Annotated in this window: 405 protein-coding genes and 12 pseudogenes (2 of these 417 only partly in view); 207 read left to right on the forward strand and 210 right to left on the reverse strand. The window is 72.2% G+C overall.

Going from position 1 to position 459,183, the window contains the following annotated elements; genetic code table 11:
* From OG509_RS35550 to OG509_RS35565, 4 genes are all read right to left on the reverse strand, one after another.
* Positions 1-797 carry the 5' portion of a LacI family DNA-binding transcriptional regulator gene (locus OG509_RS35550; RefSeq protein WP_406186684.1) on the reverse strand. The gene continues 247 nt to the left of window position 1, outside the view, so only the first 797 of its 1,044 coding nucleotides appear in the window; the start codon lies at positions 795-797; the stop codon falls past the left edge of the window.
* A gap of 101 nt (positions 798-898) precedes the next feature.
* Entirely contained in the window at positions 899-2,125 is a 1,227-nt protein-coding gene (locus OG509_RS35555) for a glycoside hydrolase family 64 protein (protein ID WP_406186685.1), read from the reverse strand.
* 23 nt (positions 2,126-2,148) lie between these two features.
* Complete coding sequence (locus OG509_RS35560) at positions 2,149-3,582, reverse strand: glycoside hydrolase family 16 protein (RefSeq protein WP_406186686.1); 1,434 nt, start codon at positions 3,580-3,582, stop codon at positions 2,149-2,151.
* Between the two features lie 270 nt (positions 3,583-3,852).
* Entirely contained in the window at positions 3,853-5,379 is a 1,527-nt protein-coding gene (locus OG509_RS35565; protein WP_406187777.1) for an NPCBM/NEW2 domain-containing protein, read from the reverse strand.
* 497 nt (positions 5,380-5,876) lie between these two features.
* Here OG509_RS35565 and OG509_RS35570 point away from each other — a divergent pair, with 497 nt between their 5' ends.
* Complete coding sequence (locus tag OG509_RS35570; protein ID WP_406186687.1) at positions 5,877-6,719, forward strand: DeoR/GlpR family DNA-binding transcription regulator; 843 nt, start codon at positions 5,877-5,879, stop codon at positions 6,717-6,719.
* A 73-nt stretch (positions 6,720-6,792) separates the two neighbouring features.
* Here the strand turns inward: OG509_RS35570 and OG509_RS35575 are convergent, their stop codons facing one another.
* Positions 6,793-7,233, reverse strand: coding sequence for a MarR family winged helix-turn-helix transcriptional regulator (locus OG509_RS35575; RefSeq protein ID WP_406186688.1), 441 nt, complete (start codon positions 7,231-7,233; stop codon positions 6,793-6,795).
* A gap of 137 nt (positions 7,234-7,370) precedes the next feature.
* On the opposite strand from OG509_RS35575, the gene OG509_RS35580 reads away from it, so the two are divergent.
* The 3 genes from OG509_RS35580 to OG509_RS35590 all read left to right on the forward strand — a co-directional run bounded on the left by OG509_RS35580 (position 7,371) and on the right by OG509_RS35590 (position 10,283).
* A complete protein-coding gene (locus OG509_RS35580) occupies positions 7,371-8,879 on the forward strand; it encodes an MFS transporter (protein ID WP_385591696.1) in 1,509 nt (502 codons plus the stop codon).
* A 135-nt stretch (positions 8,880-9,014) separates the two neighbouring features.
* On the forward strand, positions 9,015-9,305 hold the full coding sequence (locus tag OG509_RS35585; RefSeq protein ID WP_406186689.1) for a hypothetical protein: 291 nt from the start codon (positions 9,015-9,017) through the stop codon (positions 9,303-9,305).
* A gap of 156 nt (positions 9,306-9,461) precedes the next feature.
* Positions 9,462-10,283, forward strand: a complete 822-nt coding sequence (locus tag OG509_RS35590; RefSeq protein WP_406186690.1) for a lipase family protein — start codon at positions 9,462-9,464, stop codon at positions 10,281-10,283.
* 4 nt (positions 10,284-10,287) lie between these two features.
* On the opposite strand, the gene OG509_RS35595 is transcribed toward OG509_RS35590, so the two are convergent.
* Positions 10,288-10,647, reverse strand: a complete 360-nt coding sequence (locus tag OG509_RS35595) for a DUF6204 family protein (RefSeq protein ID WP_406186691.1) — start codon at positions 10,645-10,647, stop codon at positions 10,288-10,290.
* Between the two features lie 453 nt (positions 10,648-11,100).
* On the opposite strand from OG509_RS35595, the gene OG509_RS35600 reads away from it, so the two are divergent.
* Together OG509_RS35600 and OG509_RS35605 are read left to right on the forward strand one after the other, a co-directional pair.
* The gene (locus OG509_RS35600; RefSeq protein ID WP_406186692.1) at positions 11,101-12,180 is read left to right on the forward strand and encodes a hypothetical protein; all 1,080 of its coding nucleotides are present in this window, start codon (positions 11,101-11,103) and stop codon (positions 12,178-12,180) included.
* Positions 12,181-12,345: 165 nt separating this feature from the next.
* Positions 12,346-14,109, forward strand: coding sequence for an Ig-like domain-containing protein (locus OG509_RS35605; RefSeq protein ID WP_406186693.1), 1,764 nt, complete (start codon positions 12,346-12,348; stop codon positions 14,107-14,109).
* 26 nt (positions 14,110-14,135) lie between these two features.
* Here OG509_RS35605 and OG509_RS35610 read toward each other — a convergent pair whose 3' ends face one another.
* From OG509_RS35610 to OG509_RS35625, 4 genes are all read right to left on the reverse strand, one after another.
* Positions 14,136-15,017 carry a pirin family protein gene (locus OG509_RS35610; protein WP_406186694.1) on the reverse strand — a complete coding sequence of 294 codons (882 nt, stop codon included), beginning with the start codon at positions 15,015-15,017 and terminating at the stop codon, positions 14,136-14,138.
* 107 nt (positions 15,018-15,124) lie between these two features.
* Positions 15,125-15,790 (reverse strand): hypothetical protein, encoded by a 666-nt coding sequence (locus OG509_RS35615; RefSeq protein WP_406186695.1) that lies wholly within the window; start codon positions 15,788-15,790, stop codon positions 15,125-15,127.
* Positions 15,791-15,927: 137 nt separating this feature from the next.
* Positions 15,928-17,997 carry an RICIN domain-containing protein gene (locus OG509_RS35620; protein WP_406186696.1) on the reverse strand — a complete coding sequence of 690 codons (2,070 nt, stop codon included), beginning with the start codon at positions 17,995-17,997 and terminating at the stop codon, positions 15,928-15,930.
* A gap of 590 nt (positions 17,998-18,587) precedes the next feature.
* Positions 18,588-20,492: a galactose oxidase-like domain-containing protein gene (locus OG509_RS35625; RefSeq protein ID WP_406186697.1), complete on the reverse strand. Its 1,905-nt coding sequence runs from the start codon at positions 20,490-20,492 to the stop codon at positions 18,588-18,590.
* 217 nt (positions 20,493-20,709) lie between these two features.
* Between OG509_RS35625 and OG509_RS35630 the strand changes: the two genes are divergently transcribed.
* Positions 20,710-21,390 (forward strand): DUF4360 domain-containing protein, encoded by a 681-nt coding sequence (locus OG509_RS35630; RefSeq protein WP_406186698.1) that lies wholly within the window; start codon positions 20,710-20,712, stop codon positions 21,388-21,390.
* Positions 21,391-21,422: 32 nt separating this feature from the next.
* Here the strand turns inward: OG509_RS35630 and OG509_RS35635 are convergent, their stop codons facing one another.
* Positions 21,423-22,334 carry an AraC family transcriptional regulator gene (locus OG509_RS35635; RefSeq protein WP_406186699.1) on the reverse strand — a complete coding sequence of 304 codons (912 nt, stop codon included), beginning with the start codon at positions 22,332-22,334 and terminating at the stop codon, positions 21,423-21,425.
* Positions 22,335-22,468: 134 nt separating this feature from the next.
* On the opposite strand from OG509_RS35635, the gene OG509_RS35640 reads away from it, so the two are divergent.
* Positions 22,469-23,401: an MBL fold metallo-hydrolase gene (locus OG509_RS35640; RefSeq protein ID WP_406187779.1), complete on the forward strand. Its 933-nt coding sequence runs from the start codon at positions 22,469-22,471 to the stop codon at positions 23,399-23,401.
* On the opposite strand, the gene OG509_RS35645 is transcribed toward OG509_RS35640, so the two are convergent.
* The 5 genes and pseudogenes from OG509_RS35645 to OG509_RS35665 all read right to left on the reverse strand — a co-directional run bounded on the left by OG509_RS35645 (position 23,383) and on the right by OG509_RS35665 (position 29,623).
* Entirely contained in the window at positions 23,383-25,362 is a 1,980-nt protein-coding gene (locus OG509_RS35645; protein ID WP_406186700.1) for a helix-turn-helix domain-containing protein, read from the reverse strand. The genes OG509_RS35640 and OG509_RS35645 overlap by 19 nt on opposite strands.
* Before the next feature lie 32 nt (positions 25,363-25,394).
* A complete protein-coding gene (locus OG509_RS35650) occupies positions 25,395-26,768 on the reverse strand; it encodes an MFS transporter (protein ID WP_406187780.1) in 1,374 nt (457 codons plus the stop codon).
* A 308-nt stretch (positions 26,769-27,076) separates the two neighbouring features.
* Complete coding sequence (locus OG509_RS35655) at positions 27,077-27,649, reverse strand: hypothetical protein (RefSeq protein WP_406187858.1); 573 nt, start codon at positions 27,647-27,649, stop codon at positions 27,077-27,079.
* Positions 27,650-27,657: 8 nt separating this feature from the next.
* Positions 27,658-27,768 (reverse strand): annotated as a pseudogene (locus OG509_RS35660) (IS5/IS1182 family transposase); the annotation flags it as partial.
* An 835-nt stretch (positions 27,769-28,603) separates the two neighbouring features.
* Positions 28,604-29,623, reverse strand: a complete 1,020-nt coding sequence (locus OG509_RS35665; RefSeq protein WP_406186701.1) for a LacI family DNA-binding transcriptional regulator — start codon at positions 29,621-29,623, stop codon at positions 28,604-28,606.
* Positions 29,624-29,775: 152 nt separating this feature from the next.
* Here OG509_RS35665 and rhaI point away from each other — a divergent pair, with 152 nt between their 5' ends.
* The 5 genes from rhaI to OG509_RS35690 all read left to right on the forward strand — a co-directional run bounded on the left by rhaI (position 29,776) and on the right by OG509_RS35690 (position 38,513).
* A complete protein-coding gene (gene rhaI / locus OG509_RS35670) occupies positions 29,776-30,942 on the forward strand; it encodes an L-rhamnose isomerase (RefSeq protein WP_406186702.1) in 1,167 nt (388 codons plus the stop codon).
* Between the two features lie 115 nt (positions 30,943-31,057).
* On the forward strand, positions 31,058-33,097 hold the full coding sequence (locus tag OG509_RS35675; protein WP_406186703.1) for a bifunctional aldolase/short-chain dehydrogenase: 2,040 nt from the start codon (positions 31,058-31,060) through the stop codon (positions 33,095-33,097).
* A 7-nt stretch (positions 33,098-33,104) separates the two neighbouring features.
* Positions 33,105-34,577, forward strand: a complete 1,473-nt coding sequence (locus OG509_RS35680) for a rhamnulokinase family protein (protein ID WP_406186704.1) — start codon at positions 33,105-33,107, stop codon at positions 34,575-34,577.
* Between the two features lie 385 nt (positions 34,578-34,962).
* On the forward strand, positions 34,963-38,190 hold the full coding sequence (locus OG509_RS35685; protein WP_406186705.1) for a discoidin domain-containing protein: 3,228 nt from the start codon (positions 34,963-34,965) through the stop codon (positions 38,188-38,190).
* The gene (locus OG509_RS35690; RefSeq protein ID WP_406186706.1) at positions 38,187-38,513 is read left to right on the forward strand and encodes an L-rhamnose mutarotase; all 327 of its coding nucleotides are present in this window, start codon (positions 38,187-38,189) and stop codon (positions 38,511-38,513) included. The genes OG509_RS35685 and OG509_RS35690 overlap by 4 nt, the downstream gene beginning before the upstream one ends.
* Before the next feature lie 128 nt (positions 38,514-38,641).
* Here OG509_RS35690 and OG509_RS35695 read toward each other — a convergent pair.
* Both OG509_RS35695 and OG509_RS35700 read right to left on the reverse strand, forming a co-directional pair.
* Positions 38,642-39,118, reverse strand: a pseudogene (locus tag OG509_RS35695) (transposase); the annotation flags it as partial.
* A gap of 132 nt (positions 39,119-39,250) precedes the next feature.
* Positions 39,251-40,390 carry a PucR family transcriptional regulator gene (locus OG509_RS35700; protein ID WP_406186707.1) on the reverse strand — a complete coding sequence of 380 codons (1,140 nt, stop codon included), beginning with the start codon at positions 40,388-40,390 and terminating at the stop codon, positions 39,251-39,253.
* Between the two features lie 131 nt (positions 40,391-40,521).
* Here OG509_RS35700 and OG509_RS35705 point away from each other — a divergent pair, with 131 nt between their 5' ends.
* Both OG509_RS35705 and OG509_RS35710 read left to right on the forward strand, forming a co-directional pair.
* Entirely contained in the window at positions 40,522-41,532 is a 1,011-nt protein-coding gene (locus OG509_RS35705) for a ferredoxin reductase (RefSeq protein WP_406187781.1), read from the forward strand.
* A 7-nt stretch (positions 41,533-41,539) separates the two neighbouring features.
* Positions 41,540-42,658 carry a fatty acid desaturase family protein gene (locus OG509_RS35710; protein ID WP_406186708.1) on the forward strand — a complete coding sequence of 373 codons (1,119 nt, stop codon included), beginning with the start codon at positions 41,540-41,542 and terminating at the stop codon, positions 42,656-42,658.
* A 556-nt stretch (positions 42,659-43,214) separates the two neighbouring features.
* Here OG509_RS35710 and OG509_RS35715 read toward each other — a convergent pair.
* Positions 43,215-43,373, reverse strand: a complete 159-nt coding sequence (locus tag OG509_RS35715) for a hypothetical protein (protein WP_406187859.1) — start codon at positions 43,371-43,373, stop codon at positions 43,215-43,217.
* Positions 43,374-45,158: 1,785 nt separating this feature from the next.
* Here OG509_RS35715 and OG509_RS35720 point away from each other — a divergent pair.
* Complete coding sequence (locus OG509_RS35720) at positions 45,159-46,655, forward strand: FAD-binding oxidoreductase (RefSeq protein ID WP_406186709.1); 1,497 nt, start codon at positions 45,159-45,161, stop codon at positions 46,653-46,655.
* A 218-nt stretch (positions 46,656-46,873) separates the two neighbouring features.
* Entirely contained in the window at positions 46,874-47,773 is a 900-nt protein-coding gene (locus OG509_RS35725) for a CoA transferase (RefSeq protein ID WP_406186710.1), read from the forward strand.
* Between the two features lie 155 nt (positions 47,774-47,928).
* Here OG509_RS35725 and OG509_RS35730 read toward each other — a convergent pair whose 3' ends face one another.
* From OG509_RS35730 to OG509_RS35750, 5 genes and pseudogenes are all read right to left on the reverse strand, one after another.
* Complete coding sequence (locus OG509_RS35730) at positions 47,929-48,405, reverse strand: cupin domain-containing protein (RefSeq protein ID WP_406186711.1); 477 nt, start codon at positions 48,403-48,405, stop codon at positions 47,929-47,931.
* A 482-nt stretch (positions 48,406-48,887) separates the two neighbouring features.
* Positions 48,888-49,244, reverse strand: coding sequence for a universal stress protein (locus tag OG509_RS35735; RefSeq protein ID WP_406186712.1), 357 nt, complete (start codon positions 49,242-49,244; stop codon positions 48,888-48,890).
* Positions 49,245-49,366: 122 nt separating this feature from the next.
* Positions 49,367-49,660, reverse strand: a pseudogene (locus OG509_RS35740) (universal stress protein); the annotation flags it as partial.
* 238 nt (positions 49,661-49,898) lie between these two features.
* Positions 49,899-50,504, reverse strand: a complete 606-nt coding sequence (locus OG509_RS35745) for a CBS domain-containing protein (RefSeq protein ID WP_406186713.1) — start codon at positions 50,502-50,504, stop codon at positions 49,899-49,901.
* Positions 50,505-50,773: 269 nt separating this feature from the next.
* The gene (locus OG509_RS35750) at positions 50,774-51,049 is read right to left on the reverse strand and encodes a BON domain-containing protein (RefSeq protein ID WP_406186714.1); all 276 of its coding nucleotides are present in this window, start codon (positions 51,047-51,049) and stop codon (positions 50,774-50,776) included.
* A 115-nt stretch (positions 51,050-51,164) separates the two neighbouring features.
* Here OG509_RS35750 and OG509_RS35755 point away from each other — a divergent pair, with 115 nt between their 5' ends.
* From OG509_RS35755 to OG509_RS35785, 7 genes and pseudogenes are all read left to right on the forward strand, one after another.
* A complete protein-coding gene (locus OG509_RS35755; RefSeq protein ID WP_406186715.1) occupies positions 51,165-52,241 on the forward strand; it encodes a zinc-dependent alcohol dehydrogenase family protein in 1,077 nt (358 codons plus the stop codon).
* A 5-nt stretch (positions 52,242-52,246) separates the two neighbouring features.
* Entirely contained in the window at positions 52,247-52,930 is a 684-nt protein-coding gene (locus tag OG509_RS35760) for a helix-turn-helix domain-containing protein (protein ID WP_406186716.1), read from the forward strand.
* Positions 52,931-53,236: 306 nt separating this feature from the next.
* Positions 53,237-53,689: a universal stress protein gene (locus OG509_RS35765; protein WP_406186717.1), complete on the forward strand. Its 453-nt coding sequence runs from the start codon at positions 53,237-53,239 to the stop codon at positions 53,687-53,689.
* 265 nt (positions 53,690-53,954) lie between these two features.
* Positions 53,955-54,131, forward strand: coding sequence for a PEP/pyruvate-binding domain-containing protein (locus OG509_RS35770; protein WP_406186718.1), 177 nt, complete (start codon positions 53,955-53,957; stop codon positions 54,129-54,131).
* Between the two features lie 236 nt (positions 54,132-54,367).
* Positions 54,368-54,571: pseudogene (locus OG509_RS35775) on the forward strand (flavodoxin domain-containing protein); the annotation flags it as partial.
* A gap of 115 nt (positions 54,572-54,686) precedes the next feature.
* Positions 54,687-54,860: a hypothetical protein gene (locus tag OG509_RS35780; RefSeq protein WP_406187861.1), complete on the forward strand. Its 174-nt coding sequence runs from the start codon at positions 54,687-54,689 to the stop codon at positions 54,858-54,860.
* A gap of 41 nt (positions 54,861-54,901) precedes the next feature.
* Positions 54,902-55,498 (forward strand): hypothetical protein, encoded by a 597-nt coding sequence (locus OG509_RS35785; protein ID WP_406187862.1) that lies wholly within the window; start codon positions 54,902-54,904, stop codon positions 55,496-55,498.
* Between the two features lie 183 nt (positions 55,499-55,681).
* Here OG509_RS35785 and OG509_RS35790 read toward each other — a convergent pair whose 3' ends face one another.
* Positions 55,682-58,042 carry a phosphoketolase gene (locus OG509_RS35790; RefSeq protein WP_406186720.1) on the reverse strand — a complete coding sequence of 787 codons (2,361 nt, stop codon included), beginning with the start codon at positions 58,040-58,042 and terminating at the stop codon, positions 55,682-55,684.
* A 235-nt stretch (positions 58,043-58,277) separates the two neighbouring features.
* Here OG509_RS35790 and OG509_RS35795 point away from each other — a divergent pair, with 235 nt between their 5' ends.
* Positions 58,278-59,153: a universal stress protein gene (locus OG509_RS35795; protein WP_406186721.1), complete on the forward strand. Its 876-nt coding sequence runs from the start codon at positions 58,278-58,280 to the stop codon at positions 59,151-59,153.
* Between the two features lie 60 nt (positions 59,154-59,213).
* Here OG509_RS35795 and OG509_RS35800 read toward each other — a convergent pair whose 3' ends face one another.
* Entirely contained in the window at positions 59,214-59,921 is a 708-nt protein-coding gene (locus OG509_RS35800; RefSeq protein ID WP_266998878.1) for a response regulator transcription factor, read from the reverse strand.
* Positions 59,922-60,179: 258 nt separating this feature from the next.
* Between OG509_RS35800 and OG509_RS35805 the strand changes: the two genes are divergently transcribed.
* Positions 60,180-60,506, forward strand: coding sequence for an STAS domain-containing protein (locus OG509_RS35805; RefSeq protein ID WP_406186722.1), 327 nt, complete (start codon positions 60,180-60,182; stop codon positions 60,504-60,506).
* Between the two features lie 175 nt (positions 60,507-60,681).
* Positions 60,682-61,131, forward strand: coding sequence for a pyridoxamine 5'-phosphate oxidase family protein (locus tag OG509_RS35810; RefSeq protein ID WP_406187782.1), 450 nt, complete (start codon positions 60,682-60,684; stop codon positions 61,129-61,131).
* A 14-nt stretch (positions 61,132-61,145) separates the two neighbouring features.
* Here OG509_RS35810 and OG509_RS35815 read toward each other — a convergent pair whose 3' ends face one another.
* Positions 61,146-62,828, reverse strand: coding sequence for a GAF domain-containing protein (locus OG509_RS35815; protein ID WP_406186723.1), 1,683 nt, complete (start codon positions 62,826-62,828; stop codon positions 61,146-61,148).
* A gap of 269 nt (positions 62,829-63,097) precedes the next feature.
* Here OG509_RS35815 and ppk2 point away from each other — a divergent pair, with 269 nt between their 5' ends.
* Positions 63,098-63,892, forward strand: coding sequence for a polyphosphate kinase 2 (gene ppk2, locus OG509_RS35820; RefSeq protein ID WP_052873565.1), 795 nt, complete (start codon positions 63,098-63,100; stop codon positions 63,890-63,892).
* Positions 63,893-63,915: 23 nt separating this feature from the next.
* Here ppk2 and OG509_RS35825 read toward each other — a convergent pair whose 3' ends face one another.
* From OG509_RS35825 to OG509_RS35845, 5 genes are all read right to left on the reverse strand, one after another.
* The gene (locus tag OG509_RS35825) at positions 63,916-64,908 is read right to left on the reverse strand and encodes an Acg family FMN-binding oxidoreductase (protein WP_406186724.1); all 993 of its coding nucleotides are present in this window, start codon (positions 64,906-64,908) and stop codon (positions 63,916-63,918) included.
* On the reverse strand, positions 64,905-65,300 hold the full coding sequence (locus OG509_RS35830) for a universal stress protein (protein ID WP_406186726.1): 396 nt from the start codon (positions 65,298-65,300) through the stop codon (positions 64,905-64,907). Before OG509_RS35830 ends, OG509_RS35825 begins: the two co-directional genes overlap by 4 nt.
* Positions 65,301-65,415: 115 nt before the next feature.
* Positions 65,416-66,018 carry a CBS domain-containing protein gene (locus OG509_RS35835; protein WP_406186727.1) on the reverse strand — a complete coding sequence of 201 codons (603 nt, stop codon included), beginning with the start codon at positions 66,016-66,018 and terminating at the stop codon, positions 65,416-65,418.
* Complete coding sequence (locus OG509_RS35840) at positions 66,015-66,308, reverse strand: CBS domain-containing protein (RefSeq protein ID WP_406186728.1); 294 nt, start codon at positions 66,306-66,308, stop codon at positions 66,015-66,017. The genes OG509_RS35835 and OG509_RS35840 overlap by 4 nt, the downstream gene beginning before the upstream one ends.
* Positions 66,292-66,942: a CBS domain-containing protein gene (locus OG509_RS35845; RefSeq protein ID WP_406186730.1), complete on the reverse strand. Its 651-nt coding sequence runs from the start codon at positions 66,940-66,942 to the stop codon at positions 66,292-66,294. The genes OG509_RS35840 and OG509_RS35845 overlap by 17 nt, the downstream gene beginning before the upstream one ends.
* 246 nt (positions 66,943-67,188) lie before the next feature.
* On the opposite strand from OG509_RS35845, the gene OG509_RS35850 reads away from it, so the two are divergent.
* The 4 genes from OG509_RS35850 (at position 67,189) to OG509_RS35865 (ending at position 73,461) form a co-directional block, all read left to right on the forward strand.
* Complete coding sequence (locus tag OG509_RS35850; RefSeq protein WP_406186732.1) at positions 67,189-68,097, forward strand: universal stress protein; 909 nt, start codon at positions 67,189-67,191, stop codon at positions 68,095-68,097.
* Positions 68,094-68,963: a universal stress protein gene (locus OG509_RS35855; RefSeq protein WP_406186734.1), complete on the forward strand. Its 870-nt coding sequence runs from the start codon at positions 68,094-68,096 to the stop codon at positions 68,961-68,963. Before OG509_RS35850 ends, OG509_RS35855 begins: the two co-directional genes overlap by 4 nt.
* A gap of 7 nt (positions 68,964-68,970) precedes the next feature.
* The gene (locus OG509_RS35860; protein WP_406186735.1) at positions 68,971-71,544 is read left to right on the forward strand and encodes a cation-translocating P-type ATPase; all 2,574 of its coding nucleotides are present in this window, start codon (positions 68,971-68,973) and stop codon (positions 71,542-71,544) included.
* Positions 71,545-71,727: 183 nt separating this feature from the next.
* On the forward strand, positions 71,728-73,461 hold the full coding sequence (locus tag OG509_RS35865; protein ID WP_406186737.1) for a GAF domain-containing protein: 1,734 nt from the start codon (positions 71,728-71,730) through the stop codon (positions 73,459-73,461).
* A 19-nt stretch (positions 73,462-73,480) separates the two neighbouring features.
* Here the strand turns inward: OG509_RS35865 and OG509_RS35870 are convergent.
* A pseudogene (locus tag OG509_RS35870) lies at positions 73,481-73,837 on the reverse strand (helix-turn-helix transcriptional regulator); the annotation flags it as partial.
* A 208-nt stretch (positions 73,838-74,045) separates the two neighbouring features.
* Between OG509_RS35870 and OG509_RS35875 the strand changes: the two are divergent.
* On the forward strand, positions 74,046-74,516 hold the full coding sequence (locus tag OG509_RS35875; protein WP_406186739.1) for a pyridoxamine 5'-phosphate oxidase family protein: 471 nt from the start codon (positions 74,046-74,048) through the stop codon (positions 74,514-74,516).
* Positions 74,517-74,650: 134 nt separating this feature from the next.
* Here OG509_RS35875 and OG509_RS35880 read toward each other — a convergent pair whose 3' ends face one another.
* On the reverse strand, positions 74,651-75,751 hold the full coding sequence (locus OG509_RS35880) for an amidase domain-containing protein (RefSeq protein ID WP_406186741.1): 1,101 nt from the start codon (positions 75,749-75,751) through the stop codon (positions 74,651-74,653).
* Between the two features lie 270 nt (positions 75,752-76,021).
* On the opposite strand from OG509_RS35880, the gene OG509_RS35885 reads away from it, so the two are divergent.
* Positions 76,022-78,184, forward strand: coding sequence for a transglycosylase domain-containing protein (locus OG509_RS35885; RefSeq protein ID WP_406186742.1), 2,163 nt, complete (start codon positions 76,022-76,024; stop codon positions 78,182-78,184).
* A 46-nt stretch (positions 78,185-78,230) separates the two neighbouring features.
* Here the strand turns inward: OG509_RS35885 and OG509_RS35890 are convergent, their stop codons facing one another.
* Positions 78,231-79,553: a hypothetical protein gene (locus tag OG509_RS35890; RefSeq protein WP_406186743.1), complete on the reverse strand. Its 1,323-nt coding sequence runs from the start codon at positions 79,551-79,553 to the stop codon at positions 78,231-78,233.
* A gap of 857 nt (positions 79,554-80,410) precedes the next feature.
* On the opposite strand from OG509_RS35890, the gene OG509_RS35895 reads away from it, so the two are divergent.
* From OG509_RS35895 to OG509_RS35910, 4 genes are all read left to right on the forward strand, one after another.
* Complete coding sequence (locus tag OG509_RS35895; RefSeq protein ID WP_406186744.1) at positions 80,411-80,728, forward strand: three-helix bundle dimerization domain-containing protein; 318 nt, start codon at positions 80,411-80,413, stop codon at positions 80,726-80,728.
* Between the two features lie 31 nt (positions 80,729-80,759).
* Positions 80,760-81,731 (forward strand): polyphosphate kinase 2 family protein, encoded by a 972-nt coding sequence (locus OG509_RS35900; RefSeq protein WP_406186745.1) that lies wholly within the window; start codon positions 80,760-80,762, stop codon positions 81,729-81,731.
* Positions 81,732-81,794: 63 nt separating this feature from the next.
* Positions 81,795-84,515 (forward strand): cation-translocating P-type ATPase, encoded by a 2,721-nt coding sequence (locus OG509_RS35905; RefSeq protein WP_406186747.1) that lies wholly within the window; start codon positions 81,795-81,797, stop codon positions 84,513-84,515.
* Positions 84,516-84,528: 13 nt separating this feature from the next.
* The gene (locus OG509_RS35910; RefSeq protein WP_406186748.1) at positions 84,529-86,328 is read left to right on the forward strand and encodes a SulP family inorganic anion transporter; all 1,800 of its coding nucleotides are present in this window, start codon (positions 84,529-84,531) and stop codon (positions 86,326-86,328) included.
* A gap of 45 nt (positions 86,329-86,373) precedes the next feature.
* On the opposite strand, the gene OG509_RS35915 is transcribed toward OG509_RS35910, so the two are convergent.
* Positions 86,374-87,714, reverse strand: a complete 1,341-nt coding sequence (locus OG509_RS35915; RefSeq protein WP_406186750.1) for a diacylglycerol/lipid kinase family protein — start codon at positions 87,712-87,714, stop codon at positions 86,374-86,376.
* A gap of 793 nt (positions 87,715-88,507) precedes the next feature.
* Between OG509_RS35915 and OG509_RS35920 the strand changes: the two genes are divergently transcribed.
* Entirely contained in the window at positions 88,508-88,984 is a 477-nt protein-coding gene (locus OG509_RS35920; RefSeq protein ID WP_406186751.1) for a hypothetical protein, read from the forward strand.
* A gap of 115 nt (positions 88,985-89,099) precedes the next feature.
* On the opposite strand, the gene OG509_RS35925 is transcribed toward OG509_RS35920, so the two are convergent.
* From OG509_RS35925 to OG509_RS35935, 3 genes are all read right to left on the reverse strand, one after another.
* Complete coding sequence (locus OG509_RS35925; protein WP_406186753.1) at positions 89,100-89,327, reverse strand: hypothetical protein; 228 nt, start codon at positions 89,325-89,327, stop codon at positions 89,100-89,102.
* A gap of 146 nt (positions 89,328-89,473) precedes the next feature.
* A complete protein-coding gene (locus OG509_RS35930; protein WP_406186754.1) occupies positions 89,474-89,692 on the reverse strand; it encodes a hypothetical protein in 219 nt (72 codons plus the stop codon).
* A 66-nt stretch (positions 89,693-89,758) separates the two neighbouring features.
* The gene (locus tag OG509_RS35935) at positions 89,759-90,751 is read right to left on the reverse strand and encodes a hypothetical protein (RefSeq protein ID WP_406186755.1); all 993 of its coding nucleotides are present in this window, start codon (positions 90,749-90,751) and stop codon (positions 89,759-89,761) included.
* On the opposite strand from OG509_RS35935, the gene OG509_RS35940 reads away from it, so the two are divergent.
* Positions 90,732-91,016: a helix-turn-helix transcriptional regulator gene (locus OG509_RS35940; protein ID WP_406187783.1), complete on the forward strand. Its 285-nt coding sequence runs from the start codon at positions 90,732-90,734 to the stop codon at positions 91,014-91,016. The genes OG509_RS35935 and OG509_RS35940 overlap by 20 nt on opposite strands.
* Here the strand turns inward: OG509_RS35940 and OG509_RS35945 are convergent.
* Entirely contained in the window at positions 91,006-92,046 is a 1,041-nt protein-coding gene (locus tag OG509_RS35945; RefSeq protein WP_406186756.1) for a vWA domain-containing protein, read from the reverse strand. The two genes, OG509_RS35940 and OG509_RS35945, sit on opposite strands and share 11 nt — an antisense overlap.
* A 263-nt stretch (positions 92,047-92,309) precedes the next feature.
* On the opposite strand from OG509_RS35945, the gene OG509_RS35950 reads away from it, so the two are divergent.
* Together OG509_RS35950 and OG509_RS35955 are read left to right on the forward strand one after the other, a co-directional pair.
* The gene (locus tag OG509_RS35950) at positions 92,310-92,954 is read left to right on the forward strand and encodes a GAP family protein (protein ID WP_406187784.1); all 645 of its coding nucleotides are present in this window, start codon (positions 92,310-92,312) and stop codon (positions 92,952-92,954) included.
* Between the two features lie 56 nt (positions 92,955-93,010).
* Entirely contained in the window at positions 93,011-93,853 is an 843-nt protein-coding gene (locus tag OG509_RS35955) for a hypothetical protein (protein ID WP_406186757.1), read from the forward strand.
* A gap of 24 nt (positions 93,854-93,877) precedes the next feature.
* Here OG509_RS35955 and galE read toward each other — a convergent pair whose 3' ends face one another.
* From galE to OG509_RS35985, 6 genes are all read right to left on the reverse strand, one after another.
* Positions 93,878-94,873, reverse strand: coding sequence for a UDP-glucose 4-epimerase GalE (galE, locus tag OG509_RS35960; RefSeq protein ID WP_406186758.1), 996 nt, complete (start codon positions 94,871-94,873; stop codon positions 93,878-93,880).
* Positions 94,874-94,994: 121 nt separating this feature from the next.
* On the reverse strand, positions 94,995-95,759 hold the full coding sequence (locus OG509_RS35965) for a PIG-L deacetylase family protein (RefSeq protein ID WP_406186759.1): 765 nt from the start codon (positions 95,757-95,759) through the stop codon (positions 94,995-94,997).
* 79 nt (positions 95,760-95,838) lie between these two features.
* A complete protein-coding gene (gene hemC / locus OG509_RS35970) occupies positions 95,839-96,798 on the reverse strand; it encodes a hydroxymethylbilane synthase (protein WP_406186760.1) in 960 nt (319 codons plus the stop codon).
* 281 nt (positions 96,799-97,079) lie between these two features.
* Entirely contained in the window at positions 97,080-98,870 is a 1,791-nt protein-coding gene (locus tag OG509_RS35975) for an NUDIX domain-containing protein (RefSeq protein WP_406186761.1), read from the reverse strand.
* A 20-nt stretch (positions 98,871-98,890) separates the two neighbouring features.
* A complete protein-coding gene (locus OG509_RS35980) occupies positions 98,891-100,300 on the reverse strand; it encodes an NUDIX domain-containing protein (protein WP_406186762.1) in 1,410 nt (469 codons plus the stop codon).
* Positions 100,297-102,315 carry an ATP-binding cassette domain-containing protein gene (locus OG509_RS35985; RefSeq protein WP_406186763.1) on the reverse strand — a complete coding sequence of 673 codons (2,019 nt, stop codon included), beginning with the start codon at positions 102,313-102,315 and terminating at the stop codon, positions 100,297-100,299. Before OG509_RS35985 ends, OG509_RS35980 begins: the two co-directional genes overlap by 4 nt.
* A 388-nt stretch (positions 102,316-102,703) precedes the next feature.
* Here OG509_RS35985 and OG509_RS35990 point away from each other — a divergent pair, with 388 nt between their 5' ends.
* The 5 genes from OG509_RS35990 (at position 102,704) to OG509_RS36010 (ending at position 110,909) form a co-directional block, all read left to right on the forward strand.
* Entirely contained in the window at positions 102,704-103,966 is a 1,263-nt protein-coding gene (locus tag OG509_RS35990; protein WP_406186764.1) for a cytochrome P450, cyclodipeptide synthase-associated, read from the forward strand.
* A 64-nt stretch (positions 103,967-104,030) separates the two neighbouring features.
* Positions 104,031-106,025: an ATP-binding protein gene (locus OG509_RS35995; RefSeq protein WP_406186765.1), complete on the forward strand. Its 1,995-nt coding sequence runs from the start codon at positions 104,031-104,033 to the stop codon at positions 106,023-106,025.
* A 134-nt stretch (positions 106,026-106,159) separates the two neighbouring features.
* Complete coding sequence (locus tag OG509_RS36000; protein ID WP_406186766.1) at positions 106,160-107,656, forward strand: MFS transporter; 1,497 nt, start codon at positions 106,160-106,162, stop codon at positions 107,654-107,656.
* Between the two features lie 34 nt (positions 107,657-107,690).
* Positions 107,691-109,040 (forward strand): carotenoid oxygenase family protein, encoded by a 1,350-nt coding sequence (locus tag OG509_RS36005; protein WP_406186767.1) that lies wholly within the window; start codon positions 107,691-107,693, stop codon positions 109,038-109,040.
* Positions 109,041-109,337: 297 nt separating this feature from the next.
* On the forward strand, positions 109,338-110,909 hold the full coding sequence (locus tag OG509_RS36010; protein ID WP_406186768.1) for an alpha/beta hydrolase: 1,572 nt from the start codon (positions 109,338-109,340) through the stop codon (positions 110,907-110,909).
* On the opposite strand, the gene OG509_RS36015 is transcribed toward OG509_RS36010, so the two are convergent.
* The 12 genes and pseudogenes from OG509_RS36015 to OG509_RS36070 all read right to left on the reverse strand — a co-directional run bounded on the left by OG509_RS36015 (position 110,836) and on the right by OG509_RS36070 (position 124,150).
* Positions 110,836-112,254: a (2,3-dihydroxybenzoyl)adenylate synthase gene (locus tag OG509_RS36015; protein WP_406186769.1), complete on the reverse strand. Its 1,419-nt coding sequence runs from the start codon at positions 112,252-112,254 to the stop codon at positions 110,836-110,838. The two genes, OG509_RS36010 and OG509_RS36015, sit on opposite strands and share 74 nt — an antisense overlap.
* Positions 112,255-112,397: 143 nt before the next feature.
* On the reverse strand, positions 112,398-112,871 hold the full coding sequence (locus tag OG509_RS36020; RefSeq protein WP_406186770.1) for a pyridoxine 5'-phosphate oxidase C-terminal domain-containing protein: 474 nt from the start codon (positions 112,869-112,871) through the stop codon (positions 112,398-112,400).
* Between the two features lie 393 nt (positions 112,872-113,264).
* Positions 113,265-113,621, reverse strand: a complete 357-nt coding sequence (locus tag OG509_RS36025) for a UBP-type zinc finger domain-containing protein (RefSeq protein ID WP_406186771.1) — start codon at positions 113,619-113,621, stop codon at positions 113,265-113,267.
* Positions 113,618-115,078, reverse strand: a complete 1,461-nt coding sequence (locus tag OG509_RS36030) for an ATP-binding protein (protein WP_406186772.1) — start codon at positions 115,076-115,078, stop codon at positions 113,618-113,620. The genes OG509_RS36025 and OG509_RS36030 overlap by 4 nt, the downstream gene beginning before the upstream one ends.
* Entirely contained in the window at positions 115,075-116,751 is a 1,677-nt protein-coding gene (locus OG509_RS36035) for an FAD-dependent oxidoreductase (RefSeq protein ID WP_385576314.1), read from the reverse strand. Before OG509_RS36035 ends, OG509_RS36030 begins: the two co-directional genes overlap by 4 nt.
* A gap of 164 nt (positions 116,752-116,915) precedes the next feature.
* A pseudogene (locus OG509_RS36040) lies at positions 116,916-117,209 on the reverse strand (VOC family protein); the annotation flags it as partial.
* A 66-nt stretch (positions 117,210-117,275) separates the two neighbouring features.
* Entirely contained in the window at positions 117,276-118,043 is a 768-nt protein-coding gene (locus OG509_RS36045) for a class I SAM-dependent methyltransferase (RefSeq protein ID WP_406186773.1), read from the reverse strand.
* Positions 118,044-118,098: 55 nt separating this feature from the next.
* The gene (locus OG509_RS36050) at positions 118,099-119,289 is read right to left on the reverse strand and encodes an aminotransferase class V-fold PLP-dependent enzyme (RefSeq protein WP_406186774.1); all 1,191 of its coding nucleotides are present in this window, start codon (positions 119,287-119,289) and stop codon (positions 118,099-118,101) included.
* Position 119,290: 1 nt separating this feature from the next.
* Positions 119,291-120,619: a pyridoxal-phosphate dependent enzyme gene (locus OG509_RS36055; RefSeq protein WP_406186775.1), complete on the reverse strand. Its 1,329-nt coding sequence runs from the start codon at positions 120,617-120,619 to the stop codon at positions 119,291-119,293.
* The gene (locus OG509_RS36060) at positions 120,616-122,103 is read right to left on the reverse strand and encodes a Y4yA family PLP-dependent enzyme (RefSeq protein WP_406186776.1); all 1,488 of its coding nucleotides are present in this window, start codon (positions 122,101-122,103) and stop codon (positions 120,616-120,618) included. The genes OG509_RS36055 and OG509_RS36060 overlap by 4 nt, the downstream gene beginning before the upstream one ends.
* A 118-nt stretch (positions 122,104-122,221) precedes the next feature.
* A complete protein-coding gene (locus tag OG509_RS36065; protein ID WP_406186777.1) occupies positions 122,222-122,773 on the reverse strand; it encodes a GNAT family N-acetyltransferase in 552 nt (183 codons plus the stop codon).
* A gap of 81 nt (positions 122,774-122,854) precedes the next feature.
* Positions 122,855-124,150: an MFS transporter gene (locus OG509_RS36070; protein ID WP_406186778.1), complete on the reverse strand. Its 1,296-nt coding sequence runs from the start codon at positions 124,148-124,150 to the stop codon at positions 122,855-122,857.
* Between the two features lie 151 nt (positions 124,151-124,301).
* On the opposite strand from OG509_RS36070, the gene OG509_RS36075 reads away from it, so the two are divergent.
* The 9 genes from OG509_RS36075 (at position 124,302) to OG509_RS36115 (ending at position 132,324) form a co-directional block, all read left to right on the forward strand.
* Positions 124,302-125,324, forward strand: a complete 1,023-nt coding sequence (locus tag OG509_RS36075) for an ABC transporter substrate-binding protein (RefSeq protein ID WP_406186779.1) — start codon at positions 124,302-124,304, stop codon at positions 125,322-125,324.
* Positions 125,314-126,357 (forward strand): FecCD family ABC transporter permease, encoded by a 1,044-nt coding sequence (locus OG509_RS36080; protein ID WP_406186780.1) that lies wholly within the window; start codon positions 125,314-125,316, stop codon positions 126,355-126,357. Before OG509_RS36075 ends, OG509_RS36080 begins: the two co-directional genes overlap by 11 nt.
* Positions 126,354-127,151 carry an ABC transporter ATP-binding protein gene (locus tag OG509_RS36085; RefSeq protein ID WP_406186782.1) on the forward strand — a complete coding sequence of 266 codons (798 nt, stop codon included), beginning with the start codon at positions 126,354-126,356 and terminating at the stop codon, positions 127,149-127,151. Before OG509_RS36080 ends, OG509_RS36085 begins: the two co-directional genes overlap by 4 nt.
* Positions 127,152-127,228: 77 nt before the next feature.
* Positions 127,229-128,038 (forward strand): Rossmann-like domain-containing protein, encoded by an 810-nt coding sequence (locus OG509_RS36090; RefSeq protein ID WP_406187785.1) that lies wholly within the window; start codon positions 127,229-127,231, stop codon positions 128,036-128,038.
* Positions 128,035-129,045 (forward strand): GHMP kinase, encoded by a 1,011-nt coding sequence (locus tag OG509_RS36095; RefSeq protein ID WP_406186783.1) that lies wholly within the window; start codon positions 128,035-128,037, stop codon positions 129,043-129,045. The genes OG509_RS36090 and OG509_RS36095 overlap by 4 nt, the downstream gene beginning before the upstream one ends.
* On the forward strand, positions 128,966-130,018 hold the full coding sequence (locus OG509_RS36100) for a pyridoxal-phosphate dependent enzyme (protein ID WP_406186784.1): 1,053 nt from the start codon (positions 128,966-128,968) through the stop codon (positions 130,016-130,018). Before OG509_RS36095 ends, OG509_RS36100 begins: the two co-directional genes overlap by 80 nt.
* Before the next feature lie 136 nt (positions 130,019-130,154).
* A complete protein-coding gene (locus OG509_RS36105) occupies positions 130,155-130,748 on the forward strand; it encodes a hypothetical protein (protein WP_406186785.1) in 594 nt (197 codons plus the stop codon).
* A 90-nt stretch (positions 130,749-130,838) separates the two neighbouring features.
* Positions 130,839-132,104, forward strand: coding sequence for a carotenoid oxygenase family protein (locus OG509_RS36110; RefSeq protein WP_406187787.1), 1,266 nt, complete (start codon positions 130,839-130,841; stop codon positions 132,102-132,104).
* Between the two features lie 25 nt (positions 132,105-132,129).
* A complete protein-coding gene (locus tag OG509_RS36115; RefSeq protein WP_406186787.1) occupies positions 132,130-132,324 on the forward strand; it encodes a hypothetical protein in 195 nt (64 codons plus the stop codon).
* A gap of 46 nt (positions 132,325-132,370) precedes the next feature.
* Here the strand turns inward: OG509_RS36115 and katG (OG509_RS36120) are convergent, their stop codons facing one another.
* Positions 132,371-134,560: a catalase/peroxidase HPI gene (gene katG / locus OG509_RS36120; protein WP_406186788.1), complete on the reverse strand. Its 2,190-nt coding sequence runs from the start codon at positions 134,558-134,560 to the stop codon at positions 132,371-132,373.
* Between the two features lie 263 nt (positions 134,561-134,823).
* Here katG (OG509_RS36120) and OG509_RS36125 point away from each other — a divergent pair, with 263 nt between their 5' ends.
* Entirely contained in the window at positions 134,824-135,099 is a 276-nt protein-coding gene (locus OG509_RS36125) for an isoamylase early set domain-containing protein (protein WP_030153846.1), read from the forward strand.
* A 90-nt stretch (positions 135,100-135,189) separates the two neighbouring features.
* Here OG509_RS36125 and OG509_RS36130 read toward each other — a convergent pair whose 3' ends face one another.
* The gene (locus OG509_RS36130) at positions 135,190-136,191 is read right to left on the reverse strand and encodes a cation diffusion facilitator family transporter (protein ID WP_406186789.1); all 1,002 of its coding nucleotides are present in this window, start codon (positions 136,189-136,191) and stop codon (positions 135,190-135,192) included.
* Positions 136,192-136,522: 331 nt separating this feature from the next.
* Here OG509_RS36130 and OG509_RS36135 point away from each other — a divergent pair, with 331 nt between their 5' ends.
* From OG509_RS36135 to OG509_RS36150, 4 genes are all read left to right on the forward strand, one after another.
* Positions 136,523-136,999: a DUF6328 family protein gene (locus tag OG509_RS36135; protein ID WP_406186790.1), complete on the forward strand. Its 477-nt coding sequence runs from the start codon at positions 136,523-136,525 to the stop codon at positions 136,997-136,999.
* 86 nt (positions 137,000-137,085) lie between these two features.
* Entirely contained in the window at positions 137,086-137,313 is a 228-nt protein-coding gene (locus tag OG509_RS36140) for a hypothetical protein (protein ID WP_406186792.1), read from the forward strand.
* A gap of 219 nt (positions 137,314-137,532) precedes the next feature.
* Complete coding sequence (locus tag OG509_RS36145) at positions 137,533-138,249, forward strand: tRNA-dependent cyclodipeptide synthase (protein ID WP_385576271.1); 717 nt, start codon at positions 137,533-137,535, stop codon at positions 138,247-138,249.
* Positions 138,246-139,463, forward strand: a complete 1,218-nt coding sequence (locus tag OG509_RS36150; protein ID WP_406186793.1) for a cytochrome P450 — start codon at positions 138,246-138,248, stop codon at positions 139,461-139,463. The genes OG509_RS36145 and OG509_RS36150 overlap by 4 nt, the downstream gene beginning before the upstream one ends.
* 101 nt (positions 139,464-139,564) lie before the next feature.
* On the opposite strand, the gene OG509_RS36155 is transcribed toward OG509_RS36150, so the two are convergent.
* The 4 genes from OG509_RS36155 to OG509_RS36170 form a co-directional block, all read right to left on the reverse strand.
* Positions 139,565-142,126, reverse strand: coding sequence for an ABC transporter permease (locus OG509_RS36155; protein ID WP_406186794.1), 2,562 nt, complete (start codon positions 142,124-142,126; stop codon positions 139,565-139,567).
* A 53-nt stretch (positions 142,127-142,179) separates the two neighbouring features.
* Positions 142,180-142,962 (reverse strand): ABC transporter ATP-binding protein, encoded by a 783-nt coding sequence (locus OG509_RS36160; protein ID WP_406186795.1) that lies wholly within the window; start codon positions 142,960-142,962, stop codon positions 142,180-142,182.
* A gap of 129 nt (positions 142,963-143,091) precedes the next feature.
* Positions 143,092-144,378, reverse strand: a complete 1,287-nt coding sequence (locus OG509_RS36165; protein WP_406186796.1) for a sensor histidine kinase — start codon at positions 144,376-144,378, stop codon at positions 143,092-143,094.
* 4 nt (positions 144,379-144,382) lie between these two features.
* The gene (locus OG509_RS36170) at positions 144,383-145,186 is read right to left on the reverse strand and encodes a response regulator transcription factor (protein ID WP_406186797.1); all 804 of its coding nucleotides are present in this window, start codon (positions 145,184-145,186) and stop codon (positions 144,383-144,385) included.
* Between the two features lie 371 nt (positions 145,187-145,557).
* Here OG509_RS36170 and OG509_RS36175 point away from each other — a divergent pair, with 371 nt between their 5' ends.
* The 4 genes from OG509_RS36175 to OG509_RS36190 are packed head-to-tail and all read left to right on the forward strand — an operon-like array spanning position 145,558 to position 147,649.
* Complete coding sequence (locus tag OG509_RS36175) at positions 145,558-145,968, forward strand: VOC family protein (RefSeq protein WP_406186798.1); 411 nt, start codon at positions 145,558-145,560, stop codon at positions 145,966-145,968.
* 34 nt (positions 145,969-146,002) lie between these two features.
* Positions 146,003-146,407, forward strand: a complete 405-nt coding sequence (locus tag OG509_RS36180) for a helix-turn-helix transcriptional regulator (protein ID WP_406186799.1) — start codon at positions 146,003-146,005, stop codon at positions 146,405-146,407.
* A gap of 5 nt (positions 146,408-146,412) precedes the next feature.
* Complete coding sequence (locus OG509_RS36185; protein ID WP_406186800.1) at positions 146,413-147,036, forward strand: glyoxalase; 624 nt, start codon at positions 146,413-146,415, stop codon at positions 147,034-147,036.
* Positions 147,037-147,082: 46 nt separating this feature from the next.
* Positions 147,083-147,649: a DinB family protein gene (locus tag OG509_RS36190; protein ID WP_406186801.1), complete on the forward strand. Its 567-nt coding sequence runs from the start codon at positions 147,083-147,085 to the stop codon at positions 147,647-147,649.
* Positions 147,650-147,712: 63 nt separating this feature from the next.
* Here the strand turns inward: OG509_RS36190 and OG509_RS36195 are convergent, their stop codons facing one another.
* From OG509_RS36195 to OG509_RS36235, 9 genes are all read right to left on the reverse strand, one after another.
* A complete protein-coding gene (locus OG509_RS36195; protein ID WP_406186802.1) occupies positions 147,713-148,486 on the reverse strand; it encodes a CAP domain-containing protein in 774 nt (257 codons plus the stop codon).
* 440 nt (positions 148,487-148,926) lie between these two features.
* On the reverse strand, positions 148,927-150,183 hold the full coding sequence (locus OG509_RS36200; RefSeq protein ID WP_406186803.1) for an alkaline phosphatase family protein: 1,257 nt from the start codon (positions 150,181-150,183) through the stop codon (positions 148,927-148,929).
* A 44-nt stretch (positions 150,184-150,227) separates the two neighbouring features.
* Positions 150,228-151,217, reverse strand: a complete 990-nt coding sequence (locus tag OG509_RS36205; RefSeq protein ID WP_406186804.1) for a galactokinase — start codon at positions 151,215-151,217, stop codon at positions 150,228-150,230.
* Complete coding sequence (locus OG509_RS36210; RefSeq protein ID WP_406186805.1) at positions 151,214-153,274, reverse strand: methyltransferase domain-containing protein; 2,061 nt, start codon at positions 153,272-153,274, stop codon at positions 151,214-151,216. Before OG509_RS36210 ends, OG509_RS36205 begins: the two co-directional genes overlap by 4 nt.
* The gene (locus OG509_RS36215; protein ID WP_406186806.1) at positions 153,271-154,434 is read right to left on the reverse strand and encodes a glycosyltransferase; all 1,164 of its coding nucleotides are present in this window, start codon (positions 154,432-154,434) and stop codon (positions 153,271-153,273) included. The genes OG509_RS36210 and OG509_RS36215 overlap by 4 nt, the downstream gene beginning before the upstream one ends.
* Positions 154,431-155,273 carry an alpha/beta fold hydrolase gene (locus tag OG509_RS36220; RefSeq protein ID WP_406186807.1) on the reverse strand — a complete coding sequence of 281 codons (843 nt, stop codon included), beginning with the start codon at positions 155,271-155,273 and terminating at the stop codon, positions 154,431-154,433. The genes OG509_RS36215 and OG509_RS36220 overlap by 4 nt, the downstream gene beginning before the upstream one ends.
* A gap of 7 nt (positions 155,274-155,280) precedes the next feature.
* Positions 155,281-155,643 carry an acyl carrier protein gene (locus OG509_RS36225; protein ID WP_406186808.1) on the reverse strand — a complete coding sequence of 121 codons (363 nt, stop codon included), beginning with the start codon at positions 155,641-155,643 and terminating at the stop codon, positions 155,281-155,283.
* Positions 155,627-160,129 carry a beta-ketoacyl synthase N-terminal-like domain-containing protein gene (locus OG509_RS36230; RefSeq protein WP_406186809.1) on the reverse strand — a complete coding sequence of 1,501 codons (4,503 nt, stop codon included), beginning with the start codon at positions 160,127-160,129 and terminating at the stop codon, positions 155,627-155,629. The genes OG509_RS36225 and OG509_RS36230 overlap by 17 nt, the downstream gene beginning before the upstream one ends.
* Positions 160,122-167,333 carry an SDR family NAD(P)-dependent oxidoreductase gene (locus OG509_RS36235; protein ID WP_406186811.1) on the reverse strand — a complete coding sequence of 2,404 codons (7,212 nt, stop codon included), beginning with the start codon at positions 167,331-167,333 and terminating at the stop codon, positions 160,122-160,124. The genes OG509_RS36230 and OG509_RS36235 overlap by 8 nt, the downstream gene beginning before the upstream one ends.
* Before the next feature lie 583 nt (positions 167,334-167,916).
* On the opposite strand from OG509_RS36235, the gene OG509_RS36240 reads away from it, so the two are divergent.
* Together OG509_RS36240 and OG509_RS36245 are read left to right on the forward strand one after the other, a co-directional pair.
* On the forward strand, positions 167,917-168,810 hold the full coding sequence (locus OG509_RS36240; RefSeq protein ID WP_406186812.1) for a LysR family transcriptional regulator: 894 nt from the start codon (positions 167,917-167,919) through the stop codon (positions 168,808-168,810).
* Between the two features lie 131 nt (positions 168,811-168,941).
* Positions 168,942-170,171: a putative Ig domain-containing protein gene (locus tag OG509_RS36245; protein WP_406186813.1), complete on the forward strand. Its 1,230-nt coding sequence runs from the start codon at positions 168,942-168,944 to the stop codon at positions 170,169-170,171.
* A gap of 24 nt (positions 170,172-170,195) precedes the next feature.
* Here the strand turns inward: OG509_RS36245 and OG509_RS36250 are convergent, their stop codons facing one another.
* From OG509_RS36250 to OG509_RS36275, 6 genes are all read right to left on the reverse strand, one after another.
* The gene (locus OG509_RS36250) at positions 170,196-174,482 is read right to left on the reverse strand and encodes a molybdopterin-dependent oxidoreductase (RefSeq protein ID WP_406186814.1); all 4,287 of its coding nucleotides are present in this window, start codon (positions 174,480-174,482) and stop codon (positions 170,196-170,198) included.
* Positions 174,483-174,679: 197 nt separating this feature from the next.
* Complete coding sequence (locus OG509_RS36255) at positions 174,680-175,756, reverse strand: substrate-binding domain-containing protein (RefSeq protein ID WP_406187789.1); 1,077 nt, start codon at positions 175,754-175,756, stop codon at positions 174,680-174,682.
* Positions 175,757-175,851: 95 nt separating this feature from the next.
* Positions 175,852-176,925, reverse strand: a complete 1,074-nt coding sequence (locus OG509_RS36260) for an ABC transporter permease (protein WP_406186815.1) — start codon at positions 176,923-176,925, stop codon at positions 175,852-175,854.
* Positions 176,922-178,421, reverse strand: coding sequence for a sugar ABC transporter ATP-binding protein (locus OG509_RS36265; RefSeq protein WP_406187791.1), 1,500 nt, complete (start codon positions 178,419-178,421; stop codon positions 176,922-176,924). The genes OG509_RS36260 and OG509_RS36265 overlap by 4 nt, the downstream gene beginning before the upstream one ends.
* A gap of 188 nt (positions 178,422-178,609) precedes the next feature.
* Complete coding sequence (locus tag OG509_RS36270; protein ID WP_406186816.1) at positions 178,610-181,372, reverse strand: SpoIIE family protein phosphatase; 2,763 nt, start codon at positions 181,370-181,372, stop codon at positions 178,610-178,612.
* Between the two features lie 106 nt (positions 181,373-181,478).
* The gene (locus tag OG509_RS36275; protein WP_406186817.1) at positions 181,479-182,408 is read right to left on the reverse strand and encodes a cyclase family protein; all 930 of its coding nucleotides are present in this window, start codon (positions 182,406-182,408) and stop codon (positions 181,479-181,481) included.
* Between the two features lie 281 nt (positions 182,409-182,689).
* On the opposite strand from OG509_RS36275, the gene OG509_RS36280 reads away from it, so the two are divergent.
* The 4 genes from OG509_RS36280 to OG509_RS36295 all read left to right on the forward strand — a co-directional run bounded on the left by OG509_RS36280 (position 182,690) and on the right by OG509_RS36295 (position 187,616).
* The gene (locus OG509_RS36280) at positions 182,690-183,709 is read left to right on the forward strand and encodes a PP2C family protein-serine/threonine phosphatase (protein ID WP_406186818.1); all 1,020 of its coding nucleotides are present in this window, start codon (positions 182,690-182,692) and stop codon (positions 183,707-183,709) included.
* Positions 183,710-183,967: 258 nt separating this feature from the next.
* Positions 183,968-185,380 (forward strand): family 2B encapsulin nanocompartment shell protein, encoded by a 1,413-nt coding sequence (locus tag OG509_RS36285; RefSeq protein ID WP_406186819.1) that lies wholly within the window; start codon positions 183,968-183,970, stop codon positions 185,378-185,380.
* A 68-nt stretch (positions 185,381-185,448) separates the two neighbouring features.
* Positions 185,449-186,708 carry a family 2 encapsulin nanocompartment cargo protein terpene cyclase gene (locus OG509_RS36290; RefSeq protein ID WP_406186820.1) on the forward strand — a complete coding sequence of 420 codons (1,260 nt, stop codon included), beginning with the start codon at positions 185,449-185,451 and terminating at the stop codon, positions 186,706-186,708.
* A gap of 14 nt (positions 186,709-186,722) precedes the next feature.
* Positions 186,723-187,616, forward strand: coding sequence for a geranyl diphosphate 2-C-methyltransferase (locus OG509_RS36295; protein WP_406186821.1), 894 nt, complete (start codon positions 186,723-186,725; stop codon positions 187,614-187,616).
* Positions 187,617-187,649: 33 nt separating this feature from the next.
* On the opposite strand, the gene OG509_RS36300 is transcribed toward OG509_RS36295, so the two are convergent.
* Positions 187,650-187,865 carry a hypothetical protein gene (locus OG509_RS36300; RefSeq protein ID WP_385588577.1) on the reverse strand — a complete coding sequence of 72 codons (216 nt, stop codon included), beginning with the start codon at positions 187,863-187,865 and terminating at the stop codon, positions 187,650-187,652.
* A gap of 239 nt (positions 187,866-188,104) precedes the next feature.
* On the opposite strand from OG509_RS36300, the gene OG509_RS36305 reads away from it, so the two are divergent.
* From OG509_RS36305 to OG509_RS36315, 3 genes and pseudogenes are all read left to right on the forward strand, one after another.
* Entirely contained in the window at positions 188,105-188,908 is an 804-nt protein-coding gene (locus OG509_RS36305) for a peptidoglycan recognition family protein (RefSeq protein WP_406186822.1), read from the forward strand.
* A 730-nt stretch (positions 188,909-189,638) separates the two neighbouring features.
* Positions 189,639-189,813: pseudogene (locus tag OG509_RS36310) on the forward strand (cytochrome P450); the annotation flags it as partial.
* Between the two features lie 120 nt (positions 189,814-189,933).
* Complete coding sequence (locus OG509_RS36315) at positions 189,934-190,098, forward strand: hypothetical protein (protein WP_406187792.1); 165 nt, start codon at positions 189,934-189,936, stop codon at positions 190,096-190,098.
* 301 nt (positions 190,099-190,399) lie between these two features.
* Here OG509_RS36315 and OG509_RS36320 read toward each other — a convergent pair whose 3' ends face one another.
* From OG509_RS36320 to OG509_RS36350, 7 genes are all read right to left on the reverse strand, one after another.
* Positions 190,400-191,218 (reverse strand): class I SAM-dependent methyltransferase, encoded by an 819-nt coding sequence (locus tag OG509_RS36320; RefSeq protein ID WP_406186823.1) that lies wholly within the window; start codon positions 191,216-191,218, stop codon positions 190,400-190,402.
* A 77-nt stretch (positions 191,219-191,295) separates the two neighbouring features.
* Positions 191,296-192,342: a carbohydrate kinase gene (locus tag OG509_RS36325; RefSeq protein WP_406186824.1), complete on the reverse strand. Its 1,047-nt coding sequence runs from the start codon at positions 192,340-192,342 to the stop codon at positions 191,296-191,298.
* Entirely contained in the window at positions 192,339-193,328 is a 990-nt protein-coding gene (locus OG509_RS36330; protein ID WP_406186825.1) for a zinc-dependent alcohol dehydrogenase family protein, read from the reverse strand. The genes OG509_RS36325 and OG509_RS36330 overlap by 4 nt, the downstream gene beginning before the upstream one ends.
* The gene (locus OG509_RS36335; RefSeq protein WP_406187794.1) at positions 193,325-194,149 is read right to left on the reverse strand and encodes a carbohydrate ABC transporter permease; all 825 of its coding nucleotides are present in this window, start codon (positions 194,147-194,149) and stop codon (positions 193,325-193,327) included. Before OG509_RS36335 ends, OG509_RS36330 begins: the two co-directional genes overlap by 4 nt.
* Complete coding sequence (locus tag OG509_RS36340; RefSeq protein WP_406186826.1) at positions 194,149-195,120, reverse strand: carbohydrate ABC transporter permease; 972 nt, start codon at positions 195,118-195,120, stop codon at positions 194,149-194,151. The genes OG509_RS36335 and OG509_RS36340 overlap by 1 nt, the downstream gene beginning before the upstream one ends.
* Positions 195,121-195,141: 21 nt before the next feature.
* Positions 195,142-196,527: an ABC transporter substrate-binding protein gene (locus OG509_RS36345; RefSeq protein WP_406186827.1), complete on the reverse strand. Its 1,386-nt coding sequence runs from the start codon at positions 196,525-196,527 to the stop codon at positions 195,142-195,144.
* A gap of 97 nt (positions 196,528-196,624) precedes the next feature.
* Complete coding sequence (locus OG509_RS36350; RefSeq protein ID WP_387289696.1) at positions 196,625-197,383, reverse strand: DeoR/GlpR family DNA-binding transcription regulator; 759 nt, start codon at positions 197,381-197,383, stop codon at positions 196,625-196,627.
* Positions 197,384-197,946: 563 nt separating this feature from the next.
* Between OG509_RS36350 and OG509_RS36355 the strand changes: the two genes are divergently transcribed.
* The 5 genes and pseudogenes from OG509_RS36355 to OG509_RS36375 all read left to right on the forward strand — a co-directional run bounded on the left by OG509_RS36355 (position 197,947) and on the right by OG509_RS36375 (position 202,387).
* Complete coding sequence (locus OG509_RS36355; protein ID WP_406186828.1) at positions 197,947-198,510, forward strand: sigma-70 family RNA polymerase sigma factor; 564 nt, start codon at positions 197,947-197,949, stop codon at positions 198,508-198,510.
* An 83-nt stretch (positions 198,511-198,593) separates the two neighbouring features.
* Positions 198,594-201,140 (forward strand): MDR family MFS transporter, encoded by a 2,547-nt coding sequence (locus OG509_RS36360; protein WP_406186829.1) that lies wholly within the window; start codon positions 198,594-198,596, stop codon positions 201,138-201,140.
* Positions 201,141-201,181: 41 nt separating this feature from the next.
* Positions 201,182-201,423, forward strand: a pseudogene (locus OG509_RS36365) (enoyl-CoA hydratase-related protein); the annotation flags it as partial.
* 120 nt (positions 201,424-201,543) lie between these two features.
* The gene (locus OG509_RS36370) at positions 201,544-202,224 is read left to right on the forward strand and encodes a DUF6338 family protein (protein WP_406186830.1); all 681 of its coding nucleotides are present in this window, start codon (positions 201,544-201,546) and stop codon (positions 202,222-202,224) included.
* Positions 202,208-202,387, forward strand: coding sequence for a hypothetical protein (locus OG509_RS36375; RefSeq protein WP_406186831.1), 180 nt, complete (start codon positions 202,208-202,210; stop codon positions 202,385-202,387). Before OG509_RS36370 ends, OG509_RS36375 begins: the two co-directional genes overlap by 17 nt.
* Positions 202,388-202,399: 12 nt before the next feature.
* Here OG509_RS36375 and OG509_RS36380 read toward each other — a convergent pair whose 3' ends face one another.
* From OG509_RS36380 to OG509_RS36400, 5 genes are all read right to left on the reverse strand, one after another.
* Positions 202,400-207,301, reverse strand: coding sequence for a CHAT domain-containing protein (locus OG509_RS36380; RefSeq protein WP_406186832.1), 4,902 nt, complete (start codon positions 207,299-207,301; stop codon positions 202,400-202,402).
* 45 nt (positions 207,302-207,346) lie between these two features.
* Positions 207,347-210,958, reverse strand: coding sequence for a right-handed parallel beta-helix repeat-containing protein (locus OG509_RS36385; RefSeq protein ID WP_406186833.1), 3,612 nt, complete (start codon positions 210,956-210,958; stop codon positions 207,347-207,349).
* 103 nt (positions 210,959-211,061) lie between these two features.
* Positions 211,062-213,962 (reverse strand): ATP-binding protein, encoded by a 2,901-nt coding sequence (locus OG509_RS36390; RefSeq protein ID WP_406186834.1) that lies wholly within the window; start codon positions 213,960-213,962, stop codon positions 211,062-211,064.
* Between the two features lie 190 nt (positions 213,963-214,152).
* Positions 214,153-215,514 (reverse strand): cytochrome P450, encoded by a 1,362-nt coding sequence (locus OG509_RS36395; RefSeq protein WP_406186835.1) that lies wholly within the window; start codon positions 215,512-215,514, stop codon positions 214,153-214,155.
* Between the two features lie 22 nt (positions 215,515-215,536).
* Positions 215,537-216,574 (reverse strand): terpene synthase family protein, encoded by a 1,038-nt coding sequence (locus tag OG509_RS36400; RefSeq protein WP_406186836.1) that lies wholly within the window; start codon positions 216,572-216,574, stop codon positions 215,537-215,539.
* 523 nt (positions 216,575-217,097) lie between these two features.
* On the opposite strand from OG509_RS36400, the gene OG509_RS36405 reads away from it, so the two are divergent.
* Positions 217,098-217,550, forward strand: a complete 453-nt coding sequence (locus OG509_RS36405) for a hypothetical protein (protein ID WP_406186837.1) — start codon at positions 217,098-217,100, stop codon at positions 217,548-217,550.
* 38 nt (positions 217,551-217,588) lie between these two features.
* Here OG509_RS36405 and OG509_RS36410 read toward each other — a convergent pair whose 3' ends face one another.
* Together OG509_RS36410 and OG509_RS36415 are read right to left on the reverse strand one after the other, a co-directional pair.
* On the reverse strand, positions 217,589-219,316 hold the full coding sequence (locus tag OG509_RS36410) for a PQQ-binding-like beta-propeller repeat protein (protein WP_406186838.1): 1,728 nt from the start codon (positions 219,314-219,316) through the stop codon (positions 217,589-217,591).
* A 103-nt stretch (positions 219,317-219,419) separates the two neighbouring features.
* The gene (locus OG509_RS36415; RefSeq protein WP_406186839.1) at positions 219,420-220,229 is read right to left on the reverse strand and encodes a dienelactone hydrolase family protein; all 810 of its coding nucleotides are present in this window, start codon (positions 220,227-220,229) and stop codon (positions 219,420-219,422) included.
* Positions 220,230-220,665: 436 nt separating this feature from the next.
* Here OG509_RS36415 and OG509_RS36420 point away from each other — a divergent pair, with 436 nt between their 5' ends.
* The 10 genes from OG509_RS36420 (at position 220,666) to OG509_RS36465 (ending at position 232,760) form a co-directional block, all read left to right on the forward strand.
* Positions 220,666-222,051 carry a lipase family protein gene (locus tag OG509_RS36420; RefSeq protein ID WP_406186840.1) on the forward strand — a complete coding sequence of 462 codons (1,386 nt, stop codon included), beginning with the start codon at positions 220,666-220,668 and terminating at the stop codon, positions 222,049-222,051.
* 19 nt (positions 222,052-222,070) lie between these two features.
* Positions 222,071-223,543, forward strand: a complete 1,473-nt coding sequence (locus tag OG509_RS36425; protein WP_406186841.1) for a hypothetical protein — start codon at positions 222,071-222,073, stop codon at positions 223,541-223,543.
* A gap of 95 nt (positions 223,544-223,638) precedes the next feature.
* On the forward strand, positions 223,639-225,729 hold the full coding sequence (locus tag OG509_RS36430) for a SpoIIE family protein phosphatase (protein WP_406186842.1): 2,091 nt from the start codon (positions 223,639-223,641) through the stop codon (positions 225,727-225,729).
* A gap of 16 nt (positions 225,730-225,745) precedes the next feature.
* Complete coding sequence (locus OG509_RS36435; RefSeq protein WP_406186844.1) at positions 225,746-226,357, forward strand: nucleoside/nucleotide kinase family protein; 612 nt, start codon at positions 225,746-225,748, stop codon at positions 226,355-226,357.
* A 345-nt stretch (positions 226,358-226,702) separates the two neighbouring features.
* Positions 226,703-227,281: an RNA polymerase sigma factor gene (locus tag OG509_RS36440; RefSeq protein ID WP_406186845.1), complete on the forward strand. Its 579-nt coding sequence runs from the start codon at positions 226,703-226,705 to the stop codon at positions 227,279-227,281.
* Positions 227,282-228,231: 950 nt separating this feature from the next.
* The gene (locus OG509_RS36445) at positions 228,232-229,038 is read left to right on the forward strand and encodes an IclR family transcriptional regulator (protein ID WP_406187796.1); all 807 of its coding nucleotides are present in this window, start codon (positions 228,232-228,234) and stop codon (positions 229,036-229,038) included.
* Between the two features lie 106 nt (positions 229,039-229,144).
* The gene (locus tag OG509_RS36450) at positions 229,145-229,771 is read left to right on the forward strand and encodes a hypothetical protein (RefSeq protein ID WP_406186847.1); all 627 of its coding nucleotides are present in this window, start codon (positions 229,145-229,147) and stop codon (positions 229,769-229,771) included.
* 115 nt (positions 229,772-229,886) lie between these two features.
* Positions 229,887-230,108 (forward strand): ferredoxin, encoded by a 222-nt coding sequence (locus OG509_RS36455; RefSeq protein WP_406187797.1) that lies wholly within the window; start codon positions 229,887-229,889, stop codon positions 230,106-230,108.
* Positions 230,101-231,492, forward strand: coding sequence for an NAD(P)/FAD-dependent oxidoreductase (locus OG509_RS36460; RefSeq protein ID WP_406186848.1), 1,392 nt, complete (start codon positions 230,101-230,103; stop codon positions 231,490-231,492). The genes OG509_RS36455 and OG509_RS36460 overlap by 8 nt, the downstream gene beginning before the upstream one ends.
* A 26-nt stretch (positions 231,493-231,518) precedes the next feature.
* The gene (locus OG509_RS36465) at positions 231,519-232,760 is read left to right on the forward strand and encodes a cytochrome P450 (protein WP_406186849.1); all 1,242 of its coding nucleotides are present in this window, start codon (positions 231,519-231,521) and stop codon (positions 232,758-232,760) included.
* Between the two features lie 125 nt (positions 232,761-232,885).
* On the opposite strand, the gene OG509_RS36470 is transcribed toward OG509_RS36465, so the two are convergent.
* The 3 genes from OG509_RS36470 to OG509_RS36480 form a co-directional block, all read right to left on the reverse strand.
* On the reverse strand, positions 232,886-233,569 hold the full coding sequence (locus OG509_RS36470; protein WP_406186850.1) for an HAD family acid phosphatase: 684 nt from the start codon (positions 233,567-233,569) through the stop codon (positions 232,886-232,888).
* 86 nt (positions 233,570-233,655) lie between these two features.
* Positions 233,656-234,414: a 3-hydroxybutyrate dehydrogenase gene (locus OG509_RS36475; RefSeq protein WP_406186851.1), complete on the reverse strand. Its 759-nt coding sequence runs from the start codon at positions 234,412-234,414 to the stop codon at positions 233,656-233,658.
* Between the two features lie 115 nt (positions 234,415-234,529).
* Entirely contained in the window at positions 234,530-235,528 is a 999-nt protein-coding gene (locus OG509_RS36480) for an alpha/beta hydrolase family esterase (protein ID WP_406186852.1), read from the reverse strand.
* Positions 235,529-235,643: 115 nt separating this feature from the next.
* On the opposite strand from OG509_RS36480, the gene OG509_RS36485 reads away from it, so the two are divergent.
* The 7 genes from OG509_RS36485 to OG509_RS36515 all read left to right on the forward strand — a co-directional run bounded on the left by OG509_RS36485 (position 235,644) and on the right by OG509_RS36515 (position 241,482).
* Positions 235,644-236,582 (forward strand): LysR family transcriptional regulator, encoded by a 939-nt coding sequence (locus OG509_RS36485; protein WP_406186854.1) that lies wholly within the window; start codon positions 235,644-235,646, stop codon positions 236,580-236,582.
* Positions 236,579-237,472: a serine hydrolase gene (locus OG509_RS36490; protein ID WP_406186855.1), complete on the forward strand. Its 894-nt coding sequence runs from the start codon at positions 236,579-236,581 to the stop codon at positions 237,470-237,472. The genes OG509_RS36485 and OG509_RS36490 overlap by 4 nt, the downstream gene beginning before the upstream one ends.
* 83 nt (positions 237,473-237,555) lie before the next feature.
* Entirely contained in the window at positions 237,556-238,767 is a 1,212-nt protein-coding gene (locus OG509_RS36495; protein ID WP_406186856.1) for a sensor histidine kinase, read from the forward strand.
* The gene (locus OG509_RS36500; protein WP_406186858.1) at positions 238,764-239,429 is read left to right on the forward strand and encodes a response regulator; all 666 of its coding nucleotides are present in this window, start codon (positions 238,764-238,766) and stop codon (positions 239,427-239,429) included. The genes OG509_RS36495 and OG509_RS36500 overlap by 4 nt, the downstream gene beginning before the upstream one ends.
* A 134-nt stretch (positions 239,430-239,563) precedes the next feature.
* Positions 239,564-239,860: an SHOCT domain-containing protein gene (locus tag OG509_RS36505; RefSeq protein WP_403727237.1), complete on the forward strand. Its 297-nt coding sequence runs from the start codon at positions 239,564-239,566 to the stop codon at positions 239,858-239,860.
* A 70-nt stretch (positions 239,861-239,930) separates the two neighbouring features.
* Entirely contained in the window at positions 239,931-240,692 is a 762-nt protein-coding gene (locus OG509_RS36510; protein WP_406186859.1) for a carbonic anhydrase, read from the forward strand.
* A 109-nt stretch (positions 240,693-240,801) separates the two neighbouring features.
* Positions 240,802-241,482, forward strand: coding sequence for a hemerythrin domain-containing protein (locus tag OG509_RS36515; protein ID WP_406186860.1), 681 nt, complete (start codon positions 240,802-240,804; stop codon positions 241,480-241,482).
* Between the two features lie 9 nt (positions 241,483-241,491).
* Here OG509_RS36515 and OG509_RS36520 read toward each other — a convergent pair whose 3' ends face one another.
* A complete protein-coding gene (locus tag OG509_RS36520) occupies positions 241,492-244,452 on the reverse strand; it encodes an AfsR/SARP family transcriptional regulator (protein ID WP_406186861.1) in 2,961 nt (986 codons plus the stop codon).
* Positions 244,453-244,629: 177 nt separating this feature from the next.
* Between OG509_RS36520 and OG509_RS36525 the strand changes: the two genes are divergently transcribed.
* Genes OG509_RS36525 through OG509_RS36535 form a run of 3 tightly spaced genes read left to right on the forward strand, consistent with a single transcriptional unit; the run spans position 244,630 to position 247,048 of the window.
* A complete protein-coding gene (locus tag OG509_RS36525) occupies positions 244,630-246,006 on the forward strand; it encodes a zinc ribbon domain-containing protein (RefSeq protein WP_406186862.1) in 1,377 nt (458 codons plus the stop codon).
* 24 nt (positions 246,007-246,030) lie between these two features.
* The gene (locus OG509_RS36530) at positions 246,031-246,402 is read left to right on the forward strand and encodes a hypothetical protein (RefSeq protein WP_406186863.1); all 372 of its coding nucleotides are present in this window, start codon (positions 246,031-246,033) and stop codon (positions 246,400-246,402) included.
* Positions 246,403-246,427: 25 nt separating this feature from the next.
* Positions 246,428-247,048, forward strand: a complete 621-nt coding sequence (locus OG509_RS36535; RefSeq protein WP_406186864.1) for a hypothetical protein — start codon at positions 246,428-246,430, stop codon at positions 247,046-247,048.
* A 31-nt stretch (positions 247,049-247,079) separates the two neighbouring features.
* On the opposite strand, the gene OG509_RS36540 is transcribed toward OG509_RS36535, so the two are convergent.
* Both OG509_RS36540 and OG509_RS36545 read right to left on the reverse strand, forming a co-directional pair.
* Positions 247,080-247,766 carry a beta-glucanase gene (locus OG509_RS36540; protein WP_406186865.1) on the reverse strand — a complete coding sequence of 229 codons (687 nt, stop codon included), beginning with the start codon at positions 247,764-247,766 and terminating at the stop codon, positions 247,080-247,082.
* 127 nt (positions 247,767-247,893) lie between these two features.
* Positions 247,894-248,298: a DUF5997 family protein gene (locus OG509_RS36545; protein WP_406186866.1), complete on the reverse strand. Its 405-nt coding sequence runs from the start codon at positions 248,296-248,298 to the stop codon at positions 247,894-247,896.
* Positions 248,299-248,356: 58 nt separating this feature from the next.
* Here OG509_RS36545 and OG509_RS36550 point away from each other — a divergent pair, with 58 nt between their 5' ends.
* Positions 248,357-249,175, forward strand: coding sequence for a LysR family transcriptional regulator substrate-binding protein (locus OG509_RS36550; protein WP_406186868.1), 819 nt, complete (start codon positions 248,357-248,359; stop codon positions 249,173-249,175).
* A 41-nt stretch (positions 249,176-249,216) separates the two neighbouring features.
* Here OG509_RS36550 and OG509_RS36555 read toward each other — a convergent pair whose 3' ends face one another.
* The 4 genes from OG509_RS36555 to OG509_RS36570 all read right to left on the reverse strand — a co-directional run bounded on the left by OG509_RS36555 (position 249,217) and on the right by OG509_RS36570 (position 252,697).
* Positions 249,217-249,957 carry a PP2C family protein-serine/threonine phosphatase gene (locus OG509_RS36555; RefSeq protein ID WP_406186869.1) on the reverse strand — a complete coding sequence of 247 codons (741 nt, stop codon included), beginning with the start codon at positions 249,955-249,957 and terminating at the stop codon, positions 249,217-249,219.
* 37 nt (positions 249,958-249,994) lie between these two features.
* Positions 249,995-251,140 (reverse strand): site-2 protease family protein, encoded by a 1,146-nt coding sequence (locus OG509_RS36560; protein ID WP_406186870.1) that lies wholly within the window; start codon positions 251,138-251,140, stop codon positions 249,995-249,997.
* Between the two features lie 90 nt (positions 251,141-251,230).
* A complete protein-coding gene (locus OG509_RS36565; protein WP_385575073.1) occupies positions 251,231-251,587 on the reverse strand; it encodes a hypothetical protein in 357 nt (118 codons plus the stop codon).
* Positions 251,588-251,686: 99 nt separating this feature from the next.
* Positions 251,687-252,697: a methyltransferase gene (locus OG509_RS36570; protein WP_406186871.1), complete on the reverse strand. Its 1,011-nt coding sequence runs from the start codon at positions 252,695-252,697 to the stop codon at positions 251,687-251,689.
* A gap of 316 nt (positions 252,698-253,013) precedes the next feature.
* Between OG509_RS36570 and OG509_RS36575 the strand changes: the two genes are divergently transcribed.
* From OG509_RS36575 to hypE, 15 genes are all read left to right on the forward strand, one after another.
* Entirely contained in the window at positions 253,014-254,804 is a 1,791-nt protein-coding gene (locus OG509_RS36575) for a hydrogenase maturation protein (protein ID WP_406186872.1), read from the forward strand.
* A 116-nt stretch (positions 254,805-254,920) separates the two neighbouring features.
* Positions 254,921-255,979, forward strand: a complete 1,059-nt coding sequence (locus tag OG509_RS36580; protein ID WP_030856634.1) for a hydrogenase expression protein HypE — start codon at positions 254,921-254,923, stop codon at positions 255,977-255,979.
* Between the two features lie 100 nt (positions 255,980-256,079).
* A complete protein-coding gene (locus OG509_RS36585) occupies positions 256,080-257,864 on the forward strand; it encodes a nickel-dependent hydrogenase large subunit (protein WP_406186873.1) in 1,785 nt (594 codons plus the stop codon).
* Entirely contained in the window at positions 257,861-258,382 is a 522-nt protein-coding gene (locus OG509_RS36590) for a hypothetical protein (RefSeq protein WP_385575062.1), read from the forward strand. Before OG509_RS36585 ends, OG509_RS36590 begins: the two co-directional genes overlap by 4 nt.
* Before the next feature lie 86 nt (positions 258,383-258,468).
* On the forward strand, positions 258,469-259,086 hold the full coding sequence (locus tag OG509_RS36595; protein ID WP_406187799.1) for a DUF5947 family protein: 618 nt from the start codon (positions 258,469-258,471) through the stop codon (positions 259,084-259,086).
* Complete coding sequence (locus OG509_RS36600) at positions 259,083-259,784, forward strand: DUF6084 family protein (protein ID WP_406186874.1); 702 nt, start codon at positions 259,083-259,085, stop codon at positions 259,782-259,784. Before OG509_RS36595 ends, OG509_RS36600 begins: the two co-directional genes overlap by 4 nt.
* The gene (locus OG509_RS36605) at positions 259,781-261,211 is read left to right on the forward strand and encodes a hypothetical protein (protein WP_406186875.1); all 1,431 of its coding nucleotides are present in this window, start codon (positions 259,781-259,783) and stop codon (positions 261,209-261,211) included. The genes OG509_RS36600 and OG509_RS36605 overlap by 4 nt, the downstream gene beginning before the upstream one ends.
* On the forward strand, positions 261,208-261,738 hold the full coding sequence (locus OG509_RS36610) for a hydrogenase maturation protease (RefSeq protein WP_406186876.1): 531 nt from the start codon (positions 261,208-261,210) through the stop codon (positions 261,736-261,738). Before OG509_RS36605 ends, OG509_RS36610 begins: the two co-directional genes overlap by 4 nt.
* Positions 261,739-261,747: 9 nt before the next feature.
* On the forward strand, positions 261,748-261,852 hold the full coding sequence (locus tag OG509_RS36615) for a DUF6893 family small protein (RefSeq protein ID WP_406186877.1): 105 nt from the start codon (positions 261,748-261,750) through the stop codon (positions 261,850-261,852).
* A 162-nt stretch (positions 261,853-262,014) separates the two neighbouring features.
* Complete coding sequence (gene hypA / locus OG509_RS36620; RefSeq protein ID WP_406186878.1) at positions 262,015-262,434, forward strand: hydrogenase maturation nickel metallochaperone HypA; 420 nt, start codon at positions 262,015-262,017, stop codon at positions 262,432-262,434.
* A 3-nt stretch (positions 262,435-262,437) separates the two neighbouring features.
* The gene (gene hypB / locus OG509_RS36625; protein WP_406186879.1) at positions 262,438-263,274 is read left to right on the forward strand and encodes a hydrogenase nickel incorporation protein HypB; all 837 of its coding nucleotides are present in this window, start codon (positions 262,438-262,440) and stop codon (positions 263,272-263,274) included.
* Positions 263,274-265,661 carry a carbamoyltransferase HypF gene (gene hypF, locus OG509_RS36630; RefSeq protein ID WP_406186880.1) on the forward strand — a complete coding sequence of 796 codons (2,388 nt, stop codon included), beginning with the start codon at positions 263,274-263,276 and terminating at the stop codon, positions 265,659-265,661. The genes hypB and hypF overlap by 1 nt, the downstream gene beginning before the upstream one ends.
* The gene (locus OG509_RS36635) at positions 265,630-265,956 is read left to right on the forward strand and encodes a HypC/HybG/HupF family hydrogenase formation chaperone (RefSeq protein WP_406186882.1); all 327 of its coding nucleotides are present in this window, start codon (positions 265,630-265,632) and stop codon (positions 265,954-265,956) included. Before hypF ends, OG509_RS36635 begins: the two co-directional genes overlap by 32 nt.
* Positions 265,953-267,089 carry a hydrogenase formation protein HypD gene (hypD, locus tag OG509_RS36640; RefSeq protein ID WP_385575040.1) on the forward strand — a complete coding sequence of 379 codons (1,137 nt, stop codon included), beginning with the start codon at positions 265,953-265,955 and terminating at the stop codon, positions 267,087-267,089. The genes OG509_RS36635 and hypD overlap by 4 nt, the downstream gene beginning before the upstream one ends.
* Before the next feature lie 76 nt (positions 267,090-267,165).
* The gene (hypE, locus tag OG509_RS36645; RefSeq protein WP_406187801.1) at positions 267,166-268,155 is read left to right on the forward strand and encodes a hydrogenase expression/formation protein HypE; all 990 of its coding nucleotides are present in this window, start codon (positions 267,166-267,168) and stop codon (positions 268,153-268,155) included.
* A 32-nt stretch (positions 268,156-268,187) separates the two neighbouring features.
* Here the strand turns inward: hypE and OG509_RS36650 are convergent, their stop codons facing one another.
* The gene (locus OG509_RS36650; RefSeq protein WP_406187803.1) at positions 268,188-269,027 is read right to left on the reverse strand and encodes a class II glutamine amidotransferase; all 840 of its coding nucleotides are present in this window, start codon (positions 269,025-269,027) and stop codon (positions 268,188-268,190) included.
* Between the two features lie 233 nt (positions 269,028-269,260).
* Here OG509_RS36650 and OG509_RS36655 point away from each other — a divergent pair, with 233 nt between their 5' ends.
* Entirely contained in the window at positions 269,261-269,908 is a 648-nt protein-coding gene (locus OG509_RS36655) for a DUF4360 domain-containing protein (RefSeq protein WP_406186883.1), read from the forward strand.
* Positions 269,909-269,968: 60 nt separating this feature from the next.
* Positions 269,969-270,631, forward strand: a complete 663-nt coding sequence (locus OG509_RS36660) for a DUF4360 domain-containing protein (protein ID WP_406187805.1) — start codon at positions 269,969-269,971, stop codon at positions 270,629-270,631.
* Between the two features lie 105 nt (positions 270,632-270,736).
* On the opposite strand, the gene OG509_RS36665 is transcribed toward OG509_RS36660, so the two are convergent.
* The 3 genes from OG509_RS36665 to OG509_RS36675 all read right to left on the reverse strand — a co-directional run bounded on the left by OG509_RS36665 (position 270,737) and on the right by OG509_RS36675 (position 273,420).
* On the reverse strand, positions 270,737-272,158 hold the full coding sequence (locus OG509_RS36665; protein ID WP_406186884.1) for an Ig-like domain-containing protein: 1,422 nt from the start codon (positions 272,156-272,158) through the stop codon (positions 270,737-270,739).
* 246 nt (positions 272,159-272,404) lie between these two features.
* On the reverse strand, positions 272,405-272,632 hold the full coding sequence (locus tag OG509_RS36670) for a DUF6296 family protein (protein ID WP_385575028.1): 228 nt from the start codon (positions 272,630-272,632) through the stop codon (positions 272,405-272,407).
* A gap of 119 nt (positions 272,633-272,751) precedes the next feature.
* Entirely contained in the window at positions 272,752-273,420 is a 669-nt protein-coding gene (locus tag OG509_RS36675) for a maltokinase N-terminal cap-like domain-containing protein (protein WP_406186885.1), read from the reverse strand.
* Positions 273,421-273,606: 186 nt separating this feature from the next.
* Between OG509_RS36675 and OG509_RS36680 the strand changes: the two genes are divergently transcribed.
* Together OG509_RS36680 and OG509_RS36685 are read left to right on the forward strand one after the other, a co-directional pair.
* Positions 273,607-274,029, forward strand: coding sequence for a ribonuclease domain-containing protein (locus OG509_RS36680; RefSeq protein WP_406186886.1), 423 nt, complete (start codon positions 273,607-273,609; stop codon positions 274,027-274,029).
* Between the two features lie 138 nt (positions 274,030-274,167).
* A complete protein-coding gene (locus OG509_RS36685) occupies positions 274,168-275,127 on the forward strand; it encodes a hypothetical protein (RefSeq protein ID WP_406186888.1) in 960 nt (319 codons plus the stop codon).
* A gap of 38 nt (positions 275,128-275,165) precedes the next feature.
* Here the strand turns inward: OG509_RS36685 and OG509_RS36690 are convergent, their stop codons facing one another.
* Both OG509_RS36690 and OG509_RS36695 read right to left on the reverse strand, forming a co-directional pair.
* Complete coding sequence (locus OG509_RS36690) at positions 275,166-275,786, reverse strand: L-threonylcarbamoyladenylate synthase (protein WP_030155597.1); 621 nt, start codon at positions 275,784-275,786, stop codon at positions 275,166-275,168.
* A gap of 9 nt (positions 275,787-275,795) precedes the next feature.
* On the reverse strand, positions 275,796-276,512 hold the full coding sequence (locus OG509_RS36695) for a TetR/AcrR family transcriptional regulator C-terminal domain-containing protein (protein WP_406186889.1): 717 nt from the start codon (positions 276,510-276,512) through the stop codon (positions 275,796-275,798).
* A 108-nt stretch (positions 276,513-276,620) separates the two neighbouring features.
* On the opposite strand from OG509_RS36695, the gene OG509_RS36700 reads away from it, so the two are divergent.
* Positions 276,621-277,373 (forward strand): DUF4386 domain-containing protein, encoded by a 753-nt coding sequence (locus OG509_RS36700; RefSeq protein WP_406186890.1) that lies wholly within the window; start codon positions 276,621-276,623, stop codon positions 277,371-277,373.
* Here OG509_RS36700 and OG509_RS36705 read toward each other — a convergent pair.
* From OG509_RS36705 to OG509_RS36755, 11 genes are all read right to left on the reverse strand, one after another.
* Positions 277,292-278,941, reverse strand: a complete 1,650-nt coding sequence (locus OG509_RS36705; protein WP_406186891.1) for an FAD-dependent monooxygenase — start codon at positions 278,939-278,941, stop codon at positions 277,292-277,294. The genes OG509_RS36700 and OG509_RS36705 overlap by 82 nt on opposite strands.
* 145 nt (positions 278,942-279,086) lie before the next feature.
* Positions 279,087-280,424, reverse strand: a complete 1,338-nt coding sequence (gene lysA / locus OG509_RS36710) for a diaminopimelate decarboxylase (protein ID WP_406186892.1) — start codon at positions 280,422-280,424, stop codon at positions 279,087-279,089.
* 13 nt (positions 280,425-280,437) lie between these two features.
* Positions 280,438-280,797 carry an SAV_915 family protein gene (locus OG509_RS36715; RefSeq protein WP_406186893.1) on the reverse strand — a complete coding sequence of 120 codons (360 nt, stop codon included), beginning with the start codon at positions 280,795-280,797 and terminating at the stop codon, positions 280,438-280,440.
* A 252-nt stretch (positions 280,798-281,049) separates the two neighbouring features.
* Positions 281,050-281,307, reverse strand: coding sequence for a hypothetical protein (locus OG509_RS36720; RefSeq protein ID WP_406186894.1), 258 nt, complete (start codon positions 281,305-281,307; stop codon positions 281,050-281,052).
* Entirely contained in the window at positions 281,304-283,214 is a 1,911-nt protein-coding gene (locus tag OG509_RS36725; protein WP_406186895.1) for a peroxidase family protein, read from the reverse strand. Before OG509_RS36725 ends, OG509_RS36720 begins: the two co-directional genes overlap by 4 nt.
* A gap of 8 nt (positions 283,215-283,222) precedes the next feature.
* On the reverse strand, positions 283,223-284,578 hold the full coding sequence (locus OG509_RS36730; protein ID WP_406186896.1) for a hypothetical protein: 1,356 nt from the start codon (positions 284,576-284,578) through the stop codon (positions 283,223-283,225).
* A 96-nt stretch (positions 284,579-284,674) separates the two neighbouring features.
* A complete protein-coding gene (locus OG509_RS36735; RefSeq protein ID WP_406186897.1) occupies positions 284,675-286,102 on the reverse strand; it encodes a cytochrome P450 in 1,428 nt (475 codons plus the stop codon).
* Entirely contained in the window at positions 286,099-287,505 is a 1,407-nt protein-coding gene (locus tag OG509_RS36740) for an FAD-binding oxidoreductase (protein WP_030155615.1), read from the reverse strand. Before OG509_RS36740 ends, OG509_RS36735 begins: the two co-directional genes overlap by 4 nt.
* 59 nt (positions 287,506-287,564) lie before the next feature.
* Positions 287,565-289,172 (reverse strand): benzoylformate decarboxylase, encoded by a 1,608-nt coding sequence (mdlC, locus tag OG509_RS36745; protein ID WP_406186898.1) that lies wholly within the window; start codon positions 289,170-289,172, stop codon positions 287,565-287,567.
* 218 nt (positions 289,173-289,390) lie between these two features.
* Entirely contained in the window at positions 289,391-289,777 is a 387-nt protein-coding gene (locus tag OG509_RS36750) for a VOC family protein (RefSeq protein WP_406186899.1), read from the reverse strand.
* A gap of 158 nt (positions 289,778-289,935) precedes the next feature.
* Positions 289,936-290,409, reverse strand: coding sequence for a MarR family winged helix-turn-helix transcriptional regulator (locus tag OG509_RS36755; protein ID WP_406186901.1), 474 nt, complete (start codon positions 290,407-290,409; stop codon positions 289,936-289,938).
* Between the two features lie 124 nt (positions 290,410-290,533).
* Between OG509_RS36755 and OG509_RS36760 the strand changes: the two genes are divergently transcribed.
* Both OG509_RS36760 and OG509_RS36765 read left to right on the forward strand, forming a co-directional pair.
* Positions 290,534-290,944, forward strand: a complete 411-nt coding sequence (locus OG509_RS36760) for an organic hydroperoxide resistance protein (protein WP_406186902.1) — start codon at positions 290,534-290,536, stop codon at positions 290,942-290,944.
* Positions 290,945-291,046: 102 nt separating this feature from the next.
* The gene (locus OG509_RS36765; RefSeq protein ID WP_406186903.1) at positions 291,047-291,667 is read left to right on the forward strand and encodes a hypothetical protein; all 621 of its coding nucleotides are present in this window, start codon (positions 291,047-291,049) and stop codon (positions 291,665-291,667) included.
* Here OG509_RS36765 and OG509_RS36770 read toward each other — a convergent pair.
* From OG509_RS36770 to OG509_RS36790, 5 genes are all read right to left on the reverse strand, one after another.
* The gene (locus OG509_RS36770; protein WP_406186904.1) at positions 291,653-292,345 is read right to left on the reverse strand and encodes an alpha/beta fold hydrolase; all 693 of its coding nucleotides are present in this window, start codon (positions 292,343-292,345) and stop codon (positions 291,653-291,655) included. The genes OG509_RS36765 and OG509_RS36770 overlap by 15 nt on opposite strands.
* Positions 292,342-293,151 carry a DUF1295 domain-containing protein gene (locus OG509_RS36775; RefSeq protein WP_406186905.1) on the reverse strand — a complete coding sequence of 270 codons (810 nt, stop codon included), beginning with the start codon at positions 293,149-293,151 and terminating at the stop codon, positions 292,342-292,344. Before OG509_RS36775 ends, OG509_RS36770 begins: the two co-directional genes overlap by 4 nt.
* Positions 293,148-294,449: a class I SAM-dependent methyltransferase gene (locus OG509_RS36780; protein ID WP_406186906.1), complete on the reverse strand. Its 1,302-nt coding sequence runs from the start codon at positions 294,447-294,449 to the stop codon at positions 293,148-293,150. The genes OG509_RS36775 and OG509_RS36780 overlap by 4 nt, the downstream gene beginning before the upstream one ends.
* Positions 294,446-295,183, reverse strand: a complete 738-nt coding sequence (locus OG509_RS36785) for a DUF1365 domain-containing protein (protein ID WP_406187807.1) — start codon at positions 295,181-295,183, stop codon at positions 294,446-294,448. Before OG509_RS36785 ends, OG509_RS36780 begins: the two co-directional genes overlap by 4 nt.
* A 116-nt stretch (positions 295,184-295,299) precedes the next feature.
* Entirely contained in the window at positions 295,300-296,562 is a 1,263-nt protein-coding gene (locus tag OG509_RS36790) for an NAD(P)/FAD-dependent oxidoreductase (protein WP_406186907.1), read from the reverse strand.
* A 273-nt stretch (positions 296,563-296,835) separates the two neighbouring features.
* On the opposite strand from OG509_RS36790, the gene sigK reads away from it, so the two are divergent.
* Both sigK and OG509_RS36800 read left to right on the forward strand, forming a co-directional pair.
* Positions 296,836-297,456 (forward strand): ECF RNA polymerase sigma factor SigK, encoded by a 621-nt coding sequence (gene sigK / locus OG509_RS36795; RefSeq protein WP_406186908.1) that lies wholly within the window; start codon positions 296,836-296,838, stop codon positions 297,454-297,456.
* The gene (locus OG509_RS36800; protein WP_406186909.1) at positions 297,453-298,202 is read left to right on the forward strand and encodes an anti-sigma factor domain-containing protein; all 750 of its coding nucleotides are present in this window, start codon (positions 297,453-297,455) and stop codon (positions 298,200-298,202) included. The genes sigK and OG509_RS36800 overlap by 4 nt, the downstream gene beginning before the upstream one ends.
* Positions 298,203-298,213: 11 nt before the next feature.
* On the opposite strand, the gene OG509_RS36805 is transcribed toward OG509_RS36800, so the two are convergent.
* Positions 298,214-298,906, reverse strand: coding sequence for a helix-turn-helix domain-containing protein (locus tag OG509_RS36805; protein WP_406186910.1), 693 nt, complete (start codon positions 298,904-298,906; stop codon positions 298,214-298,216).
* 78 nt (positions 298,907-298,984) lie between these two features.
* Between OG509_RS36805 and OG509_RS36810 the strand changes: the two genes are divergently transcribed.
* The 3 genes from OG509_RS36810 to OG509_RS36820 all read left to right on the forward strand — a co-directional run bounded on the left by OG509_RS36810 (position 298,985) and on the right by OG509_RS36820 (position 303,024).
* Positions 298,985-299,956: a class I SAM-dependent methyltransferase gene (locus tag OG509_RS36810; protein WP_406186911.1), complete on the forward strand. Its 972-nt coding sequence runs from the start codon at positions 298,985-298,987 to the stop codon at positions 299,954-299,956.
* A gap of 109 nt (positions 299,957-300,065) precedes the next feature.
* Entirely contained in the window at positions 300,066-301,706 is a 1,641-nt protein-coding gene (pgm, locus tag OG509_RS36815; protein WP_406186912.1) for a phosphoglucomutase (alpha-D-glucose-1,6-bisphosphate-dependent), read from the forward strand.
* A 100-nt stretch (positions 301,707-301,806) separates the two neighbouring features.
* Positions 301,807-303,024: an FAD-dependent monooxygenase gene (locus OG509_RS36820; RefSeq protein WP_406186913.1), complete on the forward strand. Its 1,218-nt coding sequence runs from the start codon at positions 301,807-301,809 to the stop codon at positions 303,022-303,024.
* A 164-nt stretch (positions 303,025-303,188) separates the two neighbouring features.
* Here OG509_RS36820 and OG509_RS36825 read toward each other — a convergent pair whose 3' ends face one another.
* Positions 303,189-303,713 (reverse strand): hypothetical protein, encoded by a 525-nt coding sequence (locus OG509_RS36825; protein WP_406186914.1) that lies wholly within the window; start codon positions 303,711-303,713, stop codon positions 303,189-303,191.
* A 330-nt stretch (positions 303,714-304,043) separates the two neighbouring features.
* Between OG509_RS36825 and OG509_RS36830 the strand changes: the two genes are divergently transcribed.
* Positions 304,044-304,778 carry an SOS response-associated peptidase gene (locus tag OG509_RS36830; RefSeq protein ID WP_406186915.1) on the forward strand — a complete coding sequence of 245 codons (735 nt, stop codon included), beginning with the start codon at positions 304,044-304,046 and terminating at the stop codon, positions 304,776-304,778.
* Positions 304,779-304,790: 12 nt separating this feature from the next.
* Here OG509_RS36830 and OG509_RS36835 read toward each other — a convergent pair whose 3' ends face one another.
* From OG509_RS36835 to OG509_RS36865, 7 genes are read right to left on the reverse strand one after another with little or no spacing between them, the layout of a single operon-like run.
* Positions 304,791-305,849: an alpha/beta hydrolase gene (locus OG509_RS36835; protein ID WP_406186916.1), complete on the reverse strand. Its 1,059-nt coding sequence runs from the start codon at positions 305,847-305,849 to the stop codon at positions 304,791-304,793.
* 56 nt (positions 305,850-305,905) lie between these two features.
* Positions 305,906-307,138, reverse strand: a complete 1,233-nt coding sequence (locus OG509_RS36840; RefSeq protein WP_406186918.1) for an anhydro-N-acetylmuramic acid kinase — start codon at positions 307,136-307,138, stop codon at positions 305,906-305,908.
* Complete coding sequence (locus OG509_RS36845; RefSeq protein ID WP_406187809.1) at positions 307,135-308,415, reverse strand: MFS transporter; 1,281 nt, start codon at positions 308,413-308,415, stop codon at positions 307,135-307,137. The genes OG509_RS36840 and OG509_RS36845 overlap by 4 nt, the downstream gene beginning before the upstream one ends.
* Before the next feature lie 18 nt (positions 308,416-308,433).
* Complete coding sequence (locus OG509_RS36850; protein WP_406186919.1) at positions 308,434-308,766, reverse strand: DUF4288 domain-containing protein; 333 nt, start codon at positions 308,764-308,766, stop codon at positions 308,434-308,436.
* A complete protein-coding gene (locus tag OG509_RS36855; protein WP_385574948.1) occupies positions 308,763-309,062 on the reverse strand; it encodes a hypothetical protein in 300 nt (99 codons plus the stop codon). The genes OG509_RS36850 and OG509_RS36855 overlap by 4 nt, the downstream gene beginning before the upstream one ends.
* A 2-nt stretch (positions 309,063-309,064) precedes the next feature.
* Positions 309,065-309,514, reverse strand: coding sequence for a hypothetical protein (locus OG509_RS36860; RefSeq protein WP_406186920.1), 450 nt, complete (start codon positions 309,512-309,514; stop codon positions 309,065-309,067).
* A gap of 22 nt (positions 309,515-309,536) precedes the next feature.
* Positions 309,537-310,157: a DUF5133 domain-containing protein gene (locus OG509_RS36865; protein WP_406186921.1), complete on the reverse strand. Its 621-nt coding sequence runs from the start codon at positions 310,155-310,157 to the stop codon at positions 309,537-309,539.
* Between the two features lie 128 nt (positions 310,158-310,285).
* Here OG509_RS36865 and OG509_RS36870 point away from each other — a divergent pair, with 128 nt between their 5' ends.
* Entirely contained in the window at positions 310,286-310,537 is a 252-nt protein-coding gene (locus OG509_RS36870) for an EF-hand domain-containing protein (RefSeq protein WP_030155659.1), read from the forward strand.
* Between the two features lie 28 nt (positions 310,538-310,565).
* On the opposite strand, the gene OG509_RS36875 is transcribed toward OG509_RS36870, so the two are convergent.
* Complete coding sequence (locus tag OG509_RS36875; RefSeq protein ID WP_406186923.1) at positions 310,566-311,120, reverse strand: DoxX family membrane protein; 555 nt, start codon at positions 311,118-311,120, stop codon at positions 310,566-310,568.
* 245 nt (positions 311,121-311,365) lie between these two features.
* Here OG509_RS36875 and OG509_RS36880 point away from each other — a divergent pair, with 245 nt between their 5' ends.
* The gene (locus tag OG509_RS36880; protein WP_406186924.1) at positions 311,366-312,265 is read left to right on the forward strand and encodes a calcium-binding protein; all 900 of its coding nucleotides are present in this window, start codon (positions 311,366-311,368) and stop codon (positions 312,263-312,265) included.
* Between the two features lie 31 nt (positions 312,266-312,296).
* Here the strand turns inward: OG509_RS36880 and OG509_RS36885 are convergent, their stop codons facing one another.
* On the reverse strand, positions 312,297-312,977 hold the full coding sequence (locus OG509_RS36885) for a TetR/AcrR family transcriptional regulator (RefSeq protein ID WP_406186925.1): 681 nt from the start codon (positions 312,975-312,977) through the stop codon (positions 312,297-312,299).
* Between the two features lie 134 nt (positions 312,978-313,111).
* Between OG509_RS36885 and OG509_RS36890 the strand changes: the two genes are divergently transcribed.
* Positions 313,112-314,584: an FAD-dependent monooxygenase gene (locus OG509_RS36890; protein WP_406186926.1), complete on the forward strand. Its 1,473-nt coding sequence runs from the start codon at positions 313,112-313,114 to the stop codon at positions 314,582-314,584.
* A gap of 14 nt (positions 314,585-314,598) precedes the next feature.
* Here OG509_RS36890 and OG509_RS36895 read toward each other — a convergent pair whose 3' ends face one another.
* From OG509_RS36895 to OG509_RS36910, 4 genes are all read right to left on the reverse strand, one after another.
* On the reverse strand, positions 314,599-315,006 hold the full coding sequence (locus tag OG509_RS36895) for a VOC family protein (RefSeq protein WP_406186927.1): 408 nt from the start codon (positions 315,004-315,006) through the stop codon (positions 314,599-314,601).
* Positions 315,007-315,220: 214 nt separating this feature from the next.
* On the reverse strand, positions 315,221-316,714 hold the full coding sequence (gene mptB / locus OG509_RS36900; RefSeq protein ID WP_406186928.1) for a polyprenol phosphomannose-dependent alpha 1,6 mannosyltransferase MptB: 1,494 nt from the start codon (positions 316,712-316,714) through the stop codon (positions 315,221-315,223).
* Positions 316,715-316,801: 87 nt separating this feature from the next.
* On the reverse strand, positions 316,802-318,037 hold the full coding sequence (locus OG509_RS36905) for a cytochrome P450 (RefSeq protein WP_406186929.1): 1,236 nt from the start codon (positions 318,035-318,037) through the stop codon (positions 316,802-316,804).
* A gap of 208 nt (positions 318,038-318,245) precedes the next feature.
* Positions 318,246-320,555, reverse strand: coding sequence for a family 20 glycosylhydrolase (locus OG509_RS36910; protein WP_406186930.1), 2,310 nt, complete (start codon positions 320,553-320,555; stop codon positions 318,246-318,248).
* A 167-nt stretch (positions 320,556-320,722) separates the two neighbouring features.
* Between OG509_RS36910 and OG509_RS36915 the strand changes: the two genes are divergently transcribed.
* A complete protein-coding gene (locus tag OG509_RS36915) occupies positions 320,723-321,121 on the forward strand; it encodes a DUF4440 domain-containing protein (protein ID WP_406186931.1) in 399 nt (132 codons plus the stop codon).
* A 32-nt stretch (positions 321,122-321,153) separates the two neighbouring features.
* Here the strand turns inward: OG509_RS36915 and OG509_RS36920 are convergent, their stop codons facing one another.
* Positions 321,154-322,596 carry a glycosyltransferase 87 family protein gene (locus OG509_RS36920; RefSeq protein WP_406186932.1) on the reverse strand — a complete coding sequence of 481 codons (1,443 nt, stop codon included), beginning with the start codon at positions 322,594-322,596 and terminating at the stop codon, positions 321,154-321,156.
* A 112-nt stretch (positions 322,597-322,708) separates the two neighbouring features.
* Between OG509_RS36920 and OG509_RS36925 the strand changes: the two genes are divergently transcribed.
* Complete coding sequence (locus OG509_RS36925) at positions 322,709-323,857, forward strand: molybdopterin-dependent oxidoreductase (protein WP_406186933.1); 1,149 nt, start codon at positions 322,709-322,711, stop codon at positions 323,855-323,857.
* A complete protein-coding gene (locus tag OG509_RS36930; protein WP_387286866.1) occupies positions 323,857-324,261 on the forward strand; it encodes a hypothetical protein in 405 nt (134 codons plus the stop codon). The genes OG509_RS36925 and OG509_RS36930 overlap by 1 nt, the downstream gene beginning before the upstream one ends.
* 84 nt (positions 324,262-324,345) lie before the next feature.
* Here OG509_RS36930 and OG509_RS36935 read toward each other — a convergent pair whose 3' ends face one another.
* The 3 genes from OG509_RS36935 to OG509_RS36945 are packed head-to-tail and all read right to left on the reverse strand — an operon-like array spanning position 324,346 to position 326,413.
* Positions 324,346-325,029: a methyltransferase domain-containing protein gene (locus tag OG509_RS36935; RefSeq protein ID WP_406186934.1), complete on the reverse strand. Its 684-nt coding sequence runs from the start codon at positions 325,027-325,029 to the stop codon at positions 324,346-324,348.
* A gap of 8 nt (positions 325,030-325,037) precedes the next feature.
* Positions 325,038-325,700, reverse strand: a complete 663-nt coding sequence (locus tag OG509_RS36940; RefSeq protein WP_406186935.1) for a DUF2064 domain-containing protein — start codon at positions 325,698-325,700, stop codon at positions 325,038-325,040.
* Positions 325,697-326,413: a glycosyltransferase family 2 protein gene (locus OG509_RS36945; protein ID WP_406186936.1), complete on the reverse strand. Its 717-nt coding sequence runs from the start codon at positions 326,411-326,413 to the stop codon at positions 325,697-325,699. The genes OG509_RS36940 and OG509_RS36945 overlap by 4 nt, the downstream gene beginning before the upstream one ends.
* 213 nt (positions 326,414-326,626) lie before the next feature.
* Here OG509_RS36945 and OG509_RS36950 point away from each other — a divergent pair, with 213 nt between their 5' ends.
* Together OG509_RS36950 and OG509_RS36955 are read left to right on the forward strand one after the other, a co-directional pair.
* Entirely contained in the window at positions 326,627-327,394 is a 768-nt protein-coding gene (locus OG509_RS36950; protein ID WP_385575154.1) for a response regulator transcription factor, read from the forward strand.
* Positions 327,387-328,502 carry a sensor histidine kinase gene (locus OG509_RS36955; RefSeq protein WP_406187810.1) on the forward strand — a complete coding sequence of 372 codons (1,116 nt, stop codon included), beginning with the start codon at positions 327,387-327,389 and terminating at the stop codon, positions 328,500-328,502. Before OG509_RS36950 ends, OG509_RS36955 begins: the two co-directional genes overlap by 8 nt.
* Positions 328,503-328,511: 9 nt before the next feature.
* Here OG509_RS36955 and OG509_RS36960 read toward each other — a convergent pair whose 3' ends face one another.
* On the reverse strand, positions 328,512-329,222 hold the full coding sequence (locus tag OG509_RS36960) for a hypothetical protein (RefSeq protein WP_406186938.1): 711 nt from the start codon (positions 329,220-329,222) through the stop codon (positions 328,512-328,514).
* 128 nt (positions 329,223-329,350) lie between these two features.
* Positions 329,351-330,349, reverse strand: a complete 999-nt coding sequence (locus OG509_RS36965; protein ID WP_406186939.1) for an NAD-dependent epimerase/dehydratase family protein — start codon at positions 330,347-330,349, stop codon at positions 329,351-329,353.
* 98 nt (positions 330,350-330,447) lie between these two features.
* On the opposite strand from OG509_RS36965, the gene OG509_RS36970 reads away from it, so the two are divergent.
* Positions 330,448-331,023, forward strand: coding sequence for a MepB family protein (locus OG509_RS36970; protein ID WP_406186940.1), 576 nt, complete (start codon positions 330,448-330,450; stop codon positions 331,021-331,023).
* Positions 331,024-331,033: 10 nt separating this feature from the next.
* Here OG509_RS36970 and OG509_RS36975 read toward each other — a convergent pair whose 3' ends face one another.
* The 3 genes from OG509_RS36975 to OG509_RS36985 form a co-directional block, all read right to left on the reverse strand.
* Positions 331,034-332,137, reverse strand: a complete 1,104-nt coding sequence (locus OG509_RS36975; RefSeq protein ID WP_406186941.1) for a mechanosensitive ion channel family protein — start codon at positions 332,135-332,137, stop codon at positions 331,034-331,036.
* Between the two features lie 191 nt (positions 332,138-332,328).
* Positions 332,329-335,043, reverse strand: a complete 2,715-nt coding sequence (locus tag OG509_RS36980; protein ID WP_406186943.1) for a glycosyl hydrolase 2 galactose-binding domain-containing protein — start codon at positions 335,041-335,043, stop codon at positions 332,329-332,331.
* Positions 335,044-335,129: 86 nt separating this feature from the next.
* On the reverse strand, positions 335,130-335,924 hold the full coding sequence (locus tag OG509_RS36985) for a class I SAM-dependent methyltransferase (RefSeq protein WP_406186944.1): 795 nt from the start codon (positions 335,922-335,924) through the stop codon (positions 335,130-335,132).
* A 182-nt stretch (positions 335,925-336,106) separates the two neighbouring features.
* Between OG509_RS36985 and OG509_RS36990 the strand changes: the two genes are divergently transcribed.
* The 3 genes from OG509_RS36990 to OG509_RS37000 all read left to right on the forward strand — a co-directional run bounded on the left by OG509_RS36990 (position 336,107) and on the right by OG509_RS37000 (position 338,520).
* A complete protein-coding gene (locus OG509_RS36990) occupies positions 336,107-337,267 on the forward strand; it encodes an aminotransferase class V-fold PLP-dependent enzyme (protein ID WP_406186945.1) in 1,161 nt (386 codons plus the stop codon).
* 175 nt (positions 337,268-337,442) lie between these two features.
* On the forward strand, positions 337,443-337,811 hold the full coding sequence (locus OG509_RS36995; RefSeq protein ID WP_406186946.1) for an Ig domain-containing protein: 369 nt from the start codon (positions 337,443-337,445) through the stop codon (positions 337,809-337,811).
* A 127-nt stretch (positions 337,812-337,938) separates the two neighbouring features.
* A complete protein-coding gene (locus OG509_RS37000; protein ID WP_406186947.1) occupies positions 337,939-338,520 on the forward strand; it encodes a hypothetical protein in 582 nt (193 codons plus the stop codon).
* A gap of 16 nt (positions 338,521-338,536) precedes the next feature.
* On the opposite strand, the gene OG509_RS37005 is transcribed toward OG509_RS37000, so the two are convergent.
* Positions 338,537-339,178, reverse strand: a complete 642-nt coding sequence (locus OG509_RS37005) for an SRPBCC family protein (protein WP_406186948.1) — start codon at positions 339,176-339,178, stop codon at positions 338,537-338,539.
* Positions 339,175-339,534 carry an ArsR/SmtB family transcription factor gene (locus OG509_RS37010; protein ID WP_406186949.1) on the reverse strand — a complete coding sequence of 120 codons (360 nt, stop codon included), beginning with the start codon at positions 339,532-339,534 and terminating at the stop codon, positions 339,175-339,177. Before OG509_RS37010 ends, OG509_RS37005 begins: the two co-directional genes overlap by 4 nt.
* A 184-nt stretch (positions 339,535-339,718) precedes the next feature.
* Here OG509_RS37010 and OG509_RS37015 point away from each other — a divergent pair, with 184 nt between their 5' ends.
* Positions 339,719-341,140 (forward strand): NADP-dependent succinic semialdehyde dehydrogenase, encoded by a 1,422-nt coding sequence (locus OG509_RS37015; RefSeq protein WP_406186950.1) that lies wholly within the window; start codon positions 339,719-339,721, stop codon positions 341,138-341,140.
* 43 nt (positions 341,141-341,183) lie between these two features.
* Here the strand turns inward: OG509_RS37015 and OG509_RS37020 are convergent, their stop codons facing one another.
* Together OG509_RS37020 and OG509_RS37025 are read right to left on the reverse strand one after the other, a co-directional pair.
* Positions 341,184-341,537, reverse strand: a complete 354-nt coding sequence (locus OG509_RS37020) for a PRC-barrel domain-containing protein (RefSeq protein ID WP_406186951.1) — start codon at positions 341,535-341,537, stop codon at positions 341,184-341,186.
* 80 nt (positions 341,538-341,617) lie between these two features.
* On the reverse strand, positions 341,618-342,199 hold the full coding sequence (locus OG509_RS37025) for a TetR/AcrR family transcriptional regulator (protein WP_406186952.1): 582 nt from the start codon (positions 342,197-342,199) through the stop codon (positions 341,618-341,620).
* Between the two features lie 103 nt (positions 342,200-342,302).
* On the opposite strand from OG509_RS37025, the gene OG509_RS37030 reads away from it, so the two are divergent.
* Positions 342,303-342,830, forward strand: coding sequence for an ATP-binding protein (locus OG509_RS37030; protein WP_406186953.1), 528 nt, complete (start codon positions 342,303-342,305; stop codon positions 342,828-342,830).
* A gap of 2 nt (positions 342,831-342,832) precedes the next feature.
* Here OG509_RS37030 and OG509_RS37035 read toward each other — a convergent pair whose 3' ends face one another.
* Positions 342,833-343,213, reverse strand: a complete 381-nt coding sequence (locus tag OG509_RS37035; protein WP_406186954.1) for an STAS domain-containing protein — start codon at positions 343,211-343,213, stop codon at positions 342,833-342,835.
* A 173-nt stretch (positions 343,214-343,386) separates the two neighbouring features.
* Here OG509_RS37035 and OG509_RS37040 point away from each other — a divergent pair, with 173 nt between their 5' ends.
* From OG509_RS37040 to OG509_RS37060, 5 genes are all read left to right on the forward strand, one after another.
* Positions 343,387-343,701 carry a helix-turn-helix transcriptional regulator gene (locus OG509_RS37040; protein ID WP_406186955.1) on the forward strand — a complete coding sequence of 105 codons (315 nt, stop codon included), beginning with the start codon at positions 343,387-343,389 and terminating at the stop codon, positions 343,699-343,701.
* A gap of 130 nt (positions 343,702-343,831) precedes the next feature.
* Positions 343,832-344,899 carry a hypothetical protein gene (locus OG509_RS37045; RefSeq protein WP_406186956.1) on the forward strand — a complete coding sequence of 356 codons (1,068 nt, stop codon included), beginning with the start codon at positions 343,832-343,834 and terminating at the stop codon, positions 344,897-344,899.
* A gap of 70 nt (positions 344,900-344,969) precedes the next feature.
* Positions 344,970-345,350, forward strand: coding sequence for a hypothetical protein (locus OG509_RS37050; protein WP_406186957.1), 381 nt, complete (start codon positions 344,970-344,972; stop codon positions 345,348-345,350).
* 92 nt (positions 345,351-345,442) lie between these two features.
* Positions 345,443-345,598, forward strand: coding sequence for a DUF6131 family protein (locus tag OG509_RS37055; protein WP_220461305.1), 156 nt, complete (start codon positions 345,443-345,445; stop codon positions 345,596-345,598).
* A gap of 165 nt (positions 345,599-345,763) precedes the next feature.
* Complete coding sequence (locus OG509_RS37060; protein ID WP_406186958.1) at positions 345,764-346,138, forward strand: SH3 domain-containing protein; 375 nt, start codon at positions 345,764-345,766, stop codon at positions 346,136-346,138.
* A 36-nt stretch (positions 346,139-346,174) separates the two neighbouring features.
* On the opposite strand, the gene OG509_RS37065 is transcribed toward OG509_RS37060, so the two are convergent.
* On the reverse strand, positions 346,175-347,380 hold the full coding sequence (locus OG509_RS37065; RefSeq protein ID WP_406186959.1) for an FUSC family protein: 1,206 nt from the start codon (positions 347,378-347,380) through the stop codon (positions 346,175-346,177).
* 276 nt (positions 347,381-347,656) lie between these two features.
* Here OG509_RS37065 and OG509_RS37070 point away from each other — a divergent pair, with 276 nt between their 5' ends.
* The gene (locus OG509_RS37070; RefSeq protein ID WP_387282770.1) at positions 347,657-348,421 is read left to right on the forward strand and encodes a VOC family protein; all 765 of its coding nucleotides are present in this window, start codon (positions 347,657-347,659) and stop codon (positions 348,419-348,421) included.
* 11 nt (positions 348,422-348,432) lie between these two features.
* Here the strand turns inward: OG509_RS37070 and OG509_RS37075 are convergent, their stop codons facing one another.
* Positions 348,433-349,920: a cellulose binding domain-containing protein gene (locus OG509_RS37075; RefSeq protein WP_406186960.1), complete on the reverse strand. Its 1,488-nt coding sequence runs from the start codon at positions 349,918-349,920 to the stop codon at positions 348,433-348,435.
* Positions 349,921-350,182: 262 nt separating this feature from the next.
* On the opposite strand from OG509_RS37075, the gene OG509_RS37080 reads away from it, so the two are divergent.
* Complete coding sequence (locus tag OG509_RS37080; protein WP_406186962.1) at positions 350,183-350,767, forward strand: DM13 domain-containing protein; 585 nt, start codon at positions 350,183-350,185, stop codon at positions 350,765-350,767.
* Positions 350,768-350,905: 138 nt separating this feature from the next.
* Here the strand turns inward: OG509_RS37080 and OG509_RS37085 are convergent, their stop codons facing one another.
* Positions 350,906-351,721 (reverse strand): alpha/beta fold hydrolase, encoded by an 816-nt coding sequence (locus OG509_RS37085; protein WP_406186963.1) that lies wholly within the window; start codon positions 351,719-351,721, stop codon positions 350,906-350,908.
* A gap of 222 nt (positions 351,722-351,943) precedes the next feature.
* Here OG509_RS37085 and OG509_RS37090 point away from each other — a divergent pair, with 222 nt between their 5' ends.
* The gene (locus tag OG509_RS37090) at positions 351,944-352,210 is read left to right on the forward strand and encodes a hypothetical protein (RefSeq protein ID WP_406186964.1); all 267 of its coding nucleotides are present in this window, start codon (positions 351,944-351,946) and stop codon (positions 352,208-352,210) included.
* 114 nt (positions 352,211-352,324) lie between these two features.
* Entirely contained in the window at positions 352,325-352,894 is a 570-nt protein-coding gene (locus OG509_RS37095) for a hypothetical protein (protein WP_406186965.1), read from the forward strand.
* A 7-nt stretch (positions 352,895-352,901) separates the two neighbouring features.
* On the opposite strand, the gene OG509_RS37100 is transcribed toward OG509_RS37095, so the two are convergent.
* The gene (locus OG509_RS37100) at positions 352,902-353,441 is read right to left on the reverse strand and encodes a DoxX family protein (RefSeq protein WP_406186966.1); all 540 of its coding nucleotides are present in this window, start codon (positions 353,439-353,441) and stop codon (positions 352,902-352,904) included.
* A gap of 150 nt (positions 353,442-353,591) precedes the next feature.
* Here OG509_RS37100 and OG509_RS37105 point away from each other — a divergent pair, with 150 nt between their 5' ends.
* The 3 genes from OG509_RS37105 (at position 353,592) to OG509_RS37115 (ending at position 355,003) form a co-directional block, all read left to right on the forward strand.
* Positions 353,592-354,071 (forward strand): Rieske (2Fe-2S) protein, encoded by a 480-nt coding sequence (locus OG509_RS37105; protein WP_406186968.1) that lies wholly within the window; start codon positions 353,592-353,594, stop codon positions 354,069-354,071.
* Positions 354,072-354,201: 130 nt separating this feature from the next.
* Complete coding sequence (locus OG509_RS37110) at positions 354,202-354,582, forward strand: VOC family protein (protein WP_406186969.1); 381 nt, start codon at positions 354,202-354,204, stop codon at positions 354,580-354,582.
* Between the two features lie 154 nt (positions 354,583-354,736).
* Positions 354,737-355,003 carry a PqqD family protein gene (locus OG509_RS37115; RefSeq protein ID WP_406186970.1) on the forward strand — a complete coding sequence of 89 codons (267 nt, stop codon included), beginning with the start codon at positions 354,737-354,739 and terminating at the stop codon, positions 355,001-355,003.
* 6 nt (positions 355,004-355,009) lie between these two features.
* Here the strand turns inward: OG509_RS37115 and OG509_RS37120 are convergent, their stop codons facing one another.
* Positions 355,010-355,735 (reverse strand): SDR family oxidoreductase, encoded by a 726-nt coding sequence (locus tag OG509_RS37120; RefSeq protein WP_406186971.1) that lies wholly within the window; start codon positions 355,733-355,735, stop codon positions 355,010-355,012.
* A 207-nt stretch (positions 355,736-355,942) separates the two neighbouring features.
* On the opposite strand from OG509_RS37120, the pseudogene OG509_RS37125 reads away from it, so the two are divergent.
* Positions 355,943-356,772 (forward strand): annotated as a pseudogene (locus OG509_RS37125) (LysR family transcriptional regulator).
* 43 nt (positions 356,773-356,815) lie between these two features.
* Positions 356,816-357,109 (forward strand): YciI family protein, encoded by a 294-nt coding sequence (locus OG509_RS37130; protein WP_406186973.1) that lies wholly within the window; start codon positions 356,816-356,818, stop codon positions 357,107-357,109.
* 46 nt (positions 357,110-357,155) lie between these two features.
* Here OG509_RS37130 and OG509_RS37135 read toward each other — a convergent pair whose 3' ends face one another.
* On the reverse strand, positions 357,156-357,584 hold the full coding sequence (locus tag OG509_RS37135; protein ID WP_406186974.1) for a universal stress protein: 429 nt from the start codon (positions 357,582-357,584) through the stop codon (positions 357,156-357,158).
* On the reverse strand, positions 357,584-359,095 hold the full coding sequence (locus OG509_RS37140) for an APC family permease (protein ID WP_406186975.1): 1,512 nt from the start codon (positions 359,093-359,095) through the stop codon (positions 357,584-357,586). The genes OG509_RS37135 and OG509_RS37140 overlap by 1 nt, the downstream gene beginning before the upstream one ends.
* A gap of 166 nt (positions 359,096-359,261) precedes the next feature.
* Between OG509_RS37140 and OG509_RS37145 the strand changes: the two genes are divergently transcribed.
* Complete coding sequence (locus OG509_RS37145; RefSeq protein ID WP_406186976.1) at positions 359,262-360,539, forward strand: Nramp family divalent metal transporter; 1,278 nt, start codon at positions 359,262-359,264, stop codon at positions 360,537-360,539.
* Positions 360,540-360,556: 17 nt separating this feature from the next.
* On the opposite strand, the gene OG509_RS37150 is transcribed toward OG509_RS37145, so the two are convergent.
* A complete protein-coding gene (locus OG509_RS37150; RefSeq protein ID WP_406186977.1) occupies positions 360,557-361,552 on the reverse strand; it encodes an ArsR/SmtB family transcription factor in 996 nt (331 codons plus the stop codon).
* A 103-nt stretch (positions 361,553-361,655) separates the two neighbouring features.
* Here OG509_RS37150 and OG509_RS37155 point away from each other — a divergent pair, with 103 nt between their 5' ends.
* On the forward strand, positions 361,656-362,864 hold the full coding sequence (locus OG509_RS37155; protein WP_406186978.1) for an MFS transporter: 1,209 nt from the start codon (positions 361,656-361,658) through the stop codon (positions 362,862-362,864).
* Positions 362,865-362,892: 28 nt separating this feature from the next.
* On the opposite strand, the gene OG509_RS37160 is transcribed toward OG509_RS37155, so the two are convergent.
* The 3 genes from OG509_RS37160 to OG509_RS37170 all read right to left on the reverse strand — a co-directional run bounded on the left by OG509_RS37160 (position 362,893) and on the right by OG509_RS37170 (position 366,518).
* Positions 362,893-364,527, reverse strand: a complete 1,635-nt coding sequence (locus OG509_RS37160; protein WP_406186979.1) for a hypothetical protein — start codon at positions 364,525-364,527, stop codon at positions 362,893-362,895.
* 208 nt (positions 364,528-364,735) lie between these two features.
* A complete protein-coding gene (locus OG509_RS37165; RefSeq protein WP_406186980.1) occupies positions 364,736-365,692 on the reverse strand; it encodes a DUF5996 family protein in 957 nt (318 codons plus the stop codon).
* Between the two features lie 118 nt (positions 365,693-365,810).
* The gene (locus tag OG509_RS37170; protein WP_406187811.1) at positions 365,811-366,518 is read right to left on the reverse strand and encodes a MerR family transcriptional regulator; all 708 of its coding nucleotides are present in this window, start codon (positions 366,516-366,518) and stop codon (positions 365,811-365,813) included.
* A gap of 98 nt (positions 366,519-366,616) precedes the next feature.
* Between OG509_RS37170 and OG509_RS37175 the strand changes: the two genes are divergently transcribed.
* Positions 366,617-367,081 carry a DUF6194 family protein gene (locus OG509_RS37175; RefSeq protein ID WP_406186981.1) on the forward strand — a complete coding sequence of 155 codons (465 nt, stop codon included), beginning with the start codon at positions 366,617-366,619 and terminating at the stop codon, positions 367,079-367,081.
* A gap of 91 nt (positions 367,082-367,172) precedes the next feature.
* Here the strand turns inward: OG509_RS37175 and katG (OG509_RS37180) are convergent, their stop codons facing one another.
* On the reverse strand, positions 367,173-369,404 hold the full coding sequence (gene katG, locus OG509_RS37180) for a catalase/peroxidase HPI (RefSeq protein ID WP_406186982.1): 2,232 nt from the start codon (positions 369,402-369,404) through the stop codon (positions 367,173-367,175).
* A gap of 216 nt (positions 369,405-369,620) precedes the next feature.
* On the opposite strand from katG (OG509_RS37180), the gene OG509_RS37185 reads away from it, so the two are divergent.
* Together OG509_RS37185 and OG509_RS37190 are read left to right on the forward strand one after the other, a co-directional pair.
* Positions 369,621-370,043 (forward strand): Fur family transcriptional regulator, encoded by a 423-nt coding sequence (locus OG509_RS37185; RefSeq protein WP_403727463.1) that lies wholly within the window; start codon positions 369,621-369,623, stop codon positions 370,041-370,043.
* A gap of 190 nt (positions 370,044-370,233) precedes the next feature.
* On the forward strand, positions 370,234-371,382 hold the full coding sequence (locus OG509_RS37190) for a winged helix DNA-binding domain-containing protein (protein WP_406186983.1): 1,149 nt from the start codon (positions 370,234-370,236) through the stop codon (positions 371,380-371,382).
* An 18-nt stretch (positions 371,383-371,400) separates the two neighbouring features.
* Here OG509_RS37190 and OG509_RS37195 read toward each other — a convergent pair whose 3' ends face one another.
* The gene (locus OG509_RS37195; RefSeq protein WP_406186984.1) at positions 371,401-372,582 is read right to left on the reverse strand and encodes an MAB_1171c family putative transporter; all 1,182 of its coding nucleotides are present in this window, start codon (positions 372,580-372,582) and stop codon (positions 371,401-371,403) included.
* Between the two features lie 46 nt (positions 372,583-372,628).
* The gene (locus OG509_RS37200; protein WP_406186985.1) at positions 372,629-373,585 is read right to left on the reverse strand and encodes a GDSL-type esterase/lipase family protein; all 957 of its coding nucleotides are present in this window, start codon (positions 373,583-373,585) and stop codon (positions 372,629-372,631) included.
* Positions 373,586-373,698: 113 nt separating this feature from the next.
* Here OG509_RS37200 and OG509_RS37205 point away from each other — a divergent pair, with 113 nt between their 5' ends.
* From OG509_RS37205 to OG509_RS37225, 5 genes are all read left to right on the forward strand, one after another.
* The gene (locus OG509_RS37205) at positions 373,699-374,517 is read left to right on the forward strand and encodes a helix-turn-helix transcriptional regulator (protein ID WP_406186986.1); all 819 of its coding nucleotides are present in this window, start codon (positions 373,699-373,701) and stop codon (positions 374,515-374,517) included.
* Between the two features lie 146 nt (positions 374,518-374,663).
* Positions 374,664-376,067: an amidohydrolase family protein gene (locus tag OG509_RS37210; protein ID WP_406186987.1), complete on the forward strand. Its 1,404-nt coding sequence runs from the start codon at positions 374,664-374,666 to the stop codon at positions 376,065-376,067.
* Between the two features lie 64 nt (positions 376,068-376,131).
* A complete protein-coding gene (locus tag OG509_RS37215) occupies positions 376,132-376,476 on the forward strand; it encodes a hypothetical protein (RefSeq protein ID WP_406186988.1) in 345 nt (114 codons plus the stop codon).
* Positions 376,477-376,479: 3 nt separating this feature from the next.
* Complete coding sequence (locus OG509_RS37220; RefSeq protein WP_406186989.1) at positions 376,480-379,113, forward strand: caspase family protein; 2,634 nt, start codon at positions 376,480-376,482, stop codon at positions 379,111-379,113.
* A gap of 38 nt (positions 379,114-379,151) precedes the next feature.
* Complete coding sequence (locus tag OG509_RS37225) at positions 379,152-380,534, forward strand: extracellular solute-binding protein (protein WP_406187813.1); 1,383 nt, start codon at positions 379,152-379,154, stop codon at positions 380,532-380,534.
* A 60-nt stretch (positions 380,535-380,594) separates the two neighbouring features.
* On the opposite strand, the gene OG509_RS37230 is transcribed toward OG509_RS37225, so the two are convergent.
* The 8 genes from OG509_RS37230 to OG509_RS37265 all read right to left on the reverse strand — a co-directional run bounded on the left by OG509_RS37230 (position 380,595) and on the right by OG509_RS37265 (position 389,852).
* Positions 380,595-381,041 carry a hypothetical protein gene (locus OG509_RS37230; RefSeq protein WP_406186990.1) on the reverse strand — a complete coding sequence of 149 codons (447 nt, stop codon included), beginning with the start codon at positions 381,039-381,041 and terminating at the stop codon, positions 380,595-380,597.
* 216 nt (positions 381,042-381,257) lie between these two features.
* Entirely contained in the window at positions 381,258-382,049 is a 792-nt protein-coding gene (locus OG509_RS37235; RefSeq protein ID WP_406186991.1) for a crotonase/enoyl-CoA hydratase family protein, read from the reverse strand.
* Positions 382,050-382,058: 9 nt separating this feature from the next.
* Positions 382,059-382,415: a hypothetical protein gene (locus OG509_RS37240; RefSeq protein WP_406186992.1), complete on the reverse strand. Its 357-nt coding sequence runs from the start codon at positions 382,413-382,415 to the stop codon at positions 382,059-382,061.
* Positions 382,416-382,557: 142 nt separating this feature from the next.
* Complete coding sequence (locus tag OG509_RS37245) at positions 382,558-383,163, reverse strand: GPP34 family phosphoprotein (protein WP_406186993.1); 606 nt, start codon at positions 383,161-383,163, stop codon at positions 382,558-382,560.
* 86 nt (positions 383,164-383,249) lie between these two features.
* Positions 383,250-383,492, reverse strand: a complete 243-nt coding sequence (locus tag OG509_RS37250) for a type B 50S ribosomal protein L31 (RefSeq protein ID WP_406186994.1) — start codon at positions 383,490-383,492, stop codon at positions 383,250-383,252.
* A gap of 70 nt (positions 383,493-383,562) precedes the next feature.
* Entirely contained in the window at positions 383,563-383,727 is a 165-nt protein-coding gene (gene rpmG / locus OG509_RS37255) for a 50S ribosomal protein L33 (protein WP_385574764.1), read from the reverse strand.
* A 133-nt stretch (positions 383,728-383,860) separates the two neighbouring features.
* On the reverse strand, positions 383,861-388,639 hold the full coding sequence (locus tag OG509_RS37260) for a hypothetical protein (protein WP_406186995.1): 4,779 nt from the start codon (positions 388,637-388,639) through the stop codon (positions 383,861-383,863).
* A 73-nt stretch (positions 388,640-388,712) separates the two neighbouring features.
* Complete coding sequence (locus OG509_RS37265; RefSeq protein ID WP_406186996.1) at positions 388,713-389,852, reverse strand: FAD-dependent oxidoreductase; 1,140 nt, start codon at positions 389,850-389,852, stop codon at positions 388,713-388,715.
* A 111-nt stretch (positions 389,853-389,963) separates the two neighbouring features.
* Here OG509_RS37265 and OG509_RS37270 point away from each other — a divergent pair, with 111 nt between their 5' ends.
* Positions 389,964-390,641, forward strand: a complete 678-nt coding sequence (locus OG509_RS37270; protein ID WP_406186997.1) for a TetR/AcrR family transcriptional regulator — start codon at positions 389,964-389,966, stop codon at positions 390,639-390,641.
* A gap of 37 nt (positions 390,642-390,678) precedes the next feature.
* On the opposite strand, the gene OG509_RS37275 is transcribed toward OG509_RS37270, so the two are convergent.
* A complete protein-coding gene (locus OG509_RS37275) occupies positions 390,679-391,224 on the reverse strand; it encodes a CAP domain-containing protein (protein WP_406186998.1) in 546 nt (181 codons plus the stop codon).
* A gap of 307 nt (positions 391,225-391,531) precedes the next feature.
* Between OG509_RS37275 and OG509_RS37280 the strand changes: the two genes are divergently transcribed.
* From OG509_RS37280 to OG509_RS37295, 4 genes are read left to right on the forward strand one after another with little or no spacing between them, the layout of a single operon-like run.
* A complete protein-coding gene (locus OG509_RS37280) occupies positions 391,532-393,832 on the forward strand; it encodes a nitrate- and nitrite sensing domain-containing protein (protein WP_406186999.1) in 2,301 nt (766 codons plus the stop codon).
* Positions 393,829-394,263, forward strand: a complete 435-nt coding sequence (locus OG509_RS37285) for a roadblock/LC7 domain-containing protein (protein WP_385574748.1) — start codon at positions 393,829-393,831, stop codon at positions 394,261-394,263. Before OG509_RS37280 ends, OG509_RS37285 begins: the two co-directional genes overlap by 4 nt.
* The gene (locus OG509_RS37290; RefSeq protein WP_406187000.1) at positions 394,263-394,730 is read left to right on the forward strand and encodes a DUF742 domain-containing protein; all 468 of its coding nucleotides are present in this window, start codon (positions 394,263-394,265) and stop codon (positions 394,728-394,730) included. The genes OG509_RS37285 and OG509_RS37290 overlap by 1 nt, the downstream gene beginning before the upstream one ends.
* Positions 394,731-394,764: 34 nt before the next feature.
* Positions 394,765-395,316 (forward strand): ATP/GTP-binding protein, encoded by a 552-nt coding sequence (locus tag OG509_RS37295; protein ID WP_385574742.1) that lies wholly within the window; start codon positions 394,765-394,767, stop codon positions 395,314-395,316.
* A 20-nt stretch (positions 395,317-395,336) separates the two neighbouring features.
* On the opposite strand, the gene OG509_RS37300 is transcribed toward OG509_RS37295, so the two are convergent.
* The 4 genes from OG509_RS37300 to OG509_RS37315 all read right to left on the reverse strand — a co-directional run bounded on the left by OG509_RS37300 (position 395,337) and on the right by OG509_RS37315 (position 399,004).
* The gene (locus OG509_RS37300) at positions 395,337-396,452 is read right to left on the reverse strand and encodes a hypothetical protein (RefSeq protein WP_406187001.1); all 1,116 of its coding nucleotides are present in this window, start codon (positions 396,450-396,452) and stop codon (positions 395,337-395,339) included.
* A gap of 100 nt (positions 396,453-396,552) precedes the next feature.
* Positions 396,553-397,104, reverse strand: coding sequence for a superoxide dismutase family protein (locus tag OG509_RS37305; protein ID WP_406187002.1), 552 nt, complete (start codon positions 397,102-397,104; stop codon positions 396,553-396,555).
* A gap of 138 nt (positions 397,105-397,242) precedes the next feature.
* Positions 397,243-398,037 carry an alpha/beta fold hydrolase gene (locus tag OG509_RS37310; protein WP_406187004.1) on the reverse strand — a complete coding sequence of 265 codons (795 nt, stop codon included), beginning with the start codon at positions 398,035-398,037 and terminating at the stop codon, positions 397,243-397,245.
* A 76-nt stretch (positions 398,038-398,113) separates the two neighbouring features.
* Entirely contained in the window at positions 398,114-399,004 is an 891-nt protein-coding gene (locus tag OG509_RS37315) for an SDR family NAD(P)-dependent oxidoreductase (protein ID WP_406187005.1), read from the reverse strand.
* Positions 399,005-399,158: 154 nt separating this feature from the next.
* Here OG509_RS37315 and OG509_RS37320 point away from each other — a divergent pair, with 154 nt between their 5' ends.
* Positions 399,159-399,971: a class I SAM-dependent methyltransferase gene (locus OG509_RS37320; RefSeq protein WP_406187007.1), complete on the forward strand. Its 813-nt coding sequence runs from the start codon at positions 399,159-399,161 to the stop codon at positions 399,969-399,971.
* Positions 399,972-400,028: 57 nt separating this feature from the next.
* On the opposite strand, the gene OG509_RS37325 is transcribed toward OG509_RS37320, so the two are convergent.
* Positions 400,029-401,651 carry an alpha/beta hydrolase gene (locus tag OG509_RS37325; protein ID WP_406187008.1) on the reverse strand — a complete coding sequence of 541 codons (1,623 nt, stop codon included), beginning with the start codon at positions 401,649-401,651 and terminating at the stop codon, positions 400,029-400,031.
* 131 nt (positions 401,652-401,782) lie between these two features.
* Between OG509_RS37325 and OG509_RS37330 the strand changes: the two genes are divergently transcribed.
* Both OG509_RS37330 and OG509_RS37335 read left to right on the forward strand, forming a co-directional pair.
* Positions 401,783-402,547, forward strand: a complete 765-nt coding sequence (locus OG509_RS37330) for a methyltransferase domain-containing protein (protein ID WP_406187009.1) — start codon at positions 401,783-401,785, stop codon at positions 402,545-402,547.
* A gap of 137 nt (positions 402,548-402,684) precedes the next feature.
* Positions 402,685-403,041 carry a hypothetical protein gene (locus tag OG509_RS37335; RefSeq protein WP_406187010.1) on the forward strand — a complete coding sequence of 119 codons (357 nt, stop codon included), beginning with the start codon at positions 402,685-402,687 and terminating at the stop codon, positions 403,039-403,041.
* A gap of 48 nt (positions 403,042-403,089) precedes the next feature.
* Here OG509_RS37335 and OG509_RS37340 read toward each other — a convergent pair whose 3' ends face one another.
* Positions 403,090-404,733, reverse strand: a complete 1,644-nt coding sequence (locus OG509_RS37340) for a carboxylesterase/lipase family protein (RefSeq protein WP_406187011.1) — start codon at positions 404,731-404,733, stop codon at positions 403,090-403,092.
* Positions 404,734-405,024: 291 nt separating this feature from the next.
* Here OG509_RS37340 and OG509_RS37345 point away from each other — a divergent pair, with 291 nt between their 5' ends.
* The 5 genes and pseudogenes from OG509_RS37345 (at position 405,025) to OG509_RS37365 (ending at position 409,482) form a co-directional block, all read left to right on the forward strand.
* Positions 405,025-406,161, forward strand: a complete 1,137-nt coding sequence (locus OG509_RS37345) for an ABC transporter substrate-binding protein (RefSeq protein WP_406187012.1) — start codon at positions 405,025-405,027, stop codon at positions 406,159-406,161.
* Position 406,162: 1 nt separating this feature from the next.
* Complete coding sequence (locus tag OG509_RS37350) at positions 406,163-407,041, forward strand: branched-chain amino acid ABC transporter permease (protein WP_406187013.1); 879 nt, start codon at positions 406,163-406,165, stop codon at positions 407,039-407,041.
* Entirely contained in the window at positions 407,038-408,006 is a 969-nt protein-coding gene (locus OG509_RS37355; protein WP_406187014.1) for a branched-chain amino acid ABC transporter permease, read from the forward strand. The genes OG509_RS37350 and OG509_RS37355 overlap by 4 nt, the downstream gene beginning before the upstream one ends.
* Complete coding sequence (locus OG509_RS37360; protein WP_406187015.1) at positions 408,003-408,779, forward strand: ABC transporter ATP-binding protein; 777 nt, start codon at positions 408,003-408,005, stop codon at positions 408,777-408,779. Before OG509_RS37355 ends, OG509_RS37360 begins: the two co-directional genes overlap by 4 nt.
* Before the next feature lie 14 nt (positions 408,780-408,793).
* Positions 408,794-409,482, forward strand: a pseudogene (locus OG509_RS37365) (ABC transporter ATP-binding protein).
* Between the two features lie 74 nt (positions 409,483-409,556).
* Here OG509_RS37365 and OG509_RS37370 read toward each other — a convergent pair.
* Positions 409,557-409,991 (reverse strand): VOC family protein, encoded by a 435-nt coding sequence (locus OG509_RS37370; RefSeq protein ID WP_406187016.1) that lies wholly within the window; start codon positions 409,989-409,991, stop codon positions 409,557-409,559.
* A gap of 207 nt (positions 409,992-410,198) precedes the next feature.
* Between OG509_RS37370 and OG509_RS37375 the strand changes: the two genes are divergently transcribed.
* Together OG509_RS37375 and OG509_RS37380 are read left to right on the forward strand one after the other, a co-directional pair.
* Positions 410,199-411,902 carry an MFS transporter gene (locus OG509_RS37375; protein ID WP_406187017.1) on the forward strand — a complete coding sequence of 568 codons (1,704 nt, stop codon included), beginning with the start codon at positions 410,199-410,201 and terminating at the stop codon, positions 411,900-411,902.
* 145 nt (positions 411,903-412,047) lie between these two features.
* Positions 412,048-413,085, forward strand: coding sequence for a BTAD domain-containing putative transcriptional regulator (locus OG509_RS37380; RefSeq protein WP_406187018.1), 1,038 nt, complete (start codon positions 412,048-412,050; stop codon positions 413,083-413,085).
* Positions 413,086-413,101: 16 nt separating this feature from the next.
* On the opposite strand, the gene OG509_RS37385 is transcribed toward OG509_RS37380, so the two are convergent.
* The gene (locus tag OG509_RS37385; protein WP_406187020.1) at positions 413,102-413,770 is read right to left on the reverse strand and encodes a cutinase family protein; all 669 of its coding nucleotides are present in this window, start codon (positions 413,768-413,770) and stop codon (positions 413,102-413,104) included.
* Between the two features lie 213 nt (positions 413,771-413,983).
* Between OG509_RS37385 and OG509_RS37390 the strand changes: the two genes are divergently transcribed.
* Both OG509_RS37390 and OG509_RS37395 read left to right on the forward strand, forming a co-directional pair.
* Positions 413,984-416,458: a penicillin acylase family protein gene (locus OG509_RS37390; protein WP_406187021.1), complete on the forward strand. Its 2,475-nt coding sequence runs from the start codon at positions 413,984-413,986 to the stop codon at positions 416,456-416,458.
* Between the two features lie 55 nt (positions 416,459-416,513).
* Positions 416,514-417,530, forward strand: coding sequence for an alpha/beta hydrolase (locus tag OG509_RS37395; RefSeq protein ID WP_406187022.1), 1,017 nt, complete (start codon positions 416,514-416,516; stop codon positions 417,528-417,530).
* Positions 417,531-417,543: 13 nt separating this feature from the next.
* Here OG509_RS37395 and OG509_RS37400 read toward each other — a convergent pair whose 3' ends face one another.
* Complete coding sequence (locus OG509_RS37400; RefSeq protein WP_406187024.1) at positions 417,544-419,028, reverse strand: protein kinase domain-containing protein; 1,485 nt, start codon at positions 419,026-419,028, stop codon at positions 417,544-417,546.
* Between the two features lie 171 nt (positions 419,029-419,199).
* Between OG509_RS37400 and OG509_RS37405 the strand changes: the two genes are divergently transcribed.
* From OG509_RS37405 to OG509_RS37415, 3 genes are read left to right on the forward strand one after another with little or no spacing between them, the layout of a single operon-like run.
* Positions 419,200-421,137, forward strand: a complete 1,938-nt coding sequence (locus OG509_RS37405; RefSeq protein ID WP_406187025.1) for an FHA domain-containing protein — start codon at positions 419,200-419,202, stop codon at positions 421,135-421,137.
* A gap of 26 nt (positions 421,138-421,163) precedes the next feature.
* Complete coding sequence (locus tag OG509_RS37410; protein ID WP_406187026.1) at positions 421,164-421,403, forward strand: hypothetical protein; 240 nt, start codon at positions 421,164-421,166, stop codon at positions 421,401-421,403.
* Entirely contained in the window at positions 421,403-421,780 is a 378-nt protein-coding gene (locus tag OG509_RS37415; protein ID WP_406187027.1) for a fic family toxin-antitoxin system, toxin component, read from the forward strand. Before OG509_RS37410 ends, OG509_RS37415 begins: the two co-directional genes overlap by 1 nt.
* Positions 421,781-421,799: 19 nt before the next feature.
* On the opposite strand, the gene OG509_RS37420 is transcribed toward OG509_RS37415, so the two are convergent.
* On the reverse strand, positions 421,800-422,885 hold the full coding sequence (locus OG509_RS37420; protein WP_406187028.1) for a DUF5937 family protein: 1,086 nt from the start codon (positions 422,883-422,885) through the stop codon (positions 421,800-421,802).
* A 99-nt stretch (positions 422,886-422,984) separates the two neighbouring features.
* Between OG509_RS37420 and OG509_RS37425 the strand changes: the two genes are divergently transcribed.
* Both OG509_RS37425 and OG509_RS37430 read left to right on the forward strand, forming a co-directional pair.
* Positions 422,985-424,235, forward strand: coding sequence for an MFS transporter (locus OG509_RS37425; RefSeq protein WP_406187029.1), 1,251 nt, complete (start codon positions 422,985-422,987; stop codon positions 424,233-424,235).
* A gap of 157 nt (positions 424,236-424,392) precedes the next feature.
* Entirely contained in the window at positions 424,393-424,674 is a 282-nt protein-coding gene (locus tag OG509_RS37430; protein ID WP_406187030.1) for a hypothetical protein, read from the forward strand.
* Positions 424,675-424,750: 76 nt separating this feature from the next.
* Here OG509_RS37430 and OG509_RS37435 read toward each other — a convergent pair whose 3' ends face one another.
* A complete protein-coding gene (locus OG509_RS37435; RefSeq protein ID WP_406187031.1) occupies positions 424,751-425,368 on the reverse strand; it encodes a TOPRIM nucleotidyl transferase/hydrolase domain-containing protein in 618 nt (205 codons plus the stop codon).
* 136 nt (positions 425,369-425,504) lie between these two features.
* Between OG509_RS37435 and OG509_RS37440 the strand changes: the two are divergent.
* Positions 425,505-427,117: pseudogene (locus OG509_RS37440) on the forward strand (MFS transporter).
* Positions 427,118-427,130: 13 nt separating this feature from the next.
* Here OG509_RS37440 and OG509_RS37445 read toward each other — a convergent pair.
* From OG509_RS37445 to OG509_RS37460, 4 genes and pseudogenes are all read right to left on the reverse strand, one after another.
* Positions 427,131-427,793 (reverse strand): DUF998 domain-containing protein, encoded by a 663-nt coding sequence (locus OG509_RS37445; protein WP_406187032.1) that lies wholly within the window; start codon positions 427,791-427,793, stop codon positions 427,131-427,133.
* 215 nt (positions 427,794-428,008) lie between these two features.
* Positions 428,009-428,269, reverse strand: a pseudogene (locus tag OG509_RS37450) (LD-carboxypeptidase); the annotation flags it as partial.
* A gap of 31 nt (positions 428,270-428,300) precedes the next feature.
* Entirely contained in the window at positions 428,301-428,984 is a 684-nt protein-coding gene (locus tag OG509_RS37455) for a response regulator (protein WP_406187033.1), read from the reverse strand.
* Complete coding sequence (locus OG509_RS37460; protein ID WP_406187034.1) at positions 428,981-430,261, reverse strand: sensor histidine kinase; 1,281 nt, start codon at positions 430,259-430,261, stop codon at positions 428,981-428,983. The genes OG509_RS37455 and OG509_RS37460 overlap by 4 nt, the downstream gene beginning before the upstream one ends.
* Before the next feature lie 269 nt (positions 430,262-430,530).
* Between OG509_RS37460 and OG509_RS37465 the strand changes: the two genes are divergently transcribed.
* On the forward strand, positions 430,531-432,759 hold the full coding sequence (locus OG509_RS37465) for an MMPL family transporter (protein WP_406187035.1): 2,229 nt from the start codon (positions 430,531-430,533) through the stop codon (positions 432,757-432,759).
* A 64-nt stretch (positions 432,760-432,823) separates the two neighbouring features.
* Here OG509_RS37465 and OG509_RS37470 read toward each other — a convergent pair whose 3' ends face one another.
* The gene (locus OG509_RS37470) at positions 432,824-434,104 is read right to left on the reverse strand and encodes an MFS transporter (RefSeq protein ID WP_406187036.1); all 1,281 of its coding nucleotides are present in this window, start codon (positions 434,102-434,104) and stop codon (positions 432,824-432,826) included.
* Positions 434,105-434,222: 118 nt separating this feature from the next.
* Here OG509_RS37470 and OG509_RS37475 point away from each other — a divergent pair, with 118 nt between their 5' ends.
* Positions 434,223-435,161 (forward strand): LysR family transcriptional regulator, encoded by a 939-nt coding sequence (locus tag OG509_RS37475; RefSeq protein WP_406187037.1) that lies wholly within the window; start codon positions 434,223-434,225, stop codon positions 435,159-435,161.
* On the opposite strand, the gene OG509_RS37480 is transcribed toward OG509_RS37475, so the two are convergent.
* Complete coding sequence (locus tag OG509_RS37480; protein WP_406187038.1) at positions 435,135-436,379, reverse strand: erythromycin esterase family protein; 1,245 nt, start codon at positions 436,377-436,379, stop codon at positions 435,135-435,137. The two genes, OG509_RS37475 and OG509_RS37480, sit on opposite strands and share 27 nt — an antisense overlap.
* Positions 436,380-436,437: 58 nt before the next feature.
* Between OG509_RS37480 and OG509_RS37485 the strand changes: the two genes are divergently transcribed.
* The 4 genes from OG509_RS37485 (at position 436,438) to OG509_RS37500 (ending at position 439,201) form a co-directional block, all read left to right on the forward strand.
* Entirely contained in the window at positions 436,438-437,175 is a 738-nt protein-coding gene (locus OG509_RS37485; protein WP_406187039.1) for a TioE family transcriptional regulator, read from the forward strand.
* A 31-nt stretch (positions 437,176-437,206) separates the two neighbouring features.
* Positions 437,207-437,833, forward strand: a complete 627-nt coding sequence (locus tag OG509_RS37490; protein WP_406187040.1) for an ArsR/SmtB family transcription factor — start codon at positions 437,207-437,209, stop codon at positions 437,831-437,833.
* Positions 437,830-438,567: an SRPBCC domain-containing protein gene (locus OG509_RS37495; protein ID WP_406187041.1), complete on the forward strand. Its 738-nt coding sequence runs from the start codon at positions 437,830-437,832 to the stop codon at positions 438,565-438,567. The genes OG509_RS37490 and OG509_RS37495 overlap by 4 nt, the downstream gene beginning before the upstream one ends.
* Before the next feature lie 61 nt (positions 438,568-438,628).
* On the forward strand, positions 438,629-439,201 hold the full coding sequence (locus OG509_RS37500) for a dihydrofolate reductase family protein (protein ID WP_406187042.1): 573 nt from the start codon (positions 438,629-438,631) through the stop codon (positions 439,199-439,201).
* A 55-nt stretch (positions 439,202-439,256) separates the two neighbouring features.
* Here OG509_RS37500 and OG509_RS37505 read toward each other — a convergent pair whose 3' ends face one another.
* From OG509_RS37505 to OG509_RS37520, 4 genes are all read right to left on the reverse strand, one after another.
* Positions 439,257-440,432 carry a hypothetical protein gene (locus OG509_RS37505; protein ID WP_406187043.1) on the reverse strand — a complete coding sequence of 392 codons (1,176 nt, stop codon included), beginning with the start codon at positions 440,430-440,432 and terminating at the stop codon, positions 439,257-439,259.
* On the reverse strand, positions 440,429-441,016 hold the full coding sequence (locus OG509_RS37510; protein WP_406187044.1) for an ankyrin repeat domain-containing protein: 588 nt from the start codon (positions 441,014-441,016) through the stop codon (positions 440,429-440,431). Before OG509_RS37510 ends, OG509_RS37505 begins: the two co-directional genes overlap by 4 nt.
* 197 nt (positions 441,017-441,213) lie before the next feature.
* On the reverse strand, positions 441,214-442,005 hold the full coding sequence (locus OG509_RS37515) for a M15 family metallopeptidase (RefSeq protein ID WP_406187045.1): 792 nt from the start codon (positions 442,003-442,005) through the stop codon (positions 441,214-441,216).
* Positions 442,006-442,040: 35 nt separating this feature from the next.
* On the reverse strand, positions 442,041-442,652 hold the full coding sequence (locus tag OG509_RS37520; protein WP_406187046.1) for a TetR/AcrR family transcriptional regulator: 612 nt from the start codon (positions 442,650-442,652) through the stop codon (positions 442,041-442,043).
* Between the two features lie 564 nt (positions 442,653-443,216).
* Between OG509_RS37520 and OG509_RS37525 the strand changes: the two genes are divergently transcribed.
* Both OG509_RS37525 and OG509_RS37530 read left to right on the forward strand, forming a co-directional pair.
* Entirely contained in the window at positions 443,217-443,624 is a 408-nt protein-coding gene (locus OG509_RS37525) for a YciI family protein (RefSeq protein WP_387282688.1), read from the forward strand.
* Positions 443,621-444,772 (forward strand): RNA polymerase sigma factor, encoded by a 1,152-nt coding sequence (locus tag OG509_RS37530; RefSeq protein WP_406187047.1) that lies wholly within the window; start codon positions 443,621-443,623, stop codon positions 444,770-444,772. Before OG509_RS37525 ends, OG509_RS37530 begins: the two co-directional genes overlap by 4 nt.
* Positions 444,773-444,788: 16 nt before the next feature.
* Here the strand turns inward: OG509_RS37530 and OG509_RS37535 are convergent, their stop codons facing one another.
* Together OG509_RS37535 and OG509_RS37540 are read right to left on the reverse strand one after the other, a co-directional pair.
* A complete protein-coding gene (locus tag OG509_RS37535) occupies positions 444,789-445,289 on the reverse strand; it encodes a VOC family protein (RefSeq protein ID WP_385574625.1) in 501 nt (166 codons plus the stop codon).
* Positions 445,290-445,460: 171 nt separating this feature from the next.
* Positions 445,461-445,889 (reverse strand): subtilase-type protease inhibitor, encoded by a 429-nt coding sequence (locus tag OG509_RS37540; RefSeq protein ID WP_406187048.1) that lies wholly within the window; start codon positions 445,887-445,889, stop codon positions 445,461-445,463.
* Positions 445,890-446,313: 424 nt separating this feature from the next.
* On the opposite strand from OG509_RS37540, the gene OG509_RS37545 reads away from it, so the two are divergent.
* Positions 446,314-447,114: a polysaccharide deacetylase family protein gene (locus tag OG509_RS37545; RefSeq protein ID WP_406187049.1), complete on the forward strand. Its 801-nt coding sequence runs from the start codon at positions 446,314-446,316 to the stop codon at positions 447,112-447,114.
* A gap of 27 nt (positions 447,115-447,141) precedes the next feature.
* On the opposite strand, the gene OG509_RS37550 is transcribed toward OG509_RS37545, so the two are convergent.
* A complete protein-coding gene (locus tag OG509_RS37550; RefSeq protein ID WP_406187050.1) occupies positions 447,142-447,771 on the reverse strand; it encodes a TetR/AcrR family transcriptional regulator in 630 nt (209 codons plus the stop codon).
* Between the two features lie 137 nt (positions 447,772-447,908).
* Between OG509_RS37550 and OG509_RS37555 the strand changes: the two genes are divergently transcribed.
* From OG509_RS37555 to OG509_RS37585, 7 genes are all read left to right on the forward strand, one after another.
* Entirely contained in the window at positions 447,909-448,943 is a 1,035-nt protein-coding gene (locus OG509_RS37555) for an aldo/keto reductase (RefSeq protein WP_406187815.1), read from the forward strand.
* Between the two features lie 418 nt (positions 448,944-449,361).
* Positions 449,362-449,766 (forward strand): protein kinase domain-containing protein, encoded by a 405-nt coding sequence (locus OG509_RS37560; protein WP_406187051.1) that lies wholly within the window; start codon positions 449,362-449,364, stop codon positions 449,764-449,766.
* Positions 449,767-450,117: 351 nt separating this feature from the next.
* Positions 450,118-450,765, forward strand: coding sequence for a hypothetical protein (locus OG509_RS37565; RefSeq protein WP_406187052.1), 648 nt, complete (start codon positions 450,118-450,120; stop codon positions 450,763-450,765).
* A gap of 231 nt (positions 450,766-450,996) precedes the next feature.
* Positions 450,997-451,980 (forward strand): helix-turn-helix transcriptional regulator, encoded by a 984-nt coding sequence (locus tag OG509_RS37570; RefSeq protein ID WP_406187053.1) that lies wholly within the window; start codon positions 450,997-450,999, stop codon positions 451,978-451,980.
* 58 nt (positions 451,981-452,038) lie between these two features.
* Positions 452,039-452,956 carry an aminoglycoside phosphotransferase family protein gene (locus tag OG509_RS37575; RefSeq protein WP_406187054.1) on the forward strand — a complete coding sequence of 306 codons (918 nt, stop codon included), beginning with the start codon at positions 452,039-452,041 and terminating at the stop codon, positions 452,954-452,956.
* A gap of 160 nt (positions 452,957-453,116) precedes the next feature.
* A complete protein-coding gene (locus OG509_RS37580) occupies positions 453,117-453,857 on the forward strand; it encodes a class I SAM-dependent methyltransferase (protein WP_406187055.1) in 741 nt (246 codons plus the stop codon).
* Positions 453,858-453,977: 120 nt separating this feature from the next.
* On the forward strand, positions 453,978-454,424 hold the full coding sequence (locus OG509_RS37585; protein WP_406187056.1) for a hypothetical protein: 447 nt from the start codon (positions 453,978-453,980) through the stop codon (positions 454,422-454,424).
* A 99-nt stretch (positions 454,425-454,523) separates the two neighbouring features.
* On the opposite strand, the gene OG509_RS37590 is transcribed toward OG509_RS37585, so the two are convergent.
* Genes OG509_RS37590 through OG509_RS37600 form a run of 3 tightly spaced genes read right to left on the reverse strand, consistent with a single transcriptional unit; the run spans position 454,524 to position 456,096 of the window.
* Entirely contained in the window at positions 454,524-454,943 is a 420-nt protein-coding gene (locus tag OG509_RS37590; RefSeq protein WP_406187057.1) for an arsenate reductase ArsC, read from the reverse strand.
* Positions 454,940-455,719: an aquaporin gene (locus OG509_RS37595; protein ID WP_406187058.1), complete on the reverse strand. Its 780-nt coding sequence runs from the start codon at positions 455,717-455,719 to the stop codon at positions 454,940-454,942. The genes OG509_RS37590 and OG509_RS37595 overlap by 4 nt, the downstream gene beginning before the upstream one ends.
* Positions 455,716-456,096 (reverse strand): ArsR/SmtB family transcription factor, encoded by a 381-nt coding sequence (locus OG509_RS37600; RefSeq protein WP_406187059.1) that lies wholly within the window; start codon positions 456,094-456,096, stop codon positions 455,716-455,718. Before OG509_RS37600 ends, OG509_RS37595 begins: the two co-directional genes overlap by 4 nt.
* A gap of 89 nt (positions 456,097-456,185) precedes the next feature.
* Here OG509_RS37600 and OG509_RS37605 point away from each other — a divergent pair, with 89 nt between their 5' ends.
* Positions 456,186-456,629, forward strand: a complete 444-nt coding sequence (locus tag OG509_RS37605; RefSeq protein WP_406187060.1) for an ArsI/CadI family heavy metal resistance metalloenzyme — start codon at positions 456,186-456,188, stop codon at positions 456,627-456,629.
* A gap of 22 nt (positions 456,630-456,651) precedes the next feature.
* Here OG509_RS37605 and OG509_RS37610 read toward each other — a convergent pair whose 3' ends face one another.
* The 5 genes from OG509_RS37610 to OG509_RS37630 form a co-directional block, all read right to left on the reverse strand.
* On the reverse strand, positions 456,652-457,641 hold the full coding sequence (locus OG509_RS37610; protein ID WP_406187061.1) for a hypothetical protein: 990 nt from the start codon (positions 457,639-457,641) through the stop codon (positions 456,652-456,654).
* A 64-nt stretch (positions 457,642-457,705) separates the two neighbouring features.
* A complete protein-coding gene (locus OG509_RS37615) occupies positions 457,706-457,963 on the reverse strand; it encodes a hypothetical protein (protein WP_406187062.1) in 258 nt (85 codons plus the stop codon).
* A gap of 195 nt (positions 457,964-458,158) precedes the next feature.
* Positions 458,159-458,491 (reverse strand): hypothetical protein, encoded by a 333-nt coding sequence (locus OG509_RS37620; protein WP_406187063.1) that lies wholly within the window; start codon positions 458,489-458,491, stop codon positions 458,159-458,161.
* Between the two features lie 174 nt (positions 458,492-458,665).
* Positions 458,666-458,902 carry a hypothetical protein gene (locus OG509_RS37625; RefSeq protein ID WP_406187064.1) on the reverse strand — a complete coding sequence of 79 codons (237 nt, stop codon included), beginning with the start codon at positions 458,900-458,902 and terminating at the stop codon, positions 458,666-458,668.
* A 16-nt stretch (positions 458,903-458,918) separates the two neighbouring features.
* Positions 458,919-459,183, reverse strand: the 3' end of a protein-coding gene (locus OG509_RS37630) for a ferric reductase-like transmembrane domain-containing protein (RefSeq protein WP_406187065.1). It continues 1,040 nt past the right edge of the window; only the last 265 of its 1,305 coding nucleotides appear in the window; the start codon falls outside the window, past its right edge — the gene reads right to left on this strand; it ends in the stop codon at positions 458,919-458,921.

The following is a 459,183-nucleotide window of genomic DNA, read 5'->3' on the forward strand; positions in this document are numbered from 1 at the left end:
GCGCCCGTCGCCATCAGGTCGTTCGCCGCGAACACGGCGTCGAGGTCCGGGCACCGCTCCAGCAGCCCGGCCATCGCCTCGGCCCCGCCCGCCGCGGTGAAGTCCCCCTCCGCGATCAGCGCGGGATCGGAGTCGAGCAGTACGTCCCGATAGCCGTCGAGCCGGTCCACCGCCGAAGTCTGGTCCAGCGGACCGGCGATGTGCGCGATCCGCCGCCGGCCCCGGTCCAGCAGGTGCCGTACGGCCTCGCGGGCGCCCCCGCGGTTGTCCGCGTCCACGTACGCGACACCGCCGTGCCCCCCGGACCCGGCGGTCCAGCCCGGCCGGCCGCCGTACACCGTGGGCATGCCGACGCGGCGCGTGATCGCGGGCAGCGGGTCGTCGGTGTGCAGCGAGAAGGCGAGCGCCCCGTCGACGTGGCCGCCGGCCAGATAGCGTTCGATGCGGTCGTAATCCCCCCGGTCCTCCACCAGCAGCAGGACCAACTGCGTATCTTGCGCAGTCAGTTCCTTGCTGATGCCGCGTAGCTGCCGGGAGAAGAACGGGTCGGAGAAGATCCGGATCTCCGGCTCGGCGATGATCACCGCGACGGCCCCGGTGCGTCGCGTGACCAGCGCGCGGGCCGCCGGATTCGGCACGTACCCGAGCTCCCGTACGGCCTCGCGGACCTTCTCCACCAGATGCGCGCGGACGCCGTCCCCGCCGTTGACGACGCGGGACGCGGTCGCCCGGGACACCCCGGCGCGCTCCGCCACGGCCTCCAGCGTGGGGCGTTGACCGGGAAGCTGTTCGGGCACGGGCGCTCCTCCTGCGGGTCCGGGGGCCGTTGGCGCGACGGACAGCAGGGTAACCCGTACCGCCGGGAGGCTGAGAGCGCTCCCGGCAGTACGGGCGGCGGTTACCAGCCGATCCCGAGGGTCAGCCCGGTCGGCGGCTCCGCGTTGCCGAGGATCTGGACGGAGGACTGGTCGTTGACGTCGTCGTAGGGGAAGCCGTAGGCCCGCCCGTTCAGGCCGACCGTGTGGAAGAAGGCGGCGTAGTCGTTCTTCGCCGCCCCGCGGTAGTACGCGGCCGGCGTGTACCAGGCCGTGGTGTCGAGCGCGACGCCCCGGTTGAACGCGGCGCAGAACTCCGCGCCCAGCTGCTTCTCGGTGTCGTTGCCGGAGGCCAGCGCCCCCGCGCAGGCCATGACGTCCGGCGAGGTGGGTTTGCGCAGGGTGTAGGGGCCCGCGCCGTTCTTGCTGAAGGTCAGCGTGGAACCGGAGACCCGCCCCGAGAAGGTCTCGCCGTGCCGGGTCAGGGTGAAGGGGTGGGTGGTGTAGAAGGCCCAGGCCTGGTCGATGGCGGCGGTGAGGTGGTTCTGCTGCGCGCCGCCCGCGAGGAACAGCTCCGAGGAGCGCGGCGCCACGATCCGGTAGCCGTTCTGCAGCGGCTTGAAGGCGGCCCCGGCGGAGGCCGCGTACTGCTGCATGACCTCGGCGCGGGTCCGGGCGATGCCCCGGGTGGTGTCGTAGCCGCTGGAGGTCTGGCGCAGCCGCGAGGTCATGGGGAATCCGAACTGGTCGACCTGGGTGGTGTTCCCGCCGAAGGCGACTTGGCCCTGCACGTACGTGTACTCGTACCAGTCGTAGTACACGTCGGTGTTCGGGTCACGGGGATTGCGCAGGTCGGGGCCGCCCCAGCCCTGGTCGTCGGGGGAGACCGGGAAGTAGACGGGGGAGCCGAGGGAGACGTATATCCGGCCCCCGCGGATCGATGGCGGGGAGGGCACCGTGCCGCCCACCCGGGCCAGCGTGAAGGACATGTTGGGGTAGGACACGCCGTTCTTGACGAGGTGGCCGGGCGCGGTGGCGTCGAGGTGGTTGATGTGGGCCATGGAGCCGTCGGGCTTCATGTACGACCACTGGCCCGGGGTCACCTGGCCGAGGACCGTGACGAAGACCTGTGCATCGGTGTAGGTGCCGCGGGTGTTGTTCTGGAAGGTGATCGGGAAGCTGCCCGGCCCGCCCTGTGCGGGGCCCGCCCCGGCCCGGGCCGGGGCCCAGAGCAAGGCCGCCGCCACCAGGGCGGTCAGCGCGGCCAGCAGGGCGGGGACGGTCGGCGGGAACGTTCTGCGCGTGTTCATCGGCGTCTCCTGGGTCCGGCCGGTCAGTGGCCGAAGCCGAACCAGTTGACGTTGACGTAGTCGGCGCCCTGACCGCTGGTGAAGGTCAGGTACACGTCGTGCTTGCCGGTGACGGCGCTGATGTTCGCCGGGACGGTTCTCCAGCTCTGCCAGCCGCCGGTGTTCGCCACCGAGAAGCTGCCGATCGGCGGGCCGGTACGGCTGTCCAGCCGGACCTCGACGAGTCCGCTGACCCCGCCGGCCGCCCCGCTCGCCACCCGCCCGAGGAACTGCCGCGCGGCGGTGGATCCGAAGTCGACGCCCTTGTACAGGGCCCAGTCGCCGTTGGCGATCGCGCTCAGATTGCGGCCGCCGCCGGTGTCGGTGGTGGTCTCCGTCGCCAGCCCGCCCTGGCCGTCGTACGACTCGGCCTCGATGGTGCCGTACGCGTCGCGGTCGCCGGACGGCGGAGTGGTCGGCGGAGTCGTCGGGGGTGTGGTGGGAGGCGTGGTCGGCGGGGTCGTGCCGCCCGTCGAGCGCAGTACGGACACGTAGTCGACGACCATCGGGTAGCCGGGCTGGGTGGCCGCGTCGGGTCCGCCGCCGAAGGCGTCGGGGAAGCCGCCGCCCATGGCGACGTTCAGGATGATGAAGTAGCCGTGGTTCGTGGCGTTGGTCCAGGTGGCGGCGTCCACCTGGTTCGCGCGCACGGTGTGGAAGTTGACCCCGTCCAGGTAGAAGCGCATCTCCTCCACGGCGGTGGACCGGTCCCACTCCACCGCGTACGTGTGGAACCCGCCCTGGCAGGTGGTGCCGGTGCAGACGCGCTGGCCGCCGATGCCGGAGGTCTCGTTGCAGGGGCCGCCGGGGCTCGTACCGCAGTGGACCGTGGCCCACTCGTTGTTGATGCCCTGGACGTTCTCCATGATGTCGATCTCGCCGATGCCGGGCCAGTTCCACCAGTTGCCGCGGTACGGCGCGCCGAGCATCCAGAAGGCCGGCCAGTAGCCCTTCGCCGCCGCGCCCGTGACGTTCGGCATCTGGATCCGGGCCTCGGTGCGCAGCTTGCCGCCCGCCGAGGGCTGGAAGTCGGAGCGCCGGGTCTCGACGCGGCCGGAGGTCCAGTTGCCGGCGGCGTCCCGGCGCGGGGTGATCCGCAGGTTGCCGGCGCCGTCGAGGGAGACGTTCGCGGTGCTCGCGGTCATCGTCTCGACCTCGCCCGTACCGAAGTTGGCGGGGCCGCCGGGGTAGCTCGTGCCGGTGGTGTACTGCCAGTCGGCGGTGTTGACACCGGAGCCGGCGGCTCCGTTGAAATCGTCCAGGAACACCTGGGACCAGCCTGCCGGGGTGGGGGGAGCGACGGCGTTGGCAGGCAGGGTGACCACGGTGGCGGCCGCCGCGGCAATGGCCATCGTGCCGAAGGCGGCGATGACGGCCCGCCGGACGGACGGCCGCTTTCTACGGGTGGGGAGACGCATGGGTGTGCCCTCTCTTGGGGGGAGGCGGTCCGCTGTTTGAGAGCGCTCTCAAGCGGCGCCGCTGGCCACTGTGCTCCCGGCACCCACGGGCGTCAAGACTTGGAACCGACAACGGGCATATGGACAGGGGGAGTTCACCGGTTGAAGGGCGGGCCACGCGCACGCGTGGCCCGCCCTTCAACCGGTGAACTCCCCCCCACCTGTCACCGGTGGAACGGCGGATCGGTGAGCAGGCAGGTCCGCAGGCCGGCAAGCCCGCCGGCCCGCAGGTCAGTTGCAGGTGAGCCGGGGCGCCGCCCAGTCCGCGTGGTCGTAGTCGATGCCGTTGCCGCCGTCGGTGACCACGAGCCGCAGCGTCTGTCCGCCGGTCAGATCGGCGGTGAGCGTCCGGGCCGCGTCCGCCGTGGTGACGACCCCGCTGTCCGCGACCTTGGTGCCGTCCCGGTAGATCTGGAAGCCGACCGCGCCGGTGTGCCAACTCTCGTCGTCGACGCCGACGTCCACCGTCAGGCCGGTGCACCTGCCCCCGAGGTGGTAGGTCAGGGTGCCGGCCGCGTGGACGCCCAGGCCCTTGGCGTACGTCACGCCGCCCACGGTCAGCGTCCTGCCGTCCCCGGCCGCCTGCTCCCCGTTGCTCCGGTCCTTCTCCGCCGGGCCCCAGCCGCTGCTCACACCCGTCCAGGGCACGTCCGACAGGTGGGAGGTGCCGGCCGGCGGAAGCGGCGCCGGACCCGGGGTGATCCGGTAGACGACGGTGGCGTGCGGGGCGACCGAGGCGCTGATGGTGCCGCTGGTGTTGGTCGAGGCGGCCTTCGTCCACAGCTCCTTGAGGGCGTAGGGGGCGCGGTTTCCGATGCCGAGGGCGTCCGTCCGGGCGGAGATCGTGGCGGTGGAACCGGTCTCGTTGGTCAGCGACAGCGCCCGGTCGCCGTTCGCCAGCTCCTTGGCCATCACCACCAGGCCGCCCGAGCTGGAGACCACCGTGCCCTGCTTGCCGAGGGCGTCCTGGTCCAGGGCGATGACATCGGGGTTGGAGAGGATGTCGAAGGTCTCGGCCGTCGCCTTGCGCAGGTCGCTGCCGATCAGCAGCGGCGCCGACATCATCGACCAGAGGGTGAAGTGGGTGCGGTACTCGGCGGCGGTCATCCCGCCGTTGCCGACCTCCAGCATGTCCGGGTCGTTCCACTGGCCGGGACCCGCGTACGGCGCGAGCGGCTGGTTCCTGTGCGCGATGGAGATCATCGAGGACCAGCTGTCGCTGATGTCCCCGGTGGTGCGCCACAGATGGCCGAGGCTCGACGCCCACGTCCACGGCTGGTTCTCGCCCCACTCGCAGAGCGAGAAGACGATGGGACGGCCGGTCTTCTTCAGCGCGCCCGCCATGTCCGTGTACCGCTTCTTCGCGTCCACGCCCTGGTTGTTGCAGTTGTCGTACTTGAGGTAGTCGACCCCGAACGAGGCGAAGAGGTTCGCGTCCTGCTGCTCGTGGCCGAGACCGCCGGGGAAGCCCGCAGTGTCGCAGGTCCTGGTGCCGGCGCTGGTGTAGATGCCGAACTTCAGCCCCTTGGAGTGCACGTAGTCCGCGAGGGCCTTGATCCCGCCGGGGAAGCGGACGGGATCGGCCACCAGGTTGCCCGAGGCGTCGCGGTTCGGCAGGGCCCAGCAGTCGTCGAGGTTGACGTACTGGTAGCCGGCGGCCTTGAGGCCCTTGGCGACGAAGAGGTCGGCGATGCCCTTGACCATCGCCTCGTTGAACTCGGCCCGGCAGTGGGTGGAGTTCCAGTTGTTGAACCCCATGGGCGGGGTCAGTGCCTGGCCGTCGGCCACGGCGGCGGCCGGCGCGGCGCCGGCGAGCACCGCCGTACCGGCCAGTGCGGCGGCCCCCGCCGCCGGGGCCAGTAGCGGCAGTGCCGTGAGGACCGCCGTCAGGCGGCGGGCGACGGCGCTTCGTAACGAGTGCACAGACGGCTCCTGGGGTGGGAGTGGGGCCCGGAATTCCGGGAGAGAGTGTGCGGAAATGCGCCCTGACACGTACGTCCGGCACGTCGATTCCCGCAGAAGTCCTCAGGAACGAACGGACTCCAACGGGAAGGCCCACATCACACTGCCACAGCAGGGACATGTCAAGAGGATGGACTGCGCAAATCCGCTGCCGGCCGCCGCCCGGGTCGGTGGCCACGGGCTCGGCCCGGTTCCCCAACTGCGGCTTTTTCGAGGTCTGTTGACTTCTGTTCGATCCGTCAGGATGCTTCGGCTGACCGGGGACGCCGGTGCCCCACGAGAGGAACCGCCGCATGGTCGATCCCGGCAGCCTGCTGGCGCATCAGCGCCGCGCCCTCATCCTCGACGAGGTCCGTCGGCGCGGCGGGGTACGGGTGAACGAGCTGACCCGCTTCCTGAACGTCTCCGACATGACCGTCCGCCGCGATCTGGACGTGCTCGCCCGCGAGGGCCTGCTGCGCAAGGTGCACGGCGGCGCCGTGCTGGGCGACGAGGCCAGCAGCCACGAGCCCGGGTTCGAGGCGAAGTCGGAATGGGAGACGGCGGCGAAGCAGGCCATCGCCAAGGCGGCGGCCGCCCTCGTCGCACCGGGCTCGGCCATCGCCCTGTCCGCCGGGACCACCACGCACGCGCTGGCCCGTGAGCTCACGGAGGTCACCGGTCTCACGGTGGTCACCAACTCGGTCCGCACCGCCGAGGTCTTCGAGGCCGTCTGCCGGACCGGCAGCGCCGGCGGCACTCTGACGGTCATCCTCACCGGGGGCATCCGCACCCCCTCCGACGCGCTCGTCGGGCCCATCGCCGACCAGGCCATCCGGTCCCTCCACGTCGACCTGCTGTTCCTCGGCTGCCACGGCCTGGGCACCGCCACCGGGCTGACCACGCCGAACCTCGCCGAGGCGGAGACCAACCGGGCGTTCCTGCGCTCCGCGCGGCGGACCGCGCTCCTCGCCGACCGCACCAAGTGGTCGACCGTGGGGCTCACCACCTTCGCCGCCCTGGAGGAGATCGACGTGCTGGTCACCGACTCCCTCCCCGCGGAGGAGGCCGCCGCGGTCACCGAGCGGGTCGGTGAGGTGCTGCTGGCCGCCGGCCCCGCCGATCCCGCCGGCCCCGCGCAGGAGCGCCGGTGGTGAGGGTGACGCGTACGACCCGGCACCAGGCCCCCGTACGGACCGGCCGGTGCGAGGCGTCCTTGCACGGTCCTTCTTACGCGTCCTTCTCCATGGTCGGGCGCAGCCGCCCCAGCAGGGCGTAGAGCGTCGCGCTCTCGCTCTCGTCGAGGGTGTCCAGCGCGCCGTGCGTCGCCTGCATCTCCTCGCGCACGCGCCGGATGATCTCGCGGCCGGCGTCCGTCGCCACGACGTTCTTCACACGGCGGTCGGCGGGATCCGCCTCGCGGCGCACCAGCTCGCGGGCCTCCAGGCGGTCCACGATCCCGGTGACGTTCGATGCGTCACACACCAGGAGGGTGGCCAGGCCGCGCATCGGGAGCGGGCCGTTGAGCTGGGCGAGGACCCGGGCCTGGGTGGAGGTGAGGCCGTAGTGGGCCGCCGCGGCCGCGAAATCTCGCCACTGGGCGGTTCCGATGGCGGCGAGCAGCTCAAGGAGCTCGAGCTTGGTGGGGGCGGGTGGGGTGGTGGCGCTCATGCCGTCGAGCGTACTCAGGTGGTTGACATTGTCAATTGTTTACTTGACCACTTTAACTATTGACGTCTACCGTCTACCGAGTTACTTGATGACATCAAACATCTGCGATCTGAAGCACTAAGAAGGTCCTGCCAGCCATGAGCACCGCCGCCCCCACCCCCGCCGAGGCCAAGAACAGGAACGAGACGATCATCGTCTTCGCCCTGAGCCTTGCCGCCATGGTCGTGTCGATGATGCAGACCCTGCCGGTTCCGATCCTGGGCCTCATACGCACCGACCTGGGCACCTCGACCGCGAACGTGAGCTGGGTGACCACCGCCACCCTGCTGTCCGCCGCTGTCTTCACCCCGCTGCTCGGCCGCTTCGGCGACCAGCACGGCAAGAAGCCCACGCTGGTGGCCGTCCTCGGCGTCATGGTCGTGGGCTCCGTCATCGCCGCCGTTGCGACCTCGCTCCCGCTGCTCATCCTGGGCCGCGTCCTGCAGGGCGCCGCCACCGCGATCTTCCCGCTCGCCCTCTCGGTGCTGCGCGAGGAAGTCCGCCCGCAGAAGCTCCCCGGCGCGATGGCCCTGGTCAGCGGCACCCTCGCCTTCGGCAGCGGCCTCGCGCTCGTCGCCACCGGCCTGCTCACCTCCGGCTCCGACGCCGACTACCGCAACGCGTTCTGGATGGCGACCGGCTTCGCCGCCCTCGCCCTGCTCGCCGTCGCCTTCCTGGTCCCGGCGACCCGGCACAAGACCGGCGGCCGCACCGACTTCCTCGGCGCGCTGACCCTCGGCATCACCCTCCTGCTGCTCCTGCTGCCCATCTCGCAGGGCCACGAGTGGGGCTGGACCTCCGGCCGTACGCTGGGCAGCTTCGCCGGCGCCGCCGTCATGACCGCCGTCTGGGTCTTCACCGAGCTCAAGGTCAGCGAGCCGCTCGTGGACATGCGGATGTTCGTCCACCGCCCGGTGCTCATGGCCAACCTGGCCGGCATCCTCGTCGGCTTCGGCATGTTCGCGAACTTCCTGGGCGTCTCGTACCTCGTCCAGATGCCGGAGAAGCTCACCGGCTACGGCTTCGACGCCTCCATCCTGCGCGCCTCCGTACAGTTCCTGCTGCCCGGTGCGATCGTCTCCCTGCTCGCCTCGCCCATCGGCGGCCAGCTGGTCCGCCACCGCGGCCCGCGCGTGGCACTCGGCCTCGCCGCCGGGCTCGGAGCCGTCGGCTTCGGCTGGCTCGCCCTCGACCACGGCCACAGCTTCTCGGTGATCGGCGCCGGCCTCATCGTCGGCGCGGCCGTCAGCTTCGGCTACGCGGCCATGCCCGCCGTCATCATGGCGAGCGTCCCGCACCACCAGAGCGGCATCGCCAACGGCATCAACTCGATCTCCCGCTCCACCGGCAGTGCGATCGGCAGCGCCATCGTCACCACGATCCTGGCGTCGAAGACCATCGAGCACCTGCCCGCCGGCGTCCCGGCCCTGCCCGCCGAGTCCGGGTTCACCCTCACCTTCTGGATCGGGGCCGTCGCCTTCGCCCTGGTCGCGGTGATCAGCTGGATCGGCCTGCGCGGAGCGCACGGACCGCGCACCGCCGAGGCGGGCACGCCCGCAGCGGCTCCCGCGAAGGTGGCGGAGCCGGAGCCGGCCGAGGCCGTCTGACCGGCCCTTCGAGGGGACGGCACCGCTCGCGGATGCCGTCCCCTCGTATGCGTGCTGTCCTGTTCCCGTGGGGCAGGGGGCCGCCGCCGGGCGGCGGGGAGGCGCCTGACCCCCGCACGCGAGGAGTGACCTGCCATGGCGATCCTGATGCACGCCACCGTCCCGGGCATCACGGCCGACCAGTACGACGCCCTCCACAAGGAGCTCCTGTCGATCCCCGGGATCTTCGACGGCTGCCTCTCCCACATCTGCGTCGCGAGCGCCGAGGGTCTGGACATCTACGACCTCTGGGAGAGCGAGCTGCACATGAACGTGTTCTCGGAGAAGCTGATGCCCGTCGTGGAGGCCCAGGGCTGGCAGAGCACGGCCGGACGCCCCGAGGTCTTCCCCGTCCACAACTACGGCTTCCCCGGGGGCCAGGGGTAGGGGGCGTCTTACGTCGTCCGGATTGCCGCAGGCGGTGGGGGCCGCCGTTCGGGTGATGCACTCGCGCGTCAGACGGCGGGGCTCGGGCGTACGCGGTACGACGGAGTCCCGGCTGATCGGCGCAGGGCCGTCGGCCGTTGCGCGAAGGGGAGAACGGTGCCGGCTCCGACGACGTTCGATCACCAAGCCCGTGACTACAGCCCGCAGCTCGCGTACTGGATGGCACGGGCGGCCGCGCTGGCCTACCAGGACGAGTCCCGCATCGAGGCCGACGCCCGTGCCTGGGGCTTCGACCGGGTACGCCATCACCGGACCCGGTTCACCCCGCCGTTCCCGCTCGAAGACACCCAGGCCTTCACGATGGCGTCCGACCGGATGATCGTCGTCGCGTTCCGCGGCACCGAGCCCGTGCAGCTGAAGGACTGGCTCTCCGACGCCACCACCCCGCCGTGGCCCGGCCCGGCCTCGACGGGGTACGTCCACTACGGCTTCGCCCAGGCCCTGCAGTCCGTCTTCCCCGAGGTCGCGAAGGGGATCACCGAACTCCGGGACCGCGGACAGACCGTCCTCATCTGCGGCCACAGCCTCGGCGGCGCGCTGGCCATGCTCACCGGGGCGCGCCTGCACCTCGAAGACCCGAGGCTGCGGGCCGACGGCGTCTACACGTACGGCCAGCCGCGCACCTGCGACCGGATGCTGGCGAAGGAGTGCAACACCGCGTTCGGCAAGCGCATGCACCGCTTCGTCAACAACAACGACATCGTGCCGCAGCTCCCGCCGGAGCCGGCCTTCCACCACGTCGACACCCTGCGCTACATCGACGCGGACGGCAGGCTCCGCGAGTCGATGCCGACGCTGCAGGCGCTGGGTGACCGGGCCAAGGGGATGACCGCCGATCTGTTCGCCCCCGCGAGCGACGGGGTGAGGGACCACTCGATGCACCGCTACGTCGGCGCCCTGGAGAAGAACCTCCCCTGACGGCTCAGGCGTTGCCGCGCGCGGCCGCCTGGCGCTGGCGCTTGCTCAGCGGGGCCTGCGAGAGGTCCTGCGCCCGGGACGTGAGGCGCTTGAAACCGTAGCCGCGCTCGGTGAGCCAGCTCTCGGCGGCGAGCTCGGCGCGGGCGGTCGCGTCGAGGACGTCCTCCTCGGCCTCGCCGGAGTCGAGGAAGCGGAAGGTGAAGAACGGGCCGACGGCGACGTCGTACGCGAGGTGGCCCTCGGCGGTGTACGCCGAGCTCATGATGTCGTGCTCCGGCGCGGCGGCGAGCAGCTCCGCGTGCTGCTCGGCGGTGAGGCCGTCGAAGGAGCCGCGGACGGTGATCCGGAAGGTGCGAGTGCTCATCCCGCGAGCCTAGGCACCGGGGCCGGCCCGCGCACCGGGATTTCCGCGGGCGGCCCGCCGGGCGCGGCCGCCGTCCGACCTCCCGCCGGAGCTACTGGAAAGTCACATCGGAGCCCGCTCCGGCACGCAATTTCACCATTCCGCATCTGCCAGTTCATAGAGCGAAACACCTGGTAGATGCCGGGCCTGGACCCTGTTAGAGTCCGCATGCGCGACTCCGAGATGGGGGTGGCGATTTGGCCGATCCGCACGCCCTGATCTGCCCCTGAGCGGCGTACATCCGCCAGGCAGACAACAGTTGTGATGCCGTGGCACTTCCGCACCGACGGTTTCGGCGCCCCCGTACCCAGGGGCGCGGCCGTCGTGCGCCCAGCACCTGTGCGAACTCCGGTTCTCAGCCGCCGGATGCCGAGCCATGCCGCCTTCATCGCCTATCAGATGGGGAGAACACAAGTGAACACGGGACTTCTGCGGCGCCATGCCGCAGCCAAGGCACTGGTCGTGGGCGCCGCACTGGCCCTGGCCGTGCCGGGCACCGCCTACGCGAACACCGTGAGCGTCACCGTGAAGACCCCCGGGGCCACCGCCGGGCCCGGGTCGACCTTCTCCGAGATCTCCACCCACGCGGACTGCAGCAGCGGCCTGATCTCCGGAGGCGGGATCAACCAGGCCATCGGCACCGGCACGTCCTCCAACGGCAACAAGATCAACGGCACATCGCCGAGCCCCGACGGCAGCACCGAGTACCTCGGCACGACCGGGGTCGTCGGCACCGACGTGACCCACTGGCTCGGCATCGGGGGCAGCGGCGGAGCGGTCAACGCCTCGTTCTCCAGCACCCCGTACGCGATGTGCTTCACGAGCAACCTGATCAACCACACCCAGGTGGTCATGAACAAGATCGCCGGGCCCACCACCAGCGGAACGGTGGGCCTGGTCGTCGCGACCTGCCCGGCCAACACCCGCCTGCTCGGCGGCGGTGCCCGGATCACCCCGGCGAGCGTCGGCAGCCTCAAGCCGATCGCCAGCTTCCCCACCTTCAACAACGCCGGGCACGACTTCGGCCAGAAGGCGGCCGCCGACGGCGAGACCAACCCCGATTCGTGGGCGGCGGTCGGGTGGAACGGCGGCGGTGGCAACAGCAACAACACCACGTACGCCTACGCCATCTGCAGCGGCAACAACATCAACATCAGCGGCACCACGGTGAAGGTGCGCTTCAGCGAGGTGAGCGGCCCGACCTCGGCGACCGCCGGCCAGACGGTCACGGTGGGCTGCGGCGGCAACGACGGAAAGCTGGTCGCCGGGGGCGCCGCCATCAGCGGCGGCAGCGTGACGACCACCGACTTCACGGGCCCCGGCTCAGTCGGCGACCACCTCAACGGCAGCTACCCGAGCGACTCCGGCGGCACACCGGTCAGCGACGGGACGACCACGGCCTCCTACTGGACGGCCTCCACCCACACCGGGGGCACCAGCTCGCCGGGCACGTCCTCCGACGTGTGGGCCCTCTGCGCCGACGACGGCGTCTGACCCGATCGCCTGACCCTGCGCCGGTTCCAGGACTCGGTCAAGGCAACGGCAACCGCAACGACCCTGACCGGCGGGAAGGGGGGCATGCACCTTGTCCCCCGCCCGCCGGTCACCCCATCCCAGCTCGGCCGCCCCCAACCGGCCCGGAGAGGCAGCGTCCCTTCCATGAACCGCCGTTCGACCCCTCGTTCCACCCCGCTCGCCACCCCTCGTACGCGCATATCGACATCGAAGACGGCGATCGTGCTCGGCGCGACCGGCCTGCTCGCCGCCGTCCTCGTCCCCTTCGCCGCCGCAGACCCGGCGCCCGCGCCCGCGCCCTCGCCCTGCGGCTCCGCCGGGGTCTTCACCGCCTCGCCGCCCACCTGTACGTACGCCGACACCGGTACGGACACCTTCACCGTGCCGGACGGGGTCGGCGCGATCCGCGTCGACCTGTTCGGCGCCGAGGGCGGCAGCGCGGCCGGCTTCGTCCTGCCGAACCCGCCGAACGACGGATCCCCCGGCGGCCTCGGCGGCGAGACCCGCGCCACCCTCGCCGTGAGCGCCGGGCAGAGCCTCCAGATCACCCTGGGCGCGGCAGGCAGCTCCGGAACTTCCCGGCACGGCGAGTACGCCCGCCCCGGCGGCACCGGCCACGGCGCCGGCGGCGGCGGTGCGCACGGCGGCGGCGGATCCGGCGGCGGAGGTTCCGACGTACGCGTCGGCGCCTTCGGCCCGGCCGACCGGATCCTGGTCGCGGGCGGCGGCGGGGGAGCCGGCAACGGCGGCCCCCTGCTGCACGGCGGCGCCGGCGGCGGCCCCGAGGCGGAAGACGGCGGCCAGGGCGGCGGCCCCGACGGCTCCGGGGTCGCCGGCGGCGGCGGTACGCAGCGCGCCCACGGCGCCGGCAGCCCCAACTCCGCCCAGGGCGGTCCGGGCGCGCCCGGCGGCGACACCGACCCCAACACCGGCCTGCCCAACCCCGGCAGCGGCGGCCCGGGCGGCAACGGCGGCCGCGGCGGCAACGGCGGCGGCGGGGGTGGCGGCGGCCACTTCGGCGGCGCGGGCGGCTCCGGCGGCGGGAACCCCGGCAACCTGTACGGCGCGGGCGGCGGCGGAGGCAGCAGTTTCGCGGCGCCCTCCGCAACCGACGTCTCCCTCCTGCGGGGCGTGAACCACGGCGACAGCAAGGCGGTCGTCTCCTTCCGCTACGGGACGACACTCTCGCTCACCGCGGACACGGCCACCCCGCTGTTCGGCCGCGCGGTCACGCTCACCGCGGCCGTGGGCACGGCGAACCCCGCCGCGGGAACCCCGGGCGGGACGGTCACGTTCTCCGATGGGACGAAGCAGCTGGCGACGGTACCGCTGACCGGTGGCCGCGCCGAGTTCCGGACCAGCGCGCTGCGCCCCGGCGCGCACCCGGTGACCGCCACCTACGGCGGCGACCCGGCGAACGAGGCGAGCGCCGCGCCGGAAGCCACGGAGGTCACCGTCGGTTTCAGCCGCCCGTGCATCACGACCGCCCACCGCGGCCCGCTGACCGTGGCCGGCGGCGAGTCGGTCTGCATCGCACCGGGCGGCAGCCAGACCGGCCCGGTGACGGTCAGCTCCGGCGGTGCGCTGGCCGTGACGGGAGCCGAGATCACCGGCCCCGTCTCCAGCGACGGTGCGCTCGCCGTCGCCGTCTGCGGCTCGAAGCTCACCGGCGCGGTCACCATCGGCCGGACCAGTGGCCCGGTGCTGATCGGCTCGAACGACGCCACCGCGGGCTGCGCGGGCAATACCGTGCAGGGCCCGGTGAGTCTGAACGCCAACACCGGAGGCGTCGAGGTCTCGGCCACCACGGTCGTCGGCCCGCTGCGCTGCGATGCCAACGTCCCCGCCCCGCAGCAGAGCGGCAACACGGTGGAGGGCCCGCGCTCGGGTCAGTGCCGCCAGCAGTGAGCTGGTGCCGCCGGCCGTGAGCTGACTCAGATGTCGATGTGCCCCATCAGGCCGTGCTGGTAGTCCATCTGGGCCTGGCGGATCTCGGCAGCGGTGTTCATGACGAACGGGCCCGTGCGGGCCACGGGCTCGCCGAGCGGCTCGCCGGCCAGTACCAGCACCTCGGCCGCCTCTCCCGGGGCCTCGACCGTGAACCGCTCCGCGTCCCGGCCGAGGATGGCCAGATGGCCGTCGGGGAGGCGGGCATCGGGGGTGGCGGCCGTCCCGGACAGCACGTACAGCATGGCGTTGTGTCCGCTCGGGACGGTGAACCCGGCGCGGCCGCCGGCCGCGAGGCGGGCGTGTACGACGAGCACCGGAGTGTGGGTCTCGAACGGACCCCGCACGCCGTGCGTGCTGCCCGAGATCACCGTGAGCTCGGCGCCGCCGTCCTCGGTGACGATGCGGGGGATGTCGCCGGGGGCGCGGCCGTACTGGACCCGCGGCGGCGTCGCCTTGAGCCGGGCCGGCAGGTTCACCCAGATCTGGAGCAGGTGCTGCGGGCCGCCTTCGGCGAGCAGTTCGGGGGTGGGGCGGGCGAGGTGGACGAGCCCGGACCCGGCCGTGAGCCACTGCACCTCACCGGGGTTCATGACCCGCTTGTGCCCCGCGGAGTCGATGTCCTCCATCGCGCCTTCGATGACGTACTGGATGGTCTCGAATCCGCGGTGCGGGTGCGGCGGGGCGCCCTTGGCCTCGCCCGGCCCGAGCACGTGCGGCCCGACCTGGTCGACCATCAGGAACGGGTCGGCCAGCGGGAGTTCGGGCTGCGGGAAGGGGCGGCGTACGGGGAAGCCCTCGCCCTCGAAGGTGTGGAAAGGGCGGACGACGCGGAGGGTGGAGCGTACGGCGGCGGCGGTGAGGTGCATGCGCCGAATGAACGGTACGGCGAATTCCACTGTCAACGCGGTCCCGTTCGGCTGTCAGGTCGTACCGCCGACTTCAGCCACCGCCCCTCCGCGCGCCGCCTGCGGCGTCAGAGCCTGCGGGCCCGAGCGCGGCGCACCAGTACGCCGGCGGCGGCGCCGGCCAGGGCGATCACGACCACCCCCGCAGTGGTCCACCACACGGTACGGTCCTGGCCCTCGCCGGCCGGCTCCGGCGCCGGAGCCGGCGACCCGGAGGCCGCCGACTCGGAGGACGTGGGCGCGGAGGGCACCGGCGCGGCGGACGCGTCGGAGGGGGCGGGCGAGGCGGAGGCGGACGGTGCGGCCGCACTCGGCGTGGCCGCGGACGGCGCCGGGTCGACCACCGGAACGGCGATCTCCTTCGCGCCGTGCCCGAGGGACGGGAACCCCACGTCGACGCTCACCTTCCAGGTGCCGGGCGGCAGCACCTCGGCCGTGCTCCAGCCGGTACGCGTCCCGGCGTCGCGGACCAGCCGCCAGGGGCCCATCGTGCGGGAGCCGTCGGGGCTGATCGAGTTCACCGTGGCGGCGACCGCCTCCTCGATGGCGTCCCCGTCGTTCTCCCAGGTGATCTCGGTGGTGACATGGCCTTCCCGCTGCCCGGTGATGACGACCTTGACGGTGTCGCCGTGCGCGTGGGCCGCGGTGGGCACGGCCACGGCCAGGGCCTGGGCGAGGAACAGGAACAGGAAGCCGAGTCCGCTGCGGACCGGGAAAGCGGGGCGTGTACGCATCGTTGGGTGCTCCTGGTGCGGTGGGATGCGAGGTACTGCGCTGCGGGAGTGAGCCGCGGTGCGGGATATGAGGGGGCCGGTGGACGGCCGCGCGGGGCGGCCGTCCACCGGCGGGAGGCGGGAGCGGTTCCGGAAGGTCAGCCGACCTTCTGGACCGTCCACACCTGGGACGCGCGGCCGTCCGCGCGCTGGAGGTCGAGCAGCCAGGCGCCGTAGTACGGGCGGCCGCTCACGGTCAGGGCGTAGCCGCCACTGGAGTCGGTGACGGTCACACCGCCGCCGCGGGACGACAGCTTCCACTGCTGCGCGGAGTTGCCGCCGCAGGGCTGCTGGGCGATCCACATGCCGGCGGCCGGGGCGCCGCCCGTCTGCAGGCACTTGCCGGAGACCGCGGACTTGATGCGGACGAGCCCGCCGCCCGCGTCCTCGAAGAGCCACTGCTGCTGGGCGTAGCCGTTGGCGCGGCCGCCGACGAGCACCGTGCCGTCGGCGCTGCGGCCGCCCCACAGCTCGGCGGCCATGCCGGTGCTGCCGTTGCCGAGGGTGTAGCGGGCACCGGGGGTGGTGGTGCCGCCGCCCGCACCCGTCGTACGGAAGGCCGTGGTCGGGCCGGCTCCGCTGTCACGGCCGGAGGCGTCGCGGACCGAGATCGCGACCTTGTACTCCGTACCGGGCTGGAGGTTGTAGATGCGCAGGGCCTGGGACTGGACCCAGGTCAGGTGCTTTCCGTTCAGCAGGACCTGGTACCACGCGGCTCCGTCGACCTTGGGCCAGCTCACCACGACCGAGTTGGCCTGGATCTGGGCCGCCGTCACCTTCGGGCCGCCCGTGGGCTTCTTGGTCGGCGTCGGGGTCGGCTTCTGGGTGGGGCTCGGCGTGGGCTTCGGGTTCGGGTCGGGGTTGGTCCCATCGCCGCCGTTGGCCTTCATCAGGAACTGGTTGTTCGCGATGTTCCAGTGCGTGGCGAGGTAGCTGCCCGCCTTGGGGTTGGTGTGGAAGTAGTCGTCGTGGTTGCAGTCCAGGATGTTCTCGGCGGCCTGGTTGGTGCACACGTTGCGCATCTGCGGGTAGTACGGGGTGTCCGAGTAGCACATGACGTCCCACTCGTCCGTGCAGTGGGCGCCGCGGCTGGTGTTGGGGGCGCTGTTGTTCACCGCGCCGAGGTTGTGGCCGAGTTCGTGGGCCGCGGTGTGGCCGCCCCAGCAGCCCGAGTCCGTACGGCCGTACGAGGGGCCGAAGTTGCTCTGGTTGTCCTGGCCGGGCCGCTCGTCGCCCGCGAAGGTGCCGATGCCGCAGTAGACCTGCGTGTCCGAGAAGATCATGTACTTGCGGTCGCGGCGGTCGAGGCCCTTGCCGGCGAGCGCGTTGTTGGTCGCGCTGAACTCGGAGAGCGCGGAGGCCGGGAGCTCGATGTTGAGCACCGTCGGCGTGCAGTCCGCGGCCGTGACGAAGCGGATGTGGCGGATGCCGCCGGTCTCCTGGGCGCTCGTCGAGTAGATGAGGTCGGCGTCGGCCGCCCACTTGCGGAACGAGGCGAGGTACTCGGAGTACCGGTCGCGGTCGGAGCCGTGGACGTACACGACCTGGACGCGGTTGCCGGTGCTGCCGTCGCCGTCGCACTGGACGGTCTGGCCGGCGGGACCCGCGGCGACGGCCTGGCTGCTGCCGCCGGCCGCGGCGGGCGAGGGCGCCGCGGCGGGGGCGGACTTGGCGGATGAGGCGTCGGCGGCGGGCGCGTCCTGAGGACGCCCGCTACCTTCGGCCGCGTCGCCCGCCTCGGGCTTCGCCGGGTCGGCGGCCGGGGCCTTCGTCTTGACGACGGGGGCCACGTCGGCCTTGATGTCGACGTCCTTGGGCGGGGCGTCGGGGCCGTGCGTGCAGAGCCCGGCCTCCGTGCGGTACACGCCGACGCAACGGTCGCCCTTCGGTGCGGCCTTGAGGCCGTCGAAGATCATGCCCTTCGCGGTCTCGTTGGCGGGCTCGCCCACGATGGGCGCCGGCTCCGCGTCACGGGCCGGTGCGGCGGCCGGGGTGAGGTTCTCCGCGGCCGCGTCGGCCAGGGCGGTCCCCGCCTGGGCGTTGTCGCCCAGTCCGGAGTAGGCGATACCGCCCGCTATCACCGCCGCCGTGGCCATGGCGGCGGTGAGGAGTATCAACCGGCGCGGTTTGCGTCGGTGTTCGCGCTGCTTCCTGCGATGTCTAGTCATGCGCACCTCAAATCCTTGGTCGGAGGAGTGGGTGCGCGGAAGCCTGCCAGACCGGCGCGGTGGAGAATTCGGACAAACGGGAATGGGGCCCGAGATACCGGACTGTTACCTGCTGGCTGGATTTGATGAACAGTCAATTTGCTTAAAAAATAGGCCAGTTACGCGCGTAGGCCGTTAATGGTCCAGGCCATTTCAAGGATCTCGTTATCAAATCGAGATATGGCCGGAATCCTTGTTGACGGTAATTCAGTCAGGGATTCACCTAATTACTACCTGCCGAATTCCTCCCGTCACGAGCGGTGAGGAATGCTCCCCTCCGCCCGAGCAGGATGCCCGTCAGGGGCAGCAGGAGTCCGCAGATCTGTCGAAGGTTGAGCGTTTCCCCGCCGATCGCCGTGCCGAACAGCACGCCCGTGACCGGGTTCGGCAGCCCGAGCAGGCCGACGGCCGCGGGCGCGTGGTCGCGCTGACCCCGGCGGGGCGCGAGCTGATCGACGGGGCGCTCACCGAGCGCATGGAGAAGGAATGGAACCTGGCAGGCGAGGGTCGAGCCGCCGCCCGAGCCCTGAACCGCGAGGGTCCGGGACGGTCTAGTGGCGGCCGCCGAGCTTGATCCACTTCGCCGTGCTCGGCACCCCTCTCGCATCGAGGAGGAACAGCAAGTAGTAGCCGGGCGGGGCGTCCGCCGCGCTCGGCGGTGTCCGGAGCCCGATCGCGGCGCCGTGCACGCCGGTGATCGGGAGCTCCAGATGGCGCTGACTGGTGTTCACGGCGTGAGTGACGGTGGTCGGCGCCAGGAGCACGGCGCGGGTGACCTTGGCGGCCGTGGAGCTGCGCACCTCGAACCCGGCTCCGTAGCCCAACTCGCCCCCGGGCACCCGGTCCAGGGCCGGTCGGCTGCCGCCCTGGTGCAGGTACGCGGGCTCGTAGAGCTCGATGCTGCCGTCCATCGCGTCCCGGATGTCGGGGTCGTTGGCGATCTGCTGGAGCTCGTCGCCGGTCACCATGATCCGGCCGTCCGGCAGCACCAGGGCGTTGGAGTGGTATCCGCGGGGCAGTCGCTGCGCCGGCCCGAGCTTCCAGTGGCCCCGGGCGTCGCGCAGTTCGATCTGCCGGTACGAGAGGTCGGCCTGCGGATTGAACGGCCCGTGCCCGTAATCCCGGGTGTCCAGGGCTCCGTTGACCGTGAGCAGCGTGCCGTCCGGCAGGATCAGCGTGTCGTCCTGCGTACGGCCGAAGGCCCGCGGCTCCTCGGTGGTCCACCGGCCGCCGGACAGCCGGTAGGTGTTCGGGTCGTGGGGATCGCCGCCGAGCACCAGCACGGAGTCCGGGCCGCGGAACCCGGCCGGCAGCGGTACGGCCGATCCGTAACCCCGGAAGTCGGCGGGCCGTCGCGGCAGATCGGTCCGGGTCTCCTTGACCGGATCGAACAGCCACTGCTGATCGGCGTCGCGGCCGAGCCCGTAGATCATGCCGTCGCGCAGCGAGAAGAGGTGCGGATAGTCGTTGCGGAACGGGGCGTCCGCCCGCAGCCGATCCGCCGCCAGGCCGACCGGGATGTCGTACGTCCGCCAGGGCACGGGATGGCGCAGCGCGGGGAAGCGCTCCACGACCGGGGTGGGTGTGCCCGTACCCCGCTCGGACTGGCCGGACATGATGATCTGGCGTCCGTCCGCCCCCGTCACGACCGAGGGGTACCAGCGGCCCACCGACATGTCCCGGTTGCGGAACCAGGTTTCGGTCCACGGGTCGAAGACGAAGGACAGCTTGGCGCCGCTGCCGCCCTTCCCGCCGGTGTTGCCGCCGAAGACCCCGACCATGCCGTTGGGCAGGAAGGCGTGACCCGCGCAGAAGAACGGGGCCGGGCGGGGTGTGTACGTACCGTCGGGCATCAGGACGGTCGGGGGCTCCACCTTCTTGAACGCCCGTGGGCCCGTGCCCTTGGCCGGGTCCCACAGGAAGGCGCGGCCGGCGTTGGTCGGGCCGATCCGGTCGGTGGGCCCGGTCTCCTTGGTGGGGTTGGTCTCCACGCGCTCGAAGGAGAAGAGCAGCACCTTGCCGGTGGGCAGCAGCGCGGTGTGGACGCCGAAGTCGGGGGAGGGGAAGTACTGCGTGAAGCGGCCGAACTGCGCCGCGGCGAACGGGGCATTGGTCAGCCGCTGCGAGGCCTTGAGGGCGGCCAGACTCTCGGTGCGCTTCTTCTGGGGGTATTCCTTGGGGCCCTTGACCGCGGTCCGCCGCTGCGCGTGCGCCCGGGCGTGCTCCTCGCCGATGACGGCGGCCTCGTCGGGGTCGGCCTCGACGCGGGCGGCGCGGGCGCTGTCGTCGTCGGGCCGGTGGTGCCCGGGCGGGGATTCGTGCCCGAGGGCTGCTGCGGCGAAGGCGGGCGGGGCGGACGCGGTGAGGGATGCGAGGGCGGCGGCCACGGCCACGCATGCGGACAGCGCGGCGGACCGCCGTACGAGCGGACCGGGCAGACCGGGCAGGCCGGGCATGAGCTCTCCTCCGTCGGCGGGATGACCATCATATGAAAAATGCCATTTTTCGTACGGAATGACGCGACCGGGGCGGGTGAAGCTGCGCGGTGTGGGCCATTCGGCCGCCCGGCCCGCTGCGCTGAATCGTTTCTTCGGTGAACCGGCCCGTCCGACCGGGTGAAGCGGCGTACCCGTTCGCGCTCGACGGCCGCCCGCGACGGCTATCCATGGCGACGTGATCAAGTCACCTCGCACCACCCGCAAGGCTCGCGCCGCACTGACCGCCGCCGCCGTCACCGGATGCCTCGTCACGCTCTCCCCGTCGGCCGGGGCCACCGCCACCGCTGCCGCCGCGCCCCCGGGCCGGGTGGCCGTCGACGTCGCCTCGGTCAACGGCTCGGGCTGCCGCCCCGGCAGCGCCACCGTCGCCGTGGCCCCCGACAACTCGGCCTTCACCGTCACCTACAGCGAGTACCTGGCCTCGGCCGGCGGGGGCGTCGCCGCCACCGAAGGCCGCAAGAACTGTCTCCTCTCCCTCCTCGTGCACGTCCCGCAGGGCTACACGTACGCGGTGTCCCACGTCGACTACCGGGGCTACGGCAAGCTGGAGCCGGGAGCGACCGGTACCCAGAAGGCCAGCTACTACTTCCAGGGCATGAGCCAGACCGCCAACCGGACCCACCAGTTCCATGGCGCGCTCGACGACAACTGGCAGGTGACCGACACCACCGGCATCGAGGCCCTGGTCTTCGCCCCCTGCGGCGAACAGCGCAACTTCAACATCAACACCGAGCTGCGCGCGGAGGTCGGGACCTCCGACAGCAGCAAGACGAGCTACATGACCGTCGACTCCACGGACGGCAGCATCAACTCCGTGTACCACTTCTCCTGGAAGCAGTGCCCGGTCCGCCGCTGAGCCGGCCGCCGGTCCCGGGGCGGCCTTTCGCCTTACGAGGCCTTCGCCGCCCCGGCCCGGTAGCGGCCCGGTGTCGTCCCGAACTCCCTGCTGAAGGCGTGCGAGAAGGCGTACGGCGTGCCGTACCCGACCCGGCGCGCGATCGCGGCCAGCGGGTCCGGGGTGTCCCGGAGCAGGGTGGCGGCGTAGGTCAGCCGCCACCACGTCAGGTACGCCATCGGCGGGCGGCCGACCAGCGCGGTGAACCGGCGTGCCAGCGTGGGCCGGGAGACGCCCGCCTCGGCCGCGAGCCGCTCGTTGGTCCACGGCGCGGCCGGATCCGAGTGCAGCGCCCGCAGTGCGGCCGCCGCGACGGGATCACCCAGCACCGCCGACCAGGCTCCGCCCGGGCCCTCGGCCATCCAGGAGCGGATCATGTAGACGAGCAGGAGATCGAGCAGGCTGGGCACCGCCATGCAGGCCCCCGGCCGCTGCTCGCCCAGCTCACCGCCCAACAGGGCGATCGCCGCGCGCAGTTCGGGGTGTGACCCGACCCGGTTCGGCAGATGGACCACCTTCGGCAGCTCCAGCATGAGCGGGTGCACGCGGCTGCGGTCGAGCCGGTACTTGCCGCACAGCATCTCCACCCCGCCGGGGGCGGCAGTTCCAGGCGCCCCGGGCAGGAGCTCGAACGGCACCGCCCGCGCCACGGCCGCCGGGTCGGCGGGGGAGTCGGCGATCACGTGTCCCGTACCGTGCGGCAGCAGCACCGCGTCGCCGGCGGCGAGGGATATCGGCGAGCCGCCCCCGTCGGGCAACAGCCAGCAGCTGCCCTCCAGCACCACATGGAAGCCGGCGCCGTCGTACGGGGCGAAACGCGCGCACCAACTCCCGCTCACCCTGACCCGGTTGGAGGAGGGCTGCCCGATCCGGACGGCCGCGATGGCGTCGCTCACCACATCCATGAAGCCACAGTACTCGTAGGCGCCAGGGGTGAGACGGCTGCGTATCCACATGAGCCGGGCAGGCATTGAGAGGCTCAACTGCCCTTCGTAGACTCGACGTCATGAACAGTGAGAACGAGCAGGGCGTACAGGGCATGCAGGGCGTACAGGGCAGGCAGATCAGGAAGAGCATCGTGCTGGGCGACGTCGAGGTCACCCGGGTCGTCGAGTGGCAGGGGGCGCTCGGACCGACGCGCAGCCTCGTACCGGAGGCCGGCGGCGAGGTGTGGAAGGAGAACGAGGAATGGCTGTCACCGGACCACTGGGAGGTGGACAGCGACCGGGCGGTCCTCGCACTCCAGACCTGGGTCCTGCGCAGCGCAGGTAAGACCGTCCTGGTCGACACGGGCGTGGGCAACGGGCGCGAGCGGCCGGGTTCGGATCTCTTCCACCGCCGGGAGGGCGATTTCCTCGGGGAGCTGGAGCGGGCGGCCGGAATCCGGCCGGAGGACGTGGACATCGTCGTCAACACCCACGTCCACGGTGACCACGTCGGCTGGAACACCGTTGGCCAGGATGGTGGTTGGGTGCCCGCCTTCCCCAACGCCCAGTACCTGATCCCGGCTGCGGACGACCACCACTTCGGGCCCGGCAACGGGTACGGCGGCGGCGCCCGGGAGGTCGACCGGCTGATCTACGAGGACAGCATCGCGCCCGTCCACCGCACCGGACAGGTGGTGCTCTGGGACGGCGCCCACCGCATCGACGAGCACCTCACCCTGGAGTCCGCTCCCGGGCACACCCCCGGATCCTCCGTGGTCCGGCTGGCCTCCGGCACCGACCGGGCCGTCTTCGTCGGCGATCTGCTGCACAGCCCGGTGCAGATCCTGGAGCCCGCCTGCAACAGCTGCTTCTGCCTGGATCCGGTGCAGGCCGCCGCCAGCCGCCGCCGCATCCTCGAACGCGCCGCCGAGCGGTGCGAGTTGCTCGTACCCGCCCACTTCGGCGGCGCGGGAGCGGTCGAAGTCCGGCGCCAGGGGCAGGACTTCACCCTCGGGGCGTGGGCCGCTCACCGCGAGGTCGGATAGGACGAATCGGAGGCGGGTGGCCCGGCCGCCGGCCGCGGCGGCCGGGCCACCGCCACCCGCCGGATCCGCAGGGCGAGTTGAATCTCCAGCGCCCCGGCCGGGGTGTTCCAGTCCTCGCCCAGGATCTGCCGGACCCGGTCGAGGCGCTGCACCACGGTGTTGACGTGCACGTGGAGGGCGTCCTTGGTGCGGGCCAGGCTGGACCCGTGCGCGAAGTACGCCTCCAGGGTGCGGACCAGTTCCGTCCCGCGCTGCGTGTCGTACGCGATGACCGGCCCCAGCACCCGGTCGACGTACGCGCCCAGGTCCGCCCCGTCACCGAGCAGCACCCCGAGGAAGCCGAGGTCAGGCAGGCCGGCCCCGTCGCCGGTGTGGCCGAGGGCGTGCAGGGCCTCCAGGCAGCGCAGCGCCTCGGCGTACACGCCCGGCAGGCCCTCCGGACCGGCGGCGGGCCCGGCGGAGCCCGCGGTGACCGGGGTGCCCAGCACCTGGCCGAGCTCGGCGGCGAGCGACCGGGCGAGCGGGCCCGGGCTGTCGGTCGGGGCGAGGAGGATGACGCGACCCTCGTGCAACCCGGCCAGGCCGTCGCGGGCGCGCGCGTGCCGGGCGGCCTCGGCCGCCAGGCGGGAGCGCAGCGCGGCGTCGCAGTGCAGCACCACGAGGGCGTGCGGGCGGGTGAGGTCGACCCCGAGCTTGCGGGCCCGGATCGTCCGGCTGCCGGTGTCGCGGACCAGGCCGGGGGCCGCGGGAGCCAGCAGGTCGCCGAGCAGTTCGCCGCGGACCCGGTCCTCGGCGTGGGCGATGGACCGCCGCAGCAGGAGCAGCAACGCGGTCACCAGGCCGGCCCGCTCGAACAGCCGCCGCTCGGTGTCGGGCAGGTCGTCACCGCGCCCGCCGAGGGTGATGCTGCCCAGGAGCTCCGGCCCGGCCAGCACCGCGCAGACCCAGATGCCGTCCACGGCGACGGCCCGGCCGCCGGAGCGCGACGCCGCCAGCGCGTGGGCCGGCGGGCCCGCCCACGCGCCTGCCGACGCGCCGGCCGGTTTTGTGCCGACCCGGGCGAGCTCGGCGCCGTCGGCGTCGTGCACGACCAGGCTGCCGCCCAGCAGGGCGGCGACCTCCCGGGCGACGTCGGCCACGTCGCCGCCGCGCAGCACGAGCCGGGTGAGGCGGTCGTGGGTATCCGCGGCGAGCCGCATCGCCTCGCTCTGGGCGCGGGCGGTCTCGGTGGCGACCCCGAGTTCCACCAGGGCGGTACGGGTCTCTTCGAGCAGCCGGGCGCCGTCGATGGCCACGGCGGCGTGGTCGGCGAGGGAGGAGAGCAGCGCGACCGCGTCGGGCGCGAAGTCGCGGACCGCGCGGTCGGCGGCGTACAGCACTCCGATCACGCGGGTCCCGACGCGCAGCGGGACGCCGAGGATGCCGCGCAGGCCCTCCTCGCGGACCCCGTTGTCGATGGTGTCCGTATGCCGGAAGCGGTCGTCGGTGCGGTAGTCGGAGCTGGCGTACGGGCGGGCGGTCTGGGCGACCAGACCGCCGAGCCCTTCGCCCATGCCGAGCCGCAACTGCTGGAAGGTGGCGGACACCGAGCCGTCGGTGACGCGCATGAACGTATCGCCGGCCACCGGGTCGTTGAGGGTCATGTACGCGACGTCGGTGCCCAGCAGCATGCGGGCCCGGTGGACGATGGCCCGCAGCACCGCGTCGAGGTCGCGCAGGGCGGCGAGGTCGCCCGCCGTGTCGAACAGGGCCGTGAGCTCTGCCTCGCGCCGCCGGTGCTGGTCGAGCGTGCGCCGGATGTCCAGCGCCACCCGGGTGGCCTCCTCCATGAGGGCCTGCTCGGCGGGGCCCACCCCGGCGGTACGGGCGTTCGCGGCGGGCCGGGCGAACTGCTCGACCGGCGCGCCGCGGCGCAGCAGTTCGAGCAGTTCGAGCACGGCGGATTCCCTCGCGGAGGTCATGGCGGCATTCTGCCGTGGCCGGAAGGTCCGGTTCAGGCGGGGTCGACGGCGGCCGGGAGGGGAGCCGCCCGTCCGCCGGAGGCGGCGGCGGGCCCGGTACCCGCCTGGGCCAGATCCCGGCCGCGGGTCTCGCGGGCGAGGGCGACGGTGAGGGTGGTCACCACGGCGGCCGCACAGAGATAGAGGGAGACGGGTACGGAGGAGCCGTAGTCCTTGAGGAGTTCGACGGCGATGAGCGGGGCCAGCGCGCCCGCGACGATCGAGGCGAGCTGCGAGCCCATCGAGGCGCCGGAGTAGCGGACGTCGGTGTCGAACATCTCGGAGATGAAGGCCGCTTGGGGCCCGTACATCGCGCCGTGCAGGAGCAGTCCGGCGGTAACGGCGACGGTGATGACGGTGAAGGACTTCGAGTCGACCAGCGCGAAGAACGCGAACGCCCACAGGGCCATGCCGGCCGACCCGATCAGCGTCACCGGGCGCCGCCCGATCCGGTCCGAGAGCGCGCCCCAGGCCGGGATGGTGACGAAGTGGACGGCCGAGCCGATGAGGACGGCGTTCAGCGCGGTGCTCTTCGGCAGCCCCAAGTGCACGGTGACGTACACAAGGAGAAACGAAGTCAGGACATAATACGAGATGTTCTCGCCGAACCGGGTGCCGATCGCGGTCAGCACCTGCCGCAGGCTGCGGCGGAACACCTGGACCACGGGCGCCTCGTCCTTGCGCCCCTGCCGGGCGGCCTGCGCGGCGAGGAACACGGGGGACTCGGAGACGGACAGCCGGATCCACAGTCCGACGACCACCAGGACGCCGGAGAGCAGGAAGGGGACGCGCCAGCCCCAGGCGAGGAACGCCGCGTCGGACTGCACACCGGCCAGCAGCGCGAGCACCCCGGTGGCCAGCAGATTCCCGCCCGGTGCCCCGGACTGCGGCCAGGAGGCCCAGAACCCCCGGTGCGCGGCCCCGCCGTGCTCGGAGACGATCAGCACCGCCCCGCCCCACTCCCCGCCGAGGGCGAAGCCCTGCACCAGCCGCAGGACGGTGAGCAGCACGGGAGCCCCGACGCCGATGCTGGCGTACGTGGGCAGCAGCCCCATCGCGAAGGTCGCCCCGCCCATCATGAGCAGGCTGAGCACCAGCAGCTTCTTCCGCCCGACCTTGTCCCCGAAGTGCCCGAACACCACCCCGCCGAGCGGCCGGGCCAGGAACCCGATGGCGTAGGTGATGAACGCGATCAGAGTCCCGGTCAGCGGATCACCGGTCGGAAAGAACAGCTTGTTGAACACCAAGGCGGCGGCGGTGCCGTAGAGGAAGAAGTCGTACCACTCGATGGTGGTCCCGATGAGACTGGCGGCGACGATTCTCTTGATGGATCCGGCGGTCGGGGGAGCGGTCTCGGGGGAGGCCATGAACACCACTTCCAGGGGGTCTGCGGGGACGATCGGTGTCGCCACAACGTAGAAGTCCCCAGCTCACCGGCATATGTGGCCCGTCATCACAATCAACCCCACCCAGATGTGCCCGACCACCACACGATCCGAACCGATCCCCTCAGACCCCCCTGGAGGGGGTGGGCAAGACCTGCCGGAATTGCAGAGTTGCGCCTGTTTGGGGAGGCGGTGCTGGTTCCCGTGCTGGTTTGGTGCTGGTTCGATGACACCTGAAACCCCACGTCACCACCCCTCGCAACCGCCCCGTGCTGGTTCGGTTCCGGCTGTCACGGCCGGTTCTGGGTGGTCTCTCGCCAATGCGCGGCGTTGAAGCCGCCATCGCTACTTGCGGCCGGGACGTCGCTCGCCGGGTGGCCAGCGGTTGCCCATCCCGTGGATCGTGCCCTGGGATGGGCGCTGTTGTGGGGGTTCTCTGCCGCGCTGTTCGCGATCTGCAGATACCAGTTCTCCCCATGTGCCCCCGTGTCGGGGCCGGGGGAGGAGGGCTTCGTCTCCCTCGCGACCATGGCGGCGAGCATCGGAGCACCCCCGCGTAGGCTGCCTCGGGACCGTCCGAGGCCGTGGTCGGTCGGCTCGACGAAGACGCCGCCGGGCGGCTCCTTCTGGAGATCCCCCATTTTCGCCGCCCCCGCGGCGTGCTGGTGGGCCCGGCAGGCGGTGGAGTTGACGTTGACCTCCCAGGTGATCAGGCCCTTGGCGTCCGCCTCGGCCTGGAGTGCGGTGAGGATCCCGGCCCAGGTTCCGTCCCGCTGCCACCGCCGGAACAGATCGTGGACCCGGTCCCACGGCCCGTAGCGTTCCGGCACACCCGCCACGGGGCGCCCGTGCGGGTCCGCCACCGTATGCCGTCCATCAACTGACGGCGCGTCCATACCTGCGGCCGGCCAGGCTTGATGCCCTGCGGCAGCAGCAGCTCAAGCCGGGCCCACTGGCCGTTCGTCAGATCTCCACGTCCCACAAGACGTGATCATGAACGAACATGATCCACTTTCACAGCAAACCCCAGGTGGGTGCCGCGTGGCAGCCGTCGTGCGCACACTGGATGAGGCTCGGACCTCGCCGCCGTGGCACAGGCATCTCGACCGCCAGACAGCCGTGGACCGTGGGTAGGGCGTCATGTGGCTCACGGTGGGCCCGGCCGCCGCGCTGAACGCGTCGCGCCGTCGCTGCCGGCCGGCCACGCCTCCACGCTGTGCCGCGAGGCGGCGGCGCGCTACCGCGCGGATCCCCGCTTTCACCGGCGCCCTGAATCTTTCCCGGCCCGTACCTCTGGAAGAACGGCATGGCTGACCGATCCTCGTTGGCTCTACAACTTCCTGGTCACCGGGCCCGATGTCGCCCAGGTCGGCACGTGGCCGCCGGAGGGAGACCTCCCCACCGTGCACCACATGGTGCGGACTGCGAAGGAGGCCGAGGCGACGGGATTCCACGGCATGCTCGTGCCCACGTCGTACGGGAACTACGTCGGCAAGTGGGTGGCCTCAGAGCATGATCCTGGCCCGGACGGAACGGATCGGTTGGACCTGTCGGCACAGCGCCCTCAGTACCCTCACCGACTGCGAACGCGAGGTGCTCGAATTCCTCGCCCGCGGCGTAGCAACGCCGAACTCGCCCCCCACCTCGCCCTCTCCTAAGCCACCGTCAAGACCCACGTCGTCCGCATCCTCGCCGAACTCGGCCCGCGCGAACGCGCCCAACCCGTCGTCCTCGCCTACGAGACCGGCCTGGTCGCCCCGGCCCCGCCGTCGAGGTGCCGCACTGACGGCAGTCGCGCGGGCACAGCAACGCCACGCTCAGCCGGGCAGCGGCACGACCAGCGTCGAACGCCGCACCACCAGCTCCGGCTCGAACACGACTTGTCGGTGCCGGTGGGCCGCGCCGCCCAGGCCGGTCTCCTCGGCGAGCATCTCGGCCGCCGTCCGCCCCATCGCCTCCGCGGGCTGGCGCACCGAGGTCAGCGGCACCGCGGCCGCCGCGGCGAACTCGATGTCGTCGTAGCCGACGATCGCGAGGTCCTCGGGTACCCGCAGGCCCGCGGCGAACGCGGCCTGCAGCATCCCGAGGGCCAGCAGATCGTTCGCGCAGAACACCGCGGTCGGTCTCGGCAGCATCCCCAGCAGGCGGGCGCCGGCGTCGCGGCCCGCCGCCACGTCCAGCCCGTCCACCTCCAGGTCCAGCAGGACGGCGTCGCGGCCGGCCAGCGCCTGCAGCGCGCCGCTGCGACGGTCGGCGACCTGCTGCAGCCGGTGGCGGCCGCCCGCGAACGCGATCCGTCGGTGGCCGCTCGCCAGCAGGTGCCCGGCCGCCAGGGCGCCGCCCCCGACGTCGTCCACCGACACCGAGCAGGCCTCCAGCCCCGGGGCGAGCCGGTCCACCAGCACGAAGGGCACGCCGCCGCGACGGAGCGCCGCCGCTCCCGACCCCTCCGCGTCGGCCGGGGTCAGAAGCACCCCGCGCACCCGCTGCTCCGCGAAGAGGGCGAGGTAGTCCGCCTCGTCGGCGAGTCGCTGAGCGCTGTTGCAGACCATCACGCCCAGGCCCGCCGCGCGCGCCGCCTGTTCGGCCCCGCGCGCCACGGAGACGAAGAACGGGTTGCCCAGGTCGAGGACCAGCAGACCGATGATCCGGCTGCTGCCGGAGCGCAGCTGGCGCGCCGACTCGCTGCGTACGTAGCCGAGCTGGTCGATCGCGGCCCGGACCCTGGCCCTGGTCTCCTCGCCGACCGTCCCCGGCCGGTTGATCACGTTGGAGACCGTGCCGACCGACACACCGGCCGCCCGTGCCACGTCCTTGATGCTCGCCGCGCCGCCCATGTCCCACCATTGAAAGGTTTCACCGGCTCCGACGGCCGACCTGGAGATCAGGTTACGACATCACACCAACAGTTCCCCGCCGGTGTCTTGACGCTTCCCGCGGTCCCACCTACCGTCTGGCTGAAACGATTCAGATCGTTGGAGGTGCTCCGGTGGCCGACCGATCCGCCGTGAAGGACGCCCTTCGGGCCCAGCGCATCGAGACGCCCTCGTGGGGCTACGGGAACTCGGGAACCCGCTTCAAAGTCTTCGCCCAGCCCGGCGTGCCGCGCGACCCGTTCGAGAAGCTCGCCGACGCGGCCCAGGTGCACGCCGCCACCGGCGTCGCCCCGAAGGTCTCGCTGCACATTCCCTGGGACCGGGTCGAGGACTACGGTGCGCTGTCCGCCCACGCCCGCGAGCTCGGGCTGGAGATCGGCGCGATCAACGCGAACGTCTTCCAGGACGAGGACTACAAGCTCGGCTCCGTCACCCATCCGGACCCGCGGGTGCGCCGCAAGGCTCTCGACCACCTGCTGGAATGCGTCGACATCATGGACGCCACCGGCTCGCGCGACCTCAAGCTATGGTTCTCCGACGGCACCAACTACCCCGGCCAGGACGACATTTCGGCCCGCCAACAACGCCTCTCCGACGCCCTGTCGGAGGTGTACGGGCGGCTCGGCGACGACCAGCGGATCCTGCTGGAGTACAAGCTGTTCGAGCCCGCGTTCTACACCACGGACGTCCCGGACTGGGGCACCGCGTACGCGCACTGCCTGCGGCTCGGGCCCAGGGCCGCGGTCGTCGTCGACACCGGCCACCACGCCCCCGGCACCAACATCGAGTTCATCGTCGCGTTCCTGCTGCGCGAGGGGAAGCTCGGCGGCTTCGACTTTAACTCCCGCTTCTACGCGGACGACGACCTGATGGTCGGCGCCGCCGATCCGTTCCAGCTGTTCCGGATCCTGCACGAGGTCACCGGGAACGGCGGCTTCGCCCCCGAGGCCGGCGTCGCGTTCATGCTAGACCAGTGTCACAACATCGAGGCGAAGATCCCTGCGATCATCCGCTCGGTGATGAACGTCCAGGAGGCCACGGCCAAGGCCCTGTTGGTCGACCGCTCGGCCCTGACGGCCGCTCAGGACGCGGGCGATGTACTCGGCGCCAACGAGGTGCTGATGGACGCCTACGCCACCGACGTCCGTCCGCTGCTGGCCGAGGTCCGCGCCGAGGCAGGGCGAGACCCGAACCCGGTCGCGGCCTACCGGGCCGGCGGCTGGGCCGAGAAGATCGTCGCCGAGCGGGTCGGCGGCGCCCAGGCCGGATGGGGGGCTTGACCCGTCCGCCACACGAGCCGACCCGCACCACCTCGTACCCACAGGCCGGCCCGCACCCTCCTCGCGCACCCCCACGAGAGCGCCACCGCCACCAGACAAGGAAGCTGCTCCCGCCATGGCCCAGCACCCCGTCGTCGCAGCCCTCCTCGCCCGCTCCCACCGGCTCGGATCGGATCCGCGCAACACCAACTACGCCGGCGGCAACACCTCTGCCAAGGGCGCAGCCACCGACCCCGTCACCGGGCAGCCCGTCGACCTGATGTGGGTGAAGGGCTCCGGCGGCGACCTCGGCACCCTCGCCGAGGCGGGCCTGGCCGTGCTGCGACTGGACCGGCTGCGCGCCCTCGCCGACACTTACCCGGGCGTGGAACAGGAGGACGAGATGGTCGCCGCGTTCGAGTACTGCCTGCACGGCAATGGCGGCGCGGCTCCGTCCATCGACACCGCCTTGCACGGTCTGGTCGACGCCGCGCACGTCGACCACCTGCACCCCGACTCCGGCATCGCGCTCGCCACCGCCGCCGACGGCGAAAGGCTCACCGCCGCCTGCTTCGGCGACGCCGTGCCGTGGCTGCCTTGGCGCCGTCCCGGCTTCCAACTCGGCCTGGACATCGCCGAGATCAATCGGACCCACCCGCAGGCAGTCGGCTGCGTCCTCGGCGGTCACGGCATCACCGCCTGGGGCGCCACCAGCGAGGAGTGCGAGGCCAACGCCCTGCACATCATCCGCACCGCCGAGGCCTTCCTGGCCCGCCACGGCAAGGCCGAGCCGTTCGGCCCGCAGCTTGACGGCTACCAAGCCCTGCCAGAGGCCGAACGCCGCTGGCGCGCCGCTTCGCTCGCCCCCGTCATCCGCGGTCTGGCCTCCACCGATTTCCCGCAGGTCGGCCACTTCACCGACGCCGCGCCCGTGTTGGACTTTCTCGCCCGCGCCGAGCATCCCCGCCTGGCCGCCCTCGGCACCTCCTGCCCCGACCACTTCCTGCGCACCAAGGTCGCCCCGCTGGTCCTCGACCTGCCCGCCACCGCGCCCCTCGACGAGACGATCGCCCGCCTGCGGGAGCTGCACACCGGCTATCGGGCCGGCTACCGGGCCTACTACGAGCGGTACGCCACCGCGGACTCGCCCCCCATGCGCGGCGCCGACCCGGCGATCGTCCTGGTCCCGGGCGTCGGCATGTTCTCCTTTGGCAGCGACAAGCCGACCGCCCGCGTGGCCGGCGAGTTCTACCTCAATGCGATCAACGTGATGCGCGGCGCGGAGGCGGTCTCCGGCTACGCCCCGATCGAGGAGCGCGAGAAGTTCGCCATCGAGTACTGGGCACTGGAAGAGGCGAAGCTGCGGCGGATGCCCGCGCCCAAACCGCTGGACACCCGCGTCGCCCTGGTCACCGGCGCCGGCTCCGGCATCGGCAAGGCCATCGCGCACCGCCTGGCCGCCGAGGGCGCCTGCGTCGTCGTCGCCGACGTCAACACCGCCACCGCCCGGGCCGTCGCCGACGAACTCGGTGGCCCGGACCGGGCCGTGGCCGTCACCGCCGACGTCACCTCCGAGGAGCAGATCGCCGAGGCGTTCCGCACCGCGGTCCTCGCCTTCGGCGGTGTCGACCTGGTGGTCAACAACGCGGGCATCTCCATCTCCAAGCCGCTGTTGGAGACCACCGCCGATGACTGGGACCGGCAGCACGCCATCATGGCCCGCGGCTCCTTCCTCGTCTCCCGGGAGGCCGCCCGCACCATGATCCGGCAGGGCCTGGGCGGCGACCTCGTCTACATCGCCTCGAAGAACGCGGTCTTCGCCGGCCCCAACAACATCGCGTACTCCGCCGCCAAGGCCGACCAGGCCCACCAAGTTCGGCTACTCGCCGCCGAGTTGGGCGAGCACGGAATCCGCGTCAATGGCGTCAACCCGGACGGCGTGGTCCGCGGCTCGGGCATCTTCGCCAGCGGATGGGGCGCCCAGCGCGCCGCCACCTACGGCATCGCGGAGGAGCAGCTCGGCGCGTTCTACGCCCAGCGCAACCTCCTCAAGCGCGAGGTGCTGCCCGAGCACGTCGCCGCCGCCGTCTTCGCCCTCACCGGCGGCGACCTCACCCACACCACCGGCCTCCACATCCCCGTCGACGCCGGCGTCGCCGCGGCCTTCCTGCGCTGAGGCGGCCGTGACGCCCCGCACCCCACACACCCCGGCCGCCTTCGCCGCGGCGGACCTCGGCGCCACCAGCGGACGGGTGGTCGTCGGCCGGGTCGGCCGTGACCGTCTCGACCTCACCGAGACCCACCGCTTCGACAACGCTCCCGTCCAACTCCCGGACGGGTTGCACTGGAACGCCCTCGGCCTGTACCAAGGCGTCCTGGACGGCTTCCGCGAGGCCGCCGCGCGCTGGGACCTCGCCTCCGTCGGCATCGACAGCTGGGCCGTCGACTACGGGCTCCTCGACGCCGACGGCGCGCTCCTCGGCAACCCGTTCCACTATCGCGACCCGCGCGGCGCCGCCGCCGTCCAGGCCGTCTGGTGCCGCCTCCCGGCCCGTGAGCTGTACCGGATCACCGGCCTTCAGCACCTGCCGTTCAACACGATCTTCCAGCTCGCCGCCGAGAAGCACCTCGACCGCGCCCGCACCCTGCTCCTGCTGCCCGACCTGATCACCCACTGGCTCACCGGCACCGTCGGCGCAGAGGTCACCAATGCCTCCACCACAGGCCTTTACGACGCCCGCACCGGCGCCTGGTCCGCCCCCGTCCTCGCCGCGCTCAACCTGGACCCGGCCCTCCTGCCCGCACTGCGCCGCCCCGGCGACCACTCCGGCACCGTCCTTTCGCATGTCGCCGCCGCCACCGGCCTGCGCCTCGACACCCCCGTAGTCGCGGTTGCCTCCCACGACACCGCCTCCGCGGTCGCCGCCGTCCCCGCCGGCACCGAGGACTTCGCCTACATCTCCTGCGGCACCTGGTCGCTCGTAGGCCTCGAACTCGACGCGCCCGTCATCACCGACGCCTCCCGCGCCGCCAACTTCACCAACGAACTCGGTATCGACGGCACCGTCCGCTACCTGCGCAACGTCATGGGCCTGTGGCTGCTCAGCGAGAGCCAGCGCACCTGGCGCGCCCGTGGCGTGGGACACCACCTGCCCGAGCTGCTCGAACGGGCCGCCGCCGCCCGCCCGTTCGCGGCGCTCGTCGACCCCGGCGCCCCCGAGTTCCTCGCCCCCGGCGACCTGCCGGCCCGCCTCGCCGAGCACTGCGCCCGCACCGGCCAGCACCTGCCCGAGGACCAGGGCGCCGTCGTCCGCTGCATCCTGGAGAGCTTGGCCTTGGCGCACCGTCACACCCTGTTCCAGGCAGTTCATTTGACCGGCCGCGCGATCCGCGCCGTGCATCTCGTCGGCGGCGGCAGCCGCAACGCCCTGCTGTGCCGGCTCACCGCAGACGCCACCGGCCTGCCCGTCATCGCCGGCCCCGCCGAGGCCACCGCCATCGGCAACATCCTCGTCCAGGCCCGCACCCACGGCCTGGTCGAGGACCGCGGCGCCATGCGTCGCCTGGTCGCCCGCAGCCAGCGCCTGCGGCGCTACGAGCCCGCCGGAGACATCCGCGCGTGGGACGTCGCCGCCGCCCGTGTGGGGCTCGCCTGACCTGAGCTGCACGGCATGGACGCGGTGTCACCTCCCGTCCCGTCGCCCAGACTGTGACGATCGGTCAAATATTGCTCAAGTTCGAATGGTTGTGGATCGCAATTCTGGAAATACTCCATTTACCGAAGGGCAACGTGCTGGCCGTCAGGTGGCCGGGTGTGCATATTCCCGATGCGATCGCGCGACCAGCGGCTGCCCTTCGTGTCATCCTCGACCTCGCTGTCACTGCTGTGAGCTGCCCGCACGCCGTCACCAGGACTCCGAACAGCGAGCCCCCGCGTCGACCGAAAGTCGCGCCGCAAAACAATTGCGGGCGGCCCGAACAGGTTTAGAAAAAAGGCCTGTTCGGCTCTCGAAGCCATTTCTCAGAGTTCGGAGGGTTTCCATGCGCACGCGTCGCCGCAGATCCCTGCGTCTCCTGGTGTGCCTGGCACTGGCATTGTCCGCAGTGCCGCTGGCCGTCCTCGCCGCGCCTCAGGCCGGCGCTGCCGACGGGCCGACCGTGTGGATCCTGGACGCCACCGACCGGCCCTTCACCTCGACCACCCCGCCGGGCTGGGCGCCGACCGGGATCGAGCTGTACGCGGCCCGCAACGCCTACGAGGGGGCGCAGATCCTGGTGCGGTCCGGTTCGGCGCAGACCGGGGTGTCCGTCACCTCCGGGGCGCTGACCGGCCCCGGCGGCGCGTTCATTCCCGCCGCGAACATCACCACGCGCTACGAGTACAACCACCCGAACATCCAGAAGGTCGGCAACGTCCAGAACCCGCCCGACGGTGGGATCGCCTACTACGACGCGCTGATGAACAACAGTCCGCAGTCGGTGGCGGCGAACACCACGTACGCCGCCTACTACCAGGTCTACGTGCCGGCCGGTCAGGCGCCGGGCGTCTACATCGGCAGCGCCATGGTGAACAGCAGCCTGGGCGCCGTCACGGTGCCGGTGTCGGTGACCGTGTACAGCGCCACGATTCCGCCGACCTCGCAGTCCACGTTCAAGATGAACAACTGGTTCTCTTCGGCGGGCTGGGACTACGCGGGCACTGAGGCGTCGATCCCGAACGAGTACGGCGTGCAGATGTACGACGCCAACTGGTGGACCGTCGAGGCCAACATCGCGGCGAACATGGCGCGGCACCGGAACAACGTGATCTACGCCGACGCGGTGGCTCTGCTGATCCCGGACACCACCGTCGACGCCGCGGGCCACTTCACCTTCGGCTGGTCCACCTTCGACCGGTTCGTCAACCTCTTCGTCAGCGCCGGGGCCATGCAGTACCTCTACACCCCGACCCTGCTGGAGCCGCCCGCCTCCGGTCCGTACCTCGACACCCTGGTGCCGGCCAACGGCGTGAGCGGCGCGGTCAATCACGCGCTCTGCCGGCCCAACTCCGCTCCGGCCAATGGCTGCCCGGACACCAACAACTGGTTGAACCAGTTCTTCCCGGCGCTGAAGGCGCACCTGGATGCCAAGGGCTGGACGAACAACTTCTACATGAGCGCCCTGGACGAGCCCACCACCACGCAACAGGCCACGGCTGCCAACTGGCTCTACACCCTCTACGAGCAGTACTTCCCGAACCCGCGTACCAACGAGGCGCAGCTGACCACCTTCACCGGGGACGCGGCTCATCTGTCGACGCAGACCCCGCTCTCGTCGAACTACGACGCGAACGTCGCGCTCTATCAGAGCTACCGGATCAGTGGGAAGGACCTGTGGCTGTACAGCTGCATCCTCCCGCAGGGCTTGTACATGAACCGCTTCACCAGCAACCACCTGAGCGGGACCAGGCTCCTCCCCTGGCTGACCTGGAAGATCGGCGGCGACGGCTACCTGCACTGGGGCTGGAACTACTGGCACGACGGCTTCAGCGAGCCGTACCCGGCCGCCGACACCTTCAACACCCCGCAGACCGGCGACCACTGGCTGGTCTATCCGAACAAGGCCGCCTACAGCATCTACGACAGCCTCCGCAGCGAAGCTCAGACCGCGGGCCTGCAGGACTTCGAACTGCTGCAGCAGCTGGCCGCGGTCAAGCCACAGGCGGCACGCACCCTGGCCGAGACGGTGATCACCAACCCGACGGCGTACGACCCCTCCGGGTGGAACGTCGAGGGCCGGCACAAGCAGCTCCTCGACGAACTGGCCGCGGCGTCCGGTGACCTGGCGCTGCCGTTCACGGACGACTTCAGCGGCGGCGACCACTTCTGGACCCACACCCGGGGGACCTGGTCGACCAGCGGCGCCCAGTACACGCAGTCCGACGCGTCGGCGAACTGGGGGGACGTCTCCTACCTGCGCGGCCGGGGCTACACCGACGTCTCGGTCGGCGTGGACCTGCAGATCACCGGAGTGAGCTCGTCCGGCGGAAGCACCAACTGGGCCGGTCTGATGGTGCGTTCGGCCAACGGCACGGACCTGGACTCCGGATACCTGATCGCCCAGCGGGACAACGGCCAGGTGTTCGTCTACCGCAGCGACACAAGGATCGGCTCGGCGTCCGTGCCCGGCTACGTGTCGGGGCAGCGCACCCGCCTGCGCGTAGTGGCGCGCGGGAACGCACTGACGGTGTACTCCGGGACCGGGCAGGCGCCGGTGCTGACCGTCACCGACGCGGCGTTCACCGCAGGCGACGTGGGTCTGGTCACCGGCGGCGCCAGCGCGAACTTCTGGAACGCCCGGATCATGCCGACCTCTCTCGCCCCGGCCGAGAGTGCCGCCGTCACTGCCTCCAGCTCGTACGAGGCCGACGGCTGGGGTATCCGCTCGGCGGTCGACGGGCAGCGGCCGTCGGCGCCGAACGCTGCGGGGTGGAGCAGTTCCGGCAGTATCGCCACCAACCACACCGAGTGGGTGCGGCTGGACCTGGGCTCGACCCGGCCGGTGAGCCGGGTGGACCTCTACCCGCGAAGCGACGGAGCCAACGCCGGTCAGGGCTTCCCGGTCGACTTCACCATCCAGACCTCCACCGACGGCACGAACTGGACCACGGTCAGCACCCGGACCGGGTACGCGAGGCCCGGCGCCACGGCGCAGACCTTCCCGTTCGCGACGGTCAACGCTCGCTACGTGAAGGTGACGGGGACCGACCTGAGCACAGATCAGTTCGGTAATTTCCGCATGCAGTTCGCGGAGATCGAGGCTGTCGGCGGAGATCTGGCACCGGGCCGCACGGCGACCACCTCCAGCTCGGTCGAGTACCCCAACGAGGGCTGGCTGACCGCCAACCTCACCAACGGGACCCATCACACCGACCTGTGGAACTCCTCGGGCTGGAGCAGCGCCGGGGCCGGCTCCCCGAACACCACGCAGTGGGCGCGGGTGGACCTCGGCGGCCCGTCATGGATCAGCCAGGTCACGTTGTACCCCCGCGACGACATCCCGAACACCGGGCGCGGCTTCCCGTCGGCCTTCACCGTCCAGCTCTCGACCGACGGCACGAACTGGACCACCGTGGTGTCGAGGAGCTCGTACCCGCGCCCCGGAGCCGGCGGCCTTTCCTTCGTCTTCGCCGCCACCACCGCCCGGTACGTGAAGGTCACCGGCACCACGCTCACCGCCGACCAGTTCGGCGTGTACTACATGCAGCTGGCGGGGATCGGTGTCTCATGACGAAGCACCGGATCTGCTTCCTGCTCCAGGTGAAGGCCGAACTCGGCGACGAGTACCGCGAGCGCCACGCCCAGGTGTGGCCGGAGATGCTCGATGCCCTCCGGGCCACCGGCTGGACCAACTACTCCCTGTTCCTGCGCCCGGACGGCCTGCTCGTCGGCTACCTGGAGACCGAGGACTTCGATCGCGCCCGCGAGGCGATGTCCGCCACCGAGGTCAACGCCCGCTGGCAGGCCGAGATGTCCCGCTACTTCCAGCACCTGGACGGCATGCCGGCTGACCAGGCGATGGCACCGCTGACAGAGGTGTTCCACCTGGACTGACAGTCCTGAGAGGAGGTATGTGACTCTTTATCCGGCCCGCCGTCGTGCGGATGAGGCACAGTGAGCAGTTGGTGGGGCTAGGCCGTTTCCTTCGGATCACCTGGCTGACCAGATGAAGATGGCGGCGAGACGGTGTTCCGCTGCTTGTAGGCCTCGCGGTCGAAGGCTGGCGGGCGGCCGCCGAGCCGACCCAGCCGCTGGCGGTTGGCGGCCTGGTCAGTGGGCTGCGGGATCACCGCCTGGATTCCGCAGCGCCGCAGATGCCGGCGGATCGCCCGGGACGAGTAGGCCATGTCCGCCAGGACCACATCCGGGATGATTCTCGGGCGGCCGGTCCGCCCGGGCACTCGTAAGCGGCTCATGACCTGCACGAATGCAGGTGCATCGCCGGCCTGGCCCGGCGTGAGCACGAAGGCCAGCGGCCTGCAGTGGCTGCCCTCCTCTTCCACGACGCTTGCCACGTGCCGGAGCTCACAACCCTCACCCTCCGGCTGGCTGCCGACCCGGTACTCGCTGTCCGTGTCTGTGCTGCCGAAGCCGTCCGCGCCCTGATGGCCCACGACCCACAAACCGCCCTTGATGCAGCGGATCAACTGATGACGCATCAGGATTGCAACATCCACAATGCGTACACGACCCGGCGGCTACTTGGCCGCATGAGCCAGCTGATGGCGCCGGGAACGGGACATGATTGCTGGACTGCTCGCGGACGCGGTCGTGGACGGTCGAAGTACGCGTCAGGTGACGCGAAGACCGACGGCCAGCGTCAGTTCAAGGACCCGCTGTGGTGATGCGAGATCCGGAAACAGCTCCCGCAGCTGCGACATTCGGTACCGGACTGTCTGGGGATGGACGAACAACGCCGCCGCCACCTCGTCGCGCCTGCCCTGGTGCAGCAGCCACGCCCGCAACGTCTCCTCCAGCCGCCGTGCGGTCGCGACAGGCAAGGTCCGCAACGGTGCGAGGGCTCGGGCACGCAGGTCTGCGAACGCGTCGGCGTCAGCGCTCAGCACCAGCTCGGGCAGGTGCTCCTCGGTGTCGCGGATATCAGCGGAGAGGGAGCGCGCGCGTACGGAGCGTAGGTACGAGGCGGACGCACGAGTCCATGGCCGGGCCGGGCCGACCACGGCGGTGCGGTCGGTCAGCTGCCGCAAGAGATGTGATCGATCGGCATCGGGGACGAGCAGCACACCGGTGACGTCCGGCAGATCATCGAGGACGAGGGTGCTCGGGTCGAGCGCGCGGTAGGCGGGCCGGGCCTGGGCGGCGGGCAGCAGGACCGCGGTCAGCGAAACCGGAGGCTGCCACCCGGCTCGTTGAGCAGAGGCGAGGAGCACGTCCGGGCTCGCGCCGGCGAGGAGATCGCGGGCCAGGTGTTCCAGGTGGCGCTCGTGGTCCCTGCCCCGGGCGGCCAGTTCGTCGGCGTGGCCCGCGGCGCTCGCGGCGGAGAGCTCGTCGATGTAGGCGAAGGTCAGCTCGGCGAATTTGGCGACGGCGGCGGCGGGCAGACCTGCGGGTACGGCACCCGCTGCCAGGCATCGCCAGGCCACGCGGGCGCCGACGCGGTAGGCGCTGAGCAGGGCGTCCATCGAGCGGCCGTCGCGCACCTCGCCGCGGCCCAGCTCGTAGGCGGCGTCGCCGGCGACGCCGCCTGTGGCGTATCCGCTCGCGAGGTCCAGGTAGTGCCCCAGGGCGGTGCGGACGGCTCGGCGGATGGTGGCGCCCATGCGGCCCGAAAGGGCGTTGGCGTAGGGAGGGACCTCGTCGATGATCGCCTGGACGACCTCGTCGGCGGTCGTCTTCAGCGCGGCCCGAAGTACGGTGACCGTCGTCTCGTCCAGGGCCAGTTCGCTGGCCCTCCGGATTGCATGGCTCACGTTTTGTTCCCTGCGAACAATCTAGCCGATCAGATTTACGTCCTGCGGTCAGGACTTTACCCCTTGAGGCGCAGCAAGCTGGAGCCATGACGAGTACAGCCCTCCGCAGCAGGGCGTGGAAACTACTGGAGATGGTCACGACGCCGCTGCTGCCGTCGGACTACCTCGACCTGGTCAGCCCGCTGCGCGCGGGCGCCGACCTGTGTGGGCGCATCGAGGCCGTGCACCCCGAGACAGGGGACGCCGCGACCATCGTGATCAGGCCGGGACGGGGCTGGCGCGGCCACACGGCCGGTCAGTACGTGCGGATCGGGGTCGACGTCGACGGGGTGCGCCTGTGGCGTGCCTACTCCATCACCTCGCCGACGAGCCGCCGGGACGGCCGCGTCACGATCACCGTGAAGGCGATCCCCGACGGCAAGGTCAGCAACCACCTGGTCCGCAGGGCGAAACCGGGCACGCTGATCCAGCTCGACCAGCCGACCGGTGACTTCGTGATGCCGCAGGCCAAGCCCGCCAAGGTGCTCTACCTGACGGCCGGCAGCGGCATCACGCCCGTGATGGGCATGCTGCGCGACACCGAGTTCGACGACGCCGTCATGGTCCACTCCGCGCCACAGCCGCAAGACGTGATCTTCCGCAACGAACTGCACGACCTGGTCGTGGACAAGAAGCTGCGGCTCACCGAGGTGCACACCGACACGGACGGCATGCTCGACATCTCCCGTCTCGACGAACTCGTGCCCGACTGGGCCGAGCGCGAGACCTGGGCCTGCGGGCCCGCGGGCCTGCTCGACGCCGCCGAAGGGCACTGGAGCGCGCGCGGCGTACAAGAGCGCCTGCACACCGAACGCTTCCGCCCCGGCATCGTCGTCGCCGGCGACGGCGGCGAGGTCACGTTCAGCGCCACCGGCAAGACCGTCGACGCGGACGGCGCCACGCCGTTGCTGGACATCGGCGAGGAGGCCGGCGTGCTCATGCCCTCCGGGTGCCGCATGGGCATCTGCTTCGGCTGCATCACGCCGCTCAAGTCGGGCGCCGTCCGCGACCTGCGTACCGGCGAGATCACCGAGGCCGAGCCGGGCGTCCTCATCCAGACCTGCGTGTCCGCCGCGGCGGGCCCCTGCGACATCGAACGGTAGGAGCACTTTGACCGCCATCGACCCCACGGCCCATCTGACCGCGGAGCAGATCGAAGAGCTCGGCCGCGAGCTGGACGCGATCCGCGACGAGGTGATCGCCGGCCGCGGCGAGAAAGACGCCGCTTACATCCGTAAGGTCATCTCGGTGCAGCGCAAGCTCGAGCTGGTCAGCAGGGGCGTGCTGCTGTTCTCGTTCTTCCCGCCCGCGTGGCTGCTCGGCACCGCCGGTCTGTCCGTGGCGAAGATCATGGACAACATGGAGATCGGCCACAACGTCCTGCACGGCCAGTGGGACTGGATGCGAGACCCGAAGATCCACTCCACCACCTGGGAGTGGGATCACGCCTCGCCGTCCGATCAGTGGAAGCACTCGCACAACGAGCTGCACCACACGTACACCAACGTGATCGGCAAGGACAACGACCTCGGCTACGGCATCATGCGCGTCGACGAGGACCAGAGGTGGCACCCGTTCCACCTCGGCCAGCCGCTGTGGAACTTCATCAACGCCTGCTTCTTCGAGTACGGCATCGCAGCGTACGACCTGGAGCTCGCCAAGAACCTGCACAAGCGCCGCCGCAAGAACCCGGAGTTCCGCGCGCGGGCCAAGGCCGTGGGCCGCAAGATCCGCAAGCAGGTGCTCAAGGACTACGTGATCCACCCGCTGCTGTCGGGCCCGTCGTTCCTCACCACGCTCGCCGCCACGTTCACCGCGAACCTGGTCCGCAACATCTGGACCCACTCGGTGATCATGTGCGGGCACTTCCCCGAGGGCGTTCAGGTCTTCGAGCGCCGGTCGATCAGGGGCGAGACGCGCGGCCAGTGGTACCTGCGCCAGATGATGGGCTCGGCGAACATCAGCGGCAGCAAGGCCATGCACTTCATGACCGGCAACCTGTCGCACCAGATCGAGCACCACCTGTTCCCGGACCTCCCGAGCAACCGCTACGCCGAGGTCGCGGTGAAGGTGCGCGCGCTGTTCGAAAAGTACGAGCTGGAGTACGTCACCGGCCCGTTGCCCAAGCAGGTGTTCTCCGCGTGGCACAAGGTCTTCCGGCTCTCGCTGCCGAACAAGAAGCCCAAGGTCAAAACGCCGGACCGCGAGCAGGAGCTCGTCGTGGCCTGATTCCCGGTACGGGGTCAGATCCTTCGGCCGTACCGGCGGCACCACCGGGCTCGGTGAGATCCGTTGCGGACGGTGGGCGGCCGCGACATCAGCCCGCGTACGACACGGGATCCGGGCAGCCCGGTGTCCGGCCGCGCTGCGGCCACTGGGCAAGCCCCTTCCGGTAGTGGCGGCGCGCACCTCGGCACTCGCATGCGCCCTGCCGGCGGCCGGGCCACCCCTGGCCGCCACTCTGGACCGGGACGGCACGGTACAGGTCTGGGACCTGGGCGACCGCCGCCTCATCGGCACGATGCTCGTACCCGGCGCCACCACCGTCGCACTGGCCGGCGGGCGACAGCTGGTATCCGCGGTCGGGACGGACCTAGTTGTACACGTTCCGGAGGAAGGCCGTGATGTTGGAGAAGCGCAACGCCCTGTAATCGGTTCCCGTGGGCGGGTCGGCCCAGGCTCAGGCGCCGCGAAGCCGCTCCATCAGTCCGGCGCCGGCTCGCCATCGACCCGGTGCTGGTTTGGTGCTGACTTCGAGGGCCGGAATCATGGAAAATCGCAGGTCCTAGCGCTGATCGGATGAGTTGTCGTACCACTCGATGGTGGTCCCGATGAGACTGGCGGCGACGATTCTCTTGATGGATCCGGCGGTCGGGGGAGCGGTCTCGGGGGAGGCCATGAACACCGCTTCCAGGGGGTCTGCGGGGACGATCGGTGTCGCCACAACGTAGAAGTCCCCAGCTCACCGGCATATGTGGCGGGCCATCACAATGAGGTGGTCTTCTATGTGCCCCACGCCCACACCACCGATGGAGCTGCCTCCCGCGGCCCCGGACGCGATGACGACGGCCCCTGCCGGAATTGCAGAGTTGCGCCCGTTTTGGAGGGCCGGTGCTGACTCCCGTGCTGGTTCGGCGCTGGTTACGCTGCGTTGAGAGTGACCCGTTACGGCCGAGGCGGCACAAAACGGAACCGCAGGAAACAGGATGTCGCTTCGTCTCCCCGGTCTGCTTCGTGCCACCGCATGCCGTCATCGACTGACTGGTGAAGTTGCGAGCCCGAACGGAACGCGCGCCCTGAAATCTCCGCTGCGAGGACCGGCGATGAGCGGAGCGGATGAACCCCCAGGATTATGGGGGTGCCACTCGGGCTGAGGGAGTCGATCCATAAGCGTTGGGCTCGCTCCTGCCATGAGGTTCTTCGTCTCCTGGTGGTACAGGGGCCGCACTGCCTCTGACCAGCCGAAACAGTGATGAGTGGGTCTGTCGGTCGGTGGCTGGTCCGTGAATGGTCCGGACCTTGGCGCCTCGGGGTGGAGCGCGCTGACGAGTAGTTAGATATCGAGGGAGGGAGTCCGGGCGCGCCTCCCGGCAGAGGAGCGTCATGTCGAGGGGCCTGGTCCAGAGCTCTTCGGCTGCTGCGTGCAGCTTCAGGTGGGCTCTCGTTCGAGACCGCGTCTTTCTGTCGGTGTGTCGCGGAAGTCCGTGTGCAGCGTTGTGGACAGTCAACAAAGCGCGGAGTCGAACCCGCCGCTGTCGCTGGTTTTTTGGGGCCATGCCTCGTCGAGTGTCGAGGGGGTGCCCACTCCATGGATCAAGCCCCGTAGGGCGTTTGCGGACATGGTCTGGCTGGTTGGGCCCCCAACAGAGTGCCATCGAAGCCCGCGCCGTCGAATCGGTGAGCCTTGCAGGCCGTCCTCCGGAGCGGCAGCGGCTTGGAGGTGTCCCTGGCCGCGTGGATCTGGCCACGGTCCGCCCGGGCCGCCAACGTAGGGCAGTGCGGCGGGGCCGGGGCTGTGCGCTGGACCCAGCCCGTTCCGGTGAGCCCGGTGCAGGCCCCCACGAACTGGCACGCGACCGCGAGCGGATTCGCTCCATGCAGGATCCCTTGCTGTCGCATGAAGGCTCGTAGATTCGGTGCTGGTTCGGGCGTGCCATCCAACGCGCATTCCACCGCGAGCCAGCGCCGGTCAACGCTGATGTCCCAGGCCACCAGTCGAGGTGCGTGGTAACTGTCGGGGCAGGGTGTGACGGGGCCGAACCACCGGGGGAGGTGGGTGAGGAGCACCTACCCTCGACGCCCGACTCACCCAGGCCCACCGCGGCAAGCTCGGCCACCACAGGGGCTGTCGGCAGCCTCTCGGCCGAAGGTGTCCGCGAACCCGCGGGGCGGGTGTATTTCCAACCGGCCCGGGAGTGGCCCGGAGGCTCGTCCAAGGCGCAACCGAGGTGATTCTCCGGCCTGCTGGGCCGCCGGGCCTCGGTCGAACGCCCACGGCTGCCTGAAGGAGCTGGCAGCCGAGACGCAAGTGGGTTGGCCGGCCAGGGTGGTCGTATCACCTACCAAGCACACCGGGTTCGTGCCTGGGCTACGGCCGTTGGGCCGTTTCGGCCGTGGTTGCGAGTGTGTCGATGCAGTCCACCGTGGTCACCCTTGCTACTGTCCGCTTCGCCCAAATTGCCCGCAAGTGAATAATTCGCGCCCGCTGGTGGCCGAGAGGAAACGGACCATGAACGACTTTTCCCGTCGTAAAGTGCTCAAGGCGACGGCGGCCGCCGGTGCCGGTGCGGTCGTCGCGCAGGGCCTCGCGGCCACCGAGGCCCATGGTGCGAGCGCCGTGAAGGAGGCGTCCGCGAACGCGGAGTGCCCGCCGGCGAAGCTGACCGGCCGCATCGTCCGCCCCGACGACGCCGGGTACACGGACGCCCGCCTCGGCTGGGACCAGCTCATCTCTCGCTATCCGCTGGTCATCGTCTTCGCCCAGAACACCCAGGACGTGGTCAACGCCCTTACATGGGCACGGCAGAACGACGTCGCGCTACGGGTCCGCGGCGGCCGCCACAACACTGAGGGCTGGTCGAACATCGACAACGGCCTCGTGATCGACATCAGCGAGCTGAAGTCGGTCCGCATCGACAGCGCCGCCCGTGTCGCGACGGTCGGCGCCGGACTCAACCAGCTGGAAGCGGTGACCACGCTCGCGGAGCAGAACTTCGCGGTGACGACCGGGACCGAAGGCAGCGTGGGCCTGGCCGGGGCGACACTCGGCGGCGGTCTCGGCTTCCTCACCCGCTGGATCGGCATGGCCTGCGACAGCCTGATCGGTGCCGAGGTCGTCGTTGCGGAAGGCGCCGAGTGCGCCAAGGTGGTCAAGGCCGATCTGCACAACAACCCGGACCTGCTCTGGGCGCTGCGCGGAGCCGGGAACGGCAACTTCGGGATTGTCACCTCACTCACCTACAAAGTGGCCCCGCTGAGGAGCGTCACGTATTTGCAGGCCACTTGGGACGGAATCGGCGACCTGTCCAGGATCTTCGAGGCCTATCAGCGTACTGCGCCGTACACGGACGACCGCCTCGGCACCCAGCTCGAAATTCACCGGAACCAGATCCTGCTGTTTGCGGTCCTCGCGGAAGGAACACCCGCGGAGGCGAAGAAGCTGCTGGCCCCGATCCTGTCGGTCGACAGCCCCCAGGTGTCGGTGCAGGTAGGGAACTGGGGCGACGTGTACGCGGGCTTCCAGATCCCGATCGCGGACGAACCCGCGAACTGGAAGTTCTTCTCGCAGTTCGCCAGAAAGCCGTTCCCGAGGAAGGCGATCGATGTGATCTCCTCGTTCATGCGGGACGCGCCCACGGACGACAGCAACTTCTTTGTGCAGGCGTTCGGCGGGGCGGTCAGGAAGAGCCCCCGCGGCGGCACGGCGTTCCCGCACCGCGACGCGCTCTTCTACTCCGAGCCCGGCGCCGGCTGGGGGACCCGCTCCGACCAGCCGGGCGTCTGCGACCCGCTCACCCCGCAGGCCCAGGCTTGGATCGCCGAATTCAGCCAGGCACTGCGCCCCTACGTAGACGGTGCCTACGTCAACGTGGCGAACATCGGCATGCAGGACTGGGAGACCGCCTACTGGGGATCGAACTTCGACCGACTGCGCAAGATCAAGGCGGAGTACGACCCCCACAACGTCTTCAAGTACGAGCAGAGCATCCCGCCCGCGTCCTGCTGAACGAACAGGCCTGAGCCCCCTCCCGACCGGCGAGGGGGCTCAGCCACGACCTGCCCGTCCTGATGGAGAAGCCACGCTGTTGCAGGACGCCTATAAACCTGATTGAAATCGTTGATTCAGTCAGGCAGGCGCCATTGCCGCAAGACTTTCCTGCCAGTGCGGAGCGCAGGCGATCGTGGCCCGGGGGCGGTAGCGGACGAGGTCGGTGCGGCGGATGGTTGAGGATCTCCAGCCCAAAGGGCCTCATCGGCCGACCGCATGAGCCTGCGGTCCCTGCGCATGCCGACCTCGTCGGCGATCACGAAGGCGTCACCGGCGTCGGTCTTGCCCTCGCGGCAGTAGCGCGGGATGAACGTGCAGGTCATTGCGCGCCGGACGGCACACCCCTGTGGTTCTCCCGTGCACTGTCCGGGGTCATAGACCGCTGCCACGGCCGCAAACCCGCCGTCGCCTTCATCGACTACGCCAGCGGCTACAACGCCGCGTTCGCGATCTCCGCGGCCCTCTTCGCCCGCTCACGCGACGGACAGGGCCAGCACATCGACTGCGCCATGCTCGACACCGCCCTGATCCTCATGGCGCCCCAGGCCGCCGCTCACCTGTACGCCGACGACAGCGACGAATGGGCCGACGCCGGTCTGGGTGCCTACCCCACCGCCGGCGTCTTCGTCCTGGGCACCCCCACGCCCGAGCAGAACCGCAGACTCTGGCTCGCCCTCCGCGCCGATGGCCACCCCACCCACGGCTACGAAGACCTCGCCACCTTCGAGGACCTGCGCCGGCACGCCCCGGCCCTCACCCGGGCGCTCGGCGAGATCTTCAGAACCCGCACCGCCGACGACTGGGAACAGTGGGCGCACGACCACGGCCTGGCAGGCGAACGTGTCCAGACCCTGAACGAAGCCGTCACCCAGGAACAGGTCCGACACCGCCCGCTCTTCCAATCCCAGCCGGACGGCGACCCCACCGTCCCCGTCGCCGCCTTCACCTACGACCATGACGGCCCGCACCTCACCCGCCGGTCGCCCGGATTCGGCGAACACACCGATCAAATCCTCGAGGAGCTCGGCACCTCCCCACAGGAGATCAAACAACTGCGGGCGGCAGGCGTCATCTGATCGGACCTGCCGGGCCCGCTCCCGTCGCACCGCCGAGCGGCCATGCCCTCCCGCCGGAGCCCTGGTAATCCACGTCAGCACCTCTCGCGAACCATCGGTGACCAGCCCAAATGGCCAATGCCGGACCAATTCGTCAAGGCTTGGTCCCTCGCTGGTCAGGCGTGCTCGTCCGATGGCTGCTGGGCAGGCTGGACCGACCAGCTTGGCGGCTCGTCGCCGCCCGAGTCCTCGTCGCGCTCCGCGTCGGCGGCTGTCGCATGGATCTTGCCCGACGCGTGGTGGACCGGTGCGTATACGGCGTAGAGCTGCAGGGTCTCCTCACCGATGTTGGTGACGTTGTGCCAAGTGCCGGCGGGTACGAAGATGGCCCAACCGTCCTCGACCTCCTGCTCGAAGTCGAGTCGATCCTTCGTGCGGCCCATCTGGACGCGGCCCCGGCCTGCGTCGAGTCGTAGGAACTGGTCGGTCTCCGGGTGCGCCTCCAACCCGATGTCCTCACCCACCGGGATCGACATGAGGGTCAACTGAAGGTACTTCCCGGACCAGGCGACGGCGCGATAGTTCGTGTTCTCAAGCGTCGCCTTCTCCAGGTCGAAGCTCTGAGGTTCCGGCCCGATGTCCTTGATGGTCATACTTCTCTCCCGGTCAACGAAGACGGTATGCGGTACACGGTCGCGGTCTTGCGCCGGCCCGCGTCGACATCTCAGAGCCCTGGGCTTCCGCCGTGCGTCCGGTGGTGCAGTCGATCGGTTCGTGCACCTTCCAGCACAGCCGGCTGGGCATCGATCACCGGCTCCTGGCGCTATTGCGGAACTGGATTCCTCCCGTCAGGATGACACTTTGCGTGATGTTTCGCGTCATCTTTGTCACCTGGCGTGGTGGGCGCGAGTGATGCCGGGACGCGGGTGGCCGGGTCGACGTGCGAGGCGCGCGCCCCATCCACGATGGGCGACGCACCCATCCGATACCGCCCGTCAGGAGCACCCGTGCTGGAGCGCACAGACGCCTCCACACCTGAGCCCGCCTCCGCCGCGACCGGCCCAAGCCGGTCGGCCACGTCGTCGAGACGATCTGCGCAGAGCGCTGAGCGGCAGTGCGTCGTCACGTCGGGGGGCTATTCGTGCGCGATGACGGCGACGGGTCCCTTGGCATGGTGGAGGACCGCGTGGGCGACAGGTCCGATGTGCGCGCCGATCGAGGACTGCCGAATGCGGCGGCCGACGACCACGAGTCCCGCTTCGGAGCTGCGGTCGACGAGCTCCGTGGCGGCGTGCCCGACGCGCGCCCGCGAGGTGACGGCGCGACGGCCGGGTACTCCGCCTGCCAGGGTCCCAGGACGTCCTCCAGAGCAGCCTTCGCACTCATTTCGAGCTGCGCGTGAATCCTCGGATCGTAAGCCCCGCCGCGCCGCCTCCTCGAACGCGAAGGCCAGTAGCGCATTGCAGGGCTTGCCGGTGTCGACGCCCACCACCAGGTCACGGGATGCGTGTCGGCTTGCGGGGTGCGGTACGGCGTCCTCGCTCGCTCGCTCGCCCGCACCACGACGACCGGCCGCACCGTCGCCTGGATGACCGCCATGCCGACGGAACCGAGGACAAAACCCATCAGCGTGCCCAATCCCCGAGACCCGAGGACGATCAGGCCCGCGTTCGCCGCGACGTGTGCCAGCATGGCGGCCGGGCGGCCGTCGAGCGACCGGATGACGACGTCCAGTCGCGGTTGGGTCGTGCGCAGTGCTTCGGCGGCCTCGGTCAGCAGTGCCTGGGACCATTGACGGCGCACGTCGGTTGTCGGGACGGGGACGGCTCGGGGGGACGACCACTCCTCGGCGTGGACGAGGTGAAGCGGCGCGCCGCGCAGCCTGTGGTCCGTCAGGGTTCGGGCAATCTGCTTGAACGGGGCGTTGTCGGGGGACGGTGACGACCTCGCGGGTCATCAACTCGCGGATTTCTCGATGCCTCATGCTCTTCTCCTACCTCTCGGCAGCGGTGCGAGCGCCGATGACACGTCGTCCTGTTCGTAGTCGAGCCGGTTGACCACACCCACGGGACCGTCGATGCTCTGGCCCAGGTGCAGCCCGACGGCTCGGGTCGGCGACGCTGCGGTGCCTCGCGGCCGGCCCCTTCTACGTGTGGACTTCGGTGCCGAGGCGCTCGGCCGTGACGTCGACGACCCCCGGTACGGTGCGTGCGACGCGGATCAGCACGTTCCTCAGGGCCGGGTCGGGGATGGTGCCTTCCAGGTGCACGAGGCCGTCGGTGACGTGGACCTGCACCACGGCTGAGCCGGCGGGGATGAGTTCGGCCATGATCAGTTCGCGGAGCTCTTCCGCGATGTCCGCGTCGGGACGGAGGTAGATCTTGAGCAGGTCGCCCCGGCTGACGACGCCTACGAGGCGGCCGTCGCGCTCGACGACGGGCAGTCGCTTGAGGTGCCCGTGGGCCATCAGACGGGCGGCGCTCGCGATGCCGGTCTCCTCGGTCACGGTGACGGCCGGGAAGGTCATCAGCTGGCCGGCGGTCACGGCGCGGGATTCGTCCGCGCCTTGGGCCTTCAGCAGCAGATCGGCTTCGGACACCACACCGACGACGCGGCCCTCGTCCGACAGGACGGGCAGGGCACTGATCCGCCATTGCCGCATGGCCTCCACGATCTGCTTGATCGGTGCTCCTCGGTCGACGGAGATGACGGCGTGGGTCATTACGTCGTTGACGGTGCGCAGGTGCTTCATGATTCCTCCAGAGCGGCATCCCCCCATGTCCGAGCGTCGGCACCGACGTCTGCCGGGGATAGGGCCATCAGGGGGCTGGTGGGGACTGACCGGCCCTGTCGCCGAGGCGGTATGCGGTGCTTCCATGGAATCGACGGAAAGAGTTCTCACGAGGATGCGGAGAAGCGGCTCACGGCCGTGCACCGCGCAATCGGGATCCGCGAGAAGCGGGTGGGCTCTTTCCGCCTTCGTCGTGTGCAGGCCGGCTTGGCGAGCACCGCCTGGGACGCTCAGTTCGATGCGGGGCCTACGAGTCGGCAGCGGACGTCGACGATGCCTTCGACGGAGTGGGCGAGGTGTTCTGCCATGGGGATCAGGCCGGCATCGCGGACCGTTCCGGTCAGGGTGGCGATCCCCCGGGACACCGTGACCTTGACGGCCTTGTGGGAGAGCGGGAAGAGGCGCTCGACGACGCTCCGGCGAATCTCGGCGGTCAGCTCTTCATCGGAACGGAGGAAGACCTCGGGACGGATGCCGGATTTCACCTTCGCATCCGCGGCAACCACGGGGAGGGTCCCTACCGGTCCACGGGTAGGGACCGACCGGCCCAAGCGGGCTGGGGGAGCGGAGGCACAGCCTGGCGGTGACCCCTACCGCACAGCACAGAGAGAAGGCCGCGCCATGAAGGCACTCGTCTTCCACGGTCCCGGGCAGATCTCCTGGCAGGACGTCCCGGACCCCGCGATCAAGGACGCCGCCGACGCGATCGTCAGGGTCGACGCCGTCACCATCTGCGGCACCGACCTGCACATCATCAAGGGCGACGTCCCCGAAGTGACACCCGGCCGCATCCTGGGCCACGAGGCCGTCGGCACCGTGGTCGAGATCGGCGGCGACGTCCGCACCGTACGTCCCGGCGACCGCGTCCTGATCTCCTGCATCTCCGCCTGCGGCCGTTGCCGCTTCTGCCGCGAGGGCCACTACGGCCAGTGCCGCGGAGGCGGCGGCTGGGTCCTGGGCCACACCATCGACGGCACCCAAGCCGAATACGTACGCGTCCCCTTCGCCGACCTCTCAGTCCACCCGCTGCCCAGCGCACTGGCCAGCCACGACGCCGTGCTGCTCGCCGACATCTTCCCGACCTCCTACGAGGTGGGCGTCCTCAACGGCAACGTTCGCCCCGGAGACACCGTCGTCGTGGTCGGAGCGGGCCCCATCGGCCTGGCCGCCATCGCCACCGCCCAGCTCTACAGCCCCGGGCGCATCATCGCCGTCGACCTCGCCGCCTCCCGGCTCGCAGCAGCGCGTCACCTCGGTGCCGACGCCACCGCAAGCGCGCAGGAGGAGCCCGAGCGGCTGGTCGAAGACCTCACCGAGGGGCTGGGCGCCGACGTGGTCATCGAGGCGGTCGGCGTCCCCGAGTCGTTCGAGATGTGCACCCGCATGGTCCGCCCGGGCGGACACGTCGCCAACATCGGCGTCCACGGCAAGCCCGCCGTCCTCCACCTCGAAGACCTGTGGATCAAGGACGTCACCATCACCACCGGCCTCGTCGACACCCACTCCACTCCCATGCTGCTGCGCATGATGGCCGCAGGCCGCCTCCCCGGGGCCGCCATGGTCACCCACCGCTTCGAGCTGGACCAGATGGAGGAGGCGTACGACGTCTTCTCCCGCGCCGGCGAAACCGGCGCCCTCAAGGTCGTGCTCGGCGGACCGCAGCACGACACGCTCGCCGTGCCTCCCCAGGGAGCGTGAGTGCCGTGAAGAGTACGCCGAGCACACAGCCGCAGCCGTCCGGCGAGACAACCGGACGCACCGACCTGGGCCGCCGTCTGGCGGCCCGCAGGAACGCACTCGGCCTGAGCCGCGAGCAACTCGGCCAGAAGTGCGGAGCCGACGCGAACTACATCGCCTATCTGGAGGACCACGCCTCGTCCCCGGCCATCAGCACCCTCCTCCGCATCGCCGACGCGCTCGGCGTCGCCGTCGAGGACCTGACCGGCGCGAGCGCAGAGCGTGTGCCCGGCCGGTCCACCGCCCGGCGCGACAGCTCGCTCGTACCGCTGGACGAGACCGAATGCCGACGGCTTCTTGCCAGCCACGGTGTGGGCCGCATCGCGGTCTTCCTCCCGGACGGCCCGGCCGTTCTCCCCGTCAACTACCTGGTCGCAGGATCCGACATCGCCTTCCGGACCGCTGAGGGAGCGACCGCCGCCAGAGCAGCGGGGACCGAGGCCGCCTTCGAGATCGACAACATCGACGACGTCACCGCAAGCGGATGGAGCGTCCTGGCCGTGGGCGAACTGGCACCCGTCAATGACGCGGAAGACCTCCACCACCTCAACGCCACGGCCCGGTCCCATCCCTGGGCCGGCGGCGCCCGTACCCACTGGATGAAGCTCACCCCGGTCCGACTCACCGGCCGCCGTGTGGTGCATGAGTGATGAACGAGCTGGGCGCGGTCGTCTTCGACACGGACGGAGTGCTCCTCGCCACGGCGGGCCGACACGCGGCCGCCTGGAAGGAGACGTTCGACTGCGCGGCGGTCTCGGCGTCACGGCACGCCCGCTGGCTCATGGGCCCGGTGCCCTTGGTCCTGCCCGGCGACCGGCGCGAACGCATAGCCGCAGGCCAGGAGCGGTGGTTCCGGCTACCCAAGGGCTTATCCGGCAACCGCCGCATGCTCGCGTGGCGCTGCGTTCGTGATGCGCACACTGTGGATATATCAGCCGTCGGAAGGGTGAAACGGGATGAACAGGCAGCAAGAGGCTCCGCGGATCGTGGTGGGCGTCGATGGATCGCCCTCGTCCCAGGCCGCGCTGCGCTGGGCGGTCCGGTACGCAGGGCTGGTGAGCGGGCGAGTAGAGGCGGTCGCGGCGTGGGACCTGCCCGGTGGCGCATCGTGGTCGGCTCCGGCGGTGGACGCCACGTTCGACGAGGAGGAGGCCGAGCGCAGGCTGGTCGAGGAGGTCCGCACGGTTCTCGGTGAGGACGGCGCCTCCTCCGTGCACCAGCGTCTGGTGCGCGGCAATCCGGTCGACGTCCTGGTCGATGCGGCAGAGGATGCGGACATGCTGGTCGTGGGCAGCCGCGGTCGAGGTGGCTTCAGCCGAGCCCTGCTCGGTTCGGTGAGCCATCAGACGGCGCTCCACGCGCCGTGTCCGATCACCATCGTCCGGGCGGACGTACCCGTCGAACATTGATGGGCCCTTGAAATCCGGCATGGCCCCGCGGAATGGTCCAGAGCAAGGCAAGCGACGTCGATGGCTACCTGACTGAGGATCCCGAGGAACGCAGGGGCGCGCTGACCAAGCTGCGGCAGCTGTGCCGTGAAGAGCTGGTCGGCCAGACCGGCATCATCACGGCGTACGAGGGCCTCGGCCGAGAGCTGGGCCGTTCCGACCCGACTACCGGGAGCGGAGGGGCTTCGACCACCTCCAGGTCGCCCTGTCCGTCGGCGTCCAGGCGATGGTCCGCTCCGAGCTCGCCGGGGCCGGGGTGACCTTCACCCTCGACCCCGAGAGCGGCTTCCCGAACGTCGTCGTGGTGAGCGCGGCCTGGGGGCCGGGCGAGACCGTCGTCAGCGGGAGACCGATCCCGACGAGTACACCGTCTTCAAGCCCGGCCTCAGGGACCCGGCCCTGACCCCCGTCATCGACGTGCGGACCGGCGCCAAGCGTCGCAAGGCCGTCTACGCGGAGCGCGGGCTGACCGACACCGTCGACACCACCCCCGAGGAACAGGCACCGCCGTCGCCGAGGAGAGCCGCTACGGGGAGGACCGAATGGTCCCCGTAGGGATCCGTCCGGCCCAAGCGGACCAGCCATCGGCCGCGTGACAGTGGCATCAGCAACGCACCATGGAGCCGAGGAGCACCCGCCATGAGCACCAAGCGAGTCCTGGTCGCCTACGGGACCAAGCACGGAGCCACCGCAGGGATCGCCGAACAGATCGCGGTGACCCTGCGCGAGGACGGTCTCGACGCCGTCGTGCGGCCCGCCGACGATGTCCACGACGTCCGCGCCTACGACGCCGTCGTCCTCGGCGGCTCCCTCTACGCCGGCCACTGGAGCAGCAAGGCCAGGCACTGCGCCGAACGCAACGCCGACTCCTTGCGGCACCGCCCTGTGTGGATGTTCAGCGCTCGACCGCTCGGCCGAGGAACACGACATCCCCCCGGTCTCCGCGGTCGCCCGGGAGATGCAGCTGGTCGGAGCGCGCGAGCACATGACCTTCGGCGGCAGCATCACGGCCCACACCCCGGGCTTCCTCGCCAAGGCACTGACCCGCCAGGGCAAAGGCGGAGACTTCCGCAACCCCGAGCGGATCCAGAAGTGGGCCCACCACATCAGCGCCGAGCTCGTCGCCGCCTGAAGGGACGGCCGGCTCGGCACGCACCAGCACGGAGGCGTGCCATGCACCACCGGACGAAAGGGACGGGGGCCAACCCGCTCAGGCGTGATGCCGACCGCACCCGGACCCGTATGCATGCCGCCTTCGCGCTGACCTGCCTGCTGGCAGTCATCGCCGGCTTCGCCCTCGGGCGGGCCGCCTGGACGGACGGCCACCGCACCGCCGAGAACATCGCGCGCCATCGGCACACCGTGACGGCCACCACGATCGGCGAGACCGGCTACCGGGCGGGAGACCAGCCGAGCAGTCGGCCCGTAAGCGTGGCGACCGCCACGTGGCACTACCCCTCGCAGCGCCCGCACACGGAAACCATCCCCGTTCCGGCAGGAACCCGGAACGGCGACACGGTCCGGGTGTGGGTCGACGGAAACGGCAGTGCGGCCACCGCGCCGCCCGGCCGGGCCGACGTCGCTCTGAACGCGGTGGGCGTCGGCACCGGAGCCCTGGCCGGGATCGTGCTCGCCGGCGGCGCCCTTGTCGCCGTGCGCCTCCGCATCGTGGACGCGCGCAGCGCACGGGCCTGGGAATCCGAGTGGGCGGGCGTCGAGCCCCTCTGGTCCGGCCGCCTGCGCCCCGGCCACGGACCCGGCGACGACTGAGACCGCCGCCGGCCCGGATCCGACACCGGGCCCGGCGCCGACACGACTGCTCCTGAACTCGCCGGAGGCACACCACCTCACCGCCCACGGCACCGCGCGCTGCAACCCGACGTTGCCGCCGTCGGCCGCAGCATCGGTCGATTTCCGGACGAGGCCACAGGGCGCCTCAGCCCGGCGTGGGGCTCAGTACGGCCAGGACCAGTCCGTGACCTCCGGGAGGTCGGTGCCGTGCTCGCGGATCCAGCCGTGGTGGCGGATGCGCCGGTCGGCCACGGCCTGGCGCAGCCCCTCGGCCCGGCCGGCGAGGCCCGGGACGCGGTCGATGACGTCCATCACGAGCCGGTACCGGTCCATGTCGTTGCGCACGACCATGTCGAAGGGGGTGGTCGTGGTGCCGGACTCCTTGTACCCGCGCACGTGCAGGTTCGGGTGGCCGGTGCGGCGGTAGGCAAGGCGGTGGATGAGCCACGGATAGCCGTGGTAGGCGAAGATCACGGGCCGGTCGGTGGTGAAGAGCGCGTCGTACTCGGTGTCCGTCATGCCGTGGGAGTGTTCCTCGTGGGGCATGAGCCGGGCGATGTCGACGACGTTGACGACGCGGACGGCCAGTGAGGGAAGGTGCTCGCGGAGCAGGGCCGCCGCGGCCAGCACTTCCATGGTGGGTACGTCGCCGGCGCAGGCGAGTACGACGTCCGGCTCGCGGGAGCCGTGGTCGGTGCCCGCCCACTCCCAGACGCCGGCGCCGCGCGTCACGTGGGTGCGGGCCTCGTCCAGCGGCAGCCAGTCGAAGCAGGGCTGTTTCCCGGCGACGATCACGTTGACCTGGTCGCGGCTGCGCAGGGCGTGATCGGCCACGGCGAGGAGGGTGTTGGCGTCCGGCGGCAGGTAGACCCGTACGACCTCGGGGCTCTTGTTGAGGACGTGGTCGACGAAGCCGGGGTCCTGGTGGGAGAAGCCGTTGTTGTCCTGGCGCCAGACGTGCGAGGTGAGCAGGTAGTTGAGGGAGGCGATCGGCGCCCGCCAGGACAGCTCGCGCGAGGTCTTCAGCCACTTGATGTGCTGGCCGACCATGGAGTCGACGATGTGCGCGAAGGCTTCGTAGGTGGAGAAGAGTCCGTGGCGGCCGGTGAGGAGGTAGCCCTCCAGCCAGCCCTGGCAGACGTGTTCGGACAGGATCTCCATGACCCGGCCGTCGCGGGACAGGTTCCGGTCCGTCGCCTCCGTCATGCCCTGCCAGGCTTTGCCGGTGGCGTCGTACAGGTCGTCCAGCCGGTTGGAGGCGGTCTCGTCCGGTCCGACGACCCTGAAGTCCCGCCGCTCGGCCGTGTCGCGCATGATCCGGGTCAGGAAGTGCCCGAGGACGCGGGTCGGTTCGTGGAGGCTGCTGCCTCGCTTGTCGACGGGGACGGCGCAGGTGTCGAGGGCGGGCAGCGGGAGGGGCCGCAGCAGTCGGCCGCCGTTCGAGTACGGGACGGCGCCCAGGCGGTGATCGCCCCGCGGGACACAGGCGAGGACCTGCTCGGTGGGGCGCCCGTCGGCGTCGAAGAGATCCTGCGGCCGGTACGAGCGCAGCCAGTCCTCCAACTGCCGGAGGTGGGCGGGGTTCTCGCGCACTCCGGCGAGCGGGACCTGGTGAGCCCGCCACGTGCCCTCGACCGGCTCGCCGTCGACGGTTGCGGGGCCGGTCCAGCCCTTGGGGGTGCGCAGAACGATCATCGGCCAGCGTGCGCGCTCGCGCTGCGTGCCGGTGCGCGCTGTCCGGGCTTCCTGCTGGATGAGCGTGATGCGGTCCAGGGCGTGGTCCATGGCGCGGGCCATGGCTTGGTGCACCTGGCCGGGGTCGCGGCCGGTCACGTACAGCGGCTCGTGCCCGTAACCGCGCAGCAGCGCGTCGAGCTCGTCCTCGGGGATCCGGGACAGCACGGTCGGGTTGGCGATCTTGTAGCCGTTCAGGTGCAGGATCGGCAGGACCGCGCCGTCGTGGACCGGGTCGAGGAACTTGTTCGAGTGCCAGGACGCCGCCAGCGGCCCCGTCTCGGCCTCGCCGTCCCCGATGACGCAGGCGACCAGCAGGCCGGGGTGGTCGAAGGCGGCTCCGTAGGCGTGGGCCAGGGAGTATCCGAGCTCGCCGCCTTCGTGGATGGAGCCGGGCGTCTCGGGGGCCACGTGGCTCGGCACGCCGCCGGGGAAGGAGAACTGCCGGAACAGCGCGCCCATGCCGACCGCGTCCCGCGTGACGCCCGGGTAGGTCTCGGTGTACGTGCCCTCCAGCCAGGAATTGGCGAGGACGGCGGGACCGCCGTGGCCCGGGCCCCAGACGCACAGGGCGTCCAGCGAGCGGTCCCTGATCACGCGGTTGAGGTGGGTGTGGACGAGGTTCAGACCGGGGGAGGTGCCCCAGTGGCCGAGCAGTCGTGGCTTGATGTGCTCGGGCCTCAGCGACTCGGTGAGCAGGGGGTTGTCCATGAGATAGATCTGCCCGACTGCCAGATAGTTGGCGGCGCGCCAGTGCGCGTCGAGCTCCGAGATGGGGTGCGAGGTCATGCCCGCTCCTGAGTGCGACGGTCCGGGACGTTCGTCGACTGAGCCGATGCCTCCACACTGCCCTCACCGAGTCGGCGCCGCGAGGGGAGGACCGGCCCTGGGGGAGGGACCGTTGGCCCCTGTGCGCCACGGCGCCCGGCCGGGAGGGTGGGGTCAGCGGCGCCGGTCCCCCGGTCGCCGCCGCTCCCCTGACGGCCGACCCCGATGCCCCGGCATCACGACGGAGGACAGACTTGTGAAGCGCACCCTGGTTGTCGGAGTGGACGGATCCCCTCAGAGCCTGGCCGCGGCGGACTGGGCCGCACAGGAAGCAGTACGGCGTGACCTGCCCCTGCACGTGGTCCACGCCTGGGTGTGGCAGCTGCTCGCAGCCCCGATCGTCCAGGACCGCGACACCGAAGCCCGCCGCGCCGACGACGTCCTGAAGGAGGTCGAGGGCGAGCTCACCCACCGGTATCCGGGGCTGGCCCTCACCGCGGAAGTGCTCTCCGACGCACCCGTACCGGCCCTGCTGCATGCCGCCAAGAACGCGGAGATGCTGGTCATCGGCGCTCGCGGGCACGGAGCCCTGGTCGGCTTTCTGCTGGGCTCATACGGCCGGCAGGTGATCGCCGCCGCCGAGTGCCCCGTCGTCTCCGTACGCTCCGCGCACGGCAGGCCGGCGGCCGTGCCGGAGGAGGGCGAGGTCGTCGTCGGACAGCAGGGCGGCGTGGAGGAGTCCGCCGGGGTACTGCGCTTCGCCTTCGAGGCGGCCGCGGCGCGGAAGGCACCGCTCCGTGCGGTCCGCGCCTGGAGCCTGCCCCCGGTCTACGGGTACAGCCCCGGGTCGATGTGGATCGCCGACCAGTTCGGTGGCCTGGAGCCGTACGAGAAGGCCGCGCTGGAGCAGGCGCTGGAGCCGTGGCGGCTGAAGTACCCGGAGGTCGATGTCGTCGAGCACGTGGAGCAGGGCAGTGGCGGCCACGCGTTGCTGACCGCCGCGTCGGACGCGCAGCTGCTCGTAGTGGGCCGCCGGGTCCGCGAATCGGCGGTGGGGGCGCACATCGGATCCGTGGCCCACGCCGTCCTGCACCACTCGGTCTGTCCCGTCGCGGTGGTTCCGCACTCCTGACCCGGTCGGGGTCAGGCGGGAGGGCCGGGCACGCGACTGTCCGGCGTGCCCGGCCGCCGGCTATTCCGTGGTCGGGACGGGGTGCTGACTCGGCGGGATCAGCGTATGACTGGCGATCACGGCAGCTTGAACGCGGCGCTCCACACCCAGCTTGGTGAACAGGCGCGAGATGATGTTCTTGACGGTCTTCTCCGCGAGGTACAGCCGCTCGCCGATCTCCCGGTTGGTGAGCCCCTCGCTGACCATGACGAGGATCTGCTTCTCCCGGTCGGTGAAGCCGGGCAGACCCGGGACCTGCTCCTCCTTGGGCACGTCACCGCGCATGCGGGCCATCAGCCGGGTCGTGGCTCCGGGATCGAGCATGGACTGGCCGGCCGCGACCGTGCGGACGGCGGTGACCAGGTCGGTTCCGGTGATCTGCTTCAGCACGTAACCGGAGGCGCCCGCCATCACGGCGTCCAGCAGGGCTTCCTCGTCGTCGAACGAGGTGAGCATCAGGCAAGCCAGCTCGGGCATCCGCGAGCGCAGCTCACGGCACACGCTCACGCCGTCGCCGTCCTGGAGTCGTACGTCGAGGACCGCCACCTGGGGGCGCAGCGCGGGGATGCGGATCAGGGCCTGTTCCGCCGTGCCCGCCTCACCGACCACGGTCAGGTCGGGCTCCGCGTCCAGCAGGTCGTGCACCCCTCGGCGTACGACCTCGTGGTCGTCGAGGAGGAAGACCGTGATCGGCGTCCTGGTGGGGGAGGGGCCACCGCTGTCGGTCATGACGCAACTCCTTCGCCTCTGTTCGCCCTGGGAGCACGAACTCCAGCATCCTGCCTGCCGAAGGGGCCGAACGGACAGGGCCGATCGGCCCTCATCCGGCCCTTTTCCGCGCGATGGGGCACCCGGGGAAAAGGGACCTTCGGCCCTGCGCGGGGGGCATGTGGACCTTCCCGGGGCCGGTCCGTGTGCGTTGAACTGGTGCCGCACGGGGAGAGGGGCGGCTCGACCGCAGAGCCGCACGCAGCGTGGAGGTTCCACATGACGACCACCTTGATCGACCTGAAGACCGCAGTGAGGAACGACGGCGACGTGCGCGTCACCTTGGCAGGAGAACTCGACTTCCACACGGCGGGGCAGGTGGAACCCCGACTCACCGCCCTCGCCGCCTCCGGTCACCGCAGTCTCGTCCTCGACCTGTCCCGGATCTCCTTCTGCGACAGCGCCGGCATCGACCTCTTCCTGCACGTGCACCACTGCTGCCGCTCGGCCGGAACCCGGCTCCGGCTGATCGACGTGCCGCCTCTGGTGGCCAAGTCGATGCGGGTGCTCGGCGCCGACCGAGTGCTGTGGCTCGTGGTGGCCTGACCACGGCGGTGTCCGCAACCGGTGCCCGGTTCGGGACCGTTGGGCCCTGGTTCTCGTGGTGATCGAGAGAGAGGCTGGTGACTCGGAAGCCGCAAGGACCGATCGATACCGGATGAAGGTACGCAGCATGGACGAGGCCGGCGGCATACGGCGCACCGATGGACAGGACGGCGACATGGCGGCCACCCGGTGCATGCGCGAGCTCGACAGGTCCGAGGCGCTCAGGCTGGTGGCGACCGTGTCCTTGGGGCGCATCGTCTTCACGCAGCACGCGCTGCCCGCCGTCCGCCCCGTCAACCATCTCGTCGAGGGCGAGGACATCATCGTGCGGATCCACGACGACGGGGCACTCGCCTCCCTCGTGGCCCCGGCCGATGTCCTCGGTGTGGTCGTCGCCTACGAAGCGGACGCCATCGATCCCGTCACCCACCTCGGCTGGAGCGTCGTCGTCACCGGTTACGCGTGCCCGGTGGCCGACCCCGACGAGGCGGCCCGGTTCGCCGCCCTGCTGCGACCCTGGGTGGGACGCCCCATGACCCGAACCCTGCGGATCCGCCCCGACCTCGTCACCGGATTCCGGCTGGAGGCGGAGCGGATGCTGCCGGAGCCGGCTGCCCGGGGATGATCGCGTCGGTGCCGTCAGCTCCCGGTGGGGAGCGGCGCCCGCCAGACGAGTCGGCTGCCCCCCTCGTCGGGGGCGTCCACGGTGAAGGACCCGCCCAGCTTCTGCGCCCGGTCGTCGAGGTTGAGCAGACCGCTCCTGCGGCCCTGCGCCGGGATGCCCCTGCCGTTGTCGGAGACCGTCAGTACGACCTCGCCCGGGTCCGCCTTGAGGGCCACGGCGACCCGGGTCGCCCCCGCGTGGCGGGCGGCGTTGCTCAGGAGCTCGCCCAGCGCCGCCATGAGATGATCGGCCACCTCGGACGGGACGTCCGTGTCGAGCAGGCCCTCCATGCTCAGGCGCGGAGGATGGCCGAGGGTGGTGGCCGCGTCGCCCACGGCCCGGGCAGCGCGGGCCCGCAGACCCGGGCCGCTCTCGCGGTCCTTGGTGCGCAGACCGAAGATCGTCGATCGGATGATCTTGATGGTCTCGTCCAGGTCGTCGACCGCACGGCTGACGCGCTCGGCGGCCCCTTCGTGCTCGACGAGCCGTGCGGCGCTCTGGAGGGTCATGCCCGTGGCGAAGAGCCGCTGGATGGCCAGGTCGTGCAGGTCCCTCGCGATCCGGTCGCGCTCCTCCAGCAGTGCTATCCGCTCGGCGTCACGTCGCCGCTCCGCCAGCTCCAGGGCGATGGCCGCCTGACCCGCGAAGGCGACGAGCGGCTCCAACTCGTTCTCGCCGAAGACGGGTTCGCCGGCTGCGCGCGCGAGCAGGAGCACGCCCCTGCTCTCTCCGCCGGCGGTGCCCAGCGGGACCGCAACGGCGGGACCCAGCCCGCCCTGTGTCTGGACATCGGCCGGATGGCGGTCGTCGTCCGAGGCGTGAACGACCGTGACGGGTTGCCCGGTCCGGTGAGCGGTTCCCGAGAGGGTTCCCGCGAAGGGGACGAGAAGTCCCTGACGGGCCTCGCTGTCCGCACCGGCCGCGAACTCCACGAACAACCCCTCGGCGCCGGGAACCGGCATGGAGATGTCCGAGATCCGGGCGCCCGTGATCTCCTGGGCCCGGAGGGCGATGAGCTGCAGCACCGCCGGACGGGAACTGCCCGACAGCAGGCTCTCGGTGATCTCCGCATTGGCCTTGAGCCACCGCTGCTGGCACTGCGACCCCTCGTACAGCCGGGCGTTGTCGATCGCCACGCCCGCCGCCACCGAGAGGGTGGAGATCACCGTCTCGTCCTCGGTGTCGAAATCGGCCCCGCCCCGCTTGTCGGTCAGATAGAGGTTCCCGAACACCTCGTCACGCACCCGGATCGGCACACCGAGGAACGTGCGCATCGGCGGGTGGTGCGGCGGAAACCCGTACGACGAGGAGTGCGCGCCGAGATCGGTGAGACGCAAGGGCTCCGGGTGGTGGATGACCTCCCCGAGCAGACCGTGACCGGCCGGCAGGGGACCGATTTCGGCGATGGCCGCCTCGGTGAGCCCCACGGTCAGGAACTGCGACAGGGTGCGGCCGTCGGGGCCGATGACCCCGAGCGCCCCGTATTCGGCGTCCACGAGCAGGGCCGCCGCCTCCACGATCCGCCGCAGCACCTGGGCCAGATCCAGCTCGCGGCCCACCGAGACGACGGCCTCCAGCAGGCTGTGCACCCGGTCCCGGGTGCCGCGCACGGCGTCGATGCGCACCTGGAGCTCGTCGAGCAGCTCGTCCAACCGCATCCGAGGCACCTGCGTCAACGGATCCCCCACACCCACGTGATTCCCCTTCGCTGCCCGCCCCGTGCGGAGTCAGCGTATCGACAGCCCGGCCTTGGGGGGCGGGGAGCGGCAGACCAGGGGTCGCCGCGGCCGGGCCGTGTGCGTCGAGCGGAACGCCGGCAGGACGAGGGGGGCACGACACGCCGAGGCGTGAGGGGCGTCGTTGCGCACGGCCGCGGGCCGTGACTGACTTGATCGCAGAACCGGACGGAAGAGGGGCGGAGACGGCGATGGGCCTCAAGAAGGCGGTCTACGAGAGAGAACTGCTGCGGCTCCAGACGGAGCTGGTCAAGCTCCAGGAGTGGACGCGGGCTGAAGGCGCCCGCCTGGTCGTCGTCTTCGAGGGGCGTGACGCCGCGGGCAAGGGAGGCACGATCAAGCGGGTCGCCGAACACCTCAACCCCCGCGTCGCACGCATCGCGGCCCTGCCCACGCCGACGGAGCGGGAGCGTACCCAGTGGTACTTCCAGCGGTACGTCGAACATCTGCCCGCCGCCGGCGAGATCGTCCTCTTCGACCGCAGCTGGTACAACCGGGCCGGGGTCGAGCACGTCATGGGCTTCTGCACACCGGCGGAACACCAGCTCTTCCTGCGGCAGTGTCCGGTCTTCGAGCGGATGCTGGTGGAGGACGGGATCCTGCTTCGCAAGTACTGGTTCTCCGTCAGCGACGCGGTGCAGGAGGAGCGGTTCCGCGCCCGTGCACAGGACCCGTTGCGCCGGTGGAAGCTCTCCCCGATGGATCTGGAGTCCCTCACGCGCTGGGAGGCGTACTCGAGGGCCAAGGACGAGATGCTCGTCCACACGGACACGGCGGATGCCCGCTGGTACGTGGTCGAGAGCGACGACAAGCGCAGCGCGCGGATCAACATGATGGCCCATCTGCTGTCCTCTGTTCCCTACGCGGACGTCGCCGTACCGTCGCTGACCCTGCCGCCGAGGCCCCGGTCCACGGGCTACGAGCGTCCGTCCAAGGACCTGCAGACCGCCGTACCCGACCACGCGGCCACCCTCGGGAAGGACTGAACCGCGGTGGACACTGAAGGTGTCTACTCCCGGATTTCCAGTACCTCGGAGACCGGACGGCGGGGCGTGGCGGTGCCTGCCGGGCCGTAGCCGAGACGGAAGATCATCTGCACTTGTCCCATGGCCGCGACCGGGTCGCGCACCGTCCACCGCAGCTCCGGCCATTCCAGGGGATGGGACGTCACCGAAGTGGCAAGGCCGTCAGCGGTGGCCTGCAGAAGGACGCGCTCCATTGCCTGACCGGCACGCAGCCAGTCGGCTCTCGTGTCCCCCTCGGTGCTGAGCAGAGCCAGCTGTGGCCGCTTCTCGAACACGGCCCAGCCGCGATCCGGTATCGGGTTGGCCCACCCGAAGTCGCGCACGGGCGTGGGGCCACCGGAAGCCTTCGGTCCGAATGCGGCGGCGGGAATGCCGTCGCTAGGTGTGCCCGTGGCGCTCTGTGGGTGGGAGGTCCAGGCCGCGGTTTCCGCCTGGGCGAGCGGATCGATCTCCTCGCGGTGTTCGGCGTCCCGTACCAGCCCGAGCACGGTGTCGATGTGCCAGGTGTCCGGGACGGTGAGCCGGCAGCCCTCCAAGTGGGCCGCGGCCCACAGACCGTCCAGCAGCGCGGTCGGCACCGGCTCCTCGCTGAAGGGGTACCGGCTGGTGTGCCGGCGCCGGACGGCGTCGTGCAGGGAGGCCAGCTCGGGGTCCGCGCCCGTCGCCTCGTCGATGGTCACCGTGGCGAGCAGCCATGGTTCGGCGTCGTCGGGCAAGAGTCGCACACGGACGGGGAGGCCGATCCAGGCCGCGGACACGCGCAGGTTGAACAGCGCCGCCGCGCAACCCAGGTGGAGGCCACGGTGGTTCGGGTCGGTCCGGGGCATGGCGCGTTCCGGATCGCCGTACAGGGCGAGGGCACCGCTGCCGACGTGGAACACGAACTTCCATGGCTGGGCGTTGTGCATGGACGGGGCGGTGACGGCGTCGCCGATGAGCTGGATGACGGTGTCGGGGTCGAGATGTGTTGCGGTCACGGGACTGGTCCTGTCTGTGCGGCCTCCTGGATGGCGGGCTGGCCGATGACGATGCGTCCGTCGACGGCGAGTCGTGGGTACTGCCGCTCCCGGGGACTCAGCAGCTCACGGAGAGTGGTCTCAAGTCCGTCGGCCATCTCGAAGGAGAGGTGCCGGTCGCAGTTGCTGCGCGGGTCCACTCCGAGCACCACCGGTCCGGCATCGTCCGCATTCACGGGCGGACGGTCTTGGCCGTCGACGAGCGGGACGGCGAAGGGCCCGTACTGAGCCCGGTCCACCGCGTGGACGAGTTCCAGCGCCGCGCCGCGCAGTTCGGCCTCGTGGGCGGCCCAGCCGGCTGCGGCGCTGCCGGCGCTCGATCCGTCCAGACCTACCGTGATCCGGTTCGACATGGTGTTCCTCCTGGAGCCGATGGTCGGCTGCTTCCAGACTGTTCCGCTCGTCGTGCCGGCGGGAGGGCCCGAGCGGTCCGACCGGGGACCGATCGGCCCTCCTTGCCCGTTCAGTTCAGTTCAGCTCGGCCCCGGCCTCGGTCCGGGTCAGCCTGTTGTCGACGTCGACGACCCCGTCGACGCTCTGGCAGAGGCGAACGATCACGGGCAGCACTCCGGGCTGGGGCAGGGTGCCACTCAGCGTCACCATGCCGTCTTCGACCTCGACGGTGATGGCCGAAGGGGCGAGGTGGAGTGTCCGGGTGAGGACGTCCTCGATGATCTCTTCCTGTATCGCGTGGTCATGGCGCAGGAAAAGTTGGATCAGATCGCTGCGGCTGAGTATGCCGACCACACGCCCGTCCGAGTCCGCGACCGGTAGCCGCTTGACCTGGTGTCGCTGCATGACCCTGGCCGCGCGGACCACGCTCCACTCGGGCCGTGCCGTGACGGCCGGGCTCGTCATCAGCTCCTCGGCAGTTCTCGCACCGCCGGCGGGCCGCCGACGGAGCAGGTCGGCTTCGGAGACGACACCGACCGGGTGCCCGGTCTCGTCGACGACGGGCATGGCGGTGATGTCGAACTCCTTCAGGAGCCGAGCGATCTCCTTGAAGGCGGTCGCGCGCCGGACGGTGATGACGGTGGGCGTCATCAGGTCCGCGACGCTCCGGTGCCTCATGTCGGCCGACCTCTCATGCGGGCATGGGGGCGGTGAGATCCGCCTTGACGCCCACGACTCCCGATGCGGTGCCGGCGGCGCGCACGACGACGTCCTCCAGCGCGGGGTCCGGGCAGCGACGTGCGCAGGTGGACCTTCAGGGGATCCCCGCGGCCGACGAGACCGACCGGGCGGCCGTCCTCGTCGACCACGGGAAGGCGCTTGAGGTGGCTGCGAGCGATCAGACGCGCTGCAACGGGGATGGTGGCGTCCTTCGTGACGCTCTGCGCCTCGTCACCACGGCATCGCATGGCGAGCGCGGTCGGCTTGAGCTGTTGCCGTGTCGTCGGTTCGGGCGGTGACGCGCGATGCCACGGCGACGACCCCGTCGAGGTGCTCGACGAGGTTGCGCAGTACGGGTAGCTGACTTCGGAGCTCGACCTGGCCGTCCAGAGTGACGATGCCGTCCACCACGTGCACGTCGACGTCACCGGCCGGCACACGGAGTACCTCCGCGAGGATCTCGTCGGTCACTCGCCGACGGATCTCGGAGTCCGGGCGCAGGAACGTGCGGAGCAGGTCGCGGCGGGTGACGATGCCGACGAGGCGGTCCTCCACGTCCACGACGGGGAGGCGTTCGACGCTCCGGCGGGTCATCAGCCGGGCGGCGTCGGCCACTGTTTCTTCGGGGTGGACCGTGACCGCGGGCGCGGACATGACGTCGCCCGCGCTGGGCGGCACGGCCACTGCGCTGTTGTGCCGGGCCGTGTGCGCCAGCAGGTCCGTCTGCGAAACGACACCCACCACACGGTCCTGGTCGTCCAGGACCGGGACTCCCGTGATGTCGTACTGGGCGAGGAGCTTCGCGACGTCCTTGAAGGTGGTGTCCGGCGTCACGGAGGCGACCTCGTCGGTCATCAGGTCCGCCACTTTCATGTGCTTCATGAGGTCCTCCTGCTCCGCCGTGTCCCGCCAGGCCCATGCCCGATGCGGGGTCTGCCCCCACCATCCGTCGGAGCCCGCAGGTGATCGAGGGCCGAACGGTCCCGTCCTGGGGCCCGTAAGGGCCCGCCCAGCCGGGGCGATGGGGACCTTTGGTCCCGGCGGTGGTCCCGGGCGGCCCTCGCCCAGGAGCACCGGCGGTGCCAACGTGAGTGGTGTCCCTCATCGGCTTCTCGGTTGGGAGGAATCGTGGAAAGCGCATTCCGTACCCCGGACACCAGCTCGGTCGTCGTCGGCGTGGACGGCTCGCGGTCGGCGCGCAGCGCTGCCTTGTGGGCGGCCCGGGAGGCCGTACGTCGCGACCGCCCCCTGCACATCGTCTTCGGCGCCGACACCGACGGCCGGGCTCTGTACCTGCCGGCGGAGACCATCGAACGGGTCCGCGTCGAGGGCCGGGAGCTTCTCGACGAGACGGCGAAGGCCGTGTCGGCCGAGTATCCCGGCCTGCCCGTGACCACGGAATTCAGCCGCGCGGACGCCGTCAACAGCCTGCACCGGGCCGGCGGTCTGCACGGCACGATCGTGGTGGGCAACCGCGGCCTGGGGGGTTTCAACTCCCTCATGCTCGGCTCCGTGGGCCTGGATACAGCGGCCATCGCCTCGACGCCCGTCATCGTCGTCCGAGGCATCGACGGGGCCGAGGAGACCGGCAGCGTCCTCGCGGCCGTTCGCGACGAGCACGATCTCGTGATCGCCCGGTACGCCGCCCGGGAAGCCGAGCTGCACAAGGCCTCGCTGCGGCTGCTGCACGTGTGGAACGTGCTCCAGTCCGTCGGCGAGGTGGTCAGCATGCTCGACGGCATCGACGAGATCGCGGGCGGCCACGCGGAGACCCTGCGGGCCGTCACGGACGTGATCTGTGAGGAGTTCCCCGATCTGGAGGTGGATGCCGATGCGGAGAAGAGCATCTCCGTGGCCGGCGTCCTTGTCGAGGCGTCCCGCCATGCCGACCTGCTCGTCATGGGCGGACGGCGGGCCCACGGACCCCTCGGACTCGCCCCCAACCTGGGCAAGACCACGCACAGCCTGGTCCACCACGCCCACTGCCCCGTCCTCCTCATCCCCCGGACCGGCAGCGACTTCGGGGGTCAGCCATGACCAGCCACCGGGCAGGAACCCGGGACATCGTCGTGGGCATCGACCCGGTCAGGGACTGGCACCTTTCCCTGGCCTGGGCCGCCGACGAGGCCCAGCGGCGCCGGCTGCGGCTGCGCCTGGTGCTCGCGGTGCCGCCCCAGCACGACACCCATCACGATCACGTGGACGACACCCCCGACCAGATGTCCCTGCGGCGGGCAGGGGCCGAAAGACTGGCACAGGCCGAGGACTGGGTGCGCAACCGCCACCCCGAGCTGGGTGTCACCGCGGATCTGCTGGGCGGTTTGCCCGCCCCCGTCCTCGGTGGCGCGGCGCGGGACGCCCGCTTGGTCGTGCTCGGCTCCCGCCATCTGAGCCGCACGGCGGAGTTCTTCAGCGCCGGCTCACTCGTGGTCCCCATCACCGCCCAGGCCGCATGCCCGGTCGTCGTGGTGGGCGACGCGGAGCACATCAGCCAGCAGCCGCCCTATGTCGTCGCGGGTATCGACGGCAGTGCGTCCGCCACGGCCGCGCTGGCCTTCGCCTTCGACGAGGCCGACCTCCGGGGCGCGGCGCTGCGGGTCGTCTGCGTCTGGCAGCGGCCGCGGATCATGCTGGACGACGAGGAGGTGGCACTGCGGGCACAGCGCACCCTGCTCTCCGAGGCCGCCGCCGGACTGTCCGAGAAGTATCCGGACGTGCACGTCACCCACGAGGTCCTCACCGGCCACCCGGTCGAGGAACTGGCCCGGGCCGCCGAGCACGCCCTTGCCGTCGTCGTGGGCCGCCGCGGCCGCGGCGGATACACCGGCATGCGGATCGGATCCGTCGTCCATGGCCTCCTGCACCGTGCGCACTGCCCCGTGATCACCGTCCCCACCGGTTGAGCCTGCGATGACCGGCCGAGCGATCGACACGGCCTCTGTCGGCTCCTCCGCCCCGACGGGACTGACACAGGCCGAGGCCGAACGCCGACTGGCCCGCTACGGCCGCAACGAGGTGGCACCGCCCCCACCGACACCGATCCACCAGCGGGTGCTGGTACAGCTCCGCGATCCACTGATCATGGTGCTGCTCGGTGCCGCCCTGCTGACCATCGCGATCGGTGACCACCCGGATGCCGTCATCATCGGCCTGGTGGTCGTCTTCAACACCACCGTCGGGGTTGCCCAAGAGGTCCGGGCGGACCACGCGGTCGCCGCACTCTCGGCACTCTCGGCCCCACATGCCCGGGTGCTGCGCGACGGATCCGGTCGCGAGGTGCCCGCAGCCCTCGTGGTGCCCGGCGACACCCTGCTGCTGAGCGAGGGTGACATCGTCGCGGCGGATGCGGACATCACCGAGGCGTCCTCGCTCCTGATGGACGAATCCATGCTCACCGGCGAATCCGAACCCGTCGACAAGACCTCGGGCGAGACGGTGAGCGCCGGCACCGTCGTCGTGCGCGGCCGGGGTGTCGCCATCGCCACGGCCACCGGTGGGGCCAGCGCGCTCGGCCGGATCGCGGCGCTCTTCGACGGCGGCCACGAGCCGACACCGCTCCAGCGCAGGCTCGCCTCCCTCGGCCGCGTCCTGGCCGCCGTGACCCTCGCCCTGTGCGTGCTGTTCTTTGCCCTGGGCCTCGTGCGCGGGCTCGCGCTGGGCACGATGGCCGTCACGGCGATCAGCCTCGCCGTCGCTGCCGTGCCCGAGTCGCTGCCCGCCGTGGTCACCCTCTCCCTCGCATTGGGCGCCCGCCGCATGGCGTCCCGCGGGGCGCTGGTGAGGCGCCTGCCCGCCGTCGAGACGCTGGGCTCGGTGAGCGTGCTCGCCACGGACAAGACCGGCACCCTCACCGAGGGCCGCATGGTCGTCCAGCAGGTGTTGCTTCCCTCTGGTGCGGTCGGCTTGTCCGGCGCCGGATATGAGCCCTACGGGGACTTGGACATCGAAGGGCGCCCTCTCACGGCCGAGCAGCTGCGACCGGTGCGGGAACTGCTCACTACGGTGTCACTGTGCAATGACGCAGGCCTGAGGCCGCCGGGGGAGAGGTCGGACGTCTGGACAGCCGTCGGAGACCCCATGGAGGCCGCACTGCTGGCAGCAGCTGCCAAAGCCGGCTGTCCGGACCCGGCCGAGCTGCGCCGGACCCACCCCCGTACCGGGGAAGCCCCCTTCGACAGCCTGCGCAAGCGCATGACCACCGTGCACCGGACCCCTGCCGGGACCACCCTCATCTGCCTCAAAGGGGCACCGGAAGCCGTCCTCACCCCGGAACTGCTCGACGATCCGTCCGAGCTCCTGGCCACCACCCGCCGCCAGGCCGCCGAGATGGCCACCGAAGGCTTTCGCGTACTGGCCGTCGCCACCGCCGAACGGACCCGGTCCCCGTCTGCTGCCGAGGCGGAGCACGGACTGCGCCTGCTCGGCCTGCTCGCGATCAGCGACCCGCCGAAAGCGGCAGCCGCCGCCACCCTGGCGGCCTGCCGCGCGGCAGGCATCACCCCGATCCTGATCACCGGCGACCACCCGGCGACGGCCCACGCCATCGCCGTACGCACCGGGCTCGTCGAGGACGGCCCGGCCAGTGAGGTCCTGACGGGCCCGGAGCTGGCCGCAGCTCCGGACACCGACATCACCGAGGTCCGCGTCTTCGCCCGCACCGACCCGCAGCAGAAACTGGACATCGTCCACGCCTGGCGGGCCCGAGGCGCCGTCACCGCGATGACCGGCGACGGAGTCAACGACGGCCCCGCCCTCCACCAGGCCGACATCGGCGTCGCCATGGGCGCCCGCGGCACCGAGGTGGCCCGCCAGGCCGCCGACCTCGTCCTCACCGACGACGAGCTCGCCACCGTGGTCGTGGCCGTGGAGGAAGGCCGCCGCGTCTACGACAACATCCGGCGCTTCCTCGTCTACGCCATGGCGGGCGGGACCGCCGAGATCCTGGTGATGCTCACCGGACCGCTGCTCGGCCTGCCCCTGCCCCTGCGGGCCGGCCAGATCCTGTGGATCAACCTCCTCACCCATGGTCTGACCGGTGTGGCCATGGGCGCCGAACCCGTCGCCCCGGAAGCGATGCGACGCCCGCCAAGGCCGCCGGGCCAGCACATCCTCGCCGCCGGCGTGTGGCAACGCCTCCTCGTCCTGGCCGCGGCCGTGACGGCTGCCAGCCTGCTGGCCGGCGCTGTCGCGCAGGCCATGGACCTGCCCTGGCAGAGCGTGCTCTTCCTCGCCCTGCTCGGGGCCCAGCTGGGTGTGGCACTGGGGCTGCGGACCCGGCTGCTGACCAGGGAGAACCTCTCCCTCCCGGCCGCCGTGGGCGGCTCCGCCCTGTTGGCGATGGCCGCCTTGTACGTCCCTGCGCTGCAGTCGCTGCTGGAGACCCAGCCGGTGGGCTGGTACGGCCTCTGGCTGGCGACAGCTGCCGCGCTCTCCGGGTTCCTCGCCGCCCGGCTCATGCGGGCCGCATTTCGAAGGAGGTCATGATCATGACGTGTACGTACCCGGGGACGGGATCCACGCCGAAGTGGGCGACCGGATCGTCGTGGGCGGCCCCACCGTCGGAACCCCGTACGAATCAGGCCGCACCGGTTGTACGGCACGCCCACTGGGCCGGGATTACCGTGAAGGAAGCGGCACCCCACGGCCGCTGCCGCCCGGAGGTGGGACATGAGCGCAGGCGGTCGGTCCGCCCAGGCGAGCGGTGTGCCACGGCTGCGGCTGGACGAACTGCTCGACGAGCTCCAGGTGCGGATCGACGAGGTCAGAGGCACCCGAGACCGGCTGAACGGCCTGCTCGAAGCCGTCATGTCGGTCGGCCGTGAACTGGACCTGCCGCAGGTGCTGCGCGGCATCGTCGAGGCCGCGGTGGTCCTCGTCGACGCCGAATACGGTGCCCTCGGCGTCATCGGCGACGACCAGAAGCTCGCCCAGTTCCTTCCCGTGGGCATCAGCGAGGAGCTCCGCGCGCAGATCGGCGACCTGCCCTCCGGCCACGGCATCCTCGGCGAGCTGATCCGCCACCCGGAAGCGCTGAGGCTCTCCGAGCTTTCCGAGCACCCCGCCTCGTACGGCTTCCCGGCCCACCACCCCCCGATGCACTCCTTTCTCGGCGTCCCCATCCGGGTCCGCGAGGACGTCTTCGGCAACCTCTACCTCACCGAGAAGCGCGGCGGCACCGACTTCGACCAGGAGGACGAAGCAGTCCTGTCCACCCTCGCCGTCGCGGCCGGTATCGCCATCGAGAACGCCCGGCTCTTCGAGGAGGTCCGGCTGCGCGAGCGCTGGCTGGCGGCCAGCTCCGACATCACCAGCGCCCTGCTCTCCGGCACCCCCCGGGACGAGGTCCTCAGGGGCATGATGGAGCGCGCCAAGGACATCGCGGGCGCGGACATGGGCGTCTTCTACCTCCTCGGCCCCACCGGAGAACTACGCGGCTCCCTCGCCCTGGGAGAAGGCGCCGAGGCACACCGCGACATCATCCTGCCCAGTACCGAGGGCACCCTCGCCGAAGCCGCCCTCGCCAACGACGGCCTGATCACGGTCACGGACGTGGCGACCGACGAAAGGGTCACCGTGCAGACCGAACGCTGGACGGGTTACGGCCCGGCCGTCGCCGTCACGGTCGGCACCAAGGAGAAGCTCAGCGGCGTCATGATGCTGGCCAGGCACCACGGCCGCCCCGTGTTCGCCCCTGCGGAGGTCGCCCCCCTGGCCGGTTTCGCCGGTCAGGCAGCCCTCGCCCTGGAACTGGCCGACCGGCGCCACGACGCCGAGCAGATGAGCCTGCTGGAGGACCACGACCGGATCGCCCGCGACCTGCACGACCTTGCCATCCAGCGCCTCTTCGCCACCGGCATGACCCTCCAGAGTGCGCAACGCTTCGTAGACCATCCCCAAGCCTCCGAACGGCTGGCGCGGGCAGTCGACGACCTCGACGCCACCATCAAGATCATCAGATCCACCATCTTCGGGCTCCGTGAACACGAAGCGCCCGGAACGCCCCTGAAGCTGCGCTCCCGAACCGTCCAGGCCATCGACGAGGCTGCCGCCGTCCTCGGGTTCACCCCTGCACTGCGCATGGAAGGGCTGATCGACACCGACGTTCCCGCGGCCGTGGCCGAAGAGGTCCTCGCCGTCATCGGAGAGGCCCTGACCAACGTCGCCCGGCATGCGCGGGCCACCCGAGCGGAGGTCTCCGTCGCCGCGGCGAACGGCACCCTGACGGTCACGGTGACCGATGACGGCATCGGCCTGCCCGACGGCGGCGGGCGGAGCGGACTGCGCAACCTCGCAGAGCGCGCCGAGAAGCTCGGTGGGAGCATGGCGGCCGCTGCGCGGGGTGCGGGGGAGCGGGGGACCCATCTGGAATGGCGGGTACCGCTGATTCCCCCGTCGCCGTGACCTGAGCCTGCCGACCCGGCTAGTGCTTCGGGTCGCCGATGTCGTGCTCGTGCTCGTGGACCTGGGCCGCGATCACGGCCGCTTGGACCCGCCGTTCCACGCCCAGCTTGCCCAGGAGCCGCGAGATGTGGTTCTTGACCGTCTTCTCCGACAGGTAGAGCTGCTTGGCGATCTGCCGGTTGGTCATGCCCTCGCCGATGAGTTCCAGCACCGCCCGTTCCCGCTCGGAGAGACCGGCAAGCCGAGCGTCCCCGGGCGCCTTGGACACCTCCGGATCGCGCAGCGAATGCATCAGGCGGGCGGTGGTGGCCGGGTCCAGCATGGACTGGCCGGTTGCGACCGTCCGCACCGCGGAGACGAGGTCCGAGCCTTGAACAGCCTCCGTGGTTCGAGTGTGCTTCCAGTCTTGGGGGTCCGGCCCATCGGGGGCATGGGCCCTGTGGCCCCCTCTGGGGTCCGACCGGCCCATGTCCGAACGAGTGCACCCCGGAGACCCTGGCAGGAGACATCCCTCTGCGGCCGCTGCCGCCGAGCCCACGACGGATGCGTGACGGACGTCCTCCTGCTCGACCGAGGTGCCCACGATGAAGAGCCATCGAGTCGGTACGGCCCCCACTCCGGCCGCCCTCCGGACGGCGAAGCGGCGCGTGGAGGATCTGCCTGCCGACGAGGCCCTGAAGCTGCTGGGTTCCGTGGAGCTGGGGCGCATCGTCTTCACCCGGCACGCGCTGCCCGCCGTTCGTCCGGTCAACCACCTTCTCGACGCGGGTGACATCATCGTCCGCGTTCAGGACGGCTCGACGCTCGCAGCCCTGCTCGCGACCCAGGAAGACGCGGGCATCGTCGTCGCGTACGAAGCGGACGCCATCGATCCGCAGTCACACCTGGGGTGGAGCGTGGTCGCGACCGGCTACGCCACTGCCGTCACCGACCCCGCCGAGATCGAGCGCTACGCGAGCCTGCTCCAGCCTTGGGCCGCGGGTACCGGATCGGGCGCCATCCGGATCCGGCCCGACCTGGTCACCGGATTCCGCCTGAGGGAGGACAGCCCGTAGCCGTCTGCCCGCGGCTACCCAGGAGCCGGCTGGGCGGCGACGTCCTGGCCGAGCCCTTGGCGGCTACCTGCGGTGACCCTGGCCGGCTTCTCCTGCCGCGGGGTTCCGCGGCAGGAGAAGCCGAAGGGCACCCGTCAGGTGCGGTACGCGTAGTAGACCGCGTCCGGGTAGGACGCGATGATGCTCGCGAGCGACTTACGGTAGGTGTTGGTGGAGTGGTACGTGAGGTACGGCATTCCGGCGTTGCTGCGGTACGTCACCATCATGGAATGGTCCTTGGACCCGTCCCTGTTGAAGTCCACCTGCACGATGTCACCGACGTCCGTCTGGTAGACGTTGGCCAGGTTGGCGGCCCGCTTGTTGGACAGCGTGAACCATGCCCACTCGTTCGCGCCGACCCAAGAGTCCGTCTGGCGGGGTCCGTCGTACGACCAGTTGCGGTAGTCCGTCGTGGAGCCCGGAACGGGCTTCCAGCCACCCGCCTTGAGCGCCTGGCTGATGAAGTTGGTGCAGTCACCTCCCGCGCCGCTGAACTTGCGGTACGCCGGGTTGTAGCTGCTCCAGTACTTCTCCGCGTACTTGGCCATGGCCGCGTAGTCGTACGCACCACCGGTCTTCGCCTTGGGCTTCGCCGGGGCGGGGTACTTGGTGGACGCGGGCGTGCCGTCCGGGTACTGGTTGCCATCGTCCTTGGCGACGTTCGTCTTGGCCGCCACGGGCTCGTTGATCGCGACGGGGCCGTTGTCCAGGGACTTGATCGAGGTCAGCTCCCAGGCACCGCCCCGCTTGCTGGTGAGGGTCAGTTCGTAGCGCGTCCGGAAGTCGGTCGTGGCCGGCTCGTCCCCGCGCAGTCTCTTGTAGGTGAGCGTGGTGTCCTCGGAGACCTCGACGGTCGCCTTCCCGCCGGTGACCGTGGCCCGGTCCACGGCGACGTGGGTGTTGGCACCCGTGTAGGCCTCGCCGAGCGCCGCCAGGCGCGTCTTACGGGACTGCAGCGACGAGATCGCGGCGTCCTCGTCCTTCTTCAACTGAGCCGTCATGCGCGTCTTCGCGGAGGACGGGCCGGAGTTGCGGTGTCCCGCCTGCTCCTCGACCAGAGCCTGGGTGCGCTGGGAGAGCACCTCGTCGGCTATGCGGGCGAAGGCGTCGACGGTCGCGCGGTCGGCTGCTTCGGGCCCGGAACCCGCACTCGCGGAGTAGGCGAACAGCGTCGCGGACGACAGGGTCACGGTCAAGGCTGCGCCGACGGCAAGCCTGAACCTCTTTGGTATCACTGCTTTTCCCCTTGTCACCCGGTCCACACGAACCGGGGGACGGAATCTTCGCACAACCAGGCGGCTCCTTCGCCTCCTTCGGCGCGTTCCGCTTCGTAGACGGTCACCTGACAGGAATCGCCTTGAGCGCAGGGCGACCTGCCTCCGGTTGTCACCTTCCGCCACTGGCGCCGCACCTCGCGGCCGGAAGCCGATGCCACACACCGACCTCACAGCAAATGCCTCTAGGGTATGCAGGAAAGCGCAGCAAGGGGGGCATTCCTAGTGGGCAGGCAGGATACGTCCGCAAGAGGGCGATCGTGGGGCAGGCGGGCGGCTCCGGAGGGCAGCGGAGCAGCCCCGTCGGGCCGCCGGAGGAAGACCGGGACGCGCCGTCGGCCCCAGGCGGCGGCCGGCTTGCCAGGCGCCCTCGCGCCGGCCGCCGCTGCGGCGCGCACACAACTGCGGCGCCTGCGACCCGCCTTCCCGAGGCCTGGCCGCAGCGGCTGGCGCCGGTGGATACCCTCCTGGCGTCAGTGGCTGGGTGCCTGCCTGTACGCCTTCATAGTCCTGGCGGGCTTCGTCACGTACGCCTACGCGACCACGGACATACCCGAAGACCTCAACTCGTTCGCCACACAGCAGGACAACGTCTACTACTGGGCAGACGGCTCCACGATGGCCCGGACGGGCTGGGTCAGCCGGCAGGAGATGCCGCTGGACAAGGTGCCCGCGAAGGTCCAGGGAGCCGTTCTCGCTGCCGAGAACGCGAGCTTCTACGCGGATCCCGGTGTGTCACCGTCCGGCGTCCTGCGCGCCCTGGGTGCCGCGGCGACGGGGGGCGAGACCCAGGGCGGGTCCACCATCACGCAGCAGTACGTGAAGAACGCCTACCTGAACCAGGACCGCACACTTTCCCGGAAGTTCACCGAGCTCCTGCTCGCCGTGAAACTGGACAACCAGAGGGACAAGAAGCAGATCCTCCAGGACTACCTCAACACCAGCTGGTTCGGGCGCGGGACATACGGGATCCAGCGCGCGTCCCAGGCGTACTTCGGCAAGGACGTCTCGCAGCTCAATGCCGGCGAGGGCGCCTTCCTGGCCTCGCTCCTCAAGGGCGCCGGGCTGTACGACCCGGCCGTCGGCAAGGAGAACCACGAGCGGGCCGTCGAACGCTGGGCCTGGATCCTGGACCGCATGGTCGAGACCGGCCAACTCTCGCGCGCCGAGCGCGCCACCTACACCACGTTCCCCGAGCCCTTGGGGGCCGCGCTCCCCGGCACTCCTGGCGCGCAGACCGGATATCTGGTCGAGCTGGCCAAGGCCTACGCGATCAAGGCGGGCCACATCACGGACTCCGACTTCGACCTCGGCGGCTACCAGATCTACACGACCTTCGACCGGACCCGCATGACGGCCCTGACCTCTGCCGTCCAAAAGGCGCAGAAGGACTTCGACGCCGAGCGGCGTCCCGACACGGACAAACACGCGAAGATCGGCGCGGCGAGCGTCTCCCCCGACGGGCGGCTGCTCGCCGTGTACGGCGGCCCCGACTATCTGAAGCAGGGCTTCAACGAGTCGAACGCGACGACGATCCCGGTCGGCACGGCGTTCACACCGATCGTCTACGCCGCCGCGCTCGACGAAGGGGTGCTCCGCTCACGCGGCAAGACCCGGACGCCCGTCTCCCCCTCCACCACGTACAACGGCGACGACCAGGTCACCGTGCAGACGCCCGAGGGGCCGTACTGGGACCGCAGCGGCAAGGTGGTGAAGGGCCGCAACGACGACGGTCGCAACTGGGGCCAGGTGACGTTGCGCCAGGCCGTCGCCAACTCCGTCAACACGCCGATGCTGCAACTCGGCCTCGACGTGGGCCTCGACGGGGTGCAGTCGTTCGCCCAGCGCGCGGGCCTGCTCGGATCGAGCCTCGGGCCACGGGTTCCCACGTTCGCGCTCGGGGAGAACTCGATGCCCAGCGCGATCCGCATGGCCGGCGCCTACGAGACCTTCGCCGCCGACGGCATGCACACCGACCCCTACTCGGTGCGCTCGGCCAGCCGCAACGGCGCTGCGGTCCCGCTCGACATGCCGCAGCCGACCCGGGCCGTGACGGCCAAGACCGCCCAGGCGGTGACGGACGCCTTGCGGGACGCGGTCACCGAGGGTTCGGCGAAGACGGCGGCCAAGGCGCACGCCGGGGCGGCGGGCAAGACCGGAACGACGGCAGCGAATACGGCGGGCTGGTTCGTTGCGAGCACCGAGCAGGAGTCCACGGCCGTGGTGGTCTACCGGATGTCGCTGACCGACCTGGTTCCGCTGCCGCTGACGGGACTGGGCGGCGACGCCCCGGGCACGCCCGGCAGCGAGCGGGCGGTGCGTCTGTGGACCGACTACATCAAGGCGGTGAAGTAGGCCGGGCAGCGCAAGCGCATGCTGCTGCCCGGCCCCGGGCCCCCGTCTACTTGATGAGCGAAGCCCAGTCAGGTGCCTGCGCGGGGTCGAGCGTGCGCAGTTGGGCGAGGACCTTCGGGTCCTGCGCGTCGAGCCAGTCCGCCAGCTCCCGGAACGACACGCAGCGGACGTCCTGGCGCGGGCAGACGTCCTTCATCACGTCCTCGACGGCCTTCATGTAGATGCCGCCGTTCCAGTCCTCGAAGTGGTTGCCGACGAACATGGGCGCCCGGCTGCCGTTGTACACACGGTTGAAGCCGTTCAGATACGAGGCCCGGGTCTGCGCCTGCCACGCTGCGAACTTCGCCGGGTCGCCCTGTGTGCTGTCGCCCGACTGGTTGAAGAGGAAGTTGAAGTCCATGGAGAGGACCTGCACCTCCTTCCCCTGCAGCGGCACGAGCTGCAGCGGAAAGTTCCAGATGCCGTCCTGCTTGGACGGCCACAGCTGGAAGTCTCCCGCGGAACTCGCGTCGTAGCGCCAGCCGTACGGCTTGATCGCGGTCAGGAGGTTCTTCTGGCCCTCCAGGCAGGGCGCCCGGCCTCCGACCACTTCCCGGTCCGGGTCGAAGGGCAGCGGCGCCTCCTTGGTGAAACCGGTGTTGGTCTTCCAGTTCTTGACGAACGAATACGTCTGGTCGATCTCGCTCTTCCATTCGGCGGGGCTCCAGTCCCCGCCGCCCTTGGGCCCGCAGAAGTGCCCGTTGAAGTGCGAGCCGATCTCGTCGCCGTCGCCCCAGGCGCCGCGCAACTGCTCCAGCGTGCTCTTCACGTGCGGGACGGTCGGGTAGGAGATGGCGGCCGAGCCCGGGTTGTGCTGCGGCGGCCGGTAGAGCGTCTTCTTGCTTTCCGGCAGCAGGTAGATGCCCGTGAGGAAGAAGGTCATGTGAGCCTTGTTCTCGCGGGCGACCTGGCGGAAGTGAGAGAAGAGGTGGTCGTCGCCCTCCAGCGCACCGTCCCAGGAGAACACCACGAACTGCGGCGGCTTCTCCCCGGGTTTCAGCCGCTCGGGCTTGAGCTGTCCCGGCTGTGGCCCGGTGTAGGAGGTCGAGCCGTCTCCCAACACTTTGACCTTGCCGTCCCAGGCCTCCTCGGCCTTCTTCGCAGCGGCGGCCCCGTCGGCCGCACCGCCCGGAGCCCCGAGCTTCGCATCGCCTTGGGCGGCCCCCTCGGGACCGCCCCTCGTGAAGGCGAACGCGGCGGCGGTGGCCCCGGCTATGGCGATCACGGCGACGCCCACGCCCAGGCGTCTGCGGTTCTGCGCCTTCCTCCGTACTTTGCGGCTACTCCGGGACTCCGCCCGGGCAGCCGGAGCGGTGTCGGTATCGGCCATCGCAGTCGTCCCCCTGAGATCCCCGCAGCCGGGCCGCGTGTGGATGGTTCATACGAATATAGAACTTGTCGGCACTCATCCCACACTCCAGCCTCCTCACCCCCGTCGCTTCACAGCCAACTCACAGCCCCGCACCGGGCACCCGCCTCGGGACGGGGCCCCGGCCTCAGGGGCTGTGGCCGTGTTCGGACGAATGCCGACCCGATGTCGTCTTCACTGACGAGCGGTCAGGTGAGTGTCAGCCGGGGCGTCGACCTGGCCGGCGAAGGGCGGCACTGCCGGCGCGCTCGCCGACGCGGGGACGATCGGTGTCGCCTTGACGTAGAAGTCCCCAGGTGTGCCCAACAGCCACACGTCCGAGGGCGGTGTGCTCCGCACCCCCGGCAATCGGGTGAGGCAGCGAGACGGGCTTCGCCTCGCTCTCAGCCCGCTTCGTGTCGCCGAATCTGTGTTCCGGTGCAGAGACCGGCCGCCAGCAGGGTCTTCGTCTGCTGGTAATACACGGCCCGCACCGGCGTTGACCTGCGGAAATGGTGGCTGTGGTGCTCGTCGGACAGAAGTTGGTCCGAAAATGGCCGGATCTTGATCACGGCGGCTGAGCGGCTTGGATGGCCGGAGGGGTACTCCCCACTGTGCGCCTTCGTGACCGACTGTCGTCCGTGCGCGCGTCACCGACGCCCCGGGACAACACACCTAGGCCGTCCCTTCCGGACCTTGCCGGGCCCGGCCGCACGACCCGCCTTCCCATATTCGCGCAGTCAATGGGCGATCTTGTCCCGTTTGGCAGAGAATCGCCATGACGAACACCCTCACCCGATGTCGGCATGCGCGGACCGGCGGTCCGAAGGTCGTGGGATATGGCACCTGCAATGCTCCAGGGCGCGGAACGGACCGGGACCTCACCCGCCATGGAAGATCCCGGGGCGCGGACAACGGAAGAGTGGTCACCCACCCCGGAGGAACTGGCGTCCGTCCGGACCACCGTGGCTCGGCTGAAGGCGGCCTACCCGTCGGTCGACGCGGACGCCGTGGAGGCGACGGTCGAGGCCGGGTACGACGCGTTCCGGCAGGCCAGGGTCAGGAAGTACGTCCCGATCCTGGCCGAACGCCGGTCCCGGAAGGCGCTCGCCGCCGCCACCGGGAGCACCCCGGACGCAGCGGGGGACGGGCAGTGACCGCCGGGGGCCGGGGAAGGGGCGAGCGCTGATGTCCGACGAGAGAGCCGAACGCATCGCGGATTTCATCGAGCCGCTACGGGTGCGACCGGGGTCGAAGGTCCGCTTGGACCGGGACTTCGATCCCCGCTACAAGGCCGGTCTGAAGAAGCGCGAGGGGATGGAGCTGCTGCGGACCGGGGTGTCGTTGCTGGCCGAGTACCAGGAGCGGCTCGCCGCACAGGACACGTACGGCGTACTGCTCTGTCTCCAGGCGCTCGACGCCGGAGGCAAGGACGGGACGATCCGCCATGTGATGAGCGGCGTCAATCCGCAGGGCGTACGGGTCAGCAGCTTCAAGGTGCCCTCCGCCGAGGAACTCGACCACGACTACCTGTGGCGTTACGCCAAGCGGCTGCCCACGCGCGGCGAGATCGCCATCTTCAACCGCTCGCACTACGAGGAGGTCCTGGTCGTCCGGGTCCACCCCGAGATCCTCGTCCGGCAGAAGCTGCCGGAGAACGCATGCGGGCCGGGCCTGTGGGACCGGCGCTACCGGGAGATCAACCGCTGGGAGCACTACCTCACGGACAACGGTTTCAAGGTGGTGAAGATCTTCCTGAACCTGTCCAAGGAGGAGCAGCGCACCCGCTTCCTGAAGCGGATCGACCGGCCGGAGAAGAACTGGAAGTTCTCCGCGGCGGACGTCCGGGAGCGGCGCCGCTGGGACGACTACCAGCATGCTTTCTCCGAGATGCTGTCGGCCACGAGTACGAAGTGGGCGCCGTGGTACGTCGTACCGGCGGACCGGAAGTGGTTCGCGCGGCTCTGCGCGGGGGCGGTCCTCGCGCACACCCTGATCGACATCGATCCTCGGTACCCCGATGTGGGGCAAGAGGCCCGCAAGGACCTGCTCGTCACCAAACGGGCGCTGGAGAAGGAGGCGCCCGCCGGCGCCCCGGCCGATCCGTACGCCGCCCGGCACGGCAAGCCGAGGAGCAAGCCGAAGAAGAAGCGTGGCTAGCGGCCCTCGGGCGGCGCGCGGCCGGCCCGGACGCGTCCGCGGCCCCGGATCGGAGGCACAACCATGACGGTGCGGTCGGATTCCGTGGCGGAACCGCCCCGGGCTGCTGGGGACGGCTGGTACTCGCGCTCCCCCGAGGAGGTCGTGGCGGCGTTCGATGTCGATCCCGCGGCCGGCCTGTCCGAGGCGCGGGCCGCGGAACTCCTGGCCGCGCACGGCCCCAACGCCCTGCCCGAGGAGCAGCGGACACCGGCCTGGCGCCGCTTCCTCGCCCAGTACCGCAGTTACATGCAGATCGTCCTGGTGGCCGCGGCGATCGTCTCGCTGGTCATCCAGGAGTGGACCACCGCGATCCTGCTGATCGCACTGACGCTGCTGAACGCGGTCGTGGGCCTGCGCCAGGAGGGCAAGGCCGAGAGCGCCATGAACGCGCTGAAGTCGATGATGAAGGCGACGGCCCGGGTGCGCAGGGACGGCAGGGAGGCCGAGATCCCCGCCGAACAGCTGGTCGACGGCGATGTCGTGCTCATCTCCGCCGGGGACCAGGTGCCGGCGGACGGACGCCTCATCGAGGCCAGCGCCCTGCAGATCGACGAGTCGGCGCTGACCGGTGAGAGCGTGCCGGCCGCGAAGGAGACCGGCGCGCTGTCGGGCAGCCGGCTGTCGCCCGGCGACCGGACCAACACGGCGTTCATGAACACCCCGGTCACCCACGGCAGCGGCCTCATGATCGTCACCGCGACCGGTGCGGACACCGAGCTCGGCAAGATCTCCGGGATGCTGTCGGCCACCGAGAAGGAAGTGCCGCCGCTCACCAAGGAGCTCGACCGGCTGACCCTGTGGATCACGGGGGCGGCGGGCCTCACCATGATCGTGATGTTCGCCCTGGGGCGCCAGCGGGACCAGGCCTGGGACGTGCTGTTCGTCAGCGCGGTCTCACTGGCCATCGCGGCCATCCCCGAGGCCCTGCCGACCGTGACCCAGGCGATCCTGTCCGTCGGGAGCCTGAACCTGGCGAAGCGGAACGCCATCGTCAAGGAACTGCCGTCGGTCGAGACGCTGGCGTTCACCTCGGCGATCAACTCGGACAAGACCGGCACCCTGACGATGAACCAGATGACGGCCGTCGAGGTGCTGAGCCCCACCGGCCGGTACACCGTGTCGGGCACGGGCTACGGACTCGCGGGAAAGGTCCAACACGCCGCCGGGTCCGCCGCGGGGATCGAGGACGCGATCCTGCCGTACGTGGTGGCCAGCGACGCCAAGCTGGTGGGTGGCGAGGTGGTGGGCGATCCGACCGAGGGGGCGCTGCTGGTGCTCGCGCACAAGGCCGGCCTGGACACCGACGCCACCCGCGAGGCCCTTCCCCGGCTCGCCACCCTCCCGTTCGACCCCGAGTACAAGCTGATGGCCACCTTCCACTCGGCGGTCGACGCCTCCGGGCGGCAGGTCGTGCGCTGCTTCGTCAAAGGCGCGGCCCCCGCGGTGATGGCGCGGGCCGCCACCGCTCTCGCGGCGGGCGAGACCGTCCCGTGGGACGCCGATCTGCTCCGCCGGGCCGAGGAGCAGAGCGAGCGGATGGGCGGCGAGGGGCGCCGGGTGATGGCCGCGGCCAGCCGCGACCTGGACCCGGACCGCTTCGATCCGGACGGCGACCTGCTCGGGTACGTCACCGACCTGCGGATGACCAGCCTCGTCGGCATGGTCGACCCGCCGCGCGAGGAGGCGAAGGCCGCGGTGGCCGACGCGCAGGCGGCGCACATCCGGGTCCGCCTGGTGACCGGGGACGACGTCACCACCGGGGCGGCGATCGCCCGGCAGATCGGGATTCCCGGCGAGGCCGTTCTCGGCTCCGATTTCGCCGCCATGAGCGACGATGAGCAGCTCGCCCGCATCGAGGGGATCGGTGTGGTGGGGCGGGTCGCCCCGGAGCACAAGGTGCTGCTCGCGAACACGCTGAAGAAGAAGGGCGAGGTCGTGGCTATGACCGGGGACGGCGTCAACGACGCTCCCGCCATCAAGGCCGCCGACATCGGTATCGCCATGGGCAGCGGCACGGACGTGGCCAAGAACGCCGGCCGCATGATCCTCTCCGACGACAACTTCGCCACCATCGTCTACGCCGTCGAGCAGGGCCGGACGATCTACGACAACCTCACCAAGTACATCCGGTTCGTCCTGCTCCTGCTGGTCACGTTCGTGCTGACGTTCCTCGGGGCGACCGTCTTCAACGTCGCCGCCGGTGAGCCGTTCACCCCGCCGCAGGTGCTGTGGATCCACTTCGTCGTCAACGCCTCCTTCGGCTTCGCGCTCGGCTTCGACCGGGAGAGCGCCGGACTCATGCGGCGCAGGCCGCGCCCGCGCGGGGAATCGGTGCTCACGCGTCCCGTGCTCATCACGGTAGGGCTGGGCGGGCTCGCGATCACCGTCCTGCTGCTCTGGCTGATCCGGCTCGGCCAGAGCCGTTACGACAGCGTCGCGACGGGCCAGTCGATCGCGTTCACGGCCTTCTCGCTCTGTCTGATCGTGGCCGCCTTCGAATGCCGCAGCGAGACGGAATCCGTGCTGACGACCTCCACGTTCGACAGCAAGCAGATGAACTGGGTGGCCCTGGCCCAGTTCGTGCTCTCCGTGCTGGTGACCCAGCTGGACGGCTTCCGGCGCATCCTCGGGACGACCGAGATCGACGCGAGGCAGTTCGGCTGGGCGGTGCTCGCCGCCCTCGCGCTCCTGCTCGTGTGGGAACTGGGCAAACTCGTGGCCCGCCGGTCGAAGGCCGCCTGAGGAAGGCCTGTCCGTGACCACTCGGCGTTACGGCCACGGGGTGCTCTCCCGCTTCCGGGCAGTTCCCGGGATCCGCGCGGTGTCGTCCTACCGGCGCGAGTGGCTGGTCAAGGACCTGGTCGCGGGAGTCGTCCTGACCACGCTGCTGGTGCCGCAGGGCATGGCGTACGCGGAGTTGGCGGGCCTGCCGGCCATCACCGGCCTGTACACGACGATCCTCTGCTTGCTCGGATACGCGGTGTTCGGCCCGTCCCGGATCCTGGTGCTGGGCCCGGACTCCTCGCTGGGGCCGATGATCGCCGCCACCGTGCTGCCCCTGGTGGCCGCCGACGGGGATCCCGACCGGGCCGTCGCACTGGCGTCGATGCTCGCTGTCATGGTCGCGGCCATCATGATCCTCGCCTCGGCGGCGAAGCTCGGCTTCATCGCCGACCTGGTCTCCAAACCGACGATGATCGGCTACATGAACGGCCTGGCCCTGACCATTCTGATCGGTCAGCTGCCCAAGCTGCTCGGCTTCAAGGTCGAGGCGGACAACCTGATCGGCGAGTGTGCCGGCCTCGTGCGGAAGATCGCCGACGGGGCGACGGTGCCGGCCGCCGCCGCCGTGGGCCTCGGCGGGATCGCCCTGATCCTGGTCCTGCAGCGCTTCCTGCCGAAGGTCCCCGCGGTGCTCGTGATGGTGGTCCTGGCGATCGCCGCAGCCGCCGCCTTCGACCTGGACGAGCACGGCGTCGGCCTGGTCGGGGTGCTGCCCGAGGGCTTCCCGCCGTTCACGATCCCCGACGTGCGGCTCGCCGACCTCGCGCCGCTGCTCGGCGGCGCGCTGGGCATCGCCCTGGTGTCCCTGGCCGACACGATCTCCAACGCGTCCGCCTTCGCGGCCCGTACGGGGCAGGAGGTCCGCGGCAACCAGGAGATGGCGGGCGTCGGTGCGGCCAACCTGGCGGCCGCCTTCTTCCAGGGCTTCCCCGTCAGCACCAGCGGGTCCCGGACGGCGGTCGCGGAGCGCGCGGGGGCCAGGAGCCAGCTCACCGGGGTCGTCGGAGCGGTGCTCATCGTCCTCATGCTCGTGCTGGCTCCGGGTCTGTTCCGCAACCTCCCCCAGCCGGCCCTGGCCGCCGTGGTCATCACCGCGTCACTGTCCCTGGCCGACGTACCGGGAGCCGTACGGCTGTGGCGGCAGGGCCGGGCGGAGTTCCTGCTGTGCTTCGCCGCCTTCGCGGGCGTGGCCCTGCTCGGCGTGCTGCCCGGGATCGCCATCGCCGTGGCCCTGTCCGTCCTCAACGTCTTCCGGCGCGCCTGGTGGCCGTACGACACCGTACTGGGGCGGGTGCGGGGCCTGGAGGGCTACCACGACATCCGCTCCTACCCGCGGGCCGAACGGCTGCCGGGCCTGGTGATCTACCGGTTCGACGCCCCGCTCTTCTTCGCCAACGCCAGGGCCTTCCGGGACGAGATCAGGCGACTGGCCGGCGCGGACCCCCGGCCGAGCTGGATCGTGGTCGCGGCCGAGCCGATGACCGACGTGGACACGACCGCCGCCGATGTGCTGGAGGAGCTCGACGAGGCGCTCAACGCGGAAGGCATCCACCTCGTGTTCGCCGAGCTCAAGGACCCTGTGCGACTGAAGATCGAGCGGTACGAACTCACCCGGACCATCGACCCCCGCCACTTCTTCCCCACGGTGGAGGCCGCCGTCACCGCCTTCCGCCTGCGCACCGGAGCGCAGTGGTCTTCGCCCACCCCCGCCGAACGGCCCGCCGGGCCCGAACCCGGGTCCACCGGTCCCGCGCCCACCGGCGGGCAGTGACCGCCCGCCGGGCGGGAGACACCGGAAGGCTCCGACTGCCGGCGCTCAGGCGGCGCCGTGTCCTGCCGCGGTCCGTCCCATGGTCAGCGCCAGCTGCCGTACCCGGCGCCAGTCCATCGGGGGCGCGGTCCGCGGCACGCCGGGACGGTGTCGCGGCACGCGCACGCGCAGGGCGCCGGACGCGATACGGCAGTGCACGGGAGTGGAAAGCACCAGGGCCTCCCCGTCGACACCGACCGGGATGGCGGGAGCGTCGGCGTCGACGACGACCTCGCGGGCGGTGACGGCGGTCAGCCCGCGGCCCTGCCTGCCGTGCAGCAGCAGCCCCGCCGCTTCGGCGGCGCTCGAGACTTCGACGCCGAGCACCCCCAGTTCACCGGAATCCAGTCGCTCCCGGCGCCCGAGCCCCGCAGAATCACCCTTCTGGTAAGGGTTGTTGCTCACCAGCACGGCCTGGGGACCGTCCAGGACCAGCGCATCCGCACGGACGCTCAGCCGCGAGCCGCTGTCTTGGGTCAGCAGAGCCGGCAGCATCTCCAGAATGGTGCGGGCCTTGTCGTCGCGGTAGGCCGGACTCTGCACGACTTCCGCGTACACGCCGAACGAGGCGCTGTTGACGAAGACGCGCCCCGTGTTCCCGTCCGCCGGTTCTCCCTCATGGATGAAGCCCAGATCGACGCGGAGTTCGACGCCGTCGGTCAGTGCCTCCAGACAGTGGGAGGGATCCTGCCGGTCCAGGCCCAGGTCCATGGCGAAGTGGTTGCGCGTCCCGGCGCTGATCACCATGAACGGAATGTCGTGCTCCACGGCCACGGCGGCGACCAGGGCCTGCGTGCCGTCGCCGCCTGCGACACCCAGCAGGTCGGCCCCGTCCTCGACGGCCTGCCGTGCCAGCTCGGCCACGTCCTGCCGCCGGGCCGGATCCAGCACGACGACCTCGGCACCCAGGGCCTCGGCCCGCTCCGCCAGGCGGAACTTCCCGACCTTTCCGCCGCCCGAGCGCGGATTCATGATCACGAAGGGCCGCTGGGCCCGGACGGCGGGGTGCTCCGGCATGCTCGACGCGGTGTCCTCGGCAAGAGCGGCGCTGCCCGCGGCGACGGCCAGCGCCCACAGGCCGACTGAGGCCAGCACGACCCACAGCAGCCCGGCGGCTGAGTACAGAAGCAGGACGGCGAGCGGTGCGACGACCACCAGAAGCCCGGCGAGCACCCTGATCCAGCCGGTGTGGGTGAGCATCCACCACAGGCCTGCCGCCGTGAGGACCAGTCCTGCCCACCCCACCGCCATCAGCAGGAGGCTCGCGAGGCCTCCGAACACCACCAGCACCACGAGCGCCGCCAAGCCCGCCGTCAGGGCCAGACGCGCGGTCCAACGCCTGCTCATATGACAACCTCCCGCCGCTCCACGGGCTGCCGGACATGAGTCGGGCACCCACTTCAGGCTACGAGCGCCGCCCCCGCGCGGCCTGCCAACCGCGGCCGCCCGCGCCGGATGGCACGGCCAACCGGGCCTCGGGACCATGACCGCGGAGGCGCACTGTAGGGACCGGTCTGCGGCGTCAGCGCGGCCATCGGCCACGGGCTGGGCGTGGTGCAGACACCGCACCGGGACTGCGGTGCGGTGTCTGGACGGGCGGGTGAAGAGCGTCGGCAAGAGGCCTTCGGCGGGTGGAGAGGCGGCGGCCTCGTCCAGGACATGCGGCCGACCCGGCCCCCAGTCGCACGGTGTGCTCGGCGTCGCCGACACCGGCCCGTGGCTCGGCTCACTGCTGCCGGAGCTCGATCTCGTCGTCGCGGACGCCGGGGCCGCGGGCGGGAGGTACTTGTCCGGGATGGGATGGTGAGCAGCGGCCCACCCGATTCCGCCAGTTGATCCAGGATCGGCTTCCATTCCGTGCCGGCGCTGATCACCTTGTTGACGAGCAGGACGTAGGCGTCCCGGAGGCCTTCTTCTGTCTGTGGAGCGAGAACGGCCGTCACAGCGGCCACGAGTCCAACAACAGTGCGTACCAGGGCGCCGGTACGGGTATGGGGAACGAAGCGAGCGAAGCGCGGAGGCGGCAGGCCGCCCTGTTGTAGTCGACGCCTCCCGAACAGGCGCGGGCTCAGCCCGGTGAACGGGCGCTGTTCAGGACTGCTCCGACGCCCTGATCACACCAGCCACGCTGCATGGGACCATGGCGGCCATGTCAGGTCAGGTCTGGGTGTCCCTCATATCCTTGGGCGGCGTTGTACTGGGCGGCATGCTGTCCTACCTCGTCCAGTACAGGACTCAGTCGACAGCGGAGCGTGCTGAACAGCGGCGGCAGCTGAGCGCGTTGTCGGAGGCTCGGCGGTCGGAACGGCTGGCGCTGCTGGAGCGGTTCATCGAGGTGGCGGCCGAGGCCGAACGCTCAGCGTTCAGCCGGCCTTCCGAGTGGGACGATACCCACGCCTGGTACCTCACGACCCAGGGCGTCATGAACAGGCTATGGGTCGCAGAGCGGCTCATCCGCATCCAGTTCCCCCTGTCCGTACATGACGCGGCCCGGGCGTACTTCCTCGACCTCAACCGGACCGTGTGGGAAGGCTTGCCCGACGGCGAGAGCGTGCGGGACTACCTGGAGGACAACCGCCTGGCGTTCCTCGACGCGGCCCGAGCGGTCATGGGATAGCCCAGCTGCCGGGCCCACCGAAGATCTTTACGGGACAGTGGGGTGACGCCCCGCAGTCGCTTGATGTTCGCCGTGCGAGGCTCCCTCGGTTCAGGTGTGCTGAAGGGCGCGCCGGTCAGGCGGCCTTCTGGGGCTGGGGTGTCTTCCGCGTCTTCACCCCGCCGACGATGAGGGCCAGCCCCACGGCGACGACGCCGAGGTAAGCGGTGGACGGAAGGTCGACGATCTTGTGCATCCAGCCCCACTCCGTGCCGAAGAAGGTCTGCGAGGCGAAGCTGACAAGCCCCTGGGCTCCTACGACGTAGCCGATGCTTTCGAGGGTGTATCCGATGGTTGTTCGCACGGATCAACCCTCTCGCGGCGATGCTGCTGGATACTCCTCCGCAGGGCCGAAAACGCAGTAGTCCAAAGGATGCAGTCGCGTGCCGAGAGCACCCTGGCATCCCGGCCCTGACTGGATGCCAGGGCCGGGCGCTGGAGGCGGGCGGGTTATCGGGCGGCCTGCAGCACGGCCTGGTTGGCGACGACGGGGTCTCCGGTCCAGGGCTCCTCGGTGTGGACGAGGACGCCGTCGTAGGTGGGGGTGAAGGTCCAGACGTGGACGGCGGTGATGCCCTGGGCCGGGCCACCCCAGGCGAGGCGCCTGCCGTAGTCGACCTGCTTGACGGTGGAGGTGATGTCGAGTCCCTCGGTGCTCCAGCGGAACACCGAGCCGGGGCGGAGGCGTCCGGGGGTGTCCTTGACGACGGTCTCGGCGTTCGGCTGCCAGTTGGGTCAGTTCTCGACGTCGGTCTGGATCTTCCAGATGGTGTGCAGCGGGGCGTGGATGAGGACGTCGGTGCGGGTGATGACCGGTGCGCGCTCGTCGATCCGCACGTCCACGGGGTGCTTCGCGGCCGCCTTGGCCGTCGTGGGGGTGAGGGCGTAGGCGGTGGTGGAGGTCGTGAGGAGGAGCGCGATGGTGACGGCGGCGGAATTGGCCGCGGTGAGCGTACGCATGGCAATGCCCTTTCGTGGGGTGGTGGGATCAGAGGGCGCTGTCGGGGATCCAGGAGCCGTGGATGCCGCCGGTGACGCGGCGGGGGAGGTGGACGGTGGCGATGCGGTGGAGGGGCGCGTTCGGCGGCGGACTTCAGATGCAGGAGCCACTGGCGCGTAGCTCTGCTCGATGTGGTTGGCCGGCGAGACCGGGGTCGGTAGCCCGAAACCACCGGCCAGACCGGCGGGGCCGAGCCTGCGCGGCAACTCCAGCAGCGCGAGCGGATCGCCGCGTGCCTCGGCGAGGATCCGCTCGCGCACCTGCTCGTCCAAAGGCGCGGGGAGGCCGGAGGAGAGCAAAGCCCGCGCTGCCTGATCGGGCAATCTGGGCAAGGCCGGCGCCGGCAGCCCGTCGAGTTCGGCGACGGTGTGTGGATCACGGAGCCCGAACACGATCGCGATCGGCTCGTCCGCGATCCGCCGGGCCGCGAGCGCCGGCACCTGAGTCGACGCCCGGTCCAGCCATTGCGCGTCGTCCACGACACACACCACGGGTTTCTCGCCCGCGACGTCGGACAGCAGACCCAACAGGGAGGGTCCGACGGCGAAACGGCTCGGCGTGCTGCCGTCCCGGATTCCGAGGGCCACGGCCAGATCGTCCCGGTGGGGAGTGGGCGGCCGCTCGATCCGGTCGTGCAATGAGCGGGTGAGCTGGTGCAGCGCAGCGTAGGCGAAGTCCGCCTCGAACTCCGCCGGCATCGCCCGGGCGCTGAACGTCTCCGTCCGCACCCTCCATCGCGCCTTCGACGGCGAGACCGTCATGGCCTACGTCCGCCGAAGGCGTCTCGAGGGCGCGCGGAGCGACCTCGACCGCTCCGGCAGTCCGTACACCGTTGCCGAGGTGGCGGCACGCTGGCAGTTCGCCGACCCCAGCCACTTCCGCCGCGCCTACCGCAACGCCTACGGGCAGTCACCCCGAGCAGCAGGGGACCGAAGCAGCCGGGCGCCTGCACGACACGGCGCGCGGGGCGTGATCGGGGGCATCAGACCATGAGCAGCAGCCGCGTGTTCGGTGCCAGCTTCCGGTTCACGCTGGTGCTCTGCACGAAGATGGTGAAGTCGTCGTTGTGGTCCGGCTTGACGCGGACCTCCGTGTCGGGCAGGCCGAGCAGGGCCCGGGCCTCCGGTCCCGTGTACACCTGGTCCGTCTTCTTCTCCAGCACCGCGATCTGCTTCCGCGCCTGAATCTTTTCCGACTTGCTCAGCTGGTAGAACGCACAACCGGTCCGGTAATTCTGCCCGCACTCGATGACCCATTCCCGGATCGCCGCATCGCGAGCCACGGGAATCAGTTGGTACTGCGACGGATCGACCGGGGTGAGACCGGCTGCGGCGATGGTTTCCTTGTTGACCACCTCGGCGCCGGTGGAGAACACCGTCTTCGATCCCCGGATGCCCTTGGTACGGCCCATCATGAAGTTTTCGGTGGCCTTCAGGATGACCTGTCCGGCTTCCTCCAGGCCCTGCGTGCTCGTGGCGTCCCAGATGGCGATGTTGTCCTTCGGGAATCCGCACTGCATGGCCTCGCGCTTGCCCATCTGGTCCGGCACGAGGACGGCCAGCGTCCAGTTGTCCTGCTGCGTTTCGATCATCGTGGCCACGGCCTGCACCAGATCACGAGGGCTACGGGAAGGGGCGTCCGGGCAGCGGTGACTCGCGTTCTCCTGCCCGTCGGTCAGGACGAACGTGAGGAAGCTGTGGTCGCCGTAGAGCTGGGCCGTCTGCGCCAGCTCCCGCTGCGACTTCAGCGTGGCCGCCAGCAGAGCCGTCATTCCCCCGGCCCGGTAAAGCTGCTTCAGGGACGGCATGCGCAGCACGTCCTTGTCGTAGATGACGCACTCCACCTTGTCCGCGAAGACGTACACCGTGACACGGGTTTCCTGGTCCAGTTCCTGTGACCGGCGGGCCAGATAAGCGATCTGCTGATCGGCGACTTCGACCACCTTGCGACTCAGGTGCGACATGGACGAACTGGCGTCCAGCACGAGAGCGACGTGATTGATGTAGTTCTGCTTTCCGGACATGGCGGCTCCCCCGTTTTCCGATTCGATACTTCGATCCTCCCATCCACCACTGACAATCGATCTTGGAAGAGACCCGGAGCCGGATGCGGCGTTCGGGGACGTGCGCGTGGCCTCCTTGACCGGTCGGGCCGCCGCCCGCAGAGTCGGCATGCGGTGCCGTGCCAGCGCCGCTCGACCCCGTCCCAGCCAACTGCGCCGTCCAACGGCGGCGGACGTCGGTGGACGGCGGCGGTCGGCCTCGACCTCCGGGAGTGACTGAGCTGATGGTCGTCGACCTCATCGTGATCGGTACGGCCATCACCCTGGGCCCCCTGCACAACAGCGCCTTCATCCTGCTGCTCTCCTCGCGGCGCGGCGCCCGCAAGGGCCTGGCGTTCCTGCTGTCGTGGCTCGTCGACCTGGTGGCGGTCATCGCGTGCGTGCTGCTGCTGACCGGCGGCGTGCCCCCGGCACTCCACAGCGCGCCGTCGACCGCCGTGGCCTGCGCGAAACTCGCCATCGGTGTGGGGCTGGTGCTGTACGGCGCACACCGCCGCCGCCGGCCGCCCCGTCCCCACGGTCCGCCGCGCTGGGCCGCCCGGGTGGACGGTGCCTCACTGGCCACGGCCGCCGGGCTGGCCTGGCTGCTCCAGCCCTGGGCGCTGGTCGGGGCCGGCGCCGCCACGGTCGTCGCCGCCGACCTCTCCTCCGTCGCCGACTGGCTGGCCCTGACCGGCTACTGCCTGCTGGCCACGCTCAGCCTCGTCGTCATGGAGATGTACACCGTCTGGGCGCCGCAGGCCGCGGGCGCGAAGCTGAACGCTCTGCGCAGCTGGCTCGCGCACCATCAGGAACAGCTGGTCATCACGCTCTCCCTGCTCGTGGGCCTGTGGCTGGTGGCGCGGGGCATCTACGATTTGGTCGCCTGACGGACGGCCGCGTTTCACTGCCTGCCGGGGCCCGTACCCGTGGCTAGGCTCGGGTGGTGGGACAGCCCGAGCAGCGCGCCGAAGGCGCAGGACCCTTCACCACCCGCCTCTTCTGGAACCGCCCCGAAGGGGGAACGGTGGTGTGGGAGTCCCGGCCCGCGCGCAGGCGCGGCGCGCTCTCGCTCCGCGGACCCGGGGACGCGGTCACCCTGGCCGCGAGCGCCGACGCAGAGGCCCTCGGCCGCCTTCGCAGGCTGAACACCATTGCCTCTGGCGCGTTCGTCGTCGGAGGAGCGCTCTTCGCCCTCGGAGCCGCCGTGGCCCAGGTCGGGTCCGGCGACGCGCTCGTGAGCGCCTCGATCTACTTCGCGGGCGGTCTGTTCTTCAACCTCGGGGGCTACACCTCGCTCCTGCAGGTGCTGAACGCGCCTCGCCACACCCCGGGCAGCGGCCGACTGGCCACGGCCGACTGGAGGTGGTGGGGGTACGAGCCGATGCGGCTGGACTGGCTGGGTACGTTCGTGCTGTTCGTGGGGACGCTCGTATTCGGCGTCAACCTGCTGGACTCCTTCCTCCAAGGGCTCACGGCCCAGCAGGTCAACCGGCTCGTCTGGACCCCCGACGTGGTGGGATGCGCGCTGTTCCTGGTGTCCGGCCATCTAGCCTTCGCCGAGATCTGCCACCGGTTCCGGCCCTGCCTGCGCTCGCGGAGCCTGGGCTGGTGGGTCGTAGCCGTGAACCAGCTGGGGTCGGTGCTCTTCATGGTGTCGGCGCTGGCCGCCTTCACCCGTCCGGCCACCGGAAGCCTGGTCAACTCCGACATCGCCAACTGGGGGACGCTGTCAGGCGCCCTGTGCTTCTCGATCGGTGGTGTGCTCCAGGCCTTCGAACGGCCGTAGGCACCGCCGCGCGAGAAGGACGGCTCAGTCCGACAGCAGCTCGTCGCGAACCGGAATCCAGTTCAGGGCGGACCGGATGCCGTCCTCCAGGGACAGCTTCGGCGTCCACCCCAGCAGCTCGGCCGCCCGGTCGCTCTTGGTGTAGCCGCCGGCCACGTCACCGGGCCGTGGGTCGGCGTCGATGGTCTGCAGGGGCGTGCTGACGACGTTGTTGAAGGCATCGCACAGCTCGCGGACGGTGGTACCGGAGCCGGTGCCCAGGTTGATCGCGATCGAGCGCTTCTCCTCCGTGAGGATGGAGTCGAAGCGCTGGATCGCGGCGATGTGTGCCGCGGCGAGGTCCCAGACGTGGACGTAGTCGCGGATGCCCGTACCGTCGCGCGTCGGGTAGTTCGTTCCCGTGATCGGGAACGGGCGGCCCTCCTGGTGTGCCTGGATCAGTACGCCCAGTGCGTGGCTGGGCCGCTTGAGCTGCAGACCGGTGCGCAGCTCGGGGTCGGCGCCGACGGGGTTGAAGTACCGCAGCGAGAGCACGCGGGGCCCGGCGACGGCGATGTCGGCGAACATCTCTTCGCAGTGCGCCTTGGTCCGCGCGTACGGGCTCTGCGGGGCCAGTGGCGAGTCCTCGTTGACCGGTGAGCCGTCCTCGGCCTGGTAGATGGAAGCCGAGGAACTGAAGATGATCCGGTCGCAGCCGTTGCGGCACAGGTGGCCGACGAAGGAAAGGCTCTTGGACACGTTCGCGTCGTAGTAACCGATCGGGTCCGCGACGGACTCCGGCACCACGATCAGCGCCGCGCAGTGGACCACGGCTGAGATGTCCGGGTGCTCTGAGAAGATCCGGTCGACCAGCGCGCCGTCCGCGATGTCGCCTTCGTAGAAGGTGCGGCCCTTGGTGAACTCACGGCGGCCACGGACGAGATTGTCGAGGATCACGGGGGTGATCCCGGCATCCAGACAAGCCGAGGCGACGGTGCTGCCGATGTAGCCGGCTCCTCCGGCGATGAGGACGGTTGTCACGATGATCTCTTCCTGGTCGATTCAGCCCAGTAGGCAACCAGCGCCCAGGCTAGCGGAGAGCGGGGGTCGGCCCGCCTGCCGCGTGGCGGACTCTCGGGCGTCTACGGTCTGAGGACGTTGTCTACGCCATCAGCTGCGTGAGCATGCGGGCTGAGTTCTCGGCGTGGAGGCGGGTGAAGTACTCGGTCCCGATGATTCGGTTCCGGGTCTTGTCCGGGAGACGGGACAGGAGCGCGGGGAGCGGACGTTCCTTGGCGACCTCGCTGCGGTGAGCGAGGATCGCGGACCACTTGCTGTCGAGCCACGGCCGGACGTCGACCGTCGCGGTGATCATTTCGTCCGGCAGGCTCAGGGCCGACTTGTCCACCCCGGCGAGCAGGGGCCCCAGGTCACCGAGGGCTGAGTGGGGGTGGGTAGCGGCGTACAGGGCCTTCGGCTGCCAGGGTTCCCCTGCGTCGGGGTAGAGGTGTTCCAGCCCGGCGGCGGTGAAGGCCAAGGTGGTTACGCGGTGGGTGTGGCGGTGATCGGGGTGGCCGGTGAGCTGGCCGTAGGGGTCGTGCGTGACCACGATCTCGGGCCGGAACCGCCTGATGTGGCTCACGAGCCGCTCGATCACCTCGTCGAGTGGTGCGTCGCAGAGTCGTGGTCGGTTCGGGGCGGAGTCGGGGATGCGGTGGTCGGCGTAGCCCAGCATGCGAGGTGCGCCGGCGCCCAGGGCCGCGGTGGCATCGGCCAGTTCGGCGGCGCGGTGACTGTCGGGGGCCCAGGTGGAGGTGACGACGGCAGTCCGGGAGCCGGAGGCGGCGTGCTGTGCGAGGACTCCTCCGGCGAGGAGGGCCTCGTCGTCGGGGTGGGCGAAGACGCCGAGCAGACTGGGCAGCGGCACGATTGCCTCCTGGGGCCCTTTCAGGACGGGCTTCACGGCCAATCCACTGGTGCTGGTGTTGGTACACGCGTGTCGCTGCTCACGGGCGTGCTCCGAGGAGGCGGGCGGCGCCGGCGGCCAGCAGTTGCTCCCCGGCCTCGTGGCCTACAGAGGCGGGCTCTGCCGCGGGGCCGGTCGTGACGGTGCGAAGCGGTTCGCCTCCGGCCGGGTCGAGAACGACCGCGTACACGGTGAGTCGTTCGGTCGTCTCGTCGAGGGCGGCGTGGACGGACGCGGCGGTCAGGCAGCCGCCGCGCAGGACGGCGAGCGCCGCGCGTTCGGCGTCGAGCAGAGTGCGGGTGGGGGCGTGGGTGAGCGGGGCGAGGCGGCCGTGGGTGGTGTGGTCGTCGAGGCGGTGCTCGATGACGACCATCCCGGCACCGGCGGCCGGCAGCCACACCGTCGGGTCCAGGATCTGTGAGGCCCGGTCGGCGAGGCCGAGGCGGCGCAGTCCTGCCAGGGCGGCGATCATCGCGTCAGCGCCCATCGTCCCGTTGTCGAGGGCGGCGAGCCTGCTGTCGGCGTTCCCGCGAATCGGTACCGGGACCAGCTGGGGGTGAAGGGCTTTGAGGAGGGCGGCCCGACGGGGCGCGCTGGTGCCGATCCGGGTACCGGGAGGCAGACCGTCCAGGGTCGCGGGCGGTTGGCCGGCGGGCAGGACCAGGACGTCGCGGACATCCTCGCGGGGCAGGACCGCTCCGACCGTGATCCCGGGGAGCCGGTCGTGGGGGCCGGGGAGGTCCTTGGCGCAGGCGATGGTGGCCTCGACCCTGCCGTCGAGGAGGTGTTCGTCGGCCCGGCGGGTGAAGGCCCCTTTGCCGCCGATCTCTGCCAGCGGACTGCGGTGTTGGTCGCCTTGAGAGGTGATCTTGAGGATGGCGAGCTCGATGTCCGGGTAGCGCGAGCGGAAGGCCCGGGCGAACCGGCCGGTCTGTTCCATGGCCATGGGGCTCGGCCGGGTGCCCATGCGGAAGGGCCTGGTCCTGATGGTCGTCGTCATCGTGGATCGCTTTCACAGGAGGGGGCGTGGCGGGCAGCGAGGTTTGTGCGTGCCGTACGAGGTGGTGGGAGCCACCGTCGGCTCCCGCCGCCGAACGGCCCGTTGATCCGGGTGATCACCGCCCGCTGCCCCCTCCGCTCCTCGTGCCCTGTCCAACGCCGGGGCCGGCGGCACCGTCACGGTCCGGCCAGCTGACCACGATCCGAGCACCGGCCTTCTCGAAGACGTCGCCCGCGGGGAGCCGGGTTGGTCAGGGTCGCCGGTCACCCGGCAGAACCCGGTCAGCTGCAAGGGCCCGGTCCAAGCCGTCCACCGGGGCCGGCGGGGTGTCCTCCCGGCCCGCAGGGGCTGATCCCGGTCGAGCGCAGCGTGCCGCCCTGGTGGCGCAGCCCGACGGCGCGGGTGAAGCCGCCGATCCGCAAGGGGAGGACCAGGTGCCCGCCTTCGGCCGGCTGGGCACGCCAGGCCCACGGCACGTCTTTGGCGGCGACCGTGACCAGGATGGCGTCGAAGCCCGCTTCCGGCAGCAGATGCCAGGGGGTTCCGTGGACGCCGTCGCCCAAGACGGGCCGTACTCGCTCCGCGTACCCGGTCTCGGCGAGGAACCGCTCGGTGCGGGCGTGTACGTACGGGTCGGTCTCCATGCACACCACCGACCCGGTGGGCCCGACGAGTTCGGCGATCAGGCACGCGTTGTAGCCGCCGCCTCCGATCTCCAGCACCCGGTCTCCCGGCCGCAGGCCCGCCCGGTCGAGCATGACGGCCTGCATCCCGGGCTGGGACACCGAGCTCGTCGACCGGCCGGTGTCCTCGTCGACCACGGTGGCGACGGCCTCGTTGGCGTACGCCCGCCGGAGCGGCTGCTCGGGGAGGAACGCGTGTCGGGGGACGGCCGTGAAGGCCCGCCGGAGTTCGGGGGTGTCGGTCCACCCGGCCTCGGTCAGGTCCCGTACCAGCTGCTCCCGCAGCCTGACGGCGGTCTGCGGCTCCCCGAAACTCAGCGTCACGTTCCCGGCGGGCCGTGGGGTGTGGTGCGCGGCCGGAACGCCGGGCAGCAGGCCGGGCCAGACGACGTTCAGGGCTTGGGCCGAGGCGGCGAACAGCGGTTGCGCCAGGCTCCGCAGTGCGGCAAGGGTGTGCCACTCCCACCGCGTGACCAGCTCGGGCTCCAGCGCCGAAGGCTCGCCGGTGAAGTCGGTGATCCGGGCGACCTCGGTGACGCGGGTGAAGCCGTGAGCGGCGTCGCACAGGGCACCCAGCAGCAGCGCCGCCTCCGGTCGCGCGGCCAGTCCCGCCTCCTCCTCCAACTCCCTTACGGCCGTGGCCTCGAACGCCTCGCCCGGCTCCACCTTGCCCGCCGGCAGCTCCCACATCGTGCGTGAGGGGTTCCAGCCGAGGAGGACCTGACCGCGGCCGTTGGTGACGACGACCGCGACGCCGGCCATCGCGGCCGGCTTCGGGGTGCGCTTCTCCGCGTACACGACGGCGTCGACCTTGGGCCGGCGCAGCAGCAGGATCGTGGAGTCGCCGGCTTCGACGCGTTCGGTGTGTACCCAGCCGTCGCGGAGCAGGTCGATCTCGGAGTCGTCCAGGCAGATTCCGCGCAGCTTCTCCGGGTGACGGTCGGCGTGCGGGGTGATGACGCACAGGGTGCCCTCGGGCTCCAGGAGCGCGGCGAGTTCGGTTACGGTGCGGGTGCGGTCGGGCAGGTGGGCCAAGGCCCGCCGCATGGTGATGACCCGGTACCCGCCGCCTGCGGGGGCGAGGGAGGCGAGGTCGCCGCCGGTGACGTCGAGCCGGTGGTAGTCGATCGCGTCCGACGGGGCGGCGGAGGCGCGCTCGACGGCGGCTTCGGCCCAGTCGACCGCGTCGACCCGGTACCCCGCTCCGGCGAGGAGACGGGCCAGTTCGCCGGTCCCGCAGGCAACGTCCAGCGCCCTCGCCCCCCGAGCGTCGTCGGGGAGGGCGAGGCGTTGGCCGAGGACGGCCTTCTCCGTGTCGGTGAGCGGTCGGAAGTCGTGGCCGCCGTCGTAGTGGGCGTGCCAGTCCTCCATGGTGGGTGTGGTGCTCATGTGGTGCGTGCTCCTTCGGGCTACGAACGGTGGGCGGCATGGAGGCGGAGCAGGGTGCGGCGGCCGCGTTCGGCGACCTCGGGGTCGTCGTGGGTGCTGCCGTAGGCGATGCCGGAGACGGCGTCGAAGGCCGACTCGCAGTCCAGGCGGAGCTCCTCGGCCGGCGTGAGCGGTCTGCCGTACCCGTCGAGGAACGCGGCGCGCAGGTCGGGCCGGCCGGTCCAGGTGTCGCTCAGGCGCACCATGTCCCGCGTGGCGGTGCCGTACTCCGACCGCTCGAAGTCGAACAGCCGAAGCTCGCCGTCCTCGGTGAGGAGGACGTTGCGGTACTGGAAGTCCCCGTGCGTCGGCACCACGACGGGCGGCGGGAGGCCCTCGTACGTGCGCGCCAGGGCGAGGACCAGGGTCTCGTCCCCGTTCGCCAGGTACGGCCGGGCCGCGCACAGGTGGTGCTCGACCTCGGCCGCGGCCGACGCCGTCTCGGCTGGCTGCTCCGGTGGGGCGCCGCCGTGCAGGGTAGAGGCCAGGCGGCCCAACTCGTGCTGGATTCGCACCTCGGAGTCCGTATCGAGGACCGTGCCGTGCAGAGGCCGCCCCGCCAGCGCGGTGACGACGACGGCCCGCGCCGCGGTGTCGGCCGCGACGAGGCGGGGAGCCCGTGGGCCGAGCGCCGGCACCCACCTCCGGTACGCGGCCACCTCCCGCTCGTGGAACTTCGCCCCCCGGTGGCGCTTGAGGTACCAGGTGCCGCCGCCGACGCCGGTGATCCGCCAGACCCGGCTTCCGGTGCGCATCCAGGAGACCTCCACCGCCTCGGTGGTCCGGCCGACGGCCTGCTCGGCGAACTCCCGCAGCCGGTACGGCAACTCCACCCCTCCGATGGGCGGGCCGGGCAGGAGGCGGGTGCGGTCGGGGACGCCGGGGGCGTACCGGATCGGGTCGCCGGGCTGCTGGAAGTGCACGGCGGCGGGCATCCCGGCGCGGTAGGCGTCCAGGCCGGCCCGGCAGTACGCCACCATCGGATCCGGCAGCCCGTCCAGCGGGTACCAGCCCATGCCGTCGCACCGGTCCGGCTCCATCACCCGTGGCCGTCCCGACCACCGCCGCACCTCGAAGAACACCCCGATCCGCGAACCGGTGCCTACGGGAGGGCGGTGGTGGAGGGTGGCCGCCGCGGTGACGTCCTCGGGGTCGATGAGTACGCCGGTCTCCTCGCGGGCCTCCCGGATCACCGCCTCGACCACGTCCTCGCCCGGGTCGAGGTGCCCGGAGGGCAGGTGCCACAGGCCGGACGCGTACACCGGCCCGGCGCGGCGGGACAGCAGCACCTCGGGGCCGTGCTCGCCGGTGCGGCGCAGGACGAGGTGGACGTCGACCGGCACGGTGTGCCGGGCGCCGCCGCTCACCGGCGGCACGTCGGTATCGGTCATGCGCGGTCCTCGGCGGGAAGGGCGTCGTGGTCGCCGGCGGACTGAGTGGGGACGCTGTCGGCGAAGGCGGCGGCCTGGACTAGATAGGCGTCGCGGAACTCCCCGGTGCCGGTCTTCTCATCCATCAGCTCGGCGAAGGTCCCCGACTCCGAGACCTGCCCGTCCTTCAGTACGTGGATCAGGTCGGCGTGGCGTACGGAGTGCAGGCGGTGGGTGATCAGCACGATCGTCTGTCCGGTGTTCGCCGCCAGGGCCCGGATCTGGTCGAAGACCCGCTGCTCGGCGACCGCGTCCAGCGCGCTGGTCGGCTCGTCCACGATCAGGATCTCGGCCTGCCGGTACTTCGCCCGGGCGATCCCGACACGCTGCCACTGGCCGCCGGAGATCTGGTGCCCGCCCCGGTATCCGCGCGCCAGCAGGGTGCCCAGCCCACGCGGCAGGCCGGCCAGAACCTCATCGGCCCCGGCGTACGCGGCGGCCTTCTCCACCGCGCCGTCGTCGATCGGCAGTCCGGACTCGCCGATCCCGACGTTGACGCGGAAGGTGAAGGGCCAGTGGAAGAAGTTCTGCGACATCAGCGCGACCCGGGAGAACACCTGACCTCGGTCCGCCGTCCGCGCGTCGACGTCGTCCCACCGGATGGTCCCGCCGTCCTCGTCCGGCAGGTACAAACCCGCGAGCAGCTTGACCACCGTGGACTTGCCCGAGCCGTTCTCACCCACCAGCGCGATGATCTTCCCCATCGGGAAGGACAGACTGACCTCCCGCAGCGTCGGCTCCGGCTCCTCGCCGCCGCTTCCGGGGTAGGTGAAGGTGACCTTCTCGAACCGGACCTCCCGCAGCCGCTCCGGCAGCGGCTGCCCGCCCGAGGGGATCGCACGGGCCTCGGCCTCCCGGCACAGTCGCTCGTAGTCGGCGACGAAGAGGCTCTCCTGGTGCAGGTCGGTGATCTGCAGTACCAGGGAGTCCAGGCTGGAGGCCCCCGTCCGGATGGCCAGTACGGCCGTGCCCGCGACCGCGAGCTCCATCGCCCCGCCCCACAGCAGCAGCCCGAGAGCCCCGTACGTGATGAGGGTGGCCACGCCGCCGGCGCCGTCGGCGACCAGGCCGATCCGCGCGGCCCGCCGGGCCAGCCGGGTCTGCTCCCTCTCGCTGGTCTCCGCCATGTTCCGGAAGTGCCCCAGGAGGAACGGGCCGACGTCGTGCACGCGCACCTCGGCCGCGGCCTCCTGCTGGGTCAGGAGCTGCCCCAGCAGATGCCCGGCACGCGCATGCTGGACGAAGGTGTGGAAGCTGATGTAACGCTGCTTGGAGATCGTCAGCGAACTCCACGCGCTCGGCAGGGTCATCAGCACGAGCAGCGGCAGCAGGACCGGGTGCAGGATGGTGAGGACGCCCGCCGCGGCGATCAAGGAGATCGCCGAGTTCAGGGTGTTGGTGCAGTAGCGGATCATGCGGCGGGCGGAGTCGGCCCCGTAGCGGGCGGCGTCCAGCAGCCGGTGGAACTCGTCGTCCTCCACGGCCGCGAGCTCCACCCGGTGCACCAGCCCCAGGTAGCGCTCGGTCGCCACCCGCTGCACCTTCGGCTCCAGCGTGCCGGTGGCCGCCGTGGACGCGGACCGCAGGAGCGAACCCAGCAGCGCCGTCACGGCCACGACGAGGAGCGCGGGCACCGCCCGGGCCAGCCGCTCTTTGGTGGTGCCCTCGGTGAGGAGGTGCCCGAGGACGCTGTTGACCGCGACCAGCCCGATGGCCTGGGTGATGCCGCGGCTGATCTCGGCGCCGAGGACGACCCGCAGGGCGTGGGCGTCGGCGAGGTGCGCGAGCCGCATGCCCGTGCCGACGAGCCGGGGCAGGCCCTTCGCCATCGCCCACAGGCCGAGCCCGAGCCAGGCGCCCTCGTGCCGGTCCCAGCCGATGTCGTAGGCGAGCTCGCCGCCGAAGAGGAGCCGCTCCGACTCCGACACCCCTGCGGTGCCGGATCCGGAAGAAGTCCTCTCGCTCATGCCGCTCATGCCCCCCACCTCGTATCCGGTCGTGACCCACGGCGGCCGGCCGGGCCGTCAACACGGCGCCGCTCGCGGAGGCCGGGGCAGGGGGAGAGTGGCTGATGTTCGAATGGTGGAGGGGCTAAGCGGGCGGTGAGCGCAGAATCCACGACGTCCTCCTGATGGGCGCACGGTTGGTACTGGTGCTCTAAGAACGGTGCTGGATCGAGGTCGTCACGGCCGATTCGGGAGCAATCTGGGAACACATGTTCTGGATCGCGCCGGTGGCCTTGGCGGGTCTGGGGCGGTCGTCCTGAAACTCGCTCGAACAGGGATGCTCACCCCTGCGGGGGATTGTCCGCTAGGTTCCGGCTCTGGCTCGTTCCGTGTACCGCGTATGTGAGAGGCCTTCACCGTGCTCGTCGCCAACACCCGTTTCAGCGTCCTGTCCGAGGACTTCGACGCCGACCCCTACCGGTACTTCGCGCAGCTGAGGGAGCGGACTCCGGTGCACTACGAGTCGGCGATCGACAGCTACTTCCTCTCGCGCCACGAGGACGTGAAGCGGGTACTGACCGACCATGACGCGTTCACCACCGAGACGCTTCAGGTGCGCGCCGAGCCGGTGATGCGCGGGCCGGTCCTCGCGCAGATGACCGGGGCCGAGCACACCGCCAAGCGGAAGATCGTCGTACGGGGCTTCACCGGGCAGGCCCTCCAGGACCAGATACGTGCCATCCGCGCCAATGCCGCCGAGCTCATGGCTCCCTTCCTCGCCGAGGGACGGATGGACCTGGTCAACGATTTCGGCAAACCCCTCGCCGTCCACGTGACGCTGGACGTCCTGGGTCTGGAGAGACGGGACTGGCAGCAGGTGGCCGTCTGGCACAGCGGAGTAGCCGAGTTCATCACCAGCCTGGCCCTCACCCCCGAGCGCCGCCGCCACTGCCTGGACTGCGCCGAGCAGTTGGAGGCGTACCTCCTGCCCGTCATCGAACAGCGGCGCCGCCACCCCGGCGACGACCTGATATCGAAGCTGTGCACTGCCGAGTTCGACGGCATCGCCATGAGCGATCGCGAGGTCACCGCACTGATCATCAACGTTCTGGCGGCCGCCACCGAGCCCGCGGACAAGACCCTCGCCCTGCTCTTCAAGCACCTCATCGACCACCCCGAGCAGCTGGCGCAGGTCCGCCGGGACCCGGGCCTGCTGGCCGCCGCGATCGCCGAGACCCTGCGCCACACCCCGCCGGTCCAGCTCATCCCCCGTCAGGCGGAGCAGGACTCCGTGTTCGCCGGCGTCACCGTCCCGGCCGGTGCCACCGTCTTCTGCATGATCGGCGCGGCCAACCGCGACCCCGACGCCTTCACCGACCCGGACGCCTTCGACATCCACCGCCCGGACCTGGGCACCGCCCGTTCCTTCACCGCGGCCGCCCAGCACCTGGCCTTCGGTACCGGACTCCACCAGTGCGTCGGCGCGGCCTTCGCGCGCGCCGAGATCGAGACCGTCGCCGCCATGCTCCTGCCCCTGCTCGACGAGGTCCGCTACAGCCCCGGCTTCCGCTACCGGGAGACCGGCCTGTACACCCGGGGCCCCCTCTCGCTGTCGCTGGACTTCACCCCCGTCCACCTCGGCGAAGGAGACCTCGGGCCCGCCCACGGACACCTCCATTAGGATCTCCGTTCGCCCGGTCGAAGCCGGGTGGTGCACAAGGAAGTTGGGAGCCGCCATGGTGTCCGTGGGGGAAAGACTGAGCAGAGCGCGCGTACGGGCCTTCGTCGGCCGGGACGAGGAACTCGGGCGCTTCGGAGAGGCTTTGGCCGGTGATCCGCAGGCGCCGTTCGCGTTCTACGTGTGCGGTCCGGGCGGCATCGGGAAATCGACGCTGCTGCGGCACCTGGCGGACCGCGCCCGTGCCGCCGGCCGGCTGCTCGTCGAACTCGACGGCCGGTTCGTCAGCCGGGACCCGGCCGATTTCGAGCGCGCCGCCGGTCCGTTCCTGGACGTTCCGGGAACCGTCCTGTTCGTGGACTCCTTCGAGCACTGCCAGTGGCTGGAGGGCTGGCTGTGGCACCACCTCCTGCCCCGGGCCGCGGACGACACCCTGGTCGTCCTGGCAGGCCGGCGCGCTCCGCAGCCGCAGTGGACCGCCGACCCCGCCTGGTCCCGGCTCCTTCACGTCACCGAGCTGGAGCCGTTCTCCGAGGAGCAGGCCCGGAGCCTGCTGGTGGCGGCGCAAATCCGGCCCGAACTGCGGGACCGGGTACTGCGCTTCGCCGGAGGCAACCCGCTGGCCCTGTCGCTCGCGGCCGCGGCGGGATCGGAAGGCTGCGGCCGGGAGGAGATCTGGGCCCCCACGGCCGACGTACTGCGCACCCTGCTGGCGGGGCTGATCGGGGAGGTACCCACGGCAGCCCATCGCCGCGCACTGGAGGTGGCGGCGCAGGCCCATTCGACGTCCGAGGAGCTGCTCGCCGCGGTGCTGCCGGAAGAGGACGCCCATCTGCTCTTCTCCTGGCTGCGGGACCTGCCCTTCATGGAGTCCACCCACCGGGGGCTCCACCCGCACGACGCCGCACGCGAGACGCTCGCCGCCGACCTGCGCTGGCGGGCGCCCAACGCGTTCGAGGCGATGCGCCGGCGCCTCGCGGACGAGTACCTGCGCATACTGCGCGAAGCGCCCGAGGAGCGCGTGTGGACCGTCACCGACGAGCTCTTCTACCTCTTCCGGGAAGGCGCGACCCTGGCCCGACTGCGGTCCTGGTCCCGCGAGGACGAGGTGCACGACCGTCCCCTGCACCCCGATGACATCGATGCCGTGCTGCGCATGACCGAGGAGACCGAGGGAGCCGCCTCCGCGGAGCTGGTCCGGTACTGGACGCGGCGTCAGCCGCAGGCCTTCAGCGTCTACCGGCTCGTGAGCACGGGACGGATCGTGGCGTTCACGGCCCGGCTGGCCCTGCCGTCCCCGCCCGACCCCCAGGACCTGGCCACCGATCCAGTCGTCGCCGCAGCCTGGCGGTACACCGAGGCCACCGAGCCGGTGAGCCCCGGCGAACACATCGGCGTCAGCCGCTTCTCGATCTACCCCGAGCGGTACCAAGTACCCTCACGCGTCATCGACTTGAGCAGCTCGCGGGCCCAGGCGGAGGCGGCCCGGGCCCGCGGGCGCGCGTACGGGTTCGCCGTCTACCGGGACGCCGAGACCTGGGCGGAGCGGGTCAAGGGCACCCTCAGCGACACCGGGGCACGGCCGCGCGTCGGTGAGTACACGTACGGGCTGTTCGGCGTCGACTGGCGTCAAGTACCCGTGGAGTCCTGGCTCTTGCGCTTCATATCCACCACCGCCGACGAGCCGGTACGGTCCGCCCCGTCGCCCGTCTCGCGTACGGCGTTCGACCAGGCCGTGCGCGAGGCGTTGGCCCACTGGCGCGATGCGGACGCCTTCGCGGCCTGCGCCCTGATGCGCGCCCGTCTCGCGGCCGACTTCGCCGATCCGGTGGGGGAGTTGCGTGCCCTGCTGCGCCAGGCCGTCGACGACCTCGCCCGTGACCCGCGCGGAGTACGCGCCCGCGAGGCCCTGGCCGCGGGCTACTTCTCCGGTGCGCCCACCCAGGAGGCGGCCGCCCGCCGCCTCGGCCTTCCGTACGGCACCTACCGCCGCCACCTGCGCCAGGGCCTGGACCTGCTCTCGGAAGCCCTGTGGCAGCAGGAGCTGCACGGCCCCAGGTGAGAGCGGCAGTCGCGGGCCCCCGGCGCGACCGGTGGAACCGGCGGGGCCGGGTGGACAGGTGCGAACACGAGTGGACAGTGCCCCTCCCGGCCGGGCCTGGATAGTGGACACCGTCCGCGCCGAGTCTGTGCGCCATGAACGTTGCACACGCGCAGACGGACCGGACAGTACGCCGGTCTCCCGGGCCGGGATCGGCCCTCGCGGCGCTCGCCGCCGCCCAGTTCACCGTCATGCTCGCCACCTCGATCGTCAACGTGGCGCTCCCGCAGATCCGGGCCGGCACCGGGCTCACTGACAGCGGAACCACCTGGGTGGTCAACGCCTACGGCCTGGCGTTCGGGGCGCTGCTCCTGGCGGGCGGGCGAGTCGCCGACCTCCTCGGCCGCCGCCGGGTGCTGATGGCCGGGCTCGCCCTGTTCGCGCTCGCTTCGCTGGCAGCGGGGCTGGCCACCTCCGCGGGCGTGCTGATCGCGGCCCGTGCGGTGCAGGGTCTCGGGGCCGCCGCGATCGCCCCGGCCGCCCTCGCCCTGGCGATGGACCGGGCATCGTCCGGCCCCGAGCGCGGCAGGGCCCTGGGCGTGTGGGGAGCGGTCTCCGGTGCGGGAGCGGCGGGTGGCGTCCTGCTGGGCGGCGCGCTGACCCAGGCATGGGGCTGGCCGTGGATCTTCCACTCGGTCGCGCTCGGAGCGGCACTGGTCGTGGCCGCGGTGGCCGTACGCGTACCTCGGGACGCAGGGCGGGACACCGGACGGCAGCGCGGGCGGTTCGACCTGCTGGGCACCGCCACCGTCACCCTCGCGCTGACCGGCCTGGTCTGGGGCCTGACCACCGCGCGCGGGGCCGGCTGGACCGACGCCCGGGTGCTGGGCGCACTCGGCGCCGCCGCCGCGTTGTTCGCGGCCTTCGCCGTGATCGAGCTCCGCCGGCCCGACGCGCTGATTCCGGCGCGTCTGTTCGCCACCGGCCGGGTCGCCGCGGGCAATCTGCTGATGGCCCTGCTGGGATCGGTATGGCTCGCCCTGTTCTTCTTCCTGCCGCTCTACCAGCAACAGGTCCTCGGGGCGGGTCCCTTGGCCACCGGAGCGGGACAACTCCCGCTGGCCGTCGCCCATATGCTCGGCTCCGCCCTCGCTCCACGTGTCTCCCGGCGCATCGGAGCCACCGCGACCGTGACCGCGGCCCTGCTGACCGAGGCCGCCGGACTGCTGTGGCTGTCGCGGATCAGCGCCGACGGAAGCTACCTGACGGACGTCCTCGGCCCGAGCATCCTGGTCGGCCTGGGCCTCAGCATCGCCTTCGTCCAGCTCACCGCACTCGCCGTGGACGGCGTCCCGCGGGAGGACGCGGGCCTCGCCGGGGGACTGGTGAACACCACCCGGCAGGTCGGCGGAGCGATCGGCCTCGCCGCCCTGGCCACCCTGGCCGGCTCCGTCACCGCCGGCGCGTCCGCCGGTACGCCTCCACTTGAGGCCCTCACGGCCGGCTACCGCACCGCCTTCACGGTCTCGGCCGCGGTCCTGGCCGCCACGGCCCTCCTCGCACTGTTCCTCACCCGCCGTACGAGTTCACGTACGCCGACCACCCCGACCACACCATCCCACCTCAAGTCCGTTGCCGAACCCGCTGTCTGAGCACACGTCACATCCACGAAAAGAGAGTCCAGCCATGACCACTGCGAAGCCCTACCTGACCGGCCACTTCACCCCCGTCGCCAACGAGATCACCGCCACCGGCCTCACCGTCGAGGGCACCCTGCCCCCCGAGCTGACCGGCCGGCTGCTCCGCAACGGCCACAACCCCAAGCCCGGTGTCACCCCGACCCACTGGTTCAAGGGCAGCGGCATGGTCCACGGCATCCGGCTGCGCGACGGCCGCGCCGAGTGGTACCGCAACCGCTGGGTGCACACCCCCGCCCTCGACGGCGCCCCCTACATGACCGAGCACGGCCCGGACCTGACCGCGAGCGCCGCGGGAACGCACGTCATCGAACACGCCGGACGCCTGCTGGCGCTGTGCGAGGCGAACCTCCCGTTCGAGCTCACCCCCGAGCTGGAAACGGTCGGTGCGTACGACTTCGACGGAAAGCTGCGCAGCGCGATGACCGCGCACCCCAAGGAGGACCCGGTGACCGGGGAGCTCCACTTCTTCGGGTCCTCGCCGTTCCCGCCGTTCCTGACCCATTACGTGTCCGACGCCAAGGGATCGATCACCCACAGCGCCGAGGTGCCGGGGGCGACCGCCGCACTCAAGCACGACTTCGCCCTCACCCGCCGTCACGTGGTCTTCGTCGAGGGCAACGTCACCTTCGACCACACGGAAGCCTCCGGCATCCCGTACAGCTGGAGCGACCAGCAGCCCGCCCGTATCGGCGTCATGCCCCGCGGCGAAGACGGAGCCCGGCACATCCGGTGGTTCTCCATCGAACCGGGCAACATGCTCCACGTCTCCAACGCCTACGAGGACGGCCAGGGCCGCATCGTCCTGGAAGGCCCCACCGTGGACCGCGAGGGCTTCCGGCTCTCCTGGAACTGGTGGGTCGGCGCGCCCGGGCGCGGCAGCGAGCCCGTCAGCCGCTCGTACACCCGCCGCTGGGTGCTCGACATGTCCGCCGGCACCGTCGACGAGCACATCATCGACGACCTGCCGGTGGAGTTCCCGACCCTCAACGAGGCCTACCTGGGCGCCGAGAACCGCTACCAGTACGCCATCTCCTTCCCGAACGAGGAGGGGCTCGGCGGCTACGGCGTCGTCAAGTACGACCGCGCCAGCGGTGCACGCCGCATCCACCAGGTGGGCGATGCCCGGATGCCCAGTGAGGCCGTGTTCGTCCCCGCCGCCGATGCCACGTGCGAGGACGACGGCTATCTGCTGACCGTGGTCTCCGACCTCAAGCAGGACGCCTCGCAGCTCCTGGTGCTCGACGCCTCCGGCCTCGAGCGGGTCGCCACCGTCCACCTTCCCCACAGGGTGAGCGCCGGACTCCACGGCTCCTGGATCCCCGACGGCGCCCTGTAGGCGCCAAGTACTGATCCGGAGCAGGGATCTGGACGAAGCGCACCCCGCGGCACCGCCTTCTCCACCGGCAGTCTTGCCCCCGCGTCGTACTTGCGGCGGAGCGGACTACCGGCGGCGGGGGCGGTGTCCGCGGCCTTGCGGAGGGATTCCGGTGCCTGATTTCGGCCAACTGCCCGGATATCGCGTGGTACGGGAGAGGGACCAGGGACGGCTCTTCCAGGGGATTCGGCGACGCCCACCGATGCAACACAGTGGGCACACCAGCGATTTCACCGGAAGAAGGACGGCGCACCTCCCATGAAACGCCTCGCACCGCTGCTCGCCACCGTCGGACTCCTCGCCACCTCACTCCCCCTGCTGACGGCTCCCCAGGCGGCCGCCGCGACCCCCGAGTACATGCGCCAGAAGCCGGTCTGGCACCGCTGTAGCCCCGACCAGCCGGTGACGTACGAGTGCGCGACCCTCAAGGTGCCGCTCGACTACCAGCACCCCGAGGGGCGCACGCTCGACATCGCCATATCCCGGATCAAGAGCGAGAACCCCGGCAAGCGGCGTGGGGTCCTGCTCTTCAACCCGGGCGGTCCCGGCACCCCCGGGCTGTTCCGGCCGATGGTCCTGAACGCGAAGATGCCCAAGGACGTACGGGACCAGTACGACCTCATCGGCTTCGACCCGCGCGGGGTCGGCAAGAGCAGCCCGATCAGCTGTGGCGGGCTGAGCCAGGCCGAGCAGGGCATCGGGGGCGCGTACCGGCCCGAGACCTTCCCCTCTGACGTGGCCTGGGCGCGGGGCATCGCCGACAAGTGCCGGGAGAAGTCCGGCGATGTCATCCCGTACATCACCACCCGCAACACGGCCCGCGACCTGGACGTGATCCGTGCGGCGCTCGGCGAGCGGAAGATCTCGTACCTGAGCTACTCGTACGGGACTTACCTCGGCGCGGTGTACTCACAGATGTTCCCGCAGCGCACCGACCGCTTCGTGCTGGACAGCGGGGTGGACCCGCAGCGCGTCTGGCGCGGCATGATCCAGGTGTGGGCCACCGAGGCGGAGCCCGCCTTCGCGCGGTGGACGCGGTGGGCCGCGGAGCGCTCGGACCGGTACGGGCTCGGCACCACGCCCGAGGAGGTGTCCGCCACCTTCTGGGGTCTGGTGGCCCGGGCCGACCGGAATCCGATCGTCCACGACGGGCAGAAGGTCACGGGTGACGATCTCAGGGCCGACCCGTCGTTGTTCTCCTCCCCGTACGGGGCCTCGGCCGTCGTCAAGTTCCTCAAGTCCTTGGCCGAGAACGGGCCCCGGCCGACGGACGGCGACACGCCGGATCTGAAGCAACTGCTCGCGGGCTCCCGGACTTCCGGGCCGAACGCCTCCGGGCCGAACGCCTCCGCGCTGAACACCGCGGCGGCGGGGCCGGCAGCCGCCTCCGAATCCGTTGACGGGGCCACGCCCGCCTACTGGTCCGTCGTGTGCGGGGACACGGACGCCTGGCCGCGCGACCCCGAGCAGTACGCACGGGACGCGGTGCGGGACAAGGCGAAGTATCCGCTGTACGGGGACTTCGCGTCGAACATCAAGCCGTGCGCCTTCTGGCAGCGGCCGGTCGAGCCCCCGACGCCCATGAAGACCCGGGCCGACGTACTGACCGTACAGAACGAGTGGGACCTGATAACCCCCCTGGCCAGCGGCCAGGGCCTGCACAAGGCGCTCAAGGGCTCGCGCATGGTGCTGGCGCTGGGCGGCGAGAAGCACGGTGTGTACCTCTCCGACCCGGCTTCCTGCGCCGACGCCACGGTCAACACGTACCTGGCCACGGGCCGGCTGCCCGCCGCAGACGTGACCTGCCAGGACCCGCCGCCGTTCCCGTAAGGGGGCCGGTCACGACCAGGTTGCCCTCCGGGGTGCGGCGCGCGAGTGCGCCGGTGCGGAAGTAGCCGTCGGCGGTGAAGGAGCGTGCGTTGTGGTCGGGAGCCCGGTAGTAGCCCCGCAGGGTGTACGGGCCGCGGGCGAGGAGTTCGCCGGACTCCCCGTCGGGCACGTCCTTGCCGTCGGCGTCGACGATGCGGATCTCATCGTCGGGCGAGAGCGGGCGGCCCTGCGCGGTGAGCACGGTCCCGTCCGGATCGGTGGGCCGGGTGAGCGTGAGCAGACCCTCGGCCATGCCGAAGACCTGCTGGAGGCGGCAGCCCAGTTCGGGGCCCATCCGCTCGGCGGTCGCCCGCGGCAAGGGCGCGGCGCCGCCGACCTGCACGAGGCGCAGACTGCTCAAGTCGGCCTGGGCCGTGGGGAGTACGTCGAGCCAGTCCTGGGCGACGGAGGGCGTCACGGACGTGATGGTGACCCGCTCCCGTGCGATGGCCGCAAGGCATTCGGCGGGGTCCGGGTTCTCGGCCAGGACGACGGTACCGCCGACGGACAGCGTGCCGACGATGCCGGGGCAGCCGAACGCGAGACTGGACTCGACGGGCAGCGCGGCGAGATACACGTCCTTCTCGGTGAGGGACACCAGCTCGGCGGCCGCCCGCGCCTGGTAGGCGTAGTCGTTGTGCGTGCGCGGAACGAGCCTGGGTGCCTCGGTGGCAGCGCCGGAGAGCAGGAAGAAGGCCACCTGGTCGGCGCTCTGTGCGGGCGTCGGCCCGGGCGGGGAGTCGAGGGAGCCCAGCGGGAAGTAGTGGCAGCCCGCCGGGTCGGTCGAGAAGCCGCCGTTCGGGGACGACTCGCCCGGGGCCTCGAAGGTGAACACCCGCCGCAGGAAGGGCCCTTGGGCGGCGATGTCCGCGGCCATCGCCGTGTGGTCGAAGCCCCGGTACGTCGAGGGGCCGACGTAGCCGACGGCCTCCGTGATCCGCACGACATGAGCCACCTCGGACGCGCGGTGCGAGACCGGACAGAGCACCGGGACCGCGCCGATGCGCATCAGCGCGAACACGGTGGTGACGAACTCGGGCACGTTCGGCAGCTGGACGACGGCCCGCTGCCCGGGCCGCAGGCCCCGCAGCCGGAATCCGGCGGCCATGCGGTCCACGCGCCGGTTCAGGCCCGCGTACGTGATGCGGGTGCCGCCGCCGTGGACGAGCGCGGTCCGCGGTCCGTACTGCTGGGCCCAGCCGCGCAGCAGGTTGTCCAAGGTGTTGCCGCGCCAGTGCCCGGCCGCCCAGTAGCGGTCGACGAACTCCTCGGGCCAGGGCGTGCAGCCGGCGAGCATGGATGGCATTCGTTTCCTTCTGTCCCGTTCCTGGGACAAGCCAATCCCTCACCACCCGTATGTGCAATGCGCCTTCCCCACCACGGAAGCCGCACGCGATCAGCAGAAGGTCCAATCAGGACCGCTGACCAGGGGGCTGGGACACCAGGGGGCTACGACCAGAGCCGGAACCGTTCCCAGCCCTCGTCCGCGGTCCGTTCGTAGCGCAGGCGGGTGTGGACGCGGTTCTTCGCCGCCTGCCAGAACTCCACCTCCGCCGGAGCCAGGGTGTAGAGGGTCCAGGCGGAGTCGACGAGCGACGGCGCCTGCTCGATCAGGGCCAAGGACTTCGCCAGGGCGTGGTCGCGCTCCGCGGGGTCGGCGAACTGCCATCCCGAGCCGTCCACCCCTTTGAGGATCAGGACCCGGGCGTCCGGATCACCGGCCTCGTCGACGGTGGACAAGGTCATCGCGTGCGGATCGCGCAAACCGTCCGCCACGGCGTCGGACAGCCAGGACAGGAACAGCTGAACGGGATGGGCCGGAGCCCGTTCCGGCTCGAACTCCGGAAGCGGTCCCGCGAACACCTCGATGCCCCGCAACCACCCGCTGACGGTTCTGCCGTGATCGCCGTCGCCATCGCCCACCGGGACCCGCCTCCTCCGCGTCGAACCGCTACGGCCCACCCTGCATCTGCGGCCGATGTTCGACAATCACCTGGTAAATGCTTGGCCGATGCCCCCGAATCTCGCGGCGAGTGAGGAGCGGGGATATTGGAGGTAGCGACAACAGCGGGTCCGGGTGGTGGCCGGGACGCACAAAGCCCCTGCGTGCCGAACACCGCTGATCGGCATGCAGGGGCCATTCGCCGGTGCTCCCCATGGCGGCGAGAGCCGCTCGACCGTCACGGGGCCGGTAGGCCGCGATGGCCTGATGGGGACAGTCAATCATTCAAGAGGTGAATTTGTCACTATGGATGGCATCTGCGAGGTCGAATGCCCTCTTCTTGCCGCGTGTGCCCCTTCGGCGGCGCAGCGCCGTCAGCCGTGCAGCAGCTGAGTCCAGTCCTCGGGGACGCGGCCGGCCGGGCCGGGGGCCGGTTGGTCCGCAGGGTGGGCCGACGGCGGGGTCAGCGCGGGCCCGGACTCGTACAGGGCGTCGGTGTCGTAGTTCCAGAACCACTCCTCGCCCGGCTCGAAGCTCTGTACGAGCGGATGGCCGGCGGACTTCCAGTGGGCGGTCGCGTGCTGGGCGGGGGAGGAGTCGCAGCAGCCGATGTGGCCGCACTGGGCGCAGCGGCGCAGGTGGAACCACCAGCCACCCACCGCGTCGCAGTCGGCGCAGCCGGTTCCGGTGGGCGGGACGGTCGGGTCGATTCCGTTGATGTCTTCGGTCATGCCGGCTCCTGGGCGGTCTCGGATTCGGGGGCGGTCAGCGGCAGCAGCACCTGGAACCGGGTGTCGCCCGGTGCGGACTCGACCTGGAGGCTGCCGTGGTGCTTGTTGACCACGATCCGCCAGGAGATGTCGAGGCCGAGACCGGTGCCCTCGCCGACCGGCTTGGTGGTGAAGAAGGGGTCGAAGATGCGGCTGCGGATGTCCGCGGGGATGCCGGGCCCGGTGTCGCGGAACTCCACCAGCAGCCGGTCGCCCTCGCGGGCCGTGCGGACCGTCAGCGTGCCCTCGCCGCCGGTGCTCCCGATGGCGAAGACGGCGTTGTCGATGATGTTCGTCCACACCTGGTTGAGCTCCGCCGGGTAGGCCGGCACCTCCGGCAGGGAGCGGTCGTAGTCCTTGACCACCCGCACCCCTCGGCCGATCTTGCCGGACAGCATCAGCAGGGTGCTGTCGAGGAGCTCGTGGACGTCGACGACCCGGTGCGGGGCGCGGTCGAGCTGCGAATACTGTTTCGCCGCGTCCACGAGGTGGGAGATGCGGGTGGTGGAGTCGTTGATCTCGTCCATCAACAGCTCGGTCTCGACCGTGTAGTTGAGCCAGCCGATGGCTCCCGGCAGGATGTCCTCGGCCACGGTCGCCGCGACCTGCTCCAGCCAGTCCGTGTCGAGCCCGGCCTGTACGAAGGTCGGCGCGATCCGCCAGCCCTCCTGGATGCCGTGGTCGTCGAGCCAGTCGGTGAGTTCGTCCTCCCGGTCGGCGGCCTCCATGGGGCTCAACACCGGCGCCTTGGCGACGCGTTCGGCGGTGCGCTCCTGGATCTCGATGAGCTCGGCGAGCGCCTCGCGCGAGTAGGGGCCCTGGGCGATGACGGCCAGCTTGTGCCGCATCTTGCCCACCCGTTCCCGTAGCGTCGCGGTGGCCCGTACGGCCGCCGCGGCCGGGTTGTTGAGCTCGTGGGTGAGACCGGCGGACAGCGATCCCAGCGCCAGCAGCCGTTCGCGCTGGCCGACGGCCCGCTGCATGTTCCTCGACCCGAAGAACAGTCCCTCCAGCAGGTGCGCGGCCATGGGGAACCAGTCCCGCATGATGTCCGCGAACGACTCGGCGGGCAGTACGAAGAACCGCGTCGGCTCCGTCACCCGCATGGAGTTGGTGTACGTCTGCGGCACCTGGTCGCCCAAGTAGGCCTGCATGGCTCCCGCGTACACACCGCGCTGCGAGGTCCGGCTCACCTCGACGTCGTCGCCGCCGACCCGGCGGGACAGTACGACGGTGCCCTCGATCATCACGTAGAAGCACGTGGCCGGGTCGCCCTCGGTGTAGACCGGGCCGACGTCGAACCGCTCCACCCGCCCCTCGGCGCACAGCCGCCCGAGCTGCTCCGGGGAGAGCTTCTCGAACAGGAACAGCGAGGAGATCTCCTGCGGGCTGCAGGGAATGAACCGGCCATCGCTCATGACTGCTCCAGGTACCGGTGGACGAGCATCACGGCCATGGCTCCCTCTCCGACGGCGGACGCGACGCGCTTCGCGGACTGGGCGCGCGCGTCGCCCGCCACGAACACGCCGGGAATGTTGGTCTCCAAGTGGTAGGGCGGCCGGTCCAGTTCCCACTCGGCCGGCGGCCGCCCGTCCGCGGTGAGGTCCGGCCCGGCGAGGATGAAGCCGTGCTCGTCGCGCAGCACCGTGCCGTCCAGCCAGTCCGTCAGAGGGGCCGCGCCGATGAACACGAACATCCACTGGCAGTCGACGAGTTCGGTCGCACCGCTGTCCACGTCCCGCAGCGTCAGCTGTTCCAGGTGCCCGTTCCCGTGCGCCTCCTCGACGACGGTCCGGGTCCGCACCGTGATGTTCGCCGTCTCCTCGATCTGCTGGATCAGGTAGTACGACATCGACGCCCTCAGGGACTCCCCGCGCACCAGCAGCGTCACCGACTTCGCGCCGCGCGCCAGGTACATCGCCGCCTGCCCGGCGGAGTTGGCGCCGCCCACGATGTACACGTCCTGCCCCTGGCAGGCGGCCGCCTCGGTGAGCGAGGAGCCGTAGTACACCCCGCAGCCGGTCAGGGAGTCGCAGCCCGGTGCGTGGAGCTGCCGGTACGACACCCCGGTCGCCAGGATGACGCTGTGCGCGGCGACCGCCGTGCCGTCGGAGAAGTGGACGACGCGGGCAGCGCCGTTGACCTCCAGCCCCGTGACCTCGCACGCCGTGAGGATCTCGGCGCCGAACCGGCTCGCCTGGCGGCGGGCCCGGTCCGTGAGCTGCGCGCCCGAGACTCCGTCGGGGAAGCCGAGGTAGTTCTCGATGCGGGAGCTCTGGCCGGCCTGCCCGCCGGTCGCCGACCGCTCGACGAGGACGGTACGCAGCCCCTCGGAGGCCCCGTACACCGCCGAGCCGAGCCCTGCGGGTCCGCCTCCGATGACGACGAGGTCGTAGAAATCGGCGGTCGGCGTGGTCGCGAGCCCCACGTGGGCGGCCAGCTCGGCCGCCTCCGGCTCGATCAGCACGGTGCCGTCAGGCGTGACCACCAGGGGCAGCCGCTGCCCCTCCGCCCCGGCGGCCTCCAGCAGCCGCTGTCCCTCGGGCTCGTCGGAGGAGTACCAGCGGTAGGGCACCTGGTTGCGGGCCAGGAACTCCCGTACGCGCGAGGAGCCCGCCGACCAGCGGTGCCCGACCACCTTGGTGGCGGGTACCGGCCGGTAGTCGCTGGAGCGCCACGCCGTGAGCAGGTCGTCCACGACCGGGTAGAGCTTCTCCTCCGGCGGGTCCCAGGGCTTGAGCAGGTAGTGGTCGAGGTCGACGACGTTGATCGCGTCGATGGCCGCGTCGGTGTCGGCGTACGCGGTCAGCAGCACGCGCCGCGCGCCCGGGTACACCGCCAGGGCCTGCTCCAGGAACTCGATGCCGTTCATCTGCGGCATGCGGTAGTCGGCGAGGATCACCGCCACCAGGTCGCCCCGCAGCTTCAGCTCGCGCAAGGCCTCCAGCGCGGACTCGCCGGACTCGGCGCGCACGATCCGGTAGTCGGCGCCGTAGTGACGCCGCAGGTCACGGGCGATGGCACGGGAGACTCCCGGGTCGTCGTCCACGGTCAGGATGACGGTCCGCGCCGTATCGGCGGCCTGTGCCATACGTCTCCACCCCGAGTGCTCTGGGCGGGCCGCACGGCGAGCCGCCCGCGCCGGTTTCCCGCCCATCGTATGTTCGATGGCCCCGGCGCGCTCCGGAACACCGCGAACGCGCGCTCCGGGTACGCACCCGGTCGCTCCTGGTGGCTCCTGGTCGCTCCCGGACGCTATTCGGAGCGCATGGCCTCCTTGGAACGCCTTTCCATCTCCTCCGGGGAGACGTCCTCCACGTGCGTGGACACGTTCCAGCGGTGTCCGAAGGGGTCCTCGAACTGCCCGGTGCGGTCGCCGTAGAACTCGTTCTTGACCGGTGAGCGCTCCGTGGCGCCGAGGGAGAGGGCCTTGGCGAAGACGGCGTCGACGTCGTCCACGTACACGTGGAGGGTGACGGGCGTGCCGCCGATCGCCTTCGGGGAGCGGAAATCGATGTCCGGGTACTCGTCGGCGAGCATGATGACCGAGTCGCGCCGCGCGACAGCGCCGCGACGGTTGCCCCGAAGGGCCCACGGCGCCGATCTCCGGCGGGTTCAGCGGACCGCCACCACCACGTGGCTGTTGCCGAACTGCCAGACCGTGCCGACGTGCTCGAAGCCCGCCTCGCGCAGCAGTGCGAGGTGGTCGGTGAGGGTCAGCCGGTTGCCCTCGCAGTGCGGGTGGGTGCGGCGGTCGCGGGTGGCGAGGAGGGGCGCCAGTTCCGGATCGGCCCGCACACCCGACCACCACGACTCCCAGTCCTCGTGCGCGAGGGTCTGCTGGCGCTCGGCGCGCCGCCGGCCGATGTCCACGGCGAGCTCGTGGACCTTGGGGGAGTCCGGGTCCAGATGGTCGCCGTTGACGAGGACTCCGCCGGGGCGGATGCCCCCGGCCAGCTCCGTGTACGTGCGCCGCAGCGTGTCCTCGCCGAGGTAGTGCAGGGCCGTCGTGGAGACGGCCGCGTCCACCGGGCGGTCCAGCGCGAGGGCGTCGAGCCAGCCCGGCTCCCCGATGCGGGCCTCGGCGAAGCGCAGAGCCGTTCCGTGGTGTGCCCGCCCCAGCTCCAGCAGCAGCGGGTCGGCGTCGATGCCCACGACCTCGGCGGCGGGCATGCGCTCCGCCAGCCGCGCGGCCAGGGACCCCGGCCCGCAGCCCAGGTCGAGGAGCAGGGGAGCGGGGTGGCCTGCCGTGACGCGCTCGACCACGTCGGAGATGACCGTGAACCGCTCCTCGCGGTCGATCGCGTACCGCTGCTGCTGCCGCTCCCAGCGTTCCACCCACCGGCTGGCCGCCGCGACCGTGCCCACGCCGCTCACGTTCATGTTTCTGTCCACTCGTGCTTGTGCCGTTCTCACGGCCCTGAACTCCACATGAAAATCATTGCAGATTGGTGAGGGTGCCGAGCAACTTCTCGATCTCCTCCGCCGTGTTGTGGACGTGCAGGCTGACCCGCACCGAGCCGTCCGACTCCGCGGCGCCCGCCTGACAGTGGCCGTCGGAGCGCACCATGAAGCCATGGCTGTAGAGGATGAACCCGAGGTCGCGGGAGGGGATCTCGCGATGCCGGAACGCCACGATGCTCCGGCGCCGCTGCACCTCGGAGTCGGCCGCCAGGCTGGAGCGGCAGCCGAGCACCTCGTACGCGTCCAGCCGGTTCAGGCCGTCCGTCAGCCGGGCCGCCAGGGCCACCGTCCACGCCTCGATCCGGTCCGTACCGGCCGCGTCGAGCCAGTCGAGGGCGGCGGCCAGGCTCGCGATGCCGACGGTGTTCGGGGTACCGGCCCAGCCGCCCGGCCGGAACCGCGGTCCGCGCCGGCCGCGGGCCCAGACCGCGCCCGTACCCGGCAGCGCCATGGCCTTGTGACCGGAGAACACCACGAAATCCACGTCGAGTTCGGCCACCGAGAACGGCAGGTGCCCGATGCTCTGCGCGGCGTCGAGGCAGATCGGGACATCCGGCCCGACCACCCGGCGTATCCGGTGCACGTTCATGTCGACGCCGTACACGTGGTGCACGTGGGTGACCGCCACGAACCGGGTGCGCGGGCCCACCGAGGCGGCCAGCGCCGCCGGATCGTAGTCACCGGAGCCGTCCTGGTACGGCAGCTCCCGGACCCGGATCTTGACGCCCTGCCGCGCCAGCAGCTCCCGTACCTCCAGCCACGGCGCCAGATTCGCCTCGTGATCGGCGAACGGGACGACGACCTCGTCCCCGTCGGCGAGCCGGGCCGCCAGCCAGTCCAGGGCGACCGTCCGCAGCCCCTCGGAGGCCCCGCTGGTGAAGTGCACGGACGAGCGGTCCGGTGCGGGATCGCCCAGGAACCGTTTGACCCGGTCGCGGGCCCGCTCCACCGCGGCCGTCGTCGCGTTGGCCCAGGGGTACGAGCCGCGGCCCGCGTTGGCGTTGGAGGTGGTGAGATAGCGCTGTACGGAGTCCAGTACGGCCTGCGGCTTCTGCGCGGTGGCCGCACTGTCCAGGTACGCCAGCTCCGGGTTCGCCACGATGATCGGGAACTGGGCGCGCAGCGGACGCTGCCAGGAACGCAGTTCCTCCAGGGCATCGGCCACGTCAGTCACGCACCAGCGGCGCGCCCGCGTCCCGCCACGCGATGATCCCGCCCGCGAGGCTGCGTACGTCGGGATGGCCCATCCGGGTCAGCAGTGCGGCGTAGCGCGCCGACTGCTCGCCGACCGGGCATGCCAGCAGCACGGCCTGCCGCTTGCCGAACGGCAGCCCGCCTCGCACCAGTTCGTCGAAGAGCTCGTCCACGATGTTCACCGATCCGTCGATGTGCAGCGCGGCGTAGGCGAAGGAGCTGCGCAGATCGATCACCAGCGGCCGCTCCGCCGCGATCCACTTCTGCGCGTCGGCCACCTCGATGACCTGCGCCGCCCGTACCTCGGTATCGGTCAGCGCGGACACGGAGTTCCGCGCGGGCGGACGGCCCAGCAGCTCCGGGCGGCGCTGTTTGACGTAGCCGAGATAGCTCTCCACCCGGTCGCAGACGATGAAGACCGCGGTCCTGCGCTCCGGTCCGCCCGTCAACTCCGCGTCTATCGGCTGCAGATGGCGCACGGTGCCGTGATACGCGGCGCCGCCGGTCGGACCGGCGAGGATGCCGCAGCGCCGGACCAGGGTGAGCATGCCGTCGATCGCGTCGTCGGCGCTGACCGACTCGATCGTGTCGTACGTGGCCGGGTCGAAGAGGCCGACCTCGTGGACCTCGTCGATGTTGCGGATGCCGGGGATGAAGTCCGACTTCTCGCCCACCAGCCCGATCACCCGTACGGCCGGATCGTGTGCGCGCAGGGACCGGGCCACGCCGGTGGAGGAACCGGCCGTGCCGACGCAGGCGAGGAACCAGTCCGGGGCCCGGCCGTCCAGATCCGCCACGATCTCCGGGCCCGTACCCGTCGCGTGAGCCTCAGTGTTGAGCGCATTGAAGTACTGGTCGGTGTGCAAGTGGGCGCTGCCGGACTCGTTCAGCCTCTGATGGAAGAGGGTCAGCGGGTCCTCGGTGTCCGTCGGGTCCAGGCACTCGCTGCGGCCCGGCAGCTCCTCGATCTCGGCGCCCAGCAGCAGGAGCAGGTCCTTGACCTCCGGGATGCGCATCCGGTTGGTGACGCTCTTGAACGCCAGTCCGTGCATGCCCGCGATCACGGCCAGCGCCTTGGCCGTGTTGCCGCTGGACAGCTCGACGATGGTCTCGCCGCGTTCCTGGGCGCCGGGCAGGCCGGACCGGGCCATGTTCCAGGCGGCCCGGTCCTTGACGGAGCCGAAGGGGTTGAGCATCTCCAGCTTCGCGTAGAGATCGATCTGGCGCAGGCCGTGTACGGCCGGATCGATGCGGACCAGCGGGGTGTTGCCGATGGCCTCGGTGATGCTGTCGTACCTCATGCCCGTCCCCCCGAATCGGTGATCGGCCCGTACTCCTCGATGGGCCAGTACTCCTCGTCCAGACACCAGTGCCAAGAGCCCTCCGTCTGACGGACCGCCACCTTGCGTGCGATGGGCTGCTGTTGGGCACGGGTGGCGCTGAAGTCCATGCAGTAGCCGGCGGTGTTGGCGAAGCCCAGCAGATCGCCCGGGCGCGGCAGCCGCGGCAGGAACACCGCTCTGCGGGTGATCAGGTCGGCTTCCAGGCAGAGGTTGCCCATGAGGTGGACGCCGACCGGCTCCTGCGGCCCCGCGCCGGCGGGTTCGCCCTCGCGCGGCACCAGTACGGGGTCCATGAGGATCCCGTGGCCCTCCAGAGCGACGTCGCTCGCGTTCATGGCGAGGCGTACGAGTGCGGGGCCCGCGTCCTGGCGCCGTACCTCCAGCACCCGGGCCAGGGACAGTCCGCACTGGTCGGCCAGGGCCCGGCCCGGCTCCGTGTAGAGGTCGTAGAGGCTCTCCAGCAGCAGGGTGCCGAGTGCCCGTCCCAGGGTGGGGGCGGGCTGCGACAGGAGCGCGTCGAGGTAGCCGGCTCCGGCCACCGGGCGGTGGGCGGGGTACAGGCTCAGGGCGCCGCGCAGCGTACCGCCCTCGGCGTGCAGGCCGTACCCGTGGCCGCCCCAGGTGAGGGGCGGGCGCCGGCCCATCACCGCGGCGGCGAGCTCGCTCGTCCAGCGGTCCCACTGGGCGGCGTGCGCGAGGTAGCTGACCCCGAAGCCCCCTCCGATGTCGACCACGCGCGGCTGGAATCCCCGTAAGCGCAGGTCGTCCATGGCCCGCAGGCAGCCTTCGAGGGCGATGGCCTTCTCGTCCGGGCTCGTCGTGTCCAGGTGGTAGGCGACGCCGATCGGATCGACGGAGTCCCGGTGGCGTTCGAGCAGGTCCAGCAGCGGCCCGAGCGCCTTCACGGACGTACCGAACCGGCTCCTGCGGGAGAGCATCCTGGGTCCCGAGGTCTCGAACTCGCCGAGGCGGAGCAAGACCTTCGGGCGGGGCAGGTCGTGGCGGCGTACGAGGCCCGCCAAGGCCTCCAGCTCGTCGGGGCCGTCGGCGTTCACGGTGACCCCCGACCGCGCGGCGAGCCAGAGGAACGCCGGATCCTTGGGGCCGGTCGCCATGATGCGGTCCGCGGTGAAGCCGGCGCCGAGGGCGCGGCGGAGCTCGCCGACGGATGCCACGTCCACGGCGGCGTCCGCGGTGGTGAGCCGCCGGACGAGGGACCGGGAACGGTTGGCCTTGTGGGCGAAGAAGACCTGCCCGCCGAGCCGGTGGCGGCGGTAGACGGAGCGGAAGCCCTCGGCGTTCTCCGCGATCTGCTCGGGCACGAGGACGTTGAGGGGCGAGCCGAGGGCGTCCACGAGCATGTGCAGGAACGGGGCGGAGCCGAGCAGCGCGGCGAGCCGCGGCGCCAACCGAGGTTCCAGGTACAGGGGGCCGGTGTCCATCCCAGCTGCTCCTCCCGCGCGCCGATCGTACGACGATATTCCTCGCGGCCCTGTTCATGCCCTGCTGGCATGGTTTGGACGCGCGCTGGCGGGAGTTGGCCGAAATGCGACGGCGCCGTCAGAGTGCCAGGTACATGAGGATCTCGTCGCGGTCGTCGCCGGGCGCGACCCGCAGACCGCCGGGCCAGCGCCCGATCTCGCACCAGCCCAGACGGCCGTAGAACTCCTCCAGCCCCAGCCCGGCCCGGACGGCGATGTGCAGCTGCTCCAACCCCATCTCCTGCCGGGCGAGTTCGCGGACCCGGCGCATCAGCGCCGTACCGATGCCGCTGCCGCGGAAGTCGGGGTGGGTCATGACGTGGTTGACGGCGCCGCAGTGCGCGACGAGCGGATGGGGGTCACGGCGCACAATGAGCCACCCCGCGAGCTTCCCGCCGACCGTGGCGATCAGCATCCGGGCGCGGCGCGGTTCGAGCGCGCCGACGAGCAGGCCCAGGGCCGGGTCGGCCTGGCCGGCGGTCACCGGCGGCATGGGGAGCCCCCGGGGGATGACGGCGCCCCCGGCGTTGATGACCCGTACCCAGCAGTCGACGAGCTGCTCGCGGAGTTCGGCGGGCAGCTCCCGCGGGCGGGTGATCTGCGCGAAATCGACTGGTTGCAGGGCTGTCATGCACCGCAGCTTGCCAGACGGGGGATCGACGCGGGCCCCGGCCGGGCGAGGTCGGCCGGGGCCCGCCGTGCACGGGGCCGATCAGTGCGCCGTCGCCGTGCCCGGGCGGCCGAAGTGGCGCGCGGTGGGCACCAGCGCCGCCGCTGCCGGTACGAGGAAGCACGCGGCGGCGCATGCGCCCAGTACCGCCGTCACCCCGAAGGCGTCGATGGCGGGGGCGATGATAGCGAGCCCGACGGGTGCCAGACCGTACGACACCAGGAAGTCCAGCGAGGAGACGCGGGCCAGCTTGTCCGGGGCGACCTCGCGCTGGGTGGCCGTGAACCACGGCACGTTGAACAGCTCGATGCCGATCCCGGCGAGGGCGTACGCGGCGACGACCACCACCGGGTGGACCGGCAGCATCAGGCTCAGCGGGGCGAGGCCGTACGCCGCCAGCCCGGCGAGGGCCGCCCAGCCGGGGGAGCGCGGCCGCCACCGGGCGATGGCCAGGGCCCCGCTAAGCGCGCCCAGGGTGTACGCGGTCATGGCCGCGGCCAGCACCCACTCGGTGCCGTAGCGGTCCCGGCTGATCAGTGGCAGCGCGACGCTGGTGGCGGAGTAGCCGAGGGCGATGACGGCGACGAGGGCGGCGAGTCCGGCGAGGAACCACGGGTGGCGGCGCGCCTCGCGTATGCCCTCCAGGAACTCGGTACGGAAGCCGGCGCGCGGGGCGGGCTCCGCGGCCGACTCCTCGGCGGCGGGCGCGGCGGCGGGCGCGGTGGCCGTGGCGCCACCGCCCTGGCCGGGTACCAGCGCCGCGACCAGCCAGAGCAGGCCGATGCCCAGCAGCAGCGTGGGTACGTCGAGGAAGGCCGCGAGCAGGGCGGTCAGGGCGGGTCCGGCGAGTGTGGAGCCGCGGATCGCCATGGTCATGGCGGCGTTGGCCTGCCGGCGGCGCCCGGGCTCGACGGTCTCGGCGGTGAGCGCCTGGAACGCCGGGCGGCAGGCGCCCTGTCCGGCTCCGGCGAGGGCGGCGGCGGCCGTCATCAGCACGAGCGAGCGGCCGAGACCGGCGGCCAGGAGGGGCGCGGCGGCCGCCGCCGCGAGGGCGGACCAGAGCACGACCGCGCGGCGGGAGTGCCGGTCGGCCAGTACGCCGCCGATGGCGACGGCGGCGAGGAAGCCGGCGGTGCGGGCGGCGAGGACCAGGCCGAGGCCGGCGGCGCCGAGATCGTGGTGGAGGACGGCGAGCCCGAGGACGAACGGCAGCGCCCAGGTCGCGAGCCCGGAGGCGGTGGTGCCCGCCCACAGGCGCAGGAACACGGGGTCGCGGAGGATCGAACGCGGGGGCGGGGTACTGGTCTTGGCCGCGGTCGGCGTGGGTGTGGTCGCCACGTGTGGGGGCTCCTTCGGTTCGGGGAGGGCTCGGCGGACCGGCCCCGGATGGAGTTAATGAAAATGAATACCATTACAGTACTCTTCGAACGCGGCACTCCCGCCCGGTGCACCACCACAACCATGCCTTTCCTCCCAGAACGGAGAATCCATGCGCCACCCCGCCCGCCTCGGGATAGCCCTGACCCTCGCCCTCGCCACCGCGGGCTGCTCCACGGCAGCCGGCAGAGGTTCCCGGGCGGACGGCGAGCCCGCCGCCGAAGCGGTCTCCGTCACCAGCTGCGGGCGTCAGGTGTCCTTCGCCGCGCCACCGCAGCGGACCGTCGCCCTGGACCAGGCCTCGACCGAGATCCTGCTCGAACTCGGGCTCCAGGACCGGATGGCGGGGACCGCCAACCTCAAGACGAAGATCCCCGCACCGTACGAGGCCGCGTACGCCAAGGTCCCGGTCATCGCCCCGAAGATCGCCACCGGTGAACAACTGCGCGCCGCCACACCCGACTTCGTCATCGCCGGCTCCGCGGACCTCTACACCAAGGACCGCGCCGGCACCCGCGAGGAGCTGGCCGCCCTCAAGGTCCCCACCTTCGTCAGCGCCGTGGACTGCCCCCGGCAGAACCCGGCCGGAGCCACCCCCTTCGATCTGCTCTTCTCCGACTACGAGAACCTGGGCACGCTCTTCGGCGTCCGGGAGCGGGCCGACCGGCTCGCCGCCGACCAGCGCGCGGCGCTCGCCAAGGCGGGAGAGAACGCGGCGAAGGTCCCCCAGGGCGCGGACCGGCCGACCGTCGTCTACCTCTACTCCGTCTTCAACGGGATGCCGTACGTCGCGGGCAGGACGGGCCTGCCCAGTGAGATGAGCCGGATCGCCGGCGCGAAGAACGCCTTCGACGACGTCGACGAGGACTGGCCGGAGGTCACCTGGGAGGAAGTCGCGAAGCGGGAACCGGACTTCATCGTGATCGGCGATCTGTCCGAGCGCGGGCGGCCCGGCGACAGCGCCGCCGAGAAGCGCGCCGAGATGGCCCGCCACCCGGTGGTCTCGAAGCTGGCCGCCGTCCGCGAAGACAAGATCCTGGAGGTGCCGGGCATCGAGCTGGACCCTTCCGTGCGCTCCGTACACGCCCTCGGGCTCCTGGCGAACGGCATGAAGGACCTCGGGTATGTCCGCTGACCCGGCCACCCGGAGGGGTCCTGCCGGGACGGCCCGTGCGCTCCGGCTGCTCCTCGCCGCGGGCGCGCTGGCGGGCTCGGTGGCGGCTGCCGTGCGCATCGGCGCCTCCGACGTCGGCTGGGCCGGCCTCGCCCGCGTCCTCGGTGCCCGTCTCGGCCTGGACGTACCGCCGTTGGCGCCGCTCGTCGACTCGCTCGTCTGGGACCTGCGGCTGCCGCGGGTGCTGATGGCCGCCCTCGTCGGCGCCTCGCTCGCCGTGTGCGGCACGGTGCTCCAGGCGCTCACCCGCAACGCTCTCGCCGACCCCTACCTGCTCGGCGTCTCCTCCGGAGCGTCGACGGGAGCCGTCACCGTCCTCGTCCTCGGGATCGGCGCGGGCACGCTCGGAGTCACCGGCGGCGCGCTCGCCGGCGCGCTGCTCTCCTTCGGCCTGCTCCTGCTCCTCCTGCGGCGCACCGGCCTGGATTCCGCCCGCATCGTCCTCACCGGCGTGGTGATCGGCCAGCTCTTCACCGCGCTGACCTCGCTGGTCCTGATGGCCTCGGCGGACGCGGACACCACGCGGGCCGTCACCCACTGGCTGCTCGGCTCGATGGCGCCGGCCCGCTGGAACACCGTCGCGGTCTGCGCGATCGTCACCCCGCTGGGGCTGCTGGCGGCGTGGCTGTGCTCGAACGCCCTCGACGGGCTCGCGTTCGGAACCGACACCGCCGCGTCCCTGGGGATCGGTGTACGGAACACGCGGATGGTGCTGCTCGTGGTCACCGCCGCGCTGACCGCGGTCGCGGTGGCCACCGTCGGCGCCGTCGGCTTCGTCGGGCTGATCGTCCCCCACGGGGTGCGGTTCCTCGTCGGGCCGCTGCACCGGGTGCTGCTGCCGTACGCGGCGCTCGCGGGTGCGGTGTTCCTGGTGTGGACGGACGCGCTCGCGAGGATCGCCTTCGCACCCCGCGAGGTACCCGTCGGCGTGATCACCGCTCTGCTCGGCGTACCGCTCTTCCTCCTCGTGCTGCGCAAGCGGGGTGAGCTGTGAGGATCACCGCCGAGAACGTGAGCTGGTCGGTGGCGGGTTCGCAGGTCGTACGGGAGGTCGCCGCGGACATCGCGCCCGGCGAGACGGTCGCGCTGCTCGGCCCCAACGGCTCGGGCAAGTCCTCGCTGCTGCGCTGCCTGGCCGGCCTGCGGGCGCCCGACGCGGGTACGGTCCGCTACGACGGCGAGTCCGTACGGGACTGGAGCGCGCGGCGGACCGCCCGCCACGTGGCCTTCGTCGCACAGGACCCGGGCGCCGACAGTGACCTGCGGGTCGCCGACGTCGTGGGCCTGGGACGGACCCCGTTCCGGAACCGCTGGCGCGGACCGGACGCCGCCGACCGGGCGGTGGTCGCCGATGCGCTGGAGCGGGTCGGCCTCACCGCGCTCGCCGGCCGGTCCTGGAAGGCGCTGTCGGGCGGTGAGCGCCAGCGCGCCCACCTCGCCCGCGCGCTGGCCCAGCAGCCGTACGGGCTCCTGCTCGACGAGCCCACCAACCACCTTGACGTCAAACACCAGTTGGACCTGATGGAGCTGCTGGCCGGGAGCGAGCAGACGGTCCTGGTCGCGCTGCACGACCTGTCGCTCGCCGCCCGGTACTGCGACCGGCTGTTGCTCCTGCGCCACGGCCGCCTGATCGCATCCGGCACGCCCGCCGCCGTTCTCACCTCCGAACGCCTCGCCGAGGTGTTCGAGGTCGACGCCGAGCTCACGACGGACCCGCTCGGCCACCCCTCGGTCGTCTACCGGGGGCCGCTCGGCACTCCGCTTCGATCGCCCCGACCCACCCTGTGAAAAGGAGACTCGTGCACCACGCAAGCCCCGCCCCCAGCCTCGTCCCCAGTCCCGCCCCCGCCCCCGTACCGTCGTCCGTGGACGGGCTCATCGAGGCCGTCCTGGCCGGCGAACACGGCCCGCTCCCCTCCGCACTCGTCGCCACCAGCGTGTTCTGGATCCACCACGGCACCCGACTGGCCGGCGGCGACACCACGTACCTCAACCAGTACGTCCTGGTCCGCCTCGGCGGCTCCTTCGGCGGCTGCGCCTTCGAGGCCGGCGAGATCGCCCCGGCGATCTGCCGCGACTCCTCCGGCACCCCGCTCGACCGCCTGCTGCGCGAAGCCCCGCGCCCGCTGCGGATCGCCGCCCTCGACGCGTACCTCTCCGAGGCCCGCCCGCACCGGGTGGCCGCGGCAGCGGGCGACGCCGAGCCCGTCGCGCTCCCCACCGGTACCCCCGAGATACGTGCGAAGGCCCGCGACACGGCCATAGCCGGCCTGCTCGACATCGGGGAAGGGGCCCGCGTGGGCCTCATCGGCGTCGTCAACCCACTCGTCGCGGCGATCCGCGAACGCGGCGGCGAACCGCTGCCCTGCGACTTCAACCTCAAGGCCACCCAGTGGGGCGACCCCGTCACCGACGACATGCACGCGGTGCTGGAGCGTGCCGAGGCCGTCGTCGCCACCGGAATGACGCTGAGCAACGGCTCGTTCGACACCGTCCTGGAGCGCTGCCGCTCCCGTGGCATCCCGCTGATCGTCTACGCGCAGACCGGCAGCGCCGTCGCCCGCGCCTTCCTCGGCTCCGGCGTGACCGCCCTGTCCGCGGAGCCCTTCCCGTTCTCCCAGTTCAGCGCCGAGGAGACGGTCCTGTACCGCTACCGGACGGTGAGCCCCGCGTGATCCGCACCGGCACCGGACACGCCCCCTGCCACCACGGCGAGATCCTCCAGGGCGTCTTCCTCGACGCCGACGGCCGCCGGTGCGCCGGCCTGGTCACCCTCCCCATGCCCGGCCCGGGCAGCCGCGCCGAGTTCGTCCGCAGGCCCGGTACCGAGCCAGGGGCGCTCACCGCCGTACCCGCCGACCGTACGAAAGCGGTACGGGCCGCGGCCCTCGCGGTGGCGCAGTGCGCGCAGCGGACCGGACAGCCGCCCTGCGGCGGGGAGTTGAGGCTCACGAGCGACATTCCGGTGGGCCTGGGCATGGGCAGCTCCACCAGCGATGTGATCGCCACCGTACGGGCCGTCGCGGATTCGTACGGACTGCGGCCGGCCCCCGAGTCGGTCGCCCGGCTGGCCGTACGGGCGGAACTGGCCTGCGATCCCCTGATGTTGGACGGCCGGCCGGTGCTGTTCGCCCAGCGGGAGGGCAGGGTGCTGGAGGCCCTCGGCCCGGCGCTGCCACCGCTGGTCGTCGTGGGCTGCGCCCTTGGGGCCGGCGCGCCCGTGGACACCCTGTCCCTGCCCGTGCGGGAGCCCGGCGACGGCGACGTACGGGCCTTCGAGCGGCTGCGTACGCTGCTGCGCCGGGCGGTGGCCACGGCGGACGCCGCACTCCTCGGCGAGGTCGCCACCGCCAGCGCCCGGTGCGGCCAACAGGCCTTGCAGCACCCCGAGTTCGACGCGTTGACCGGTATCTCCCGGCGGGTCGGGGCGGTCGGCGTACAGATCGCGCACAGCGGCGCGGTGGCGGGCGTGCTGTTCGACGCGGCCGCGCCCGGCCTGCGGTACCGCGTGCGCAGCTGCCTGCGGGCCCTCGACGCCCACGGCATCCCCGCCACCCGGACCTTCACGACCTTCGACACCACCAGCAGCGAGGAGCTCCCGCATGGACCAGCACATCGCCGAGGCGATCGGCCGGCCGGACCTGGTACGGCTCGACGACCGACTCCTCTGCCTGCGCTTTGAGACCATGAAGGTGGTCTCCGCGCTCGCCGCGGTGCGCCATCTGCTGGACACCGGGGCGGTGCGCCGCGGGGACACCCTGCTGGACAGCTCCAGCGGCATCTACGCCTACGCCCTCGCCCTGGCCTGTCACCGGTACGGCATGCGCTGCCACATCGTCGGTTCGACGACGGTGGACCACACGCTGCGCACCCAGCTCGCCGTACTGGGGGCGACGCTGGAGCAGATGGAGCCGTGCAGCGACCTCAAGCTCGACCAGAAGCGGCGGGTGGAGCGGATCCACGAGATCCTCGCCGAACACCCCGAGTACCACTGGATGCGGCAGTACCACGACGACGTCCACTACCTCGGCTACCGCGCGATCGCCGACCGGATCCGGGAGGCGACGGGCGGTCGGACCGGCGACGCCGCCGGGCTCACCGTCGTCGGCGGGGTCGGCTCGGGGGCCTCCACCGGAGCCCTCGCCCGCTACCTGCGCGGGGCGGCCGCGGCTGCCCCGGCCGATGTGGAACTCGTCGGGGTCCAGCCGTACGGCAGCGTCACCTTCGGCGCCGAGCACGTCCTGGACCCCGAGATCATCATCGCCGGGATCGGCAGCTCCATCCCGTTCGGGAACGTCTCGCACGAGCTGTACGACACCCTGCACTGGATCTCGTTCGACGCGGCGCTGGCCGGCAGCGTCGACCTGCTGCGCCGGCACGCCGTCTTCGCGGGGCTCTCCACCGGCGCGGGCTATCTCGCCGCCCGCCACGAACGCGAGCGCGCCCCCGAGCGGACGGTCCTCTTCATCGCCGCCGACACCGGGCACCGGTACGTCGACACCGTCTACGCCCGCCACCGGGAGGCGGCCGCGATCGGTGAGCTCGCCCCGCGGGAGGTCACCGACCACGGGCAACTGGCCCTCCCGTGGTGCCGGATGCGCTGGAACCGGGCCCCGGCGGCGGCCCTGGTGACGGGCCCGACCGTTCACGCTTGACCGGCGTGTGACGCGCATCACATTCGCACGTTCGAACTTCGGCGTTCCTCCTGCGTCTAGTCGGCGTCGGTCACCGGACGGCTGCGGATCCACGCCCCTCCGCAGCCGTCCATTCCCAAACAGGAGGAACAGTTCAATGGGCTGTCTACGGGGGTTCATCCCCTGGATCGTCTCCGGCGTCGCCTCGTCCTTCGACTGGCGCCGGGGCGCGATAGGGGGACTCGTCACGGGGCTGCTGCTCCTGCTGCAGGACCGCCGTCGCGGGGTCGGTCTCGATGCACTGATCCTGGAGATCAGCACCGTCGTCTACTTCGTCGTCGTCGGCGCGGTGGCCGTCGCCCGGCCGGATTCGGCCCTGGCGGAGCACACCGACGTCATCTCGTTCGGCTGGCTCGCAGCCACCGCCTGGGGGAGCCTGGCGATCCGTCGCCCCTTCACGCTGGGCATCGCCCGGCGCCAGACGCCTCCCGAGTACTGGGACATGCCGGAGTTCATCCGGGTCAACAACCACATCACCAGTGCCTGGGGCGCCGGTTTCACCTTCATCGGCGTCAGCCTGGCCGTCTGCGGCGCCGTGGACGCCCCCGCCTGGGTGGGCATCGCCGCCCACGTCGCCGGTCTCGTCGGCCCCGCCGTCTTCACCAAGGTCTACCCCGCCCGGGCCCAGGCGCGACTCCTGGCCCAGGCCCCGGCCGCCAACCCGCACCACGAAGGAGCGGCCACATCGTGACCACCGGCCCGGAGGCAAGGAACGTCGTCCTCGTCCACGGCGGGGACGGCGAAATGCCCGACGAGACGAGACTTCTTCCCCGGCCGCTACCTGCGCAACGGCCCCAACCCGCTGCCCGGACAGGACAAGGGGCACTGGTTCACCGGCCCCGGCATGCTCCACGGGATCCGGCTCGGCAACGGACGCGCACAGTGGTACCGCAACCGCTGGATCCGCACGCGCGAGCTGGAGGGGCATCCGTTCATCCGCCCCGACTTCAGCGTCGACCTCACCTCGACGCCGGCCAACACGCACGTGATCCGGCACGCCGGCACCGTCCTCGCCCTGTGCGAGGCGGGCCTTCCCTACTGGGTCTCGCCCTCGCTGGAGACCGTCGGACCGTACGACTTCGGCGGACGGCTCACCACCGCGATGACGGCCCACCCCAAGGAGGACCCCGTCACGGGCGAACTCCACGTGTTCGGCGCCGGTTTCGCCCCGCCCTACCTCACGTACCACCGGGTCACCGCGGAAGGGCTGCTGCTCGACAGCCGGCCGATCGACGTGCCGGGCCCGACGATGATGCACGACTTCGCCATCACCGAGCACCACGTCGTCTGGATGGACCTGCCCGTCGTCTTCGACCCCGCCCCGGCCGGGCGCGGCGGCATGCCGTACCGGTGGGACGAGGAGTACGGGGCACGGCTCGGGGTCATGTCCCGCGCGCCCGGCAGCACCGGGGTGAGGTGGTACGACATCGACCCCTGCTACGTCTTCCACGTCGGCAACGCCTACGAGGACCAGCAGGGGCGGATCGTGCTGGACGCGGTGCGCTACGACGACGCCGGGTTCCGCAGAACCTGGACGGACATAGGCGGGACCGCAGGCCCGGCCGCTCAGGCGGCTCCGGCCGGTCTGGCCGGCGCGCTGGAACCGGGCCGTATCGAGGCCCTCGCCGTTCTGCACCGCTGGATCCTCGATCCGGCCACCGGCCGTGTCACGGAGTCCCCCCTGGACGACCGCGCCGCCGAATTCCCCACGCACAACGAGAACTTCACCGGGCGGCCGAACCGCTACCTCTACACCGCCTCCGGCGAAGGCATCGCCAAGCACGACCTCACCCGCCCGTCCCGGCGCGTGTACGAGACCCCCGGCAGCCGCTACACCGGGGAGGCGGTCTTCGTACCCGCGGCCGGTGCCACCGCCGAGGACGAGGGCCGGCTCCTGTCGCTCGTCTCGGACGACGGCGGCGGGGCCGGGGAACTGCTCGTCCTGGACGCCGCGGACCTCTCGGTCCAGGCCGTGGTGGAGCTTCCCCATCCCGTCCCGGCCGGTTTCCACGGAAGCCGGCTACCGGAGCCCGCCCAAGGCGCGTGACCCGTCGCCACGGAGGCGTTCAGACATGGCACACCCCCTCGATCCGCGCCAGCACGTGCGCCATGTGGTGGCCAGCCGCTCCATCACCATCTGGGAGATGGACGTCACCAACCCCGTCGGCATCGACAACCCCTGCCCGCCGTCCCTCGCCTGGCTCATGCTCCGCCGCAACGGACGCGTCCAGAGCCTGCGCGTGGTCTTCCCCGCGGCGCTGCGCTGAGACGGCCCGGTCGGCCGGGGCGGCCGACCGGGCCCTCGGGCCAGGGTCAGCGGATGTCGAACCGGTCGAGGTTCATCACCTTGTCCCACGCGGACACGAAGTCACGTACGAACTTCTCTCCCGCGCCCTGGGACGCGTAGACCTCCGACAGGGCCCGCAGCTGCGAGTGCGAACCGAAGACGAGGTCGACGGCGGTGGCCGTCCACTTGACCTCGCCCGTGGCACGATCGTGGCCCTCGAACACGTTCTCGGCCGCAGTCGACGCCTTCCACTCCGTACCCATGTCGAGCAGGTTGACGAAGAAGTCGTTGGTCAACGTCTCCGGCCGGTCGGTGAAGACACCGTGCGCGGACCGCCCGAAGCCGGTGTTCAGGGCGCGCATGCCGCCGATCAGGACCGTCATCTCGGGAGCGGTGAGGTTCAACAGGTTGGCGCGGTCCAGCAGGAGGGTCTCCGGCGCGAGCTTCTCCCCCTCCCGGAGGTAGTTGCGGAACCCGTCGGCCCTGGGTTCGAGCACCGCGAACGAGTCCACGTCCGTCTGCTCCTGCGAGGCGTCGGTGCGCCCCGGCGTGAACGGGACCTTGATGTCGTACCCGGCGTTCTTCGCGGCCTGCTCGACCGCCGCGCATCCGCCCAGGACGATCAGGTCGGCGAGCGAGACCTTCGTTCCGCCCGTCGCCGACGCGTTGAAGTCCCGCTGGATCTCTTCGAGGGTCCCCACCACCTCGCCCACCTCGGGCAGGGCGTTGCTCTCCCAGTCCCGTTGCGGCGCGAGCCGGATCCGGGCCCCGTTGGCTCCGCCCCGCTTGTCGGTGCCGCGGAAGCTCGCCGCCGACGCCCAAGCGGTGGTGACCAGTTGGGGGACGGACCGTCCCGAGGCGAGGATCTTGGCCTTGAGGGCGGCGACGTCCGCGTCCGAGACCAGCGGGTGATCGACCTGGGGGACGGGGTCCTGCCACAGCTGCGGCTCGGCGACCCAGGGGCCGAGGTAGCGCGGGAGGGGTCCCATGTCGCGGTGGAGCAGCTTGTACCAGGCCTTGGCGAACGCCAGCGCGAGCTGGTCCGGGTTCTCGTGGAAGCGTTTCGCGATCGGCGCGTAGACCGGATCGACCTTCAGCGCGAGATCCGTCGTCAGCATCATCGGGGCGTGCCGCTTCGACGGGTCGTGGGCGTCGGGCACCGTGCCCTGGGCGGCCTGGTCCGTGGGAGTCCACTGGTTGGCGCCGGCGGGGCTGGTCGTCAGCTCCCAGTTGTATCCGAACAGGTTGTCCAGGTACCCGTTGTCCCACTTCGTCGGTGCGGTGGTCCACGCGCCTTCGAGCCCGCTCGTGAGCGCGTCGACGCCGACGCCGGTGCCGGACGCGTTCTTCCAGCCGATGCCCTGCTGCTCGATGGGGGCCGCCTCGGGCTCCGGACCGATGTAGGCGGGATCGACGGCGCCGTGGCACTTTCCGAACGTATGGCCGCCGACGATGAGCGCGAGCGTCTCCTCGTCGTCCATCGCCATGCGCGCGAACGTCTCGCGGATGTCCCGGGCGGCGGCCACCGGATCCGGATTGCCGTTGGGTCCCTCAGGATTGACGTAGATCAATCCCATCTGCACGGCGCCGAAAGGACCGGAGAGTTCCCTGTCGCCGCTGTAGCGCTCGTCGCCGAGCCAGGTGTCCTCGGGCCCCCAGAAGATTTCCTCGGGTTCCCAGGTGTCCTTACGCCCGAAACCGAATCCGAACGTCTTGAGCCCCATGGATTCGATGGCGCAGTTCCCGGCGAAAATCAGAAGGTCGGCCCAGGAGATCTTCGGTCCGTACTTCTGCTTGACCGGCCAGAGCAAACGGCGCGCCTTGTCCAGGCTCGCGTTGTCCGGCCAGCTGTTGAGGGGGGCGAAGCGCTGCGAGCCGGCGCCGCCGCCACCCCGGCCGTCGGCGATGCGGTACGTACCCGCGGCATGCCAGCTCATCCGGATGAACAGCGGCCCGTAGTGGCCGTAGTCGGCGGGCCACCACTCCTGGGACTCCGTCATCACCTCGAAGACGTCCCGTTTCAGCGCGTCGACATCGAGGGTCGCGAACTCCTTCGCGTAGTCGAAGTCCTCGCCCATCGGATCGGACAGGGGTGAATGCTGGTGGAGGACTTGAAGGTCCAGCTGATTCGGCCACCAGTCCCGGTTCGTCCTGGGGTGAGTCGGCGCGGGGGTCGGGGAGGGAATTGCTGGGTTCTCGCTTTCGCTGCCGGACACGTCCGCCCTTCTTCCTGTCTCGGTGTCTGCTTCTGCTTCTGCTGCTGACTGCTGGGCGTCCGTATGGTCGCGCACCGCAGACCGCACCGCTACGAGAACACGCAGAACTCTTCCGGCCGCTGAGGAATTCGGGAAAAGGCAGTTTTTCGGATGAACGCGATCGGCCCGGACGGGTGACGTGTCCCGCCTTGCGGCGGGTCGCGGGTCGGGGACGGGCCGGGCCGTCAGGATGGCCCCCTCCCGACAGTGAGAAGGAGTTGTTCGTGCTCGAGAGACAGCGTCGCAAGAACGCCACCGAGGTCACCTTCGTGCTGCCCGACGGGGACCCGCCCGGACCGGTCAGCGTGGTGGGAACGTTCAACGGCTGGCAGCCCGGATCCCACGTCCTCGAATCCCGCCCCGACGGGACGCGCGCGGTGACGGTGGCGCTGCCGGCGAAGGTCACCCACTCCTTCCGCTACCTCGCGGCGGGGGACTACTGGTTCAACGACGAGGGCGCCGACGGCCAGGACGGCCCCAACTGCCGACTGCAGACCTGACCCCGCCCCCGGGCACTGCCCGCCCTGCCCACACGGCCAGGGCGGGCACCACTTCGGGTCGGGGGTACGGGCCCGCGCACCGCGGGGGTGTCAGGCCCCCGCCGCGCCCTGGTCCCGGGCGGCCGTGCGGCGGGCCGCCGCGGCGTCCGTGACGTCGAGGAACACCTGGTCCAGCTCGGGCCAGCGCGTCTTCAGCTCCTCCTTGATGCGGACCATCGCGTCCTCGACGCTCTCGCTGTCGTACCCGGGCGTCAGGTCGACGCTCGCGGCCAGCAGCGCCGAATCCGGACTCAGCCGCATGGTCAGCAGCGCGGTGACCGAGTCGATCTCCGGCTGTTTCAGCAGCAGCTCCCGTACCCCGCGCTGCACCTCGGGATCGGCCGCCTCGCCGATCAACTGGGCCCGGGCGCCCTTGCCGAGCGTGTACGCCACGTAGACCAGCAGGACGCCGATCAGGATGGAGGCGGACGCCTCGTACGCCACCTGCCCGGTCGCCATGTGGAGGCCCATCCCCGCCATGGCCAGCAGGACGCCGACGCAGGCGGTGCTGTCCTCCGCGAGGACGGTCCGCAGCGTCGGGTCCCGGCCCACCCGGATCTCCTCGCGCAGGCTGTGGCCGGCCGCCGCGGCCGCGCCGCGGACCTGGCGGACGGCTCGGGCCAGCGAGGCCCCCTCGGCGAGCAGCGCCACGAGGAGCACGGCGAAGCCGATCAGATACCCCTCGTGGGACTCGGAACCGCCCGAGCGGAACGCCTCGATGCCCAGGAACACCGAGAAGCAGCCTCCGGTGACGAAGATGCCGACGGCGGCCAGCAGGGACCAGAAGAAGCGCTCCTTGCCGTAGCCGAAGGGGTGGTGCCGGTCGGCCGGCCGCCGGCTGCGCTTGACCGAGGCCAGCAGGAAGACCTCGTTCATGCTGTCGGCCGCCGAGTGGGCGGCCTCGGACAGCAGCGCGGGAGAGCCGGCGATGACCCCGCCGACGGCCTTGGCGACGCAGATGACCAGATTGGCCGCGAGGGCCACCCAGACGGTGAAGCGGGTTTCGCTGTCCCCCTTCCGCTTCCGCGCGGAGTGCGTACGGGTGTCACCCATGACGTCGGCCTGTCCGGTCGCGGCCGCCCGGGCGCTCCCGCATCTCGTACCCCCTCGTTCAGCCGGGCCCGTCTCGTACCGAGGCGCCTGCCCGCACGGGAGCGTCTCAATCGGCGCCGCGGGCTCGCCCCACGGGTCTCATGCCCGTGCCCGGGCCGCTGTGCGGCCATTCGGTTGCTCCCGGGGCGGCCGGAGGCCGAACGGCCTCGCCACCGCCGCGCCGTCGCCCGGCGTCGGGCTAGGGTCGCAGACGGAGGGCCGCCGAGAATGCCCCGCCCGGTTGCGGGTACCCGTACCGGGCCGTGTCCCCATGCGGAGGAGGCCCGCGCCCATGCCAGACGACGATCGGGACGAGACCCCGGCGGAGCGGGCCGACCGCCGCTGGAACGAGACGCTCCAGGAGGTCCGCGTCGCCCAGACCGGGGCCCAGATCCTCTTCGGCTTCCTGCTCAGCGTCGCCTTCACCCCCCGCTTCGCCCAGCTGGGCCCCTTCGACCGGGGCCTGTACGTCGTCACGGTGGCGCTGGGCGCCCTGGCCACCGGGACCATGATCGCCCCGGTCGCGTACCACCAACTCCTGGCCGGACACCACCTCAAGCCGCAACTGGTCCGGGCGGCGGGCCGTCTGGTCTCCATCGGCATCGTGCTCCTCGCACTGACCGTGACCTTCTCGGTGCTGCTCCTGCTGCGGGTCGCCACCGCGCACTGGATCGCCTGGCCGGTGACGGCCTGCGTCACGGGCTGGTTCGCGATCTGCTGGCTCGTCATGCCGAGCATGCTCCTGCGCAGCAAGGCCAGGACCGGGTGAGGGGTGGGTCGGGGCAGGTTTCCCGTGTCAGTGGGCGGGCAGGCGCGGCGCGGGGGACGTACGACGCTTTCGAGGAGTGACACATCATGGAAGACCAAGGCGGCGCCGGAGGCGTTCCCCTGCACGGCCACGGCCACGGCGACGAGGAGCGGCGTCGCGCCCCACACGTCCAGCGGACCGGGTCCGGCAAGGACGAGCACGCCGTCCGGGCGGCGGACACCGACGAGGCGAGTCGTCTCGACAGGCCGGGAGAGGTCCCGAAGAAGGGCCCCGGGCCGGTCCGCGAGATCCCGCACGGGGAGTCCCACGGCTGACCCCCGGGAATCACCGGACCCGGGTGGACCGGGGTGCCCTGGGCGATACGCCGACGGGATAGATTGTGCGATCACACAGCTTGTGCGGCTTAAATCCGTAGAGTAACCGGTCGGTAGCTCTGGATCATCGTGCCTGTTCTCGGCTAGCGTCTTGCTCGCGCCGCCACACCCAGGGCACTCGGCCCTGCCGGGACTTGCGGCGCAGGGGAATTACTCACGTTGACGACTGCCATTCAAGGCATCTTCGCCGTCCGTCCCTACACTCCTCACTGCCAGGTCATCCACGACGAGGGCGACCATGCCGTCATCGGCATCTCGTCGGGCAACTCCTACTTCACCCACGACCGCGTGCTCGAACTCGCCCGGTGGGGACTCGACCATTTCCGCGAAGTCGACCTCATCTGGACGGACATGCACGTCGCCGAGATGTTCGTGGCCCTCGGCTACCCCGAGGTCGAAGCGCAGCGCAAGGCGGTGAAGAACCTCCGCGGCGTACGGGCCAAGGTCACCGCCGCCGTCGCCACGCTCGACCCCGAAGGGGAGCGGCTGCGCGGCCGCCCGATGTCCGCGCTCCTGGAGCTCCCCGCCTACCAGCGCATCCGCTCCGGGCTCGACACCCTCATGGCCGACGACCCCGAGTTCCGCGAGGTCTGCGACCAACTCGCGGCCCGGTTCCTCGCCGACAAGCTGGCCGGCCAACCGCCCACCGAACTCCAGCGCGAGGTGTGCATCAAGTACGTGTGCGCCGAAGTGCCGCTGTTCCTCGACACCCCGGCCATCCTCGGGGTCTCCTCCTCGCTCAACTGCTACCACCAGGCACTGCCGTTGGCCGAGCTGCTGTACGCACGGGGCTGGGGTCTGCGCGCCTCGCGCAATCAGGGCCACGCCGTCATCACCCCCGCCGAAGAACCCGAAGGACAGGACCGCCGCGCATGACCACCACGATCGAACCCACCACGGCGGCCGCGTCCGACGAGCTCACCCGGTTCCCGTTCGACGCCAACGGCACGCGACTGCCCGACGAGATCGCACACCTCCTCACCGACGAGCCGGTCAAGAAGGTCCGCACCATAGCCGGGGCGGAAGCGTGGCTGGTGTCCTCCTATCGCCTGTGCAGGCAGGTGCTCGACGACCCCCGGTTCTCCCTCAAGGACACCTCCGCCGAGGGGGCGCCCCGCCAGTACGCGCTGACCATCCCCCCGGAGGTGGTCAACAACATGGGGAACATCACGGGCGCCGGGCTGCGCAAGGCCGTGATGAAGGCCCTCAACCCGAAGGCCCCCGGGCTGGAGGAGTGGCTGACCGGCCACGCGCACGCACTCGTCGACCAGCTCGTCACCACCGGGGTGCCGGCCGACCTGCGCCGCGACTTCACCGTCCCGTACTCCACCGGGCTGCACTGCCACATCCTCGGCATCCCGCAGAGCGACGGCCCCGACCTCTACCGGTCGCTGCACGTCGCGTTCATGAACAGCCCCCGCACCATCCCCGCGGCGGGCATCAACTGGGACCGCGACATGGGCCACATGATCGGCCGGCTCGACGACCCGGCGACGACGGGCCTCATGGCCGAACTCGCGGCCCTGCGCAACGACCCCGAATACGCGCACCTGACCGACGAGATGCTCGCCACCGTCGGCGTCACCATGTTCGGCGCGGGTGTCATCAGCGTCATGGGATTCCTCACCATGGCACTCGTCTCGCTGATCCAGCACCCCGAACTCAAGGCCGAGTTGATCGGGGACCCGACGCTCGTCCCCGCCGCCGTGGACGAGTTGCTGCGCATCAACCTGTCGATCGCCGACGGCCTGCCCCGCATCGCCACCGAGACCATGCAGCTCGGCGATGTCACGGTGGAAAAGGGGGAGTTGGTCCTCGTCCTGGTCGAGGCCGCGAACCACGACCCCGCCGAGTTCGAGGACCCGCACACCGTACGCCTCGACCGGCCGAACCCGAACGCGCACCTGTCGTTCGGCGGCGGCGGCCACTACTGCCCGGCCACAGCCCTGGGCAAGCGGCATGCACAGATCGCCATCGAGGTGCTCCTCGAACGGCTGCCCGGCCTGGACCTGGCCGTGCCGATCGAGCAACTCGTCTGGCGTACGGGGTTCATGAAGCGGATCCCGGAGCGGCTGCCCGTGCTCTGGTGAGCCTGCGCGTGAACGTGCGGGTGAACCGAACGTACGAGTGAACCGAACGCACGGCGCCGAGGGCCGGGTCTGACCAGTCCGGCCCTCGGCGCGTACCTCCGTCACCTCTCCGCCACGGCCTCCAGCGGGCTCAGCGAGGCCGCGCGGCGTGCCGGTACGGCGGCCGCGAGCACGCCGATCGTCAGGGACACCAGGCAGAGGAGGAGCAGCGTCCCCCAGGGCAGCGCCAGGGAGTACTGCTTCAAGGCGCCGTTGGTCAGCGACCCGACCGCCCAGGCCCCCAGCAGCCCGCCCGCCAGGCCCAGCAGCGTGCCGAAGGCGGCGACGGTCACCGACTCCAGGCGGATCATCCGCCGGATCCCGGCGCGGTCCATGCCGATGGCGCGCAGGACGCCGATCTCGCGCGTGCGGTCCGCGACCGACATGGCCAGGGTGTTGACGATGCCGAGCAGCGAGATCACGGTGCCGATGGCGAGCAGACCGTACATCAGGGTCAGCAGGTCGGCCAGGGAGCCGGCGGCCTCGTCGACGAGTGCCTGCCGGTCCTTCACCTGCACCAGCGGGCTGTTGCCCGCGGCGGCGCGCAGCCGGTCCTCGGTGGTCTTCGAGACCGCGGCGCCGGCGGCGCGGACGAGGATCCGCTGGACGGAGTCGGGCAGGAAGCCGTCCCGCTGTACGTCGGCGCGCGAGCCCAGCACGTCCCCGGCGGTGGGGTTGTCCTCGTAGACGCCGACGACGGTGTACTGCGTGAACTCCTGGTTACGGCCGATGCGGGCCTTGACCTGGCTGCCCGTGCTCACGCCCTGCTCGCGCGCGACGGCGGCCGAGAGGGCGATGAGGCCCGGTCCGAGGTCCTTCAGGGAGCCGCTGACGAAGTCGAGCTTCATGACGTCGTTCACGGTGGCGGGGTCGACGCCGGCGATCTTGCGGACGCGGCCACCGGTGAAGAGCGTGGAGTCCGCGATGCCCGCCGCCGTCCTCACCCCGGGGACGCCGGCCACCCGCTTTTCGGTGCCCGGGTCGATGGCGGTCATGGTGCTGCGGCTGCCGATCACGTAGTCGGCGCCGAGGCCGGCCGCGGCCTGCCGGTCCAGGGCCTGCCCGGTGGAGTTCCCGATGACGGCGAGCCCGGCGACCAGCGCCGTACTGACGATCAGGGCGGAGGCGGTGGCCGCGGTGCGCCGCGGGTCGCGCAGCGCGTTCTCACGGGCGAGGTGCCCGGTGATCCCGAAGCGGCCGGTCAGCCGTCCGGTCAGCCGGATCACGGGGACGGCGAGCAGCGGCGCCAGCACGATCAGGGCGACGACGACCAGGGCGCACCCGAACATCGCGTTCCGCAGGTTCTCCTCCGAGGCGTCCTTCGCCCCCGTGAGCGCGACCAGCAGCCCGGCGCCGGCGGCCAGCAGGACCAGTCCCACCACACCGCGGACCCGGGAAGCGGCCGCGGTGGGCGGCTGCTCGCAGGCGCGCAGGGCCTCGATGGGCGCGACCTTCGCCGCCTTGCGGGACGGCAGCCACGCGGCGAGCACCGTGACGCCCACGCCCACCGCGAGCGCCGCCACGACGGGGAGCGGGCCGATCACCAGGGGGCCGTCGGGCAGGGAGTCCTGCGAGGTGCTCAGGAGGTCGGGCAGTACGGCGGCGATGCCGAGGCCGAGCACGAAGCCGGCCGCCGACGAGACCAGGCCGAGCAGGACGGCCTCCCAGAGGATGGAGCGGACCACCTGGCGGCGCGAGGAGCCGATCGCCCGCAGCAGCGCGATCTCCCGGGTGCGCCGGGCGACGACCATGGTGAAGGTGTTGACGATGAGGAAGGAGCCGATGAACAGCGAGACCCCGGCGAAGATCATCGGCATCTTCTGGTGGCCGCGGGTCAGGGTGTCGGTGTAGGTGGCCTGCTGGGTCGCCTGGGCGGTGCCGGTGACGGCCTCGGCCCGGTCGGCCGGGAGCAGGGCGGTGATCCGCTCGGCGAGCTTGAACTCGTCGGTGCCGGGCTCGGCGGACACGTCGATCGACGTGTACCGGCCCGGGGACGCGAACAGCTCCTGGGCGGTCGCCTTGTCGAACACGGCGAGGGTGCCTCCGGCCGTCACCCGCGAGTCCTCGGTCCTGACGATGCCCACGAGCCGCTTCTTCAGGACCGGGCCGTCGGTGGCCAGCGTGACCGTGTCGCCGATCGAGAACCCGCCGGCCGCCGCGGTGCCGCTGTCCACGGCGAGTTCCCCGCCACTGCGCGGGGCGCGGCCCTCGACCAGCGGATGGCGGCCGTCCTTGCCGTCCTTGCCGGGTACGTAGGCGGCGGCCAGGTTCGACCACGCCTTGCCGGCCCGCAGCGGACGGCCGTCCGCTCCGTTCAGGGTGGCCGATCCGTCGGCCGCCGGCCGAGCGGCGGCGACGCCGGGTACCTCGGCCAGCTTCCGTACGAGCGCGTCGTCGAGCGCTCCGGCCTCCTCTTCGGCGGCTCCGGGCGGGGCGGACTTCGGGGTCACGCTCACCGCGATGTCCGCGAAGTTCTTCGACGCGGCGGCACGGTAGGCCGCGGCGGAGGACTCCGCGAAGACGAGGGTGCCGCAGACGAACGCGACACCGAGGCAGACCGCGAGGACGGTCATTGCCAGACGGGCCTTGTTCGCGAGCACGTTGCGCAGGGCTGTTCTCAGCATGGGCAGCTTTCGGGGACGTGGGCGTACGGGGATCCGGGGAGGGAGCCGCGGGGTCAGCTGGTGCGGGAGCGGGCGTCGAACGCCTTCATCCGGTCCAGGACCCGGTCCGGGGTGGGACGGGACATCTCGTCGACCAGCCGGCCGTCGGAGAGGAAGACCACGCGGTCGGCATAGCCGGCGGCGACCGGGTCGTGCGTCACCATCACCACGGTCTGGCCGAGCTCGCGCACCGAATCGCGCAGGAAGCCGAGGACCTCGCCGCCGGCGCGGGAGTCGAGGTTGCCGGTGGGCTCGTCGCCGAAGATGATCGCGGGCCGGGAGGCCAGGGCCCGGGCCACCGCCACGCGCTGCTGCTGCCCGCCGGACAGCTGTCCGGGCCGGTGGCCGAGCCGCTGGGAGAGGCCGACCATGGAGACCACGCGGTCCAGCCACTCCTGGTCGGGGCGGCGGCCGGCGATGCTGAGCGGCAGCGTGATGTTCTCCAGCGCGGTCAGTGTCGGCAGCAGGTTGAAGGCCTGGAAGATGAAGCCGATCCGGTCGCGGCGCAGCTCGGTGAGCTGCCGGTCGCCCAGGCTGCTCAGCTCGGTGGTGCCGATGCGTACGGAACCGGAGCTGACCGAGTCGAGCCCGGCGGCGCAGTGCATCAGGGTGGACTTGCCGCAGCCGGAGGGGCCCATGATCGCGGTGAACTCGCCCTCCCGGAAGGTGATGCTGACACGGTCCAGCGCGACGACGCGGGTGTCGCCGCTGCCGTAGACCTTCGACAGGTCGCTGGTGGCCGCGGCGAACCCGGTCGTGGGGTGCGGCGCGAGGGCGTCAAAGGGTGCGGCGGTCACGGGGACTCCTCTTCGGTGCGGGTGGATGCACTTCGAAGGGTGTCCGGGACGTGTATCGGGACCCGGGCGGCCGTGTATCGGCGTCCGCGTCGCTTCGTATCAGTTGCGTAGAGGGGCGGGGCGGGCCCGTCAGGACGGCGGCAGGTGCAGGGTGGCCACGGCGCCGCCGTCCGGGGCGTTGTCCAGGCGCAGCTCGGCGCCGAGGACCCGGGCCTGGCCCAGGGCGATGGTCAGGCCCAGGCCGTGGCCCGATCCGCGCTCCGCCGCGCCCGTGTGGAAGCGGCGCGGACCGTCGCGCAGCAGGTCGGGAGGGAAGCCGGGGCCGTGGTCGCGTACGACGACGGTACGGCCCTCGACGGTGACCTCGACCGGGGTCGCGCCGTGCCGGTGGGCGTTGACGACGAGGTTGCCGACGATCCGTTCCAGGCGGCGCGGATCGGTTTCGACGGTTTCGACGGTCTCCTCGTTCGCGGCAGCCGCCGTACCGGGAGGTTCGGTCACGGTGACCGGCGCGTCGAATCCGGTGCGCGCCACGGCCTCGCGGACGACCGCGCCGAGCGGCACACGGGCGCGGACCGGGTGCTCGGCGCCCGCGTCCAGCCGGGAGATCTCCAGCAGGTCCTCGACCAGACCGCGCAGATCGCGTACGCGGCCCCTGACCAGGTCCTCCGTCTCGCCGGGCGGCAGCAGATCGGTGGCGGCGAGCAGGCCGCCGACCGGGGTGCGCAGCTCGTGGGCCACGTCCGCCGTGAACTGTCGCTCGGTCCGCAGCCGCCGGCCGAGGCTGTCGGCCATGAGGTCGACGGTGGCGGCGATGTCGGCCACCTCGTCGCCGCCCTTGGTGGGCCCGGTACGGGCGTCCAGGTCACCGGCGGAGATCCGGCCGGCGGTCTCGGAGACCCGGCGCAGCCGGCGGCCCAGCAGCCCGGCCCCGTAGGCCGCCAGCGGCACGGCGGCCGCGAGCGAGACCAGGGAGGCCACCGCCATGCTCATGTCGAGCCGGCGCAGGTCGTGGAGCTCCGAGTTCATGCCGACCTGGACGGCCAGCACCGGGCTGCCCGGTCCGCCGACCCGCTGGGCGGCCCAGACGCGCGGCCCGACGTTGTTGTCCACGTGGCCGTCGTAGGCCGTGTGCCGGTCGCCGTCGGCCGGGTGGCCCAGTACGAGGGGCAGCTCGGCGGGATCGAGCTCGGCACCGTCCACCAGCGTCCCGGTGCGCCGGTAGGTCGCCATGGCCGCGTACACGCCGTTGAACGCCCGCATCTCGGCCCGGCTGCGGATGTCGCTCGCGGTCCACAGGTGGACGAGCACCCCGACGGCCGCCGCGACGAGGCAGGCGGTGGCCGCGGCCAGCGCGGCGATCTTCCAGCGCAGGGAGACGCGGTCCGGCCGGGGGAGGTGGCGGTACGGGCGCACGGTCTCAGCGCCTGAGCTTGTAGCCGAAGCCGCGGACCGTCTCGATCCGGTCCCGGCCGAGCTTCCGGCGCAGCCGCTGCACGCACAGGTCCACGACCCGGCTGTCGCCGTCCCAGCCGTACTCCCAGACGTTGCGCAGCAGGGTGTGCCGCTCCAGTACGACGCCCGGGTGGGCGGCGAACTCCAGCAGCAGTTTCAGCTCGGTCGGGGTCAGGGCCACCGGGCTTCCGGAGACGAAGACCTCCAGGCCGGCGGTGTCGAGGGCCAGGTCCCCGAAGACCAGCAGGTCCCCCTCGGACGGGACCGGCTCCTCGCCGGCGGTGCGCCCGGCTTCCGCGGCCGAGGGTGCGTACGTCGCCCGGCGCAGCAGCGAGCGGATGCGGGCCACGAGTACGTAGGTGTCCACGGGCTTGACGACGTAGTCGTCGGCCCCGGCCTCCAGACCGGCGACGATGTCGAGCCCGTCGCCGCGGGCGGACATCATCAGGATCGGCACCAGGCTGGTTTCCCGGACCCTGCGGCACAGGCCGATGCCGTCCAGGCCGGGCAGCATCACGTCAAGAATGAGCAGGTCGAAGCCGTTGTCGCCGTCGCCGTCGCCGTCGCCGTCGCCGTCGCTGCCGTTGTCGCGGTCGCCGTCGCCGTCACGGAAGAGCTCCAGCCCCGCGAGCCCGTCGGCCGCGGCCCTCACCCGGTAGCCGTAGCGTTCGAGGGCGACCGTGAAGGAGCGGCGCATCAGCTCGTCGTCCTCCACCAGCAAGACGCGCACGGGGCGCGCAGAGGCCGGGGAGTGGGCGGACGAGGACACGGGGAGGACTCCTGTGGGGCGGACGGGCGGGGGTGGGGGGCGACCCGAAAGGAACGATACGGCAGGTGGCGGGCGTGGCGAGGGCCTCGCCGACCCGGCCTCCCGCTCCGATGGACAACCAAGCGCTCCCTGATACGCGGCGGATACAAACCCCGCCCCGGAGCCACTCTGGTTGCCGCTCCGGAGCCGTGGGGCTTGACTGAAACGCATGGACGAATCACGCCGGGCCTGGATCACGATCTTCGGCATCCTCTTCGTCATCCTCGCCGACCTCGCGGCGATCATCCTGATGAACACAGTCGGAAAGTGACCGGCGGACGGATCAGGAACGGAGAAGCGCGGGGCGTCGCCCCCCAACTACCGTGTTGGTCATGGACATCACTATTCACACGAGCTTCCTGCCGCACGACGACCCGGAGGCCGCGCTGGCCTTCTACCGCGACACCCTCGGGTTCGAGGTCCGCAGCGACGTCGGGCAGGGCAAGATGCGCTGGATCACCGTCGGCCCCGTCGGCCAGCCCGGCACCTCCATCCTGCTGGCGCCGCCGGCCGCCGACCCCGGCATCACCGACGACGAGCGCCGCACCATCGTCGAGATGATGGCCAAGGGCACGTACGGCTGGATCCTGCTGGCCACCCGGGACCTCGACGCCACCTTCGAGAAGGTCCAGGCAGGCGACGCCGAGGTCGTCCAGGAACCGACCGAGCAGCCGTACGGCATCCGCGACTGCGCCTTCCGCGACCCCGCGGGCAACCTGATCCGCATCCAAGAACTCCGCTGAGCCGCGCCGCCACCGAGCAGAGGGGGGTTCCCGTATGTGCAATCCCGCGTGGGGGCGCGCACTCACCGAGGCGCAGCGCCTGAAGGATTTCGCCCGGCTGCGCCGCGTCCGCGACCGGATCGACCGGGAGTACGCGCGGCCGCTGGACGTCGAGGCGCTCGCGCGCGGCGCCGGCATGGCGGCCGGGCGCCTCAGCCGGGAGTTCCGGCTCGCGTACGGGCAGTCGCCGTACGGCTATCTGATGACGCGCCGCATCGAGCGTGCCACCGTACTGCTGCGCCGGGGCGACCTCGGCGTCACGGAGGTCCGCTCCGCGGTCGGCTGGTCTTCGCCGGGCACCTTCGGCACCCGCTTCACCGAGCTGGTCGGTGTACCGCCGGGCGCCTGCGGACCGGTCAGGAATCGAGAAGCACCGGCCGCCCCGCCGCAACTAGCGTGAAGGACATGAACTCCATCGCATCCGTCACCCTTGAGGTGGCCGACCCCACGGCCGCCGACCGCTTCTACACCGCCTTCGGTCTGGGCGGCCAGGTCCGCCTGCGCGCCTCGCAGGCACCGACGACCGGCTTCCGCGGGTTCGCGCTCTCGCTCACCGTGTCCCAGCCGTCCGTCGTCAACGGCTTCATCGGCGCCGCCCTCGACGCCGGTGCCACGTCGCTGAAGCCCGCCGCCAAGTCCTTCTGGGGCTACGGCGGCGTCGTACAGGCACCGGACGGGACGATCTGGAAGGTCGCCACGTCGGAGAAGAAGGACAGCGGCCCGGCCCCGCTGCAGTTCGACGAGATGGTGCTGCTGCTGGGATGCGCGGACGTGACCGCGAGCAAGCGGTTCTACGTCGGCCGCGGACTCCCCGTCGAGAAGAGCTTCGGCAGCAAGTACGTCCAGTTCCAGGCCCCGACGGGCGGGGTCAAGCCGGCGCTGTACGGGCGCCGCGCCCTCGCCAAGGAGCTCGGCGTCCCGGCCGACGGCACGGGATCGCACCGGCTCGTGCTCGGCGGCGACGCCGGGGCCTTCGCGGACCCGGACGGGTTCGTCTGGGAGGCGGCGTCGCTGACGCCCGCGCCCTGACCCGGCAGGTGAATTCGGTGGCGAACTCGGGCCGTTGCGTACGAACATGCGCCGCATGAGCGATCAACCCGCGCGATGGACCGAGGCAACCGTCTACCCCGACATGTGGGCCGACCCGGACGAGGATCCCCGCAACAACGAGAACAGTCCGGACGGCGAGCTCGCGACGCTGCAGGACTTCCTCGCGAACTACCGCCTGACCCTGCGGATGAAGTGCGAGGGTCTGGACGCGGAGCAGCTGGCCCGCCGGTCGGTTCCGCCCTCCACGATGTCGCTGCTCGGCCTGCTGCGGCACCTCGCCGAGGTGGAACGGGACTGGCGGAACTGGATCACCGACGGCGAACCGGTGCCGAAGCTCTACGGCCCGAAGGACGCGGACTTCCACGGAGCCGTCGCCGAGCAGGCCGTGGTCGACGCCGCCTACGCCGATCTGGAGCGCGAGCAGGCAGCGACCGACGCCGCGCTGGCCGAGCACCCGGATCCTGGTGCTCGGGTGGGTAAGGAGGGGATCGCGATACGGGAGCTGCTGGTGCACCGGATCGAGGAGTACGCCCGGCACTGCGGGCAGGCCGACCTGTTGCGCGAGTGCGTCGACGGCAGGGTGGGCCAGTAACGAGCGGGGCACCGGGACGAGGTCGCCGGCCCCTTCCGTAGCGGGAGGAGCCGGCGGGAGCCGTCAGCGGGCCGTGCCGAAGTCCTGCGTCCAGTAGGAGTTCGGCTGCGCGAGGCCGACGCCGATCTCCTTGAAGGCACAGTTGAGGATGTTCTCGCGGTGCCCGGGGCTGTTCATCCAGCCGGTCATGACCTGCTCGGGCGTGCTGTAGCCGTACGCGACGTTCTCGCCGTACGTCATCCAGCTGAAGCCGCTGCGGGTGATGCGCTCTCCCGGGTCCGAACCGTCGGAGCCGGTGTGCGACATGTTGGAGTGGGCGGCCATGTCCTGGCTGTGGTTCAGTGCGGCGGCCGTCAGCTTCGGATTGACGGTGAGCGCCGAGCAGCCGACCTTGGCGCGCTCCTTGTTCACGAGGGCCACCACCTCGGCCGCCGGGCCGGAGGCCGTACCGGTCGGGGTGGTCGGCTGCTGCGCGGTCGGCGGAGCCGCGGGCTTCGCGGGGGCCGGGCGCGCGGGCTTCGCGGCGGGGGGCTGCTGCGTCGGCTCGGCGGCCGGCTGAGTCGGCTCCGGGGCCTGCGTGGTCTGCGCGGCCGGCGTGGCCGTCGCCGTCTCGACCGGGACCGGGGCGTCCGTCGGCTCCGCCAGGGTCTCGATCGACTCGGTGGGGGAGGGCGCGGTGTGAGAGGGGCGCATGCCGTGCCTGCCGCCGGCCTTCGCCTCATTTGCCCCATTGGTGTGCAGGCAAGCCATGGCGGCCGTGGGTATGCCCACGAGGCCCAGGGTGACGGCGGCGATGGTTATTTTCTTGTAGTGCGTCTTCTTGCGGTGCTTGTGCATGCGTGACCTCACGTGGTTTCTGCGATGCGTCCTGCGCCTGAGCTGCTGGAGCGCGGGGGCCGGGCCGCCATTCTTAGAAGCCCCGGAACGGGCTGGCAAGTCTCGCCGCCGGGCCGCGGGGCAGAGCCGGGCGCCGGGCTTGAAAAGGGCGGACAGTCGTGCTGACCGGGTGGTCGGCCGGCCGTGTGAGATCGGGACCCACCATCAGACATGGCTGTGACGTGGCGAGTTGCCGCAGGCGCTGCCCTTGCGCGAGACACCCATGTCGGGCGAAGAGGGGAATGTCGATTCGAGTGGGACAAATATCGACATGTCGGGGACGAGTGAACGGACGTAATGCTTCCGTGATCAGTTGTCCCGTGGTGATGCATGTCACTGTTTCGCATGGAACCAAGCGGGGCTCAGGGGGCGGGCGGTGTGCGCCCGCCCCCTGCTGGTGATCAGAACCAGTTGATGGTGAGGGGGAAGGTGGTGGTGGCGGTTGCTGTGGTGGTGTCGGTGGCGGTTGCGGTGATTTGGAGGGTTCCGGTGGCCCAGGGTTTGCCGGTGATGCGGCCGGTGTTGGTGTCGATGGTGAGGCCGAGGGGGAGTCCGGTGGCGGTGTAGCGGAGGGCGGGTTTGCCGCCGGTGGCGGTGAGTTGGATGGTGCAGGTCTGGTTGAACTTGCAGGTCTGGGGGCCGGGGTTGGTCAGCTTCAGGTCACCGGGAGTCGGGGTGGGGGTGGGAGTCGGCGTGGGCGTGGGCGTGGGGGTCGGGGTCGGGGTCGGGGTCGTGGAGCCGTCGAAGACCTCCGTGATCGGCTGCACGTTCGCCGCGTTGCCCGCGTGCGTCGCCGTACCGAAAAGGTCCTCGAAGGTGCGCAGCAGGTGGTGGTGGTTGAAGGCGGTGGCGTACTTGCCGGTCTTCACCTTCGCCCCGTAGAACACGGTGGCGATCTGGTTGGAGCCGAGGTAGTTGTCCTCGTCCCACGTCAGGACCAGCAGGCTGTTGTTGGCCTTCGCCCACTGCGCGTACGCGTCGATGTTGTTCTTCGTCCACGTGTCGCCCGTGTTCACCGAGCACGAGTGCATGTCGTTGCACTGGTTCGGGACGACGAAGGACAGGTTCGGCAGTGCCGCGAAGTTGTTCTGCGGGAATTGTGTCCAGGTTTTGCCCGTATTCAGCGGTACGTTCTTGAAGGCGAACCACGGGTTGTGCTTCTGCGCGTACTGGCCGTTGGTGCAGGCGGTGGACCCCTCGGCCGGCAGGTCCTCGTTGTACGTCGCGAAGGTCTTCCCGGCCGCGATCAGCTCCTGGCCGAGGTTGGCCGCGCTCATCGACTGCGGGGTGTAGCAGCCGTCCCCGGTGATGCCCTGGGTGGCGCCGGAGAACAGGTTGAAGTAGTTCGGCTGGCTGGGGTGGGTCAGCGCCTTCATGCCGGTCAGGCCGGCGCCGCCGTTCGCGAGCTGGTTGACGTACGGGGCGTTCGCGCTGCCGATGATCTCGCCGTACTGCTTGTTCTCGTAGACGACGACCACCACGTGGTCGTAGGTCGGCAGGGCTGCCGCGACCGCAGGTGTTCGCGAGGCCGCCGAATCCGTCTCGGCCGCCTGCGAGTTGGCCGCGGTGAACGCGCCCAGCAGGCAGAGCGTGCCGAGTGCGGCCACGAGCGCGGACCGGCCGGCCCTGCGTCTCGTGGCGGCCATGGGTGAGGGCATGAGCGGTTCCTCCTCGGTGTGGGCGTTCATTCCTCGTGGGTGGTTCATTCCTCCCGCCGGGCCGCACCGGCCACGGCGATGTTCAGGAAGCGCGGTACCGGCCGGCCCCGGCCGCGGAAGTCCTCCGCCACCGCGGCCCGTACCGCCGTCAGGCGTGACACGGGCAGCAGCACCAGCACGCTCCGCCCCGGCCGCCGCCCGGGCGGCCACGCGCTCAGCGCCCCGGCCCGGCGGGCGCAGGACACCGCCCGGGCCAGCTCGGCCGCCCGGTCCGCGGGGTCGCCCCGGACGGCGAGGAGCACCAGCCGCGTCCCCGAAGCGGCCGGATCGAAGGCGATGTGACGCCGCTCCTCCCCGGTGTCCGGCAGCAGGGCCTGGCCGGGCCGGGCGAACAGCACCGCCCTGCGCAGCGCGTCGTCGCCGTCCGGCAGCGCCCGCGCCAGCAGCCGGGCCAGCCCGTCCCGGTCCGGTTCCGCGTCGGTGGCCGGGGTGTGTACGTCGGCCACCGCGAGCGCCGTCGCACAGTCGGCGGGCTCCGCCGTGGCCAGCCCGGCGGCTTCCGTGAGCGAGCCCTGGAGGTGCAGGTCGGTCCCGCCGCGCCCGTACCCGGCGCGGGCCAGCGCCCGCAGCAGTGCGTACGGGCGGACGGCCCAGGCGGGGGCGGCGGGCGGCGGCCCGTCCGGGGTCAGCGGCAGATCGCAGCTGTCGGCGGGGTGCCCGAGGGAGCTGAGCCGCACCAGCCCGTCCGTACGCGGCGCGGCGGCAGCCGCCACCGGCCAGCCGGCTGCCGCGACCAGCCCGGGCGAGCCCAGGTGGAAGGCGTACGGGGCGCTCCAGACGGCGGTCGGCGGCCGGCCGTGCGCGGCCTCCAGGGCGTAGGCGACGAGCCGGAAGAGCGGATCGGCGGTGGCCCGGCGCGCCAGATCCGGCGGCACGGGGCCGACGGGGACGGGGTCGACGGGGACGGGGCCGACGGGGACGCGCCCCACCGGGACGGAGCCGGCGGGCGTGGCGCCGGTCCGGGCCGCCGTCACCGGTCCTCCCCGACCGCCGTCGGCAGCCGGTCGTCCCTGCGGGCCAGCAGCCGGTAGGCGTTCCCGCCGTCCGTCCGCCGGGCCATGGTCGTCCGCAGCGCGTCGAGCGCCGCCGCACCCGCGAAGCAGGGCAGCGCTGCCGCCCGTACGGCATGCGCCAGCGCCCGCCCGCGGCGCGTGGCCGGGGGAGCCCACGGGCGGTCCGGGTCCGGTGCCAGCCGGGTGGTGGTCAGGGCCACCGCGCCGAAGAAGTCGTTGCCCTGGTGGGCGGCGCCGTGCTCCTCTGCCAGGACGGTGAACCCGCGGTCGGCCAGCGCCTCGCGCAGGTTCGACGCCGGGATCAGGTGCTGGTGCTGCGGCTGGAACCACGGCAGCCACGCGGATCCCAGCAGCCGTGCCATCCGCGACTCGGGGTCGGGCAGCTCGATCGCCAGGAACCCGCCGGGGGCGAGGACGGCGGCCGCGGTGTCCAGCTCGGTGAGCGGATCCCGGGTGTGCTCCAGATAGTGGTACATGCTGACCACCTCGTACCGGCCGGCCAGTTTCTCCGCGAACTCCGGGAACTGGCCCTGGAACCCGGTCTCCACCCAGCCGCGCCGCTCTGCCTCGCCGACGCCGTCGCCCATGTCCAGCCCGTCGAAGCGGGTGTCCGGCCAGACGGCCCGCGCCGCGTTGCAGAAGTGGCCGTGCCCGGTCCCGACGTCGAGCCAGGAGGCTGGGGCGTCCGCCGTGTGGGGGCGGAGCATCTCGGCGCGCTTGCGGTACGAGTCACCGAGCCGTCCGAAGACCGTCCCGGCGCCCTCCCCGCCGCGCCCGTCGTAGAAGTCCCGGTAGTAGAACTCCAGTCCGTCCAGGGTCAGTCGGGGGTTCTGGAAGACGTGACGGCAGTCCGCGCACTGTTCCAGGGTGAACCGGCCGGGCTTGCCCTGGAGGAGATCGGGCACCCGGACGCGGACGAAGAGCTCCCGGGAGCCGCACCAGGGACAGCTCGTCCGCCGCGGTTCGAGGAACCGGTCGGTGCCGAAGGCGAGTTCGGCCCGGTAGGCGGCCGCGCGGGCGGTGTCGGTGTCGGCGCCGGATTCGGAGTCGGCGTCGGCGTCGGCGGGCGTACGGAGGACGGCGGCGGCCGTACGTACAGCGGCGCCGAGGGAACGCGCCGGCCGGGCGGCGGTGGCCCCGGGGAGGTCGGCGGGACGCAGCGAGGCGCCCGGCCCCCCGAGCACCAGGTACGGCTGCAGCCAGTACAGCCCGGCCGCGGCCGCACCCCACCGGCCCTGGCGCCCGGCGAGCCCGGCCAGCAGCCCCAGCCCGGCGAGCTGCGCGGCGGCCAGCACCCCCGGCGGGAGCCCCTGGGCCCGCAGCTCGGCCGCCCGAACCGCCCCCACCGGATCGCCGACCCGGCCGACGGACAGCGCGGGGGCGATGGCCAGGCCCGTGGAGTCGGCGGCGTACTCCTTCAAACGACGGGTCAGCGCCAGGAGATCGGCGGGCTCCCGGCCGGCGGCCTCCAGGCCCGAGCCTTCCGGACACGGCCAGAGCAGCTCCGCCCGGCCCGGCTCCGCGCCGTTCGCGCCCGGACCGCTCGGGCCGAGACCGGTCCCGCCCAGACCGGTCCCGCCCAGACCGGTCCCACCCAGACCGGTCCCGCCCAGATCCACCCCGGCCCTCGCCAGGACCTCCTCGGCGACGAGCACCGCGTACCCCGCCCCGCGCCCCTCCGCGAGCCGGTCCTCCCGGTATCCGGCCGGGTCGACCAGCCGCAGCAGCCCCAGTACCCGCTCGGCGGCGAGGTCGGCCGGCAGCAGGTCCAGCACCCGCAGGCCCTCCCGGTCGGCGTGCGCGCAGGCGGCCAGGAACGTGGCCGGATTGACCTCGACCCCGCGCGCGGTGAGCAGCCGCCACCCCGCGGCACGCGGCAGCCCGTCCGCCGCGGACGGGGGTGCGGGCAGTACGGGGATCGCCCGCAGCCGACGCCGGGCGCGCACCGTACCCGCGCCGAGCGCGGCCAGGGCCAGCGCGGAGGTCCATCGGACCCGGTGGAAGGGGGGAGGTGTCATGAGAGCTTCTCCAACCGGTCGGCCGCGGCGGTGGCCCCGCCGGCCGCGGCGAAGGAGGCCTGGATCCGCCGGGCGGCCCGGCGATGGCCGGGATCGTCCAGCACGGCCGTGAGCGCACCACACAGTTCCTCGGCCCGGGTCCTGCCGAAGCGCACCCGCACCCCCGCCCCCGCCTCGACGACCTGCCGGGCCACGATCGGCTGGTCGTCGCGGATCGGCGCGACCACCAGCGGCAGCCCGTACGCGAGCGCCTCGCAGACGGTGTTGTGCCCGCCGTGGCTGACCACGGCGTCCAGATGCGGCAGCAGCTCCAGCTGCGGCACCCGCTCCTGGACCAGTACGTTGCGCGGTACCGGCCCGACGAGCGAGGCGGGCGCGGCCAGCACCAACTGCACGTCGTCCACCAGACGTTCGGCCGCCTTCAGGACGGTGGCGTAGAACCGCCCGCCGGCCTCCTGGTTGAGGGTGCCCAGCGAGACCAGTACCCGCCGCCGCTCCGGATCGAGCCGCCGCCACGGAAAGTGCGGGGCGGCCGGCCTGGCCCCGAAGGCGGGTCCGACGAAGGCGTGATGGACTGGGAACTCCTCACCGATGCCGACGAGTTCGGGAGTCGAGAAGACGATCACCAGCCGCTCGGAGAACCGGGGGTCCCAATCCGCGTCCGGCATCCCGCAGGCCGAGAGGAAACCGGAGATCTGGCAGGAGACCCACTCCCCGACCTTGGGGAAATCGGCGAAGGGGCGGGTCAGTTCGGCCGACGTACTGGCCGAGGTGGCCCAGGGGATCCCCAGCCGGCGGGCGACCACCGGGCCGGCCAGCGCCTGCTGGTCGGCGACCAGCAGATCCGGCTCGAAGGACCGCACGGCCTGCGTCACCCCGGCCACCATCGCCAGGCCCAGCGGCACCAGCGCCTCCTCCCACAGGAAGCGCAGCGCCCCGACCCCGCGCAGATCGCGCCAGCGCTCGTGCAGCGCCGCGTAGCCGCCGCCCGCCTCGTCCCCGGCCGGCAGGATGCGGGCGTGCGCGGGCAGCAGCCGGGCCAGCGCCCCGGCCGGCCCGGTCCAGGCCACCTCGTGCCCCCGGGCGGCCAGTTCGGCGCCGACCGCCACCGTCGGGTTGACGTGCCCCGCCAGCGGCGGGACCGTGAACAGCACCCTCATCGGACCAGCGCTCCCGCCCGCGGGGCGCGTGCCCCGCGCACCGCTCCCGCCGCCGTCGCTTCCAGATGGGCGAGCACGGTCTCCCGTAGGACCCCGCTGCTCTCCTTCAGTACGTCGTGGCCGAGGCCGGGCAGGATCTCGATCGTGGCGCGGGGCGCATGACGGGCCAACTCCACCGCCCCCGGAACCAGTTCCGAGTGCTCGCCGCAGACGATCAGCGTCGGGCAGTCCAGCCGGGCGAAGTCGGCGGCCGTGAAGGTGCGGCTCGCCGCGATGTCGTCGATCAGGCTGGTCCGGTTCAGCAGTTCGTCGGCGATCGAGGTGAGGTTGGCGGCCTTGCGCAGCCGCAGTGTGAGCAGCTCGGCGGGGACCGGGCTGTCCTCCAGACTGAGCGCGGCCGCCGACAGGGTGTCCACCATGTTCTCCACCCAGGCCCCGCTGAGCGGGGGTTCGAGCAGGGTCAGTCCGGCGACGAGATCCGGGCGGGCGAGGGCCGCGTGCAGGGCCAGCGTGCCGCCGTAGCTGTTGCCGACGAGGTGCACCGGGCGGTGCCCGAGGCCCAGCGCGCCGAGCAGCGAAACCAGATCCCGTACGGCGGTGCGGCTGTCGTAGCCGGTGGCCGGGCGCTCGGTGCGGCCGTGGCCGCGGAGGTCGTAGAGGACGGCCTCGTGGCCCGCCCTGGCCACCGGGACGGCCAGGGGGCAGTAGAAGGAGGACAGGTTGTCCACGACCAGCCCGTGCAGGAAGACGACTACGGGACGGTCGGGACCGGCGGCCTCGGCGGTGGCCGGGAGCCGCTGGACGTGGAAGCGCAGAGATCCCGCGGGGACGAAGGCCATGGCGGGCTCAGCCGGCCGTCGGCGCGGAGGCCGCCGCAGCAGGGGCCGTCATCGGCGGGGCCGGCGTCGCGGACGACGTACGGGCCAGGGAGGCGTGGGTGATCCGGCCGATGTGGGTGACGAGTTCGCCGACCGACATGGCGAGGATCGCGTCCATGTCCTTCTCGGCGAGGAAGCCCATCAGGTCCACCTCGGACCCGTAGCGCTCGTGCAGCAGCTCGGCGAGGGCGACGAACTCGATGCTCTCCAGGGCGAGATCCTCGTTGAAGCTCGTACTCATGGTGACCTCCTCCGCGAGAAGGAACTCGTCGCCGAGGATCTCCACGAGCATGCCGGTGATCTCGGCGAGGACGTCAGTGGTGGTGGCCATGGCTGGTCTCCGTGAGGTGGAAGGGGACGGGGGAGGGGGCCGCGGGGTGGGCGGTCCAGGCGACGAGGTACTCGCCGGAGCCGGGGCCGGAGCCGGGGCCGGGGCCGGAGCCGGTGCCGGTCGTGCTCTCGGCCTCGGACGGGGGCAGGGAGGCGGTACGGACCGGGTACGGCTGCCCCTCGGGCGACAGCACGCGCAGCCCGCCCGAGCCGGGGTCCTCCGTGACCCGCCAGTCCCGCGGCCGGCCGCCGAGCCCGGTGCCACAGGCCTTGGCGACGGCCTCCTTCGCGCACCACAGGGCGGTGAGCGCGGCCGGCAGCCCGGTGCCCTCGCGGGCGGCCAGGTCCTCGGCGAGGAGCAGCTCGGCCGGGGTGAGCGCGACCCGGATCAGCGCGTCGGGATCGGAGGTCACCGGCTCCACGTCGATGCCGACGGGGTGGGACGGGTGGGCGAGGGCCACGGCCACCCGGTCCTTGTGCGCGATCGACAGCCGGAAGCCGCGGGACGAGGCGCCCTCGGGGACGGGCCGGCCTGCCGGGTCGTTGCCGACCGGGACCTCCACCGGGAACACCGGACCGGCGCCGCCGTCCCAGAGCAGCTGCCGCAGTGCGTCCTTGGCGGCGATGCGGCCCAGCAGCCAGGGCGCCCGGGCGCGCGGCGTCAGCCGCTCGTACGCCGCGCGCTCGGCGGCGCCGAGGTAGCGGCGCATCACCAGCTCCTGCGAGGCGGGATCCGTCCACCGCCGCCGGGCCAGGCACCAGCCGGCGGGCTGAGGCTCGCCGATCCCGCACACCTCGGGGGTGAACTTCATCGGCCACACCCGCTCGTCCGCGCCGAAGCGGCGGTACGTCCAGCCCTCGATCCGGGCCCACAACCGGCCGGCGCCGTCGAGGAGTTCGAGATCACCGCGGACGGTGACATCGCGGACCTCCCGGATCCGTGCCGTGGCCGAGACCAGGGCGTGCGGCGGGGGCGGAGGCCCGTAGAACCGGATCCGGTCGACGGTGGCGGGGAACACCAACCGGTCGACGGGGAGCCGGAGTTGCATCCAGTGCCCGAAGAGCTGCCCGGCGGCGTCGAGCAGCGCCCCCGGATCGGGGAGCGCGCGCAGGACCCCGTGGATGCCGTCCGAGCCGACGGACCGGACCTCGTGGACTCCGGCGAAGCGGGGCCCGTGGAACATCCACCGGTCCCGGTACAGGGCCTCGGCGCTGACGGGGGCGGGGCGCGGGTCGCGCAGCGGTGCGGGGTCGGGCGCGGGTGGCTGCGTGTGGCCCGGGCCGAGCAGGACGACGACGGAGGCGTACGGGCCAAGCCCGATCCGGATCCGTCCGGGGCCTTCGGCGCGGACGCCGACCTCGACGTCGAGGGCGGGGGCGGCGGGGAGCCACCGCATGGCCCGTACGTCGTCGTAGCCGAGGACGGCGGCGCCCGGCGGGGCGTGCCGGCGGGCCGCGTCGGCGGCCAGCTCCAGCATGGTCGTCATGGGCACGACGGGGAACCGGTCGGAATCCTCCGGCCAGCCGTCGGGCTGCAGGTACACGCAGTGGTCGCGTACGTAGGGCAGGGCGTCGAGCGACACCCGGAGCCGGTGTTGCCCCGCAGCCCTCCCCGAACCCCCGCGCCCCCCGCCGGATCCGGATACCGCTCCCGGGCGCGGGTCGTCGTGCACCGTGTCCAGCGCGGACAGCAACTCCGGCCGCCCCGCCTCCGCCGAAGGCGCCGGCTGAGGTGTGCCGGTGAGGATGCCCAGGCGGGTTCGGGTGTCCTCGGGGAGGTGGACCAGCGGGGAGCCCAGGTCGAGGGGGACGGGTCGGCCCCGTACGGCCGGGCGGGCGGCGGGGGCCGGATCCCGGAGACGGTCCCAGTGCGGGGCGTGGCCCTCGGTCCACAGCGCGGCGCAGGTGCGCCGGAGGGCGGCCAGTCCCGACAGGCGCGGGGAGGACGTGGCCACCGAGAGGTGGGCGCGGTCCCGCAGGGTGTCCTCCACGAATCCCGGCAGGCTGCCCGGCCCCATCGCCACGAACGTTCGGACCCCCGCCTCCTCGTACAGCCGGAGCGTCAACTCCCGGAAGCGGACCGGTTCCAGCAGGTGCCGTACCACCAACTCCCGTACCTCGGACGGCTCGTCAGGGAACGGCGCACACGTCGTCGCCGACCACACCGGCAGATCACCCCGGCGCAGCGGGAGCCGGGCGAACGCCGCCCGGACCTGCCCCAGGTACGGCTCCCACATCGGCGTGTGGAATCCCGACCGGAACGGCAGTTCCTGCCCGAGCACCCCCTCCGGCCGCAGCCGCTCCAGGACCTGCGCGATCTGGGCCGGATCCCCGCACACCACCGACTGGTGCGGGCAGTTGTCGTGGCTGACCACCACCCCGTCCAGGCCGTGCAGTGCGGCCTCGGCCCTGCGCGCCCCGCAGCCCAGCGCCGCGTACACGAGGTCCGGGACCTTCAGCGAGCCCGGCCGCAGCGAGTCGAGGAAGGAGTCGGCCGCGTCCCGCGGGTACATCCCCCCGGCCACCATCGCGGCCCACTCGCCGAGACTGTGCCCGGCCAACACATCGGCCGACACTCCGAGTTCCGGCAGTACCCGCGCGAAGAACCGGCCCGTCGCGAGGGCGTCCAGCGCCCGTTCCATCAGCTCGGCGCCCCGGCCGAGCCGCGGCCGCTCCAGCCCCATCCGGTCCGCGACATCGTCCAGCACCGGAGCGAACTCCGGCTCCAGGCCGGGGAACAGGAACGCCGTCGCGCCGCCCAGCGGCTCCGGGGTGAACCACACGTCCCCCCGCCCCCGCCAGGCCCGGCCGCGCTCCACCGCCTTCGCGGCGAGCGCGAGACGCTGCGGGGTGGGCCCGAGCACGGCCAGCCGGCACGGCCCCTCGCCCGCGGACGCCGACCCGGCGGCCAGCAGGTCCGCCAGCTCCGCCGGACTGTCCGCGCCGAGCAGCAGTACGTCCTCCCGCGCACCGGTCCCGGCCCCTGCCACCGGCCGGCCCGCGGGCCCCAGGGGCAGGAAGCGGCGTACGGGCGGCGCCGGTGCGGTGGAACCGGGGGCCTCCTCCAGCACCGCGTGCGCGTTGATCCCGCCGAAGCCGAAGGCGTTGACCCCCGCCCGGCGCGGCTGCGGCCCGCGCTCCCACGGCTCCGCCGTCGTCACCGGCCGCATCCGGGTCCGGGCCAGGTCCGCGTGCGGCTCCTCCAGGTGCAGGGTCGGCGGCAGCACCCCCTCGTACACGGCGAGCGCCGCCTTGATCAGCCCGGCCATGCCCGAGGCCTGCATGGTGTGCCCCACCATGGACTTCACCGAACCGAAGCCGACGCCGGGACCCGCGGTCTCGGGCGGGCCGAACACCCGGGCCAGCGTGTCCAGTTCGGCCGCGTCCCCGACCGGTGTGCCGGTGCCGTGCGCTTCCAGCAGCCCCAGCGCGCCCGGGGCCCGCGGATCCAGCCCGGCCTCCTGCCAAGCCCGCTCCAGCGCCCGTACCTGGCCGGCGACCAGCGGGCTCATCAGACTGGCCGCCCGGCCGTCCCCGGCCACCGCGGTACCGCGGATCACGGCGTAGATCCGGTCGCCGTCCCGTTCCGCGTCCGCCAGCCGCTTCAGCAGCACCACGCCCGTGCCCTCGGAGAGCAGGGTTCCGTCGGCCCGCCGGTCGAAGGGCCGGATCCGCTCGCTCGGGCTCAGCGCCCGCAGCTGCGTGAACACGCTCCACAGCGTGGCGATGTGGCAGTGGTGGACCGCCCCCGCGACCACCGCGTCGCACCGCCCGCCCGCCAGCAGCCCCACCGCCTGGTCCACTGCCAGGAGCGAGGAGGCGCAAGCCGCGTCCAGGGTGTAGGCGGGGCCGCGGAAGTCCAGCCGGTTGGCCGTACGGGCGGCCGTGAAGCTCGGCACCAGCCCGATCGAGGCGTCCGGCCGCTCGGGACCCAGGGCGTCCTGGAAGGCGGACCGCACCTCGGAGATCCGCCGCTCACCCAGCTCCGGAGCGAGCTCCCGCAAGGTCTGGGCCAACTGGTGGGCAGTGCGCACCCGCTGGTCGAGGCGGGCGGTCGCCACCCCCATGAACCCGCCGCGCCCCAGCACCACCCCGATCCGGGAGCGGTCGGCCGGCAGCCGGTCCTCGCCGCCCGCGTCGGCGATCGCCTCGGCCGTGGCGTGCAGGGCCAGCATCTGGTCCGGCTCGGCCCCCTCCACCGCGGTCGGCATGATCCCGAATCGGGTCGGGTCGAAGGCCGCCAGCCCGTCGACGAAGCCGCCGCGCCGGCAGTAGAAGCGGTCCCCGCGCACGGCTCCGGTGGCGCCCTGCGGGTCGTAGTACACCTTCGGGTCCCAACGCCCGGGCGGCACCTCGGAGATGGAGTCCGTACCGGCGAGCAGATTGCGCCGGTAGGCCGCCAGGTCGGCGGCGCCGGGGAAGACGGCGCCCATCCCGACGATGGCGGCGTCGGTCGGCCGGGGGCCGCGTCGCGCCGACTCACTCATGGTCCGCGTCCTCCTCGGCCATCAGGACCACCTGTACATCGCCGCCGTGCGCGAGTTCGGCGAGGAACGCGCCGGTCCCGGCCTCGGGGGAGATGAGCGGGATGCCGCGCCGGGCGTACGCGCGCTCCAGCTCGAGGGTGACCATCCCGCCCGCCTCGGCCGCCCAGGGACCCCAGTCGACGGACAGGACCCGGCCCGGGAAGGTCTCGGCCCAGGAGAGGGCGAGTCCGTCGAGGGCGTCGTTGGCGGCGGCGTAGTCGGTCTGGCCGCGGTTGCCGTACACCCCGGAGACGCTGCCGAAGAGGGCCAGGAAAGCCGGGGCGGGCGTGCTGCCGTACTCGGCGGCCGCGGCGGCCAGGTGGCGGGCGCCGGCCACCTTGGTGCTGAACACCTCGGTGAACACGGCCGGTTCCTTGTCGCAGAGCAGCCCGTCGCGCAGGGTCCCGGCGCCGTGCACGATGCCGTCGAGCCGGCCGTGCCGGGCCCGTACGTCGGCCACGACGGCCCGTACGGCGTGCGCGTCGGTGACGTCGGTGCAGTGGTACCGGACGGATGCGGCGGCGCCGGCGAGGGCGGCCAGCGTGGCGCGTACTTCCCGCTCGGCCAGGATCCGCGAGGCCGCGGCCTCGATCTCGGCGGGGGTGCGAAGCCCGCTGCCGATGAGGGCGGCGCGCAGCGCCACCCGGTCACCGGCATGGACGAACTCGTCGTCCTGGCCGACCGGTTCGGGGGTCCGCCCGACCAACTCGACGTGACACCCGGTGGCCCGGGCCAGCGCGACCGCCGTCCGGGCCGTGATCCCCCGGGCCCCACCGGTGAGGAGTACGACCGACCCGGGCCCGAGGGGGCTCCCGCCGAGCGTCCCGGCGGATACGGGGAGTGGTGCCGGTACCGGGCGGCGGGTGACCCGCAGGCCCTCGGCGGTGTACCCGACGGAGGCGAGCCCTTCGCCCCGGTCGGACAGCTCGGCGAGCAACTGGGCGGCGATCCGCCCGGGGTCTTCCTTGGGATGCAGGTCAACGGCGCGGACGAGGGTGCCGGGGAACTCCAGGGCGGCGCTGCGGGCGAAGCCGTGCAGTCCGCTGCCGGGGGTGGAGCCGAGGATCAGCCGGCGGACACCGCCGGTGAGGGCGCGCTTGTACCCGGGGAAGGCGCCGGGGAGCACGGCCTCCTGGCCGGCCCGCAGCGCGGACAGGTCGACGATGCCGTCGAACCCGGCGTCGGCCTCGGCCAGCACCTCCGCCCGGGCCCCGTGCGCCTCCAGTGCCCCGCAGAGCGCGAGAGCCACGCCCTGCCCGTCCTCGACGACCCCGATCCGCAGCCCCTGCAGGGCGCCCGGATCCCCACCGGCCGCCGCCACCGGCTCCACATCGACCCGCATCCGCCGGAGCGGCCCGGCCGGTGCCGGTCCGGCTGCCGCCGCTGTCGGGGCCGCAGCCGGAGCCGCTGCCGGGGCCGGTGCCGGCCCGCCCGCGGCCGCTGTCTGGGTGGAGGCGTGGGCGGTGACCCGGTCGACGATGCCGCGCAGGGTCTTGATCCGGGACAGCTCCTCGACCGCCGACTCGGCGGAACCGCCGGGGTCGGTGGGGAGCCCGATCCGGTCGGCGAGGGCTCCGATGATCTCGACCCGCTTGATGGAGTCGATCGAGAGGTCCGCCTCCAGGTCCAGCTCGGGGTCGAGCATGTCCCGCGGGTATCCGGTCCGGGTATGGACGATCTCCAGTACGGCGTCCATCACCTCCTCGGCAGACCCCGCCCCGACGTGGTCCCGAGGATCGCGGTCTCCGGCAGTGGCCAGACCGCCGGCGTGCTCCGCCGCGTCCGCCCCGCCGAGCCCTGCCGACCCGAAGCCGCCCGCGTCGACTCGCTCGGCGCCCGCCGGACCGGCCGGCCCGTGCCCGTTCGCCAGTTCCCAGGTGCCGGGCCAAGCCTGCGCCCCCGCTGCGCCTGCCGGCCCCGGCTGGTTCGCCAGTCCTTCGGGCCAGGCCGTGCCTGCCTGCGCATGCCCGTTCATGCCGACTCCTGCGGGGCCCGGCCACGCCTGGGCAGCCGCTGGTCCGGCCATTTCCGCCGGCCCGGCCGTGACTGTCGGGTCTGCCGTGTCGCCGACGCGGGACGGTGCTCCGGCGGGAGTCGGGTCGGTCCCCAAATAGCCGAGCAGGACGGCCCGTTGGGCCTCGATCAGCTCGCGGGAGCCGCGCAGGTACTCCAGCACGGCCTCCTGCCGTCGGTCGGGCGCCGCGTGCGCCGTGCCGGGCGCGGGAGCCGCGTACCACGCGGGATCAGGCGCTGGCGCCGGAAGGGGACTCGAAGCGCCGGGCGTCGCCTGCAACCCGGGCGCCGTGGGCCACGACGGGCCGGGCACCGCCGCCGAGGGCGGTACGGGTGCCTCGATGCGGCGCGGGGGCTGGAGGCCGCCCGGGATCGGGGTTCCGGCGGCAGTACGGACCAGGTGGCCGTCCACCAGCCAGCCGGGGCGGCGCGGGGCGCGGTCCGGGAGGCGGGTCGTGCGGCCGCGGAACAGCGGCTCCGGGATGATCGGGACGCCGGCGGCGGCCAGTTCGGCCAGGGCCGTGACCAGCCGGGCCAGCCCGTGCTCGCCCGGCACGTCCAGCGGGACCACCGTGTGCGGCCGGTCGGCCAGGATCCGGCCCACCAACCCGGACAGGACCTTGCCCGGCCCCGCCTCCACGAACGTCCGGACCCCGGCCGCGTACATGGCCTCCACCTGCTCCACGAACCGGACCGGCTCCGCGACCTGCCGGGACAGGAGAACGCGTACGGCATCCGCGTCCGGCGGGTAGGGAGCCGCCGTCGTGTTCGACCAGACCGGGACGGAGGCTTCGGCAACCGCCGTCCCGGCCAGCTCGGTTGCCAGCCCGGCCGTCGCCTCCGCGACCACCGGACTGTGGAACGCGCAGGCCACCGGCAGGGGCTGCGCCGAGATTCCCGCCGCACGCAGCGATTCCACGGCCGCAGCGACGGCCGCGGTCGCGCCCGAGATCGCGCACTGCCGCGGCGCGTTGTGATTCGCCACCACGCACCCGGCCCGCTCCGCGATCTCCCGGACCTCCTCCGGCGCGGCCGATACCGCGGCCATCGACCCCGGGTCGTCCCCGGCGGCCGCCAGGATCTCCTCCGCCCGCCTCGCGCTCAGCCGCAGCAGGCTCTCCGTGTCGTACACCCCCGCCGCCCACAGCGCGGTGAGCTCCCCGTACGAGTGCCCCGCCACGCAGTCCGGCCGTACGCCGAGCCGCCCCAGCAGCAGATGCGCCGCCGCACCCGCCAGCCCGAGGGCAGGCTGGGCGACCCGGGTGTCCGTGACCGCGGCCCGCTGTGCGGCCCGCGCCTCGGCCGTGAACGCCGCCGGCGGGAACACGGCCGAGACCACCGCCCGCGGAGCCGCGTCCAGCAGGCCCCGCAGTCCGGGGAAGGCCACGTACAACCCGCCCAGCATGCCGGCCCGTTGACTGCCCTGCCCGGGGAAGAGGAACGCCACCTGCCGCGGATCCGCGGACTCCTCCCGTACGTGGACCCCGTCACCCGCGGTGAACCCCCGGGCGCGCTCCAGCCGGGCCGCCAGCTCGTCCAGGTCGGCGGCCACGACCGCCACCCGCACCGGCCCCTCGCCCGCGCACGCCTCCGCGGCCAGGTCCCGCAGCGGCCAGGGACGCCCCGCCGCGTCGTTCTCCTCCAGCCGCGCCGCGAGCCGGGCCATCGCCCGCCCCGCCGCCCGCCGGTCCTCGCCGCGGAAGCAGAACAGCTCGGCGGGCCAGTCCTCCCGACCCTGCTCCGGCTCCTCGGCCCCCGCGTAACCGGCCAGCACCGCGTGGTAGTTGGTTCCGCCGAAGCCGAACGCACTGACCCCCGCGATCCGCCGCTCCACCGGCACCGCCCACGGCCGGGCCTCGGTGTCGAAGACGAAGGGGCTGGTCTCGGCCTGCCAGGCCGGATTCGGCTGGTCGATGTGGAGCGTCGGCGGCCGGACCCCCGCATGCACCGCCCGGGCCGCCTTGATCAGCCCGGCCAGACCCGCCGCGCACTTCGTGTGCCCGAGCTGCGATTTGACCGAACCCAGCGCACACGAGCCCACCCCCGCCCCGGCCGCGGTGAACACCTCGCTCAGTACGCCCAGTTCGGTACTGTCACCGACCACCGTGCCCGTGCCGTGGGCCTCGACCAGCCCCACCTCGCCCGGCGAGACACCCGCCCGCGCATAGGCCCGCTCCAAGGCCCTCCGCTGCCCCTCGGGCCGCGGCGCGGTGAGCCCGAGGGAGCGGCCGTCGCTCGAAGCCCCGACCGCCTTGATCACCGCGTACACCCGGTCGCCGTCCCGCTCCGCGTCCGCGAGCCGCTTCAGCACCAGCGCGCCCACCCCCTCGCCGAGCGCGATCCCGTCGGCCGCGGCGTCGAAGGGACGGCAGCGCCCGCCCGGCGACAGGGCGCGCACCGAGGCGAACAGCAGGTAGTCGTTGATCCCGTTGTGCACGTCGGCGCCCCCGCACAGCACCATGTCGCTGTCCCGGTCGCGCAGTTGGCGGCAGGCCAGGTCCAGCGCGGCCAGCGACGAGGCGCAGGCCGCGTCGACCGTGCAGTTCGCGCCGCCGAGGTCGAGCCGGTTGGCCACGCGGCCCGCGATCACGTTGGCGAGGATCCCGGGGAAGGAGTCCTCGGTCAGCCGGGGGAGCTGCTCGTCCAGGGCGGGCGGGAGTTCGCCGAGGTAGGCGGGGTGCAGCGCCCGCAGCCCGTACGCGCCCGCCAGCTCCGTACCGGCTTCCGCCCCGAAGACCACCGAGGTCCGCGAGCGGTCGAACTCCCGGTCCTTTCCGTAGCCGGCGTCCCGCAGGGCCCGCGCCGAGATCTCCAGGGCCAGCAGCTGCACCGGCTCGATCCCGGCCAGCGAGGACGGCGGGATCCCGTGCGCGAGGGCGTCGAAGGGCACCGGGTCCAGGAATCCGCCCCACCGCGAGGGGGTGCGCTCACCGCCCCGCGCCTGATCGGCGTCGTAGTAGAGCGCCGGGTCCCAGCGCTCCGCCGGAACCTCCGTCACCGCGTCCCGGCCGGCCAGGATCTGCGCCCAGTACGCGGCGAGGTCGGGCGCGCCCGGATAGGCGCAGGCCATCCCGACGATGGCGATGTCGAGCGGATCGGGCCCACCACCGGGAACCTGCTCCCCGGCGGCCGAAGCGGCGATCTCCAGGGCCCGCCGCTCCAGCAACTCCGTCGCTCCCTCGGTCACCTGGGCGTGCAGGGCGGCGACCGTCGTGGTCCCGCTGCGCAGCGTGGCGGCCTGCCCCAGCATGAACAACCCGTCCGCGTACTGCCGTTCCTCGTCGACGGCCTCCAACTCCGACGCATCGCCCCGGCGCAGCCCTTTGCTGGCGATCCGCAGTCGCCCCAGGTTCAGCCGCTCCAGCTCCTCCCACATCTCGCGCGGCTCGGTGCCGCCCTGCGCGAGCCGCTGCCGGGTCTCCTCGAAGGTGCGGGCGTACGGCGTGTCGGCGCAGCGCGTGGCATGGCCGGGCGCGGTGTGCAGCAGCACGGTGTCCGCGCACTCCACCGCCGCCCGCTGGAACCGGGGCATGACCGCGCCCGCCACCACGGCCTCCTCGGTGAACAGGTAGGCCGTGCCCATCAGTACGCCGATCCGGGCGCCCCGCTCGGCCAGCGGGGCGGCGGCCGCGACCGCCATCGCCGCTGAGCGCTCGTCGTGGATCCCACCGGCGAACAGCACGTCCAGGGCGGCCGGTTCGGTGCAGCCGAGCAGTCGCTCGATCTGCTCCTCCCACAGCGGGAACGAGGCGCGCGGCCCGACATGGCCGCCGCACTCCAGCCCCTCGAACACGAACCGCCGTGCCCCCTCGGCGAGATACCGCTCCAGGAGGCCCGGCGAGGGCACGTGCAGATGGGTCAGCGTCCCGGCGGCCTCCAGCGGGGCCGCCTGCGCCGGGGTGCCGCCGGCGATGATCGCGTACGGCGGCCGGGTCTCGGCCACGGCCGCCAGCTGCTCCCGCCGCAGCTCGGGCGGGGCGAAGCCGAGCAGGCCCACGCCCCAGGGCCGGTCCCCGAGCCGCTCGGCGGTCCGGTCCAGCAGCCGGCGTACGTCCGGCCCCTCCATGACCGCCAGCGCCAGGTACGGGACCCCGCCCGCGGCGGCCACGGCCTCCGCGAAGGCCGCCTGGTCGCTGACCCGGGTCATCGGCCCCTGGACGACGGGCCGGGCCGCCATGAGCGGCCGCACCCGCGCCGCGGCCGCCAGATGCCCGGTGACGGCCCCCCGGACGGCCCGCAGGACACCGCCCGTGGTGCGGTGGCGCGCGGCCAGCCGGGCCGCTGCGGCCCCGTCCTGGCCTACGGGCAGCAGCTGCGTCCGCAGGTCCCGGGCTCCGAGCAGGGGAGCGGCCGGCCCCTGCGGCGAGGGCAGGTCGGGCCGCGCGTACACCCGGTGACCGTCGACCAGCCGGGTCTCCGAGCCGTCCATCGCCCGTACGGCCGCCGCCACTTCGGCAGGCAGCCCGGCCTCGCCCTCCGGCGTGAGGGCCAGTTGTACGTCGACCAGCACGCCCGAGGCTCCGCCCGCGACGGCCGCGGCCGCCGTATGCGGGCCGATCCCGCCGCAGGCCACGATGGGCACGCCGATGCCGGGGCCGGCGAGCAGTTGCTGGAGCAGGACGAAGGTGGTGGCCCCGCCCACCCGGCCACCGCCCTCGTGCCCCTTGGCGACGACCGCCCGGGCCCCGGCTGCCACCGCGGCCCGGGCCTCCGCCAGGCCGGTGGCCTCGGCCCAGACCCGGGGCCGCCCGGGCGCCGCCGCCCAGTCGGCCACCCGCTCCGGGGTGTGCTCGGCGGCGTCGGCCAGCAGCACCGTGTCCACCTCGGAGGGCAGCTGCTCCGGCCCGAGCGGGCAGCCGGCGGGCACCCGTACGCCGTAGCGCCGCCCGGGGCCGAGCCGCCGGGCGAGCTCCGCGAAGGCGGCCCGCGCGGTCTCGGGATCCCGGCCGAGGTCGAGCAGCCCGAGGCTGCCCGCCCGCTCGGCGGCGATCACGATCCGGGGCTGCGGCTCCTCGAAGGGGCTGAGCGCGACCACCAGGTCGCGCGGGGCGGCGGACTGCGGGGCGTCGGCCGGGGCGTCGGCGGACGGGGCTCCGGCGGACTGCGGGGACGGTTCGCCGGACTGGGGGGACGGCATGGGCTGGGGGGTCACGGGCGCTCCTCATCGAGTGCTGTGTCACATGTCGCCGGTTGCGCAGAGGCTGGGCAAGGCGCGGCGGTGCACCCCCGGGCGGGCCGGGGCGCAGGGGTGAGCGGGGTGCGGGGCCTGCGGGGGCACAGGGGCGAGCGGGGGCGAGCGGGGGCGCAGGGGCGAGCGGGGCCGAGCGGGGCAGCGGGGAGTGCGCGCAGGCAGCTCCCCGCCGGTACAGGTGGCCGGGCGACCCGTCTGGGTGGGACGGGCTTGAACGTTGGTCAATTCCCCTGACGCCGGGATGCATCGTGCGGTGGCCGCCGTGCACTGTCAACGGCTATGCGGAGTAAGGTCCTTCACGTACCGGACGGCTCAGGCGCACCCCGACGGCTTCACCTGCCGGCTCCTGTCAGGCCGCCGACCTGCGGTATTCCCCGGCGGGGCGGGCGCCGCCGGAGCCGGGGCCGACGCAGGGCAGGGGCCCGGTCTCATGCCCGGCCGGTATGCCTCGGCGCCCTCTGGGTATGAGCACCTCGCCAAATTCGTGCAGTTGTTCACCATGACGCCCCTTACAGGGTCAACCTCGCGCGGTTACCGTCCGGTCATGACCCCCACACTCGCGCAGCTTCGTTACCTCGTCGCCGTCGCGGACTGCGGTTCCATCACCGGCGCGGCCGCCTCGGTCTTCGTTGCCCAGTCCGCCCTGTCGCGGGCCGTCCAGGCCATGGAGCGCGACCTCGGCATCGAGCTCCTCGCCCGCCGGGGCAGAGGGGTGGACCTCACCGCCGAAGGCACCCGGGTGGTCCGGCTGGCCCGTACCGTGCTCGACGCGGTGGACGCCATCGACGACATCGGGACCCCGATCGGCAAGGGCGGACGGACCACCCTCACCCTCGTCGCCACCCCCACCCTGGCCCTCGACCTGGCCTCCGAGTTGGTCCCGGCGTACACCGCGCGCCACCCCGGCGTGCACGTACGGCTCCACCAGCACGACGGCCGGGAGTCGCTGGTACAGGAACTCCTGGACGGGACATCCGAGTTGGCCCTGGTGGACCTGCCCGTCGACAAGGAGCTGTCCACGCACCACATCCAGGAGCGCGAGGTGGTGCTGGTCTCGCCCCTCGGCGCCCGGCTGCCCGACCCGGTGCCGTTCCGGATGCTCGACGGGCTCCCGATGGTGCTGCCGACCCCGGGCACCGGGCGGCGTACCGAGATGGAGGCCATGTTCAGCTGCCTCGGGGTCCGGCCCGTGCCCGCGTTCGAGGTCGACGAGCGGCTCGCCTGGGTGACCGGTGTGACCGACGGACGCGGCTCCCTCATCTGGTACCGGGACGTGGTACTGAGGGCCTTCGGCAGCCGCGCCGAGATCCGCTCCTTCACCCCGCCGCTGCTGCGCCCGGTGGGCATCGCGCACGCCCGTCGGCCGCTGACCCGCGCCGCCCGGGCGTTCATCGCGCACGCCCGGCACAACGCCCCCGTCCGGGAGCCGGCGCGCTGACCGGAAGCCGCCGGAAGCCACCGGAACCCGCCGGGTTTCGGCCAGGCATGCCGGCCCGGCATTGAATGATGCTCAAACGGGGGGTCGCCGGGCCTGGCGATCACCATCTGATGTGCCATCACATGGTGCGCATGTCTCGACTCCTCACACCCCCACGGGCCGCCGCCCTCGCGACCGCGGCCCTCGCCACCGTGCTGCCGGCCACCGCATGGCCGGCCGCCGGCCCGGCCGGCGCCGCCACCGGCCCGGCCGCCGCCCCCGGAGCCGGGGCCGCGGCCGCCGCGCTCGCCCCGGAACGCAAGTGCACGCTGCCCGGCGGCATGGCCGAACTCAGCGGGCTCGCCATGAGCCGCGAGCACCCGGGCATCTTCTACGCCGTCAACGACAGCGGCAACACCAACCAGGTCTTCGCCGTCGACTGCACGGGTGCAACCGGCCAACTCAAGGCGACCTACACCCTTTCCGGCGTCGGCAACACCGACTGGGAGGGGCTCACGATCGGCAAGGACGCGTCCGGGCAGCCGGTGATCCTGGTGGGCGACATCGGGGACAACTTCAGCGGCCGTGCCGAGATCCTCGTGCACTCCTTCGCCGAGCCCGACCAGCTCGCCAACGCCACAGTGACCCCGGTGACCTACAAGTTCGCCTACGCGGACGGCCGGCACGACGCCGAATCCCTGCTCGCCGACCCCCTCACCGGTCAGCTCTACATCGCGAGCAAGCTCATCGGAGCGGCGGGCCGGCTGTACAAGGCCCCGCTGCCCCCGCAGACCGGACAGGTCAACACGCTCACCGGGGTCCGGCCCGGCCCGGTCTTCACCACCGACGGCGCCTTCTCGCCGTCGGGCGCCTCGTACACCCTGCGCAGCGGCGGGCCGTTCGGCGCCAACACGGCCTCCGTGTACGACACCGCGGGGACCAAGCTCGCGGACGTCGCCCTCCCCGCGCAGTCACAGGGCGAGACGGTGACCTACTTCGACTGCACGAGCCTGCTCGTCGGGTCGGAGAACGACACCCAGATCTGGCGGGTCCCGCTGCCGCCGGAGGCCGCCCCGGGCTGCGGAAGCACCCCCACGCCCACCCCGACCCCCACCCCCGGTGACCTGAAGCTGACCAACCCCGGCCCCCAGACCTGCAAGTTCAACCAGACCTGCACCATCCAACTCACCGCCACCGGCGGCAAACCCGCCCTCCGCTACACCGCCACCGGACTCCCCCTCGGCCTCACCATCGACACCAACACCGGCCGCATCACCGGCAAACCCTGGGCCACCGGAACCCTCCAAATCACCGCAACCGCCACCGACACCACCACAGCAACCGCCACCACCACCTTCCCCCTCACCATCAACTGGTTCTGAGACCCCGCCCGGCAGCGGAGCCCGTCAGTACACGTCCCGGGCGTACCGCTTCTCGGCGGAGAGCTGCTTCAGGTACGCGGCGGCCTCGTCCTCGGCCAGGCCGCCGTGGGCCACGGCGATGTCGCGCAGCGCCCGGTCCACGTCCTTGGCCATCCGGCTCGCGTCACCGCACACGTAGAAATGGGCGCCCTCCTGCAGCCAGGACCACAACTGGGCGCCCTGTTCGCGCATCCGGTCCTGGACGTAGACCTTGGCCCGCTGGTCACGGGAGAACGCCAGGTCCAGCCGGCTGAGCGTGCCGTGCCGGTGCAGCTCCTCCAGCTCCTCGCGGTAGTAGAAATCGGTGGCCCGGCGCTGCTCGCCGAAGAACAGCCAGTTCCCGCCGTGGTGGCCGAGGGCGCGGCGGTGTTCCAGGAAGGCCATGAACGGGGCGATCCCGGTGCCCGGGCCGACCATCACGGCCGGTGTCTCGGGTCCTGCGGGCGGACGGAAGTGCGCCGAGCGCTGGACGAACAGCGGTACGGGACTGCCCGGTTCGGAGTCGGCGAGGAAGGTGGAGGCCACGCCCTTGCGGTGGTGGCGGCGTGGACCCTCGTAGCGCAGGACCGAGACGGTGAGGCTGGCCTCGCGCGGGTCGACGAGAGGGCTGGAGGATATGGAGTACAGGCGCGGCTGGAGCCGTTTGAGGCGTTCGGCCCACTCCTGGGCGCTGAGCCGGACCGGGAACTCGGCCAGGACGTCCACGGGTTGGCGTCCCCAGATCCAGCGGGCGAGGCCGTCCTTGTTCTCGGGGCGCGTCAGCTGCCGGAGCCTGCGGTCGCCGGTGTGCTCGGTGACGAAGCGCAGCAGGTCGGGCGTGACACGGGTGATGTCCAGGTGCAGGCGCAGCGCCCGGGCGAAGGGCATGGGCCGGTCGTGCCCGGGTACGGCGACCTCGGCATCGGCGGCCAGCCCGGTTGCGGCCAGCCATTCCGTCACCAGCTCAGGGCAGTTGACCGGCTGGATGCCGAGCGCATCGCCCGCCTCGTACGCCGGGCCGTCCTCGCCGAGGCCGAAGGTGAACCGCCTTACCTCCTTGGTGGCGTCGGCCAGACTCAGCAGCCGGTTGCCGGACAGCCGGGCGGTGTGCCGGGCGGCGGCGGCCCTGCCCGGGGTCGCGGCGGGCCGGGGCGGCCCGGCGGCTGCCACCGGGGGCGCGGCGCCGGCCGCCAGGGCCGTGCGTACCTGCCCCAGCCACCGGACGGCGGACTCCTCGTCATCGGGCTCGCAGTCCACGCGCGGCAGGAGGCGCCGGGCTCCGAGCTCTTCGAGGCGCCGGTCGAGCCGGCGTCCGTGGCCGCAGAAGGAGTCGTACGAGGAGTCCCCGAGGGCGAACACCGTGTACCGGACGTCCTCCAGCCGGGGCGCGTCGGGCGCGCTGAGCGCCTCCCAGAACGCGGCTCCGTTGTCCGGGGCGTCGCCGTCGCCGAAGGTGCTCGTGACGACCAGCAGGTCCGTGCCGGGCCCGAGGGAGGCGGGCGGCCGGTCGGCCATGCTGTGCACGGCCGCCGCGGAGCCGTCCTGGGCCAGCGCCGCGCCGACGGTAGCGGCGAGGGCCTCGGCGTTGCCCGTCTGGGAGGCCCACAGGACCACGGTCTGCCGGGTCGGCGGCGTACCCGCGGTGGCGGGGTCCGGCGCCGGAGCGGCGGGTGGCGCCGCGGCCGGAGCGGCGGACGCGGGCACCGCGGCGAGGGCCGTCGCCGTACGGGAGTACGTGCCGGCGAGCACCCCGTCGACCCAGAGCGAGTGCTCTTCCTCGAAGGGGGCGCCGGTGGGAAGGAGCGGGACGTCCGTACCGGGCGGTGCGGAGGCGAGCCCGGCGAGGAATCCCGCGAGGTACTGGCGCTCCCGGTCGGAGAGGGCTGGCGGCGCGTGCCCGTCCAGCCCGAACAGGGAGGTGAGGGCGGGGACCGCGGTCGCCGGCCGGACCGTCACCGGCTGCTTCAGCGTCGTCGTGGTACTGCCGGGTCCGGTCCCCTCGGCCGCGGCGGCGCCGGACCCGCCCAGGGCCTCGGTGGAGGGCGCGGCCGCGGCAACCGGTACCCGTGTCCTGGCCAGCGTCACCGCACACACCTTGAACTCGGGCTGGAAGGAAAGGGGGTCGACGGCGTCGCTGGTGACCGCGTTGACGCTGAGGTACTCGCCGAACAGGTCGTTCCAGTGGAACGGGGCGAAGCAGTTCCCGGGCCGCACCCGGTCGGTGACGACGGCCGGCAGGACCGCCCGGCCGCGCCGCGAAGCCACCTCCACCCCGTCGCCCTCCGCGATGCCCAGGGCGGCCGCGTCCTGCGGGTGGATCTCCACGAACGGGCCCGGGTCGAGCTTGTTCAGCTTGGCGACCCTGCCCGTCTTGGTGAGGGTGTGCCACTGGTGCTGGAGGCGCCCGGTGTTCAGGACGAACGGGTAGTCGTCATCGGGGAGTTCGGCGGCCGGGAGGTGCGGGCGGGCGAAGAAGGAGGCCCGCCCGGAGGCGGTGGGGAAGACCAGGCGCGGACGGCTGCCGTCCGGGTGCTCGGCCGGTGTCTGGCTGACGCCGTCGTTGAGGTACCGGACCGGGTTGCGGTCCGGTCCGCCCGGGGCGGCCGGCCACTGCACCGGCCCGCCGCGCAGCCGCTCGTACGAGACGCCCCGCAGGTCCCAGCCGGTCGTGGGGTTCCAGGCACGCCGCAGCTCCTCGAAGACCTCCTCGGAGCTGCGGTACGTGAAGGCTTCGGCGAATCCCATCTCGCAGGCCACGCGGGCGATCAACTGCCAGTCGGGCAGGGCCTGTCCGGGCGGGTCGACGGCGCCCCGGACCAGGGTGAGGTTGCGCTCGGAATTGACCATCACCCCGTCCGCCTCTGCCCAGAGGGTGGCGGGGAGCACGATGTCCGCGTAGGCGTTGGTCTCGGTCTCCGCGAACACGTCCTGGGTGATGACGAGTTCGGCGGTCTCCAGGGCCTTGATGACCGTACTGCGGTTGGCGACGGAGGCGACCGGGTTGGTGCAGATGATCCAGCAGGCCCGTATCTCGCCGGCCGCCATCTTCTCGAACATCTCGACGGTGCCGCGTCCGACGTCGGTGCGCAGGGTGCCCTCCGGCAGACCCCACAACTCCTCCGTGAAGCGCCGGTCCCCGTCGACGAGGACCGACCGCTGGCCGGGCAGGCCCGGTCCCATGTAGCCCATCTCCCGGCCGCCCATGGCGTTGGGCTGACCGGTCAGGGAGAAGGGGCCGCTGCCGGGGCGGCAGATCGCCCCGGTGGCCAGGTGCAGGTTGACCAGGGCGTTGGTGTTCCAGGTGCCGTGGGTGGACTGGTTGAGGCCCATGGTCCAGCAGCTCATCCACTCGTCCGCCTCGCCGATCCAGCGGGCGGCCAGCCGAATGTCCGCCTCCGGTATCCCGGTGATCTCGGCGACCGTCGCGGGCGGGTAGTCCCGCAGGAAGGCGGGCATGTCCTCCCAGCCCTCGGTGTGCTCGGCGATGAAGGCCGGGTCGGTCCGGCCGCCCTCGACCAGCAGGTGCAGCAGCCCGTTGAGGAGGGCGAGGTCGGTGCCCGGCCGTATCTGCAGGAACAGGTCCGCCTTGTCGGCGGTGGCGCTCCGCCGGGGGTCGACGACGATCAGCTTGGCGCCGGCGGATTTGACCCGGTCCATCATCCGCAGGAAGAGGATGGGGTGGCAGTCGGCCATGTTGGAGCCGATCACGAAGAAGGCATCGGCCCGCTCGAAGTCCTCGTACGAGCCGGGCGGCCCGTCGGCGCCCAGCGAGAGCTTGTAGCCGGTGCCGGCGCTCGCCATGCACAGCCGGGAGTTCGACTCGATCTGGTTCGTGCGCAGGAACCCCTTGGCCAGCTTGTTGGCCAGGTACTGGGCCTCCAGGGACATCTGACCGGAGACGTACAGGCTCAGCGCGTCGGGGCCGTGCGCGTCGAGGACGGCCCGCAGCCGCTGGGCCGTCCGGGTGATGGCCGCGTCCACGGCCACGGCGGCGGGCTCGGCCCCCCGCTCTTCGCGGACCAGGGCGGTCCCGAGCCGGCCGGGCGCGGCCAGCAGGTCCGCGTGGGTGGCGCCCTTGGTGCACAGCCGCCCGGCGTTGGCCGGGTGCTGCTTGTCGCCGACGGCCTTGGCCACCGTACGGCGGCCGTCGGTGCCCCGGGCGATGTCCAGCACGATCCCGCAGCCGACGCCGCAGTACGAGCAGACCGTCCGTACGGATCCGGTGGCCGAGGCCCCTGCGGCTGGGGCCGCCGCTTCCCGTATGCGTGCGTTCGCAGCTTCCGCCTCGGACACAGGAGACCTCCTCGGAGAACACCGGCCGACCCCCAGAACCCCGGGCGCCGCGGCCGTGTGCAGGTCGATCCGGTGGCGCCCAACGTAGGAAATCCCTGTTGCGCCCATGTGACGCGCGGCGGCGCCCCGGGGTTACAAGCGGCTGCGTGGGCGCCCCCACCGGCCGTGAGGCGCGCATCCACGCAAACACGACCGGGTCAGCCGTGCCAGATCTTCTCGTACGCCTCCTGGTAGCCCTCGGGGTCCCAGGAGGCGGCACCGGCGCTGTTCTCGGCCGTCGCGATGTGGACGGGAGCCACGTATCCGCTGGCCGGCTGCCCGGCGAACGCGCGGTTGAACTCGTCGACGATCTGCCAGCCCTGCTGCGAGAGCGGCTCCGGGACGGTGGCGGCCTGGTACTGCTCGCTCTTGATGCGCCGGAAGGCGGACGGGTCCCCGTCCCCGGCGCCGATGTTGAAGGGCGGCCCGGCGCCGGGCTTGCCGGCGGCGCGGAAGGCGGGCGCGGCATCGTCGAAGTAGAGGTCGTTGATGGCGACGGAGTACGTCCACCGCTTCTGGAACCGGGACAGCAGTGAGGCGACCTCCTGGGGGGTGCGCCGGCTCGCGTCCGGGATCGGGATGTTCTTGTGGGCCAGGAGCTCGACGCCCGGGCAGGCGGCGAGCCGCTGCTCGATCAGCTTGGACTTCGTACCGGCGAACGGGATCGAGTCGTCGGTGAACACGACGACCCCGGCGGCCCCGCCGGACCGGGCGATGACCCAGTCCGCACTGGCCTTCGCCACCTCCTCCACCTTCGTCGTGACGTTGGTGAAGAGCCGGGGGTTCGTGCTCGGGCCGGGGGAGCTGACCGCGTGCCAGCCGATGAGCGGGATGCCCGCGGCCTCGGCCCGCGCCACCTGCTGCGAGGTCAGCCGGGGATCGAAGCCGCCGATGACGATGCCCGAGGGTTTGAGGGTGACCGCCTGGCTGAGCGCCGCCTGGATGCCGGCCGGGGTGCCCTCCCCGTCGATCACCCGGACGTTCCAGCCGATGGCCTGCGCGGCCTCCTGTACGCCCTTCGCGACTCCCGCGACGCCCGGGTTGGTCATGGTCTGCGCGACGTAGACGAGGGTCTTGCCGGGGACCGCCGCGGGACCGCTGGTGGGGCCGTTCCACGCTGTGTCGGTGCTCTCGGCCCGCTGGACGGCCGCCTTCGCCTCCTGGAGGACGGCCGGGCAGCCGGCGGCGGACGGGCCGGTGGCGTTCGGCGAGCCGCCGCCCCCGCACCCGGCGATGGCGGTGGCGCCGGCGGCCGCGGCCAGCAGGGTGGCGGCCGCGAGGGCGGTCCTGCGGTTCGGGTACTTCGCGTACACAGTGCTCCTGGGCTGGTTTAGGGGGTGGCGGTGGCGGTGCCGATGCCGGTGTCGTCGTCCGCCGTCGCGATGGCGTCGGTACGCAGCCGCCGCCGGGCCGAGTAGCCGGCCAGGCCGACCGCGAGGAGCAGCGTGCAGCCGTTGAACAGCGGGGTGGCCCAGAACTGGGCGCCGAGCTGGCCGATCCCGGCGAGCCCCACGGCCAGGACAGTCACGGCCACGAGGGTGCCGATGGCGTTGGCCCGGCCCGGCCTGATCGCGGTGGAGCCGAGCAGGGCTCCGACGAACGCGGGCAGCAGGTAGTCCAGGCCGACGCTCGGGTTGCCGATCTGCTGCTGCGCGGCGAGCAGCACGCCGGCGAACCCGACGACCGTGCTGGAGCAGGCGAAGGCGTAGACGCAGTACCGGTGGGTGGGGATGCCGAGGATCTCGGCGGCGCGGGGGTTGGAGCCGATGACGTACAGGTACCGGCCGAACGGCAGCCGCTCCAGCACCAGCCAGAGGACGATGACGAGGCCGAGGACGTAGAAGGCGGGGACCGGCAGGCCGAGGAACCGGGCGTCGTAGATGTCGGTGAAGGCGGCCGGGAGACCCTCGGGACCGGGAACGATCCGGCCCCCGTCGGTGATCCAGCCGGTGACGGCGTACATGATGCTGCCGGTGCCGAGCGTGGCGATGAAGGAGTCGATGCGGGCGAACTCGACGATGAGCCCGTTCACGGCGCCGGCCAGCGTCCCTCCGGCGACGACCGTGAGGCAGGCGAGCGGCCAGGGCCAGCCCTTCTCGACGATGAGGAACAGCACCAGGACGTGGGCCAGGCCCAGGCCGTAGCCGATGGACAGGTCGAACTTGCCGCTCGCGATGGGGACCGTCACACCGAGCGCCAGGATGGCCGGGATCGACTGGTTGGAAAGGATCGAGGAGACGTTGTCCCGCGTGGGGAAGGTGTCCGGCAGGACGACGGAGAAGAGCAGGAACAGCAGGACGGTCAGGGACAGCAGGCCGTACGTGCCGATGAAGTGCCCGTGGCCGCGCCGGTGCCCGCGCCCGTGCCGCCGAGCCGGAGGCGTGAGGCGGGACGACGGGCTCACCGGCCCTCCGGGCTTCCGGTGATCGCGGGCAGGGCCGAGGCGGTGCGGGTGAGTTCGGTGACGTTCAGCGCTTCCCCCGCAAGCTCGGCCACCACGGTCCCGCGCCCGAACACCAGCGCGCGGTGGCACACGTCGGCGATCTCCTCGAAATCGGTGGAGATGAGCAGGACCGCCAGCCCGGCGGCCAGCGCTTCGTCGAGGAGCCGGTGGATCGACGCCTTGGCGCCGACGTCCACACCGGCCGTCGGCTCTTCGAGGATCAGCAGGCGCAGACGGCCCCGGAGGCGGCGGCCGACCATGACCTTCTGCTGGTTGCCGCCGGACAGGGTGGCGATCGGCACCTCGCTGTCGCGGGGGAGTACGGAGAACCGCTCGATCAGGGCGGCGGCCTCGGCGCGCTCGCGCCGCGGAGCGAGCCAGTGCCAGGCCGGCACTCCGGCTGCCCGGGGATTGGCCAGGAAGTTCTCCCGTACCGTCAGTTCCGCGGCGCAGCCCTCCTCCTGCCGGTTGCCGGCCACGAAGCCGACCCCGGCACCGAGGGCGGCGGCGACCGTACGGGGGTGGTACGGGCGGCCGTCGAGCAGCGCCCGCCCGCCGATCGGCGGCAGCGCGCCGGCGAGGGCGCGGCCGAGGTGCATGTGGCCGGCGCCGGTCAGGCCGACCATGCCGAGGACCTCGCCCTCGCGCAGCTCCAGACTGACGGGTCCGGTGCGTTCCGTCGTCACGTCGTCGAGGCGCAGCACGGGCGGGCGGCCGGCGGATGCGGGCGCGGGGGCTGCGGCGGGGGGCGGGGGCCCGGCCGGTTCGTGGCCCACGATGTCGCGGACGAGCCGGTCCGGGCCGTACGCGGCGAGGGGCCCCTGGCTGACGAGCCGGCCGTCGCGCAGGACGGCGAAGGAGTCGGCGACCTCGTACACCTCGTCGAGCCGGTGGCTGACGTAGAGGATGCCGTGCCCCCGGTCGCGCAGGGCGTGCAGGACGCCGAAGAGGCGCGCGCAGTCCGCGGCGGGGAGGGTGGCGGTCGGCTCGTCGAGGACGAAGAGCTCCGCCCGCCTCGCCAGGCCGCGGGCGATCGCGACCAGTGAGCGTTCGGCGGGCGCGAGGTCGGCGATCCGGGCGTCGGCGTCCAGGTGCCCGGCGACGGTGCCCAGCGCCTCGGCGCAGCGCTCCCGGGTCCGCCGCCAGGAGATCAGGCCGTGGCGGCGCGGGTATCCGGTGCCCAGGGCGATATTCTCGGCGACGGTCATCCATTCGACCAGGCCGAGATCCTGGTGGATGAAGGACATGCTGCGCGAGGCTGCTTCGGAGCCGAGCGGGTGCCCGGCCACGGTCACCTCTCCCGCGTCGGCGCGGTGCACCCCGGCGAGCACCTTGATGAGGGTGGACTTCCCGGCGCCGTTGGGGCCGAGGAGGGCGAGGACGCTGCCGCCGTGGACGTCGAGGCTGACCGCGTCCAGGGCGACGGTGCCGCCGAACCGCTTGCCGAGACCGCGCATCCGGACGAGGGGCTCTGCGCCGGAGCGCGGGGGCGGGGGCGTGGGGGTGTCGGGAGTGGCGGGAGTGTCATGCACGGACTTCTCCGGGGCCGCCTGGGGAGGTGGTGCTGGGGGAGGTACAGCGTGAAGCGGTGAGGACACCGGTGATGCTACTGCCGGCTAGGGGGATATGGGCGATATGTCGGCTGTCAGGCCGCGTCCAGGGCGCATTCGGCCCAGATGACCTTTCCGTGGGTGGTGTACCGAGTGCCCCAGGCGTGGGCGAGCTGCGCGACGAGGAAGAGGCCGCGGCCGCCCTCCTCCGTGCTGGCCGCCCGCCGCAGGTGCGGGGCGGTGCTGCTGCCGTCGGAGACCTCGCAGATCAGCGAGCGGTCGTGGACCAGGCGTACCTGGATGGGCTCGGTGCCGTAGCGGACCGCGTTGGTGACCAGCTCGCTCAGCATCAGCTCGGCGGCGAACGCCAGCTCGTCCAGCCCCCAGTCGGTGAGCTGGCGGGTGGCGGCGGCGCGGACGCCGGCGACCAGGGACGGGTCGGCGGACACGTTCCAGGTGGCGATCCGGTCGGCGGGCACGGTACGGGTGCGGGCGACGAGCAGCGCGATGTCGTCGGCGGGGTGCTCGGGTGCCACGGCGTCGATGACCGCCTGGCAGGTGTCCTCGGGCGAGCGGTCGGGCAGGGCCAGGGCGCGGCTCAGCTGGTCGAGGGCCACGTCGAGGTCACGATCGCGGTCCTCGATCAGACCGTCCGTGTACAGGACCAGCGTGCTGCCCTCGGGGAGCTCGATCTCCGCCGTTTCGAAGGGCAGGCCGCCCAGGCCCAGCGGCGGTCCGGCGGGCAGTTCGGGGAACGTCACCCGGCCGTCCGGGTGGACGAGCGCGGGCGGGGGGTGCCCGGCGCGGGCCATGGTGCACAGTCGCGTCGTGGGGTCGTAGACGGCGTAGAGGCAGGTGGCGCCGACGATGCCGGTGCTGCCGGAGTCGTTGTCACCGCCCTCCTCCCGGTCCAGGCGCACCAGGAGGTTGTCCAGGTGCGTGAGGAGCTCGTCGGGGGCGAGTTCCAGCTCGGCGAAGTTGCGGGCGGCCGTACGCAGCCGGCCCATGGTGGCGGCGGCGTGCAGGCCGTGGCCGACGACGTCCCCCACGAGGAGGGCGACGCGGGTGCCGGAGAGCGGGATGACGTCGAACCAGTCGCCGCCCACCCCGGATTCGGCGGGCAGGTACCGGTGCGCGACCTCGACGGCGCCCTGCTCGGGCATGCCCTGCGGAAGCAGGCTCTCCTGCAGGGCCAGGGCCAGGGTGTGCTCGCGGGTGTAGCGGCGTGCGTTGTCGATGCAGAGCGCGGCGCGGGCCGCGAGCTCCTGGGCCAGCCAGCTGTCGTCCTCCCCGAACGGGGCGGGGTCCTCGGAGCGGTAGAAGCTGGCGATGCCCAGCAGGACGCCGCGGGCGAGAAGGGGGACGGAGATGAGGGAGTGCACGCCGCGGTCGAGGATCCCCCGCGCGTGCTCGGGCTCCTGGTCGATCCAGCCGACGGCCTCCCTGAGGTCGGGCGCCAGCACCGCCTGCCCACTGTCCAGGCACCGCATGTGAGGGGTGCCGGAGCGCAGCTGCACCCGGCCGACCGGGTAGAAGGGGCAGTCCTCGCGTATGCCGTGGACCACCGCGCGGTGCAGCTCGCTCCGGGGATCGGCGGATTCCTCGCCGCGCAGCACCGCCTCCGGCACGTCGATGGTGACGTAGTCGGCCAGGCGCGGGACCGCCGTCTGGGCGAGTTCCCACGCGGTGCGGGTCACGTCCAATGTGGTGCCGATACGGGTGCTGGCCTCGGCCAGCAGCTCCAGGCGGCGGCGCGCCGCGACGGCGTACTTGCCGACTTCCGGCTCGCCCACCAGGACCAGGCCCCTGACCTTGCCGGGGGCGGGTGCGCCGGGGGCGGACGGGTGCGCTCCGGACGGGCCGGGAGGCGCTTCGTGCGTTGCGACGTGCCGTGCTCCGTGCGGCGGTCCCGCGCCGGTCGCGACGGAGAGGTGGTGCGCGGGTGGCGGCTCGCCGGTGAACACGGCCTCGACGACGACGCCCTCCACCCCGGAGAGGCTCGTCACCGGACTGCTCATCAGCGTGACCCCCCGCCCGTGGGGCAGGAACACCTCGACGGCCGTCCGTTGGGTCGAGGAGATGAGCTCCGTGGCCTTCTCCTTGAGGATCATCTGATCGTGCAGGTCCAGCCCGCTGTCGCCGAGCTCCTCCAGCCCGATGGCCGGCCCCTCCCCGGGACCCGCGCCGTTCACGGCCAGGTGGCCGGCGTCGAGGTACGCACGCAGCAGCGCGCGCTCCCGCGCCGAACGCTGCTCCATCAGCCGCCGCTCGATGGATTCCGCAGCCCGGCGGACCAGGACGGGCAGCGCCGGGTGCTCGTAGCCGTGCGGGTACCCGAAGCAGAGCACGCCGACGATGTGCCCGCTCAGGTGGTCGCGGATCGGGGTCGCGGAACAGGCGTTCGACTGGGATCGCTCGGCGAAGTGCTCCGCCCCGTAGACCTGCACCAGGTGCCGCTCGGCGAGCGCGAGACCGATGCCGTTGGTCCCCGCGAACCGCTCGGCGAAGACGAAGCCGGGGACGCTCTGGATGGGGGGCAGGCTCCGGGCCAGGGTGGGTTCCCCGAAGCGGCGCTGGAGCACCGTCCCGTTCCCGTCGGCGAGGGAGACGTTCATCTGGCTGCCCGCGAACCGGGAGGCCAGCTGGTCGAGTACGGGCTGGGCCGCGTGCACGAGCCGGCTGTCCGGGTCGAAATCGTCCCGGTAGGGAAGGTCCGTCTGGTCCGGCGAGAGTCCGAGGGACTGGCAGCGCTGCCACGAGTTCAAGATCGGGCTGCGTACCCCGTCCGCGATCGGCTCGCCCACCAGGAACCGCTCACGGGAGCGTGCGGGGCCGATCTGCTCTCCCGTGGCCCCCATACGCATCACTTCCCCTTACCGAGCGCTCGGCCGCAGCGGGGCGCCACAGCGGAGCGCTTACACCGAGCAAGTGCTTTCCGAGTATATTCCCACCCATTTGTCCGCATCAGAGGATGGCGACCGGATTGACGGGGGAACCCGTCCCGCCGGGCACGTTCAGCGGCGCCACGACGATCATGAACTCGTGGCGCCCCGCCTCGGCGCAGGCGGCCGAGAGCGCCTCCAGGTCCAGGTTGTCCAGCAGCGGCACCCCCATGGCGGCCACGGTGAGGGCGTGGACGGGGGAGTGGACGCCCTCGACCGGCGAGGGGCGCAGGTCGCTGTCCCCGTCCCCGCCGAGCAGGGCGACGGCGCGCTCGGCCAGCATCGGCACGGCGTCCACGTGGAAGCCCGCGCTCGCGGCGTCGGAGTCCCAGGGACCGAGCTCCCGGCTGCGGCGGAAGCGGCCGGAGCGCAGCAGCACCGCGCAGCCCTCGTCGATCGTCACGCCCAGTGCCCGCTCCGCGGCGAGGACGTCCCGCGCGTGGACGGCCTGCCCGGGCTCCAGCCAGTCGACCCCGAGAACGGCCGGCAGGTCGAGGAGCACGCCCTTGGTGACGAGGGGGCCGAGAGCGGCCACCGTACCGAAGCGGGCACCCCCGGAGCCGATGGCCTCCCGCGCCGGGCGGCCCTCGTAGAGTCGCCCCTCGTACGCGACGTGTGACAGCGCGTCCAGGTGGCTCACGGCCTTGCCGTGGTAGTCGACCGCGAGGAAGTCCTTGTACGTGGCGGGCTCCGGGGCCTCGACGTCGCCGAGGTCGGTCATGTGGTGCAGGGCGGGCCTGCGGTTGTCCGGTCCCGGCCGGGTGTCCCAGGGCAGGCCCAGCGGCACCGCCGCTCCGGACCGGACCAGGGCGGCGGCCCTCCGTACGTGGTCCGGAGTGACCCGGTTCCAGGCGCCGCGGTCGGCTGGGGTCCAGCGGCCCCACGTGCGGACCTCGGCGAAGATCGCGTCGAACTCCCGACGGGAGACCCGGCGCTCGGGGCTGCTGCTCATCCGGACTCACCGCTCCCAGGCTCGGCGGGGCCCCGCTCCGGGGGGAGGGCGGGGCCGGGGAGCGGGCGCCCCGCCGCCCGCACCGCGTCACATGCCCGCAGGCCGCGGGCTCTACGCCTGACGGGCCCCGCACGGGCGAACGGTGGCGGCAAACGGCTTCGGCGGCGCAGGCTGGATCCATGCGGGTGCCCTTCCGCTCACCTCCTCGACCGGGAGCAGGCGGCCACCACCAGGTCCTTTTCGTAGTCGCGGAGTGTCTGCCCTTCGCGATCGCGCTCTCGGTGCTGACCATCGAATTCACGCCCGCGCACGTGCTGTACACCGGCCCCCTCCTGGTGGCGACGCCGGCGCTGGCCGCGGTGGCGATGGGTCCCAAGGGCACCCTGGCGGCGGTGGCGCTGGCCGTGGCCGTGAGCGTCACCACCGCCACGTACAACGGGGCCTGGGGCAGCCAGCAGGTCTACACCAACTTCCTGGCCCTGTTCCTGGTGTCGCTGGCGAGCCTCGCGACGAGCAGTACCGTCCGCAAGCGGCGGGAGGACGAACTCGAACAGGTCCGCCGGATCGCCGTGGCGGCCCAGGAAGCCGTGCTGCGGCCCGTCCCGGTCCGGCTGGGTGGCCTGCGCGTGGCCGGCATGTACCTGGCGGCCGAGACGGGGGCGCAGATCGGCGGCGATCTGTACGAGGCCGTGCAGACGCGGTACGGGGTCCGGGTGATCGTGGGCGACGTAAGGGGCAAGGGCCTGCCGGCCGTACGGGCGGCCGCGGCCGTGCTGGGCGCGTTCCGGGAGGCCGTGCACTACGAGGACGAACTGGTGGGGGTCATCGGCCGCTGCGAGGCGGCGCTGCTGCGGGATGCGGCCGTGCCGGGCGTGATCGACCCGGAAGTACTCGTGGAAGGGTTCGTCACCGCGCTGGTGGCACAGGTGCCGGACGGGCCCGTCGTCGAGGTGGTCAATCGCGGCCATCCGCCCCCGCTGCTGCTCCGTGACGGAACGGTCCGCGCCCTGGAGCCCGCCTGCCCGCTGCCGCCGCTCGGTCTGGCGGAGTTCGTCCCCGGGCCTCCCGGTGTGGTGGACAGCTACTCCTTCGCGCCCGGGGACCGTCTGCTCCTCTACACCGACGGCGTCATCGAAGCCCGCAACGGCGCCGGCGACTTCTTCGCCCTGCCCGGGGCGATGGCGGCGGTGGAGGCGGCGCCCGACGCGCAAGGGTTCCTGGACCAGCTGCATCGGGCACTGCTCCGGCACACCCGGCACCGCCTGGCGGACGACGCGGCGATGTTCCTCGTCGACCGGTGAGGATCCGTCCGAGGCGGCGCATGGGACAGGTGTTCGAGCTGGCCTGAATGTCGTTGTACCCCTCCGTAAACGCCGCGCGGGACAAGATCGCCGTATCGAGGTAATGGAAACGGCTCAAGGGGCTGATGGGGCGTGCTGACGGTTAGTGTGCTCCCGGATCTGGACGGATTGCCCGGAATTCCGCCCCCTGACTTTCTTCTTCCACCGGTGACGTGTGCGCGTCGCCGGTCACCGCCCCGACGAAGGAGCGCCTGCCCGATGACCGTGGACACCAGCCCGGAGGCGCAGCTCGAACCGCCCCGGCAGACCAGCCTGGGCACGGCGGCTGCCCGCAACCTCGCCACCACCACCAAGTCCGCACCGCAGATGCAGGAGATCACCTCCCGCTGGCTGCTGAAGATGCTCCCCTGGGTGGAGACCAAGGGCGGCACCTACCGGGTGAACCGCCGGCTGACCTACACCGTCGGCGACGGCCGCATCGAGTTCGTCCAGGACGGCGCCCACGTCCGGGTGATCCCCCGTGAGCTCGGCGAACTCGCCATGCTGCGCGGCTTCGACGACCTGGAGGTGCTGACCGCGCTCGCCGCCCGGTGCGTCCAGCGCGACTTCCGTGCCGGTGAGGTGCTCGTCGAGCGCGGCACCCCGGCCAACGACATCCACCTGATCGCCCACGGCCGGATCAACCAGACCTCCGTCGGCAAGTACGGCGACGAGGTCGCGGTCGCCGTACTCGCCGACGGCGACCGGTTCGGCGACAACGCCCTGCTCGACGGCGCCGGCGGCTGGGACTACACCGCGACCGCCGCCACCGCGGGCACCCTGCTCACCCTCTCCCGCTCCGACTTCGCCGCCGTACTGTCCTCGGCGCCGCATCTCCAGGCCCACGTCCAGCAGTTCGGCTCGCTGCCGCACCAGCGGCAGAACAAGCACGGCGAGGCCGAGATCGCCATGTCCGCCGGCCACACCGGCGAGCCCGAGCTGCCCGGCACTTTCGTCGACTACGAGCTCAACCCGCGCGAGTACGAGCTCTCCATCGCGCAGACCGTCCTGCGGGTGCACACGAGGGTCGCCGACCTCTACAACGAGCCGATGAACCAGACCGAGGAGCAGCTCAGGCTCACCATCGAGGCGTTGCGCGAACGCCAGGAGCACGAGCTGGTCAACAACCGGGAGTTCGGTCTGCTCCACAACGCCGCCTTCAAGCAGCGGATCCAGACCCACTCCGGCCCGCCCACCCCGGACGACCTCGACGAGCTGCTCTGCCGCCGCCGCGGTACCAAGCTCTTCCTCGCCCACCCCAAGACGATCGCGGCGATCGGGCGCGAGTTCAACGCCCGCGGGCTCTACCCGGACCACGTGGACCTCGGCGGACAGCAGGTCCCGGCCTGGCGCGGAGTCCCGATCCTGCCGTGCAACAAGATCCCCATCAGCAAGGAGAACACCAGCTCGATCCTCGCCATGCGTACCGGCGAGGACAACCAGGGTGTCGTCGGCCTGCGCCAGACCGGACTGCCGGAGGAGTACGAACCGGGCCTGTCGGTGCGGTTCATGGGCATCGACGAGCGGTCGATCATCTCCTACCTGGTCTCCACCTACTACTCCGCCGCCATCCTGGTGCCCGACGCGCTCGGCGTGCTGGAGAACGTACAGATCGCCCGCAGGCAGGACTGACGGGCCGGGCGACCCGGGGCCGCGCCCGGGAACCGGGACAGCCCCACTACCTCACCAAGGAGTTACGGATGCCCGATCCCGGGCCTTCCCCCGTACAGTCGAGCCTCCCCGCCGCCGCGGCCGCCTTCGGGACGTACGGTCACGGCCGCGGCGTCGAAGCCGTCGGCTGCATCCGGCCCGAGCAGCTCGCCGTGCCCGCCCCTGCCGGGCCGCCGGCCCCCGTCGGCGCACCGAGCCCCGCCCTTGAGCGGATCCTGCGCGGTCCCAGCGGCCTGGGCACGGTGGGCCTCCACCCGGCCCGGTACGAGGAGCCGCCGCCGGCGGCGGTGCCGGAGCCGCCCGAGCCGGCGGCGGGCCGTCCGATCCCGGGCCTCTACTACCACCCCGTGGCGGAACCCGACCCCGGAAGGGTGGAGGAGGTCAGCCGCCGGATCAAGGAGTGGGCGGACGAGGTCGACCTCTACCCGCCGGAGTGGGAGGACCAGTTCGACGGCTTCTCCGTGGGCCGGTACATGGTCGCCTGCCACCCGGACGCCCCCACCATCGACCACCTGATGCTCGCCACCCGGCTGATGGTCGCCGAGAACGTGGTCGACGACTGCTACTGCGAGGACCACGGAGGCTCGCCCGTCGGCCTCGGCGGACGCCTGCTGCTGGCCCACACCGCGCTCGACCCCCTCCACACCACGACCGAGTACCAGCCGCAGTGGTCGCAGTCCCTGCACTCGGACGCCCCGCGGCGCGCGTACCGCTCGGCCATGGAGCACCTCCTCCAGGGGGCCACCCCTTCCCAGGCCGACCGGTTCCGGCACGACATGGCCCGGCTGCACATGGGGTACCTCGCCGAGGCGGCCTGGGCCGAGACCGACCACGTCCCGGAGGTGTGGGAGTACCTGGCGATGCGCCAGTTCAACAACTTCCGCCCCTGCCCCACCATCACCGACACCGTCGGCGGCTACGAACTGCCCGCGGACCTGCACGCCCAGCCCGCCATGCAACGGGTCATCGCGCTCGCCGGCAACGCCACGACCATCGTCAACGACCTTTACTCGTACACGAAGGAACTCGCAAGCCCCGGAAAGCACTTGAACCTGCCCGTGGTGATCGCCGAACGCGAGGGCGTCTCCGTGAAGGAGGCCTACCTGAAGGCGGTCGAGGTCCACAACGACCTCATGCACGCCTTCGAGGCCGCGGCCGCCGACCTGGCCGTCGCCTGCCCCGTCCCCAGCGTGCCGCGCTTCCTGCGCGGCGTGGCCGCCTGGGTCGACGGCAACCACTACTGGCACCAGACCAACACCTACCGCTACAGCCTGCCCGACTTCTGGTAAGGATGGATTTATAAGTGACCAACATCGATCTCACCGTTGCCCCCTCCGCTCCCGCCCCTTCGGCGTTCATCCCGGCCCCGGCCACGCCCTACCAGGGCGACATCGCCCGCTACTGGGACCACGAGGCCCGGCCGGTGAACCTGCGTCTCGGCGACGTCGACGGCCTCTACCACCACCACTACGGCATCGGTGACATCAACCGGGCGGCCCTCGGAGACGCCGAGGACAGCGAATACGAGAAGAAGCTGATCGCCGAGCTGCACAGGCTGGAGTCGGCGCAGGCCGACGTCCTCCTGGACCACCTCGGCCGGATCGGGCAGGACGACACGCTCGTGGACGCCGGCTGCGGCCGCGGCGGATCGATGGTCATGGCCCACCAGCGGTTCGGATGCAAGGTCGAGGGCGTGACGCTGTCGGCGAAGCAGGCCGACTTCGCGAACCAGCGCGCCCGCGAACTCGGCATCGAGGACTCCGTCCGCGCCCGTGTCTGCAACATGCTCAACACGCCGTTCGAGACGGGGCAGGCCGCAGCCTCCTGGAACAACGAGTCGAGCATGTACGTCGACCTGCACGACCTGTTCGCCGAGCACTCCCGCGTCCTGGCCGTCGGCGGGCGGTACGTGACCATCACCGGTTGCTGGAACCCCCGTTACGGCCAGCCCTCGAAGTGGGTCTCACAGATCAACGCGCACTTCGAGTGCAACATCCACTCCCGCCGGCAGTACATGCGGGCCATGGCCGACAACCGCCTCGTACCGCAGGCCGTCATCGACCTGACCCCCGAGACCCTGCCGTACTGGGAGCTGCGGGCCACCTCCTCGCTCGTCACCGGCATCGAGGAGGCGTTCATCAACTCGTACAAGGACGGCTCGTTCCAGTACCTGCTGATCGCGGCCGACCGCGTCTGAGGGAAGCGGAGGGCCCGTGACCCACGGGCCCGGCTACTCGGAACGACGCTCCATCACCCGCCGCGCCGCCTCGCTCTCGGCGGCCGGGGGTGACAGCTCGTCCAGGGTGTCGATGTCGGTGTCCGTCTCCAGCTCCTCCTCCCAGGCCGCGGCGAGCCGCTCCTGCTCGTCACGCGGCAGGCCGTCGACGGCCTCGCGGTGTGCCGGGTCGAGGGCGGTCAGAAAGCGGTCGACGGCGTCGAAGGACATCCCGTACTCCTTGGGCGACTGGAAGGTTCGAAGGCTGGATGGCTGGGCGGGAGGCAGTGTTCCCGGCCCAGGATGTGAGAGACGGCCCGGCCGGGGCCGGGAACGCGGCCCGGGCCGCACCCGGATGGCGGTCCCCGCTCACCCCGTGGCGCCGCCGGGAAGCCGATCACCGGTGTGTCATACGCGCTCCCGCGGACGGGGCCCCTTCAATGGGCAGCCTCCGACCGAAAGGGCACGGTATGACCTCCCCCGCGCAGCCCACCCGCCGAGCGGTCGTCACGGGCGCGTTCGCCCTGGCCGCCGGCTCCGCGCTCTCCCTCGTCCCGGCGGGCCGCGCGCACGCCGCTGCCGCGGCCGGACCGGAGATCGTGAGCTGTGCCGGCTGGGGGGCGCGGGCCCCATCCGAGGCCGTGGTGGTCCTGGCCAACCGCCCGGAGCGGATCATCGTCCACCACACGGCGACGCTCAACGTGACCGACTACTCGCAAGCGCGCGCGTACGCCCTGGCCCGGGCGATCCAGACGTACCACATGGACGCCCAGGGCTGGATCGACACCGGTCAGCACTTCACGGTCAGCCGCGGGGCGTTCGTGATGGAGGGCCGCCACAACAGCCTCGCGGAACTCCGCACCGGCAAGCGCCAGGTGCGCGCGGCGCACTGCATCGGGCAGAACACGGTCTCGATCGGCATCGAGAACGAGGGCACGTACATGACGGAGGAGCCGCCGGCGGCGCAGTTCGCGGCGCTGGCGGACCTGTGCGCCCACATCTGCACCCAGTACGGCCTGCCCGCCTCGGAGATCTACGGCCACCGGGACTTCAACTCCACCTCCTGCCCCGGCGACCGCCTCTACGCCCTGCTCCCGACCCTGCGCAAGCAGGTGGCCACCCGCCTGGGCACCCCCCTGACCGACCCCCAGGCGGACCCGATCCAGGACCTGATCCACGAGGCCACCACCCACGCCCTGTCGCCCTTCCCGGAATACGTCCCCGAGCGGCTGCTGCGCCAGGTCGTGTCGTCGAAGTCCCTGGCGGGCGGCTGACGCCTTCCTGTCCGTGATCCTCATGAGGGTCTCCGCCTCCGCCTCCACCACAAACGGAGGCTGAACCACCGCCCCGCGCACGCTCGTTCCGCATGAGAGGGAAAGAGGGCAGCCCCCGAACGCGGACGACGACGAGGAGGCGGAGACCCCATGAGCAATCCGTACGGTCTGCTGACGCCGGAGTTCTTCCGGAACCCGTACCCGGCCTACGCGCGGCTGCGCGCGGACGAGCCGGTGCACCACTAACCCCGAGCTCGGTGCGTGGCTGCTCAGCCGCTACGACGACGTGGACGCGCTGCTCCGGGACCGGCGGATGTCCGCCGAGCGGGTCGGGCCGCTGCTGCCCCGGGCGGACGCGGGACTGGCGGAGGAGGTGGCGCTGCTCGGCCGCTTCTTCGGGGACTGGATGGTCTTCGCCGACGTCCCCGACCACACCCGGCTGCGTGCGCCGATGACCCGCACCTTCTCCGCCCGCAACATCGCCGCGCTGGAGCCCTTCATCACCGAACGCGCCGAGCGCCTCATCGAAGACGCCCTGGAAATGGGCGAGTTCGACCTGAAAGAGGACATGGCGATGCCGCTGCCCCTGGCGGTCATCGGCCACGTACTCGGCGTGCGCCCGGCCGATCTGCCCGACTTCAAGCAGTGGTCCATGGAGCTGATGGCGGTGCCCGCGATGAGCGGCGAGCCCGCGGCCCGGACGCGTACCGCCGCGGCGGCCGTACGCGACATGGAGGCGCTGTTCACCGAGCTGATCGCGGAGCGCCGCAGCCGGCCTACCGACGACCTGCTGAGCGTGCTGGTGAACACCGGGGCCGACGGCCGGCCGCTGACCGACGAGGAGCCCGTCTCGACCTGCGCCCTCATCCTGGCGGCCGGCCACGAGACCACCGCCAACGTCATGGGCAACGGCATGATCGCCCTGCTGACCCACCCCGACCAGCTGGCCGCGCTGCGCGCCGACCGACGCCGACCGCTTCGACATCAAGCGCCCCGCCGTACGCCACCTGACCTTCGGGCACGGCCTGCACGTGTGCCTGGGCGCTGCGCTGGCCCGGCTGGAGGCCGGGATCTGCATGGGGCTGCTCGTCCGGCGGATGCCCGACCTGCACCTGCTCGCCGACGAGTTCGAGTGGATCGAGGGCATCGCGCTGCGCGGTGTGGTCCACCTGCCGGTCGCCGCTCGCTGAGCACATCGGGGCGGGGAAATCCGGCACGAGCCGGTGCCGCGAGGTGCGTTGGAGGACGCCCTGACACGGGTACGTGACGAGGTATTCGGCATCTGCGCCCCACCACTTCGGTCAGCGGACCAGTTGCCCGCCTTCACGCGTATTTTCATGACGAAAGGCGGGCCCAGGACCCGACTTCGGACGGCCCGGACAGCGCACCCATCCGGACAGGAGTGATCCACATGTCCCTGCTCGCCACGATCCTCGTCGTCGTCGGCCTCTGGTGTGCTGCCTCGGTCGCCCTGGCCTGCTGTTTCAGCGCCTACCGCATCTGGTGCCGCAGCGACAGGCGGCCCCAGGCCGTGATCATTCCCGGCGAGAGGGCGGCGCAGTCCGGTGAGCCGAGGTAGCGGACCGCCTCCTCGATCGTCGTGTCGTCCACCAGCCCGGTGGCCACCATCGACTCCCTGGCCCGGTCCCAAGTCCCCACCCAGAAGCGGCTGATGGGGCTTCCCGGGATCAGGGGAGGCACCCGTATCTCGGCGGCCACCGACACGAGACCCGCCTCCCGCAGGTGCTGTGGGTACTGCGCGACCCACGAGACGTCGGTGCCGATCGTCTCCCGCAGCCCCTGCCACATGGCCTGCATGACCCTCGTGTACGGGGTCTGCGGCGCGGTACGGCTGGTCAGGTCGATGGCGTCGCTGAGGACCAGCACCCCGCCCTCGGCCAGCAGGCCGCCGAGCCGGGCGATCATGCTCCGCCACGAGGGCAGGTGCATCAGTACGAACCGGGCGTGGACGAGCTGGAAGCGACGGCCGGGGTCGAAATCCGGCGCGCTGACGTCCGCCTCCAGGACATCGAGCCCCGGCAGCGGACGGGCGGCGAGGAAGCGGACGTCGCGGTCGACCGCGAGCACGCTCGCCACCCCGGCCTCCTCGACCAGCCGCCGGGCGACGGTGCCGGTCCCGGCTCCCACGTCCAGGCAGTTCCAGCCCGGCCCTGCGCCCAAGGCCCGCAGACGGTCCATCGTCATGTCGTCGTACGTGAGCGCCCCGAGGTCGATGCGATCGTCCTCGCCGGCCTGCTCGGGACGGAACACCGCCTCGCCGTAGCCCCCGTGCCCGGCACCTGTGCTCATGCGTCCCATTATCGCCGCCCCGACCCGGCCCCGCCCGGCGCGCGGGGACGCCCGGCGGCCGCTCCCCGGACAGCCGGTCAGCCCCCGCGGCCCCCGGCCGCCCAGCGGGCGAGTTCGGTGCGCGTCGGCGGGTCGGCGCCCTCGCGGGTGCAGGTCAGGGCCGCCGCGCGGGCGGCCAGCGAGAGCGCCGAGGCCACGCGGGGGTCCAGGTGCGCGCAGGCCGTGGCCTCGCGCAGTGCCGTACGGGCGCGGGCGGCGTCGGGTGCTCCGGTCAGGTCCGCGGAGGCCAGCAGTCCGGTGTGGAGGAGCCCGCTGACCAGGCCCGCCATGAAGGCGTCGCCCGCGCCCACGGTGTCGGCGACGTTGACGGGGGTCGCCGGCACATCGCAGTGGCCGCCCGGCCAGAAGACCCGCGCACCCGCGCCGCCGAAGGTCACGACGACGAGCGCCGGGCCGCTCCCGTCCGCCCAGCGCCGGGCGGCCCCGTCGGGGGACTGCCCGGGGTAGAGCCAGGCGAGGTCCTCCTCGCTGGCCTTCACCACGTCGCTCAGCGCGACGAACCGCTCGGCGCGAGGCCGCTCCCGGTCCGCCCCCGTGAGCAGCGCGGGCCGGATGTTCGGGTCGTACGAGACCGTGGCGCCGGGCCGGGCGGCCTCGACGGCCGCGAACACCCGGTCCGCGCCCGGGGCGAGGGCCGCCGCGATCGACCCGGTGTGGAGGTGGGCCGGCGCCGGACCGGAATCGGGTGCGGCGAGCGCGGCGAGCGGCGGATCCCAGGTGATGTCGAACGCGTAGTGCGCGGTGCCCGCCGCGTCCAGCCGGGCGGTGGCCGTCGAGGTCGCCTCGTCGGTGACCGACCCGGGGGTGAGCACCACACCGCTGCCGCGCAGGTGGGCGTGCAGATCGAGGCCCGGCCCGTCGCGGCCGATCCGGGTGGCGAGCCGCACCGGGTGGCCCAGCCTGGCCAGGCCGAGGGCCACGTTGGCCGGGCTGCCGCCCGGGCGGGCGCGCCGGACCCCGTCCTCGCCGGTCAGTACGTCGGTGATCGCCTCGCCGATGACGAGGGTCGGGCCGGTCGGGGTGCTCGGGGTGGGTCCCGGTTCCGGTCCCGGTCCCGCCGTCACGGGGTGACCAGGATCTTGCGGCCCTGTCCGGCCCGGAACCGTCCGAGCGCGGCCGCGTAGTCGGTGAGCGGCAGCCGGTCGCTGATGAACACGTCCGGGTCCAGGACGCCCGCGGCGAAGAGCTCCGCGGCCCGCTCGTAGCTGTGCAGGACCGCCATCGACCCGGTGATGGTGATCTCCCGGTTGTAGATGCGGTACGGCTCGATCGTGGCGCGGGCCGCGTAGTCGGCCACCCCGAACTGGAGGTAGGTACCGCCCCTGCCCACCCGGCCGATGGCGTCCTGGATGGCCTGTTCGCTGCCGGTCGCGTCGATGACGAGGTCCCAGCCGCGCGGCCGGTCGATCTCGTCCGGGGAGCCGACGGCGTGGGAGCAGCCGAGCGCGCGGGCCGTCGCCAGCCGCTCGGGGTTGATGTCGACCATGTCGACGGCGACGGCGCCGGTGCGCTTGGCGAGCTCCATCATCATCAGGCCCATCGTGCCGGAGCCGTAGATCAGGACGCTGCTGGCGAGCTGGGCGCGCAGGACGTCGTACCCCCGTACCGCGCAGGAGAGCGGCTCGATCAGGGCGGCGTCCTCGACGCGGACGTCGTCGGGGAGCCTGACGCAGTTGGCGGCGGGAGCCACGGCGAACTCGGCCGCCGCTCCCGGAACGGTGACGCCGATGGCCGCGTAGCGCTCGCAGAGGTTGTTGCGGCCGATGCGGCAGTAGTGGCAGGCGTTGCAGTACAGCGACGGGTCGACCGCCACCCGGTCGCCGATGGCCAGCCCGGTCACCCCGGGGCCGTAGGCGACGACGGTGCCGGCGAACTCGTGGCCCGGCACGATCGGCAGGCTGGGCGCGAACTCGCCCTGGAGGATGTGCAGATCGGTTCCGCAGAGCCCGCACGCGGCGACCTGGACCACCACCTCCCCGGGGCCGGGCTTCGGGTCGTCGACGTTCTCGATCGCGACGACGCCGGGAGCGCTGATGACGGCTGCTTTCACTTGACTGCTCCAAGGGAGAGGCCCTGGACGAGCTTGTCCTGGGCGGCGAACCCGGCGATGAGGACCGGCAGCGAGATGCACACGGCGGCGGCGCACACCTTCGCCAGGAAGAGCCCCTGGCTGGTGACGAACCCGGTGAGGAAGACGGGTGCGGTGCCGGCCACGACCCCGGTCAGGACCCGGGCGAAGAGGAGCTCGTTCCAGCTGAAGATGAACGAGATGAGCGCGGTGGCGGCGATGCCGGGCGCGGCGACGGGCGCCACGATCCGCACCAGGGTGGTCGGCAGCCCGGCGCCGTCGATGGAGGCCGCCTCAAGGATCTCCTTGGGCACCTCGGCGAGGAACGAGCGCATCATCCACACCGCGATCGGCAGGTTCATCGAGGTGTAGAGGATGACCAGGAGCCAGATGTTGTCGAGCATCCCGGTGTTCTGGGCGATGAGGTACAGCGGCAGCAGCCCGGCCACGGCGGGGAGCATCTTGGTCGAGAGGAAGAAGAACAGCACGTCGGTCCACTTCCGGACCGGCTTGATGGACAGGGCGTACGCGGCCGGCAGGGCCAGCGCCAGGACCAGCAGGGTCGACACGACGCTCGCCGTGGCCGAGTTGATCAGCGGCGGCCACGGGCTCGTCCCCGTGCTCGCCCCGAAGAACTCCCGGTAGCCGTCCAGGGTGAGCGCGGCGCCCACGCTGGGCGGGTTGGTCGCGGTGTCCTGCTCGCTGTGCAGCGAGGTGAGGACCATCCACGCGAACGGGAGGAAGAACAGCAGCCCGCAGAGCCAGGCCGCCAGGCCCCATGCGCTGCGGCGGACGAGGGCGATCACAGCGCCTCCTCGCGGAACAGGGACGAGACCGTACGCAGGGCGAAGGTGGCGATCAGCATGGAGCAGACGACGACGAGCACGCCCTCGGCGGAGGCCTGGCCGTAGTCGTGGGCCTGGTAGAAGGTCTCGTAGACGGTGTAGGGCAGGTTGGCGGTGCCCAGACCGCCGGAGGTGAGGGTGAAGACCGCGTCGAAGTTCTGGACGACGTAGATGCTGCCGAGGAGGGCGGCCAGCTCCAGGTAGCGGCGCAGGTGCGGGAAGGTGAGGTGGCGGAAGACCTGCCAGGTGCCGGCGCCGTCGACGTGCGCGGCCTCGACGATGTCGGGCGGCCGGCTCTGCAGCCCGGCGAGCAGGATCAGCATCATGAACGGCGTCCACTGCCAGATCAGCGACACCTCCACCGCGACCAGCGGGAGGCTGGACATCCAGTCGGGTTGTGGGGCGCCGTCGCTGCCGAACAGGCTCCAGATCCAGGTGAGCGAGCCGTTGATCAGCCCGTACGAGGCGTTGTAGAGGGCGTGCTTCCACAGCAGGGCCGAGGCCGCCGGAACGACGAGGAACGGGGCGATCAGCAGGGTGCGGACGATGCCGCGGCCCACGAAGCTGCGGTCGAGCAGCAGCGCCAGCCCGAGGCCGAGGAGGAGGCTGGTGAGCACCACCGCCGAGGTGAGGACGACAGTGGTGAGCAGCGAGGATCTCAGCGCGGGATCGGTCAGGGCGTTGCGGTAGTTGGCGAGGCCGCCGAAGCCCCGGTCGTCCGGCGCCAGGGCGTTCCAGCGCATGAACGAGATGACCAGGGTGGCGACGAACGGCAGCTGCGTCACCGCGATCAGGAAGACCAGGGCCGGCAGCAGGGGGGCTCGCCGGGCCCAGGCGCCTCGGGGGCGGGATCCGGCGGGGCGGGCGGCCCGGTGCAGGCCACCGCGCAGGGCGGTGCGAGGGGGTTTGGCTGTCAGAGGGGCGGTCATGGGGAGCCTCCGTCCTGCCGCTCAGTTGCCCGCGTACTTCTTGGCGACGGCCTCGGCGCGGGACTGGCCCGCCTTGAGGGCCTCCTCGACGCTGGTACGGCCCGCGATGGCGGAGCTGATCAGCTGGGAGACCTCGGTGCCGAGGTCGGTGAACTCGGGGATGCCGACGAACTGGATGCCCGGGGCGGGTCGCGGCTGGACGCCCGGGTTCGCGGGATCGGCCGTGTTCAGCGCGGACTTGGTGGCGTTGGCGAAGGCGGACGCCGCGGCCACGTACTGGGGGTTGGCGTAGGTGGAGGTGCGCTTTCCGGCCGGGAGCCGGGACCAGCCGAGCTGCTCGCCGACGAGGTTCTCGTACTCCTTGCCCGACGCCCAGGAGACGAACTTCCAGGCGTCGTCCTGGTGTTTGCCGGCCTTCTGCAGGCCCCAGGCCCAGGTGTAGAGCCAGCCGGAGCTCTTGGTCCGCTCCACGGGGGCGGGCGCGTAGCCGACCTTGCCCGCCACGGGGGAGGCCTTGTCCTCCAGGGGGCCGGCGGCGGAGGTGGCGTCGTACCACATGGCGACCTTGCCCTGCTCCATCTCGTTGAGGCATTCGGTGAACCCGGCCTGGGGGGCGCCGGCTTCGCCGTGGTCGCGGACCAGGTCGACGTAGAACTTCACGGCCTTGGCGAACTCGGGGCTGTCGAGCCGCGCCTTCCAGCCCTTCTCGAACCAGGTGCCGCCCATGGTGTTCACGACGGTGGTCAGCGGGGCCATCACCTCGCCCCACCCCGGCAGGCCGCGCAGGCAGATGCCCTTCATGCCGGGCCTGGCCCCGTCGGCCTTCGCCGCGAGTTCGGCGACCTGCGCCCAGGTGGGGTTCGGCGGCATGGTGAGGTTCTTCTCGGCGAAGACGTCCTTGCGGTACATGAGGAACGAGGACTCGCCGTAGAACGGCTCAGCGTAGATCTCGCCGGCGGCGGTGAGGGACTCCTGGATCGGGGGCAGGATGTCGCCCTGGTCGAAGGCGGGGTCGGCCTTGGCGCGGGCGGTGAGCGGGGCGAGCCAGCCGTTCTTGGCGTAGATGGGCGTCTCGTAGTTGCTGATGGTGGCGACGTCGTACTGGCCGGCCTGGCTGGCGAAGTCCTGGCTGATCTTGTCCCGTACGTCGTTCTCGGGCAGCGCGGTGAAGTTGACCTTGATCCCGGTGGCCTTGGTGAAGTGGTCGGCGGTGAGCTTCTGGAGGTCCACCATCTGCGGGTTGTTGACCATCAGTACGTTGATGGAGCGGCCGGCCGAGCCGCCGGCGGCTCCGCCGGCGCCGGAGCACGCCGCGAGCACGGCCATGCCGAGGCCGACGGCTGCCGCCCGGGAGGCCCGGGAGGCCCGTGAGGCTCGGGCGGCTCTGCTGGTTCCTCGGGTCGTCATGGTGGTCCTCTTCTCGATGGTGGTCGGGCATGGCGAAGACACGCGTGGCGTGCGCGGTGCGTTCTTGCGGGCGGGGCCGACGTGTGGCCGGCGCGGATCAGACGCGTATGACCTGCGGGCCCAGCAGCGAGTACCGGTGGGCCTCGGCGACCGAGAGCCCGGTGTCGGTGACGATCGTCTCGAAGTCGGACACTTCGGCGAAGCGGCAGAAGCTGCTCGCACCGAACTTGCCGTGGTGTCCGATGAAGATCCGTCTGCGGGAGACCTCCAGCGCCTTCGCCTTGACGTCGGCCACCACCGGATCGGGGGTGGTCAGGCCGCAGTCCCGGGAGATGCCGTTCGATCCCAGGTAGGCCAGGTCGATGACGAAGCCCGAGAGCATCGCGCAGGCCCAGGAGCCCACGCTGGCCAGCGTCCGGGCGCGGACCCGGCCGCCCAGGAGCAGGGTGGTGTGCGGAGAGTCGGCCACCGCCGCGGCCGTCGACAGCGAGGCGGTGACCAGGGTGAGTGGCCGGTCGGTGGGCAGCAGGGTCGCGAGCAGCTGCGGGGTGTACCCCTCGTCGATGAACACGGTCTCCGCTCCGTCGAGCAGTTTGGCGCCCTGCGCGGCGATCCGGCGCTTGTTCTCGACGTGGCGCGTGACGCGCTGCGCCAGGTTGGTCTCGAAGCCGGCGCTCTCGACGGGATACGCGCCGCCGTGGGTCCGGCGGACGAGCCCCCGGCGCTCCAGCTCGCTCAGGTCCCGGCGGATCGTCTCCGGCGCCACCCCGAGGTCCGCCGCGACACCGGCGACCTCCAGTCGCCCCTGCTGCCGGGCCAGGTTGAGCAGCCGCTGGTGGCGTTCCTCTGACCGCATCGGACGTACCTGCCCTTCCCCAGCCCGTTCGGGCACCGGCGGCCCGAACGGGCCCGCCAAAGATTTATACCTCCGGGCGTGAGCCGCGCACCGGCCCGTTCAGGGCATGAGATGGCCTGGATGCGCCCGTTCCGGAAGGGGCGGAACAGCAGGTCACAGAGGTGCACTTGGTCATTCCGGGCGCTGGAGGTGCCCGTTTGGCGCTTTGGGGTGCCGGATCGGGTGCCTTCCGTCTGATCCGGTTCGGGCGGCCGGGCCCGCCTTGCGGGTGCGGGAGCCCGGACCGGCGGATCCCTATCGGATGAAATGCCGTACCGGACACGGATCCGGAAACCCCGCGGGCCCCAATCGGATCGGCGAAACCCGCCGTTCGGGCGCCCGGTGCCGCCGCCGGGTCCCGCGTACCCGCTCCGAACTGGTGGTTCGCGCCCGTCCCGGCGGTCGGACTCGGGCGCGATCGGCTCCGTAACGGGCCCGGTCCGGCCGTCCGTTCGGGACTACAACTGCATCAGAGATCAGCTACGGCAGGCTCTTCTGCCGGTGCCGGACCGGAGGGAACCGTCTTGCACGAGCTACTGATATCGAGCCCACAGGCAGCCCGGAACCATTCCGCGGGGCCGAGCGACGAATTCCTGAGAGCGCTCTACGAAAGGCACGGATACGTGCTGATGCGTTTCGCGGCCCGACTGCTCGGCGGCGACTGGCACCGGGCCGAGGACGTGTTCCAGGAGGCTGCCATCCGTGCCTGGCAGCACGCCTCGGAGCTCGATCCGAGCGCCGAGGCGCTGCGCCCCTGGCTGTTCGCCGTGGTCCGCGACCTGGTCATCGACGGCTACCGGGTCCGCCAGGCGCGCCCGCCCGAGGCCGACGACGACGAGAGCCTGCGGCGGCTGCCCGTACCGGACGGCGTCGACCGTGCCCTCACCACCCAGGTCGTGGTCGACGCCATGCGCGACCTCGCGCCGTTCCAGCGGGAGGTGCTGCTGCACATGTACTACATGGGGCGCAGCGTGAGCCAGACCGCGAAAGTGCTGGGCGTGCCGCCGGGCACGGTCAAATCGCGGACGCACTACGCGATGCGCGCCCTGCGGGAAGGTCTCAGCAGCCGGGGCCTCCACGCGGCCTGACCCCGCCGTCTACGTGCGGCCGAAGTAGTCGATCCGCCTGATGTCCCCACCGTTGGCCGATAGTTGGCCTATCCTTTCGCCCCGTGGACCAGCTGATCGCCGAAGACCCGACCCGTATCGGCCCGTACCGACTCATCGCCCGGCTGGGCGCCGGCGGGATGGGCCTGGTCTATCTGGGGCGCTCCGAGGTCGGCCGTACCGTCGCCGTGAAGGTCGTGCAGGCCGAGTACGCCGGCCACCCCGAGTTCCGCAGGCGTTTCGCCCGCGAAGTGGCCGCCGCGCGGCGGGTGGGAGGCAGTTGTACGGCAGCTGTGCTCGACGCCGATCCCGAGGCCGCGATCCCCTGGGTGGCGACCCAGTACATCCCCGGTCCCGACCTGCACGCCGTCGTCGCCAAGCAGTTCGGGCCACTGCCCGAGCACTCCGTCCACACCCTCGCCAACCGCCTCGCCCTCGCCCTCCAGGCCGTGCACGAGGCGGGCCTGATCCACCGCGACCTCAAGCCGTCCAACGTCCTCGTCACCGTCGACGGCCCCCGCGTCATCGACTTCGGGATCGCCCGGGCGATGGACAGCCTGGCCGAGGAGCACAGCCTGCACACCCGCACCGGCATGCTGATCGGTTCCCCCGGTTTCATGTCGCCGGAGCAGGTCCGCGGCCTCGAACTCACCCCCGCCAGCGATGTCTTCTGCCTGGGCGCCGTCCTCGTCTACGCCGCCACCGGACGCCTCCTCTTCGGCGCCACGGACACCGGCCTGAACGCCCACCTCTTCCGGGTCGCCGAGGAGGAGGCGGACCTGACCGGCGTACCGGAGGCGCTGGTCGACCTCGTACGGGCATGCCTGCACAAGGACCCGGCGCAGCGGCCGAGCCCCCGGGAGGTGGCCGAGCGTACGGCGACGGATCAGGCAGAGGAGTGGCTTCCGGGCGCCGTGCTGGCGCAACTCGGCCGTCATGCCGCCGAGTTGCTCGACTACGCTCCGGTGATCCCCGCCCAGGCCACGGCGCCCGCTGAGCCGCCCGCTCCGCAGGACCAGCCCCGGGACCAGCCGCCGCCCCTGCCGCCCGCCTACGCCCCGGCGCCTGCGGCGCCCTTCGATCCCGCGCGGGGATTCGGGCCGCCCCCGGGCGCGCCCGCGAGCGCCTGGCCGCTGACCCCGCCCGTGGCCTCCCTCGCCGACCAGGCGGCGCCCGCGCACCCCAAGCGCTGGTGGGGCCTGGTGGTGATCGCCCTGGTGCAGCTGATGGTGTTCCTCCAGGCGGCGAACTTGAGCGTCGCGCTTCCGGCGATTCAGGCCGACCTGGACCTGCCCGCAGACGGCCTGCGGACGATGGCCAACGCCTACGTCATCGCCTTCGGCGCGGCGCTGCTGATCGGCGGGCACATCGCGGACCTCGTGGGACGCAAACAGACACTGATCGTCGGCCTGCTCGGCTGTGCGGCCGCCTCCGCGCTCGGTGGATCGGCCGGCGAGTCCGGCACGCTCGTCTGGGCCCGCGTCTTCCAGGGCGTCTTCGGCGGACTGCTGACACCGGCCGCGCTGTCCCTGGTGGCCACCGGCTTCACCGACCCGAAGGAACGCGGCAGGGCCTTCGGGATCTACGCCGCGATCGCGGCCGGAGGTACGGCGCTCGGGACCGCCGAGGGCGGATGGCTGGTCGACTCCCTGAGCTGGCGCGTCTCGCTGTACGTCGGCGTCCCCCTCGCCGTGATCGCCCTGATCGGAACGCTCACCATGGTGCACGAGCGCCCGGGCCGCACCGCGGGCCACTTCGACCTACCGGGCGTGCTGCTCGGCTCCGGAGGGGTCGCCGCCCTGATCTACGGACTGGGCGAGGCCCGGCCGCGCGGCTGGGCCACCCCTCTGGTGCTGGTCCTGCTCGTGGGGGGCGTCCTCCTGCTCGTCGGCTTCCTGTGGCGGCAGTCGGCGGCATCGCACCCGCTCCTGCCCGCGTACGTCTTCACTGATCCGAACCGCGCCGGCAGCCTCCTCGGCATGCTCCTGGCCGGCGCGGGCGTCTTCGCCCTGTACCCGGTCGTGGGCTACTACCTCCAGGTCGTCCTGCGCTACGACCCGGCCATGGCCGGAGAGGCCTTCCTCCCCATGGTCGCCGCGATCCTGGTCGGCTCCACCCAGGTCTCCGCCCGACTGCTGAACCGCGTCGCGCCGCGCGTCCCGATGCTGGCGGGCCTGGCACTCACGGCCGTCGGGCTGTTGCTGCTGACCGGCCTGCGCTTCGAAAGCTCGTACGCGACCGGGGTGCTGCCCGGCATGCTCCTCGTCGGCCTCGGTGTCGGCCTCGCCTTCGTGCCGATCTTCGCCACCGTGACCGGCGGAGTCGCGGCGGAGCATTCCGGTGGAGCCTCGGCAGCCGTCTTCACGGCCCAGGCGCTGGGTACGGCGATCGGCGCGGCGGTGTTCGACACGGTGCTCTCCGGCCACGTGGACCGCCTGCGCGCCGGGTCGGTGATGCCGAAGATGATCGAGAGGGAGCTGCTGCGCGCGCAGACCGCCGGCTTCTGGTGGGCGGCCGGCAGCGTGCTGCTCGCGGGCCTGATCGCCGGTCTGACGGTCCGGTCCCACGCACCCCGGGACAGCGCGCAGCCGGCTCCTGCGGCAGGCCGCTGATCCGGCCCGCGTCCACCCGACGCGGTGGCTACGCCCTCGATGGCGGCTCCCAGCGGCTGACCCGGCCGTCGGCAAGGCCAAGGCGATGGAACTCTGCCTGACCGGACGGACCACGGACCCCATGATGGCCAAGGAGGCCGTGAACCGGGCCTTCGAGACCACCCTGGCCGAGGGCGTCCGCTTCGAACGCCGGCTGTTCCACGCCGTGTTCGCCACCGGCGACCAGAAGGAGGGCATGAGCGCCTTCGTGGACGAGCGCGCCCCGGACTTCACCCACCGCTGAGCCGACTGTGACCCCTCCCTCGCCCGGCCGGATCCCGACCCCCCGCGCGGCTCGTCGACGTACCGTGTGATCAAGGAGTCGGCACGCCCACGCGGGCCGGGAGGGGGAGGAGCGGCAGCCATGGTTCCGGGGACGGTACAGCAGCTCGCCATCCTGCTGATCCTGGTGCTGCCCGGGGTCTTCTACCAGGCCGTCCGGGAGCACCTGCGCGGCGCCGTCGCGGCCGAGCAGGAGCCGCAGAACCGCCTCGTTCGCGCCATCGCCGCCGGGGCGCTGCTCGACACCGTGTACGCGCTCGTCGCCGGGCCGTGGCTGGTCGGCCTGCTCTCCGGTGACGGAGCCGGGCCGCTCGCCGGGGTGATGCGGCGCCCCCGGCAGGCGGGCCTCACCGCGCTGCTCCTGGTGGTCGTGGTGCCGGCCGGCATCGCCTGGGTGGAGGTCGCCTGGGGGAGGCGGCGCCGGAGGGCCCGGTACGAGCCGACGCCGACGGCCTGGGACGCGCTGTTCCGCGACCGCGGGCCGTGCTTCGTCCGGGTCCGCCTCAAGAGCGGGCTGTGGGTGGGCGGTTGGCTGGGTCCGCAGTCGGCCGTGTCCGCCTTCCCCCAGCAGGGGGACCTCTACCTGCAGTCCCAGTACCGGATGGCACCCGACGGCCGGTTCCTCGGCCGGGTGCCCGACACCGGCGGGGTCTATCTCCGGGCCGCCGACATCGACGTACTGGAAGTCCTGCTGCCGCCCGTACCGGGGCAGCCGCAGTCACCCACCGACGAAGGGGAAGCCGTACATGACACCGCACCGTGACGGGGCGTCCGACGAGGAACTGGAAGCCCTCGTGGAGGAGTTCTCCGATCGCCGGGTCTACCGGCCGACCGGCGACGCGGCCGAACCGGAGGACCTGCCCCAGGCGGGGTCGGGCACCGCGCAGGCCGAGCCGACCCCGTCCGCCGAGCCGCCCGCCGGCTGAGCGGGCGGCGGGTCAGGCACCCGCGTGGATGTGCGCGGCCCACAGGTGCGGGGCGCGGGCGAGGCGCCCGCGCAGCGCCCGGACCGGCCGGTGCAGGGCCGCCGCCGGGTCGATGGGCCGGCCGTGGGCGATGTCGTCGGCGAGCGCCGTGTAGAACTCCTCCGCCAGCCGCGTCGCCAGCTTGTCGGAGACCGGCCACAGCGTCCCCACCACATGGGGATATCCGGCCAGTTGGAACGAGGCCGACAGGTGCACCGCCTCGTCGGGCAGCAGGAACCCGCCCTGGGACGTGGAACAGGCCGACAGGACGGCGAGGACCGCCGTGCTCGGGTGCTGCGCCGCGACGTCGAGCGCCGTGAGCCGCCCGTCGTGGAGGATCAGACCGCTCTCGAAGGGGGACATCGGGTCGCTCACGCCGTGACAGCTGAAGTGGACCCACGGGTGGTCGGGCAGCGCCCGCCGGACCGCGTCGACGGTCGCCGCGGCGCCCGCGAGTTCGACCCCCGCCGGGAACAGCTCCCGTAGCAGCCGCGCCTCGCGCGAGGCCCCGGGCAGGGGCGCGGCGCCGGGCGTCTCGGCGAGCGCGACCACCAGCGGGGCCGGGGAGGACCGCGGCCCGGGAGCGGTGCCGGACGCCTGACGGGCGCGGACGAGCGCGCCCAGCGTCGGCGTGTACGAGGAGATGACACGGTCCATGACGTTCTCGGCGGAGCGGACCTCCCGGCGCCCCGCGGCGTGCAGCGGCAGGAACGACAGCCAGCCCGTGGGACACCACCACAGCCGCGTCCACGGTTCCCCGTCGATCGGGACCGTACGCAGCCCCAGTCGGTCGAGGACCGGCGAGGCGACGGAGTCCCACAGCCACTCCAGCGTGTCGGAGAGCATCCGCATCGCGCTCACGGCCTCCTCGGCGCCCAGGTCTCCGTACGCCGCGTCGACCCCCGTGGCGAAGGCGGCGGCGTGGGCCAGGACGGCGTCCGGGGTGAGGGCCGGGAGCGGGACCACCTCGACGCCCCCGCCGGCGGTGACGACGAGGGCGTCGGAGCGGTACTGGCTGACGTTCACCACGACCACCGGTCCGCCGGACGCCGCGGCGATCAGGTCTTCGACCCGCGGCGGACGCAGGAAGTCCTCCAGCCCGGGCAGTTCCCGGATCCGGACCAGCAGCTCCTCCCAGCTCCGCGCCAGGGCGTACCGTGACTCGGCCAGGAGTCCGGCCTCCTGCTCGGTGGCGGGTGCGACCGGTGCGGCCGGCGACCCGAGGTCGGTACGGATGACCGCGGCCGGCGCCGGATCGGTGCTCAGCGCCTCCCGGATCCGCTCGAACTCGGCGGCCAGGGGCACGGACACCGCGCGCAGCCGGGAGAGGTCGCCGCGCATCTCCAGACCCTGGGCGAGCAGTACCCCGCGGCCCTGCTCAAGGAGGGTGAGGGCCGATTCCGGATCGCCCACGCGCAGCGCCATGGCCGCGGCGTCGCAGGCGAGGCCCAACCCGGCGCCGAGCCGGGCCGCCTGGTCGGCGCGCCCGAGGGTGTGCGGCGTGAGCCGGGGCAGCAGGCCGACGGCGTACGCGTATCCGGTACGGGCCTCGGCGTCCCGGCCGCCGGCCGCCGCGACATCGCCCCAGGTCCGGGCGGCGCGCACCCGCACGGACAGCGATTCGGCCCCGTTCTGCGCGGACTGCCGGGCCAGCCGGGCCGCCTCGGCCAGATCGACGCTCTCGCCGAGCAGGGCGCGCCGCCACTGTGCCCGGGCCAGGACCCACTGGGTGCGGGCCCGTTCGCGATGGCCCTCGGGCGTGAGGTCGAGCACCTCCCGGGCGGCGGACACCGCGCGTTCGAGCGCCGCGCGGACCGTCGGTCCGGATTCCTCCTCGGCCAGCTCCGCGGTCTCCACGGCGGCGCCGGCCAGATTCGCGAGGGCGAGGGGCCGCAGCGGGTCACCGACGCCGAGGCGGGCGACGGCCCCCTCCAGGACCTGCCACGACGCGGCGAGGGCGCCCGGGTCGGGTTCCCCGTCCGGTCCCGGCTCCAGGGCGAGGTCGTGCAAGAGGACGCCTAGGTTGACGCGGGCCAGGTCCGGACCGTGCCGCACGCCGTGCTCCAGCGTGCTCGCCTCACGCAGCAGCGCGACCGCCTCCTCGGCCGCGGCCCGGTCCTCCGTGACCCCGTACCAGGCGCGCAGTGCCTCGGCGAGGTTGGAGAGCAGCCCGGCGCGCTCGAAGGCGTGCGGCGGGCTTGCGTCCACCGCGCGGCGCAGTACGGTCACGGCCTCGGCGAGCCAGACGCGGTCACCGGTGATCCTGGCCCGCTGCATCAAGGCGGAACCCAGGTTCGTGAGCACCATGCCGAGCTGCGCGTGGTGTGCCGGCGCGGTGGCGACGGCCTCGCGCAGGGTGCCGATCGCGGTGTCCATGCGGGCCTCGTCGCCGGTGTCGACGGCAGCGCCCCACAGCATGTGGCCGTAACTGCTGAGCATGGCATGGCGGTCGCCGGAGACCCGGGGAGCCGCCGCGAGCGCCGCCCGGTAGTACTCCAGGGCCTCCTCGCGGACCGTTTCGTCCTGCGTGAGGCGGAAGCGCTCGCCGAGGACGTTCGCCAGCCCCAGCAGGGCGCCGGGGAGGCTGAGGGACTCGTCGCCCGTGCCGTGCCCGCCCCTTCCGCTCCCGTCCGTACCGGACAACGCGGCGACGGCCCTGCGGTGCCACGAGACGGCCTCTTCGAGGGGAGCGCCGTCCCCGGTGAAACGGGTGAGCGAGCGCAGCGCGTTGCCCAGGCGGCTGTAGCTCGCCGCGCTGCTGGGCACGGTGGGCGCACCGGCCCGGGCCGCCTCGCGCAGTACCTCCACGGCCTCCACGACGAGGGTCGCGTCGGAGCGGAACTGCGCGAGCTGTTGCAGGGCGTCACCGAGATTGCCGAGCCGGTGCGGCCGGTAGTGGTCGTCCGGGGCGCTCACGGCCACGGCGTCCCGGTGCGCTTGAACCCCCTCGGCCAGCAGTTCCTCGTCGACGGTCAGGGAGGCGAGCCTCACGAGGGCGACGCCGAGGTTGGAGCGGCTCACCGCCTCCTGGCTCGCGTCACCCTCCGGGGCCGAGGCCACCGCCTGGCGCAGGAGGCGTACCGCCTCGGAGTACTCGGCCGGATCGTTCTCCTCGCGGGCGCGGTCCAGGTGCACGCCGGCGAGGTCGGACAGGTACTCCGAGCGGCGCGCATCGTCGGCACCGAGCAGGTCGACTCCCTGCCGCATCAGGGAGACACCCTCGGTCCACTGCCCGCGCCGGGCCACCACGGCGCCGAGGGCGAACCGCACCGCGGCCTCGTAACCGGTGCTCTCGCCCGGCAGCGTGAGGCACTCCCGGAACACCCGTACGGCCTCGTCGGTGGCGGCCTCCGCGGCCGCACCCGTGCCCTGCCCCACGGCCGCGAGCGCCCGGGCCAGCTTGAGCAGCACCTCGGCCCGCTGCGGAGAGCCGGGCGGCGTGGCGGCGGCCAGACCGCGCAGCATGGCGAGCGGCTCCGCGAGCGCCTCGGGCGCGGCGACGGCGTCGGCGTGCAGACGCAGCAGGTCGGCGAGGTCCACGGTCCGGGTGACATGCGGCGGGGCGTCGGGCGCGGTCGCCTCCAGCGCGCGCCGGGCGCAGTCGACCGCGGCCTCCAGGTCGTCGAGGCGGCCCCGCTCGACATAGCGGGAGCGCAGGACCTGGCTCAGCACGTACTGCGCCTGGGTGTGCGCGGGATGCCCGGGAGGGGCGGCCGCCATGGCCTCGCGCGCGGCGGTGTACGCGCCGTCGAGGGCCTCGGGATCTGCCGTGTTCACGTTGCGGCCGTTGAGCACGAGGGCGAGATGGCCGAGGTACACGGCCCGTTCGAGGGGGTTGAGGGCCGTGTCGGAGGCCCGGCGGAGGGCGTCGACCCCCTCCTCGAAGAGGGCGGTGCGCTCGTCCGGCCGCAGGGGCCCGTCCGCCCGCCTCGGTGGGGCGAGGGAGAGGGAGACCAGTGCCATGCCGAGGTCGGAGAGGTACGCGGCGGACGGCTGACCGGATCCGGCCGCGGCCGCCACGGCGCGGCGCAGGAGTCCGACGCCCTCGGACAGCAGCGCGGGCTCGACGAGCGGGACCGCCGCCGAGGCGAGGGTGGTACCGAGCGCGGCGAGGTGCAGTACGTAGTGCGGGTCTTCCGGTTCGCCGGTACGGGTCGCCAGCCGCAGCTCGGCCACGCTCTCCCGGGCGGCCGACGGGTCGCCCGTAACCTCAGCCCAGTTCCTCAGGACGAACCCCAGGTTGCCGTGCCGGCGTGCCTGTTCGGCCCGGTCGCCGGGCGCGGCGGCCACCGCGGCGCGGCTGCGCTGCACGGCGTCGGCCAAGAACTCCCGGCCGGCGCCTTCCCGGAACGCGTACAGCAGCACGAGCCCGAAATCGGACAGAGCGGCGCCCTGTTCGAAGCTGCCCGCGGGGAAGGCGTCGACCGCGTGGCGCAGCAGGATGCCCCCCGCCTGGAGCTGGACGGGATTGCGCTCCTGCTGGTAGAGGGTGAGAACCGCTGTGCCGCTCAGGTACACGTCGCCCGGATCGGTGTCCGCCCCCGCGGGCTCGCCCGCGAGGACCGCGACGACCGGTCCCAGCGGGGGCGGGACGCTCTCGGGATCGGCGCGGTACACGTCGAGGAAGCAGAGCACGGCGCGGCCCAGAGCCGCCGGCTCCGTCTCCCCACTGGCGAGATAGCGGCAGAAGCTGTGCCATGCGAAGGCGTGGACCGCGATCAGCAGGACGCTGCCATCCGGCCGCACGGCGGCCCGGCGCAACTCGTCGGCGGCCTCCGCGGCCGCGTCCGACAGGAACCAGCTCATTGCTTCCGGGTCGTGGGAGTCCTGAGGGACGTGGGCGAGTATCCCGTTCGCCAAGTCCTCCACGGTCATGCCTGTGCGCCTTTCGCCGTGGCTCCGGGGCTTTGACGACACTGCCTAACGCTCGCCCGGAATGTCGTCCGCGATCAGCAGGACGAGCTCCTCGCGCGTCGGCTGCTCGTGCGCGGCCAGCCGCCCCGCCTGCCGTTCGACCATGCCCTCGAACAGGGTCCGTGCGTCCCGCCCGTTGGCCGGCTCACCGCGTCGCGCACGCCGCTCGAAGCGTTCCGTGAGCACTCCGTCGGTGCCGGGGGCGAGTTCGTACGCCAGGGAGCGGGCCTGCATTTCGACCATCCGGGTCAGCTCTTCGGGCTCGTACGCGACGAACTCGATGGTGCGTGAGAAGCGTGAGCGCAGACCGGGGTTGGAGTTCAGGAACGTCCGCATCTCCTCCGTGTAGCCGGCCGCGATCACCACGATCTCCTCGCGCTGGTCCTCCATCAGCTTGGTGAGTACGTCGATGGCCTCTTGGCCGAAGTCCGACCCGGCACCGAAGCGCCTCGACAGGCTGTACGCCTCGTCGATGAACAGGACGCCTCCCCGGGCCCGTTCGAAGACGCGATTCGTCTTCTGCGTGGTCTGCCCGAGGTATTCGCCGACCAGATCGCCGCGGGCCACCTCGACGAGATGTCCCTTCTTCAACGCGCCGAGGGCGGCCAGCAGTTGTCCGTACAGCCGGGCCACGGTCGTCTTGCCCGTGCCGGGCGGCCCGGAGAAGACGAGGTGGTGGGCGAGGGGCGGCGCGGGCAGGCCGGCCTCCTTGCGCCATTTGGCCAGGCGGATCAGGTCCACCTGGACGCTGACCTGCTGTTTGGCCGCCTCAAGGCCGATCATGGCGTGGAGCGCGGCGAGCGGGCCTGCTTCGGGCCGCTCGATGTCCGCGTCGGTGGTGCCCGTGCGGACGTCGACGAGGGGGACGCGGTCGTTCCCGGAGACGGCCTCGCCGCGGAAACCGGTCACCTCGCAGTCCTCGAATCGGCCGATGACCGACTCCGCGAGCCGGATGCCGTCCTGCTCGCCCCCGCGCAGTACGGCATGGGCGACGGTGACCCGACTGTTGCCGTTCGCGATGACGGCGCATTTGGCCGAATCGGTGACCGTGAGCCGCTCGGCGTCCACGGTGGCGTTCGACACCGCCAGGACACCGGCCTCACCGGCGCCGGTCACGACACAGTCCTGCGCCGAAAGGCTGCTGTTGTCACGGCAGTTGAATCCGAACAGGGCGGCTCGTTCGATGGTGCACCGCTCAGCCCGCAGCCGTGCCTTGCCCTCCAGGCAGATTCCGGAGGCGGCCAGGTCGGCGATGGTCGCGTCGGCGAGGGTGACGGAGACCGCGTCGCCCCGGAGCACCAGTCCGTCGTCACACCTCTCCAGGTGTACGTCGCTCAGCTCGGCCGTCGATTCCTCGCGGATCAGAATCGCGGTCGTGCTCTGTTCGCTGATCCGCAGCCCGGTGAACCGGCCCTGCGCCTTCTCCGTGAGCAGCCCGAGCCTCCCGCCCCGGACCAGGCAGTCGTCCATGACAGGAGCGCCGCCGCCCGACACGCTGATGCCGGTGTCCCCGGAGTCCTCCCACGAGCAGCCGACGAACCGGCCGCGCCCCTGCTCACCCACGCTCACCCCGGTGACGCGGCAGTCGCGGAACCGGACCCGGCGCACGAGGGGGTCGGCGCCGTGGGCCACGTACATCCCGTGCTTGGCGCCGGAGACGCTGGTGTCCTCGATCGTTCCGCGGGCCTGATCGACGTACGAAAGGGCCGTCGACGCGATGTCGCGGATCTGGCAGCGCGCCATGTCGACCTCCGCGTGATCGCGGGCGAGCACCGCGTGGCTGCCGGCGCCGTACAGCTCGCAGTCCTCGATGACGACGGAGGACGCCAAGACGCTCACGGCCGAGCCCCGGGCATCGGACACATGGCAGTCACGGAGCTCGGCGCGGGCTCCCTCGGTCAGGGCGATCGCGTCGGCCTTCGCCTCTCGGAACCGGCTCCGGCGGAAGACGGCGCGGGCCCCGGCCAGTGCGGTGCGGCCCACCCGGACCTCGCAGTCCTCGACGGTCAACTCGGCGCCGCCCACCGCCTGTACGGCGTCCTCGGCCCACCCTTCGACGGCGCAGCCGCTCAGCCGCAGCCGGCCGTCCGTCCGTACGGCGGCCATCGCCCGGCCGACGATGCGCAGCCCGGTGAGGGTGATGTGCCCGGAGCAGTCGACGGCCGCGGCGCCCGCCGTCCCGGCCGGCACGTCGATCACCACGGTGTGCCCGCCCTGGGCGGCGGACAGTTCGACGGTGCCCGACGCCCGGAGGGCCTCCGGGTAGGTGCCGGGTTCGATCACGACGAGTACCCGCCGGGGCCCCGCCTCGACCCTCAGGGCGGAGGCGATGGTGCGGTGGGCGCCAGGCGCGGTGGGCGAGACGTACAGGGTGAGCGTCTCTCCCGTGGCGGCAGGGGATACCGGTCCACCGTGCACGGCGCCACCGCCCGCGTCGGACCGGACCCGGTCGAGCGCCGCGGCCAACTGCTCCGGGAACACGTCGAGTCCGTGCCAGTACTGCAGGCCGGGGGAGTGCAGCGGCACGATCTCGACGAGCCGCGGATCCGTCCGTACGGGGAAGGCCCGGCCCGGCAGCGGTGCGGGTGTCGCGGCGTCGGGCGCCGGCCGCGCCAGGACGGCGGTGGCCGATCCCGGGGACCCGCCGCGCCGGCTCAGGGCCGGACCGATCGTGACCTCACTCAACTCGCCCCAGCTCACCAGGCGTTCGGCGCTGCCCACGCCGAGTCGCAGCCCTTCCCCGTCCAGTCGCAGCCGACAGCTCCGGCACAGACGCCGGGCCAGCCACCCCGTACCCGCCACGGCGCAGGCGACCCCCGCGGCCGCGGTGGCGGCCCGCGTCGGGAACCCGACTCCGTGGCCCGCCGACCCCGCACCCGCGGCGAGCATGCCGACGAGGATCACCAGCCACCGCACCCTCAACACGAGGACGGCGGGCCAGGTCAGCAGCCGTCCCGGTACGGTCACTCCACCGGTCCGGTCGAAGGGGAGCGCGGCGGACCCGCGCCAGCGGCTGCCCGCGTACGGAACGAAGAGCTGCTCCAAGCGCGAAGGCGCCTGCACCGAACTCCCCACCTCCACGTGCCGGAGGTCGAAGGCGACGGCCTGCCAGTGCCGGTCCCACTTCGGCGAACCCCGCAGCGCGAGCCCTGCCGGACTGCCCGCACGCGGCCGGATCACGAGTCGCCCGTCAAAGGCCGCGGCCGCGACCGCCGAGGCAGAGATGCCGACGGGGGAAGCCCCTTGAGCGGCCGGGCCGGACTTCCGCGAGGGCAGCAGGAACAGCGCCTCCACGTCGTCCCACGCGAGCCGCACCCGGCGCCGCCCGCGCCGCAGTTCGACCCCGTCGGGCCCCACGGTGAGGACCTCCGGCGACAACGCCCGCACGAGCAGTGGCACGAGCACCACGGCCCACACCACCGCGCCGGTCCCCAGTACGGCCCGCTGTGCCGGAGTGCCGGCGCTCCGAGCGGCTCCGAACGCGCAGAGCGCGAGTGCCACGGCCGTCAGCACGCCCAGGGCGACGACCGCCGGCCGGGCCCCTTTCGAGGTTCCCAGGCGGGTGGCCTCAGGAGGCCCCCCGCGCCGGACGTCGGTCCCCACAGACTGCGTCGCCATCACACCCCCGTCGGCATGCGTTCGCATGTCCGTTCAAGCTAGTGCAGGGGTGTGGTGGCGACGCCAGTGGTGACTTCCTCAGCGACCGGTTTCGGCCAGGCCGTCAGGTCCCCAGGGCCCTGCGGAGGCCGAGTCGGTCGGTGCCGAGCTTGGTGAAGACCGCAGAGAGGAGTTCGGAGACCGCCTGGGGGCTGCTGTGCATCTTCGCCGCGATCGCCGCGTTGTCGAGACCCAGCGCGGCGTGCTCGGCCGCCGCGCTCTCGGTCACGGTCAACGTGTCCTGCTCGAAGGTGTGCAGCCGGCGCGGGCGCAGTCCGGCCGACACCAGCTGGGAGCGGGCGCGGCGCGCGAGGCCGTCGGCGCCGCAGGCCGCGGCGGTCTCCATGCCCCGGTAGAGCTGCTGCGCCGCCCGGTGCGGGTCACCGAGGGTGTGCAGGGCCGTGCCGTGATCGACGAGCGCGTGGGCGAGCTCGCAGGCGGCCGGGGACTGTTCGAGGTGGCCCACCGCCTCCTGCAGCAGGACGGCCGCCTGCGCCGGGTCCGTGACCGCCGCCGACACGCGCAGGGCATGGCCGATCACGCTGGACGTACCGAACGCCTTCGCCCGGGCCACCGCTTCGGCCGCCGTGGCACGCGCCTGCGCGGGCGAGCGGGAGAACTGCGCCAGCGCCAGGTCCAGTTGCCACGGACTCCACGACGGATTGCGCGTGCCGCGCAGATCGAGCCGCTTGCCCGCCGCGGACAGGATCCGCAGCGCCTCGTCGGTCCGGCCCTGGGCCAGCAGCAGCTTGCCCCACACTGCCTGCGGGTCGGGATAGACGACGGCGTTCGGGAAGCCCTCGCCCAGCTTGTAGGTGTCGGCGACCCGCTGCGCCTCCTCGGTGTTCCCGCGGGCGAGCAGCGTCTCGATGAGCGTTCCGATCGCGTACCACTGCGCCGGGATCCCCTGTCCGACACGGTCGGCGATCTGCAGGCCGTTGCGTACGAAGTCCTCCGCCTCGGCGAGCCGCCCGCGCCGGTAGCGGACGTACCCGAGCAGGGTGTACACGAACGACAGGTGCGCGCCGCGCCAGCCCTTCGCCTCGAACTCGACGATGCCGGTGTTGAACAGGTCCTCGGCGCGGCCCGGCTGGTCGCAGTACATCAGCGTGACCGCGATGACCGCCGGCACTTCGAACCCGAAGTCCTGGTCGGTCCAGCTCATCCCGCCGTCCAGCGCCTGTTCCGCGAAGTCCAGCGCCGTGGTGGCGGGCTCACCGCGCATGGCGGCGTCCCAGGCCCGCAGGCCCAGGATGTGCCGCTCGGCCAGACCGCGGCCCGTGATGCGCTTGGCGAACTGGGCGAGGAGCCGGGAGCGGGCGGGCGAGTTCTCCTCGTCGACCCGGACCGAGTTCCACTTGAACTGCTCGGCCTGCATGCGCAGCCGGGTGCGGGAGCTGGTGGCCTGCTTGGCCTCCTCCTGGAGGAGCCCGGCGGCCTCCGCCAGCTGACCCGTGTGGGCGAGGGCCTGGGCGAGCCGGTACGTGATGGCCTCCCGCAGGCCCTGTTCGGCCTTGGGCTCCTCCAGCGCGGCTCTGAGCTGGTTGATGGTGGTCGCGGGATCGTGCAGGAGGTTCGCGGAGCCGAGCTCGAACAGCACCTCGGCCCGGTCCTCCGTGTCCGGGGGCTCGCGCAGCGCACGGGCCAGATAGCGGCGTGCGGCGTCGGGCGCTCCCGCGGAGAAGCTGTCCCGCGCGGCCTGGCGCAGCTGCTGTACGACCCAGGGGTCGCCGTCGGGGTGCATCTCCAGCAGGTGACGGGCCGCGGCCGCGGCTCCCTGCCCGTCGTCGACCAGGGCCTGCGCGGCCATGCCGTGCATCGCGACGCGCACACCGGGCGGAATCGACCTGTATACGGCGGTGGCCACGAGCGGATGGAAGAACTCGACGACCTCCTTGCGGCGCAGGCCCCTGAGGACGGTCAGGATGCGCGCGGACCGCAGCTGGGTGATGGCGTCGGCGACCTGTGCGTCACCGAGGGCCGCCACGCTTCCGACGATGCCGGTCGGGACGGCGGTGCCGAGCACCGCTGCGGCCCAGGCGAGCCGGACGATGGACGGACCGAGCTGTTCGAGGCGGTCGATCAGGCCGCTGCCCTTGACGGCGGAGGCCAGGTCGCGCAGCTCGGGGATGCTGTCCTGATGCGGCTTCAGCTCACGGTCGCGGCCCTTCATGGCCAGTTCGACGACCTCGAAGGGGTTTCCGCCGGTGATCGCCCAGCACTCGCGGCAGAACACGTCATCGGCGCTCTGGCCGAGGGCGTCCCGCACTATGCGGGCCACCGCGGTCGTGGTGAGGGGAGCGAGCTCGTGCGGACGGGTCCCCTGCCGGCCCATCAGGGCGCGCAGCGTTCCCGCGCCGGCGGGGATCTCGTCCGGTCGGCAGGCCACCATGATCAGCATGGCGAGTTCCTCGGCCCGCGCCGCGAACGCGGTCAGCCAGGCCAGGGACTCGGCGTCCGCCCAGTGAGCGTCGTCGAGGATCAGGACGACGGGCGCGCTGCGTACCGTCAGGTGGGTGACGACCCAGTCCAGGCCGTCGCGCACGCCCTGCGGGTCGGGTGCCGTCGGGCCTTCAGGGGCGGCGGTGAGTCCGAGCGCCGGGGCGACGATGCTGTACCAGGTGCCGAGGACGTCACGGCGTTCGTCCTCGGTCATGGCGGCGAAGGCCGGCTGGATGAGCTGCCGCATGACGTGGAACGGCACCTGTTTCTCCTGCTCGCCGCCGCGGGCGAACAGTACGGTGCAGGAGCGCTCGGCCGCGTGCCGACGGGCCTCGACCAACAGCGTGGTCTTGCCGATGCCGCCCGATCCCGCGAAGGTCAGGACACCTCCGCGGCGTGCGGTGGGACCGTTCTCCGAGGTGCCGCACAGCTCGTCCACCGCGCGGTGGATCGCGCGAATCTCGGATTCCCGTTCGAGCAGCGGCTGAGTCGCCCACCCTCGCGGTTCCGTGACATGTGACATTCTTGCCCCCTCCAGCGCGTGCGGCCGAGTGTACGACCTTGGGGACGGGAAGTTGCTGCTTAAGCACATTATTGCGGGATCACGTCACCCGTAAGGGGACAAGGCTGTATCCTCTGCTGGCTTTACGCGGGCTGTGACGGCGGGTGATCCCTGAACTCGCCTTGAAATGCGCGGAATCGATCAGATTCCGTCAATGGCGTGAAACGGGGATCATCGGAAGCTCGCTGGGCTGGGGCATCCCCGCCGGGAGTTCCCGTACCGTCACCCCCGGAGCGGGTACCAGTCGCCACCGCGAGGCCACCGTCGCGACGGCGGTCAGTATCTCCGCCACGGCGAACGTATCCCCGATGCACTTGTGCTGGCCGGCGCTGAACGGGATGTACCGGTGCGCGCGCGGCTGCTCGTCCGCGTTCTCCTCCCACCGGTCCGGATCGAACACCGTGGGATCGCGGAACAGTGCGGGGTCGCGGTGCAACGCGTACGGGCTGTAGGCGAGTTCGGCCCCGGCCGGGATCGAGACCCCGCCCAGCGTGAGCGGGACCAGCGCCCGCCGGGTGAACAGCAGCGGCGAGTGGAGGCGCAGGGCCTCCTGGAACACGTGGTTGGCGTACGGCAGTTGGGCGATGTCGGACGGGCGGACGCGGCGCGTGCCCACCACCGCGTCGACCTCGTCGTGCAGACGCCTCTCCACGTCGGGGTGGCGGCCGACCTCGTGGAAGACCCAGGACAGGGTGGTCGCCGAGGTCTCCGTACCGGAGAACAGGATGGCGATGACCTCGTCCCGCACCTGCTCGGGGCTCATCGTCGTGCCCGTCTCCGGGTCGACGCTCGACAGGAGTAGGGACAGGAGGTCGTGGCGCCCCTCCTCCCCGGCCTCCTCGGCGGCGTACTGCGCGATCACCTGGTCGATGATCCCCCGCAGCCGGGCGGCGGCCGTGTCGAATCGCCGGTTCAGCGGTATGGGCAGCCGGTCCAGGGATTTGGGCATGACCGCCCGCAGCAGCATCCCCTCCAGGACGATCGGCAGCGAGCGGTGCACCTCGGCGATGGCGGGCCGGCTCAGGTCACCCGAGAAGATCATCTCGGCCACCGAGGACAGCGCGTACCGCCGCGCCTCGGTGACCATCGAGATCTCCCGGCCCGCCGTCCACGACGCCGTCATCTCCTCCGCAGCCCGGCTCATCACCTCGGCGTACTCGGTGATGTGGCTCCGGTGGAACGCCGGCTGGATCATCCGGCGCTGCTTGCGGTGGAACTCGCCGTCCGTCGTCACGATGCCGTTGCCGAACATCGGCCGCAGCCTGTCAAAGACCCGGCCGCGCCCGAACTTCTGTGCCTGCTGCACCAGTACGGCGTGGACGTGGTCCGGGCTCGTCAGTACGTGGACGGGCCAGGTGCCGATGTCGAGCCGCACGATGTCGCCGTGCTCACGCAGCGATTCGAGGAAGGCGATCGGCTGCCGCCACAGGGGGACGGCGTGGCCCAGGAGCGGTAACCGCCCCGGAGCCGCCGGTGCGTGGACCGCAGGGCCGAGTTGTTCCGTACGGGCCATGGGTCGACTCCCTGTCATGCCGTCATGCCACCGAAACGAGGTCCGGGCGGGTGTACGCGGACTCCAGCCCGGCCGCGAACCGTTCGTCGCTGTACCGTGTGCACTCGTAACGCTGCCACAGATCGGCGCCGATCATCCAGTCTTCGTAACTCCGCACGCAGCGGGTGATCGCCGTACGCATCGATGACTCCATCTCCCCATCGGCATCGATGACTTGAAACAGTCGTCGTTCCGCCGCCACGTAGTCCTCTATGCGGACTTGGATGCGCGCCTCGACCGACCGGACGGCCTCCGGAAGCGAACGTCCTTCCCAGGAGGCGATGAGGGAGACCAGGTTGTTGTTGTCCCCGCAGGCGTGCTCCTTCGGCAGCGAGAACACGTCGTTGCCCCACGAGATGATGTCCACGGCGCTCTCCACGACCGCCTGGAAAACGGGGAGGTCGTGGACGTGCTGCGGCAGGTCGATTCCCAGTCCGGCTTCCACCATGTCCATCATCGGCAGCAGTTGGGAACTGTGCCGGCGCATCAGTACGTAGTCCTGGATCGAAGGGCGCCTGGCGGCCCCGCGATTGCCCGCCTCCTGGTCCAACGAGTGCAGCATCTTGGGGACATGTGTTCGGTATCGGGCCGCTGTGCCCGCGGACATGCCGTCCAGGATCCGGTCGCACAGCTCGATGAATCCGCCCACCAGTGGATTGTGGCGCGATGACGACCGTGAGGTCCTGCCCGTGGCCAGGTACTCGGTGATGGCATCGGTGACGGGCCGCCAGGCGGCAAGTTCACCCGTCCTGATGAGGTGGTCGTGCTGATCGTCCAGGACGAACGACCAGGCCATCCACTCCGCGAGCAGCACGATGGTCTCGTACGGCACCTCGCCGCTCACCCGGCCCGCGAGGTGTCCGCAGCCGATCGCCGTGAACTGCTCGGCGGCATCGGTGACGAGCTCGTGGCCCAACGCCCATGACGTGGCCTCGGCGTTGGCCCGTGCGGCCAGTGGATGCTTGGAGTTCCCGAACGGAAGGTGGAAATCGGGAACAGGGAATGGGTCGAGACGGGCCATTGATCCCCCCACGGAAGAGTCGGATTCGCCAATACCCGCTCAATGTACGATCGTCATGACACACGCAATTTCGGAGCGGCCCCCGCCGCCGCGGCGTCGTCACGGCCGCACACTCCGCAACTGCCGGAAAGAACCGGTCAGGATCCGACCAGAACCCGTCCGCACACGACTACATCAGGCCACCCGTGAAGTAATTAACCCTCAGGGCGCAGCGCACTGTCAATGTAGAAAGTGCGGAGATACTGCATTCTCCCTGCAATTACGCAAGGAATATCTCCGAAGGGTATGCGGGCGGCATAGTCCCGGCTATTCGGAGGGGAAGCCTCCGGATCGGCCGGTCGTCATGGACGTCTTCCGGCCACTCGTCGAACCGTTGGAACGGCCGCCTGCGAACACGGTTGGCGGTGGCGCCTGTTGAAGGTGGGGCGGGGGCGCCGTCCGTCGGTGGCCGAAGAGCGCCGTGGAGGTGCGGGGCACTCCCTACACTTCGGGAGGACGAGGCCGTCCGGGAGGGGCGGGGAACATGATCGAGCACCATGCGGCGGACTCGGGCGACGGCGAGGAGGCCGATGTCCTGGGGCCCTACCTCGAACTCCTGCGGGGGCGCCTGAGCGGCGAGCGGTTCGAGGTGCTCATCCGAGCCGTCCAGACCACCTGCGCGCTGCTCGCCGACGGCCGCGATGCCGTTCTCGAAGTGCCGGGAGACACCGATCTCGCCCCCGACCTGCAGTGCGAGTACCTGTCCCTGATGGCCGTGATGATCACGGGACACCTCGACCACCGCCTCGTCGAACTGGCCGCCCCCGACGGCGGCAAGGGCTGGGCGGTCGTGGACAACACCCGCCCGCGCCAGGAGCCCGCGCTCGCGGGGTCCTTGTCCCCGTGCGACGCCGCCGAGCGGGCGTGGATCGCCAGGGAGCTCGACGGCATCGCCCGCGCCTCGGACGACCCGGGCGGCGGGAGCGCACGAGGCTGACGCAGCACGCCAGTTGTTGTCGGTGTCCGCCCCTTCGCCTACCGGCCGAAGGAAAGGATGGCGTGGGACACCTCCGACGGCTTGGGGCTGTACACCCGGCCGTTGAGCAGGAAGAGCCGTCCGCGCGCCCAGGCCAGGCGCACCATGTTGGGGTAGAAGACGGATTGGGCTCCCTTGGTGCCTTCCGGGCTCGCCAGGACCACCTGCGGTTCGCCGCCGGTCGCCACCGGGAGCGCCGCGACCGCGCCCGCCGCTTGGGCGCCGGGCTGGATATAGACGAGGAGCTTGCCGTCCTCGACGGCCAGCGGCCACATGGCGCGGTCCTTGGGTGCGGTCGCATGCCATTTCTCGGCACCGCTGTTCAGATCGACCGCGACCACCTCGTCCGTCGCGTCGATGCCGAGGCTCGTGCCGGGCTTGCCCGCGGCGATGTAGAGCGTGTCGGCGTCGACGACGGCGCCGACGCAGCCGTGCAGGTCACCGCTTCCGTCCCCCCATCCGTTGCACCGGCCGGGGACCCCGAACCTGGACTCGGTCTGCGAGCGGATCTTGCCCTCGGCCGTGAAGGCCGTGATGTTCCAGACCTTCCGGTCCGAGTGGTACGCGGCCACGACCAGGGGGTCCACCGAGTAGATCCGGCCGAGGTTCCAGCCCTTCTCGTACTGGTAGTTCCACTTGGGCGCGCCCGTCGCCGGATCGGCCTCCTCGATCATGGTGCGGGACTTGCCGGCGTCGTTCGGGTCGGGGCAGTTCCGTACGTTGATCAATTTGGCCCCGCCGCCGCCGACGGCCGCCGGATAGCACGCACCCGTCATCGACGTACCGAAGAGCTTGTGGCCGTCGGTGACCGAGAAGCCGCTGACGACGGCCGACCGGGCGACCGCGACGGTGTCCCCGGCGATCGCCAGCCTGAACTCGACCGCGGTGTCATAGGAGTTCTCCTGCGGCACCTCGACCTTCCACCCCGCCTTGCCGGCGGTCAGGTCGATCTGCTGGAGGTGGGTGCAGCGGGCGCCCTCGCCGTCGCTCGACTTGACGCCGACGACCAGTTTTCCGTTCGCGGACGGGGCCGGCGCGACTCCGCACAGCGGGCTCCCCAGCGCGACCTTCCACTTCTCCCGGCCATCGGTCACCGCATGGGCGGTGACCTCCTTGAACATCGCCCTGACCACCACGTCGCCCACTCGCCACGGGCCGTACTGCGAGGTCCCGGAACCGGGGACTTCGCTCCTGTTCTCACTCAGCCAGACCGGGGCCTCGCCCGGCTTGATCCCGGCGTTGAGGTCGGACACGTCCGGGCCGCCGCCCGAGCCCTTGCCGTCGCCCTTGTCGACCGAGGGGGAGCCGGACGGCGTGGCCGATCCCGTACCCCCTGCCCCGGCCACCGGCTTGTCGCGGCCGGTCCCCACCACGGCGTACACGCCGCCGCCGATCACCAGCAGGCCCGCCACCAAAGCCGCGATCAGCGCGGCGGGCCGGCCCCGGAGCGGGCTCCTGCTCGCCCTGCCCGGCGCGGGCTGCAACGGGCCGCCGAATCCCGGCTGTTGCCCCGGAAGGCCGTGAACACCAGGTGGGGGAGGCGGCAAGGGCGCGGGCTGCGGCTGCGCGTACGGGTTCCCCGGCAGGGGTCCGGAACCGGGCACCGGCGCACGGTAGTCGGAGCCGTAGCCGGGCTGCACGGCAGGCGCCGGAGTGGGGCCTGCCGGCTGCCCCGCGGGCCGCGGCTGGTCAGGGTCGGGCAGTTCGTCGAGGTCGTGACCGGTCATGGTGCAAGTGTTGCCGGTGAGCCAACCCGGCCGGAACACGTTTCTGGACGAATGGTTGTCCGTCCAGCCGTCCAGCCGTCCAGCCGTCCAGCCGTCCAGCCGCTCAGCCGCTCAGCCGTGCGTGCAGGAACGCGGTGACCTCCGCGCGCGCCCTCAAGGCCGGGTGGTCCTCCGGGGTTTCGCGGACCTCCAGGGTCAGCACCGCGTGGGCCTGCCGCCCGAAGCCGTCGCCGTTGCCCGGAGCCGAGCTGAGCCGGATGACCTTGAAGGCCTCGCCGAGCCGGGAGCTCAGGGTGTCGAACCGCTCCTCGGGGGCCATCCAGTCCTCGCTGAAGCGAAGCCCCATGATGCACAGGCCGTTGTTCCGGGTGCGCTCGACGACGCGCTGCAACTCGTCCTCGGAGACACCGGCGTCCGCGCGCCGGGCGGCGGTCAGCGCGATCGGGGCCGACGGCTGGCTCATCACGGGGGCCAGAACGACGTCGTCCACCGCCGCGGCCAGGGCGAAACCGCCCGTGAAGCAGAGGCCGATGACGCCGACCCCGGCGGCGGGAGTACGGGCGGCGAGGTCCCGGGCGAGGGCTCTGAGGTAGTCGGCGACGGGCCGGCGGGCGTTCGTGGCGAAGGCCCGGAACTCCGCGGACACGCAGATGCGGGCGAAGACCGCCGCCGTCCGGGCGAGGGACAACGGCTTGCCGGGCGTGCCGAACAGCGAGGGCATCACGACGGTGAACCCCTCGTCCACCAGGTGTTCGGCGAGGCCGAGCACCTCGGGCGTGATGCCGGGCAGCTCCGGCAGGAGCACCACGCCCGGCCCCTCGCCCTTCTCGAAGCAGTCGTACGTGAGCCCCTCGGCGGAGAAGGGAGCCCGGCTCCAGCCGGCGAGGGTGGAAGTCGGTGCGGTGCCTGTCATTGCCCCTGCTCTCGGTCGGGTCCCGGCGTCGGCAGCCGACTGTACGCCGCGTCCATGCCAAGCGGGCTGCCGGGCGGCCGGACCGGGCTGCGTCAACAGCGAGGGGGCCCGGTCATCCTCCCGGAGCCGCCCAACCCCGCCGGGTGAACCGGGCGCCCGCCGGATCCGCCCAGGCCCGTGGGCACTGGTCCGGGAGGGGGCCCGGGGCCGGCTCCGTGCGGGGACGAGAGGCGCGCACGGAGCTCCGGCCGCGCGGAAAGGATCACATTCGATGCCACGATTCCCCCGCACACAGCGGGCAGGCAAGGCTGCGAAGCCGTTCACAGGGATGAGAGGTACGAAAGTGGCGCCTCAGGTGGTCGACGAAACGGCTCAGCGTCTCCCCGCGCGGAGGGACCCGGGGACCGCCGCCCCGAGCGCGGCCCCGGCCGCACCCTTGCGCGTACCCGCCCCCACCGCGCCCGAACCGGACCCCGAGCGGATCGACGCCGAACTCCTCATCGCCGCCTCGGTCCTGCTCGCCGACGCGGCCCTCACCGCCAAGCAGTCCGGCGCGGAGCTGACCGGCGCGATGTTCAGCTGGCGGTTCGGGCTGGAGGCGCTGCGGCGCCCCGGCTGGGCCTTCGGTACGGCCGTGTCCTGCACTCGGGCGCTGACCGGGTCGGCCGGCCTCGGGTTCGGGGCGAACGGGGGCTTCATCGGTGAACTCCTCCGGATGAGCGGGAACATGACGTACCGTCGGCCCGCCAAGGTGGCCATGGCGGTGGACGCCTTCGCCCTGCGGATCAAGGCGGCCGCGATCGACCACCCCAATCTCGGCGCCCCGGCCGCCCGCCGCCTCACCGACGCGATGGTGGCCGGGAACCGGCTGGAGGCGGCGCGGGCGATGCGCGCGCTGATCGAGCTGCTCGGTGTGACCCGCGCCCTGACCACGGTGAGCCCCGTGATCATGGAGCTGATGGCACTGCTCGGCATGCTCGACGAGAACCCGGTCAACGACGACTTCTCGTGGGTGACCCTCGCCGGAGGCGTGCCGACCACCGATCCGTTCCTCGGACTGCCCAGCTCGGTCCTCAAGTTCCTCAACCCCGGGCCGGGCCGCGCCGAGCGCACCGAGCCGGACCCGATCCTCGCCAAGGTGCTCGCCACCTCCCGCAACGACATCGTGAGCTACGTCAACGACATCGGGGCCCTCGGCAACCACGGCCTGGTGCTGCTGCGCCGCGTCGAGTGCACCGACGGCGCCGTACGGTACGTACTCCTGCTGCCCGGCACCAGCTTCGGGCTGCTCAGCAACAGCACCCCGCAGGACCTGGTCGGCGCGCTCGACGGACTGCTGCGCACCGACACGACGTACACCCGCGCGGCGAAGAAGCTGCTCCGGCGGGCCGGGGTGCCCACCGGCTCGGAGCTCATGATCGTCGGGCACAGCCTGGGCGGGATGACCGCGATGAACCTCGCCTCCGACGTGGAGGTCTCCGCCACCTACCGGGTCACCCACGTGATCGCGATCGGCTCCCCGATCGACAGCAAGCGGCCCGCCGACCACACCACCCGGGTGATCAGCCTCGTCAACAAGCACGACGTGATCCCGGGACTGGACGGGCGCGGACCGGCCTCGCCCCACGACATCCCCGAGAACTGGGTCGAACTGGCCTGGCTGGACGAGTCGTATGACTACCCGCTGTCGCACGCCCCGCAGGCGTACTCCGACGCGCTGCGCGGGGAGTTCACGCCCTACCGGGACCGGGTCAACAAGCTGATCACCGAGTACGACGGCGAAGTCGTCGGCAACCAGCCCTACATGCTGCGCGACAAGTGACCACAAGGGAGACCGACCGATGACCACTGCCGACACCCCGGCCACCGCGGCGCGACGTCCCGCCACGGCCTGGACCCTGGAGAACGCCGTGTTCAGCGCGGCGATGGTCGCCCAGCGGCTGCCCTGGGTGGACGCCCCGGCCCGCGCCCTCGGGCTGGACATGCTGACCCGGGACGGGGTGACACGCGGGCTGCTGGCGTTCCTGCGGCGCACCCGCTCCGGCCGCCCGGTACAACTGAGCACCCCCTTCGGGCCGTTCCTCCTGCCCATGACCGCCGCCGACGCGGCGGGCCTGCTCGCGGCAGCGGACGAGGCGGGGGCCCTCGCGCCCGCGGTCGGCCTCACGGCCGGCGGCCAGCGGTACGGCCTGTCGCCGCACGTGCCGCTGCCCCGCGACGCGGCCGTACCGGCCGCCGAGCTCGGCACCCTGCTGGCAGGGGACGTGGACCGGGTGATCGCGGCCCGGCGCGGGGACGGCACGCTGGAGTGGCACGACTGGCAGCGCGGCATGCAGCGCCTCGCCCGGCGCGTGGTGGCGGGCGCCGCGGCCGTCGAGGACACACTGCTCAGCGAGGTGCTCGCGGCGGCGACGACCGCCGCCGACAGCAGGTCGTACGCGGGCCGGGCCGAGGCCCTGTGGCGCCGGCTGGCACCGTACCTGGCCGACCCGGACCCCGCCTCCCTGGCGGGCCGGCTCCTGGCCCAGGGTCCCGGGCACAAGGGCAGTGATCCGGACGCCGCGGGACCGGCCGTCGCGCACGCGCTCGCGCTGGTGTCCCGGGCCGCCGCCGAGACCGTGCTCCAGGCGCTTGCCCTGCTCGCCGTGGGCGCCGCCGCCTCGTCGGAAGCAGCCGTGGCCGAAGCGCTGCGCCGCTGGCCGCCGGTGGCCGCGGCCGTGTACCCCGTACGCGCGGACTTCGTCTGGCAGGACCTGGCGGTCGGGGCCGGGACGGAGATCCTGCGGGTGCCCGGCTGGCTGCGCGGCCTGGACGGCGAGGACCGCCCGGACCCGGCGGGGAGCCCGGGGATGCCGCCGCTGTGCAGAGCCCCGACCGGGTGCGCGGCGACGCGGTTCGCGGCACTCGTCGCCGAGCACATCGTGCGCGCCGTCACCGAGGCGGTCCGCCCGCTGCTGATCGCCCCGACGTTCACCGCGGACCGGCTGCCGGACACGCTCGATCCGCGGACGCTGGTGGTGGCGCTGGAGGACCTCACCGCCCGGGAGGGCGACGGGCGGGTGACGGTGACCCTGCCGACGGCGGTGCCCGTCTCGGCCTTCGGCTACGCCCCGGCCGCGTACGGAGCCCTCGCGCACGCCAGCGCCGACCGGCTGGAGCGGCACGCGCAGAGCCTCGCCGCCTGCGCCGGGAACAGCGGCTGGAACACCGACGAGGAGGGCGAGCGGTTCCGCATGATCCTGCTGGACCACGCCGAGCGCTGCGCCACGGCCGCCGACGGCGTACGGCAGGCGGCGAAACGGCTGACGGACTGACGGGCCTGCCGGCACGGGCCGGCAGGCCCGCGCTGACGGCGCCGGGAAGCGGCCCCGGGTGCACCGGGCGACCATGGGGGTGTGGAAGGTGCGCCATGACCGAGCAGATACCCATCGAGGATCTGATCAGCAGCGCCGCCCAGGACGCCGGAGGCTGGCTCGGCTCCCTGCCCGTGGCGCAGCTGGCCACCGGCGCCGACGGCACGATCGTGCGCTGGAACCGCGTGGCGCAGGAGCTGCTCGGCTACGCCCCGCCGCAGATCGTCGGCCGCCACATCGCCGACCTCCTGCACCCGGGAGCCGACCGCAGCCTCGGCCGCGCCCTGTGGGAGACCGCCGTCACCGGGCGCGGCGTGATGGGCACCGTGACCGCCTGGCACCAGGACGGGCACCCGGTGGAACTGGAGATCTGGGCCTGCCCGGTGCCCAGCCGGCGGCACGGCGCCTCCGCGGTCCTGGTCTTCGCCGCCGACGCCCACGCGGCCCGCCGGATCCGGGGATCGTCGGCGGTCTGGGACGGACTGTTCGCCCGCTCGCCCGTCGGCATCGCCATCCTCGACACACAGCTGCGATTCCTGCAGGTCAACCCGGCCCTGGAGGCGATGAACGGCCTCCCGGAGTCCGCCCACATCGGGCGGCGCCTCGTGCAGGTCCTGCCGGAGGTGAACGCGGATGACATGGAGGACGCGATGCGGCAGGTCCTGGCCACCGGGGAGCCGGTGCTGGACCGCCGCCGCTCGGGGCGCACCCCCGCGGACCCGTCGCGCGACCGGGTCTGGTCGTGCTCGTACGTCCGCGTCGAGGACCCCGGCGGCCGCCCGATCGGCGTGATCGCCTCCCTGCTCGACATCACCGAGCAGCAGCGCGACCACATCGAGGCCGAGGCCGGCCGCCGCAGGCTGGCTCTGCTCAGCGAGGCCAGCGTCCGCATCGGGGCGAGCCTGGAGCTGGAGCGCACCGCGCAGGAGCTGGCGGACCTCGCGGTACCGCAGCTCGCCGACGCCGCCACCGTGGACGTACTGGACACCCTCGCGGGCGGTGACGAGCCCGGCCCGGGGCTGGCCGGGGGCGTGGCCCTGCGGCGCCTGGGCAAGGCCCCGCTGACCGGCTCCGCCGTGATCGGCATCCTGGCCCCGCTGGGCAGGACCCTCGTCTTCCCCGCGGCCGCCCCCTACACCCTGGCCCTGGCCGCCCGCAGGCCCTTCCTGATCGCGCACCTGGACGAGCAGGCCGTCTCCTCCGCCGCCCGCCACACGGGCAAACCCGCGCAGCTCCTGCCCGTCGGCGTGCACTCGTTCATGATGGCGCCGCTGATCGCGCGGGACCTCGTACTCGGCGTCGCCACCTTCTACCGCACCAGCCCCGTCGGCCCGTTCGGACCCGACGACGTCACCCTCGCCGGCGAGCTCGCGGCCCGGGCCGCCATCAGCATCGACAACGCGCGCCTCTACCACCGCGAACACGAGACCGCCGTCATCCTCCAGCGCAGCATGCTGCCCCAGCACATCACCCCGCCGCCCGGCATCGAGGTCGCCCACCGCTACCTGCCCGCCAGCGACGTCAACGAGATCGGCGGCGACTGGTACGACGTCCTGCAGCTCCCCGGCGGCAAGGCCGCCCTGCTCATCGGCGACGTCATGGGTCACGGCATCGCGGCCGCGGCGGTCATGGGACGGCTCTCCGCCAGCGTGCGCGCCCTCGCCCGGCTCGACCTCGCCCCCGAGGCCCTGATGCACCAGCTGGAGGCGACCCTCGACGACCTCGCCGATCCGATGATCGCCACCTTCCTGTACGCCGTGATCGACCCGGAGACCGGCCACTGCCGCATCACCCGCGCCGGGCACCCGCCGCCCGCGACCGTCACCCCCGACGGCACGGTCCGCCTCCTCGACCTGCCGCCCGGCACCCCGCTGGGCGTCGGCGGGACCGCGTACTCCACCACCGACGTGACCCTGTCCCCGGGCAGCCTCCTCGTCATGTACACCGACGGCCTCGTCGAGGCCCGCGGCAGCGACATCGACGAACGCCTGGCCGAGCTGACCCGCCTGCTCGCCGAACCCCCGCACTCGCTGGACCACTTGTGCGACTCGCTGATCACGCACCTGGTCCCGGCGTCCGCGGACGACGACATCGCCCTGCTCGTCGCCCGCGTCGGCACCGACCCCCACACGCCCCCGCCTCCCTGACGGGCAGGATGGGGGAATGGAGTTCACCGAACTGGAGGAGCGGGCCCGCGCGCTCGCGGCCTCGGGCGAGCGCCGGATCCTCGGCATCACCGGACCGCCCGGAGCAGGCAAGTCCACCCTCGCCGCCCGCCTCGCGCAGGCGCTCGGGCCCGAACGGGCCGTGGTCGTACCGATGGACGGGTTCCACCTCGCCCAGGCCGAACTGGAGCGGCTGGGACGGGCCGACCGCAAGGGCGCCCCGGACACGTTCGACGCCGCCGGGTACGCGGCGCTGCTGGCCCGGCTGCGCACGCCCGCGGCCGCCGCGGTCTACGCCCCCGCCTTCGACCGGTCGCTGGAGGAGCCCGTCGCCGGGAGCATCCCCGTCGACCCGGCGGTACGCCTGGTGATCACCGAGGGCAACTACCTGCTGTACGAGGCGGGGGAGTGGGCGGCGGTACGGGCGCTCCTCGACGAGGTCTGGTTCCTCGCGCCCGACGACACCCTGCGCGTACGGCGGCTGGTCGACCGCCACGTACGCCACGGGAAGGCGCCGGCCCGTGCCGAGGAGTGGGTGGCGCGCTCGGACGAGGCGAACGCCCGGCTGATCGCCGCCGGCCGGACCCGGGCCGACCTGGTGGTCGAGTAGGGGCGTACGCGGCGGGAAGGGGGGCGCGCAGCGGATCAGATGCGCCATTTCCCGAAAGATTTCCGTCGACAGCCGTGCACATTCGGGCGTGTTTTCCGATGGGGTGGTGTTGGGGGAGCGGCCGGTCCGACCGGCCGCTGGATGTGGGGGGCAGGCATGCCCGTTCCGTTCACTCACCGGAAGGCTTCCCGCCGACGTGATTCCTGTCCAGACCTTCACTCCCGTGCTGATACTCGTCGCTTCCCACGCTTTCGACGCCGTCCGCAGACACCCGCGCCTGGCGGGTGCGAGGACCCGGGCAGCGACCGCTCGTACCGGCGACGACCGGCATCCCTGGAGGAGCGCATGAGTGAGGGCGAGTTCGACCCGTCCGGGGACCGGGCGGTCTCCAGCGAGCTGGCCGGCGTGCTGCCGGTGGAGTTCAGCGCGTTCCACTCCCAGCACCACCGCGCCTACCTGCGCTACGCACACCTGCAACTGGGCTCCCGCCAGGATGCCGAGGACGTCGTCGACGACGTGTTCACGTTCCTGCTGAAGGTGTGGCGCCAGGCGCTGAAGGAGGCGAGCCTGCACGGCTTCGCCTGGGCGGTGCTGCGCGAACACGTCGCGCGCCGGCTGGCGCTCCTCGGCCGGCCGGCCGCCATGGTCGAGACGGCCTGGTTCGCCGCCCTGCGCCGCGCATCCCGGCACCGCATGGAGCTGCTGGAGGCCAAGCTCGGCCTCTACGCGGCGATCGCGTGCCTGCCCGAGCGGCACCACGACGTGGTGTTGCTGGCCTTCCTGCTGGGGTACGACAACGGCACCGTCGGCCGGATGCTGGGGATCTCCCCCGCGGCGGTCCGTTCGCACATTCGAGGCGCAAGCCGAATCCTGTCCCAGAAACTCGGGGCGGACTGGGCCCCTGGAGAGGAGAAGGGCCGGTGAGCGACATGACCGCCGATGACGACGCCGTGCCGGGGGAGAAGCTGGCGGCGGCACTGGAGGAGGCCGAGGTGCTGGTCGAGGAGTACGCCGGCTACGACGAGGACGCCGCCCGGCGGCGCATCGCCCGCCGCATCGCGGCGGACCGGGCCCGCGCGGCGACCGGCGCCACCGGCCTGGGCGGCTTCCCGGCACCGGCCTCCCTGGCCGGCCGCGCGCCGCTGCCCCGGCCCGTGCCCACCTTGGCGGACGACCTCGTGCTCGACGCCGCCTGCCACGTACGGGCCGCCCGGGCGCTGGACGACCTGGCCTGGTCGCTGGCCGAGAGCCGGTCCTTCGCCGAGCTGGCCCTGGCCGCCGGCACCTGGCCGCACGGAGCGGAACCGGCGCTGCTGTTCGGCTGCCTCCTGCACCTGGCCGACCGGATGGAGGGCGCGCAGTTCTGGTTCCAGTACGCGGCCGGGGCCGGCTCGCGGACGGCCGCGCGCCTCCTGCACCTCCACCACCTCGCGCGCGCCGAGGTGGACACCGCCCGGCACTGGAAGGCACTGGCCGAGGCGTTGCCCCCGGACGAGGGCCTGCCGCACCTGCCGGAGGTCCCGGAGAACCTGGAGGACGCCCTCGGCGCCTCGGTCATCTGGACCTCGCCGCCGATCAGCACCCAGGACCTCACCGCCCTCACGGTGGTGAGAGGGTACGGCGGGCGGCCCCCGTACCGGCTGCCCGCCCGGCTCCGCAGGGCCGTGACGGCGCTGAGTTGGAGCGACGACCAGGACCAGGGGGAGGTGTACCTCCTCGGCCCGCACGTGGCGGTGGCCATCGCCCAGCACACGCGGCTGGACATCCTGCACCTGACGGACGAGGCGAACGCCTGGGCGCTCGAAGCCCTCAGGCACCCGCCGCTGACCGGCGCCGCGCGCGGCTCGGGCCAGGGGCGGCCGGCTCCGGTCGCGATGGAGGCCGTCCACCGGGCACTGCGCGTCCTGGAGGTCGTGGGCCGGTACTCGGGCGGGGTGGGCCTCGCCCAGATTGCCCGCGAGACGCGGATGCCCCAGCTGGTGCTGGCCCGGGTGATGGAGCAGCTCGTACGGGCCAACCTGGCGGCCCCGGCCGGCCCCGGCGCGTACATCGCGGGCCGGGCGCTCTTACTGACCGAGGCGGCGTCCGGCGACGGGCGCGGACACCTGAAGGAGACCCTCGCCTGGGTCCGGGACGCGGTCGGCGCCGCCGTCTACGTGGCCCGCTACACCGACGGCGAGGTGTGCATCACCCAGTACGCCGACGGGCCTGCGACACCGCTCGTGGACGAGTGGGTCGACTTCCGGGCCGCCGCCCACGCCTCGGCCGTCGGCAAGGCCCTGCTGGCCCAGCTCGGACCCGACGGCCGCAAGGACCACCTGTCCCGGCACCGGGCGGCGCGTTTCACCGCCCACACCATCACCCGGCAGGAAGACCTCTTCCGGCAGCTCGACGGCCGCCGCCCGGGCACACCCCTGCTGGACCTCCAGGAGTACGCCGTGGGAACGGTCTGCGCGGCCGTCCCGATCACCTCGGGCCCCAACGCCGAGTGCCTGGCCCTGTCCATCCCCGCCCCCGACCCGCACCGCCTCGTGCAGGCCGCCCGGATCCTGCAGAGCGAGGCCGCCGCGGTGCTGCTCGCCCTCATCGTGGCGGGCACCGGCCCGGCCACCTCCCGTACGGCGCCGCACCTGGAGGAGGGAGCGGGCGAGCCCGGCAGCATCCTGATCACGGCGACCTAGCCGGGACTCCGGACGCCCGGGGGCGGTCCTCAGCAGACCGCCCCGGGCGTCACCCGACCGCGCTGCCCCGCTGGCACGAGGGCCGGGCGGGCGGCTTGCTGGAGATATGACAGAGCGAGCACCGGGGACCCGGCAACAAGCCCTGAGCACCCCCAAGGCCGCGGGGCTGGCGGGGGTCGTCTTCGCCGTCCTGCTCGCGGCGGCGATCGTGCTCGCCCGGATCGCCCTGCCCGAAGGGGGCGGCGGCGAGGAGATGATCGCCCCGGGCAAGCGGGGGGCGCTGCAGACCGCGACCGAGCTCGTCCCGTTCGCGGGCATCGCCTTCCTGTGGTTCATGGGCGCACTGCGCGAGCACACCGGCGACGCCGAGGACCGGTTCATCGCGACCGTGTTCCTGGGCAGCGGACTGGTCTTCGTCGCCTGCCTCTTCGGCGCCGTCGCCGCCGCCGGGACCGTGCTCGACGCCGAGGACCCCACGGGCTTCGGCCGGCATTTCGCGTACACGCTGCTCACGACGTACGGGATGCGGATGGCGGCCGTCTTCGTCCTCGCGACCTCCACCATCGGGCGCAAGCTCGGGGTCCTGCCCAGATCCCTGGTCGTGATCGGGACCCTGGCCGGGCTGGTCCTGCTGGCGGTGGGCTCCAGCGTGCCGTACTGCGAGCTCGTCTTCCCGGCCTGGGCGCTGCTCATCAGCCTGTACATCCTGCGCGTCGCCCGCCGCTCCGCGTGACGTCCGGTCGTCGCCGCCTCCCGTCACCCCAATGGCCTTGCCGGACGGGCCGTTCCGCTTCCCGGGCCGCACGCTGACCGGGGAGCCGGAGGGCCAACGAAAGGACCGGACCTTGCTGAGGCTTGTCGTCGATCTCAACCGGTGCCAGGGGTACGCGCAGTGCGCCTTCCTCGCACCCGACGTCTTCGCGATGCACGGAGACGAGGGCCTGCTCTACGACCCGCAGGCACAGGACGCCCACCGCGAGCGCGTGGCCCAGGCGGTCGCCGCCTGCCCCGTGCAGGCGATCCTCGTGGACGAGCTGGACATGGCCGCCGCGGAGGCATCCGATGGCTGACACCGCCACGGACCGTCTCAAGGTGGACGGCCGGATCGTCGTCGTCGGCGCCTCGCTCGCCGGGCTGCGCGGCGCCGAGACCTTGCGCGAGAAGGGCTTCAAGGGCTCGCTGACCATGATCGGCGACGAGCCCTACGAGCCGTACGACCGCCCGCCCCTGTCCAAGCAGGCGCTGCTGGGCATGGGTACGGCCGAGGGCACCGCGCTGCCCCGCCGCCGCGACATCGAAGCCGAATGGCGCCTCGGCGTACGGGCGACCGGCCTCGACATGGCGGCCCGCCGGGTCAAACTCGCCGACGGGGACGAGGTCCCGTACGACCGGCTGCTGATCGCCACCGGCGTCCGGGCCCGGCCCTGGCCGAACCCGGCCGAGGGCGAGCTCGACGGCGTGTTCGTGCTCCGGACCCGCGACGACGGCGCGGCCCTGGCCCGGCGGCTCGACGCGGGCCCGCGCCGGGTCCTGGTCATCGGCGCCGGGTTCACCGGCTCCGAGATCGCCTCCGCCTGCCGCGAGCGCGGTGTGGAGGTCACCGTCGCCGAGCGCGCCGACGCGCCCCTGGTCGGCGCCCTCGGCGGGGTCATCGGCGCGGTCGCCGCCGAACTCCACCGGGAGAACGGCGTCGACCTGCGCACCGGCATCATGGTCACGGCCCTGGAGGGCGACACCACCGGACGCGTCCGCGCCGCGCACTTCTCCGACGGCACCTCGCTGGAGTGCGACGTCGTGGTCGTCTCGCTCGGCGCCCAGCGCAACACCGAGTGGCTGACCGGCTCCGGACTCGGCGCCGGACCCCGCGGCATCGCCTGCGACGCGGGCTGCCGGGCCTTCGACATCCGCGGCATCGTCACCGACGACATCTTCGTGGCGGGCGACGTCGCCCGCTCCCCGCACCCGCTGTTCGGCTACCAGTTCCTGTCCCTGGAGCACTGGGGCAACGCCGTCTCGCAGGCGGAGACCGCGGCCCACAACATGCTCAGCGAGAGCACCGAGCGCCGCCCGCACATCTGGGTGCCTGCCTTCTGGTCCTCGCAGTTCGGAGTGAGCATCAAATCGGTCGGCGTGCCCTCGATGGGCACCGAGATCATGATCACCCAGGGCTCGCGCGCCGAACGCCGCTTCACCGGCGTCTACGGCTACCAGGGCCGCGTCATCGGAGCGGTCACCTTCGACAACTCGCGCTGGCTGCAGTTCTACCAGCAGCAGATCGAGGCCACCGCGCCCTTCCCGCCCCCGTTCCCCACGGTCGACCGGCGGCCCGAAGGGCAGAAGCCGCTCCCCGCGGACTTCCCGGACCCGTCCTTGCCCACGCACGGACCGACCGTCACCCTCAGCGGATACTCGCCGGCCGACCGGCGCCTCACGTTCACCCCCGCCGGGCACTGACCCGCCCGCCCCCCGGAGGACCCGGCATGAAACAAGGCATCCTGAGCGACATCCTCGACTACTCGAACCGCGCGAACCCGTACCCGCTGTACGCGGAGCTGCGCAAGACCCCGGTCTTCCACGACGGGGACGGCCCGTACGTCATCAGCACGTACTACGACATCCAGAGCCTGCTGCACGACCCGCGGCTCAGCTCCGAGGCCCGCAACCTCGCCGCCGGCGCCGGGGACCCGCTGGCCGGCGCCGAGGACGAGGGAGCCTCGGCCCTGCCGCCCAGCTTCCTCAAACTGGACCCGCCGGAGCACGACCGGCTGCGCCGGATGACCAACCGCCCCTTCGGGCCGCCGCACTCCCCGCACCGCGTCGACGACATGCGCGAGTTCCTCGGCACCACCGTCACCGGACTCATCGACAACCTCGGAGACCCGGAACGGATCGACCTGGTCGACCAGTTCGCCTACCCGTTCCCCGTCACCATGATCTGCCGGCTGCTCGGCGTACCGCGCGAGGACGAGGCCCGCTTCCACGTCTGGGCCGACACCCTGGCCGCGAGCCTGGACCCCGACCCCGGCGCCGACCAGACGGAGCGGGAGAAGAAGACCCACGACGCCCGGATGGAACTGGGCATGTACCTGGCCGGGCTGATCGAGGAGCGCCGCAAGAACCCCGGCGAGGACATGCTCTCCCAACTGGCCGTCGGACACGGCCAGGACGAGACGATGAGCACGATGGAGCTGCTGAGCACCGCGGCTCTGCTGCTCATCGCGGGCCACGAGACCACCGTCAACCTCATCACCAACGGGATGCTCACGCTGCTGCGCAATCCGGACGTCCTGCAGCAGCTGCGCGCGACGCCCGACCTGGCCGTGCCCATGGTCGAGGAACTGCTGCGGTTCGAGCCGCCGGTGCAGCTGCTGCCGCAGCGCACCCCGCTCGCGGACATCGAGGTCGGCGGGGTCACCATCCCCAAGGGGTCCTCGATGTGGCTGATCCTCGCCTCGGGCAACCGGGACCCGAACCGCTTCGAGAACCCGGACCGGTTCGACCCGTACCGCAAGGACATCCAGCACCTGGGCCTCGGCAGCGGCATCCACAGCTGCTTCGGCGCCCCGCTGGCCCGGCTGGAGGCGCAGCTCGCGCTGACCGAGCTGGCCCGCCGCCTGGAGAACCCGCGCCTGGTCGAGGACCCGCCGCCCTACCGGCAGAACGCGGTGCTGCGCGGCCCGCGCCACCTGCGGATCACCTGCGACGGGGTCCGACCCTCCTGAAGCCGCGGGCCGGGTCACCGGCCCGCGGCTCCCCGCATGAGCGGTGAGGACCAGGGCAGACGCGTCTTACGGTCTGTCAGGACCGTTCAGGAGGCGCGGATTTCGCCGCTGACCTCGCGGACCGGCTAGGAGAGCTTGCCGTCGTAGTCCGGGAGCTTGAAGGTGCGCTCGGCATGGCCGCCGACCAGGTCGCTGTTGTTGTTGCCGATGTTGGCGATGATCGTGTAGCCGCGGCCCTCGATCTCGGCGCGCTTGGCCGTCTTGTAGGCGCTGACCTCGCTGAAGAGGGCCGGCAGGTCCCGGACGTACAGGTCCGTGACGGGGTAGCCGACGGCCTTCAGGTTGTGCTCGGTGAGGGACTGGATGATCCCGGGGCGGGCGGTGACGAAGATGATGGCGACGCCGTGCTCGTTGGCGTACCGGGTCAGGTCGCGGACCTCGGAGATCGCCGGGGTCGGGAGGGTCCAGAACCAGTGGAAGTCCGTCTCCAGCGAGGAGTTGTCGATGTCGAGGACGATCGCGGGCTTCTCGCCGGCGGGCGACTGGGCGATGCGCTGCTCGACGTAGGGACGGGCCGTGGCCATGACGGCGGCGACATCCTGCTTCCAGGTGCCGTAGTCGATACCGCGCAGGAGGGCGTTGCCGCCCGGCGCGGAGGCGGTGGCCGCGGCCGGGGCGGTCACCTGGGCCGGGACCGGGACGGGGGCGGCCTGGGCGGAGGCGGCAGGGGCCAGCATCAGGACGACGGTGGCCGCGGCCGTGGTGGTGGCGGTGCCGAGCAGGCGGACGCGGGCGCGGGTGCTGCGCATGTGGGGGCGCTCCTCAGGGGGGATTGACATGTACGGTGCCAGAATTCGAAAGATCGCCCCGCCTGTCTACTGATCGGTAGTTAACTTCAGGTGGCCGTCCAGCCACCATCGAGGGGGAGTGAGGTGCCCGTGAGGTAGCCGGCGTGGGGCCCGCACAGCCACACCGCCGCCGCCGCGACCTCCTCGGGCTCGATCAGCCGCTTGATCGCGGACCGGGTCAGCAGCACCTCGGACAGCACGTCGCAGGGGGCGATGCCGTGCGCGGAGGCCTGCTGCTCGATCTGCGCCTCGACCAGCGGCGTACGGACGTAGCCTGGGCTGACGCAGTTGCTGGTCACCCCGTACGGTGCGCCCTCGACCGCGGCGACCTTGCTCAGCCCCTCCAGCCCGTGCTTCGCGGCCACGTACGCGGACTTGTACGCACTGGCCCGCAGCCCGTGGGCGCTGGAGATGTTGACCACCCGCCCCCAGCCGGCCGCGTACATGTGCGGCAGCACGTGCCGCAGCAGCAGGAACGGCGCGGTGACCATCACCTGCTGGATCAGGGTGAACCGCTCGGCCGGGAACTCGGTGATGGGGGCGACGTGTTGCAGGCCCGCGCTGTTGACCAGGATGTCCACCTCGGTCGGCAGCCCCTCGATCGCGGCCGGGTCGGCGAGGTCGACGACGTGCGCCCGCCCGCCGACGAGTCCGGCGACGGAGGTGGCCGACTCCTCGGCGATGTCGACCACGTGCACGGTGGCGCCCGCCTCGGCCAGGGCGATCGCGCAGGCCCGTCCGATGCCGCTGCCGCCGCCGGTCACCAGCGCGACGCGCTCCCGCAGGAAAGGAAGTTGGCTCGTCATGGCTGAACCCTAGGGAGGGCGGACGGCCGCGCCCATGGCCCCGCACACCACACTCGGGGGCCGGGCTGTGGTGTAGGGCGCCATGAGCGGCGAGGGTGCGCGGCGGCGGCCGCCGTCAACGCCGCCCGGTGGAAAGGAAGTCGAGCACGGTGGCGCTCGCGTCCAGTGCGGTGCTGACGGAACCGAAGCCCGCGGGCGGGGGAACGGCCGAGCCGGGCCAGGTGTGGCCCGCCCCGTGCATGACGAGCAGCCGCACCGCCGCCCCCGCGGGGCCGGCCGGCCAGGTGACGGAGTCGTAGCCGGGCCTGCCCTCCTCGCCAGGACTGCCGGCCCCGCCCGCGGCGGCGAACGCCTCCGCACTGGCCCGGGCGGACATGGTCGCGGTGATGGGCTCCTCCCCGGGAGCGGCCGGCCCGGGACTGGGCAGCCCGGCCAGTGGCCGTACGGGGTCCTCGGCCCCGTAGACGATCAGGACGGGCACCGGCCCGGTGGGCTTCACGGCGGCGGCCCCGGTGGGGAGTTCACCGGAGACCGAAGCCGCGCCCGCGACCAGGTCCGGACGCTGCGCGGCCATCCGCAGCGCCATGGAGCCGCCGTTGGAGAACCCGGCGACGTAGACCCGGTGCGGGTCCGCCCGGCCGGTGCGCACGAGTTCGGCGACCAGCGCCTCGGTGAACCGGACATCGGCGTCCGGATCCGGGCGCCGGTCGGTGGGAGCGGTGCCGGCGCCCCAGGCCTTGCCCAGGGCCTCCGGGTACACGAGGAGCATGCCGCGGGCCTCGGCGGCCCGGTCCAGGCCGCTCTGCTTGCGCAGGTTCTCGGCGTCGGCCCCGCGCCCGTGGAAGGCGATGACCAGCGGCCGCGGTCCGCCGCCGTCCGCGGCGGGGCGGTGCATCAGGTACTCCCGGGTGCCGCCGTCCACGGTCAGCCGCTCCCGGCTGTCGACACCCGGGACGGCGGGGGCGGGGGCGGGGGCGGAGGCGCTCAGCGTCGAGGTCGGCCCGGCCGCGGCGGGCGGCCGCGCGGCCGTCGAGCAGCCGGTGAGCCCGGCGGCGGTCAGCGCGAGGCCGAGGGCAATGGCGGCGGCGCATGGGGAGAAGCGGTTCGAGGACATGAGTTGAGCACAACACCGCCGCCCGGCCTCCGTCCAAGTTCCCTATGGATCTCGGATCGATCAAACTCGGATATCGTTGCTGGCCGTGGACCTGATCCGGCATCTGCAGTGCTTCGTGGCTGTTGCAGAAGAAAGACATTTCGGCCGCGCCGCCGAGCTGCTCGGCATGGCCCAGCCACCCCTGTCCCAGCGCATCCAGCGCCTGGAGCGCGAGCTCGGCGTCCGGCTCTTCGAACGCACCAGCCGACAGGTCACGATCACCGCGGCGGGCACGATGCTGCTGGATGACGCCCGTCTGCTGCTCGCCCGCGCGGACGCCCTCGCGGCCACCGCCCGCCGCATCCGCGACGGTGAGAGCGGACTCCTGCGGGCCGCGCTGCCGCCCGACCTCGCCGGCGAGGCGATCGCCGCGATCCTGGCAGCCTTCCGGCAGCACCACCCCGGCGTGGAACTGGAGCTCCACGAGCTGTCCACCGCAGAACAACTGGCCCGGTTCACCTCCCGCGAGCTCGACGTCGGGTTCGTCCGGCACCCCTGCGACATCGCCGGCCTGGAGCTCGGGCCGGTCCTGCGCCGCGAACTCGGCGTGCTGCTGCCCCGCGAGGCCCCGGCCGCCGCCCTGGCCGAGGTACCGCTCGCCGCCCTCACCGGATACGGTCTGGTCCTCTTCCCGCGGGCCGAGGCACCCGCCCTGCACGACGACGTGCTGAACACGTGCGCCCGGGGCGGCTACACCCCCGCCACCGTCCGCCAGGGCCGCGGCCCCGGCTTCGTCCGCGGCCTCGTCCTCTCCGCGAACGCCGTGGCCTTCGCCCCGCGCGACACCGGGTCGGCCGACGCCCCGGGCCCGCAGGCGGACATCGTCTGGCGGCCCCTCGCCGGCGCCCCGCTGGCCTGGCGCCACAGCGTCGCCTGGCCACAGGGCCGCGGCGACGCCGCCGTCGGGGCCTTCGCCGAAGCGACCACCCGCGCCCTGTGGAACACTGCGGCGGTGACCGCCGACGCACCCGCGCGGCCGCTCCACCTGCGCCCGGCAGCGGAGTACTGGCTGTGAACCACGCCCTGCGCCGCATCGCCGCAGCCTTCGCAGAAGCCGGCGTCAGCGGCCGGCTGCACGCCGTCGACATCGATTCCGGTACGGAGATCGACGCCGGTGCGGACCACCCGGTCGTCACCGCCAGCGTGCACAAGCTCTGCCTGCTCGTCGCCCTCCACCAGCACGCCGCGGCCGGCCGCCTGGACCTCACCGAACAGGTCGAGTGCCCGCCGGCCGACCGCACCGCCGGCCCCACCGGACTCGCCGCCATGCTGGATCCCGTACGCATGTCCCTGCGCGACGCCGCGTACCTGATGACGGCCGTCAGCGACAACGCCGCCGCGGACCTGCTCCTCGCGCGCATAGGCCTCGACGGCGTCAACGAGGCCACGGCCCGGCTCGGCCTGACCCGCACCCGCGCCGTCCACACCTTCCGCTCGCTGTTCGCCACCGTCCGGGAGGACGCGGGCCCCGACGCGGCCCGGGCCCTCGCCGACCCGCAGGTGCTCGCCCGGCTCCGCGCCCTCGACCCGGCCCGGAGCAACCGAAGCACCCCCCGCGACATGACCCGGCTGCTGGCCGCCGTCTGGCGCGACGAGGCCTGCACCCCCGAACACGGCGCCGCGATCCGCCGCCTGCTCGGACTCCAGGTGTGGCCCCACCGGATGGCCGCCGGATTCCCCTTCGACGACGTCCACGTGGCCGGGAAGACCGGCAGCCTGCCGACCGTACGCAACGAGGTCGGAGTCATCGAGTACCCCGACGGCGGCCGCTACGCCGTCGCCGTCTTCACCCGCGCCGCCAACCCCGCCGCCACCCTCCCCGCGGCCGACGCGGTGATCGGCACCACCGCCCGCATCGCCGTCGACGCCCTGCGCGCGAGGCAGGCTCTGCCGGACCTTGCCTGATCCGCGCGTACTCCACCGGGAGTACGCCCGATCGGCCCGCCCGGCGGACGACGGCGGCGGCCCCGGGCGTCTAGCGTGGCCGCATGGCGGAGCGGCGGTGGGAGTACTGGGCGGAGCGCACCCGCGGCGGGCGGCTGCCGTGGCGGTCCTCGCTCCTCGTGGCCGTGCTCGCGCAGGCGGCCACCGGCTGGGTGCAGCAGACCCAGCCCGGCCGCGAGCCCATCGGCGCACTCGGGCGGCTCCTGCTGCTCCTCGGCCCCGCCCTGCTGGTCCTGCGCCACCGGTACCCGGTGCCCGTCCTGTACGGCGTCTGCGCCGTCACGCTCGGCTACCTCGCCGGCGGATACCCGTACGGCCCCGTCTTCATCAGCGTCGCCGTGGCCTGCCTCGCCGCCGTGGTCTCCGGACACCGCTACGCCGCCTGGGGCGCGGTGGGCGCCCTGTGGGCCGGCCATCTGCTCATCGGACACTGGCTGTACCGGTGGCTGCCGCCGCCCGGCGACGGCCCCGCCCCCTGGGGGACGGAGGGCGGCATCACCGCCTGGGCGATCGCCGTACTCGCCGCGTCCGAAGTGGTCCGCGTACGCCGGGAGCAGTGGGCCCGGGACCGGGCCGAGCGCAAGGCCGCCGAGCGGCGCCGGGTGGACGAGGAGCGGCTGCGGATCGCCCGCGAGCTGCACGACGTACTGGCCCACAGCATCTCCGTGATCAACGTGCAGGCGGGCGTCGGCCTGGCCCTGCTCGACACGGACCCCGAACAGGCCCGTACGGCGCTCACCACCATCAAGGCGGCCAGCAAGGAGGCGCTCGGCGAGGTCCGGCAGGTCCTGAACACCCTGCGCGCCCCCGGTGAGGCACCCCGCGACCCCGCCCCCGGACTCGACCGGCTCCCCGAACTGGTCGCCCAGGCGGCCTCGGCCGGGCTCACCGTCTCCGTGACGGGCGAGGCGCAGGCCCGGGGACTGTCGCCGGCCACGGATCTCGCCGCGTTCCGGATCCTCCAGGAGGCGCTCACCAACGTGGTGCGCCACTCGGGCTCGCGGACCGCCCGGATCCGCGTCACCCGCCCGCTCGGCGCGCTGGAACTGCAGGTGGACGACGACGGGCCCGCCACCGGCGGCGACGCCGGCGGCAGCGGCACCGGCCTGATCGGGATGCGCGAGCGGGCCGCCGCGCAGGGAGGCACCATCGAGGCCTGCCCCCGGCCGGACGGCGGCTTCCGGGTGCTGGCCCGGCTCCCGCTGACGGACACCACATCGCCGGGGAGACCGGCATCGAGGGAGGACCAGGAGTGATCCGCGTACTGCTCGCCGACGACCAGGCGCTGGTACGGGCCGGCTTCCGCGCGCTGCTCGACGCGCAGCCGGACATCGAGGTGGCCGGCGAGGCCGCCGACGGGGCCGAGGCCGTGCGCCTGGCGCGCGGACTGCGCCCGGACGTCGCCCTGATGGACATCCGCATGCCCGAGCTCGACGGCCTCGCCGCCACCCGCACGATCACCTCGGACCCCGGACTGGCCGCGGTGAAGGTGGTCATGCTGACCACCTTCGAGCTCGACGAGTACGTCTTCGAGGCGCTCCGCTCCGGTGCGTCCGGGTTCCTGGTCAAGGACACCGAACCGGAGGAACTGCTGCGCGCGGTACGGGCGGTGGTCGCGGGCGACGCGCTGCTCTCACCCGGGGTGACGCGCCGGCTGATCGCCGAGTTCGCGGCACGGTCGAAGGCCCCGGAGGCGGCGGCCGGGCTGGACCGGCTGACCGAGCGGGAGCGCGAGGTGATGGCCCTGGTCGGCCTCGGGCTGTCCAACGAGGAGATCGCCCGCAGGCTGGTGGTCAGCCCGCTGACGGCGAAGACGCACGTCAGCCGGGCCATGATCAAGCTCGGTGCCCGGGACCGCGCCCAGCTGGTGGTGCTCGCCTACGAGTCCGGGCTGGTCCGGCCCGGCTGGCTCGGCTGAGGCCGCTCCCGCCGGGGGCTACTCCCGTAGCGGTACGCACGGTGCCGCCGGCCGTACGACGACCCGGGCACCCTCCCGGGGAGAGTCTCGGAAGCGACAAGGAAACCGCACCCCTTCCGAGGAGCTGAACCGAGATGAACACCCTGGCCTACGACGGGCCCGGCCCGTGGATCCTCTTCGTCCCGCTGATCTGGGCGGCCGTCGTCTTCGGCTTCGTCACCGTCCTGCGCCGCACGGTGTGGCGCGGCGGCCGCGGACCGCGCGGACCGTGGGCGACCCGGGGCTCGTACGGCGAGAACTCGCCGATCGCCATCCTGGGCCGCCGGTTCGCCACCGGCGAGATCGACGAGGACGAGTACTGGCGCCGACTGTCCGTCCTGGACGAGCAGTTCGGCCGGACGACCCTGGACGGCAAGGGCGGGGCCGGCTGACCCCGCCGGACTTCCGATATTCCGCCCCGCACCCGGGCAGGGGCACCGGAGGCGGGGTTACCGTCCCGCGATGGATTCGAACGCACGGATACTGGACACCCCTTCGCCCAGCCGCCGCGGCCTGCTCCTCGCCGCCGCGGCGGGCTCGGCGGCCGTGGGGTCCGTCCTCCCCCTCGCCTCCGCCTTCCCCGCCTCCGCCGCCGCTCCCGCCCCGGCGCCGCCCGCCGAAGCGGAGACCGCCGCCGGCCCCGTCTCCCCGGAGGAGGCCCTGCGCCGGCTGGCCGCCGGCAACCGGCGCTGGCGTACGTACGGGCAGGAGCACCCGCACGAGTCGGCCTTCATCCGGATGCGACTCACCAGGGCCCAGCGCCCCTTCGCGAACGTCCTCGGCTGCGTCGACTCCCGCGTGCCGCCGGAGCTCGTCTTCGACCAGGGCCTCGGCGACCTCCTGACCGTACGCTCGGCCGGCGAGGTACTGGACGAAGCCGTCCTCGGCAGCGTCGCGTTCGGGGTCCTGGAACTGGAGATCCCGCTTCTGCTGGTGCTCGGCCACCAGTCCTGCGGGGCGGTCGGCGCCGCCGTCCGCGCCGAGGAGACGGGTGAGCCGTTGCCCGCGCACATCCAGTACCTGGCCGACCAGATCCGGCCGTCCATCGACCACGCCCAGCAGGGCGAGGCCCGGATCGACGCCACCGTCGACGCGCACGCCCGGCGCACCCGCGACCGGCTCGTGGCCGAACCCGACATCGCCCGGCGCATGGCCGCCGGCAAGCTGGCCGTCGTCGCCGCCCGCTACGGGCTCCGCGACCAGACAGTGCGCACCCTGGCATAGACCGGGCTCCCCGGGGGCGCTGGAGCGCCGCCGTGCGCCCCTGGTGGAGACGGCCGGCCGGCCGCCACGCTGAAGCCCGGTACACCCACCAGGGCGGGGGGCATGGTCGATGTCGACATCGATGCAGAACCAGGGAAAACCGATCACCACGCACGACATGGTGGTGGTCCACCGGATGTTCCGGCGCGAGTTCGGGGAGGCGGCGGGCCGGGTGCGCGGAGTGCGCCACGGCAGCCGTGCCCAGGTCAGGCTGGTCGCGGAGCGGCTGGAGCTGCTGCTGGACACCCTGCACCACCACCACGAGGGCGAGGACCGGCTGCTGTGGCCAAAGCTGACCCAACGCCTCCCCCGGCAGCGCGAGTTGTGGAAGCGGATGCAGGACCAGCACGCCGAGCTGTCGGACCACCTCGCCCGGGCGGGCGCCCTGCTCGGGCCGTGGGCGGCCGCCGGCGGGAGCACGCACCGGGAGGAGCTGGCCGAGGCGCTCGACCAGGTGTCCAAGGCCGCCGGGGACCACTTCGACCAGGAGGAGCGCGAGGCGCTGCCGCTCGTCCCGGGGGTGGTGTCGCAGGCGGAGTGGGACGAGATCGGCGACGCGGCCAGCGCCGCAGTCCCCAAGAGCAGGCTGTTCACCGTACTCGGGATGATCCTCAAGGAGACGGACCCGGGCGAGCAGATCCTGATCATGGGCCACCTGCCGCTGCCACCCCGGGTGCTCTGGCGGGCGGTGGGCGAACGCAACTTCCGCCGCCTGGAACAACGCCTGGAGGCGGCGGTGGGCCACGGCTAGGCATGTTCGCTAGGGGATCTCGCACTCCTTCAGTCCGGCGAGCGCGAGCGCGCGGGCCGTAGGGTACGCGCCGGCGCCGGGCACCGCGAGTACCGTCCGGAACTGCTGGCCGGCCTCGCGGACCCGGCCCGCTGCCGAGTAGGCGCGGCCCAGCCTGCTGCGGATCTCCATCTCCATCCGGGTCTGCTGGGGCTCGTTCAGCGGGGACAGCGACTGGATCCGGGCGAGGGCCTCGTGGTGGAGGGCCATGGCCGACTCCAGGTTCCCGGCGCCCAGCTCCGCCGTGCCCAGCATGCTCAGCGTGATCGCGGTCAGCGGGATGTCGCCCGCCTGCTGCACCAGGTCGGCCGCCCGGCGCAGGAGCTCCTTGGCCTCGGTGAACTGGCCGAGGTCGAGGTGGACGTCGGCGGCGCAGCTCAGGGCCCTGCTGATCATGGCGGGCCGCCCGTTCGCCTCGGCGCGGAGGGCGGCCTCGGCCAGGCACAGGAGCGCGTCGCCGGTCCGCCCCAGCGTGCGGTAGGTCATGCCCAGCAGGCAGAGCACCATCGCCACCAGCCAGTCGTCCTCCACCACCCGGGCCAGGTCGACCGCCGCGGTGAGGGGGGAGAGGGCCTGCTCGAACTCGCCGGAGTTCAGCTCCGCGGCCCCGATCCCGCCCAGGGCCCGGGCCTCCTCACGCCGGTCCGCACGATCGCGGCTCAGGCGCAGCGCCTCGGTGAACATCGCGCGCGCCCGTGCGGCGTCGCCCTGGTAGATCTCGACGATCCCCAGGCAGTTGCGCAGCGCGGGCGCCATCCGCCGGTCGGTGGCCAGGTCCGCCTGGGGGAGCGCGACTTCCAGGGCCGTGCGGCCTTCGTGGTAGCGGCCCCGGCGCAGGAAGTGGTCGGTCAGCGCCTCGGCGATCCAGCAGGCGTGGTCGGCTTCGCCGAGGCCTGCCGCATGGCCGACGACGTCGGCGAGTTCGGCGTCGGCTGCGTTCAGCCAGGCACTCGCGTCGGCCCAGCCCGTGAAGGCTCCCGTCGCGGGCGGTCCGGTGGGGAAGCCGTCGGAGCCCCAGTCGCTGGCGGTCCGGCCCGCGTCCACGTAGAGGCGGAGTACGGCGGTGCGCGCCGCCCCCGTTTCGGCCGGGGTGGCCTCCGCGAGTCGCCGGGCATGGACCCGTACCAGGTCGTGCAGCCGGTAGCGGCCCGGCCGGGGCTGTTGCACCAGACTCGTGTCGACCAGGCTCTCCAGGAGCTGCTCGGCGTCGCGGGCCGGCCGGCCCAGCATGGCCGCCGGCGTCAGGGCGTCGAATTCACTCGTCGGTGTCAGGCCCAGGGCGCGGAACCCCTGCTGCTGCAAGGGCGTGAGCTGGTCGTACGACAGGCGGAAGGCCGCCTCCAGGCTGCGGTCCCCGGCACGGAGCTCGCCGAGCCGCTGGTCGTCGTCCGTCATACGGTCCACCAGATGGGCGAGGGTCCAGACGGGGCGCGTCTGCAGCCGTGTCCCGGCGATGCGCAGAGCCAGCGGCAGTCCGCCGCACAGCCTTGCCAGCTCGCGCGTCGCCGCCCGTTCCCCGGCCGTGCGCTCCTCCCCGACGAGATGCCCGAGCAGGGTCTGCGCGTCGTCCGTCTCCAGAGGCTCCAGCGTGATGCGCCGGTCGGCGTCGAGTCCGGCCAGTCGCCGGCGACTGGCCACGATCACCATGCTGCCCGGTCCCGCCGGGAGCAGCGGCCGGATCTGCGCGCTTCCCCGCGCGTCGTCCAGTACGAGGAGCAGCCGCAGCGAGCCGGTCGCCGCGCGCCAGGCGGCGCCGAGTTCGTCCAGATCGGCCGGTACCTCGCTGTCGGCCGTGCCGATCGTGCGCAGGAGCCGCCGCAGCACGCGCTGGGGCGAGAGCTTCTGCCGCCCCGGGCTGTGGGCGCGCAGGTCGACGAAGAGGCAGCCGTCCGGATAGTGGCCGCGTAACTCCTGGGCCGCACGGACGACGAGGGCGGTCTTGCCGACCCCGGCAATGCCGTCGACGGCCGCGACCCCCACGGAGTCGGGTGGGAACGCGGTGGCCAGCAGGGCCTGTTCGTGCTCCCGCCCGATGAGGACACCGGTGACGCCGGGCAGTTCGTTGACCGGGGGACGGGGCCGGGGCGGGGCGGAGAGTTCGGCCGGGCCGGCCGCGGGGAGGGCGGCGAGGCGGGCCGCGGCCGGGCCGAGGAGGAGTTCGTCGTCGCGGCGCAGCACCGCTTCGTACACCCGGCTCAGTGCGTCGCCGGGGCTGACCCCGAGCTCGTCGCGCAGCCGCTCGCGCATGCCCTGATAGGCGTTCAGCGCCTCGGCCTGGCGCTCGTTGGCGTACAGGGCACGCATGTGCAGGGCCAGGAGCGACTCGTCGTACGGCTCGGCGGCGGACAGCGAGGCCAGACCGTCCAGGGCCTCGGCGGCCCGGCCCAGCAGGAGGAGGCATGCGAGCCGCTGCGACTGCAGTGTCCTTCGGCGTTCCGTCAGCCGCCGCCGCTCGGCCTGGGCGAACGGCCCCGGCAGCCCGGCCAGGGGCTCTCCCCGGAACATCGCGAGGGCATCGGCGAGCAGGGCCATCGCGGTGGCCACGTCACCGGACGCCTTCACCCGCCGCGCCTCCTCGACCAGCTCGGCCAACTCGGCGGCGTCGACGCGGATTGCGTCCGCGGCCATGCCGTACCGGCCCTGGCTGCTGCGGATCACCGACTCCTCGTACCCGGTTCCCTCCGGGTCGAGGGCCTTGCGCAGGGCGTACACGTAGCTCGGCAGGACCCGGTGACCGGTGGGCGGCAGCGCCGAGCCCCACACCGCGTCGAGGAGGTCCTCGTGGCTCACGGTGCCGCCCGGCCGCAGTGCCATCGCGGCCAGTACGGCTTGGCGCCGGACGGGTCCCAAAGCCAGCGGCGTCGTACCCCGCCAGACCCGTACCGGTCCGAGCAGCTCGATCCTGAGCCGCTGCGGAGATTCCCCGTCCACGCGCATCCCTTCAGCCGCATCATCGAAATTTCATCAGCATTGCAGTGCCCCCGGCCACACTTGGCAACCTCATGGCGCACGAGCGAAAGCGGAATGGCTTGAAATCGGGTGGGGATCATGACGGGTTCGGTTCCCGCGCGCCGCAACGCGGTGCCGGGATGGGGTGGCAGCCGGGACGTGACCAGGTATTTGTGCGCGGCCGCGTACCTGGAACGCGCCTACGCCACGTCGCTCGTCAAAGACGTGGCGGCGGAGCCGCATCTGGGCGTGGCCGCGGCCCCGGCGTGCGACGTCCCGGTGGTGCTCAGGCACGCGTACCTCGCGAACGCGCGCAGGCACAGCCGGGACATCCTGCTCGCGTTCCTGTTGCTGTTCGCCCTCATCTTTCAGCTGTGGGTCGCGATGCCGGGCATCACCCTGTTGATGTTGTTCCTCGCGTGGGTGACGGTGTTCTCGTTCGACCTCTCCACCAAGTACGGCCGGGCGATGCAGAGTCTGCGTCCCGACAGCTTCGACCTCGCGGCCGCCCCTGAGCCGATCAGCAGGAGCGTCGCCGTGCGCCTGCGGGAGATCGGCCAGTACGCGGAGGGGAACGTCACCACCTACAGCGGCTACTCGCCGTTCGCCGGGTACGGCTCCGCGCGCGACTCGTGGTCACTCGCCTTCGACGTCACCTCGCCGAGCCGACCGGGGGTCGAGCCGCAGGACTTCGACGTGGTGGACCTCTATGCCCATGTCGCCGGCCGGCTCGGCACGCTGGGCCTGCCCTGTCTGGAAATCGAGGAGCGGCTCTTCGTCGACGGCTCGTCCGTCCGGGAGGACCGGCGCTTCCTCCCCGATCCGTTGGGCCGGCCCGTCACCGCAGTCACGCCCGAGGCCATGGACGCGCTGAAGCGCTCGCCGGAGGAGAAGGCCCGGCCCTACCTCGCCGTGTACTCCACGGGCTGGGGCGGCGAGTTGGTGACCTCCCTTTTCATCCGCTTCGTCCGGTCGGACTCCAGCCTCGTCGTGGAGGCGGCCCCGACGGTGCTCTTCCCTCTGCGCGACAGCTACCGGGTCGTCGACACCCTGATGCCCAGGCCGCCCCTGTTCGAGGTCCTCAAGCTCGCGGCGGGAACCCTGGTCCCGACCCTGTTCGAGCTCCTGGCCTCGCCCGTGCGCGCGATCGCGGGATTCGCCCCCGACTTCTGGATGTACTTCCGGGTCCAGAAGCAGGACAAGCTGATCACGCAGCTGCGCCGCTTCGACTACGGGGCCCGGCAGGCGGTGCGTCGCAACGTTGCCGACAAGGACCACCAGCGCTACTTCCAGGAAGCGGACAGCGGCATGGTCCTCAAGGCGATCGAAAAGAGGGTGCTGAACGCCATCGTGGAATTCGCCGAAGCTCATGGAATCCATACGGACGAGTTGGTGCAACGGCAGGAACTGATCATCAATCACGGGATCATCGCGAGTCACGGAGCGAGCGTCCACGCCAGCTCGGTCGCCTCAGGTGACAACTCCAAGGTCTCGTCGAAGATCCTCAAGAAACTACCGCGCGTGAAAATGGACTGACCATCGTGAAGGGCGAGGAAAGAAATGCGGAGCAATGACGGGATCATCGCCTCGGGGGGCTCGCAAGTCGTCTCTTCCGCCGTGGCGAGCGGCAGGAACGCACGGGTCGAGGTCCACAGCAGCGGGTCGACACAGGTAGGGGACGGCCGACAGCGATCGCCCCAGGAGATCCGGGACCTGGTCTCCCGGCTGATCGAGGAACTCGGCCGTTCCGATCACCCCGAACGCGCCGATCTGATCGAGATCGCGGAGGACGCGCGCGAGGAACTCGCCGCCGAGAACCCGCGTATGGGCAAGTTGAGGTTGTTCGCCAGGGCGCTCCTGAGTGCGGTGGCGGGATTCACCGCGCTGGTCTCCCTCGCGGAGCCGATCGAAGAGGCGATCCGCGGTCTGTGAGCGAGGGGGCTCGGAGGAGATGACCATGCCACCCACCCGGCCCGCCGGGCGCGGCTACGTCCGCGTGGGATACACAGTGCTTCCCCAGTGGCTGCTGTGGCTGGTGGCGGCTCTCGTGGTGGTGGGCTGGGGGAGCACGGCCGTTCTTCTCGCCGTGGCTCCCACGCCTGTGGAACGGGCGGCCGGCGCGGCCCCGAGCGGCCTGCCGTCCGAAACGGACAGCGGATCCTCCCTGCCGTCGGCGGTCGTCCCGCCTCCCACCCCGCGATCGAGCGATACCCTTCCTCCCGCCTTCCCGTCCGCATCGGCCACCAGGCCCGTCGAGCCTCCGGTCGAGCCGAGTCCGGCGCGTGTGGACGATCCGGGCGAGGTCGTGGAGGAGTACTACCAGGACCTCGCGAACCGGGACTTCGCCGCGGCCTGGGAACTCGGCGGCAAGTACATCGCCCACACCTCCTACGCGAAGTGGGTGGCGGGGTACGACACGACGGCGAGCATCTCGCTCGGCTCGGCGAACACGGTGGACCCCGGCCGGGTCCGGGTCGTGATCCGTGCGCTCCAGACGGACGGCACGCTGAGGTCGTACGAGGGCACCTACACCGTGTCCGGTGGTGTGATCGTCGGCGCGCAGGTCACCGAGAAGTGACCCTGATCCGCCGGACACCCCTGGACCGTGTCTAACTGCGGTACACGCGCAGGTCCGAGACCTCGTACGACATCTCCTGGACGCCGGGGTCGGGTGCCGGGTGGTAGCGGCCCGCGCACACGGAGAGGTTCACGATGAGGTACGCCCGCCAGCGCCGGCCCACCCCGCTGTGGTCGGAGTACGCGCGGGTGCCGTTGACCCACCAGACGACCGCGTTCGTACCGAACTTGACCTTGAGGTCGACCCAAGCGCCGGGGCGGATGGCGGGGTCGTGGAAGTAGTGCGAGCCCCCGCCCCGGACGTGGTTGGAGAGTTCCAGCAGGTCCGGGTTGTCGGGGTGGTACTCGAAGACGTCGACCTCCTGGCCGCCGTCCCGCCAGGTCCAGATCGCGGGCCAGGCGCCGACCGCCTCAGGCAGCCGGACCCGGGCTTCCAGCACGTCCTCGGCGCGGAGCAGGAACCCCTCGTCGCTGCCTTCGGTCGTCAGCAGTCCGGAGTCCCAGTTGCCGTCCGGCCGGCGGGTGGCGCGGAAGGTCCCGCCGCGGCTGTAGGAGGGGTCGTCGACGAGATGATCGAGTTTGTTGTCGCCCGGATTGACCGGGCCGTTGTCGGGGAATGCCGAGGTCCGGCCGGCGACCCACCGGGAGGTCGATCCGAAGTCGGCGGAGAAGACGAGGGTGCTGGAGCGCCGGAACGGGGCGAGGAGTCGGGAGATCACGCCGAAGCTCTGCCCAGGGCGCGCCGTCCGCATTCCGGTGATCTTTGCAGAAATACGGACGGGAGGGGCGCTTCAGGGCACTTCCGGCGCCCGAGGCGCCGCCCCGGCGCCCCCCGGCGCACGTCGGTCAGGAGCCGGACTGCTGCTGGCGCTCGGCCTGCTCGGCCTGCTTCTCCTTGATGCGGACCGCTTCCTTGCGGACATCGGCCTGGGTGGCGCGCTCCTTCTGGAGCCACTCCGGGTTCTCCTGCTTCAGCGCGTCGATCTGCTCCGTGGTGAGGGCCTCGGTGACCCCACCGCGCGCGAGGCCCGCGATCGAGACGCCGAGCTTGGACGCGACCACGGGGCGGGGGTGCGGGCCGTTGCGTCGCAGTTCCTGCAGCCACTGGGGCGGCTCGGCCTGCAGCGCGTTCAGCTCGCTGCGGGTCACGACACCCTCCTGGAACTCAGCGGGGGTGGCTTCGAGGTACACACCCAGCTTCTTCGCCGCGGTGGCGGGCTTCATGGTCTGGGTGGTCTTGTGCGACGTCATGGGGTCAAGGGTATCGAGCGTGTGCGCTACTTCTGACCACGGCCGGTAATCTGGGCGGGTGACAGGCTCGGAAGCATCTCCCACGGCATCGCCCACCGCATCTCCCTCGTTCCGGCTCGCGTACGTCCCCGGAGTGACGCCCGGCAAGTGGGTGCGGATCTGGAAGGAGCGCCTGCCCGACGTCGCGCTGACCCTCCTCCAGGTGTCCGCCGCCGAGGCCCCGGACGTACTGCGGGGCACCGACGCCGACGCCGCCTTCGTGCGGCTGCCGATCGACCGGACGGGCCTGGCCGCGATCCCCCTCTACACCGAGACCACGGTCGTCGTGGTCCCGAAGGACCACCTCGTGGCAGCCGTGGAAGAGGTCTCCACCGAGGACCTCGCCGACGAGATCGTGCTGCACCCGCTGGACGACACCCTGGACTGGGAGAGCCTGCCCGGGCGGCCCGCGCTGGAACGCCCCGCCACGACCGCGGACGCGATCGAGCTGGTGGCGGCCGGGATCGGCGTCCTCCTCGTCCCGCAGTCCCTCGCCCGCCTGCACCACCGCAAGGACCTCACGTACCGGACGGTGACGGACGCCCCGCAGTCCCGGGTGGCCCTGTCGTTCCTCGAACTCGACGGTGAACCCACCGACCTGGTCGAGGAGTTCATCGGGATCGTGCGCGGCCGGACCGTCAACAGCACGCGCGGCCGAGGCGCCCCGACCCCGCCGCAGCCGAAGCAGCGCAAGCGCCCCGACGCGGCGGGCGCGGGGCGGGGCTCGGCGGCCGGGAAGTCGGGCGGCAAGAACCCGCGCGCCGGCTCCGGCGGAACCAAGGGCAGCGCCAAGGGCGGCAAGAGCAGCAAGGCCGGCAAGCCCCGCCGCAGGCCATAGCGTACGGTCACGGTCGGTCACCGTCCGAGCCGAACGGCACGCTAGTCGCCGATCCTGACCAGGGCGAGCGTGATGTTGTCGGGGCCGCCGGCCTCGATGGCGGCCTTCCACAGCTCGAACGCCGCCTTGCCGTCGTCGTGCACCCGCAGCAGCTCTTCGAGCTCCTCGGGCGGCACCGGGTCGGTCAGCCCGTCCGAGCACACCAGGTAGCGGGCTCCGGCCGGCAGCGGCTCCGTCGACACGTGCGGGGTGATCCCGCTGTGCCGACGGGCGCCGCCGAGCGCCTGGGTCAGCAGGGACGTGGTGCGCTGCCCCGGTTCCAGCGGCGGATTGTCGTCCACGCTCACCTGTCGGACCTCCTGCGCCGTGGCGTCGAGCACCCGGCTGTCGCCGACGTTGAACGAGATCAGCGAATCCTCCAGTACGACGGCACCCGCCACGGTGGTGCCCATGGTGGCCAGCTCCGGATCGCTGTCACCGGCCGCGTACACAGCGTGGTTGCACAGGGCGAGCGCCTCGCGGACGGCTCCCTCGCTGTCCAAGGAGGGCCCGAGCATCGCCAGTTGGCGTACGACCAGCGCACTGGCCACCTCGCCCGCCGGCTGTCCGCCGATCCCGTCGGCGACCGCGACGACGAGCGGCGAACCGAGCGGGAACACGAACGTCTGCGGATTGCGGGTCACACCGGCGCACAGGGTCCACGGCCCGACGACGAGGCTGTCCTCGTTGTGGTCGCGTACCAGCCCGGCATGGCTGAGGGCGCTCACGGCTACGTACGTCATCGCACCCCCATTGTCCCGCCGCGCGCCCGCCGGTGCCTCACTCGGGCTCCCGGCCCCCGGCCCCGCCCCCGCCGAGCGCCTGCCGCTCCATGAGCCGGGTGACGTCCTTCGCGGTGACGATCCCCACCAGCCGGTCCGAGTCCACCACCAGGAGCGGCAGCCCGGTCCCCGGCCGCAGAGCGTCCAGGGCCTCGCCCAGCAGATCGCCCGGGGCTGCCACCGCGCACCGCTCCAGCGGTGTCGCCACGTCGCGCACGCGCAGAGCCTCCCGCTGCGCCTCCGGCAGCCGGGCCAGCCCGCGTACGTGCACCACCCCGCTGGGGCGGCCGTCGAAATCGAGCAGCGGCAGGGCGGAATGCCGGGACTCCACGGCCACCTCGTCGATGAACCGCCGCACGCTCAGCCAGTCGGCGCCGGTCGCCACCGGGCTGGACATCGCATCGGCCACGTGCACGCCCCGCAGCCCCGTGCGCAACACGGCGTGCTGGCGCTCCGCGCCCGCGACGAACGTGATGAAGAGGCCGATGAAGACGAGCCACAGCCCGCTCGACACGCCGCGGAGGAAGGAGATCCAGCCCACGGCCGCCAGCAGCACGCCCATGACCTGCCCCATGCGCGAGGCCGCCCGGTCCGCCCGGTCCCGGTCGCCCGTACGCCACCACAGCAGAGCCTGGAGCACCCGTCCGCCGTCGAGCGGCGAGGCCGGCAGCAGGTTGAAGACGGCGAGGAAGAGGTTCGTCCAGCCGAGCCAGACCAGGACGGCGGCGGGCACCGCCCAGCCGGGCAGGGTGTGCAGCCCGATCCCCGCGCCGACCGCGACGCCGCCGATGACGAGGCTGGTGAGGGGGCCGCTCACCGCGACCGCGAAGGCCGCCGGGGCGGTCTGCGGCCGGCCCATCCTGGTCATCCCGCCCAGCGCCCACAGGGTGACGTCCTCGACGGAGATCTTCTTCCGGCGGGCCGTCGCGGCGTGCGCCGTCTCGTGCAGGAGCAGGCTGCCCATCAGCAGCAGGGCCCCCACGACGCTGGCGAGGGTGTAGACGGCGTTCGAGCGCCCCGGAGTCCACACGGGGAGGGTCTGGCGGCCGAGCCCGTACGCGAACAGCACCACCAGCAGCGGCACGCTCCAGTGCATGCGCAGCGGCACTCCGACGACACGTCCGATAGGGACCGAGCCGTTCATCTTCGTCTCCTGCCGGCTCGGCAGTGGTTCATACCCCCATTGTCGCTCCGGAACGGCGGACCCGTACCGGAGCGACAGGTGCCGCGGGGCTCAGGCCTCCGTGGCGGCCGGAGCGGCCAGGGCCTCGTCGAGCTCCCACGCGTGCCGCTTGTACTCGCGCAGGAAGTCGCCGTGGTCCTCCCACTGGCGGGCGATACCGCGCAGCACGTCCCAGTGGTGCTCCACCGACTGGTCGATGACCCGGCGCAGCGCCGGCTCGGCCGTCGCCCGCTTCTCGATGAGCCCCTTGACCGCGGAGGCCTCCAGCACGGCGTTGCGCAGCGCGCGCAGCGCCCGGGAGGTGTCGTCCATCGCGAAACCGCGCTCGCTGCCGGTGGCCTCGTCGAACAGCGGGGTCAGCCGCGCCTCGATGAATGCGGTGATCCGCTCGAAGTGCTGCACGTCCATCGGGGCTCCATCTCGTCTGCTTCCTGGCGCCGTGGCTGCTCGCCGGCGCGGATGAAGAATATCCGCTGAAGATCGTGAGGGAACGGGCGGCGGGCGCGATCAGACGGCTACGGCCTCCAGCACCGAGGGCACGGACGGGGTGGGCAGGATGCGGTCCAGCCGGAAGCCCGCCCGTGCCAGCAGGGACTCGAACTCGGCGGCGGTCCGCTCACGGCCCGTGACGACCATCAGCATCACGATGTCGAGCTCCACGCCGGGATGCGGGGCGCTGCCCCCGGGCAGGACGGCGTCCACCACGAGCAGGCGGCCACCGGTGCCGGCCGCTCGCCGGATGGAGCCGAGGATGCGCAGCGCGTCCTCGTCGCTCCAGTCGTGCAGGATGTGCTTGAGCAGGTAGAAATCGCCCCCGGCCGGCACGGCGGTGAAGAAGTCCCCGCCCGCGGTCCGCCAGCGGCCCGCCAGCTCGGGCCGGTCCAGTACGTGCTCGGCGATGGTGGCGGGCTGGTCGAAGAGGGTGCCGGACAGAGTGGGCTCCCGGGTCAGTACGGCGGCCAGCAGCCCGCCGCGGCCGCCGGCCACGTCGACGATGCGTGCGCCCGCCGGGAAGGCGTAGCTCTGCGCCACCAGTTCCTCGACGGGGTCCGAATGCGCCGCCATGCCGGCGTCGAACGTGGCCCGGTCCTCCGGGGCCTTGAGGAGGTGCTCGAAGAACGGCATGCCGTGGGCGAGGTCGAAGGCGGACTCGCCCGTACGCAGGGTGTCCGCGAGCCGGTCGGCGGAGCGCGCGTACATCGGGTCGGTGAGCAGCAGGACGCTCGCCAGCTGCGATCCCGGCACGCCGCCGACCAGCGACCGCCCGGCCTCCTCCAGCCGGAAGGCGCCCCGGCCGTCCTCGCCGAACAGGCCCCGCGTCGCCAGGAACCGCAGGATCCGCCGCAGCGCGGGCCCGTGCGTGCCGGTCCGGGCGGCGAGCTCCTCGGCGGTGCGCGGCCCGTCGGCGAGGTGGTCGGCTATCCGGTGGACGGCCACGGCCCGTAAGGCGGCGGCGTGGACGTGCCCGTACATGAGGTCGTGCAGCGGGGACGGGGCGAAGGGATCGATGCTGGCCACGGTCCGGCTCCTGTCGGCTCGATGCGATGCGATGCGATGCGGGTCGGGTCGGATCAGGGCACGCGGGCGGTCGTACGGGCCCGCGCGGCCCACCTGCGCAGTGCATGCCGCGTACGGGTCCCCCGTCCAGTCCCTTTCCGGGCATCTCCGCGCGCCTCCGGACCGGCCCCTCCACCAGGTGGCGGTTCCGGGTGGCCACTTCCGGGTGACACCCCCGTAGGCCTCACGGGCCCGCGGGCGCCCGTGGTCGACGATCGCCAGCGGCCGTACCTGCCGCGGCCGCAGCTCGCCGGGGGCCGGACGCTTGGGAGATCACGTGCACATCCTGCTCGCCGCCAGCGCGTTCAACAGTCTCACCCAGCGCGTACACGCAGAACTGAGGGACCGCGGGCACAGCGTGGCGGTCGAGCTCGCCCTGCCCGGCGTCTCCCTCGCCGAAGCCGTCGACCGCCACCGGCCGGACCTCGTGCTCGCGCCGATGCTGAAGACACCCATCCCCCGGGAGGTCTGGTCCGCCCGGACCTGCCTGATCGTCCACCCGGGGCCCCTGGGCGACCGCGGGCCCTCCTCGCTCGACTGGGCCGTCACCGAGGACGCGACCCGCTGGGGCGTCACCGTGCTCCAGGCCTGCGAGGAGATGGACGCGGGCGACGTCTGGGCCACCGCGGACTGCCCGCTGCCGCCCGTCGGCAAGAGCGACGCGTACCGCGGCGAGATCGCCGACGCCGCGCTGTCGGCCGTGCTGACGGCCGTCGACCGCTTCGCCTCCGGCACCCACGTCCCCGAGCGGCAGCGATCCGGCCGCGCCCGGCCGTACCTGCGCCAGGAGCTGCGCCGGATCGACTGGGCGAACGACTCCACGCAGAGCGTCGTCCGTGCGCTGCGCGCCGCCGACTCCCAGCCGGGCGTACTCGACGAGCTGCTCGGAGGCCAGTGGTTCCTGCACGGCGGGTACCCCGAGGACCGGCTGCGCGGCCGCCCCGGCGAGCTGATCGCCACCCGCGCGGGCGCGATCTGCCGGGCGACCACCGACGGAGCCGTGTGGATCCCCGAGCTCCGGGCGCGGCGCACGCCCGGCGAGCCGGCTGAGCCGGCCCCCGTCAAACTCCCCGCCACCCTCGCCCTCGGCGACCGGCTGCCGCCGCTCCCCGAGATCCCCGCGCCGCCGTACGCCGCCGACGCGGACCCGGACGGCCCGCGCACCTGGTCCGACATCACCTACCGGGAACAGGGCGGGGCCGGCTTCCTCACGTTCTCCTTCCCCGGCGGCGCGATGAGCACCGCGCAGTGCCGGCGCCTGCTCGCCGCCTACCGGGAGGCCTGCACCCGGCCCGTCTCCGTCCTCGTCCTCGGCGGCGGCCGCGACTTCTTCTCCAACGGCATCCACCTCGGCGTCATCGAGGCGGCCGCCGACCCGGCCGAGGAGTCCTGGGCCAACATCAACGCGATGGACGACCTCGTGGAGGCCGTCCTGACCACCACCGACCGGTTCGTCGTGGCCGCGCTCGGCGGCAACGCGGCCGCGGGCGGGGCCATGCTCGCCCTCGCCGCCGACGAGGTCTGGTGCCGTACCGGCGTGGTCCTCAACCCGCACTACCGGCTGATGGGCCTGTACGGATCCGAGTACTGGACCTACACGCTGCCCCGCCGCACCGGAACCGGGGTCGCCGACCGCCTCACCTCCGACGCCCTGCCGATCAGCGCCGAAGCCGCCCGCCGGCTCGGGTTGGTCGACCGCACGATCGACTGCGCCCCGCAGGCCTTCGCCGACGAGACGTCCCGGCTCGCCGTCCGCGTGGCGGACTCGCCCGCCGTCCTGTCCCGGATCGCCGGCAAGAAGGCCCGCCGCGACGCCGACGAGAGCGTCCGGCCGCTCGCCGCCTACCGGGAGGCGGAGCTGGCGCGGATGCGGGAGGCCTTCTTCGACCCGCAGGCCCCGTACCACGCCCTGCGCCGCGCCTTCGTACGCAAGGAGCCCGCCGACCGCACCCCGGCCCACCTGGAGCGGACGGTGCCCGGACGGCGCACCGCGGCCCTGCCCTCCCGGCGGCCCCGGGTCACTGGACCGGCCGTACAAGACAGGGCGCAGGGCCCGGCCGACTGCTAGCAAGAAGGGTGAGGCCGGCGCGGAGCACCTGCCCCGTCCGTCGTCCCCGTCCCCGCCCCCTCCGCGTCCCCGGCCCCACCCACCCCCCCCGCATCCCTTCCCAAGGAGCGATCCTCATGGATGCAGCAACGCCGAGCACGGCAGTAGAGGACCCCCCGATCCACATCCTCTGGATCAACGCCGGACTGAGCTGCGACGGCGACTCGGTGTCCCTGACGGCAGCGATGCAGCCCAGCATCGAGGAGATCGTCATGGGCGTCCTCCCCGGACTGCCCAAGATCGCCGTGCACTGGCCGCTGATCGACTTCGAGTGCGGACCGGTCGGCGGCGCCGACACGTTCATCGAATGGTTCTTCAAGGGGGAGCGCGGGGAGATCGACCCCTTCGTGCTCGTCGTCGAAGGCTCGATCCCCAACGAGAAGATCAAGCCCGAAGGCTACTGGTGCGGCTTCGGCGACGATCCGGAGACCGGCCAGCCCATCACCACCAGCGAGTGGATCGACCGCCTCGCGCCCAAGGCCCTCGCCGTGGTCGCGATCGGCACCTGCGCCACGTACGGCGGCATCCACGCGATGGAGGGCAACCCCACCGGGGCCATGGGCGTACCCGACTACCTCGGCTGGGACTGGACCTCGAAGGCCGGCATCCCGATCGTGTGCGTCCCCGGCTGCCCGATCCAGCCCGACAACTTCTCCGAGACCCTGACCTACCTGCTCTACCAGGCGGCCGGCTCCGCGCCGATGATCCCGCTGGACGACAAGCTGCGCCCCACCTGGCTGTTCGGCAACACCGTGCACGAGGGCTGCGACCGGGCCGGCTACTACGAGCAGGGCGAGTTCGCCCAGACCTACGACTCGCCCAAGTGCCTGGTCAAACTCGGCTGCTGGGGCCCGGTCGTCAAGTGCAACGTGCCCAAGCGCGGCTGGATGAACGGCATCGGCGGCTGCCCCAACGTGGGTGGCATCTGCATCGCCTGCACCATGCCGGGCTTCCCCGACAAGTTCATGCCGTTCATGGACGAGCCTCCGGGCGCGAAGGTCTCCGCCACCGCCAGCGGGGTCTACGGCACGCTGATCCGCAAGCTCCGGTCGATCACCGAGCACACCGTGGACCAGGAGCCCAAGTGGCGCCATCCCGGACGGCAGTTGACCACCGGCTACCGCAAGCCCTGGTGACCGCGCCACCCGCGGCCCCGCGTCCACCCGGCCCGCGCCCCACCGCTGCGCCTCTCCGAACCTCCAGCTCCCGTCTCCAAGAAGGGTCACGGCAGACAAGATGACACCGAAGACGAAGGCGGCCGGTGACGGCAGCGGCCTGGTGGAGATGGCCTGGGATCCGATCACCCGGATCGTGGGCAGTCTCGGCATCCACACGAAGATCGACTTCAAGCAGAAGAAGGTCGCGGAGTGCTACAGCACCTCGTCCGTCTTCCGCGGCTACAGCGTCTTCATGCGGGGCAAGGACCCCCGCGACGCGCACTTCATCACCAGCCGCATCTGCGGGATCTGCGGCGACAACCACGCCACGTGCTCCGTCTACGCCCAGAACATGGCGTACGGGGTGAAGCCGCCCCACCTCGCCGAGTGGATCATCAACCTGGGCGAGTCGGCGGAGTACATGTTCGACCACAACATCTTCCAGGAGAACCTGGTCGGGGTCGACTACTGCGAGAAGATGGTCCGCGAGACCAACCCGGGGGTTCTGGAACTCGCCGAGCGCACCCCCGCCCCGCACGCCGGCGAGCACGGCTACAAGACCATCGCCGACATCATGCGCTCCCTCAACCCCATCGAGGGCGAGTTCTACCGCGAGGCCCTCCAGGTCAGCCGGTACACGCGCGAGATGTTCTGTCTGATGGAGGGGCGCCACGTGCACCCCTCCACCCTCTACCCGGGCGGCGTCGGCACCATCGCCTCCGTCCAGCTCTTCACGGACTACATGAGCCGCCTCATGCGGTACTGCGAGTTCATGAAGCGCGTGGTCCCGCTCCACGACGACCTCTTCGACTTCTTCTACGAGGCCCTGCCCGGGTACGAGGAGGTCGGCCGCCGGCGCGTCCTGCTGGGCTGCTGGGGCGCGCTCAACGACCCCGAGTACTGCGACTTCACGTACGCCAACATGACCGACTGGGGACGGAAGATGTTCGTCACCCCGGGCGTGGTGGTGGACGGGAAGCTGGTCACCAACGACCTCACCGAGATCAACCTCGGCATCCGCATCCTGCTCGGCAGCTCGTACTACGACGACTGGCAGGGCCAGGAGAAGTTCGTCACCCACGACCCGCTCGGCAACCCGGTCGACGCCCGCCACCCGTGGAACCAGCACACCATCCCGGCCCCGCAGAAGCGGAACTTCGACGACAAGTATAGCTGGGTGATGTCCCCGCGCTGGTTCGACGGCAAGGACCACCTCGCCCTCGACACCGGCGGCGGCCCCATCGCCCGCCTGTGGTCCACCGCCCTGTCCGGGCTCGTCCACACCGACTACGTCCAGGCCACCGGCCACAGCGTGGTCATCACCCTGCCCCGCACCATGACCAAGCCCGAGACCCGCTTCGAGTGGAAGATCCCGAAGTGGAGCAACGCGCTGGAGCGCAACCGCGCCCGCACGTACTTCCAGGCGTACGCGGCCGCCATCGCGCTGCACTGCGCCGAGAAGGGCCTGGCCGAGGTCCGCGCCGGACGCACCCAGACCTGGGAGAAGTTCGAGGTTCCGGACGAGTCCATCGGCGTCGGCTTCACGGAGGCCGTGCGCGGCGTGCTCTCGCACCACATGGTGATCCGCGACGGCAAGATCGCCAACTACCACCCGTACCCGCCGACCCCGTGGAACGCCAGCACCCGCGACACCTTCGGCACCCCCGGACCGTACGAGGACGCCGTCCAGAACACCCCGATCTTCGAGGAGAACTCCCCGGAGAACTTCAAGGGCATCGACATCATGCGCGCCGTGCGCAGCTTCGACCCCTGCCTGCCCTGCGGCGTCCACATGTACGTCGGCAACGGCAATACGGTCAAGCAGATGCACGTGCCCACCGGACTGAGCGGACTCGGCGGATGAGCGCGACGGCGACCGACGCCCGTGAGGCGGGCCGGCGGGTGGACGAGGTCCTCGACCGGCTGGCCGCCTCGGGAGACCGGGAGGCCTGCGCCGCGGCCGAGGAACTGGTGCGCGTGCTCATGGACTTCTACGGGGCCGGGCTCGCCCGGATCGTGGAACGGCTCGGTGTGGAGCGCCTCGGCGGGCTGCTGGACGACGAGCTCGTCGCGAGCCTGCTCGCCCTGCACGACCTGCACCCCGAGGACGTCCACGCCCGGATCGCCCGAGCCCTGGACTCCGTACGGGACCCCGTGGAACTCGTCGGCTTCGACGCGGCCACCGGCGTGCTGCGCCTGCGGTCCGCCCCGGGCGGCGGCTGCGGCTGCGGTTCCGGCGGGGACGCCGTGCCGCAGAGCGTCGAGGACGCCCTGGCCTGCTTCGCGCCCGAGGTGAGCGCGGTGGAGCTCGAAGCGGCCGAGCCGCCCCTGCCCCTGCTCCAGATCGGCACCCGCCCGCAGGCCCCGGCGCGGGCCCGGTGAACGCGCCGCACCCCTGGGCGACGGCGGAGCCGGCCACCGGCTCCGCCGGGGCCCTCGACTCCGCCGGGCCGCGCGCCGCGCGCGGCCTGCGCCGGTTCACGGGGCCCCGGCCGCCCCGGCCCGAGCGCTGCGAACTGTGCGCGGTGGCGGTCCCCGAGGACGGCCACCGCCACCTGGTGGAGGTCGAGAAACGGGCGCTGGTCTGCGCCTGCACCGCCTGCGCCCTCCTGTTCGACCGGCCCGGCGCCGCCGCCGGGCGCTTCCGCGCCGTCCCCGACCGCTACCTCACCGACCCGGAACACCGGCTCGGAGAGGGCGCCTGGGAGCAGCTCCAGATCCCGGTCGGCGTCGCCTTCTTCTTCCGCAACGCCGCCCTCGACCGGCTGGTCGCGCTCTACCCGAGCCCGGCCGGAGCCACCGAGAGCGAACTGGACCCGGCCACCTGGCAGGACGTACTCGGCGGCAGGGCGCTCGCCGCGCTGCTCGAACCCGACGTGGAAGCACTGCTGCTGCGCCGGATCGAGGGCCGCACCGAGTGCTACCTCGTCCCCATCGACGTCTGCTACGAGCTGGTGGGGCGGATGCGGCTGCTGTGGCAGGGATTCGACGGCGGGGCCGAGGCCCGCGCCGCGCTGAACGCCTTCTTCGCGCAGGTGGAGCGCAGGGCCAAGGTCCCGGCCGGGGCGGGGGAGGGGCGGACGTGACCGATTTCGCCTTCGCCTGCACCGGGGTGCGCGCCGACCCGTACGCGGCCGGCCCCACCCTGGTCTTCCGGCTGCGCATCACCACCGCCGCCGACAAGCGCGTCCACGCCCTCGCCCTGCGCTGCCAGATCCGCATCGAGCCGGCCAAGCGCGGCTACGGCACCGGCGAAGCCGCCGCGCTCCACGACCTGTTCGGCGAGCGGGCCCGCTGGGGGACCACCCTGCAGCCCCTCCAGTTCGCCCAGGTCTCGGTGATGGTCCCCAGTTTCACCGGGCAGACCGAGACCGACGTGGTCGTGCCGTGCTCGTACGACATGGACATCGCCTCCGGCCGCTACCTCAGCGCCCTGGAGGACGGCGAGGCGCCGCTGCTGATGCTGTTCTCCGGTACGGCCTTCACCGGCGCCGGGGGCTTCCAGGTCGAGCCCGTTCCCTGGGACCGCGAAGCCCCGTTCCGGATGCCCGCCGAGGTGTGGCGGGAGATGGTCGAACAGCACTTCCCCGGCTGCGGCTGGCTGCGGCTGCCCCGCGACACCATGGCGGACCTGCTCGCCTACCGCTCCCGCCACGCGCTCGCCTCCTGGGAGGCGACCGTACGGACCCTGCTCGACGCGGCGTCGACCGCCGAGCCGCCGCCCCCGGACCCCGCCTGGGCCGGCGCCGTACTGCCGCGGGCCGCCGAGAGGACCGCGCCATGACCACGACGGCCCTGCCCGAATCACGCTTCGCCGTCGCCCGGCAGGTGGCCGACGCCGTCCTCTTCGAGGGCTACGTCCTCTACCCGTACCGGGCCTCGGCGGCGAAGAACCGGCTGCGCTGGCAGTTCGGCGTCCTGGTCCCGCCCGCATGGGGCCCCGCGCACGGCGAGCACTCCTTCCAGCGCACCGAAGTGGTCATGGAACCGCGCGGCGCGGCCACCCTCGCCGTCGAGCTGCGCTTCCTGCACGCGCAGCGGCGTACGGTCGAAGAGGCCCGCCCGGACGGCTCGTTCGCGGCCGTGCCCGAACTGCACCTGCCCGACCGGGTCCTGGTCCCGTGGGACGAGGGAACCGAGGAACGGGTCGAAATGACCGTACCCGTCGCGGAGCTGGAGGAGGGCGAGGTCTGCCTGCCCTTCGTCCGGCCCGCCCGCGAGGAGACCGAACCCGTCCTCGACGGCGACGGCCGGGAGGTGGGCCGCCTGATCCGGCGCACCGAGCGCGCCGACGGGGTGCTGCGGCTGCGCGCGGAGCAACTGGACGTCCCGTACCGGGCGTTCAGACTCACGGCGGTGGTCGAGAACACGAGCGACTGGACGCCGGACACCGAAGCCGCCGCCGGCGCCGATCGCGACGTCGTGCTGCCCCGCTCACTGGTCGCGGCCCACCTCCTGATGGGCCTCAGCGCGGGATCCTTCCTCTCGATGACCGACCCGCCCGAGTGGGCCAAGGCCTCCGTCGCCACCTGCGCCAACCGGCACACCTGGCCCGTCCTCGCCGGCGAACCGGGCAGCAGCGATGTGGTGCTGTCCTCGCCGATCATCCTGGAGGACCACCCCGGCATCGCGCCCGAGTCCATCGGGGCCATGTACGACGCCACCGAGATCGACGAGATCCTCGCCCTGCGCACGGCGGCCCTGACCGACCAGGAGAAGCGGGAGGCCCGCGGCACCGACGCCCGCGCGGCCGCCGTCATCGACCTGGCCGAGAGCATGCCGCCCGAGGTGCTGGAACGCCTGCACGGCGCGGTCCGGGCGCTCCGCGAGATCACCGACCCCGGTGCGACCACCCCCGAGTCGTTCGCCGAACTCTTCGACGAGGACGCCGTGTTCAAGCCGGACACCCCCTGGTGGGACCCGGCGCACGCGGATCCCGCCGATCCGGCCCGCGACCGGATCCTGATCGACGGGACCTCGGTGGGACCTGGCAGCCGGGTGGTCCTGCGCCCGGGCCTGCGGCGCACGGACGCCCAGGACCTGTTCCTCCAGGGGGCCACGGCCCAGGTCGAGGCCGTCCTCCACGACGTGGACGGCGGAGTGCACCTCGCCGTCACCGTCGAAGGGGACCCGGGCGCCGACATCCGGCGCGAACAGGGCCGGTTCCTCTACTTCCAGCCCGACGAGGTCGCCCCCCTGGAGGGCGCGTGAGCGGCCGCGTCCTGATCGCCGGCATCGGCAACGTCTTCCTCGGCGACGACGGCTTCGGCGTGGAGACCGTCCGGATGCTGGCCGAGCCCGGGCACGCGCTGCCCGAGCACGTCGAGGTGGTGGACATCGGCGTACGCGGGGTCCACCTCGCCTACCAGCTCCTCGACGGCTACGACACGCTCGTCCTGGTGGACGCCACCGCCCGCGGCGGAGCCCCGGGCACCCTGTACCTGATCGAGGCCGCCGAGCCCGGGTCCCTCGCCCCGCAGGGCCCCGTACTCGACGGGCACCAGATGTCGCCCGACGCGGTGCTCGCCCTGCTGGACACCCTGTGCGCCGGAACCGGCACCGCGCCGCCCCGGCGGATCTGGGTCGTCGGCTGCGAACCCGGCAGTCTGGAGGAGGGCATCGGCCTGAGCGCGCCGGTGGCCCAAGCGGTCCCGGAGGCCGTACGGATGGTCCTGGACCTGGTCCTCCGCCCGGACGAGGAACTGCTCGACCACGAGCACAACGCCACCGCCAACTGAGGAGAACCCATGAAGAAGGTCATCATCGGCGGCGCGGCCGTCGCCGTCCTCGCCTGCGCTCTGAGCGTGGTGCTCCCCGACATCCAGCGCTACCTGAGGATCCGCCGCATGTGATCCGCGACCGTGACGCATGAATCCGTGACCTGTGATCCCCGCGATCCCTGACGTGCGACCGCCCCGGCGCCCGAATGGCGTACGGGGCGTCGGCGCGTCGGCGTGCCCGAGCGCCCAGTACGGCGCCGGCCGGTCTAATGAGGCCCGGCAGGACGGAGGCCCATGCACGAGATGTCGATCGCCATGGCCGTGGTGGGGCAGGTGGAGGAAGCCGCCGAGGCCGGCGGCGCGACCGCCGTCACCTCGGTCCGGCTCCAGGTCGGAGAGCTGGCCGGGGTGGTCCCCGACGCACTCGCCTTCTGCTTCGAACTGGCCTGCGCGGGAACCCTCCTCGAAGGCGCCGAGCTCGTGACGGAGTCGGTCGCCGCCCGCGCGCACTGCCGTTCCTGTACGGGCGACTGGGCGGTCGGCATGCCGCCCCGGCTGGTCTGCCCCGGGTGCGGGCAGGCCACGGAGGTCGAACTCCGCACCGGGCGCGAGCTGCAGATCCTCAGCGTGCAATGGGAGGAAGGCCCCGGCCCCGACCGCGTCCGGACCACCGCTCCCGCCCCCACCCGCGAACCGATCTCCGAGGAGCGCTGAACCATGTGCCGTGTGGTCGACCTGAAGCAGGCGGTCCTCGCCAAGAACGACTCGGCCGCGCACACCCTGCGCGCCGAACTCACCGCCCGCGGCACCACGGTGGTCAACCTGCTCTCCAGCCCGGGCAGCGGGAAGACCGCCCTGCTGGAGCGTGAACTCGGCCTGGCGCGCGAGCGCGGCGTGCCGGTCGCCGCCCTCACCGCCGACCTCGCCACCGAGAACGACGCCCTGCGGCTGGCCCGTTCGGGCGTTCCCGTCAAGCAGGTGCTCACCGACGGGCTCTGCCACCTCGAAGCCGCCATGCTGGGACGGCACCTCGACGGCTGGCTGCCCGAGGACACCCGGCTGCTGTTCGTGGAGAACGTCGGGAACCTCGTCTGCCCCGCCTCGTACGACCTCGGCGAGTCGCTGCGCGTCGTGCTGGCCTCGGTGACGGAGGGCGAGGACAAACCGCTCAAGTACCCGACGGCCTTCGGGCTGGCCCAGCTCGTCGTGGTGACGAAGACGGACATCGCGCAGGCCGTGGAGTTCGACGAGCCCGCCTTCCGCGCGCACGTCCAGCAGGTCAACCCCGGGGTGGAGGTGGTGCTGACCTCGGCCCGCGGCGGCGAGGGCGCGGGCATCCTGCTCGACCGGGCGCTGGCGGTCGGCGCCGGCGGCGCGGTGCACGCCCCGGTCATGGCCCATCAGCCCCCCGCACACCACCATCACCACGGAGAGGGCCACGAGCACGGTCCCGGCCATGCCCACGAGCACGGCCCCGGGCGCGGCCCGGGTCACGACCACGGCCCCGGCTCGCGGCGCACGCATCCGCACTCCGGCGTGGTGCCGACCCGCTGATGGAAGCCGTACAGCGCCGCCGGGTCGTCGTGCGCGGAGTGGTGCAGGGCGTCGGCTTCCGGCCGTACGTGTACACCCGCGCGACCGGGCTCGGCCTGGCCGGGCACGTCACCAACACACCCGAGGGGGTCGTCGCGGAGGTCGAGGGCGCCCCGGCGGCCGTAGCGGCCTTCTGCGAGCGGCTCGCCGCCGAGGCCCCGCCGCTGGCGGTCGTCGACGCCGTGGACCACCACGAGGTCCCCGTATCGGGCGGCGCGGGGTTCACCATCGTCGCCTCCCGCTCCGGCGGCCCCGCCCGCACCCTCGTCTCCCCGGACGTGGCCACGTGCGCGGACTGCCTCGCGGAGCTGGCCGATCCGGCCGACCGGCGCCACCGGCACCCCTTCATCACCTGCACGCACTGCGGACCCCGCTTCACCATCGTCACGGGACTGCCGTACGACCGGGCGCACACCACCATGGCCCGCTTCCCGATGTGCCCCGACTGCGCCCGCGAGTACGCCGACCCCGCCGACCGGCGCTTCCACGCCCAGCCGGTGGCCTGCCCCGCCTGCGGACCCCGGCTGCGCCTCCTCGCCGGATCCCCGCCGCGCGAGGCCCACGGCGCCGACCCCGTGGCCGAGGCCCGCCGGCTGCTGGCCGACGGGGCGGTCCTCGCGGTCAAGGGCCTCGGCGGCTACCACCTCGCCTGCGACGCCGCGCACGCCGGAGCCGTCGCCGAGCTGCGGCGCCGCAAGGCCCGCGGGGACAAGCCGTTCGCCCTGATGGCCCGCGAACCCGCCGACATCGAGCACCTCGTCCACCTCGGCCCGGCCGAACGGGACCTGCTCACCGGGCCCGTCCGGCCCATCGTCCTGCTGCGCCGCAGCCCCGGAGCCGACGCGCAGGGGCTCGTCGCCGACGCCGTCGCCCCGGGCAGCCCCGACCTGGGCGTGATGCTCCCGTACACCCCCGTGCACCATCTGCTGCTCGGGCTCCGCGGTGACCCGCCCGGTCCCCGGCTCCTCGTCATGACCAGCGGCAACCTGTCGGGCGAGCCCATCGTCACCGACGACACCGAGGCCCTGGACCGGCTCGCCCGGCTCGCCGACGCCTGGCTCACCCACGACCGGCCCATCCACGTCCCCTGCGACGACTCCGTGGTGCGCGTCTGCGACGGCGAGGCACTGACCCTGCGCCGCTCCCGCGGCCACGCCCCCCTGCCCCTCACGCTGCCGCTGTCCGTCCCCGCCACGCTCGCCGCCGGGGGCGACCTCAAGAACGCCTTCTGCCTCGGCGAGGGCCGCAAGGCCTGGCTTTCGGCGCACATCGGCGACATGGACGACCTGGCCACGCAGTACGCCTTCGAGCGCGCCGAGCAGCAGCTGGAGTCCATCACCGGCGTCGCGCCCGGGCTGCTCGCCGTGGACCGGCACCCCGGCTACCGCTCGGGCCGGCTGGTCCGCGGCCGGGCCGGCGCCCGCCCGGTCCTCGGAGTCCAGCACCACCACGCGCACATCGCGTCCGCGATGGCCGAACACGGCTGGGACGGCACCCGCAAGGTGATCGGCATCGCGTTCGACGGCACCGGATACGGCGACGACGGGGCGGTGTGGGGCGGGGAGGTGCTGCTGGCGGACTACGCCGGCTACACCCGGTTCGCGCACCTCGCCTACGTCCCGCTGCCGGGCGGCGACGCCGCCGTGCATCGGCCGTACCGCATGGCCCTGTCCCATCTGCGCGCCGCCGGGCTCGGCTGGGACCCGGACCTGCCCTGCACGGCGGCCTGCCCGCCCGAGGAACTACGGCTGCTCCGACGCCAGTTGGAGCGGAACCTGCACTGCGTGCCGACGTCCAGCATGGGCCGCCTCTTCGACGCCGTCTCCTCCCTGGCGGGCGTCTGCCACCACGCCGGGTACGAGGCCCAGGCCGCCATCGAGCTGGAGGGCGCGGCGCTCGCGGGGTCCTCCGGGACGCAGGCGGACGGCGGGTACGCCTTCGCGCTGCACCCGGGAGAACAGGGAGGCGAGGGACCGGTCACGGCCGACCCCGCCCCCGTACTGGCGGCAGTCGTGGCCGACGTACGGGCGGGCACGCCCAAGGCGCTGATCGCCGCCCGCTTCCACGCGGCCGTCGCCGAACTCGTCGGCACGCTGGCCGTCCTCGCGCGCGAGCGGCACGGGCTCGACACCGTCGCCCTGACCGGCGGGGTCTTCGCCAACACCGTGCTCTCCTGCGCCTGCGCCCGCCTCCTGCGCGAGCGCGGTTTCACCGTCCTGCGCCACCACCGCGTCCCGCCGAACGACGGGGGGCTGGCCCTCGGCCAGCTCATGGTGGCGGCCCGCGCCCCGCAACACCCACAGCAAGGAGAGGGCCATGTGCCTGGCGGTACCCGGCAGAGTGCTTGACATCGGGGAGAAGGACGGCACCCGCATGGCGACCGTCGATTTCGGCGGGGTGGTCAAGGAGGTGTGCCTGGAATACCTGCCGGACCTCCAGGTCGGCGAGTACGCCATCGTCCACGTCGGCTTCGCGCTGCAGCGCCTCGACGAGGAGTCGGCCCGGCAGACCCTCGAACTCTTCGCGCAACTCGGCATGCTCCAGGAGGAGTTCGGCGACCCCTGGGAGCGGGCGGCGGCCGAGTCGGGCGCGGCGGACTGGCCGTTCACGGAAGACATCGCGGAGCAGGAGGCGCAGCAGTGAAGTACCTAGAGGAATTCCAGGACCCCGAGCTGGCGCGCCGCCTGCTCGACGACATCCACTCCACCGTCACCCGGCCCTGGGCGCTGATGGAGGTCTGCGGCGGCCAGACCCACACGATCATCCGGCACGGTATCGACCAACTACTGCCCGAACAGGTGGAGTTGATTCACGGACCGGGCTGTCCGGTGTGCGTGACCCCGCTGGAGGTCATCGACAAGGCGCTGGAGATCGCCTCCCGCCCCGAGGTCATCTTCTGCTCGTTCGGAGACATGCTCCGCGTGCCCGGATCCGGCCGCGACCTGTTCCAGGTGCGCAGCGAGGGCGGCGACGTACGGGTGGTGTACTCCCCGCTCGACGCCCTGCGGATCGCGCAGCAGAACCCCACGCGCGAGGTGGTGTTCTTCGGCATCGGCTTCGAAACCACGGCGCCCCCCAACGCCATGACGGTCTATCAGGCGAAGAAGCTCGGCATCCCCAACTTCAGCCTGCTCGTCTCCCACGTCCGGGTGCCCCCGGCCATCGAGGCGATCATGACCTCGCCGAGCTGCCGGGTCCAGGGCTTCCTCGCCGCCGGGCACGTGTGCAGTGTGATGGGCATGGGGGAGTACCCGGAGCTGGCCGCGCGCCACCGGGTCCCCATCGTGGTCACCGGATTCGAGCCGCTGGACATCCTCGAAGGCGTACGCCGGGCGGTACGGCAGCTGGAGCGGGGCGAGCACACCGTCGACAACGCCTACGCGCGCGCCGTGCGCCCGGAGGGGAACCCGGCCGCCCTCGCCATGCTGGAGGACGTCTTCGAGGTCACCGACCGCGCCTGGCGCGGCATCGGCGTCATCCCCCACAGCGGCTGGCGGCTGTCCGCCCGCTACCGCGACTACGACGCCGAGCACCGCTTCTCGGTGACCGGCATCGCCACGCAGGAACCGGCCGAGTGCCGCAGCGGAGAGGTCCTCCAGGGCCTGATCAAGCCGCACGAGTGCGAGGCGTTCGGCACCACCTGCACCCCGCGCACCCCGCTCGGCGCCACGATGGTCTCCAGCGAGGGCGCGTGCGCCGCGTACTACCTCTACCGGCGCCTCGACCTCGCGCCGGCCGCCCGGACCGCACCGCTGGAGGCGAGCCCCGTTGTCTGAAGCCCTGTCCGAAGCCGTACTCGACGTCACGGGCTGGACGTGTCCGGCCCCGCTGCGGGACCGGCCCCGCGTGGTGATGGGCCACGGAGGCGGCGGAGCGCTCTCCGCCGAGCTCGTCGAGCACGTCTTCGCACCCGCCTTCGGCGGCGAGGTGCTCGCCCGGCTCGGTGACTCCGCCGCGGTCACCCTGGGCGGGGCCCGCCTCGCCTTCTCGACCGATTCGTACGTGGTGCGGCCGCTCTTCTTCCCCGGCGGCAGCATCGGCGACCTCGCCGTCAACGGCACGGTCAACGACCTGGCCATGAGCGGGGCCCGCGCCGCCTACCTCTCGTGCGGGTTCATCCTCGAAGAGGGCGTCGAGATCTCCGTGGTGGCCCGGGTCTCCGAGGACCTCGGCGCGGCCGCGCGGGCCGCGGGCGTCGAGGTGGCCACCGGCGACACCAAGGTCGTGGAGGCCGGCCACGGCGACGGCATCTACCTCAACACCGCCGGCATCGGGCTCATCCCCGAAGGGGTGGACCTGCGCCCGCAGCGCGTCGTACCGGGCGATGTCGTCATCGTCAGCGGGGAGATCGGCCTGCACGGCGTGGCCATCATGAGCGTCCGCGAAGGCCTCGAATTCGGGGTGGACGTCAAGAGCGACTGCGCGCCGCTGGGCGGGCTCGTCCAGGCCATGCTCGCGGTCACCCCCGACCTGCACGTCCTGCGCGACCCCACGCGCGGCGGGCTGGCAGCCGCCCTGAACGAGATCGCGGCCGCCTCGCGCACCGGGGTCGTCATCCACGAGGGCCGGGTGCCGGTCCCGGAGGCCGTCGGCAACGCCTGCGCGATCCTCGGCCTCGACCCGTTCTACGTGGCCAACGAGGGCAAGCTGGTCGCGTTCGTACCCCGAGAGCACGCCGAGGCCGTCCTCGACGCGATGCGCGCGCACACGCTGGGCCGCAACGCCACGGTGATCGGCGAGGCGGTCGAGGCCCACCCCGGCCTGGTGGTGGCGCGCACCGGCCTCGGCGGCACCCGCGTGGTCGACCTGCCGATCGGAGAACAGCTGCCCCGCATCTGCTGACGCCGGGACCCTGCGCGGTGCGGTCCGTGGGCTCAGGGGAGCTCGGGGATGAAGGGGAGATAGTCCTCCGTGGCCGCGGAGGGGAGGACCGCGTAGCTGGCCTCGGGGAGCTCGTTCCACACCCCCGGGAGGTTGCCGAGCGGTTCGGAGACCACCAGCCGCGTCGCGTCCGAGACGTCCCGTAGGAACGGCAGCTCCGGGTAGAGCTGCCGCACCGTTTCGGCCCTGCCGCTGTAGAACAGCGAACGCGACGTGCCCGCGCTGGAATAGCGGAAGGCCCAGACGCGCTCGCCGTCGCTGACCGCGATCGTCATCTGCATCGGGTCGGCGACGCCGTGCTCCTTGCCGACGCGCTCCACGAGGCCCGTCATCCGGGCGACCGCGCCAGGGGGGTCCTGGTCGAGGCCGTAGGTGACGGCCAGGTAGAACATCACCTCGGAATCGGTGGAGCCCTCGATGCAGGGGAACAGCGCGGGGTCGACCGCCATGCACAGATCGCGCTGGAGGCGGTGGAAGTCGGTGATGGCGCCGTTGTGCATCCACAGCCAGCGGCCGTGCCGGAACGGGTGGCAGTTCGTCTGCTGAATGGCCGAGCCGGTGGAGGCGCGGACATGGGCGAAGAACAGGGTCGAGCGGACGTGCGCGGCCAGTTCCCGCAGGTTGCGGTTGTTCCAGGCCGGTCCGATGTCCCGGAAGATCGCCGGAGTGCCGCCACCGTCGGCGCTGTACCAGCCGATCCCGAAACCGTCGCCGTTCGTCGACTCGACGCCCATCCGGGCGTGGAGGCTCTGATCGATCAGCGAGTGTTCCGGCTGGTAGAGAACCGCGTCGAGCAGCATCGGCGAACCGGAGTAGGCGAGCCAGCGACACATCCGCATCATCCCTCTCCTGCGCCCCGTACGAGCCTATCGCGGCCGCCCTCCCGCCGCCTCGCGCCTTGACGCGCACGCCCTCCCTGTGCTTATTCGGCCAGGGCCGTGCGGAACCGAGGTATTGGCCGTTTCGCGTCCTTCCCAGGGCGCATCCGCTGTGGTGGCATGTGCATGCCGAAATGCGAGCCGGTTCCGGTTCCGGTTGTGCCGGACCCATGAATGGAGAAACGACGATGTTGCTCCGCAGATTCACCGTCGGCGCGGCGGTCGCGGCGTTATCCGCCCTGACCGTTCCCGCGCAGGCCGATACCGTGGACACGCCGCCCGGCAGAATCACCGTCGAGGTGGTCGGCGTCAACGGATCGGGATGCCCGCAGGGGACCGCGGGTGTCACCGCGGCCTCCGACAACACCTCGTTCAGCGTCACGTACAGCAACTACCTGGCCCAGGCCGGCGCGGGCTCCGGCGGCACCGAGTTCCGCAAGAACTGCCAGCTGGCCCTCCAGATCCACGTACCGCAGGGGTTCACGTACGCCATCGCCAGCGCCGACTACCGAGGCTTCGCCCACCTCCAGCGCGGGGCCTACGGCCAGCAGCGCGCGAACTACTACTTCCAGGGCATGCCGCAGACGGCCCGTACGACCCACCAGTTCGGCGGCCCGTACTCCGACAACTGGCAGGCGAACGACCGGACCGAGTACCAGGACCTGGTCTTCGCGCCCTGCGGCGAGGAGCGCAACCTCAACGTCAACAGCGAACTGCGGGTCTACGCGGGGACATCGAACCCGCAGGCCCTGAGCTTCATGAGCATGGACTCGACGGACGGCAGCGTGAGCACGGTCTACCACTTCGAGTGGAAGGAATGCCCGGCGGCGGCCTGACGCGGCGCGAGCGCAGGAAACACCGATCGATGATCAGGAGTGACAATGATGTCTCATTCCCTGTCTCGTACCCTGCTCACCGGTGGCGCGGCGGCCGTGCTGATCGCCACGGCGGCGACCTCCGCCGGGGCCGCCGGCCACACCCCGCAGATCACCGCTCCGCCCGACAAGATCGTGATCGAACTCGCCACCGTGAACGGATCCGGCTGCCGCGAGGGCACCGCCGAGGTGGCCGTCGCGCCCGACAACACCGCCTTCACGGTCACGTACAGTGAGTATCTCGCGCAGGTGGGGCCCGGCGCGCCGCCCACGGCATTCCGCAAGAACTGCCAGCTCAATCTCCGCGTCCACGTTCCTTCGGGATTCACCTATGCGATCGTCCAGGCGGATTATCGCGGATTCGCATTCCTCCAGCCCGGTGCGTGGGGTCAGGAGCGGGCGAACTACTACTTCCAGGGAATGCCGCAGACGACTCAGCGCACCCATCAGTTCAACGGGCCGCACAACGACAACTGGCAGGCGAGCGACAAGACCGAGTACGCGGATCTGGTCTGGGCTCCGTGCGGAGAGAAACGAAACTTCAACATCAATACGGAGCTGCGCGTGAATGCGGGCACGTCCAATCCGCAGACCGCCACGAGCTTCATGGCCATGGACTCCACGGACGCGAGCGTGAGCACGCTCTACCACCTCGCCTGGCAGGTCTGCCCCACGCCCAAATAGCCCCTGACGGCCTGGGTGCCGTATCCGCCCGAGCGCCGTACCCCCCCCCGAGCGCCGTACCCGGCGGATCCGCCGGGTACGGCGCTCGGGCGCGTCGCGCGTCGCTCACGTCAGGGGGCGCAGCCGGGTCGCGGTGTGGTGGGACATTGCGGGGAGGGCGGTCGCCGAGGCGGGGGCGTCGGAGGAGGCGAGGGCACTGCCGGCCTGCCAGGCCCGCCAGTCCAGGTTCCAGTCCCCGAAGCCGTTCTCGAACGGAGCCATCGGCTCCCCTTCGCTGTTCACCACGTGCACGATGTCCCCCTCCCGCACGGTCTGGAAGAACCAGGCGGCCTCCGCCGTGCTCATGCCCGTACAGCCGTGGCTCACGTTCTCCTCGCCCTGCGACGCGACCGACCAGGGCGCGGCGTGCACGTACTCGCCGCTCCACGTCACCCGTGTCGCGTAGAAGACCGGCAGGTCGTAGAACTCGCTCGTGCCGCGCTTGATGCCGACGGAGTCCCCGCGCATCCTGACCTGGTACTCCTTGCGCAGCACGACCTTGATGCCGCTGCGGGTCCGGAATCCCGCCTTCCCGGTGGTGACCGGGATCGTCCGGATGACCTTGCCGTTACGGCGTACGGTCATCTCGTGCGCCTCGGCATCGGTGACCGCCTCGATCCGGTCCCCGATGGTGAACGCCGTGGAGTCGGAGGGGCCGCCGTAGTCGTGGTCGCCCACCTCGACCCCGTCGAGACCGCTCGTCACGTGCACCTCGGCGTGCGCCGGCCAGTACGTACGCGGCCGGTAGTGGAGCGTCGAATCGTCCACCCAGTGCCAGCCGCCCTCGACGGCCGGCTCCGAGGTGACCTGGAGCGCCCGTTCCACCCGGGCCCGGGCCGTCCGGTCGGCGGCGGGAACCGGCCGGCTCAGGGCGGCCGTCACGATCTGCCCCGCGCCGTACGTGCCGGGGCGCGGCCCGAACTCCACCGTGAGCCGGCCCTCGTCCGGGGGCGGCGCGGTCCGGAACGCCATGGTGACGCCGACCGGAGTCCCCGCCGCGTCCTGGGCGCCGACCTGGACGGTGTAGAGCTCGCCGGCCCGCAGCGGCTCGGTGTTGGTCCAGTGGCGGCTCCTGGGGGCGAGTTCGCCGCCCACGTAGCGCCTGTGCCCGTCGTGCACCGTGACATCGGTGAGCCGCCCCGCCTCGGCGAGCGCGATCTCCAGCGGACCGCCGGAGTTCGTGGGGAGGACGACCGTACGATCCGCCCCGCCGGCCTCGCGGGACGCCGGCCCGCGCAGGACCGAACCGGCTCCCCGGGAGGTGGCCCGTACCCGCTGCTGCCGCCAGCCGGTGCACAAACCGTCCCGGAACGCCTCCAGCGCGCACCGCGCGGCGATCCCGCCGTCCCCCTGGTCCAGGGCCCGGCCCACGAGCAGGGTCACGGCGGCGTCCGGGCCGCCGGCCGGCCGCCCGGCGGCGTCCTGCTCGGGAACCCGGCCCGGTGCCGCGGCGACGACGAGGGCGGCGCCGGTCACGGCGGCCACCACGCTCCACGTCCTGGTCCCCGGTGCCCCCCGGGCCCGTCGTACCCGTCGTTCCCTTTGTGCACGGTGCGTCGATGACATCGCCACGCAGCCTTCCCAGCTCGCCCACGGCCCGTTGGGAGCATCAAAACGATTGCGCGGCTAAATGATGATCATGCGCTCGGGCAGTGCGACCGAACGGGCACGCAAGAGAACTCGGACGGAGCAACGGTGCGTTCAGGGTGGGTGTCGGGCGCGTTCGGGCCGCGCTCAGGGCAGCGGCCGGATCCGGACCACGCGGGCCGGGTCCTGGCCGCCGCCGGAGGCCAGGATGCGCACCTCTTCCTGGTCGCTGATCTCCGCGCGGACGATGCCGGACGCGTCCGCGTAGACCGGGTGGCCGCCCGGCCCGGCCTGGCCGGTGGCGCTCACCACGACGACGTCCTCGCTCGTGTCCGCGTCCTCGGAAAACACCAGCTCGTAGCGCTGGGCACTCATCCGCGCCCTCCTTTGCCGGGCGAAAGGAGCCTTCCCCACCTCCCATGATGCGCGCAGCTCCCGGTCCGCGCCGCCCGCGCGCCGCCGCCCGGCCCGCGCCCGCCCTGCCTACGCCCGGTCTACGCGCGGACGACGGCGTACCGGCCGCGCGCCTTCGTGTCGTCCGGCAGCGTCCACTCCGCGGTGACGTGCCCCAGCGGCCGCTGCTCGCCGGAGTCGTCCTGAGCCGGTGCGGGCCGCAGGACGCGCTGCACGCCGAGCGTCAGCTTCCCGTCCGGGGTCTGCACGAGCACGTCGGTCGTGTCCGGCCCGTCGGACACGCCGAGGACCGCGACCGGGCCCGGGCGGCCGGTCCGCGCGTACCAGCCCGTGACGGACGGGTCGGGCTTGTCGCTCTCGCTCTGCGCCTGCGGCTCCGCCTCGCCGCGTACGAGCGCGTACAACCGCTCGACCAGGACGGGGTCGTGGGTCCCGTCGTAGATCCAGCGGCGACCCAGCACCCCGTGCTCGGAGGTGCCGATGAGGGCGTGCTCGGCCCCGTCGAGCGGTGCCCCGCGGTACGTGAGGGGCACGTGGTACGTGATCGGCCGGTCTACCGCACCGTCGGAGACCGCCATGAACTCGATCCCGACCTCGCCCTGCGGGTCGTCGAGCCGGAACCCCCCGGCCCTGGCCGGCTGCGGGGCGCCCCCCGCGCCGGGGCCCTGGTACCAGGGCCGAGTGGGAAGCCAGGAAGCGAGCAGCTCCAGCTTGCCCGGGGTCATCGTGGTCCGGTGGACGACGGCCATGGTGCGGCACCTCTCTCGGTCGACTGCCGATCATCCTGCCATCGGCGCCGCGCGGCCCTCAGGTTGCGTCCGCCTTACGTCGCGCCGACGTTCGTGCCACGCGCCGACCATGGCCGGTGAACAGGCAGGAAACTCAGTGCAGTTGGCGTTGACGACCGCCGCTCTACGCGCGTCATCATGGGCCGCATGAGAATCCCCCCACGCTTCGTGACCCTCGTCGGCGCCGCGGCGGTCGCCGCCGCACTCCTCACCGGACCGGCCGCCTCGGCGACCCCCGCTCCCGCATCCGCCCCCGTCTCCGCCGCTGCGGCCGCCGCGGCATCGGTCGGCAGCATCTGCTACTCGGCGCTGCCTTCGCAGGCGCATGACACCCTCGACCTCATCGACCAGGGTGGCCCGTTCCCGTACTCCCAGGACGGCGTCGTCTTCCAGAACCGCGAGCGGCTGCTGCCGATCCACGGCAGCGGCTACTACCACGAGTACACCGTCATCACCCCCGGCTCCCCGACCCGCGGGGCGCGCCGGATCATCACCGGACAGCAGTGGGAAGAGGACTACTACACCTCCGACCACTACGCCTCGTTCCGGCGCGTCAACTTCGGCTGCTGACCTACTGACCTACTGACCTGCTGATCCCGCTGTACGCACGCCCCCCGGCGGGCACCGGCCCGTGCGAGGCCACGGGCCGGGGGTTCCGCCGGGGCCGGTGTGCCGGTACAACTTCCCCTGGGATCAAGGGGGATGCGGATGAGCGAACGGCCTACGGGGCGGACCGGCGCGGTCGGAGCCTGGTTGTTCGGCGCCGTCGGCCCGGTCGAGCCGCGGACGATGGCCGAGGCCCTGGGCCTCGCCGAGGAAGCTCCCGGCCTCCAGCGGCTGCGGGACGCGGAGCCGCTGCAGCTGGCCCGGGTCGAACGGCTCCACGCCGCCGCGCAGCGTGCGTTCGAGCAGCGCACGGGTGAGGCCGTGGGCCGTGCCCTGGAGGCGGCCGTACGCGCGGGCATCCGCGAGAGCGCGGCCGGCCCCGCCGGGCGCCCGCCGGGAGCCGGAGCCGGGACCGGAAGCGACCGGCTCAAGGCCGAGGCCGACGCCGCCTCCCAGCGGCTCGCGGCCGATGCCGCGCTCGCCGGTGGGCGCGGGCTCAACACGGGCCTCGCCTTCGGCATCGTCCTCAGCCCGGTGGTGCTCGTACTGGCCCTGTTCGCGGGCCGGTTCGTGCCGCCCCTGTTCGACAGCGCCATCGGCTGCCCCGAAGAGCTGATCCTGATGGACTCCCTGGTCTGCTTCGCGGGCGGGGCGATGGGCGCGGTCTTCAGCGTGATCATCCGGCTGCGCGACGCCTACCAGCTGATCCAGCCGGCTCCCGGCCGCTCCGCGCCCGCCGACATCCCCGCGGACCCGGTGCAGCTCGCCCGCATGATGCGTCAGGAGGGCTGGTACCGGGTGGTGGTCGGCTGGTTCCTGGCCAGCTCGCTCTTCCTGCTCATCAACGGTGGCATCCTCACCCTGCTCGCCCCGCCGGCCGCCCCCGAGGACATGTGCGGAGCGGTGCCGCTGTCCATGGCCGGGCACCAGGCCCTGATCAAGGCCTGGTTCTTCTGGGGCGGCGTCGGCTTCCTCGCCGGTCTGAACGAGCGCTGGGCGTACGGTCTGGTCCGCCGCGGAGGCGAGCCCCGGCCGGCCGGTCCGCCCCCGCCCGCCGGGTGACGCAGACCCGCATCACGCGGCGGACGGGCGGGGCTGCGTCACTCGAACCGCGTGGTGTCGCCCGCCCCGCGCCGGACGATCTCGGCCTCGCCGCCGGAGAAGTCGATGACGGTGGTCGGCTCGGTCCCGCAGTCGCCGGAGTCGACCACGATGTCCACGAGGTAGTCGAGCCGCTCCTTGATCTCCCAGCCCTGCGTCAGCGGCTCCGGCTCGTCGGGCAGGAGCAGGGTGCTGGACAGCAGCGGCTCACCGAGCTCGGCGAGCAGGGCCTGCGTCACCGCGTGGTCGGGGATGCGTACGCCGACCGTCTTCTTCTTGGGGTGCAGCAGCTGGCGCGGGACTTCCTTCGTCGCGGGAAGGATGAAGGTGTAACTGCCGGGCGTGGACGCCTTGATCGCGCGGAACACGTCGTTGTCGATCTGTACGAACTGGCCCAGCTGGGAGAAGTCCTGGCACACCAGGGTGAAGTGGTGACGGTCGTCGAGGTTGCGGATGGACCGGATCCGGGCGAGGCCGTCACGGTTGCCGAGCTGGCAGCCCAGCGCGTAGCAGGAGTCCGTCGGGTACGCGACGAGCGCGCCGGAGCGGATGCTGTCAGCGACACTGCCGATGGTGCGCTGCTGGGGGTTCTCGGGGTGCACGTCGAAGTACTTGGCCATTGGCCGAGCCTACGCGATCAGGCCACCCCCGGCTCGCCGGGCGCCTGACGTCCAGCCCTGCAGGCGGAGGCGTTCGAAGCCGTCCAGGAGCAGGTCCAGCGCGAACTCGAACTCGAACTGGTCGTCGCAGCCGCCGCCCACGGCCGATTCCCCGTCGTGGGCCGCGGCCCCGGCCAGCTCCGCGACATGGGGGTAGGCCGCCGCGGCCTCCGGCGGCATGGCCGCCTGCCCCGCCTGATCCGGGTCCGGGGCGGCGTCGAACACCTCCTGGGTGAACCCCAGGACGCGGCTGCCCAGTGCGTGCATCACGTGGTGGGTGAGATCGACCGAGAAGCCCCCGGCGCGGAACATGCCGATCACCGAGTCCAGGTACGCGAGCACGGCCGGGGTCGGCCCGGTGCGCGAGCGGATCACCTGGGCCGCCCACGGGTGCCCCAGCAGGGCCGCGCGCGCCGAGAGGATCCGCCGGCGGACCGCGCCCTGCCAGTCGGATCCGCGGGCCGGGGGATCGATCTCGCCCACGACGGCCTCCACCATGCCGTCCAGGAGCTGTTCCTTGTTGGCGACGTGCTTGTAGAGCGCCATCGGCACCACGCCCAGCTCCTGGGCGAGCCTGCGCATGCTCAGCGCCTCGATCCCGGTGCCGTCGGCCAGTTCGACGGCGGCGCGCAGCACCCGGTCCCTGCTCAGCGGCGTCCGGGGTGCGGCCTCCGGTCGGCGGGTCATGGCGATCGGCTCCTTCGTCGTCGGTTCTCGGCTTGACGAGTGTACGGCGTACACCTACCGTATGGCTCAGGTGTACGCCGTACACCTCTCAAGAGGGAGTGGTTCCGCATGGGTTCGACCAGAAAGACCGCAGTCGTCACAGGGGTGTTGTTCCTCGTCACCGAGGTCGCCGCGATCTGCGGGCTCGCGCTGTACGGCCCCGTCCTGCACGACGCCGGCTACGTCCTCGGCCCCGGCGCCGACACCCGGGTGTTCCTCGGGGCACTGTCCGAGTTCGTCCTCGCGCTGGCCGTCATCGGCACCGGGGTCGCCCTGTACCCGGTCGTCAAGCGGCAGAACGAGGGTGCCGCGCTCGGCTACGTCTGCGGGCGGCTGCTGGAGGCCGCCGTCATCCTCGTCGGCATCATCAGCGTGCTGTCGGTGGTGACGCTGCGCCGGGAATCCGCGGCAGCGCCGGGCGGTGACGCCGCCTCCCTCGTCACGGCCGCCGACACCCTCGTGGCGTTCCACGACTGGACGTTCCTCTTCGGGCCCAACTTCGTCCTCGGCGCGAACACCCTCGTCCTGGCCGGCCTGATGTACCGCTCACGGCTCGTCCCGCGGCCCCTCGCCGTGCTGGGGCTCGTCGGCTCCACGCTGATCTGCGCCTCGGCGACCGCAGTGCTGTTCGGCCTCTACGAGCAGGTCTCGGTCGCCGGATCGCTCGCCGCCCTCCCGGTGTTCGCCTGGGAAGTGGGCCTGGCCGTCCGGCTCCTCGCCAAGGGGTTCACCGGGCCCGCTCAGCTCCCGGACCCGAACACCGCCGAGAAGTGGGCGGCCAGCCCCGAGACGGTCGGCGGGCACAGCCTGGCACCGAGGTAGCCGTCCGGCCGGACCACGAACGCCGCCGGCTCGCGCACCCCGTACATCCGGGCGAACTCGCCCCGGCCGTCCCGGTACACGGGCACCGGCGACCCCCGGTCGGCTTCGGCCCCGGCGTCGGCGAGGATCGCGCACACCCCGACCCGGCCCGTCGCGGAACCCCGTACCGCGGAGGCGAGCTCGGCGAGGCCGTCCAGCGCCGGGCCCGGCCCGTACAGCAGCAGCATGTGATCGCGGCCGCGCAGCAGGTCGTACAACCGCACCGGATACGCGGCGATCTGCCCGGAGAGCCCGCCGCAGTCGGGTGCCCGGTCGCCGGACCGCGGCCCGGGCCCGCCCTCGTCCTCCGGGCCCGGCGGCCGGACGAGGGGGCTGCCCCGGTAGCCGACGAGCAGTTGGGCCTCGCGCATCATCAGCGTGTCCGCGTCCTCCGGATCGGCCTGGACGCCCTCGGCGGCCTGCCGCACGGTACGGCCGACGACCTCCTCGCCCACCGGCCGGCGCTCGGCGTCGTAACTCGCGAGCAGCCCCGGACCGCCGGCGCCCCGCACGGCCAGTGCCAGCTTCCAGGCCAGGTTCCAGGCGTCCTGGATCCCCGTGTTCATGCCCTGCGCCCCGGTCGGCGGATGGATGTGCGCAGCGTCCCCGGCCACGAAGACCCGGCCCTGCCCGTACCGGTCCACCAGCCGGTGGCTGATCCGGAACACGGACGACCAGCGCATGGTCGACGCCGTCGTGGGCTGTGGGGCCAGCCGGTCCAGGACGGCCTGGATGTGTCCGAGTTCGGGGGCCCGGCCGCCCTCCAGCCCGTGCGCCACCGCGTCACCGCCCTGCGGGGGAGCGGTCGACAGCTCGGGCGGCACCATCATCGACACCCGGTAGCGGCGGCCGCCCGGCAGCGGAATGCACACCAGCAGGTCGTCGACGGCGCCCCGGGCATCGTGGTGCATGGCCCGCACCCCGTACGCGTACGGCAGGTCCCAGTCGAGCTCCACGTCGGCGAGCATGTACTCCTCGGGGAACGCGCCGCCCTCGAAGGCCAGGCCGAGCCCCTTGCGGACGATGCTGTGCGCGCCGTCGCAGCCCATCAGGAAGCGGGTGCGGAGCTCCTCCTCCCCGCCGGGAGTGGCGAGCCGGCAGGTCACCCCGTCGGCGTCCTGGACGAACGACACCAGCTCGCAGCCCCGCTCGATATGCGTCCCGAAACCCTCCAGGAACTCCTCGATGATCCGCTCCGTCTCGTACTGCGGCAGCGCGGCGAAGCGGTACGGGACCTCGGGCGGCAGCACCAGGTCCAGCCGGGGCTGCTCCACGCCGTCCACGTACGTGAGCTGCCCGCGCATCGGGACGGCCGCCTCCAGCGCGGTCCGGACGAAACCCATCCGGTCCCAGATCTCCAGGGTCCGCGGCTGGATCCCCACCGCCTTGGCGTACGGCAGCCGCGCCGGGAGCCGGTCGACGATCCGGCAGGCGATCCCGCGCCGCCGCAGCTCGGCGGCCGCCGTCAGCCCGACCGGGCCTGCCCCCGCCACCAGGACGTCCGCGGCCGCTCCATCGGTGTGCACCATCGGCGCCTCCCGGGCGAGGTCCCCGTAGATACGGATCTCCCTCCATGGTGTCCCGGACGCCCCCACCCGGCGATCGGGCCGGCCGAGAACCGCGCGGGCCGGGGCACCGGTCGGCCGGCGGACCGATCGGTACCCCGACCGGACCTCAGTCGCCGATGTCGCGGCGGCGGAAGTCGTCCAGGGTTTCGCGTCGTACGAGGAGCCGGGCCGCGCCGTGGTCGACGGCGACGACCGGCGGCCGGCCGACCATGTTGTAGCCGGAGGCCATGGACAGCTGGTAGGCGCCCGCCACCGGCACGGCGAGGAGGTCTCCCGGGTGGACGTCGCCGGGGAGTTCGACGTCGGCGGCGAGGATGTCGCCCGCCTCGCAGTGCCGGCCGACCACCGTGGCCGTACAGGGACCGGCGGTGGAGTGGCGGCCGATCAGGCGGGGCGCGTACCGGACCCCGTACAACGCCGGCCGCGGGTTGTCGCTCATGCCGCCGTCCACGGCCACGAACACCCGCTCCCCGGTGCGTTTCACCGCGAGGACCCGGTACAGGGCCACCCCCGCCGGACCGGCGATCGCCCGGCCCGGCTCGATGGCGAGCCGGGGCACGGGCAGCCCGGCCGCCGCGCAGCTCTCGACGAGCTCGGCCCGCAGCCGGCCGGCCAGGGCCGTGAGGTCGAGCGCGGGTTCGCCCGGGCAGTACGCGATGCCGTGGCCGCCGCCCATGTCGAGCTCGGGGAGCGCGACGCCGTGGGCGTCGCGGATGCGGGCCATCAGGCCGACCACGCGGCGTACCGCCGTGAGGTACGGCTTCACGTCGGTGATCTGGGAGCCGATGTGGCAGTGCAGGCCGACGAGTTCGAGCTGCGGCTGGCCCAGGATGCGGGTGACGGCGTGCTGCGCCGAGCCGTCGGTGAGGGACAGGCCGAACTTCTGGCCGTCGGTGCCGGTACGGATCTTCTCGTGGCCGCCGGCCGAGATGCCGGGGACGACGCGGACCAGCACCTTCTGGTGTCCGCCCGGGCCGACGGCGGCGGCCAGGCGGGCGATCTCGGACGGGCTGTCGATGACGATCCGGCCGACGCCCAGCCGCAGGGCGGTCTCGATGTCGCGGGGCGACTTGGCGTTCCCGTGCAGCAGGATGCGGTCCGGCGGGAATCCGGCGGTGACGGCGAGTTCCAGCTCGCCGGCCGAGCAGACGTCGAGTCCGAGGCCCTCCTCGGCGACCCAGTGGACCATGGCGCGGGAGAGGAAGGCCTTGGCGGCGTAGAGCACCTCGGCGTCGGGGAAGGCGTCGCGGTAGGTGCGGCAGCGGGCCCGTACCTCGCCCTCGTCCAGTACGTACGCCGGGGTGTCGAAGCGGTCGGCGATCTCGGTCAGCGGTACCCCGCCGACGGCGAGGCCCCCCTGCGGCAGCCGGGTCGTCGAGGACGGCCAGACGGACAGCTCGTCCGCGGAGCCCGCGGCGATCTCGGACAGGGTGACGGTGGTCATGGGACTCCTCCCCTCAGACGGCCTGGGCCGGGAACCGGCCCGGCCGCAGCGGCGCCGCGGCGGCGGCCGGAGCCGCCGCCGCGGCCGCCGGAGCCGACAGCGTCGGGTCGACGGTGATCAGGTCCGCGCCGAGCGGCTCGCACAGCTCCCGCAGCACGGACTCCGACAGCCGGATGTAGCCCTGGCCCTCACCGAGGGTGGCGGCCAGCAGATCCGTGCGCGTGAAGCCGACGGCCGTACGGGCGCCCAGCGGAGTGCGGAACAGGCGGATCACCGCCTCCGCGCCTCTTCCCGGCCGGACGGGCACGTACAGGAGCCCGGCCGGGACCCGTTCCTCGGGCTCGGGATCGTCTTCGTACCGGAACAGACACATGGGGCCCTCCCTGAGGAACCGCAAGGGGCGACTGGTGGCGCCCCGAGTGCGGGGAGGCAGTCCGGGGCGCGGCTTACGAAGCTATCCCCGCCCACGGCCCCCTCGCGCGGGTCCCTGACGCCACCTTGACGGGAAACGGCCCACTCCATACACGCCGCTGACGCGCTCCCGGCCCCGACATCTTCGACGAGGACGACAGGGAGCGGGTGGGCGCAACCGCGTCCGCCCACCCGCCCACTGTGTCCCCGGCCGTCAGCGGGAGCGTACGGCTGCGTCCAACTGCTCGGCGGACCGTGCCAGGCCGGCCGCCGCCGTCGCGCAGCGGTCGGCCAGGGCCTCGATCCGCCACCGGAAGGCCTCTGCCCGCGGACCCTTCCAGTCCAGCGCCACGGCCCCCGCCCGCAGCCGATCCGCGTGCCGCAGCAGCGCCGCGGAGTGGGCCCGCAGCCCCTCCGCTGGCTCGTGCCGCCGCGCCTCCCGCTCCGTGCGCGGCGCCGGAACGGCCGTCACAGGGCCCTCCAGGGGGCGAAGGCGTTGGTCACGCCGTCGAGGGCCGGGGCCAGTTCGGGGTGGTGGCGCAGCAGGACGGAGACCATGCCGCCCCGGTCCACCCACTCCAGGCCCTCCGCCGTGTACACCTCGGGCCGGTAGTCGGTGGTGAAGAAGCGGTCGCTCTTCAGCCGCCTGCTCGCCATCAGGATGAAGATCCGGAACAGCGAGTCGCTGAAGCCGAACCCGGCCGGCCGCGGCTCCGCGAGATTGCCGACCAGCGTGTCCACCCGGTCCAGGCGCCCCTCGTACAGCTCCTTCAGCAGCGGAGTGTCACCCGGATGCCCGCCCGTCAGCTCCTCGAAGGAGGTGACCGGCCGCTTGCGCAGCATCTGCCGGTACGCGTTGTAGCGGGGAATCCCGCGCTCGCGGTCGCGCAGGATGTCGACCGTGCCCAGATCGATGTGCTCGCCGGTGAGCCTGGCCAGATTGCGCAGCGAGTCCGGGTGGTTGTGCAGTACGAGGGCCCCGGGGTGGGCCGTGCCGAAGCTGTAGAACAGGTCGCTCATGCCGTACGCGTCGACCGCCTTGCGGGTGGCCCTGCCCTGCATGTCGTCGAATCCGATGGTCGCGCGGACGCCGCCCGCGCGGTGGTCCCGTACGGCCATCTCGTCCGGGATCAGCGGGTGCAGCCGGTACGCGGAGACGAACTCCTCCGTCATCGAGAACGGAGCCGCGTGGTGGTCGGTCGCGGAGCCGAGGATTCCGCTGAGCATCTCGCCCCTGCCGACGCGCCCGTACGTCCGGCTGACCCAGCGCGGCAGCACCCCGTACCAGTTGGCGTCCATCGCGCGGCGCAGCACCGGGGTGTCGAGGATGCCGGGCGTCCACTCCACCGTGTGGATCTTCGCCATCAGCGCGGTGTTGACCAGCCGCGCGGTGTGGAAGAGCCGCTCGTCGTCCCAGGTCGGGTAGTGGGCGCGCAGGTAGTCGCAGATCGCGTTGTGCTCCTTGGCGAACAGCGTGTGCAGCAGCGACAGGCCCGCCCAGTAGTCGCTGTTCATGCCGGTCCAGTCCAGGCAGGAGTTCCCCGGCCGCGGATCGGCGGGCAGTCGGCCGTCCTCGACGATCAGTCGCCCGTGCTCGCCCGTGCGCAGCGCCCGGCAGCGGGCCTCGTCGGAGCCGTAGATCTGCGAGCCGTCCCACCAGTGCGTGACGGTGTTCTCGTACGTGGGCGGCGCGTCGGGCGCGGTGTGCGCGACCGGGTCGGGGCGGGTGCGGTTCACGCGCATCGGGCAGCCGCCGCCGTGCTCGGCCCAGTCGTCGTCCTCGGCGAGCGGGACGGTGAACGGCTCGGCCTCCTCGTTGTCGCCGTGGTTGGCCCAGCCGTGGTTCTCGAACTGGATCCAGGCGGCGGCCAGCAGGTTGAGGGTGGGCGCGGGCACGAACCCCTTGCGGGCCAGCAGCTGCCTGCTGATCTCGCGCGGGCTCGGCGACATCAGCTCCTCTTCGGAGTCCGGGAAGGCCAGGTGCAGCGGGGCGTTGCGGTCGAGCCGGGTGCCGACCCGGCCCATGTCCTCGTCGTACGGGTCGTAGCCCGAGCCGTCGTACGAGCGGAACGGCGCGAGCTCGGCGGTCGGACGCCGGCGGTGCTCCCCGCCCGCGCCGTACGTGTCGTACAGGTTCTTGCGGCGAAGGTCGTCGCGGAGCACCCGGAGGTTCAGCAGCCCGAGGGGGAGCGGAAGTTCGTGCCACTCGCGGGTGCGGTTGAGGCGGGCGAAGGCGGCCGAGCCGAGGCGTTCGAGGAGCCCGGGCGGGTCGTACGAGGGCGCCTGGCCGGGGTGGGCGGCCTGCTCGGGGATGCCCGCGGCCGCGGGGGTCCGACGGCCCGGGGCCGCGCTCGGCTCGGTGGAGGTGGTGTCGGTCATGGTGTTCCTCAGCGGTCGTAGAGCCGGAAGAAGCGGGCGGCGGTCACCCGGCCCCGGAAGGGCGCGAGGTCGGAGTCGACGTGGGCGCTCGCCTCGGGGACCGTGTGTTCGAGGTTGTGCGCGTACCGCTCGGCGGCATGGCACAGCGGGAAGGAGTGCGTGTCGTCGGTCCAGGTGAACTCGGTGAACTGCTCGGGCAGCGTGTACGCGGAGACCGAGGAGCGACCCTCCAGGCCGGGCACCACGTCGTGCTCGTTGACCAGCGAGTACACCCGGGTCCGCGGATCGGCCGGGCGTTTGCCGTCGACGGGGGAGCCGATCGCGACGACGTGCGTGACCCGGTGGATCCCGCAGAAGTCCCGGTCGGCGGCCAGGTTCATGGCGGTGATCCCGCCCAGGCTGTGGCCCACCAGGGCCAGTTCGCAGCCCGAGGGGATCAGCAGGCGCAGCGCCTTGGCGACCGCCCTGGAGTACGGGGTGGCGGGCCGGGCGACGGCGTGTACGGCGCCCAGCAGGTCCTGGGGGCTCTTGTCGCTGACACCGGACATGCCGGCGAGCTGGACCACGTACCGCTGCACGCCGTCGGGACCCACGACCTGCTGGACCAGCAGCGTTCCGTCGGTGCCCACGGCGCCGATGTTGCGGACGTACCCGGCGATCGTGCCGGTGGTGTCGATGCGCTCGGCAAGGGCGGGGGAGGGGACGAGGGGTTCGGCGCGGCCAGGTCCGCGGTCGAGGAAGGACCAGACCCGGGCGCTGATGCCGAAGACCGGATCGGCGCCGGCCAGGGTGCGGCCGGTGGCGATCTCCCAGCCCGCCTCGTCGTTGAACGGGTTCTCGTCGGTGAGGGCGTTCCACGCGAGGATGTCGGCGAAGGCGGGGGCCAGCAGGGCGAAGGTGCGCTCGGAGCCCTTGGCGCCGAGGAGCGAGCGGAAGACGCGGACCGCCTCGCGCTGCCGGTCCCCCTGGACGGCCCGCAGCACGCGCGCGGTGTCCGGGTCGCCGAGCAGTTCGGGGTGGGTCACGGCGGCGGCCCGGATGCGGGCCTTGAGCCCCGTCACGGCGAGGCTGACCGCGAGGCTCTCCCGGCTGGTGAACACCCCGGCGAGCCGGCCGATCCGGGCCAGACCGCGGCCGCGCGCGGCCCAGCCCAGCCCCCTCGGGTCGGTGATCGTCCGCAGCAGGGTGCGCCGGGCGGCGGCGCCGCCGGCGGCGCGCGCCAGCCGGGTGCCGAGGGCCAGTTCGGAGGCGTACCGGGAGGCGTCCCCCACTCCTTCGGCGGCCTCCGCGAGCACGCGGCACAGATGGTGCAGGGAGCCGATCTCCGGTTCGTGCCCGGTGACGGCGGTCGTGGCATCGGTCATGCAGGTGCCCTCCCGGGGCATGGTGGGGTGCGGGTGGCGGTCCGCACGTGCGGCGCGGGGCTCGGCGGGCGGCCGGCCCCGCACCGCCGGACGTGCTCAGCGCAGGGCGAGGGTGAGCCGGATGGCGGCCGAGGGAAGGATGCCGGGCAGCGGGCGGCAGGGGTCCACCGCGGGCCTGCCGCCGGTGACCCGGTGGCCCCGCAGCACCGCCGCGGTCAGCACGGCCGCCGTCAACACGCCCAGGTGCTCGCCCGGGCAGCGCCCGCCGCCGTGGCTGAACGGCGCCATCCGGATGTCCTGCGCCGCCCCGGACCGCAGCCACCGGGCGGGCACGAACTGGTGGGCGGCCGGGACGTGTTCGGGATCCCGCTGGTGGAACAGGGCGGGCACCAGCACCGCCGTCCCGGCCGGATAGTGGACCCCGCCCCACTCGGTCTCGGCCCGGGTGACCCGTAGGAGGTCCGGGACGACCGGGAACAGCCGCAGGGTCTCCTCCACGCAGGCCCGCAGCCGGGGCAGTTCCGCGCCCCCGCCGTCGACCTCCGTCCGCAGGGCCTCCTGCTCGGCGGGATGCGCGGCGAGCAGCAGGAGCGTACGGGCCACGATCGGGCCGACGGCGTCGAGTGCGAGCAGCCAGTGGTGGGCCTGACCCACCGCGTCCAGCGCCGCGGCGCCCGGTCCCTCGGCCGCCGGGTGGTTGCGGGCGAGCGCGGTCAGGGTGTGCGGTTCCGCGCGGGCGGCGTACTCCTCGACACGGGCGGCGGCCTTCCGGTAGAGCGCCTCCGCGGCCGCGGCGCGCCCCCTGCGCATCCGCATCCAGTTCGACTCCTCGCGGATCGCGAGCAGCCACCGGGCGAGCTCCTCGTCCCCCGCGGCCGCGTCGCCGAGGACCATCCGGCGCACGATGCGGGCCACCGTACGGCGCAGCAGCGGGAAGTCCAGCTCGGAGCCCTGGATCAGGGCGGGCGCCTCCTGCGCGATCACCGCCCGGAACTCCTCGCACGAGGGGTGCACCGGCCGGTCGGCGGCGAGCACCTCGTCGTTGACGCGCCGGCGCTCCTCGCGGGTGTCGCCGTGGGAGCAGATGACGCCCGTGGGCTCCAGCAGCGACAGCGCCCTGTACTTGTCGGGCGCGTCCATGGCGAGGGTGCGCACGGGCAGTTCGTAGAACCGCCGGACGTCGGCCTGGTCCAGCAGGACGAGCAGCGGCCCGGACAGGCCGCGCACCTCCACCGGCGCCCCGCCGTGCCGGGCGCGCATGGCGCGCAGGGTCGCGGCCGACCAGCCCTGCTGGCCGAGGGCCGCCTGCGCCGCCACCACCCGGGGCCGCAGGTGGAAGGCCCCGCGGACGAACGCTTGCAGGGTGTGGGTGGCGGCGAAGCGGACGGTCTCGGCGCGCCCGGCCCGGGCGGGCCGCGGCACAGGGAGGGAGGCGGAGCCGGAGTCTGCGGCTTGGCCCGGGATCCCGGCGGCCGCGGTGGTGTTCTCGTCAGCGGCCCCGGAGCGGGCCACGGCCTCGGTCATGCCTCCACGACCTTGCCGGGGTTGAGCAGGTTCTTCGGGTCGAAGAGGCGCTTGAGCCCGCGCTGGAGTTCCAGGCTCACCGGGTCGAGCTCGCGGGTCAGCCACTCGCGCTTGAGGGTGCCGATGCCGTGCTCGCCGGTGCTGGTGCCCCCGAGGGCCAGGCCCGCGGCCATGATGTCGTCGTACGCGGTCTGGGCGCGGCGGAACTCGTCCGCGTCCGATTCGTCGAAGACGACGGTCGGGTGCAGGTTGCCGTCTCCCGCGTGACCGAGGGTGAAGATCCGCAGCCGGTTCCGTACGGCGATCTCCTCGATCGTGCCCATGAACTTGGCCAGTTCGGAGCGCGGTACGGCCACGTCCTCGATGAAGGCGGTAGGCCGGCCGCCGAGGGTCGCGGCGAACGCGCCCAGGGCCGGGGTGACCAGCCGACGTGCCTCGATGACCTGCCGGGACTCCTCGGAGCCGGTGGCCGTCACCACGTTCCGGGACCCGGCCTCCTTGCACAGGAGGGCCATCGACGCGAGGTCGCGGGCAGGCTCGGCGGTGTCGCTCTCGATGATGAGCGTGGCCGCGGCGCCCGGGGTCAGCATCGGGTGCCCGTGGTCGGCGACTGCCTGGGACGTCGCCCGGTCGAGGAGTTCGAGGGCGGACGGGACGTGGCCGGCCGCAGTGATCGCGGCGACGGCGTCCCCGGCCGCCGTCAGGGTCGGGAACTGGGCGAGCATCGCCAGCGCGGGCGGCCGTACGGGGCACAGTCCGAGCGTGGCGCCGACGATGACGGCCAGGGTGCCCTCGGAGCCGACGAGCAGGCGGGTCAGGTCGTATCCGGCGACCCCCTTCGCCGTGTCCCGGCCGGTCCGCATCCGGCGGCCGTCGGCGAGGACGAGGTCCAGGCCGCGGACGTAGTCGGCGGTGACCCCGTACTTGACGCAGCAGATACCGCCGGCGCCGGTGGCGATGTTCCCGCCGATGGTGCAGTGCTCCCAGGACGCGGGGTCGGGCGGATAGGACAGGCCGTGCTCGGCGACCGCGTCGTTCAGGCGCTTGGTGACCACGCCGGGCTCGCAGCGCACGAGCCGGTTGGCGGGGTCGATCTCCAGGATGCGGTCCATCCGGGCGGTGCTCAGGACCACGCAGCCGTCGATCGCGTTCGCGGCGCCCGCGAGGCCGGTGCGGGCACCCTGCGGGACGACGGGAACGCCGAGCTCGTACGCGGTGCGCATGATGTGCCGGACCTGCTCGGCGGTGCGCGGGAAGGCGACGACGGCCGGGGTGCCGGACTCGGAGAACGGCGCGGCGTCGCGCGCGTGCGCGGCGAGGGTCTCCGGGTCGGTGTGCAGGACGTCGGCGTGGTCGGTGAGGAGGGTGCGCAGGCGTGACAGGAGAGGGGTTTCGGGGGACATGAGGAGCCTTCTGACGGTGGTGGGGGAGGCTGGCGTCCGGGCTGCGGAGGGGCCGGGCCTCAGAGGGAGGGAAGCTCGGTGGTCACGGGCACGTCGATGAGCACCGGCCCGTCCTGCTGGGCCGCCGCGTCCCGTACGAGCTTGGTGAGTTCACCCGCGCTCTGGGCCCGGTGGGTGCGCACCCCGTAGCCGTCGGCGACAGACGTGATGTCGAGACCGGGGATGTCGAGGCCGGGGGCGCCCTGGGCGTGTTCGAGCTGCGCGAACCAGTGGAGGATCGCGTACTTGGCGTTGCTGAGGACGACGAAGGTGACGGGGACCTTGTACGCGGCCGCGGTCCACAGGGCCTGCACGGCGTAGTGGATGGAGCCGTCACCGATGACGCAGACCACGGGCCGGTCGGGCGCGCCGAGCTGCGCGCCGACGGCCGCGGCGGCCCCGAAGCCGAGTCCGCCGCCCGCGGAGAACAGGTAGGAGTCCGGGGCGGCGATGCGGGTGGCCTCGTGGAACTGCGGGACGTTGGAGGGGGATTCGTTGACCCAGAGCGTGTTCTCCGGGGCCCCCTGGGCGATGGCCGTCAGCGCGGCGAGCGGGGTGAGGACCCCGTCGGCCGACTCGGGGAACCGCACCTGCTCGTGCTGCGCGGGCGCGCCGGTGCCGGCGGCCGGGAGCCGCTCCGCGAGGGCCCGTACGGTCAGTGCCAGGTCCGCGACGACCGCGTCCCCGACGGGGGCCCGGGCGGCCTCCTCGGCGTCCCGGGTGAGGAGCACGAGCTCGGTGCCCTCGGGCAGGTGGGAGCCGGGGACGTACGGGTAGTAGCGGAACACGGGGGCGCCGACCACGACGACCAGGTCGTGTCCCGCGAGCTGCCGGCCGAGCGGCCCGATCGCCGGGGCCAGGTCCCCGCGGAACTGCGGGTGGCTGCGCGGGAAGGAGACGCGGGCGGCGACGGGCGCCGCCCAGACGGGCAGTCCGGTGCGCTCGGCGAGTGCGAGGACGGCGTCCCAGGCGCCGGAGGCGTCGACGTCGTCGCCGACGACGAGGACGGCGGAGCGGGCGCGGGAGATCCGGTCGGCGAGCGCCGCGACCGTGGCGGCGTCGGGCGCGGCGGCGTGCGTGATCCGGCGGGCGGCGGCGGCCCGGCCGGCGAGGTCCTCCGCCTCGGTGAGCTCCGCGTCGAAATCGTCCATGGGCAGGGAGAGGAACACCGGCCCGTGGGGCGGGGTCTCGGCGATCTGCACGGCGCGGGCCAGCGCGGCCGGGACGTCGGCGGGGCGCGGGGGCTCGTAGGCCCACTTGACGGCGGGCTGGGGGAGCAGCGTGGCCTGTGGGTTGGAGAGCAGGGCCTCCATGGTGAGCATGGCGCGTACCTGCTGGCCCGCGGTGACGACCATCGGGGTGCGGTTCGCCCGGGCGTTCAGGATGGCGCCCATCGCGTTGCCGGTGCCGGGCCCGGTGTGCAGGTTGACGAGGGAGGTGGTTCTGGAGGCGAGGGCGAAACCGTCGGCCATGCCGACGACGACTGCCTCCTGGAGGCCGAGTACGTACCGGAAGTCTTCGGGGAACCGCTTGAGCATCGGCAGTTCGGTCGAGCCGGGGTTGCCGAAGACCGTGGTGATACCACGTGCTCGTAGAACGTCCAGGACTGATTCGCGAACCGTGCGCATTCGGTGTCCTTCCGCGCAGCCGGGGGCACTGTCGGTGATCAATCCAGCACACTGAGTTGATCTTTACAAAAGGCCTCCACGGCATATTCATCTCTGCTATGCGCGTTCCGGGCACCCGCTTCCGTACTGGCCGCACGGCCGGGCGGGGTTGACGCCGTGTCCAGGGGGTGCACCCGATGTCCCCCCGATGGGTGGACGGGGCTCAGGGGCTGAGCGGCTCAGGGGCGGAACCGGAGCGGGTGGTCCGCCGGGACCTCCACCACGGCGATGCGCACGCCGTCCGGGTCGGCGATCCACATCTCGATCAGCCCCCAGGGCTCCTGCAGGGGCGGCCGCAGCACCTCGGCGCCCCGCGCCAGCAGCTCCTCGTACGCCGCCTGCACGTCGGCGACTTGCAGCCACAACCGGAGCCCGGGGTCGGGCCGGCCCTCGGCGCGCCCCGAGACCTCCAGGAAGCCGCCGCCCAGGAAGTAGACCGTCCCGCGTTCCGGCCCGGTGCCGAACTCCCGGTGGACGGCGAGCCCCAGCGTGGCGCCGTAGAAGGCGCGCGAACGCTCCGGGTCCGTGGGGGTGAGGAGGATGCGGCTGCCGAGTACGTGCACCATGCCGGCGAACCTACCCCCGGCTCGGCCGCACCACGCGGTGGACGCCCCGGGCAGGGCCCGCATCAGCCGCAGCCCGGGGCGTGCGCGGCGCCCGCCACGCACCGCTCCCACGGCTCCCGGTCGTACGGCCCGGCGGTTTCGCGTTTCGCCGGGGCCGGTCAGGCCTCGGGGACGGCGGCGTCGAGGGCCGCGGTGAGGCGGTGCAGGCGGATCTGGAGATCGCGGATCTCGGTGAGCTCGAAGCCCGTCGCGGCCGCGATCCGGCGCGGCACCTCCACCGCGCGTGCGCGCAGCGCCGTACCGGCCCCGGTGAGGCCGACGTGGACGGACCGCTCGTCCTCGGTGCTGCGCTCCCGGTGGACCAGTCCGGCCGCCTCAAGGCGCTTGAGCAGCGGCGAGAGCGTCCCCGAGTCGAGTCGGAGGTGGTTTCCGATCTCCTTGACGGGCGTCGTGCCGTGCTCCCACAGCACCAGCATCACCAGGTACTGCGGATAGGTCAGGCCGAGGTCCTTGAGGACGACGCGGTAGAGGCCGTTGAAGGCCCGGCTCGCCGAGTTCAGCGCGAAGCAGATCTGGCCGTCCAGGCGGAGGAAGTCCTCCTCGCGGAGGGTTTGGGTGGGCTGCTCGCTCATGGGCGCAAGTGTACCCGGGCAAGGCTTGAGAGGCATTGAATTGTGCACAATTGAATTGTGTGCTCTACTTCTGGTGTCAGCCGATCACCGGCTGCACGGTCACCACCGCGAGAGGAACCCCCTGATGGACGCGCTGTACACCGCTGTCGCCACCGCCAACGGCCGCGAAGGCCGCACGGTCAGCTCCGACGGCCAGATCGACCTCGCTCTCGCCATGCCCCCGGCGCTCGGCGGCAGTGGCCAGGGCACCAACCCCGAGCAGCTCTTCGCGGCGGGCTACGCGGCCTGCTTCGCCAGCGCGCTCGGCCTGGTCGGCCGGCAGGCGAAGGTCGACACCGGTGAGGTGTCGGTCACCGCGGAGGTCTCGATCGGCAAGGACGACAACGGCTTCGGCCTGGCCGTCACCCTGCGCGTCGAGCTGCCGGAGTCCCTCGCCGGTGAGACGGGCGAGCTGCTGGTCAAGCAGGCCCACGAGGTCTGCCCCTACTCCAAGGCCACCCGCGGCAACATCCCGGTCGAGCTGGTGGTCGAGTAGTCCTCACGGGGGTCACCCCCTAAGGCCCCCGACCCGCCCCGTCAGGGGCGGGTCAGGGCGTTCCCCGAGGACGGGCCGGTCCGGCGTGGCCATGATCGAACCATGTCGAACTCACCATGGCCGCGGGCGGCGTTCAGCGCCGGTCCGCTCTGTATGACGGCCTACGGGCTCATCCGGCTGACCGACGAGGAGCACGGCCCGGGGCCGGCCTGGTCCTCGGGCCATCTCTTCTTCCTGGCAGCCGTGTTGTGTTTCGTCCCCATCGTGCTGGGGATGCGGCGAATGGCCGCGGCGGGCCGGGGCCGGGCCGCTCGGGGACTCGCCGGAGCCGGGGCGGTGACCGCACTGATGGGCGTGGCCGCCGTCCTCGCGCAAGTGGTCATCGACCTCGTCGCCGGGTTCCTCAGCGAGGACCGCGAGGCGATGCGCGAGCTCTTCCGGCGCGTCAAGAGCCACGCCGGCGTGGAGCCCGCCGTCTACACCGTCGGTCCACTCCTGTTCTACGTCGGCCTGCTGCTGCTCCTGACCCAGCTGGCGGCCCTGCGCCGGACAGCCGCCTGGCGGCCCGTCGCGGTGGTCGCCGGCATCGTGGCCACGGGTGTCAGCCTGGACCTCCTCCCGCTGGCGGGGCTGTTGTTCCTCCTCGCCTTCGCGCCCCTGGGGCGGCAGGTCGAAGACTCGGACCGGCGTCCACTGACGGCCACGGCTTCACCGGGCCGCTGACGGGACCGGCGCGGCGGGGACGTGGTCCGTGAACAGGGATTCGGGGAGCGGGGCCAGGCCGAGCAGGCCCAGCGTCGTGTCCGTCGTGACCCGGTGCCAGTCGGCGGCCCGGCGGAGCATCGCGTGCCCGCCGTGCGGCATGGCGATGCCCGCCGCCCGGGCGCCCCGGGCCCGGGCCCGCCGTACGTAGTCCCACGACCCCTGCGCGTCGGTGACGCGGTCGGCCTCGTCGTGCAGGAGCACCACGGCCGTGTCCCCGAGGTGCAGGACCGGTTCACCCGGCGGGCACCACGGCGCGAGCCCCACCACCGCACGGACCAGCGGGTCGGCGGCGGCCCGCAACGCGGCGCGCCCGCCCATGGAATGCCCGACCAGCACCACGGGCAGCGGCCCGGCCACACAGCACAGCTCGCGCAGCGCCTGCCACACGTCGTGGACCGGATCCGCGCGGTTGCCGTTCCAGCCCCGGTGCTCGTAGCGGACCTCCGCCACCACCACGCCCCGCGCCGACCCCGCGCCCGCGATCGCCCGCGCGAACGGACGCATCCGCAGCCCCGGCAGGTTCGCCCGCGGCGGCGCGTCGAGCCCCTCCGCCCGTCCTCCGTGCAGCAGGAGCACCGCGGCCGTGGGGTCCTGCGGCACCCGGTGCAGCACCAGCGCACCCGTCGGCCCCCTCACGCCCGGCCTCCGCGCGGCGGCAGCGGGAGGAACCCGCTGGTTCGGGCGGTGTAGTCCGCGAAACCGGGCCGGTCCGCCATCCGGGCCTCCAGCAGCCGCTTGCCGCTCCCCACCGTCAGCAGCACCGTCATGACCAGCGGGGACACCAGGCACAGCAGCGCGGCCCGCCAGGTCCCGCATGCCGCCAGATAGAGCCCCCACCAGACCAAGGAGTCCCCGAAGTAGTTCGGATGGCGGGTCCATGCCCACAGACCCCGGTCCATGACCGCGGCCCCGTGCGGCGGATCGGCCTTGAACCGCGCGAGCTGGAAATCCCCCACGGCCTCGAAGCCCAGACCCGCTGCCCACAGCGCCGCTCCGAGTACGTCGAGCACGCCGATGGGAGAGTCCACGTACGAGGCGGTCTGGACGGGCAGGGAGACCAGCCAGACCAGACCCGCCTGGAGCAGGTACACCGTGAGCAGGGCGCGCACCTGCGGATTCCCCCGCCCCCGGGCCAGGAGCTCCGCGTAGCGCGGGTCCTCGCCGTGCCCGCGGCCGCGCCACGCGAGGTGGACGGCCAGCCGTAACCCCCAGACGACCGTGGCAGTGGCCACCAGGAGCCGCCGGCCGTCGTCCCCGTAACCGGCCGACAGGACGTACGAGACCACCGCGATCGCGGCGAACGCGAGGCCCCAGGCGATGTCCGCCGTCCGGTGCAGGCGCCGGGCCGTCCCGACCGCGAAGGCCAGGAGCAGGACGGCGGCGGCCGCACCCGCGGCCGCGGCCAGGTTGCTCCCGAGGGCCTGCCACGAGGCGGCGTTCACCGCCCCGCCCCCAGCGAGACGTCCTCCGTCAGCAGCAGCTGCCGGACGTCGAGGTAGCGGGCCCGGAACCCGGCTTCCGAGTAGGCCAGGTAGAACTCCCACATCCGCCGGAACGTCGCGTCGAAGCCGAGCGCCGCCACGGCCTCGGCCCGCTCCGCGAAGCGCTCCCGCCACAGGCACAGGGTCTGCGCGTAATGGTCGCCGTACCCCTGGTCGGAGACGATCCGCAGCCCCGCACCGGCCGCGTGCGCCTCGATGGCCTCGCGGGAGGGGATCAGGCCGCCGGGGAAGACGTACTTGCTGATCCACGTGTGCGTGCGGGCGGTGCGCAGCATCCGCTCGTGCCCCATGGTGATGGACTGGAGCGCGATCCGTCCGCCGGGAGCCACCGCATCGCGCAGGGCGCCGAAGTACGTCGGCCAGAAGTCCCTGCCGACCGCCTCGATCATCTCCACGCTCACCACCGCGTCGTACCGCCCTTCCAGGTCACGGTAGTCCCGCAGTTCCACGTCCACCCGGTCGGAGAGCCCCGCGGCGGCGATCCGGCGGCGGGCGAGGTGCTGCTGCTCCGCGGAGAGGGTCACCGTCGTCACCTGCGCCCCCCGGTCGGCCGCGCGCAGCGCGAGCTCGCCCCAGCCGGTGCCGATCTCCAGCACGCGCTTGCCCGGGCCGACGCAGGCGAGGTCCAGCAGCCGGTCGATCTTCCGGTGCTGCGCGGCCGGCAGGCTCTCGCGGCGCGCGGGGAAGGAGGTGAACACGGCGGAGGAGTACGACAGGGTCTCGTCGAGGAAGAGGGCGAACAGCTCGTTCGACAGGTCGTAGTGGCGGTGGATGTTCTCCCGGGCCCCGGACCGGGAGTTCAGCTGCGCCTCGGGCCGGCGCTGCACCCACGCTCCGCGCAGCCTGCGCAGCGGGGCGGGGACGAGGTCGTCCACGTGCAGGGCGAGGACCGTCAGCAGGCCGGTCAGGTCGTCGCTGTCCCATTCGCCCGCCATGTAGGACTCGCCGAAGCCGATCAGGCCGTGCGCCCCGATCCGGCGGAAGAAGGCGTCGGGGTCGTGGACGGTCAGCGAAGGGCCGATGCCGCGGGGTGGTTCGGCGCCGAAGCGGCAGCGCAGGGGCAGGGCGGTCACGGCACGCCGGACCAGCCGGCGGGCGACGGCCGCGTGCCCGATGGGGGCCGTCGGCGGCCGCGCCACGTCCGGCCACGCGTGGGCGCGGGGGTCGGCATCGAAGTCGACGGCTGCGGCGTGCCGCTTCGCGGGTTCGCCGGCGGTGCGGGGGAGCGAAAGGGTCACGAGAGGATGCCTTCCTGGGACGCGCGGTCGGGTCGGGGCTGTACGGGCAGCCCGCGGAGCAGCAGTCGGACGGCCTGTCGGCGGATCCCGGCCCAGACGGCGGCCGTGGACCAGGGCCGCCGGGCGACCGCGCGCAGCAGGGCGAGGGAGGTGGCGGGGCGGTGGCGGCCGTGCAGGGTCGCGGTGAAGGCCCGCTGCCCGGCGCGTTCGAGCTGGACGGCGATCTCCAGTCGCTCGCGCGGCTCCGGCAGTCGCATGCGGTAGTGGCCGTCGACGGGGAAGAACGGCGAGACGTACAGCTCCTTCGCCGCCTCGGCCCGTCCGGCGTCGTCGGTCCGCAGGAGGTAGCAGTGGCGCTGCCCGTACGTGTTGTGGACCTCGCCCACGACACAGACCAGGGCTCCGGCGCGGTCGTGGCACCAGTACAGCGTCAGCGGGTTGAACACGTACCCCAGGACGCGGGCGTGGGCCAGCATCAGGACCCGCCCGCCGTCGAGGTGTACGTCGCGAGAGGCCAGGTACGCGTCGAGGCCGGCCCGGATGGTCGGCGCGGCGGCGAAGTGGTCCCGGGCGTCGAAACGGGCCAGCGGGCGCAGCGGCCACGGGAGGCGGGGGAGCGCGTCCAGGTCCACGAGCCACATGTACGTGCGGTGCCGGAAGGAGTGCCGTACGGGGGCCGTCCGCAGGTGGGAGACGACGCAGTCGTACAGGGCCGGCACGGCGACGGCGGGCAGGGCGGGGGGCGTCGGGACCGCCGCGGCCTCCGGGTCCGCCGGTGCCACCGGGATCTTCGGCTCCGCCAGGACCGTCCGGCTCGCCCTCTGCGCCACCGTGGGCGCCTCGACCCCGCTCACCAGCGCACCCCCAGCGCCGCAGCTGCCCGCACCCCGGAACGGCAGCCGTCCTCGTGGAAGCCCCACCCGTGGTACGCCCCGGCGAACGCGGTGACCCGCGTGTTCAGGCGGGGCAGCGCCCGCTGCGCGGCCACCGACTCGGGCGTGTAGACCGGGTGCGCGTAGTCCATACGGGCCAGGACGCGCTCGGGGTCGACCCGCCCGCCCGCGTTCAGGGTGACGACGTACCGGGTGGCGCCCGGCAGCCGCTGGAGGCGCGTCATGTCGTAGCTGACCCGGACCCCGTCCGCCCCCGGGAGGCAGTCGTCGAGGTGGTAGTTCCAGGAGGCCCGGGCTCTGCGCGAGCGGGGCAGCAGGCCGGTGTCGGTGTGCAGCACCGTCGGGTTCGCCTCGTACCGGAAGGCCCCGAGGATCCGCTGCTCGTCCCGGGTGGGATCGGCCAGCAGGCGCAGCGCCTGATCGGGGTGCGTGGCGATGACGACCGCGTCGTAGGCATCGGTGGTGCCGTGCTCGGTGCCCACCAGGACGCCGCCCGGTATCCGGTCCACCCGGTTGACCGGGGTGGCGGTCCGGACGTTGCTGATCTCCTTGGCGGCCTTCTCCACGTAGGCCGCGCTGCCGCCGGTGACGGTCTTCCACTGCGGGGAGCCGGTCACGGACAGCAGCCCGTGGTGGTCGAGGAAGCGGAAGAGGTACGCGGCCGGGTACTCCAGCGCGGTCTCGGCGGGACAGGACCACACGGCCGACACCAGCGGTGTGATGAAGTGACCGACGAAGTACGGGGAGAACCCGCCGTCGGCGAGGAAGGCGCGCAGGGTGAGCTGCTGCGGGGGGCCGTCCCCGGCCAGCAGGGCGCGGGCGCGGCGGTGGAAGAGCGGTACCTCCGCCAGCAGCCGCAGGTACCGGCCGCGCAGGGCGGCCCGCCCGGTGAACAGGCCCGCGGGCCCGCGGGCACCGGCGTACTCCAGCCCGCAGCCGTCGCACCGTACCGACATGCTCATCTCGGAGTCCTGCGTGGCCACTCCGAGTTCGCGGAAGAGCCGGAGCAGCAGGGGGTAGGTGCGCTCGTTGTGGACGATGAACCCCGAGTCCACCCGCGCCGTTCCGCCGCCCGGGGCCGGCAGTTCATGGGTGTGGGCGTGGCCCCCCAGCCGGGGGTCCGCCTCGTACAGCGTGACGTCGCACGCCTTCTGCAGGACGTAGGCGGCGGTCAGTCCCGCCACCCCGCCGCCGATCACGGCCACACTCTGGGTACGCACAGTCCGTCACTCCCCACCGGTCGCCACGCCGCCGTCCGGGACGGCGTTTCCCCTTGCTTCGCGGCCGAAGCGCCCGCGGATTGGTGGCAGTTGCCGAAAGCGGAATCAGCAGCTGAGCGAGAGGTTGCACATTGATCGGGAATTGGCGACCTGGTTGACCAATCCGCACAGATGTCCGCTCCGAAGACCGGTCAAGAACGCGAACCTGGCAGCATCCGGAGCGGTCGGCCCTCTGAGTGGAAGGGCCGGTTCTTTCGACAGGAAAGGACCGTCATGCGACGGACGGACCCCGGCGGACCATCCGCCACCACCGGGCAACCGCTGCCCTTCGGTGTCCCCGACACCGCTGCCCCGCGGCTCGAAGACCTGATGTCCCGGGTGGCCCGCGGCGACAAGGACGCCTTCTCCGCCCTTTACGACGCCCTGTCCGGGACCGTGTTCGGACTGGTCGTCCGGGTCGTACGCGACCGCGCCCAGTCCGAGGAGGTGGCACAGGAAGTGATGATCGATCTGTGGCGGCAAGCCGCCCGTTACCGCCCCGACCAGGGCAGCGTGCTCAGCTGGGCCGCAACCCTCGCCCACCGGCGGGCCGTCGACCGGGTCCGCTCCGCCCAGGCCGCGATCAACCGCGAACACGACCAGGCCGCCCGCCAACAGGCGCGCCCGTTCGACGAGGTGGCGGAACAGGTCGAGACCCGACTGGAGAGCGAACAGGTGCGGCGCTGCATGCGCAACCTGACCGAGATCCAGCGACAGGCCGTCACCCTGGCCTACTACCAGGGCCTGACCTACCGTGAGGTCGCAGAGACCCTGCGCACTCCACTGCCCACGATCAAGACACGCATGCGCGACGGACTCATCCGGCTGCGCGACTGCATGGGGGTGACCACATGAAGCACGACGGGGAACTGCACACCCTCACCGGCGCGTACGCCCTCCACGCACTCACACCGGCGGAACACGAGGTGTTCACCGCACACCTCGCCGACTGTCCGTCCTGCCCGCAGGAAGTGGCCGAATTCTCCGCCACCGCCGCCCGCCTGGCCGGGGCCGCGACCCTGCCGCCGCCCCCGCGCATGAAGGACGCGGTCCTGTACGGCATCGAGTCGGTCCGCCAACTGCCCCCGCTGCTCCCGGCCACGGGCAGGCCGATGACGTTCACCGCCATCCTGCGCCGCAAGGCCATCACGCTGGCGATCGCCGCGAGCATCGCCGGGGTGGCCGTGCTCGTGGGCGTCACGGTCCGGCAGAACCAGCTCGCCGAGGAGGCCCGGCAGCAGGCCCAGGCCACCGAACGCCGCCTCCAGGACGTCACCACCGTCGTGGCCGCCGCCGACGCCCGTACGGTACGTGGCCGCACCACCACCGGCGCCACCGCCTCCGTGGTCAGCTCCAAGCTGCAGAACAGGGCGGTCTTCATCGGCGCGGGGCTTCCCGACCCGGGAGCGGACCGGACGTACCAGCTCTGGTTCGAGGACCACGGCACCATGCGCCCCGCCGGGCTGCTCACGCAGGACGGGGCCACGCTCATGCAGGGAGGCATCCAGGGAGCCTCCGGGGTGGGACTCACCGTCGAACCCGCCGGCGGGTCCGCCCGGCCCACCACCCGACCGCTGATGCTCCTCAACCTGCCGGCCTGACCCGCGACGGCTCACACCGGCCGGTCGGAGCCGGACTGCCGGGCGGGCTTCGGAGCCGGCTTCGGATCGGGTTTCGGGGTGGTTTTCGGAGTGGGCCTCGCGCGGACGTGCATGCGTTCGCCCTGCCTGCCGAAGAGGCTGAGCACCTCGACGGGCCGGCCGTCGGCGCTGCTGAACCAGTGGGGCAGCCGCGTGTCGAACTCCGCGACCTCGCCGGGGCCGAGGACCAGATCGTGCTCGGGGAGCACCAGCCGCAGCCGGCCCTGCAGCACGTACATCCACTCGTAGCCCTCGTGGGTACGCAGATCCGGCTCGGAGCCCCGGTCGGTGATGATCATCTTGTATGCCTGAAGGGGACCCGGAGTCCGGGACAGCGGGACGAACGTTCCGCCGCTCGGCAGCTCATGGGGGGTCAGCCGGACCCGGGGGTCGCCGACCTCGGGCGCGCCCACCAGGTCGTCCAGCGGCACGCGGTACGCGCCGGCCAGCGGCAGCAGCAGCTCCAGGCTGGGGCGGCGCTGCCCGGACTCCAGCCGGGACAGGGTGCTCTTGGAGATGCCGGTCGTCTCGGAGAGCGCGGCCAGCGTGAGGCCGCGCTTGGCGCGGAGCCGCTTGAGCCGGGGGCCGACCTCGTCGAGGACGCTCTGGTAGGGCGGCGGTGTGTCGGCCGGTGCGTCGGCCGGTGTGTCGGCTGGTGTGTCCACGGGGGCATTCCACCCCGCTGTCCCGGAAACAGCAACAAGAGTTGTCGTACCGGATCCGCGGGGGGCAGGCTCCGCGGCATGAGCCCACACCGCGATTCCAGCCCCGCACACGGCCACGGCCACGGACCTGCGCACGCGCCCGGCCACGACTCCGGCCACCACTCCACCGACCTCGACTGGGACGTCATGGCGACCCAGCTGGAGGACGGCGCCGAACTGCAGCTCCCCGGCCTGCGCCGGACGGCGGCCCACCTGGGCGAGCTGCTCGGCCCCTCGGCCGAGGTCCGCCGCATCCTCGACATCGGCAGCGGACCCGGCGTGATGACCTGCGTGCTCGCCGAGGCCTTCGCCGGCGCCGAGACCGTCGCCGTCGACGCCACGCCCGGCCTACTGGAGCGCACCCTGGCCCGCGCCGAGAAGCTCGGCCTCGGAGACAGGGTGGCCGTACGCCACGCGGAACTGCCCGAAGGCCTGGGCAGCGGTGACGGGACCGGCGGGGACGGCCTCGGCACGGCGGATCTGATCTGGAGCAGCAAGACCGTCCACCACCTCGGCGACCAGCAGGGCGCGCTGAACGCGCTGGCCGGTGTGCTGCGGCCCGGCGGGGTGCTCGCCGTGACGGAGGGCGGCCTGCCGATGCGCTTCCTCCCGCGCGACATCGGGATCGGCAGGCCGGGCCTGCAAGCCCGGCTCGACGCCGTCCACGAGCACTGGTTCTCGGTCATGCGGGCCGAACTCCCCGGCAGCACCCCCGTCGTCGAGGACTGGCCCGCGATGCTCCGCCGCGCCGGACTGTCCCGCGTCGGGAGCTTCACGTACCTCCTCGACCTGCCGGCCCCGCTGGGCGCGACGGCCCGTGCCTTCCTGCACACCCAGCTGACCCGGCTGCGGGAGGCCGCGAGCGACATGCTCGACGCCGACGACCTCGACACCCTCGACGTGCTGCTCGATCCCGAGGCGCGGCACGGCATCCTGCGCCGGCCCGACGCCTTCCTCCTCTCCGCCACCACCGTCTTCACGGGCGTGGGGAGGACCCCTCTGGAGGCGTGACCCGGGGCACAGGTGAGGGCCGAGTGGGGACGTGGCGGTGCGGGCACGTTCAGGGGGCGACACAATGACCACTGTTGTTCTCTTTGATCCAGTACGGAGGAATGGGCGGATGCTCAACGAAAGAGCGGGGCAGCAGGCGCGCCCGGAGGACCTGGTCGACGTGGCCCGGCTCGTGACCGCGTACTACGCCCTGCACCCCGATCCCGCGGATCCCGGCCAGCGCGTCAGCTTCGGCACCTCGGGACACCGCGGCTCCTCCCTCGCCACGGCCTTCAACGAGGACCACATCGCCGCGACCAGCCAGGCGATCTGCGAGTACCGGGCCCAGCAGGGCATCGACGGCCCCCTCTTCCTCGGTGCGGACACCCACGCCCTGTCCGAACCCGCCCGGGTGACCGCCCTGGAGGTCTTCGCAGCCAACGACGTGACCGTGCTCGTCGACGCCGCCGACGGCTACACCCCCACGCCCGCCGTCTCGCACGCGATCCTCACCCACAACCGCGGTCGTACCTCGGCCCTGGCCGACGGAGTGGTGGTCACCCCCTCGCACAACCCGCCCGCGGACGGCGGCTTCAAGTACAACCCGCCGCACGGCGGGCCCGCCGGATCGGATGCCACCGGCTGGATCCAGGAGCGCGCCAACGAGATCATCACCGGAGGCATGAAGGAGGTCCGGCGGATCCCGTTCGCGCGCGCGTCGGCGGCCTCGACCACGAGTACGTACGACTACCTCGGCACGTACGTGCGCGATCTGCCGTCCGTGCTCGACCTGGACGCCGTACGCGCCGCGGGCGTGCGCATCGGGGCCGACCCGCTCGGCGGGGCCTCCGTGGCGTACTGGGGGCGGATCGCCGAGGAGCACCGCCTCGACCTGACCGTGGTCAACCCGTACACCGACCCCACCTGGCGGTTCATGACGCTGGACTGGGACGGCAAGATCCGGATGGACTGCTCCTCCCCGTACGCGATGGCCTCGCTGATCGAGGGCCGGGACCGGTTCCAGATCGCCACCGGCAACGACGCGGACGCCGACCGGCACGGCATCGTGACGCCGGACGGCGGACTGATGAACCCCAACCACTACCTCGCCACCGCGATCGAGTACCTCTACAGCCACCGCGAGCAGTGGCCGGCGGACGCGGGCGTCGGCAAGACGCTGGTGTCCTCGGGGATGATCGACCGGGTGGCCGCGGACCTGGGCCGCGAACTGGTGGAGGTGCCCGTCGGTTTCAAGTGGTTCGTGGACGGGCTCTCCGCGGGCAGCATCGGCTTCGGCGGCGAGGAGTCGGCCGGGGCCTCCTTCCTGCGCCGCGACGGCTCGGTGTGGACCACGGACAAGGACGGCATCCTCCTCGCCCTGCTGGCCTCGGAGATGCTCGCCGTGACGGGGCAGACCCCGAGCGAGCGGTACGCCGGCCTCACGGCCCGGTTCGGCGAGCCGGCGTACGCGCGGATCGACGCCCCGGCCACCCGGGAGGAGAAGGCGGTGCTGGGCCGGCTCTCCCCCGAACAGGTCACCGCCGACACCCTGGCGGGGGAGCCGGTCACGGCGGTGCTGACGGAGGCTCCGGGCAACGGGGCCGCCATCGGCGGCATCAAGGTCACCACGGAGCACGCCTGGTTCGCGGCCCGCCCCTCGGGCACGGAGGACGTCTACAAGATCTACGCCGAGTCCTTCCACGGCGCCGACCACCTGGCCCGCGTACAGGAGGAGGCCCGTTCGGTCGTCTCGGCGGCGCTGTCCGGCTGATCCTCCCGCCGGCGAACCCCGCGCGGACGAACCCGCCACCCCGACCGGAGATTTATCAGTAGGGTGGCGGGCTCCGGGAGTTCGCGCGGAGGGAGCAGGCATGCGAGGCGGTACGGTCGCGGTGGTCGGCGGGAGCGTTGCCGGTTGCGCGCTGGCCTCGGCGGCGGCCCGCGCGGGCGCCGACGAGGTGGTGGTGCTTGAGCGCACCCACGGACGGCTGGCGGACCGGGGCCTGGGGCTCTGCATCCACGACGGCCGGGCCGCCGAACTCGCCGCCACCGGGGCGCTGCCCGCAGGCATCGCCGCGCACCCCCTGACCCGGCGCCGCTGGATCGTCCGGGACGACGCGGCGGCCGGGCCGGCCGGGCGGGTGTTCTGGGAGCAGCCGTTCCCCTTCCACTCGTACCACTGGGGCCTGCTGTGGCGGGGGCTGCGGGAGGCGACACCCGCCTCGGTGGTCTACCGGCAGGGCGCCGCGGTGACGGGCGTGGCCGACACCGGCGAGCGGGCCGAGGTACGGCTGGCCGACGGGACCGCCGAGCCGTTCGACCTGGTCGTCGGCGCCGACGGGTACCGCTCGGTGGTGCGCGAGGCGGTCTGCCCCGGGTCCCGGCCGGTCTACGCCGGGTACGTCTGCTGGCGCGGCAACCTCGACGCCCGGGGGCCGGCCGCGCTCGGCGACGCCGCAGTGCCCTCCGACGCGGTGACCACCATCTGCTTCACCGGCGGGAGCTGCGTCATCTACCCCACCCCCGGACCGGACGGCCCCAGGGTGAACTGGGTCCTGTACGCCATGCCTCCACGGGGCGGCCGGCTGCCGTTCGACGATCCGACGAGCTTCCCTCCGGGGCGGGTGACCGAGGAACTCACCGCACACCTGCGCACGTTGCTGGAGCGGGAGTTCCCGCCCCACTGGGCGCGGGTGCTCGCCATGACGGAGCCCGCGGACACCTACGTCCAGCCCATCTACGACCTGGAGACGGCGCGTACGACGGCCGGGCGCCTGCTGCTCGCGGGCGACGCGGCCACGGTGGTGCGCCCGCACAACACGAGCGGGGTGGCCAAGGCCCTCCAGGACGCCACCGCGTTCGAGGACGCCTGGCGCCGGGCCGGCACCTGGGGCGAGCTGCTGGGCGGGTACCACGCCGCGCGCGGTGCGGCAGGGCGGGAGATGGTCGCCTTGGCCCGCCGCCTCGGCCGGGGCCAGGTGGAGCAGACCCCTGCCTGGGCCACGATGAACCACCGCGAGGTGGAGTCGTGGTGGCAGGAACTGCTCGACGGGGCCGCCGACATCGGCGGCCAGGCCATGAGGCCGTAGACCGGTACGCGAAAACCCGTCCCGATGCGCCTGCCGGCGCAGCACCACGGGCGCGTGGCCAGGGAGTCGAGGCATGAAGCAGACCACGTACGAGCGCTCGCGGGAGTTCGACGTCAACAAGGTCGGCGCGTAAGCCTCCGTCTCGGCTCGGCTCGACCAGGGACTCACATGACGACCGTGCCCTCGGAGCGGCTGCACCCGTACCTGCCGGTCATGTCGTACTCGTGGCCGATGATGACGATCGTGCGGCAGACGGAGCAGACCGTGGGCGTCACGGGGTTCACCCGCAGAACGTACGTGTCCTCCAGCGCCAGGACGGCGTCCACGGACTCCTTGCCGTGCTCGGCGATGCCCTGTTCGATGAACTCGAAGGCGCCGTACTGGGCCCCGCAGTCGCAGTCGATGCGGTTCGAGTACGCGGGCCCGATGTCCTTGACCCCCAGCTCCGAGGTGATCTTCTCCCGCTCCGCGCGCGATACGGGCTGCATGCCCCGGTCCTTGACCCGTTGCGGGGTCCAGTACCAGGCCTTGAACGCCGCGGCCTGCGCCGGGGACAGGTAGAACGTCAACGATCTGCCGGCCTTCAGGGCATCCTGCACCGCCGCCACGACCGTACTGTCGTCGGCCGACACGACGACCTTGCCGTCGCGGACCATGGCATCGATCTCGGCGAACGAGCTGCTCTTCATGGGACGTCCTTCCGGTGGGTTCCGTCGGCTCCGACCGTTCGATGCTCACCCGCCGCCGTGCCGTCGGCCAGCGGGGGCGGGTGACCGGGGGCCGCCCGTACGAGCGGGGCCCGGCGGGTGCCCGTCACTGAGCGGGGCGGCGGCACTGCGGCCTACCCTGGAGACGGCGGCCGTCCGCGGTGAGCGGCCCGGGCGGCCGCCCCGGCGGCTGCGGGCACGTACCCCTCCTTGAATCCCGCGCCCGCGGCGCCGGCACGGCACGGCGGGGCAAGGCGGGCGGCGCGGGCGTGGAGCCGCCGGAAGAGCCCTCGCGGTGGGACAGTGGATGCCATGTGCGGTCGATATGCCTCCAGCCGCGCCCCCGAAGACCTGGCCGACCTGTTCGAGGCCCGCTGGGACCCCCGGGAGACGCTGGCACCGAGCTGGAACGTGGCTCCCACCGACGAGGTGTGGGCGGTCCTCGAACGCCCCGACCGCACGACGGGGGAGGTGGAGCGCCGGCTGCGCGCCCTGCGCTGGGGCCTGGTCCCCTCCTGGGCGAAGGACCCGAACGGCGGCGCCCGGATGATCAACGCGCGGGTGGAGACGGTGCACGAGAAGCCGGCCTACCGGCGCGCCTTCACCCGCCGCCGCTGCCTGCTGCCCGCCGACGGCTTCTACGAGTGGCAGTCCGTGGCAGCCACCGCCACGGCGAAGGCGTACAAGCAGCCGTACTTCATCACTCCGCAGGACGCCGGGGTGATGGCCATGGCCGGGCTGTACGAGTTCTGGCGCGACCCGGCCGTGACCGACGAGGACGACCCGGCCGCCTGGCTCCTCACCACCACGATCATCACGACCGAGGCCACCGACGCGGCCGGCCGCATCCACCCCCGCATGCCCCTGGCCGTGGCCGCGGAGGATCAGGACGCCTGGCTGGATCCCGCCCACGAGGACGTCCACGGCCTGCGGGCCCTGCTCCACACCCCGTCCGACGGCCACCTCGACGTACGGGCGGTGTCCACGGCGGTCAACAGCGTGCGGAACAACGGCCCCGAGCTGCTCGAACCCCCGGCCGACCGCTGAGCCCGCGCCCGGTCAGGCGCCGATGGCCGTCATCAGCATCGGGAACGAGGACACCAGCTCGCGCTCCCAGTACGGCCACGCGTGGACGCCCTGGTACGAGCACACCGCCGCCGGAACGCCGAGCTGGGCGAGGCGCAGCCGCAGATCCTGGTTCATGCCGTGGATGAGCCGTTCCACGCGTTCCGTACCGTGGCGGACCGGGTTCGTGCAGCGCGTCGGGCTCGGTGGCGGGTCGCCCCACTGCCAGCCGGTACCGGCGTCCGTGCCGTCGCCGTACGAGACGTAGAGCGCGCTGCCGGTCAGCCCGGCGGCCTGATGGACCGGGTCGTTGCGCTCCCACACGGCGCGCTGGCGCACGTCCGCCGGGTCCACGGTGTCGTACGGGAACCCCGGCTCGCCCCAGATGCGCCGCCAGTCGGTGTGGCACGCGCCGCCGGCGCCCTTCACCAGGTCGGGCCCGGAGAGCCCGCCGTCGAGCGACAGGTGGAGCGTGCTGACCGCCCCGCTGTACGAGGCCACCGCGCGGAACATGCCGGGGTGCGTGGCGGCGAGCTTCATCGCGCCGAGTCCGCCCATCGACAGCCCCGCGACGGCACGCTCCGTACCGGCGCGGTACCCGCTCTCCAGCAGCGGCCGCACCTCGTCGATCAGGTACGTCTCCCAGGCCGGAGGGCCGCCGCTGCCGGTGTTGTACCAGTCGCTGTACCCGCTGCACGGGCTGGTCTGCGGCAGCACCACGAGGACGTCCCGGGGGGCGGCCAGCTCCTCGATGTGGGTGTTGGCGGTCCAGTCGTTGTGGTCTCCCGGCCCGCCGTGCAGCAGCCACAGGACCGGCCACGTACGGGTGGCGGTCTTGGACCAGGCCGGCGGCAGCAGCAGCCGCACCTTGGCCGGCGCATCGATCTCGGGCGAGGAGACGGTGAGATCGAGCGTCCGGTCGTCGATCCGCTGCTCCTCGACCACCTGGGCCGGGTTGTCGGCCGCACGGGCGGCCCCGGCCCCCGCCGGCTGCAGCAGGATCACGAGCGCAGCCAGTACCGCGGCCGCGTGTCGCGAGATCCGATGGTGCACGAGAACCTTCCTTCCGTCCGAAGCGCTGTTCCCCGGCCGGTCCCTCCGGACGCCGGTCACAGGGCGGCCCGCGCGGTGGCCCGCCCGCGTACGGTCAGGGCGTGCGGGGCGCGGCCCGGAGGCGCGGGAAGGCGCAGCGGGCGGCTGCCCGGGGTGAGCGACCCGAGGACGCGCGGCCCCGCGGCGCCCGTGCACCCCGGGTCATTGCCCGGGAGGCCGTGCAGGGTGAGGTATCCGAGCACCGCGAAGGCGTAGGCCTCCTTCGCCTCCGCGGGCAGCCCCAGCTCCTGCGACCCGCGTACCGCCGTACTGCCCGTGCGGCCGGTGTCGCCCGTGTCGCCCGCCAGCTCGTCGCGGAGCATCGCCATCAGTGCGGGGTTCCGTACGCCGCCACCGGACACGAACACCTCGGTGGCTGCGAACGGGCGCAGCGCGTCGGCCACCGTCCGGGCGGTCAGACGCGTGAGGGTGGCGACGAGGTCCTGCGGCCGGAGCTCGCCGAACCCCGCCAGCCGTGCCCGCAGGTAGCCCGCGTGGAACAGCTCCTTGCCCGTCGTCCGGGGAGCAGGCATCCGGTAGTACGGCTCCCCGCACAGCAGCCGCTCCAGCAGCCCCTCGTGGACGCGCCCGGCGGCGGCGAGTGCGCCGTCCGCGTCGTACGCGAGCTTGCCGGCGCTCAGTTCACGCACCGCGGCGTCGATCAGCGCGTTGCCCGGGCCGGTGTCGAACGCCACGGGATCGCCGCCCGCCGGCAGCACGGTGACGTTGGCGATCCCCCCGATGTTCAGGGCGGCCGGTACGCCGGGGCGCCCGCGCAGGAGCATCAGGTCGATCAGACTCACCAGGGGTGCGCCCTGTCCGCCCGCCGCCACGTCACGCGGCCGGAACCCGGAGACGACCGGGCAGCCGCTGCGCTCCGCGATCCAGGCCGGTTCGCCGAGCTGCAGCGTGCCGTGTACCTGGCCGTCCTCGGCCCAGTGGTACACCGTCTGCCCGTGCGAGGCGACCAACTCGGCGCGTCCCTCGCACAGTTCCCGGTCGGCGCGGGCGGCGACGGCCGCGAAGGCCTGCCCGATCCGGGTGTCGAGGCGGCAGACCTCGGCCAGGGTGGTCGCAGCGGGCGGCAGGGCGGCGGCGAGGGCCTCCCGTACGTCGGCCGGGTACGGCTCGCTGACCATGCCCAGCGGCACGAGGTGCAGCGTGCCGTCCTCGGCGGAGAGTTCGAGATCGGCGGCCGCGGCGTCGACGGCGTCGTACGAGGTCCCCGACATCAGCCCGATCACCCTCATCGCAGCGGCTCCTGATGGTCGCGGCCGCGCAGGCTCAGCAGGGCGAAGCAGCTGAGGGCGCAGGCGCCGGCGGCGTAGTACGCGGGCACGGAGGTGTCTCCCGTCCGGGCGATCAGGGCGGTGATGACGAGCCCGGCGCAGCCGGAGAACACCGCGTTGGCGAGGGCGTAGGCCAGTCCGAGCCCGGTACAGCGCACCCGGCGCGGGAACATCTCGGCGAGCATGGCCGGCCCCGGTCCGGCCATCAGGCCGACCAGCACGCCCGCGAGCAGTACGGCCCCGGCCCTGGACCACGGCGAGGCGCCGGGGGACTGGAGCACGTGGAGGAGGGGGAGGGCGAGCACCACGACCCCGACGGCTCCGCCCAGCATCACGGGGCGCCGGCCGATCCGGTCGCTGAGCGCCCCGGCGGGCAGGATCGAGGCGGCGAACCCGGCGTTGGCGAGGGCGGTGGTGAGCAGGGCCTCGCGCGGGGAGGCGCCCAGGGTCGCCTGGAGGTAGGAGGGCAGGACGACGAGGAAGGTGTACCCGGCCGCGGACCAGCCCATGATCCGCCCGATGCCGAGGAGGACGGCCCGCGCGAGCTCCCTGCGGCCGACGGGACGGGCGTCCGCCGCGGGAGCCGGCGGCGGGGGCGGTTCCGCCAAGGCCGTACGCAGCCACAGCGCCACCGCACCCAGCGGCAGGGCCAGCAGGAACGGGATGCGCCAGCCCCACGCGTGCAGGGCTCCGGCGGGCAGCGCGCTCGCCAGGGCTGCGGCCGTACCGGCCCCCGTGAGCAGGCCGAGCGCGACGGTGAAGGACTGCCAGGCGCCGAAGAGGCCGCGGCGGCCCACGGGCGCGTACTCCGTCATGAGGGCGACGGCCCCGCCGAACTCGCCACCCGCGGAGAGCCCTTGCAGCGCCCGCAGGAGGGTGAGCATCCAGGGCGCGGCAGGGCCGATGGCGGCGCGGGTCGGCAGCAGCCCGATCGTGACGGTGGCGAGGGTCATGAGGCCGACGACCACGATGAGGGTGGGCCGCCGCCCCAGCCGGTCGCCGAGCCGCCCGAACAGGACGGCGCCGACGGGCCGGAAGAAGAAGGCGAGCGCGAACGAGGCGTACGTGGCCACCAGCGCCTCGGCTCCGCTGCTCCCCTCGGGCCGGAAGAAGTTCGCGGCGATGACGGTGGCCAGGCACCCGTAGACGCCGAACTCGTACCACTCGACGAGGTTGCCGACCGACCCGGCGAGCAGCGCCCGCCGGGACGTGCTGGGGCGGACGGCCGGGGAACTCAGCTCAAGAGGTCTCACCCGTCAGAGGTCCTCGCCCGAGAGGAGGGGTTCGAACGCCGTGTACGCGGCGAAGTCGCGGAAGTGTCTCGTGTAGAGGTCCGCTCCGTCGCCCAGGCGGTCGTCGGGTACCTCCGCGACGTCGACGAGCTGCCGGAACGTCCAGGTGATCAGCTCGCCCTTCTCGTTCCGGTAGCTCGTTTCGAGGCCTTCGCCGTGGGCCCGGGCCTTCGATCTGGCCTCGTCCTCGGTGCGGGCGGTCAGCAGGACGAAGCTCTCCCGGTACAGGGGCGCTTGACCGCCGGAAGCCGCCGCGGATTCGGCGACGCAGACGAGAACGGCGACGTAGGTCCTCACTTCTTGAACCGGTTGTCGTTCAGCAGCTTCCACGCCGTCTGGCAGGACTTGAGCCCGCAGCCCCGGACGTACCCGAGCGTGTCCCCGTAGTGCTCTCCGGGGAACGCCTGCCGGATGGACCCTCTACGGCACCGTGAGATGAAGTTGTTCGCGATCTCACCCAGGTTCTCGCCGGCCACGCACGCGTCCGCCGGCCGCACCGGCACGGCACCGGCAGCCGTCGGCGCCCCGAACAGGACGGCGCACGCGAGGACGAGCGCGGCCGCACCGCGCGCCGGCTTCCCGTTGACGGCCATGGTCAGCAGCCCGCGAGCTTCCCGTACGCGATCCAGACCTCGCCCTTGTCGTTGATGCTGACGTTGCCGGTCTTGTGCAGTCCGGTGTACTTCCCGCGGTACTTCCTGAGCTGCCCGAACTGCGATTCCAGGGAGAGGTACGGGGAATCGGGCCTCCAGTCGCCCGAGAACTCGGCGTACACCCCGTCGGTTCCGTCGGTGCCGCTCGCCCAACAGGCCCGACTGCCCGAGTAGAGGACCAGGTTGCCGTCGTACTGCATCTCCAGGCGGTTGGCGCCGTGGCTGATGCACTGCCCGGGGATCAGCTTGTCGGTGAACGAGGTTCCGATGTTGCGGCACTGCGCCGCCTGCCCCGTCGCGGCGGAGACCTGCCCGGCCGGTACGGCTGCCGCCGCCAGCAGGCTCACCACCGCGAACGCCAGCGCACGGGTCATGTTCCCGACCGTCTTCATGGACGCGCCCTTCTAAGCATGATCACTTCCCTCGGCGATCACGAAAGGTAGCAGGTCGACTACGGAAAGTCGCGCGCCCCGTGGCGCCCTGTTGACGGGTACCCGGGCTGCGGAGGGGCGGGCGGTCCGGGCGCTGGTCCGGTCTGCCGGGGACGGTGGCGCCGGGGACGGTGGTGCCGAGCCACTCGGCGCCGAGGAGGAGTTCGGCCGAGCGCAGTGCCGTGTAGGCGTTCCGTTGACCCATCAGGATGCACAGGGTGTAGGTGGCGTCGTCGAGCCCATCGCGTACGGCCGGGTCGTGGGGCGCTGTCAGGGCGCGGCGGCGCAGGGCGCGGTGCCGCTTCAGCAGCTCGCCGATGGTCTGCGGGTCGGGGAGCAGCCGCGTGTACGGCCGCGTCACGGGCTCGGTGGTGGACCGGGCCTCGTCCATCGCGTCCGCCAGGGCCCTGTCGAAAGGGGCCGGAGGCTTGCCGCCGGCTCCCAGGAGGAGTACGGCCTCGGCCGTCTCGCGGAGGCCGGCGCCGGCGGCCCACGCCGTGTCGGCCAGGATCTGTCGCGCGGTATCGGCGCCGCACGGCACCACCGCCATCAGGACGGTGACGGCCTGTTCCGCGGTGGTGTGCTGGGGTGGTGTCTCGCTCATCCGCCTGATTCCTCATTCCTGCGGCTGCTGGCTCGGTTTGCTGTATCCGCCCTCGTCGGCCCGGGTGGGGTGCGCCGTAGGCTGGCGGCAGGCAGCCCTTGCCGATTCCTCCCGGAAGGACGTACGTGATGAGTGCGAAGGCCCGCAAACTGTTCGAGGCGCTCGATCTCAACCATGACGGCACCCTGACCCGCCTGGAAGTGATCACCGCCCTGCGGACGAAGGGCCCGACGCTGGCCGCCAACGGCGACCTGCCGTTCTGGGGTCTGGGGGACGTCGACGCCTCGTCCGCGCTGTTCGACGCGGCGGACAAGAACGGCGACAACGTGCTGACGTTCGAGGAGTTCGCCCGGGAGGTCGATCGCCGCTTCGGCTGGTAGCCGCGCCCCGGCGAATCGGTGACGGCGGCTACGCCGTCCGGCTGTCGGCGTCCCGGTCCGGGTCGGACGCTTCGGCGGCGGCGAGCGTCGCGGCCCGCCGGCTCAGTACGACGGTGGCCGCGGCCGCGCTGAGCGCGAAGGCCATCACCACCGTGGCCGGCCGGTCCAACCGGTGCCCGGTGGCATGGTCGAGCGAGAAGCGGCCGGGCCCGGACAGGCCCAGGCCGGCCGCCACGAAGCCGAGGAGGGCGGGGTACTCGAAGCCGCCGGACTGGGCGAAGAACCCGGCGGGCGCATGCACCGCTGCGGCGCCGGCCATGGCACCCGCGGCGGCGGCGCCGGCCGCCGGAGTCGCCAGCCCCAACGCGAGCAGCACCCCGCCGCCCGCTTCGCCGAGCCCGGCGGCGATCGCGCTCTCCCGGCCCGGGGTGAACCCCATCTGCTCCATGCCCCGGGCCGTGCCCGCGATGCCGGCCCCGCCGAACCATCCGAAGAGCTTCTGCGACCCGTGTGCGAGCAGCACACCGCCGGCCCCAAGGCGCAGGGCGAGCAGTCCGAGATCCTTGCGATGCGTGAGCGGCATGAGGACAGGCCCTTCCGGACGGGGTTGCGTGTCACCTGGTCTCAAGCTTCACGCGAGCACACGGAGCGCGCACGCGCTGTGTGCTCGTCCGGCCGCACCCGCAGCGGGGCCAGACGAGCGTAAGGCATACAAAAGGCTATGCATTTGATTGCTTTTGAGGCGTTCGCGCCATACGGTCCCCACGGATTCGAGCCTGGTTCCCTGGACAGCCGGAACGGCTGTGCACACTCCGACCGGAGGTCTGTATGCCTTGCCGTAAGTCACTCACGCTGCTGGCCGCAGCCGCGTTGCTCTCCCTCGGCGCTCCGGCGGCGGTCGCCCACGCGGCCGACGCCACCTGCTTCGGGCAGCCCGCGACCATCACCGGGTCGGGCGCGATCACCGGGACGGAGGGCAACGACGTCATCATCGGGTCGGCGGAAGCGGACACCATCGACGGCCTTGGTGGCAACGACCTGATCTGCGGACTCGGCGGCAACGACACGATCGCCGGCGGCCTGGGCGACGACCGGCTGGACGGCGGCGACGGCGCGGATCTCATGCGCGGAGACCTGCTCTCCACCAGGTCTCCAGTGGAGGGCGGGGGCAACGACATCCTCTTCGGCGGGCCGGGTGACGACCGCATGGGCGGCGACAGCATGGCCTTCGGCTCCACCGCGTCGGGCGGGGGTGACGACATCCTGTTCGGCGAGGCGGGCAACGACGCCATGATCGGCGACAGCCGCGGCGGCATCAACGCGACCGGCGGCGGCAGGGACATCCTCGACGGTGGACCCGGGGACGACAGCATCACCGGCGACTCCTCCGCCGAGGGAAGCGCGACCGGCCACGGCGAGGACGTACTGCTGGGCGGACCCGGCGTCGATGCCATCATCGGCGACAGCAACTCGGGCCACGCCGCGCACGGGAAGGGCGAGAGCGGTCTGACCGGCAAGCCCGCGCGTCCGGGTCGCCAGGGCCGTCCGACCCCGGCGGTGAAGCCCGCGCGGGGCGCACCGGTCGCACCGGTCGCGCCCGTTGCCCCGGACGCGACGGCGGGCGGCAACGACGTCATGGACGGGGGCGACGACGCGAAGGACACCTGCGACGGGACGGACGGAGCCGACATCGCGGTCCGCTGCGAGACCGTGTCGAACGTCCCGTAAGCGGAGACGACCGGCGTTCGCGCCGGCGCGGTCAGTGGATTCCGTACCGCGCGGCGATGCCCTCGATGACGATCTGCAGACCCTCTTCGAAGTGCTCGTCGTACTCCTGGAAGAGGTGCGTACCGGCGGCCGCGGCGAGCGGGTAGTCGGCCAGGCGCTCGCCGCGCTCCGCCACGTCGTAGCCCTCCCGGCGCTCGCCCGGGATGGGGTGGACGCCCTGTTCCTCGATCACGAACCCGAGCGTGTAGGAGAAGGTCGTCGCCATGGCCCGTACGGCCTGCGGCAGTTCGAACCCGTCCGCCAGCAGGGCCCGCAGATGGGCCTCGGACTGTTCCGCGTGCTCGGTTCCGGTGAAGCGGGAGCCGGTGAACACGCGGGCGCCGTCGCGGTAGGCGAGCAGGGCCCGGCGCAGACCGCGATTGGCGACCAGCATCCGCTCGCGCCAGGGCGCCGAGGAGGCGACCGGCCAGGTTTCCTCCGGGCCCGTGGCCATGCGCCGGAACATCTCCGTGGCCATCTCGTCGATCAGTTCCTGCTTGTTCTTGAAGTGCCAGTACAGCGCCGGCGCCTTCACATCCAGCTCCTGCGCGATGGCGCGGAGGGTGAGCTTTTCGAGCCCGCCCTCGTTCAGCAGCCGCAGAGCGGTCTCGGCGACGGTCGAGCGGGTCAGGGGCGGGACGCGCGGCGGAGTCTGCTGTGGCTTGGCGTTCATCGTCTGCTCTGTCTCCCGGGGCGGTTCACTCTTCCGTGGCGTTGACAGCTTAACAACGTTAAGGGCATTCTTGCGTGAAGAGCCTCCTTAACGCTGTTAAGGAGGCGTCGCGAAGCGAGCGAACGGGGAGATCGATGAACGAGCGGCAATACCAGGAAGACCGGACGGATGTGCTGATCGTGGGCGCGGGTCCCACCGGCCTTGTACTGGCCTGTGACCTTGCCCGGCGCGGTGTGCGCGCCCTGGTCGTCGAGCGGTCGCCGGAGTTGTTTCCCGGTTCCCGCGGCAAGGGCATCCAGCCGCGGACCCTGGAGGTCTTCGACGACCTCGGTGTCCTGGGGGAAGTCATGCGATGGGGCGGCCAGGCGCCGATCGGCATGACGTGGCAGGGCGGCTCCTGCGCCGGTGAGTTCCGCATGTTCGAGGATGTCGAACCGACCGAGGGCGCGCCCTACACGGGGCCCGCGCTGCTGCCCCAGTGGCGCACCCAGCGGATCCTGCTCGACCGGCTCCGCGAGCTGGGCGGTGACGTCGTGTTCGGAGTCGAGCTGACCGGCCTCACCCAGGATGCCGAGTCCGTGTGCGCCACCCTCATACCGGTGGAAGGCGGGAGCCCGAAGTCCGTCCGCGCGGGATACGCCGTCGCCGCCGACGGCGGCCGGTCCACGGTCCGCCGGCTCGTCGGCATCAAGATGACCGGCGAGCGCGTCGACCCGGCCCCGATGCTCGTGGCCGACGTGGTCATACCGACGCTCGACCGGGACAACTGGCACATCTTCCCGCCCGCCGCGGGCGGCACGGGCTTCGCCGCCCTCTGCCCCTTGCCGCATACGCGGGAGTTCCAGTTCGTGGCCCAGTCGGCATCGGTCGGCAAGGAGGTCACGGCGGAGGAAGTGCGTGCGGCGGTCGCCGCGTTCACCCACATATCGGCCGAGGAAGTCACCGAGGTCCCGTGGGCATCGGACTTCACCGTGAACGCCGCGCTCGCCGACCGCTTCCGTGACGGCAGGGTCTTCCTCGCGGGCGACGCCGCCCACATTCATTCGCCGGCGGGCGGCCAGGGGCTCAACACCAGCGTCCAGGACGCCTACAACCTGGGCTGGAAGGTCGCCGCCGTGCTGCGCGACGGAGCCCCGGAGGCGCTGCTGGACACGTACGAGGAGGAGCGTCTGCCCAATGCCGCCGCCATGCTGGGGTTGTCCACCCGCATCCACCGCGGTCAGGAGCAGCGTGGCGCCGCCACTCGCCAGCTCGGCCTCGACCAGCGGCACTCCTCGCTCACCCGCGAGATACGCGGCGGCCTGACCGACGACGCCCTGACGGCCGGAGACCGGGCACCTGACGGCCAGCGCGACGGGCTGCGGCTCTTCGACCTCTACCGCGGCCCCCACTTCACCCTGCTCGCGGTCGACACCCCGCTGCCGGAGCGACTCCCGCCGCTCCCGGGCCTGCGCACCGCGCAGATAGGCGCGTACGAGGCCTATGGACGCGGCCTGTACCTGATCCGCCCGGACGGATACATAGCCTGGGCCGGTCCCGGCGGCGACGCGCTCGAAGCCTCGGCCGACGACCTGCGGACCTGGGCCTCCCGGGTCGCCGCCGCCTAGGCTCCGCGCTCCGGCTACGGGCGGGCGTAGGGGCGGGTCATGATCTCCATGTTGTGGCCGTCCGGGTCGGCGAAATAGGCACCGCGACCACCGAACAGGCGGTTGATCTGGTCCGGTTCGGTGTGGTGGGGGTCGGCGTAGTAGGTCACCCCGACCGCCTCCAGGCGGGCGATCATGCCGTCGAACCGCTCGTCGGGCACGAGGAACGCGTAGTGCTGCGGCTGGATCGGCGCGTCGGTCATCGCGTAGTAGTCGAGCGTGACGCCGTTGCCGAGATCGACGGGCAGGAACGGCCCGAACGGAGCGCCGACCTCCAGTCCCAGGATCACGGCGAGGAACTGGGCCGACAGGCCCCGGTCCCTGGCGTGGACGACGGTGTGGTTCAACTGGACGGCATTCGGGTGCTGCTGGGTGTTCGACATGAGTGGTGTGTCTCCGGTTTCGGGTTCCCGTGGAAGGGCGCCGCACGCGGGCGCCGGGCGCAAGAAACGCGGAGAAAGGGCGGGCTCCGGGCCCGCCTCGGGCTCACGCCGAGGCCGGGAACCCTACTCGTACATGGCCCAAGGCCGACCCGGCAGTCACCCGGTCGACATTAGTGATCATCACCGGCCTGCGCAACGCGCATTTCCCGCTGGGTCACCGGCGCGTTCTGACCGCGGCCCGCACCCACGCGCGCTCCTGCAGGCGAAGGCGGGGCAGTGTCCCGAGCACCGGCGGGCCCCATGCCACGAGCGCCGCCACGGCCGCCGACGCCCCCGTGACGGCGGCGAACCCGTAGGACCAGGTCGCCGACGTCCCACTGGGCAGGACCATGAACAGCAGCACGAGCATCGCCAGCCGCGCCCACGTGCTCTCCAGCAGTCGCCAGGCCGCCGCTGCCAGCGGCACCATCCCCCACAGCACGTACCAGGGCTGTACGACCGGAGCGGTCACCACCAGCCCCAGCAGCGCCATGCCGGTGGCGTACTCGGGGCCCGTACGCGGCGCACGCCACGCGCAGAAGCCCACCAGGCACACGCCCAGCACCATTCCCACCGACCGGGCGGCGGCGATCGCATCGGCCGCGGTACCCACGCCGAACCCCTCGGACAGCAGCCCGAGCACCCGGCCCACGTCCGTACTCGGCGAGAGCACCGTGTAGATCTGCGCGGGGCCCCGCAGGGTCGACAGCCACCCCCAGCCCTGGCCGCACACGGCCACGCCCAGCACCAGCGCCGCGAGACCCACCAGCGCGATCCCGGCCGCCCGCACCCATCCCGCTCGCCGGTCCGGCCGCCCGCCCACGGACCACGCGGCGGCGCACAGCAGAGCCACCGCGGCGGGAACCTTGACCAGCGCTGCCGATACGAGCACGACGGTGCCCAGCACCCAGTGCCCCCGGCGGAAGGCCACCAGCCCCGCCACCATCAGGCCGATCATCAGAGCCTCGTTGTGGGCCCCGCCCACCAGGTGCACCAGGGCGAGCGGGTTGAGCACGGTCGCCCACAGCGCCCCGGCCTCCCCGCCGCCGGACGCGGAACCCCGCTCGGAACCCCACTCGGCCGCGAGCCGCCCCACGCCCCAGACGATCAGCGCCAGCCCGCACAGGGCCAGCAGCCGCATGCCCAGCACCGCGGCCACCGTGTGGTGCTCGCCGGTGACGGCCACCACGGCTCGCGTCGCCGAGACGGCCAGCGGCCCGTAAGGCGCCGGGGCGTCCTGCCACATCTCCGGCACGTTCTCGGCGAGTGTGCCGCCGAGCGCCGACGGCGCCAGCCGGTACACGTCCCAGCCCCGGACCGCCAGCGCGCCCTGCGCGACATAGCTGTACGCATCGTTGCTGAAGATCACCGGGCCCGGGACGAGAGGTAGGACCCAGGACCACAGCACGGCGCGCAGCCGTCTCGGGCCGACCGGCTCCCCGGCCCGCAGCAGCCCGCCCAGCCGCCACCAGGCGACCACGAGCAGCACCAGACCGGCGTACGAGGCCGCCGCTCCCAGCACCGTGTGCGCCGGGCTCCGCTGCGCCCATACTCCGTCAGGAACGCCGAAGGGCAGCGCGCCCGCCGACCAGCTCCCGGCGGCCAGCAGCACCGACCCGAGCGTTCCGATCAGCCGGCAACCCCGGACCGTGACCCCCACCTCAGACATGGCGGCAGCCTAGAGGGGGCAAGGCTGATGATCGGCCCGCCCGAGGCGTCGGGGAGGTGAATTTCGGGCGTCCTTACGCCAAGCGGGTCATGCAGACGGGCCGAGCCGGACGGGCAGCGAACGGTGGCCGTTGCTGATGAGGGAGGTGACGGGCAGCAGATCGTCGGCGGGCACCGCCAGCTCGATGGCAGGGAAGCGGTCGAACAGCGCTTCGAGCGCGGTCGCGACCTCCAGCCGGGCCAGCGGGGCGCCGAGACAGAAGTGGACCCCGTGCCCGAACGCGAGGTGGTCCTTCGTGACCCGCATGACGTCGAAGGTGTCGGCGTCCGGCCCGTGCCAGTCGGGGTGCCGGTTGGCCGCGGCGTACGAGGCGAGGATCGCCTCCCCCTTGGCGATGGTCCGCCCGTCGGCCAGCGGGATGTCGGCCAGCGCGAAGCGCATCGGCAGATGCTTCACGGCCGACTCGTGCCGCAGGGTCTCCTCGACGACATCGCTCCAGCTGCTGCGCCCGGCGCGGACGTGGTCCAGCTGGCCGGGGTCGGTGAGCAGGGCGGTGACCGCCTGGTCGATGACGTTGACGGTCGTCTCGTACCCGGCGCTGATCATCAGGATCAGGGTGTCGCTCAGCTCGGAGTCCGAGAGCGCGGAGCCGTCCCCCTCCTCGTCGCGGGCGGCGATGAGCAGAGAGGTCATGTCGTCACCGGGCTCGGCGCGCTTGGCGGCGATGAGCTCTGCGAGGACCTCGTAGACCCGGACCGTGTTCGCCGCGGCCTCCTCGGGGGTCAAGGTCGTGTCGAAGACCCCGTCCACCACCGTACGGAAGTCGCCGCGCTGCTCCTCGGGGAGGCCCATCAGGTGCCCGATGACCGCGATGGGCAGCGGGTGGGCGAGCCGTTCGCGCAGGTCGGCCACCTCGCCCGGCGGGAGGGCGGCGAGCTCGTCGAGGAGGCCGGTGACGATGTCCTCGACGGTGTCACGGAGCAACGCCACACGGCGGGCGCTGAACGCGGGAGCCACCATCCGGCGCAGCCGCCGGTGGTCGGCTCCGTACGCGGTGAACATGTTGGTCACCGCGACCCAGAGGGCGAGCGGCCACGTCTGGACGGCCTGCTCGTACTCCGGCCAGTGCGCGCGGGCGTCCTTGGACACGTCCGGGCTGGTGAGCAACTCCTTGAGCAGGGCGGGGTCGGTGACGGCCCAGGCCGTTACGCCGAGGATGTCGACGCGGGCCGCGGGCCCTTGGGCGCGCAGCAGCCGGTGCTCCGCGTGCCGGTCGGCGCCGGCGGGGTCGAGGACCAGCGGTGCGGTGGGGGCCTGGTTCACGCGGGACTCCTTCGAGAGGCCGTGTAAGAGGTGTTCGTGGCGGTGTGAGGGCGTCTCCATCTCCCGCACAACGTGCGTGGTGGGCGGGGTGTTCCACCCACGGTCAGAGTGTTACCCGTGAGTTCAAAGGGGTCCACGAACGCTGAACGCCCCCCGGCGGGGCGAGGACCATCGCGCCGCCGGGGGGCGTCCACACATCGCCGTCCGATCAGGCGATCTGCCACCGCTGGTAGACCGAACCGGCATCCGGCTGCTGCGTGGCCAGGGCGCCGTCCGCCCCGGACGCGGTGGTCAGCAGGAGCGCGCTCTTCTTGTTGACCACCGAGTAGTCGCCCCCGCCGAGCGCGGTCAGCAGCCAGCGCTGGCCGTCCGCGCCCGTGCAGCCGGCCTGGACGACGGCAGCGCCGGGCGCCGTGGCGCCGCCCGACACGTCCGCGCAGAGCCTCGACGATCCGTTGACCATGGAGTAGGAGCCGTCGGCGTTGAGCGAAAGCTGCCACTGCTGGTTGGGGCCGCCGTGCGGTGTCCAGGTGATCAGCTGCGTACCCGGCGCACTCGAACTCCCCGGGTCGTCGAGGGCCTTGCCGGCCGCGCTGAGGGTCCGGGCGCCGCTCAGCTGTCCTCCGTACACCTCGAACTCGTACAGCGAATAGCCGTACGCGGTGCCGCGCTTGGTCCCGTACACGCGGATGTAGCGGCCCGATCCGGACAGGCCGGTGAGCTCCTGGACCCCGCCGGCGCCGGTCGTCGTGGTGTACACCGTGCGCCAGGTTGCGCCGTCGTCGGAGAGCTGGATCTGGAAGGCCTTTCCGTACGCCGCCTCCCAGCGCAGCACCACGCGGCTCACGGCCTGACTGGATCCCAGGTCGACCTGGAGCCACTGCGGGTCGGCGTACCCGCTGGACCAGCGGGTGCCGGGGTCCCCGTCGGTGGCCGACGAGGCCGGGAAGCCGGCGGTCTCGGTACTGGAGGCGGTGGTCGGCCGGTTGCGCGCGAGGTTGCCGGGCTGGGCGAGACCGGGCCACGCGGGGTTGTGCCCGACCGCGGCCGCGATCGGGGTGAAGGCGGCGTACGTGGCGGCCGGCTTGGGGGAGCCCCAGGTCTGTTGGGCCAGGGCGCGCAGCGGGTACATGATGCCCGCGGCGATCTGCTCCTGCGTCTCGGCCGTGGGGTTGTCGCACCACACGTGGATCAGCGAGCCCGGGTTCTTCGAGGGGTCGGTGAGGGTGGCCCCGCCCTCGAAGCGGTCGGGGGTCCAGGTCTCGTACATCCACTTGGTGTCGGGTTTGGCGCCCCCGAGCACGTAGTACGTCGGCGTCCAGGACTCGTTGGCGACGGTGTGGCCGGCCGCGGCCAGCTGCTGCGGGGTGAGCCCGTAGCTGTACCAGTACTCGACGAGGATTCCGGGGTGCGGGGTGAGCGTCCCGTCCCCGGCCTTGATGCCGTCGTTCCACATCCGGGTGGTCTTGCCGGCCGCCCGCACCAGGTCGTCGGCCCAGTTCACGAACCCGTAGTAGGTGTCCTTGGCGGTGGCGCCGGCCCCGTAGTGGGCGCGGGCGTAGCTGAGCAGCTGCGGGTACTTGGCGTAGTCGGTGACGTATTCGTCCGCGCCGATGTGCCAGTACGGGGCCGGGAACAGCGGCAGGTACTCGTTCACCAGGTCCTTGATCAGGGTGTACGAGGCCGGCAGCGAGAGGTCGATGAAATCGGGACTGGCCGTGCCGGAGCTGTTCTTGAGCTTCAGCTCCGGGTGGGCGGCCAGGACGGCGTTCATGTGCCCCGGGGTGTCGATCTCGGGAACGATCGTGACGTGGTACTTCTGACCGAGCGCGACGAGGTCGGCGATGTCCTGCTTGGAGTAGTGGTCGGCGGAGACGATCTCCGGGTGGGTGGAGCTTTCGAGCCGGAACCCGAAGGTGTCCGACAGGTGGAAGTGGAAGTAGTTGAGCTTGAGGTAGGCCAGCTCCTTGATGTGCTGCTCGACCCAGTCGACGGTGAAGAACTTCCGGCCCTGGTCGATCATGAGCCCGCGCTCCGCCTTGGCGGGCCAGTCGACCGCCGTACCGGCGGGCACCGTGGCCGACTGGTGCAGGAGTTGGAGCACGGTACGGGTGCCGTAGAACGCGCCCGTGTCGGTCCCGGCGCGGATGGCGACGGACGCTGCGACGGTCAGCCGGTAGCCCTCGGCGGGCAGCCCCGGGTCACCGAGGCTCAGCGCGATGTCACCCGGGGAGGCGCTCCCGGTGACGACGGCGACGGGACGTCCGGCCAGGGCGCCCAGGTCCTCGGCGAACGTGGCGGCCTCGTCGGAGAGCTGGGCGGCGTAGGCGGGATCGACGACGATCCGGCTGGTCCCGGCGAAGGTGTAGGCACCGGTGCCGGCCGTCCACTGCCGCAGAGCCGGAACGGTCTGCGGCGGCCCGGCGGCGGCCTGCGCGGGTCCGGCGACGGCGACACCGGGTAAGGAGAGCGCGGCCACCGCGCAGACGGCGGCGATCAGCAATCTGAGCAGACGCATGGCGAGTCCCCAAGTCATGGGAGGGAAGGGGGAGTTCAGAACACGGCCAAAGTGCAGGCAAAGTGCAGCGCAGCGCCGGATGCATGTCAATACCTGCTCGAAACTCCGCTCCACCGAGCAGGATCGCGCACTCACCCGTCACAGGGGTCGCGTGTTACCGTCGCGCCATGTCCAAGGGTGAAATAGACGCGCTGACCGACGAGTTCTTCGGCTCGTTCGACAACCGGGGCGGCAAGACCGCCGACGTGGACCGCATCCGGCGGCTGGTCCTGCCGGGCGGGGTGATCGTCAAGACGGGGCCGGAGCTCACGGTCTACACCGTCGAGGAGTTCATCGAGCCCCGCCGGAAGCTGCTGAACGACGGCCGGCTGGTCGAGTTCTCCGAGTGGGAGACCTCCGAACGGACCGACATCGCCGGCGACATCGCGTCTCGGTTCGGCGAGTACCGGAAGTCCGGGATCCTGGACGGCGAGCCGTACGAGGGCCGCGGGACCAAGACCATCCAGTTCGTCCGCACCCCGGACGGCTGGCGGATCGCCGCGTTCTCCTGGTACGACCAGCCCTGAGCCGGCGCGGAGCCGGCCCTGAGCCGGCCCGCCTACGCCGACTCCGTGCCCAGCCCCGGGCCGCGCTGCCGCTGCCACCGTACCGCCGTGACCACGAGCACCAGCAGCGCGGCCGCCCCGTACGCCACGGCACTCACCGCCCCGCGCGAGCCGAACGCCTGGCCCGTGACGTAGACGGCGGGGCCGGCGACCGCGACGCCCAGCCACTCCCAGCGCCCGTCCAGGGCCACGAGAGCGACGAGCAGCAGGGCGTACCACGAATAGCCGGGCGTGAGCAGGACGAACGCCCACCCCGTCACCAACAGCGCGCCGCTCCAGGGCCGTCGGGGATCCCCGCGCCACAGCACGTACCCGCACACGCCCGCCATCACGGCGAGCAGCACCGGCACCGCCCAGTCGCCCGGCAGCACCAGCCGCAGCAGCGCGTAGCGGGACCCGGCCGAGGGGTCCTCGTACCCCTCCTCCTCCACGTACCCGCCGAGGTACCCGAAGACGGAGCCGTGCGAGAGCAGCACGTACGGCAGGTACGCGAGCGCCGTGAACGCGGCGGCCGGCAGCAGTACGGCGACCGCGTCGCGCACCCGGCGCACGCCGGACAGCGCTCCCGGCAGGACGATCGCCGGCATCAGCTTCGTGGCGACGGCGGCGCCGAGGACCAGCCCGCCGCCCGCCCGGCGCGCCAGGCTCGGCGCGGCCACGAGCCCGAGACCGGCCACGGCCAGCAGCACCCCCAACACGTCGACGTGCGCGTTGTTCACGGCTTCGATCGGTACGGCGGGGCACCACGCCCAGTAGGCGGCCCTGCGCGGGTCCGTGCCCCGGCGGCGCAGGATCAGCAACAGCGCGCCGCTCACGCCGAGGGACAGCAGCCCGCCGCCGATCTGGAGCGGCTTGTGCCGGGCGCCCTCGGGGGAGAGCCGGTCGACGGCCAGGAAGTACGCCTCGGCGACCGGCGGGTAGATGGTGTGCACGGCGGGCCGGTTGATCCGTGTGCAGTGCGGGGCGTCCCCGGCGGACGGGATCCGGGCCCGGTCCGGGCCGGTGCAGGCGGCGGCTCCCGTGGGGAAGAGCCACGGGTCGCGGAGCCGGCCCAGCGCCGGGTCCTGCGGGGCGTGGTCGTACGGGGAGTGGCCGGCGGACTGCACCCGGCCGTCCCAGGCGTAGCGGTACGAATCGGTGCTGGTCCGGGGCGCCGCCACCAGCCCCGTCGCCGTCACCGCGACGGCTCCCGCCAGCACCAGCGGCACGACGAGGGCCGCCGGCACCCGGCGCAGTGCGAGCAGTGCGACCGCGAACAGCGCCCAGCAGGCCGCGTACCGCCAGGACAGTCCGGCGGGGTCGGTGAAATTGCCGTCGTAGCGGATGGTCCACACCAAGGCGGCGACAAGGGCCGAGAGACTGAGGACGGGGAGGGCGAGGGCGGGCAGGGCGAGGGCGGGGAGGGCGGAAGGGCCGGGGGCGGTACGCAGGTTCACAGCCGCAGCGTTCCAGGCAACGGCGCCCAGCGGGGTCCCGCGCCGCCCATGTCCGCGTTTCGTAAGGTGTACGAACCGCCTCTGAGCGGCTTCCCGGGGGTGTCATGGGTCCATGCGCTTCCCCATCCGTCTCCCTTCCGACCCGCCCGTCACCTTCAAGGCGCGGTTGCACGACGCCCGGACCGCGACCGCCATCGGCCGCTGGCTCGGGCTCGCCTTCGCCGTCTGTTTCGCGACCGGTGTGCTCAGCCACTACCTCCAGCACCCGCCGCACTGGCTCGCCGACCGGCTGCCGAGCCGCCCCTACTGGGGCTACCGGTTCACCCAGGGACTCCACGTGGTCTCCGGGATCGCGGCGATCCCGCTGCTGCTGGCGAAGCTGTGGGCGGTCTACCCCCGGCTGTTCGAATGGCCGCCCCTGCGGTCGGTACGGCACGCACTCGAACGGGCCTCCGTGGCGGTCCTGGTGGCGGCCGGAGTGTTCGAGCTGTTCACCGGCCTGCTGAACACCTTCCAGTGGTACCCCTGGCCGTTCTCCTTCGTCCCCGTGCACTTCGCGCTGTCCTGGCTGCTGCTGGGCGCGCTCATGGTGCACATCGCCGTGAAGTGGCCGGAGATCCAGGACCATTGGACCCGCCGCTCCCCGGGCACGCTCGCACTGCCGGAGGCCGACGGCCCCGACCGGCGCGCGCTGCTGGTAGGCGTCGCGGCGGCGGTGGGGGCGGTCACGCTGACGACCGCCGGGCAGTCCGTGACCGCGCTCGGGCGGCTCGACCTGTTCGCCCCCCGCGACCCCGCCGTCGGACCGCAGGGGCTCCCGGTGAACCGTACGGCGAAGGCGGCCGGCATCACCGTGGTCTCCGTACGGGACTGGCGGCTGACCGTGGCCGGACCGCGTCCGTACACCCTCACCCTCGACGAACTGCGCGCGATGCCGCAGTACGAGGTGACGCTGCCCATCGCATGCGTCGAGGGCTGGAGCAAGAACGCCCGGTGGACCGGGGTCCGCGTGCGCGACCTGCTGGAACGCGCGGGCGGCGGCCCGGGCGCCGGCGCCCGCGTGGAGTCCCTGGAGCCGGTCGGCGCGTACCGGGTGATGGAGATGGGCCGCGAGTACGCCCAGGACCCGCTCACCCTGCTCGCGCTGCGCCTGGGCGGCGAGGAACTCTCCCCGGACCACGGCTACCCGGCGCGGATCATCGCCCCGAACCGGCCCGGCGTGCTCCAGACCAAGTGGGTCGGCCGACTGGAGGTGGCGTGATGGCGTACCGGTACGCGGTGGCAGGCCTCGGCCTGGTCCTGATGGGCCTGGGCGGCGCCCTGCTGGTCCAGCAGCCCTCGCCCTGGCGGATCGCGCTGTGGCTGGCCGGTGCGGTCGTGGTGCACGACGGGCTGATCGCGCCGCTCGTGATCGCGGTCGCCGCGCTCACCGGCGCCGTCGGCCTGCGCCTGCGCGGGGTCCCGCGCGCCGCCCTGATCGTCGCGGGCTCCCTGACCGCGATCGCCCTCCCGCCGCTCCTGCGCCCGGGCGGGGCGGCCAACCCGACCGTGGTGCCCCTGGACTACCTGCGCAACTGGCTGCTGACGATGGCGGCCATCGCCGTGGCCACGGGCCTGTACGTCGCGGGGCGCGCGGCGCTGCGCGGGGCGCGCCGGCGGACCTGAGCGGCCGGACACACGAAAGCGGCTGACGCGCTCTCGCGTCAGCCGCTTTACGTATTTCCGCATTCCCGTATGTCCTGTGAGCGCTCAGCGCCACAGCTGAACGAAGGCGCGGCCCGCCGCATGCCAGGTCACCGCCCGCGTCCAGCCCGCGTCCGCCGCCTGCGTACGCAGCGCGCGGGTGCCGAGCCGGGCCCACGGGAAGGGCGCCCCACGGCCGCCGTTCCCGTCCTCGACGTGCACCTCGACGCGCTCGTCGACGTCCACGGTGGCCGCCTCGACCAGCAGGGTGCCGCCGGGGGCCGCGAGCCGGGCGGCCCGGCGCAGCAGGGCGCCGGGATCGCCGCCGATGCCGATGTTCCCGTCGATGAGCAGGACCGTGCCCCAGCGGCCTTCACTGGGCAGCGGGTCGAACACGGACCGGCACAGGGCGCTGCCGCCGGTGCGCACCGTGCGGGCCACCGCCTCGGGGGTCACGTCCACGCCCAGCGCGGGCTGCCCGAGGCGGGCGAGGGCGGCGACCAGGCGGCCCGGTCCGCAGCCTATGTCCAGGACCGGGCCCTCGCAGCGGGCCAGGACGGTGTCATCGGCCGCGTCGGCTTCGGCGCACCAGCGCTCCACGTCGAGCGGCAGCAGCCAGCCGTCGCTGCGGCGCAGGAAGAGGGGCCCCCGGCCGGTGCGCACGGCGTCGGAGTACGGGTCGGCCCGCCAGGCCTGGGCGGCGGGCTCCACCGGCCGCGGGGTCGGCTGCGCCGTCAACTGCGCGGTCATCTGCGCGGTCACCGTACGGCCGCGCACAGCTCGGCGTGCAGGGCGGCGAACCGGGTCCCGGGCGCCGAGGCGGCCACCCGCACGGCGTCATCCGGCGTGTCGACGTCGCGCAGCGCCGGGAGGTCCCGTACGGCCCGCCCCGACGCGGTCAGCCGCAGGCGCTGCACCGTCCCGGTGTCCGAGACGGACATGGGCACGCCCAGCAGTAGCGCGGGATCCGGCTCGGCGAGCCCGAGGGCCCAGAATCCGCCGTCCAGGGCCGGGCCGAACCGGGCGTCCGTACCGTCGAAGTCGAGGCCCTGGGCGAGGAGCTCCGGGGTGACCTGCGGGGTGTCCATGCCGATCAGGAGCGCGGGACCCTCGTACAGGGCGAAGGCCGCGGCCAGCCGGACGTCGAGCCCGCCCGAGCACTGCGGGACCACCTCGACGCCGTCGGGCAGCCAGTGCTTCGGCGCCCCGTCGAGGTAGAGGACGCGCCGCCGGGCCGGCGTGGCGAGGACGGCGTCCAGGGTGTCCTGGAGCGAGGCCCGGGCCAGGGCGGCGGCCTGCTGTGGGGTGAAGTGCGGGGTCAGCCGCGTCTTGACCCGGCCGGGGACCGGGGCCTTGGCGACGACGATCAGTGTGCCCTCGCCGTGGCCGTCGCCGGTGTGCTCGCTCGCGTGGGTGCTCATGAGGAGACCCCGCCGGCCGGGACGGACCGGGTGCGGGGCGTCTCGGCCAGTACCCGCCGCATGTCCTGCACCGCGTGCCATGTGCCCCGCCACGTGCCGGTGACCTTCGACCTGCCGGCGCGCGGCAGGTACGGGACGTCCGTCTCGGCCACCCGCCAGCCCGCGTCGGCGGCCCGTACGACCATCTGGAGCGGGTACCCGCTGCGCCGGTCGGTCAGTTCCAGGTCCAGCAGCGCCTCGCGGCGCGCGACCCGCATCGGTCCGAGGTCGTGCAGCCGCAGCCCCGTACGGCGGCGCAGCATCCGCGCCAGCGCGAGGTTCCCGGCGCGGGCGTGGGCCGGCCAGACGCCGCGTCCCTGCGGGCGTCGCCGCCCGAGCAGCAGGTCGGCCTCCCCGGCCTCGACCCGGGCCGCCATGGCGGCGAGCAGCCCGGGGTCCAGGGAGGCGTCGCAGTCGCAGAAGCAGACGAGGTCGGCGCGCGAGGCGAGCAGCCCGGCGTGGCAGGCCGCGCCGAAGCCGCGCACGGGTTCGCGCACCACGGTCGCTCCCAGGCTGCGGGCGATGTCGGCCGAGCCGTCGGTGGAACCGTTGTCGACGACGATGGCCCGCCAGCCGGCCGGCACCCGCGCCAGCACCCAGGGCAGCGCCTCCGCCTCGTCGAGACACGGCAGTACGAGGTCCGCGCGGGGCGGCACACAAGCAGAATCAGTCACGTCCACACCGTAGGAAGCGGGCGCGGACGAAAGGGGCTTTGACTCCTTACGAAACGCGGACGCCGTGCACGATCCGGGGAGGGCGCCGTACACACGGACCGGAGCGGATGTCAGGCTGTGGCCATGGCAGTCAGCAATACGCAGAGTACGGACGAGGGCCGCGAGGCGGCCGGGACGGCCGGGGCGGGCGCACCCGACCCCGTCCTGGGCGACATCCTGGTCGTGGACGACGACCCGACCGTTTCGGAGGTCGTGGCCGGGTACCTCGACCGCGCCGGATTCACGGTTCGCCTGGCCGCCGACGGACCGGCCGCCCTGCGCGCGGCCGAGGAGCGGCGCCCGGACCTGGTGGTCCTCGACCTCATGCTGCCGGGCATGGACGGGCTGGAGGTCTGCCGGCGGCTGCGGGCGCGCGAGCGGGCCGCCGCCCTGCACGGCGGCCAGGGCGCGACCCCGCCCGTCCCGGTCATCATGCTGACGGCGCGCGGCGACGAGGACGACCGGATCCTGGGCCTGGAAGTCGGCGCGGACGACTACGTGACCAAGCCCTTCAGCCCGCGGGAACTCGTCCTGCGCGTGCAGTCCGTCCTGCGCCGGGCCGCCCCCGCCGCACCGGCTGCCGGCCCCCGGCTCACCGCGGCGGGCCTGAGCCTGGACCCGGCGGCGCGCCGCGTCAGCAAGGACGGCCAGGAACTCGCCCTCACCCTGCGGGAGTTCGACCTCCTCGCCTTCTTCCTGCGAAACCCCGGGCAGGTCTGCGACCGGGAACGGCTCATGCGCGAGGTCTGGGGCTGGGACTTCGGCGACCTGTCCACCGTCACCGTCCACGTCCGCCGGCTCCGCGGCAAGATCGAGGACGACGCGGCGAACCCCCGGCTGATCCAGACCGTCTGGGGCGCCGGCTACCGCTTCGACACCCACCCCACCCCGGCGGCGCCCGCCACGGACCCGAGAACGGCGGACGGCCATGAACATGCGTGACCAGGACCTGCTGCTGATCGCCCTGTACGCGCTTCTCGGCGCGGGCGGCGCCGGAGCGCTCGGCGCCGTCGCCCTGCGGATACTGCGGCGGCGCAGCGTCGCCGTCTCCCTCGCCGTCGTGACCGCCGTCGCCGTGCTCGCGATGCTCGCCGGAACGCTGGCCGTGGCCTGGGCGATGTTCCTCTCCTCCCACGACCTGACCGCGGTGACGGTGGTCGTCGGGGTGGCCGCCGCCGTCTCGCTGGGCACGGCCCTGCTGCTGGGGCGGCAGGTCGTACGGCGCTGCCGTGAGCTCGTCGAGGCCGCGCGCGTCTTCGGCGAGGAGGGCACCTTCACCACGCCCAGCGTGCCCGCCCCGGCCGAACTCACCGCGCTCAGCCGCGAACTGGCCATGACCAGCGAACGCCTGACCGCGTCCCGGGAGCGCGAGCGGGCCCTGGAAACCTCACGCCGGGAGCTCGTCGCCTGGATCTCGCACGATCTGCGCACCCCGCTGGCCGGGCTGCGCGCCATGTCGGAGGCGCTGGAAGACGGCATGGCCGCCGACCCCGCCCGCTACCACCGGCAGATGCGTACCGAGGTCGACCGCCTCAACTCCATGGTCGGCGACCTCTTCGAGCTCTCCCGCATCCACGCGGGCGCCCTCAGCCTCAGCCCCACCCGGTTGAACCTCTACGACCTCGTGGGCGACGCCCTGGCCGGCACCGACGCCCTCGCCCGCGAGCACGGCGTACGGCTGGTCGGCGACGGGATCGCATCGCTGCCGGTGGAGGTGGACGGCAAGGAAATGACCCGCGTCCTGTCGAACCTGCTGGTCAACGCCATTCGCCACACCCCGGCCGACGGCACGGTCGCGATCGCCGCGGAAGCCCGCGAGGGCGCGGTGGTGCTGTCCGTCACCGACGCCTGCGGCGGCATCCCCGAGGAGGACCTCACGCGCGTCTTCGACACCGGCTGGCGCGGCACCCAGGCCCGTACGCCCCCGGGGGGCGCGGGCCTGGGCCTGGCGATCGTCCGCGGCATCGTCGAGGCGCACGAAGGGCACGCTCGTGTCAGCAACGTCTCGGGCGGCTGCCGTTTCGAACTGACCCTCCCGGCCCCCGCGTAGCGGTCAGGGCTACTGGCAGGTGACGGTCACGTTCTCACTCCGCGCGGTCATGTTGAACTCCGGCACGTGCAGGGTGACGAACGCGCTCACCGTCTTCGTGTTCGCCATCACCGACCCCTCCACCACCTTGAAGAGGGAGACGCTCGTGGTGCCGGGGGTGAACGCGGCCGTGCCCGAGGAGATCGGATCGGCGCTGGACGCGTACGTCCAGAAGTAGCGGACCTTCCCCTGCCCGGTGCCCGTGATCTTGCCGTCGAACTCCAGCTTGGGCGGCTTGGTGCAGTCGACGGTGCTCCCCGACTTGGTCAGCGTCAACACCTCGACCTTGGTGACCTGCACGTTCCCCTTGCCGCTGCCCGGCTTCTCCCTGGGCGGGGTGACGCAGGCGACGTGCTTGCCCTGCTTCGACCCGCCCTCTCGGTAACTGACGCCGTACGAGCCGTAGCGAACGCCCTGCCGGTCGAGCGCACCCTCGCCGTTCACCGTGGCCCGGAAGGACGACTTCCCCTCGACGCGCACCGACTGGTTCGGGGTGAATCCGCTGAGGTGGAGGTCGTAGCGCGTGTTCCCGCCCGGACTGCCGCCACCGCTGCCCGGAGTCAGCTCGCAGGAGGGCGCCATGGGGGCCCGGGCGGCTGCCGACTCCGCCGTTCGGCCCTGGGCCGCGAAGGCGGGGGTCAGGGCGACCGAGGAGGCGAGGACGGGGGCCGCGAGAAGCATGAGACCCCGGTACCGGTACCGGTTCGTCTGCCGATTCATCGTGCTGCCCTTCCTGAGAGGAAAGCCCCCGATGTCGGACCACCAGGATATCGGGCGGGGACGAAGGTGCCGCGGCCGCCGAAATCCGGTCAGAGGACGTCCGCCCCGGCCGCCAGCTCCGCCATTCCGGCGGCGAACGGCACCACCGGCCGCCAGTCCAGGTCCCGGCGCAGGCGCGCCGAGTCTGCGGTGATGTGCCGGACGTCGCCCAGCCGGTACTCCCCGGTGACCACCGGGTCCGGGCCCCCGCACGCAGCGGCCAGCGCCTTGGCCATGTCGCCGACGGTCCGCGGATCGCCGCTGCCGACGTTGTACGCGGTGAACCCGTCCGGCGAGCCGGCCAGGGACTCCACCGCCACGGCGTTGGCCGCGGCCACGTCCCGTACGTGCACGAAGTCCCGCCGCTGGCCGCCGTCCTCGAAGACGCGCGGGGCCTCGCCCCTCGCCAGCGAGGAGCGGAACAGGGCGGCGACCCCCGCGTACGGGGTGTCGCGGGGCATCCCCGGCCCGTACACGTTGTGGTAGCGCAGTGAGATCGCGGAGCCGCCGGTGGCCCGCGCCCAGGAGGCCGCGAGGTGCTCTTGGGCCAGCTTGGTGGTGGCGTAGACGTTCCGCGGGTCCATCGGGGCGTCCTCCCCGACCATGCCGGGCGCGAGCTCGGCGCCGCAGCGCGGGCAGCGCGGCTCGAACCGGCCGGCCGCCAGATCGGCCTCGGCGCGCGGGCCGGGCCGCACCACGCCGTGCGCGGCGCACGCGTACCGCCCCTCGCCGTAGACGACCATCGAGCCGGCGAGGAGCAGCCTGTGCACGCCCGCCTCGGCCATCTCGGCCAGCAGGACCGCCGTACCGAGACCGTTGGCCGATACGTACGCCGGTGCGTCCCCGAAGTCCTTGCCCAGGCCGACCTTGGCCGCCTGGTGGCAGACCGCGTCGACCCCGGCCAGGGCTTCCCGCACCTGGCCGGGATCCCGTACGTCCCTTCCGTCCTCCGCGAGATCGAACACCACCGGGTCGTGGCCGCGGCCGGCCAGCTCGGAGACGATGTGCGAGCCGATGAAGCCCGCTCCTCCAGTCACAAGTACGCGCATGATCCGACGCTATGCCCCGGCCCGCCCGCGGCGGCGCTCTCCCGGTCGCACGTCACGGATCCGTAAGACGTCCCGGGGATCCATGACAGGCTGGGCGGATGACGACCCACCGCGAGCGCTCCGCCGATCCCCGTCCCACCCCTGCCGGCCCCGTAACGTGGCCGGACGTGATCGGGGTCCACGGCGATCTGCTCGCGGCGAGGTCACGTGTCTACGACCCGTGCGGATTCACCTGCTCGCAGCCGGTTCCCGAGGCCGAGGGCGCCGCGTACGCCGCGCACCAATTCACCCTGGACGGACGCGCCGTCCGGTTCCGCGCGGCCAAGACCACGCCCACCAAGGTCGGGCAGTTCGTCACCGTGTGGAAGCGGTCCCCCGGCGGGCCCATCCAGCCCTTCGACACCGCGGACCGGGTGGACCTCTTCGTCATCAGCTGCCATGACGACCGTGGCTTCGGCCAGTTCGTCTTCCCGGTGGACGCGCTCCGCCGGCACGGCGTCGTATCGGTGGGCGGCTCCGGCGGGAAGCGGGGCTTCCGCGTCTACCCGCCGTGGGTGGCCACCGCCAACCGCCAGGCCGACCGCGCGCAGGCGTGGCAGGTGGAGCACTTCCTCCACCTGCCGCAGGACGGCGCCGTCGACCTGGCCCGCGCCGAGGAGCTGTACCACCCGTAAGGGGTTCGGCTCAGCCGGTGGTGGCGGGCGAACGGGGCGGGGCCTCGCGCTGGTGCGGGACCGGGGGGAGCGCCGACGCCTGGAGCCCGTCGTGGTGGAGCTGGACCGTCCGCGTGGGCGCGGGGATCGAGATGCCCTCCGCACGGAACCGCTCGTGCAGGCGCTTGATGAACTCGTGCTTGATCCGGTACTGGTCGCTGAACTCGCCGACGCCCAGGATCACCGTGAAGTTGATCCTGGAGTCGGCGAAGGTGTGGAACCGGACCTTGCCTTCGTGGTCGGGGACCGCGCCGTTGATGTCGGCCATCACGCTGTCGACCACGTCGAGCGTCACCCGCTCCACGTGCTCCAGATCGCTCTCGTAGCCGACGCCCACCTGGACCAGGATCGACAACTGCTGTTCCGGCTGGGTGAAGTTGGTCATGTTCGTCCGCGCGAGACGCCCGTTGGGGATGATCACCAGGTTGTTCGACAGGTTGCGGACCACGGTGTTGCGCCAGTTGATGTCGACGACGTACCCCTCCTCCCCGCTGCTGAGGCGGATGTAGTCACCGGGCTGCACGGTCTTCGAGGCGAGGATGTGGACGCCCGCGAAGAGGTTGGCGAGGGTGTCCTGCAAGGCCAGGGCCACCGCCAGACCGCCCACCCCGAGGGCGGTGACCAGGGGTGCGATGGACACGCCCACGGTTTCGAGCGCGACGAGCACACCCATCACGAGGACCACGATCCGCGTGATGTTGACGAAGATGGACGCCGATCCGGCGACGCCGGTCCGGGCCCCCGCCACCGACTGGACGAGACCCGCGATGACCCGGGCCGCGCTGAGCGTGGCGATGAGGATGAGCACGGCGGTCAGGGACTGGTTCACGAACCCCAGCACACGCGCGGTGAGCGGCAGCGTCGAGGCGGCCACCGCGGCGCCGGCGATGACGGCCGCCCAGGGAGCGAGGGTGCGCAGCGCGTCGACGATGATGTCGTCGCCGGTCCACCGCGTCCGCTCGGCGTGACGGCCCAGCCAGCGCAGCAGGGCGCGCAGCAGCAGCCCGGCCAAGGCGCCCGCGGCCAGCGCGATCCCGGCCACCAGCCAGTCGTGCAGGAGGAGTTCCCGGTTCAACGGACGCCCTCCGCTCGGCGCCGGACCGGGGGAGCGGGGACGGGCCCGGCGGGCCGTCGTATGAGGTGTGTCGTCACCTTGTCACCTGTCAGTTTCTCGTGCGTGGAGCCGCGTTCGGGCGCGTGTACGCATTCCGGAACGGGCTGCCATCCTGCCCCATGGCCCGAGGCCCCTCAGCAGGCGGGCCGGTGTCAGGAGGCCGGGATCGTGGCCCTCGGGGTGTTCCAGCCGGAGATCCGGATCCTGGGCGCGGACCCGTGCAGGTCGGCGGTGCGGTAGGTAGCCGTCAGGGTGGCCGACTCGCCGGGCCAGAGGCTGATCTGGTTGTCGGACCACCGCACGGGCAGGACGGGGGCGTCCTTGCCGTCGACGAGGTGGAGGTCGGTCAGCAGCGCCGGGGTGTTCCCGGTGCCGGTGTTCCGTACGGTGACGACCGTAGTGGAGGTCGACGGCGTGTCGGCGCCCACGCTCGTCGTCGCCGTGGCGGAGACGGCCGCCTGCGCCATCGACCGCAGCCCGGTGAGATCGGCGTAGGCCGTGACCGGCGTGTGGTACCAGTCGCTCTCGTCGTAGTCGAGGACGTCCCGGCGCGTGGAGAGCCAGTACACGTTGCGGCTCACCTCGCGCCCGGCGGCGTCCGTCAGGACCAGCCGCGCGAGATGGGTCGCGGACAGCCCGTCCACCGACGCCGGGAGGGTCAGTGCGATGGCCTTCGCGCCGTCCCCGCCGACCGCCAGGCCGGTCACCGTCCTGTCGTACTTCTGCGTTCCGTCGGTGTTGAAGAGGGAAACCCGCGCGGTCAGCCCCGACACCGCCGCGGCACGGCGGTTGACGACGGCCACCGTGCGGTCGTCGTACGAGTACTGGATGTGCAGCGGCTCGTTCGCCTTCTTCGCGCCGAAGTAGGCGCCGTTCTGGTCGAGGTAGCGGTCCACGAGCTGCCAGTGCAGCGAGGTCCAGCCGCTGTTGAACATCCAGTAGATCACCCCCGTCGACGGCTTCGAGGCGTCGGTGGCGTTGCGCGCGTACGCCTCGTACTGCGCGCGGACGTTCTCGTACTGGGCGAGCTGCGCCTTGGCGACGTAGTCCTCCAGGCTGCGCGGGGCGCCGTACCGGGCGCTCAGCGCATCGTCGTACAGCTTGAGCGTGGCGTACGTGCGCGAGGGCGAGCGGTGGTACTGCGGAGCGGCCGGGTCCTTCCAGAGGGAGGTCAGCTCGGCCGGGGACATCATGCGGCGCAGGGTGTCGAGGGTGGGGATGTCGGGGCCCGCGCTGGTCTCGGAGTTGAAGCCGGTGGCCCCGCCCTCCCGCTTGTCGTACCAGTAGCCGGGCGGCACCCATTCGTACGGTCCCGGCATCCGCATCCCCGAAGTGCCGGTGAGCGGCGCCGACTTGGCGGCCGCGGCGGGGATCACGGGGGTGGGCCAGTCGGCGGCCTTCAGCGCATCGACGTAGCCCCGCTCGATCTCCGCGTCCGGGGCGAAATCGCTGCCGATGAGGAAGGAGATGACGCTGGGGTGATCGCGCAGGCGGGCGGCCTCGGCCGCCATGGAGGCCTTGGCCACGGGGTGGTCGGATTCCGTCCAGCTCTCTCCGGCCTCGGTGCCGTTGACCTCGCCCTCCCATTTGGTGCAGCACTGCCAGCCGGGCAGGGTGAGGATCCCGTACCGGTCGGCGAGGTCGAAGAACTCGTCGTGTTCGAGGTGTCCTTCCAGGCGCAGGGTGTTGAGGCCCAGGTCCCGTGCGTACGCCAGCCTGTCCTCCGTGTAGGCGGGGTCCCAGCGCAGCAACTCGTCGGGGGACCAGCCGGCGCCCCGGATCAGCAGCGGCCGGCCGTTGACGGAGTACTGGCGGGCGCCGTCCTTGTTGAGCGGCGCCTGCACGCTGCGGATACCGAAGCCGTGGCGGGCCCGGTCGGAGACGCCGGCCCCGGCGTCGGTCCCGGCGTCCGCGTCGGACCCCGGGACCGTGACCGTCAGATCGAGCTCGTACAGCTCCTGCGCACCCATGCCGGCCGGCCACCACACCCGCGGCCGGTCGAGGTGCAGTTGCGGGGTGTCGGCCGGGGCGAAGGCCACCGTCTTCGTCTCGTGGGCGCGCAGGGGCACGTCCCGCCGGAACGCGATCCCCGACCCGATGGTGCCGGAGACCACGGCGGTGACGGCCTCGGCCGACTCGTTGCGGACCTTCGCCTTCACGGTCAGGTCCGCGGAGGCCAGGGACGGCAGCGCCAGGCTGGTCACCACGTGCGCGTCGCGCAGGGCGACCGGGCCGCCGCGCCGTACGAGCACGTCGCGGACGATGCCCATGTTCTGGTCCGGGGGCGGCTGCAACCAGTCGAGCCAGCCCATCGTGAGGTTCTTGCGCGGATCGTTCGGCCTGATCCGGAAGGCCACCGCGTTGGCGCCGGCCCGCACCAGTTCGGTGACGTCGAGCTCGTGGTGCGTGTACGCGCCGGCGACCGCGGACGCCGTGGCGACCTGCTCCCCGTTGACGAACACGTCCGCCGCGGAGACGACCCCGCTGAAGTCCAGGTACGTGCGCGCGGAGGTGTCGGCCACGGTGAACTCGGCGCGGAACCACCACGGCACGGTGAAATCGGCGGCCGGGATGTGCTGCTGGTCGGTGGAGTAGAAGGGGTCGGGATGCGTGCCGTCCGCGACCAGGGCGGCCAGCACGGTGGACCGGGGCCCCGCCGGGTGCCAGCCGGTCGTCCGGTAGCCCGGGGCGGAGACGAGGGCCGCCGAGTCGGAGACCTCGGCCGTCGAGCGGATGGCGTACCCGGACAAGGGCGTGACGCTCCCCGCGGACGCGGGGACGGCGGTCACCGCCCGTACGTGCGCCGCCCGGGGGGAGGGAGCCGCGGCCGGCGCGCTCGCGACGAGCGCGCCCAAGAGGCCGAGCACGGCCAGGACCGAGGTTTCCCATCGAACAACACGAGCAACACGGACAACACGGACAGGAGATGCGAACACGGTGGTCTCCGGGAGGCTCAGGCGGCGAGGGCCGAGGTGATCACGAGCGGCGGTTCGGCCCGCTCGGCGGTCCACGGGTAGCGGTCCAGCAGCCCCGGGTCGGCGAGGGCCAGTGCCTCGTCCACCGTGGGCCGGCGCTGGGTGACCGCGCGGAAGCGGGCGCTCTCGAGGAGGACGGGCAGCCGGTCGACGGGCCAGGCGTGGTTGCGTACCTCCTGCCAGGTCCCGTCCGTACGCCGCAGCCGGAGCGGCATCTCCTCACCCGGCCGGTACGAGGCCCCCGGGGCGCCCACGCGCAGCGAGGCGTACTCCAAGTCCGTGCACGTGGGGTCGGTGGACAGCAGGACCAGCGGGGATCCCGGCCGCAACAGGCGGCGGATCTCGGCGAACACCCCGAGCAGGGCCTCCTCGGTCGGCAGCGACGCCAGGACGTGATTGCACATCACCGCGTCCGCGCACCCGTCGGGCAGGCCCGTCACCCGGCCGTCCCTGACCAGATGGAACTCCGCCACCGCCGTCGCCGTGCTGCGGGCCAGCGCCAGCATCTCGGCGGACGTGTCCACGCCCAGCACCCGCGCGCCCAGCACTCGCGCCGCCCGGTCGGCGACCCGGCCGGGCCCGCAGCCGTAGTCCACGAGCACCTCGTCCGCGCCGATCCGGCGGGACAGGGCCTCGAACACGAACGGATAGCCGAGCAGCCAGTCGGTGGCCGCCTCCACCGCCGCGAACGCCTCTGCCCCGGCAGGCCCGGACCAGGCGCCGCCCTCTTCCTCGTGTCCGTCTTCCGCATGTCCCTCTGACGCGTTGTTCACAGCTCCCCACTATCGGCCCGGCGGGCCGGGCGGCGGTTGCGGCGCGCCCGTCCGGCACCCCGACGGCGACGGTCGGCCAAGTGGGGCGAGTGCGGTGTGCCCCCGGGGCGGCTGATGTTTCCGGCCCCGAGAGCCGGGCAGTGTGGTGGGCCCAGGCCCTCGAACGACGCGAAAGGCACGCCATGACCTCGCCCGTCGGCAGCGAGCCGCTCCCCAACGCCCGCGAGCTGTTCGACATCCCCGACGGCATCGCCTACTTCAACACCGCCAGCGTGGCGCCGACGCTGCGCACCGGCCTCGTCGCGGGCGAGGCCGCTCTGCTCAAACGCGCCCAGCCATGGCGGCTCCTGGGTCCCGACTGGTTCAGCGGGGCCGAGCAGCGCCGAGCGCTGTTCGCGGGCCTCATCGGGGCCACCGCCGATGACATCGCCCTCGTACCGGCGACCAGCTACGGGTTCGCGGTGGCCGCCGCCAACCTGACGGCGGGGGCCGGCAGCCGAGTACTGGTCCTCGACGGCGAGTACCCGTCCGGGATCTACACCTGGTGGCGGTTCGCCGAGCGTACGGGGGCCTCGATGCTCACCGTCCGGCGCGAGCCCGGCCAGACCTGGACCGAGGCCGTCCTGGACGCCCTCGACGACACCGTGGCCGTGGTCTCGGTGCCCCGGGTGCACTGGACCGACGGCGCCCTGCTCGACCTGGACCGGATCGCCGAATCCACCCGGGCCGCCGGCGCCGCCCTGGTCATCGACGCCAGCCAGTCCGCCGGGGCGATCCCGATCGACATGCGCACGCTGCGGCCCGACTTCCTCGTCAGCGTCGGCTACAAGTGGCTGCTCGGCCCCTTCGGGCTCGGCTACCTGTACGTGGCTCCGGCCCGTCAGGAGGGGCGGCCGCTGGAGGAGAACTGGATCGTGCGCAAGGACTCCGACGACTTCGGGCGGCTCGTCGAGTACCGCACCGAATACCAGCCCGGAGCCCGCCGCTTCGACATGGGCGCGCGCACCGCCTTCGAACTCACCCCCATGGCGCTCGCCGCCCTGGAACAGCTGTCGGCCTGGACCGTCCCCCGGGTCGCCGTCACCCTGGCGGCCACCACGGCCCGTATCGCCTCGGCGGCGAGGGAGCGGGGGCTGCCCGTCCCGGCGCCGCGCGGCCCGCACATGCTCGGCGTCACGGTCCCCGCCGGACTCCAGCGGCGCGTGGTGGCGGCGCTGGAGGAGGCGAACGTGTTCGTCGGGGCCCGGGGCTCGGCCATCCGCATCAGCCCCCATCTCCACACCACCGGCGCCGACATCGAACAGCTGCTGGCCGCGCTGGACGCCGCCCTGAACCGGTCGTGACCCGTCCCTGAACGACAGCGCAGGAATCCCCTCTGCGTCGTTCTGGTGGAAACGCACACCTGTGCGTAGGATTCCGGCGTCCCATCGCACCTTGAACGCAGCTGTCCACAAAGCGAGTTCGGAGGTCATGTTGAGATCGAACCAGCGTGTTCCGCGTCGATTGGCGGTCCTGGCCGTGGGCTTGGCGGCCGTCCTGGCCGCCCCCGTCGGCTCGTCGGCCGTGGCTGCCGCGCAGCCTGCCGCGCCCACGGTCACCACGGTGGCCGCCGCCCCGGCGGTGGCCTTCCCCGGCAACCAGGTCAACTACCAGTACGACGGCGCCCGACTGCAGATGTCCGCCACCGGCGGCACGACCCCGTACGCCTGGTCGGCGGTCAACCTGCCGACCGGCCTCACGATCAACGCCTCGACCGGGCTGATCTCCGGCGTGCTGCGCGGCAGCGGCATCCGCACCGTGACGGTCACCGCGAAGGACGCGGTCGGCGCCACGGGCTCCACCACGTTCACCTGGCGCGTGATCCGCGACGCCTGCCCCCGCTGCTGAACCGCCGGTCCCGAGCCCCGTGTCGCGGGTGGCGCCGGCGTACGCCGCGGCCGCCCGTGATGCGGGGTGCACCCGGAAACCATCCGTGCGCCCTGCGGCGTCCCTGCGGGGGAGGGGGGTGGTGTTCATGCCAGAGGCCGAGCCGCGGGTGCGGGGGCTCGCCGCGTCGGTGCCCGTCGTGGCGGCCGCGGCCCTGTACGGCTGGGCGCACTGGTGCTACGCCGACGCCTCGGCGCCGTCCGGCACGGTCGCGCTGGCAGGCGGAGCGGTCCTGGTCGTCGGCGCCTCGGTGGTGTACTTCGCGTGCGTCGGCGGGAGCCGGAGCGTCTTCGGGGCGCTCTTCCTGGCCCTGGGGCTGCTGCTCACCGTGACGGCCACGGATCAGGCGGCGGCGCGTGCGGAGGTCGCGCTGTGCGCCGTACGCGATGTGCAGGAGCAGAAGACGAGTTCCGCCGGCGAGGGCCTCCCGGGCGAGAGGATCGTCTACCGCCACGTACTGAACTGCCCCGGCGGCTATCCGGACGAGCTCACGGGCGACCGGCGCATCGCAGCCGCGGGCGGGGAGATCCGCGTCGCCTACGACCCCCGGCACCGGGTGTCCCCGGCGCTGGAGGGCGCGAACTCGCCCTGGGCGGCCGGTCTGGGCGCCGTGGTCCTGCTCGCCCTGAGCGCGCTGCTGGCCGGCGTCGGCCGCATCCGGGACGCGTAGGCCCTCGCCGGGCCGGCTATTGCGCCTTCGGGGGTACGTAGAACTCGGTCGTCGCGCGCACCGCCGCGGCCACGGCCGCCGCCGACTCGCCGGAGGCCGTGTGCGCCTCGCCCCAGGCCTCGCTGCTGCCCGTCATGAACGCCCGGGCATCGTCCGACGCCATCCACGCGACCGCCTCCGACGGGTGCACGGAATCGCCCGCCAGGTGCATCCCGAGCCCCAGCACGGTGAGGTCCCAGCCGACACCGACCGCCCCCGGCCCGTACTGGCCCCAGAACTTCGGGTCCACCACCGCAACGTGTTCGAGCTCGAAGACGGTCCGCTCCGCGCCCTGGGGAGACAGCCGTACCTCCACCTCGCTGAACCCGGGCGCCTGGCCCATCACCCAGCTCACCCGCAGCAGCTTCGGCGGCTCGCAACGCAGGACCTCCCCGCCCGCGTTCCCCTCCAGCTGATAGCGCCCGCCCGGCCGCAGGTCGCCGCTGACCGGGAGGAACCACCGCCCGAGCCGGTCCGGGCTCGTACAGGCGTCCCACACGTCCTCGACGCCGGCCGGGTACGTACGGCGCAGCAGTACGGTCCGCGCCTCCTCACCACCCGCCTCGCGGCGGCCGACCTCGCGGTGGATGTCGTTGATCTGTCCGACGATGTCGCTCATCGCGCCTCTCCTCGTTCCTGTTCCCGCCGCTCGCGGCGGCCCCGCGCGAGCTCCGTGCCCAGCGCGTCCAACCGCTGCTCCCAGAAGCCGCGGAACCGGTCCAGCCAGGCGTCGACCTCGCGCAACGGCTCGGCCTGGACGGCGTACAACCGCCGGGCCCCTTCCGCCCGTACCACGGCGAAGCCGCTCTCCCGCAGCACCCGCAGGTGCTGCGACACGGCGGGCTGGGAGATCCCGAACTCTTGCCGGATCACCTCGCTGACAGCCCCGGACGGCTGCTCACCGGCGGCGAGCAGCTCCAATATCCGGCGCCGCACGGGGTCTCCGAGTACATCAAAGGCGTGCACACCCGCCACTATGCCACCCCTCACTTATATAAGCAACGACTTAGATACCTTGGCCGTGGCCGACGGCCGGCCCCGGCGATCGAGTGAATCCGCTTCCCGGACGGACACGCCACCGCGGTCCGCCGGGCGGACCGATGACGGGGCCGGTACGGTCCGGTTCGGTTCGACGCATCGAGGACGAGGAGGGCCGGACGTGCCCATCGCAACCGTCAACCCCGCGAACGGCGAGACGCTCAAGACCTTCGACGAGCTGGACGCCGAGCAGATCGAGCAGCGCCTGGCAGCCGCGCACGCGGCCTTCCGGAGCTACCGCACGACGGGGTTCCCCGAGCGCGCCGACCTCCTCGATCGCGCGGCCGACCTGCTCGACCAGGACCAGGACGACATCGCCCGCACGATGACGATGGAGATGGGCAAGCCGCTCGCCGCAGCCCGAGCCGAAGCGGCGAAGTGCGCGAAGGCCATGCGCTGGTACGCGCGCAATGCCGAGGAGCTGCTGGCCGACGAGCACCCCGCGCAGGCCGAGGTGGCGGACGCCGGAGCCTCCCGCGCCCGGGTCCACTACCGGCCCCTCGGAGTGGTCCTCGCCGTGATGCCGTGGAACTTCCCCCTCTGGCAGGTGGTCCGCTTCGCGGCTCCCGCTCTGATGGCGGGCAACGCGGGGCTGCTCAAGCACGCGTCGAACGTGCCGCAGACGGCGCTCTACCTGGGCGATCTCTTCGGGCGCGCCGGCTTCCCCGACGGGGTGTTCCAGACGCTGCTGGTGTCCTCCCGAGCCGTCGAGGGGATCCTGCGCGATCCCAGGGTCGCGGCGGCGACCCTCACCGGCAGCGAGCCGGCCGGCCGGGCCGTCGCGGCGGTCGCCGGCGACGAGGTGAAGAAGACCGTCCTGGAGCTGGGCGGCAGCGACCCGTTCGTGGTGATGCCGTCGGCCGACGTCGAACGGGCCGCGGCTGTCGCCGTCACCGCCCGGGTGCAGAACAACGGCCAGTCCTGCATCGCGGCCAAGCGGTTCCTCGTACACGCCGACGTCCACGAGGAGTTCACTCGCGCCTTCACGGCCCGGATGGCCGCGCTGACCGTCGGCGACCCGCTGTCCGAGTCCACGGACGTCGGTCCGCTCGCCACCGAGCAGGGGCGTGCCGACGTCGAGGCGCTCGTCGAGGACGCCGTACGCCGCGGGGCGACGGCCCTCTGCGGTGGGCAGCGGCCGACGGGCCTGCCGGACGGCCTGGCGCAGGGCTGGTTCTTCGAGCCCACCGTCCTGACCGGGATCACTCCCGAGATGCGCATCCACCACGAGGAGGCGTTCGGGCCGGTGGCCACCGTGTACCGGGTGCGGGACCTGGACGAGGCGGTGGACCTCGCCAACGACACCCCCTTCGGCCTGAGTTCGAACGTCTGGACCCGCGACGAGGCGGAACAGGAGCGCTTCGTACGGGACATCGAGGCCGGCGGCGTCTTCTTCAACGGCATGACCGCCTCCCACCCGGCCCTGCCCTTCGGCGGTGTGAAGCGCTCGGGGTACGGGCGCGAGCTGTCGGGTCACGGCATCCGCGAGTTCTGCAACGCGAAGACGGTCTGGCACGCGGCCGAGCCCGGCAACGGTGCGTAGGCGCGGCTCGTAGGCGCTGTCGGACCGCAAGCGGCGCCCGGGCTCAGGCCCGGTGCGACATGCCCCGGTAGTAGCCGCTCAGGGTGCTGTGGTACTCGGGGTCCCCGAGGTGCTTCTCCTTGTCGAACTCCGGGGCGGACCTGATCTGCTCCTTGGTGAGGTCGACGTGGACCCTGTGCTCGTCCATGTCGACGAGGCTGACGGTGCCCGCCGGCAGCAGCACGTGCTTGCCGAAGATCCACGGACCGGTGTCGACCACGAGGTAGGACGCGGCGGCTTCGTCCGAGTGCTTGTCGACCTTGCCGATGGAGCCGTCCAGCGCCTCGACCTTGCAGCCGGTCAGGTCGGTCCCCGCCAGGCGTCCCGATGTCTCACGGTAGATCCACAGATTGACCATGGCGTCTCGCTCCTCCGTTCCGCTCGGTGGCTTCCACCCGCGCGCCTGCCCAGCCGTCCCCGCCCCACACCTCGGCCCGGTCAGGACGGGGCGTTCCCCCAGCCGTGTTCCAAGAGGTCGAACACCTCTCGCAGGGCCTTCTGCGGGTCCGCGTGGCCGCGGACCAGGCTCGGGCTCTCCATGACGAACCGGGCCAGCGCGGCCGTGCGGATGTCGCCCTCGGGGGCGCCGGTGGCCTCCGTGAGGGCGGTGACGAGGGCCTTCTCGTGCCGCAGCCACATCCGGTGCCTGTACTCCTGCAGGGCGGGGGTCGAGTCCACCAGTGCCACGAACGTGCTGAACTCCGGGGTGTCCCGACCGGCCGCCATGCGCGTCTGCGCCAGGTGGTCGCGCAGGGCGTGGAGGACGGACCGGCCGGGGGCCCGGTCGTGTACGGCCGCGACCAGCGCGGCCTCCTGGCCCTCGTCCTCGTCGAAGACGAGCGCCTCCTTGCTCGGGAAGTGCTTGAACAGGGTCGTCACCGCCACGTCCGCCGCCTCGGCCACGTCCCTGACGCCCACGTTGTCGAAGCCGCGCTCCGTGAAGAGCCGCAGGGCGGCGTCCGCCAGCGCCTTGCGCGTCTGGGCCTTCTTGCGCTCGCGGCGCCCTGTCGTCTCGTTCATGACCGCCATCCTACCGTGGGGCGACTAGCGACTAATTAAGGCTATCGGTTGCACTTTTGAATGAATGCAGGTTTCACCCCGACATGCGGGGTAGGGGCCATTCATGAACGAGCAGAAGGGATCAGGTGCCCGAACGAGGCGGCTCGGCCTGTACGGCGCCGCCACGGTGGTCGGGCGCTCCCGGGCCTTCTGCCGCAGCGCGATCGAGGACTGGGCCTGGCCCGAACCCGAACACCTCGGCGGGCTCACGGACGAGGAACGGGGCGCCGTCGTCGAGGACGTTCTGCTGCTGGTCTCCGAAGCGGTGACCAACGCGGTCAGGCACGGGGGAGGCCCCACGGAGCTCGTACTGAGGCTCGGCCCCTCCGGACCGGATGGTGCGCTCCGGCGAGCGGGAGACCTGCGGATCGAGGTCAGCGACGCCAGCCGTACGATGCCGCGGCTGCGGACCCCGGCCCTGCTGGGGCTGCCCGGCGGGTACGGCCTGATGGTGATGGACCTGCTGGCCAGGCGCTGGGGAGTGATGCCGCGGGACGGCGGGAAGACCGTCTGGTTCGAGGTGGCGCCGGTTCCGGCCCGCGCGCTGCGTGCGTTCCACGACGGGTCGGCGCAGGCGCAGCGGGGGCGCTGAACCTAGCCGGGGCCGGAGCCGTTGGGGAAGTACGCGAGGGTGCCCGTCAAGTCGAGCAGCCGGGATACCCGGGCACTGATGTTCCGGACCCTGAAGCGGTGCGCACGGTGGACGTGATCGACGCCTGCCTCCAGGCGGACGCGCAGGAGGACGTTCAAGCACGCGCAGTCGCAGAAGGTGACGTCGGCCAAGTCGAGCACCAGTCCCTTGGGATAGGCGCTCAGGGCGGAGACCAGGACGTCCCGGAGTTCCGAGGCGCAGTCCTGATCGAGTTCTCCGGCGAGGACGACGAGTGCGCCGCCCGTGCCGTCCGGTTCCACATGGAGGGTCGACCGTACGTCGTCCGTCCGTGCCGACGTCTTGGGTTCCCGAGCTGGAGACATCTCCCGACTCCCTTGGCCCAGTCGGATCGCTGCCATCTCGATCGTGCGCCGCGCGGCGTCATGCGTCAAGGATTACAGGAAAAGAGTCTCGCGTCTTTCATTACGTGTCTTGTGTTACGCGATCTTCCTTACGCGACTTGTCTCACACGAATGGTGCGGCGCATGATGGATTCATGGAAAGCAGCTCAGAGCGCCGTCCGTCCTGGACCTTCCTGACCAACCACGCACGGGTCCTCGTGGCGATCTCCCGCGATCCCGGCGTCCGGCTGCGCGATGTCGCGGTCACGTGCGGACTCACCGAGCGGACCGTCCAGGCGATCGTCGCCGACCTCGAAACGGACGGTTACCTGACCCGCTCGCGCGACGGCAGGCGCAACCGCTACGAAATCGCCGAAGGGGCGATGTTCCGGCACCCCGCAGAAGCCGGCCACGAGGTCGCCGGCCTCCTCTCCCTGCTCGCCGACGACACCTCCTCGCTGCGGCGGTAGCCACGCGTCGGGCAAGTGCCGGACGCGGGACACCCGTACGGGGGAGAAGGCTGCGGCCGGACAAGGCGAAGGGGCCGGAACCGGCGGGGGAGTGCGAAGTTGCCCATGGCGGTCGGTGGAGACGGCCATCGTGTTCCGTCCCGTCCCCTCCCGTACCCGGATGCCCGAGGAGCCGGCCATGGCCCAGGTCCTTCGTCCCGCGCCGCACGCGACCGAGTCCTGCGGTGTCGGGCGCCGTTCACTCCTGCTCGGCACGGCTGCCTGGTGCGCCGCTGCCGGCGGGTGCGCGCCGGGTAGGGGGCCGTCGGCCGAGACCCCGCCCGCCGCAGGCGTACGTACGCCTGCCGGGGCCGCACGCGCCACCGCCGCGGCTCCGTGGCGGCCGGGGCCGGGCGAGATCCAGCCCGCGGCCAAACTCGCCGCCGTACGGCTCGTCGAGGCGCTCGGGACCTGGCCGCCGGGCGGGGGCGGCCCGCGCAACGCCGCGGCGCGGGCCGCGGCGCTGGGCATCCCCGCGCCACTGGCCGCCCGGCTCGCAGCCGAGGCGGGCCCGCTGACACCCGCCGCGGACCAGGCGGCCGTCCGCGTGATCGACGCCCAGTACGGCGGCCTCCTGCCCGACACGGCGAGCGTCCTGGTCCCCTGCGCCCAGTCCACCCGGACCGGCTCCACCGTCCGCGAGGGAGGAACCACGGTCGACGTACGCCTCGACCGCACCTCCACCGGCTGGGCCGTCACCGCGCTGCACCCCGGGCACCCGGGCCCCGCGGCACCCCTCGGTGCCTCGGCGCGGGCCGTGCTCGACCGGCCCCGGATCGAGCTGCCGCCCGACTCGGCCGCGGACGTCCGCAGCGGCGAGGTGCACGAGAGCGTGCTGCGCGCGATGCTCCGGCTCGCGGACACCTACCGGATGTCGGTCAGCGTGGTCCGGTCGGGACATCCGCTGAACGTGTTCGGCACCGGTCGGCCGAGCGACCACCCGGTCGGCCGGGCCTTCGACGTCTGGGCCGTCGACGGCCATCCCGTCGTGGACCCCGCGACACCGCGGAGCCTCGTGACCGCGTTCATGCGCGCGGCAGCGGCCGCGGGCTCGTACAACGTCGGTGGCCCCGTACGGCTTTCGGGCGGAACCCGGCCGAACCAGTTCTTCTCCGACGCCACGCACCACGACCACGTGCACATCGGTTTCGCCACCTGAAGCTCCGCCGCCTCGGCACACGGGTGAACACGCCCGGCTTCGGGGCCGGATGCTTGTAGCATTCCTGCCCATGTCGAAGCCTGACGACCTGCTCGTCGCCATCGCTGCCGCTGTGGAGTCGCAGCAGACCAATCAGATGTCGTTGACCGTCCTGGTACACGGCGCCGTCATCACCGGCCGCCTCGCTCCCGAGAGCGCGTGGCGCCGGCGGGTGGCCGAGGTCCTGGCGGACTCGGACCGGCTCGTTACGTTCGCGAGCCTGTTCATGGACGCCGAAGACGGCGATCCCGCGCGCAGCGCACTCCCGCCACCTTCCTACCTGCACTTCCACGTGGCCCGGATCCTTCAGGGCACCGTGGGCATCCCCGAGACCGGCGGGATGTACCGGATCGCGATCAAGGACGTCAGCGCCTGGACGATGGGCGACTTCAGCTACTCGGAGCCCGGCTGAATCGCGGGCGTCCTCCAGGCATGAAACGCGCCGTGGATGGTACACGCAGGGTGTCCTGGTGCGCTGAGTTGCCGGGACGCTGGGAGGTAGTCGTGATTGTCCTCGGAGTGATCCTGCTGATCCTAGGGTTCGTCTTCGGAATCTCGATTCTGTGGACGATCGGCCTGATCCTGGTCGTCATCGGCCTGATTCTTTGGGTCCTCGGCGCTGTCGGGCACGCGGTGGGAGGTCGCAAGCACTATTACTGACGACGGCCCCCACCCGCCGGCGGCCAAGCACTGCGCCATACGAGCGAGTGGGCGGCACGCCGCCGGACCGGGCGCTGTCTCCCGGGGCAAGGTCGAACGCAGGCCGGCCGAGCGGCTGGCCGGAGACGCCTGCCAGGGAACGGGAGACGGTGCATGGGGCAGCGGATGAACCAACATACGGTGATCGCGATGGCCACGGTGGGCCTCGGCTTGGGGCTTCTGCTCCCCGGGGTGCCGGCGGCCGCCGCGCAAGCGGGCGCGGCGCACCCGGCACCGAACGCGGCCGCGCTCGCCGAGGCCGCTCGGGACGCGCACGTGCAGGGCGAGGTGGTCAGCCGCGTATCCCTCTACGTCCGGGCCCGGCCGACGACGTCGGCGAAGGTGCTCGGCTCGCTGGACCCGTTCGAGAAGGTGCAGCTGTCCTGCCAGGCCAAGGGCCACTCGGTGGAGGGCAACAACATCTGGTACCGGCTGCACGGCGAGCCCGGCTGGGTCTCGGCCCGCTTCGTGCACAACTACACGCCCGTCCGCTGGTGCTGACCGGCGCCGCGCCGCGGCGCCCGGCCGGCCTGCGTCCTACCGGTCCTCGGCCGAGCGGTCGCGCCACAGCCGGCTGAGCCGCGGGCGCCGGGCGCGCTGCGTGCGCGAGTGCCGGTCGAGCTCCTCCACGAGCCGTTCGGAGCGCTTCTCCACGCCCAGTTCGTCCAGTACCCGGTCGGCTTCCGCGAGCAGGGCCCCGTACAACTGCCACGTCCCGGGCCTCGCCCGCGCCTCCTCCCGCAGGAGTCGCGCGGCCCGCTCGCGGCTGACGCGCGCCGCCGCGAGCTCCTGCGTCAGCCGGACTTCCGCCTCCTCCGCGCTCGCGCTGATCTGCGCGGTGATCAGTACCGCGAAGCTCTCGACGGCGCTCGCCATGTGCGCGAACAGCTCCCGCAGCGCCTCCGCGAGGTGGTCCGGGAAGAGGGCGCCGTCCGTACGCGTCTTGGCGAGGTCGGTCAGCGTGCGGCAGCAGACGCGCAGGACCACGGCGCAGATCTCCAGGGTGTCCAGGCCCGTGCGGAGCACGAGGCGGAAGAGGAGCCCCTCCTTCACCCGGGGATTGAGCCGCAGGCTGTCCTCGGCCTGCCGCAGCGCCGCGTCCACGTGCGCGATGTCGTTGTCCAGCCGCCGGGCCTCGTGCAGCCGGGCGGCCGCCTTCTCGACCGGGGTGTGCTCCGCCAGCTCGCCGCCGAGGTGGACCAGCAGGTCGCGCATGCGGCCGGCGAGCGAGGTGATCGCCTCGCTCGCCGGTGCCACCCACACGGGTGGCGCGAGGAAGATGTTGAACAGGAGCCCCACGACCGCTCCGATCAGCGTCTCCAGTACCCGGTCCCAGGCGGTGGCCGCCACCTGCGTCACCCCGAGCACCAGCATCGCGCTGATCGCGACCTCGGGGACGAACTCGTCCACCCGTACGAGATGGCCCACGACGAGCGAGGTCAGGATGACCAGCCCCAGGCTCCACCAGGTGAGGCCGACGAGGGCGCTGAACCCGATGGCCACGAGGACGCCCGCGACGACCGAGTTCACCCGGCGGATCCCGGTGGTGAGGGTGGTGTAGAGGGTGACCTGTACGACGAGCAGCGCCGTCAGCGGTGCGGTCAGCGGCGCCGGCTCGCTGCTCAGCCAGAGCGCGACGACGTAGGACACGACGGCCGCCGCCGTCGAGCGGACGGCCTGTACGACGACGGGCTCCCGGCGGCGGTTGACGAGGGTTCGTACGGTGACGATGACTTCCGGCATACGTGCCAGCCTTCCCGGACTCGGCGGCACCACGCGTCACACGGATCAAGACGGCACCACCGTACGCGAGGCGGGTTCCCCCAGGCTTCCCGCCGGTTCCTCCCGGCCGCGCCCCTGCCCCGTACGGCCTACACCGTCTTCGGACCCGAGCGGCCCGGCCTCGGAGCCGGCCGCGCGACCCGGGGCTAGGGTGGGTCGGGGGGAGGTCGAGGGAGGTCGGAGCCGGTGTCGACGTCAAGCCATGAGGTGTTCGGGGCACCGTGCTGGGTCAGCCTGATGACCGGCGACCTCGATGCCGCGCAGCAGTTCTACGGCGCCGTGCTGGGCTGGGCGTTCCGCCCCACCCGCCTCGGCGAGGGGTTCTCCGTCGCGATGCGCGACGGGGCGCCGGTCGCCGGCCTCGGCGGGCTGGCCCGGCGCCTGGGGATCCCGGTGGCGTGGACCCCGTACTTCGCCGTCGACGACGCGGACGTCACCGCCGCCCGGGTGCGCGAGCGCGGTGCCACGATGGCGGTGGGCCCGCTGGCCTTCGGGACCGGCCGGGCCGCGCTCGCCGCCGACCCCGACGGCGCGGTCTTCGGGTTCTGGCAGGGCGAGGTGATCCCCGACTGGACGGCGCATCCCGGCGGCGCCGCCGCATGGCTCGAACTGCGCACCCGGGACGCCTTCGCGGCGGCCGTGTTCTACGGCGAGGTCCTCGACTGGGCCTGTGAGCGCTCCGGGTGCTGCGACGTCTCGTTCGAGCACGACCACGTCGTCGTCCGCCGCGGCCGCGACACCGTCGCCGTGATCAGCGGCGGAGCCGTCGAAGAGGCCCCGGACCCCCAGGTCCGGCCGCGCTGGCACGTCCACTTCGACGTGCCGGACCTGGAAGCCGCCGTGGAGACCGCCACCCGGCTCGGCGGCCGCGCCGTGACACCCGTCCACACCACGCCCACGAGCCGCCGGATCACCCTGGTCGACCCGGACGGCGCCCTCTTCACGATCGTGACGCTCCGGAGCACTCCGGGGGCCGACCGCCGGGGTTCGCCGTCCGGATGACGACAGCGGGCTCAACCGCGGGCGGCGAAGGCCTTCGTGAAGGCCAGCGGCTCCTGGACTATGGACGAGCACGTCGCGTCGGCGGAGTTCTTCGCGCCGCCCGGGCACTGCTTGTCACGGGCTCCCGACCACATCGCCAGCCAGCCGAGGCCCTTGGAGCGGGCGAAGTCCACGAGCTGCTTGGCGTCGTCCACCTTGAAGATCTCGCTGGAGACGTCGTTGACCCCGATCATCGGTGTCACGGCCACCGCCTTCCACGCTGCCGCGTCGCTCAGGCCCAGTACGCCCTTGATCTGCGCCTGCGTCGCGGTGGCCGCCTGGATGGCGTAGCCGCCCATGTCGCCGCTGTACGCCGGGCCGTAGTCCATCGCCATGATGTTGACGGCGGACACCGCCACCCCGTTCCGCTTGGCGTTGGCGATCAGGTCGACGCCCGGCTGCGTGAGCCCCTCCGGCATCACGGGCAGGGTGAACGAGACGTCGAGCCCGGGATGCGACTTCTGCAGCTGCGCGATGGCCTGCGCGCGCCGGGTGTTCGCCGCCGTGTCGGGCAGCGCCGCGCCTTCGATGTCGAAGTCCACCTTGGTCAGCCGGTAGGTGTCCACGACCTTGCCGTATGCGGCGGCGAGTTCGGCGGGGGAGGCGCACACCAGGCCCAGCTCGGAGCCGGACGCACCGCCGAACGACACCCGGACGTCCCCGCCCTTGGCCCGCAGGGCCGAGATCTGCGAGGCGACCCGGTCCTCCCCGAGGGCCGTGACCCCGCCCCACAGCGGGGAGCAGCCGCCGCCGGAGGTGATGAAGGCCAGGTTGAACTCCTTCACCCCCGTCTTGGCCGCCGTGTCCAGCAGGTCGAAGGCCGGGTAGAGCGAGGTGTCCACGTACGGCGCGAACCCGGCCGGCGTGGTGCTGCCGCCGCCCGGGGGCACGGTCGGGGCCTCGGTCGGGGTCGGCTTCGCCGTGGCCGTCGCCGTGGGTGCGGCCGTCGGCTTGGCGGTGGGCGAGGCGGAAGCCGTCGGCGCGGTGGTGGGCCTGCCACTCGGGCTGGGCGTCGGCCCGGTGGCAGGAGAGCACTTCTCCTTGTTGACGAGGCACCCCGTGGGACTGCCCGGGTTCCCGCTCGCGTTGGTCACGAACCCGACGGTGACGGAGGCGCCGGCCGCGAGCCCGGCCGTGTCCCAACGGGGCGGCTTGACCGTCACGTGCTGCCCGCTGACGGTGTGTTCGCCGTTCCAGAGGGAGGCGAGGGAGGTGCCGGCGGGCAGGTCGAACTCCAGGGTCCAGTCCTTGAGCGATCCGCCGCTGTGGTTGGTGACGACGTACTGCCCGGTGTAACCGGTGGTCCAGCTGCTCGCCTTGGTGAAGGTCGCGCCGACCGACGCCGCCTGTGCGGTACCGGTCAGTGCCAGGGCGGTGCCCCCGACGGCCGCTGCGACGGCCAGTGCCGCGGCCGCCTTCGTCTTGGCACTCGTCGTACGGCGATGGGAATGGCCAGCCATGAGGACCTGCCTCTGTGCTTGGGGGATGAGGTTCGAGCAGCACGCTAGCGGCCGCAAAACGGACGAATGTGCGGTTCGGGCCCCGCTCGCGCGTTCTTGAGGCCGCCTTAAGGAACGGATCGGGGAGGGTTAATGACCACGGGGCAGGAGGCTGACGATCACCCCGGCCGTCGGCGTAAGACTTTCGTCATCCGCAGATCCTGGCTCCCGGATCTCCTGCCGCATTGAATGTGGGGGAACGGAACGACGAAGAGGGGCTGCCATGACGGGGACGACGACGGGCGCGGTGTCGGGGACGGGCGCGGGGAGGCGTCGACGCCGCCGGCTGCTGGCCGGGGTGCTGATCGCGGCGACGCTGGTGCTGGGCGCCGGGCTGTACTGGGCCCAGCCGTGGAAGCTCTGGCAGAACTCCACGGTCAACGAGGCACTCCCCACCGCCTCCACCGCGCCGGCGCCCGGCTCCGCGCGGCCGGGAGCCGCCCCTGCGCCGGGACCTCGGACCATCGCCCAGGGCTCGCTGATCAGCCACGAGCACAGCACCACCGGCACGGTGAAGCTCATCAGGCTGCCCGACGGCTCGCGCACGCTCCGCCTCGAAAACCTCGACACCAGCAGCGGACCCGACCTGCGCGTGTGGCTGACCGACGCGCCGGTGAAGGAGGGCGCGGACGGCTGGTTCGTCTTCGACGACGGCAAGTACGTGAGCCTGGGCAAGCTCAAGGGCAACAAGGGCGACCAGAACTACGAGATCCCGGCCGATGTGAACCTCACCGAGTACTCCAGCGTCACCATCTGGTGCGACCGCTTCAACGTGTCCTTCGGCGCGGCCGCCCTCCAGGCCGCCTGAACGTCCGGGCGGGCGAGCGCGGTACCGATGCTGAACCGGTCGGCGATGCGGTCGAGCGGAGCCGGCGCCACCACTCGTCCGGTCTCCGCCCCCTGTGGCTCACGCTGGCCGAGCAGTGATCCGCCCCCTGAGCCGGCGTCAGGCCTCCCGGATGAAGCGGGTCAGGGCGGCCACGTAGTCCTGGGGATGCGTCACATGCGGCATGTGACCGGCGCCGTCGAAGGTGGTGCGCCGGGCCTGCGGCAGGGTCTCGGTCAACCGGTCGAGCACGGCCGCGAACCACCCCGGGCTCTCCGTCCCGCCACTGAGCATCACCGGTACGGTGCACGCGGAGAGCCCGTCGAGGTCCAGCGAGGCCCACTGCGGGTCGGACTGCTCGTCCAGCCAGGTCTGGGCGTGCGCCACGAACGCCTCCCGCATGTCCTGCGGCAGCTTGTCCCACATGCCGGGCCCCATCGCGACCTCCTCCACGAACAGCCGGGCGCCCGGCCCGTCCTCGCCCTTGCGCAGGTGGTCCAGTACGGCGTCGACGGAGGTCATCGTCGGCTGCAACTGCGCCAGCACCGCCGGGTCGTTCGCGACGACGCCGACGAGCGGCGGCTCGTGGGCGGTGATGCTCCGGAACAGCTCGGGACGGCGCGCGGCCAGCCCCAGCACGACCGACGCCCCGAACGAGTTGCCGGCCACGTGGGCCGGGGCATCCCCCAGCCCCTCGATCAGCGCCGCCAGGTCGTCCTCGTCCTGCCGCCGCGTGCCCTGGCCCGGCGCCGGGTCGCTCCCGCCGTGCCCCCGGCGGTCGTACGCCACCACGGCGAAGCTCGCCTTCACATCGGCGTGGATCGCGGGCTGCCAGACCCTGTGGTCGGTCCAGGAGCCGTGCACGAGCACGAGGGGATCGCCCGTACCGGTCCTTTCGTAGAAGAGGTTCACACCGTCGGCGCGCACCTGTGCCATGTCGTGACTCCTCGGAGCGGGGGTATCCGTCGCAGGGTGTCTTAGCAGGCCCGGTGGCGCTTGTGCGCGCTGGCGCGCCGGTCGGAGGCCCGGCAGCGCGCGGGCGCGGGCGCGGCAGCGGGCGCAGAAGTGACGATCCGGTCTCGGATGCGGCGGCCACCGTTGCTTCCGCCGCCGGCCGCCCGTTTGGCGGTCATGGAAGCAGCTTCTACGCGTCCAGTCGTGTCCCCTGATGTTTCTTTCGCAGAGCTCAACGGCGCGTACTGGATCGACTCCGACTCCTCCCTCCACGGTACGGAGGAGTGCGCCCACTGCGCCCTCCTGCGCGAGGCGACAGGTGGTGAGACCCCGGCATTACGGGAGGACGCGGCGGCGGACGGCGCCTGCTGCGGCGGCATCGGCTGGGTGCTGACGACGGCACGGCCCTTACTGGTGACCTGCGCGGCGATCACCGTCACCGCCGCGCTCGTCACCATGGCACTGGGCTGACGGGCCCGGCGGTACGTCGAGTTCGCCGAACCGCGGTGCGGCCGCGCCTGGCCGTCGGCCCGCTCCGGACCTGCGGGCTTTCGGATAACCGGTGCGTGCGCGTAGCGTGTTCGCATGACTACGACACCGGCTGAAGCGGGCGGGCCGAAGGTGCCGCCGTCCTCCCCGCCGCGTACGCCCGTCGAAGCGTCACGAGACCGGCCCGTCGCGCGGCAGCCGGGTCGCCAGGCCGTGGACCGGGCCCGCCCGCGGATGGAGATCCGCAACCGGCGGACCGCGGGGCTGACGTTCCGCGCGGACCAGTGGGCAGCGAAGAAGGCCGGCGCCCAGGCGACGGCAACGGTCCGGGCCTGGGGGTACGCACACCTCGACGAGCCGGACCTGGACGCCGCCGTACGACGTCTCGTCCAGGCGGCGGTCGCCGACGGCGGGAAGCGGATCAGCGTCCACCTCGCCGACCAGGACCACCGCATCCTCGCCGTCGCGCTCAGCCACGTCGCCGGCGCCGCCCCCGGCGAGGACGCCGTACTCACCGAACTCGCCGCCCTGCGCGCCGTCGTGAGCTGCGGCAGCGACGTCGCGCCCGACGGACGCCGGGTGTGGGCGCTGCTCGACGCCGCGCCGCGCGCGCCCCGGGCACGACCGTCGGGACCGGCCGCGGCCGGTCCCGGCGCCGACGGCTGAGGGCGGCTCAGGACGGGGCTGCCGCGACCGGGTTCGGGCGGCCGGCCCTCGCCCGCCTCGATCCGGACGCGCGCCGCCCGCGGCGGCGGTGCAGCAGCGCGTCGAGGGAGAGGGCGGGGGCGCCCGCGAGGATCAGCGGGATCCAGGCCATCAGGTACACGAGGTCGTTGCCGTAGTAGTACGGGGTGGTCGGCCAGCTGACGGTCAGCCACAGGCTCAGGGAGATCAGGGCGCCGCCGAGAGCGGCGACGCGGGTCAGCAGCCCGGTCAGGGCGCCCAGTCCGACGGCCAGTTCCCCGAGGGCGATCGCGATGCCGAAGCCCACCGGCTCGTGCGAGGAGAGCTCGACCAGCCCCGGGAGGGCGGCGGAGTCCCGTACGGCCTCCATCTGCTGTGCGATCGAGCCGTCACCGGCGGCTGACAGGAACGCCGTGTCCGTCAGCTTGTCCAGCCCGGCGTAGACGAAGGTGATCCCGAGGAAGAGGCGCAGCGGCAGGAGTGCGTACTCGGCCGCTCGCGCGCGCAGGTCGGAGGATGTCGTAGTCACACCCTGCACACGCGGGAGCGCGCGTCGCGGTTCGGTCCTATTCGGTTGGGGACGCGGTGAACCATGAGCCGCATTCCCGCGTGTTCCTGCTGAGGCTGGGGTGGCAAGGGATGCTCCGGTCCGCTTCCGGTACGAGAAGGAGATACGGCAATGGGCGACACCACGCGTCGGCGCACGGTTCTCGCGGCGGGCGCCGCCACGCTGGCAGGCACCGTGCTGAGCGGCTGCGGCAGCGACGGCGGTACCGAGGCGGCAGCCGACAACGCACCCGGTACCGCACCCGGTGACGGACAGGCCCAACCCTCGGCGGGCGCCGCGGCCGGTGGTGGGGCGGGCGGCGGGGGGCAGGCACTCGCGCAGACGTCGGACATCCCGGTCGGCGGCGGGAAGGTGTTCAAGGACCAGAAGGTGGTGGTCACCCAGCCGATGGCCGGGCAGTTCAAGGCCTTCTCGGCGACCTGCACCCATCAGGGCTGCTCGGTGGCGACCGTGAAGGACGGGAACATCGTCTGCCCGTGCCACCAGAGCCTGTTCAAGATCTCGGACGGCACGGTCGCCGGCGGGCCCGCGACGCGGCCGCTGGCGGCGGCGAAGATAGCCGTGGAGGGCGACAAGATCTCCCTCGCCTGATCCCTCGCGTCCGCTGCCGGGCTCACCGAGCCCGGCAGCGGCGGCCGTCGGGCGACCCGGTGCGTTCGGAGGGACACTGGAGCCAGGGGGCCGATGCCGGATGAGCTGCGGCGAACGGAGGGCAGCCACCATGCTGGGAGACAGCAAGGGATTCAGCGGCTACTCGGTGGACGACATCGAAGGCGCCAAGGGCTTCTACGGCGAGACGCTCGGATTGCGGGTGTCCGAGGACAACGGTCTGTTGACCCTGCACCTGGCAGGGGACACCGCGGTGATGCTGTACCCGAAGGAGAACCACGAGCCCGCCACCTTCACGGTGTTGAACTTCCCGGTGGACGACATCGACCGGGCCGTCGACGAACTGGCCGCACGCGGTGTGTCGTTCGAGCGGTACGAGGCGTTCGACCAGGACGCGAAGGGAATCGCCCGGGAGACGCCCGGCCCCGCGATCGCCTGGTTCAAGGACCCGGCCGGAAACATCATCTCCGTCCTCCAGCCGAACGGGATGTAACGGGCTGCAGCCGTCCGCCGGACCGGGGCCGGTCGGCCCGACTGCCGGACGGTGGGTGGCAGCAGCCCGGAGGGGGTGGCTAGCCCCATGGTCGAGTCCTCGTCGCGCCGCGATGCTTGAAGCACCTGAGGCGGACTTGAACGAGGAGGACGACATGCGGATCGTGGCGGCGGACGGCGTGACCGGGACGGCCCTGGCGGACGGCCGGATGAAGGTACGGACGGCAGAGCGCGGCGAGTTCCGCTGCAGCCCGGTCGGCTCGGCGATGTGGGTGGCGCTGCGGGTCAACGACGGGTTCCTGGAGCTGGCCGCGTCCTCCCTCGCCGACGCCTGGCAGACCGACGAGGGCAAGGTCCGTACGGCGATGAACGCCTGGGCCGAGCGCCTGATGGACGCGGGGCTGCTCAAAGCCGCGGCGTGAGCCCGGTCAGGCCAGGGCGGTCCCGCCGTCCACGCTCAGCACGGTGCCGGTGGCGTACGACTGCCGGAGCAGGTAGACGTACGCCTCGGCGACCTCCGCGACCTCGCCCACGCGGCCCAGCGGAAGGCTCGCCCCGGTCTGCTCGTACATCCGCTCCCGCTCGGCGGGTTCGATCCGCGACCAGAGCGGCGAGCGCACCACCCCCGCCGATACGGCGTTCACCCGGATCGGGGCGAGTTCCACGGCCAGGGCCCTGACCAGGGCCTCGACGGCGCCGCAGATGCTCGCGGCGACGGCCCAGCCGGGTCCGGGCCGGCTGCTCGCGGTGCCGCTGGTGAGGACCACCGACCCGCCCGGCCGTAGCAGGGGAGCGGCTGCGGCCACCGCGCCGAGGGCGCCGAAGTAGCGCAGGGCGAAGAACTCCCGCGCCGCATCGATGTCCAGCTCGTCGAGCCGCATGAGGGCGAGGGGTTCCCCGGCGGTGAACACCAGGTGGTCGAATGCGCCCACGCGCTCGAATACGGCGGCGATCTGCGCGGGATCGCGCAGGTCCGCCACTTCGGCCGACGTACCGGCCGGGAGGGCGGCGAGCGCGCGGGCGGCGCTGTCGGTGCCGCTCGATACGGTGACCACCTGGGCGCCCTGCCGGGCGGCCAGCGAGGCGGTGGCGAGTCCGATGCCTGACGTGCCGCCGAGGATGACGACACGGCGGCCGGAAAGTGTGGTGCTCATGGATGGCCTTCTTGGTGCTGAGTACGGACGGGTGGAGCCTCCGGTGGCTCTTCCGATGCTGCCCCCTGCCCTGGGTCAGCGTCCAAGACCTGTCCGGCCTGCTGTCATACCCTTCGGGTATCAGCGGCTGGGTCAGGACCGGACGGACTTCTCGGGTATAACGACGGGGTGGACGTCGATCTGAGGAAGCTCCGCTACTTCGTGGCGGTGGCCGAGGAACTGCACTTCGGGCGCGCCGCGGAGCGGCTGCACATCGCGCAGCCAGTGCTGTCGCGGCAGATCCGGGCCCTGGAGAAGGAGCTGCGGGCGCAGCTGTTCCGCCGGGACCGCAGGGCCACGGAGCTGACCGCCGCGGGCAGCAGACTGCTGGAGGACGCGCCGGGCCTGCTGGCCGCGGCCGACGCGGTGTGCCGGCGCGTGGCGGAGGCGGCGGGCGGGCAACTGCGTTTCACGGTGGGGTTCATGCCGGGCGTCACCGTCACTGCGGCCGTACGCGCCATGGCGGCGCGCCATCCCGACCTCGCCTTGGACGTGGTCCGTACCTCCTGGGACGAGCAGACCCGGGTGGTGCTCGACGGCCGGGTGGACGTGTGCTTCGTCCGCATGCCCGTCGACCGGCAGGGCCTCGGCTGCGACCGATGTTCGCGGAACCGAGGGTCGCGGTGCTCCCGGCCGACCACCGCCTGGCGGGCAAGGCGTCCGTCGGAATCGCCGAACTCGCCGCGGAACAGCTGCTGCAGGACCCGGACGCGGTGCCGGAGTGGCGGGACCTGCCGGAGCGCCTCGCCGAGCAGCGGCATTCCCGCCCGCGCCTGGTGGCGAACACGGTCGAGGAGAAACTGGAATACGTGGCCGCAGGGGAGGGGATCCTGGTCCTGCCCGTGTCGGTCGTGACCTTCTACACCCGCCCCGACGTGGTCCACGTACCGATCGAGGACATCGCGGACAGCCAGGTCTGCCTCGCCTGGAGCGCGGGCCGTTCATCGCAACTCGTCCGGGATTTCGTCGAATCGGCCGCGGCCGCCCTCGCCGGGTGAAAGGGTTCGCAGCGGTCCTTGGTGATCCAGTACGGTCCGGGGCATGTTCATAGTCACCGTTGCCTACACGGCGCCGCTCGAAGACGTAGAACCCTGGAGGCCGGCCCACGGCGACTGGCTGAAGCAGCAGATCGCACGCCGATCGCTCCTGGTGGCCGGGCGGCAGAAGTCACTGGCCGGTGGCGTGTATCTCGCCCCCGGGATGCCCGCCGAAGAACTCGACCGCCTTCTCGCCTCCGACCCCTATGTCGTCAACGGCGTCGCCCACCACACCGTGACCGAGTTCACCCCGCACCTGGTCGTACCCGGCCTGGAGGCTCTCACGTCCTACGAGTGAGCCGCGGCACGCGTCGGTCGACACGCGTCCGCCCGTGCCGGACTCCCTACGGCTCGGTGTCGCCCGCCGTCGGTACGCACAGCACCGGCACCGGCGACAGGTGCAGCAGCTTGTGCGGGGTGGAGCCCAGCAGGGCGCCGCGGATCGGGCTGTCACCCCAGCTGCCGACGATGATGACCCGCGCCCGGTGGCGCTGCGCGGCGTCGAGCAGCGCCTGGGCCGGTTTCTCGTCGACGACCTCGACCGTCGACGGGACGCCGGCCTCGTCGGCGGCCTCGACGGCGCGGGCCAGGGCGCTGCGCCCGACCTGGCGGACGGCTTCCCGGTGGGCCCGGTACTCCTCGCCGGCAGCGCCGGGCGCGGCGGCTCCGTAGACGAGGACGAGTGGCTCGCCGAAGGCGGTGGCGACCTCGAGGGCCACGTGCAGGGCCCGCTCCGCGCCGGGCGACTCGTCGTACCCCAGGACCACGGACATCAGGGACTCCCTTTGCCGTGGACGAGTGCCGGGTCGACCACGCCCCGCCGCTCCCGCCAGAACCTGCCGTCATGTACCCGCCAGAAGCACATGATCAGCACGCCGGCCACGGTGATCCCGATCCCGATCACCAGCGGCGGGCCGAGACCGAACCAGGAGACCCCGCTGGCCGAGTTCTCCGGATTCGACATGTCGCTGATCGACTCCTCCAGCAGCCAGGCCAGCAGACCCGCCCCGACCACCGGCCCAAGACCGATGAGCAGGAAGTTGTGCAGGTTCTCCAGCAGGTGGCGGCGGTAGTACACGGCGCAGGCCACCCCGGTCAGCGCGTAGTAGAAGGCGATGAGCAGGGAGAGCGCGGTCAGCGAGTCCAGGAGGGCGTTCTCGCTGATCTGGTTGACGGCGAGGTACCAGGCGATGGCGATGGCGGCGACCCACCAGGTACTCACGTCCGGGGTCCGGAACCTCGGGTGGATGTGCGCGAGCGGCGGCGGCAGGGCGTGTCGGCGAGCCATGGACAGGGCGGTACGGGAGGCCGGGATGATCGTGGTCTGGGTCGAGGCCAGGGCGGACGTGCAGACGGCGAGGAGCACGACCCAGTCCCAGCCGCCCATCACCTCGTGCGCGAGCACGGCGAAGATGGCCTCCTCCTCGCCCGCGTTCGCGGCGAGGAACGCGGTTCCGGCGTACGCGACGACGGCGAAGCCGACGGCCAGGTACGTCACCAGGAGCACCACGGTCGACCAGATGCCGGCCTTGCCCGGCGCGGTGGCGGAGTCCTTCACCTCCTCGGTGAGGTTCACCGCCGACTCCCAGCCCCAGTAGATGAACACGCCGAGCAGCAGCCCGCCGGTGAGGGCGGCGCCGCCGGCACCGAAGGGATTGAGCCAGGAGAGGGAGGGTTCGATGGAGTCGAGGGTGCTGGTCCCGGCGTACACGCGGTAGAAGGCGACCACCGCGAAGGCCAGGAGGAAGAAGACCTGGGCGAGGATGAGGATGTCCTGGAGGTGGGCCGACAGCTCCGTGCCGATGACACAGATCGCGGTCATGGCGAGGATCACCACGACGGCGAGGGTCTGGCGGATCACCGGATTCGCGGCCCAGCCGTCGAGGCCTGCGGCGAGCAGGCCGAATTGGACGGCGACGTCGGCCAGCGAGCCGATGACCAGGACGCCGGTCATCGTGATCGCCCAGCCGCCGAGCCAGCCGGCCCAGGGGCCCATGGCACGCGTCACCCACGAGAACGTCGTCCCGCAGTCCTGGTCGACCTTGTTGAGGTAGTAGAAGGCGGCGGCGATCAGCAGCATCGGGACGAACGACGCCAGCATCACACCCGGCGCGTAGATCCCGACCAGCGCCACGATCGGCCCGATGACGGCGGCCAGCGAATAGGCGGGCGAGGTGGAGTTGAGGCCGATGACGAGCGCGTCGAGGAACCCGATCGCGTTGTGTTTGAGCTCCGCGTTCGGGATCTCCGCGCCCGCTGCGCCGCCGGCACTGTCCTGGGCCATGTAGGCATCGTCATGCACCCGGCGGCGGCGCGCGAGGCGCGTGGTCTGTCCGGGGGCCCGGCCGGGGAGGGCCTCTTGCGCGTCCACCGCCGAGCGGCTTTGGTGACCGGGGCGCGCCGGGGCACCGGGGCGGGCGGGCGAGCACCGGAAGGCGGCAGGCGGACGAATGGCGGACACCCTCCAGACCGGCACGGAGGAGAGCGAGAACGACCTACCGCGCAAGGCGAGCTGGCGCCACATCGGACCCGGCATCGTCGTCGCCGCGACCGGCGTGGGCGCCGGAGACCTCGTGGCCACGCTCATCGCGGGAAGCAAATTCGGCTACACCCTGTTGTGGGCGGCGGTGATCGGCTGCCTGGTCAAGATATCCCTCGCGGAGGCCGCCGGCCGCTGGCACCTCGCCACCGGACGTACGCTCTTCGACGGCTGGCGCAGCCTAGGCTCCTGGACCACGGTCTACTTCGCCGGGTACGTCGTCGTATGGGGCTTCGTCTACGGCGCCGCCGCGATGTCCTCCAGCGCCCTCCCTCTCGCCGCCCTCTTCCCGGACACGATGGATCTCAAGGCCTGGGCCGTGCTGTGCGGGCTGGTGGGCCTGGTCTTCGTCTGGTTCAACCGGTACGCCGTCTTCGAGAAGGTCATGACCGTCCTGGTCGGCGTCATGTTCCTGGTCACCGTGTACCTCGCGATCCGGGTCACGCCGCACCTCGGCGCGGCCCTCGCCGGCCTTGCGCCCGTCCTCCCGGACGGCTCGCTGATCTACACGCTCGGCCTCATCGGCGGTGTCGGCGGCACGATCACCCTCGCCGCGTACGGCTACTGGGTCAACGCCAAGGGCTGGACGAACGCGGGCTGGATGAAGGTGATGCGCCTCGACAACCGGGTCGCCTACGTCACCACCGGCATCTTCGTCGTGGCCATGCTCTTCGTCGGCGCCGAGCTGCTGCACTCCTCCGGGGTGGCGATCGCGAAGGGCGACCGCGGGCTGCTCGACCTCACCGACATCCTGGCGGACCGCTACGGAACACCGACCGCCAAGCTCTTCCTCGCCGGTTTCTTCGCCACGTCCTTCACCTCACTGATCGGGGTGTGGCACGGGGTGAGCCTGATGTTCGCCGACTTCGTGACGAAGTACCGCCCCTCCCTGGCCCCGGCCGGCACGAGCCGCGAGAAGTCCCTCGCCTTCCGGGCCTACCTGCTCTGGCTCACCTTCCCGCCCATCAGCCTGCTCTTCCTCGACCAGCCGTTCGGGCTCGTCATCGTGTACGGGGTCATCGGCGCGTTCTTCATGCCGTTCCTGGCCCTCACCCTGCTGTGGCTGCTCAACAGCTCACGCACGCCGGCCGACTGGCGCAACGGGCTGCTGAGCAACGTGATGCTGGCCGCCGCCGGACTGCTGTTCGTGGTGCTGTGCGTACAGCAGGTACGGGAGCTGCCCTGGTAGCGGGCGGGCCGGGGCGATCAGAGGTGCGGCCCGGCCAGCCGGTCGCCGAGCGGGCTGCGCCGGTACAGCACCTGCCGTCCGTCACGGGCCCGCGACACCAGGCCCGTGGCGTGCAGGACACGCAGGTGCTGGGACACGGCACTCGGGGTGACCCTGAAACGGCGGGCGATCTCGACGGTGGGCAGCGGCTCGCCGAGGAGACCGAGCAATCGGGCCCGGGGCGCGCCGAGCAGCGCCACGAGAGCGGGAGCGTCGGCGGCCGGCTCCCGGTTCCACAGCGTCGCCACTCCGCGGCTGGGGTACACGAGCGTCGGCGGCTCGTCCGGGCTGACCGGTGGCGCGGGCTTGTGCGCGAACACGGACGGTACGAGCAGCAGCCCGCGACCGGACGCGGCGACGCGGTGCCTGCCGATCATCTGGGCGATGTGCAGCACGCCTTCCTGCCATCGCAGGTTCGGATGCATGCCGGCGAACAGCAGCCGGGCGCCGCCCAGGGCCAACTGCCGTGCCCGGTAGGTCATGTCGGCTTCCAGCAGCAGCCGCATCTGCGGCCACATCGGCTCGACGGCGACCTCCCAGTACCGCTGCAGGAGGTCGCAGACGGCATCGCGCAGTCCCAGGACCCGCGCGTCGTCCGCGCCGGCGGCGGCGTCGAGCAGCGCCTCGGGGAGCGGATCCGGTGCGTGCGCGGCCGCGAGATCGCGGCGTACGAGATCTGCGGAGGCAGCGCGGACGAGTGCCAGTTCCTCCTCGAAGGCGGGGCAGAAGCCCGTGGGCCGCGGGGTCAGGAAATCGGGGAGGGTACGCCTCCGGGCCACCAGGGACATCAGCAGTTCGGTATCGAGCGCGCCGAGCGCGCCGAGCCGGCCGAGCACGGACCTGCGCCAGGGCAGGTGCACCGCCGACAGGCCCGGGTCGCGCAGCACCCGCAGGCTGAAGACGGTTTCGTTCAGCGGCGAGAGCGCGAACCGGGTGTCCGCGAGGTCTTCGACGCCGAGCACGAAGCTGATCATTAAGCCGTACGCTACATCGATTGGCCGCGGAACGCGGGTGCCGTGGACTACCGCCCATGACACACCCCACTCATGACGTCGGCGGCCCGGGATGAGCCGCCGGATGGTTCTGATCCTGGCCGTCACGTGCGCCGTCGCCGTCGGCAACCTCTACTTCCCGCAGGCGATCGTCCCGTTGATCGCCGCCGGACTGCACACGTCCGCCGACTCGGCCTCCATGGTGGTGACCGCCACTCAGGTCGGCTACACGGCGGGGATCTTCCTGCTGGTGCCGCTCGGCGACCGGCTGCCGTACCGCCCCTACCTCGTCACCCTGCTCACCCTCACCGGCCTGAGTCTGCTCGGCGCGGGTTGCGCACCCACGCTCCCGGTCCTCGTCGCCGCCGGCGTGCTGGTCGGGGTCACCAGCGTGGCCGCGCAGATCATCGCGCCGCTCGCCGCCCGGCTCGTGGCCGCCGCTCACCGCGGGGCCGTGATGGGTACGCTGCTGAGCGGCTCCATCGGGGGGATGCTGCTGGCCCGCACGTTCAGCGGGACGCTCGGCGAATGGCTGGGGTGGCGGGCCCCCTACCTGGCGGCCGGGATCCTCGTCCTGGCCCTGGCGGCGGTCCTGGCCCGCACCGTACCGGCCACGACGTCAGTCACGGCCGAGCCCCCGCCCCCGCCCTCGCGCGAGCGGTCTCCGGCACTCCTGACCGAGCCGCTGCGCCTGCTGCGTGCCGAGCCGGAACTGCGCCGCTCCTGCGTCTACCAGGCCTCGGTCTTCGCCGGGTTCTCGGCCGTATGGACCTGCCTCGCGCTCCTCCTCACCGGCCCGGCGTACGGCTTGGGCGGCCAGGCCGTCGGGATGCTCGCGCTGGTCGGCGCGGCCACCATGCTCTGCACCCCGCTCGCCGGACACCTGGTGGACCGCAAGGGGCCGGACCCGGTGAACCTCGTCTGCCTGCTCGCAGTCCTGCTCTCGGCCGTGGTGCTGGCCGGCGGTGCCGGGGGCGGGGTACCGGGTCTGACCGCCCTGACCCTCGGCACGCTCCTGCTCGACGTCGCGATGCAGTGCGGCATGGTCGCGAACCAGGCACGGGTCTTCGCCCTGCGCCCCGATGCCCGAGCCAGGCTGAACACCGCCTACATGACCTGCGCCTACCTGGGCGGCAGCGCGGGCTCCTGGTTCGGCGTACGCGTCTACGGCCGGACCGGCTGGTGGGGCGTGTGCGTGCTCCTGGCGCTGCTCGCCGCCCTGCCCGCCGTAGCGAGCCGGGCGGGGATCCGGACCAGGTGGGCGGGGCAGTGGAACGGCCCGGAACCCCAGTAGGGGATCCGGGCCGCGAGCTGCCGGTGGGTCAGTTCGTCTGGTATACGCCGAAGATGTCGACGACCATGTCGATGTCGTCCCAGCCGCGGTTCCACAGGTCGACGATGCCGTTGTTGCCCATGCCCGCCTGGACCAGGTTCGGGACGGTGTCGCCCCGCTTCCAGTTCAGGTTGGACGAGTTGGGCGGCGTCGGCCAGGTGTCCCAGCCGTTCTGGTAGGCGTACAGCGAGTTCGGGTCCGGGGACACCGTGAGGTAGCCGTCGCCCCGGGTGTTGGTGACCGTCGTGTTCAGCACGTACGCCGTGTTCTGCGGGCGCGAGCTGGACAGCGGCATGTAGATGTAGCCCTGGCCGCCCAGCGGGCCGTACACCGAGTCCGCCGGGTCGCGGGTGTCGAGCAGTCGCTCCGGCAGGAACGGCAGGTAGGCGCCCTGGCTGTCCTTGCTGTAGTAGCCGACCACGTCGACGATGACGTCGGTGCCCTTCCAGGCGCCGTTGCGGATCTTGATCGAGCCGTCGGCGCCGACCGGCACGATGACCGAGTTGGCGACGGTCTGGCCACCGCGGAAGTTCAGGTTGGAGGTGGTCGGGGCCGATCCGCCGCTCGGGTAGACGGTCAGGTGGCCGTCCTCGCGCGGGTTGGTGACGGTGACGTTCAGCGCGACCGCCGTGGCGTTGTACGGAATGCCGTTGCGGCCGGTGATCTGGACCCCGGTGGTGCCCTGGCCGGCGACCTGTCCCTGGCCCTCGCGGGTGTCGAGGAAGCGGGTGGGGTTCAGCGGGGTGTAGCCGCTGGAGGAGGTGCGGGTGAAGTAGCCGGTGATGTCGGCGATGAGGTCGACCGGCTCCCAGCCGCCGTTGTAGAGGTCGACGTAGCCGTTCTTGTTGACCGGCACGATCACCAGGTTCGGGACGGTCTGGCCGGCCGAGAAGTTGACGTTCGACGTGGTCGGACGGTCGCTGCCCTCGGGGAAGACGGTGACGTGGCCGCCGCTGGTGGTGTTGGTGGCGGTGACGTTGAGGACCACGGCCGTGACACCGGCGGGGATCGCGCCGTTGCCGGAGATCTTGACGCGGGTGGTGGCGTACGGGGCGACCTTGCCCTGCGGCGCGCCCGTGCCGTTGCGCGTGTCCAGCAGGCGGGTGGGCGCATACGGGGTGAAGTCGGAGCCCGGCGTCACGATGTCGAGCTCGTTGGTGCCGCGCACGCCCGAGCCGTCGGACAGGGTGACCTTGATCGTGTACGCGCCGATCTCCGCGTAGGAGTGTGCCTCGGTCGAGTTGGTCGGCCCGTTGGCACCGTAGGTGACGCTGGTGCCGTCCCCCCAGGCGACGTTGACCGAGAGCGCGGTGCCCGGGTCGCTCGTGACGGCGAGGTCCAGGCTGATGCCGCGCGCGCTGGTGCCCTTGGCGGTCAGGCCGACCGTCGGCTCCGCGGCGGCGCTGCCCTCCGCCTGCGCGGAGGCGCCGGCCTTGGCGTTGCCCTTGGCCGCGGACGAGGTGTGGACCGTACGCTCGGCAGGGCTCTTCACGGTGGTGAAGTTCGACGCCGCGACCTTGTTCAGGTCCACGTCGGGCACGGAGACCCCGTGCGCGCCCGCGGCACCGGATTTGCCCGGATCCGCCTGGGCCACGCCCGGTATGAGACCCACACTGGCTGCCACGACGGCAGCGGACATTACGAGTCGGCGATTGCGCACCGGCCCCCCCATTGTCGGTTGACGCTTGAACAGGTTCGAAAGCGTGCTCAGATTACACAGCCGCAGGGCGTTGACGAGCGGGGTCCCCCCTGGGATCGCCACCCGCCGTCTGCCGCTGGAAGAGCGCCTTGAGATGCTCGCCGCGATCACTGGGAAAATCAAGGAATTAACGTCACGGGGCTCCTGTCGGAGCGTCTCCCCGGGCCAGCGGATCGGTGACGCCGCCGGGGGAGGCGAGACGTTCGACGTCCCAGCCGTCCAGGGCGGCCGCGGACCGGTACAGGGACCCGTAGAAATCGAGGACGGTCCGCCGGGGATGCGCGCCGGCGCGGACATCGTCGTAGTCCAGGGTGGCCAGGCGGCCGGTGCCCCGCTCGGCCCAGTGCGCCGCCGCCGGCCGCAGCGGCCGTTCGGCCAGGCCCGCCGGTTCCGGTGCGGCGTACGCGTAGAAGGCCGGCCGCGGGTAGTCGTCGTCGCCGAACCAGAAGCCGCAGCTGATGACCTCGCGCGAATAGGCCTCCCGGGTCACCGGGTCGACGTCGGGCCCCAGCTCGACGGAGCGGTCGGAGAAGCGGGTGACCGCGATGTCGTACGAGTGCCAGAACAGGTGCACCGGGCTGACCTTCCCGGAGAAACCGGAAGTGAACTCCTCCAGCACCAGGTTGATCTGGCTGAGCACCCGCCAGTGCCGGTTGACCCAGAAGGGGTCGTAGGAGGCGTGCTCCGTGTCCTCGGCGAACGGCCGGTGCGCGTCGGACAGCGTGTACGGATGGGGGTGCGCGAGGATCACGGCCACGCCGATCCGGCCCAGAGCGTCGAGCGTCTCACGGTAGAAGGACGCCACCGACTGTCCGAGGAGCGGGAACGAGGTGGTCGAGCCGTCGAGACAGGACACGGTCAACCAGTGGTCGACGAAATCGAAGTCGATCGTGAAGACCGGATCGCCGTCGAGCCCGCCCATCGGACGGGTCGTGATACCCCGCCCGGTGATATGGAACGGGACATTCCACCAGTGGTTGCGCCGTACGCTGCTCGCCAGCCGGATCTTGCCGACGATCTGCACGAACCGGTGCAGTGTCTCCTTCGAATCTCGCCACTCCGACAGCGGAATTGCCGGGAACAGGTCCACCGGGCATCCCCCAGCTCGTTGCGCCACGCCTCACGGCTCGTACACCGACATCTTGACCCCACGGGGCCTGCGCCCCGGGCGCGACCTGCGGACGGCGGACGAACCGTCAGCCATGCGCTCAGGCCGGAGCGGTCGGAGCTGTCGGGGCGAGGAGGGCCAGGATGGCGGCGGAGGCGTCGAGCAGGGCCCGGGAACGCGCCGCGATGCCCGCCTCCCGGGCCGCCAGCGCCGCCTCGACGGTGTCCCACCGGTGCCCGCTCCGCAGCTCGGGCAGCAAGATGCGGAGCGGATCGATCCGGTACCCGGCGCTGCGCAGCTGGTGAACGATCCGGGCATCACGGACCTGCGCCGGTGAATAGCGCCGGGTTCCCCGTCCGCCCCGCCGGTCGGGGACCACGAGCCCCTCCGCATCCCAGTACCGCAGGGTCGAGGCGCGGACACCGAGGGCTGCGGCGAGCTCGGAGACGCCCATCGCGTCCACCGGGCGTGCGTCTGCGATCGGCTCGGCCGAGATCGCCGCGGCGGCCTCCTTGGCGAGCCCCAGCTCCGTACGCTCCCGGTCGAGCCGGGCGTGTGCCGCGTCGAGCCGTGCCAGCAGCCGGTGGACGGGGCCCTCGTGAGCTGCGCGGACGATGTCCTTGGCCGCCACAGGACCCGTACCGGCCGTCAGGGCCCGGTAGGCCAGCGCGGAATTCAGGTGGACCTCCCCGTAGACCCGGTAGCCCGAGGCGGTGCGCGCGGCGGGCGGCAGTACGCCGTCACGTTCGAGGTTGCGGATCTGCTGGACCGAGTACCCGGAGCGCCGCGCGACATCGACCGTCTGCATCGGCACCGATTTGAGGGTTGGCACCGGTCTCTCCCGTATGTCTGGCGCGGCTTGCGGCTGAAAGTCTCCACAAGCACTTTAATGAAACGCTTGCGGACATGACCATCGACGAGATCATCGACTTCGTGGGCGGACTCGGCGGGGTCCTGGCCGTCAGGCCGGCACCCGGCGACGGATCGCCCGAGATCAGCTGGGGGGACGTGTTCTTCTACCACTCGCCGGACGGAACCGCTGCGACCACGACCCAGCCCTTCGCGACGATCGTGACCAAGGACTATCCGGGCGACGCGTCGTCGCGGCTCGACCGGCCTGGCGCGTTCCGCGTCAACGTCGCAGCCGGGAGGGAGGAGTTCGTCCGCTGGACGGGCCGCACGCCGCAGGGCCCGGCCGGCGAAGAGGATCCCGGCGTCGCCGACACGGTCATGGCGCACCCCGTCTACGGCTCCGCCGGCTGGCTCGCCGTGGTCGATCCCGGCCTGCGGACGGAGGGGGCCCTCCGTGAACTGCTGCGCCACGCCCACCGCCTGGCACGGGCGCGCCACGAGCGGCGCCGGGGTCGCTGACCCCCAAAAAAAGCGCGTCCGGGCCGGTGCGGTCAGCCGTTGAGACGGCTGCCGACCGACCCGGACGTCACGATCAGGACGATCGCAACGATCAGACGAGGTCGAACCGGTCCAGGTCCATGACCTTGCCCCACGCGGCGACGAAGTCCTTCACGAACTTCTCCTTCGCGTCATCGCTCGCGTAGACCTCCGCGAGCGCGCGCAGCTCGGAGTTCGACCCGAAGACGAGGTCGGCCCGGGTCCCGGTCCACTTCACCTCGCCCGTGGTGACATCGCGGCCCTCGAAGGCGTTCGCGTCCTGGGCCGTGGCCTTCCAGGTCGTACCGAGGTCGAGCAGGTTCGCGAAGAAGTCGTTCGTCAGCGACTCGGGGGTCGCGGTGAACACGCCGGACGAGGACTGCTGGTGGTTCGCGCCCAGGACGCGGAGCCCGCCGACGAGGACCGTCATCTCCGGGGCGCTCAGCGTCAGCAGGTTCGCCCGGTCGACCAGCAGGTACTCGGCCGGCAGCCGGTTGCCCTTCCCGAGGTAGTTGCGGAAGCCGTCGGCGACCGGCTCCAGCGCGGCGAACGACTCCACGTCCGTCTGCTCCTGGGAGGCGTCCGCGCGGCCCGGGGTGAAGGGGACCTCGACGTCGAAGCCGGCGTTCTCGGCGGCCTGTTCGACGGCCGCGCCGCCGGCAAGGACGATCAGGTCGGCGATCGAGACCTGCTTGCCGCCGCTCTGCGCCGAGTTGAAGGACTCCCGGATCCCCTCCAGCGTACGGAGCACCGTCGCAAGCTGGTCGGGGTTGTTGACCTCCCAGCCGGCTTGCGGCTGCAGACGGATGCGCGCGCCGTTGGCGCCGCCGCGCTTGTCGCTGCCGCGGAAGGACGAGGCCGACGCCCACGCGACGGAGACGAGCTCGGAGACCGACAGGTCCGAGGCGAGCACCTGGCTCTTCAGCGAGGCGATGTCGTCGGCGTCGACGAGCGCGTGCGTCACGGCGGGGAGCGGGTCCTGCCACAGGAGCGTCTCGGACGGGACCTCCGGGCCGAGGTAGCGCACGATCGGGCCCATGTCGCGGTGGGTCAGCTTGAACCACGCGCGGGCGAACGCGTCCGCGAACTCTGCCGGGTTCTCCAGGAAGCGCCGCGAGATCTGCTCGTAGGCCGGGTCCACGCGGAGCGAGAGGTCGGTCGTCAGCATCGTCGGCGCGTGGGTCTTCGACGCGTCGTGGGCGTCGGGGACGGTGCCGGCTCCGGCGCCCTCCTTCGGCCGCCACTGGTTCGCACCGGCGGGGCTCTCGAACAGCTCCCACTCGTACCCGAAGAGGATCTGGAAGAAGCTGTTGTCCCAGGCGGTCGGGGTGTCCGTCCAGATGCCCTCAAGGCCACTGGTGATCGCGTCGGCGCCCTTGCCGGTGCCGAAGGTGTTGCTCCAGCCGAGACCCTGCAGCTCCATCGGGGCGCCCTCGGGGTCGGCGCCGACGTTCTCCGCCGGGCCCGCGCCGTGGGTCTTGCCGAACGTGTGCCCACCCGCGATCAGGGCGACGGTCTCCTCGTCGTTCATCGCCATCCGGTGGAACGTCTCGCGGATGTCGCGGGCCGCGGCGAGCGGGTCGGGGTTGCCGTTCGGGCCCTCGGGGTTGACGTAGATGAGGCCCATCTGGACCGCGCCCAGCGGGCTCTCCAGCTCGCGGTCGCCGGTGTAGCGCTCGTCGCCGAGCCAGGTGGTCTCGGGACCCCAGTACACGTCCTCGTCGGGCTCCCAGACGTCCGCACGGCCGCCGGCGAAGCCGAACGTCTCGAAGCCCATCGACTCCAGGGCGACGTTGCCGGTGAGGATCATGAGGTCGGCCCACGAGATGCTCCGGCCGTACTTCTTCTTGACCGGCCACAGCAGTCGGCGGGCCTTGTCGAGGTTTCCGTTGTCCGGCCAGCTGTTGAGGGGGGCGAAGCGCTGCTGACCGGCGCCGGCGCCGCCGCGGCCGTCGCTGATCCGGTACGTGCCGGCGCTGTGCCACGCCATACGGATCATGAACGGGCCGTAGTGGCCGAAGTCGGCGGGCCACCAGTCCTGCGAGGTCGTCAGCACCTCGGCTATGTCCTGCTTCACCGCGGGGAGGTCGAGGGTCTTGAAGGCCTCGGCGTAGTCGAACTCCTCGCCCATGGGGTTGGCCACGGCGGGGTTCTTGGCGAGGATCTTGAGGTTGAGCCGCTCGGGCCACCACTGGCGGTTGCCGCCGCCCTGAGTCGGGTGCGCGGCGCGCTCGTGCGCGACGGGACACCCGCCTGCGGCCTCCGTCTTCGCGTCTACGGCGTTTGCATCATGGTTCTCAGACATGGGAATCCTTCCAAACCGGGCGGATCACGCTGCTAAGGAAAGGGGGCTGCGGAAGCGTCGTACGGGCGTGGCTGCGGTGAGGGTTGGCTGCCGACCGAACCGATCCTACGATGGACGCAATCCAAGTCAAGAAGAGCACCAGTTGCATATCTGATAGGGATCCGGACACCTTCCTGAACTCCGGGCATCCCGCCTGACCTGATTGGGTGGACCGATATGAGTGACCTGCTGGGACGACTGCGAGAGCGCGGCTGGCGCCTGACCTCCCAGCGGCGTGTCGTTGCGGAGGTACTCGACGGGGAGCACGTGCACCTCACGGCCGACGAGGTGCACGCCCGCGCGGTGGAGCGGCTGCCCGAGATCTCGCGGGCGACCGTCTACAACGCCCTGGGCGAGCTGGTCACCCTCGGGGAGGTCGTCGAGCTGTCCACGGACGGCCGGGCCAAGCGCTACGACCCCAACGCCCGCCACCCGCACCACCACCTGGTCTGCTCCCGCTGCGGCACGATCCGCGATGTCCACCCGACGGGCGACCTGATGACGGGCCTCCCGGCGGAGGAACGGTTCGGCTTCACGGTGTCGAAGGTCGAGGTCACCTACCGCGGCCTGTGCCCGTCATGCGCTGACCAGGCCGCTTGACGCAGGTCCGGTCCCGGTTCCGGTTCGACGGGCTTCCCTACTCGTGCCGGGGCAGGTGGGCCTTGGCCTCCTCATGGGTTCCCTGGCCGGCCGACTCGGCAGGAACGTAGAAGAGGTTGAGGACGCCGGTCCGGCCGCGCCGAAGCCTTCGCGGACAGATCCTGACCGCTTCTCCTGCGACCGTCGTCCCGTGCTGAACGACGAGAACCACCACCAAGCCCCTGCACGGCGCGGCCCGACGCCGAGGACCGTGCTCGACACCCGGGCACTGGGCCGCGCCACGCTCGCCCGGCAGCTGCTGCTCGATCGCGCCTCCGTGCCCGTCCTCGACGCCGTCGCGCACCTCGGCGGTCTGCAGGCGCAGGAACCGCAGGAACCGTTCGTCGGGCTCTGGTCGCGCCTGCGCGCCTTCGACCCGACGGACCTGTCGGACCTGCTGATCCAGCGGCGCGTGGTGCGGACCCACCTCATGCGCCGCACCGTCCACCTCGTCACGGCCGACGACGCCCTGGCCTGGCGCGCCCGCCACGGGGCCATGCTGCGCCAGCGGGTCCTCGGCACCTACCGCCGCGAGCTCGACGGAGTGGACCTCGACGAGCTCGCCGCGGCGGGCCGGGCCGTCATGGCCGACGGCGAGCCCCGCTCGATGACCGAACTCGCGCGGGCGCTCGCCGAGCGCTGGCCGACGCCGGGGCCGCGGGCACTGGGGGAGATGCTGATCGCCGCACTCGTCCCGGTGGCGCAGGCGCCGCCGCGCGGGCTCTGGCGGACGAAGGCGGGCGTCCGCAACGTCCTGCTCTCCTCCTGGCTGGGCCGCGAGATCGACCCTCCGTCCCCCGACGGCACCGACCCGGTGGGCCAGCGCCTCGTACGGCGCTACCTGGCGGCGTACGGCCCCGCAGCCTCGGCCGACCTGCGCGCCTGGTGCGGCCTCGCCGGACTGCCGGCTGCGGTGGCCGCCGTACGCGAGGAGCTGGTCGCCTTCCGGGACGAGCGGGGCCGGGAACTGCTGGACCTCCCCGACGCGCCGCGCCCCGACCCCGACACACCCGCCCCCGTGCGGTTCCTGCCGGCGTTCGACAACGCCATCCTCGGCTACCACGACCGCAGCCGGATCATCGGCGACGCCCACCGCGGCCTGTCGGTGGCCGGCGAGCGCGTCGTCCTGGTGGGTGGCAGGGTCGCCGCGACCTGGAACGTCCAGGACGACACCGTGACGGTCACCCCGTTGCGCCGCCTCTCCGACGCGGACCGCACCGGCGTGGCCGAAGAGGGACGGGAGCTGGCGTCGTTCCTGTCCGACCACGAAGCCGGCCGCGTACGGATCGCCCGTACGTGACGTCAGGCGGTCCGGCGGTCAGGCTGTCTGGCGGAAGGAGCGGACGGCGGGCGACTTCGCCAGGGCCCGGGACATCCGCACCAGACCCGACGGGCTGTTCGGCGAGGTCAGGACCGGGCTCGCAGCCTCCGGCCCGGCGTCTTCCGGCGTACTCCGCGCGCGGCCCCAGAGGACGACGGCCGTCGCCAGAGCGACCGCGTCGGCCACGGCGGCGGCCTCGTCGGCCGGACGGCCCGCCTCCAGTTCCTCCCGCAGCGCCCTCTCCCGTACCCCGGCGCGCAGGTACGGGCTGACCGCGAGGATCCCGTCGTGGATGTCCGACTCACGCTGCGTCAGCCGGATCTCGATGGGCGTCCACGGCCCGCCGGCCAGCGTGATGCTGTGCCGTGTCGCCCCCTGCAGCTCCCGCGACAACGGGCGCAGCTGGGAGTACCGGCGCCACATGCCCCACTGGCTCATGACGTGCTGGGAGACGAGCGGCAGGACGAACCCGGTAGCGATCAGGAGCGCGGAAACGGAGGCGAGGGCCGGTGCGACCTCCGTGCTGAGGACGTCCCAGTCGACGGCCGCCCAGCGAGCGCCGATCGCGCTGAACTTCGCGACGTCGTAGAGGAGGTTCAGCACGTACCCGAAGGCGATCAGCCCCAGCCCCGCGCGCAGCGCGCCGCGGACCTGGCGCGCCCACCGCCGGCACAGGAGCGTCATGGTGACCGCCGCCGTGGTGTGCGCCGCGAGGTAGAGGAGGATCATCTCCCGGATGTACGGCGTGCACGCGTAGTACGTGTCCAGATCGCGCAGGCGCTCGACGGGGGCCTCGCCGAGCGCGAAGAGGACGTTGATGGCCGCGATCACCGCGAGGGTCACGAGGTTGCACAGGCGGGACCACCGGCGGGTCCGCTCCGCGTCATGCGGGCCGCTGCTCCAGCGGAAGATGAGCACGATGTTGGCCCCGGAGAAGGCCGTGAGCAGCGAGAACACCAGCGGCGCCGCGGCGTTCGGGACTCCCGTGAACCTGTTGACCGCGACGAGGGTGGGAATCGCCGTGAAGCCGAACACGGCGGTGGCCAGTACGAGGAGGACCAGGACGGACCGCAGGAGTTCGTCGCGGGGGTTGCGCCAGAGGGCGGGGAGCTTGAGGCCCGCTGCCGCGAGCAGCAGGGCTCCGGGCAGGTAGAAGCCCAGTCCGTTCGAGTCGTTCACGCCGTGCCCTGCTGTTGGTGCTGGTGTTCTACGTGCATGGTCGGGCTCAGCGACCGGGGATGTCGAGATGCCGGTACAGGGCTTCGTGTCCTTCGGCGGTGGGGTGGACACCGTCGACGAGCAGTTCGGTCCTCCCGCGCAGCGGCTCCCACATGTCGAGGAAGTCGACGTGGTGTTCTTCGCACCAGGACCGCATCGACTCGCGCAGCTCCAGTACGCGCGCCTCCGTGAAGCGCAGGCCCTCGTAGTCGCCGGTGCGCGCTTCGTCGATCCAGGTCGGTCCCACGACGACGAGTCGCGCGTTGTGGCCCAGGGCCGTGGTGGCCAGCGAGCCGAGACGGTCCGCGACGTACGCCGGCCCGTCGTACGAAGCGTGCGGGGCGTGCGGGGCGTGCGGGGAAGCGAGCGGCACGGCGGAGTCGTTGATGCCCGCGGCGACGAGGAGCGTGTCGGGCAGCCGGGGAGCCAGCAGTGCGGGCGTCTGCTCGCTGACGTCGGTGAGGAAGCTGCCCGGTATCGCCAGATTGAAGACGCGGTGCACGGCTTCGTTCCCCGCGATGTGGGCGGCCGCGAGGTGGCCCGTCCACCCTCCCCGCGGGTCACAGCGGCCGTACGCGATGCTGTCGCCCACGATGACGATCCGCTGGGCCGAGCGCAGCGGGTCCGCGTCGAGGTAGGCCCAGGCGCTCTCCCCGGAGGTGAGGACCACCCGTCGGCGGGCGTAGTCGTCGACTTCGTACGCATCGGCCGCGGCCAGGTCCTCGTCGGTGAGGTGCAGGACGGCGCCCTCGACGGCGCAGCCCAGCGCCCGCTCCAGGATCAGGTGTACGTCGAGCCCGCTGGCGGCGATCACGGCCGGGTCGGTGATCGGGAGGGGCCGGGTGGTGTAGCCGGCCAGCGACGCCGCAGACGTGGGAACGGCCCGCCCGAAGAGTGCGGTCTGTACCCGCTCGTCCCTCAGGGTGCCGAAGGAGAACAGGGTGTGGGGGCGTGATTCGGACACTGGGAGCCGCGTGGCCTTTCTTGAAATGATTGATCAACTCACCCTAACGGCCGCCCCTGACCACCTGAACCGGGGACCCACGCCGTCGGGTCCCGCCCCACTACGTTGGGGGCATGAGCGACAGGACTCCGCTGGGAGAGTTTCTGAGGGCGCGGCGCGAGGGGCTGGGGCCGCATGAGGCGGGCTTGCCCGCACACGGTCGACGGCGGGTGCCGGGGCTGCGTCGGGAGGAAGTCGCGCTGCTCGCCGGCGTGAGCCCCGACTACTACATGCGGCTGGAACAAGGCCGTGAGACCAGCCCGTCGCCGCAGGTCATCGACGCGATCGCCGCCGCCCTGCGGCTCGACGACGAGGCGCACGACCACCTGCGCCGCCTGCCCCGGGCCCCGTACCTGCGCGGCGGCGCTCCCGTCGGTGGCCAGGACCGGGTCAGCCCGCAGCTCCGACGGTTGCTCGACAGCTGGCCCGACACCCCCGCCTTCGTACTGGGGCCGGCCCTGGACGTCCTGGCGTACAACGCCCTCGCCGCCGCCGTGCACAGCGGGTTCCGGCGCTTCGACAACCTGGCCCGCATGGTCTTCCTCGACCCGGCCGGGCGCGACTTCCACCAGGACTGGGCCCGGGCCGCGCACTCCTGCGTGTCCGAGATCCGCGCCGCCTACGGACACGACCCCGCCTCCCCGCGGATCGCCGAGGTCGTCGAGACGCTCCGTGCGCAGAGCCCGGAATTCGCCGAACTGTGGTCACGGCACGAGGTGAAGGGCAAGACCCGGCAGGAAAAGCTCCTCGTGCACCCGGAAGCCGGCGCCCTGGAACTCCAGTTCTCGGCGTTCACCGTGAACGATGCCCCGCACCAGCAACTGGTCGTCTACCGGGCCGAGCCGGCCGGCGCCACCGCGGCTGCCCTCGCGGAACTCCTTTCCCGCAGCTGAGCCCGCGGATCGTGGGTGGGTGTGCGACACCTGGGATGACGGCGGCCTGGTCGGGTGTCCGGACCGGGGCCAGGCTGGTCCTGCGGCCCCGGGCGCCCGCCCGGCCGCGACCCCCGCCCTGTCCGGCGTACGGAAAGAAGACCCCCATGGCCGTCCACGACACCACCAGCGGCGCCGTCCTCGCGCAGATCCGGCGCCGCCCCGCCGACCGGCGGCGCATCCTGTTCACCGGCGCGACCCTCGTCACCATGGACCCCGTCCTCGGCGTCATCGATGGCGGCGAACTCCTCGTCGGGGGCGACACGATCGCTGCCGTCGGCCACGACCTGAACGTCGACGACGCCGTCGTCATCGACTGCGCCGGCGCGATCCTCAGCCCCGGCTTCGTCGACACCCACCGGCACGCCTGGCAGGCCCCGCTGCGCCGGATCATGCCCGACGTCGACGACCTGGGCGGCTACGTCATGTCCACCCTGGCCGGCCACGCCACCGTCTACCGGCCCCAGGACATGTACGTCGGCACCCGGCTGGCCGCCCTCACCGCGATCGACGGCGGCATCACCACGATGCTCGACTTCTCCCACAACTCCCGCAGCCGCGAGCACTCCGACGCCGCGGTCCGCGCCCTCCTCGACACCGGAATCCGCGGCGTACACGCCTCCATGGGCCCGCACTTCGGCACCTGGGACCGGCAGTGGCCAGGGGACCTGAGCCGCCTCAAGGACACGTACTTCAGCAGTGACGACCAACTGCTGACCCTGCGCCTGGCGACCCTGGCCACCGACGAGATCGCCGGTCCCGCCCTCGCCTACGGACCCGAACTCGCGCGCATCGCCCAGGACCTGGGCATCGGCGTGAGCGTGGACGCAGTCTTCGGCACGTCATCCTCCGAGGCCGTGCTCGGCTGGGCCAAGGACGGCATCCTCGGCCCCGACGTCACCCTCATCCACTCCACCGGACTGACCCCCGAGGCCTGGACGGCCATGGGGGAGACCGGCACCACCGTGGCGCTCGCCCCCACCTCCGACGCCCAGATCGGTCTGGAGACCGCGGTTCCCGCCGTCGACGAAGCCCTGTCCGTCGGCATCCGCCCGGGCCTCAGCATCGACGTCGAAGTAGCCCTGGCCGGCGACATGTTCACCCAGATGCGCACCCTGCACGCCATCCAACGGATGCGAGCCGTCAACGCCGCCTACGGGACCGACCTGCAGCCCTCCCGCATCACCACCCACGACGTCCTGGACTTCGCCACCCTCCAGGGCGCCCGCACCAACGGACTCGCCGGCGTCACCGGCTCACTCACCCCGGGCAAGAAGGCGGACCTGCTGGTCATCCAGGCCGAGGACCTCAACAACATGCCGCTCAACGACCCGATCGGCACCGTCGTGCTGGGCTGCGACGCGCGCAACATCAGCGCCGTCCTGATCAACGGTGAACCCCGCAAGTGGAACGGGCAGGTCCTGGACGTCGACCTGCCCGCGCTGCGCCGAGAGGTCCGTGCCTCCCGCGACCACGTGCTGAACACTCCCTCACCGGGGTCCCGTTCGTGACCGATGGCTGCCCTTCGCCGCAACTCACATGTCATCATGTCGAGTTGTGGCTGAGGGGGAGGCTATGGCGAATACCGCGATCCGCGTGCGCCTCACGCAGGGGGCGAGCGAGAGCGACATCGGGGCGCTGAAGGCGTGGCTCGAACGGGAGCAGAAGCTCGAAGAGCTCAGGAACAGCGGCATGCTGGAGATCCACGAACGCGCGGGGACGGAGGACGGGCCCGCCAGCCCGATGGGAGCCGGCATGGACATCGTGCTGGTGCTGATCGGCGCCGTCGCCCCGAAGTTATTCGACGTGGTGTTCGAGCAGGTCAAGAGCGGGGTCCGCGCGTGGCGTGAGAACCGCCGCTCCGTGGAACGGGGCGAACCTCCAGAGGTCGAGGTCGGGCCGGGCGGCGACGGGAGATAGCCCGTGGCGCGCTTCGACCCGCGGGGGAAAGCGAACCGGGCGCTGCTCGTCGGAGTCCCCGGCTACGACTTCAAACAGCCGGAGCACCCCTTCGGCGTGTCGGGCGATCTCCAGGCGATCGACCACAACCTGGCCGGACTCGAACAGGCACTCCGTGCCGGCGGGGTCTTCGCCGAGGGCGGGATCACCGTCACCCGGCCGGGCACCGTGGACGAGTTCGACCAGCACCTGGACACGGCCGTCGATGCGGCCGAAGGGCTGCTCCTGCTCTACTTCTCCGGCCACGGAGCCGTGCCCAGCACCGGCGACGAGCTGTGGCTGCTGATGCGGCGGGCGACGATCGTGCCCGGCACCGAGTCCGTGTTCCGGGGCGCTGTGCCCTGGAAGAGCGTCCTCACCGTGCTGTCCCGGGCGAAGGCGGAGCGGGTGGTCGTCATCCTCGACTGCTGCTACGCGGGCAACGCCTCTGCGGCATGGGACGCGCTCGGCACCGCCCAGCGGCAGCGGACCTCGCTGCTGATGAGCGTCCAGGCCAACAACCGCATCGACGCGGGCGCCGGCGACGGCCCCACGCCGTTCACCGCGCAGCTCGTACGCCTCCTACAGGAGGGCGAGGTCGGCTTCGACGACCTGGCCGACCGGCTCAGGGCCCACATGTCCGCGCACCACACGACGTTGCGCGAGCCCCCCGAGCCGTGGGAACCGCAGAGCCGTTCGGCCACCTCCGGAGCCGACGTACTGCTCGCGGCCCCTCCCGGCCCGCCCCCACCCCAGCCCCCGCCGGTGCCCTTCGCCGAGCCGGACAAAACAGGCGGCCGACAGCCTTCGCCGCAGTCGGCGGGAGCAGCGGGCGGCTTGCGGCCTCCCGACCGAAGACCTGGCAGGCTCCTGCCCCTCACCGGCCGCCGCAGGCTCGCGGCCTTCATCGGCGTGCCCGCGGCGCTCGTCGGCCTCGTCGCCACCTGCCTGGCCGTCCTGGACGGCGACGGAGCGCCCTGCAAGCCACCGATCGAACTCCGGCTGCTCACCGACCCCGATCTCGAACCCACCCTCCGCAAGGCCGCCGAGGCGTATCTCATGTCGGACGCCAACAGGACGGGAGACGGCTGCAGGGGCAGCGGCATCACCATCTACAGCGCCGGAGCCGCCGCCACCGTCGCCGCGTTCAACCGGCAGTCCGACCCGTGGCAGCGGCCGACGGGCGACGACAACAACCCGCAGCGCGACATCGGCCCCCAGCCGGACATCTGGATCCCGGCCTCGTTCGCGAGCGTCGACCGGGCCCGCCTCACGTCCGCCGAGCGGACCTACGTCACCTTGGAGGCCGATCCCGAGCCGTTCGCGTACTCGCCGGTGGTGCTCGCCGTGCCGCAGAACCTGGCCGCGGAGCCTGCCGCCGAGCGGGTGGGCAGCCTCGCGGCCCTGACGGAAGCGATCAGGAACCGCGATGCGACGGCAGAAGTGCGCCGCACCGACCCGGAGAACACCGACGCCGGCCTCCTCGCGACGATCGGCCTGTACGGCGGCGGTACGGGGGGCCAGGACCCGGCCTCTTCCGAGCACGGTGTGGCCCAGGCGGGACCGCCCTCGCGCACCGGCGCGGAGCTGCTGTGCACGCTGCCCGACGACGGCGCGGTCGACAAGCGCACCACGGCCCTGGTCCCGGAGTTCCTGCTGAAGACCGCAGTGGGCTGCGACAGTGCGACCCGGACCGGGCGGATGGCCGAGTACCCCGTCGACGTCCCGGGCCTGAGCCCGACGTTCGTACGGGCGCGCTGGCGGGGCGCCGACCGGGACAAGGCGGCGCGGGACGGCGCCGTGGAGCGGTTCCGTACCTGGCTCACCGGCAAAGGGGGCAAGGCGACGCCCGGGTCCGCACCCTCCGGCGGCCTCGCCGTATTCGGGCAGGACGGCTTCAGAAGCGGATCGGGCGGCCACCGGCCCCTCGGCGGCACCGACTTCGGAGCCCTGGCCGACCCCGGCCTCCTCCCCGGCCCCGCCCTCCCTGCCTCGATGACCGAGGCGCTCAAGCGCTACCGCGAAGCCAACGGGCCCGGCCGGGTGCTCTTCCTGCTCGACTCGTCCGGATCCATGGGCGGCCTGTGGGAGGGCCCCGGCGGCGCACCCGGCATCATCGCCCAGTCCCTCGCCGGACTCGGCGGCCAGGACGAATACGGGGTCTGGGGCGTGGCTTCCGACCCGGGCAGCCCCCGCCCGTACGGCGAAGTGCTGCCCTTCGGCAAGCACGAGCGCGACCAGGCACAGCGTACGGTCACCGCTTCGGCGCAGATCAAGGACCTGGAAGCCAACCCCTACAAGGCGCTGGTCGCAGCCCTGGAGTTCATGGTCCAGCGAGGTACCGACTTCCACCGCCCGCAGCTGATCGTCTACATCACGGACGACGAGGACAACAACCGGCTGACCGAGGACGGCCGGCTGAACGGCCTGCTCGCCTCGGCGCGCGAGGGGAAGGTACCGGTGGTCATGGCCTCCCTGGACAGCGGCGGATGCGATAAGGGCAAACCAGATGCGGCCATCTCCGAGGCGAGCGGCGGCCGCTGCCTGGACACCAAGGGGGATCTCGTCGCCCGGCTGCGGGACGAGGTCGCCAGGACCGGAACGGGGGACGAGGGATGAGCCACGGCCGAGGACGCGTACGGAGAGGCGTGTCCGCCATGCTCCTCTTGCTGCTGTTCGCCGCAGGATGCGACGCGGGCGGCGCCGGCGACTCCGGCGGCGGGCAGTCGGCCGCCGCGGGCACCGCCGACGCTCCGGGCGAGATCGTGCTGGCCAGCGGCCGGGACGTGACCGGCAAGGGCGGCATCCGCCAGCAGCTCATCGCGGCGTGGAACCGGCAGCAGGAGGTCAAGGGCTCCGGCTTCCGGGCCCGCCTCGTCGAGCTGCCGGGCTCGGCCGACCAGCAGCGCAGCCAGCTGCTCGGTGCGCTGCAGTCCGGCAGCGCCGAGTACGACGTGGTCAACCTCGACGTCACCTGGGTACCGGAGTTCGCGGCGGCGGGCCTCGTCCAGCAGCTCCCCGACCAGCTGGTCGACTCCGACGTGATCAAGTCCGTGGCAGGCACAGCCCGTTGGGGGGACAAACTGTATTCCGTCCCCTTCAACAGCGACGTCGGGCTGCTCTTCTACCGCCGCGACTACCTGGCGGGCGCGGGCGTCACCAACACCGACCTCGGCAAGGGCACCGGCTGGCCCGCGATCCAGCGGCTGATCGGCGCGCTCGACACCGCCGGCAAGAAGCTGCCCGGCCCCTACGCGAAGGGCTGGACCTCACAGCTCGACGCGTCCTACGAAGGCCTCACCGTCAACGGCATCGAGGCCTTCGCCTCCGCCACCGACGGATTCGCCCTCACCGACAAGGACGGCCGCTACGCCGGCTCCGTGGCCGACCTGCGGGCGGGGCTGGACGAGCTGCGCAACCGCACCCAGGCCGCGTACACGCTGCCGGACGCCGTCCACTCCGACGAGGCGGACACGCTCACCGACTTCGCGGACGGCCGCACGGGCTTCCTGCGCCACTGGCCGTACGCGTACCGCACGCTCCACCAGTCCCTGTCCGAACAGCAGCTCGGCGTGGCCCCACTGCCGGGGAAGGCGGTGCTGGGCGGCCAGAACCTGGCCGTGGCCCGGGGCTCGCAGCGGCGCGACACCGCCCGGCAGTTGGTCGAGTTCCTCACCGGGAAGGAGAGCGAACGCTGCCTGCTCGACGCGGGGTTCGCGGCCACCAGGCTCTCCGCGTACGAGGACAACGGCCTGGTCTGCAACGCGGCCAAGCCGTCCGGCCAGGCCACTGCGTCCCCGACGGGCGAGCGCACCGACCGGATGCCGCGGGACGCGAACGGCCGCCCCGCCTACGCGCGCGGTACCCTGCTGCCCGCTCTGGAGAAGGCCGTCCAGCGGCCGCGCACGCCCCTCTACGGCGCCTTCAGTCAGACGTTCACCGCTCAACTGTCCCGGCTTCAGAGCGACAAACCACCCTCCGATGCCCAACTCGCCAAGGACCTGGACGCACAGTTGAAGAAGGCTCTGCCAACACGCTGACCGCGGTCCGAACAGTGCTGCCGGTACGGGCCCTGACCCGCCTCAAGGAGCTGACGCGCGTCACGCCGCCCGGCCGTGCTCGGCCTCTTGGTGCATGCCGTGGCACAGCGCCCAGACGATGAAGAGGTTGACGGCGACCAGCACCGTGGCCCAGACGGGGTAGTACGGGATCCACAGGAAGTTGGCGATCGCGCCCAGACCTGCGACGAACACGCCGAAGAAGCGTGCCCACAGGGCTCCGCTGAGGACGGCGCAACCTGCCAGGACGATGAGGATGCCCAGGATGAGGTGGACCCAGCCCCAGCCCGTCAGGTTGAACTCGAACACGTAGTGGCGCGTCGCGAGGAACAGGTCGTCCTTGGCGATGGCCGCGATTCCCTCGAAGATGGCCATCGCGCCGCCGAAAATCATCAGCGCTGCGGCGAGGACGGTGGTTCCGGATGTGGGCGCGTGCCACGGGCTCGGGTCGGCGTTGGCCGCTCTGGTTCGGGTGGAGTCACTGGCCATGTCGGCCTCCTTGCTTGGCGCGGCCGTCCGGTCAGCCGAGCGTTGCCGGACCGTCGCGATCTCCATCTCAGCGTGGCACGAGGGTCCTCCATCGGCATTCCGTCGGCACTTCGGAGTCAAGAATTTTTGACATCATGAGTGCCGAGGACGCCGTGGGGCACGGCATGGGCGAGGCCGCTGATCTTGTGGAGCCGGGCGAGCCGGTCGGCGGTGGCGTCAGCCGGCAGACTCCCCGAACGCGCCGTGCCGTCCCGCGCCCGAGGCGAATCGGCCCGCTCCCGCAGCCGTCTCGCCCGCGGTCAGCGGAACCAGACCGTGCCGGTACTCCCCGGCCAGTGCCTCCGCCTCGTCCAGCCCGTGCTGTTCCAGGACGGACAGCCGGTCGTGGCGCATGCACAGTTGGGGGAACGCGGCGATCTCGCGGGCCAGCGCCTCCGCGGCCCGTCGGGCCTGCCCCGGGGCCACCACCCGGTTCGCGAGCCCGATCCCGTGCGCCTCGGCGGCGGTGACCGGACGACCCGTCAGGATCAGGTCCATGGCACGGCTCTCGCCGATCAGTCGGGGCAGCCGCACCGTGCCGCCGTCGATCAGAGGCACGCCCCAGCGGCGGCAGAACACGCCGAAGACCGCGTCCTCCTCCGCGACCCGCAGATCACACCAGAGCGCCAGCTCCAGGCCCCCGGCCACCGCATGCCCCGCGATGGCCGCGATCACCGGCTTGCTCAGCCGCATCCGGGTCGGCCCCATGGGCCCGTCCCCCGAAGCGAGTACCTGATTGCCGCGCTCGGTACCGATGGCCTTGAGGTCGGCGCCGGCGCAGAACGTCCCGCCCTCGCCCCAGAGCACGGCGACGGCCGCGTCCTCGTCGGCCTCGAACCGGCGGAAGGCGTCCGCGAGCTGAGCCGCCGTCGGCCCGTCCACCGCGTTGCGGACCCCCGGCCTGCTCAGGATCACCGTGAACACCGGGCCGTCCCGCTCGACCCGCACCGCGGCCTGCTCATCCACCATGCCCCACCCTCACTGGTCGTCCTCGGTGAGGGGACCGTAGTGGTACGTGAGCTCCCGCCAGGTCAGCGCGCCGCCGGGCTGGTCCTCCTGCCCGGGGCGGTTGAAGCGTGCCATCCGCCACGCGCCGCGGTTCGGACCGTCACCGAGCCGGGTCCACGCGTCGAGGTCGGCGTCGAGAACGCGCGTGGGGCCGTCTTCGCCGGGGTCGGTGTCGTCCACGGGGGACCAGTGGCGCAGGTCGGGGCGCTGTGCCAGCCGTTCCTGGTAGGCGGCGGCCCGGGCCATGAAGTCGCGACCGCCGGCCGGGGCACGCTTGACGTGCTCCAGGTCGTAGGCACTGGCGAGGCTGGTGAGCGTGTGGCGCATGTGACCAGCCTAAAAGCTTGAGCCCCGGTCCGGGAGCCGGTCCGGGGATCTGCTGCACTTCAGCTTCCGCACCGCCGCAGTTTTCGAACGTTTTTGCGACTTCAGTGACCGGAGAGCAGGCGGCGCGGGGGTCGCGTATCCGTCACGGGCCCCGCCAGACATTGGCGAAGGCCGCCTTCTCGATCGACCGCCGCTGGCGTACGGCTTCCAACTCCATCACCGCGTCGTTCACGATGGCCAGCACGGTCGTCACCGCCTCGTCGTCGAGGTCCGGCTCCTCCTCGGACGGCCCGCTCTGCAGGCCCACGACCGCCGCGAGGGCGGCGAGTACGGGCTCGTCCGCCTCCCGGCGGTTCTGGGCCTGGCGGCGAGCGGGCGAATCGGCCAGCTCCACGCGCTCGGACCCGAAGAACGACCGGCCGCTCCGTCCCCGCGTCAATTCGCCGTCCGCCTCAAGGGCGGTCTGGTACGCCGAGGCGAGGTCACGGCCCCTGCGCCACAGCCAGTCCTCGACCCGCTCGTACGGCACCTGCCGGGCCAGCGCCGACGACGCCTCGCCCAACAGGCGGTCATCCGGCGCGGACTGCCCGCCCGGCACGATGCTGTCACCGTCCAAGGTGACGACCTGCGCGTTGAGCAGATCGATCAGCTCGGCTCCCGCAAGTGCGAGCGACAAGTCGCCCTGCCCCACGGAATGGTTCGGCTGCGGATCCATGGCGATGATGAACAGGTCTTTCGCCGTGGTCATGAACGGCTCCCCTCGGAGTCACCGGCAGTGACGTCCAGTATCGCCCCGGTGGGCGGAAGAACGCGGTGTCCGGGTCGGTGGATCGTTCAGCGGTCGTACCGACGGTGGAAACGCTCCACCCGGCCCTCGGAGTCCACGATCCGCGTGTTCCCCGTGTAGAAGGGGTGGCTCGCCGACGAGATCTCGACATCGACCAGCGGGTAGGTCCTGCCGTCCTCCCACTCGATGGTGCTCGACGTCTGCACGGTCGACCGGGTCAGGAACGCGGTGCCGGCCGCACGGTCGCGGAAGACGACGGAGCGGGACTCGGGGTGGATTCGGAGCTTCATGCGGTGTCCTTCCTCATGCGTGTGGGCCGAGTGCGTGCGTACGTACCTGCGGGGCGATGCCCCGTACGCCTCAGCGTTCCTCTCGAAAGTCGACGTGCCTTCCGGCCAGTGCGTCGTACTTGCGCAGGACGAGCCGGTCGGGGTTGTTGCGGGTGTTCTTGCGCGTCGTATAGGTGGTGCCGGTCCCGGCCGTCGACTTCAGTCGGACGACGGGGCGCGTGGTGTTGCGTGCCACGGGGTGCTCCTCTCAGCCACATTTGCGCGATGTTTGACTCGCGCATGCCAGCTGAGTCCTGTAACAGGAGCCGGGGCCGATGCATTCCCGCCCCCGCCCCCGCGGCCGAGCCCCGGCACCCGACCGCCGCTCCTCAGTCGATCCCGCCTCTCCCCTCGCCGGACTCCCGTCCCCAGGCCGCGGTGAACATTTCGTGCAGCGGTGTCGTCGGCAGGACCCGCCCGAACGGGCTGCGGATCTCGCCCCGCCACAGGGGGCGCACCGCGTGCGCGGCCAGCTTCGCCGCCTCCAGGGGCAGGTGCGGGGACTTCAGCTCGGTCCACTCCCCGGGCAGGAACAGGGTCCGGCCGGCCCGCGCCCGCTTGGCCTCCACCACCCTGCCCGTGCCCAGCAGTTCCGTACGGGCCGCTGTGTGCTGTTTGGCCGACCAGCCGTTCCACCGCCGCACGTTCCGGTCGGTGGGCGCGGCCAGCGTCGCCAGCTGGAGGTACAGGGCGGCCGCATCCGCGCCGACCCCGAGCTGCTCCGACACCCGTACGACCAGCTCCGGGCAGGACCGCCGCGGGTCCGCCTCGTACGCGCCGGCCGGCAGTGCCCCGGACCGGGCCCGCTGCATCATCCGCTCCAGACCGCCGCCGGCCAGCAGCGGAGCCACCCGGTCCAGCTCCTCGGCCAGATCGGTGACCTCCCTCACCCGCTGCCACACCTCCGGGTCGGCCACCGCCGCGGGCCGCAGGAACGAAGCACCGCCGGGAGTGCACACCACCAGTGGCCCGCAGTCGTACGCGGCTACCGGAACCGGCTTCTCCTCCTTGCGGCGGTCCATCGCCACCGGCAGCAGCCCGGGCCCGAACCGCTCCGCGATCCGCTCCGAGGTGTCCTGGACCCGCCCGCCGGCCAGCGCCACCAGCAGCTCCGGACGATCGAGCTTCGCCCGCAGCCGCTCGTACAGGTCCATCGCCCCGGCGACCGCCGGATCACCCACCGGCCGGTCCGTCCACGCCCACACCAGCGCGCTCGCCATCTGCCGGAGCGGGAGCCCCACCGGGGTACGGTACGGCAGCTCCGGCCCGGCCGGCGGCACGGCCCGGACCTCCACGCCCGCCCCGTACCGTGTCGCCGCCAGCTCCCAGCCGGCCGCCTCCACGGTCGCGTCCGCGGCGGCCCCGTATCCGCCCGCGAGCCGCCGGGCCCACACCTCCGGGAGCCCCAGCTCGGACTCCAGGGCGTCGGCCGCACCGTCGTCGAGGGCGGGGAGCGTCCCGATCCGCTCCCGCCACACCGCGGCCATGCGCTCCACGGCCGCCTCGATCCCGCCCGGCCGCCACAGCTCGGCCGGGTCCTCGGGCAGGCCCGCCGCCAGGACGGCGCGCCGGCCCGCGCCGCCGAGCCGGGCGCGCAGTCGCTCGTACGACTCCGCCGTCATCGGCGTCGCCTTGTACGGGGCCTTGCGCGCCAGGGCGCGGTCTTCGTCGCGGTCGCACCGGCCGACCAGACCGGCCACCACGAGCCGGGCCACCGGCAGGCGTACGCCCGTCAGTCCGGCGAAGCGCGCGGCCGCCGACTCCGGCAGCGCGATTGGCCCGTGCTCCTCGACCGCCGCGACCAGGGCCCGCAGCCGGGCGGCGTCATCCCGCTCGACCCGGACCAGCCGCGCCCGGGGAACCGCCGTTGGCACCGGGTCGCCCTCCGCTTCCTCCCCGGCGGCCGCCACGAACCACCTCTCCGAGCCGCCGGCCCGCACCGGCCACGACGCCACCGCGATTCCGCCCCCACGCAGCCCGTCCACGACCCCGGCGGACGCGCGGCCCACCCACCACCGGCCGCCCTCGCGAGCGAAGGGCTGGTCGGCCCAGGTGTCCAGCAGCGCCAGCAGAGCGGCCCGCTCCGCGTCCGCGGTCGGTTCCACCGCCGCCCGCCAGGCGACGGCGTCGATCGCGCCCATCAGCTGCGACCAGTCGTGCGGCGGCGCCGGCGGCGAGAGCCGGCGCACCTCTTCCACGATGGTCCCCGCAAGAGCGGCCCCGTCCGAGGCCAGCGCGCTCAGCGTCGCGGGCAGGTTCACATCGGGGCTGCGCCGCCACGGGTCCTCGACCCCGTCCGAGACCAGCCCGAACAGCGCGGGCATCAGCTCGGTGTCCGGTGCGGACCGGCGCGGCAGGGCGGGCGGCGCCTGCGCGAGCAGGGTCACCCGCCGGTGCAGGGCGAGCCTGCGCCCCTCCACCCGGGCGGCCCGCCCGGCCACCGCCACGACGGCCTCGACCAGCACCGGGTCGCCGACGTCCGGCAGCTCCCGGGCCACGGCGGCGCGCAGCTCCTCCGCGTCCGCCAAGGCGGCCTTCAGCAACGCGTCCGCGGTCGCCCGTCCCACCCCCCTCAGCGCCCGGGACCCGGCCGCGTCCCGGGTCCGCAGCAGGTACCAGAAGGCGGGCGGCAGGGCCACGCCCCCCGACGCGGTGACCCGGCGCACCGGGGCCACCCGCGGATTCCGTGGCGATGAGTGCCCGTCCAGCTCCCACAGCAGGGCGCCGTCGGCGGCGTACGCGCGCACGCCCGTCCGGGTCTGTGCCTCGGCGAGGACCACGTCCTCCACGGGGTCCGCCGCCGTACCTTCCGGCGGCGCCCACAGGCCCCACGGCTCCTGCCCCTGCCGGTCGATGTCGAACCGGGCCGTACGCCCGTCCACGCTCTCCACCAGGTAGTGGTCCGGAGCGTGGTTCCGGTGCCGGGTGCGGAACAGCACCCGGGTACCGACCAGCCCGTCCCGGCTGCCCAACGGGGATCCCGCCAGACCGGCCGGCAGCGGCGCCAGCTGCAGGGCCTCCGGGGCCAGAGCCATGCCGGCCTCGGACGGCTCCGCGGCAGGATCGGCACTCGCAGCGCGGCCCGGGAAATCCGGCAGCGCGACCACGGCCTGCGGCTCCCCGGTGACCGGGTCCACCACCTCCCACGGCCTGCGCCCGAACACTGCGTTGGTCCAGATCCGCGAGCCGTCGCCGAGCTGCAGCTCGTCCCGGTCGATGCCCTCCGTCCCACCCGGACGCAGGACCCGGCGGCCGCCGTGGCGCCCGCCCCCGTCGGCAGTCTCGAACTGGAAGCCGTACGCCCCGTCCAGACTGCCGCCGAACGGCACCAGACCACCCACCTCGTCCGGGGCGAACACCTCCGCGGGCCGGTCCGCCCACACGGCGGTGTCGCAGTGGTACGGACTCGGCTTGAGCGTCCAGCTCACCAGGAAGGAGCCGCCCACGTAGTGCACCGCGTACATCGTCGCGCCGTCGGGCACCGTGAACCGGCAGGAGCCCCGCACCCCGTCCGGGCCGACGGCGACCGCCCGGTCCCGTCCGAACACCGTCAGCACCGGCCAGGTGGCGGTCACCCCGGCCACCCCCGGCGCCCCCGGCAGCGCCTCTTCCGCTTCCTCGCCACCGGCGCCCGCCGCGAACTCGGCGTACACCGACTCCAGGGCCGGCCACGCCAGTTCCTCGGGCAGACCGGCCGCCAGCGAGCGCCGCAGTGCGCCGGCCGCCCCCGCCCCGGCGAGGGCGTCGGCGATCCCGTCGAGCGCCGACACCGTCGGCCGGTCCAGTACGGCCTCCAGCTCGGCCACGGCCTCCTCGGCCCCGGCCATACCGCCGCCGGCCACGGTGTCGACGAGCTTGCCGACCCGGACGGCGACCTCCTGGGCGATGCCCTCGTTGCCCGGCAGCAGCGTCACCGCCGAGCCGGCCCGGCGCCCGCGCGCCGGCCCCCACCGCGGCAGCAGATCCGCGTGGACGGTCCCCTCCAGCCGGGGGCCGAACACCGGGTCGGCGGCCAGCGCGGACAGGTCCCGCCGGGACCGCTCGCCCCAGAACCTCATCCGCGTCTCCGGCCCCGGGTCGACGACCGCGACCCCGGCCGCCAGACAGGCGTCCAGCACGTCCGCGTCGAAGCCCTTGTAGTGGTGCCGGGTGGTGTGCACCGTCACCGCGGCGCCCTCCGCCCGCAGCCGCGGCCCCAACCGGCCCACCAGGTCGAGGAATTCCACCGGCATCGGCTGCCGTGCCACCCCGCCGCCGGACTGCGCCGCGTACTGGTACATCCGTACGTAGTTCCCCACCCAGTGGTGCAGCCCGCCCTCGGGCACCACCCGCCCGGCCGCCATCGCCTCTGCCGCGCCACAGCCGATGAGCATCCGCAGCCAGGCCCCGCCGTCGGTGACTCCGTCCGGGAAGACCTCCACCAGCCCGGCCGAGGTCGCGTCCGTCGGCGGATGGGCCTTCAGGACCTGTCCGGCGGCATCGAGCAGCGCGTCCGGCACGGACTTCTTGCGCGTGACCGACAGGATCGCGCCCGCCAGCCGCGCGGCCTCCTCGTCCCCGAACCCGGCCGCCTTGGCGGAGGCCCGTACCCGGCGCACCAGATCGGACGGCAGGTCCGCCGGTGAACCCGCCCACGCGGTCAGGAACGCCTCCAGGGCCGTGTGCGCGGCGGCCGGTTCCAGCGTCTCGGCGAGGAACCGCTGGTGCGCCCCGAACTCCTTGGCCGGCATGGCCCCGCCCGCCGCGAACAGCAGCGCGTTGGCCCTGCGGTATCCGGGGTCGACCGGGAGTCCGTGCTGGGCCTCGGCCGACCGCGCCGCCGCATAGGCCCGGCCGCCCGGGCGGCTCCCGTAGCCGATCAGCCGATGGCCCACGGTGTCCCAGAACCACGGCAGATGCGCCGCCGGCAGCCGCCTCGCCCGCGCCGCCATCGTGTCCACGAACCGGCCGGGCTTGGCCTGGGACCGCCCGAGTTCGGTGCGCATGTCCTCGACCAGGTCGCGCGCGCCCGCCGCCGCGCCCGGGTCGTGGGCGACGACCCAGTCGGCGTACGTGGTCGAGGTGTGCGCGCCTGCGGTCGGCAGCAGGGTTTCCAACGAGACGATCATGCTTCGCATCGTCGCACGCCCCACTGACAAGGCACCGTCGGCCTGTTGGCCGGCGAGATGCCCGTGGCCGGGCCTACCGGCGGGTGGGCTCGTGGTCGGTGAAGACGCCGATGAGGCTGTGCGGGGCGTCGTCGTCGAAGCACAGCTCGTGGTTTCGGGCGGCCTCGGCGGCGGCAGCGGCGCTGCGCGGGAAGAGGGCTTCCTCGTACGAGGTGAGCGCGGCCTCGATGTCGTCCGGGTGCGCGGCGACGGCGTTGCCGAGCTCGGCTCCGTCGTACATGGCGAGGTTGGCGCCTTCACCGGCGAACGGTGACATCAGGTGGGCGGCGTCTCCGAGCAGTGTGACGCCCGGCACGCGGTCCCACCGGTGGCCGATCGGCAGGGCGTTGACGGTCCGCGGAACCGGAGCGGTCTCGCCGTCCGTGATGAGGGCGGTGAGTTCCGGGGCCCAGCCGTCGAACTCCTCGGCCACGCGGGCCGTGGCCGCGTCCGCGCGGGTGAAGTCGATGGCGGCGATCCACTCCTGCGGCTTGTTGAGCGCCACATAGGTGTGCAGGACGCCGCCGGGTTCGCGGTGGGCGAGGATCCCCTTCCCGGGCGCGAGCGCGAAGAGTGCCCCGCCGCCGACCGCCCGCGCGCTGGCCGGGTGACGGGTGTCCCCGTCGAACAGGTACGTCTCGATGAAGGAGATGCCGACGTACTCGGGCTTCGCGCCGGACAGCAGGGGGCGGATCCGTGACCAGGCCCCGTCCGCGCCGACCAGGAGGCTCGTCGTCACGGTCGCCCCGTCCGCGAACGTCACCTCGTGCCGGCCGCCGCCGAGCGTGCGGACCTCGGTGGCCTTGTGTCCCCACTTGATCGTGCCGGCCGGCAGCGAGTCGAGCAGGATGCGGCGCAGGTCGCCGCGGTGGACCTCCGGACGCCCACCGGTGCCGTCGTCGGGCTGGTCGAGGAGCACGGCTCCGTCCTTGTCGAGCACGCGCGACGCTTCACCGCCTTCGTGGATGAGGCCGAGGAATTCCTCGTACAGGCCCGCGGCCTTGAGGGCGAGCTGCCCGTTGTAGTCGTGGATGTCGAGCATGCCGCCCTGGGTGCGGGCGGTCGGCGAGCTCTCGGCCTCGTAGATCGTCGCCGGGATGCCGTGGACGTGGAGGACACGGGCGAGGGTCAGCCCTCCGAGTCCGGCGCCGATGATCGTGACATCAGTGGTCATGGTGATTCCCTGCCTGTCGCAACTCTGGAATGACGTTCCACTCCAGACTGGAGCGGCGTTCCAGGGATGTCAAGATGGAACAGGGTTCCAGGGCTGTGTCAGGATGGACGCATGGCAACCAGGACGCGTCGTGCGGAGCGACGAGGTGAACCGCTCTCCCGGGAGCGCATCGTCGAGGCGGCGATCGGGATTCTCGACACGGCGGGTGAGGGTGGTCTCACGTTCCGCGTACTGGCCGAGCGCCTCACCACCGGGCCCGGCGCGATCTACTGGCATGTCTCGGGCAAGGATGAGCTCCTCAGCGCCGCCACCGAGGCCGTCGTCGCCGACACCATGACCGGCGCTCCCACGGATGCGACGCCGCAGGAGGCGATCCGTGACCTCGCGCTCGGCGTGTTCGACGCGATCGACGCCCACCCGTGGATCGGCACCCAACTCGCCCGCTCCCCGGGACAGTCGCCGATGCTGCGGGTCTTCGAACACCTCGGACGCCAGGTCCGGGCGCTCGGCGTACCCCACGAAGCCCAGTTCACCGCCGCGTCCGCGCTGCTGAACTACATCCTCGGAGTGGGCGGACAGAACGCGGCCAACGCCCATGGGCAGGAGTCGGAGGAGAACCGGACGGAGTTCCTCAACACCGTCGCGGTCACATGGGCAAACCTCGATCCCGACGAGTACGCGTTCACCCGTGACGTCGCGGAGCAACTGCGCGATCACGACGACCGGGTCGAGTTCCTCGCCGGAATCGACATCATCCTCACCGGAATCACGGCGTCGAAGGCCGGCTGACCCGGCGCCCCGAACCCGCCTGGAGGGCGCGCTGCCGCTACCGGGACTGGACGGCGAACAGCTGGACGGCGTACTCGCCGCTCGTGCCGATCCCGGTCTCCTTGTACGTGCAGTTCAGGATGGCCTCACGGTGGCCTTTGGTACTGGACATCCAGCCTGTGACATGTTGCGCGGAGGAGTGGAAGCCGGGCCCGGAGACGTTCTCCGAGGACGGCCCCGCAGGCGAGTAGCCGGCCCGCTGCATCCGGACCAGGTCGCTGGACCCGTCCGAGCCGGTGTGCCCGGTGATGTTGTTCGCCGCCATGTCGTCGGCGTGGGCCTGGGCGGCCTGCATGAGCCGCGGGTCCTCCTTCAGGGGCTCGCAACCGGCCTTGTCCCGTTCCGCGTTGACCAGCTTGAGGATCTCGCCGGGGGAGGACTGCTGCACGGCACGGGTGACGGCGGAGGCCGGGACCGCTGTCGCGGTCGTGGGGACGGCGGTCGCGGTGACCGCACTCGCGGTGACCGCGCCGCCCAGCATGAGCAGTGGCGCCGCACACGCGGCGGCACATGCGCGGCGGATCCGGCTGTTCTTGTTGTGCATGGAGAGTTCCCCTTCGTCAGGGGTGTGGCGAGACGACACCGCCGCGGGATGCCGCGGGCGCGGTGTCCTTGTCTTCTGATTCCACCCTACGGCCGGGGGCACCGGCGTGCATCAGAGCTCGATCGAGCGGTACTCGTCCAGCACGGCGGAGCAACTCAGTCGTCGGGTGCGGCTGTATGTGTTCTTTGTGGCTGGATATGATCGGCGCCTCTCGCTCGCGCGATCCTGCCCCGCCGCACCCCGAGGACCGATGTCTCCCATACCTGAAGGCACCCCAGGGCCGTCGAAGGCCCGAAGACGGCGCACCGTGCGCCTCCGAACGCTGCTCATCTGGCTCGCGGTCGTGCCCACCGTGGCCATGGGCACCCAGGTGGCGGTGACCGCCGAGCGGCTGCTGGTACAGGCCGACCACCTGCGCGACGACTTGGCGGCGAGCAAGCGGATCGGCGAGCCGCTGTTCCGGCTCATGGCCGAGCTGCAGGCCGAACGCAAGATGACCGCCGCGCGGTGGGCGGGCACCCCCGTCCGTGACGCCGATCTGCGCGACCGCAGGGCGGCCACCGACCGGGCCGTGGCCGAATTCCGGCGCCTCGCGGCCGACTCCGGCGGCCGCCCGGAGTCCGCGCAGGCCGCGGAACATGTGCGGGACGTCAACACCCGCCTCGACCAGCTGACCGCCTTCCGCTCGCGCGCGGACGCCCGTACCGGCGTCGCCGCGCAGACGATGGCGTACTACGGCGAGGTCATCGACGGGATCACCGGTCTCTACCAGGGGGCGTTCAGCCACACCGATGACGCCGGTCTCGTCGAGGAGAGCCGCCCGGTCGTCGCCATGATCTCCGCTTCCGAGATGCTGGCCCGCCAGGACACGATCCTCACGCTGGCGGGGCCCTCCAGAGAGCTGACGCCCGCCGCCTTCGGCGAGTTCCTCGACGACGCCGGGGCGCACCGGCACCTGTACGACACGTGGATCGTGCCGTACCTGCCGCCCGCGGAGAAGCAGACGTACGAGCGGATCACCGCCTCGGACGCCTGGAAGACGAAGCTGCGCGTCGAGAACGCGATCGTCGCCCAGCACAAGATCACCGATTCCGGGATGAAACTGCCGGCCGATGTCGGCGACTGGCCGGCGGCGCACCAGGTGTTCGCGGCGCAGCTGGTCGAGCTCGGCAACCAGCGCTCGCGCGATCTGCTGGCGCACGCCGACGCGAACGCCGCCGAGCTGGAGACCGAGGTCTACTGGCTGGTCGGCGGAAGCGCCGGCGCGCTGATGCTGGTCGTGGCCGTCGTCGTGGTCACCACCCGCTCGGTGCTCCGCCGCCTGCGGCGGCTGCACGAGCGCACCGTGGCCGTCGCCGAGCAGACCCTGCCGGACATCGTGGCCCGGCTGCACCGCGGCCAGAGCGTCGACGACGCGAAGCTGCCGGCGGTGAGCGGGAACCAGGACGAGGTCGGGCGGATCAGCGACGCGTTCGCCCGGGTCGTCGCCGTCTCCGTCGACGGCCACCGGCAGCTCGCGGCCGAGCGGCACGGCTTCGGCATGTTCGCCTCCGGCATCGCCTCGCGCACCGGGAACCTGGTCAGCCGTCAGCTGAGCCTCACCGAGGACATCCAGGACGCCTTCGGCCACGACGAGGCGCTGCTCGCCGAGCTGATGCGGTCCGACCAGCTGACCGTCGGCATGCGGCGGCAGGTCGAGAACCTGCTCATCCTGTCCGGCGGCGAGGTCCCCGACCCGCACACCGAGCCGATGCGGGTCGCCGACCTGCTGCGCGAGGCCGCGGCGGAGGTCGAGGACTTCCGGCGGATCGAACGGCACGCACTGGACGAGGCGAGCGTCGAACCGAGCGTGATCAGCCAGATCAGCCACCTGCTGGCGGAGCTGCTGGACAACGCCACCCGGTTCTCCCCGCCCAGGTCGAAGGTGGTCATACGGGCCGAACTGGTCGCGGACGGATTGTCGGTGGAGATCGAGGACCGCGGGCCGCGGGTGGGCGAGGCCGGCTACGAGGAGATGAACCGGCGCCTGCACTCGGCCCCGCCCTACTCCGAACTCGCCGAGAACGCGCACCGGCTGGGCCTCTTCGTGGTCGGCCACCTGGCCGACCAGCTCAAGGCCAAGGTCACGCTGAGGCGTTCGGTGTACGGGGGGACCTCGGCCGTCGTCGTGCTGCCGAGCGACCTGCTGGCGCGGCCGGCCGCCTCGGCCGCGCCCCTCGCACCTGCCCCCGTGCCCGCCGCGGCCGATTCCGCTTCGGCCGCCGCCCCTGCCCCCGCCCCCGCTCCCGTCCCCGTCCCCGTACGACGGGCAGCGGCCGAGCCGGGCCCGCGGCCGGCCGTCGCCGAGCGGCCGGAGCGGACCCCGGCGCCTGCGCGGCGTACGCCCGTGCTCCGGCCCGTGACCGGGGAAGGCGGCACCCGCCCCGCCCTCCCGGAGCGCGTCCCGCAGACCCACATGACCAGGCAACTGCGCGCACCGCGAGTGCCCGAGCCGGAGCCGGGCCCCGGCACGGACACCCCCGAAGAGGTCGCCGATGCCTGGGCGGACTATGAAGAGGGGACGCAGAAGGTGGAAGCCGAGCTCAGACAGGAACAGGATCAGCGATGACGACGACCCCCAACTCCGCGACGTCCGGCACTTCGGCATCGCACGACGCGATCTTCAGTGTCCTGGACAGCCACCTGAGCCGGATCGCCGGTATCCAGGGAGCCGTACTCCTGTCCAACGACGGGATCCCGCTCACCGCCTACCTCCTCGACCGGGACCAGTCGGAACGCATGGCGGCCGCGGCCTCCGGGATCGCAGCCACCATGAAGGCGATATCCCGGGAGATCGACGGCGGTCGCGTGATCCGCCAGCTGGTCGAGATGGACGACCGGTACCTCTGCGTCGTCGGGTGCGGGGAGGGCAGCACGCTCCTCGTGGTGACCTCCCGCAAGGCCCGCCTCGGCGAGCTGGGCGGCGAGGCCGTACGTACCGCCCAGGCGCTCGGCGAATGGCTGGGCACACCCGATCGTTCCCAGGCGCCGAAGCCGTAATGCCCGAGCCCGAGCCAGAGACGCCGGAGCCCGAGCGGTCCGAACCCGAGGCGTCCGAACCGGAGGTGTCCGAACCCGAGGTGTCCGAACCCGAGGTGTCCGAGCGGGGGGAGCTGCAGCGCGGCAGCCGCCGCCGTACCCGGCTGTACGCGCTGACGGACGGCCGGACCGCAGCCCCGCAGACGGTCCTCACCATGGACACCACGATCACGGCGGCCGTCGGCGCCGACGCCCAAGGGGGCCTGCCCACCGAATGGCAGGCCGTGCTCGCCATGTGCGCCCCGCCGGGCGGGCTGGCGGTCGCCGAGATCGCGGCGCGGATGCGGATCCGGCTCACGCCGATGACGCTGCTGCTCGGCGAACTCGCGGACCGCGGGCTGATCCACCACCAGCCGCCCTTGCAGGGGGCGGAGACCACCAACGTCCACATGCTCATGAGAATCAGGGACAACCTTGCCCGGATATGATGGATATGACCCGTCTGTCGCCCCTGCCGGACAGGTGTCGCCTGTCAAGATCCTCGTCGCGGGAGGCTTCGGCGTCGGCAAGACGACCCTGGTCGAGACGATTTCCGAGATCGAGCCGCTGCGTACGGAGGAGCGGTTGACCGCGGCCGGCGTGGGTGTCGACGACCTCGACGGCATCGAGTCCAAAGCGGTCACCACCGTGGCGATGGACTTCGGCCGGCTCACCCTCACCGACGCGGGGGTCGTCCTCTACCTCTTCGGCACTCCGGGCCAGGAGCGTTTCTGGTTCATGTGGGACGACCTGCTGGCCGGCGCCCTCGGCGCGCTCGTCCTGGTCGACACGCGGCGCCTGGACCGTAGTTTCCCGGCGATCGACTTCTTCGAGAGCCGCGGGCTGCCGTTCGTGGTGGGCGCGAACTGCTTTCACGGCGAACAGTCGTACACCGCCGAGGAGATCGCCGCCGCGCTGCACCTGCGCGATCCGGACACGCCCGTCCTGCTGCTCGACGCACGCGCCCGCACCGACGTCCGCGGCGCGCTCCTCGCCCTCCTCGACCTGCTGATCAGTTCGGCGGACGCGGCGTAGCGAGGGGCGCGGTCCCTTCCTCAGGAATCCCCGTCGCCGGCGGCCGGAGGTCCGGCGGCGCCCGGGGTGGTGGCGAGCTCGGCGAGGAGTGCCTCGGCGAGGCCCTCGCGGCGCATCCGCTGGTCCACGTACAGCATGGAGCTCGCCAGCTGACTGAATCCGATCTGGAAGGTCTGGCCGGCGGCGCCGCCGAAGAACACGAGGAGGAAGGCGAACACCAGGGCGGCGATGGCCCCCGCCGAGGGGGCGCCGCCCTCGGGTATCCCCTGGAGGGCGGGCATCATCGCGAACGTGCCGATGAGGTTGAACGGCAGCTGGATCGCGTACGCGATCGCCCCCGCCAGCATGACGGCGACCATGGTGTAGCCGAAGATCCGCCACCAGTCGCCCCGGACCAGCGCCGCCGAGCGCCGCAGCCCGGTGACCGGACCCGCGCCTTCCATGACCACGACGGCCGAGGCCAGGCCGAACCGGATGTTGAGCCAGACGGTCAGCGGCGTGGCGACCAGCATCAGCAGCGGCAGCAGGCCGAGCAGCGGGATGGCGTCGTCCTTGGACCCGGCGGAGATCACCAGCGGCAGCCACACCGCCAGGATGGCGACTATCGGGGAGCCTGCGATCAGGGCGCTGAGGAACAGCGCGCCGGCCACCGCGGGTGCCCGCCGGACCGAGGTCCGCCACAGCGCGCGGAAGGTGGTGGGGCGGCCCATCACGGCTTCCTTGAGGATCGCCGGACAGAGCGCGGCGATGACCGACATGCCCAGCATGCCGATGGTGAAGAGCAGTACGAACACCACGATGGCGGCGACGACCAGCGGGACGACGTGCTCGGCGGCCGGATCCTCGCCGAACGGCGGATCGAAGACGGGCTCGAAGTGGTCGTAGACCGCGGCCACGGCGATGCCCACCACGAGGGCCATGGCCGGCAGGACGACGGCCAGCACGGCCAGCATCACACCGGCGAGCGTCTTCCAGTGGCCGCGGATGGTCGCGAACGATCCGCTGATGATGTCCCCGAGGGCCAGCGGGCGCAGGGGTATCACCCCCGGCTGAGGCGCCGCCGGTGGCCACCCTCCCCACTGGGGGGCGCCACCCCAACCGCCCCCGTGCGCTCCCGGCCAGCTGTTCTGTGTCATGCACATGCTCCGTATGTCGTCCCCCTGTGGGACGCACAACATATCCCAGCTGGTCAGGGACATGGCAGGCCGCTGGTCGCTGCCGTGCCTGCGGACGTTCCTACTTGAACGGCACGTTGACGCAGGCGAGCCGCGCCCCGGCCGTGCCGGCCGTGCCGGCTCCCGTGTGGGTGGCGTGCTCGTGGATCACCACGGAGCGGGCCTGATCGGCGCGGAACCGCCAGTCCAGGGTCGATGCCGAGGCGCCGTCGCCGTGGTGGTCGGTGGTGATGTCGAGCCACACCTCGTTGCGGGGTTCGGCGTACGCGGGGTTCGTCGAGGGCTGCACGGGGTCCACGGCGTTCTGGTAGTGCGGCCCGGAGTCGCTCGGCTTGCTGCCGCAGGGCTTCTGGTGCACGTGGGCGCCGAACGTCCGGTTCGCCTCCACGCCGTGGAGCCGCAGCTCCACGTGGGTGTCGTCGCCGACCCGCTCGGTGACGGTGACCCTGCCGCCGACCGGTACCGCTTCGGGGTCGAAGGTGACCGCCTGGTGCGCGGTCCGGCCCCCGGCCGCCCGGAACGACTCCTCGATCGTCACGCCCCGGTCGGCGACTGCGGCCAGGGGCAGGACGACAGCCAGGGAGGCGGTGAGCGCCGAAACGAGGAAGGACACCTTCCACTCCTCTCACCACGGGTGTGCCGGATCGCCGGGGCTACAGCCCGGCGGGCGCTTCGGGGGACCATGGTTGCGCACCCGGCGGCCTCGCGCCGGGCACCCCGAGGGTGTCGTCCTGCCTTTCCTTCGTCTGCGTCAGTGCCGGGCCTGCTGTCGGGCGAGGAAGTCGGTGATGAGCCCCAGCCACTCCGTCGGCCGCTCCGCGAAGGGAAGGTGACCGGAGGCGAGCTCGGCCGTCTCCGCTCCGGGGATGGCCGCCGCCAGCCGGCGCTGGAGGTCGGCCGGTACCAGGGAGTCGGCCGTGGTGACGATGACGAGGGTCGCAGCGCTGACCGCGGCGAGGTCCTCGCGTACGTCGGCCCGGCGGACCAGGTCGACCTGGGCGCCGGTGCCCGGCGGTATGGCGGAGGCGGTGGACTCGGCGGCTGCGCGTACCTGAGCGGGAGTCAGGGAGTTCAGCAGCGGCGCGCTCAGGGCCAGCTGGGCCAGGTACTGGGCGAGCAGCACATGCTGTCGGGACTCGAAGAGCTGCTGCCAGATGCCGGCGGCCAGCTCGGTACGGGTGTCCACATGGGCGAAGGTGGCGCTCAGGACGAGGGCGCTGACCCGTTCCGGGTGGCGGGCGGCGGCGCGGATGGCGACCGGGCCGCCCAGGGAGTATCCGCACACGGCGAAGGTCTCCAGGCCTTCGGCGTCGGCCGCCGCGACGAGCTGGTCCGCCAGCTCGTCGAGGTCCAGAGGAGCTCCTGGGGCGGGGGTGTCTCCCGAGCCGGGGAAGTCGATCCCGACCACGGTGTGCCGAGCGGCGAGCCCGTCCATGATCGATCCGTAGTTGGCCTCGATGCCGCCGCCCGCCCCGTGGGCGAGGAGGAGTCCGGGGCCGGAGCCGCGGACCGTACGGGCGTAGGAGGTGCGGGCTGCTTGGGTCATGAGGGGTCCTTGAGTCGATGCGTTCGTACGGATGCGGCGTGGCGGGGGCGGGGGCGGTCCGGCCCCGAACGCCGGGTCAGATGGCTGCGAGAGGTGCGTGTCGTTCGCTGAGTCGGCGTACGGCCCGGGCGACGCGGGGGTCGGTTGCCGGGCGGAAGGGGTCGACCGGGGTGGCCCGGGCGCCGATGACGACGCCGGTCCGGCCGGTGAGCGCGGTGTCGGTGGCGGCGACGATGGAGGGCCTGGCCGCGACGGAGGCGGGGCCGGAGGTCGAGCGCTCGAACTTGCGGCGTACCAGGGGCCACAGGAGGCGCAGGGCGGGGGTGACGATCTTCGGGTCGGTCAGGGTGCCGTCGGTCATGTCGGTGGCGGCGCCTCCGGGGTCGGCGGCGAAGACGGATACGCCGGTGCCGTCCAGCCGCGAGGCCAGGTCGAGGGTGTAGGCGAGATTGGCGAGTTTGGCGCGGCCGTACCAGTGGAAGCCGTAGTAGCCGCCGGGCGGCTCGACGTTGTCGAACACCCGCTTGGCGGTGCCGACCGCGGCCGAGGTGACGTTCACGACCCTGCTCGGCGCGGCGGCCGTCAGGGTGGGCAGCAGCAGTTCGGTGAGCAGGTAGGGGGAGAGGTGGTTGACGACGAACGATGCCTCCACGCCGCCCAGGTCCTGCCGGTCGGCGAACATCGCGCCGACGTTGTTGACCAGTACGGTCAGCGGTTCGCCCGAGACGGCGTGCTCGGAGGCGATCCGGTCGGCGAGCGCGCGTACTTCGCGGAGGGAGGCGAGGTCGGCGGCCAGGAACCGGGCCGGGTGCGCCGGGTTCGTCGCGTCGATGCGCTCGACCGCGCGGGCGCCCCGGTCGGGGTTGCGTCCGACCACGGTGACCGCGTACCCGGCGGCGGCCAGCCCCAGCGCCGTCTCCAGGCCGATGCCGGCGGTTCCGGCCGTGACCACAGCAGTTCTCTTCATGGCTCGTCCACTCCAGGGAGGCATTCCGGATAGGTCATCCGCTTAATGCGACCGTAGCACATGCGGATGATGTATCCGTTTGGAGTCGTGGCCATGATGGTCATCGGTGATCAACGGCGCCCAGGCGGCCCCGGGCCGACGTGAAGGGACTGCGATGCGATACGCCACGGACGATCACGCGCCCGGGAACAGCGGCTACGACGCCGAGCTGCGGCGCCACAACGAGGTGCTGCGCCGGGCGGCCGGCGTCCGCCTCCACGACCACGTCCTCGACATCGGTTGCGGCACCGGGCAGACCACCCGCCAGGCCGCGCGCAGGGCCCGGGCGGGCAGTGCGCTCGGGGTCGACATCTCGGCGCCCGCGATCGGGCGCGCCCGCGAGCTGGCTCGGGCCGAAGGACCGCGCAACGTCGCGTTCGAGCAGGCCGACGCCCAGGTCCACCGCTTTCAGCCGGAGCGATTCGACCTGGTGATCAGCAGGTTCGGGACCATGTTCTTCGACGATCCCGTCGCCGCGTTCTCCAACATCGGGCGGGCGCTGCTCCCGGCCGGGCGCCTGGTGATGATGGTCTGGCGGGCCCGCGAGCTCAACGCGTGGGACGTCGCCATCCGCCGGTCCCTCGGAGTGGCCGGGGGAGCGGCGGCCGGTGCTTCCGAGGGGCCGGATCCGTTCTCGCTCGGCGATCCGCAGGCCGTGCGGGAGATCCTGCGGGCCTCGGGGTTCGCCGACGTCGCCTTCACCGATGTCCACGAACGGGTCTACTACGGCCCGGACGTGGCCGCCGCCCTCGACTGGGTCCGCGGCTTCACGTGCACCGGCGCAATCCTGGACGGGCTGGATCCGGCCGCCGTGCCACGCGCCGTCGAGAACCTGGGCGCGGCGCTCGCCGCGCATCTGGGCGACGACGGCGTCCTGTTGGACTCCCGGGCCTGGATCGTCACCGCCCGGCGCGCCGGGACGGGTTGAGGGGTGGCGGGCCGAGGCGTGCTGGGCTGCGGCCCGGTCGGACGACGGTGCGGGTGGTCAGTGGAGGGTGGGGATCACATCGCGGGTCTCGTCCACCTCGATGCCCGTGGTGCGGCGGCCGAGCGGCTCCGGTGGCGTTTCGTCCGCGCAGACGGTGCCCCGTGCGGGGAGCGCCAGGGTGGCGAGGTAGTCCGTGGCCAGGGCGCTGACGCATGCGCTCCGGTTGTAGGCGGTGTGCCCTTCACCGGCGAAGGTCAGCAGCCGTCCGTTGTCCAGCGTCCCCGCGAGGGCCACTGCGTCCTGGTACGGGGTGTCCGGGTCCCCGGTCGTGCCGAGGACCAGGATCGGGGCCGATCCGGCCGCCCGGTAGGAGCCCTCGTAGCGGCTCGGGCGCTCGGCCGGCCACTGGGCGCAGGTGGGCGCGTGGTTGTGGTCGTACGTGGGCGGCCCGAGGCCGATGGGGGGTCCCAGCAGCGGAGCGGTGGCGACGTGGGCGCTGACCAGCGTACCCAGCAGCAGGCGGCTGGCCGGGTAGACGCGGTCGGTGCACTCGACGGCCATGTTGACGTTGAGGAAGTCGAACGACGCGGGCGAGGGGGGAGACAACAGGAACGAACTCTGGTGGGCCTGGGCCGCCCGCAGGGCCCGTCCCAGGTAGGGCCAGATCTCCTGGCCCGAGTTGATGTTGAACATCAGGCGGTAGGCGAGGGTGTAGCCGGTGGCAGGCCGTCCGCTCGCGGTGATGACGGGGTCGGCGTCCAGCGCACGCTTGAGCTCCTCGAACGCCTGTCGCGGCCGGCCCTCTCCGAATCCGCAGGTGGCGGGGTTCCGTGCGCACCAATCGAGGAACCGGCCGACCGCCGCGTCCAGGGCGACGAACTGCCCGGCGTCGTAGGTGTACGGCACCTCGGCGTAGCGACGCGGATCGTAGGCCCCGTCCAGGACCATGGCGCGGACGCGCCGAGGGAACTGCGCGGCGTAGACGGTGCCGACGTAGCTGCCGAAGGAACGGCCGTAGAAGGAGAGCTTCTCCTCGCCGAGGGCCTGGCGCAGCAGGTCGATGTCCTTGGCGTTCGACCCGGTGCCGATGAACGGCACGAGGTCCGCGGAGCGTTCCTTGCAGGCGTTGGCGAACTCGAAGCCCTGGCGGACGGCGGTGCGCAGGGCTCCCGGGCCGGGTACGCCGCGCGCGGCGTCGACCGCGGCCGAGTACTCCTTGTCGTTCCAGCACTCCACCTGTCCGCTGCGCCTCACGCCGCGCATGTCGTACCCGACGACGTCGAAGGCGTCGCGCAGGGAGGCGGGGAGTGCCTCGTAGCTGTCACGGGCGAAGTCCACGCCGGAGTTGCCGGGTCCGCCGGGGTGCAGCACCAGGACACCGGTGCGGTGTGCCGTGTCGGCCGCGAGCCGTCGGGTGACCGCGAGCGGGACCGTACGCCCGGTGGGCCTGCGGTAGTCCAGGGGCACCTGGGCGGTCGCGCACTCGAAGCCGTCGTCCGGGTCGTCGGCGTCCGCTCCGTCGCAGGGGCCCCAGGACAGGACGGGAACGGGCGGGGCGGTGAGGGGTGTCGCCATGGCGGCCCCGGGCGCGCCCCCGAGGAACGCGGTGACGGCGATCAGGACGAGGAATATCCCCCACACGGCTCGCTTGCGAGGGGCATCGGCCAAATGGGTCTGCATGGGCGGTCCTCCGTCATGGGCGGCGTCGCGGGGCGGCGACAACGTAGCGGCAGTCCGAGGTCCCTGTCGGTCCCTCGGGAGTTGACTTCCCCCTACCACCAGGAGGAAAGATCCTGTGCGGGACCTCCCGGGTGACGCCCGGTCCGGAACTCCTCCGCTACCTCGATGAGGCGCATCGAGGGCTGCTCGTACCCAAGAACGTGATGCGTGCGGGCCTGGCCGTGGGGCCGGGCCACGGCATCCTGGACCTGGGCTGTGGTGCCGGACATGAACTCGTCGAGTTGGAGAGCGCGGGCTGCCGCGCGTTCGGCGTGGACTCCAGCAGTGTGATGCTGGAGGCGAGCCGGCTGCGGCTCGAGGCCCACGGGCTCCCGGTCCGGCTCGTCCACGCGGACGTGCACGACCTGCCGTTCGCCGACGCGACTTTCGCGGGCTGCCGGATCGAGCGGGTCCTGCAGCACGTACGCGATCCCGCCACCGTCCTGGCCGGGGCGCACCGGGTGCTGCGACCGGGTGGGAGCCTCGCGGTACTGGAGCCGGACTGGGCGTCGGTCGCCCTGGCCTCGGCGGACACGGAGGCGGCGCGCGTCGTGGCGGACGCGGTCGGCAGCCACATCCCGCACCGCCAGATCGGCCGTGATCTGCGGCGGCTGCTGATCGAGGCGGGTTTCACGGACGTGCGCACAGAGACCGAGCTGGTCGTCTACTCCTCCCTCACGGAACTGTCCCACGTCATCTCGCTGGAACGGGCCGCACACGTCGCGTGGAGCGGCGGGCTGATCGCGCGCGAGCGGGCCGAGGCTCTGCTGCGGGAGCAGCTGGCCCTGTCGGAGGCCGGCGCCTTCCACGCCACGTTCCAACGCACCGTGATCGCCTGGGCGCGCCGCCCCGCGTGACACGGGTCCGGGCGACGCCGAGATTCCGCCGGACGGGTGGGGGAGAAACCTTCCGGCTCCACGGCGCCGCATGGACGCGGCGGCGGCGCGGTACGGGTGCGGATGACCTTGATCGTCCTCACGAAACGAGAATTCCCGTGCGTCTCCGGCACTCCGTCGCCGCTGCTTGCGGTGCCCTCGCCCTCACGGCCGTCCTGGCCACGCCCGCCCACGCCGCCACCGGCGAGTTCGGCTACAAGTTCGTCGGCTTCAGCGGCGAGGAGCAAAGGGCCGCGCTCCAAGCCCCGCAGAGCGGCGTCTGCATCACCATCCCCGAGGTCGCGGACCCGTCGGCCTCGGAGCCCGCCTACGCACCGCACAACGACACCGATGCCTGGGCGATGGTCTTCACCGAGCCCGACTGCACCGGCGACTCCTGGACGCTCAAGCCCGAGGGACGGCCGGCCTCGGACCGCCTGAAGCTGCGCTCGGTCATCTTCTTCGACCGGCCCTGACCCGCTCACGACCAGGGCCCCCGCCTGCCGGGGGCCCTTTTCCACCTCTTAGGAGCCCGTCGGCTGGCGCAGGCGGCGCCAGTAGCCGGCCAGGTCGTTCGTCGCGGTGGTCACCGAGTCCAGGCTCATCGTGGTGCGGGAGTCCCGTTCATAACGCTGCCAGTTCGGCATGGCCCGGTGGTTGGGATCGCCGGTGCGGATGAAGGAGATCCACGCCGCGTGCACGGTCGAGGCGAGCCCCTCACGGATCCGGGGGTCGAGCCCCGTCAGGAACGGCGCCTGCGACCACTTGTCGAAGTTGTCGAAGACGAACGGCAGCTCCAGGCAGTGCGGCGCCGCCAGCTTGCCGCCGTACGCGGGCGTCGGGAGGTCGAACTGGTAGGCCCAGACCGGCCGCTTGCGAGCCGCCGCCCGCCGTTCGGCGAGCGCCAGACCGGGCATCCGGAACAGGTCGTCGCTGATCAGATCCATGAGCACGTCCACCGGCCGGGCGCCCGGCCGGGCCTCCTCGTACGCGCTGTACGCCTCGGAAGCCCGGTTCCCGAAGGTGTCCCGTGCGCGTGCGAGCACCTGGTCCTTGGTCGCGGCGGCGTACGTCGGGTCGAGCGCGAAGGCGAAGTTGGCCTCCTCCCTCGTACAGCCGATCAGGATGTCGATGTCCGCCCCGGGACCGCTGAGCAGCAGTTCGGAGGGGTGGCGGTCCAGCGTCACCTCGTCGATCACCGGCAGGTACGGGGTCGACCAGTACCCCCACCGCCCGGTGCGCTTGAACATCTCGATGGTGGCGCCCATCAGCTGCTGCCACGGCAGGGTCCGCAGCTGCGCCACGTCCTTGGCCCCGAGGATGTCGAGGAAGGTGGCGCTGCGCTGCAATGACTCCGTACGCGTGGGGATCTGCAGCCCGAGCGGCGGGCTCTGCAGGATGGCGCGCCGGAACAGCGGGCGGCCCGCGGGCCGGGCGCCGGCCAGCGCGGCGACCGAGAACGCGCCGCCGGACTGACCGGCGAGGGTGATGTTGTCCGGGTCCCCGCCGAACGCGGCGGCGTTGTCCCGTACCCAGCGCAGTGCGGCGAGCTGGTCGGTGAGCCAGAAGTTCCCGCCGGCTCCCTCCTCGCCGAAGTAGAGGTATCCCAGAGGCCCGAGCCGGTAGTTGATGGTCACCACGACGAGGTCGCCGTCGCGCGCGAAGGTCTCGCCGGAGTAGATGGGCAGTGAGCCGGAGCCGGAGATGAACCCGCCGCCGTGGATCCAGACCATCACCGGCCGCTTGGCGTTGTCGGCGCGCGGCGTCCAGACGTTGAGGGTGAGGCAGTCCTCGTCGAACGGGGGCGAGCCGTGCGATCCGAGCACCGGGTCGCCGCCTCCCTCCCGGTAGAGCTGCGGGGCGCTGGGGCCGAAGACGGTGGCGTCGTGCGTTCCCGACCAGCCGGGATGGGGCTGGGCGGGCCGCCAGCGCAGGGCGCCGACCGGCGGCGCCGCGTAGGGAACACCCTTGAAGACGGCGAGGTCTCCTTCGACGGCTCCGCGCAGCCGGCCCGCGGGCAGGTCCACGACGGGCGAGGGGTCGTCCGCTTGCGGGGCGGCCGCGGCCTGCGCCGCGTACCCACCCGGGATCCCGGAGGAGAGCAGCGCGGCTCCGGCCATCACCGTGCTGTTCTTGAGGACTTTGCGTCGCGATGGATCGTCGGTCATGGTGCTTCACTCCCTGACTGATCGCGGGACCGCCGCCGAGTCGGCATGGCGGAGATTTGGCGACCGCAAGTGTTACGGCACATCTGCGAGTGGGGTCAAGGGGCGGGAGGGCCTCGCCGTTCGGTATCTCGCGAACTATTGACGGCCGTCTCGATTACGCGATAGACACGTGTCACCCTCCAGGCACCCCATCGGCAACACCCGGTCCACCAGGACCGGCTGACAACGTACGGAGTCTCCATGGCAGGTCGGTTTCGTCCCGTTGGACTGCTCGCCGTCGCAACGGGCCTCTTGCTGACCACCGCATGCGGTGGCGCCAGCCTCGGGACCGGCGACGGCGACAAGCAGGACGGGCCCGTGAAGATCGGGCTCCTCGTCCCGCAGTCCGGGACGTACAAGGCGCTCGGCGACGACATGAAGCAGGGCTTCGAGCTCTACGTCAAGCAGCACGGCGGCAAACTCGGCGGCCGGGAAGTGGAGATCGTGATCGCCGACGAAGGGGAGACGGCCGACTCCGGCAAGGCGGCGGCGGAGAAGCTCGTCAAGCAGGACCGGGTGCTGGCGGTGAGCGGGGTGGTCAGCTCGGCCACCATCAACGGGGTCAAGGACCTCTTCGAGACGAGCAAGGTCCCGCTCGTCGGCTCGAACGCCTCGCCGACGACACTGACCGGGACCAAGTACATCTGGCGCACGTCGTACGTCAACGACGAGCCGGGCAAGGCGCTGGGCAAGTACGTCGCCGAGAAGGCCGGCGGTCCCGTCTACCTGATCGCCGCGGGCTACCAGGCGGGTAAGGACGAGGTGGAGGGGTTCAAGTCCACCTTCCTCCCGGCCGGGGGCAAGCTCGCGGGGGAGGAGGTCTACACCCCGTTCCCGGGGACGAAGAACTTCCAGCCGTACCTCGCGCAGATCCAGAACTCGGGCGCGAAGGCGGTCTTCTGCTTCTACGCGGGCGGCGCGGCCGTCGACTTCGTCAAGCAGTACCGGGACTTCGGCTTGGCCGGCAAGATCCCGCTCTACGGGCCCGGCTTCCTCACCGAGGGCGGCGTACTGAAGGGACAGGGAGAGGCGGCCGACGGCATCCTCACCGCGCTCAACTACAGCGCGGACCTGGACAACGCGGCCAACAAGCAGTTCGCGCCGGCCTACCGGTCCGCCTACGGCGCCCCCGCCACCACCTATGCGATGGCGTCATGGGACGCGGCGCAGGTGCTCGACAAGGCGATCAAGGCGGCCGGCGGCACCGGCACCGGCGCCGTGACCTCGGAATCGGTCAACGCCGCCATCGCCGAGGTCGGGGACGTCGACAGCCCGCGCGGCAGCTGGAAGTTCAACAACGCGGGCACGCCCGTCCAGCCCTGGTACCTGCGCGAGGTCAAGCAGGGCGCCAACACCGTGACCGCCGAGCTCGGCCGGCTGGGCGGCTGACATGACCGGATGGTTGGACGGCAACCTCGTCAGCGTCGTCGACGGGGTTGCCTTCGGTCTGCTGCTCTTCACGATCGCGGTCGGACTCTCCCTGGTCTTCGGCATGATGGACGTGCTGAACCTGGCCCACGGCACGCTCTACCTGGCCGGGGCGTACGTGGCCTACGCCCTGTCCGACGGCAGCCTGTGGGGCCTGGTCCTCGCGCTGGCCGCCGGCGCCCTGGCGGGCGGTGCGGGCGGGGCCGCACTGACGTTCCTCACCCGGCCGCTGGCCCGGCGCGGGCACCTGGACCAGGCCCTGCTGACGCTCGGCATCACCTTCATCGTCGCGGACCTGCTGTCCGCGGCCTTCGGCGGTGACGTGCTGCCCACGGACCCGCCGACGGCCCTGCGCGGGACGGTAGACCTCCTCGGCCACGCGTATCCGGTCTACCGGCTCGTGTTCATCGGCGTCGCGGCAGGCCTCGCGCTCCTCGTGTACCTCGTCTTCGAGCGCAGCCCGCTCGGAGCACTGGTACGGGCCGCCGTCGCGGACCGGGACATGGTGCGCGCGCTGGGGGTCGACGTCCGCAAGGTGCTCTACGGGGTCTTCGCCTCCGGCGCGGCCCTGGCGGCGGTCGGCGGGGTCCTCGGGGCACCGATCCTGGGCCCGGGGCCCGGTGTCGACGAGACCGTGCTCGTCCTGTCGCTCGTCGTCGTGGTCGTGGGCGGCCTCGGATCGGTGCGCGGCGCGCTCGCCGGAGCGCTCCTCATCGGACAGGTGCAGACCCTGGGGGTGGCGCTGCTCCCCGAGTACGCTCCCTTCCTCCTCTTCGGGACCATGCTGATCGTGCTCGTCTTCCGGCCGCACGGCCTGGTCCCGTCGGCGGTGCGCGCATGAGCCCGACCGGAACCATCGTGGCAGCGCGCACCGCCGCGGTCCTCGCACTCGCCGTGGCCCCCTTCGTCCTCGGCCCGTACGCGATCGGCACCCTGTCGCGGATCCTGGTGTTCGGGCTGCTCGCCGTCAGCGTGAACCTGCTCACCGGGCTGACCGGACTGCCGACCCTCGGCCAGTCGGCCTACTTCGGAGTCGGTGCCTACACCGCCGCCATCGTGGCGACGCGCCTCACTGACATCGGAATACTCCAACTCCTCATCGCCGCAGGCGTCTCCGCGCTGGTGGCCGTACCGACGGGATGGCTGGCGGTCAGGGCCCGGGGGGTGGTCTTCCTGATGCTGACCCTGGCCGTCGGCGAGATCGCGTACAGCGCCGCCGTCAACTGGAAGTCGCTGACGAACGGCACCGACGGGGTATCGGGCATCCCGCCCGTCGTACCACTGCCCGGCATGTCCGCGCTGGCGCTGGACGGGCTGGTCTACTTCTACGTACTGGTCGTGTTCCTGCTGCTCTTCGCGGCCGTCTCCCGTCTGGGTTCGACCCCGTTCGCCCTCGCCCTGCGCGGAATCCGGGACAACGAGCCGCGGATGAGGGCGATCGGCTATCCGACGCAGCGCTACGCCCTGACCGTCTACTGCGGGGCCGGAGCGCTGGCGGGCGCCGCCGGAGCCCTGTGGATCTCGGTACAGCGCTTCGTCTCGCCCGGCGACGCCGGATTCGAGATCGCCGCCCTGGCGCTGCTGGCCGTCGTCATCGGCGGCTCCGGCTCCTTGTGGGGGGCCTGCGCGGGCGCCGCACTGGTCTGGCTCACCCGCGACTACCTCGGAAACCTCGAAGCCGTCGCCGGGCGCGGCCCGTTGTTGCTCGGGCTGCTCTTCGTCGTCGCCGTCTACGCGCTGCCCCGCGGGCTGGCAGGCGTACGGCTGCCGCTGCCGCTGGGGCCCATCCGAAAGAGAACGACGTGACAGACCGGACCCACGACCACTCCGCTCTCCTGCAACTACGCAACGTCTCGCGGCACTTCGGGTCCTTCCGGGCCCTGGACGAGGTCTCCCTCACGGTGCGGGCGGGGGCGCGGCACGCGATCATCGGCCCGAACGGTGCCGGCAAATCGACCCTGTTCGGCCTGATCTCCGGAACGCTGCCGGTCACCGCCGGATCGATCCTCCTCGACGGGCAGGACGTGACCCGGCTGCCCGTGGACCGCCGGGTCGGACTCGGCGTCGCGGCGACGTTCCAGCACTCCAGTCTCTTCCTGCGCGAGTCCGTGCTGGAGAACGTCCTGCTCGCCCTGTTGCGCAGGCCCGGGGGAGGGCTCGGGGGCCTGCGGAGGGTCGCTGCCCGGCCGCAGGCCATCGCGCAGGCGCACGCGCTGCTCGACCAGGTGGGCCTGCCCACGCGGCACGAGCTCGCGGCGGCCGAACTCTCGCACGGCGAACGGCGGCAGCTGGAGGTCGCCGTCGCGCTCGCCACCGACCCCCGGCTGCTGCTCCTGGACGAGCCGGCCGCCGGCATGTCTCCCGCGGAGACCGCACGGCTCACCGCGCTGCTCGCCGCCCTGCCCGGCGAGGTGACCGTACTCCTCGTCGAACACGACCTCGACATGGTCTTCGAACTCGCCGACACGGTGACCGTCATGCACCTCGGCAGACACCTGATGACCGGCGCCCCCGACGAGGTACGGGCCTCCGCCGCGGTCCAGAGCGCCTACCTCGGCACCACGGAGGTCCCCTCGTGAAACCGCTCTTCAGCGTGCGCGAGCTGCGCTCCGGCTACGCCGGGGGCGTCGTCCTGGGCGGTGTCGACCTGGATCTCGACGCGGGCGGGATCGTCGCCGTCCTCGGGCGCAACGGGGTCGGGAAGACCACCCTCATCTCGACCGTCATGGGGCTCGTACGGCGTACGGGGGCAGCGTCACCCTCGACGGCCGGGAGCTCGCCGGAGCCCGCGTCGACGTGATCGCCCGGGCCGGGGTCGCCGTCGTCCCCCAGGGGCGGCGGGTGTTCGCGCCGCTGACCGTGGCCGAGCACCTGACGATCGCCTCCCGGCGTCCGGCGACGGGCCCGTGGACGAGGGCCCGGGTCCTCGACCTGCTGCCGCGGCTGGGGGAGCGGCTCGGGCACCGCGGGGACCAGCTCTCGGGCGGGGAACAGCAGATGCTCGCGATCGCCAGGGCCCTGCTGGGCAATCCGCGCCTGCTGCTGCTCGACGAGCCGTCCGACGGCCTCGCGCCCGCGATCGTCGCCCAGGTCGGCGAGGTGATCCGGGAGGTGGGCGCGCAGGGGATGTCCGTCGTCCTCGTCGAGCAGAACCTGGGGCTCGCCCTCTCCGTGGCCCAGGACGTCGCCGTCATGCAGAAGGGCCGCATCGTCCACCGGTCGCCCTGCACGGAATTCGCCTCCCGCCCCGACGACAGGCGCCGCCTGCTCGGCGTGGACTGAGCGGGCCCGCCCGCCTTCGGGAGCCGTTCGGGGCCGGACCGAACGGCTCCTGGGGCTGCCGTCCCGGAGGATGCTCAGTCGAGACAGAACTCGTTGCCTTCGATGTCCTGCATCAGGAGGCACGACTCGTTGTACTCATCGGCACGCAGCAGTCGCACGCGTGTCGCGCCGAGCGCGACCAGTCGTTCGCATTCGGACTCAAGCGCGGCCACGCGCTCTTCACCCACGAGCCCGGTTCCGACCCGCACGTCGAGATGCACCCGGTTCTTGACGACCTTGCCCTCGGGAACGCGCTGGAAGTACATGCGCGGGCCCACACCTGTGGGATCCATGCAGACGAACCCCGCACCCTGACGCTCAGGCGGCAGCGAGCGGTCGTAGTCGTCCCAAGTGGCAAACCCCTCCGGCGGCGTCGGTACGACGTACCCCAACACCTCGCACCAAAAGCGAGCGACGCGCTCAGGCTCTGCGCAGTCGAAGGTGACTTGAATCTTCTTGATCGATGACATCGGCGCACCATAGCAGGTGGACTGCGCCGCTCATCCCCCAGTAGGCGTATGCGTGTTGATGGGCGAGGGATTCCCGGGATCCGCGCCGACAGCCCGCGAGAGCGAGGCCGCCTTTCGCCATTGACAGAGAAGTGACGAGATGCCCTTGGTGGCTCGTCAAAACCAATGGTCCATTCACGGGTGCTCAATTGACAAAGGTGCGGCGATATGGCCTCGAAGGCTCGTTTGAACCGGCCGCCTGTTCAGGGGCATTCGGAAATTGACAGGGGTGCGACGATGGTTTACGGTCCGGATCCGTCGTCAGATCTTCACCGATCGAACCCGAGGTTATTCATGACCGAGTCCCCTGCGCTGCCGAAATCCAGGCAACAGTTAATCCTTGCCGTTCTCATGTTGTGCTCACTGCTGATCTGGCTGGACAACACCGTCCTGAGCACCACCCTGGAGACCCTCGCGGACCCGGTCCGCGGCCTCGATGCCAGCCCCGCCGGGCTTCAATGGGCCACAGGGTCGTACACCCTGGCCTTCGCCACCTTGATGTTCACCGCAGGAGCACTCGGCGATCGATTCGGTCACCGGACCGTCCTCGTCACCGGATTGGTGATTTTCGCCGGGTCCTCGCTGTGGGCGGCGTACGCAAGCGACGCGGGCCAGCTGATTTCCGCCCGAGCCGCGATGGGAGTGGGCGGTGCGCTGATCACGCCCGCCACCATGGCCATCCTCATGTGGACTTTCACGGGCCCCGCCCGGGCGACCGCGATCGCCGCCTTCTCGACATCCGCGGGTGTCGGAATGGCAGTTGGCCCAGTGCTGGCGGGACTCCTTCTCGACCACTTCTGGTGGGGTTCGGTTTTCCTGATCAATGTCCCCGTCGTGGCACTGGCGTTGGTCGGGATCGCCGTACTGGTCCCGAATTTCCGCAGCCCCGTCCTGCGGCCGCTGGACCCGGCCGGGATGGTGCTGTCGGTCAGCGGGCTGGCGGCGCTGGCGTACGGGCTGATCCATGCGGGGCAGGTGGCGGCCTGGGGGCGTACGGACGTCTGGGCGCCGATCGCCGCCGGACTCGTCCTGCTGGCCGCTTTCGTATGCGTCGAACTGCGCATCAAAGCACCCGGCTTCGATCCCCGACTGCTCGTGCAACGCACGTTCGGTGGCGGTAACGCGGCGCTCGGACTGCTGCTCTTCGCCGTGGCCGCCGTCACCTTCTACAACGCGTTCTACCTACAGGGCGCACGCGGCTTCTCGCCGATGGAGGCGGGCTTGGCCAGTCTCCCGACCGCGCTCGGTGCAATCCTGGGGGCGCCTCTCGGAGCACGTCTGGTCCGCCGCTGGTCGCTTCGTCCCGTCGCCGCACCGGCGCTCACCGCGGCGGCGCTGACCATGGGCGCGTACGGGTTCCTCGGGCTGCGGACCCCACTCCTCTGGATCGAGATCCTGCTGTTGGTCCAGGGCCTCGCCATCGGCATGGTGATCGGCCCGGTGACGGCCGCACTGATCAACTCCCTGCCGTTGGAACGGGCCGGTGCGGGGTCGGCCGTCACCAACACCGTGCGACAGGCCGGCAGCGTGATCGGGATCGCCGTCGGCGGCACGATCCTGTCGATCGCCTACCGGAGCGCGATCGAACCCTCCCTGAGTGATGTACCCGGGCCGGCGCAGGACCAGGCGCGGGTCTCCGCCGAACAGGCCCGCCATGTCGCGACCGCGATCCACCGGCCCGCTCTCGCGCACGCTGCCGATGACGCGTTCCTTCACGCCATGCACGTGGGCGCGGCCTGGATCATGCTCGTCGCACTCTTCGGAGCAGCTGTTCTGGTGGCTGCCCTGCGTCCTGCCGGAAAGCCCGCGGGGCTGGTACAGGAACCGGCCCACGATCGGGACACCTCACGGACCGAGGCGGCACCGGGGTAGGAGAAGGGCCCCGTAGGCGGTGCGGGGCCCGGGGCCGGCAGGCCGGGTTCCATGTCACTCCGGAACGTTCCGGATGCCCTGGTCGGTGCTCCCGCCGCTACCTTGGCGACCGCCAACGCCGGCCCGACCAGCCCAGGGAGCAGTGATGCCGATGACTGCCACCACGCTCAGGCAGCAGGAGCGCAGGGTGCTCCATGCAGTCGGCTGCGGCCTGCGGGACGACGAGATCGCCGCCGACCTCGCCATCCCCGAGGACGCGGTGGCCGGACACCTCGCGCGCATCCTCGCGAAACTCGGGCTGCGCGACCGGGCTGCCGCCATCGTCCACGCCTTTGACTGCGGCCTCGTCGTCCCCGGCAGCGGCCCCCGCACACAGGAAGTGAGCCCGGTGCCGAAGGCAGGACCGAGCGTACGGATCTCCTTGCTCGGACCGCTGCAGGCATGGCAGGACGGGCGACCCCTGAACCTGGGGCACCTGCGCCAGCAATCCGTACTGGCCGCGCTCGCGCTGGGCGCGGGGCGGACGGTCAGCCGGCAGGAACTGCTCGACGGAGTATGGGGAACGGAGTCGCCCCTCACGAACGTGGTGCCGGTGTACATCTACCGACTGCGCAAGGCCCTGCGCACGGGGGAGGGCCCGGGCTCGCTGATCGAGCACGCCCGGTGTGGCTACCGCCTCGCCCCCGGCGCCGTCGAAGTGGACGTGGCGCGGATGGAGAGGCTGCTCACCGATGTCGGGAGGGCAGACCGGGCGGGCGAGGGGACCGAGGTGGTCCGCCTGTGCTCCCAGGCCCTGGACCTGTTCCGCGGGGAGCCCCTGGCCGGCCTGCCCGGGCCGCTCGCCGAGGTGGAGCGGCTGCGGCTCACCGAGCGCAGGGTCGCCGTCATGCAGCGGAAGGCGCAGTGGCAGCTCCGGCTGGGCCGGCACTTCGAAGCGATCGCCGAGCTGTTCGCCCTGGCCGCCGCGCACCCGCTGAACGAGCCGGTGGCCGCGACGCTGATGCGCGCGCTCCACCGCAGCGGACGGCAGACCGACGCCTTGACCGTGTTCGACCAGGCCCGCCGCCGTCTGGCCGCGGACCTGGGGGTTCCGCCGAGCCGGATGCTGCGGCAGACGTACGAGATGATCCTGCGCGGGGACCACCTGTCAACAGCCGACTGCTCGGCCGCTGACAGGTGGTGAGGAATCCGCTCCGTGGTTACCAGGGGTACCAGGCGCCGTTGTACCACTGCTCGCTGGCGCTGTCGTTGTGGTGGTCCATGTTGAAGTCTTCGGGATAGTTCTTGACGTGGTTGTTCGGGTAGGTCCAGATGCCGGCGGACTCGTCGCAGACGTAGTCCCAGTGGCAGATGGTCTTGACGGGCACGTTGCCGAAGAACCTGTCGGCACCGGCGAGCGGAGCGCCGATGAGGCCGCCGAACGGAACGGACCCGCCGTTGGCGCCGGGAGGGCCCTGGCGCTTGGGGTCCGCGATGAGAATGGCGTTGACGTTGTCGAACGTCTGCCAGTTCTCGGTGACCCAGACGTGCACGACGCCGGCGCCCAAGGAGTACCCGGCCATCTTGACGTGCTGGCCCGGACACGCGGCACGCTGGTCGCGGACCAGCCGGTTCAGCTCATTGACGCCCGCACGGGTGCTCGCGCCGTTGGGGATCTGGGTGGGGTACCCGACGTGCTGTTGGATGTTTCCGTAGAAGCCGTCGTTGTTCCACGAACTGCCGGTGCCCCCGACGACGATCGTGTACGTGCCCTCGCACGAAGCCGTCGCCTTTGCCGCGGCCCCCTGCGCGTTGGCCCCCTGTACCGCTGAAAGCCCGACCGTCAGCAGAAACCCGGCTGCCACGGCCGCGATCCTTCTGGCTCGCATTCGATCCTCCCCAAGTAGTCGGCCCACGCGTCCGCATTCCGATGCGGAACGCAGTCGGCCGAGGTCACCGGACGACAGTGGCAGCGGTCGATGACATCTCGATGAAACCCGCGGCGGCGCGTCGGCTCCATCGGGATTTCATCGCTCATCCCTAGCGTGGCCGCGTTCGGACGAAGGCGACGAAGGCCTGGACCACAGGGGAAGGACGGCTCGATGGCGCGCAGGAGATTCATGGCGAGACTGCCGATGGCGGTCATGGCCGCGGTGGCGGCGATGAGCACGATGGCGGCCGCCGGATCGCCGGCCGCCGGGTCATCGGCCCTCGCATCGGCGACCGCCGGACAGGGGCCGGACAAGCCGACGATCCGTTACACCGAATACGGGATCCCGCACATCACCGCCTCGAACTGGGAGGGGCTGGGGACCGGCTACGGGTACGCCGCGGCCAAGGACAACGTCTGCACGCTGGCCGACACCTATCTGATGGTCAACGCCCAGAGGTCCCGCTACCTGGGCCCCGACGGCAAGGCGAGCCCCGGCGAGAATCAGAACACCACCACCAATCTCAACAGCGACCTGTACTTCCAGCGGATCAACGACAACCGGGTGGTGGAACGGCTGATCGACCAGCCCGCCCCCAACGGGCCGGAGCCGGAGGTCAAAGAGGCCATACGCGGCTACGTCCAGGGGTACAACAGGTACCTGGCCGAGACGGGAGTGAACAACATCTCCGACCCGGCCTGCCGCGGTGCGGCCTGGGTGCGGCCGATCACGGAGCTGGACGTCTACCGGCACGCGCACGCCGAGATCATCATGGGCAGCGCCGATCCGCTGCTGGACGGCCAGGTGACCGCCGCACCTCCGGGGGCCTCGGCCGCCGCGCCGCCGGCCGCCTCGCCCCAGGAGACCGCCGCGAAGATCCGGGACGCGCTGGCCGTCAGCCGGCAACAGAGCATGGGCAGCAACGCCTTGGCGGTGGGTTCACAGGGCGTGTCCGGGGGCACCGGCATGCTGCTGGCCAACCCGCACTTCCCGTGGCAGGGCAAGAACCGGATGTGGCAGAGCCAGCTGACGATCCCGGGGAAGGTCAACGTCTCCGGGGCCAGCCTGCTCGGATTCCCCGCGGTGAACATCGGGCACAACGAGGACGTCGCCTGGAGCCACACGGTCGCCACGGTGGCCCCGTTCGGGCTGTTCGACGTACAGGTGGACCCGCTGAACCCGACCAACTACCTGGTCGACGGCGCCTGGCAGCAGATGAACTCGCAGCAGGTCGGTGTCGACGTACTGAACGCCGACGGCTCCATCGGCAAGGTCACCAGGACGCTGTGGTCCACCCGGTACGGCCCGATCGTCACCTCCGTGCTCGGCATCCCGCTGCCGTGGGTGGTCAGCGCCCACGCGGTGCGCGACGTGAACATGGACAACCTGCGGGCGCTCAACACCTGGTTCCACCTCGACCAGGCCAAGGACGTCGACGAGGTGGTCAACACCCTGGAAACCACTCAGGGAGTCCCCTTCTTCAACACCGTCGCCTCCGACCGCAAGGGCAACGCGCTGTACGCGGACATCCAGGCCACCCCGAACATCACCGACGAGCACGCGGAGTCCTGCCTCACCCTGACCGGGCGGCTGCTGTTCAACCAGGAGCTACGGCTGCCGAACGTGCCGCCGGTCTCCATCTTCGACGGCAAACGCAGCGCGTGCGACTGGCCCGACGACCCGAACGCCGTCGCGCCGGGACTGCTGGACCCGCACAAGCAGCCACGCCTGATCCGCAAGGACTTCGCAGGCAACGCCAACGACAGCGCCTGGCTGGCCAACCCCGAGCAGCCGCTGTCCTTCCCCAGGGTGATGGGCGATACGGCCGCGCCCCGATCGCTGCGCACCCAGGAGCTGATCCTGACCGCGCAGAACCGGATCAACGGCACGGACGGCCTGCCCGGCAGGGGTTTCACACCGGAGAACATGCGGCAGTTGCTGTTCGCCGACAACAGCAGGGCGGCCGACCTGGCGCTCGACGCCACGGTGACGATGTGCCGGAGCGTTCCCTTCGGGCTCATCCTGGTGGACGGCAATCTGGTCAACGTGAGCGAGGCGTGTCCGGTCCTGGCCGCGTGGAGGGACCACAACTACTCCGCGGACAGCCGGGGGTCGTGGCTGTTCGAGAACTACTGGGCCTTCCTGCTCGGTGGGCAGGCGATCGAGAAACTGCCGTGGCGGGTGCCCTTCGACCCCAAGGACCCGGTGCACACGCCCAATTCGCTGGACCCCGGAAGCTCCGCCGTCCGCGACGCGTTCGGCCGGGCGGTGCTCGCGCTGCGCAAGGCGGGTATCGCGCTGAACGCGCCGCTGTCGGACGTCCAGAAGATCACCCGGGGCGGTGAGCAGATCCCGATCCACGGTTCGATCAGCGAGCTCGGCGTACTGAACGTGGTCACTCCCGGCATGGTCGACGGGAAGCTGGACATCGTCTTCGGGTCCAGTTTCCTCCAGCAGGTGAAGTTCACCGCCGACGGCCCGCCACAGGCCTCCTCGGTGCTGGCCTACTCCCAGTCGGCCAACCCGAACTCGCCGCACTACGCCGACCAGACCAAGCTGTTCTCGGCCGGCCAGTGGGTGACGGAACGGTTCACCGAGGACCAGATCGCGGCCTCGCCGGCACTGGAGATCAAGGTCCTTTCCTGAGGCCGCTCTTTCATCAGGATTCCGACGACAAGGCTCCCGAGGGGGGAACACCGTGATGAGGAAAACCAGTCGATGGCACATGGTGGTGGCATTGATGGCCGCCATGGTGGCGATGGCCGTTCCGGCAGGTTCGGCGCAGGCCGCCGAGCGCACCGCGCCGCCGCCGATGGCGGACGGGTTCGGCCTGACCCAGGTGGACACGGCGACAGGCGGTCCCACCAACTTCTACATCACCGTGACCACGCCGGAGGTCACGGGCAAGCACCACATCAAAATCATTCTGCCGAGCGGCTACTACGACGACCCGGCCAGGCGTTATCCGGTGCTGTACTTCCTGCACGGTTCTCCTGACGACCCGATCCAGCAGAACTATCCGGCGCTGACCACCTCGGACCAGATGATCACCGTCATTCCGGACGGCGGCGCTCGGGGCTGGTACGCCAACTGGCTCAACCAGAGGACCCAGGCCGGTGCCCAGAACTGGGAGAACTTCCACCTCAAGCAGGTGATTCCGTTCATCGACGCGAACTTGCGGACCATCGCCACCAAAAAGGCCAGGGCCGTCGCGGGTGTCTCCATGGGCGGGTTCGGAGCCCTCCACTACGCCCAGGTCCGTCCCGACCTGTTCAGCCAGACCGCGTCCCTGTCGGGGGACATCGACCTGTCGGTCCGGTCCATGGACCTGCGGATGGCCGTGGTCGCCTCCCTCGTCGCCTACGAGCCCAGCGTGGACAGCGACGCCGTGTTCGGATCGCCCTACCCGGTGTTCAACGCCGACTGGAGGTTCAACGAGGTCGACCCGGCGGCGCACATGGACAAGCTCAAGGGGGTCGGGGTCTCCATCTACGTGGGCAACGGACGCGGAGACGTCACCGACTTGGAGTTCTGGGTCGAGAGCGCGTCCAAGCACGTGAAGGACAGCATGGACGCCCTGGGCATGCCCTACTACTACGTCGACTACGGCGATGGTTCCGCCTGGGGTACCCAGTGCAACGGCGGCCACAACGCCGGCTGCTGGGAACAGGATCTCAGGGACCTGATCCCCAGGCTGGAACGGTCTTTCGCCTCCTGAATCCCTGCAGGGATCAGCCGGTGCAGGTGATGGAGAAGGGGACCGGGTTGGAGGTGGTGTGGGTGGGGCTCTGGAGTTCCACGGCCATCCCGGTGGTCAGGGTGCCGGCCTTCGCGTAGGTCGTCAGGCGCACCGTGTCGTGTCCCGTGGGGTTGGCCTTGTTCCCGATCGACATGGTGCGCCAGTGCGGGTCCACGACCGAGCCGTCGCCGGACACCCAGCGGAAGGAGATCAGGGTCGGCTCGGACGCGGTGAAGGTCGCGGTGAACGCCGGGGCCTGGCTCTCGGGGGTCGGGCAGCGGCCGGTATAGGTCGTGTTCGAGCCCGCCACCGACATGCGTACGCCCGAACCGGACGCGTTGGCCTCGTCGTTGTCGTTGGCGGTGAGGGCGTACGCCAGCCCGGCGGCGCCCAGTACGCAGACGGCCGCGCCGGCCGCGACGAACGCCGCCGTACGTCGCTTGCGGGGCGGGGCGGTGGGTTCGGGTGCGACGGGTACGGGCTCGGTGGCTTCTGCCGCGACGGGTCCGGGCGCGATGGATGCCGGCGCGGGGACCGGTGCCGCCGCCGTGGCCGGTTCCACGGGAGTCGGCAGGATGCGGCCGGCCGTCGTGGTGGCGTCCGGTTGGTGGGCGATCTCCCGCAGGGCCTCGGCGACCTGGGCGGCGGGGGTCCGCTCGGCGGGCTCCTTGCGGAGCAGCCCGGCGATGACCGGGGCGAGCGGGCCGGCCAGGGTCGCCGCCGGAGGCTCCTCGTCCACGACGGCCCGCAGCGTGCTCAGCGCGGTGTCCTGCCGGAACGGGGAGACCCCCTCCACGGCCGCGTACAGCATCACGCCGAGCGACCACAGGTCCGACTCGGGCCCCGAGGAGCGGCCCAGCGCCCGCTCCGGCGGCAAGTACTCGGGGGAGCCCACCACTTCGCCGGTCATGGTCAGGGCGGTGCTGCCCTCGACCATCGCAATGCCGAAGTCGCCGAGCACCACCCGCCCGTCCTCGGCGAGCAGCACGTTCGCCGGCTTCACGTCCCGGTGCTCCACCCCGACGGCATGTGCGGCGCGCAGCGCGCTCAGCACCTCCGCGCCGATGTGCGCGGTGTGCCGCGGGCTGAGCGGCCCTTCGGCCTGCAGCAGATCGGCCAACGACTGTCCGCGGATCAGTTCCATCACGATCCAGGGCCGGTCGTCGTCCATGACCACGTCGTGGACCGTCACCACGTTGCGGTCGGGTATCCGCGCCGCCGCCCACGCCTCCCGCTCCAACCGGCTGTACATCCGCGCGATGTCGCCGGCCCGCAGGCCGGCCGGGGCGCGTACCTCCTTGACGGCGACCTCGCGGTCCAGGGTCTCGTCGCGGGCCCGCCACACGGTGCCCATGCCGCCCTCGCCGAGCCGGGACAGCAGCCGGTAGCGGCCCGCGATCAGCCGTTCCCCGCCCGGTGCACCCGGCACGGCCGCGAGCGCGGCCTCCGTCACGGTCTCGGTTTCCTCGTTGTACATGGGGGCGGATCTTCCTCTCGGAGCCATTCGACGTGAGCATCACGTACGGGCCGGGCCCCGAGTTCAGCCAAGTGCGAGAAAATTTTCGAAAGATGGTTGAACCGAACACCTTCTTGATGGCGTGTTGCAGTCGTAGGAAGAGTCGGCAACGTTGCTTTCAAGGAGTGTGCAGTGCCAACGGTCATCGTCGGGCGCACGGGTCCCTTCACCGGACAGAGCGTGGTTCTGGGCAGTGAGCCCCTCAGCTTCGGGCGCAAGAGCGACAACGGCGTCGTGATCGTCAGCCCCAGTGCCTCCCGGCTGCACGCGGAGATCCTTGCGGAGGACGCCGGGTTCGTCCTCTACGACAGGGACAGCCGGAACGGCACGTTCGTCAACGACCAGCGCGTCACCCGGCATGTCCTGCGTCCGAACGACTGCGTCCGGATCGGCGACGAAACGTTCCTCTACGAGGCGCAGGACTCCATGGAGACGGTCATCGACCTCTCCCTCCTGGACGTCCCCCGGCCGATCGCCGCAGACCCCGGCACGCTGCGGGTCACCATCACCGGCGGCGGCCCGGTGGGCCTCGCCTTCGCCCTGGCGCTCGACGAGATGCTGCCCGGCCGGACCGCCATCACCCTCTACGACGGGCGCTGGACCAGGAAGGGTCCCGAGGTCGTCTGGAAGGACGAGACCCAGGGCAACTTCCGCCGTCAGCAGGTGGTGACCGTCCAGAGCCGGCAGTACCTCGCCCTGTCCGAGGAGGTGCTCTCCGCCCTGTTCGACGACGGCGGCGCCTACTCCGAGATGTGGCCCGTCGGCCCGGACTCCGTCGACGGCCGCCCGCCCCGCAACATCCGGATCGCCCGCATCGAGGACCGGCTGCTGGCCCTGGCGAACCGGCGATCGGCGATCCGCCTCGTCCCCAAGCGTTTCGACGTCGAGGAGCAGCAGAACCGGCTCACCCAGGAACACGTCCTGGTGGTCTGCGAAGGCGGCCGCTCCCGCACCCGCGAGCACTACGCCGACCGCTTCGGCGCGGCCGACGCCTCCATCTACTCCCTGGACGGCGAGCACCTCCAGGACATCGTGCTGGGGCTGCGCGTCAAGTCGAAGCTGCCGGACCCGATGAGCGTGCTGCTCACCGTGTCGCAGAACCGGTTCCTCCTCAACTCGCTGCGCGGCGAGGGCTTCCTGAACATGCGGCTCACCCGGGAGGAGGCCAAGAACGTCATCGGCATCGACCCGGTCCGCCAGGTCTTCGAGGAGTGCATCGCCACCCGCCCCTGCCTGATGAGCCGGCAGGAGGAGGACAACGAGTTCCGCTGTCCCACCCACGGCACCCTCTTCCTGCCCGCCCTGCTGCGCAGTTCCCCGCTGTGGAAGGAGATCCGGCAGGGCCTGAGCCTGTTCGGCGTGGCCGAGGACGACCTTTCCGCGATCACCTCGTTCCGGCTGGACATGGTCCAGCGCCCGCGGTTCACCGCGCAGCTGCACCGCCCGACCGCGACCAGCCCCGGCACGTACGGCTTCCTGCTGGGCGACGCGGCCAACGCCATCCACTTCTGGCCCGGCCGAGGCCTCAACAGCGGCCTCGCCTCCGCCACTTCACTGGCCCGCTCGCTCAGCCGCGCCTGGCAGGGCAAGCCGCTGCGGGACGCCGACTTCATCCGGCACGAGGCCGCGATGTCCATGCTCCAGTACCGCCACAAGAGCCGGGCCTGGAACGCCATGGTGACCACCGACGAACAGGGCGTCACCCGAGCCATCAAGGACATCATCGCGCGCAGCGCTGAGGCCGGCGCCGGTGCCGCTGCGGCCGGTGACGATGCCGTGGACGGGAGCGACCTGGACGCGCTGCTGGAGCGGATGGCCGGGATCCGCGACCGGCTGGGCTCCCGGCTGCCCGGCCTGCCCACGGACGAGGAGCTCCGCTCCCACCTGGCCTCGATCGCCCCCGCCACCCTGCGCACCCTGCGGGAGAGCGGCGCATGGGACACCCTGATCGTCGGCGGCGAGGAGGCCGACATCGACCTCTTCTACCAGTCGGATTCCCCGGTCTTCGTCCCCCGCCCGGCCGACCCCCGGGCGGTCCCGCTGTCCAGGAACGGAGTAGTCGCCCACTGATTGGTAACAACTGTTACCATCGGAGCATGGCGAAAACACAGCTGGGTGCCCGCGTCGACGCGGACATCGCGGAACTCGCGAAGAAGCGCGCCGCCGACCTGGGCTTGAGCATCGGTGACTACCTCGCACGCCTCGTGCAGGACGACGCCAGTGGACTGCGGGCCCGGGCGGTGGACGCCGCCGCCCGGTTCCTCGCCGAGCACCAGGGCGTCTTCGACGAGGCCGAGGACGCCCACCAGTCGTCTCCGGGGGCACGTGCCGCCTGATGGAACTGCACATCGACGTCGCCTGGATCCTGCAGGTCGCCGAAGCGGCCGGGGTGAGCGACCCGGCCCCGGACGACTACGGCGTGCCCGTCTCGGCGGTCGCCCGCCACCGGGCCGAGCTGTTCGAGCAGCCGCTGTACGACGGCCCCTACGCCAAGGCGGCGGCCCTCGTCCACACCCTCGGCCGCTGCCGCTGGCTGGAGCGCTCCAACCTGGCCGTCGCGGCGGCCACCGGCGTCATGTACCTCGAAGCCGCGGGAATCCGGGTCAAACCCACCCGCGACGACGCCATCGCCCTCAAGGACCTCCTCCTCAGCCCCGCCTGCTCCGCAGGGAAGATCTCCGCGCTGCTGCGGACCTGGCCCACCGCCACCTGAACGCCGCCGCCGCTGCCCCTCAGCGCAGTACGGCCGCCAGCAGATCGGTACCCAGCGCCGTCAGGTCGGGCAGATTGACGGTGTAGCGCACGTAACGGCCGTGCCGCCGGGCCGTGAGCAGCCCCGCGCCGCGCAGGACGGCGAGGTGCCGGGAGACCTCCGGGGGCGAGAGCTCCCAGGCGTGGGCCAGCTCGCCGTTGGTGTGCGGGCCGCGGGCCAGCGTACGCAGCAGCCGCAGCCGTACCGGATGGGCCAGCGCCTCCAGCCGTAGCGTGACCGTCTCCAGCGATACGGGCCCCGACGGACCCGGCTCGGCCACGGGGTACTGCACCACCGGCTGCCACCCGGGCGCATGGACCACCACCAGGTGCGGGCCGGCGAAGACGCTCGGGATGAAGGTGACCCCGGTTCCGCGGGCGGCGGTCGCCTTGTCCTGCAGCTTGTCCACGATGATGCAGTCGCCGTCCGGTGCCAGGGTGACGGAGCCGGAGACCGATGCGAGTGCCGCCGCGACACCCTGGTGCCTCAGCAGGTCGTTCTTCAGGCGCAGATCGGTGGCGAGCCGTACGACGACGTCCGCCCAGGCTGCATCGAAGAAGGCCTCGGCGCACTGTTCGAGGGTGTGCCGTACCCGCGACCGTACGGCGGCCGGGTCCGCCAGCAGCCGTTCGGCGAAGGCCTCTTGCCGTGCGCCGCGCGCCTGGGCCAGGTCCAGGGCCCGCTCGCGCGCAGTGGCATCGGTGAGCGGTGACGGCGCGGCGAAGTGGACCCGGCTGCCGCCGCACGTGGTGACGAGCGCGGCGGTCACGTACGTCTCGTCGTCGATCCGGTCCACGTCGTCCAACTCCTCGGCGAGGGTCGGCCGAGGGCGGGCGGGGAACAGGAAGTCGGCCTGTGAGGAACGCCAGAGGAACTCCGCCTCCCGCAACCGCTCGGCCAGCTCCGGCCGCAGCCCGGCCCAGACCCCCGCAGCCCAGCCGGCGAGCTGCGGATGATGTCCGGGTTCGGCCAGTACGTGCAGCATCGCGGTCAGCTCGGCCAGCGGGGAGGCGGCGAACCGCAGCTGCTCGGACGGCAGCCCGCCGATGTCGATCCGCAACGTCATCCCCTCAGCATCGCTGACCGGAAGGCGGCCGACGGCATCGGTTGACGGTGTCCGTCAACCGACGCGACCGGCCCGGGAGCCGCACGCACGGTTGGCGCCATGGCAACCCTCACCAAGATCCGGCCCCGCGCCCTCGTCCGCGCCTCAGGAGGCCCACGCTATGCGGTCGCCCTCGCCGTGGACGCGCTCGGCACCGGCCTGCTGCGACCCTTCCTGCTGCTCTACGGGGTGACCGTGCTGAGGCTGTCCGCACCGGTCACCGGCATCGCCATGACGGGCGGCGTGGTCGTGGGTCTGGTGTGCATGCCCGCGGTGGGCCGCTGGCTGGACCGTGGTGCACGCAGCTCGGTCGTGGCCGCGTCGATGCTGGTACGGGTGCTCGGCGTGGTGCTGCTGCTGGCCACCCCGGCGGGGTACGCCTGGCCGTTCGCGGCGGCGGCGCTCTTCCTCGGCATCGGCAACCAGGCCTGGCCGGCCGCCCACGCGGCCCTGGTGGCCACGGTCTCCCACGGCCGGGAACGCGACACCGCCCTCGCGGGAGGCCGCGCCCTGCGCAACGCCGGCCTGGGCGTGGGCGCGCTGCTCGCCACCGCATGCCTGGCGGGCGGCACCACGGCCCTTCAGGCGCTGGCCGCCGTCACCGGGCTCGCCTATCTCACGGCGGCGGCCTTGGCCTGGTCGGTCCACCTCCATGCGGATCCGTCCGCCACTCTGGCCGACAACAGAGCCGGCGAACCCGCTCCCCGGATGCGCGCGCTGCTGGCCGCCAACGTGGTCTACGTCTTCTGCCTCAACGTCCCCGAGATCGCGCTCCCTCTGGTGCTGGTGACACAGATGCACGCATCCCCGATGTGGTCGGCAGCCATCTTCGTGGCCAACACGGTGCTGGTGGTCACCCTGCAGGTTCCGGTCACCGTCCTGATGTCCCGCTTCTCCCGGCGGACCGTACTGGCCCTCGCCGGCGTGGTACTCACCGCGTCCTACCTCGGCTTCCTCGCGGCGACCTCACTGGGACCGGGGTGGGGCGCCCCGGCCGTCGCCGCGGTGTCCGTGGTCTGCACGGTCGGCGAGATCATCTACGCGGGCAGCGCCACCGCGCTCGTCACCGCCCTCGCCCCGCCCCACGTCCTGGGACGCACCCTCGCCCGCTTCGAGCTCTCCACGGGCTTCGGCCTCGCCGTCTCCCCGGCGGCCATCACCGCCCTCGCCCCCCACGGCCCGGCCGCCCTCTGGGGCACCCTCGCCACGGCAACCCTCCTCTCCGCCTGCGCCGTCGCCCCCGCGAAGACCGTTCCCTTCCCACGACCTCAGCGGGTGCGGGGGGCGGGGAGCTGCTCTAGCGTCGAATAGGAGGGGGAGGGAACGGAAGCCATGCTGAGCGGGTCCGCTGCGGAGCCGGGCTCCTCGGGCCGCAGGCCCGGCCGCGTGTGCTCGGCGCCGTTCCTGCGCGGATCCGACACCAACCGGTCCCGGGCCGCGTGACGACCCCGGAGAGCAGGTGCGTCCCATGCGCGCGTCGACCCGTATCGCAAGCGTCCTCACCGGCCTGACCCTCGCAGTCGGTGGTGTGGCCTTCATGGCCCCGGCCGCCGAGGCCGCCCCGGCGGACGTATCGGCCTGCATCAACCAGGTGGAGCGGGAGCTTCACGGTGGCGAGGCCCCGGACTCCGTCCGGATGGCCTGTTACGTCGGACTGACCGGAGACCAGGCGCAATGCGTGACGGGTCTGACCGCGGGCGGCGTGACCAACGGGACCGCGGCGACCGCCTGTCGGGTGGCCCCAGAGTAGACGCGGTCGCTGCGAAGGCCGACGCGATGGAGCGAAGCCCGAACCGCTGGGTGATGGCCGTGCTCTTGTCCGCCGGTCACAGGCTCGAGAGGAGGCCTTCGAGCGGGGCCGGTACCCGTCCCGGATCGAGGGCCTCCACCAGGAGACGGCCGTAGCGGATCTTGCGCCCCTTCTTCGTGCCGAGGAAGCGCCGCAACTGCCCCTGCCGGGGCCGACCGTCGTGTGCGGGCTGGCGCAGGAAGGTCTGCCAGGCACGCAGGTCGCCCTCGACCCGGATGATCTCCTCGACCGTCCCCGTGCCGAGCGCGCGGATGAGCTCGTCCTCCAGGTCCGCCGCGCACACGAAGAACCCCGCGCCGTGCGCCCCGGCCCGCTCCAAGCCGCGTTCGTAGTACGGCTGTTCCCTCTCGTCGCACAGCCCTGTCAGGCGCAGGCCGAGTCCGGGCGGCCCGAGAAGGCCGGCGTAGCGGCCGACGTTCATCGCCCCGCCCATCGCAACGACGCACACCCCTTCGGCGGGCAGGTCCCGGCCACGCCGTGCGGCGAGCGCTTCGATCGCCGCCAGGTCACTGAGCCCTTCCAGAAGCACCGCCGTCCGCAGCCCCAGCCGTACTGCCAGCTCACCCGCCGGTCCGCCGGGCCCACCGGCCGCCCAGCGGCCGACCGCGTCCCGGAACGCACACATGTCCACCATGGAGGGAGTCTGCACTTCCGGGGACCGGCACGGCTCGGAATTACGGACCGGGGCGCCTGAGACGCCAGAGCGCCGCCCCGACCGCCCCGCAGATCGCGGCCGTATCGGCGTGCGGAACGGATCTCCGGCGGGGAGTATGAGGATTGTGCAGGACAGAGGCGAGGCGCCGAAGCAGAGCATCGCGCTCGCGGCCATGCTCTTCGCGGTGGCGATGGTCTTCATCGACCAGACGATCGTCAGCATCGCCGCCCCCAGCATCGTCGAGGAACTCGGCCTCTCGTCCTCCGGACTGCAACGCGTGGTCAACGCGTATCTCCTCGCGCTCGCCGCGTTCTTCGCGCTCGGCGGGCGCCTCGCCGACGTCCTCGGGCACCGCCGGATGGTGGTGGCGGGCACCCTCGTGTTCGTCATCTCCTCCGTGCTGTGCGGCTCGGTCCCGTCCGGGGAGTTCGCCCAGAGCTGGATCGTCATCTTCCGTGCCACCCAGGGTGTGGGCGCGGCGCTGGTCTTCCCCGCCGCCATCGCCGTGGTCGTCGGCGTCGTCCCCGTCGGCAAACGGGGCCGGGCGCTGGCCCTGTTCTTCGTCCTCGCCGGCGCGCTCACCGCCATCGGACCGCTGCTCGGCGGCTGGCTGACCTCGTGGACCTGGCGGGCCGTCTTCTGGATCAACGTACCCGTGGCCATCCTCGCGCTCGTCCTGACCGCCCTCGCCCGCATCCCCGACGCCCGCCGGCGCGAACGTCTCGACGCGCCGGGCGCCGTACTCGTCGCCACCGGTATGGCACTGAACGTCTTCGGGATCCAGCAGTCGGCCACCTGGGGCTGGAGCAGCCTCGCCACCTGGGCGTGCGTGATCGGCGGGCTCCTCGTCCTCGTGCTCTTCTGCTGGTACGAACTGCGCACCGATGAGCCGCTCATCAAGCTGCGCGTCTTCCGCGACCGGGCGTTCACGGCCGACGCCCTGGTGCTCTTCTTCTCGATGCTGGCGTTCATCCCCGTGTTGTTCTTCGCGTCGGTGTACGCGCAGATCTCGCTCAGCTCATCGCCCCACCAGGCCGCGCTCTACGTGCTGTACTCCTTCGCCGGCTACGGCCTCTCCGCCCAATGGGGCGGCCGGATCCTCGACAAGCACGGCGCCCGGCCCACGATGAAGCTGGGCACGGCGCTCGCCTGCGCGGGATTCGCCCTGTGGGCGTGGAAACTGACGGACCTGTCGGCCCACGACCAGTGGCCCTACGCCTGCCTCGCCGGGGCCGGCATGGGCCTCGCGCTCTCCCCGGCCTCCACCGACGCCGTGAACCGGGCCATCGACGCCTCGTACGGCGAGGTCACCGGCATCCCCAGACCGTACGCAACTACGCGGGAGCCGTGGGCATGGCGGTGTTCGGCACGCTCCTCACCCATGTCACCACCAGCCGGGTCGCGGAGACACTCGCCGCGAAGGGCCTGCCGGAGGGGGAGGTCCAGGGTGCGGCCCACAGCATTGCCGAAGCGGTCATCGGCCACCCGGACGACCGCGCGCCCACCGACGGCGGACCGACCGCCACGCTGATGCGGGGCTCCTTCGAGGCCATCCACATGGACTTCGCCGAGGCCAACCAGTGGGTGTTCTACGGGATGGCCATCGCGCTGGGACTGGCGTGTCTGTGCACCTTGCTGCACCCGGGGACGCGGGTGACGGGCGAGAACGGTGAGAACGGCGAGAACACGGAGACGGAAGGGGCCACGCAGGAGCGGACGCGTCCCTGAGCACCTCGCGCCGTCATCGGCCGCGGCTGCGGTACGCACGCCGCGTGGAGAAGGCGATGTACGCCCCGAAGCAGATGACCCACACGACGCTGGGCCACGCGGCGATCCGCTCGAACAGGCCTTGGACGTAGGGGTCCGGTCTGAGCGCCGTGAGCGTGGCCGAGATGATGGACGTGACTCCGCACAGGATGCCCGCCGCGCCCCAGTACGGCCGGTGCGCCTGCCGGAGCATGCCTCCCAGCAGCAGCACGCCCACGGCCCCGCAGAAGAAGCAGGTCCCGGCGGACAGCAGATGTACGGCCGGACGGAGGTTGCAGGGATTGAAGCCGGTCGACACGAGTCCCGCTCCGCTGACGGCCAATACGCCGAACGCCAGGTTCCGGAGACGGTCCGGCGGGAAGACCACCGCGTTCAGCAGCGCGCCCAGGATGAGGCAGACCCCTCCGACGATCCAGGCGATGTCGGCGGCCTCGTGCCAGGGGGAGCAGAAGCGGAACCCCCCGATGAGACCGCATCGGGTATCGCCGAGCGCCGAGATGATGTGCTCCGCCAGATTCTGACTCGAAGCACGCGGCAGGACGATGGCGTTGTTCACCACGGAGATCTGGGCCAACGAAGCCCACAGGAGGCCCCCGGCCGCGAGACTCCTCGAAGCCGTGAAGGTGAGTTCGCGCATGCCGCCACTTGCTGTCGGGCGAGTCGTTGAAAGCCGCCGCCCGAGCCTTCGGGCCCGCTGTGAGCCGTCCGTCCGGCGGTCGCTGATCCAGTATGTCCCGCCCCGGGCTGCCGCAGGCTGATCCCCGCGCGGCGAGTCCCGTCCCGCGTCGCCGGGTTCGCCCGCCACTTGTCCCGCCCAACCCCACCCCCTTCGTACAGGGGAAGGCCGAGGGCGTCGCCGCCGATGCTGGCGAACACCGCCTTGACGTCGGGGTCCGCGAAGGCCGCGTGGATGTCCGCAGCCCGTGCCTCGGGCGAGGCGCCCATCGTGCGGGTCGTCGGGTACTCCACCGTCCTCAACCCGAACTCGTCCCGGAGCCGGCGAAGCCCCAACTCGTAGGGCAGGGGGAGGAGACCGGGCAGACCTGACGAGGGGGACAGCACCGCCACCAGGTCACCGGGACGGGGCTTCGCAGGGTGGAGAGGATCCGTCATCCGAAGATCCTAAGAGTCGGTGGACAGATCCTCACGGCAATTGTGTGCGACCGCTCCCGTAGCCGGCCGCCACCAGGCCCGATTCGTATGCCGCGATGACCGCCTGGGCGCGGTCGCGGACGCCCAGTTTCGTGAAGATGCCGGTGATGTGGTTCTTGACCGTGGAGACGCTGATCTCCAGGTCCCCGGCGATCTCCGCGTTGTCGAACCCGGTCGCCAGCAGCTGCCAGATCTCCAGCTCGCGCGGTGTGAGGCCGGCCGGGGACTTCGCCGCCGGGCGCGGCCGGGCGGGGGAGGACCGTACGTAGGTGGAGATCAGCCGGGTGAGCAGTCGGGGCGCGACGGCGGCCTCGCCGGTGTGGACGGTGTGGACCGCCGCGATGAGCTCCTCCGGGGAGACGTCCTTGGGGAGGAATCCGTACGCACCCGCGCGCAGTGCGGCGACCACGTACTCGTCCATGTCGAAGGTACTGAGGGCCAGAACGCGGGATTCCGGCAGCGTCCGCGCCAGCTCCCCGGTGGCCTGGACGCCGTCGAGCACCGGCATCCGGATGTCCATGACGACCACGTCGGGCCGCAGCTCGTGGGCCAGGGCGACGGCCCGGGCGCCGTCCTCGGCCTCGCCCACCACCTCGAACGCCGGGTCGGGCGCCAGGATCAGCGCCAGGCCCCGCCGTACCAGCGGCTGGTCGTCGGCTATGAGCACACGGATCATCCGCGTCGGTCCTCTCGCTGTCCCCCCGGGTCGCCTGCCGGGAGCCTGGCCGCCACCCTGAATCCGCCGTCGTCGCACGAGCCGGCCTCCAGGGTGCCGCCTTGCAGTGCGACGCGTTCCCGCATTCCGATCAGACCGTACCCGCTGCCGGCGCCGGGCCGCGAAGCCCCCGCCCTGGCGCCGCCCGCGCCCGCGCCCGCGCCCGCGCCCGCGCCTGCGCCCTCGTCCCGTACCTCCACCTCGACGCCCTCCGGACCGTAGGTCAGCCGTACGTGGGCCCGCGCACCGACGGCGTGCTTACGGGCGTTGGTCAGTGCCTCCTGGACGATCCGGAACACCGTCAGACCGACGGTCGGCGGCAGCGGGCGGGCCGTCCCCCGTACGGTGAACTCGGTGGGCGTACCCGCCAGCCGAGACTCGGTGATGATCCGACCGAGGTCCCCGGTCCCGGGCTGCGGCGCCGGCGGTACCTGCTCCGGTTCCTCCCCGGCCCGCAGGACGTCCAGCAGTTGGCGCATCTCCCGCAGCGCCATCCGCCCGGAGTCCTCCAGGGTGACCAGCGCCTCGCGGGCCGCGCCCGGGTCGTGCGCCAGGTTGGCCCGGGCGCCGCCGGCCATCAGCTGCATGGTGGTGATGTGGTGCGCGACGATGTCGTGCAACTCGCGGGCGATCCGGCGGCGTTCCTCGGCCACCGCCCGGTCGGCCAGCAGGGCGCGCCTGGCCTCGGCCTCCTCCTGCCAGCGCCGCACCACCAGTCCGGTGCCGACGACGAGCACCACCGCGACCGTATTGCCGAGCAGGCCCGTCAGGACGGACGAGTCACCGTAGCCCCCGCTGATCATCGTCACCGGCACGGTCGCCACGGCGGCCGTCGCCGTGACCGCCGTGCTGCGCAGGCGGGTCACGGTGTACAGCGCGACCATGTAGGCGGCGGAGAAGTGCGGTCCCTGCGGCGTGGTCAGGTTCAGCGCCGCGCCGAGGGCGAGGACGGCGCAGAGCACCGTCACCGGCCGGGTCCGGCGGGCCAGCAGACAGGGCGCCGCCAGGACCACGAGGACGAGAGCTCGCACGCTGAGCGGCCGGCCGTCGTCCGCGGCGCCGAGCGAATAGCCGATCAGGTCGTTCACGGCCGCCCCGATGGCCACGAGCGCGTCATTGCGGCTCCAGTCGAAGACCGGCCCGCGCTCCTTGCCCCGGCCGCTCTCGCCGAAGTCGCCCGCGACCCCGGCTCCGCCACCGCCCGTCTCCTCGGCCCGGTCCTGACTGCGTATCGGCATTGCTTGCCGGTCCCCCTCCGCCACCGGCCCGCCGGATCCCGACCGGAGCGCCGCAGTTCGCGTACGGGACCCATTCTCGCAGCGGTGGGAGAGGCAGCCCCGGGCCCGAAGGCGGAGGACGGACCAGGACCGTGGTCCTGGTCCGGGCAGTGCGCCGGACCCTGGTCCCGAGTGCGGGCTCCTCCCGGGTCAGGACGTTTCCCGGCACGGGCGCTGATGAGCTGGACAACGTCCGGGAACCCCCGGTCGATCGAGTTACGGAGGCCCCTGTGATCCGCGCCCTGACCGGCTTCGCCACCCGAAGTCCCTGGAAGGTCATCGCTCTCTGGGCGGTTCTGGGCATCGCCATGACCGTGCTCGGCCAGGCGTTCGTCTTCCGCGCCACCCAGCCCAGTACGGGTGAGTTCCTGCCCGCCACCTACGATTCGGCGGCTGCCCTGAAGGTCGCCGAGGAGTACTTCGGCGTCAGGCCCGACGCCAATCCGCTCACCGTGCTGGTGGCCCGGGCGGACGGGGCGAAGCTGTCCGAGTCCGACGAGCGGCTGATCGACGCCGAGGCCGCGAAGCTCGCCCGGCGCGAGGTGGCGATGCCGAAGACGCAGGAGACACCGCCCTTCACGCAGGACCGTTCGCAGGTCCCCCGGGTCAGCCCGGCGATGACCGCGCCCGACCGGACCTTCCGGCTGCTGTCGGTCGAACTGACCGGCAATCCCTTGGATCCCGGCATGCAGGACCTGTACCGGGCCTTCCGGGACCAGGCCCGGGCCGGGTTCGCCGAGGCCGGGCTGCGGACCGGGTTCACGGCCGGGCTCGCGGACAGCGTGGACACCGCCGATGCCGAGAAGACCCGTTCGACGATCGTCGGCATCGCCATGCTCGCGGTGATCGTGCTGCTGCACGTGCTGGTGTTCCGCAGCGTCCTCGCGGCGCTGCTGCCACTGCTCGTGGTGTCGGTGATCGGCGGCGCGGCCGCCGGTGTGGTGGTCGCGTCCTCCCTGCTCGCGGGCGTCCAACTCGACGCCTCCACCCCGCAGTTGATCAATGTGGTGCTGATCGGGATCGGCATCGACTACTTCCTCTTCCTGCTGTTCCGCTTCCGTGAACAGCTGCGCAGTCGGCCCGAGCAGACCGGGCGCGCCGCGGCGGCCGAGGTGGCCGGCCGGGTGGGTACGGCGGTCACCTCCGCGGCGCTGACGATCGTCGCCGCGTTCTCCACCCTCGGGGTCGCGTCCTTCGGCCAGTTCCGGGTGCTCGGCCCGGCGATCGCCGTGTCCGTACTGGTGATGCTGCTGGGCAGCCTCACTCTGATGCCGGCGCTGCTGGCCGTCACCGGGCGGAAGATGTTCTGGCCCTCGCGCGACCTGCGCCGCGAGCCCCCGGAGGGGATGGCCGGGCGGATGGGCCGACGGGTGGCGACGCGTCCGGCGACCATGGTGCTCGCCTCCCTGGCACTGCTCGGAGCGCTGGGGGCCGGCCTGGCAGGGATGCACACGGACTACGGGCAGGGCGGCTCGGGGGACGGGGGTACGGAGGCGGCGCGCACGGCGGCCGAGATCTCGCACGCCCTGCCCGCCGGGGTGTCGGACCCGACCACCGTGTTCGTCACCGCCTCCGACGGCGGCAGGCTCGACACCCGAGTGCTGGGCGGACTGTCCAAGGCGCTCGCAGCGGTCGACGGCGTCGGCCAGGTCGCCCCGGCCGTACCGAGCGAGGACGGCAGGGCGGCCCGGATCGACCTGTTCCTGACCGCCGATCCGCAGGGACAGCAGGCCCGCGACCTGGTGTCCGGACCGGTCCGGGACGCGGTGGCCGCGCACCGGCCCGACGGTACGGAGGCGCACGTGGGCGGCACGGCCGCGATCTTCGCCGACATCTCGTCCGCCGTAGCCGGCGACCTGAAGGTGGTCTTCCCGGTGGCCGCGGGCCTGATCTCGCTGATCCTGCTCCTGCTCCTGCGCAGCCTGCTCGCACCGCTGGTCCTGATGATCTCCGTCGGCCTGGGCTTCGCGGCGACACTCGGCGCCTCGGCGCTGGTTTCCCAGAACCTCCTGGACCGGCCGGGGGTGAACTTCATGCTGCCGCTGGTGCTGTTCCTGTTCGTGGTCGCCCTGGGCACCGACTACAACATCCTGATCAGCGACCGGATACGGGAGGAGATGGAGAAGCCCGGCCCGGCCCGGGCGGCCGTGGCCCGGGCGGTACGGCACACCGCTCCGGCCATCGCGACGGCGGGCCTGGTCCTGGCCGCCTCGTTCGGAAGCCTGGCCGTCAACCCGAATCCGGGCACCCAGGAGATCGGCTTCGCGACGGCGCTCGGGATCGTGCTGTCGGCGTTCGTCCTGTCGATCGTGCTGGTTCCGGCGCTGGCCGCGCTGCTGGGCCGGTCGATCTGGTGGCCGGTACGGCCGCGGCGTACCGAGCACACCGCCCGGCACACGGGCGGGCACGGGCGGACCGGGCGCGCCGACGACAAGGAGCGGCCCGTTCCGGTGGGCTGAAGGGGCGATCAAGCAGCCCGACGGGCCGTCGCCGCCCGATCGCGGTGACGGCCGGCGTGGTCCGTCAGGTACGGCTCGGCGTCGGCTCAGGCTCCGGCTCCGGGTCGGAGGCAGACGCTGCCGCGCGGCGGGGGAGCAGCAGCGGGGTCGCCAGCAGGAGTACACCGGCCAGGCCGATGGCCGTGCGCGGGCCGAGCAGGCCGCCCAGTACGCCCCAGACAGCGGTCAGGAGCGCGGTCGAGGCCTTGGTCGTCACCGCCCAGGCGGACAGCGTACGGGCGACCCGGTCGGGCGCGGTGAGCCGGAGGCGCCAGGTGGCGTGGACGGGGTTGAAGACCCCGCAGCAGAAGATGAGCCCGAGCTCCACGCCCATCACCAGCAGCAGCCCTCCCGTACCCGGCCCCACGAAGGCCAGGCCGACGGGCCAGAGCGCGCGCAGTGCCCCGGCCGCGACCAGGACGCGGTGCTGTCCGAACCGGGTGACGAGCGGCCGGGCCAGCCGCGCACCGAGCAGCCCGCCGACCGAGGGCGCGGCGAAGGCGAGGCCGTACTCCCACGGTGCGAACCCGAGCCGGCCGAGCATCAGGACGGCCAGCAGCGGCTGGGCGGCCATCACCAGGCCGTTGAACAAGGCAGTGTTGAAGAACAACTGCCGCAGCACCCTGTCGGCGAGGATGTACCGCCAGCCGTCGAGCAGGTCCCCGGCCCGCATGCGCGTGCCCTCCCGGCGCTCGGGCCGCGGCTCGTGCCCGCCGATCGCGCGGATGCCCAGCGCCGAGAGCAGGTAGCTGACCGCATCGGCCACCACCGTCACCACCGGACCCAGGAGTCCGATCGCCGCGCCGCCCAGCGGCGGTCCGACGATCGTGGTCGTCCAGGCCGTGGACTCGAACCGGGCATGGGCGACGAGCAGGTCCTCGGCCGGCAGCAGCGTCTTCAGGTACGCGCCCGAAGCGCTGCGGAAGGCGATGTCGGCCGCCGCGACGACCACCGAGACCAGCAGGAGCTGAAGGAACGTGAGCACGCCGAGCGCGAACGCGGCGGGGATCGTCAGCAGCGCCGCGCACCGTACGAGGTCCATCGCGATCAGCACCGGCCGCTTGCGGCGGAACTCCACCCACGGGCCGAGCGGCACCGCCACGGCGGCGCCCACCGCAGCCCCCACGGAGGCCAGCGCGGCGACCTCGGCCGGCCCGGCGTGCAGCACCTGGATCGCGATCAGCGGGAAGGCGCCGAAGGCTAGCCACGTGCCGAGCGCGCTGGTCCCGTACGCTCCCCAGAGCCATCCGAACCGCCGCCCCAGCCGGTGCCCGCTCCCCACGCCCGCCACCCCGCCCCTCGCCATCCACCCACCCGCACAACCATTCCGTGTTCGGAATCATCAAAGCGAGCATCACGACCAGGAATCAAACAACCGCGGGCTCATCGGCCACAACCAATGGTTGTGGGCCTAGGCTGTCGGCATGGACCTCGACACCGTCCGGACCTTCGTGGCCGCCGCCGACACGGGCCGGTTCCAGGAGGCCGCCGCCGAGCTGGCGGTCACCCAGCAGGCCGTCTCCAAGCGCATCGCCGCACTGGAGCGCGACCTCGGCGTGCGGCTGTTCACCCGTACCCCGCGCGGCGCCGAGCTCACCATCGACGGGCAGGCGTTTCTGTCCCACGCACGAGAGCTGCTGCGCGTCGCCGAGCGCGCGGTCGCATCCGTGCACACCGCCCGCCGACCGCTGCGCGTCGACATCATCGCCTCGCGCGGCGCCGCGTCGGGCCTGATGCGCGGCTTCCACCGCGCGCACCCCGACATCGACCTCGACGTGCTCATGCTGTTCCAGATCGAGACGGCCCTCGCCGCCATCCGCTCGGGTGAGATCGACGCGTCCTTCCGCGCCGTCGGCGCGCCTGGCCGCCCCCTTCCCGAGGACATCGAATCCGTCCGGGTCCTCGACGAGCCGCTCCAGCTCCTCACCGGCCCCGCCCACGCGCTGGCGGGCGCCCGGTCGGTGCCCCTCGCCGGGCTCGTGGGTCACCGGATCTGGATGCCCGGCATCGTCCCCGGTACCGAGTGGGCCGCGTACTACGACGACCTCGTCGCCGAGTTCGGCCTCACCATCGAGGCCACCGGCCCCAACTTCGGCTCCGACGCACTCCTCGACACCGTCGCCGACACCCCGGCCCTGGCCACCTTCATGGGCGGACACACCCGCCTGGTCTGGCCCGCCGGCCACGGCCTGCGCCGCATCCCGGTGACCGACCCGACACCCGTCTACCCGCACTCCCTCCTCTGGCACCGCGACAACCCCCACCCGGCCCTGGCCACCCTCCGCGCCCACCTCGCCGCCACGACCCCCGGGGACCCCGAAGCCGCCGCGACCTGGTCACCGAGCTGGGCGAGCCCGGCCTGATCCGTAAGACACGGTCTGGTTCTGCGGGAGGTCCTTGACGAACACCATGCCGTCGCTGCCCGCCAAGTGGGCCGGGTCGAAGGGGGCGTAGCCGAACCAGGGGGACACGCGGGGCACGGGCCGTGTGCCGCCGAGGGCGGCGGCCAGCCGCGTGGTGTCGATGACGCAGCGGTCGTCCGGGAGCGCGTACAGGATCCCCTCGACGGTGTCCGGCGGCGGCGTGTCCACTCCCTGGTGCCGGATCGTGCCGAGGGCCGTGGCCACGAAGGCGTACTCCTCGCCCAGCTGCGCGCTCACCAGCGCGCCGGCGCTCCACCACTCCACCGGCCCCTGCCACATCTGCATCGAGCTCTTCTCGCGCTGGAGATGGGAATTGTTGGCGTGGACGAGTGCCGGGCCCCTGGCGGCGACGGCGAGCAGGTTGTGGGCCATCATCAGATCCCGCAGCGCGCACAGCCGCGCCATGCGTGCCGGTGAGTCGTCGGCCATCCAGTGGTGGTAGCGCAGCAGGCCGGTCGCGGTGCGCCCGTACAGGCAAGCCCGGTCCCAGTCCTCCCGTGAGGAGGCGGCGAGCAGGTGCGGGGTCTGCGCTTCGAGGAGCGCCACCAGATCGTCGGCGAGCAGCCGCAGCCGACCGGCCTCGGCCGACTGTCCCACGGACCGGGCCGGGTCCATCATCGCGGCGGGATCGGTCCACCGGTCGTCGGCGCCGAGCAAGCGGTCGAGCGTTTCCGCGGTGCAGGGGAGCAGGTCCGCGTCCACCCGGGTCGAGAGGTGGCCGTGGAGCGCGGTGAGGGCCTGCCGCGGGCTCGCGGCGCCCGTGATCTCCAGCGGGCCGTCGAAGCCGGCGAAGCGGACCCGCTCGGACGCCGGCCGGCCGTCGTTGTACTCGCGCATCCAGCGCACGAGCTCGCGGTTGGCCGCGGAGGCGCCCCAGCCGTGGCTGAAGCCGTGCTCCATGGCCTCGTCGAGAGTGCCCGTGCCCGAGGTGACGTAGTCGTCCACGACCAGGCCCATCAGGCAGTCGCTCTCGATCGCGACGGTCCGGTAGCCCTCCTGCTCGACGAGCTGTCGGAAGATCTCGTTGCGCAGGTCGAGCAGAGCGTCCTCGCCGTGGGTGGGCTCGCCCAGGGCGAGCATCCGGGGCCGGGTCGGGAGCAGCCTCATGACGGCCGCAGCCTCGACGGCACGGGCGCTGTCCTTGATGTCAGTAGCCATGCCTTCAACGGTATCTTTGAACCTTCGGTTGAAACTTTTCCGCGATACCTTCGGGTTCATGCGGCAAAACCTTCAAACCGGTGAACGGCTCAGGCCGGTCGATCTGGCGCGCGAGCACGGTCTGTCCACGCAGGCGATCCGGAATTACGAGGAGGCCGGCATCCTTCCGGCCGCCGGTCGCACGCCCCACGGCTACCGCACCTACACCCCGCTGCACGCGGCGGCCCTGCGCGCGTTTCTCGCCCTCGTGCCCGGCCACGGCCACCGTACGGCGACATCGATCATGTGCGCCCTGAACCGGGGTGCGGACGACGAGGCGTTCCGCCTCATCGACGAGAGCCACGCCCAGCTCCTCGACGACCGGCGGACCCTCCAGGCCGTGGAGAGCGCCCTGCGCGACCTGGAGCCCACCGCGGCGCCCGAGCCCGGCGACATGTTCATCGGGCTGCTGGCGGAGGCGCTCGGCATCCGACCCGCGACGCTGCGCAAATGGGAGCGCGCCGGGCTGGTGCGCCCGCGCCGGGACCCGCTGACCGGGTACCGCGTCTACGACGAGGCCGACGTACGGGACGCCCGGCTCGCCCACCAACTCAGGCGGGGCGGCTACCTGCTGGAGCAGATCGCCCCGCTGATCGCCCAGGTGCGCAGCGCCGGCGGCCTGGAGCCGCTGGAGGCCGCGCTGGGCGAGTGGCGCGCCCGGCTGTCCGCCCGCGGGCGGGCGATGCTGACCGGGGCCGCGGAACTGGAGCCGTACCTCCGCGAACTCTCGGACCACCGACAACTCATCTCGTCTTGACAAATTATTTTGTCGGTCGGATCCTGGAACGGTGCTGGACGTCGCTGTGATCGAAGAACCCGCCGCGGCCGAGGCCTCCCTGGACCCGATGCGGTCCCGGATCCTCGCCGCCCTTGCCGAGCCCGGCTCGGCCGCCATGCTGGCCGTCCGCCTGGGGTTGCCCAGGCAGAAGGTCAACTACCACCTCAAGGAGCTGGAGCGTCACGGGCTGGTCGAGCTCGCCGAGGAGAGGCGCAAGGGCAACGTCACCGAGCGGATCTACGCCGCCACCGCCGCTTCCTACGTCATCTCTCCCAGTGCCCTGGCCTCCGTCAGCCCGGACCCCGCCCGGTCCCGGGACCAGCTCTCGGCCCACTGGCTGCTCGCGCTGGGGTCCCGGCTGGTGCAGGAGGTCGGCGCGCTGGTGACCGGCGCGTCCCGGGCCCGGCGTCGGGTCGCCACCTTCGCCATCGACGCGGAGGTGCGGTTCGCCACCGCGGCCGACCGGATGGCGTTCGCCGAGGAGCTGACCCAGGCCGTGACTGCCCTGGTCAGCCGCTACCACGACGAGACCGCCCCACAGGGCCGCAGCCACCGGGTGATCGTCGGCCTCCACCAGATCCCCGCCGCGCCGCCCGGCACTCCCGGGTCCGAAGTACGACAGGAGAACCCGCGATGACGCACCCGTTCGAGATCGAGCAGGAGACGATCCTGCCGGCGAGCCCCGAACAGGTCTGGGAGGCGATCGCCACCGGACCGGGGATCGACTCCTGGTTCATGGGACGCAACGAACTCGACCCGCGCGTGGGCGGCACCGCCGCCATGGACATCGGCGGCAACCGGGAGGAATCCCAAGTCACGGCCTACGAACCGGGCAAACGCCTCGCCTCCCGCACCGCCACCGCCGACGACGGCCGCTTCATGGCCTTCGAGTACTTGATCGAGGGGCGCGACGGGGACAGCACCGTCCTGCGCGTCGTCCACAGCGGCATGCTCGGCGACAACTGGCAGGACGAGTACGACGCACTGCGCCGCGGCTGGCCCTTCCACCTCCACACGCTCCGCGAGTACCTGGCCCACTTCAACGGGCGCACCGGCGCCCCGGTCTTCGCCGTGGCGCCCACGGGCGAGCGGCCCGCGCAACAGGTGCGGGCGGCCCTCATCCGCGGGCTGTCGCTGCCGAGCCCGGTCGTCGTGGGGGCGCGGGCGTACGCCGAGCCGGCCGGTCTGCCTCCGGTCGACGGCCAAGTGACCTGGGCGGACGACGAACGCTTCGAGGTCCGTACCGCTGACGGTCTCTACACCTACCACCACGGCCGCGGCATCGCGCTGATGTTCCACCACCTCTTCGGCCGGGACACCGACCGCGCCGAAGCCGCCTGGCAGCAGTGGCTGACCGGCCTCTTCGCCTGACCGTCGGCGCGCTCGGCAACAACCTGCAACGCCCGCCCATGACAACGAGGAAACCTCTCCCATGCGCACTGTGATCAGTACGGCCTTCATCTCGCTCGACGGCGTCGTCGAGGCACCGGGCGGCGAACCCGGCTACCGCAACTCCGGCTGGACCTTCAAGGACATCGACTTCGTCCCCGAGGCATTCGAGATCAAGGGGCGCGAACAGGAGGAGTCCACCGCCATGCTCCTGGGCCGGACCAGCTACGAGGCCTTCAGCCCCGTGTGGCCGGACATGGCCGAGTTCGCCCACTACAAGACGGTGCCGAAGTACGTCGTCTCCACCACCCTCACCGACGACCAGCTCGTCTCCAACTGGGGCGAGACCACGATCCTGCGCTCACTCGACGAAGTCGCCGCCCTCAAGGAGACCGCCGGCGGCCCGATCATCGTCCACGGCAGCGCCACGCTGAACCACGCCCTCTCGGACGCGGGCCTGATCGACCGCTACCACCTGCTGGTCTTCCCGCTGCTGCTCGGAGCCGGCAAGCGTCTGTTCAGTACGACGGACAAGGACACCCAGAAGCTGAAGCTGGTCGAGCACGAGGCCTACTCCAACGGCCTCCAGAAGCAGGTCTTCGACGTCGTCCGCTGACCGGCCTCCAGCAGCTCGCCCTGCGCCGGCGGCCCTTCGCCGTCGCGGGACGGCCCTACAGCACCACGATCCCCAGGGGCCGTTCGCCCGCCGCGAGGCGGCGCGTCGTACCGCTCGGCAGGTCCACGACGGTGATCCCGTCCCAGTGGCCGTCCCGGGTGAAGCCACCCGTGACGTACGCGGTGCGGCCGTCCGCGGTGACCGCGAGGTCCTCGTGCGGCCCGCCCAGCGGGATCGTGCGCTCCGTTCCGCCGGGGGACCGGACCGTCAGCGAGGCCGCGTCCTCGCCCTCCGCCGCACCGACCACCAGCAGCGTGCCGTCGGGGGCGAGGGCGGCCCCGTGCTGGTGGATTTCCGCGGTCATCGGCTCGACGGTGACCCGGCCCGTACCAGGGTCGAGGACCGCCAGCTTCTCGCCCTCGAACGGCAGCAACAGCCGTCCGTCGGAGGGCCGCACCACCGCGTAGTGCGGTTTCAGCCAGGAGCCGAGACCCCGTTCCCCGTAAGGGGCGACCACCAGCCGCCGCGCCGCGAGGGTGTCGGCGCGCACCGCCGTCACGTCGTAGGAGTCGTGCCCGGTCGCGTACACCTCGCGGCCGTCCGCCGCGACGTCCACGTCGAAGGGGCGGCGGCCGACGGGCACGGTGGCGGTCACCCCACGGGTCGCCGTGTCGATGACCTCCAGCACGCCCGGGCCGCCGGGCACGTTGACCCCCACGTACAGCCGCCGCCCGTCGGGGGCGAGCGCGATCCCCATCCCGCCGCCCCGGTACTCGCCGGTGGTCACGGGCCCGCTGCGGGTGCGGTAGGGGATGCGGCCCAGGCCGGTGCGGCTGGCGGTGTCCATCACCGCGACCCCCTCCGCCGTCGCGACCCAGGCCCGACCGTCGGCGCCGAGCGCCAGCCCGTACGGCGCCGTCCCCACCTCCACCGAGCCGACCGGGCCGCGCGCGGGGTCCACGAAGGTCACCGTCGAACCGCCGAAGTCGGCGACCAGGAGCGTGCCGTGCACCGTGGGCACGGCCGCGCCGGCCGCCGCCGATGGCCCGCCCCGTGGTGCCGCCGCGGCTCCGGGTCCCGCCGCAGCGCTCGTACGATCGCCACCGCCACCGCCACCGCCACCGCCACCGCCACCGCCACCGCCCGCCGCGCAACCGGCGAGCACGGCCGCCGCGGCCAGGACCAGCGCCGGCCGACGCGTTCCGACCCGGCGCGCCCAGGGCGCCCTCACCGCAGCAGCTCCGCGATCTCGGCGTACCCGCGCCGCTCCGCGTGGGCGAGCGCCGACACCCCGTCGCCGTCCGCCAGTTCCCGGTCCGCCCCGGCCGCGAGCAGCAGCCGTACGATCTCCTGGTGGGCCGGGCCCCCGTCACCGAGGATCACGGCCTCCAGCAGGGCGGTCCATCCGAGCCGGTTGACGTGGTCGACGTCGATGTCCGTCACCGCCAGTACCTCCCGCACGTACGCGACGTGCCCGCGCTCGCTCGCCGGGATGTGCGACACGCCGCCGAACCAGTTGGTGCGCCGCAGGTCCGGCCCCGCCGGGAGCAGCACGCGCAGCATCGCCACGCTGCCCGTCACCCCGGTGACCAGCCAGGCGCTGTCCTGGCGGGCATCCTGTGCGTCGACGTCCGCGCCCGCCGCCACGAGCACCCGGGCCGCCTCCACGTGGTTCCCGAGGGAGGCGAGCAGAAGCGGCGTGCGCAGCTCCGTGTCGCGCGCCTCGACGTTCGCACCCGCTTCGACCGCCGCCCGCACGGCGTCGGCGTCCCCCGCCCGTGCGGCGTCCAGCAACTGACGATCGACGGCCTTCATCCCGTACCCCTCACCCGCTCCACGGCCTCGCGGCCACCTGTACCGGCCTCGATCCTCCCCTCGCCGTCCGTACCGCCCGGCCCCCGGACCGGCTCCCGCTCGTCATCCGATCGGCTGATGCGCAACGGGCCGCCGTCCGCTCTCGACCGCGGCCGGCCGGAGCCGCGCCCGCCGTCCATGACGCGTGCGGTCGAGGGTCAGTGCCCGGACACCGATCGGTACGCCACGGGGAAGTCGAAGTACGTGTCGGGATACGTCTCCGGCTTGTACGTGAAGTGCCACCACTCCTCGGGCAGGTTGACGAAGCCTTCGGCCGCCAACGTGCCCTTCAGGAACTGCCGGTTAGCCCGCTGAGCGCCCACGATCCGCGGGTCGTCGGTGTGCGCCAGGGTGTCGAAGCAGTCGAACCCCGTCCCCATGTCCACCGAGCTGTCGGGGCGCCGTGCGCCCTGCGGCGCGTAGCAGGGGCCGGCGGGCCGCACCGATCCACCCATGGCTGCCGGTGAGTTCACCTTGACGATCGTCAGATCGACCGTGCTGCCCCTGCTGTGGCCGGACTTCTCGGCGATGTAGCCGTCCGCGAACAACCGTTCCTTGGCGACCCGCGGGTAGAACTCCTCCTTCATCCGGTTGTCGTCGAGGTCCTTCGCCCATCGCGCAAAATTGTCGACGGCCCGCTGAGGCCGGTAGCAGTCGTACACCTTCAACGAATAGCCCTGCGGCAGCAGCTTCTCCTGAGCCCGGTGCAGAGCCTCGGCGGTCGGCTTGGTGAGGATGCACAGGGGCTGCTGGTAACCGTCGATGCGCCGTCCGATGAAGTTGACCTCCGTGGCGTAGCGCATGTCCTGGATGATCGTGGGATCGACGGTGTGCAGCGCGACGAAGTCCTTCGGCGCCCTCGGCGCCGGCGCGGCGTGGGCGAGAGGGGTGAGGGACCCTGCGGTCAGTACCGCACCGGCGGTGACGAGGAGGGCTGTTCGCTTCTTCATGGCTTCCGTTCCGGGTCGAGACCCATCGTGTCGCACTAAAGGGAGCTGGAGCCGCGGCCGGGGTCGGAGTCGGAGTCGGGACCGAGGACGTTGTCGAGGTAGGCCGCGAGCGCGGAGCGCAGGCCCTCGGGTGTCATCTTCTGATCGTCGATCAGGTGTGCCACGAGGTCGGCACGGATGGCGGCCAGCAGAGCGTGGGCGGTGAAATCCGCGTTGTGGACGCCGGGCACCTCATCCAGCGCAGCGCGCAGCATCCCGTGCCACCAGCCGTAGTGCTCGGCCTGGTAGGGGCTGCTGACTCCGGCGTCCTCCGCGGCCGACATCAGGTTGCGGTTCTCGACCTTGAAGCGCAGCGAGGCGTCGAGGAGCCTCAGCACCCGCTCCCGAGGCGAGGACCCGGCCGCGTCCTGTGCCTCCCGCACGGCGTGGTGCAGGGGTTCGAGGCGGGAGGCGATCACGGCGCCGATCAGGCCGGCCCGGTCGCCGAAGCGGCGGAAGAGGGTGCCTTTGCCCACGCCCGCGGCCGCGGCGATGTCGTCCATCGACACGCTGTGGGGGCTGCTGCTGGCGGCGAACAGGGCGTCGGCGGCAGCCAGGACGGCTTCTCGGTTGCGCTGGGCATCCGCGCGCTCCGGGCGCTGGGCCACAGGTCCTCCTCGGTCTACGGCCCGTCCGGGCCCCGGGAATCATATGCGGCCACTACGTACCGGAGCGTGCCTGGTGGCGTCAGATGGCGTCGTCGAGCCGGTCGAAGACGCGCGCCACCGCCAGGCGGAAGGCTCCCGGGTGGCAGCGGGCGTCGGCGCCTTCCTCCTCGGTGATGGACGGGACCGACCAGGTTCTCCCGGCCCGGCCGGAACACCAGGCCCTCCCGGTGGATGGCGGCGGGCCAGCCGGAGCCGTCGAATCCGTTGTGCATCACCAGCGCCGGCCTCGGGCCTTCGCCGGCGGCCCGGTAGAAGTGGCCGCGCAGCACCGTGCCCTGGTACGGGATCTCGACGGGCGTGACGTCAGGAAGGTGGGCGACGGCGTCGTGGACGCCATTCGGACTATCGGTCCGCTTGGTGAGCTCGCCGAGGGCGTGGGGCGGCGGGAGTCGGAGTTTTGGAGTTCGCCGGAAAATTTCGCGAGGGGATGTCGAGAACCGGCGCGCGGCTCCGTCCCAGGAGCGAACACGGCCACAATGGCCGTACCTCGGCAAGGAGAACATCATGGCCAAGTACCTGCTGCTCAAGCACTACCGGGGCGCGCCCGCAGCGGTCAACGACGTGCCGATGGACCAGTGGGAGCCGGAGGAGGTCTCGGCCCACGTGCAGTACATGCGCGACTTCGCCGCTCGGCTCGAAGGCACCGGCGAGTTCGTCGACGGGCAGGCGCTCTCCCCGGAGGGCACCTTCGTCCGCTACGACGGTGAGGGGCGGCCGCCGATCACCGACGGCCCGTTCGCGGAGACCAAGGACCTGATCGCCGGCTGGATGGTGATCGACGTCGAGACCTACGAGCGCGCGATCGAGCTGGCCGGCGAGCTCTCCGCGGCTCCGGGTGCGGGTGGCAAGCCCATCCACGAGTGGCTCGAGGTGCGCCCGTTCTACGGCGAGCAGCCCACGGCCACCGAGTGAACGAGTCGCTGCTCCGGGAGCTGGTGCCCGCGGTGATCGGTGTTCTCGTCCGTCGCGGAGCCGACTTCGCGGCGGCCGAGGACGCCGTGCAGGACGCCCTGGTCGAGGCCGTGCGCCGGTGGCCGGACGACGTGCCGCAGGACCCCAAGGGTTGGCTGGTCACGGTGGCCTGGCGCAAGTTCCTCGACGCCGTCCGCGCCGATACCTCCCGGCGGCGGCGGGAGGAACTGGTCGAGGCCGAGCCCGTGCCCGTGCCCGACCCGGGCGAGGCGGCGGACGACACGCTTCAGCTGTACTTCCTGTGCGCGCACCCGTCCCTGACACCGGCCTCGGCCGTCGCGCTCACGCTGCGCGCGGTCGGCGGTCTGACCACGCGGCAGATCGCGCAGGCCTACCTCGTGCCGGAGGCGACCATGGCCCAGCGGATCAGCAGGGCCAAGCGGACCGTCTCCGGTGTCCGGTTCGACCAGCCCGGTGACGTCGCCACGGTGCTGCGCGTGCTCTACCTGGTCTTCAACGAGGGCTACTCCGGCGACGTCGACCTCGCCGCCGAGGCGATCCGGCTCACTCGCCAACTGTCGGCCAGGACCGACCATGAAGAGGTCGCGGGCCTGCTGGCGCTCATGCTGCTCCACCACGCACGGCGCCCGGCACGGAGCGGCTCCGAAGGCAGGCTCGTGCCGCTTGCCGAGCAGGACCGCAGCCTGTGGAACACCCGACTGATCGCGGAGGGCGTCGAGGTGCTCCAGACCGCCCTCGCCCGCGGCCGCCTGGGCGAATTCCAGGCCCAGGCGGCCATCGCCGCCCTCCACGTCGATGCCCGGACCGTCGAGGAGACCGACTGGGTGCAGATCGTCGAGTGGTACGACGAACTGGTGCGCCTCACCGACAGCCCGGTGGCCCGCCTCAACCGGGCCGTCGCGGTGGGCGAGGCCGACGGCCCGCGGGCCGGCCTGGCCGCCCTGGCGGGACTCGACCCCGCCTTGCCGCGGCACGCCGCCGTCGCGGCCTACCTGCACGAGCGTGATGGCGATCCGGTGACCGCGGCACGGCTCTACGCCCAAGCCGCCCGATCGGCGCCCAACATCCCCGAACGCGATCACCTCACGCGACAGGCCGCCCGGCTCAACGCACAGCTGCGCAGTTGAGCGCTTCCGTGTGTCCTCAGGTGGCGGAGCCTGCCGCCGAACCCGTCGCGAGGTCCGCGCCCCAGCGCGCTATCGCGGCCGGCAGGTCGAGCGGGCCCGGGCGAAGGTCGGCGTCCTCGGCGGGCCAGTCCTCGCGGGGGACGCGCCACATCACCTCGAACTCGTTGCCGTCCGGGTCCTTGGCGTAGAAGGACTTGGAGACGAGGTGGTCGCTCGCGCCGACCAGCGCACCGCGCTCCGTGAGCTTGTGGCCCAGCTCCGCCAGCTCGCGGAGCGTGCCGACCTCCCAGGCCAGGTGGTAGAGGCCGACCCGGCCCTGCTCGGGGCCGGGCGCGTCGGCGCCGATCGCGAACAGCCCGAGGTCGTGGTCGTTGAGGCTGCCGGGTGCGCTCAGGAAGGCGGCGCGGCCGGCGGTCAGGTGGTCTACCTGGAATCCGAAGACGTCGGTGTAGAACGCCACGGAGCGCTCGACGTCACGGATCCAGAGCACGGCGTGGTTCAGGCGGCGGACGGACATGCGGCAGCGCTCCCGGTGGCTCGAATGGTCTGGCTCGATACGGTGGCCACAGCATAACGTTCAAATTCGAACTACCGACCCCGGTCCAAAGGCGACAGGGGTCGGGGGAGGGGTCGACAGGTGGGGGTGGGGATGGGGCCGGCCCGTGGCGGCCGGGCCGGAGTAGGTGGGTCAGAACGCGAAGACGGCGTTGCCGTTCAGGGTCGCGGACATGGTGCAGCTGTTGGCGAAGGTGTGCTTCCAGGCGACCCGGTTGCCCTGCCAGATGCCGTCGGCGGTCACGGTCACGGGTGCGTAGTGCATCGGGCACGCACGGTTCGTGTCGGGCGCGGCCAGCAGCTGGTCGAAGGTTCCGCCGGTGGAGTTCAGGGTCGTACAGGCGGCCTTGGGGTCGGGGTGCGTGCCCTGCGCGGACGGGATACAGCTGAGGGTGGCGGCGCGCAGGACGGTGCCGGCGTTGGCGTCGTCCCCCTGGGAGATGGAGAAGACCATGGCGGACGGGGCGTACAGGCTGGTCGGCTTGGCCTCCGCCATCCCGGCGGCACCGGCCAGGCACAGGAGGGCGGCGGCGGAGGAGATGGCGACGGAGCGATAGCGCACGACAGGACTCGCATTCGATTCGAAGGTCAAGCGCGACATTTGCTTGCGTTGTCGCGCTCCTGTGTGGCCGAGTCTGTCCGAGGCGAAGGCGGAGTGCATATCGGTGGTCGTTTTACGGACATCCAGTTCGAATATCGGATAACGAATGGTCGTTCGGGCAGCTCACAGGGGGTGTGCTCGCTCCGTATCCGCTCGGAAACAGGGGGTGACGCCTCGCTCCGCGCCCGGATCCGGCTCGCTGACCTGCCCTCGCGCGTCCCGCGTTCACCTGAAGGCCATCCGGCTTGTCCGGATCGGTACGGTTCCCCGGCCTCCGCCGCCGGTCCCGATCGGCCGTTCGGGGGAGGGAGGGGCTCGTACACGTGACCTACCCTGGATCGGAATCGTGAGTTCCGGGGGTCGAGCGCAAAGGAAGAGCGCGTCCATGGGTATCACCAGCAATCCCGCACGCCGTCGTCGGCGGCGGGCGGGATCCGCCGTGACGGCGGCCGTCCTCGGCCTCCTCGCGGCCGCCGGTACACCGGCCCTCGCCGCCACGGACGGCTCCGCGGGCCAGTCCTCGGGCATCTCCCGATCGGCCCAGGGCGCCCACGGCGCCCACGGCGCCACCCCGCTCCCGATGGGCATCTCGCGCCTCGCCCAGGGCTCCGGCCGCAACGTCGCCATCACCATCGACGACGGTCCGGATCCCCGCTGGACCCCGCAGGTCCTCCAAGTGCTGCGCAAGAACCACGTCAAGGCCACCTTCTGCCTGATCGGAACCAAAGCGCAGAAGTACCCGGACCTGGTGCGGGCGGTCGCCGCCGACGGGCACCAGCTGTGCGACCACTCCGTCGACCACGACGTGACGATGGACCACAAGCCCGTCGCCTACCAGCGGCAGCAGATCCTGGACGGCAAGGCCATGATCGAGCGGGCTGTGCCCGGAGTCGCCGTCACCTACTACCGCGCGCCGGGCGGAGCGTTCACCCCCGACAGTCGTGCGATAGCCGTCGCGAGCGGGATGCGTCCCCTGGGTTGGAGCGTGGACCCCAAGGACTGGAGCCGGCCGGGTCTGCCGGCGATCGTCGCCGCGGTGGAGGAGAAGCTGCCCCGGCAGCCGACCGTCCTCTTCCACGACGGAGGCGGTGACCGCAGTGAGACGGTCGCGGCGCTCAAGGAATACCTGCCCTGGCTCACCGCGCAGGGCTACAGCTTCACCTTCCCGGCCCGCACCACCCCGTAAGGGCGATCCGGCCAACACCGCCGACCGCTACGCCTTCCGTTCGCGTACGTACACCCCCGCGCGCGCAGCCACCGCCGCGGCCGTGGCGGCGCGATCGGCGGCCGCCCCGTCGAGCGGGAGGGCGGTGGTCAGGAGGCGGTAGTAGAGCGGGGCGGACGCCGCGCGGATCACCTCGTGCGGATCGGTCCCCTCGGGCACCTCCCCGCGGGCGGCGGCCTCTTCGACGCACGGCGCCCATTCCTCGACGCGGGTGGTGTAGAAGCCGTACAGGGCCTCCGCCGCCCTCGGGTCGCAGGTGGCGGCCGCGATCACCGCCTTGAACAGGGCCCCCTGTCGCGGATCGGACAGCGTCCGCTGCACCAGGGCGGCGTTGGCCCTGAGGTCCCCGAGCAGCGAGCCCGTCACCGTACGGGGCTCCGACTGCTGTGCCATGTCCAGCAGCAGGTCGGTCACGAGACCGGTGACCGTGCCCCAGCGTCGGTAGACGGTCGTCTTCCCGACCTCCGCGCGGCGCGCGATGTCCGCGAGGTCCAGGTGGGCGAAGCCCTGCTCGGCCAGGACGTCCGCGGCGGCACGCAGCACCGCCGAGCGCACCCTCGCCGTACGCCCTCCGGGCCGGGTGGTGCCCGGATCTGACTCGGTTTCCACGAACTCCATAACGGGACTCCAGTTCCATTAGTCGCCGAATCTTGTTAGGGTGAGGGCATCTTAACGGAACCGTGGCCCCATTAGTGGGGCTGTGTGGGAGGGGACTCGCCGTGAAGGACGTGAAGGGCATGAACGATGTGAGCGACATGGAGTACAGGCGACTGGGCGCGTCCGGACTTCAGGTCCCGGCGCTCAGCTTCGGCGCCGGCACCTTCGGCGGACGGGGACCGCTCTTCGGTGCCTGGGGCAGTACGGGGGTGGAAGAGGCGCGCCGCCTCGTGGACATCTGCATCGACGCCGGGATCACCATGTTCGACACCGCCGACGTCTACTCCGACGGCGCGTCGGAGGAGGTGCTGGGGGCCGCCCTCAAGGGGCGCCGGGACCGGGTTCTCATCTCCACCAAGGCCGGCCTGCCCATGGGCGAGGCCCCCGGCGACGCGGGCACCTCGCGGTCCCGTCTGATCACATCCGTCGACGGCGCCCTGCGCCGCCTCGACACCGACTACATCGACCTCTTCCAGCTGCACGCCTTCGACGCCGGCACGCCGGTGGAGGAGGTGCTGTCCACGCTGGACGACCTGGTCCGCGCCGGGAAGATCCGTCACCTGGGCATCTCCAACTTCTCCGGCTGGCAGGCGATGAAGTCCCTCGCCACCGCCGACCGCCGCGGCCGCGAGCGCTACGTCGCCCACCAGGTGTACTACTCGCTCATCGGCCGCGACTACGAATGGGAACTGATGCCGCTCGGGCTCGACCAGGGCATGGGCGCGATCGTCTGGAGCCCCCTCGGCTGGGGACGGCTCACCGGGAAGATCCGCCGCGGCGCACCGCTGCCCGCCGGCAGCAGGCTGCACGACACCGCCGACTTCGCGCCGCCGGTGGAGGACGAGTACCTCTACCGTGTGGTCGACGCCCTGGACGAGATCGCGCAGGAAACCGGGAAGGCGATCCCGCAGATCGCCCTCCGGTGGCTGTTGCAGCGGCCGACCGTGTCCTCCGTCATCATCGGGGCCCGCAACGAGGAACAACTGCGCCAGAACCTCGGGGCGGTCGGCTGGACGCTCACCCCCGAGCAGATGGCACGGCTCGACGCGGCGAGCAGCCGCCCGGCCCCGTACCCGTACTTCCCGTACCGGCGCCAGGAGGGCTTCGCCCGGCTCAATCCCCCGGTGGTCTAGGCCGATCCCGGTGCGGTTCGAAGACGCCCCATGACTCCCCATGACGCTCCATCACGTCCGTTGCCGGCCAATTCCCCCGGTACCGAGGAACGGTCAGTCCACCTGCGGAGGCCGTCGGCAATTGGCCTGTGGGCCCACAGGGAGGGGATTCGAGACATGGAGCGACTGCGTGCCGCCGATCCGTCGAGGATCGGTCCGTACGCCCTGTCCGGACGGCTGGGCGCGGGTGGCATGGGGGAGGTGTACCTCGGCCGGTCGGTCGGCGGTCGGACGGTGGCGGTGAAGGTCGTACGGCCCGACCTGGCCCGGGACACGGCCCTCCGGGACCGGTTCCGCCGGGAGGTCGCGGCGGCCCGGCGGGTGTCGGGGGCGTTCACGGCCCCGTGGTGGACGCCGACACGGACGCGAAGTTCCGTCGATGGCGACCTTGTTCGTCGTCGGACTCTCGCTGCACTCGGCGGTCACCACCCACGGCCCGCTGCCCGAGGACGCGTTACGGATGCTGACGGCCCGCCTGGCGGAACCCCTGCTCTCGGTGCACGGCGTCGGGGTGATCCACCGGGACCTGAGACCCGTGAACGTCCTGCTGGCCCTCGACGGGCCGCACGTGATCGACTCCGGCATCGCCCGGGCCGCCGACGGGACGGCGCTCACCTCCACCGGGTCTGTGATCGGCTCGGCGCCCCACATGTCGCCGGAGCAGGCGCTGGGGCAGCACCTCACCCCGGCGAGCGACGTGTTCTCCCTCGGTTTCCACGGTCGCCTTCGGCGCGAGCGGCGCGAGCCCCTTCGGAGGCGGCGCGGGGGCCGCCGCCCTGTTTAGGGTGGTCCACACCGATCCGGACCTGACCGCCCTCCCCCCGAGCCTGCGGCCGCTGATCGAGCGCTGCCTCGCCAAGGACCCCGGCGAACGCCCCACCCCGCGCGAGGTGATCGCGTACGTCGAGCAGGGCGAGCGCCCCAGCGCCCCGGCCGGCTGGCTCCCCGAGCCGGTGGCCGCGGACGTCCTCGCCCTGAGGGCGGTGCTCACGGCGTTACCCGGACCCGCCCCGGCCGAGGTGCCCACCGCGGCCTGCCGGGCCGCGGACCGAGCCGCCGCAAGCTGCTCCTCGGCCTGGCCGGCGGGACCCTCGCGGTCGCCGGCGGTACACGGCCTTGGTACTAGCCTGTCCCGATGGGACTCGACATCACCGTGCTCATGGTCGACTGGGAGCACCTGGCGCGGATTCCGGCGGACGACAGGGTGAACGTACTGCGCGATGCCGCCTGCCCCGACTTCTGCTGCGAGGCGTGCGAAGACGCCGACTACGCCGTGACGGGCGGCTGGGCGTGGCCGCGGCAGGTGTCCTGGTGCGCCGAGTACCGGTTCCACGGAACCACCGGTTCCTACGGCTGGCACCCCCGATTGGGCAATGCCTGGGAGGACGTCCGGACCTCGGTGGCGCCCGAACTGCGGGACGCCCTGGACCACTTCCTGCGCGGCCTGTTCTGGGACGACCCGGACGACCTCACGGGGACGGACCCCACGGCCGCCGCTGAGGAGGAGCGGCCCGCCGCGCGCGGCTTCCCCGACGACCCCGGTCCGTGGCGCCCCCGAGTGCTCCTGCTCAGCGCCCCCGGCGAGGTGTCGGAGCTGGTCCGCTCCTGGCAGGTGGCCGCGCCCCGGCTGGAGGAACTGCGCGGGCCCTTCGAAGCCGAGGCCGCCGGCTGGGCGGGTCGGCCCGCCGGCTTCGACGCCGCCGCAGCGCTGTTGCGCGAATGGGGCGACGTGGCCACGGAGGCCGGCGCCCGGCGTTGGGGCCTGGTCGGTCTCCCCTTCTAGGCCCAATGCCGTGTAGTCGGCGTTTCGCGTCCGGCCGAGTACCGGTGGCATCGGCCATGGGCAGTCGCAGGACCTGGTAGGTGACCAGCAAGGCGAAGACTTCCTGGGCGACGCCGGCCGGGGTCCGGGCACGCTTCAGCCTGCTTGACACACCGACCCCGGCCCTGACTACACGGCATGGGAGCTGGTTCAGGACAGGCCATGTCCTTTGACGCGGGCATAGTGGCACGCATGACGAGTGACACGACCGCCCGGATCCTGCGCCTGCTGTCCTTGCTGCAGACCCGGCGGGAGTGGCCCGGCATCGACCTGGCCGACCGGCTCGGAGTGACCGTGCGCACCGTACGCCGCGACGTCGACCGGCTGCGCGAGCTCGGTTACCCCGTCGACAGCGCCCGCGGTCACGGAGGCGGCTACCGCCTCGCCTCCGGTACGGACCTGCCGCCGCTCCTCCTGGACGACGACGAGGCCGTCGCCATCGCCGTCGCCCTGCGCACCGCCGCCGGCGGACTGACCGGAATCGAGGAGACGGCCCTGCGCGCGCTGGCCAAACTCGAACAGGTCCTGCCCCGGCGCCTGCGCGGTCGGGTCACCGCCCTCCAGGGGGCCGTCGCCGGCATCACCTGGGAGGACCGCGGGCCGCGCGCCGATCCGGCGCTCCTCGCCACGCTCGCCGTCGCCTGCCGCGACCACGAGGTCCTCACCTTCGACTACACCGCCCGCCACGGTGAGACCTCCTCCCGCCGCGCGGAGCCCTGTCACCTGGTCGCCTCGGGCAGGCTCTGGTACCTGCTCGCGCATGACGTCGCCAAGGACGACTGGCGGGTCTTCCGCCTCGACCGCATCTCCGATCCCGCCCCGACCGGCCGCCGCGTCCCTCCCCGCCCCGTGCCCGGAGCGGACCCCGCGGCCTTCGTCGCCGACCGGCTCGCGGCGGCCCCCACCCGGTACCGGGCCGTCGCCACCGTCCAGGCGTCCGCCGACCACCTGCGCGCCCACACCCGGGGCCTGGCCACCCGTATCCGCCCCGGGAACGGCGACACCTGCCTCGTCGACGCCTCCGACGACTCCCTGACCCGCATCGCGCAAACCCTCGTTGCCCTGGGCGCCGACTACACCCTCGACGCTGCCCCGGAGGTGGTCCGCCACCTCCACGCGACGGCCCACCGCACCCTGCGCTCCCTGACTGCCGAGACCGGCCATGACGGCGCGTGAACTCCGGGAAGCGGTACTGCGCCGGCTCATGCCGCGTGTCGGCTGACAGCATGCTGCCGTGACCATTTCCCGAATCCGCATCCCGGAGGCACTCGCGGCCTCTCACCGTGCAGCGTGGATCGCCGGGCTTCCCGCGCTCGCCGCGGACTGCTCGGACCGCTGGGAGCTGCGTCTCGACGGGGCGCCGAGCCATGGCACGGTCGCTCTCGTGCTTCCGGTGGTCCGTGCCGACGGAACCTTGGCAGTGCTCAAGCTCCAGCCCGTCGACGACGAGACGCGGGGCGAACCCCTGGCCCTGACCGCATGGGCAGGAAGGGGCGCGGTCTCGCTCCTCGAAACCGACCCCGGCACCGGCGCCATGCTGCTGGAGCGCCTCGACGCCGGCCGTTCGCTGGCCGCCGTCGACGACGACATGACCGCCCTGCAGGTCCTGTCCGAGGTCTTGTCCCGTCTGGTCGCCCTGCCGGCCCCCGACGGAGTACGCCGCCTGGCCGACATCGCGGCGGCCATGCTCAGATCGGCCCCGGTGGCGCTGGCGCGCCTCGCGGATCCTGCGGACCGCCGGCTGGCGCAGACCTGCGCGGCGGCGATGCGGGAGCTCTGCGACGAGCCGGGCGATCGCCTTCTGCACTGGGACCTGCACTACGACAACGTCCTGGCTCCCCTACGCGTCGCCACGGAGCGGGAGCCCTGGCTGGCCATCGATCCCAAACCCCTCATCGGAGACCCCGGTTTCGACCTGCTGCCCGCCCTCCGCAACCGCTGGGACGAGGTGGCGGCTTCGGGGGATGCCGCCCGAGCGGTACGGCGGCGCTTCGACCTGATGACCGAGGTCCTCGGGCTCGACAGGCAGCGCGCCGCCGGATGGACGCTCGGCCGGGTCCTGCAGAACACGCTGTGGGACCTCGAAGACGGCGAGACCTCGATGGATCCGGCGCAGGCGGTCATCGCCAGAGCACTGCTGACGGACCGTTGACCCGTACGGGAGACCGGGACGGGGTCCGGATCTTCGTGGGTTCTGCCAGTACGGCGGCCTGCCGGGGTGTGGAGAGACTGCCAACCAGAGGTCGCGGCGCGGACCGAGGGCGGGGCCGTCCGCGGCCGAGGACATGGACCACACACGGGGAGGAGACGCGATGAGCGTGCAGCAGTACGACGAGATCGGCGAGGCGTACGAGGGCTTCAAGGCGCTGCCGCTGGAGCAGTACGCGGTGGTGCCCGGCTTCCTGGCCCTGGTCGGCGACGTGACCGGCAGGTCGATCCTCGACCTGGCCTCCGGAACCGGCTTCTACAGCAGGGAGTTCAAGCGGCGCGGCGCCGTGGAAGTGCTCGGCATCGACATCTCCGGTGAGATGGTCTCCGTGGCGCAGGCGCTGGAGGAGCGCGAACCGCTGGGTGTGCGCTACGAGGTGGGCGACGTGTCCGAACTGCGGCCCTTCGAGGAGCGGTTCGACATCGCGCTGGCGGTCCAGCTCCTCAACTACGCCCCGGACATCGCCACCACGGAGCTGATGTGCCGGGTCGCGCACCGGAGTCTGAAGCCGGGCGGCGAGCTCTTCCTGCTCAACCAGTCGCCCGATTTCGGCTTCGACGGGCCGACCCCGGAGAAGTACGGCTTCCTCAGCGAGCTGACCGGCGAGGAGGTCGAGGCGGGACTGCGGGTCCGCACCACCGCGCTCCTCGATCCGCCGGTCTCGTTCGTCGCGAACCGTCCGCGCCGCGAGGTGTACGAGGACTGCCTGCGCGCGGCCGGATTCACCGACCTGACCTGGGTCCCGATCCCGGTGTCGGATGCAGGCGTGCGCAAGTTCGGTACGGAGTTCTGGGCGGATTTCCGCACCAACCCCCCACTGGAAATGCTCCGCTGCCGGGCTTGACCCCCACCCGGAGCCCCGGACACCCGGCTGAACGGGGCCGGGCGGCCGGGAGTTCCGGCATTGGCCCCACCGGGTCCGGGGGTTGCTGGCAGCATCGGCACGACCGAACAAGGGGGGCCCATGCATTTCCGCGTCCGCATACTCGCCGTCGCCACCACCGCCGTCGCCACTGCCGTGCTGCTCGCAGGCTGTAGCTCGACCCCGGCCGAGGAACTGAAGGACTGGTGGTCCTCCGGGGGCGAGGGCAGGGTCAAGGCACTGTCCGACACCTCCAGCCGGGTCAACGAGGTGAGCATGCGCCCGATGGACACGTGGGGCCCCGCTTGCCAGGAGCTGCTGACCGAAGTGGCGAAGACCAACAAATTCGACACCCTCCCGAGCAAGAACGCCCAGGACCTCTGGAAGGAAGCCCTGACCGCCTTCGAACACGGGGGCAACGAGTGCGTCGCCGGGGCCGGCAAGAAGGACGAGGCCCAGGCCTCGGAGGGCATACGCGAGGTGCAGAAGGGCATCGGCCGACTGGCGGCCGCCGTGTCCGTGATCAGAAGCGACCTGGCGGCCAAGTGACCCGGCGAGATCAGCGGCCGCCCCACCTGGACCGCGCAGGCCTGCGGCGTTCGACTCCGGCCGCATCACCGTGATGCGCACGCCCCGAAGGGGCCACGGTCAGGCCGCAGTCTCGATGCCGAGCTCGGTGAGCAGGCCGCGGATGCGGTGTTCGATCTCGTCCCGGATCGGGCGCACGGCCGCCACGCCCTGCCCGGCCGGGTCCGCCAGCTTCCAGTCCAGGTACCGCTTGCCGGGGAAGTACGGGCAGGCGTCCCCGCAACCCATCGTGATCACGACATCGGAGGACTGCACCGCCTCGACGGTGAGCACCTTCGGCGTCTCGGCGGAGATGTCGATGCCGACTTCGGCCATGGCCTCCACCACGGCCGCGTTCACGGCGTCGGCGGGCGCGGAACCGGCGGAACGGACCTGGACCCGGTCCCCGGCCAGGTGGGTGAGGAAGGCGGCGCCCATCTGGGAGCGGCCGGCGTTGTGCACGCAGACGAACAGCACGGAGGGGACGGCGGAGGTGCTCATGAGGTCAGGGAACTTTCTTCAGCGGGTCGGGTAGGGGCGGGGACGGGAGTGGCGGGCTGCTGCGGTACGACGGCCTCGTCCCCGAGGGCGGGCGCCGGGCGGCCGAAGCAAGCGGCGACCAGCGCCAGCCCGAGGGCGGCACCGAGCAGCTGCGCGGCGAGGAACGGTACGACGGAGGCGGGGGCGATCCCGGCGAAGGTGTCGGTGAAGGCCCGGCCGATGGTCACCGCCGGGTTGGCGAAGGACGTGGAGGAGGTGAACCAGTACGCCGCCCCGATGTACGAGGCGACCAGCACGGGCGCGAGGTGCGCGCGGCCGGCCCGGGCCAGGCCGAAGATCAGCCAGACCAGCCCGGCGGTGGCCACCACCTCGCCGAGCCACAGGTGCGCGTCCCACCGGTCGTGGGTGGAGAAGGCCACCACCGGCCCGGCGAACATCGCGTTCGCGAGCACCGCGCCGCCGATCGCCCCGGCCACCTGCGCCGGTACGTACGCGGCGACCTCGCGCAGGCCGGGGCCGTCGCCGCTGCGGCGGCCGGTGACGTACGCGGCCAGTGTGACCACGGGGTTGAAGTGCGCCCCGGACACCGGCCCGAGCAACGCGATCAGCACCACCAGGCCGAAGACGGTCGCGAGGGAGTTGGCCAGCAGCTGCACGCCGACGTCCTGCGTCAGCCCGGTGGCCTGGATGCCGGAGCCGACCACCACCGCGACCAGCGCGGCCGTGCCGATCCCCTCGACGGCCGCCCGCCGGACCAGCGGCGCCCCGGCGCTCACGTTCCGGCCTTCACGGGCGGGGCGGGAATCTCCAGCAGCGCGGACAGCCTGGCCAGGGGCTCGGGCAGTACCCAGTAGTACACCCACGTGCCGCGCCGCTCGGAGTCCACCAGCCCGGCCTCCCTCAGCACCTTGAGGTGGTGGGAGATCGTCGGCTGCGAGACGTCGAACGGCCCGGTCAGGTCGCACACGCACGCCTCACCGCCCTCGTACGAGGCGATCAGCGACAGCAGCCGCAGGCGGATGGGATCCGAGAGCGCCTTGAACATCCGCGACAGCTCGGCCGCGGCCCCTTCACCCAGCGGCTCGCGCACCATCGGCGCACAGCACGCCGCGTCGTCCTGCCCGAGCACCGGCAGACCAGCTTGTTTCGACATTTCTCTATGTTGACATCCATCTAATCCGGTGGCAACGTCGACTGTATCGACAGATGTCGAAACAAGCTGCGCCCTGATCGGAGACCGTCATGTCCCGTGTCCAGCTCGCCCTGCGCGTCGCAGACCTCGAAGGCTCGATCGCCTTCTACTCCAAGCTCTTCAACGCCGAACCCGCCAAGCGCCGCGAGGGCTACGCCAACTTCGCCATCACCGAGCCGCCGCTCAAGCTCGTCCTCATCGAGGGCGAGGCGGGCGAGCCGACCCGCCTGGACCACCTCGGCGTCGAGGTCGCCTCCACCGAGGACGTCGACGCCGCCACCGAGCGCCTCAAGGAAGCGGGCCTGGCGACGTTCGAGGAGAACGACACCTCGTGCTGCTACGCCCTCCAGGACAAGGTGTGGGTCACCGGCCCCGGCAAGGAGCCCTGGGAGGTGTACGTGGTCAAGGCCGACGCCGACCACCTCGGCAAGAGCGCCGACGGCGTGCCGCAGGCGTGCTGCGGCACCACCGCCGGGTGCACCTGCGGCGCCTGACCGGCGGCCGCGCGGTCCGCCGTCAGCGCCCCAGCGCGTTACGGACCGTCAGCCCGTGGTGGCGGCGCAGCCGGTGCATCTCCCACCAGGACAGGGCCGTGACGGTGACGGGTGCGCCGAGGATGAAGACCGCCCGGGCGCCCGCCGGGACCTGCGGGTAGGCGCCGGTGACCACATCGAGGAGCGCCATCTCCCACACCAGGATGCCGGCGAGGACCGGCGGCACCACCTCATGGATGTCGGCGGTGCGGAAGACGTGTACGAGCGACAGGCCGATGCCGTAGAGGGCGAATCCGATCGACCACAGGCACAGCACCCCGATGACGATCTTTCCCGGCAGCCCGACGGCGTCCCGGAGCCCCGCCAACTCCGGCGCCATCGCGAGCGCCGACGTGCCCATGGAGGCCATGATGGCCAGCACCGCGCCGAGCGACCCCAGGGCCCTTCGCAGGTAGACGCGCCGCAACTCGCCCCGCGCGGCCGCCACGAACGCGCCGACCACCACGGGGAACGTGCAGACCAGCACCAGGACGCTGGACCAGCTCTGGTCGAGACGGTCGTCCGCCACGGCCTTGACGCCGTCGGCGTTGAGGACCGCCTTGTAGGCGAACATCAGGCCGACCCAGGCCACCAGTCCCAGCACGGTCCGCCACAGCTGGAGCTTGCGGACCTCCGGATCGTGCACGATCCCGGGACGCGAAGGACGGAAGGCCGACTGCGCGGCGTAGAACGGGTTGTAGAGGCCGCGCAGGATCTTCCGGCCCCGCGACGGCTCGACGCGCGGCGGCGGAACCTGCGGATGGCCCCACCCGTACGGATACCCCTGCGCCGGGACCGGCTGCGCGTACGGATACCCCGGCTGCTGCACGTACGGATACCCCGGCGGTGGGGCGTACGGGGCTCCCTGCGGAGGGACCGGGTACCCCTGGCCGGCCCAGCCCGCCGGCGGCGGCCCGCCCGGCCCGCCCACCGGCCCCCCGCCCGCGTACCCGCCCCCGCCGTTCCCGCTCACGTCACGCACCCCCGCTGCCCTGCCCTGTCGAACCCACGCATCGTAGTCGCCCGCGAACCCATGCCTAGCAGTTCTCGCTGATCACGTCCTCAAGGGTGGAGAGCGACGCGGTCTCTTCCTCGATCTTCTTCCTGAGGACTTCCAGGGTCTGCTTGAGGGCCTTGATCTGGTTCTCGTCCGGATCGGGTTGCGCCTCCAGTGCGGCGATCCTGCGCGACACCTCGGCGGCGTGATCCTCGGTGGCCCGAATGCTCGCCTTGAGTTCCTTGGCGAGGCGCTTCATCAGTGCGCAGCCGGATTCCCCGGTCGTCGGTGCGTTCACGTCGGCGCTCCTTCTTCACGGCGCCCGTCGTCGACGCCTCGCGCGGCCAGTATCGAAGCCCCCGCCCGCCCGCACCCGGCGGAGTAGCCCGTCTGGACGCCTGTTGCCGGCTGCATCCGCGGCGGTGGCCGTCCGCCGCCGCCGTGCCTGCTCGACGCCGCCGGCCTGACGCCGGGCGACCACCCGGGCTGCTGCCTACAGACCGAGGGTCAGCAGGATCGTGACGGTCGGCGGGACCGGCGCGGCCCATCCTGCCCAGCGGCCGGCCGCGGTCAGGGCGGGGTGTCGCCGGGACAGCCTGAAGGCCACCGCGAGCAGCGGAGTGGCCGTCCAGGACGCCCACCAGCAGGTCGTGACGACCGCCACGGTCCGGGGGTGAACCTCCGCAGCCATCGGGGCCAGAGCCCCGAAGAGGAAGGCCACCGGGATGAGGGCCACGGCCAAGGTCGTGGCCCACATCAACACCTTGTCGACGGCAGGAGTTTCGGTGACGCTGCCCGTGGTCGGGGTGGGGGGTGTCTGGTGCATGGGTACAGCCAATGGGCCCGGGCGCCGGTTCGCCTGAGCGGGCGTACTCAGGGTCGGCCGGCCTTCGTACTCATCGTGCCCAGGGCGCCGGGGCCGTACTGCTGTGGGTACACCAGGAGAGCCACTTGACCGAGCAGCACCGGCACGGCGGAGTTCCCGGCTGGGCGGCTTCGCTCAGCGCGCGAGCTGCGTGCGCGAGGTCGCGTCCGGAGCCGGCGAGGTCGGCGCGGCCGGGTCGACGGTCAGCGTGATGAGCGTCGCGGCCACGACGCTGGCCAGGGCGAGCCCGGCGGCGAGTCTGCGGGACGGCGGGGACTTCCGGTGCCGGGCGCCCGCCCGGCGAGCCTGAGCCTGCGGCTGTGGCTCGCCGGCCGGCGTCGCGGGCTCCCGGGGTGCGGAGTACTGGTTCATAGGGGAATCGGCGTCCTCAGTAGGTGAAGCACTCTGAGTGGATGCGCGCGGCCGGGACGCCCGCCCTGATCAGCGACGCGGTCGTCGCGTCGGCCATGCCGGGCGGCCCGCAGAGGTAGACGTCACGGTCGGACAGGTCGGGTACGAGCGCCCGCAGGGCCTGCGGCGCGAGCGGGTCGTACGCGGCGTCGGAACGGCCCACCAGGTAGTGCAGTGCGGCCTGGCGGGACGCTGCGATGGCCTCCAGCTCATCGCGCAGGACCAGTTGGCCGGCGTCGCCC

The sequence above is a fragment of the Streptomyces sp. NBC_01006 genome, assembly GCF_045162725.1.
Taxonomy (GTDB): Bacteria; Actinomycetota; Actinomycetes; order Streptomycetales; family Streptomycetaceae; genus Streptomyces.

Bases quoted from the DNA above. Each gene is read 5' to 3' on its own strand.
- OG509_RS35555 (WP_406186685.1), bottom strand. From the start codon at position 2,125: ATGAACACGCGCAGAACGTTCCCGCCGACCGTCCCCGCCCTGCTGGCC.
- OG509_RS35560 (WP_406186686.1), bottom strand. From the start codon at position 3,582: ATGCGTCTCCCCACCCGTAGAAAGCGGCCGTCCGTCCGGCGGGCCGTC.
- OG509_RS35565 (WP_406187777.1), bottom strand. From the start codon at position 5,379: ATGGGGTTCAACAACTGGAACTCCACCCACTGCCGGGCCGAGTTCAAC.
- OG509_RS35570 (WP_406186687.1), top strand. From the start codon at position 5,877: ATGGTCGATCCCGGCAGCCTGCTGGCGCATCAGCGCCGCGCCCTCATC.
- OG509_RS35575 (WP_406186688.1), bottom strand. From the start codon at position 7,233: ATGAGCGCCACCACCCCACCCGCCCCCACCAAGCTCGAGCTCCTTGAG.
- OG509_RS35580 (WP_385591696.1), top strand. From the start codon at position 7,371: ATGAGCACCGCCGCCCCCACCCCCGCCGAGGCCAAGAACAGGAACGAG.
- OG509_RS35585 (WP_406186689.1), top strand. From the start codon at position 9,015: ATGGCGATCCTGATGCACGCCACCGTCCCGGGCATCACGGCCGACCAG.
- OG509_RS35595 (WP_406186691.1), bottom strand. From the start codon at position 10,647: ATGAGCACTCGCACCTTCCGGATCACCGTCCGCGGCTCCTTCGACGGC.
- OG509_RS35605 (WP_406186693.1), top strand. From the start codon at position 12,346: ATGAACCGCCGTTCGACCCCTCGTTCCACCCCGCTCGCCACCCCTCGT.
- OG509_RS35610 (WP_406186694.1), bottom strand. From the start codon at position 15,017: ATGCACCTCACCGCCGCCGCCGTACGCTCCACCCTCCGCGTCGTCCGC.
- OG509_RS35615 (WP_406186695.1), bottom strand. From the start codon at position 15,790: ATGCGTACACGCCCCGCTTTCCCGGTCCGCAGCGGACTCGGCTTCCTG.
- OG509_RS35620 (WP_406186696.1), bottom strand. From the start codon at position 17,997: ATGACTAGACATCGCAGGAAGCAGCGCGAACACCGACGCAAACCGCGC.
- OG509_RS35625 (WP_406186697.1), bottom strand. From the start codon at position 20,492: ATGCCCGGCCTGCCCGGTCTGCCCGGTCCGCTCGTACGGCGGTCCGCC.
- OG509_RS35635 (WP_406186699.1), bottom strand. From the start codon at position 22,334: ATGGATGTGGTGAGCGACGCCATCGCGGCCGTCCGGATCGGGCAGCCC.
- OG509_RS35640 (WP_406187779.1), top strand. From the start codon at position 22,469: ATGCAGGGCGTACAGGGCAGGCAGATCAGGAAGAGCATCGTGCTGGGC.
- OG509_RS35645 (WP_406186700.1), bottom strand. From the start codon at position 25,362: ATGACCTCCGCGAGGGAATCCGCCGTGCTCGAACTGCTCGAACTGCTG.
- OG509_RS35650 (WP_406187780.1), bottom strand. From the start codon at position 26,768: ATGGCCTCCCCCGAGACCGCTCCCCCGACCGCCGGATCCATCAAGAGA.
- OG509_RS35665 (WP_406186701.1), bottom strand. From the start codon at position 29,623: ATGGGCGGCGCGGCGAGCATCAAGGACGTGGCACGGGCGGCCGGTGTG.
- OG509_RS35675 (WP_406186703.1), top strand. From the start codon at position 31,058: ATGGCCCAGCACCCCGTCGTCGCAGCCCTCCTCGCCCGCTCCCACCGG.
- OG509_RS35685 (WP_406186705.1), top strand. From the start codon at position 34,963: ATGCGCACGCGTCGCCGCAGATCCCTGCGTCTCCTGGTGTGCCTGGCA.
- OG509_RS35690 (WP_406186706.1), top strand. From the start codon at position 38,187: ATGACGAAGCACCGGATCTGCTTCCTGCTCCAGGTGAAGGCCGAACTC.
- OG509_RS35705 (WP_406187781.1), top strand. From the start codon at position 40,522: ATGGTCACGACGCCGCTGCTGCCGTCGGACTACCTCGACCTGGTCAGC.
- OG509_RS35720 (WP_406186709.1), top strand. From the start codon at position 45,159: ATGAACGACTTTTCCCGTCGTAAAGTGCTCAAGGCGACGGCGGCCGCC.
- OG509_RS35730 (WP_406186711.1), bottom strand. From the start codon at position 48,405: ATGACCATCAAGGACATCGGGCCGGAACCTCAGAGCTTCGACCTGGAG.
- OG509_RS35745 (WP_406186713.1), bottom strand. From the start codon at position 50,504: ATGAAGCACCTGCGCACCGTCAACGACGTAATGACCCACGCCGTCATC.
- OG509_RS35755 (WP_406186715.1), top strand. From the start codon at position 51,165: ATGAAGGCACTCGTCTTCCACGGTCCCGGGCAGATCTCCTGGCAGGAC.
- OG509_RS35765 (WP_406186717.1), top strand. From the start codon at position 53,237: ATGAACAGGCAGCAAGAGGCTCCGCGGATCGTGGTGGGCGTCGATGGA.
- OG509_RS35770 (WP_406186718.1), top strand. From the start codon at position 53,955: ATGGTCCGCTCCGAGCTCGCCGGGGCCGGGGTGACCTTCACCCTCGAC.
- OG509_RS35780 (WP_406187861.1), top strand. From the start codon at position 54,687: ATGCAGCTGGTCGGAGCGCGCGAGCACATGACCTTCGGCGGCAGCATC.
- OG509_RS35785 (WP_406187862.1), top strand. From the start codon at position 54,902: ATGCACCACCGGACGAAAGGGACGGGGGCCAACCCGCTCAGGCGTGAT.
- OG509_RS35790 (WP_406186720.1), bottom strand. From the start codon at position 58,042: ATGACCTCGCACCCCATCTCGGAGCTCGACGCGCACTGGCGCGCCGCC.
- OG509_RS35800 (WP_266998878.1), bottom strand. From the start codon at position 59,921: ATGACCGACAGCGGTGGCCCCTCCCCCACCAGGACGCCGATCACGGTC.
- OG509_RS35805 (WP_406186722.1), top strand. From the start codon at position 60,180: ATGACGACCACCTTGATCGACCTGAAGACCGCAGTGAGGAACGACGGC.
- OG509_RS35810 (WP_406187782.1), top strand. From the start codon at position 60,682: ATGGCGGCCACCCGGTGCATGCGCGAGCTCGACAGGTCCGAGGCGCTC.
- OG509_RS35815 (WP_406186723.1), bottom strand. From the start codon at position 62,828: ATGCGGTTGGACGAGCTGCTCGACGAGCTCCAGGTGCGCATCGACGCC.
- ppk2 (WP_052873565.1), top strand. From the start codon at position 63,098: ATGGGCCTCAAGAAGGCGGTCTACGAGAGAGAACTGCTGCGGCTCCAG.
- OG509_RS35830 (WP_406186726.1), bottom strand. From the start codon at position 65,300: ATGTCGAACCGGATCACGGTAGGTCTGGACGGATCGAGCGCCGGCAGC.
- OG509_RS35835 (WP_406186727.1), bottom strand. From the start codon at position 66,018: ATGAGGCACCGGAGCGTCGCGGACCTGATGACGCCCACCGTCATCACC.
- OG509_RS35840 (WP_406186728.1), bottom strand. From the start codon at position 66,308: ATGCGATGCCGTGGTGACGAGGCGCAGAGCGTCACGAAGGACGCCACC.
- OG509_RS35845 (WP_406186730.1), bottom strand. From the start codon at position 66,942: ATGAAGCACATGAAAGTGGCGGACCTGATGACCGACGAGGTCGCCTCC.
- OG509_RS35855 (WP_406186734.1), top strand. From the start codon at position 68,094: ATGACCAGCCACCGGGCAGGAACCCGGGACATCGTCGTGGGCATCGAC.
- OG509_RS35860 (WP_406186735.1), top strand. From the start codon at position 68,971: ATGACCGGCCGAGCGATCGACACGGCCTCTGTCGGCTCCTCCGCCCCG.
- OG509_RS35865 (WP_406186737.1), top strand. From the start codon at position 71,728: ATGAGCGCAGGCGGTCGGTCCGCCCAGGCGAGCGGTGTGCCACGGCTG.
- OG509_RS35875 (WP_406186739.1), top strand. From the start codon at position 74,046: ATGAAGAGCCATCGAGTCGGTACGGCCCCCACTCCGGCCGCCCTCCGG.
- OG509_RS35885 (WP_406186742.1), top strand. From the start codon at position 76,022: ATGCAGGAAAGCGCAGCAAGGGGGGCATTCCTAGTGGGCAGGCAGGAT.
- OG509_RS35890 (WP_406186743.1), bottom strand. From the start codon at position 79,553: ATGGCCGATACCGACACCGCTCCGGCTGCCCGGGCGGAGTCCCGGAGT.
- OG509_RS35895 (WP_406186744.1), top strand. From the start codon at position 80,411: ATGGCACCTGCAATGCTCCAGGGCGCGGAACGGACCGGGACCTCACCC.
- OG509_RS35900 (WP_406186745.1), top strand. From the start codon at position 80,760: ATGTCCGACGAGAGAGCCGAACGCATCGCGGATTTCATCGAGCCGCTA.
- OG509_RS35905 (WP_406186747.1), top strand. From the start codon at position 81,795: ATGACGGTGCGGTCGGATTCCGTGGCGGAACCGCCCCGGGCTGCTGGG.
- OG509_RS35915 (WP_406186750.1), bottom strand. From the start codon at position 87,714: ATGAGCAGGCGTTGGACCGCGCGTCTGGCCCTGACGGCGGGCTTGGCG.
- OG509_RS35920 (WP_406186751.1), top strand. From the start codon at position 88,508: ATGGCGGCCATGTCAGGTCAGGTCTGGGTGTCCCTCATATCCTTGGGC.
- OG509_RS35945 (WP_406186756.1), bottom strand. From the start codon at position 92,046: ATGTCCGGAAAGCAGAACTACATCAATCACGTCGCTCTCGTGCTGGAC.
- OG509_RS35950 (WP_406187784.1), top strand. From the start codon at position 92,310: ATGGTCGTCGACCTCATCGTGATCGGTACGGCCATCACCCTGGGCCCC.
- hemC (WP_406186760.1), bottom strand. From the start codon at position 96,798: ATGACGACGACCATCAGGACCAGGCCCTTCCGCATGGGCACCCGGCCG.
- OG509_RS35975 (WP_406186761.1), bottom strand. From the start codon at position 98,870: ATGAGCACCACACCCACCATGGAGGACTGGCACGCCCACTACGACGGC.
- OG509_RS35980 (WP_406186762.1), bottom strand. From the start codon at position 100,300: ATGACCGATACCGACGTGCCGCCGGTGAGCGGCGGCGCCCGGCACACC.
- OG509_RS35985 (WP_406186763.1), bottom strand. From the start codon at position 102,315: ATGAGCGGCATGAGCGAGAGGACTTCTTCCGGATCCGGCACCGCAGGG.
- OG509_RS36000 (WP_406186766.1), top strand. From the start codon at position 106,160: ATGAACGTTGCACACGCGCAGACGGACCGGACAGTACGCCGGTCTCCC.
- OG509_RS36005 (WP_406186767.1), top strand. From the start codon at position 107,691: ATGACCACTGCGAAGCCCTACCTGACCGGCCACTTCACCCCCGTCGCC.
- OG509_RS36010 (WP_406186768.1), top strand. From the start codon at position 109,338: ATGAAACGCCTCGCACCGCTGCTCGCCACCGTCGGACTCCTCGCCACC.
- OG509_RS36015 (WP_406186769.1), bottom strand. From the start codon at position 112,254: ATGCCATCCATGCTCGCCGGCTGCACGCCCTGGCCCGAGGAGTTCGTC.
- OG509_RS36025 (WP_406186771.1), bottom strand. From the start codon at position 113,621: ATGACCGAAGACATCAACGGAATCGACCCGACCGTCCCGCCCACCGGA.
- OG509_RS36030 (WP_406186772.1), bottom strand. From the start codon at position 115,078: ATGAGCGATGGCCGGTTCATTCCCTGCAGCCCGCAGGAGATCTCCTCG.
- OG509_RS36035 (WP_385576314.1), bottom strand. From the start codon at position 116,751: ATGGCACAGGCCGCCGATACGGCGCGGACCGTCATCCTGACCGTGGAC.
- OG509_RS36045 (WP_406186773.1), bottom strand. From the start codon at position 118,043: ATGAACGTGAGCGGCGTGGGCACGGTCGCGGCGGCCAGCCGGTGGGTG.
- OG509_RS36055 (WP_406186775.1), bottom strand. From the start codon at position 120,619: ATGAGGTACGACAGCATCACCGAGGCCATCGGCAACACCCCGCTGGTC.
- OG509_RS36060 (WP_406186776.1), bottom strand. From the start codon at position 122,103: ATGGACACCGGCCCCCTGTACCTGGAACCTCGGTTGGCGCCGCGGCTC.
- OG509_RS36065 (WP_406186777.1), bottom strand. From the start codon at position 122,773: ATGACAGCCCTGCAACCAGTCGATTTCGCGCAGATCACCCGCCCGCGG.
- OG509_RS36075 (WP_406186779.1), top strand. From the start codon at position 124,302: ATGCGCCACCCCGCCCGCCTCGGGATAGCCCTGACCCTCGCCCTCGCC.
- OG509_RS36080 (WP_406186780.1), top strand. From the start codon at position 125,314: ATGTCCGCTGACCCGGCCACCCGGAGGGGTCCTGCCGGGACGGCCCGT.
- OG509_RS36100 (WP_406186784.1), top strand. From the start codon at position 128,966: ATGGACCAGCACATCGCCGAGGCGATCGGCCGGCCGGACCTGGTACGG.
- OG509_RS36105 (WP_406186785.1), top strand. From the start codon at position 130,155: ATGGGCTGTCTACGGGGGTTCATCCCCTGGATCGTCTCCGGCGTCGCC.
- OG509_RS36115 (WP_406186787.1), top strand. From the start codon at position 132,130: ATGGCACACCCCCTCGATCCGCGCCAGCACGTGCGCCATGTGGTGGCC.
- OG509_RS36130 (WP_406186789.1), bottom strand. From the start codon at position 136,191: ATGGGTGACACCCGTACGCACTCCGCGCGGAAGCGGAAGGGGGACAGC.
- OG509_RS36135 (WP_406186790.1), top strand. From the start codon at position 136,523: ATGCCAGACGACGATCGGGACGAGACCCCGGCGGAGCGGGCCGACCGC.
- OG509_RS36140 (WP_406186792.1), top strand. From the start codon at position 137,086: ATGGAAGACCAAGGCGGCGCCGGAGGCGTTCCCCTGCACGGCCACGGC.
- OG509_RS36150 (WP_406186793.1), top strand. From the start codon at position 138,246: ATGACCACCACGATCGAACCCACCACGGCGGCCGCGTCCGACGAGCTC.
- OG509_RS36155 (WP_406186794.1), bottom strand. From the start codon at position 142,126: ATGCTGAGAACAGCCCTGCGCAACGTGCTCGCGAACAAGGCCCGTCTG.
- OG509_RS36175 (WP_406186798.1), top strand. From the start codon at position 145,558: ATGGACATCACTATTCACACGAGCTTCCTGCCGCACGACGACCCGGAG.
- OG509_RS36180 (WP_406186799.1), top strand. From the start codon at position 146,003: ATGTGCAATCCCGCGTGGGGGCGCGCACTCACCGAGGCGCAGCGCCTG.
- OG509_RS36185 (WP_406186800.1), top strand. From the start codon at position 146,413: ATGAACTCCATCGCATCCGTCACCCTTGAGGTGGCCGACCCCACGGCC.
- OG509_RS36190 (WP_406186801.1), top strand. From the start codon at position 147,083: ATGCGCCGCATGAGCGATCAACCCGCGCGATGGACCGAGGCAACCGTC.
- OG509_RS36195 (WP_406186802.1), bottom strand. From the start codon at position 148,486: ATGCACAAGCACCGCAAGAAGACGCACTACAAGAAAATAACCATCGCC.
- OG509_RS36200 (WP_406186803.1), bottom strand. From the start codon at position 150,183: ATGCCCTCACCCATGGCCGCCACGAGACGCAGGGCCGGCCGGTCCGCG.
- OG509_RS36210 (WP_406186805.1), bottom strand. From the start codon at position 153,274: ATGACACCTCCCCCCTTCCACCGGGTCCGATGGACCTCCGCGCTGGCC.
- OG509_RS36215 (WP_406186806.1), bottom strand. From the start codon at position 154,434: ATGAGGGTGCTGTTCACGGTCCCGCCGCTGGCGGGGCACGTCAACCCG.
- OG509_RS36220 (WP_406186807.1), bottom strand. From the start codon at position 155,273: ATGGCCTTCGTCCCCGCGGGATCTCTGCGCTTCCACGTCCAGCGGCTC.
- OG509_RS36225 (WP_406186808.1), bottom strand. From the start codon at position 155,643: ATGGCCACCACCACTGACGTCCTCGCCGAGATCACCGGCATGCTCGTG.
- OG509_RS36230 (WP_406186809.1), bottom strand. From the start codon at position 160,129: ATGAGTGAGTCGGCGCGACGCGGCCCCCGGCCGACCGACGCCGCCATC.
- OG509_RS36240 (WP_406186812.1), top strand. From the start codon at position 167,917: ATGACCCCCACACTCGCGCAGCTTCGTTACCTCGTCGCCGTCGCGGAC.
- OG509_RS36245 (WP_406186813.1), top strand. From the start codon at position 168,942: ATGTCTCGACTCCTCACACCCCCACGGGCCGCCGCCCTCGCGACCGCG.
- OG509_RS36265 (WP_406187791.1), bottom strand. From the start codon at position 178,421: ATGCGCGGTCTCGGCAAGCGGTTCGGCGGCACCGTCGCCCTGGACGCG.
- OG509_RS36270 (WP_406186816.1), bottom strand. From the start codon at position 181,372: ATGGGGGCCACGGGAGAGCAGATCGGCCCCGCACGCTCCCGTGAGCGG.
- OG509_RS36275 (WP_406186817.1), bottom strand. From the start codon at position 182,408: ATGAGCAGCAGCCCCGAGCGCCGGGTCTCCCGTCGGGAGTTCGACGCG.
- OG509_RS36285 (WP_406186819.1), top strand. From the start codon at position 183,968: ATGACCGTGGACACCAGCCCGGAGGCGCAGCTCGAACCGCCCCGGCAG.
- OG509_RS36290 (WP_406186820.1), top strand. From the start codon at position 185,449: ATGCCCGATCCCGGGCCTTCCCCCGTACAGTCGAGCCTCCCCGCCGCC.
- OG509_RS36300 (WP_385588577.1), bottom strand. From the start codon at position 187,865: ATGTCCTTCGACGCCGTCGACCGCTTTCTGACCGCCCTCGACCCGGCA.
- OG509_RS36305 (WP_406186822.1), top strand. From the start codon at position 188,105: ATGACCTCCCCCGCGCAGCCCACCCGCCGAGCGGTCGTCACGGGCGCG.
- OG509_RS36320 (WP_406186823.1), bottom strand. From the start codon at position 191,218: ATGAGCACAGGTGCCGGGCACGGGGGCTACGGCGAGGCGGTGTTCCGT.
- OG509_RS36340 (WP_406186826.1), bottom strand. From the start codon at position 195,120: ATGACCGCCCCTCTGACAGCCAAACCCCCTCGCACCGCCCTGCGCGGT.
- OG509_RS36345 (WP_406186827.1), bottom strand. From the start codon at position 196,527: ATGACGACCCGAGGAACCAGCAGAGCCGCCCGAGCCTCACGGGCCTCC.
- OG509_RS36350 (WP_387289696.1), bottom strand. From the start codon at position 197,383: ATGCGGTCAGAGGAACGCCACCAGCGGCTGCTCAACCTGGCCCGGCAG.
- OG509_RS36370 (WP_406186830.1), top strand. From the start codon at position 201,544: ATGGTTCCGGGGACGGTACAGCAGCTCGCCATCCTGCTGATCCTGGTG.
- OG509_RS36375 (WP_406186831.1), top strand. From the start codon at position 202,208: ATGACACCGCACCGTGACGGGGCGTCCGACGAGGAACTGGAAGCCCTC.
- OG509_RS36380 (WP_406186832.1), bottom strand. From the start codon at position 207,301: ATGACCGTGGAGGACTTGGCGAACGGGATACTCGCCCACGTCCCTCAG.
- OG509_RS36385 (WP_406186833.1), bottom strand. From the start codon at position 210,958: ATGGCGACGCAGTCTGTGGGGACCGACGTCCGGCGCGGGGGGCCTCCT.
- OG509_RS36390 (WP_406186834.1), bottom strand. From the start codon at position 213,962: ATGTCACATGTCACGGAACCGCGAGGGTGGGCGACTCAGCCGCTGCTC.
- OG509_RS36395 (WP_406186835.1), bottom strand. From the start codon at position 215,514: ATGGCCCGTACGGAACAACTCGGCCCTGCGGTCCACGCACCGGCGGCT.
- OG509_RS36400 (WP_406186836.1), bottom strand. From the start codon at position 216,574: ATGGCCCGTCTCGACCCATTCCCTGTTCCCGATTTCCACCTTCCGTTC.
- OG509_RS36405 (WP_406186837.1), top strand. From the start codon at position 217,098: ATGATCGAGCACCATGCGGCGGACTCGGGCGACGGCGAGGAGGCCGAT.
- OG509_RS36410 (WP_406186838.1), bottom strand. From the start codon at position 219,316: ATGACCGGTCACGACCTCGACGAACTGCCCGACCCTGACCAGCCGCGG.
- OG509_RS36415 (WP_406186839.1), bottom strand. From the start codon at position 220,229: ATGACAGGCACCGCACCGACTTCCACCCTCGCCGGCTGGAGCCGGGCT.
- OG509_RS36425 (WP_406186841.1), top strand. From the start codon at position 222,071: ATGACCACTGCCGACACCCCGGCCACCGCGGCGCGACGTCCCGCCACG.
- OG509_RS36430 (WP_406186842.1), top strand. From the start codon at position 223,639: ATGACCGAGCAGATACCCATCGAGGATCTGATCAGCAGCGCCGCCCAG.
- OG509_RS36435 (WP_406186844.1), top strand. From the start codon at position 225,746: ATGGAGTTCACCGAACTGGAGGAGCGGGCCCGCGCGCTCGCGGCCTCG.
- OG509_RS36440 (WP_406186845.1), top strand. From the start codon at position 226,703: ATGAGTGAGGGCGAGTTCGACCCGTCCGGGGACCGGGCGGTCTCCAGC.
- OG509_RS36445 (WP_406187796.1), top strand. From the start codon at position 228,232: ATGGAGGCCGTCCACCGGGCACTGCGCGTCCTGGAGGTCGTGGGCCGG.
- OG509_RS36450 (WP_406186847.1), top strand. From the start codon at position 229,145: ATGACAGAGCGAGCACCGGGGACCCGGCAACAAGCCCTGAGCACCCCC.
- OG509_RS36460 (WP_406186848.1), top strand. From the start codon at position 230,101: ATGGCTGACACCGCCACGGACCGTCTCAAGGTGGACGGCCGGATCGTC.
- OG509_RS36465 (WP_406186849.1), top strand. From the start codon at position 231,519: ATGAAACAAGGCATCCTGAGCGACATCCTCGACTACTCGAACCGCGCG.
- OG509_RS36470 (WP_406186850.1), bottom strand. From the start codon at position 233,569: ATGCGCAGCACCCGCGCCCGCGTCCGCCTGCTCGGCACCGCCACCACC.
- OG509_RS36475 (WP_406186851.1), bottom strand. From the start codon at position 234,414: ATGACGAGCCAACTTCCTTTCCTGCGGGAGCGCGTCGCGCTGGTGACC.
- OG509_RS36480 (WP_406186852.1), bottom strand. From the start codon at position 235,528: ATGTCCTCGAACCGCTTCTCCCCATGCGCCGCCGCCATTGCCCTCGGC.
- OG509_RS36495 (WP_406186856.1), top strand. From the start codon at position 237,556: ATGGCGGAGCGGCGGTGGGAGTACTGGGCGGAGCGCACCCGCGGCGGG.
- OG509_RS36505 (WP_403727237.1), top strand. From the start codon at position 239,564: ATGAACACCCTGGCCTACGACGGGCCCGGCCCGTGGATCCTCTTCGTC.
- OG509_RS36510 (WP_406186859.1), top strand. From the start codon at position 239,931: ATGGATTCGAACGCACGGATACTGGACACCCCTTCGCCCAGCCGCCGC.
- OG509_RS36515 (WP_406186860.1), top strand. From the start codon at position 240,802: ATGTCGACATCGATGCAGAACCAGGGAAAACCGATCACCACGCACGAC.
- OG509_RS36530 (WP_406186863.1), top strand. From the start codon at position 246,031: ATGCGGAGCAATGACGGGATCATCGCCTCGGGGGGCTCGCAAGTCGTC.
- OG509_RS36535 (WP_406186864.1), top strand. From the start codon at position 246,428: ATGCCACCCACCCGGCCCGCCGGGCGCGGCTACGTCCGCGTGGGATAC.
- OG509_RS36545 (WP_406186866.1), bottom strand. From the start codon at position 248,298: ATGACGTCGCACAAGACCACCCAGACCATGAAGCCCGCCACCGCGGCG.
- OG509_RS36555 (WP_406186869.1), bottom strand. From the start codon at position 249,957: ATGACGTACGTAGCCGTGAGCGCCCTCAGCCATGCCGGGCTGGTACGC.
- OG509_RS36560 (WP_406186870.1), bottom strand. From the start codon at position 251,140: ATGAACGGCTCGGTCCCTATCGGACGTGTCGTCGGAGTGCCGCTGCGC.
- OG509_RS36565 (WP_385575073.1), bottom strand. From the start codon at position 251,587: ATGGACGTGCAGCACTTCGAGCGGATCACCGCATTCATCGAGGCGCGG.
- OG509_RS36580 (WP_030856634.1), top strand. From the start codon at position 254,921: ATGGATGCAGCAACGCCGAGCACGGCAGTAGAGGACCCCCCGATCCAC.
- OG509_RS36585 (WP_406186873.1), top strand. From the start codon at position 256,080: ATGACACCGAAGACGAAGGCGGCCGGTGACGGCAGCGGCCTGGTGGAG.
- OG509_RS36590 (WP_385575062.1), top strand. From the start codon at position 257,861: ATGAGCGCGACGGCGACCGACGCCCGTGAGGCGGGCCGGCGGGTGGAC.
- OG509_RS36605 (WP_406186875.1), top strand. From the start codon at position 259,781: ATGACCACGACGGCCCTGCCCGAATCACGCTTCGCCGTCGCCCGGCAG.
- OG509_RS36615 (WP_406186877.1), top strand. From the start codon at position 261,748: ATGAAGAAGGTCATCATCGGCGGCGCGGCCGTCGCCGTCCTCGCCTGC.
- hypA (WP_406186878.1), top strand. From the start codon at position 262,015: ATGCACGAGATGTCGATCGCCATGGCCGTGGTGGGGCAGGTGGAGGAA.
- hypB (WP_406186879.1), top strand. From the start codon at position 262,438: ATGTGCCGTGTGGTCGACCTGAAGCAGGCGGTCCTCGCCAAGAACGAC.
- hypF (WP_406186880.1), top strand. From the start codon at position 263,274: ATGGAAGCCGTACAGCGCCGCCGGGTCGTCGTGCGCGGAGTGGTGCAG.
- OG509_RS36635 (WP_406186882.1), top strand. From the start codon at position 265,630: ATGTGCCTGGCGGTACCCGGCAGAGTGCTTGACATCGGGGAGAAGGAC.
- hypE (WP_406187801.1), top strand. From the start codon at position 267,166: ATGGGCCACGGAGGCGGCGGAGCGCTCTCCGCCGAGCTCGTCGAGCAC.
- OG509_RS36650 (WP_406187803.1), bottom strand. From the start codon at position 269,027: ATGTGTCGCTGGCTCGCCTACTCCGGTTCGCCGATGCTGCTCGACGCG.
- OG509_RS36655 (WP_406186883.1), top strand. From the start codon at position 269,261: ATGTTGCTCCGCAGATTCACCGTCGGCGCGGCGGTCGCGGCGTTATCC.
- OG509_RS36670 (WP_385575028.1), bottom strand. From the start codon at position 272,632: ATGAGTGCCCAGCGCTACGAGCTGGTGTTTTCCGAGGACGCGGACACG.
- OG509_RS36675 (WP_406186885.1), bottom strand. From the start codon at position 273,420: ATGGCCGTCGTCCACCGGACCACGATGACCCCGGGCAAGCTGGAGCTG.
- OG509_RS36680 (WP_406186886.1), top strand. From the start codon at position 273,607: ATGAGAATCCCCCCACGCTTCGTGACCCTCGTCGGCGCCGCGGCGGTC.
- OG509_RS36685 (WP_406186888.1), top strand. From the start codon at position 274,168: ATGAGCGAACGGCCTACGGGGCGGACCGGCGCGGTCGGAGCCTGGTTG.
- OG509_RS36690 (WP_030155597.1), bottom strand. From the start codon at position 275,786: ATGGCCAAGTACTTCGACGTGCACCCCGAGAACCCCCAGCAGCGCACC.
- OG509_RS36695 (WP_406186889.1), bottom strand. From the start codon at position 276,512: ATGACCCGCCGACCGGAGGCCGCACCCCGGACGCCGCTGAGCAGGGAC.
- OG509_RS36700 (WP_406186890.1), top strand. From the start codon at position 276,621: ATGGGTTCGACCAGAAAGACCGCAGTCGTCACAGGGGTGTTGTTCCTC.
- OG509_RS36705 (WP_406186891.1), bottom strand. From the start codon at position 278,941: ATGGTGCACACCGATGGAGCGGCCGCGGACGTCCTGGTGGCGGGGGCA.
- lysA (WP_406186892.1), bottom strand. From the start codon at position 280,424: ATGACCACCGTCACCCTGTCCGAGATCGCCGCGGGCTCCGCGGACGAG.
- OG509_RS36715 (WP_406186893.1), bottom strand. From the start codon at position 280,797: ATGTGTCTGTTCCGGTACGAAGACGATCCCGAGCCCGAGGAACGGGTC.
- OG509_RS36725 (WP_406186895.1), bottom strand. From the start codon at position 283,214: ATGACCGACACCACCTCCACCGAGCCGAGCGCGGCCCCGGGCCGTCGG.
- OG509_RS36730 (WP_406186896.1), bottom strand. From the start codon at position 284,578: ATGACCGATGCCACGACCGCCGTCACCGGGCACGAACCGGAGATCGGC.
- OG509_RS36735 (WP_406186897.1), bottom strand. From the start codon at position 286,102: ATGACCGAGGCCGTGGCCCGCTCCGGGGCCGCTGACGAGAACACCACC.
- OG509_RS36740 (WP_030155615.1), bottom strand. From the start codon at position 287,505: ATGTCCCCCGAAACCCCTCTCCTGTCACGCCTGCGCACCCTCCTCACC.
- mdlC (WP_406186898.1), bottom strand. From the start codon at position 289,172: ATGCGCACGGTTCGCGAATCAGTCCTGGACGTTCTACGAGCACGTGGT.
- OG509_RS36750 (WP_406186899.1), bottom strand. From the start codon at position 289,777: ATGGTGCACGTACTCGGCAGCCGCATCCTCCTCACCCCCACGGACCCG.
- OG509_RS36755 (WP_406186901.1), bottom strand. From the start codon at position 290,409: ATGAGCGAGCAGCCCACCCAAACCCTCCGCGAGGAGGACTTCCTCCGC.
- OG509_RS36760 (WP_406186902.1), top strand. From the start codon at position 290,534: ATGGACGCGCTGTACACCGCTGTCGCCACCGCCAACGGCCGCGAAGGC.
- OG509_RS36765 (WP_406186903.1), top strand. From the start codon at position 291,047: ATGTCGAACTCACCATGGCCGCGGGCGGCGTTCAGCGCCGGTCCGCTC.
- sigK (WP_406186908.1), top strand. From the start codon at position 296,836: ATGCGACGGACGGACCCCGGCGGACCATCCGCCACCACCGGGCAACCG.
- OG509_RS36800 (WP_406186909.1), top strand. From the start codon at position 297,453: ATGAAGCACGACGGGGAACTGCACACCCTCACCGGCGCGTACGCCCTC.
- OG509_RS36810 (WP_406186911.1), top strand. From the start codon at position 298,985: ATGAGCCCACACCGCGATTCCAGCCCCGCACACGGCCACGGCCACGGA.
- pgm (WP_406186912.1), top strand. From the start codon at position 300,066: ATGCTCAACGAAAGAGCGGGGCAGCAGGCGCGCCCGGAGGACCTGGTC.
- OG509_RS36820 (WP_406186913.1), top strand. From the start codon at position 301,807: ATGCGAGGCGGTACGGTCGCGGTGGTCGGCGGGAGCGTTGCCGGTTGC.
- OG509_RS36825 (WP_406186914.1), bottom strand. From the start codon at position 303,713: ATGAAGAGCAGCTCGTTCGCCGAGATCGATGCCATGGTCCGCGACGGC.
- OG509_RS36830 (WP_406186915.1), top strand. From the start codon at position 304,044: ATGTGCGGTCGATATGCCTCCAGCCGCGCCCCCGAAGACCTGGCCGAC.
- OG509_RS36840 (WP_406186918.1), bottom strand. From the start codon at position 307,138: ATGAGGGTGATCGGGCTGATGTCGGGGACCTCGTACGACGCCGTCGAC.
- OG509_RS36855 (WP_385574948.1), bottom strand. From the start codon at position 309,062: ATGGCCGTCAACGGGAAGCCGGCGCGCGGTGCGGCCGCGCTCGTCCTC.
- OG509_RS36860 (WP_406186920.1), bottom strand. From the start codon at position 309,514: ATGAAGACGGTCGGGAACATGACCCGTGCGCTGGCGTTCGCGGTGGTG.
- OG509_RS36865 (WP_406186921.1), bottom strand. From the start codon at position 310,157: ATGAGCGAGACACCACCCCAGCACACCACCGCGGAACAGGCCGTCACC.
- OG509_RS36870 (WP_030155659.1), top strand. From the start codon at position 310,286: ATGAGTGCGAAGGCCCGCAAACTGTTCGAGGCGCTCGATCTCAACCAT.
- OG509_RS36875 (WP_406186923.1), bottom strand. From the start codon at position 311,120: ATGCCGCTCACGCATCGCAAGGATCTCGGACTGCTCGCCCTGCGCCTT.
- OG509_RS36880 (WP_406186924.1), top strand. From the start codon at position 311,366: ATGCCTTGCCGTAAGTCACTCACGCTGCTGGCCGCAGCCGCGTTGCTC.
- OG509_RS36885 (WP_406186925.1), bottom strand. From the start codon at position 312,977: ATGAACGCCAAGCCACAGCAGACTCCGCCGCGCGTCCCGCCCCTGACC.
- OG509_RS36890 (WP_406186926.1), top strand. From the start codon at position 313,112: ATGAACGAGCGGCAATACCAGGAAGACCGGACGGATGTGCTGATCGTG.
- OG509_RS36895 (WP_406186927.1), bottom strand. From the start codon at position 315,006: ATGTCGAACACCCAGCAGCACCCGAATGCCGTCCAGTTGAACCACACC.
- mptB (WP_406186928.1), bottom strand. From the start codon at position 316,714: ATGTCTGAGGTGGGGGTCACGGTCCGGGGTTGCCGGCTGATCGGAACG.
- OG509_RS36910 (WP_406186930.1), bottom strand. From the start codon at position 320,555: ATGCGTCTGCTCAGATTGCTGATCGCCGCCGTCTGCGCGGTGGCCGCG.
- OG509_RS36915 (WP_406186931.1), top strand. From the start codon at position 320,723: ATGTCCAAGGGTGAAATAGACGCGCTGACCGACGAGTTCTTCGGCTCG.
- OG509_RS36925 (WP_406186933.1), top strand. From the start codon at position 322,709: ATGCGCTTCCCCATCCGTCTCCCTTCCGACCCGCCCGTCACCTTCAAG.
- OG509_RS36930 (WP_387286866.1), top strand. From the start codon at position 323,857: ATGGCGTACCGGTACGCGGTGGCAGGCCTCGGCCTGGTCCTGATGGGC.
- OG509_RS36935 (WP_406186934.1), bottom strand. From the start codon at position 325,029: ATGACCGCGCAGTTGACGGCGCAGCCGACCCCGCGGCCGGTGGAGCCC.
- OG509_RS36940 (WP_406186935.1), bottom strand. From the start codon at position 325,700: ATGAGCACCCACGCGAGCGAGCACACCGGCGACGGCCACGGCGAGGGC.
- OG509_RS36955 (WP_406187810.1), top strand. From the start codon at position 327,387: ATGCGTGACCAGGACCTGCTGCTGATCGCCCTGTACGCGCTTCTCGGC.
- OG509_RS36960 (WP_406186938.1), bottom strand. From the start codon at position 329,222: ATGCTTCTCGCGGCCCCCGTCCTCGCCTCCTCGGTCGCCCTGACCCCC.
- OG509_RS36965 (WP_406186939.1), bottom strand. From the start codon at position 330,349: ATGCGCGTACTTGTGACTGGAGGAGCGGGCTTCATCGGCTCGCACATC.
- OG509_RS36970 (WP_406186940.1), top strand. From the start codon at position 330,448: ATGACGACCCACCGCGAGCGCTCCGCCGATCCCCGTCCCACCCCTGCC.
- OG509_RS36990 (WP_406186945.1), top strand. From the start codon at position 336,107: ATGACCTCGCCCGTCGGCAGCGAGCCGCTCCCCAACGCCCGCGAGCTG.
- OG509_RS37000 (WP_406186947.1), top strand. From the start codon at position 337,939: ATGCCAGAGGCCGAGCCGCGGGTGCGGGGGCTCGCCGCGTCGGTGCCC.
- OG509_RS37005 (WP_406186948.1), bottom strand. From the start codon at position 339,178: ATGAGCGACATCGTCGGACAGATCAACGACATCCACCGCGAGGTCGGC.
- OG509_RS37020 (WP_406186951.1), bottom strand. From the start codon at position 341,537: ATGGTCAATCTGTGGATCTACCGTGAGACATCGGGACGCCTGGCGGGG.
- OG509_RS37025 (WP_406186952.1), bottom strand. From the start codon at position 342,199: ATGAACGAGACGACAGGGCGCCGCGAGCGCAAGAAGGCCCAGACGCGC.
- OG509_RS37030 (WP_406186953.1), top strand. From the start codon at position 342,303: ATGAACGAGCAGAAGGGATCAGGTGCCCGAACGAGGCGGCTCGGCCTG.
- OG509_RS37035 (WP_406186954.1), bottom strand. From the start codon at position 343,213: ATGTCTCCAGCTCGGGAACCCAAGACGTCGGCACGGACGGACGACGTA.
- OG509_RS37040 (WP_406186955.1), top strand. From the start codon at position 343,387: ATGGAAAGCAGCTCAGAGCGCCGTCCGTCCTGGACCTTCCTGACCAAC.
- OG509_RS37050 (WP_406186957.1), top strand. From the start codon at position 344,970: ATGTCGAAGCCTGACGACCTGCTCGTCGCCATCGCTGCCGCTGTGGAG.
- OG509_RS37060 (WP_406186958.1), top strand. From the start codon at position 345,764: ATGAACCAACATACGGTGATCGCGATGGCCACGGTGGGCCTCGGCTTG.
- OG509_RS37065 (WP_406186959.1), bottom strand. From the start codon at position 347,380: ATGCCGGAAGTCATCGTCACCGTACGAACCCTCGTCAACCGCCGCCGG.
- OG509_RS37070 (WP_387282770.1), top strand. From the start codon at position 347,657: ATGACCGGCGACCTCGATGCCGCGCAGCAGTTCTACGGCGCCGTGCTG.
- OG509_RS37075 (WP_406186960.1), bottom strand. From the start codon at position 349,920: ATGGCTGGCCATTCCCATCGCCGTACGACGAGTGCCAAGACGAAGGCG.
- OG509_RS37080 (WP_406186962.1), top strand. From the start codon at position 350,183: ATGACGGGGACGACGACGGGCGCGGTGTCGGGGACGGGCGCGGGGAGG.
- OG509_RS37085 (WP_406186963.1), bottom strand. From the start codon at position 351,721: ATGGCACAGGTGCGCGCCGACGGTGTGAACCTCTTCTACGAAAGGACC.
- OG509_RS37095 (WP_406186965.1), top strand. From the start codon at position 352,325: ATGACTACGACACCGGCTGAAGCGGGCGGGCCGAAGGTGCCGCCGTCC.
- OG509_RS37105 (WP_406186968.1), top strand. From the start codon at position 353,592: ATGGGCGACACCACGCGTCGGCGCACGGTTCTCGCGGCGGGCGCCGCC.
- OG509_RS37110 (WP_406186969.1), top strand. From the start codon at position 354,202: ATGCTGGGAGACAGCAAGGGATTCAGCGGCTACTCGGTGGACGACATC.
- OG509_RS37115 (WP_406186970.1), top strand. From the start codon at position 354,737: ATGCGGATCGTGGCGGCGGACGGCGTGACCGGGACGGCCCTGGCGGAC.
- OG509_RS37120 (WP_406186971.1), bottom strand. From the start codon at position 355,735: ATGAGCACCACACTTTCCGGCCGCCGTGTCGTCATCCTCGGCGGCACG.
- OG509_RS37130 (WP_406186973.1), top strand. From the start codon at position 356,816: ATGTTCATAGTCACCGTTGCCTACACGGCGCCGCTCGAAGACGTAGAA.
- OG509_RS37135 (WP_406186974.1), bottom strand. From the start codon at position 357,584: ATGTCCGTGGTCCTGGGGTACGACGAGTCGCCCGGCGCGGAGCGGGCC.
- OG509_RS37140 (WP_406186975.1), bottom strand. From the start codon at position 359,095: ATGGCCCAGGACAGTGCCGGCGGCGCAGCGGGCGCGGAGATCCCGAAC.
- OG509_RS37145 (WP_406186976.1), top strand. From the start codon at position 359,262: ATGGCGGACACCCTCCAGACCGGCACGGAGGAGAGCGAGAACGACCTA.
- OG509_RS37150 (WP_406186977.1), bottom strand. From the start codon at position 361,552: ATGATCAGCTTCGTGCTCGGCGTCGAAGACCTCGCGGACACCCGGTTC.
- OG509_RS37155 (WP_406186978.1), top strand. From the start codon at position 361,656: ATGGTTCTGATCCTGGCCGTCACGTGCGCCGTCGCCGTCGGCAACCTC.
- OG509_RS37170 (WP_406187811.1), bottom strand. From the start codon at position 366,518: ATGCAGACGGTCGATGTCGCGCGGCGCTCCGGGTACTCGGTCCAGCAG.
- OG509_RS37175 (WP_406186981.1), top strand. From the start codon at position 366,617: ATGACCATCGACGAGATCATCGACTTCGTGGGCGGACTCGGCGGGGTC.
- katG (WP_406186982.1), bottom strand. From the start codon at position 369,404: ATGTCTGAGAACCATGATGCAAACGCCGTAGACGCGAAGACGGAGGCC.
- OG509_RS37185 (WP_403727463.1), top strand. From the start codon at position 369,621: ATGAGTGACCTGCTGGGACGACTGCGAGAGCGCGGCTGGCGCCTGACC.
- OG509_RS37205 (WP_406186986.1), top strand. From the start codon at position 373,699: ATGAGCGACAGGACTCCGCTGGGAGAGTTTCTGAGGGCGCGGCGCGAG.
- OG509_RS37210 (WP_406186987.1), top strand. From the start codon at position 374,664: ATGGCCGTCCACGACACCACCAGCGGCGCCGTCCTCGCGCAGATCCGG.
- OG509_RS37215 (WP_406186988.1), top strand. From the start codon at position 376,132: ATGGCGAATACCGCGATCCGCGTGCGCCTCACGCAGGGGGCGAGCGAG.
- OG509_RS37225 (WP_406187813.1), top strand. From the start codon at position 379,152: ATGCTCCTCTTGCTGCTGTTCGCCGCAGGATGCGACGCGGGCGGCGCC.
- OG509_RS37230 (WP_406186990.1), bottom strand. From the start codon at position 381,041: ATGGCCAGTGACTCCACCCGAACCAGAGCGGCCAACGCCGACCCGAGC.
- OG509_RS37235 (WP_406186991.1), bottom strand. From the start codon at position 382,049: ATGGTGGATGAGCAGGCCGCGGTGCGGGTCGAGCGGGACGGCCCGGTG.
- OG509_RS37240 (WP_406186992.1), bottom strand. From the start codon at position 382,415: ATGCGCCACACGCTCACCAGCCTCGCCAGTGCCTACGACCTGGAGCAC.
- OG509_RS37245 (WP_406186993.1), bottom strand. From the start codon at position 383,163: ATGACCACGGCGAAAGACCTGTTCATCATCGCCATGGATCCGCAGCCG.
- OG509_RS37250 (WP_406186994.1), bottom strand. From the start codon at position 383,492: ATGAAGCTCCGAATCCACCCCGAGTCCCGCTCCGTCGTCTTCCGCGAC.
- OG509_RS37260 (WP_406186995.1), bottom strand. From the start codon at position 388,639: ATGATCGTCTCGTTGGAAACCCTGCTGCCGACCGCAGGCGCGCACACC.
- OG509_RS37265 (WP_406186996.1), bottom strand. From the start codon at position 389,852: ATGACCACTGATGTCACGATCATCGGCGCCGGACTCGGAGGGCTGACC.
- OG509_RS37270 (WP_406186997.1), top strand. From the start codon at position 389,964: ATGGCAACCAGGACGCGTCGTGCGGAGCGACGAGGTGAACCGCTCTCC.
- OG509_RS37275 (WP_406186998.1), bottom strand. From the start codon at position 391,224: ATGCACAACAAGAACAGCCGGATCCGCCGCGCATGTGCCGCCGCGTGT.
- OG509_RS37285 (WP_385574748.1), top strand. From the start codon at position 393,829: ATGACGACGACCCCCAACTCCGCGACGTCCGGCACTTCGGCATCGCAC.
- OG509_RS37290 (WP_406187000.1), top strand. From the start codon at position 394,263: ATGCCCGAGCCCGAGCCAGAGACGCCGGAGCCCGAGCGGTCCGAACCC.
- OG509_RS37300 (WP_406187001.1), bottom strand. From the start codon at position 396,452: ATGACACAGAACAGCTGGCCGGGAGCGCACGGGGGCGGTTGGGGTGGC.
- OG509_RS37310 (WP_406187004.1), bottom strand. From the start codon at position 398,037: ATGACCCAAGCAGCCCGCACCTCCTACGCCCGTACGGTCCGCGGCTCC.
- OG509_RS37315 (WP_406187005.1), bottom strand. From the start codon at position 399,004: ATGAAGAGAACTGCTGTGGTCACGGCCGGAACCGCCGGCATCGGCCTG.
- OG509_RS37320 (WP_406187007.1), top strand. From the start codon at position 399,159: ATGCGATACGCCACGGACGATCACGCGCCCGGGAACAGCGGCTACGAC.
- OG509_RS37325 (WP_406187008.1), bottom strand. From the start codon at position 401,651: ATGCAGACCCATTTGGCCGATGCCCCTCGCAAGCGAGCCGTGTGGGGG.
- OG509_RS37340 (WP_406187011.1), bottom strand. From the start codon at position 404,733: ATGACCGACGATCCATCGCGACGCAAAGTCCTCAAGAACAGCACGGTG.
- OG509_RS37350 (WP_406187013.1), top strand. From the start codon at position 406,163: ATGACCGGATGGTTGGACGGCAACCTCGTCAGCGTCGTCGACGGGGTT.
- OG509_RS37355 (WP_406187014.1), top strand. From the start codon at position 407,038: ATGAGCCCGACCGGAACCATCGTGGCAGCGCGCACCGCCGCGGTCCTC.
- OG509_RS37370 (WP_406187016.1), bottom strand. From the start codon at position 409,991: ATGTCATCGATCAAGAAGATTCAAGTCACCTTCGACTGCGCAGAGCCT.
- OG509_RS37375 (WP_406187017.1), top strand. From the start codon at position 410,199: ATGGCCTCGAAGGCTCGTTTGAACCGGCCGCCTGTTCAGGGGCATTCG.
- OG509_RS37380 (WP_406187018.1), top strand. From the start codon at position 412,048: ATGCCGATGACTGCCACCACGCTCAGGCAGCAGGAGCGCAGGGTGCTC.
- OG509_RS37385 (WP_406187020.1), bottom strand. From the start codon at position 413,770: ATGCGAGCCAGAAGGATCGCGGCCGTGGCAGCCGGGTTTCTGCTGACG.
- OG509_RS37390 (WP_406187021.1), top strand. From the start codon at position 413,984: ATGGCGCGCAGGAGATTCATGGCGAGACTGCCGATGGCGGTCATGGCC.
- OG509_RS37395 (WP_406187022.1), top strand. From the start codon at position 416,514: ATGAGGAAAACCAGTCGATGGCACATGGTGGTGGCATTGATGGCCGCC.
- OG509_RS37400 (WP_406187024.1), bottom strand. From the start codon at position 419,028: ATGTACAACGAGGAAACCGAGACCGTGACGGAGGCCGCGCTCGCGGCC.
- OG509_RS37410 (WP_406187026.1), top strand. From the start codon at position 421,164: ATGGCGAAAACACAGCTGGGTGCCCGCGTCGACGCGGACATCGCGGAA.
- OG509_RS37415 (WP_406187027.1), top strand. From the start codon at position 421,403: ATGGAACTGCACATCGACGTCGCCTGGATCCTGCAGGTCGCCGAAGCG.
- OG509_RS37420 (WP_406187028.1), bottom strand. From the start codon at position 422,885: ATGACGTTGCGGATCGACATCGGCGGGCTGCCGTCCGAGCAGCTGCGG.
- OG509_RS37425 (WP_406187029.1), top strand. From the start codon at position 422,985: ATGGCAACCCTCACCAAGATCCGGCCCCGCGCCCTCGTCCGCGCCTCA.
- OG509_RS37430 (WP_406187030.1), top strand. From the start codon at position 424,393: ATGCGCGCGTCGACCCGTATCGCAAGCGTCCTCACCGGCCTGACCCTC.
- OG509_RS37435 (WP_406187031.1), bottom strand. From the start codon at position 425,368: ATGGTGGACATGTGTGCGTTCCGGGACGCGGTCGGCCGCTGGGCGGCC.
- OG509_RS37445 (WP_406187032.1), bottom strand. From the start codon at position 427,793: ATGCGCGAACTCACCTTCACGGCTTCGAGGAGTCTCGCGGCCGGGGGC.
- OG509_RS37455 (WP_406187033.1), bottom strand. From the start codon at position 428,984: ATGATCCGTGTGCTCATAGCCGACGACCAGCCGCTGGTACGGCGGGGC.
- OG509_RS37460 (WP_406187034.1), bottom strand. From the start codon at position 430,261: ATGCCGATACGCAGTCAGGACCGGGCCGAGGAGACGGGCGGTGGCGGA.
- OG509_RS37470 (WP_406187036.1), bottom strand. From the start codon at position 434,104: ATGGCGAGGGGCGGGGTGGCGGGCGTGGGGAGCGGGCACCGGCTGGGG.
- OG509_RS37475 (WP_406187037.1), top strand. From the start codon at position 434,223: ATGGACCTCGACACCGTCCGGACCTTCGTGGCCGCCGCCGACACGGGC.
- OG509_RS37480 (WP_406187038.1), bottom strand. From the start codon at position 436,379: ATGGCTACTGACATCAAGGACAGCGCCCGTGCCGTCGAGGCTGCGGCC.
- OG509_RS37485 (WP_406187039.1), top strand. From the start codon at position 436,438: ATGCGGCAAAACCTTCAAACCGGTGAACGGCTCAGGCCGGTCGATCTG.
- OG509_RS37495 (WP_406187041.1), top strand. From the start codon at position 437,830: ATGACGCACCCGTTCGAGATCGAGCAGGAGACGATCCTGCCGGCGAGC.
- OG509_RS37500 (WP_406187042.1), top strand. From the start codon at position 438,629: ATGCGCACTGTGATCAGTACGGCCTTCATCTCGCTCGACGGCGTCGTC.
- OG509_RS37510 (WP_406187044.1), bottom strand. From the start codon at position 441,016: ATGAAGGCCGTCGATCGTCAGTTGCTGGACGCCGCACGGGCGGGGGAC.
- OG509_RS37515 (WP_406187045.1), bottom strand. From the start codon at position 442,005: ATGAAGAAGCGAACAGCCCTCCTCGTCACCGCCGGTGCGGTACTGACC.
- OG509_RS37525 (WP_387282688.1), top strand. From the start codon at position 443,217: ATGGCCAAGTACCTGCTGCTCAAGCACTACCGGGGCGCGCCCGCAGCG.
- OG509_RS37535 (WP_385574625.1), bottom strand. From the start codon at position 445,289: ATGTCCGTCCGCCGCCTGAACCACGCCGTGCTCTGGATCCGTGACGTC.
- OG509_RS37545 (WP_406187049.1), top strand. From the start codon at position 446,314: ATGGGTATCACCAGCAATCCCGCACGCCGTCGTCGGCGGCGGGCGGGA.
- OG509_RS37550 (WP_406187050.1), bottom strand. From the start codon at position 447,771: ATGGAGTTCGTGGAAACCGAGTCAGATCCGGGCACCACCCGGCCCGGA.
- OG509_RS37555 (WP_406187815.1), top strand. From the start codon at position 447,909: ATGGAGTACAGGCGACTGGGCGCGTCCGGACTTCAGGTCCCGGCGCTC.
- OG509_RS37560 (WP_406187051.1), top strand. From the start codon at position 449,362: ATGGCGACCTTGTTCGTCGTCGGACTCTCGCTGCACTCGGCGGTCACC.
- OG509_RS37565 (WP_406187052.1), top strand. From the start codon at position 450,118: ATGGGACTCGACATCACCGTGCTCATGGTCGACTGGGAGCACCTGGCG.
- OG509_RS37570 (WP_406187053.1), top strand. From the start codon at position 450,997: ATGACGAGTGACACGACCGCCCGGATCCTGCGCCTGCTGTCCTTGCTG.
- OG509_RS37580 (WP_406187055.1), top strand. From the start codon at position 453,117: ATGAGCGTGCAGCAGTACGACGAGATCGGCGAGGCGTACGAGGGCTTC.
- OG509_RS37585 (WP_406187056.1), top strand. From the start codon at position 453,978: ATGCATTTCCGCGTCCGCATACTCGCCGTCGCCACCACCGCCGTCGCC.
- OG509_RS37590 (WP_406187057.1), bottom strand. From the start codon at position 454,943: ATGAGCACCTCCGCCGTCCCCTCCGTGCTGTTCGTCTGCGTGCACAAC.
- OG509_RS37600 (WP_406187059.1), bottom strand. From the start codon at position 456,096: ATGTCGAAACAAGCTGGTCTGCCGGTGCTCGGGCAGGACGACGCGGCG.
- OG509_RS37605 (WP_406187060.1), top strand. From the start codon at position 456,186: ATGTCCCGTGTCCAGCTCGCCCTGCGCGTCGCAGACCTCGAAGGCTCG.
- OG509_RS37620 (WP_406187063.1), bottom strand. From the start codon at position 458,491: ATGCACCAGACACCCCCCACCCCGACCACGGGCAGCGTCACCGAAACT.
- OG509_RS37625 (WP_406187064.1), bottom strand. From the start codon at position 458,902: ATGAACCAGTACTCCGCACCCCGGGAGCCCGCGACGCCGGCCGGCGAG.